Raw genomic sequence first — 339,174 nt, 5'->3', positions numbered from 1 at the left:
TTTTTTGTGTATCGATATTTCAGGACGGGACACAAAATAAAAACAAAAGCGCCGCAGGTTACCCCGCGGCGCTTTTTATTGGCAGAAAGTTATGAAAATTAGAAGTTAAACCTCATACCGAAGTTCCAGGTACGGCCGTTACCAAAAAATACGTTATTGCTCACATTGATTCCCCTGTACGTTTCGTCGCCGGCTTCTACAGCATTGGCAGAAGTCATTTCGCTAAGGTATACCTCGTCAAACACGTTGTTTACGTTTAGGCGGAAGGTAAGCGATGTTTCAGGGAAAGTAAGCTTGTAAGTTAAACCTGCATCAACAAGGTCGTATGAAGGTAGTTGGATGTTGTCTTTAGTTACAACATCAGCATACATATCGTCATAGTTCCTCCAGTCAGCATCTATGCTAAAGCCACCGCCTATGCGGTATACAGCGCCAAGGCCGTAAGAAGTTTGTGCAGCAGGGCCCACTTTACCGCCTTTTACGTCTACCACTTCTTCTTCTACAAGGTTTTGGTTTTCGTCAAAAGTCCTTTGGTAAATGTTGTCGTCATACTGCCAGTCGCCTACTGAAGCGAAACCGCGGATGTCTACCTGTGGTATTGGGTGCGCCATAAAGTCTAATTCAAGGCCTTGGTGCAGCTGGTTAACACCGCTGTTGTTGTAGTAAATTTGCTGGCCGGTAGCCTCGTCAGTATCGCTGGTTGTAGTTACACGGTCTTTCCATGAAGTCCTGTACGCGTTAAGGTTAGCGCTAAAATACTGGCTTGTAAAACGGTATCCGGCTTCAAGGCCGGTAATTTTTTCGTTTTCGGTAAGTGGGTTTACATCATTACCAAAGTTTAGGTAAATGTTATCGTGGTAAGGCTGCTTGCTGTAGTGGCCTGCATTGGCAAAAATAGTGTGCTGCTCTGCAAAAGTATAGCTTGCGCCACCTTTTACGTTAAAGCCGGTGTTGTTTACTTTAGCCGATTCTTCTTCGGCAGCAACATATCCGTAACGGTCCCAACGCACGTGAGACTGGTTAGACACCGCACCCTGTGCATAAACTGAGAAACCGTCTACAGTATACTCAACCTGACCGAAAAGGCCGCCGTAGCTAATCCTTTCGCTATAGTCGTAGTTTACTTTTTGAGTATCGTCAGTCTTGGCAAAAAGCTGGCTCCATGGGTTGGCGCTAAACTGTTCTGTTACCACATAACCGTCAGGATATTGTGCGTTACCGTTTTCAGCAAAACCGGCAAGGCCTATATAATTGGCTATGTTCCTAAAGTGGTCTCCTTTGTACGTACGAAGGTCAAGGCCCACGTTGTAGCTCAGGTTTTCGTTTATCTTGTGGTTAAAGTTAGATACCACACCATACCATGCGTGGTTGTTAACCGAGTTACGTATAGCATAAGCAGCGCTTGTACCTATACCGCCCGGTATGGCTTCGTTATTAGCGCGGATAGCATCAAAGTCAATAAGTCCTTCGGCAGTCCTTACCCTTCCGTTACCCCAGTTACCTGTACCACCGCCACGGCCCCAAGAGGCATAAGCTACGGTAGAAAGGTCCATAGTTTCAGATATTTTAAAGTCCCAGTTAAGGTTAGCTACCGGCTTGTGGTAAAAGTTACGCCTTTCGCTTAGGTAATCACCTTCTATAAAACCGTAGTTGTTGTTGTATTTACGGCCGTGCTCAAGATAAGTAGCAATAGATTTTGTATAGTTTTGGTCGTGCCATTGTGGTGCGCCAAAAATAAGGAAGTTAAACTGGTGCTTATCGTTTGGCTTAAACCCTACCGATACAAAGTAGTTTTGGCCTGCACCATACGTACCGCGGTTATAACCATCCTGGCTCCAGTTTGTTAGCATGGCGGTAACGCCCCAGCCGCTTTCCATAAGGCCTGTGCTGTATCCTACAGTGTTTTTCATGTAGTTATCGTTACCCATTATAGACTGGGCAAAACCACCCTGTTTAAGGTCGGTAGCCTTGGTAACAATGTTAATGGTACCACCTACTGATGATATGGCAAGTTTAGAAGAACCTAAACCACGCTGAATCTGTACGGCATTAGCCACATCGGTCATACCGCTCCAGTTACTCCAGTACATATTGCCGTCTTCCATACCGTTAATAGGCTGTCCGTTAAGTAGGAATGCAGTATTGGTTTGGTCAAAACCACGTGTATACATTTGAGAATCACCTGCACCACCCGCAGCACCTGCAATATAAATAGATGGTGTATTTTTCATAATTTCAGGAAACTCCTGGTTACCTGATTTTTCCTGTATTTCTTTGCGTGTAATAGTGCTTACCGCTACCGGTGTCTTGCGGTCTTCCACAAGGTCAATTACACCGCCACCAATAATTACAAGGCCTTCAAGCTGCTCTGCATCCGGGGCAAGGGTTATGGTGCCGGCATCAAATGTCTGTCCCTCGGCTACGTTAAAGCTTATGCGCGAACCTGCATAGCCTACATAGCTTATTACAATAGTGCCCGAAGTCTGGCTTGTAGAAAGTGTAAAGTCGCCATCAATACCTGTAGTGGCAGATACTGTGGTGCCCTGTACAACTACGCTTGCACCCGGCAGTGGCATACTTTCCTGGTCCATAACCTTACCGGTTATGGTTTGCTGTGCAAATGCAAAAGAGCAAAATAACAGCGCAAACACAAAAAATAAATTGTGTAGTTTTTTCATTTCGATGTTAGATTTTAATAAAGGTTACGCGCCAAAATTTGCCATTTTAAGCGGCTGTGGCGTTAACTAATTATTAAAATGGGTCAACTTTACATAAACTTATACCTGTGGTAACTCTCAGGTTAAGAAAAACGTTTTTTCTTACAGGTGTGTAAACATTGCGTTTATAAAACCATAATCATTGCTTAATAATAAAGCATAAGGGTTTTTGGGCTTTTTTTCAGATGTTATGCCTGCATATTATTAGGGATTAAAAAGCTTGATGGAGCGTTTTTAAATATCTTTATTTACCGGAGAAGGGTAATGACTTTGGGGTAAACAAAAACCCCGAAGAATAACTTCGGGGTTAACTATAGTTTTATGTAGTGTACTACTTCTTAAGATATGCGTTTACAAGGAATGTTGTAGAACTATCGTGGTTTTTAACCTCGCCACTGTTTATTTCGCCAAGGATAGAGTTGGCCAGTTGTTTGCCAAGTTCAACACCCCACTGGTCGTAGCTGAAGATATTCCATATAACACCCTGTACAAATATTTTGTGCTCATATAGTGCCACAAGAGAACCCAGCGTTTGTGGTGTAAGCTTTTTGATAAGGAATGTATTGGTAGGCTTGTTACCACGAAACACTTTAAATGGTGTAAGGTATTCTGCCGTTTCGCCGGTAACACCTGCCTTGTCAAACTCCGCTTTAACTGTGCCTTCAGGTTTGCCGTTAAGCAGTGCTTCTGTTTGTGCAAAGAAGTTGCTCATAAGCTTATCGTGGTGGTCTTTATTGCCGTGTAGTGGTTCCATAAAGCCAATAAAGTCAGTAGGTATAAGCTTGGTGCCCTGGTGTATAAGCTGAAAGAATGCGTGCTGGCTGTTAGTGCCGGGCTCACCCCAAATAATAGTGCCGGTTTGGTAGTTAACCGGGTTGCCATCGCGGCCTACGCTCTTGCCGTTGCTTTCCATAGTGCCCTGTTGCAGGTATGGGGCAAGCTTTTGCAGGTATTGTGTGTAGGGTATAAGGGCTTCGCTTTCTGCACCAAAAAAGTTATTGTACCACACGCTAAGCAGCGCCAGTATTACAGGTAGGTTTTGTTCAGGTTGCGCCGCGCGGAAATGCTCGTCCATTTCGTTGGCGCCTTTAAGCAGGGCATCAAAATTATCAAAGCCTACTGCAAGTGCAATGCTAAGGCCCACCGCACTCCAAAGAGAGAAACGGCCGCCCACCCAATCCCACATCGGGAATACGTTAGCCGGGTCAATACCAAATTCGGTTACTTTTTGTATGTTGGTAGATACCGCCACAAAGTGCTTGGCTACATCTTGTTGTGTTGCAGATTTAAGGAACCATTCGCGCACGGTTTCGGCATTGCTAAGGGTTTCCTGTGTGGTAAAAGTTTTAGAAACCACTACAAATAATGTAGTTTCAGGGTTTAGGCCTTTAAGGCTCTCCATAACGTGGTCGCCATCTACATTAGATATAAACCTTACATTAAGCTGGTTTTTGTAGAATTTAAGCGCCTGAACCACCATATCAGGACCCAGGTCGCTACCGCCTATGCCTATGTTTACCACATCAGTAAACGGCTTGCCTGTATAACCGGTTTTAGCACCGCTGATAATTTCTTCGGTAAAGCCCTTTATTTTGTTTTTAACAGCATATACTTCAGGCATTACATTCTCGCCATCTACAGTTACCACGGCGCTTTCCGGCGCACGAAGGGCAGTATGCAATACCGCACGGCCTTCTGTACGATTTATGGCTTCTCCTGCAAAATAAGCGTCTTTAGCGCCTTGCAAGTCAACTTCTTTAGCAAGGTTTTGCAATAATAAAAGAGTTTCTTCAGTAACTATATTTTTAGAATAGTCTACTAAAAAATCCTGCCATTTAATGTGTAGCTTCTCCGCGCGGTTAGCATCAGCGGCAAACAGGTCCTGCATTTGCGTATGCTGCATTTGTTCAAAATGGTTGCGCAGGGCTTTCCAGGCTTCGGTACCGGTTGGGTTAATATTTTGTAGTGCCATTTTTTTCTTCAGTTTGTTTAGGGGTTAAATGTTTTGTTTGCTATATCGTCAAGTTCCTTTTTTAGCGGTTCAGCCTGTTTTTTAAATTCAGGCAGGTGCTTTGCGGCCATAGGCTCGCTGCTGGGCAGGCTTTGCTTAAGGGCATCTACCTGTACGCCGTTTTTCCAGAAACGGTAGCACACGTGGGGGCCGGTTGCAAGGCCGGTACTGCCCACAAGGCCTATGGTTTGGCCCTGGCTAACGTGCTGGCCGTTGCGCACCAGTATTTTGCTCATGTGCAGGTATTGTGTGGTGTAGGTACCATTATGTTTTACCTTTACATAATTGCCGTTGCCCGATGTATACCCGGCCTGAATAACGGTGCCGTTAGCAGTACTCATAATAGGCGTTCCGGTAGGGGCGGCATAGTCTGTACCGTTGTGGGCTTTCCAGCGCATTTGCACCGGGTGAAAACGCCTTGGCGAAAACCTTGAGGTTATATGGCTAAATTTAAGCGGCGCTTTTAAGAACATACTTTTAAGCACCTTGCCATCTTCATCAAAATAATCAAAGCGTTTAGCATCAGGGTTTTGCTTAAAGGGGAAAGCATAAATCTTTTTGCCCTTGTATTCAAAAAAAGCAGCTTCAATTTGTTCTACACCGGCATAAACGGTGCCGTCTATATATTTTTCGCGCACGGTAACGGCAAACTTATCGCCTTTCTGAATCTTAAAGAAGTCAATACTCCAGGCATAAATATCGGCCAGTTCCTGCACCATTGCAGGGCTTGCGCCTGCCTTACCCAGTGTTTCAGCTAAAGAGCCTTCAATTTCGGCAGCAATAGTACGGCGTTTTATGGTAATGGGTTTTACGGTTTTGTTAACCTTTGCAATGCTGTCGCGCAGGTCTACCACATAATAGCTAAGGTTATCAGGCTCATATATAAACGCCTTAACCCCGTTAGGGGCTTTTTTATCTTTAAGAAAAACATAGGGTTTGCCAATGCGGATGTCGCGCAGGTCAAACGTATCTCTTATGCTTTCGGTAATCTTATGGATATCTGCTGCGCTGTAGCCCTGGTTGCTGAGTAGTTTGCCAAAAGTGTCACCACTTTTAATAGTGTCGTTAACCACCTTAAAATCATTCAGCACAAAACCGAATTTCTTTACAGGGGTTTCTTTTTTTACTACGGGCTTAGGGGTTTTTTTGGCTTCTTTTTGCTCTTTATTACAGGCGGTTAGGGTAAAAAATAAAAATAATATGAATGCAGAATATCTCAATGTGCTTGTTTTATCAGGTTATACATTTTCGCCCCAGGTGCGCAGTTCTTCTTCGCTCCACAACTCAGGGAAAAATATCCTGCGCTGGTATTTGGGGTGCATGTATTTTTTCCAGTCGCTGCCGCCGGTAGCTTCCTGCGGGCCGCTGGTGCTCTCTATGTATTTTTTGGCGGTGTTAAGGTGGCCCATAACCCAGGTAACGTTTACCGTATAATCATAATGGCGCATGGCTTTTACAAGTTCCGGGTTTGCCTGGCTTTCGGCAGGCAGCTGCTTAAACTTGCGCCAAATGTTTATGGTGTTGTACTCTTCCATATAACGCAAAAACTCGCCTTTATATTTGCGCTCAAACTCCGCCAGCAAATAGCTCTTTTCGCCGGTGCGGTAGTCTTTACCGGCAGCCTGCCAGTACAGGTGCTCCAGCGCGTGTTCATAAGGGGTGTTGCGGTCTATGGTGGCGCGGTAGCGGTAGTCTATTAGGTTTATAAGGTCGGTACTTGCAAATTCTATAAGCCTGTACTGCGCGCTCTGGAAGCCGCTGGCAGGCGTTAGCGTATTGCGGAATTTCATGTACTGTTCTACATCCATACCATCGCGCATTATATCAAAAGATGTGGTAAGCATGTCAAAATAACGGCTTATGCGCATTAGCTTTTCGGTAAAAAAAGCCGTTTCAGGCTGCTCTGTATGGCACAGCTGCTCTACTTCCCATAGCATCATTTTAAACAGCAGCTCGTTTATCTGGTGATACATAATAAACACCATTTCATCGGGCAGTGTCGTGCGCTGTATCTGCAGGTTGAGCAGCGCATCGGTATTTATGTAATCCCAGTAAGTAATGGGCTTGGCCCAAAGCAGGCCTTCCAGGTGGGTTTCGGTTTTTTGGTTTATGGCGCTGAATTTCTTTTCCAGCTCATCAAGCTTTTCAGCTATGGGTGATGTGATTTCCATCAAAAATCTTATTTTTTTACTTTAAACGGATGCGCAAGCCCCTTGTATTCCTCAAGGTCGGCTTTGAGTGATCCCACGGCCAGGCTTGCTTTTATCCTGAGCGGAATCCGGTTTTCGTCGTCGCTTATCCACACGGTAAGGCTTTCTTCTTCCTTAAACACGCGGCCTGATTGCACGAGCGGCCGGAACATAAGGGCAGACACTTTTCCAAATTCGGTTTTAAGGTCTTCCTTGCCCAGGTATTTCATTTTAAACTTTACCACCTCGTCATCAAAAAACATATCTAATGTTATTGATTCGCCCACCTTCATATTGCCCACACTGGGGTGGTTTCTCAGGTAGTAAAACGTTGACATAATGTCCTGAACGTTCTCTGTTACCGAGATGGTTTTTTGTTTCTTGTTTTTATAATCTTTTACCAGCACGGTGTTCTTAACCTGGTCAAAAAAACCTTCCTGGTTTTTGGTATAGCCCCCTTCGTCTATCTTGCGGACGTACTGGTAGGGCTTGCCCGTTTCTTTGTCAAAATAACTCTCGTAGGTATCGTCTACCTTAAAGAAAAACTTGGTCATGCCGGTTGTGTAGCCTTTGCCCACGGCATGAAACACTTTTTTATTGTTTTTGGTGGCCTCTTTAACCTCCAGCGTTGCATAACCGGCGTTAACAATGCCATAGTGAATCCTGAATTTAAAATATTCGCCCACCTTAAAAGCATCCTGAGAAAAAGCACTACTGCCAAAAGCGAGCAACATTACAATAACGAACCATTTTTTCATAGTAATTCCTTAATTTTTTGGTGTTGGGATGTTGTAGTGCAATTTCTGTTCCAAAAATACGAAAACAAAAAAACCCAGTCAAAAAGATGACCGGGTTTTTATGCTATTAACCAACCAAAAAACTATAAATTATGAAAAATTTACCTGACAATCAGTTTGGCGTTATGATACCTCCCTGATTGCGCGTGCAAAAGTACTGAGTTTGTTGAGAAATAAATTGTAGAATTTCAACTTTAACACAGTATTGTCAAAAAACATAGTCTTTAAAGGGTTGTTTTTGAATTATGTTTAAAAAAAGAGGGTTTTTACAAAGTTCCTCGCAGTGCCTGTTCACGTTCTATGCTCTCAAACAGGGCTTTAAAGTTGCCTGCGCCAAAACCGCGGGCACCCATGCGCTGTATGATTTCATAGAAAAGTGTTGGCCTGTCTTCCACCGGCTTGGTAAAGATTTGCAGCAGGTAGCCTTCCTCATCGGCATCTACCATTATACCCAGTTTCTGTATTTCCAGGATGTCCTCCTTAAAGGCACCACGGTGTGCACCAAGGCGTTCCGGAACGGCATCATAATAAGCCTGTGGTGGCTGGCTAAGGAACTCAACACCACGTGCTTTAAGATCGCTTACGGTTTTGATGATATCATCGGTAGCAATGGCAATGTGTTGTACACCAGGGCCGCCGTAAAAATCAAGATATTCTTCAATCTGTGATTTTTTCATACCCTCGGCAGGCTCATTGATTGGGAATTTAATACGGCCGTTACCGTTACTCATTACCTTGCTCATCAGTGCACTGTACTCGGTATTGATTTGCTTGTCGTCAAAACTAAGGAAGTTTACAAAGCCCATTACGTCTTCATACCACTTAACCCAGGTATTCATTTCGTTCCAACCCACGTTACCCACCATGTGGTCTACATATTTAAGGCCGGTTGGGGCAGGGTTGTAGTCGCTTTTCCACTCACGGTATCCCGGAAGGAAAGCGCCGTTGTAGTTTTTGCGTTCTACAAACATATGCACGGTTTCGCCATACGTATAAATACCGGCACGTACTACTTCGCCAAACTCATCGGTTTCAACTGTTGGCTCCATAAATACTTTAGCGCCACGTTTTGTGGTTTCTTCAAATGATTTGCGTGCATCTTCTACCCAAAGCGCTACTATTTTAACGGCATCGCCATGCTTTACAAGGTGGTCGTTTAGCGGGCTGTCGGCTGTTAGGGGTGTGGTGAATACAAAACGTATCTTATCCTGCTTTAGTACATAGCTGGCGCGGTCACGGAGGCCGGTTTCAAGTCCGGCGTAGGCCACGCTCTGGAAGCCAAAAGCGGTTTTATAATAATGGGCCGCCTGTTTGGCATTGCCTACAATAAATTCTACATAGTCGGTTCCCAATAGGGGAAGGAAATCCTGTGCGCCTTCAAAAATCTTTTCAAGGCCGTATTCTACGTTTTTAATATCGCTCATTTTGTTATGTTGTTAGTTTCCAAAGCCTGACCCCCAAAGGGGGAAGAGCTTCACTCGGGCATCCCTGCCCATGGAGAATGTTTTATTTTAAGTTTTGTTTTAACAGCAGAGTTCCCTCCCTATTGGGGAGGGTAGGGAGGGGCTTTACTCCACCCAGCTCTTGTAATATTTACCATCGTCAAGGCTCATGGCTTCTTCGGTTACCATAAGCGGACGGAAGGTGTCTACCATTACCGCAAGCTCTTCGGTTATTGTTTTGCCTATGCTGCGTTCCATAGCGCCCGGTGCAGGCCCGTGGGGTATGCCCTTAGGGTGCAGTGTTATGTGGCCCTGCTCTATATTGTTGCGGCTCATAAAGTCGCCGTCTACATAATACAGTACCTCGTCGCTATCTATGTTGCTATGGTTGTATGGTGCAGGTATTGCCTTAGGGTGGTAGTCATACAGCCTTGGGCAGAACGAGCACACTACAAACGTAGCCGTTTCAAATGTTTGGTGTACCGGTGGCGGCTGGTGCACACGGCCGGTAATGGGCTCAAAATTATGGATACTAAATGCATACGGGAAGTTATAGCCGTCATAACCCACCACGTCAAACGGGTGTGTGGCATATACCACCTCATGCATCATGCCTTCTTTTTTGATCTTAACCAGGAAATCGCCTTTTTCGTCGTGCGTTTCAATTTCTGTAGGGAGTTTAAAGTCGCGCTCGCAGAACGGCGAATGTTCCAGCAGCTGGCCGCTGGCGTTTTTGTAACGCTTAGGTGTATAGATAGGTGCTATCGACTCTACATAAAACAGGCGGTTATCAGGTGTGTCAAAGTCTATCTGGTAAATCATACCGCGCGGAATGATAAGGTAATCGCCATACTCAAACGGTATGTTGCCCATAAAGGTGCGCAGGGTGCCCGTACCTTTGTGGATGAAGATCATCTCATCGGCATCGGCATTCTTGTAAAAATAACTGCGCAGCGATTCGGTTGGGGCAGCAAGGCCAATAATACAGTCGCGGTTTACCAGCATGGCTTTGCGGCTGGTTAAAAAGTCGGCTTCCGGCTTCAGTTCAAAGCCCTTGAATAAAAGCGACTTAATATTTTTGTCTATGGCAATTTTCGGTTCAACCGAATAGGATTTCAGGATTTCCTTAACCTGCGTGGGCCTGTGCACGTGGTACAGCAGCGACGAATGGCCGTGGAATCCCTCTGTGCCAAAAAGTTGCTCATAATACAGCCCGCCTTCAGGCTTTTCAAACTGCGTATGGCGCTTTTGCGGAATAGTGCCGAGTTTATGGTAAATAGGCATGTTTAAACGGATTTTTAAAAATTTAACGAATGGTTACAGCATAAAAATGCCTGCCTCATTCCGGATTTCTCTTGATGAGGAATTTTAAATGTCCCAGTAAACCGCTCCATGGCTTGTTCATGGTAACAAATATCGGAAAAATTTAATTTTAAGGGAGAATTTTTGAGGAAAAATGAATTTTTAAAATAATATGATTGTGATATGTAGATAATACAATTAGCGTACATACAGAACACATTTGTTCTACAATTGCTATATTTACTCTGAAATACAATTGTAATGGAAGAAGTATTGCAAGCCGTAGCACTAAAGCAGCAGTTAGACAGCCTGCGCCCCATAGACAAAGAACAGGAAGGCAGGATTATGCAGAAATTCCGCCTGGACTGGAATTACCACTCTAATAACCTGGAAGGGAATTCGCTTACCTATGGCGAGACGAAGGCGCTGTTGATGTATGGACTTACTGCACACGGAAAGCCGCTTAGAGACCATTTTGAAGTTACCGGCCACAATGAGGCTGTTAACTGGGTGATGGATGTAGTTAAAGGAGATTATCCATTGACTCAGAATTTTATTCGTGAACTGCATACATTATTACTAAAGGAACGTTATCAGGTAGATGCCCAAACCCCAGATGGCCAGCCCACCAAGAAGTGGGTTGAGGTAGGGAAATATAAAACGTCACCAAACCATGTGGAGACCAAAACAGGGGAGATGTTTTATTTTGCTACGCCGGAAGAGACACCTGCCGAAATGACGGCATTGATGGAATGGTATGATGAAAAAGCAGCAGATGAAAGCTTTAATAAGATACTGCTTGCGGCAGAGTTTCATTACAAGTTTATACGTATACATCCGTTCGATGATGGTAATGGCCGTACTGCAAGGATATTGATGAATTTCATCTTGATGAAGTTTGGCTACCCGCCTGTTATTATTAAAACCCAAGACAAAAAGAATTATCTGGCAGTATTGGAATTGGCCGATACGGGTAACCTCGAAGCCTTTGTAAACTACATTGCCAAAAACCTTGTACACTCGCTTGAAATTATGATTGCTGGTGCAAATGGCGAAAGCATTGAAGAGCCAGATGATATTGATAAGGAGATAGCGTTGCTTGAGAAGAGGTTGAAGGGATTGGGAGAAAGATCTAATGCGGGTAAAAGCGGAGAGGTTTTATCGAAATTATATCAAAATACTATATCAGAATTGTACTCTCTTTTATATATTGAAAACCAAAAATTCTCAAAATTTTATCTTGATGTTATTCAAAGATTTCCAATCACATATTTTACTACTGTAGAAGGTATTTTTGGTGGGGAGGAGTTAGAAGACGACTTGACATACGAAAATTTCCAAGATGCAAGAAAAGCCTTTTTCGGAAAATTACTCACTTTTCAAATTGCAACATATTTTGAAAAGTTTAATATTGTAGGATTTAATGAATTTAATTTTCAGAGTAGAATTATTTTCAATTTTTCAGGTATAGGATATTCTATTACAGTAAATGGTGCAAAATTTATAGAGAAGCCATACGCTGTTGAATTAACAAAAAATGAAATACAATCCATAATAAAATCCGAATCTAAGCGCCACACCGCCTTCATCGAACAAAAAATAGCAGAAAAAGAAACAGGAGGGCAATAACCCTCCTGTTTTGTATCATTTGCCCCTGGCTTCAGCCAGGGGATAAAGAAAAGATTGCCACGCTCCGTGAACTCCGCTCGCAACGACAGAACCTGAAAAACGTACCCCTCCCGGCCCGTCATTGCGAGGAGGAACGACGAAGCAATCTTGTTTATTATCTGAATAGGACTACACTGCCACTTTCTTCCACCTACCCCTCCTGAACAGTATAAAACTCGCCAGGCTCATACACGTCTCTGCGGCGGGAATTGCAATAAACACCCCGGTTGGTCCCATCTTAAACACTTTTACCAGCAAATAGGCAAGGGGAATCTGCAGCAACCAAAACCCAAAAAAGTTGACCCACGTTGGGGTTTTGGTGTCGCCGCTGCCGTTAAAGGCGTTTAGCATTACCATGCCTATGCCGTAAAATATATACCCCAGGCTCAGGATGCGGATGGCTTTTACGGCAATGTTGTGTACGCGGGCATCGTTAGTAAAAAACCACATGAGCCAGTCGGCTGCCAGCAGGGTTATACAGGTAATCACGGCCATATAGGTAATTGCAAATTTAACCGTAACCCATACCGAACGCTCGGCACGGCCTTCCTGTTTTGCGCCCAGGTTCTGGCCCACAAGTGTTGCCGCAGCGCCGCTCATGCCCCATGCAGGGAGCATAAAGAACATCATGATGCGTAAGGCACTTTGGTACCCGGCTGAGCCTTCATCGCCGCCGGTAGTTGCTACCAGCTCTGCCAGGAAAATCCAGCTGCACGACCCAATAAGGAATTGCAGTACGCCGGGCAGTGCGATTTTTATTAGTGAACGTATCTGCTCCCAATCAGGAATAAAGTAAGAAGCTAATACCTTTAGTATGCCCTTGCCGTTAAACAGGTTCCATGCCTGGTACAGTACACCCATAGTACGCCCAATTGTGGTGGCAATGGCAGCGCCCGTTAACCCAAAAGCAGGTACAGGCCCCCAACCCAATACAAACAGCGGGCACAGTATAATGTTGAAAATATTGGCTATCCATAGGCTTTTCATGGCAATGGCTGCATTACCTGCCCCACGAAAAATACCGTTAAACAAAAACAGCAGCATAATAATAAAGGTGCTGCCCAGCATAATGCGCATAAACGGCGTGCCGTATTCGGCTGATTCCTGAGACGAGCCCATAGCAACAAGCAAGTCTGTAGCGAATATAAACCCGGGAATGGCCAGTAACACATTTACACCCATGGCAATCAGCACCGCCTGCATACCGGCCTTGGCGGCTGAGGCGTTGTCTTTTTCGCCCACACGGCGGGCTACCATTGCGGTGGCGGCCATACTCATACCCATTGCAATGGAGTAGAGAATGGTAAGTACTGATTCGGTAAGCCCTACAGTCTGCACGGCATAACTGCTGTTTTCAAGATGGCCCACAAAGTACAGGTCTACCAGTGCAAAGACTGATTCCATCATCATTTCGAGCATCATGGGTATGGCCAGCAGCAGCACCGCACGGCGAATGCTTCCGGTTGTAAAATCTATGTTTTCGCCGCCAAGCGACTGTTTTAGTAACGAAAAAAAACGAGATACGGCACCCGGTTTAGTAACTGGTTGTGTCATAATAAGTATGTTTTAAATTTTATGAAAAAGGGATTTGATGCGCAGGATGCACACCTTTGTTGTTTTGCGGAATTGTAAGACCCGGATTAGCGGATACGTACAGCGGTCAACACCCTCATAGGCTTAAAATTGAGAGGCAAAGATAGAAAAATTTTGAAACGCAAACGGTTTTTTAGGAATTTTCGAGCAGTGTTTTACCCACCCGCGCCGATGCTATGTAGCTGGCTATAATGCCTAAGCCAAAAATAGTGGCCAGTACAATAAGGATATTAAACAGTGTAATATCGGTAGGGTAAGGCATGGTTGCGGTAATCATTACAAGCTGCTGGGTTTGTTGTAAAATAACCACACCAAGGCCTGTTAGTAAGCCTAAAAGTGCGCCTATAGCTGTAATAAAAATGCCCTGTAAAAAGAATATCCTGCGCAGGCTCCTTACTTCGGCGCCCAGGTTGTACAGGGTTTTTATGTTTTCCTTTTTGTCAAGTATCAGCATAATAAGAGCCCCTGCCAGGCAGAAAAGTGTTAGCACCACAACCAGAGAGCAAAACAGGTAGGTAACCAGGTTTTCGGCATTGAGCATTTTATAAAGCGAGTCGTTTAGCTGTGCCCTTGTTTTAACCTCAATATTGTTTTTAAAAACATCTTTTATCCGGCTGATTACCAATGCTTCGTTAGCGCCGGGCTTTAGCTTAAATTCTATTGCGGTGTATTGGTTGGGTTTAAACTCCAGCAGGTTTTGTGCCAGGTCTATGGGTACAAAAATGTATTTATTATCAATATCTTCATTAACCGAATAAATACCGCTCACCACCAGGTCGTCTTTTTTAAAGCCGTCTTCTGCCGAATTGATAGGCCCTTTACCGGCGGTAGGTACATATACCTCAAGCGAATGCGATACATTAAAAAGCCCCAGCCCCAGGCGGTTAAAGGTGCCTGCGCCTACTACGGCCTGCCCGGTTTTCATTTGCAGCCATTGCCCGGCTAAAAGGGTGGTAGAGTCGCTAATGGCGGTTACTTTTGTATAGGCTTCGTCTACGCCTTTCATATAGGTAACCTGCTCTTTTTCGTTATAGTAAAAAAGCACGCGCTCTTCGGCTATACCACTGTAGGCAGCAATACCCTCAATTCCGTTAAGCTTTTTCTTTTGTTCTTCAGAAAGTAAAAAAGACTTGCCCTGTACCGCTGCAATCCTAAGGTCAGGATCGGTAGCATTGGCAAAAGAAAGGCTAAAATCCCTCAGCCCGCTAAAAACCGACATAATAATAAACAGCGCGGCAGTACCCGCCAGTATACCCAGCGTGGCAATGGCCGTAATAATGTTTACGGCAGTGCTTTTGCTAAAGCTAATGGTGTAGCGGCGCGCTATGTATGTCGAAAAATTCAAGCGGGGTTACAGTTTTTTGCGGCGTTCTAAAAGTTCAGGATTTGCTATAGGGTTGTTTTCGCCGCTTAGTTCGCGGTCAATTTTTTCTATGCGGTCCAGGCTGTCGTCTATATAAAATACAAGGTTTGGCACTTTGCGCAGCTGTAACTTTACACGCTGGCTAAGGTCGTGCTTTATAAGGGGTGCGTTGCTTTTAACCGCGTTTAATATCTCGCCGCCACGCTCTGTAGGGAATACACTAAGGTATACTTTTGCTATAGATAAATCAGTTGTAACAACTACTTTAGATATTGATAATACAAGGTTGCTCACGCCATTTTTGCGCACTTCGCCCTGTAGTATGTCTACAAGGTCTTTTTGCAGTAGCGCGCCTATTTTCTTTTGCCTGTTCGTTTCCATTTTGCAAAAGTACTGAATTTTTAAGTTGCAGAGTTAAGTAGCAAAGTTTTATATATTTGCAGCAAAATCTCTTACAATGAAAAAAATACTACTCCTTGTTCTTGGCTTTACAGGCTTTTTTGCCAATGCACAAACGGTTAACGCCGATTTAATTGAACTGAATTTTGCAGAGGATGGATATCCTATGGATGTTACGCTTGCTCCAAATGGTAAAATTTATTTTTCTGCGCACATTGGTTCTGGCGCAGACAGGTCTTTGTATGTTTATGATGAACAAACGGGTATCCTGCAAAACCTTCCATCTGCTGTAGAAGGTATGAATACGTACATAGAAGACGGCAATTTTAAGATGGTAGGGAATACCTTGTTTTTTACGCATTCTGGAGGTTCATATCAATATATATTGTTTAAAAGCGATGGAACTCCTGAAGGAACTCAGCCCGTAAAAATTATATCTTCAAATGGAGGCGGAAATACTTCAATGGACAATTTTACAGCATATAACGGTAGTTTGTTTTTTACCGCTAAAAACGAAGCTAATGGTGTAGAGTTATGGACTTCGGACGGAACTGAAGCAGGAACACATATTGTTAAAGATATTAATCCTGGTGTGCCGGACAGTTATCCAAGTTCTCTTTTTGTATTTAATGGTTTGTTGTATTTCAATGCTGTTACTGTAGAAAATGGATATGAGCTTTGGAAAACAGATGGTACAGAAGAAGGGACTACAATGGTAAAAGATATGCACCCTGGCCCTACAGGAGGCGCAGGCGGTGCCTCTGTTGTTTTTAACAATCACTTTTATTTTAGTGCTAATGATGGTGTAAATGGCTACCAACTATGGGAGAGCGATGGCACAAGTCAGGGAACGCAAATGTTTACGACCATAGCGCAAGAGGGAATCAATGGCGGAATTAGCAATATAACTTTGTTAGATAATTATTTTGTATTTCAATGTAATATTGGGGGTAGCTACCATCTTTGGAGGAGTGATGGTACTGTTGCTGGTACTTATTTATTAAAGGCTGTAAATCCTTTGGAAGACGGTTTTACTTCATTTGACCAATTTGCTATTCTTAATAACCAGGTTTACTTTGTAGGGGATGGCTTTTTGGATAAAACCAAGTTGTGGAAAACCGATGGTACCGTTGCAGGTACACAGCAGGTTGTTAATATGGAAGATATTTCCGGCGGAAATATTTATAAACTGACTTCAAGTGGGGGGTATCTTATTTTTTCGTCGCCCTTGCAGGGGCAAAATAATAGTAATCCCTGGGTAAGTAATGGTACATCAACCGGCACACAATTGCTTAATAACCTTAACCTTAATGTAAATACAGGAGGCGAAATGAAATTTACTCCGGTAGGAAACAATATTGTTTATTTTCAGGTAGATTCTGATTTAAATGGTGTTGAACTATGGAAAACCGATGGCACAGCCGCTAACACGCAAATACTTGTAGATGTTTCGCACAGGTACTCAGGATTAGTAGGCGATGGTGTTGAACAATCAGCTCAAATTCTTAATGATAAATTGGTTTTTATGGGTAATGATGGGGTTAATGGCCAGGAACCTTTTGTAACAGATGGAACTTATGAGGGCACCTACATGCTTAATAATATATATGACTTAGATGGGGGTGGATCGATTGGCTTTACAAATGAATCTAATACAGGTATTTTTACAAAAGCCGGTGATAAATTGTTCTTTAATGCGAGGAATAATGAGCATGGAGGTGAAATATATGTAACAGACGGAACTGCCGGGGGTACTGTGCTTGTAAAAGACATTAGGCCGGGTGCAGCAGATGCCGTTACAGGTTACACTTACTTTATGGAGTATAATGGTGTTTTTTATTTTAAGGCAAATGACGGTGTGCATGGCAATGAACTTTGGCGTTCAGATGGTACAGAAGTGGGTACATATCTTTTAAAAGACATTTATCCGGGGTTGCAATCAGGTATTACGGCGGTTAATAGTTATACATATATTAGTAAAAATTGTGCTGTATTTAATGGCTTCCTTTATTTTGTAGCTGATGATGATACCGGTACTGCTGTTTGGCGTACAGACGGAACTGAAGGAGGAACTGTAAAAGTAATTACGCTTCTTTCAGATCAAGGTGTAAATAATGGTGTAACAATTATTGGTGCTACGGATGATAAATTATATCTCTTGTCACAATACGTGTATACTTCTTATGACAGTAATACACTTTGGAGTAGTGATGGGACACAAGATGGAACGATGATAGTCGATTCTTATCTTATTACAGGGTCTACGCAATTTAAAAAGACATGTATTCTAAATAATGAATTATACTATAATGTCTGGACAAATCAGGGATGTTGCATTTATAAAACAGATGGTAGTGTAGAGGGCACAGTCTTGGTAAAATCTGATTTGATTGCAGATAATAAAACTATCAGTTTTATGAAACCATGCGGAGACAGGGTTTATTTTGGTGTTACAAGTGGCTTATTTTCAAGTGAACATTCGCGAGAGTTGTGGAGTACTGACGGTACTGAGAGTGGTACAGTACAATTAGGGGCTTTTAATGAAAATAATTATGATTCATTCACAGGGTTTTCGTGCTACAATGGTGATTTCCTGTACACAAGGTATAATTCCAAGTTTATATATGTAACTAATGGAGATACTTCTTCAACACAATCTATAGAGGTTCTTGTAAATGGGATGCCCCCATTTGGGCAATATGAAGGTATAAATTCAATCTTAGGAGTTATTGGAGGTAAGGTGTATATGGATGGTAGCTATCAGAATACAGGCCGTGAATTGTATGTAGCTAATATGGCCGGGTTTTTAGATTCGGAAGTGTTTAACCCTATAGTACCAAACACAGTAAGTAACTTCATACTTTACCCTAATCCGTCAAACGTCGAAGTTAAGGTTCAGACAGCTGACAGCTCAATATTAAGAAATGTGAGTGTTTACGATTTTACTGGCAAAAAAATATTTGAAACAGAAGCTAATAATTCAGCCACAACCATAGATATTAACTTATGGTCAAATGGTATTTACATTGTAAAAGCTAAGAGCGATAATGGAACATTTTCACAAAAGTTCATAAAGAATTAATATGAACAAAATAGAACACATAGGCATTGCCGTAAAGAGCTTTGAAACCTCAATACCCCTGTTTGAAGCGCTGCTCAACACACCCTGCTATAAAACCGAAGAAGTAGAAAGCGAAGGGGTAAAAACGGCTTTCTTTCAAAATGGGCCCAATAAGATTGAGCTTCTCGAAGCTACAAACCCCGATAGCCCTATTGCCAAATTTTTGGAAAAGAAAGGCGAGGGCATACACCACATAGCCTTTGATGTAACGGATATTGTTGCCGAAATTGCCCGCCTTAAAGCGGAAGGCTTTACGGTTTTAAACGAAACCCCTAAAAAAGGCGCTGATAATAAGCTTGTTGCCTTTTTGCATCCAAAGGGTACTAACGGCGTGCTGGTGGAGCTCACTCAAGAAGTTTAGGGTTTGTGGTTTATAGTTTGTGGTTGCCACTCAAGCTTTATAGCATTAGCAACAACCACAAACTATAAACCATAAACTACAAACATTTAAACCACCCTTTGCGATATATGAAAAATCGCATCGCCCTGGTATACAATAGCGGCATCATTACTGTTAATAATGTAGCCGCTGTATGGGGCGTGCACTTTTTTGTCAAACTTGCCAAAAGGGTCGGTTATATGAGCCAGTACTTCGCCTTTTTGTACATACTTTCCGGCTGCGGTCTTATTTTGGAACAGCCCGCTGTTGCGTGCCCTTATCCACGTAGAAGAGGTAATGCGTACGGGAGGTTTCTCGGCCTCATGGGCGGTTTTTTTAGGGTTTAGCATATCCAGGTGGGCTAATATGCGCTTAGCGCCCTGTACACCTTCGCGGGTTATATCCTCATTAATATCAAGCGATTTACCGCCTTCAAAAAGCAGTATTTTTACACCCAGTTTGCCGCACGCACTGCGGAAAGAACCGCTTATGTTTTTGCTGTACAGCGTAAACGGCGCATTAAATACATCGCTAAGGTGCTCCAGTTCTGCATTGCCGGGTGCTATGCGAATTTGCGGCGCGTTAAAGCGGCTGGCACCACCGGCATGAAAATCAACACAGTAGTCTACATGCGGTATAATTTCCTTAAGGATGTGCCATGCAAAGCGGCTGGCAAGCGACCCGTTTTTACTGCCCGGGAACACACGGTTAAGGTCGCGCCCATCCGGAAATTCACGGCTCTTGTTCACAAACCCGAAAATATTCACCACTGGTATGCATATAATGGTGCCCCGCTTGGGTTTGTTTATTTTGCGCGTAATTATCTGGCGCACAACCTCAATGCCGTTAATTTCATCGCCGTGCAGGCCTGCGCTGAATAAAACCACCGGCCCTTCAAGCCTTGAGCGTTCCACAATTATAGGGATTTTCAGCTTGGTCATGGTGTGCAGGCGGGCAATTTCCATGTTTATGGTTTTGCTTTGGCCGGGTAAAACTGTTTCGCCAATAATAGTAATGTCTTTGTGTGCCATGGGCTAAATGTCTTGTACCACCCTGCCTTTTTCAAGCATTAGGGTGTGGTTTATGCAGCCGGGCAGCTCTTCTGTGTAATGGCTTACATATATGAATGCCAGCGGACTGTGGGTGCAAATATGGTCAATTATTCCCTTAAAGAAAAGTTTTTGGATGGCATCCATGCCAAAACACGGCTCATCCAGTATCAGCAGGGGTGGGTTTTTAACCAGTGCACGCGCCAGCAGGCACAGCTGCTTTACATTGGCATCGGCACGGCTGAAAATCTTGCCCGTATGAGCCTCAATACCCAGGTACTCCATCCATAAATTTATTGTTAACATGTTGTTTGGTAGTGGTTTACGAAACAATCCCATCGTGTCGTGAAACCCACTTTCTATAATCTGGAGGCAGGTTTGGTCTGTTGGGAAGAACTTAGCAAGGTCGCCCGACACAAAACCAATCTTTTTCTTTATGTCCCAGATCGATTCACCTGAGCCTTTCTTTCGGTCAAACAGCTCAATATCATTGGCATACGCCTGCGGGTTGTCGGCATTTATAAGGCTCAGCAGGGTGCTTTTGCCTGCCCCGTTATGCCCTAAAAGCGCCCATCGTTCGCCGGGTTTAACCGTCCAGTCTATGTTGTGCAGTATCTGTTTTTCGCCATAGCTGATGTTAACGCCCCGCATCTTGATGAGGTGCTCAAATTCGGGAATTGGCTGTAATAAATGCCCTAATTTTTCACAATTGGAGTTTGAAATTGCATTTTCTTTGGCTGTCGCCGAAAATTCGTCCGGGGTAAACGTGCCCGTTATATTTTCTCCTTCCACTACTGCCACGTTTGTAATACATTTCGGTATTTCGGTTGCATTAATGGCCAGCACCACCTGTATGCCACTTGCTGTTATTTTTTCCAGCAGGGTGTTGTAGGCTTCGCGGCTTTGCACGTCAAGTCCGGCCAGCGGATTGTCCAATAGTAAAAGCGACGGGTTTTTAAGCAGTGCTTCGGCCAGGAGCAGGCGGCGGGTTTCGCCGTTAGACAGTTTTATAATGCTTTCGTTAGCCAGGTAGCCCAGGTTGAGCAGCGGCAGTACGTTTTCAGTAGTCCAATACCCGTCAGTTTGCGCCTGTTGGCTGAGGTGCTCTGTTACCGTTAGTGCATCGTCGGCATCAGCCGAGTTAAACCGCTGCTGGTAGTAAAAATCGCCACCCATGTTGCTGCGGTTCTTAAACTGCGTGGTACCGGTAACCAGTATGGGGTTTTCGGCTTTTTGGGTAGTGCCGTTCAGTAGCTGTTTTTTTCCGGCAATGGCTTCAATCAAAATGCTGCCGTTGCCCGTTATGGCCCATTGCTGGCCTTTTTGTATGCTAAAGCTGATGTTCTTTAAAACCGCCACGCCGTTATCGCGTATGGTAACATCAGTAAAACTAAAAATGGTGTTGTTCATTATGGTGTAAAAGTGCCTTTGCCATAAAAATAAGGAATTGTGTTTAGAAAAGCCACTAATTACACTAATCAACACTAATCAATTCATATAATTAGTGAAATTCGGGGCAAAAACCTTTGTGGAACTTTGTGTCTCCTTTGTGTTCCTTCGAAATAGCTGGAATAGCCAAGCTTTTACCATAAAATAGAGAATTGTTTGTTTAGAAAAGCCACTAATTAGACTAATCGACACTAATCAATTCGTATAATTAGTGAAATTCGTGGCAAAAACCTTTGCGAAACTTTGCGCCTTCTTCGTGGTTCTTTGCGAAATAGCCCAAACAGTCAAACCATAGTTAATCCCACCTCCATGTATCAAATTGTTTGCTAACTTTGTTCTATGCAAACGCCGCTGGAACTACAAATACAAACCCTGCCCGACAGCCCGGGCGTATACCAATATTTTGATAAGGAAGACAAACTGCTGTATGTAGGCAAGGCCAAAAACCTAAAAAAGAGGGTAATGTCTTATTTTAATAAGGTGCACGAGGTAGGCCGCACCCGTGTAATGGTGCGTAAAATTGTAACCATTAAACACATTGTGGTGCTTACCGAAAGCGAGGCATTGCTGCTGGAAAACAACCTGATAAAAAAGCTTCAGCCGCGCTACAACGTAATGCTGAAGGACGACAAGACCTACCCGTGGATTTGCATTAAAAACGAGCCTTTTTCGCGCGTGTTCAGTACCCGTAATGTGGTGAAGGACGGCAGCGAATATTTTGGCCCGTACACCAGTTTCCGCACGGTGCACACACTGCTCGACCTTATAAAAGAGCTATACCCGCTGCGCACCTGCAATTATGATTTGAGTCCGCATAACGTGCAGAGCGGTAAGTACAAGGTGTGCCTTGAATACCACTTGGGCAACTGTAAAGGCCCGTGCGAAGGCCATGAACCGCTTGATGTATATCAGCACCATGTTAACGCCATACGCGAAATTTTAAAGGGCAACTTTAAGGAAAGCCTGCGCGACTTTAAAACCCACATGATGGAGCTTGCCGCAGATATGCGCTTTGAAGAAGCCCAGCAAATAAAGCTAAAAATAGATACGCTTGAGGGCTACCAGGCGCGCAGCACGGTGTTTAACCCCCGCATTAATAACCTGGACTGCTTTAGCATTATAAGCGATGAAAGCATGGCCTATGTAAACTTTATACAGGTATCGCACGGGGCCATCATCCGCAGCCATACTATGGAGATTAAGAAAAAGCTGGACGAGCCCGATGAAGAGCTGCTGGAAATTGCCGTGGTAGAGTTGCGTGAGCGTTTTAACCTGCTAAGCCGAGAGGTTTTAGTGCCTTATGAAATTAACCTGGGCGAAAACGTAAAGGTTACCGTACCCAAGCTGGGCGATAAAAAAATGATACTCGACATGAGCGAGCGCAACGCGCGTTTCTTCCGTATGGACCAGCTTAAGCAGATAAAAATTGTAGACCCTGACAGGCATACCAACCGCATTATGGCCCAAATGAAGGCCGACCTGCGCCTGCCCGAAGAACCCCGCCATATAGAATGTTTTGATAACAGTAACATTCAGGGCACTAATCCCGTTAGTGCGTGCGTTGTATTTAAAGATGGTAAGCCCAGCAAAAAAGATTACCGCCATTTCAACATAAAAACCGTTGAGGGGCCTAACGACTTTGCCAGTATGGAAGAAGTGGTGTACCGCCGCTACAAACGCCTGCTTGATGAAAACGAACCGTTGCCGCAGCTTATAATTATAGATGGTGGCAAGGGGCAGCTGTCTTCGGCATTAAAAAGCCTGGACGACCTTGGGCTTCGCGGAAAAATAACTATCTTAGGCATTGCCAAGCGCCTGGAGGAAATTTTCTATCCCGGCGACTCGGTGCCCCTGTACCTTGATAAAAAAAGCGAAACGCTTAAAATAATCCAGCACCTGCGCAACGAGGCGCACCGTTTTGGTATTACCCACCATCGCGATAAGCGCAGCAAAAGCGCCCTTAAAGGCAGCGTAGAGGCCATACCGGGCATTGGCGAAAAAACCATGGTGGCGCTGATTAAGGAATTTAAGTCGGTTAAACGTTTAAAAGAAGCCCCCGAGGCTGATATTGCCAAGGTGGTAGGGCCGGCCAAAGCCAAAAAAATTACAGAATATTACCAAGCCAACAAATAAATGAAAAAATTACCCCTCCTGATATTTTGCCTTTTCCTCACGGGTATGCTTATGGCACAGGAGACAAAAAAGCCTAAAATAGGCGTAGTGCTAAGCGGTGGTGGCGCTAAGGGGTTAGCCCATATAGGCGTACTCAAGGTGCTTGAGGAAGCCGGTGTACAAATAGACTACATAGGCGGTACCAGTATGGGCGCCATAGTGGGCGGGCTGTATGCCAGTGGTTATAGCGCCAATGAGCTCGACTCTATTTTCCGGTCGCTGGATGCCGATGCCCTGCTGCGCGACTTTACCCCCCGCGACTCCAAAAACTTCTTTGAAAAACGTAACGACGAGATGTATGCGCTACAGCTCCCGTTCAAAAACTTTAAGATAAGCATACCTACAGCCTTTAGTAAAGGCCTGTACAACTATACCATGGTTAACCGGCTTACTGAGCCGGTGCGCCACATTCGCGATTTTAATAAGCTGCCCATACCGTTTGTGTGTATTGCTACCGATATTGAAACCGGGCAGGAGGTAGTGCTGCGCAGTGGTGTATTGCCCGATGCCATACTGGCCAGCGGGGCGTTTCCATCATTATATGCTCCGGTTGAAATTGAAGGCCACCTGCTTATAGATGGCGGGGTTAGCAACAATTACCCCATTGAAGAGGTGCGCAAAATGGGTGCCGATATTATTATAGGCATAGACGTGCAGGACCCGCTTAAAACCCGCGACCAGATTAAGGGCGCTACCGGCATACTGGTGCAGATTAATAACTACCAGATGATCCAGAAAATGGAGGCCAAGCGCAAAGCTACCGATATTTATATTAAGCCCGATATATCTGGGTTTACGGTGGTGTCGTTTGACGATGGCGAGGCTATTATTGCAAAAGGCGAAGAAGCAGGCCACAAAGCCATAGATAAGCTGCTGCCCCTGGGTACCGGCCACAGGATTGAACGCAAGCCCATTGTTGTGCCGGACTCGCTTCATGTAGATGAGATACGCATAAACGGTATTAAAAACTACACACGGTCTTATGTTATTGGTAAGCTTAATTTTAAGCCCGGCACCAAGGTGTCTTACCAGGATTTTAATAAAGGCATTACCAGCCTTAACGCCACCCAAAACTTTGATGCCATAAACTATTGTTTTGATAAGGGCGAAAACGGCGAAATACTAACCCTTACCCTTAAGGAAAACCCTATTAACCGTTACCTTAAGTTTGGCCTGCATTATGATGGGCTTTACAAAAGCGCGGTGCTGGTTAACTTTACGCAAAAAAAGCTGTTCCTGCGAAATGACGTGGCCTCGCTTGACGTGATGCTGGGCGATAATTTCCGTTATAACCTGGATTACTATATAGATAACGGTTTCCACATCAGTTATGGCTTTAAAAGCTATTTCTATGCGTTTAACCGTAACGTTTCAGCAGATTATACCGTGGGCGAACTGGGCGAAATACTGGGTGTGCAGTCCGTCAACGTAGATTATTCTGATTTTACCAACCAGCTGTACATACAAACCATTTTTGCACAGCGTTTCCTTTTAGGCGGCGGTGCGGAATACAAGCACCTTAAAATAGAAAGCCAGACTATTCCGGGCATAGACCCTAAGTTTGACGACAGTGATTATGTATCAGCCTACGGATACCTTAAGTTTGATTCTTACGATGATAAGTTTTTCCCATCTGAAGGGTATTACTTTTCCGGAGAGGCCAAGGCATTTTTGTTTTCAAGCGATTACACCAATGAGTTTGAAAACTTTACCCAGATAAGCGGTGCTATAGGTACGGCACAAACGCTGTACAAGGGGCTAACCGTTAAGCTGGAAAGCGAAACCGGCTTTATGCTGGGCGAAAACACTGTGCCTACTTTCGATTTTATACTGGGCGGGTACGGCTACCACCCCATAAACGGCCTGCGCCATTTTTATGGGTATGATTTTGTAAGCCTTTCGGGTAACAGCTACATAAAGGGCACCATAACCCTTGACTATGAGTTTGCACGCAAAAACCACGTTAACTTTACGGCTAACTATGCTAATGTGGGTACCGACCTGTATGAAGAGGGCAAACTGTTTTCAATACCGCAATACAGCGGCTATGCCGTGGGTTATGGCATGGAAACCATTATAGGCCCGCTGGAGCTAAAGCACAGCTGGAACCCCGAAAACGGCAAGCATTACACCTGGTTTAGTGTGGGTTTCTGGTTTTAGGCCGAAAGCACAAAATTTTGCCTTGTGGGTGCAATTTTACCGCTCCAGTCTATATTCAGTACCTGTCGTATAACATCTTTAAGCTTATCAAAGGTTGCGGGTTTGCTAACATAGTGGTTGGCGCCCAGGCCAAACAGGTGGTCTATGTCATCTTCCATACTACTGGTGGTAAATATTACTACCGGAAAGCCGTTCATGTTCTTGCAGGCCCTTATTTCGGCCATACAGTCATAACCGCTTTTGCCGGGCATGTTCAGGTCCAGAAAAATAACATCGGGCATGGGTTGCGGCGGAATGTTAAGTAAGTCCATAAGTTTCATGCCGTTGTCGGCCTGGGTTAGTATGGCTTCGCTATATACCTCTGCCAGCGCTTCTGCAAAAATATCACGGTCTTCAGCATCGTCATCTGCCAGAAAAATGTGTTTGGAAAAAAATGTGTTGAGTGCCATGATAGTAAAATTTACGGCCCGCAAAAAAATTAGATGTTGAGATCCTAAAAATTAGCAGGTACCGCATCGCGATGCGAAGGGTGTAAATTTTTAAAATGACAAAATTTATCTTTCTGAGAATCAGATTATTTGTCAAAGGTAGGTTTATTATTTTTATAAAACCTGCTTTTTGGCACAATAAAGTTATGTTTTACCACAAATAGTAGTAAAACGGCATAAAAAAGCACCGCCCCACATGGGGGCGGTTATAAAAATGCTGTTATCGCTGCATGTTTTTAGCCTCAATGCTCATGGTTGCGTGCGGCACCAGCTTTAGGCGCTCTTTGTTTATAAGCTTGCCGGTTACCTTGCAAATACCGTATGTTTTGTTCTCTATACGGATAAGCGCATTTTTAAGGTCGCGGATAAACTTTTCCTGGCGAATGGCAAGCTGCGAGTTTGCCTCTTTGCTCATGGTTTCGCTACCTTCTTCAAAAGCTTTAAATGTAGGCGATGTATCATCGGTACCGTTATTGAGGTCGTTCATGTATGCAGAACGGATTAGCTCTAAATCGGCTTTTGCTTTTTCAATTTTCTTGGTAATTAATTCCTTAAACTCGGCAAGGTCCGCATCCGAGTATCGTATTTGCTGCTCATCTACCATTGGTCCAATCTATTTTGAAATTAATATTAGGGTTGTTATTTCATCAAACTCAATTTCCGTACCATTTTCTACTACCGGCCTGAAAACCAGTGTGTCGGTAAGGGTTTCACTCTTTATATATTCTTCATTCGCGTTAACGGCATCCTGAAGTGTTTTATTGTCCTGCAGCGTTACCGTAATCCTGTCGGTCACTTCAAAACCGCTGTCTTTGCGTATGTTTTGTATCCTGTTTACCAGTTCGCGGGCTATGCCTTCGTTCTTCAGTTCCTCGGTAATGGTAATGTCAAGCGCTACGGTTAGCCCGCCTGCATTGGCCACCAGCCATCCCGGTATATCCTGGCTTGTTATTTCAACATCATCGGGCGTTAGGGTTACTGCATTGCCGTTAACTTCCAGCTCAAGGCTGCCTTTGCCTTCAATTTCGGCTATCTGCTCCTGGCCAAAACCTTTTATGGCATTTGCAACAGTGCCCATATCTTTACCAAAACGCGGCCCAAGGGCTTTAAAGTTTGGTTTTATCTGTTTTACCAGTACGCCGCTTGCATCATCCAGCAGTTCAACGGTTTTAACGTTTACTTCGGCTTTAATCAGTTCGGCTACCGCTTCAATCTCCTGTTTTTGTTTTGCATCAAGAACAGGTATCATTACGCGCTGTAAAGGTTGCCTTACTTTTATGCTTTCTTTTTTTCTTAAAGATAACACTAATGATGACACGGCCTGCGCCTTCTGCATACGGCTTTCTAACGACTTATCAACAAAATGCGGTGCATATTGAGGAAAATCGGCCAAATGTACACTCTCAAGCCCTTCTAAGTGTGAAGATTGTGTTAAATCTTTGTATAGCCTGTCCATAAAGAACGGCGCTATTGGTGCACTAAGCTTGGCTACCGTTACAAGGCAGGTGTATAATGTCTGGTAAGCGGCAATCTTATCCTGGGCATATTCACCTTTCCAGAAACGGCGGCGGCACAGGCGCACATACCAGTTGCTCAGGTTTTCCTGAACAAAGTCGCTTATAGCCCTGGCAGCGCGTGTAGGCTCATAATCGGCATAGAAGCTGTCTACGTCTTTTATAAGGGTGTTTAGCTCGCTCAATATCCAGCGGTCTATCTCCGGCCTTTCCTCCAGCGGAACCTCCGGCTCGGCAAACGTAAAGTTGTCTATATTGGCATACAGCGCAAAAAACGAATACGTATTATATAGTGTACCAAAGAATTTCCTCCTTACCTCGGCCACACCCTCAATATCAAACTTAAGGTTGTCCCACGGGTTGGCATTGCTAATCATGTACCAGCGTGTAGCATCGGGGCCGTACTCGGCAAGGGTAGTAAAAGGGTCTACCGCATTGCCTAAACGTTTAGACATCTTTTGGCCGTTCTTGTCTAATACAAGTCCATTACTTACTACGTTTTTGTATGTTATCCTGTCGAATACTAAGGTTCCGATGGCGTGTAGTGTGTAGAACCAGCCGCGCGTTTGGTCTACCCCTTCTGCAATGAAGTCAGCAACCGGTGGAATTCCCCCTTCGGGGGTTAGGGGGCTGTTTTCAAAAGGGTAGTGCCATTGTGCATACGGCATGGCGCCGCTGTCAAACCAAACGTCTATAAGGTCGCTTTCGCGCTTCATAGGCTTGCCACTTGCCGATACCAGTGTTATGGCATCTACCACGTTTTTATGCAGGTCTATCAGGTTATAATTGGCTTCGCTCATGTTGCCCGGCTCAAACCCTTTGAATGGATTCTCGCTCATAAAGCCTGCGGCAATGGCTTTTTCTATGCCGTTGTAAAGCTCTTCGGCTGAACCAATAAGTACTTCCTCTGTTTTATCCTCAGTCCTCCATATTGGCAGCGGTATGCCCCAGTAGCGCGAACGGCTCAGGTTCCAATCGTTAGCGTTTTTAAGCCAGTTGCCAAAACGGCCTTCGCCGGTAGCCTTAGGCTTCCAGTTAATGGTGTCGTTAAGTTCAAACATGCGCTCCTTAACATCGGTCATGCGAATGAACCAGCTGTCAAGCGGGTAATATAGTAACGGCTCATCTGTCCTCCACGAGTGGGGGTAGCTGTGCACGTATTTTTCAACCTTAAAGGCTTTGTTGTTCTCTTTTAAGTATATCGATATCTCAACATCGGCGCTACGCTCAGGGGCGGTGCCGGCATCATAATATTCGTTCTTAACATACTTACCAGCCAGTTCCAGCGGCTTTCCGTTAGGATTTTCAAGACTGTCTACGTGGCTTGTAAATTTACCCTGAAGGTCTACCAGCGGCACAAGGTTGCCGTTAGCATCCTGAACCAGCATAGGTGGTACTTCAGGCTTGGCCTCTTTGGCCACCTTGGCATCGTCTGCACCAAAAGTAGGGGCAGTGTGCACTATACCGGTACCGTCTTCGGTAGTAACAAAGTCGCCCGCTATAACGCGGAAGGCATCCTGCGGGTTTTGGTACGGCAGTACAAACGGCAGCAGCTGCTCATAACGTATGCCTACTAAGTCTTTGCCTTTGGCTTCTGCCAAAACGCAATAAAGAATTTTACTTCTGATTTTTCCAAGATATTCAATCCTAAGTTTGAATATTTCTTCATACTCCTTATTTGGAGGAGATTTTAAAGCATTAGTATATTCATCTATTTCAGCATTTATGCCATCTTGTACTTCTTGCTGACTACTTGAAAATTCTAATATTTTTCTTAGTGAAGTATCGCCTGTGACGTCTTCAAACTTTCCGCCAAACTGCTTGCCCACAAGGTTTTTAGCCAATACCACATTTATAGGCTCAAATGTATATTGGTTGAATGTTTTTACCAATACATAGTCAATGTTTGGCCCAACGGTTAGTGCGGTGTTGCTTGGCAATGTCCACGGGGTGGTGGTCCATGCCATAATGTCGATAGCGCCAAACCCTTTAAGGAAATCCGGCAGGGTATCAGGTATTGTTTTGAACTGCGCAACAATAGTGGTATCGGTAACATCTCTGTACGCACCCGGCTGGTTTACCTCGTGTGATGAAAGCCCCGTTCCGGCTTTTGGCGAATACGGCTGTATGGTGTAGCCTTTGTACAGCAGGCCTTTATCATAAATCTGCTTCAGCAGCCACCAAACCGATTCCATATACTTGGGCTTGTAGGTAACATATGGGTCTTCCATATCTACCCAGTAACCCATCTTTTCGGTAAGGTCGTTCCATACGTCGGTATAACGCATCACGGTGCGCTTACAGGCTTCGTTGTATTCTTCTACGGTAATTTTTGTACCTATGTCTTCTTTGGTAATGCCCAGCTCTTTTTCAGTGCCCAGCTCTACCGGCAGGCCGTGGGTGTCCCAACCCGCCTTACGCTTTACCTGAAAGCCCTTTTGGGTTTGGTAACGGCAAAAAATATCTTTAATGGCGCGCGCCATAACGTGGTGTATCCCCGGAAGGCCATTTGCGCTTGGCGGGCCTTCAAAAAATACATATTGTGGTTTTCCTTCGCGTGTGGTTACGCTCTTGTCAAAAATGTTCTCTTTTTTCCAGAAATCAAGTACCTCAGTTGCCACATTTGCAAGGTCAAGGCCCTTGTATTCAGTAAATTTCTTACTCATTATAGTCAGGTTCAAAAAATCAATTTGCGAATGTAATGAATTTTTTTAAGAGCGGGTGGAAATTAATGCTAACTTACATTTTGGCCGTCAAGCGCAAACGTTATTAGTCAGAATTTGTTATAGGATTTTACAAAATAGTTATAATTTAAATACAAAATCCACTAATTGAGTGGGTTTTTGTTTTTTTAAGATGTTAAAATGTATACATTTGTCCGCGTACATAAAAAACTACCACATTTACCCCATGGCGAAGTACCCCACTTTACTGTTGATTGATGATGATGAAGATGACCGAGACATTTTTGCCATTGCCCTAAAAACGGCAGAACCCGATGCGAAGCTTATAACATCGGCCAACGGGCCTGATGCCCTTGAAAAGCTTGCCGAAGGAGCCCAGCCCGATTTTATTTTTATCGACCTTAATATGCCCTATATGCAGGGTGGCAAATGCCTTGAGGAAATTAAGAAAATAGACCGCCTTAAAGATATACCGGCTATTATTTATACAACATCTTCAAGCAAGCAGGACGCTGAAGATACATTAAAGGCCGGAGCTTCTTATTTTTTAGTAAAACCCACCAGCCTTTCTGCCCTTAGCGATATTTTAAGCGATATAATGACCGGCAAGGCTATTGAGTATTTTATTGAGGTTACTGCATAATTTATAAAAAAGCATTAACTTAGTGAGCCCCCGTATTTAAATTTTGAATACCACTATGGATAATCCTCTGTCTAGTCCTCCTAATTATAGGACGTTATCTGAACAGTTGCAAAACCACGTTCAGGAAAGCGAACTCAACCTGCGCGAAAGCGAAGAACGCTACCACAAGATGATTGAGGAAGTGCAGGATTATGCCATACTGCTGCTTGATATAGACGGCAACATTCAAAACTGGAACCGGGGTGCCCAGAAAATTAAGGGCTATACCGAAAAAGAAATTGTAGGCCGCAACTTCCGTGTTTTTTACCTGGATAGCGACCGGGAAGACCAATTGCCCGAACGCCTTATAAACGAAGCCTACACCACAGGCCGTGCCACTCATGAGGGCTGGCGCCTGCGTAGCGACGGTACCACGTTTTGGGGGTCGGTGGTTATAACCGGCCTGCACGATGCCGATAATAATATTATTGGCTTTAGTAAAGTAACGCGCGACCTTACCGAGCGCAAGCTTGCCGAAGACCAGATTCAGGAGTATGCCCGCAGCATTGAGCTGCGCAACAAGCAGCTTGAAGAATATGCCTACATAGCCAGCCACGACCTGCAGGAACCCCTGCGCAAAATACAGGTATTTGCCGAAATGCTGCACAATAATCTCGACGATAAGGAGGCCGCCCTGCGCCACCTCGACCGGATATCGGCATCGGCAAAACGCATGTCGCAGCTTATAAAAGACGTACTTAAATACAGCCAGGTATCGGTAACCGAAGAACTTTTTGAAGACGTGTGCCTCAACCAGGTATTTGAAGGTATTAAAGAAGATTTTGACCTCCTGATACTGGAAAAAGGCGTTACCATAAAAACCAAAGGGCTGGGCACAGTAAAAGGTATACCCATACAAATACACCAGCTGTTTAACAACCTTATGGGCAATGCCATTAAGTTTTGCAGCCAAACCCCGCTTATAAAAGTTAGTGCACAGCCACTATCGGCATTTATGGCGGCGCAGTACCCGGAGCTTAGGCAGGAACACAACTACACCATTATAACCTTTAAAGACAACGGACAGGGTTTTGACCCCCAGTATGCCGATCAGGTTTTTAAAATGTTTAAACGCCTTACCAATAATGCCGGTACGGGTATAGGCCTGGCGCTGTGCAAAAAAATAGTAGAGCATCATGGCGGCCACATTAGTGTGGTAAGCCAGCCGGGCGTGGGTACTACCTTTACCATTATACTTCCTGTTGATTAGCAGTGGGATAGAATATTTTTCATACATTTCCGTTTGATATAACAAACCTTACCAGTATGAAAAATCACCTCCTTAAAAAAGTTATGGCACTTAGCCTGTTTGTTTCGGGTATAAGTGTTTTTGTGTTATACCAGTCCGGTTACTTTACGGGCAATGCCAATGGCACATACCAGGGCAGCCATAACGGCGGCGCGGTTACTGATGAATCTCCGGAAAGCTTTTTTAGAAAAAAAGCCGATTCTATTGCAGAAATAGACAGGATTATTATGTCATCTTCTAAAGTTGCTATACCCGCAAGCCCACAAATGCGCAGGCACATGGATTCATTGCTTAAGGCTAAGAATATTGAAATTGAAAACCCTTCTTTTTTCCCTTCATCAAAAGTTATGATACCATCGGCAAAGTTTTCTAAGCTTGCCGGGACCGGGCCTGTGATTGAAGTGCGGGAAATTGTTGATGGTGTACTTGCCGATAGTGTTAGGGCAACAACCAGGCCTGTGCGTAAAAGTAAAAAACAGTAGTATGGATTTTCTTAATATGCTTCCGTTTACCGGTGTTTGTTTTGTGTTCCTGTCGCTGGTGTTTATCCCTATGGAAAAGGTATTTCCTGCAAAGCCCGGGCAAAAAATATTCCGCCGCCAGTGGGGGCTCGATATGTGTTACTTCCTGGGCCAATATCTGCTGTGGAACGGCCTTGTGCTTGCCGCCATAGGCTACTTTGCAGGCCGTATAGAGGGCATTATGCCCGTAGCGGTAAGAAGCGCCATACAAAGCCAGCCGTTCTGGCTGCAGTGTGTTGAGGTAATTGTGTTTAGCGACCTGCTTATTTATTGGGGGCACAGGCTGCAGCACAGGGTAGATTTTTTGTGGCGGTTTCATAAAGTGCACCACAGCGCCCCGCACCTTGACTGGCTTGCCGCCCACCGCGAGCATCCGCTGGACTCCGTTTATACCATAACGCTTATAAACCTGCCTGCATTTATTATGGGTTTTGACCTAAATGTGCTGGGGATACTGGTGGCCTTCAGGGGCATCTGGGCCATATACATACACAGCAATGTACGGCTTAATATTGGCGTTCTTAAATACATAATCGGTTCGCCCGAAATGCACCACTGGCACCACGACCTGGAGCGCGACCGCGGCAATTATGCCAATATAAGCCCACTTATGGATGTTATTTTCGGCACGCATTACAGCCCGGGTTATGAGCCGGAAGCCACCGGTATTAAAGAAAAATTCCCTGAGCATTATATAGGGCAGCTGGTGCATCCGCTACTGCCAAAGCGATTGCTTAAAAAGCTGCCGAAGAATATTTTAAAGAAAAGCCATCAAATACCTTCGTCTTCACATGAAATAGCGTCTTAAGATGGATGCAATTTACTAAGTTTGTGCAAACAATTCTCAATAATGAAAAAACTCCTCCTGTTCACTCTCCTGCTGGCTCAGGCGGCATTTTGCCAAAAAGACGGTAACGGCAACCCTGTTTTTAATTCGGTTATAACCAACGAAGAAGTGGTAAACGGCCTTACCATAGTTTCTAATTACTACACAATGGGCAATAACCTTGAAAACAAAGGTTCATCGGTGTATATTGCCGATACGCCTACTGTGGTACAGGTGGCTAAAGCCGCTGTAGAGCTTCCGGCAGAATCATATGTAGTTGCTAAAAACCAGCAGGCACTTGGCCTTATAATGGTAAGGCTGTACCCAAAAAGGCAGTTGTTTTTAGTATATCCGGCAACGGGTAAAACCCGTGAGTTTGATTTAAAGGCAAAGGGCGATATATCTCAGCTGCGCGCCGAAGAGCTGGTGGCTAACGGTTATGACCCTAAAGCGGCCATAGCTAACGGCCAGCTTACCTTTAACGGTAAAAAGTATAGCATTATACCTAATGAAGAAATACGTAAAGAGGTTTTTGCTATAATCGAGGCAGAAAAAGTTGCGGGTGCACAGCTGTCGGGCATGATGATTATGACCCAGGCCGAAACAAAGGCGTATGTTATCAAACAAACTGCTGAAGGGGGCGATTTTGACTTTTTTATACCCATAAAAGGCAAAGAAATGGATGGATTGCAGATTAAGCCGGGAGTGTTTACTACAAACCTTGCTGTGGCGCTGTATCAATGGGGTAGTGCCTGTTATGATATAGGTGTAAACAAGATGGAAGATGCCCTTGCTATTTATGCCGAAATAAAAGGGCGCGCGCTCAACCAAAGGGAAAAAGACTACATCAAAATGGGGTTTAATAAAGAGCTTGAGAAAGAATAAGGAATAGTATTGATGGGAATTTGCTAAGTTTGTAAGAACCAAATTCTCAATAATGAAAAAAATACTCCTGTTTTTTGCAGCTCTTGCCGGTTTTGCCACAAGCGCCCAGGATTTTAAAACCCTTACCTATTTTGTAAACGACTCTACCAAACTGGAGCTCGACCTGTTTGTGCCCAAAGAAAAATCGAAAGAAAAACTACCGCTGCTTATACACGTGCACGGCGGGGGGTTTAGCGGCGGCCAGCGCAAAGACGGCCACCATATATGCGGCTATGCATCACAACACGGCTATGTGGCAGCTACCATAACCTACACGCTGTACATGAAAGATAAAAACTTTAGCTGCGGCGGCCAGGTGCCCGAAAAGGTTAAGGCATTCCAGATTGCGGCCAACCAGCTGTGGCAGGCCACCCTTTATCTTATAAAAGAAGCAGGGAAGTATAACATTGATACCAATAAAATATTTATATCAGGCAGCAGCGCCGGTGCCGAAACCGTGCTGCACGCCGCCTATTGGGACAGGAACCTTATGGCGCTGTACCCCCAAAAGCTTCCGGCTGATTTTAAGTATGCCGGTGTAATATCGGGCTCGGGAGCTGTAATGGACCTGAACCTTATTACCAAACAAAACCTGCTGCCCATGCTGTTTTTCCACGGCAGTGTAGATCCTGTTGTACCTTATGATAATGCCGCACACCATTACTGCCCCACAAATGCAAGCGGGTGGCTTATGTTTTTTGGCGGGTATTCTATCTTCAAGCACGTAGCCGAATTACAGGGCACAGCACGCATGGTTACCTACTGCGGCGGCGGGCACGAGTATAGCGATGAGATGTTTGCCAAAGACCAGGCCGGTGTGGTAAGCTTTATGGACCGTGTGCTTAAAAAAGAACATTTTTATGAGCACACTGTAGTAACCACGGGCAAAAAAGGCGACAAAGATGATAAATACGGATTTTGCGATTAAAACCTTACCATATGAAAAAGATATTAACTCCTGCGTTTATCCTGTTTTGGATTAGCGCACTTATAACCTTGTTTTTTTTTGAGAAGGCCTTTTCACCTTCTACCAGCAATTTCGAGGCTATAGCGGTATCCGTTTACCTGGGGCTGGCAAATGCAGTAGTGGTGTATTTCTTTATAAAACAGCTTATGAAAGAATTGGAGCAGGGCAAAAAAGAATAAGAATTATCTTCCAATGTTAAGTTTTTGGGGTTACCGCAATCCTTAACATTGAAATGTAAATTTTTTGTTTGCGATACGTTAAGTTTGCGTAAATTAATTGTAAAATTAAACAAGCAAGATGAATAGGGAAGATTTAAGGCTGGTTGAATTTACCGTAGTAGAAAAAACCAAGGCAAAAAAAGGCAAGAAAACCACAAAGAAAGAAGTTAAGAAATACGGTTACTTTCACCTGTGGGGCACTAACGTAAATGGCAAAGGCAACGAAAAGTTCTTTGGCCTTATAGAAGAGGCCGTTAGCGGTAGCCTTCTTGAAATAACCTATAAAGACATTCGCTTTTTAAGCGAGGCTGAGGTTGAGGAATATCATGAGGCCGCTGAGGTTGTAGCCGAAGAGAATGCCGAAACCGTTGCAATAGTGGAAGAAATTATTGCAGAAGCTGAAGAAGCAACTGAAACCCCTGCACAGGAGGCCCCCGCTGAAGAAGCGAAGCCTAAAACCACCCGCAGCAGGAAGAAATCATAATTTTTGTTTATCGAGTATTTTTATACCAAACCCACTTTATACCCGTAAAGTGGGTTTGGTGTTTAAAATCAGTACAATAAAAATGCAGTAACAGATATTAATTTGTTAAAATTATTGTAATAAATAGGAAAAGGCTATATTTGGGACTTCTAAACTATAACTAACAACTATATATGTCAATCTGGAAGAAGAAATCATTATCTCTCTTATTATCTGAAGCCGATGAGTCTGAAAAGGGCCTTAAGCGCACGCTGTCGTCAGGAGCCCTTGTAGCACTGGGCATTGGCGCTATTATAGGTGCAGGCTTGTTTTCATTAACCGGTATTGCCGCGGCCGAACACGCAGGCCCTGCCGTTACCATCTCTTTTATTATGGCGGCTGTGGGTTGTGCCTTTGCAGGCCTTTGTTATGCCGAGTTTGCCAGTATGATACCCGTTGCAGGTAGTGCTTATACCTATAGCTATGCCACAATGGGCGAATTTATGGCCTGGATAATAGGGTGGGACCTTGTGCTGGAGTATGCCCTTGGTGCCGCAACAGTAGGGGTTAGCTGGTCGAGGTATTTGCTCGAACTTTTATCTAAATACAACATACACATACCGCTTGAATTAAGCTGTTCGCCATGGGAAACACTTACGGTTAATGGTGTTACTGTTGAAGGCGGTATTATAAACCTGCCTGCCATTTTTATTGTATCGCTGCTATCGCTGCTGCTTATAAGGGGCACAAAAGAATCGGCTACCATGAACAATATTCTTGTTGTGGTAAAAGTGGCTGTGGTATTACTGTTTATTATCCTTGGCTGGAGCTTTATAGACGAAGCCAACTATACCCCATACATTCCTGAAAATACTGGCGTTAAAGGCGAATTTGGCTGGAGTGGTATTGCCACCGGCGCCGCCACGGTATTCTTTGCCTTTATTGGTTTTGATGCCGTTTCTACTGCTGCTCAGGAGGCTAAAAACCCACAAAAAGGTATGCCTATTGGTATACTGGGTTCGCTTGTGGTGTGTACTATCCTTTATGTATTGTTTGCCCACGTAATGACAGGCCTTGTGCCTTACCATATGTTTGCAGGCGATGCCAAACCGGCAGCTACGGCGTTTGCTGTTACCGGTTATGATTTTCTTCAAACGGGGCTTATTATAGCCATCCTTGCAGGGTATACATCAGTAATCCTTGTAATGCTTATGGGCCAGAGCCGTGTGTTTTACTCAATGAGTAACGACGGGCTACTGCCTAAATTCTTTAGTGATATTCACCCTAAATTCCGCACCCCGTGGAAAACCAACCTGTTCTTTATGGTATTTGTATGCCTTTTTGCGGGTTTTGTGCCGGTAAGCGATTTGGGCCACATGGTAAGTATTGGCACCCTACTGGCATTTTGCCTTGTGTGTGTGGGTGTGCTTATTATGCGTAAAAAAATGCCAGATGCACCACGTTCATTCCGCACCCCGCTTGTGCCGTTTGTGCCTGTTGCCGGTATTGTAGTATGCCTGTACCTTATGTATGCCCTTCCGGCAGAAAGCTGGTTAAGGCTTTTCATCTGGATGGCGCTGGGTGTTATTATTTATTTTGCCTACGGTAAAAAGAACAGTAACGTGCCCAATAACTAATAAAGCTTAAAACAACAAACACATATTTGCTGAAATCCCGCTGGCCACAAGCCTGCGGGATTTTTTTATATTTGTACATGACCAAGAAAGAACTGCGTACCCATTACAAAGCCCTCCGCCAGGTGCTTACCCTTAACGAAATAGAACAAAAAAGCCTGGCCATTGCCAACCGCCTGCTGGGGCTTGATATTTGGAACAAAACGTATTACCACCTTTTTTTGAGTATGGAAAACCAAAAAGAGGTACATACTGACGTGGTGCTTAATATACTGGCCGGTAAGGATAAGGAAGTAGTGGTGTCGCGCAGTGATTTTGAAACCTGCACCATGGTGCACTACCTCCTTACCGATAACACAAAACTGGCACTGAGCACCTATGGCATACCCGAACCGGTAGATGGCCTCGAGGTGCCTTCTGCCAAAATGGATGTGGTGTTTGTGCCGCTACTGGCGTTTGATATCAAAGGCCACCGCGTGGGCTACGGGAAGGGTTTTTATGACCGTTTCCTGAACGAATGCAGGCCGGATGTAATCAGGGTGGGCTTAAGTTTTTTTGAAGCCGCTGAGGGCGAAATTCCGCATAATGATACGGATATAGCCCTTGATTTTTGCGTTACGCCTGAAAGGGTATATGCGTTTTAAGATACTTTTGTCATTGCGACCGGAGCGCAGCGGAGTGGAGCAATCTCACAGTAAAGTGTGATAGAATTATGTGAGACAGATTCAATCTGTCTCTACTGAAAACTGCCACCTGCTATCTGAATACTGACCACTGATTACTCAGCCTTCGGGAATGCCTTTTTATTAAACACAATAAGTATGCCCACACCCACAGATATTGCGGCATCGGCAAGGTTAAAGATGGCATTAAAGAAAAGTGTATTGCCATCGCTGCCTTTAACTATAGGGAAATACAGCATATCTACCACCTTACCTTCAAACAATTTGCCGTAGTGGTTTGCAGTGCTGAATTCTGCAACCTGGCCCATACTGTGTTCGAATATTACACCATAAAAAACAGAGTCGATAATATTACCAAAAGCACCTGCAAGTATCAGCGCGATTGACGTGATAAGGTAAGGCGACTGCTTTTTCTTAACCGAATCCCACAGCCACCAGCCAATAAGGCCCACTGCACCAATCCTGAAAAGGGTAAGGGTTATTTTGCCGCCCAGCCATGCCGGTATCTTGGTGCCCCATGCCATACCCTCGTTTTCAATAAACTGTATCCTGAACCACGAAAAAACCTCTGTGAACCCATCGTGCATGAAGTGTGTTTTTACGTAGATTTTACTAATCTGGTCAGCCAGTAGTACAAGGATAACAATAAGGTAGGCTTTTTTTAGCGACATCTTTATTTTTTTACCGGGCAAAAATAAATCAAATTATCAAATTAACAGCGCTTTAATGGTGTTAATACAATGTTTTAATTTATCTCATTGCTTCATTTTGAAAAATTATTTTAGCTTTTTTTAAACTTTTCTGTTTTTCTACAGTCTTGTATATGTGTGGGTTGTGTTGAGGGCGTAACGCAGCTTGGTTGTAGTTAACAAAAGTTTAACGGTTCGGTTGCAACCGAACTAACCGAACTAATGTATATCTTTGCGCCAAATTTCTTTATAATGGTAAAATGGCAGATTTAAAAAAGGAGCGGGAAGAACTTATAGAGCTGTTTGGAATTCACTTTGAAAACATAGGCCACCTGCCACCCCTTGGGTCGCGCATTTTGGCAACACTTATACTGGACGCCTGCACAAAAGAATACAGTTTTGACGACCTGGTAGAGCAAATGGGGGCAAGTAAAAGCTCCATATCAACCAACCTTAATTTATTGGTTAAGCTGGGTAAAATTACCTACTATACCCTGCCGGGCGACAGGAAGAAATATTACCGGCCATCGGCCTTTAGCGAGCGTTTTGACAATTACCTGAAAATGATTGCCTTTGAAAAAGATATAATGGACAGGATGCTGGATTACCGCCAGCAAACCGTTAGCTGCCAGGCAGGAAACTTTGAGCTTGAAAAGTCAATTGTGTACCGTGAGCACGTGCTTGAAATGGAAGCCCTGCTTAACAAAACCATTGAAAAGTTTAAGAAAATAGAAAAAGAAGGAAAATAGAGTTCATCATCAATTAATCAAAAAGACAAATTAAATACACCCAATGAAAAACCGTTTGTTATTTAGCGCTCTTGCAGCGTTTACACTTTTGACTTCCTGCGGTAAAAAAGAGCAGCAGGCCCCGCCACAACAGGGCCCCGCGCCTTATCCGGTGCAAACCGTAACCCGTCAGGATGCTACTGTTTTTGAAGAATATACTGCTAACCTTGAAGGCCGCCAGAATGTGGAGATACGCCCGAAGGTTAACGGCTTTGTACAAAAAATATTTGTAGATGAAGGGCAGGAGGTTCGCAAAGGCCAGGTGCTTTTCCAGCTTGAAACCCAAACCCTAAACCAGGATGCCGCAGCTGCAAAAGCCGCAGTTAACGCCGCACAGGTAGAGGTAGATCGCCTTAAGCCGCTTGTAGACCGCAAAATTATAAGCAACGTGCAGCTTGAAACCGCCAAGGCTAACCTGGCACAGGCTAAGGCCGCTTATGGCAGTGTGGCGGCTAACATTAACTATGCTACCGTTACATCTCCGGTAGATGGTGTTATAGGCGCGCTTCCGTTTAAGGAAGGTGCACTGGTAAGCTCTACAATGGCAGACCCGCTTACTACCGTGAGCGATACCCGCGTTATACGCGCTTACTTTTCTATGAACGAAAAGCAAATGCTTGACTTTACCCGCACCTTTGAAGGCAAAACCCTTGAGGCCAAGCTAAAAAACACACCAGCGGTAAGCCTGCTGCTTGTAGATGGCAGCGAGTTTGACCAGAAAGGCAGGCTTGATGCCGTTCAGGGATTGGTAAACGCTTCTACAGGTACTACACAGTTCCGTGCAGAGTTTAATAACCCGCAGGCCGTGCTAAGAAGCGGCAGCAATGGTATAGTGCGCATTCCGGTAGTACACAAAAATGTACTTGTAGTGCCACAAAATGCCGTGTTTGATATGCAGGGCAAGCAAATGGCATATGTTGTAGGCAAAGACAACACGGTTAAGAGTAAGATTGTTACCATTGCCACAACATCGGGCACTAACTATATTATTACCGAGGGCCTTGAAGAAGGCGAAACCATAGTGGTAGAAGGCACCAGCAAGCTTAAAGACGGCGTTGCCATTGTGCCGGAACCGGTTAAGGAGGAGGCTCCTGCGGCAGATTCGGCTGCAGCTAAAGATACTGTAGCCACTACAGTTACTAAAACAACCACTACAACCACAACCACAACAAAGAAATAAGAAGTAATGCTAAAGACTTTTATAGAAAGGCCGGTACTTAGTACCGTAATTTCGATATTGATAACCATTTTGGGTATACTGGGCCTTACCACACTACCGGTAGAGCAGTATCCTGAAATTGCCCCGCCTACCGTGCAGGTTACGGCTACCTTTACCGGTGCCAATGCCGAAACGGTGCTTAACTCGGTGGTTATACCGCTGGAGGAAGAGATAAACGGTGTAGAGGGCATGACCTACATGACCAGTAGCGCCGCTAACGACGGTTCGGCTAACATAAGCGTGTTTTTTGAGCTTGGTGTTAACCCAGATATTGCTGCGGTAAACGTGCAAAACCGTGTGGCCCGTGCCACGCCTAAGCTTCCGGCGGCGGTTGTGGCTACAGGTGTAACTACCGTAAAGAGCCAAACCAGTGCGCTTATGTTCCTTTCGCTATACTCTAAAAACCCGGAGTATGACGGTACTTATGTGCAAAACTATGCCAAAATTAACCTTGTGCCAAGGCTGCAAAGGGTTAAGGGTGTGGGCCAGGTAAACGTATTTGGTGCCAAAGACTACTCTATGCGTATATGGATAGACCCTGAAAAAATGGCTACCTACCAGCTTACCCCGGCCGATATACAGGCTGCACTAAACGAGCAGAACGTAGAGGCTGCCCCGGGTAAATTTGGCGAAAACGCACAGGGTATTTATGAATATGTAATTAAATACAAAGGCCGCCTTAACAAGGTTCAGGATTATGAGAATATAGTGGTAAAAGCTATAGGCAACGGTAACTTCCTGCACCTTAAAGATGTGGCTAAAGTAGAGCTTGGTGCCTTTAACTATGGCCAGAAGAACTACGGTATGGGCAAAGATGGTGTGGCCATAGGTGTGTTCCAGACATCGGGCTCTAACGCCAACGAGATTATTGAAGAGGTTAACCGTATCCTTGAAGAAATCAAGCCTACCTTCCCTGAAGGTATTGAGTATGTGGTGCCGTTTGATACCAAGATATTCCTTGATGCATCTATAGATAAGGTAATCCATACACTTATTGAAGCCTTTATCCTGGTGTTTATTGTGGTGTTCCTGTTCCTTCAGGATGTAAGGAGTACGCTAATTCCGGCTATAGCCGTTCCGGTGGCTATTATAGGTACGTTCTTCTTCCTTAACCTGTTTGGGTTCTCTATAAACATGCTTACGCTTTTCGCGATGATCCTTGCCATTGGTATTGTGGTCGATGACGCCATTGTGGTGGTGGAGGCCGTGCACGCCAAGCTCGATGAGGGCGAACAGGACCCTAAAAAGGCCACGCTATCTGCCATGAGCGAAATTACAGGTGCTATCGTGTCGATAACCCTGGTTATGGCGGCGGTATTCATACCGGTGTCGTTCCTTAAAGGGCCATCGGGTGTGTTTTACCAGCAGTTTGCCATTACCCTTGCAGTAAGTATTGTAATCTCGGCAGTAAACGCCCTTACGCTTTCGCCTGCACTGTGTGCGCTGTTCCTTAAACCGCACAAAGAACACCACGGCGAGCACAAAAAGAAAAACCTCAAAGACCGTTTCTTTACCGCGTTTAACGCCGGTTTTGATACGATGAACAATAAATATGTAGGCTCTCTTAAAAAGCTGGCAAAACGCAGGTGGATAACCGTTGTGGCGCTGTTGGCGTTCTGTGGGCTTACGTTCTGGCTGTTTACCTCTACGCCTTCAGGGTTTATACCTAACGAAGACCGCGGTATTATAATGGCCGATATTACACTGCCGCCGGGTACAACTTTAGAGAAAACCCAGAAAGCAGTAGACGAGCTTGATGCCATACTTGTGGCCGATTCGCTTGTTGAGGCACGTATGACGGTTGTGGGCTTCTCGCTGCTTAACCGTGTAAACGGTGGCTCTTATGCGTTTGCCATTATAAAGCTTAAAGACTGGGAACACCGTACCGAAAAAGACCAGACGGTAGATGCCGTGGTGGGCAAGCTTTTTGCCAAGACCGCAGGCTTTAAAGATGCCAAGGTGCTGTTCTTTACACCGCCAAGTGTTAACGGTTTTGGTACGGCCGATGGTTTTGAATTTAAAATTCAGGATACCGGCGATGACGACTGGGCTACGGTAAGTAAAGTGAGCAACGAGTTTTTGGGTGAGCTTATGAAGCGCCCTGAAATTCAGTATGCCATTACCAACTTTAACCCGGGCTTCCCACAATACCAAATGGATATTGATATAGAAAGGGCTAAAGATGCAGGTGTATCGGCCACTACTATATTCAACACCATGCAGGGTTACTATGGTGGTTTGTATACTACCGACTTTAACCGTTTTGGTAAGCAATACCGTGTAATGATTCAGGCAGAGGCCAACCAGCGTGCCGATGAAGAGTCTATCAACAAAATATATGTGCGCAACTCAAGCGGGCAAATGGTGGCCATAAGCCAGTTTGTAAGCTTCAAGAAAATTTACGGCCCCGAGGCTGTGGCGCGTTTCAACATGCTTAAGGCCGTTAACGTTAATGGTAAGAGTAATGCAGGCTTTAGTAGCGGCGATGCCATTAAGGCCATTGAAGAGGTGGCGGCACAGCACCTGCCTAAAAGCTATACTTATGAGTTTAGCGGTATGACCCGTGAAGAAATTATTGCGGGTAACCAGGCAGCGGGTGTATTCCTGTTGAGTTTGATATTTGTGTACTTCCTGCTAAGTGCGCAGTATGAAAGTTATATTGTACCGCTATCGGTAATCCTGTCGCTGCCTGTGGGTATTGCGGGTGCCATTGGCTTTGTTAAGCTGGCCGGTATGGAAAACAACATTTATTTCCAGGTGGCGCTTATCATGCTTATAGGGCTACTCGCCAAAAACGCAATCCTTATTGTAGAGTTTGCCATGCAGCGGCGCAAGCACGGCCTGCCACTTGTACAGGCGGCTATAGAGGGTGCACAGGCACGTTTAAGGCCTATCCTTATGACCTCGTTTGCGTTTATCTTTGGCCTTATGCCACTTGCCTTTGCAGGCGGTGTGGGTGCTGTGGGTAACCGCAGTATAGGTATGGGCGCCGTGGGCGGTATGCTTGTGGGTACCGTGTTTGGGGTGTTTGTAATCCCTATCTTGTTTGTAATCTTCCAGGGGCTGCAGGAGCGTTTAAGCGGCAAGCCCACGCAGGAAGCAGAACCTCAAAATACTGAAGCATAAATGAAAAGCATAGTATATAAAATAACGGTACTGGCGGCTGTGGGCTTTATGGCTCAGGGTTGTTTTGTTGCCAAAGACTATAAAAGGCCGGCCGATGTAAAAGCCGAAAACCTGTACCGTACCGAAGTGGCGGCACAGGACAGCGCCTCGCTGGCCGATGTAAGCTGGGATAAAATGTTTACCGACCCTGTGCTGCAACAGCATATTAACAAAGGGCTGCAAAACAATTTTGACGTGCGCACCGCCATGCAAAACATTATAACTGCCGAGGCTTACCTTAAGCAAACCAAGGCGGCTTACTTCCCTACGCTTAGCGGTACGGCAAGCTGGCAGCACCAGCAGCTGGCAAAAAACAGCCAGTTTGGCTCGTTCTTCAGCGGAAGCATAGATACTTACCTGCTAACGGCAAACCTGAGTTGGGAGGCTGATATATGGGGTAAGATACGCAGCAACAAGCGTGCGTATAACGCCAGCTACCTGCAAACCATATCGGCACAGCAGGCCATTAAAACATCGGTTATTGCCAATATTGCCAATATGTATTACCAGCTGCTGGCGCTTGATGAGCAGCTTAAGCTGGCAGAATCTACACTTGAAAACCGTGTGGAAAGCGTAGAGGTTATAAAGGCGCTTAAAGATGCCGGTAACACTAATGAGGTAGGCGTTAAGCAAACCGAGGCACAGCGTTTTGCCACGCAGCTTATAATAGAAGACCTTAAAAACAGCATTATACTGCTTGAAAACAGCATGAGCCTGCTTATGGGCGAAGCGCCACACAAAATTGAGCGCAGCACCCTTGCAGTACAACAGGTTAACCCCGAAATTAAGCTGGGCTACAGTGCATCGTTGCTTAAAAACAGGCCCGATGTTATTGCTGCCGAATATGGCCTTATCAATGCGTTTGAGCTTACCAATGTGGCACGCAGCGCGTTTTACCCGTCGCTTACGGTAACGGGGCAGGGCGGCCTTCAGAGTGTTGACCTTAAAACGTGGTTTAATACCAACTCGCTTTTTGCCAGCGTGCTTACAGGCTTAACACAGCCTATTTTTAACGGCAGGCAGATAAAGAGCAAGTATGAAGCCAGCAAGGCAGCACAGGAACAGGCATACATTGCTTTTGAGCAATCGCTGGTAACGGCAAGCCGCGAGGTGAGCGATGCCCTTGCCAACTACAATAACGAAACCAAAAAGCTTGAAATCCGTACGCAGCAGGTAGACGCCCTTAAAACGGCAGCTGACTATAGCGACGAACTATTAGAGTATGGCCTGGTAAACTACCTTGAGGTGCTTACCGCAAAAGACAATGCACTAAACAGCGAGCTTGACCTTATCAATAATAAATACCTTCAGTATGCTGCCATAGTAGAGCTTTACAGGGCTTTGGGCGGTGGCTGGAAATAGCATAATCCAGAATTCTTTTCTGAATTATTTTAGATTAATTGTTTGTTTTATGTAGGGCCGCCCGGAGCAGGAAACTGAACCGGGCGGTTTTTATTATATTCTAAGTCAAACGCGGCAAATACTAAATTGTATGGGGCATTCAGCGTTTTTAAGTGTTTATTTAGCACCTATAGCTTGAAATGTTTCACTAAAACGTAATAGTATGAACGCCTTACACGTACTACCCGCCCACATAGCGCTGCCCGATGCCGGAAAAGCATTGCTTATAGAACCGCTGGACTACAATAACCCGTATGACTATCACAAGCCGCACCGCCACGATTATTTTGAAATAATCCTTATAAAAAGCGGCACAGGCTCTCAGGTAATAGACTGTAAATCATACACGCTGGGGGCAGGGCAGTTTTATGCGGTATACCCCGGGCAGGTACACCTTATGAACAGGGGCAATGCCAAAGGGCTGCTTATACAATTCCGTAAAGACATTTTCAGGCATATAGCCCCGCTGCACCACTACCACCTGTATTTTAAAGAGCAGGCCTTTAACCTTGACGGTGCTGTGTTTAACCACCTGTATGACCTTACCCTGCACATGGCCGCCCTTATGGATGGAACCGAAAATACCGCCTTTGTAAACCAGCGGCTGTACAGCTATTTGCAGGTAATACTGCTGTCGCTGCCGCAGGTGCACAGTGCGCAGCGGCAACTGGGCAGGCAGGATTTGGTGCTTAATTTTCTCTCATTATTACCACAGCACATATCGCAAAGGAAAAAGGTAACCGACTTCTGTGCCATACTGGGCTGCACGGCTGATAAGCTTAACGATGCCTGCAAGGCGGGGCTGGGCAAAACCGCCCTGAAGCTTATACACGAAGAGCTGATGCTCGAAATTTGCCGCCTTATGCTGCTGGGCACGCTTTCGCTGAAAGAAATAGCCTATGAGCTTAATTTTGACTGCCCGGCCAACTTTAACAACTTTATAAAGGCACACAGCGGCTATACCCCCGGCGGGCTTCAGGCCACTTTACTGGAAATATACAAGTAAACCCGGTTTTTTAATAAATACGCTTCATTTTAAGGGATATAGCTTTGCACTATAACCTATAAACAGAGCGCTTATGAAAAAGATTGTGTATGTTTTTATGCTGCTGCAGGTTGTGGCGGCATTTTCGCAAAAGCAGGCAAATATCTGGTACTTTGGTATTAATGCCGGGCTTGATTTTAACAGCGGTGCACCCGTGCCGCTACTGGATGGCGCACTTACTTCAGATGAAGGTTCGGCGGTAATGGCCGATGAAAACGGCAGCCTGTTGTTTTACACCAATGGCATGACGGTGTGGAATAAAAACCACGAGGTTATGGAAAACGGTACCGGCCTGCTGGGTATGATTACCAGTGCACAGTCGGCCCTTATTGTGCCCAAGCCGGGCTTTGACAACATATACTACATTTTTACAGTGCAGTACCAGGCACAGGGCGGCCTTACCTATTCTGTTGTTGATATGGATGCCAACGGCGGGCTGGGCCGTATTACAGATGACAAAAATGTTGAGCTTGTACCTTTTACATCAGAGCAGCTTACAGGCACTATGCACAGCAACGGTACCGATGTGTGGATTACTACCCACGGCTTTCCGGGGAATGTGTTTTACAGCTTTTTATTAACGGCACAGGGCATAAGCCCGGAGCCCGTAACCAGTGCCTTGGGTTTTTCATTTGAAGCTGAATCGGGCGACAGTATGGGCTGCATGAAAATTTCGCCGGACGGCACAAAACTGGCAACAGCCAATGAGGTTAGCGGCGCACAGCTTTTTGATTTTGATGCCGCCACAGGGCTGGTTAGCAACGGTATTGTGCTTAGCGGCCCGCGCCCCCTTTATTGTGTGGCTTTTTCGCCATCGGGCAATGTGCTGTATATTTCAGACTGGTGGGATGGGGGAATTTTGCAGTTTAACCTCCTGGCAAATAACATACCGGCTTCTGTACAGGTTTTATCTGATGGTGAATTCATGACGGTATGGGGCATGCAACTGGGCCCGGACGGTAAAATTTATTTTGTGGGCCCTGTAAACGACCTTTCGGTAATTAACAACCCCGACATTTTAGGGCCCGGCTGCAACTGGCAACTGGGTGGCGTTTCGCTGGGCGGCAGGTTGCCTTACCTGGGTATGCCCAACTTTATAGAAACCAGTTTTTTACCCTCAATATATGTCGAAAGCCTGTGCCTGGGCAGCGCCACACAATTTACCGCCGGCCCCGGTGCACCGCCGCAAACCGCACAATGGGATTTTGGCGACGGCAACACATCACAACAACCTTCGCCACAGCACACTTATGCGCAGGCCGGCACTTATACGGTTACTGTAACAGCCATGGTTATGGGAGAACTGCGCACTATTAACAAAGAAATTACCATAACCACCCCGCCGGAGTTTACCCTTGCAGGCCCTTTTACAGCCTGTACCACAGCAGGCATAGTGCTGGGCCCCGATACCTTTACTTTTAATGCGGCTGAAGCAAGCTATTTGTGGGAGTTTAACGGCCAGCCGGTGGGTAATACCGCCACATTGCTGCCGGAGGGCTTTGGCACTTATTCTTTAACGGTTACGCTAAACGGCTGTAGCACTACACAAAGTACAACGGTAACAGAGCAAACCATAGCGGCTACATTTTTTGAAGGGTGTGAGGCAAATGGCTATACACTAAGTGCTGCGCCGCAGGATGGCTCTTTTAACGCTGCCACGGCAACCTATAGATGGCAAATGCCCGGTGGGTTTACAGCGCAGGGGCCACAGTTGGTAACGGCTGAAACCGGCGATTACATACTTACTATTACCTCGGCAGAGGGCTGTGTATTAACGTATACGTATGTAGTGGCTGATGTATTTTGTGGGGAGCCACTTATCCCGAAAGGGGTATCGCCAAACGGAGATGGAAAAAACGATGCTTTTGACCTTAGCCTGCACAATGTGTCGCAGCTTAATATTTATAACCGTTATGGGCTGGAGGTGTATGCCCACGCCAATTATACAACCCAGTGGTATGGCCAGACTAATAACGGCAGCATACTGCCCGATGGTACTTACTACTATCGTATATTAAAGCATGACGGCAGTAACGTAACCGGATGGGTATATGTAAACCGTAATAGCAAATAGCCATAAAGGAAATATACAACTTTAACCTGTTTTTTTATAACTGCCATTATAAGATGCCAATGTAGTTTTACAACAACAAAAAAAATAGATACCATGAAAAAAATTGCACTAACCCTTGTTCTTTTGGCTTTTCGCCAAATGGCCTCAGCACAGCAGTGCCCTCCTGTGGCACTGCCGTATGAGGTTGATGCTGAAGCAGCCACCGCTCCTGTACTGCCTGATTGTGTATTCAGCTCTAATGTTACATTTGCCTCGCAGGAGGTGTTTGAAACCCTGGCCGGGCCTATACCCGGTTTTGACGGTAATGTTTTGGCGTTTAATACTATTATTAATACTGAGTTTGGCATGGATCCTTCTGCATCGGTAGGGTCAAGCTTATACTTACGCCCGCTGTTGCTTACCCAGGGGGTTTCTTATACCATTTCTTACAGGTATGGCAACAGCAACCCTGATTTTACCATAAGCAGCCTTAACGTTTACCTTGTTGCGCAGGACCAGACATCTGTAACGCTTGCCACCCAGGATTCCATAACAGGTGCTACCACTACTGATTTTACATCGCAGCCTTTTACGGTAAGTGCATCGGGGGCGTATACCATTATGTTTGACGCCTGGAGCACAGGTTCGCAGGGGCTTTTTTACCTTGACGATATTGTTGTTGCTGAAGCCGGTGCTATGGGCCTGCCCAATCAGGCTGGTGCAAACAGCCTGGGCGCCTGGCCCAACCCGGTGACCGACGTTGTAACGGTAACCGCAGGTGCTGAACCCTTTACCGGGGCGTTGGCGCTGTATAGCCTTACCGGGCAAAAGCTGCTGGAACAGCAACCGGGTAACGGAACGCTTAATATGCAGGGGCTTGCCGCGGGTGTATATGTACTGAGTGCCGAAGCGGCTGGCCGCAGGCAAACACTCAGGATTGTAAAAGAGTGATTTAGGTTTTTATAGGTAAGGTTCCGCCCGGGTTGTGTACCAGCCCGGGCGGTTTGTTTTGTGATATTTTAGTAATGTTTAACCCTTCTGTAATATGTTTAATAACAGTTTTGGCAAAATATTATAAGTTGTAACACCCTGTAAACAGTAACTTTGTAGTATCACCTAACGCTATGAATGAGAGATGGACAAAGATGGAAAAATACTGCTGGTGGAAACCGACGAACAGGTATGCGGCGAACTGAATGAACTGCTTGCCGGACTGAATATACCCAATGAAGTGGAATGTTTTACTGATGCTGCCAAGGCTTCGGGATACTTAAATATGCATTATAATGAAGTGTTTTTAGTGTTGCAAAATGCAGCATCACCGGGATTGCAGCTGCCCGATAGCCGCAACATGGTGTACATGCATGAAAAATTTAATATATCCGAAGTGGCTTATGTTTTCCTGATACACCCAAAAGCGCTTAAAGGCAAACCCGCACACACTTTTGTACACTGTTACTACCGCACAATGGATACCCAAAACCTGAAAAGGGTATTTACCGATATTATTAATTACTGGAAAGACCAGGTTTTTAGCCCGCTACAGGTGCGCACAGGGTTCAGTCCAAATTAATGTTGATAATTTTCAATTTCAATATAAGATTATTTTCTAATAATCTGTAATTTGGTTGCCTAAATTAAGGCAGCTATGAAAAAAGAAATCAAAGGCCAGGGCGCTGTACAAAACATTCACAACCATTTTTTAAAGCACCGTTACGAAAAATCCATTTATGATGATGATTTTGAAGAGGTAACGGCCAAAACCGAAATACTGGAGGTTTTTCCTAAAAGTATTGTCAACCCTGTAAAGAGCCCTGATTTGCACATGGCCTACAGTATGAATCCGTATCAAGGCTGTGAGCACGGCTGTGCCTATTGCTTTGCCCGGCCCACACACGAGTACTGGGGCTATAGTGCGGGGGTTGACTTTGAGCGGAAAATCCTCGTCAAGAAAAACGCGCCCGAGCTGCTGGAGCAATTCTTTAAAAAGCGCGGATACAAGCCCGAGCCCATACTTATGAGTGGCAATACCGACTGCTACCAGCCCATTGAGCGCAAGCTGCAAATTACCCGCCGTATGCTGCAGGTGTGCCTGGATTATCGTCACCCGGTAGACATCCTTACCAAGAACGCGCTTGTAACCCGCGACCTTGATATTTTAAAGCCCATGGCAGAGAAAAACCTGGTTTCGGTATCGCTTAGTATACCTACTATAAATGAAACGCTCAGGAGGCAGCTGGAGCCGCGTACGTCGTCGGTCAATACTAAATTACAGGCGCTGGAAACCCTGAGCCGGGCCGGGATACCTACTAACGTTATGGTGGCGCCTATTATACCCGGGCTAAACAGTATGGAGATACTCAATATCCTTAAAGTTATAAGCGAAAAAGGCGCGCACAGCTTTGGCTATACCCTGGTGCGCCTTAACGATACCGTTGAGCCGGTGTTTGTTGACTGGCTGGAGGAGCATTACCCCGATCGTAAAGAAAAGGTGCTGCACCACATAGCCAGTATGCACGGGGGCAAGCTGGGCGAAAAGAGCGTGGCAAAGCGCCGGAAAGGGGAGGGAAATATTGCTGAGATGATTCACACCACCTTTAGAGTAGGGCGGCAAAAGTATTTTGCTGATAAAGGGATGATGCCGCTTAATTGCGATTTGTTTGACGGTACAAAGGGTGAGCAGTTGCGGTTGTTTTAGAAAAAGCTGCTTAGTTACTTAGCTTTTTTAGAAGCCTTTGCAAGCGGGTTGTAGTCCAGGCACAGTTGCAGCCAGTGGTTTAAATCGCGCGTGCTGGCAAAGGCAGCGGCTTCTACATATATGTAGCCTTTCATGCTTTTGCCGGTAAAGTCCATTGGGGTAATGCCGTCCTGCTTCAGGGCTTCTTCGCTTGCTTGGGGGGAGAGGCGGCACATGAGGCGGTCTTCTTTGGTGTCTTTGTCGATTTTGCAGGCACACAGCATTTTGTCGTCTACCATAAAGCAAATACCGCCAAACATGGCTTTCTCATAAAAATCGGCTCCTTTTTGCTGTAGTATTTCGCGGATGCGCTGTATAGTGGCTTCGGTGTAGGGCATTTTTGTATTAAGTATCAGGTATTAAGTATTAAGATGTTGGGTGTTGTAGTGTTGTCTTTTTCCTGATAAAGATAATAATCTGTAAGATAACGCCAACGCTAAATATGAGAATGCTAACCGACCAGATTATGGCATAAACCGAAGCAGTGCTGAGCCATTTTTGCTGTATGCTTACATCCTGCAAATAGTAAGGTGCTTTTTTGCCAATGGGTGTAGTAGTATAAAGCCCTGCCTTTTTTATTTCAAGGTCGCCAAATGAATTGTATACGGTGCTGTTTGTAGTAATTGTTGTTGTACTATACAGTATATGTGGTTGTTGCGGGGGTGCAACGGTATAGGCCGTGTTGCCGTTTTTGTCTTTTAGCTCAAAACCTTTGGCAAGGTGGGGTGCGGCGGTAGTAAAAACGGTGTATTCGCCAGCTTTGATATAGGTTTCGTTTTGGGTTAGGGGTATAATTGAGGCTTCATATTTGGATGCTGCCCTGTAGTTTAGGAAACATATTATGGCGCCGGCCAGTAGCCCGGTAAGCAGCAGGATGGTGCTTAGTTTTTTCATGAGAGGAAGGGTTGTGGTTTGCAGGTAAATATACAGAAAAGGAGTTTGGAAGTTTTAAGGCTATAGTTGTTTTATGGCAAAAGCAATGGAGATTCTTCGACTCCGTTGCGCTGCGCTCAGAATGACACGGATTCTTGAAACCAATAAAAAAACGGGCACCTTTCGGCACCCGTTCTTATGTTTGTTTGTGGAAATCTTATTTCTCGTTGGCATAACGGCGGGCAACTTCTTCCCAGCTAACCACGTTCCAGAATGCCTCAATATAATCAGGCCTGCGGTTTTGGTAGTGCAGGTAGTACGCGTGTTCCCACACGTCAAGGCCAAGTATTGGCGTACCGCCACAGCCTATTTCAGGCATTAGGGGGTTATCCTGGTTTGCTGTAGAGCAAATTTCAAGCTTGCCGCCCGGGTGCACGCAAAGCCATGCCCAGCCAGAGCCGAAACGTGTTGCAGCTGCCTTGGCAAATTTAGCCTTAAACTCTTCAAAAGAGCCAAAAGCCTTGTCTATAGCCTCTTCAAGCTCGCCTGTAGGCTCGCCTCCGCCTTTTGGCGAAAGTATGGTCCAGAACAGGTTGTGGTTGTAAAAACCACCACCGTTGTTGCGCACCGCAGCATTGCTAAGGTCAAGGTTAAGCAGTATGTTTTCGATGGTTTTGCCGGCAAGGTCGGTACCTTCTATGGCTGCATTAAGGTTTGTAGTATAGGCATTGTGGTGCTTAGTATGGTGTATTTCCATGGTTTTAGCATCAAAATGCGGTTCAAGGGCGTCGTATGCGTAAGGAAGTTTTGGTAATTCAAATGCCATTTTTATCCTGTTTAGGTGGTTAATAATAAATTTGAAGACCAAATTTACAGATTTTACTGATTGGTGCCGATAAGATTTTGTTATAATTTGAAGTAAGAAATGCTAATTTGGTGGTTGTGAGGAGAAGCTGCTGAGTTACTGAGCTGCTGAGTTACTGAGTTTTTTAGGCAATGAATGGCAGCATGGGTAGGTTCGAAATGGCTTCATAAAATTACTATCTTGCAGCAAAAACAATTATATGCGCCTCCTCAGCTTTATCCTCCTGTGTGTTTTTGTGGTTTGCAGTTCGTGTGCACGCAAGGCCATAGGCCTGTCTTATGATGTGCCGGAGCTTACTCTCCTTACAATAGGCCCGCAGGTTGTTATGCAAACTGATGATGATGTTACGTACAGGACGTATACCTTTAAAGATTTTCCGTTAACGTTTATGTTTTCAGACAGTACAACGTCGGTTATTTCTTATGGTGCGGGTTATCAAAAACCACTTTCGGATATTTTTATAACTCCAAAAATGGCGGTAAAAAATGCCCGTATGCTTAACGGTAATTATGTGTGGAACCTTGAGCAGTTTAAGTATGAGCAGGGGCGCAGCATTATAGATACGGCTTATGCTATTACGTTTGGCAACAGGCGGTATGTTTATTGCAGTTTTGATAAGCACCAGCTGTCAACCCTGCCCCATGAGGCGCGTGTATGCTACCTTATTGATATTACAGACCCAAACGCTGTAAAGGCCGTTGCTTTTCCGGATGTTTTAGATGTTGATGACAGGGAGCATGATTTCTTTCCTGAGAACGGGCATTTGTGTATACGTTTTGATTATTACAGCAGCCTGAAACCGAAGAAAAGCGAGGTGAGCCAGGCGGTTTTAACGCAGGATGAGGGAAATGAGTGGGTAATACGGTAGGTATTTGCCGACCCTGAAGGGGTCGCGTGTATTAGCCCGGGGCAACGCCCGGTATATTGAACGGGAATGTTTTTCACGTCCCCCCGGATTTCATCCGGGGCTAATGCACGCGACCCTTTCAGGGTAGGAGGATGCATTTGTGAAGAAAGGGCTTACAAACCCATCCCGCCCTACGTCCCGATAGCTATCGGGACCTGCATGGGAGGGGAATGCCACTCATGCCCTTTATAAGCTGCTGAGCCGCTGAGTGAGATCGCTTCGTCGTTCCTCCTCGCGATGACGGAGCGTGAAGAAAGGAACCTGAAGAAAGCAATGTAAAAAATCCACGTTATCACCCTGAGCCTGCCGAAGGGTACGTTTCCTATCTTGAAAGCGTGGTCTAATTTTTTACATACAGGGTCGTTTTGCCTGTCTGCGGTGCCAGGTGGGCAATCCCGCCGCGCAAGCCTACAAATATGCTGTTTTCATTTTCTATCAGTAGCGAGTTGGGGTAGAGGGTTTCCCAAAAGCTTCTTTCGTTATATTCTGCTTTCCAGTTGTTTATTATGGTAAAATCGCCAAAGGTGGCAATGTATATTCTGTTATTTACTATTTCACACGCTTCTGGTGCGCCGGGTAATTCAAATACTTTTTCATAGCTAAATGCATTGCCGGAATATTTTAGTTCATAAATAGCACCATCATTAAGTATCCCATGAGCCAAGCCCTCTATAAAATAGACTTTGCCGTTTAGTTCAAAAATCAGAAAGATGTTGCCCTTTTTTATCAGGGTTTCTTTTCCCGATGCTTTAAAAATCAGCTTTCCGCCCCATTCACCATGGTCACTGCCTGTAAGCAGGCCGTTATTAAAAGCAAGTTGCGTATCATCTTTTAGTGGCGTTTTAAATGTTTTTATGGTGTCGTTTTCTAATCGTATAGAAAAATCATCGCCATAGTTCATCTGCCTGAGTTCCTCTGAATTTTCTTTTGGGATTTCTTTTCTTACATACCCTTTTGGTAATGTGAACGATGATTGTGCCATTGCCGATAATGACAGCAATAAAATAAAGGAGAGTATTGTTTTCATGTTGAGAGTGAGATTTTTACAAAGTTAAAAAACATTCTTACAACCAACCCGCCTTTCACTACATTTGTAGTATGCCACACACCGCTTTTTCTATTTATAATGCATCTGCCGGCAGCGGCAAGACCTACACGCTGGTTAAGGAATACCTGCGCCTGCTGCTTACCGCCAATACTGATGATGCCTACCGCCGCATACTGGCCATTACCTTTACCAACAAGGCCGTTGAGGAAATGAAGCGCCGTATTGTGGAAAACCTGAGCGACTTTGCAAAGGACGATACCAGCGACCGTGGGCTGCAACTGATGAAAGTAATTGGCGGGGAAACAGGACTGAGCATTGCCACAATTCGCGATAAGGCCAAGGCTATTATTAAGAATATTATACACAACTATGCAGCGTTTGATATTAGCACCATAGACCGCTTTACGCACAAGGTAATACGGGCTTTTGCGCACGATTTGAACCTTTCGGTAAGCTTTGACGTGTCGCTGGAAACCGACCTGCTGCTACAGGAGGCCGTTGATGCCATTATTGCCAAGGCGGGCGACGACCCGGTACTGACTTCGCTGCTTGTGGATTTTTCACTGGATAAGACCGATAATGATAAAAGCTGGGATGTAACCCACGAACTGTTTGAAACCGGAAGGCTGCTGGTAGACGAAAACAACCGTAACGAGCTGGCGCAGTTTGAGAACAAGACCATTGCCGATTTCCTCTTCATAAAGGAAAAGCTGAAGCAGACCATTGATGCCCTGGAGCACGAGAGCATCCAGTTGGCGAACGATATGTTTGCGCTGCTTGATGAGCATGGGGTAGACCACAAGTCGTTCAGCCGGGGTACGTTTACCAACCACTTGGGGTACATCCGTGACAACGAGCTGAAGCCTACCCACAAGAAATATTTTGAAACTGACGATATCCAGGTCAATAAAACCGCCAAAGACCGCGATATCATTGAAAACCTTGCGCCAAAACTGATTGGTACTTTAGGCGCGGTGTATAAAAACTACGAGAAGAAAAACTTTTATGCGGCATTCCTGAAGAACATTACGCCGCTCTCGCTGCTCAACAGTATAGGGCAGGAGCTGAAACGCATTCAGGACGAGCAGAATGTACTCTCGATATCAGAGTTTAATGCCATCATACACCGGGAGATACAAAACCAGCCCGCACCGTTTATCTACGAGCGCCTGGGCGAACGCTACCGCCACTTTTTTATAGATGAGTTTCAGGATACCAGCCACATGCAGTGGCACAACCTGGTGCCGCTGATTGATAACGCCCTTGCGGGGGAAGACCTGCACGCCGGGCCGGGCACGCTAATGCTGGTGGGCGACCCCAAGCAAAGTATTTACCGCTGGCGCGGGGGCCGGGCAGAGCAGTTTATTGAGTTGGGGAAGGATAGCTTTAACCCGTTCTCTAACCCCGATAAGAAAACCCTGGTACTGGGCACCAACTATCGCAGTTTTGCTGAGGTTATTACCTTTAATAACAGCTTTTTTACCTTTCTGGCAGGCGAGTTTGAGCATGAGGATTATGCCGCCATGTATGCCGCCAGCGCACAGGATACCAACCCCAAGTCAGGCGGGTATGTAAACATTAGCTTTATAAGCCCCCCAACCCCCGAAGGGGGAGAAAATGCTGGTGATGACGTATTGGATGAAGAGGTAAGTAAGGATGATTTGTACCTTGAGGCTACACTGGCAACTATTGAAAAGGTGCTGGCGCAGGGCTTTGAGCTGAAGGATATTGTACTGCTTACGCGGAAACGCCAGCCGGGCATACTATTAGCAACCTACCTTACCGAAAAGGGCATTAAGATATTATCGTCTGAAACACTGCTGATAGACAGCGCTACCGAAGTAAAGCTGATACTCAACCTGCTGCGCTATCTTAAAAGTAACGACAACCGCGAAGCCAAGACGCACTTTTTGTATTTTGCGGCGGGTACGCAAACGGCCCTGCCCACGCATGATTTTATTGCCGCCGGTATGGAGCAGCAAGATGAGGAGGCCTTGGAGCAATGGCTCGGCCAGCACGGCATACACATATCGTTTAAGGGGTGCCGGAAGAAGTCGCTTTACGAAGCCGTGGAGAGCATTATAGACGCTTTTATTAAGGACAGGGCCAACCAGAGCTATGTGCAGTACTTCCTTGACCTGGTGCTGGAGCGCGATATGCGCACCCAAAGCGGTATTGCCGACTTTTTGGATTACTGGGACAAGAACGGCCAGAAATTCAGCATACCCTCACCCGAGGGGGAGAACGCCGTGCGCATTATGACTATACATAAGAGTAAAGGGCTTGAGTTCCCGGTGGTTATCTTTCCGTTTGCCGAGGAAGACTACAGCCGTTCGCGCCGCGACAAGCTGTGGCTGGAGCTGGATGATACCACGTTTGAATTCCAGAAAGCGCTGATAGACAGCAGCAGTTCGGTTACACAATATGGCGATAAGGCTAAGGAACTGTATGAAACCAAGGCACAAGAGGCCCTGCTGGACAACATTAACATACTCTATGTGGCGCTTACCCGTGCCGAGGAGCAGCTGTACATTATTTCGAACCGCAATTTTACTTCGCGGGGCGAACTCACCAATAATATGTCGAGCTATTTTATAAAATTCCTGATGCATAAAAATGTGTTCAGCGAATCGGTTGCAGAATATGCTTTTGGAAATGTGATTTCAAAGTCCAAAAGTGAAAAATTAGCCCCAAAACCGAATATTATACAGGTTGTGAAGGAGCGTTTTAATCCCCGCAGGGTAAAAATTGCCCAACGCGAGAGTTTGATGTGGGGAAATGCTCAGGCTCAGGCGATTGAGTTTGGTAACGTGGTGCATGAGGTGCTGTCGTTCGTAAAAACGGAGAGCGACATCCCGCTGGCGCTCATGAAGGCCATAGAACAGGGGCTCATTACCCACCCGCAGATGGAACAGATGGAAAGTACTCTGAAACAGGTGGTTACGCATCCTGACCTTGCCGTGTTTTTTGAGGAAGGCAACGCTATCTATAACGAACAGAGCATTATAGCGCCCAATATGCCCAACATTAAGCCCGATAGGGTAGCCATACGCAACGGGCAGGCCTATCTGCTTGATTATAAGACCGGTGCGCACAAAGAAGCGTATGAAAAACAGCTTAATGGCTATGCTTTTGCACTTAGGGAGATGGGTTTAACGGTGGCTAAGAAGACCATAGTTTACATAAGTGAGGGGATTGAAATCGTCAATTTTTAGTCGCAGTCGCAGTCACAGTCTACAGAAGCTACACTCATTATGGACTTTAGAGAATTAATAGCATACCAAAAAGCCTTTGAACTATCGATGGAGATATTTCAATTGTCAAAGTCATTTCCTATAGAGGAGAAATATTCGTTGACTGACCAAATCAGGCGCTCATCCCGCAGTACCTGCGCTAACATTGCTGAAGCTTACAGGAAAAGGAGGTATATAAATCACTTTATTAGCAAGTTAACTGATAGCGATGCTGAAAATTCTGAGACAAATGTTTGGTTGGAATTTGCCCTAAAATGTGGATATTTGTCCTATGATCATTATCAGGTCTTGAATGAAAAAACAGTTGAAATAGGCAGAATTATAAATTATATGATAAATAATCCTCAAAAATTCGGATGTTTGCCTGGTTAAATTCAATAAACAACAACAAACTAATATAAACTTCGCATCGCATTTTTGCGTAGCCTTGGCACTGAAAACTGTGACTGCGACTGAAAACTTTATTAAACCATGTACGGAAAAATAAAAGAACACTTAGCCGCTGAACTTGAGGCTATTAAAAACAACGGCCTATACAAAAAGGAACGCATCATTGCCTCTCCGCAGGATGCTGAAATCACGCTTACTACCGGCGAGAAAGTACTTAACTTCTGCGCTAACAACTACTTAGGGCTGTCATCGCACCCGGAGGTGATTCAGGCTGCTAAGCAAGCCCTTGATACCCACGGATTTGGTATGTCATCAGTACGCTTTATATGTGGTACCCAGGACATTCATAAAGACCTTGAGGCCGCTGTGGCTAAGTTCTACGGTACCGAAGACACCATATTGTATGCCGCTGCTTTTGATGCTAATGGTGGTGTGTTTGAGCCACTTTTGGGTGATGAAGATGCTATTATCTCAGACAGCCTTAACCACGCCAGTATTATAGACGGCGTTCGCCTGTGCAAGGCCGCACGCTACCGCTATGAAAACAGTAACATGGAAGATCTTGAGGCTCAGCTTATAAAGGCTAACGAAGCCGGCCACAGGTTCAAAATTATTGTAACCGATGGCGTTTTCAGTATGGATGGCCTTGTAGCCCCGCTTGACAAAATATGCGACCTGGCCGATAAATATGATGCCCTTGTAATGGTAGACGAGTGCCACGCAGCAGGCTTTATAGGCGCTACCGGCAAAGGAACCCTTGAGGCTAAGGGTGTTATGGGCCGTGTAGATATTATAACCGGTACGTTTGGTAAGGCTCTTGGCGGCGCTATGGGCGGTTATACTACCGGTAAAAAAGAGATAATCGAGATATTAAGGCAGCGTTCAAGGCCGTATTTGTTTAGTAATTCGCTGGCACCAAGTATTGTAGGTGCTTCCATAAAAGTGTTTGAACTTCTTGAGAAAGATACCACCCTTCGCGATAAGCTGGAATGGAATACCAACTACTTTAAAGAAGGTATGAAAGCCGCAGGCTTTGATATTATAGATGGAGACAGCGCCATAGTGCCTGTAATGCTGTATGATGCAAAGCTGAGCCAAAACATGGCAGATGAGCTGCTTAAGCGCGGTATTTATGTTATAGGCTTCTTTTTCCCGGTTGTGCCTAAAGAAAAAGCAAGAATAAGAGTACAGCTTTCGGCGGCCCACAGTAAGGAAAATCTTGATAAAGCAATCGCCGCATTTACCGAAGTTGGCAAACTGTTAAGTGTGATTTAACTATAATTTGTGGTAAACTGTAAGTTAAATTGTATTAAAACGTTTTGTTGTGTTAGTTTAACAGGGTAATTTTGTCTCATATAACCTAATTTAAATTAAACAAAAAGTATGAGACATCTTAACAAACTATTCGTTGGGGCGCTACTGCTTGCGGGATTACACGCACAGGCGCAGGACGAAGACAACCCATGGGCCATAGGCTTTGGTGTCAATGCAGTATCAACACGTTTTGGCGCAGCATCAGAATTTGGAGACCAGTTTAGCGGTTTCTTTAAAACAGATGAGTACTGGAATGTGCTACCTTCAGTATCTTACCTAAGTGTTTCAAGGCACGTAGGCGATGGTTTTACTTTTGGCATTACAGGATCTGTAAACAAAATTGATAAATTGGTAAGCCGTGTACCGGGCACTCAGGACTATATAGTTACAGATCCGGGAGACGTTACTTACTATGGTGTAGACGGTACTATTAAGTATGGTTTCCTTCAAAAAAGCTGGTTTAACCCGTTTGTTCACGTAGGTGGTGGTTACACCTGGATAGATGAGCAGGGCAACGGTACTGTAAACGGTGGTATAGGTGTTAACTTCTGGTTTTCAGAAAACGTGGGCCTAACGCTACAGTCTACCTACAAACATACATTTGAAGACCAGGCAGAAGCTAATGTGCCACGCCACATACAGCACTTTGCGGGCCTTACTTTTAAGTTTGGCGGTAAAGATACTGATGGCGACGGTATTTATGACAAAGACGATGCCTGCCCTAACGAACCGGGCCTAAAACAGTTCCAGGGTTGTCCTGATACTGATGGCGACGGTATTCCTGATAAGGATGATGCTTGTCCGCAAGAGGCTGGCCTGCAGGAGTTCCAGGGTTGTCCTGATAAAGATGGCGATGGTATTCCTGATAAAGACGACGCTTGTCCTGATGTAGCCGGTCCTAAGAGCCTTAACGGCTGTCCTGATAAAGACGGCGACGGCATAGCTGATAAAGATGATAAATGTCCGGATGTTGCCGGCCCTAAAGAAAACGGTGGCTGCCCATGGCCAGACAGGGATAAAGACGGTGTTCTTGATAAAGATGACCTATGTCCTGATGTTCCGGGTACTAAAGCTAACCGCGGTTGTCCTGAAGTAACCGAAGAGGTTGTTAAGAAACTGAATGAGTATGCTAAAACCATCCTGTTTAACAGTGGTAAAGCTACCTTTAAAGACGAAACAATGCCGGTACTTAACTCAATGCTTGCTATCTTTAAAGAATATCCACAGGCAAGGTTTAGCATAGAAGGCCACACTGATAGCGATGGTAGCAACGCGCTTAACCAAACACTATCTGAAAACAGGGCTGCTGCTGTTAAAACATTCCTTGTTACTAACGGTATTAAAGAAGACAGGCTTGAGTCTGTAGGATTTGGTGAAACCAAGCCAATTGCATCTAACAAAAATGCAAAAGGTAAAGCCCAAAACCGCAGGGTAGAAATTAAGCTTATCAAAACTGAGTAATCAGTTATAAGATAAATAGTAAGAACGCCCCCGATTATTCGGGGGCGTTTTTTATTTTTACGCTTGTCCCGTCCTGAAATATCGATACACAAAAAAAGTATCAAAATGGAAGGACAAAACAATTATGTAAGGCGTACCCAAAAAGATTACACTTTAAGTTTAAAGATTCAAATTGTAAAAGAGATTGAATCGGGTGAGCTTTCAACTTATGCCGCGCAAAGAAAATATGGCATCCAGGCTCGTTCAACAGTTGTAAATTGGCTTAGGAAATATGGTAACTTTGATTGGGAGAATCAAACACCATCGAATATGCCAAAGACACCTGAACAACGTATTATGGAACTTGAGGCCAAAGTAAAGCTTTTAGAAAAGCAGAAAGCCCAGCTTGAAAGTCAAAACCATATATCCGATTCTAAAGCTATTATTTTTGATATGATGATAGACTTAGCGGAAAAGGAATATAATATTGACATCAGAAAAAACTTACCACCCGGACAATCCAATCCTTCAGTAAAAAAAGGCAGGAAAGCTTAAGCTTCAGCTGTGGTTTGTTCGGGATAGACAGGCAGGTTTATTATCGAAGTGTTAAACGTGTCAAGCTTCGCAGGAGCCTGGCGGAACAGGTTGTAGGACTTGTAAAGGAACAGCGCATAGCCCAACCCCGGCTTGGTACACGCAAATTGTATCATATACTTAATAATAAGCTTAAAGATTTAAAAGTAGGAAGGGATAAGTTCTTTAGTATTTTAAAAGCAAATCATTTACTGATAAAGCCTAAAAGGAGTTATCATGTCACTACATGGTCACACCATCGTTTTAGAAAGCATCCTAACCTGATTAAAGAACTTGATATTACTAAACCGGAGCAGGTGTGGGTATCCGACATTACATACATCGGGAAACGGGATAAACCTTGTTATTTAAGCTTAATAACAGATGCTTATTCTAAAAAGATAATGGGATATGATGTGTCTGATTCCCTGAGCACACAAGGCAGTATTAATGCTCTAAAAATGGCTCATAAGAACAGGATGTTTAAGGCTGAATCATTAATACATCATTCAGACAGGGGAATACAATATTGTTCGGATGAGTATCAATATTTATTAAAAAAATGTAACTTGAAATGTAGTATGACTCAAAACTCAGATCCTTATGAAAATGCAGTAGCGGAAAGGGTAAATGGAATATTAAAACAGGAGTTTATGATTGACGCTTACCATCTTGAATTATCATTAATGAAAAAGCTGGTAGCGGAGGTTATAAATAAGTATAATCAAATCAGGCCACATTGGTCAAATTATATGCTGACTCCAAACAAAATGCACCTGCAAAGCAGTATCAAAATGAAAACCTATAAAACAAAAAACAGAAGTAACCCGAAAGCTACTTCTGTCTAAAAAAATGTATTTTTACTATTATTAATCCTGTATCGTTATTTTAGGACTAGTCAGCTATGCAAACATTTCTTGATAAGCTTAGTGCCGAGATTATCCAAAGCCACGGCAACAACCTCAATGCCATAACAATAGTATTGCCCAACAAGCGGGCCCGCATCTTTTTGCTCGAAGCCCTTAAGCGGCAGCTTAACGGTACTGTGTTTGCGCCAACTATTATTTCTATTGAAGATTTTGTGCAGGATGTAGCCGGAATACGCAGTATAGATAGCATAGAGCTCTTGTTTGAGTTTTATGAGATTTACCTTGTGCTTACGCCAAAAGACAAGCAGCAGAATTTTGAAACCTTTGCCAACTGGGGCAAAACCCTTTTAGGCGACTTTAACGAGATTGACCGCTACCTGCTGGAGCCCGATAAAGTATTGAAATACCTTGAAAACATTCAGGAAATAGAACACTGGGCGGTAGATGTAGACAAGCGCACCAGCATGATTGCCAGCTACCTCGAGTTCTGGAAACAGCTGCCGTCTTACTACCACACGCTGTATAATCATTTACTTGATAAAGGCACCGGCTACCAGGGACTTATATACCGCGAGGCAGTTAAAAACATAGACCATTTTAGCGAAGCCTTTAAAGGGCACCTGATTTTCGGCGGTTTTAATGCGCTGAGTGCTGCTGAGGAGAAGATAATCCAGCACCTTATGATGAATGGTCAGGCCAATATTTACTGGGATATTGACTACACCTTCCTTAACGACCATTATCATGATGCGGGGCTGTTTATACGCCGTTTTAAGAAGGACTGGAAACAATATGCCGGTAACGAATTTAAATGGATTACAAACGATTTTAGCACACCAAAGGACATACGTATCATTGGTACACCTAAAACCGTAGGACAGGCCAAAATTGCAGGCGAAATTATAGAGCAGATACAAAACTCCGGGCAAAGCCTTGACAAGACAGCATTGGTATTGGGCGAGGAAAGCCTGCTCATACCCATGCTGTACAGCCTTCCGGCCAATGTGGGCAGCCTTAACATAACCATGGGCTATAGTAGCCGTAACAACCCCGCGCAGGTGCTGGTGCAAAAGCTGTTTAAGCTGCATACCAATGCACTTGCCCGCAGCGAAAAAAGCTACACACTCTACTACCGCGAAGTGCTTGATGTGCTTACGCATCCGCTGGTAGAACCCTACATTGGTGCTGACTACCTGATAAACAGTATAAACCGTAACAACATAACGTTCCTGTCGCTCAGTAAGTTGTTTGAAATACAGGGCAGGGCTTCAGATTTCTTTAAGCTGCTTTTTGAACGTTGGGACGAAAATGTGGGCAATGTACTGCAACGCCTCAGCGATATCATGCTGGTTTTAAAGTCGTACCTCAGTACTGATGATGAAGAAGATAAGATTGCAAAGGCATTTTTGTACTCCATCTTTAAAGTCATTAATAAGCTTATCAATTACCAAGATAAACATGAGCAGATAAACAATCTTGCCGTGCTGCACAGCATTTACAAGCAGGTTATTGACCTTGCTGAGGTGTCGTTTGAAGGCGAACCCCTTAGCGGCCTGCAGGTTATGGGCGTGCTGGAAAGCCGTGTGCTCGACTTTGAAAACGTGATTATTACCAGTATGAACGAGGGTAAATTCCCTGCCGGGAAAACCCAGAATTCGTTCATTCCGTATGATGTAAAACGTGAGCTGGGACTGCCTACTTATAAAGAGAAAGATGCCATTTACAGCTACCACTTTTACCACCTGCTGCTGCGTGCAAAGAATGTGTACCTGCTGTATAATACCGAAAGCGAGGGCCTTGATGCCGGTGAGCGCAGCCGTTTCTTAACCCAATTGGAAATTGAACGCCAGCCCAACCACAACCTGGTCAGTACTATTTATAATGCCAGCCTTCCGCCCAGGGCGTATGAGCCCATGCACGTGCCCAAAACCGAATCTGTTATGACCAGGTTGCACGAAATAGCTACGGGCAAAGGTTTTTCACCATCTGCGCTAACCGGTTATTTGCGCAATCCCATACAGTTTTACTATCAGCGGATACTGCGCATAAGCGAGGTAGATGAGGTTGAGGAGAGCATTGCCCTCAACACGCTGGGGACCATCATTCACGGTGCTTTAGAAGAGCTTTACAAGCCCACCATAGGCCGTTTCCTTACCCTGCACGATCTTGATACAATGGCTACCCTTGCCGATGATGAGGTTATGCGCCAGTTTGTAACGGTGTATAAAGAGGGCGAAATTAAAAAAGGCCGTAACCTGCTGGCTTTTGAAGTAGCCAAGCGTAACGTGCATAATTTTTTAAAGCTTGAGAGGCAGGGGCTAACCGATGGCGATGCTGTTAAAATACTGGCTTTAGAACATAAATTTGAACGCTTGCTACAACACCCTGATTTGCCTTACCCGGTGCTTATTGCCGGTAATATTGACCGTATTGAAGAGCGCAACGGCCGCATCAGGATAACCGATTACAAAACCGGAAAGGTAGAAAAGCGCAATGTATCGCTTAAAACATGGGAGGGCTTAACCCAGGGTATCAAAAACGACAAGATAATACAGCTATTGTGCTATGCCTTTATGTATGAACCCCTGGCGAATGGAATGGAGATTGAAGCCGGTATTATCTCGTTTAAGAACATGAAAGCCGGGTTTATGGGCTTTACGTTTGCCGATGCTTATGATAAGTCAATCCCGGTAACAGATACTATAACGGCCGAAACCTTGACTTCTTTTACAGCGCAGCTGGTAAGCCTGATTAATGAAATACTAAACCCTGAAATAGCCTTTGAAGAAGAAATGGCTTAGGGAAAACAGGATAAAAATAAAAGGCCTCCACACTACGGTGCGGAGGCCTTTACTATTAAAACGGATAAAAAATCTTAGTGAATTTCAGTAACCCTTAGTGTATTAACCATACCGCGCTCTGTTACAGGCATAGCAGCAAGGTTAATAAGGTAATCACCGCTTTCGGCATAGCCTTTTTCAACAGCAATAGCGTTTACTTCATCTACAGTCTCATCAGTACTAAGTGATTTGTCATAGTAAAATGAGTTAACACCCCAAAGCAGGCTCATTTGCGTTAGTATCCTCTTGTTATCGGTAAATACCAATATTTGAGAAGACGGCCTCCAGGCAGAAATCTGGAATGCAGTATAACCACTGTTTGTAAGTGTTATAATAGCTTTTGCTTTTACGTTGTTAGCCATTTGGGCAGCGTGGTAGCAAATAGATTTTGTTATAAAACGCTTGGTACGCACCTGTGGCATATTTTGCGGAACAGTAATAAGCGGAGAATCTTCAACGGCTTCAATAATAGAAGTCATTTTCTCGATAACCTGTACCGGGTAGTTGCCTACAGATGTTTCACCCGAAAGCATTACGGCATCGGCACCATCCATTACAGAGTTTGCCACGTCGTTAACTTCGGCACGTGTAGGGGTAAGGCTGGTAATCATGGTTTCCATCATCTGTGTAGCCACAATAACCGGTATACGCGCTGTTTTAGCACGGTTTATAAGCTTTTTCTGGATAAGCGGCACCTCTTGTGCAGGCATTTCAACACCAAGGTCACCACGGGCCACCATAAGACCGTCGCAGTAAGCTACAATCTTGTCAATGTTTTCAACACCTTCAGGCTTCTCGATTTTAGCTATGATCGGAATTTTGTGGTCGCCGTGCTCAGCAATAAGCTCCTGTAGGTCTTGCAGGTCGCGCGGTGTGCGAACAAAAGAAAGGGCAATCCAGTCTACCTGTGCTTTTATAGCAAATATAGCATCGCGTATGTCTTTCTCAGTAAGTGCAGGAAGCGATACTTTAGTGTTAGGAAGGTTTACACCTTTTTTAGACTTAAGCGGGCCACCTTGTATAACTTTGGTTTTAACCTCGTTAACTTTGTCAGTTTCAATAACTTCAAAAATAAGTTTACCGTCATCAAGAAGTATACGTTCTCCGGCATTTACATCGTTAGGAAATGCTTTGTAGTTCATGTATACCCTTTCGGCAGTACCAGGTACATCTTCTGCAGTCTGGAAGGTAATTACATCGCCCGGGTTTACAATAACGTCATCTTTCATAACGCCCACACGAAGCTTAGGCCCCTGCAGGTCGGCAAGTATCGAAGTATTGTAGCCAAACTCTTCATTAAGGCTCCTGATTATATCAATTCGCTCCTGAACATCGGCATAGTCAGCATGCGAAAAGTTAATCCTGAATACGTTTACACCGGCAATAATCATATCATTAATCACTTCCCTGGTGCTGCATGCAGGCCCTAATGTGGCTACAATTTTAGTTTTTTTGTTTGTCGGCATTCTCTTAAAATATTAAGTTGTTTTTTGATCTCAGTCTGTGGGTGTCTATTGTATAAGCCGCCCTTATGTGCTGTATTCCGTCAAGCAGCTGTACAGCTTTGTCTACCCCCTCTGCATTTTCCACTTTCAGCAGGTAATCGGCATTTTTATACTCCGGCAGCAGGTAAATACTCACACTAATGCCAGAACTGCCAAACAGCGTTGTATCTGCTGCGGTGCTAAGGGCTGTATCTTTATTTTCAAGCAGGTTCCATTCGGCATTATTAACCTCGTCTTCATAAATATACCTGTTAAAGGTAGCTTTTCCCTGCTCTACGGTATAGGCAACATCTTTGGGGCACTTTTCAAGTCTTATGTTTAGCTCACGGTTTATAAAGTAAGCCAGCCTGTATGCTTCAAGGCCCGAATGAATGGCTATAAGGCTGTACTCTTCAGCATCAAAATCTTCAAATGCCAGCTTGTAAACCTTTTTCATTTAACCACGCTTTAAGCCCGTAAATATAAGATTTATAACTTATATTATTAACTCTTAAATTTAAGTTAAGGTAAATTTCTTCACGAAAACGATTGAGAAAATAAGAATCTCGTTTTATTTTTTGTTAATTTTTTCCTGAAATGCAAAAAACGCTCTTTGCGATGCTTTTTCCTCTGCTTTCTTTTTAGATGTGGCCCTGGCGCGTGCAACTATGCGCCCGTCTATGGTAAGTTTTATGGCAAAATGCTTTTGGCCTTCTTTGCCGTTATCTTCATACACCTCATAGTTAAATGATTTTTTTTGCTTTTGGCACCACTCAATAACAAGGCTTTTATAGCTTATAACCTTGCCTTCAAGCTTGGCAATATCTACGTAAGGCTCAACCACTTTCTGGTGAATGAACTTCTCGCAATATTCAAACCCGCGGTCAAGGTAAATAGCGCCTATAAGGGCCTCAAAAAGGTTGCCGTGTATGTTTTCGCCAAAATGCTGTGCAGATACTTTGCTTTCAACCCATTTAATAAGGTTAAGGTCGCGGCCCAATTCATTAAGGTGTTCGCGGCTCACAATTTTACTGCGCATTTTAGTAAGGTAGCCTTCATCGCCGGCAGGTACCTCGTTAAACAGGTGTGCAGCAATTACCGAACCCAGCATGGCATCGCCCAAAAACTCAAGCCTTTCATAGTTAAGCGGGTTGCCTTTATCATCAGTCTTATTAGATGACCTGTGTGTAAACGCACGCTTGTAATGGGCTATGTTTAGTGGGGTAAACCCAAGTGTTGTCTCAAGTTCAGTAAAAAAAATCCCGCCTTGCTGTGGGGCAGGGCGGGAGGATTTTGAAAATATTTTTTTAAGGAAACCCATAAGCGGTATTAGGCTTCGAATTTTTTAACAAGTACACAGGCATTATGGCCACCAAACCCAAATGTATTGCTCATAACTACCTTCATGTCCCTTTTTTGGGCGGCGTTAAAGGTAAAGTTAAGCTTAGGGTCTATGTTGTCATCATCGGTAAAATGATTAATGGTAGGTGGTACAATACCATGAACAATAGATAGTATAGAAGCTATGGTTTCTATAGCACCGGCTGCACCTAAAAGGTGGCCCGTCATACTCTTGGTAGAGTTAATGTTTAGGGTATAAGCATGCTCGCCAAATACATCAAGTATGGCTTTGCTTTCGGCAATATCGCCCAATGGTGTGCTGGTACCGTGCATGTTTACACCGTCTACGTCTGTAGGCTTAAGGCCTGCATCTCTAAGGCAGTTAATCATAACATTGCGTGCGCCAAGGCCTTCAGGGTGTGGTGCGGTAATATGGTGTGCATCGGCACTCATGCCCCCGCCGCCTATTTCGCAGTATATTTTTGCCCCACGCGCTTTAGCATGCTCAAGTTCTTCAAGAACAAGTGCGCCTGCGCCTTCGCCCAATACAAAACCATCACGGTCTTTGTCCATAGGCCGGCTTGCGGTTGTAGGGTCGTCATTTCGTGTAGAAAGCGCGTGCATGGCATTAAAGCCGCCCATGCCCGCTATGGTTACAGCTGCCTCGCTACCGCCGGTTACAATGGCATCTGCCATGCCCAGGCGAATGTAGTTAAAAGCATCTATCATTGCATTTGTGCTCGATGCACAGGCCGATACCGTAGTAAAGTTAGGCCCTCGCAGGCCATATTTCATAGAGATGTGGCCGCCGGCAATATCAGCAATCATTTTAGGGATAAAGAATGGGTTAAACTTAGGGGTGCCGTTGCCGTTAGCCCAGTTTATAACCTCTTCCTGAAAGGTTTCAAGTCCACCAATGCCAGAACCCCATATAACACCTATGCGGTCTTTATCAAGCGTTTCAAAGTCAAAGCCTGCATCTTTAACAGCCTCATCGCTGGCTACTACTGCATATTGTGCATAGCGGTCCATTTTACGGGCTTCTTTACGGTCTATAAAGTCTTCAACCTTAAAGTTTTTTACTTCGCAGGCAAATTTGGTTTTAAAGTTTGTGGCGTCAAAATAGGTAATAGGTGCAGCGCCGCTCTTGCCGTTAATAAGGCCTTCCCAGTACTCCTGCACGGTGTTGCCAATAGGTGTAAGTGCCCCAAGGCCTGTTACCACAACTCGCTTTAATTCCATAAATGGTTATCAGTTTAGTTTATAATTTATAAAACAATACCCATGCGATTCTTTATTCAAAAATATTGGATATAAGAAACATGGGTATCATCATTATTATATGTTGTTGCGCCGTTATGCCGGAGCTTATTTTCTGTAAAATTATAAAAAAAGGCATTACAGCGCCCAATAAATAATAACATCCATGTAGTAAGGTGCAACATGGATGTTAGGTATTTATTACTTCTTTGCTTCTTCTATGTAAGAAATAGCCTGACCAACAGTAGCGATGTTTTCAGCCTGGTCGTCTGGTATCTGGATATCGAATTCTTTCTCAAACTCCATGATAAGCTCAACAGTGTCCAGTGAATCAGCTCCAAGGTCATTAGTGAAGCTAGCTTCTGATACAACTTCGTTCTCGTCAACGCCTAGTTTGTCTACGATGATCGCTTTTACTCTTGATGCAATGTCTGACATAATCTTTAATTTTAGAATTTAAATTGAACGGCAAAAATAAAAAACTTTATTTTAAAACCATGTTTTCGCTCAAAAATGTGAGTACTAAGGTAAAAAATTAATTTTACAATAATGTGAAAAGGGTGTTATATTGCGGGATATAATTCGTTTTTTTGCATCGGGAAAACGATTGACAAATGAAAAATATAGTGCTTTTTGCGTCGGGCGGCGGCAGTAATGCTGAGCAAATTATGAGTTATTTCTCACAAAAAAATACTGCAAAAGTGGTGTTGGTGCTTACTAACAATGCTAATGCAGGTGTTTTAGATAAAGCTAAAGCACATAATGTGCCCATATTTGTGTTTACAAAAGAAGAGCTGAACAACGGTTTTGTACTACGCCACCTACAGGCTTTTAACCCGCATTTAATTGTGCTTGCGGGCTTCCTTTTAAAATTTCCGGCCGATATTATAGAGGCATATCCGCACAGTGTTATAAATATTCACCCTGCCTTATTGCCTAAATATGGCGGTAAAGGTATGTATGGACTGCACGTGCACCGTGCCGTGCTGGAGAATAAAGAGAAAGAAAGCGGTATTACTATACACTATGTAGATGATAATTATGATGAGGGTAACATAATCTTTCAGCAGGCTGTAGCGGTTGAAGAATGTATTACTCCTGAAGAAGTGGCATTAAAGGTGCTGGCTTTGGAGCATGAGCATTTTCCCGCGGTTATTGAACAACTGATCTTAAATAATTAATATTCTCGAATGAAAAAGGTTTTTATTCTTCTGTTTTTTGCCGTAATCACTGCTGCGTTTGGCCAGGAGCGCTATACTATTAATGCTTTCGGGTTTTCGGTTCAGCCGCCTGCTGACTGGTTTGTTACTGAGCTGGGTGGCGCCAGGGAAAACCTCGATAAATTTGACCTGAGCGAAGAGCAAAGGGCAAGCATACTTAAAGATTATGCTACCGTTTCAGGGTTTGCTGCTTTTTATAAATATGACCCCAAAAAATATGCAGGTATAATACCTACCGTTAATGTGGTTGTTAAGCCTTTGAAAAATGCAACCTATGAAGGGTTTAAAAAGCTTCTTGAATCTGCTGAAGCGCAATATAGTAAGGTGTTAGAGAATTATAAAACGGGTTCTATAAAGCCGCTTACTTTTCCTGGGGGTAAAGCCTGGGAAATGCAAAGCACTTATGACTTTAAAAATCCTGCCGGAGAAAAAGTGTTCCTGAAAAGCAGGGCCACTTTTTTTTACTGCGATACTTACTATATTAACCTCAATTATATTGAGGAGGTAGGTAAAGAAGATAATACGGCTGTTTACGATGCTATGTTAAAAACAGTTGTAATAACTCCTAAAAAATAGTTGCTTTGTATGCATACTGTGCACATATATACCGATGGCGCTGCCAAGGGTAATCCGGGGCCGGGAGGTTATGGGGTAATCCTGGAGCAGGTGGGCACCGGTTACCGTAAAGAATTTTATGAAGGCTTCAGGCTAACTACTAATAATCGTATGGAGTTGCTTGCTGTTATTGTGGGGCTCGAAAAACTACGCACCCCTAATACATCTGTACTTGTGGTGAGTGACAGTAAATATGTAATAGACAGTATTGCTAAAGGCTGGGTTTTTGGCTGGGAGAAAAAAGGTTTTGCCGGTAAAAAGAACCCGGACCTGTGGAAACGCTTCCTTAGAATTTACCGCCAGCATAAGGTGGATGTTAAGTGGATTAAAGGGCATAACCAGCATCCGCAAAATGAACGGTGCGACCAGCTTGCCGTTATGGCGTCTACACAGCCGGTGCTAAATGTTGATGCGTTTTATGAGCAGCAACGAGGTGATAAGTTGATATAAGGCAAAAGGCCTGCAAAATTTATTTTTGCAGGCCTTTTATCTAAATCGTTTGCGTATTACAGGCTAAAAATAGCCAATGTAAGCAGGCATACCCCCATAACTACAAGCAGGCTTGTAGCCAGCATTTTTGTAAACATTCCCGGAGGAAGATCATTTTCATGCTTAATCTTTTGGTTTTCAGGTAGTAGCATAAGTTTTCGTTTTTCAGGTAATTAAAGTTACGTCGTCTTTTATTTTTATTCTCCCAACAAAATATTAAATAAAACATTATATTATGTTAACGCTAAACTAACAGTTTTTATTTTAAAACCTAATGTTTGAGTGTTAAATCTGTTGAATTATTTAATATTTAAGGTGAGTTGTATTTTAGTGTAGTTTTTTGCAACAAAAACAAGTGTAATAGCGGCTTTTTATAACAAAAAAACACAGCTAAAACCATTTCGTGATTTTCTGCGTATGTATAAGTGCAATTAACCTTACTTATATTTTAATTATGGCACCAGATGATACTCCGTTATTTGGCAATACGTGCGGAAAACTTTACAGGGATAGATTTATGGTTGTGGCGCGGGGCAAAAACTATTATAAACAGATTGAAACTGTGAGAAACATAAAATTTGTGGCGAGGCCAACACTCAAAGGCCTGTTTTTTCTTTTTTTGCCTGCAATTCTCTTTTTGTTTCCTTTTCTTATGCATGATCCGGGCCTTATAGTAATAATTTGTGTTTTAGTGCCGGCTACAATTCTGGCAGTGTTGTCTATTGTTAAAATGGACAAACACTACAGTATTGTTGTGTTTTTAAAGGATGGAACTCCTAAGTCTTATACAATATGGTCCGGTAATATTGTGGAGGCAAAAAGGCTTGTGAAAGTTATTGCTGCAGCGCTTAAAAAACGGGCTTAATTTTTACCGTCTTTTTCGTTAAGATATTTCCAGTACCGCTTTGGTACATGCTGTATGTGTAGCTTCATGTTTTTGCGTGCCGGTATATTGGTGCTGTTAAAATAGTCTTTCCACAGTAAAGATGCCAGGGCTTCTTTTTCATCCTGCAATGCTGCCGGAAGCACAGTTTTGGTTATGTCTATATTGGCTACAAACTCATAGGTTATTTCCTCAACTGTGTGCAGGTTATAAAACAGGCCATATTTGCGCTTAATATCATGAATAATCCACTGCTGGTCGGTATACCGGTCTTTAAAGAATTTTGAGATAAGTGGTAAAACATTAAAGTCTGGTTCAACAGGGCAGTAATAAATGCCATCTGCTGTTTTCTGGAAACGGATAAACGCTTTCATGCGATGTTTTTCGCGGTTTACTTTCCTGTCCATTTTACTTACTGCCATTACATATGAGTTGCCAAAGTTGCTTTCAGCGCCTTGTGGGTTGTCAAAAATGTAATGGGCAAAATTAAAGAGGTCTTTAAAAGTGTGCGGGTCTTCGCTCAGGTAAGCTTTATAAAACATAATACCCCATTTTTGGGTAAGCTTTTTACCCAGCCCGGCCCATACGCGTTCAGCTTTTTCGCTGTCTGAAATTACAGTGTAATCATCAGCAAGCATAGAAGGTTGGTAGTGTTTGTTCCAAACCAAATCTACCATTTTGTCGCGACGGTCATAACTGTCAAAAATGGCTGTGAGCAAGCCTTCAAAGCTTCCGTCAAAAACATAAGTTGTCATAGCGTGGTAGTTTAAAACAGGCTAAGCTGGTTTTGGGCTGTTTTTAAATATTTACTGTTGCTTTCGGCTAAAATCAGTCCTTTAATATGTAAAGAGTCTGGCTCGTTAAGTATAAAAGGGCTATCAGCACAGCGAATAAAATGCCTGGCGCGGTTGTATGCAATGCCAATTTTTTGAAGTTGGTCGCTGCGTAGCCTGCCAAACCTGCGGGCCTGTACAATTTTATTTGCAGAACCTACACCTATGCCGGGCACCCTGAGTATCATGCGATAATCTGCGGTATTAATATCAATGGGAAATTGTTCCAGGTTGCGGAGTGCCCAGCTCAGTTTTGGGTCGATGTCGGTATCCAGGTGCGGATTTTTTGTGTTGAGTAGTTCTTTTACGTTAAAGCCATAAAAACGCATAAGCCAGTCGCTTTGGTACAGCCTGTTTTCGCGTAAAAGCGGTGGCTGGCTGCCTATTGCCGGCATCCTGGTATCATGGCTTATTGGGATATAACCGCTGTAATAAACCCGTTTAAGCGAAAAATCTTTGTAATATTTATCGGCGCTATACATAATTTCCATATCGCTTTCGGGTGTGGCGCCAATAACCATCTGGGTACTTTGGCCTGCGGGTACAAATTTTGGCACACGCTTTATCAGGCCGGTTTTCTTCTCGTCTTTATATTGGGTAATTGTGTTTTGAATAAAGCCTAACGGTTTTTTAACTTCCTCGTGGCTTTTTTCGGGGGCAAGAAGTTTTAGTCCGGCCTCGGTGGGCATTTCAAGATTAATACTCATCCTGTCGGCATAGAGCCCGGCTTCCTGAAGCAGCTCGGGGCTGGCGCCGGGTATGGTTTTAAGGTGAATGTAGCCGTTAAAACGTTCTTCAAGGCGCAGTTTTTTTACAATACGCAACAGGCGTTCCATGGTAAAATCAGCGTTTTTAAAAATACCCGAACTCAAAAAGAGCCCTTCAATGTAATTCCTGCGGTAAAAGCCCATGGTAAGTTCAACTACTTCATCTACTGTAAAGGCGGCACGTTTTACATCGTTACTGCTGCGCGATACACAAAAGGCACAATCGTAAATGCAATGGTTGGTAAGTAATATTTTTAATAAGGAAACGCACCTGCCATCTTCGGTATACGTGTGGCAAATACCGTTGCTGCTGTTGCCTATTCCTTTATTTTCGTTTTTTCGGTCGCTTCCGCTTGATGCGCATGATACATCATATTTTGCTGCATCGGCAAGTATATTCAGTTTCTCTCGTATCCGTTCCATTTTTCTTAATTGAATATTTTCATCAAAACTAAGAAAAAAGTTTAAAAAATAAAACTTTAACGTATGGATAAAGAGGGTTTTCCAGTACTTAAATGTTTCATTATTTAAATTGTATACTTTTCATAAAAATACATATAATATTATTGTATATTTAAAAAGTTAACAATAGTGTTGATTAGTAGTGTGTTTGTTTTGTAGGTTTTTGTTAAAAATACTTGTTAAAACGTTCATAAAAATTAAACACACTATTAAATGACTGTAAAATGTTAAATACATTTGTTTGCGTAATTGTATAAAAGTCTATATTTGCGACCCCCAAAGTAGGCTGTAATTTGTTAATATACAGTAGACGACGTTAAAAAATTCCCTGAAAAGGGACGGATGAAGAAACATGAAGAAACTACTACTTGTGGCTGCATTTATTGCAAGTGCTGCCGCGTTTTCGCAGGGTATAAGCGTAAACCCCAATGCTTATACAACAAACCAGCTGGTTAACACTGTGCTGGTAAAAAATTCTTGCCTTGCGCAGGTGTCTAACGTCAGTAAATCTACCGGTACTGATTTTGGTTATACATCGGGCAACGGTATAGGGTATTTTACCAATACCAACCCTAACTTCCCTATGTCAAGCGGTGTTGTGCTTACAAGTGGTAATGCCGTTGCGGCACAGGGGCCTAATACTAACGTTTCGAGCTTTACGGCTGCTGCCTGGGGCGGTGATGCTGCACTAAACACAGTAATGGCTGCCGCTGGGCTGCCTATGAACTCTAAAAATGCAACGTCTTTAGAGTTTGATTTTGTGGCAGCAACTACACAGTTGTCTATAAATTATCTTTTTGCATCTGAAGAATATGGTACTTACCAGTGCGAATCGAGAGATGCGGTAGCAATACTTTTAACAAACGTGGCTACTGGTGTAACAACAAACATTGCGGTTACCCCTGCAACTAACCAGCCGGTTAGTGTAGCAACAATAAGAAATATACTTAACAATTCTAACTGTACCTCTCAAAACCCAACTTTATTTGGGCAGTTTAACGGGGGTGGCAATGCGGCGGCATCGGCTATAAATTATGAAGGGCAAACGGTGCTAATGAATGCATCTGCCGTGCTTACTGTGGGTGCTGCATATCATATAAAAGTTGTTGTTGCCGATGATGGTGGCACAGCAGGCACTGATGGCGATTATGATTCGGCTGTTTTTTTCCCTGAAGGCTCTTTTGACCTTGGGCAGGAAGTTGTGGGCCCAAGCCTTACACAGGCAGCCGGTACGGCTTTGTGTACAGGAGAGACCTATACTATAAATACAGAGCTTAACCCTGCGCTATATGGCCTTTCATGGACCAGGAACGGCGACCCGGTTGCAGGTGGTGCAACAATAGATATTACACAAACAGGCGATTATATACTTACAATAAGTAACCCGGCTACGGGCTGTACAACCACACAACCGGTTACGGTAGAATTTGCGCCCGATATTGTGCCTAACCAGCCCGGCAACCTTTATGCCTGCGATAATGGGGGCACAACATTTACTTATAACCTGGTGCAAAATACACCGGTTATTATACAGGGGCTTAACCCGGCCACACTTGTTACCTACCACACTACTGCCGATGCGGCAAATAACAATACGGGGGCGCTGTCGGCAACATATACCGGAACGCCGGGGCAAACTATTTATGCCAGGGTAAAAAGCCATAACAGTAGCTGTTATGAGGTTGTTTCGTTTCAGCTTTTAACCATGGCGCCACCAACGGCCACACAGCCAGGCAACCTTTCGCTATGCGAAACTACACAGGGTAGTGGTACTGCCGTATTCAATCTTTCGCAACAATCGCCTGCCATATTAGGCAGCCAGCCGGCATCTCAAAATACTATTGCTTATTTTACCTCTCAGGCTAATGCCAATAATAACGTAGACCCAATAACAACAGCCGGTGCGTATACCGGCGGCAGCCAGACTATATATGTAAGGGTTTCAAGAAACTTTGATGTTAACTGTTTTGCTACCACATCGTTCAACCTTGTGGTAACCCCAATACCGGTTATACCAGATCCGGAAGATATTACAGCGTGTGATAGCTATTTGTTGCCAGCCCTTACAACGGGTGGTTATTTTAGCAGCCCTAACGGGGTAGGCCCAATTGCACAGGGCAGCAGTATAACCAGTTCTCAAACGGTATATATTTATGCACAAACGGCTACTACGCCGGCATGTACTGCCCAAACAAGTTTTTTTGTAAACGTTGTAACGGGTACTACAATCCCTGAAGACGTTGAAGCGTGCAGCAGCTATACCCTGCCTACGCTGCCAAGTGGCCAGTTTTATTACAACGGCCCTGATGGTACTGGTGGGCAAATAGCCGGGGGTACTGCTATTACAGCTACTCAGGATATTTATTTTTACGTTCCGGCGGCGGCAACCTGTACGGGTAATGCCACTTTTACCGTAACCATTATACAGCCACCGGTTATAGATGACCCTGCCGATGTAAACGTGTGCGAACCTTATACATTGCCAGCGCTTACTAATGGTGGGTATTTTTCATCGCCAAACGGTGTAGGCCCTATAGCAGCCAATACTGTAATAAGTACTAACCAGACTATATATGTATATGCAGCCAGCCCGGCAGACCCGGCGTGTACATCCCAAAACAGTTTTACGGTAACCATAAACAATATTACCGTTACACCGTCTGACGATATAACACGCTGCGGCAGTTACCAGCTTCCGGCGCTTACCGGCGGTGCGGCCTACTATTCTTCGCCAAATGGCGTGGGCCCTATTACCAATACTAACCTTACTACTTCACAAACGGTATACATATATGCAGCCAGCCCTACAAACCCGGCTTGTTTTGCACAGGATAGCTTTGTGGTTACTATAAACCCACTGCCAGGCCTTGATGCCATACCAAACGTAACGGAATGTACAGGCTACATACTGCCCAACCTGCCGGCAGGTGTAAATTATTACAACGGTTCTAACCCTGCTACTGCAACGGTTATACCCCAGGGTACAAATATTACTGCAACACAAACCATCTATGCTATAACACCTCCCAATGAGTTTGGCTGCCGCAGGGTAAGGCAATTTGTGGTAACCATTGTGGGCAACACGCCACCTGCTAATCCCGGCAACCAAAACGTGTGTGGCAGCTACACACTTCCTGCCCTTACCTCCGGTGCTTACTGGACCGGCCCTAACGGTACCGGAACCCAAAGGTTTGCAGGCGATGTTATAACCACTACACAAACACTTTATGTATATGTTGTAAGTAACAACACTACACCGCCATGTAGTGCACAAAGCAGTTTTGTTGTTACGGTTACGGCAGGCCCTAACATTCCTAACATTCCTAACGTGGTGGCTTGTAACAGCTATACCCTTCCGGCGCTTGCGGTGGGTAACTATTATACCCAGCCAAACGGCGGCGGTACAATGCTGCCTGCTAACACTGTAATTACTACTAACCAAACTATTTATGCCTGGGCACAAACGGGTGGTACACAAAACTGTACTACACAGCGCACGTTTACGGTAACAATTATAAATGGCTCTGTGGTGCCTGCAAACGTAACCGAGTGTACCAGCTATACCCTTCCTGCGCTTACAGTAGGTGGTTATTACAGCAGCCCTAACGGCGTTGGCCCTATAGCGGCAGGTACTGCCATTACCGCTACTCAAACCATTTACGTTTATGTGCCGGTAACAAGCGGTACAAACTGTACGGCTAATAATAACTTTACAGTAACTATTACAAACCAGCCTGTAATTCCGGATCCTGAAGATGTGTCGGCATGTGCAAGTTACACGCTTCCGGCACTAAGCAGCGGCCAGTACTGGACAGGCCCGAACGGAACAGGTACGCAGCTCTTTGCCGGTAATGTTATTACATCATCTCAAATTGTTTATGTATATGCGGCTAACCCAACAGTGCCAAACTGTACATCTCAAAATACATTTAACATAACTATTAATAATATAGATGTGGCAGATGTGCCAGACCAGCTTGTGTGTGGCGAGTATATACTTCCCCCGCTTGCGGTTGGAGGGTATTTTTCTTCGGCTAACGGTGTGGGTCCTATAGCTGTAGGTACGCCTATAGATACTAACCAGACTATTTATATTTATGCACAAACTGATACTACCCCGGCGTGTAGCGACCAGGAAACCTTTACGGTTACCATAAAGCCGTCTCCTGTGGTGCCAGATCCGGGTTATGTTGCGGTGTGTGGCAGCTATATATTGCCGGAACTTACAACGGGTAACTACTATACCGGCCCCGGTGGTACAGGTACGTTATATCCTGCCGGTACCGAAATAACTGTTTCGCAGGATATATACATTTATGCCGAAACAGGTGGTGTGCCAAACTGTTCAACAGAAACAATCTTCTCGGTTGTTATTAACCCGGAGCCGCCTGCTAATGTTAGCGCCTGCGATGGTTATGAGCTGCCGGAACTGCTTTTTGGTAATTATTATTCAGCACCTGCCGGTGGCGGTACACCGTTTTTTGCCGGAGATATCATTACCGAAACACAGGATGTATATGTGTATGTAGAAAGTACTGTTGAGCCTAACTGTACAGATAACAATTTCTTTACCATAACCATTAACCCAACCCCTATTGTAGCTGCGGTGGATGATGTGGAAATTTGTGATGTTTATGTACTTCCGCAACTTGCAACAGGTAATTACTATACCGGCCCAGGTGGTACGGGTACACTATTGCTTGCAGGTGCTGAAATTACTACAACCCAAACTATTTATGTTTTTGCGCAAACGGCTACTGTGCCAAACTGTACAGACGAAGAAAGTTTCCTTGTAACCATACACGTTACACCGGTTACCGATGCACGTTCTGACGTTGAAATTTGCGATGAATATGTGCTTGACCCTCTTACAGTAGGTAACTATTTTGAGCTTCCGGGCGGCCCTGATGTGCCGGGCCAGGTATCTCACGCAGCAGGAGAGGTTATAACAGAAGATATTACTCTATACATTTATGCAGCATCGGCTACAGATGCTGATTGTTTTAGCGAAAACAGCTTCTTTATAAATATATACTCTATTGATGCCGATGATATTGCTGATGTCGAGTCGTGTGATAGTTATGTGCTTCCGGCATTAAACGTGGGCGATTACTATACGCTTCCGGGTGGTCCTGATGTTGCAGGGCAGGTAATGCTAAATACAGGAGATGTAATAACTACTAATACAACATTATATGTGTATGCAGAGCTTGGTGGGCGCCTTAACTGTAACGATGAGCATGAATTTACCATAACTATTTACCAGACTCCTGTAGTTAACGATACCCAGCAAGACCTTTCGGTATGTTTTGAATATGTACTGCCGCAACTTACGGTGGGTAACTACTTTACAGGTTCTATGGGTACCGGTACGCAGCTTAATGCAGGCGATGTAATAAATGCTACTGCAACGGTATATATCTATGCTGCAACAGGTAGTGATACGCATACTTGTTTTGACCAACATAGTTATGTGGTAACGGTTAATTCGGTTTACCTGCCTGATTTTGAAGATACGGTTTATTCATGCCAAACGTATACGCTTCCTGCACTTGCTGTAGGTAGCTACTATACTCAGCCAGGTGGGCAGGGCACGCCTATTGCTCCGGGTACAGTATTAACTACAACCCAAACGGTATATGTGTATGCCGAAACAGGAACAGTACCTAACTGTACTGCCGAAGACCAGTTTGACCTGATTATAGTACAGCCTCCTGTGCCTGCCGCACAGCCAACCCCGCTGTTTACGTGTGCTATAGACGATGCCGGTCATGGTATCTTTAACCTTCAAACGGTTATAGACCAGGTTTTTGGTAACCAGCCAAATGTAACTGTTGGTATTTATGAAACCATTCAGGATGCCCAGTTTGACGAAAACCCTATAACGGCAGCCGAAATAGCGGCTTATGAAAATATTAACCCTAATACGCAAACGCTTTATATAGCCCTTACATCTACACTTGCTGAAGGGTGCCAGACTATAGTTGAAGTGCAGCTTAATGTAAACCCAAGGCCACAGGCGGTAACCCCTGCTGAAGCTTATGCTATATGCGATAACGGTACAAATGATGCTGATGGAATAGGTGTGTTTGACCTTACCATTTATGAAGATGAAGTGCTTGGAACCATGAACCCGGCACAGTTTACCGTAACCTATTTCGAAACTGCCCAGGCGGCAGAAGCAGGTACGCCGGTAATTGCCACGCCGGTAAACTATAACAGCGATAGTACTACCGTATACATCAGGGTAACCAACAATGCTACGGGCTGCTATGATGTGGTAGAGCTTGAGCTTATTGTAAACCCGCTACCGGTAGTAACCCAGCCGCTTCCATACAGCCTGTGTGATGTAAACAATCCGGGCGATGCCAGGGAAGAATTTGACCTGACAAGCAGGATAGACGAGATAACAAGTGGTGAATTTGGCCTTACTGTAACCTTCCATGATACGTATGCGCAGGCTGTGGCCGGCACACCGTCCATTACCACCCCAGATGCCTACACCAACGTAGAGCCGGGTGTTGAAACCGTGTTTGTGCGAGTTGCCGATAATGAAACCGGCTGTTACAGGATTGTGCTGTTAGATATCCGTGTAGAACCACTGCCAATTCTTGTATTGCCAACAGAGCTTGAAACTACTGAGTGTGATACCGATGGTGATGGATATGCTACTTTCGACCTTACCTCCCTTGTGGAAGATATGGTTAATAATGGTGCTGATATTTCAGTGGCGTTTTATGAAACAGAGTGGGATGCCCAAAATGGCTTTAACGCTATTGAAAACCCGGCAAGCTATGTTAACGCCGTGCCTTTTGAACAGGAAATTTATGTAGTTGCGGTTAATGACAATACCCTTTGCCAAAGTACAGTATATGCTATAACCCTGTTTGTGAACCCTGCACCACAGGCTCCGGATCTGGAAGATATAGTGCTGTGTGATGATGAAGATAATAACGGGCAGGATGGCCGCAGGTTTGTAGACCTTACCATTTATGAAGGCTTTATTTATGAAGAAACCGCTGCAGCTGCCGGCACACTAACTATAGAGTACTTTGCAACCCAGCAGGCTGCTAATAATGGGATGCCAAGGATTGTTAACCCGGCTAACTATAATGGTACACATGAGCAAACCATCTGGGTGCGTGTAGAAATGACCGATACAGAGTGTTACAGCCTTTCAAGCTTCCAGCTTATATTTAATGCGCCTTGGCAGCTTACTACGCCTACACCACTAACGGTTTGTAACGAAGAATTGCCAAATGATAATACAACAATCTTTGATCTTACAACTAAAGATGCAGAAATTCTTGGCCCAATGGGTGTGGGTATTGGTAATGTGGTTACCTATCACCAGACACAACAGGAAGCTTTTGATGGCGAAAATCCTATAACGCCAGCTACGGCATATGAGAATGAAACCAATCCGGAAGTGCTGTTTGTGCGTGTTGTTACGCCTGAAGGATGTGAAAGTTTCACAACACTTAGTATCCGCGTACTTCCGCTTCCAACGCCGAACTTCACGCCTGAAGCCTTAGAGCTGTGTGATGAGAACGCTACAGGTGATGGATTAGAGGAATTTGACCTTACAGAAGCCGAGGACGACATAGCCGATAACGACTTTACAGTACACTTTGCGTACTACCCAACCCAGGCAGACGCTATAGCTGAGCCGCCAACAAACGAGATTACAGATCCTGAAAACTACGTAAGCGGTACGGGCAGCGTATGGGTAAGGGTAATGGCCAACACCACCAATACGAACGACCCTGTATGCTACCAGCTTGTAGAGCTTCCACTGATTGTACATCCGCTACCGGCACAGGGGGCAGTAGCGCCTTATGCCATATGCGAGCAGAACACAGACGGCTTTGCCCAGTTTGACTTCAATACCCATCTGGATGAAATCCTGGGCCCTGATGTAGACCCTGCAGATTATGGCGACTACACCGTGAGGTTCAGCTACAACGGTACCCCTGTACCGTATATCTACACCAACGTAGTGGCAGGCAACCAGACGATAGACGTATATGTAGAGTATGAGCCAACAGGCTGTAACACCACGGTACAGTTACAGCTACTGGTAGAAGAGCAGGCCATAGCAGGCGATGTAACCACCCCTGACTTTGATGTGTGCGATACCGATGGCGACAACGACGGGCAGTTCATCATCGACCTTACGCAGGCCGATGCCGATATCATCGGCAGCCAGGACCCGGCAATACATACTGTAACCTACTACACCAGCGAACAGGATGCTATAGACGGCACCAATGCGATAGCCACCCCGGCTACGTTTGATGCCACCACACAAACCATCTGGGCCAGGATAGTAAACACATCAACAGTAAGCGGCTGTCCTGACTTTACAAGCTTTGAAGTAGTTATTGAGCTGCTACCTGAGCCTGTAATTGCAACAGAAGGCGACAACCACACCATATGTGTAGACTTTGTAACCGGCGAAGTACTAAGGCCACTTACGCTACAGAGCGGTGTGGCACCAAACGGCCACATTTACGACTGGTACCTTGACGGTGTGCTTGTTGAATCGAACGGCGACGGCTACTATGTGGCAGAAGCCCCGGGTACGTACACTGTAATTGTAACCGGCCCTGCACCGAATGGATGTGTGTCAGACCCGTCAGAAGGCTTTGAAGTAATCCAGTCAGGCCCTGCCAGCCCAATAGGCGATGGCTTTGTGGTAAGCAACGCCTTTGGCGAGAACCAGACCATCACGGTATTGGTTGAAGGCTACGGGCAGTACCAGTACAGCCTGTACCCTGAAGGCCCATGGCAGAACTCGAATGTATTTACCGATGTAGCCCCTGGCGAGCACACGGTATACATTATGGATACGACTGCCGATGGCTGTAACGACCCAATCAGTGTGGTAGCGAATGTGAGTGTGATCAACTACCCGCATTACTTCACGCCAAACGGGGATGGATACAACGACACCTGGAACATCATTGGCCTGCAGGCCGAAGGCTACCAGGCTATCATTTACATCTTTGACCGCTACGGCAAGCTGCTGAAACAAATCAGCCCTGACGGCGAAGGATGGGACGGTACCTTTAACGGCAACCCTGTACCTGCGGACGACTACTGGTTTACAGTAGAGTTTACCGAAGGCCAGTACCGAAGGACGGTTAAAGCCCACTTTGCACTGAAGAGGTAAGCCCCCCGGCCCCCACACGAGCGGAGCGAACTGGCGAAGCAAAGTGGGAGGGAACAGATAGCAGGTGGCAGTAAGCAGCCTGTGGCTTATAAAACAAACATCCCGCCATTGGCGGGGTGTTTTGTTATGTCTTGTTCGGTAAGTTTATTGAAGTTGTTTGCGGTACTGCAAAGGCGTCATATTAGTCATGCTTTTGAAAAACTTGGTAAAATTGGTAGCCTCAGTATAAGCAAAGCGCAGGCCTATTTCGGCAATGCTAAGGGTTTTGTCTGCCAGGAGTTTTTTGGCTTCTGCCAGTATTTTTTCTTCCATTATTTCGCAGGGCGAAGTATTCAGTGTAAGCTGTATGGTATTGGTTAAATGGCGCGGGTGTACAAAAAGCAGTTCGCCAAAATGCTTGGCATGAAAGCGTTTCAGGGCGCGGCCATCCATCAGGTCGGCAACGTGTTTGTCAGCCAGTTTCAGGAAATCGGTTGTTATTTCGTCTTTGCGCGAAAGTATTTTTGCAGGTATTTTTTCAATAACGTCTTGCATGCTGTGCTATTTAAAAGCACTAATTTACAAAGAACTTACTATTTTTGCAGCACATTAACCCGTAATGCCAAAAAAGAACCCTAACCAGATAAGCTTATTCCCCGAGGCGGTATATGAGTATTTTGTGCTCCTGTCGCCCAGCGATGCCGTTATTGCCGATGTAGACAACATGAAGCAGCAACTGCACGAAATGATAGGGCTTGATTCGGGTAACCTTAATTCTGTGGCGCACATATCACTATATAAGCAGGAAGGGCTTGATGCTGCGGTTGTAAAATCGGCTGCAAGGAGGGCACTTTCGGGCCAAAAGAAATTCCCTGTAAAAATAGCCGGTCACGATTTTTTTAAAAGTGGCGAAAAACGCACGCTCTATCTTAAAATTGAAAATCCGGAGCCCATTGATGCTATTTACAACCTGCTGTGCCCGCCAAAGAAGCCTGCTAAGCAAATAAACCGTCAGATTAGCATTCTTGACCGTCCGGGCAAAAAACTGCCGCCTCCGCGCACTATAAACCCTCATATCACTATTGCGCGTAACATTGCTGTTGAAGATTTTGAACGTATTGAAGATTTTACCCCTTTTGACTACCAAAACGAATGGCTGTGCGAGAAAGTAACCATACTACGCAGGCCTGTGGGTACTGATAAGCACTTTTCTCCGGTAACGGAAATAAAGTTGGGCTAAACCCCGGCTGATTTCTGGACATCGCGTGGGCTTGCCTGTTTTTTCTTCTTAAAATAATTTGAGAAATGGCTCTCATCGGTAAAGCCAAACTCGTGGGCTATTTGTTTAATAGGAATATTGCCTGCCGAAACGCGCTTTTCAATAAGCTTGGTACGCAGGTTATTGATATAGTCCCTGTAAGACAGTTTAAAATTGCGCTTAAACCATGCCCCAAAGTAAGACGGGGCAATGTTAAAATGCTGCGATATGGCTTTTGACTGTATTAGTTGTGGTGTGTAAATGTTTTCATGAATATAGGCAATAACCTGGTTGTTGCTAAATTGCGGGCCATTTTGGTATTTGTGCATTTTGCCCAGCGCCTCTTTTATCAACCCGAAAATGGATAGCACCTGGTAAAACACAATGGGCGAAGCTGATATGTCTTGCCTGCAATTGTATGCTGTAATGTTGTTTACGGTGTTTTTGAGGATGGTGCTGCACGGTTCGTCAAGCTCCAGTACCTGTTCCTTCAGTAGCTTTTCGCGCATCATTTGCTGTGGGGTGTTGATGAGCAGGTCATCGTTAAACAGGCTTTTCTTTGAGCTGAAATAACTTTCAGTAAACTTTATAAAGATAAACCGTGTGCTGCTGTGTATGTCAAAATAATGATGGTCATCGGGCGAAATGGCAAAAAGGCTCCCTTCGCCGTAGGGCAACAGGTTTTGGTTAAGGTGGTGTATGCCATGGCCTTTAACTATGTATATCAGTTCATAATAGGTGTGGCCGTGCACCGGCAGGTGAAATTTTTCTTCCTCAAACTCATCAAGCAGCAGGCTTTCAAACTGGTTTAGTTTTTTCATGTCGGATATTTGCAACTATGTATCGCAAATTTACAAATTTACTCATGGATTGATATGTTAATTTTGTTGCTTCCAAAAGAAGAAATAAGATTTATGAAACGTAGTTTACTCCCCCTTGCCCTGGGCGGGCTTACCATAGGCATTACCGAATTTGTAATGATGGGGCTTTTGCCTGATATTGCTACCGACCTTGATGTGAGTATTACCAAGGCGGGCTACCTTATATCGGCCTATGCACTGGGTGTGGTTATAGGTGCGCCGCTGCTGGTTGTGGCGGGCCGTAATTTTCCCCCGAAGAAAATGCTGGTAATACTGGCTATAATGCTAATGGTTTTTAACGGGCTTTCTATAATAGCCCCCGGGTTTAACCTGCTGTTGGTGTCCAGATTGCTTTCAGGGCTGCCACACGGCGCTTTCTTTGGTGTTGGGGCAGTGGTGGCTGCACGCCTTGCTGATAAGGGCAAGGAGGCGCGCTCTGTGGCTGTAATGTTTAGCGGACTTACCGTGGCTAATGTGGTGGGTGTGCCGCTGGGTACTTATGTAGGGCACCACCTGCACTGGCGCTATACCTTTGTAATTATTGCGGCTATTGGCTTGTTAACAATACTTGCAATGTTACTGTGGATGCCCAATCTTGAAAAGGAGAAACAGGCGGGTATGCGCAGCCAGATGGGCTTTTTTGCTAAACCACAGGCCTGGCTCATTATTTTTATTGTATCGATAGGGGCAGGAGGGTTGTTTTGCTGGATAAGCTATATTGCCAAACTGCTTACGGATATTTCGGGCTTTGAAGAAACCAGTGTGCCTTATATTTTAATGATTGCCGGTGTAGGTATGGTAGTGGGTAACCTGCTGGGTGCCCAGGTGGCCGACAGGTTCTCTCCGGCTTATGCGGTATTGGTTACGCTGCTGCTTATGGGGCTAACGCTTACGGGTGTTTACTTCCTGTCTGACTCTAAAGTTATTTCGCTTATATTGGTTTTTGCTACAGGATGCATTTCGTTTGCGCTTATTGCCCCGGTGCAAACATTAATGATACAAACCGCCAAGGGATCTGAAATGATTGCCTCGGCGGCTATACAGGCCAGCTTTAATATTGGTAATGCCCTTGGTGCTTTTTTAGGCGGCCTGCCAATTGATGAAGGCTATGGTTTTGCATCGCCAAACCTGGTGGGTGTGGCTATGGTGCTGCTGGGCGCACTGGGAACAGTGGCTTTTATTAAGTTTTTTGGTAGCGAAAAACCGGCAGAAAAGGTTATGCTTATGCATTAATTGTCCTGTGGGCTTTGTTAAGAATGCTGTGTTTCAGTGTTATAAAAACCAATAAAAAATTATGTAGGTTTTTATTTGGTTACAAGTAAAAATAGTCTTAATATTGCACCCACAAAACCGGTCCTATAGCTCAGTTGGTTAGAGCACCTGACTCATAATCAGGTGGTCCCTGGTTCGAGCCCAGGTGGGACCACTGGTTTTACAAGAGCCCTTGCAGTAATGCAGGGGCTTTTTTGTTTGTAGGTGTGTGCTTTGTATTTAGAATAAGCTTAAACGAATTTAATATGGTAAGTCAGTTTGTAAAGCATTATAAAGGTTTAGGCGATACATCAGTTTATAAAGTTTTATATGAAGAACAAATTGATGTGGAGCTTAAAATAACATCGAAAACAATTCAGGTTGATGTGCTTAGTTATAACTGGAATGAAAACAAGTGGCAATACCTTGAATTGTATTTTAAAGATGTGCAGGATTTTGTCTTAAAGCAAAACGACATGGTTTTGAATGATGTTTTTATTGAAGATGGTGCTTTAATTACATTCGACTTTTTTCCTGTTGACTTTTTTCATTACACTACTGAAAATTCTGATTCGCCCTTTAAAATTAAGTGCTTGTCGTTTGAATATAAAGTAGTAAAGGACAAGTTGGACAGTTGAGTTTTTTATAAATAAACATGAGTTAAAAATAAAAAAAAGGGAAAACCGAATCAGTTTTCCCTTTTTTGCCCCCAAAAATACCGTAAAATCTAAATGTTTTACTAATGCTATTTTGAGTAAAAGTATATGTAACCGCCGTTGTGTGCAAACATATTAGTTGAAAAGCATCTTTTTTCGATGAAATGCACTTTTTGGTCGGTTTTTGTACGAATTGCCTTAGTAAGCCCTGGCGTCGTTACCTTCATAATAGTTAAGGAACGCCTTGTTTACCACCCTGTTACCGCCCGGTGTAGGGTAGTCTCCGGTAAAATACCAGTCGCCTAAGTTTTTAGGGCAGGCAGTATGCAGGTTATCTACACTCTGGAAGATAATCTTAACCTCTGCGCTAATATCTTTGGTAGTAAGCATCTGTGCAATCTTGTCGCTTATTTCCTGGTCTGTAAACCGAGCATATATTTCGGTAACAAAGTTTACCACTTCAGCATCAGGCAGGTTTTCCTGTGCTTTACTCTTATTGTATACGTCGTCTACCACATGGGCCATTCCGCGCTCTTTAAGCAGCTCTATTGCGGCCTGGAAGGCAATAAGCCCCTCAAGCTTGGCCATATCTATGCCATAACAGTCAGGATAGCGAATTTGTGGCGCGCTGCTTACAATAACAATGCGCTTAGGGTTGAGTCTGTCCATCATTTTAATGATACTCATTTTAAGCGTGGTGCCACGCACAATAGAGTCGTCTATAATAACCAGGTTATCCTGTGGCTTAATAACGCCGTAAGTAACGTCATATACGTGCGCTACAAGATCGTCACGGCTGCTGTCTTCAGTAATAAAGGTGCGCAGTTTGGCGTCTTTAATGGCAATCTTCTCAGTACGTATTTTAACCGATAGCAGTTCTTTAAGCGTTTCTTCGGTAAGCTCAGTACGCCTGCGCAGTATTTCGTTGTTTTTACGATCGTTCAGGAAGTCCTGTGCGGCCTCTACCATGCCGTAGAACGATGTTTCGGCAGTGTTAGGTATGTATGAGAAAACTGAGTTGTCGGTATCGTCTTCAATAGCTTCAAGAACCTGTGGCAGCACAAGGCGGCCCAGTTGCTTGCGCTCTTCATAAATTTCGGCATCGCTGCCACGAGAGAAGTAAATACGCTCAAAAGAACAGGCTTTCTTTTCTTTGGCAGGGATGATTTCCTTAACCGAGATATCGCCGCTTTTTTTGATTATGATGGCATGGCCCGGGTCAAGTTCCTGAACATCGTCAAACGCTACATTAAATACGGTTTGTATAACCGGCCTTTCAGATGCTACCACGGCAATTTCATCGTCATGGTAAAAATATGCCGGGCGGATTCCGTTAGGGTCGCGGAACACAAACGAGTCGCCGTGGCCTATAAGTCCGGCCATTGCATACCCGCCGTCCCACTGCTTGCTTGCGCGCTTCAGTATACGGGCTATATCAAGCCTTTCGCTTATTACGGCGCTGGCTTCGTTTTTATTGTAGCCTTCTTTTTTACATTCCTGATACAGGTCTGCCACTTCATCATCAAGAAAATGGCCTATTTTTTCCATTACGGTAACGGTATCGGCAAGTTCTTTAGGGTGCTGGCCAAGCTCTACAAGGCTGTCGAATAGCTCGCGAACGTTAGTCATGTTAAAGTTGCCGGCCACAATAAGGTTGCGGTGCATCCAGTTATTCTGGCGCAGGAACGGGTGTACGCTCTCAATGCTGTTTTTGCCAAACGTACCATAGCGCACGTGGCCCAGGTATACTTCGCCAATGTATGGTATGTGCTCCTTTTGCAACGCCACGTTATCGGCATATTCCGGGTGCGCGGCAAGCTCATCGCTAATGCGGCCGTTTATTTGTGCAAAAACGTCCTGTATGGGTTGTTGCTGGTTGCTGCGCACACGGCTTATGTAGCGCTGCCCGGGTTCAACATCCATTTTAATGCTGGCAAAACCGGCACCATCCTGTCCGCGGTTGTGCTGTTTTTCCATAAGCAGGTACATTTTCTGTATGCCATAGAAAGCAGAACCGTATTTTTCTTTATAGTATTCCAGTGGCTTTAAAAGCCTTAAAAGTGCTATGCCACATTCGTGTTTTAATGCATCGCTCATAGTGTGTGTTGTGTGTAGTTATATTAAAAAAAGCCCCGTAGTGAGGCCTTAGTTTTTGTTTAAGCGTTAGTTTCCTGTGTGTCAAGCGCAATGTCAAACTGCGTAAGCGCCCTGAACTGTTGCAGGCGGTCAAGCACTTCGGTTTTGGTAAGTTTTTCCATGCGCTGTGTGCCAAACTGCTCTACGCAGAATGACGCCAGGTTACTGCCGTAAATAATACCGTTTTTAAGGTTTTCAAAGGCAATGTTTTCGCTTTGGGCAATGTAGCCTGCAAAGCCACCTGCAAAGGTGTCGCCTGCGCCGGTTGGGTCAAACACATCCTCAAGTGGAAGTGCCGGTGCAAAAAACACGTTAGAACCGTGAAACAGCAGTGCACCGTGCTCGCCTTTTTTGATTACCACATATTTAGGACCCATCTCATGAATTTTGGCGGCAGCCTTAACCAGGCTGTATTCGCCGCTAAGCTGGCGGGCTTCTTCGTCGTTTATGGTTATTACATCTACGCGTTTCATTACCTCTTTAAGCTCAGGCAGGGCGCAGTCCATCCAGAAGTTCATGGTGTCAAGCACCACAAGCTTAGGGGTGGCGGTTAGCTGATCCAGCACGCTTATTTGTACAATAGGGTGCAGGTTGCCCAGCATTACCACATCGGCATCGGTAAAATTAGCGGGTACCTTAGGCTGAAAATCGGCCAGGGTGTTAAGCTCTGTTACCAGGGTGTCGCGACTGTTAAGGTCGTTATGGTAGCGGCCGCTCCAAAAGAAGGTTTTGCCGCCCTTAACCACTTCAATAGCGCTGATGTCGATGTTTTTAGATGTAAGGAGGTCAAGGTATTCCTGCGGGAAGTCTTCGCCCACAACAGATACTATGGCGCTTTTCACTTTAAAAAATGAAGCCGAAAGGCCAATGTAAGTGGCGGCTCCGCCGAGTATTTTATCGGTTTTGCCGAAAGGCGTTTCAATGGCGTCAAATGCCACGGTACCCACAATGAGTAACTTGTTCATTATACAGGAATAAAAATTGAGGGGCAAAGATAATGTATAAGTTGCACAAGCGCAATAGGTGTAGTATCAATTTGGTTTATGGGGTTATAGACTGTGTGTCATTAAATTATCTTCTTAATTTTTTGTTAAATCCATAAGGTAAATTATATTTACATCCTCCTTTTAAACAAACATTATGAGTAAATTTATTACAGGCAAAGAACTTATTGATACCATTGACAGCATTATTTGGGATGCTGAGAAAACACTTTTGATTGTATCCCCGTTTATCAAATTAGATGGCCCATTCAAAAAGAATTTCAAAAAACATATAAATAATCCGGCTTTGAAATTGGTTGTTGTTTTTGGTAAGAACGAAAACGCGGTACAAAAAAGTCTTAATAAAGAAGATTTTGAGTTTTTCAAGTCTTTTAAAAATGTGAGTGTTATTTATGAGCCAAAATTACATGCTAAATACTATGGCAATGAAAAGAAAGGTGTAATAACTTCAATTAACTTATATGATCATTCAGTAGAGAATAATATTGAGTTTGGGGTGTTTAGTGAACAGACACTGCTAACCCAGCTAAGTGGCAGTAATCATGATTTGGATGCATGGCAAAAGTGCATAGAGATAGCTAACAATGGTAAAGTAGTGTACATTAAAAGGCCTGTTTATGAACAAAAAAAGTTCATAATTAATTATAGCAAGGTTTACATAGATTCTGAAGTGCTTGTAGATGATACAGACTACTTTTATGAGAAGAAGAAAACCACTTTTAGTGATAGAAAGTTAGGTAGCTTTCCGGAAGAAATTGATTCTGAAAGTGTAAGACCTGTGCGTGATGAGCGACCAATTCGTGAAGAAAGGAAAGTGGCGGAACCGTCTGTACAATATAAATCCGTTAATAATTATCAGGCACAACCATCAAAAGGATATTGTATAAGAACGGGAGAGCAAATCCCTTTTAATCCGAATCAGCCATTGTCATATAGCGCGTGGAAAATATGGAATGAATTTGGAAATGTAGACTTTCCGGAGAAGTTTTGCCACCTAACAGGCAGGCCGTCTAATGGAAAAACTTCATTTAGGAAACCCATATTAGGTTAGTTGTAGCTTTTAGCCAATAATCTTTTCTAAATACTTACCCTGTACTATTTTAATTAAATTAGTATAGAATAGTATAATGTTTATATTTGTGGTCAATATAACCATAAATACTTCATATGCATATTTTTAGAAAATACGCCTTGCTGCTAATTGCTGTTTTTGCACAGGCACAAACCACCCCGCAGCTATCTGTAAGCATTAACCATTATGATAAGGTTACCCACATTTTAAACGATAAAGCTACAGTTACGGGACTTACTGCAGCCAACCTCAAACTGCAATCGTCGGTGTGGCAGGTTAGTGGCAGGGCTATCTCTGTTAAAGGTAATGCAACGGCTAAAGATGTTAGCGTTACTTTTACCTGTACATCTGGCACTGTAGAAAATGCGTCAGTATCTGTACATCTTGATTTTGAGGGATGGAGCCAGGCTAACTATGTGCTTATGCCGGCTGCGGTATACAACGGCAACCGCGCAGAGGTGCGCAACATAGGCTACTGCCCGTTTGTTAACGATGTGGCCGACCTTGGGCCTGATAAACCGCAGCTGATTACCGATGTACCCCGCCTGGGCAACACCCCTGGCACATGGCGCATACAGCAGCGTACCGGAGACATGAGCACTCCGGGAATTGGATTTTACACACCGGGAGCCAGACGTTCTTTTATAATGCTTACGCCACAGGGCACGCCGTTTGGTGATAGTGGTATTGATATAGAAGAAAATACTGCTGAAAACCGTGCTGCCATAACGTACACAGCACCTGTAGTGCGTGAACAGTACAGGTACTTTATTGCCAATGCCCATGTACCTTCTACCGATGAAGGGGCAACCTTTAAGGCTGGCGATTCGGTTACACTTACCTTCAGGATGTATGACAGTAAATGCAAGAGTATACAGGAATTGTTTGGGCAGTTTGCCACCACGCGCAATGATGTGGTGCCGCATCCTGAACCAGCACCTAACTTCAGGAGTTTTTCTACGGCGTTTGGTATTATCGAGGATAAATTCAATACTAAAAACTTTGTGCCTGAATTTGGTTATTATGCTGTGGGTTTGCGCGAAAACCCCTGCCAGGACTGGCAAATAGGCTGGGTGGGAGGTATGATTTCTACTTACCCGCTCCTGTATGACGGTAATGAAACATCTGTACAAAACGTTATCAGGAATTTTGACTGGCTGCTTCCTAACGGTATTTCGCCAAGCGGCTTTTTTTGGGATACCGGCGAGAAAGGCAATGTGTGGATGGGTATTTTTCGGGATATATCCCTGGCAAAAAACCTGCACCTGGTGCGCAAAAGCGGCGATGGCCTGTATTATTGCCTTAAGCAGTTTTACCTTATGGAACAAAAGGGCATACCTGTTAAGCAACCGTGGAAAGAGGGTTGTAAAACCGTAGCCGACCGTTTTGTGGCCAACTGGAAAAAATACGGCCAGTTTGGCCAGTTTGTAGATAATTATACGGGCGAGGTTGTAATAGGCGGTTCGGCAAGCGGGGGTATTGTGCCTGCGGCACTCATACTGGCATATCAATATTATGGTAATCCGGAGTATTTAAATGTAGCCAAAGAAGCGGCAGCTTATTACAACGATAATTTTGTAACAAAAGGGGTTATTTATGGCGGCCCCGGCGATGCTATGCAAAATTATGACAGCGAGGCTACTTATGGGCTATTGGAAAGTTACACGGTTTTGTATGAGGCTACCGGAGATAAAAAATGGCTGGCCGTAGCCGAAACTGTGGCACAGCAATTTGCCACATGGGTTACAGGTTATGATTATGCATTTCCGCCAGACAGTGATTTGGGCAGGATTAATGCACGAACTACCGGTACTGTTTGGGCCAACACCCAAAACAAGCACGCTGCACCGGGCATTTGTACACACAGCGGGGTGGCATTACTAAAACTATACCGTGCTACCGGAAACGCATTTTATCTTGATTTGTTAAATGATATAAGCCATACACTGCCTCAATACGTTTCTACAGATGAACGCCCCATAGGCAGGCTTGAAAACGGCTGGGTAAGCGAGCGTGTAAGTACCACAGACTGGCTTGAAGGTATAGGACAGCTTTGTGTGGGTACTTCGTGGGCTGAAACATCTGTTATACTTACTAATACAGAAGTGCCGGGCATTTATATTGATTTGGAAAAGAATACAATAGCGGTTAATGACCATGTAGGGGTAAGGGTGCTTAGCCAGGCTAAAAGTGTATTTGAAATAGAGCTTAAAAACCCAACAGATGCTGCCGTTATAATCAAGGTTTTAGCAGAACGCAGCAGAGATAAAAAAGTGCCTTTAGGTAACCTGCCCCTGGTTAAAGCTAAAGTTGTAAGGCTGCAACCCGGGGCCACACAGGTATTGCAGTATGAAAAATAAAACGGGGGATGGTATTACCATCCCCCGTTTTATTTAGATTTTAGTAGTGTACTGTAAATTACCTGCGGGTTATTTTGGCATCAATCATATTGGCAAATTTCTTTGCTTCTTTAAGGTTGCCTTCCCAAACGTTTATTGATACAGAATTGCCGGTAGCCAGTTTAAGGCTAAGGGTGTGTTTTTTGTTAACATTAAATAGCGATACGCCCATAAGGATAAGGCCAATTGCTATAAATATAGCGTTTACAAACCAGTCTTTTTCATTAGTTACAAAAGGAAATGCAAATAGCACGGCTGGTAGTGCTATAAAAAACAGGCTTTTTGGTAGTGGCCTTGATGTAAAACTTACTTTTTTAAGTTCGTGGAGCGGCACTTCGGTTTCTTTGTGTGCCGAAGCAAGTACAATTTTGTCAGCAAAAATCTTTCCGCAAGAATTGCTGAATTGAGGAGTTTCTAACGTCGTCATTTTAAAGCTATTTTTTTGCATAATTACGTAAATGTTAAACAACAGGTTTGTTCTTTAACAAAACTTTAAAATATTAAACTGTAGGAATTGGTTTCAATTTAATACTTAAACGCCCTATTTGTGGGCTTTTTCGCAATTTTTAGTTCAACAATGCTTAAAAAAAATAAAAAGTTAAAAAATGCATTTTAATGTTGAGATTATAATGAAAAAATGATTAAAGATTATTATGTAAGCAATGATAAAATAAAACCCCGTAATGTAATAATAACGTTACGGGGTTTAGGTATTAACTAAAAAACTAATTAAACAAGATTGTTTGCCACCAGGTATTCGGCAATCTGAACGGCATTAGTGGCGGCACCTTTACGAAGGTTATCGGCTACAATCCACATATTAAGTGTGTTGGGCTGGGTTTCATCGCGGCGTATGCGGCCTACATAAACATCATCCTTACCTTCTGCATACAGCGGCATAGGGTATTCAAACGCGCTAATGTTGTCCTGAACTACCACACCCGGGGTTTCGGCCAGTACCCGGCGCACATCGTTAATATCAAAATCATTGCTAAACTCAATGTTTACGCTTTCGCTATGTCCGCCCACGGTAGGTATGCGCACAGTTGTTGCAGTAACCCTGATGCTGTCATCGCCCATAATTTTCTTGGTTTCGCGCACCATTTTCATTTCTTCCTTAGTATAGCCGTTGTCTTCAAACACGTCTATCTGCGGGATGGCGTTGCGGTGAATAGGGTATTTGTAAGCCATTTCGCCTTCAATACCTGCATATTCGTTTTCAAGCTGCTTAACGGCTTTAACGCCGGTGCCGGTAACGCTTTGGTAGGTGCTTACCACAATACGCTCAATGTTGTATTTTTTGTGCAGCCCGCTAAGCGCCAGTACCATTTGTATGGTAGAGCAGTTAGGGTTTGCTATAATTTTGTCTTCAGGTGTAATTTCGCGGGCATTTATTTCAGGAACCACCAGTTTTTTGGTTGGGTCCATGCGCCATGCGCTTGAGTTATCTATAACGGTAACACCAGCTGCGGCAAATTTAGGAGCCCACTCTTTAGAGGTATCGCCACCGGCCGAGAAAAGCGCTATTTGCGGCTTAAGGCTTACGGCGGTTTCAAGGCTTACCACCTTAAACGTATTTCCCTTAAACTCGATTTCTTTACCAACCGACCTCTCCGAAGCCACAGGAATCAGTTCAGTCACCGGGAAATTCCTCTCTGCCAGTACCTTTAACATTACTTCGCCTACCATTCCGGTAGCGCCTACAACAGCAACTTTCATAGTGTTTAAATGTTATTAAATTTTAAGATGAGGCAAAATTAGTTATAAAACTGTTTCAAAACGCAAAAATATAACAAAGAAAAACCGCCTTTTCGGGGCGGTTTTGTTAGACAATTGAATATATAGTATAGCGGAAACGTCTTAATTAACAGATTGTAACAAAAGTAGATAAATAGTTGTGCTATAGTGATAAAAAATCAGTCCGCCAGTTTCTGTTGAACAATCTGAATAATCCAAAAATCGAAATATCGGTAATTACGGCCTGCTTTTTAGGGCATCGCGAATTTCCATAAGCAATTTTTCCTCGTTAGTAGGTGCAGGCGGTGCTGCGGGCTTGGCCTCTTCTTTTTTGCGCATAGAGTTTATAAGCTTAACAATAACAAACAGTGCAAACGCCACGATTATAAATGAAATCACATTGCTTAAAAAGTTGCCATACTTAACACCGGCACCCCACGTAAGTTGCTTTATATCTTCAAGGCCGGCCTTCTCTAAAAGCGGGGTTAGTATAAGCGGTGTAATAATATCTTCTACCAGCGATTTTACAATGGCGCTAAACGCAGCACCAATAACAATACCCACGGCAAGGTCTACCACGTTCCCTTTCAGGGCAAAGTCTTTAAATTCTTTAAAAAATCCCATAAGCAATACAAATTTTAGGTTTTTAATAATTGTGTTTGGAAAGCCTAAGTTACGAAAACAATATTATACGTTCCTGAAAAAGTATTTAAAGCGATGTGAAGAGGTGTTAAAAGTTGGTATATTTACAAAAATCAAATATTGAATCATGACACTAAAAACCCAACAATTTATTGCTTTTTTTTGCATTATATCTTTTATGAGTTGCTTTGGCCAGGCGGCTAAAAAAACACCGGCTACTAAAGATACCTATGCCAACTATGTAAAAAAACTTGAAGAGGGTAATACCGATATAGATTATACTGATTTTAGGCACAGTTTTTTAGCAAGCGGCGAGCATAATACATCTTCGGCAGAGACTATGAAGCTAAAACAGGAAATGTACAGGGCCGCAGATGAAAAACAATACCCCGAAGTGATTAAAATTGGCCGTAAAATGCTGGAAATAGATTATACTAATATGTATGCGCACAAATACCTGCAGCAAAGCTATAAGATTTTAGGTGATGAGGCTAATTTTAAAAAACACCATGATATTGAGTTTGGTTTGTTGCGGTCTGTTACCGGCAGTGGCGATGGCGCTACCTGCGAAACAGGCTGGCATGTAATAAAAGTTGAAGAAGAGTATTTTGTTTTAGAAATGATGGGTGTAACCATAGTAAAGCAAAGTATTGCCGCAGCAGGTAAGGCTTGCGATAAAATGGACGTTAAAACCGAAGCCGGTAAAAACAAAACCTATTATTTTGAAATAAGCAGGGTGCTTGAGGCCAGGGCTGATGCAAAGAAAAATTAAGCGGTTATGAAAAAAGCACTTATAATAGTATGCGCAGGATTGTTTTTGGGTTTTGGTAAGCCTGGTAAAGCAGAGTTTTATTTTGCACTTAGTACTTATAAGCATTCTGAGGGGTTAGACCAAACGGTGTATGATTATAGGCTTGATGGTAATAAGCTGACTGTGACTTCACACTGGCTTTATGCCGACTCGGCTTTCGAACGTTTGTATGCAGAAACAATAAGCCCTGCTGCCATCGCAAAATTGAAATCTGTAAACCTTGATGCGTTAGGCGATGAATATATTAATAACTGTATTTCAGCTACGGAAGGTGCGGAATATAAAATAACTACAGGTTACCATAACGATACCAAGAGCGTGTATCTATATCATTATTATAAGGAAGAAATAGAAAAGCTGGTTGCTGAACTTAACAAACTGGTTCCTGAAAAAAATAAAATTGATTATGTGGGTGCTGATACAGAGCAGGACTGCAACTAACTACTCCTTAAAAAACACCCGTTTAACCCGTTGCGAAATACTGGTGAGTATTTCATAAGGTATGGTGCCCAGTGACTGTGCCATTTCTACTACACTTGGACTGTCGCCAAAAATAATGGCGGTGTCGCCCTCACGGCAGTCAATACCCGTAATATCTACCATAAGCATATCCATACAAATGCTGCCTATAATGTTGGCCTTGTGCCCGCCTATGGTTACAAACCCTTTGCCGTTGCCCCACGCACGCGGAATACCGTCGGCATAGCCAATGGGTAGCGTGGCAATAGTGGTGGTGTGGCCGGCCATAAAACGGCGGCTGTAGCCCACGCTATCTCCGGCGGGTACTTCCTTAATTTGTAGTATTATGGTTTTGAGTGTGCCCACGGTTTGCAGGCTTTGGCGTTCGGTGGCATCATTGCCCACGCCGTAGAGGCCTATGCCCAGGCGCACCATGTTGTACTGCGCTTCGGGGTAATTGTATATGCCCGATGTGTTGAGTATATGGCGCAGCGGGTTTATGTTCAGTTCTGCCATAAGGTGTGAAGACCATGCGTCAAACTTAGCAATCTGCTCCTGTGTAAAATCCCTGAACTGTAAATCGTCACTCGCCGAAAGGTGTGAGAAAATACTTTTAACGCTCACCAGGTTGTTGTTGCGCAGCAGGGTTATGAGTTCCGCCAGCTGGTTTTCCTGGAAGCCCAGGCGGTGCATGCCGGTGTCTAATTTTATATGGATGGGGTAACTGCTCAGGTTTTTTTGCTGTGCCATGGCAATAAACGAACGCAGCTCGCGGGCCGAATAAATCTCAGGCTCTAAATTATAGGCAGCCATAGCAGCAAACGCACTGCTTTCGGGGTTCATGACAATGATGGGGGTACTTATGCCCGCATTGCGCAGGGCGATACCTTCATCGGCGAAAGCAACACCTAAATAATCAATCTTTTGGTGGCTTAGGGCCTTGGCAATTTCATAACTGCCAGCGCCATAACCAAAAGCCTTAACCATCACCATAATTTTGGTTTCGGGTTTCAGGCGGCTTTTGTAAAAGTTGAGGTTATGTACAACCGAGTTAAGGTTGATTTCAAGTACCGTTTCGTGGGTCTTTTCTTCAAGGAACACCACAATCTCATCAAAACGGAAACTGCGCGCTCCCTTAATAAGTACGGTTTCGTTACTGAATGAACTGGCACGGTAGTGCGCCAAAAACTCCTGTGTGGTTTTGTATGGGTAAAAGTTAGGGAAATCGGCCAGTTCGCGGCTTATGGTTTCGCCTATGCCTATTACCTGGCTTATGTTGTGGCTCGCCAAAAGCTTTGCCACCTTCGCGTAGAGCACGCCGGTGTCAAACCCGGATTGGAAAACATCCGACAGGATAACCGTGGTTTTTTGGTGGGTTTTGTGTTGCTCTAAAAAGTCGAGCGCTATTTTAAGGCTTTGGTAGTCAGAACTAAAACTGTCGTCAATCAGGGTGCAACCGTTAATGCCGTTTTTTACCTGTAGGCGCAATTCAACCGGGTACAGGCCTGCAAGGCGTTCGGTAATAACAGTGTGGCTGTAGCCCATATGTAGCATGAGCACCATGCAGGTTATGGCATTTTCTACAGATGTATCATCCGTAAACGGAAGGGTAACATCAAAAATGCTTCCGTTATAAACAATTGATAAGATGGTGCTGCCGGAATCCTGTGTTTTGGCAACCTGAACATCGGCGCCGGCTTCAAAGCCCCAGGTAAATGTTTTTATTTGGAAGGGGAGCAGGGCTTCAATGGCCTCGTTTTTCTGAAGGATGAGCACGTCTACATTGGTAAACAGCTTTAACTTTTCAGCTATCTTTTCCTCACGGCTCACAAAGCCCTCATCGTGCGCGGCGCCTATGTGGGTTAGTATACCGATGTTGGGCTGTATGATGGGCTCCAGTTTTTCCATTTCGCCCACGGTAGAAATACCCGCCTCAAAAATGCCCAGGTTGTGGTGCTCGTTAATGCCGATAACCGATAGCGGCACCCCCACCTGAGAGTTGTAGCTCTTAGGGCTGCGGATAATGTTATAATCAGGGCTTAGCAGGTAGTTGAGCCATTCTTTTACAATGGTTTTGCCGTTGCTGCCCGTTATGGCTATCACCGGGAAATTATACAGCCCGCGGTAGTAAATGGCAAAATCCTGTAGTGCTTTGAGGGTACTATCCACCACAAAGAAGTTAGCCTTGCCTTCGGTGCCATCAGGTATGTGGGTTACCACAAAATTACGCACTCCTTTGTCTATAAGCGCGGGTATAAACTGGTGGCCGTTGCGGTTTTGGCCGCCAAGGGCAAAGAATAAAGTGCCTGCGTTGTTTTGCAGCGACCGGCTGTCTATAGACACGTTGTCTATTTCCATATCGGGCTGCGGGCCGTTAAACCGGGCGTTAAGGGCAGGGGTTATGTGGGTGGTGTGGACGCTCACGATTATCTTTTATTGATTGATGCCAAAAACTCTGATGGAGTCATAATAGGAATCTCACTATTCTTAAAGTCTTTTTTATTCCGGGTAATAAATACATCACATTTATGTTGTATTGCGCTGAAGTACTGTACCGCATCCTCAAAATCATTAAATCCTGAATGTAGGCTTTTGTCAATAATTGTTTCATTCACATCGGTTACTTCACACAAAATTCTAAACCGGGTCAACAAATCAGTAATCCCTGGCAGGCCATAAGATTTTTCCAAAACATAATGGGTGTTTACAAACGTGAGAGATGAAGCAGCCATTTTTAAATTTTGGTTATCAGCTATTGTTGCAATTTCTGCAATGTCTTCAAAAAAAGGCTCCCTCTCACCCAGTAGGTCAATTACTACATTAGTGTCTAAAAATAATTTATGCATTATTTGTGTTTTTCTGCATAATGATCTCCTAATGCTTTTTTATAATCAAAATCAGCGGGAATGCCAGACTTTATGCTAAGACTTCTTACAAAAGGTGAAATTTTAATTTCCTCTACATTATTTGTCGATTCTTTTTCCAGTGTTATCTTATCCAAAAAAGACTGTATTATAGATGACAGGCTCCTGTTTTGTTCAGACGCATACACTTTTGCTCTTGCAATAGTGTCGTCATTTATATTTAATGTAAGCTTAGACATAATAAAAAGTATTATACGTACAAATATACAAAACGTATACGTGTAATTAAAATTGTATCACCTGTGTTTCTGTAAACTCTTCGTCTTCGCTGTAAAACTCCCATTTTACGAGTATACGGTCACCTTTAAAAATAACGGTATCCATCATGGCGTTGCCAACGGAATAATCCGTGTTTTTGAAGGTTACAGATTTTGTAATGCCTTTAGTAAGATCGGTTGCTTCTATAATAAGCTTGCCATCTCTGACAATTTCATCGTTTATAAAAAAAGTACGGGTTACTACCTGTCCAAGTTTTGTATTAAAGCCTAAAACACTTTCAAAGTCAATAGCTTTATCCTTGTTGTTTTTTGGTAAAGCCAAAATAGCCCGGCATTCGGTAGCGCAGGCGTGGTCCATAAAAATATGGGTGTCGGTCTCGTCTAAAAACTGAGGCATAAACTGCCCCCGGTATTCTAATACATGCGGGTATTTATACACCCTTTTTACATTGCCTTTTTGCCATTGTATGTAAGCATCGGTAAAACGGGTGCTGTCGTTCTTAACCATGTAGGTAATATTCCAGCCATGGGGAGTTGTTACCGGCTGTACATTATAATAATTGGTATACGTGGTATCGGTGTCGGCTATGGGTATAAACTGGTCTGTGCTGTCTGGCAATTGCGCCTTAATGTTGTCTGATAAAAGTGAGGGCTGCCCACATGCTGCAAGCAGTACTATAAACAGTAAGGAGATGTATTTCATATCGCTAAAACGCAATGGTCTTCATTTCGGTTATGTTTGTGCTTCCATCGCTATTGCCGTATATTTTAATTTCTTTGCCGTTAAATTCGGCTTTTAAGAGGCAGGAGGTTTCAGGTAAAACGCTACAGGGTTTTGTAAATTGAACTGATTTTTTTATGCCCGATTTCAGGTCGATAGCCTCTACGGTAAGTTCGTTAGTTGAATAACTGCTTTCGGGTATATATGCTATCTGTGCAAAAGCCGTGTTGTAACCTATTATGTAAGAAAATTGCTGCGGGGCTTTGGTGTTTTTAGGTAGTAGTAATACGGCATTGCCACCCCTTACCTCGCTTTCCATAAAAATATAATCGGTGGTTTCGGTCTTAAATACAGGCGTAAAGTAAGACTGGAGTTCTAATAAGTGGTTACCGGTGTAGGTTTGTTTAACCCCGCCTTTAGACCATTGTATGTACAGGTCTTTTTGCCTGGTTGAGTCGTTTTTAACCAAATACGTTATCTTCCAGCCGCCGGGAGTAATGGTGTCTTTTATATTCCTTGTGTAATGCGGTTCTGTGTCGGCAATTTCGCTGTAGGGTATTAAGTCGCCTTCTGTAATGGTTGCATCTTTTGCAGGATTATTACATGCCGCAAGCAGTAGTATAAGCAGTAAGGAGATGTATTTCATGTTGCAAAACTTACAAACTCTCGGCCTTATCGTCTGCCCTGTCGTGCGTTGTGTGTTGCTCCCCTTTGGGGTCGGGGGCTTTCATGGCGGCGTAATAGGCGGCACGGCTCAGGGGCTCATATTCCTCGGTTTCGCCTAAAAGCACCAGGTTGTTTCCGGCGGCTTTTCTAAAACTGTAGTTGGCCAGGTTGCCGGTGCGGGTACACACGGCGTGCACTTTGGTAACATATTCGGCCGTAGCCATAAGGGCAGGCATGGGGCCAAAGGGGTTGCCTTTAAAGTCCATGTCAAGGCCGGCTACAATAACGCGGATGCCACTGTTGGCAAGGTCGTTGCATACGGCTACAATTTCGGCATCAAAAAACTGGGCTTCGTCTATGCCCACCACGTCGCAGTTTTGTGCCAGCAGCCTGATGTTTGCTGCGTGGGGCACGGGAGTGGAGCGAATTTCGTTGCTGTCGTGCGATACCACCATTTCATCGTGGTAGCGGGTATCTATGGCGGGCTTGAAAATTTCAACCTTTTGTTTGGCAAACTGCGCACGCTTAAGGCGGCGAATGAGCTCCTCGGTTTTTCCCGAAAACATAGACCCGCAGATTACCTCAATCCACCCGAACTGTTCTTTATGGTTAACTGTATTTTCGAGAAACATTTTGCAATTTGTAGGGATAAAAACACAAATGTTTTGTGTTACTTTGTGTATAAAACAAATGTATTAAAAAACTATTGCGCCACTCCTTATTATCTTAAAAGTTATGAAGAAAAAGTTAGAAGCCGAACTGATGAGCATTGCCCACCGCATACTGAAACTTAAAAACAGGGCCGAACTTGACCAGTTGCAGCTGGAAGTGCTAAAGCTGTATGAAAAGCTATCGGTGCTAAAATTTGTTGAAGACCATTATGGCGGTGCAGAGCCCACAATAGGGCGTGCTTCGGCTTTGGGAACACTTGAAGATATATATGGTATAGAGGAGGTAGCGCCGGTGCATGCCAACGAGCAGGAAGCTGCCGAAGATGCTGCACGCGCCAAAAAAGCGGAAGAGGCTAAGAAAGATGAAGCGGAAAAGGCTGATGAAGCCCCTGTAGCGGAAGGCGAGGAAACCGAACCGGCAGAGGAGGCTAAAACAGATGCGCAAAAAGAGGAGGAAACCGCTGAGGAAGAATTAGCGCCTGAGGCTGAGGAAACGGTGGCTGAAGAGAAAGAGGCAGAACCTAAAGCGGAAGCAGAGGCTGAAACGGCTGTGGAAGAGGAAAAAGAAGAGGAGGCCCCTGTAGCCGATGGTGAGGAAACTGAAGTAGCTGAGGAGGAAGTGCCGAAAGAGCCAAAGCAGGAAATAGAAAAACCTGAACTACCCAAAGTGGAGCAGCCTGAGCACCAGGAACCGGAAGAAGAGCCTGAAGTAAAAGTACAGGTTGAAAAACCTGCTGAAGATATAAAAGCCGAGGAAGCATCGGCGAAAGCGGTATTTGAAAAAGAAATTGACGCTACTATTGAGGAGCAGGAAAAAGCGGCCGATGCCGAAATGCAAACCATATTGCCAAACCCTGAAACCAAGGTTGAGCCAAGCGATGCCGGGTTTGAATTTGCCTATGAGCGTAAACCTGCTCCGGAAGAGCCTGTAAAGCAAAAGGAAATTTCGTTTGAGGATTTCCAGGATTATAAAGAGCCTGAGTTTGTGCGTAAGGATAATGATGCGCCTAAAACGGCTCCGGCTGTTGATGACTGGCGCAACTGGGAGCCGAAAAAATCGGTAGAGGCTGAAAAGCCCGTTGAAACACCAAATGCTGAAGAGCCAAAACAACCTGAACCGGTGCGCGACTGGCGCGACTGGGAACCGGCAAAATCTGAACCTGAAAAACCAAAGCCGGAAGCGCCAAAAGCAGAAGCCCCTAAGCCTGTAAATACATCGCTTGGCAGGGCTATATCGCTTGGGCTTAACGATCGTATTGCGTTTGAAAAGAACCTTTTTGGCGGCAGTGCCGATGATTTAAACCGCGTGATTTCGCAGCTTAATACCCTAAATACGTTTGAGGAGGCTAAAGATTTTATAGCCGACCTGGTAAAGCCCGATTACAACAACTGGGCTAATAAAGAGGAATATGAAGAACGCTTTATGGCTATTGTAGAAAAGCGTTTCAGTTAAAATAGTGAATGAGTAAATTATACATTGTACCCACGCCCATAGGCAACCTTGAAGACATGACCTTCCGCGCTATAAAAGTGCTTAAGGAGGTTAACCTTATACTGGCCGAAGATACCCGCACCAGCGCCAAACTGTTGAAGCATTTTGAAATTGGCACACACATGGCCAGCCACCACATGCACAACGAGCACAAAACGGTTGAGGGTATTATTCAAAGGCTAAAAGGCGGTGAAACCATTGCCCTGATTAGCGATGCCGGTACGCCTGCTATTTCCGACCCCGGTTTTTTATTAACCCGTGCGTGTGTAGAGCATGGTATTGATGTGGAATGCCTGCCCGGCGCTACCGCATTTGTGCCTGCCCTTGTAAACAGTGGGCTGCCGAATGATAAGTTTGTTTTTGAAGGTTTTTTGCCCGATAAAAAAGGCCGCCAGACGCGTTTTATTGCCCTGGCTGAAGAACCGCGTACCATGATATTTTATGTATCACCTCACAAGCTGGTAAAAACCCTGGGCGAATTTGCGCAGTACTTTGGCGAAGGCCGCCCGGTATCGGTATCGAGGGAGCTGAGCAAGCTGCATGAGGAAACCGTGCGCGGTACAGCCGCTGAGGTGTTGGCGCACTTTACCAAAAAAGAACCCAAAGGCGAGATTGTAGCCATTGTGGGCGGGTTTGTTTCTGAAAAGAAGAAAAAAGGCGATAAATGGAACGCGGATGACGCGGATTCGGCTGATTAACACGGATTTTGCGTCTGAGTAAGTATTCCCCTCCCTCGCAGGGTGTTCGCCACGGCGCAACGGGGTGGTTAATGTTCTTTTGCCTTGATGCAAAAGAACCAAAAAATCAAGGCAGCAGCTTCTTATGCTACAAAATATAAGCCTCAGCTAAACGATTTGAACTCGCTTCGCTCAAACAGCAAATCGTTCTTAACGCTTCTGCTTATATTTTGCTTAACGCAACGAAGCTGAAGGCCAAAGCTTCACTCAAACCTTAAAAAAAGTCCGATAAAGCAGTGTTTTATAAATAATTTTCAAAGCCATGAAAGATACCTGGACCCAGCGCTGGGACGATCGTTATAAAGACGAAGCCTTTGCCTATGGCGAAGCACCCAACAATTACCTGAAATCACAGCTTGAAAAACTTCCGGCAGGGAAAATACTGTTTGCTGCCGAGGGCGAAGGGCGTAATGCTGTTTTCGCAGCGCAAATGGGGTGGCACGCACACGCTTTTGATATTAGCGAAGAAGGCAAAAAGAAAGCCCTGCAACTTGCGGAGGCAAATAATGTTGCTGTAGATTACCGCATTGGCGAACTATCTCAGCTGGGTTACAGCGAGGCAGAATTTGATGCCGTAGCGCTTGTTTATGCGCACTTTCCTGCAGAAATTAAGTCGGATTACCATAAAATGCTGGTGCGTTACCTCAAGCCAGGCGGCGTTGTTATTTTTGAGGCTTTCGCCAAACAGCACCTTGAATACGTTACCAAAAACCCCGCTGTGGGTGGCCCCAAGGATATCGAGAGCCTGTTTTCGTTGGACGAAATAAAAGCCGATTTCGAAGATTTTGATTTTATTACACTTGAGGAAACCGAGATTGAACTGAGCGAGGGTGTTTACCACAACGGTACGGGTTTTGTAATCAGGTTTGTAGCTAAAAAAGCATTGATATGAAAAAACTTCTCCTCTCCCTAACCCTTTTTGTCGGCATTTGTGCAAATGCCCAAAACCTTTCGGCAGACCATAAAGCCGTAATAGCTGATTTTGTAAGTTGTTTTAAAGATAACAATGAGCAGAAGCTTACGGAGCGCATCGCTTTTCCGTTAAAAAGGGAATACCCCCTGCCATCTATAAAAAATGAAAGGGAGTTTTTTAAGCGCTTTGATGAGGTGTTTGACAAGGAATTTGTTGAGCAAATCAAAAAATCAGGCAACGGAGAAGGTTGGGATGCTGTGGGTTGGCGCGGAATTATGCTGGGGGCTGGTGATATATGGCTGGATGAAGACGGTAATATAATAAGCATTAACCATCAAAGCCCTGTTGAGGCCAAAATGCGGAAGGCGCTTATTGCTGCTGAACGCGAAACAGTGCACGAGTCTGTAAAGGAATATAAAGAGCCTGTAATGGTTATGTTTACAGATAAGTTTACCATTCGTATAGACAGGATGGAAAATGGTAAATACCGTTATGCCAGCTGGAAGCGCCAGGCTAAGATGGATAGTAAACCTGAATTGATTGTCTTAAATGGCAGTTTTGAACCACAAGGGAGCGGGGGCAACCATTATTACCGTTTTGCTAATGGAAAATATGTTTATATATGTGGCATTACCGTTATTGGCGAAGATGATGCACCACCGGCCTATTTAACCGTATTGAAAAACGGTACGGAAATTTTAAACCAGGATGCTGAGGTTTTTGAACCGTAATGCTGTGGCTGTGCGCTTGCATGTCCAAAACAAATTTGCTACATTCGCAAGACAAAAGGAAATGGTGTTCTTCCTTACCCAACCGCTTTTTAAGAGCTGATGACGCCTGATTAAACAATAATGACTATTTAATCAGGAAACGTATGCCTTTTTCAGAACCCAACAATCAACGCAATCCCTACTTATTTTCAGGCTTTTTTGGCCGGTATCCTGCCGTGGTATTTATTGCCCGCTGGCTGGTTATTTGTACCATAATAGGGCTTTTGGTGGGGTCGGCATCGGCGGGGTTTTTGGTCACGCTCAATTGGGTAACCCATTTCCGTGAAAGCCATACATGGATTATTGCCCTGCTGCCGGTGTGCGGTTTGGCCATAGGGCTGCTGTACCACTATTATGGCAAAGATGTAGCGGCAGGCAACAACCTGCTTATAGCAACTATACACAACCCCGGTAAGACCATTCCGTTTAAAATGGCGCCGTTTGTGTATGTGGGCACACTGGCTACACATTTGTTTGGTGGTTCGGCGGGGCGAGAGGGTACCGCACTGCAAATGGCGGGCGCCATGGCCGACCAGCTCTCTAAACCGTTACGCCTGTCTCCCGAAGACCGTAAAATACTCATCATAGCCGCTATAGCCGCCGGATTTGGGTCGGTTTTTGGTACGCCGCTGGCCGGTGCCGTGTTTGGGCTTGAGGTGTTTTATGTGGGGCGCATTCGTTACAATGCGGTGTTCCCCGCGTTTATGGCAGCCGTTTTTGCCGATACCGTTACCCGTATGTGGCAGGTGCCGCACACACATTACTATATTGATATTGTGCCTGATGTTTCGGCATTAAATATACTGTATGCCGTGCTGGCAGGTGTGGTGTTTGGGATTTGCGCGGCGGCGTTCAGCAAGCTGACGCATAAGACTACTAAAGTTTTTCAATACATAAAATACCCGCCGTTGCGCCCGGTTGTGGGTGGTGTTATCGTGGCGGTGGCGGTTTTTGCTATTGGCACGCGCTACACAGGCCTGGGTATCCCGGTAATTGTGGAATCGTTTGGTACGCAGCTACCCGCTTACGACTTTGTCCTGAAGATGGTGTTTACTATTGTTACGCTTTCCGCCGGTTTTAAGGGGGGCGAGGTTACGCCGCTGTTTTTCATCGGTGCCGCTTTGGGCAGTGCGCTGTCACTCATTGTGCCGCTGCCGGTGGGGCTTATGGCAGGCATGGGCTTTGTGGCGGTGTTTGCGGGCGCTACCAATACCCCGCTGGCGTGTATGCTTATGGGTATGGAGCTTTTTGGCGCGCAGTGCGGCGTGTATGTGGCCATTGCCTGTGTGCTGGCCTATTTGCTATCGGGGCATAACAGCATTTATAGCGGGCAGGTTATTGGCGAAGCGAAGAATAACAGGCTTTTGGGTGATGTTGAGAAACGGGTAGGGGAGTTGTAGCCCTTTTATGGAACGCGGATGACGCGGATTGAACGGATGAACGCGGATTTTTTTCAGGTGCCGTCTTTGCGAGCGGAGTTTACGGAGCAATCTTTTAAGAAGGAGTATTTCGTATTGGTTTCTTAAGCCGATTGCATAAAAATTTCTGCAGGCAGGTTAAAAAACTCCCTTAACTTTTTTGCCATTTTTAAAGTGATTTCCCTTTTTCCAGAGAGAACTGAAGATACATGACCTTTTGTGCCGATTATAGGTTCAAGGTCTTTGGCTATTAACCCGCGCTCTTCCATTTTAAGTTTAATAACTTCAATAGGGTCAAGTTCAGGTATGGTTATATGCTTGTCTTCATAATCTTTTACCAACACTAAAAGCAGTTCAAGCTCGTCGTTTTCAGGAGTATTTTGCTCAGGATTAAAAATCTGCATAGTACGCAGCACTGCTTTTTGATAATCGGCTTCTGTTTTTAAAACTTTCCATTCCATAATTACTCTTCTTTAAAGTTTAAAATATTGATATCGAAATCTACTGTTGCAACATCTATTTTGTCGTATTCAGCATGTGTGCCAAACCAAATTATATAGGCTGCCATCTGTTTAAAGTTAACTGAAACTACAAGCCTGAAATCATTGCCTTTAATATTGAATACTATGCGGTTATTGGCTACGATGCTTGCATTTCCATAAATCTGCTTAACCTCATTAAAATTATTGAACTTCTGTTTTAAAAACTCATGATACCATGTTAATAACGCTGTTCTTGCCTTCGGATATTTGTGAATGTAGTACAGGACGGACCGTTTTACAATAATATTCATGTTGTGAGGTTTTCATTTTGCAAACCTACAAAATAAATCAATATAAATTGCGCAAAACTTTTTTTGGCAGTAATTTCGGCATCAATCACAAAACCATGCGCTGGAACCTCAAACCCACCCCAAATCTTCATACCACCCAAGAACTGGCCGATGCACTGGGAGTAGATACCGTTATTGCCGGGCTGCTGGTGCAGCGGGGTGTACAAACGTTTGACGAGGCACGGCAGTTCTTCCGCCCGAGCCTGGATGATTTGCACGACCCGTACCTTATGAAGGATATGGATAAGGCTGTGCAGCGCATTGAGCAGGCCATTGAAAATAACGAAAACATACTGGTCTTTGGCGATTATGATGTAGACGGCACTACCGCCGTGGCGCTCATGTCGTCTTACCTGAAGTCGGTTTACCTGAATGTGGATACGTATATACCCGACCGCTATGCTGAAGGGTATGGCGTTTCAACAGCAGGGATTGATTATGCCGATGACAACGGCTGCACGCTGATTATTGCGCTTGACTGTGGCATCAAGTCAATCGATAAGGTGGAATATGCCAAAGCTAAGAGCATCGACTTCATCATCTGCGACCACCACCGCCCGGGCGATACCCTGCCCGATGCTGCTGCGGTGCTCGACCCCAAGCGCGACGATTGCACCTACCCGTATGATGAGTTGTGCGGCTGCGGCGTGGGCTTTAAGCTGGTGCAGGCACTGGCGGGCAACCGTGGGCAAACCATTCTGGATTTAATGCCGTACCTCGACCTGGTGGCTACGGCTATTGCGGCCGATATTGTGCCCATTACCGGAGAGAACCGTGTGCTGGCTAAATTTGGCCTACAGGTTATCAATACCAAGCCCAGGCCGGGTATAAAGGCGCTCATCCAAAACCTTAAGCGAAAAGAACTGGTTATAAGCGATGTGGTATTTGTTATCGCACCACGTATTAATGCTGCCGGTCGAATTAAGCACGGTAAGTATGCAGTGCAGCTGCTTACTGAATTCAACTTGAACCAGGCTGAAGAATTTGCCGGGCAGATTGAGCAGCTTAATGCCGATCGTAAAGACCTGGACAAGCAAATTACCGTAGAGGCCCTGCGGCAGATAGACGAGCGCGGCGACCACAACCGCTTTACCACCGTGGTGTTTCAGGAAGACTGGCACAAGGGGGTAATAGGTATTGTGGCTTCGCGGTTAACCGAGACGTATTACAGGCCCACGCTGGTGTTTACCAAGAGTGGCGATAAGCTGGCGGCTTCTGCACGGAGTGTTAAGGATTTTGATGTGTATAACGCCCTTGAGGCCTGTGCCGAACACCTGGAGCAGTTTGGCGGGCATATGTATGCGGCCGGGCTTACACTGCTGGAGGAGCAATATGAAGCCTTCAGGGATAAGTTTGAGCAGGTGGTGGCATCAACTATTGACCCTGCGCTTTTAACGCCTGAGATAAGCGTGGATGCCGAGATTGACTTTGTAAACATTACACCTAAATTCCACCGGATATTAAAACAGTTTGAGCCTTTTGGGCCGGGTAACATGACACCCGTGTTCCTGAGCCGTAACCTGCGCGATACGGGCTATGGCAAGGCTATTGGGGCTGATGGTACGCACCTTAAATTGTTTATAAAGCAACACGGTGCAAGCGAGGGTTTTGGGGCAGTGGGCTTTGGCCTTGCCTCTAAAAAAGACCTGGCCTGCAACGGCGCTGACTTTGAAGCGGTGTATAGTATAGACGAAAACGAATGGAACGGGCAGGTTAGCCTTCAGCTGAGGCTGCGGGACATGCGCTGTGAATAGTTTTTTTGTTATTTTAAATGATGAATTTTAAATTTTAAATGATTTCGGTTGCGTTAAGTAGTTAGCTGTGTCGTGTTAAGAGGTAAGTGAAGCTCCATTTAAAATTTATAATTAGCTTCGCTCAGTTCGCCAAAATGGCTCGGGTCAAAAATTTAAAATAATTATTTAGAACGATTATAAATAATTGTTATTTTTGTGCAAATCAATTTTGCAATGAAACAAGTAGAGCAACTGTATTATAATGATTTCGGGGTGGCCTTTTTCTGGAAGAAGAACGATGTTGTGCTAAAAGATAAGGTACAGCTGGTGTTTAAGGAAACGGGTTTTTACCTTTCGGGTAAAGAAGTGCAGGATTTTGCCGCTATTATAGACGATACCTTTGCCGAGATAGGCTGTGCCGGTTGCTGCCAGCGCGGGCGTTGCCATAAGTTTTTGCTGAAAACTCCGCTTAACCAGGTAGACCTTGCCGTAACCCGCAGTGAACTTTTAAATATAAAAGACCTTGTAGAAGGGGCGCTTTTCCATGCACAGCTGTTTGACTACCTTGATGATTTGTGTATGAATTGATTTTTCGATTGTTGGATTTTTCGACTATTCGATTTTTCGACATTATGTGTATATTGATCAACTCCTAAAAAATTCCGGGGAGATAGTATGTCTTCTATGATTCTCTATTGATCCGGAACCTATTTTTCGAACCGTCGAACAATCTAAAAATCCAACAATCTATTCATATTCCTTCAGTTCAAACTTCTCGCCGTCAAAAACACCATACGTAAAATAGGTAATCCAGTCGCCCAGGTTTATGTATTCGCTGTTTTGGCCTACATTAATAACCATAGGCAGGTGGCGGTGGCCAAATATAAAGTAGTCATAATGTTTTGTTTCCAGCTTACGCTTGCTGTACAAAACCAGCCACTCGTTTTCTTCTCCTAAAAATGTTACATCTTCAGCGCCGCTTATCAGTTTGTTTTTAACCGAAAGGTATTGCGCAAGCCTTACGCCCAAATCCGGGTGCAGCCAGCGGAAAAACCATTTAGACACCGGGTTTGTAAACACCTTCTTCATGCGTTTATATCCCTTATCGCCCGGGCCCAGGCCATCGCCATGGCCTATAAAGAACTCCTTATTATTAAAGGTAAAGGTTTTGGGCTTGTGGTACACGGGTATGTTAAGCTCTTTTTCAAAGTAATCGTCCATCCACAAATCATGGTTGCCTGTAAAAAAGTAAATTTCGATACCGCTGTCGCGCAGTTCGGCAATTTTACCCAGTACGCGAATAAACCCGCGCGGCACTACAGTTTTGTATTCAAACCAAAAGTCAAACAGGTCGCCCACCAGGAAAAGGGTGTGTGCATCGTGCTTAATACTGTCAAGCCAGGATACAAAGCGCTGTTCCCTTGGGAAGCTCAGCTCAGGTGTTGGTGCGCCAAAATGCTGGTCTGAAGCAAAGTATATTTTTTTGTTCATATTTGTGTGTAAGCCCAGCAAATATAAGAATATGCTGAGATATAAGCGGTTGAATTATGTGTAGTGATATTGCTTTAAAACTGTATAGTATATTTTTATATTCATAACAATAGCTATAAATTTTGTTTTTTTTAAAGAAATGTTGTCAAATCTTTAACAATGGCCGTTAAGCGTTAACTTTTTTTCCTTATTTTCGAAATCTTATAAACTACTAAATATAAATCTATGAAAAAAATTACGTTATTGCTTTTCATGGCCTTAATTTCCTTCTGCGGGTATGCACAGTATCCGGAGGGGTTTGAGGGTACCTGGACGGCTGCGGGCACCGGTTTGGGGTCCTACGCTGCGGGTCCTGCAAACTGGGCCATTGTAAACGAGACCGGTCCAATTAACACTTGGATTCAGGGTAATGGCAGTTCGCAGCAACCCGCTTATGAGGGTACTAAGTCGGCCTACCTGAACAGTGAAAACGTTACCAACGGTACGTTTGCCACTGACTGGCTTATTACACCTGCAACACTTGTGCCAACTAACGGCCAGCTGCGTTTTTGGTCGCACCTGTTTGTAAACGGAGATTCAGGAAACACATACAAAATTCTTGTTTCTACTACTACAGGTACTTTTGCAGACCAGACTAACATAGCCAACTTTACCCAGGAGGCTGCTAACTGGACAGAGCTGCAAATTAACCCTTCTCAGCAGGAGTGGACAGAAAAAATTGTTTCGCTAAACGCATGGGCAGGCCAGACTATTTACATTGCCTTTGTTATGGGTACCGATGCCGGAGACCGCTGGGCGATTGACAATGTAAATGTGGTGTCTCAGTGTTTAGACCCTACAAACCTTACGGCGTCTGCCTTTGGCCTTACTACGGCTACACTTAGCTGGACTAACCCCAGTGGTACAAACGCTGATTCTTTTGACCTGCAGGTAATGCCTGTGGCTACACCTGCTAATGGTGTGCCTACACATACTTCTACAGGTGTTAACTTTCCTATAACCGATCTTGTAGAAAATACTGATTACAAGTATTATGTAAGGGCAAACTGTGGAGACGGAAACTACAGTAACTGGGTAGGGCCGTTTAACTTTAGTACGGTTGCGCTGGGCGATAGCTGTAGCGCGCCTATAGAGATAGAAACGCTTCCTTACTCTGATACAGATAATACATCTAACTATGCCGATACTAATTATGAAGGTAGCCCGGGTGCTACCGGTTGTGGTGTAAACTGGGGTTATCTTGACGGAAACAACGTTATTTATGCTTATGAGGCTGCTGTAACCGGTGTAATAAGCATAGAGGCAAGCAACCTTAACGGCAACTATGCCGGTATGTTTGTTTATGACAGCTGTGCTGATATAGGTGTTGAGTGTATTGCGGGCGATTACAACAACTTTGAAATGACGCCGCTTACAGTGCCTTCATTATCGGTTACTGCCGGTACTACCTATTATATAATGATATCTACTTCGGGCTGGCCTGCAACTGTGGGCTACACCCTTACGGTACAGCAGGTATTTTGTGCACCTCCTGTAGGGTTGCCTACTACAAGTATTGGCATGACTTCGGCTAACCTTAGCTGGACAAACCCAAGCGGTGCTACTTCATGGGAGGTAGTGGTTCAGGAAGCTATAGAAGGTATTCCTTCGGGCGCCGGTGAAACCGTTACTACTAACACAAACTGGACTGCAGACGGCCTTGAGCCTTCTACAGCTTATGAATATTATGTAAGGGCAGATTGTGGCGATGGTAACTTTAGTGCATGGGCGGGCCCTTATCCGTTTAACACCATGATATGTGAAGTTGCAGACCAGTGTACCTATACACTTGTACTTACAGACTCGTGGGGAGATGGCTGGAACGGCAACACCATGACGCTTTCTCAAAACGGTATTACACTTGCAACAGTAGGCTCTACCTTTACAACAGGTGTAGGCCCTATATCTATACCGGTGCAGGTGTGTAATGATACCCCTATACAACTATACTGGAACTCTGGCGGTAGCTTTGCTAACGAGGTAGGAGTAAGCATCCAGAACGGCTTTGGCCAAACGTTTTATACTAAGCCTGCGGGCACGGGTGTTCAAAACAGTGTGCTGTATACCGGTACTGTAGATTGTGATAATATACTTTGCCTTGCGCCAACAGAGCTTGAGGTAACAAACACTACAACAACATCGGCTGAAATAGGCTGGGCAGGCCCTGCTACAGGCAACTGGAACTACTATATAACAGAAGCCGGCGGTGATGCCCCGGAAGATGGAGACGGTATTAACACCACTTCTAACCCAACTCTTGTAGAAGAGCTTGACATTGCTACAAACTATGTATTCTATGTACAGCTGGTTTGTGAAGACGGCCTTAGCGAATGGGCAGGCCCGTTTGCTTTCAGCACACAAGTGTGTGAGGAGGAGGATAAGTGTGATTATACCTTTATACTGTACAGTGACTGGTGGGGTGGCTGGTATGGCTCACGCATGACAATTTCTCAAAACGGTACTAACGTGGCTGTAATTGGTGCTACGTTTACAAGTGGCCAAACGCAAACTATTACTGTTCCGCTATGTACCGAAACACCGTTTGAAGTAACCTGGACTACAGGAGGTACTGCCCCTACGCAGGTGGGTCTTACTATAATAAACGGTTTTGACCAGACATTGCTTGAAATGCTTCCCGGTGAAGAAACAGTGGGTACAGAGATCTTCTCATCTATGGCAGATTGTGATACCCCTGCGTGTCTTGCGCCGGAAGACCTTGTTGCCGGAGACTATACTACAACTACAGCAACTATAAGCTGGGCAGGCCCGGCTGAAGGTAACTGGGAATATTTTGTGGTTGAGGCAGGAAGCCCTGCTCCGGGTCCGGATGCAGAACCTACCGGTACTACCACAACAAACCCTGTAACTGTAGATGGCCTTGACGCTGCTACTAACTATGAGTTTTATGTAAGGCTTATTTGTGAAGAAGGCTCAAGTACTGTATCTGACATGCTGCCTATACACACAGCAGTGTGTGAGGCCGAAGACCAGTGTAACTATGTATTTGTACTTGACGACCTTTATGGAGGCGGCTGGTATGATGGTATAATGACGGTTTACCAGGCTGGTGTGCCAATTGCGGTACTTGGCCCGCAACTACCGGCAGATTATACTACTACTACAGTTGAGGTGGAAGTGCCTATGTGTCCTGGCGAAGAGTTTGAACTTGTGTGGAACTTTGAAGGATGGTCTACCGTTTACCAGGGAGTTACAATACTTACCCCATATGCTGAAGATATATATGTTAAACCTCCGGGAACAGGTACACCGGGTACTACACTATTTACCGCTATAGGCGATTGTACACCACCACCATGCCCTAAACCGCAGCAACTTGCTATTAGCGATATAGAGCTTGAACAGGCTACATTTAGCTTTAACGAAATGGGCGAGGCTACACAGTGGGAAGTTGTTGTGCTTCCGTTTGGTTCTCCGGCTCCGGAGCCTACTGATGCCATAGACCCTGCAAATACATTTACCGGTACAGGTACAGAAATTGAAACTATTCTTGATAACCTTACCTCTGGTACTACGTACAGCATTTATGTAAGGGCTATATGTGGCGGCGAAGACGGCAACAGCAACTGGAGCGGCCCTGTAACCTTTACAACAGCAATTATTAATGATGATTGCGATGGCGCTATTGAAGTTCCTGTTAATACAGGTGCAACTTGTTTAGACTTTGTTACAGGTACTATTAGCGGTGCTACATCATCGGGCATTGCATCTGATTGTACATGGGAGGCTCCGGACTTTGATGTTTGGTATACTTTTGAGGCTACAGGCGAAAGCCATGGTATAACACTAAGCAACCAGATAGGTTCTTACTATAGCTTTGCTATATACCAGGGTGGCTGCGAAGGCCTTGAAGAAGTGTACTGTAATTATTCTGCCAGTGCAGTTGCAGATGGCCTAACGCCTGGTGAAACCTATTATGTACAGGTATATGCCACATACATAAACAGTAACCCTACCAGCTTTAACCTGTGTATAACCACACCGGAACCACCTATTTATGTTTCTGAAACTGATTATACAGTGCCGGAGCTTGTAACAGATGTATTCCTTGGATCAGATTGTGCTTACGTAGATAACGTTACGTGGGTAACCGGTACAGCCGTTGGCAAAAACGGTATTGGCTACTGGGAGTCTAACGAATCAAGCTTCTACTTTACAGAGCCTACTGGCGAAATATATGACTATGGTATTGTGCTTGTAAGCGGCGATGCCGAGACAGATGTTCCGGGTCCTAACGACACTACATTTGGTGGCGGATGGGAAAACCCAACCGAAGAAGCGGCACTTGAAGCAATTCTTAACACATATCCTGAGTTCTCTGGCGGTAATGCTGCTAATACACACGGTTCTACATCGGTTAAGTTTAACTTCTCTCCGGTGGTAGATATCCCTGAAGGCACTACATTGTTTAAGTTCCTTTTTGCATCTGAAGAATATGGCAACTCAAGCTTTGAATGTACATTCTCAGACGTGTTTGCCTTTATACTTACTGACCTTGAAACCAATCAGCACTGGAACCTTGCGGTACTGCCTAACGGACAGCTTATACTGGTAACTAACATTCACCCTGACGGTGGCGTGTGTGGCGCGGCTAACGAGCAGTACTTTGGTACTTACAACGGCCTGCTTTCGCCAATAAACCTTAACGGCCAAACCAAAAAAATGGATGCTATAATACCGGAAGGCCTTACACTTGTTGCAGGCCACGACTACAGCATGCAAATGATTGTGGCTAACGAGGGCGACGACGCTTACTCATCGGCAGTATTCCTGCTTGGTGGTAGTTTTGACCTTGGTAACATTAACCTGGGCCCGGACATGATTGTTGATGAAAATACAGCAGCATGTTCTCAGGAAGAAGTAACCATTAATACTAACCTTGACGATGAAATGTATAACTTTGAATGGTCTCACAACGGAGAGGTTATACCTGGTGAAACAGGCCCAAGCCTTGTAGTTACAGAAACAGGTGTATATAGTGTTAATGCTACTGCCGAAGGACTTGAGTGTGTGCGCCAGGGCTCGATACTTGTAGAATTCTACCCGGATGTAGAAGATGTAACAGGAGACCCTACAAACCTGAACGAGTGTGATGGCGACGGATTTGCAGAATTTGACCTTACTGCTAATACAGATGCTATTATAGCCGGAACAACCACTACACAGTATGACTATGATATTGAGTACTACCTTACACAGGCTGATGCCGAGGCCGGTACTGCAACACCACTGCCTACTACGTTTACAAACACAGTGCAGTTCCTGCAAACACTTTATGTGCGCATTGAAAACGTACAAACAGGATGTTTTGCTGTTAAACAATTCAACCTTGTAGTTGAAGACAATACACCGGAGTTTACCATTACACCTGATTTCTCTCTGTGTGAGGGTACAAGCGGTACTATTACCGTGGTTCCGGGTAACTTTGATGTAGCTGATGTAACCATTAGCTGGACTAAAGACGGTGCTGCTTTTGCAGGCACAGGTACTACCATAACAGTAACCCAAGCCGGTACTTATGAAGTAACCATAAACAACGAAGGCTGTATAGGCACTGATACTGTAACTGTAGTAGTTACCCCTACACCTGAAGCACAGGAACTTGACGATGTAACAGTTTGTGATGCCTATGTGCTTCCTGAGCTTACGGCAGGTAACCAGTACTTTACTGAAACTAACGGTGGCGGTGTTGAACTGTTTGCCGGTGAAACTGTAGCAGACAGCAGCACAATTTACATACTTGCGAGCAGCACTACTACACCGGTATGTACAAGCGAAAGCTCGTTTGTGGTAACCATTGTGGCAAGCCCTGTTATTGTTGAGGCAGAAGTTGCAGCTATTGCAGCCTGCGACAGCTACACGCTTCCTGAACTTACTGTGGGTGAATACTATACCGAAGCCGATGGCGCAGGTAGTGTAATACCGGCAGGTACTGTAATAGATGCTACACAAACTGTTTATGTATTTGCCTCAAGCGGCGATATACCATGTACAGATTCGGCCAGCTTTACTGTAACCGTTACAACTACTCCAGTCGTGGCAGAGCCTGCAGATGTTGCTGTATGTGATATTTATACACTTCCTGCACTACCGGCCGGAAACGCTTACTACACAGGCCCTGGAGCAACAGGCCAGGCCCTTGCGGCAGGCGCCCAGCTAATAGACAGCCAAACGGTTTATGTATATGCTGTGGCAGCAGGAAATGCTGACTGTTCTTCTGAAAGCAGCTTTGAAGTGGTAATAATCCCTACTCCTGAAATTGTAATAACATCAGGCTGTAATGATGACAACTACTACGAACTTGGTGTGGCATTCCCTGATGATGTTTATAATGCTGATATGGTAACATTCAGCTGGACAAATGCAGCAGGCGCAGTAGTAGGTACAGGTGCAAACCTAATCCTTAGCAGCGTTAACGGACAGCCTGCCCTTGGAGAAGGACAGTATACCGTTACAGTTACACCGCTTGGCGAAACAGCCTGCCCAATTGAAGCTGATATAGACATAGTTTCTATTATGTGTGAGCTTCCTAAAGGTATATCACCTAACGGAGACGGTAAAAATGACTCGTTTGACCTTACAGCGCTTGATGTTGTTAAACTGAGGATATTTAACCGTTACGGTACCGAAGTATTTGGCTACAATGGCAACTATACCGATGAGTTTGCAGGTATTGCAAGCAACGGCGAAAAACTGCCTACAGGAACCTACTTCTACATGGTACAGCGCTCTAACGGCGAAAATATTACCGGTTGGGTTTATGTAAACTGGGAAGAATAATAAATAACTGATAGCTTCCCCTGCCGTTTTGCGCGGGGGAAGTTTATCTTTTTTTGCACATTAATTTAAGAAAAACACACACATGAAGAAACTATACCTGTCCGCATTCATTGCGTTGGTAGGTTTTGTTGATGCCTTTGCACAGCAGGACCCGCACTATACGCAGTATATGTATAACATGAACGTAATAAACCCGGCTTACGCGGGCTCGAAGGAGAACTTATCATTCGGGTTACTATACCGCAAGCAGTGGGTAGACATTGAAGACTCACCAAGCACAGGCACGTTTTCGGGCCACAGCCCTGTAGGCAAAAACGTAGGGCTTGGGCTATCGGCCATTGTAGATGAGATAGGCCCTGTAAAAGAAACCAACGTATATGCCGACTTTAGCTATACCCTTAAACTGGGTGGCCAGCACAGGCTTGCCCTGGGTATTAAAGCGGGTGTAACGTTCCACGATGTGGGCTTGTTCAGCGAAGTGTACAACAACGTACCGGACCCGGGAGACCCTGCATTTGCCGAGAACGTAAACAACACCTACTTTAACGTGGGTACCGGTGCATTTTACTACACCGATAACTACTACCTGGCGTTTTCAGTACCCAATATGCTAAAGAGCAAGCACCTTAACTACACGGGTGTAGACTTTGGTTCAGAGGTTTCGCACTACTTTTTAACGGGTGGTTATGTATTCCAGATTAACGACAACTTTAAGCTGAAGCCTTCATTTATGGTTAAGTCAGCCTTTGGCATCGACCCATCGATAGACGGCTCTTTGAACNTCAGCCTTTGGTATCGACCCATCGATAGACGGCTCTTTGAACGCGTTGTTCTTTGACCGCTTTGAGATAGGCGCTACCTACAGGTTAGACGACTCTTTTGGCGGTATGGTAAACTTTGCCATTACGCCTAATTTGAGGATAGGCTATGCGTATGACCACATTGTGAGCGACCTTAACGTTACCACACCGGCATCGCACGAAATCATGCTGTTGTTTGATTTGAACTTCCCGAAAAAAGTATCACGTTCACCACGTTATTTCTAACCTAAAGCGAGACAAAAAGAAGACACATGAAAAATTTATATATTACCCTTGGCTTTATGTTTGCTACCGTGGCAGTAACGGCGCAGACCGAGCAGACCAAAGATGCCGATAAGCATTTTGCCCGTATGGAATATGTAGATGCGGCGGCCGATTACCTAAAGGTAAGCAAGAAAGACGATTACGTAAAGAAGCAGCTTGCCGAATGCTACTACATCACTTTTAATGCAAAAGAAGCGGTAAAATGGTATGCCGACCTTACCAAGACGCAGCAGGATGCGGAAACGTATTTTAAATATGCCCAGATGCTAAAGGCGCTGGAGCGTTATGACGAGGCCAACGCGCAGATGAAGAAATTTGCCGGCCTTGCACCAAACGACCAGAGGGCCAAGGAATTCCTTGCCGACCCTAACTACCTTCCTGCACTACGCAACCAGGCCAAGATGTTTGACGAGAAGCTGCTTGACATAAACGATGCCAAGTACAGCTCATTCGGCGGCCTTTTAACAGCAGATAACACGTTTTACTTTACCAGCGCGCGCAACACCGCCCGCAGGACGTATGGTGCAAACGAGCAGCCTTTTCTTGATATTTATACGGCTACGTATAATGCCAACGCTACCTTTAGCGAGCCGGTTCCGCTAAGCGACCTGAACTCAAAATGGCACGAAGGCACGGTTGCCGTAACCGAAGACGGCAACACCATGTATTTTGCTGCAGAGAGCTTTAAAGAGAGCAAGCAGTTTGAGCGCGATAAGGACAACAACCTTAAAGTAGGCCAGATTTACCTGTACAAAGCCACCAAACAAAGCGGCAAGTGGGTAGAGGCCGGTGCACTACCGTTTAACGATAAGGCGTGGAGCACCAATGCCCCTGCGCTGAGCAAAGACGGCAAGTGGCTGTACTTCTCATCAGACAGGACCGGCACCACAGGGGGCATGGACATCTGGAAAGTAGAGATAAAAGGCGGCAACAACTACGGCACGCCTGTAAACCTTGGCCCTAAGGTAAACACCCCGGGCAGGGAAGACTACCCGTATATTGATGCCGATGGCAGGTTATTCTTCTCATCAGACAGCCACAAAGGCTTTGGTGGGCTTGATATCTTCTACATCGAAGAATCAAAAGGTACTGCTGCACGCAACGTAGGCCAGCCTGTAAACTCAGGCAAGGACGATTTTGCCTTTAGCTTCAACAAAGACAAGAACATAGGTTTCTTTGCCAGTAACAGGGGCGAAGGCAATATAGACAAGCTGTACAGCGCTACGCCTGTATGTGGTGTAGAAGCCATAGTACTTGTAAAAGACGCCGAGACCGGGCAGATTATAGCCGGGGCACAGGTTGCAATACTTGACGAGAAAAACAACGTAATAGAGCGCCGCACAGCAGGGGCTGACGGTAAGGTAACCTACAATGTAGACTGCGACAGGGCCTACACCATCCAGGCAAGCGCACCGGAGTACGAAAGCAACACGTTCCCGGTAGCCAAGACCAAGGGCGGTGTGGTTAACGTAGCGGCTAACCTGAAGCCAATCAAGAAGATTGTTGTAGACACCCTTGTAGTACTTAACGAAATCTACTTTGAGTATGACAAGAGCAACATCACCAAGGAGGCAGCCTTTGAACTTGACAAGCTGGTAGAGGTACTTAAGAAGTACCCGAACATGGTTATCATGGTTAAATCGCACACAGACAGCCGTGGCAGCGACAAATACAACATGAGGTTATCAGACCGCAGGGCTAAGTCTACGGTTCAGTATGTAATCTCAAAAGGTATCGACAAGAAGCGCATCAGTGGCCAGGGGTATGGCGAGAGCCAGCCTAAGGTTAAGTGTACTGAGTGTACTGATGAGCAGCACGCACAAAACCGCCGCTCAGAGTTCATCATCGTGAAGCAGTAAGCAGGGCGAAATGGACATGCCTTAACAAAAGGAAACAAACCAACATGCAATACCCGAAATCCCCACCCCTAAAAGGTGGGGATTTCTTTTTTGGTCGAAAGTCAAAAGAAAGAAAGTCGAAAGGGGAGGGCAAAAAATGCTGACTGGATTTTATGTTCCCTTTTTTTTACTTTATGACTTTCGGCCTTCGGCTTTAAGACTGAATGTTGAACTCCAAAAGTGAAATATTAAGTATTTTTCTAAATCGTTATGTAAGAAAAAGCTGTGTTTTTATTGGTTGTCGCTAAGGTACCATTCGGCATAAGAAGTCTCGGTTTCCTGTAGCCTTAGTGAGTGCAGTTTTATGTTTTCGGGCAGGCGGCTACTGATTTTAGCGGCGAAATCAATCACCATATTTTCGCTTGTAGGCTGATAATCAACCAGTATAACGTGGTGCCCGCGGTTTTTAAGTTCGGCGGCTAGTTCTACGTGCGGGGTGTTTTGGTTAAACACGGTTGCGTGGTCAAAAATATCTACAACTTCCTCTTTTACAATGTGTTTCAGGTCGCCAAAGTCTATTACCATGCCGTATTTTACGTTGTTTTTGTCGGCTATAGGCTCTCCAATTACCGTAACCGACAGCTTGTAGCTGTGGCCGTGCACGTTTTTGCACTTGCCGTCATAGCCGTAAAGGGCGTGGCCGGTTTCGAATGTAAACTGCTTGGTAATCCTTATTTTACTCATGATTCACGTGATTAGAGCTGCAAAATTACTAAATAATACCATGTGATTAACGTATTGGTTTAAAGCCTATATTTGGTGCGGTTTTTAACACTGCCACAAAATGGATGATTTTCAGCTGAATCCGCTGTATGAGAGGATTATAGATGGGCTAATGCAGCAGCACTACAGCGTTGCCGACGGCTTTTTTTCGCAACAGGAAATAGACGGCCTGCGCCAGAGCCTGCTGCAAAAGTATGAGGCAGAGGAATTTAAAAAGTCGGCAATTGGCAACCAGGCTAATGAGCAGGTTGTAGGTGCTGTTAGGGGTGATTTTATCCTTTGGCTTGATGAAAATGATTCAGAACCTACTGAAAATGTGTTTTTTACAAAAATACGCGATTTTGTACAGTACCTTAACCGCACCTGTTATATGGGCATACAAAGACAGGAGTTTCACTATGCGTTATACCCCGAGGGTACTTTTTACAAGCGCCATCTTGATACCTTCCAAAACGATAGCAGCCGTAAAATATCTATAGTGTGCTACCTTAATGACGAAGACTGGCAGCCTGAGTTTGGCGGTGAGCTGACTATTTACACTGATGAAAACGGCTCAGAAAAGGCAATAGATATCTATCCACTTGCCGGGAGGGTAGTGGTTTTTGAGAGCCAGTTGCTTGAGCATGAGGTTAAACCGGTTAAGCAGCCGCGCCTTAGTATTACGGGTTGGCTAAAAACGGGTGCTATTTAAACTGCTGCAAAGCCTCTTTTGTAAAGTCTGAAAGTACCAGCCCGCCGGATATTTTGGCGCGGTCGGCCAGCAGGGTATCCCAGTTTTCGGTGCCTTCCCACAGTACTTTTTTCATGGCGCTAAGGGCTTCAGGATTGTAGGAAGCCAGCTTGGTAGTAAACGTTTCAAGGGCAGTGTCAAGTTCTGATAATGTGCTGAAGGTGTTGGCATACAGGCCTTTGTTTTGCGCCCATTGCGCATCTTTCCATTGGTCTGCACCCAAGGTAAGTTCCGCCAAGGCGGCTTTGCCCATCTTACGTTCAACGGCTGGCGCTATAACAAATGGGCCAATGCCTATGGTAAATTCAGATAGTTTTATGGCAGCGGCATCGGTAGCAAAGCAGTAATCGCAGGCGGCGGCAAGGCCCACGCCCCCGCCAACAGCCTTGCCCTGAATGCGCCCTACAATAAGCTTGGGGCAGGTGCGCATGGCATTGATAACATTAGCAAAGCCCGAGAAAAACTCTGTTCCGGCTTCAAAGGTATTGATTTTCAGTAGTTCATCAAACGATGCGCCGGCGCAAAAAGCCTTTTCGCCCTCGCTTTGCAGGATGATTATGCTAACATCAGGGTTGTTTCCCAACAGGGTAAAAGCCTCAGTAAGTGCTTTTAACTGTGCCGATGGGAAAGAGTTTCCGGCAGGATGGCCGAAGGTTATGGTTGCAATATTTGCTGAAACAGTGGTGTTTATGGTTCCTGTAGTGCTCATTTTAAGTGGTTTGGCACTGTAAAGTTATATTATTTACTAAAGTATTTGCGTGCTTTACTAAACTTTTAAGCAAAGGGCTTGCATATTGTTTATTTTGCTATATCTTTGCAATCGCAAAATGGGGGATTAGCTCAGCTGGCTAGAGCGCTTGCATGGCATGCAAGAGGTCATCGGTTCGACTCCGATATTCTCCACAAAAAAGCCGGACTAAACAGTCCGGCTTTTTTTATTTCTTGGTTTTCAGGCTTCTAAGATAGTCTGATGGCGATATGCCAAACTCATTCTTAAAGTTGAGCGTGAAACGCTTAGGCGAATTATATCCCACCCTGTAGGCAATTTCGGCAATTTGCAGCTGGCTCTTTTCAAGCAGTTCCTTAGAACGTTTAAGCTTTATGGTGCGGATAAACTCAGACGGGCTCTTACCCGTAATAAACATAAGTTTTTTGTACAGGTGGCTGCGGCTAAGGCCCACGGCTGCACCCAGTTCTTCTACGCTAAAGTCAGGGTTACTCATCTGGTCTTCAACGGCTTTAATGGCTTTGTCGATAAGGTGCTCGTCTAACGACGTTATGGTAATTTCTGCCGGAGATACTTCTACCTTCTGGCTAAATGCACTATGGCTGCGCTGTGTCCACTCAAGGAATTTTTGTATGCGAAGCCTGAGCAGGTTAAAGTTAAACGGCTTGGTAAGATAATCATCGGCACCTATTTCAAGGCCTTCAATCTTGTATTCTTCTGCCGTACGGGCCGTTAAAAGCAATACGGGTATATGAGACCACTCTATGTTGGTTTTAATGCGCCTGCACAGCTCTATGCCGTCCATTTCGGGCATCATAACATCGCTTATAACCAGGTTTATGTCGTTTTCCTGTAGTTTTTCGAGCGCTTCAAAACCATTGTGAGCCGTAAGTACAGTGTAGTAACTGCTAAGGCTATCGGCAATGAGTTCGCAAAAATCAATGTTGTCGTCTACCATGAGCAGTACAGGAAGGGTGGCTGTTTCTTCGGTATCTGCAAAGTCTTCAATATCTTCTGCCTCATCCTCTTCATCGGGAATGTTATATATAACCTCGGCCGGGGTTTCAATTATTGGCAGCCTTACGCTAAAAATACTGCCCTGTGGCGCGTTATCGGTTATGTCTACGGTTCCGCCATGCATCAGCACATATTCGTTTACTATATGAAGTCCTATGCCGCTGCCTGTGTTTTCTTTTTTTTGTGATGCCTGGTAAAACAGCTGGAAGATGTTCTTCTTGTCTTCATCTTTAATGCCGGTGCCGGTGTCTGATACACGTACACACACGGTAGACTCCTCTTTCGTGACCGAAACTGTTATGCTGCCCTCATTTGGCGTGTACTTAAAGGCATTGGAAAGCAGGTTGTACAGCACTTTTTCCATCTTTACCGGGTCAAACTGCATGGGTAGTATGTCAACGGTGCTGTTATAGAAGTAGTTAATATTCCGGTCTGCCGCATAGCCGTTAAAGGAGGCGCATTTGTCTTTTACAAACTTTACAAAATCAGCAGGTGAGGGGTGGAGTTCTTCGGCACCCAAATCAAGTTTACGGAAATCAAGCAGCGAGTTGATAAGCGCCATGAGCTGGTCGGCATTTTTGTTGATAATGTTCAGCTTGTGGCGCAGCCCCTCGCTTATATCGCCACTCAGTATGTTTTGTAATGGTATGGTTATCAGCGTGAGCGGTGTCCGCAAGTCATGGCTTATGTTGGTAAAGAACTTCAGCTTCATGTCGTTAAGGCTCTTTTCCTTGTCCAGTTGCAGTTGCAGGGTTTGCCGTTCCAGTTTTTTAAGGTGATGGTTCCGGGTGCGTACAAAAAACACAACCGGTATGGCCAGGGCTATAAGTATATACAGGCAAATGGCCAGTATAGAAAGGTAAAAAGGCGGCTTTACAGTAATGTGCAGCACACTGGGTTGGTTGTTCCATACGCCATCGCTGTTGCTGGCTTTTACTAAAAGGGTATAGCTGCCCGGTGCGAGCGACGAAAACATAACGCTGTTGTCGTTAACCGTTACCCATTGGTTGTTAAAACCTTCCAGCTTGTAGGCATACCTAACCTTATCGGCATTAACCAGGTCGCCGGTTGTAAAGTATATGCTCAGCAGTTTATCGTTATGCTTAAGGGTTACAGATGAGGCTTCCCAAAGCGGCTTGTCAAGCAGTTTGTGCCCGTTGTAGAGCGAGTCTACCTGTACCCTGGTATTGCCCAGGCTAAGGCCGGTAAACAGCACTTTAGCAAGCGGGTTGTTTTTTTGGGCTACCTTATTGGGGTTAATAACGGTGTACCCCTCAGTGCCGCCCACCAGTATATCGCCATTTTGCAACTTGCAGATGGCGTGGTTGTTAAAATAATTATCGGGCAGGCCGTCTTTAGTGGTAAAGTTGCGGCTGCTTACCTGTATAATGCCCTTGTTGTTACGCTCGGCCGAAAGGACCGACATACCGTTGCTGGTAGTAACCCATATTTGCTTGTGGTTGTCTTCTACAATGCCCCTTATGGCGCTGTCGCTAAGGCCTGAGCCTTTGTCTATGTAGTAGAGCGTGTCATTTTTAACATCCCACAATGTCATGCCTTTAGGATGCCCCAGCCACAGGTTGCCTGAATCGTCTTTGCAAATGTTGCTAACCGTTACCTGCCTAAACTTTTGGCTGCCTTTTTTATTGGCCGTGTGGCGGGTTTGTTTACGGGTGGCTATGTCTACAATATACAGCCCGGTGGTGGTGCCTGCATACAGCTTATCGCCACCGTCATAATACATTTCAACGGTAAACTCAAGCCCTGTTCCGCTTAGGGTAATAGGGTTAAACCCGTTTTTACCGGTTGAATATTGCAAGCCACTGCCCAGTGTGCCTATCCATAGCGTGCCGTAGCGGTCTTCCTTTAGGCTCCAGATGTCGTTAGATACTAATGAACTATTACTCTTGGTGTAGTGTTTAAAAGCGCCGTTTTCATAGCAGTATAATCCATTTAAATATGTGCCTATCCATACACGGCCCAGGCGGTCTTCTTCCAGCGCTACAATGGCAATATTGGGTATGGGCATTTTTATGATGCCACCGTTCAGGATGTTTTTCATATACAACCCGTTGCCGTCAGTACCCAGCCAGGTGTTGCCCTTGCTGTCTTCCATAATAATGCTGATGTCTTTGGCATCGCCGGCATCAACATTCATCATGTTATGGAAACTGTCGTTATAGTATGATATGCCCCTTTTGTTATGCCCCATCCATATAGTACCGGTATTGTCTTTATACAGGCAGGGCACGTTGTTAGCTGCAATAGACGTATTTACATTGCGGCTGTGGGTAATGTTTGTAATAGTGCCATCGTTAGTATTATAAATAAACAGGCCTTTGTGGTCGGTACCTATCCATAGGTTGCCGTTTTCATCATCTATAACATCAAGCACTATGTTGCTTTCTGCATTCAGGGCAGCGTTAAGTGTTACCTTTTTCCAGCCGGCGGCCTCATTTTTATAGTACCATGCTGCATCAGACGAACCGGTGAATAAAAACAGCCCTTTGCGGGAGTCTACAAATACCCGGGTGTCGCGGTTAGGTATTTCACTCTTAATAAACTGTGGCAGGTTTATAATGGTCTGGTTGCCGGTGTGTTTGTTTACCTTTTTAATAAGCCACGGGTTTTGGCACAGGTACAGGTTTTCGCCGTCATCGGCCATTTCTGTAACAGTGGCGTTGCCTACGTTAAATTTCTTATGGCTTTTCTTCCTGAAATTATACACATACAGGCTGTTGCCGTCTAATACCCACAGGTCTTTTAATATATCAACATGAACTTTGTAAGTAGTATCTTTTGGCGTTATGCCCAGTTTTTTGAGCAGTTGTGCCGGGTTGTTTATAAAATTGTCTTTATCGCGGTTGTACACCATGTAGGTTTCGCGCCCCTGGATCCAGATGTTTCCCGAGCCGTCTTCCTGCAGGCCATAAACATCATCATAGGCAATCTGGTGCTTGTTTGCAGGGTTAGTGTTATACACTTTAAACTCATAGCCGTCATAACGGTTCAGGCCGGCTTCTGTACCAATCCACAAGAAGCCCTGGCGGTCTTTCAGTATGCTTTTTACGTAGCTGTTGGAAAGCCCGTTGTCGGTACGTAAATGATGAAAGGTATAGCCCTGCCCATAGCCCGAAAATGATGCGCCACACAGTACAAAAAAGCAGTAAAGAAGTGTTTTGAGTAGTTTCATTATCCAAATTTAGCATTTGTACACCACAAATGAAGGGTAAAAGTACACCCAAAAGCGGCAAAAGCAAGTGCAAAAGCTTTAATTGTTAAATGCATAAAATTAAGCCTTATATATTGCCTATTTGCTAAAATAAGTGCAATTTGTATGAAATTGCTTCACAAAGAAGCCTGTGTTGTATTGTTTTTTATGATGGGTTTTTGGGTAGAATGGTACACAAATGAGTTCTAAAAGGGGCTGTTTTGGGTTATAAATGTATTAAAATAGGTACCCTTATGTGTTTTATGACCATAAGGTATTGCAGGGGACTGCTATTTTACCTTAATTGCGCCTTGTTAAGACGTGATAAACGTTGTTGATTTATGATGTGCCATGCAACTACAATTTTCAGGATGACGGAAAGCCATCTTGCAATAGTATAACGCCGGCTTTTTTGTGCTTCAATTTCGAAAACGTTTTAGTGAAAGTAACTGTAAACAAGCGGGTGCCGTTGTAAAGGCTAATAAAGAGTAGAGCTCACTTTTTAAAAACCACTAACAGCTAATCCCATAACCCAGACCCTAAAACTGTGGCGCAGCCCTTAAATTTTAAATGCCGCCGCAGTAGTAAACAAACACAGAAACATAACCAAACTCTAATCATTATGAAAAGTAAAATTACTATTCCGCCAAAAGTGCTCGCTTTTGGACTCTTTTGCTTTTTTACACTTTTCGCGGTGCCGGCAATGGCACAAAAGGTTACTGTAACAGGTAAGGTAACCGGTACTTCAGACGGCCTTGAGCTGCCCGGGGTAAGCGTAGTTGAAAAAGGCTCTACTAATGGTGTAAGTACAGATATAGACGGTACGTACTCTATAAGCGTTAACGCAGCCGCTACGCTTGAGTTTAGCTACATGGGCTATACTTCAAAAACCGTTGTGGTAGGCGGACAGACTACAATAGACATTGCCCTTACCGAAGAAGCCGAAACCCTTACCGAACTGGTAGTGGTGGGCTACGGTACACAAAAAAGAAAGGTAAGCACTGCCGCTACAACTGTAGTGGGCGGTAAAGACCTGCAACAAACTAACAGTATAGATGCTACCAGCGCCCTACAGGGCCAAACTACCGGTGTTAACATCACACAATCATCTGGCCAGCCGGGTGCAGGTATGGTGGTAAACATTCGTGGTGCAGGTACTGTGGGTAACTCTACACCGCTTTATGTGGTAGACGGTGTTGTGGTAGACAACGGTATTGGCTACCTTGACCCATCTATCATTGAAAGGATGGACGTGCTTAAAGATGCCTCTGCGGCAGCTATTTATGGTGCACGTGCCGCTAATGGTGTAATACTTGTTACTACTAAAAAAGGTGCCGAAGGCAAAATAAACGTATCGTTTAACAGCTACACCGGTTTCCAGGAAAGCTACAAAAGGCTTGACCTGCTAAACGCACAGCAGTATGCTACAATACTTAACGAAGCCCGTGTAAACTCTGGCTTTGCACCACTTTACTCTCAGGAGCAGATAAGCAACATGCCAAATACAGACTGGCAGGATGAGCTGTTTAACGATGGCGCTGTAAAGCAAAACCACTCTTTACTTATAAGCGGTGGTAATGATAAAGCTACTTATAACGCCGGCCTTTCTTACTACGGCCAGGATGGTTTAATAGGCAGCAACACAGGCCAGTCTCAGTATGACAGGGTTACTTTTACAACAAACTCTACCTACAACATTGTAAAAGATGTTGTTAAAGTAGGCGAAAACTTCTCGTTTGCACGTGTAAAAAGCACAGGTATTGCAGACCAGGGTATTTACTCTAACTCGCTAAGGGGCTTCTTTAACTCACCGCCAAACTTCCCGGTGTATAACGAAGACGGCTCTTATGCATCATCTAACATTAGTGCAGATATTACAAACCCTGTGGGCCTTTTGTACTACACTAACTTTAAAGAAACCATTTCTAACCGTTTTGTAGGTAACATTTTTGCAGAGGTAACCCCTGTAAAAGGCCTTACGTTCCGCACATCATTTGGTGTAGATTCTTATACAGATGATTACAGGGCATTTACGCCTGAGTATCAGCTATCATCTGTTTCATACAGCGATGTATCGAGCGTAACACAAAGCGCTAACAACAACTTCTCATGGATTTGGGATAACACGGTGCAGTACCAGGCTTCTTTTGGCAAGCATAATATAGATGTACTTGCCGGTATGAGTGCCCGCGAGCGCATAACACGCTACCAGAGCGCCCTGGGCCGCGACCTTCAGTTTAACGACTTTTGGCATGCCTACCTTGATAACGTGTTAGACCCTACACAAAACCGTGTATCGGGAGACCGTTATGACTATAACATAGCATCATACTTTGGCAGGTTCCTTTATGACTATGATAACAAATACCTGTTTACGGCTACTATCCGCCGCGACGGTTCATCAGAATTCGGTTCAGAGAAATGGGCAGTGTTCCCGTCGTTCTCTGCCGGTTGGAACGTAGACCAGGAAGCTTTCTGGCCTGAAGAAGGTATAGTAGATGCACTTAAAGTGCGCGGTAGCTGGGGACAAAACGGTAACGACCAGTTTAACAGGAGGTTTGCCTATATGTCTACCATTTCTACTTACGATAAAAACTACCACTTTGGTACGGGTAATAATGAGCTTCCGCTTGACCCTGGTGCAAGCCCTGACGCGCTTAACACACCAAACCTTAAATGGGAAACATCTGAACAGCTTGACCTTGGTGTAGATGTAACGCTGCTTAACAGCCTTACCCTTAACTTTGACTACTATAAGAAAACTACTAAAGACTGGCTGGTGCAGGCAAGCGTTCCTTACATTGCAGGTGCACAGGCACCTTACATAAACGGTGGTAATGTAGAAAACACCGGTTTTGAACTTGGCGCTTCATACAACACTACTTTTGGCGATGACTGGAGGCTAACCGTTAATGCTAACATTAGCAAAAACAAAAACAAGGTTACTAAAGTTGCCAACCAAAACGGTATTATTTATGGTGACACCAACCTGCTTTTCCAGGGTATAGACGAAATTAACCGTGTTCAGGAAGGTATGCCTATCGGCTATTTCTACGGCCTGCAAACAGATGGTATTTTCCAGAACCAGGCAGAGATTGATGCTTACAGCGTAGACGGTAACCCTGTACAGCCAAATGCGGTTCCGGGCGATGTTAAGTTTGTAGACCGCAACGGCGATGGTGTTATTACATCTGACGATAAAACAGCCATTGGCGACCCTAACCCTGATTATTCTTACGGTTTAAGCTTTCAGCTAAACTACAAGGCGTTCGACCTTTCTGTATACACTTATGGTGTGGCCGGAAACCAGATTGCTTATGGCGTGCGCGATTATTCAAGGCCGTTTTACAACTATAGCACAGATGTGTTTGACCGCTGGACTACCGAAGGCAGCTCTAACACCCGCCCAAGGGTAACTTATGGTACAGATGCTAACGGTAACTGGACTAAGTTTAGCGATATGTACATTAAAGATGGCGACTTCTTCAGGATTAAAACCATTACACTGGGTTGCGACCTTGCTAAAGTAACCGATATTATAGGCAAAACATTCTCTCAGTTCAGGCTGTATGTATCTGCCAATAACCTTTATACCTTTACTAAATACCCTGGGCTTGACCCCGAAATTGGTTTTGGTAACACAAACCAAAGCTGGGCAAGGGGTATAGATGTAGGCTTCTATCCACAACCAAGGACCTATATGATGGGCCTAAGTGTTAACTTCTAAAAAAGTGCGAGAAAAATGAAAAATCTATCAAAAGCAATACTACTATCATCAATACTGGCACTAAGCTCTTGCTCAGAAGACTTTATTGGTAATTCACCTTATACCGATGTGGTAGAGGAGAACTTTTATAAAACCCCGCAGGATGCTTTTAAAGGCCTTGTAGCGGTTTATGATATATTACAGCGCGAAGGCTACGGCACATGGCTAATGAATACCGAAATGGCGTCTGATGACTGCTATGGCGGTTTTGGTTCGGCTGATAGTAACGTAGACGTAGAGCGCGACCGTTTTCAGTTTGTAACCGATAAGGAAATGAATGCCCTTATATGGCAAAACAACTACATAGGTATTTACCGCGCTAACGTGCTGCTTGAAAACCTTGATAACGTAGAGTGGGGCGACCAGGAAGAGCTGCGCGCACAGTATGAAGCTGAAGCACGTTTTTTAAGGGCATACTACCACTTTCAGCTGGCAAGGGTGTTTGGAGAAATAGTGCCGCTGGACCACACTATTACATCAGACGAGTTTGAGCTGCCACGTGCTGCTGCCGAAGTTACCTATGCACTTATTGCAGAAGACCTTAAGTTTGCAGCTGATAACCTGGGCGACCAAAACTATTCAACCCCGGGTAACCCTGATTATGGCCGTATAACAAAATGGGCTGCCGAGGCTTACATTGCCAAAGCGTTTATTTTCTATACAGACTATTACAATGCTTCAGACCTTGCCGGTGTAATAAGCAAGCCGGAGGCTGTAGAATATATTAATGATGCAGTAAACAACAGCGGTCACAACCTTGTTGACGATTTTGCAAGCCTTTGGCTGGCTTCAGCAGCATCTGAAGAGGCAGATTATGCAGGCGAAGGCAATACCGAAATTGTATTTGCAATACGCTTTAACAGCTCGGGCAATGCAAACTGGGACCTGCATGAAGGTAATCGCTTTGCTGTAAATATGTCTACCCGCGGCGGAGACCTGGGTATTTATGGCCAGGGCTGGGGTGGCGGACCTGTAACACCATCTCTTTATAATGCTTATGGTGCAGGCGATAGCCGCCGTGCAGCTACTATTATAGATTATGCTGCCGAAGGTCTTGACTTTGATGCCGAAACACGCGGCCAGCGCCAGTTTACCGGCTACGGCTGGAAAAAAGGCACCCGTGTGGTAGACGGTACTTTTACAGGCGATTTCCAGATAGACAACTATGAAGATATTCCGCTTATCCGTTTTGCCGATGTGCTGCTTCTTGCTGCAGAGCTTAACGTAGACAGTAACGCTGCCTTTGCGCAAACCTGTCTTGACAGGGTGCGTGCACGCGCTTATGGCGATGATACGCATAACGTTCCTGCTACTATAGCCAACATACTTACAGAGCGCAGGCTTGAGCTTGCCCTTGAAGGCGACAGGTGGTTTGACCTTATCAGGCAGGGCATGAGCGTTACCGCAGCAGCCATACAGGCTACAGATATGGGTGGCGAGTTTGTACAAAGCTTCAGGCCTGAAACGCTGGGCTGGTTCCCACTGCCGCAGTCTCAGGTAACCCTTTCTAACGGTGCTATACAACAAAATCCCGGATGGTAATTAATAAAATGAAAATGATTATGAAACAACTTACAAAAATGCTCGCTGCCGTTATGGCTATCGGAATGTTGTTTTCGTGCGAGCCGGTAGAAGACAGGCAAGACCTGCCTGCAATAAACCTTAGGGCAGCTGATATTAATATATCGGTTATACAAAACCCTGCTAACCCTAATGAGGTTACCATGACTAACCTTACTGATGATATTATACCTTACTGGAGCTATACTAATGCCGCAGGCGATGCCCTGGGCCACAGCAACCAGCATACCAACACGGTTACGTTTCCGTTTGCGGGTACTTATACCATACAGTTTACGGCTTACACACGTGGTGGCGCTGTAGATGCAGCTCCTGTAACGGTTACCATTAGCGAAAACAACGAAGAGTATTTTGCAGACCCTGCATGGGCAATGCTTACCAATGGTGTAGAAGGTAAAAAATGGAAGCTAAACATGGCATCTCCTGTGGGGTGGACAGGCCTTGATTTTCCTGCTGCCAGCGGAGACAACTGGAGCTGGCTGCCTGATTATGCCGGAAACGAATGGGTTATGACAAATAAAGATTGGGGCAGCATGACCTTTGATCTTGATGGTAACTATAATGTAAGTGTTACACAAACAGCGCTTACTACTAACGATCAAACTACAAAAACAGGCACTTTTAGCTATGATATAGCTAACAGCAGGATTGTTTTTAACGGTGGCCCTGAAGTACTTTTTGGAGGCGATTATTATCCTGATGTAAGCAACTGGGTATCAGTAAAAGTGGCAGAACTTACAGATGATTCAATGAGGCTGGGCGTTGTTCGCGACCAGAGCCGCACAGGCGAAGGCGTTTGCCTTATCATGTTCCATTATGTAGCTGTAGAATAAATTTGTTTTAATTCCGGTAAGTCCTTCTATGCAGGGGGGCTTACCGGTTTTTTTATTTCCAACCAAATGACACAATACACCAAGCCCTTTTTTGCACTTACTGCCCTGGCGCTACTACTGCTAACGGGGGCATGCGGCAGCAAAAACAACAACGCCATTGCTAACAGAAAGGTAAGCTTTAACAGCAACTGGCAGTTTCATTTAAACGACAGCATAAAAGATAACGATACCATAGGCACCGCTACACAGTGGCGCACCCTTAACCTTCCGCACGACTGGAGCATAGAAGGCAGCTTTGACGAGCACAGCCCTGCGGGAACCGGAGGCGGCGCACTAAACGGCGGCCTTGGCTGGTATAAAAAATCATTTACCGTTGAAGCTAAAGATTCTGCTAAGGTTACTACCATATTGTTTGACGGCGCTTACTGTAACAGCAGCGTGTGGGTAAATGGTCATTTTTTAGGCATGAGGCCAAACGGTTATATTAGTTTCCGTTACAACCTTACACCATACCTTAACTATGGTGATAAAAAAAATGAGATTATAGTAAAGGTAGACAACTCAAAACAGCCCAATTCGCGCTGGTATTCGGGTTCGGGCATCTACCGCAACGTGTGGCTTGAAACTACCGATAAGCTGCACATAGCGGCTAACGGAACGTTTGTTACCACGCCGCAGGTATCGGCCGAAAAGGCAACCATAAACCTGCAAATCATCATCAAAAACGAATATGCCGAAGAAAAAACGGCAAAAGTTATTACCACTATTTACAAAGACGACAGCGAGGTAACATCGGTTGAAACCGAAGTAAAAATACCCGCGAACAGCGATAAAACCATAACGCAGGATGCCGCTGTAAATAACCCGGTGCTTTGGAATGTAGAAACACCGGAGCTATACCGCGCCGTTACTGCTGTAAAGCTTGATGGCGACATGGCAGACAGCTATGAAACGCCGTTTGGTATCCGCGAGTTTAAGTTTGACCTTGATAAGGGCTTCATCCTTAACGGCAAACAGGTAAAGATAAAGGGCGTATGCCTGCACCACGACCTGGGTGCGCTGGGTTCTGCATTCAACACGCGTGCTATGGAGCGCCAGCTCGAAATTATGAGGGAAATGGGCGTAAACGGCATCCGTACCAGCCATAACCCCCCTGCACCGGAATTATTAGACCTGTGCGACAAAATGGGCTTTATTGTTATGGACGAAGCCTATGATATGTGGGCGCAGGGCAAAAACCCTTACGACTACAGCAAAAACTGGGATAAATGGCATAAAACAGACCTTGAAGACCTTATTATCCGAGACAGGAACCACCCAAGCGTGTTTATGTGGAGCATAGGCAACGAAATACCGGAACAATGGAGCGATAAAGGTGCCGAAATAGGCCGTGAGCTTTCGGCAATTGTAAAAGCGCTTGATAAAACCCGTCCGGTTACTGCCGCTATGAACCCGCCGGTTGCCGTTAACGCTACCGAGGCAAGTATACAATTTGTAAACACGGCCGATAAGCCCAATTCGCTTGCGGCATCGGGCGCGCTTGATATTATTGGCTATAATTATGCCCACCAGGTTTGGGCGAAGCATAAGATAAACTTCCCTAAAGTGGCGTTTATTGCTACCGAAACCACATCGGCACTGCAAACGCGTGGTTATTATGATGAAAAGTCGGATGTAGAAAAACTATGGCCGGTGCGCTGGGATATTCCGTTTTATGACGGTAATCCGGGCAACACGGTTTCGGCGTATGACCAAACCCATGCACCATGGGGCTCAACACACGAAGATACCTGGAGGATTATCAAAAAACATGATTACCTGGCCGGTATGTACATCTGGACCGGTTTTGACTACATAGGCGAACCCACGCCATACCTGTGGCCGTCTATTAGTTCTTACTTTGGTGTGGTAGACCTTGCGGGCTTCCCTAAAGATGTGTACTATATGTACCAAAGCGAGTGGACGGATAAAGATGTGCTGCACATTTTCCCGCACTGGAACTGGAAAGCAGGCCAGGAGGTAGACGTTTGGGCATATTACAACCATGCCGATGAGGTAGAGCTGTACCTTAACGGTAAGTCACTTGGCAAAAAGAGTAAGCAGGGCGATGAATTGCACATTATGTGGAGCGTTAAATATGAGCCGGGTACGCTTAAGGCCGTTTCGCGCAAGGGCGGAAAGGTTGTACTTGAAAAAGAAATTAAAACTGTGGGCGCACCGGCACAGCTTAAAGCTACAGCCGACCGCACCGAAATAAAAGCCGACGGTACTGACCTGAGTTTTATTACCGTAGACATTCAGGATGCTAACGGCATTTTTGCTGCAACGGCTAATAATGAAATTACGTTTAGTGTAAAAGGCAATGCTAAAATTGTAGGCGTGTGCAGCGGAGATCCCGTGAGCCACGAGCCTTATAAAGGCAACAAGCACACCGCCCTTAATGGTAAGTGCCTTGTAATTATCCAGAGTACAGATAAAGCCGGAAAGGTAGAGGTTACCGCAAGTGCAAACGGGCTTAAGGCCAGTACCGTTAACCTAACCACAAAATAAACAAGACCCAAACCAACCAACAACCAAACCCAATGAAAACAAGATGTTTAACGCTTTTCTCTGCAGCTCTGGCGCTTTTTATAAGCACACAGGCCACTGCACAGCTACAAAACGGCGGTACCCTCAACGAGCCGGTAGATGTGAGCAGGGATTTTGAAAACTACCTTAATACGTTTTATTTTGCCGATGAGCTAACCGGTTTTGACCCCGCCACGGGGCAGGGGCAGGTTAAATACAAGCGCTATGCCTATAAAACCAGGCAGGCGTTTAACAATATGCTCATGAAGCCCGACAGTATTGTGCCAAACGAGTTTCCGGCTACAGAGTATGAGGCGGCGCCGGTACTGCCGTTTACGCTTCAGTTTGTTTCAGATAGGACGGTACGTATAAAAATGGCTTCAGGCCCGCAGTTCCACAAACAGGAGGAGTCGCTCATGCTGGTTAACGGCACAGCGCCTAACCATCCTGAAGGCTGGAAATACAGTAAAACCGCTACGGGCCACCAATATACAAGCAGGTATGGCCGTGTAGAAATTATAGCCAAACCATGGCACGTAAAAATTTATGATGAGGCAGGTAAATTGCTCACATCAACCCTGCATAACTCTGACGTGCAGAATACCTACACCCCAATACTGCCTTTTAGCTATGTGCGCCGCAACAGCGATTATTCGCGCAGTATGGCGCCCGTATTCAGCCTTGAGCCCGATGAGAAGATATTTGGCTGTGGCGAATCGTTTACCAATTTCAACAAGCGCGGCCAGAAGGTAGTGCTGTGGACAGATGATGCTAACGGCGTGCAAAACGAAACCATGTACAAGCCCATTCCGTTTTACATGAGCAGCCGCGGCTATGGTGTTTTTATGCACACCTCAAGTCCTATCACAGTTGATTTCGGTAAGTATGATACCTCTGCCAATAAAATGATGATAGGTGATGATGAGGCTGATTTATTCTTTTTTATTGGCGAACCGAAAGACATCCTTAATGAGTACACAAACCTTACCGGAAAGGCCTCTATGCCGCCGCTGTGGTCGTTTGGGCTTTGGATGAGCCGTATTACCTATTTTTCTGAAAAAGAAGGCCGCGAGGTGGCTAAAAACCTCCGTAAGTATAAAATTCCAAGCGATGTTATCCATTTTGATACGGGCTGGTTTGATGTAGACTGGCGCAACAACTATCAGTTTGCCTCAAAGCGTTTTGACGACCCCGTTAAAATGATGGCCGATATGAAGAAAGACGGCTTTAATGTATGCCTGTGGCAGCTGCCGTACTTTACGCCCAAGAACACGCTTTTTAACGAAATTGTAGATAACAACCTTGCCGTAAAAGACCGCAAGGGCAACCTGCCGTATGAAGATGCGGTGCTGGATTTTACCAATCCTGAAACCGTTAAGTGGTACCAGGGCAAGCTAAAGCACCTGTTTGACCAGGGTGTGGCGGTGTTTAAGGTAGACTTTGGCGAAGCAGCCCCGGCAGATGGTATTTACAGCAACGGACGCACCGGTTTTTATGAGCACAACCTGTACCCGCTGCGTTACAACAAGGCTGTGGCCGAGGTTACGCAACGCGAAAAAGGCTATAGCCTTATATGGGCACGCAGCACCTGGGCGGGCAGCCAGCGTTATCCACTGCATTGGGGTGGCGATGCAGCTACCACCAATGCTGCTATGAGCGCCACGCTTCGTGGTGGTTTGTCATTGGGGCTTTCGGGCTTTAGTTTCTGGAGCCATGATTTGGGTGGTTTTGTAACCAAGTCGCCCGAAAACCTGTATAAAAGGTGGACACCGTTTGGTATGCTTACAAGCCACGTGCGCAGCCACGGCGAACCGCCAAAAGAGCCCTGGCTGTATAGCGAAGACTTTTTAAAAACATACCGCAATGCCGATAATATGCGCTATGAGCTGATGCCATACATTTATGCACAGGCTAAAGACTGCTCTGAGCGTGGCCTGCCCATGATGCGCGCATTGTTTGTAGAATTTCCTGATGACCCGGGTTCGTGGCTGGTAGACAACCAGTATATGTTTGGGGCAGATATTCTTGTAGCGCCATTGTTTGAAGAAGTTACCGAGCGTGATGTGTACCTTCCGCCGGGGCAATGGATAGACTACCAGACTAAAAAAGTATACAACGGAGGCTGGCATAAAATAAAGCAGGGTAACCTGCCTATTGTAGTGCTGGTTAAAAACGGTGCGGTTATACCTCATATAGCCTTGGCACAAAGCACACAGGATATGGACTGGGGCAAGCTTACGCTAAAGGTATATGCTGCTGAAGGCACGGCAACAGCTACCGGAAAGGTATTCCTGCCGGGCGGCGATGCAGTGCAAACCATAACCACGGCTAAAAAAGGCAGCAGCTTTGAGGTAGGCACAACACCGCTTAGCGCTAAAACAACATTTAAAACAGAATGGATAAAATAAGTTAATTATTTGGGTTAGTTAATTTTAGTACCGGGGAGCCGTTTAGACTTCCGGCTCCCCGTTTTTTGCTATCCCAATGGTTAATTCCGTATATTATGAAAAAAACCTTACTATACTCAGTAATGCTGCTTGCGTCCGCAACCGGATTTTCGCAGGACAAAACCGAGAAAATCAATTCACCGGGCAAGAAGAATACCATAACCTTTACCCTTAAAGATGGTGTGCCTACTTATGCTGTAAGCCACGGCAAACAGGAAATCATTACCCCATCGACAATGGGTTTTGTGCTTAAAGGCGAAGACCTTAGCAAGAACTTTGAAGTGACCGATGTGCATGTACTGAAGGTTAACGGCAAATGGACACAGCCCTGGGGTGAAAAGAAGGAAATCAATAACGAGTACAACCAGCTGTGGGTAGAGCTGCAAACCAAAGATGCCCGCAAGCGCAAGCTGCACATACAGTTCCGTGCGTTTGATGACGGTGTGGCATTCCGCTACATATTCCCGGAGCAGGGTATTAAAGACAGCATTTTTGTAATGGATGAGGTTACGGCTTTCAACCTTAAGGAAGACGGCAAGGCGTGGTCAATCCCGGCGTATCAGCCAGACCGTTATGAATACCTGTATGAGCCTTCTGCGGTAAGCGCACTGGGCAAGGTACACACCCCAATGACCATTGAAAACAAAAATAATGTAATCAGCTTCCACGAGGCTAACCTTACTGACTGGCCCAGTATGGTGCTTGAGCATACTACAGGCGCTAACCTTAAGAGCGACCTTGTGCCTTGGGCAGATGGTATAAAAGCGCGCTACAAGGGCACGTTTACCTCTTCGTGGAGGACTATTCAAATTGGCGAAAAGCCGGGCGACCTGATAGAGTCATACATGATACTGAACCTTAACGAGCCATCAAAACTAACTGATATAAGCTATGTAGAACCCCTTAAATACCTGGGTATATGGTGGGGTATGCACATAAGCAAGTTCAGTTTTTGGGAAGGGCCTAAGCAGGGCGCTACTACCGAACACGCAAGGGAATATATTGATTTTACAGCTAAAGAAGGTTTCCATTACCTGCTTATAGAGGGTTGGAACAAGGGCTGGACGCAGGACTGGTTTAAAAACAAGATGCACATGTTCAGCTTTACCAAAAACGCTGACAATTTTGATCTTGAAGAGGTAGTAAAATACGGCCGCAGCAAAGGTGTTGAAATCATTGGCTACCACGAAACAGGCTCTAACATAATCAACTACCTTAAAGAAATAGACGAAGGCTTTGCGCTATACAAGCGCCTGGGCATACACAATATAAAGATAGGCCAGGTGGGCTCTAAACTTAATATGAAAGAGTGGCATCACGGGCAGTTTGGCGTACGCTATTACCGCTACGTGCTTGAAAAAGCCGCCCAGTATGGCCTTGCTGTAAACTTTCACGAGCCTATAAAAGATACCGGCGAACGCCGCACCTACCCTAACATGATGGCACGCGAGGGTGCCCGCGGGCAGGAGTACAACGCATGGAGTGCAGGCAATCCGCCAAGCCATGAGGCTATACTGCCGTTTACCAGGATGCTGGCCGGCCCTATGGATTTTACCCCCGGGGTTATTGATGTACTGGAAACCAAAGGCTTTAACAACAGGCGCGTGCATACTACGGCTGCCAAGCAGCTGGCGCTGTATGTGGTGCTGTATTCGCCCATACAAATGCTGGCCGACCTGCCTGAAAACTACGAAGGCCAGCCAGAATTACAGTTCCTTAAAGATGTACCTACAGATTGGGAAGATACCAAAGTGCTTAACGGCGAAATAGGCGAGTACATAACCACCGTGCGTAAAGACCGCCACAGTGCAGACTGGTACCTGGGCAGCCTTACCAATGAGAAAGCCCGTACGCTTGAGGTAGCATTGTCATTCCTTGAAAAAGGGGCTAAGTATGAGGCACAGATATATGCCGATGCACCGGGAACAGATATGACCCACAACCCGGCCGATGTAGCTGTGAGCACTAAAACAGTAACCTCTAAAGATAAACTAACGCTTAACCTGCCTATATCGGGCGGCTATGCCATACGCTTTAAGAAACTGTAACACATGAAGCTTTACAGGACTTATATATTTTTATTACTAACCGCCACAATGTGGGGGCAGCAGGCCTATAAATACCCTTTTCAAAATCCTAAACTGGATGCAGAAAAGCGCATTGACAACCTGCTTTCGCTCATGACGCTGGATGAAAAAATCCAGGCGCTGAGTACCAATCCTTCAGTACCGCGCTTAGGCGTTGTGGGCACCGGCCATGTAGAGGGGCTACACGGGCTGGCGTTGGGCGGCCCTGCCGGATGGGGTGGCAAGGGCAAAGAGCCTGTACCCACCACAACCTTTCCGCAGGCGTATGGCCTGGGCGAAACGTGGGATGTGGAGCTGCTGCAAAAAGTAGCTAACGTTGAGGCGGTTGAAACCCGATATGCCTGGCAGCACTACAACCGTGGGGGCCTGGTGGTGCGTGCCCCAAATGCCGACCTTGCCCGTGACCCGCGCTGGGGACGTACCGAGGAAAGCTATGGCGAAGATGCCTTTTTTAACGGTACTATGACGGTGGCGTTTGTAAAAGGGCTTCAGGGTAATAACCCAAATTACTGGCAAACTGCCGCACTCATGAAGCACTTCCTGGCCAATAGTAACGAAGACGGCCGCACCTACACATCATCTGATTTTGATGAACGCCTGTGGAGGGAATATTATTCAGTGCCGTTCAGGATGGGGGTCATCGAGGGCGGTTCACGCGCATATATGGCGGCTTACAACAAAGTAAACGGCATCCCGGCTATGGTACACCCCATGCTTAAGGATATTACGGTTAAAGAGTGGGGCCAAAACGGTATTATATGTACTGATGGCGGGGCTTTCGGCTTGCTGCTGTCTGACCATAAATATTACCCCGATGCTTATAAAGGCGCTGCCGCTGCGGTTAAGGCGGGTATCAACCAGTTTCTGGATGATTATAAAGACGGCGTGTATGGCGCTGTGGCAAACGGCTATCTTAAAGAAAAAGAAATAGATGAGGTGCTACGTGGCGACTACCGTGTTATGATAAAACTTGGGCTGCTTGATGCCGCTGATAACAACCCGTATGCATCTATAGGTAAAACGGATAATATTGACCCCTGGTCTACCGAAGCCCATAAAAAGCTGGCTTTAGAGGCTACTCAGAAGTCAATTGTACTGTTAAAGAACGACAGGCAGCTGCTTCCCATAGATAAAAAGAAAATTAAGCGCATTGCTGTTATTGGCCCGCGTGCCGATGAGGTGTTGCTGGACTGGTACAGCGGTACACCACCCTACACGGTTACGGCTCTTGCCGGAATTAAGGCTAAAGTGGGTACTGATGTTGAGGTTACGTTTGCCCTGAATAATATAGACGGTAAGGCGGCCAAACTGGCTAAGGAAGCCGATATTGCCATTGTTGTAGCCGGTAACCACCCGTGGTGCAACGCAGGCTGGGCGCAATGCCCCGTGCCAAGCAACGGCAAGGAAGCGGTAGACAGGCAGTCGCTGGAACTTGAATATGAAGACCTTGTAAAAGTAGTGCACCAGGCCAATCCTAATACAGTATTGGTGCTTATGAGCAGCTTTCCATACACCATTAACTGGAGCCAGGAACACCTGCCGGCCATTGTGCACATGACGCACAACAGCCAGGAAACGGGCAGTGCTCTTGCCGATGTGCTTTTTGGTGACTACAACCCCGCCGGCAGGCTCACACAAACATGGGTTAAGGATATTACCGATTTGCCTGATTTTATGGATTATAACATCCGCCACGGCAGGACGTATATGTATTTTAAAGGGAAACCGCTGTATGCCTTTGGCTATGGCCTTAGTTATACTACCTTTGACTATAAGAAGCTGGAAGTGAGTGCCACTACGCTTTCTAAAAATGGTGTGGTTACGGTAAATGTTACCCTTGCCAATACCGGTAGCCGCGATGGCGAAGAGGTGGTGCAGCTGTATGTATCGCACCCTGACTCTAAAATAGAGCGCCCAATTAAGGAACTGAAAGCTTTTAGCCGTGTGGCGCTTAAGGCAGGCGAAACCAAAACAGTAGCCCTAACGCTGCGTGCGCAGGATGTGGAGTACTGGAACGAAACCAAACACCGTTTTGAACTGGAACCCGGAAGCCTTGAAATACAGGTAGGTGGGGCTTCAGATAATATTGCATTAAAAACAACTATAACCCAAAAATAATTCAAACCCAATTATGAAGAACAAAATACTACTTCTTTCGGCGGCGTTGATGCTTGTTGTGGCATCGTGCAAAGACGAGAAAAACAGTACAGATGTTGCCCAGAATGGCGAACCTGCTACCTACAAGGGCGCTGGCCTTAGCGATGAATATGATGCTAAGATTGACGAGATTGTAAGCAAAATGACCCTTGAGGAAAAAATAGGTATGCTGCACGGCTACAGTATGTTTACCAACCAGGGTGTAGAGCGCCTTGGTATCCCCGAAACCTACATGGCCGACGGCCCACTGGGCGTACGCGAAGAGCTTGAGCGCATGAGCTGGGCGCCTGCTAACCGTACTGATGATTTTGCTACATTTTACCCTGCCGGTGGTGGCCTTTCAGCTACCTGGAACCAGGAAATGGCGGCTACCTTTGGCCGTTCAATAGGCGAGGAAACCCGTGCACGTGGCAAGGATATCCTTCTGGCACCGGCGTTTAACATTATCCGTACACCGCTGGGCGGCCGTACTTATGAGTACATGACCGAAGACCCGTTCCTTAACAAAAGCCTTGTAGTACCTTACATTGTTAGCTTCCAAAAACAGGATGCAGCGGTGTGTATCAAGCACTATGCGGCTAACAACCAGGAAACTAACCGCGGTACGGTAGACGTACAGATGGACGAGCGTACCCTGCGCGAAATTTACCTGCCTGCTTTTGAGGCAGCTATTGTAGATGCCAAAGCCTACAGCGTTATGGGCGCTTACAACAAATTCCGTGGTGATTACCTTTGCGAAAACCCTTATATGCTGCAAACCATTCTTAGGGATGAGTGGGGTTTTAAAGGTATTGTAATATCAGACTGGAATGCGGTGCACACCACCAAAAAAGCCCTTGAGGCCGGTACCGACCTTGAAATGGGTACCGATAAGCCTTCGTTTAGCGAGTTCTATTTTGCTAACCCGCTTCTTAAGGCCGTTAAAGCCGGTGAAGTAAGCGAAGCTGAAGTAGACAAGCACGTTAAAAGGATCCTGAAACTGCTGTTTAACGTTAAGGCAATGGGCGATGATACTGCCAGCCGTGTTAAAGGTAGCATTTCAACTGAGGCCCACTTTAAAGATGTGTATGATATTGCTGCTGAGTCTGTTGTGCTTCTTAAAAACAGCGAGAATATGCTTCCGCTTAAAACAGACGGGCTTAAGAGTGTGGCTATCATAGGCCCTAACGCTACCCAAAAGCATGCCCAGGGTGGTTTTGGTGCCGGCGTTAAAACCAAGCATGAGGTTACCCCGCTTGAGGCCTTTAAAGCCAAGCTTCCTAAAGGTGTAACCATCAATTATGCACAGGGTTACAAAACTGAATTTAAGCCTAAAAAGGAAATGAAATTTGGCGAAGTTACCCAGGAAGCCAAAGAAACCGTAACCGACCTTGACCCTAAAATGGTGGCTGAGGCCGTGGCTGCTGCCAAAAAATCAGATGTGGCAATACTGCTTGTGGGCGCTAACCGCGACTATGAAACAGAAGCCAGTGACCGTACAGACCTAAGCTTGCCGTTTGGCCAGGAAGGTCTTATAAAGGCTGTAAAAGCAGCTAATCCTAAAACTATTGTAATATTTGTGGCCGGTGCGCCTTATGATATCAACAACGTGGTAAGCGCAAACTCAAGTGTGGTATGGAGCTGGTACAACGGTAGTGAAGGTGGTAACGCCCTGGCTGACGTTGTGTTAGGTAAAGTTAACCCGTCGGGCAAACTGCCGTGGACAATGCCTAAAAAGCTGTCTGATTCTCCTGCACATGCTACTAACAGCTTCCCTGGTGGTGCTGTAGAAGAGTATAAAGAAGGCATACTTGTAGGCTACCGTTGGTTTGATACCAAGAATATTGAGCCGCTGTATCCGTTTGGTTATGGCCTGTCTTACACCACGTTTGAGTTTGCCAATGCCAAGACTGATAAGAAAGACTATGCTGCCAATGAGACCATTACCGTTACTGTAGATGTGAAAAATACCGGTAAGGCAGATGGTAAAGAGGTAGTACAGCTGTATTCGTCAATTGGTAAAAGTAAAGTGCAGCGTGCCAATAAAGAGCTTAAAGGCTTCAGTAAAGTGGCTGTTAAGGCTGGTGGTTCACAGCAGGTTACTATAAAAGTACCGGTCAAAGAACTGGCTTACTATGATGTAACGTCTAAAAAATGGGTTGTAGAACCGGGTACTTATACCTTTAAACTGGGTAGCTCTTCAAGGGATATCAAAGGCGAGGTAAGCGTAACGGTTAAATAATCAATACATTATAATTAGGAGGCGCAAAGTCCCGCAAAGATTTCTTTGTGTGCCTTTGCGCCTTCTTTGTGTTACTTAGTGAAATAAATATCATGAAAAGAATCATATTATTATCATCAATATTGGCGCTAACAGCCTGTTCTTCAAAGAAAGGCGTTCCGGTTGCAAGGCATTATGAACCCACCTGGGAGTCGCTCGCGCAGTATGACCAAAGTGCCGAATGGTTTAAAGATGCTAAGTTTGGTATATATGCCCACTGGGGTGTGCTGTCGGTTCCGGCGTATGCAAACGACTGGTATCCAAGGAATATGCACGTGTTGGGTACTGATGAAAACAAGCACCAGGTAGAAACCTACGGCCCGCTTAACAAATTTGGCTATCATGATTTTGTGCCCATGTTTAAGGCTGAGCAGTTTAACGCCAACGAATGGGCGGATCTTATGGTACAGGCGGGCGCTAAATTTGGCGGGGTAGTGGCAGAGCACCACGACGGCTGGAGCAACTGGGCCAGCAAGATAAACCCCTGGAACAGTATGGATAAGGGCCCGCACCGCGACATTGTAGGTGAGCTTGCCACGGCCATTCACGGCAGGGGGCTAAAGTTGGTTACCAGCTTCCATAAAGACCGTAACCTGCAGATTAACAACGATAACCCGGAGAAATGGCTGGATGATGAGTCGTATTTCCCGTACAACCCCGATATGTTTACCTCAAGTACCGACCCTGAAATAAGGATGATGTATGGTAATATGCCCAAGGAACAGTTTTATAAAAACTGGCTGGGTGAGCTTAAGGAGCTGATAGACAACTACTCGCCCGACCTGATTTACTTTGACAGCAAGATGACCAAGATTCCGGAAAGCTACAAGCAGCAGTTTCTGGCGCACTACTTTAACCACTCGGTAGCGCAGAAAAAGCAGGTAATTGTTACCCATAAGGAGGGCGAACTGCCTAAAACTGTGAGTCTTGAAGATTTTGAGAAAGGCCGTATGGACCGCATTACCCCGGAGTTTTGGCTTACTGATGAAACCGTATCGGTGGGCAGCTGGAGCTATACTAATACCCTGGGCCTCAAGACTGCCGATGAAATTATTGACCTCCTGGCCGATATTGTGAGCAAAAACGGTACCATGATGCTTAACATATCGCCAAAGGCAGACGGCTCAATACCTCAAAACCAGAAAGATATATTGGTTGAAATAGGTAATTGGCTTAAAACCAACGGTGAAGCCATTTATGCCAGCCGTACCTGGGCTACTTATGGCGAGGGCCCGACCAAAATAAAGGGCGGTATGTTTGTAGATAAGGTTAGCTATACGGCTCAGGATGTGCGCTATACGCGAAAAGGCAACACCGTTTACGCCATTGTTTTAGGTTGGCCGGGCGAAAACAAACCGGTTGTTTTTGAGGCTTTTAGCGGTAAAATATTCGACGCTGTACCTAAAGTTAAGAGCGTAACGGTCTTAGCTACAGGCGAAAAGCGCGACTTTAAGCAGGATGACGAAGGCCTGCACGTTACTACCCCGGCGCAAAAGGTTGATGACAAGGCTTTTGTGTTTAAAATAGAGGTGGAATAGTACATTGCTATCCATAAAATAATTTGTAGGGCGCTGTTTTACAGTGCCCTACGTGTTTTAACCGTTTCTTAATCCGTTGGTAATTTTAGGCATAAGGCTAAAAGGTAAGTTTGCCCCTTAATCAATTTTTAAAGGGTTATGGTTACCAAATATGCCGGTAAGGCAGCTATTGTAGTTTCTTGTGTGTTGATATTCATTGGGTTATATTCTTTTTCGCCTGATAAAAACTATACCGCCATCAGTATCATACAGCAGTATGCCCTTGACTTTAAGAATGCTACCGAAACCCTTGACCAGACTGCCGTAGCCTTTGAAAAAGGCACCATTACAGTCGACTCCCTACAGCATGTAATGGGTGATACAAGGCTGAAATACAAGAAGATAGAGTTTTATCTGGCGTATCATTACCCCGAATATATTAAGGAAAGCATCAACGGGGCACCCCTTATGCAAATTGAAAAAGAGGGTACCCAGCCAAAGGTTATCCCCCCTGTAGGCCTCCAGGTTTTAGATGAAACCGTGTTTTCTGACAACCCTGCCGAGCAGAAAAACGAGATATCAGCCCTTGCCAAAAGGCTGAGAAATAACTATTTAGTGTTGTATACAGGCTTGAGTGCCAATGCTATAGCTACCAGCGGTAACATCTCGGCTATGAGGCTGCAGCTGGTGCGCATCTTTAGTTTGGGGGTTACCGGGTTTGATACCCCGGGGTCGTTAAACGGGCTTGAAGAGGCAAAAGCATCGCTGGAAGGCATGCGCACTTTTTTTGCTTCAGAGTACACTTCAAGTGCTCATTTTAACACTAATATTTCACTTTTGGACTTTGGAATCGATTATCTGGGCACAAAAAATAGCTTTGATGATTTTGACCGCCTTGAGTTCTTCAAAAAATGCATTGACCCCCTTTATAAAAATCTGGGCCTGGTAGAAAATGTGCCCGATGAAAATTTGGCAGGCACTTCATCATGGAACCCAAAAAGCCAGTCCATTTTTGGAACCGATTTTTTAGACCCGTATTTTTATTCGCAGCTAAAACCGGGTGAGGATAGTGCCGAACTCCGCAACTTAGGCAAGTCGTTGTTTTATGACCCTCTTTTGAGCACCGGCAGCACCATGAGCTGTGCCACCTGCCACGACCCTAAAAAGGGCTTTGCCGATGGCCTGCCCAAATCGGCCAGCAGTGTGCAGGGCAAAACCGTGCTGCGCAATGCACCCACGCTGCTTAATGCCGTGTATGCCGACCGCTATTTTTATGACCTGCGTGCCTTTACGCTCGAGCAGCAGGCGGAGCACGTTATTTTTAACCCCGAAGAATTTAATACTGCCTACAGTTCCATACTTAAAAAGCTGGAGGACAGCCCGCAATACAAGCAGCAGTTTAAAAAGGTATTCGGCAAAAAAGGCCTTACCCGAGAAAACTTCAGCAAGGCGCTGGCCAGCTATGTGCTTTCATTACAATCGTTTAACAGCCCGTTTGATAAGTACATACGCGGTGAGAGTACTGATTTGCCTAAAGAGGTAAAGGACGGCTTTAACCTGTTTGCCGGTAAGGCGGCCTGTGCCACCTGCCACTTTATGCCCACCTTTGCCGGGCTGGTGCCACCATTTTACAACGAAAACGAAAGCGAGATACTGGGCGTACTGGCCAACCCGCGCGACCCTAAATCACGCCTCGATGAAGATAAAGGCCGTATGAATAACGATGTGCGTGCCGAATGGGCCTGGATTTACGAGCGTTCGGTTAAGACTACCACCGTGCGCAATGCCGGCCTCACAGCGCCTTACTTCCATAATGGGGCATACACCACCCTTGAGGAGGTTATAGACTTTTACAATCAGGGCGGCGGCCAGGGCATGGGCCACACCGTAACTAACCAAACCCTGCCACCCGATGCGCTAAACCTTACCGATTACGAAAAGAAAGCCCTGATAGCCTTTATCAACGCGCTGACCGATACGGCTTCGGCGGGATATTAGTTTGCGGTTAAAAGGATAGTACGGTAGACTGCTTTATGTAGCTCATTACAAACGTGCTCTGCACCTTGCTTATGTTTGGAACAACAGACAGTTTTTTGGCAATAAACTCGTTAAAGGCTTCCGGGTCTTTAACCACAACCTTTAGCACATAGTCAAAAATACCGGCCGTTACATAGCCCTCTACCACTTCGCTAAGCGATGCCACGTGCTTGGTAAACTCCTCTACATAGTCATACCGCTGGCTAATGAGCGAAACGTTTACAATAACCGTAAAGTTTAGCCCCACCTTTTTAGGGTCAATAAGCGCCGCATAGTGCGTAATGTACCCCTCGTTTTCAAGCTTCTTGATCTTGTCGTAAACCGATGTGCGCGATATATTAAGGCGCTCGGTAAGTTCGCTAATATCAAACCGTGAGTTCTTTTGCAGTATACGCAGCAGCTCCAGTTCCTGTTCGGTTATATTTTCCATCGGATTTTTTCCGCTAAGGTATTTAAAAAACAAAACCAAATTGTACTTGTTTCGTAAATGTGGTGTTTCTGAAGGATTTTTTACATACTTTCTTTTGGTGTTTTGTACATAAAAATGTTGATGATAATTTTGGGTGTACAAAATACTGTTATGAAACTCAAGTATATCATATTGGTGGCATTAGGTGCGGTAAGCTATGGCATGCTGTCTTCGTTTGCTAAAATAGCCTATGGGCAGGGTTACAGTGCTGCGCAGGTAACCTTTGCACAGGCGGGCCTGGGTGCGCTTATCCTGTGGCTTGTGGTATTTTTTAAAAAAATAACAGGCAAACCCGTAAAGCTACAGGGGGGTAAGTACCTGCTGCTGGCCGGTACGTCAACGGGGCTGTCGGCATACTGCTACTACCTCTCGGTACAATACATACCGGCATCGCTGGCCATTGTGCTGCTCATGCAGGTAACGTGGATAAGCCTGCTCTTAGAGTGGCTCATCAGCAAAAAAAAACCCGTTTTAACGGAGGTTGTAGCCACGCTTTTTATACTGGCGGGCACTGTTGTGGCATCGGGGCTGTTGCAGGCTGAGAGTGCCCGTATATCGGTTTTTGGGGTGGTATTGGGGCTGGTGTCGGGGGTAATTTACAGCCTGTACATCATCTTCACGGCACGGTTGGGTAAAGATACCCCGGTGTATGAAAAAAGCGCCCTTATGATGAGCGGTTCGGCTGCCATGATTTTCGCCATTAACTGTAATACCCTTGCAAGCCCTGCCGCTTTTGATATGGGCCTGTTGCAGTGGGGCGCCTTCCTGGCTGTGTTTGGCACCGTTATACCTCCTGTATTATTCTCTATAGGTATGCCCAAAATAGGGGGTGGGCTAAGCGCTATACTTATTACCTTAGAGTTGCCTGTGGCTATTTTTTGTGCACACATTATATTAAACGAACAAATAACACTGCTGCAAATGGGCGGCATTGCCATAATGCTTGCGGCCATTGTACTGCTTAATGTAGCCAAGATGAGAAAGCCTGTTACTACTGAAAATGACATGGCACACACAGGGCATTGAGCTTTCCCGACCCTGAAGGGGTTGTTTTGCTTTTGGCTAAGCAGCTAAGTGGCTAAGTAGCTAAGCAGCTTTTCTCTTTACCCCAACGTTACGAACAAAAATCATTACAGTTGTTTCGCGCTATTATTTCGGCAATAGCCAGATTATGCATGGCTCAAAAGCCAAAATCGTACTGTTTTTGGCAGGCATTTTTGCAGGGGCTTTATAATAAGGTAGTTCCGGTTCTGGCTTCATAAACAAGCAATAATTACCCGCCAATTATCAAATAGCTGATATTTTCTAAACGTTACGGTAACGCTAAATCTGTTTTTTATTTTGTAGGATTATAACATAATTTAACGGTGTTTTAACTACACTAAATTTAAAATATGTGCGGTTTTGCTTACCGTTCTTTAAAAATTGTTTAAAACGGGCTTAAGGCGTTAAGGCAGGTATTCCGTTTAGTTTTGCCTGCATAAAACAAAAACTACTAAACGCATGAAAAAAAGCCTACTCTCTGTAGCGCTACTGTTCTCCCTATGGAGTTTCGCAGTAGTAGCCACGGGTTCATTCCCCGTTTTCAGCACAAGCCCTAAGGCTAAAAAGGCAGCAAAAAAAGAAGTTTCACTACCTTCTGCACCTGCAACACACACAACTGCACCTGCTAAAGCCGCAAACACAGCTTTAACATTAGACCCTGCTTCTTACCCCCTGGGAAAAGACAGCCAGTGGCAGTACCTTGACAACGGTACAGACCAGGGCGCTACACCATGGAACCTTGCCACTACCGATAACAGCACATGGGCAAGCGGCAACGCACCCCTTGGCTACGGCGACCAGGTAAACACAGTAGTATCTTTCGGTCCAAACAGCGGTAACAAATACATCACTACGTATTTTTTCCGCGACATTAACATCGACCTTGCAAACGTTGCCGATATGGTAGAGTTTGGTATTAAGCGCGATGACGGTGTGGTAGTATATGTAAACGGTGTAGAAGTATTCCGCGATAACATGCCTACAGGTGCTATTACGTACCTTACACACTCATCTACCATTGTAGACGGTGCCGATGAAAACCGCTACTGGGTGCACGAAGTGCCTAAAACCGTGTTTACTGAAGGCGTAAACCGTATTGCTGTAGAAGTGCACAACCGCGATGGACAGAGCTCTGACCTTAAGTTTGATATGTATGTTAAAGATGCACCGGTAGACAACATAGCATGTGATGACAACCACATAGGCTGCTTTACCAGCATTAACCCTACAGAGCAAACCCCGGTAATGCTTATACCAACCGAGCACCGTTTCCAGCAAATGTTTAAGGAAGGCGATGCATATACCGATACTTCGGTTCTTGCAACCGTGCCGGGTAACCACGATTATACGGCTTATGTGCCGGAAGAAGGCAGCTCTAAAGTAGGCCGCCTTTCGGTTAACCACGAAAACAACCCGGGTGGCGTTAGTATTGTAAACGTACACTTTAACGAAGATACCTACCTGTGGGAAGAAGACGCATCGGTTGCTGTAGATATGTATACCCCGTCTCTTGTTACTACAATCAGGAACTGTTCTGGAGGTACTACACCATGGAACACGGTTATAACTGCCGAAGAAAACACCAGCGGTGGCGATACTAACGGCGATGGCTATAACGATGTGGGCTGGCTTGTGGAAATTGACCCGGTTACTGCCGAGGTTATGGACTATAACAACGACGGCGCTAAAGACAAGCTATTTAAAATGGGCCGTATGAACCACGAAAACGTAATCATCAATGCCGAAGGTACTGTTGCTTACTATGGCGAAGACGGTGGCACACACTGCCTGTACAAATTTGTACCTACAACGGCTAATGATTTTACTGCCGGTAACCTATATGTACTTAAGCTTGACCTTGGCCTTCAAAATGATGAGCCTATGTCGTCTACCGCTACATGGGTACAGGTGCCTAACGCTACCCCGGCTGATTGTAACAACGTAACTTCGGTTGCTGCATCGCTTGGCGGTACTAACTTTAACGGTGTTGAAGATGCCGAAATAAGCCCGCTTGATGGCATGGTATATTTTACATCTAAAGGCAAAAACCGCATCTACAGGTTTAAAGATACTACTGCTGCCGGTACTACGGTTACTGAGTTTGAAACTTTCATAGGTGGTATGTCTTACCCTATTGAAACCGCTAACGGTATTGTAATGGAGCCTTGGGGCGATGGTAACGACAACATTACGTTTGACGATAAAGGTAACCTTTGGTTACTGCAGGATGGTGGTAAAATGTACATCTGGGTTGTAAGGCCAGACCACAGGCAAAGTATGCCGCACGTATTGCTGCACTCTTCTATGCCGGCCGGTTCAGAGCCTACAGGCCTTACTTTTACGCCAGACTTTAAATATGGTTTCTTCTCTGTTCAGCACCCAGACGGTTCTAATACACCACAAACAGATGCTACCGGTGCGCAGGTTAACTTTAATGCTTCTGCCGTAGTGGTATTCTCTGTAGCTTCAGAGCTTGGCCAGCAGGCCCCAACAGCCGATTTCGTTGCCAACCAGGTAACCGTTAACGAAGGTGCTACAGTAACCTTTACAGACATGAGTACCTTTAACCCAACTGCATGGGCCTGGACGTTTGAAGGCGGTACCCCTGCTACTTCAACCGAAGAAAACCCTGTAGTTACTTATGCTACTGCCGGTACGTATAACGTAACCCTTACTACCACTAACGCAGTAGGCAGCAGCGAAGCTGAAACCAAGGCTGACTACATAACTGTTGAAGAGCTTGTAGGCCTTAACAACCCTGAGCTTGCACAGCTGGTAAAAGTATATCCTAACCCTACTACAGGCATTGTAAACGTAGAGCTTAACGGCCAGTTTGCAGGCGAAGCCGCTGCTGTAGAAGTGTTTGATATCACAGGCCGCAAAGTAGCCGAAAACGCTGCTAACGGTGGCAACATTAGCGTAGACCTTTCTGCCCTTAACGGCCAGGTATTTATCCTTACCGTTACCACAGCAGATAAGAGCGCTTCTTACAAAATCATGAAGGTTAAGTAATGTAATATCTATTCTGAGGAAGGCCGGTAGCTTGTTTACCGGCTTTTCTTTTTTTGCAACCGGTACGTTTTTAGGTAGTAATATTAAAGTTGTCTTACCAGAATAAGTTTTAACACAAAGACACAAAGGGCACAAAGAAGAAACATGAGTAAAAAGTATCTAATTAAGATAAAAAGCGATTTTAGTGTCCTAAACTTAGTGGTCTTTGTGTCTTGGTGTTTAAAAAACATTCATAAGAACACGAATTATGGTTTTTGAAAGCGTTTGTCATTCCGAACGAAGCTTTAGCGGAGTTGAGGAATCTCAAATTTCAATATGGAGGAATCTCTGAAATATCCTCTTAATTATCAAAAAAATGAAAAACATACTCCCCATTATACTACTCGCCACGGCAACCGCCACCGCGCAGTATGCAAACCCCATAAAAGCCCCGGTATACACCAGCGTAGAGCAGGCATTGCCACACAAGGCCACTGCCACCCAACTCAACTACCGCGATAAGGGCATTTTTCACCTGCCGCAGGAGGTAACGCAGCTACAAAAACTAACCTACCTTAACCTTATGGGCAACCATTTTGAAGAGGTAGAACCACAGGTGTTTGCCCTGAAAAACCTGGAGGTGCTCAACCTTAAGCTCAACGCGCTTAAGTACATCCCAAAAGACCTGGAAAAGCTTAAAAGCCTTACCACACTCGATGTTAGCGATAATGCCATACAGGCGCTTCCGCAGGGCATAGGCAGCCTGCAAAACCTGAGCATGCTTATACTAAGCTACAATGCCATTACCTTTTTGCCCAATGAGCTAAGCAAGTGCAAAAACATAGAAATACTGGAAGCCGACAGCAACCAGCTAAGCTACCTGCCCGATGATTTTGCAAAGCTTAAAAAGCTAAGGCAGCTAAGCCTGGCCCGCAACCAGTTTAACGAGCTCGATGAAAGCTGGGCAGCCCTAAACGCGCTCGAAGACCTTAACCTGGAGCACAACCAGCTAAAGGCCATACCTGTTGCGTTTACAAAGCTTACCGGCCTGCGCACGCTGCTGTTAAACGATAACAGGCTTACAAAACTGCCCGAAGGCCTTGATAACCTGGGCAGCCTGCAATTGCTGTCATTGGCCAACAACAACATTAAAGCCCTGCCCAAGAATCTTGAGGGGCTAAAGGAGCTTAAAACGCTTATTATTACCGGAAACCCCATACCCGCCGCTGAAGTAGCCCGTATTAAAAAAGCACTGCCGGGCTGCGCCGTATATGCCGATAAAAAGTAGGGTAAACAGGCTTGTATTCAGGATAATATGTGTTTATTTGTTTTGCCAATCAAGACAAGTATGCATTTTTCTGAATTAGAAAACCAACTCAGACCTTTAATACATGCCAATAAGCTTGATTCTGCAATTGCAATTGCAGAATCTGAACTAATGGCGATTCCAGAAACCGGGTTCCATAAAATCATGGGGCGCAACCTGCTACATCTGGTTCCGGAATTAAAAGGATATATAGGGGCATTTTATACGGCAACCGCCACAAAAGGTTTCCTGGGCCGCCTTTTTAATAAAACAGTAAATCCAGCAGCTTATTACTGCGAGATGAATGGCTTTAGCATAAATTATGACCGCTGGTTTATAGATTTGTTTTCATACAAGGAGAATGGTGGTATGGAAGATATGGATTGGCTCTCTGACTTTATTGATTCGACTAAAACCTCAATGGTTATTACAGGTTTTGAAGAATTACAAGAGTCTTTTCGCGATTATCATGAAAATAATACTGGCGAGAATCCTGATGTTGAAAAAGCCTGCGAAGTATGTGAATTACTGGTTATCTTAAGGCTACACGAATTGTTTCGGGAAGCTTATAAAAAGAGTGACAGTAATTGGGCAACAATTCCTATGTATGTCACGGCGCACGACTATGAACTGATTTACAAGGTTAATTAGCCTTAATATCTGTTAAAGTTTTTTGTAAGATATTTGGCGTTCAGGTAAATATGCGTTTATTTGCCTTAACACCTTATTTCTCAAAACCATGAAGCTGCTGCCCCTGTGCCTCCTGTTGTTTTTTGCTGAAGATTTTGAACTGACCCGTGTGCGCCAAAACTACATAGATGCTGCGCTAACCCAAAAAAGCGCGCTCGAATTTCACAAAGCATTTGAGGCTGTTGCCGAAACCCACCCCGATGCTACCATCCTGGCCTACAAAGCCGCCAGCCAGGTGCTTATGGCCAAGTATGAAGGCGGTGTTATAACTAAAATGCGTTACTTTAACCGCGGCAAAAAACTCCTTGAAAAGGTTATAGAAAAAGCGCCCAATAACTATGAGGCGCGCCTCATCCGCCTTAATATACAGGACAACGTACCCTGGATAACCGGCTACACCGGCGATATTAAAATTGATAAGGCCTTCCTTATAAAAAACTACACCGCCCAGGATGCCGCCCTTAAGGCGTTTACCAAAAAATACATACAGCAAAGCGAAGCATTTTCTGACAAGGAAAAGGCATTGTTTAAATAAGTGGCTAAGCCTCTTAGCTACTTAGCCACTAAGCTTTTGAAATGAGGTTAATATGCTTTTGAAATTGTTTACCCAAATACTGCTATAGTTGGGGAGGTTAGTTTACAAACCAAAACCCGCAGGTGCACTAATAGTGCTTAGAAGCTAAGAAACTCAGCAGCTCAGCAGCTTATAAAAAAACAATAAAGGGCTGCCTTTTAAGACAACCCTTTACCTAAACCAATTTATAGCCGAAATTAATACTTCGCGATTTTAAGTGTGGCTGTAGCGCCGTTTAGTGCCGTTACCTTAACTATGTAGCTGCCGCCGGTAAGGGGGGCCACGTTAAGCTGCACCTCGGTGCCGTTTGCCCTTTGGCTAAGCACTTCCTGCCCCAGCATATTGATGATTGAAACTCCTTGTAACTTTGCCCTGTTTGTAATGGTAAGTACATCCCCGGCAGGGTTAGGATAGGCTTTAAGCCCTTGCAGGGCAAAGTCTTCTGCACCGGTAGTCTGGCTTACGGTAATGCCATACACAGCGCTCTCACATCCGTTAAAAGTTTGCGATACATAGTAGGTAGTGCCGTTTACAAGCGGTGTAGTAGCCGGTATTTCAACATACACATCTTCATCAAGTACATACCACTGTATTTGTGCACCAACAAGAATGGTAATGGCAAGGTCGTTTAAGGTTTCGCCGGCATCAAAATCCTGGGTGTCATCGCCACCCGGTGCGCCCGGTATGTTGTTTATGGTAACGGTTACTGCTGTCCTGGTACTGTTACAGCCGTTAACCGTTTGGCCTGCATAATAGGTAGTGCCGCTAACAAGCGCGGTTGAGCCTGCAAGTGCTGTGCCGCCTGTTGCTGCTGCATACCAGCCCAGTGTAGCCCCGCCTGTTGCTGTAGCGGTAAGGCTGCTTACGGTGGCGCTTCCGCAGAACGATTGTGCTGCCTGTGCTACCGGGGTTGCTACAATTGTAACAGTAACGGTTACAGCAGTGCGTGTACTCTCGCAGTCGCTTATGGTTTGCGATACATAGTAGGTGCCTGTTGAAAGCGCTGTGGTGCCTGCAAGTGCGCTGCCGCCTGTAGCTGCCGTGTACCAGTTAAAGGTAGCGCCACTGCCGCCTGTAGCCGTAAGGTTAGCCACGGTGCCGCTTCCGCAGAACGATTGCGCAGCTGCCGTAGGTGCATCAGGAGCTGCGCAGGTAAACGCCTGGTTTAGCTTGTAACCCCTAAAGCTGCCGTGGCCATTTAAAGAATAAGTAGCGCTGTTTGCCCTTGCATAGGCAAAGTCTATATTGGCATCGTTGTAGTTAAAGGTAAAATCGTTTGTACCGCCGGCAAACGCGCGGGTAGCCACAATGGTGCGGGTAGAGCCGCTCACGGTGTTGCTGCTCACGGTCCATCCGTTAGCATCGGTAGTAGGGGCAGAGCCTATGCCGTTCATAAAGCCGTCTACCAGCGTGGTGCCGTTATACCACACCACATCCATGCCCGATGCCATACCCTGGCCGTTGCTGAATGAACCAAACTGTAGTGCAAACCAGCGGTCGCTTGGGCCTGTAAGGGTTAGTGTGGCGGTAGTGGTGCCGTTGTTAAGGTTCAGCTCGGCGGTCATGCCCGTTTGCAGGCTGACCGACCCTGTGGTTTTACTCTGGGCAATGGCCCCCATGGCCGATAATCCCAAAAAAGTAAGTAGTAGTTTTTTCATAGTTTTTGTTTTATTTGAGCAGGTTGATAATTTCTGTATTATTGCCAAAAACGGCATGGTCATAAGGGGTTTTGCCCTCATTGTCTTTATGCTTTTTGTCGGCTTTATACGTTAGCAGCAGTGCCACAAGCGCCTTGTTTTCAAACTGTACGGCATAGGTAAGCGGGGTTACACCATTGGCATCGGCAATGTTTGGGTCGGCACCATTTTTAAGAAGCACCTCACACAATCCCGTTTCGCCCTTAACTGCCGCAGAAGCCAGCGCCGTGCCGCTTGCGCTGCTATAGTTAATATTGTTTACGCGGGTGGCAAGGTATTCGGCTACAGCCGTATTGCCGCGGTAGCAGGCCAGGATAAGAGGGGTAAAACCCATGGCGTTTTTGGCGTTTAGGGTGTCTTTATTTTTTGCCTCCAGGGCCTTCATTTCCGCAACCGTACCGCGGCGGGCAGTATCAAATACATCTTTATCCTGTGCAGTTGCAATGGCCGATGCAAACAGGAACAGTATGAGCAGTTTTTTCATAATCCGGTTATTTAGCCAGCGTAAAGCTGTAGGTTATTTTTACCTTGTCGGCTACTTTTTTGCTTACCACGGCGGGTATCTCTATGTCAAACTCGGCAGGGGTTACCTCAAACTCGCCGGTTACCACAATCTTGTCGCCGCTTTTAGATATTTTGGCACTGTCGCTCACCTTTTTGGTTTTGCCGTGCAGGGTAAGGTCGCCGCTCACGGTGTAGCTGCCGCCTGTAGCCGTTAGCTTAGCCACATCAAGCCCGGTTACCTTGCCTTTAAAAGTGGCCTTGGGGTACTTGTCGCTTTCTACATAGTTTTCATTAAAATGCTCCTCCATAAGGGCCACCTTAAAGCGGAAACCTTTCATAAGAGCCAGTACGGCCATATCTCCGGTAGCGGTGTCTAATGCCGCCGAAGCCGTTTTGTTTTCGCCGGCAATCTCTTCAAAAGACGGTACGCTGGCCTCAAATTTTACCACACCGGTTTTGGTGGTATATTTTTGTGCATAAAGGCACGATGTTGCCAAAAAAAGCAGGGTTACAAAAATTCGTTCCATTTCCATAGCAGTTGTTTTTATTCGGTTTCTAAAAGCCCATCGGTACTCCACTCCAGTATTACATCAATAGTACTTTGCGGCATGCGGCCGGTGCTGGGCATAATGCCCGGTTGGCCGTTTTGCAGCTGTATGCGGTTTAGCAGCCCGGCTTGTTCAACAGCGGCCTTAACCTCGGCATACGTTGTAAGCGGGCGGAACGATGCCTGGCCGGCACTGTTGTGGCACATAACACAATTAGCATCTATAATGGCCTTTACATTAGCGTTGTAGGTAACGGGGCCGTCTATTATTATTTCCTGTTCAATATCTTCATACGTGTTGCTGTCGCAGCTTATTAAAGCAACGGCGGCAAGAGGCAGTATCAGTTTTTTCATTGCTTTCATAATTAAAACACCCTGTATAAGTTAAACCCAAAAAAGAAATCGCCATCGCCCCAGTCTCCGGCGGCATTGGTAAGGTAGCCGCCCTCTGTCATGGCCTGCGAGTTGGTAAACAGCAGCTGGAACACGTGCCCGCCGGTTTCTATATCAAGCCCTACCGATAGTGGGTTCTTGTAAAAATCAGGCTTATCAAAATTGTGGGCATACTCCAGGTTTAACGAAAGCCTTTTGGTAAGCTTCATACGGCCACCGGCACCCAGTGCAAACTGGCTGTCGTTTTCAATAGCCGGGTTGTACAGGTTTTTGTGCACATAAGAAGGTACCAGTTCCAGCGACAGGTTATCGCTTACCTTGCGCGATATAAGCAACTGCGAAATATAGGTAAGCCTGTCGGCGAACTCTATGCGGGGGTAATCTTCCTTTTCAAGAAAGGTATTGATGTCTACCGTGTTGTAGCCCACAATATCTACCGGAAAGGCATCGCTCTGGCGGGCAAGGCGGTACTTAACGCTGCCCTCATATACCTTTAGCAGCGTATGGCGCGACGCACTAACCGAAAGCCATTTGGTTATGCCATACACACCGCCTATTTTGGTAGTGGCGGCATCAAGGCCAAAAAATTCGTCGATACCGTTTTTAACCGTGCCAAAGCGGTGCGATACCACAAAGTACCACTCGTTTTGGGCAGGCATTTTGGTAGATTGCAGCGTAACCACCTGTAGCCCTTTAAAGGCTGCCGTGGCATAGGTGTCTTCCACAGTGGTGGAATCAAGTTCAGATAGCAGGTCGTCCTGGGCGTGTGTGTATGCCGAAAATACCAGGGCGGCTGCAAGCAGTAGTTGTTTCATGTTTTATTTAAGGTTTAATAGTGCACTGGTCTAACTTTACCTCGCCAAAAAGTTCATCAAAGCCTATGCAGCGGCCCTTTATAGTTACCGTTTTGTTTAGCGATGCCCTGTCAGGCAGCTGGTCAAAACTGCAAAACACGCTGCCTGCCACGGTAAGCACACTATCCTGTGCGGCGGTAACCACACCCTGTACTTCTATGGTTTTATTAAGGTAAAGCGAGTCGGCCTGCTGCTGGTTTGTGGTGTAAGTTTCTACCAGCTTAGCCGCAGGGAGCGTGTGTGTAGCCGCCTCCTGCGCAATGTTGCGGCCCTCTTTGTAGAGCACACCATAGTAAACATAAGCAGCCGCTGCACCTAATACAAGTACAACAGCCAGGGTAATTGTTAGTTTTTTCTTCATGGCTTTTAGTAAAACACTGCATTTGCAGCAATGCTTTAACAAAAGTATTATTTACTAAAAGTGCCCGTTTATTTTTGGGATGTATGGAAAGTTTGGGTTAGGATTTGATAAATCCCGTTGAGAATTCGCACGTAGTATCTTTGGCTGTTACACAAAGTTTCGCAAAGGGCGCAAAGCTACACAAAGAAAAACTTAGCGGAACTTTGTGCCTCCTTTGTGGTTCTTTGCGGAATGACTATTTAAAAAGCTTAGTAGCCCAGCAGCTAAGGAGCTTCTCCCTAAAAATACGCCCTTAACTGCACGCTGCCGGTGTGTATGGCCCCGCTGGTTTCGCTTTTACGCCCCTGGTAGTTAATGTTGATATCCAGGAACTGGGTTAGGTTTTTGAAATTTAATATGGATTCTTATATATCAATTCTGAAAAGTAGTTTCAAATCTAAAAAAGGCAGAGTCCAATATCATTTTTTTATGTAGATCGCTATACCTTAAATCATATTCTCTAAATGCCCCCCACTGTGACTTAGCCTGATAAATTATGATTCCTAAGCTGTCATTTATATATAAATCAGCGATTTGTGCCATAGGGTCAATAGGCACATATTGAAACTTTGAAATTTCAATTATAGTACCTTTTTCATGATATGTTTTCTTCTTAAAAAAATGAAGCTTAGAGTTATTAAATATATATAATGAATCTTTATAGCGTATTAGAGAATCTATCCTTTTTTGGTTAGAATAAATATAAACCGAAACATTAGGTTTCACTATCTTTTTCATAGTTACAGTATCTGTAATTCCAATTTTATCATGATTGCCTAAATTGGGTTCGAAAGAATCTGTTGCAGAAGATAATAATCTACGGGTTATGATTGTTTCTGTAACTTTTTCAAAATCAACGGGTTTATCAGAGCATTTAATGCAGGCAGATATAATCAGGATAAAAAGCGATGTAACTATTATTTTTTTCATTTTTTTGGTATTTAGAAATAGGATTTCAAGCACCTTCCTCCTAAAAATACGCCCTTAACTGCACGCTGCCGGTGTGTATGGCCCCACTGGTTTCGCTTTTACGCCCCTGGTAGTTAATGTTGATATCCAGGAACTGTGTAAGGTTTTTTTGCAACAGCAGGCGCCAGGTGGTGTTTTGGCCGGGTTGCAGTCCCTGTAGCATCTGGTAGGCCGCTGCGGTATTCTGGTTGCCGGTAAAGTCGTTTTTGTAAAGCGAAAATTCGCCGCTGGCAGTAAATCCTTTTTCGCTGGCATAGCTAAAGGAAGTACCCACACGTTGTTGCAGCAGGGTTTCCATTTCGCCTATGCGGTTTTGCTTATCCTGGTATTCATAAAACACATCCCAGCTGGCATTGCGCGAAAAGATATATGAGATTTTTGGCCCCACCAGGTAGGCTTCCACCTCATAGTTTTTACTGGCGTAAGTATCGCTTACGGTGGTGGTTTCGGTAGTCTGGCTGTTAAGGCTAAACAGCCATGTTTTGGCCACAAGGTAGGCATATTGCAGCTGGTGGCTTAGTATTTTGCTGTCCTGGCTGCCCACGGTAAGCAGGCTCTTGGTGCGGTTGCTCAGGTAAGTATAGGTAACCGAATGGTTTTGCTTGCCCCGGTTGTAAAATATACTGTTGCGGAATGCCGCGTTTATGCCCAGCAAATCTTCATCGTCTGACGAAAAAGGGTTGAGGTCGAAATTGCTGCCGCTGCGCAAAATTTTACGGTCAATAAGGTAAGACGTGGTATTGTAAAAATGCGACAGCAGCTGCTTAAACCCGCCTGCATTTTGCCATTGCATAGGGTTTAGCGTAACCGACTGCGAGAACTTGTTTTGGTGCGTGCCTATATACACCTGGTTGGGCAAATACACCCGCACATAAATAGCCTGATCGGGGAAGGGGGCTACCTCAAACTCCTGCAACTCCTGTATACCGTTGCCGTTGTAGTCGTTCCACATATACACGCCCTGACCGGGCTCTACCTCAAGGTAGGTAAATTCCTGCTGGGCTATGGTACCGCTGGCGGTTTCATAAGCTGTGGTAACCTGCACCAGCTGGTCCCAATAACGGTCGTTATACAGCACACGCGAGTTTAATGAGGGCTCATCGGCGATAGACGGGTCGTCAAAATCAAGGCGGCGGTAATTGGCAAACACGGTAAGGTCGCTTTTATCCGTCTTCAGCAGGCGCGATTTAAGGTAGTACGAGCGCGATGTGTTTACTTTTTTAAGGTAACCCGCCACAAGGCTGTCGTTAGCGCGTTGCAGGTAGCCCACTTCTACATATACTTTTGTACTGTCCCCACGGCCTATAAACGCGCCATATTCTATAAAACGCTGGCTTTGCAGGGTAAGGGCGTTGGTTTCTTTAAGGCGCTCGCTGTTGTCTTCAAGCCTTAAAGATGTGCCCACCCAGTTTTTGCCAAAATGGTACTTGCCCAGCGCCTCATTGCGGATAAACTGCGATTTGGCATACGTACCATCGCTGTTTAGTGCGCTGCCCTGGTTTTGCAGGGTAAACTTACCGGCCTTAACCTGCGCATTCAGCACATGGCGCGTGCCGCTAAACGCTTCAGAAAAATCAAGTTTTTCAATCTGGTAATTTACAGTGCCGTTTTGTGGTAGCTTAAACACCGTGCCTGCCACAAGGTAGCTCTGGCTGTTATCGGTAGTTATGATGTTGGTAAGGTTCCAGTCGCGGTTAAATTCAATATTAAAAAGGCGCTCTATGGTACGGAAATCCTTTTGTACAAACTGGTAATTGGCAAAGGCATCCATTTGCCATTTTTCGCGAGTAACAATGCGCTGGCGGGCATCTATTTTACCGGCCACGCCGTTGTTGTTGTCATCGTCAATGGGCGAGTACAGGTTGAGGTCGTTATTGCTAACACCAACCTCAAAATCAACCACGGTCTTTTCGCTTGGGTTGTACTTACCCATAACGGTGGCAATCTGTATTTTGGTGGGAGGGGTAAGCCTTATAACCGGCTCATAATTACCCTGTGGCACGCCGTTAATGGGGGCAACATACTGGTAAATGCGGCCTATGGCTGCGGCATTGCTCAAAATATAATTGCCCAGGTTAGGCCCCACCTGTGTAAAGCGCACGTTATACAGCACATCATCAGGGTTGTTGGAATATTCATATACCGTAACCCCCTCAATTACCGTTTGCCGGTACAGGATTTTATTTTCGCTGTAGGTATCCTGGTAGGCCGATGGCGCCACCATTTGGTTAATGTCGTCTCCGGCCTGTTGCAGTGCGGCCACCTGTGCCTCGCTCAGGTTTTGTTGCAGCGGCTGGTTTTTCATGTCGGCCTCGCTGTACAGGTAGGTGCCTATGCTCCATTTTTCCTCTTCATGGGTAACGCCGCCGTAGGTAACAAAGCGGGTGTAGTTTTGCTGCGTGTACTGGTATTCTACATTAATACGCATCTCGCTGGTAATGGGGAACAGCGATGTAAAGGTAATTTCGCCCGCGTTGTAATCTATGGTATAATCGTTGCTCTCTCCACGCTCTAAAAGTATGCCGTTTACATACACACGTTCTGAACCTGATATAACCAGTACATACAGCTCGCCGTTGTTACCGGTTAGCTTGTACGGACCCTGGTTGCCTTCCTGCCCGGTAAAGGTGCTGCGTGCATACTGCCCACGAACCAATGCCGCTGCTGCAAACACGCTGGTCTTGGAGTCTTCATTGCCAAAGGTAAACGCCGTGCTGAGTCCCTGTACCTTCTTGCTGAAATTCAAAAAGCGCGACTGCCGGTTTTCAAGGAACAAATCGCCTGCGCGAACGCTCCACTTGTCGCTGAACATTTCGATAAAAATCTGGTCAAACTCATCCAGCTTTTGCGAATACCCGCCGTCCTGTAGTGGAATGTTACTGTCCTGTATTGATGCCCGCAGGCTGACCTTATCGCTCAGCTTGCCCGTTATTTGAAGGTCGAGGTTAGAGTTTACCACGGCGTTCTGGTTGTTGCCAATTGTTACGCCACGTGTAATACTGCCCGATGTATTGAGGCCGTCAAACGGTTTGTAGGTGCTCAGCGCATCGCGGGTTACTTCAAAGCGGGTACCCCCGGCATCGTTAGCCAAAACACGGTTGGGGTCGTAAATGCTGTATTTTTTGGTAAGGAAATCAGGGTAGGGCAGGTAGTTTACGGTAAGGCTGTCGGTTTGCGTAAAGCCGTTTTTAAAGGCAATGCGGCCAGTGGTGTAGTTTACGGTGTAAAGTGTGCTGTCTATGGCAATGCCCTGTTTGTCCGTTAACTTAAAATAGGCAGGGTTAATGCCCACGGTGTCTATGGTTATGGTGTCCTGAACGGGCAGCGCCTTAAGGGTTTTATAGGGCGTGCCCACCTCCTGCCCGTAAAGGGCGGAAACGCAGCATAAAAGCACCCATAAAATACCGTTTTTAAGCATTATAACACTATAAACTCTAAAAGGGCAAAAGTAGTGTATTTGATTATTAGATTGTTGGATTATTGGATGGTTCGATTGTACCGCAGTTTAAAGTTGGCTATATTTGATATGTTTAATAACCAACCCTACTGATTATGAAATACCTCCTCCTTTTACTGTGTTTTTACTGCACCGCGCAAGCACAGGAATGTAAAATTACACCACAGGATGTTGAAGGCAAATGGCAGTTGGTAGCCATTTCGCGCGGGTTTGATGACAAGGGTATTGAATATGCCAACAGTACTGAGTTTGTAACATTTACTGCTGAAAACTTTTCCCGTACTAAAGACGACAAAATTATTAAGTCAGGCCGGTATAAAATAGTAAACGATAAAAAGGCGTTGCATGAGGGGTATTGTACCTTAAGATTTGGAAGTAAAACGTACAAGGTTATCCGTTTTGATGCCGATGGTTTTTTAATGCTTTATAATGGTTTGGACGGTGAAGCTATTGCGTATTACAAAAAAGTTGAATAATTTCTTTAGAATTAACGTGTTATGGATAGCGAAACAATCGAGGCTGTTTTTGCGATATTTTTTATGCTGCTTGGTGCTGCATTGATACTGTTTATCACGCTTTTAATAGTGGAGAAAAAGAAAGTGCATTACAGATATACCGATACTACAAAAAATATAAGTTTCCATGAATATTGTAGCAGGTATAATGGTGGCTGGATTTATAAAGATATTAAACTAAGAGAGCTATTGCGTACATATCCTGATGATGAGGTATTGCAAAGGCGTGCCAAAAACATACGCCTTTATCAAACAGTTTCGCTGGCAGTATTTATTTTAATGATGGTTTCAGCAGTAATCCGTAAGGCAGTAGGGTAGTGGTTGCGTTTGCAGGTATAAACATATTATATTTACATCAAAACAAACGCCATGCTTAGCGCTATTCTATATATACTGTTTTTTGCAGCCCTTAATGCCTGTATTACATCATCATTATACAATTGGTTTGCAATACCACTTCGTGTAAAAATAGGTGTGTATGCCTTTGCGCTATTGTTTTTTGTACTGCACCTGGTGGTTCCTGATAATGATTTCCTTTTACCTGTAAAGCTGTTTTATATATTGCTTATGTTTAGTATAGCTATTGTAATACTGCATTTTATGGCTAAAAAAGTAGCAAAAAGCACCAATGCTGCTGTTGCAGGTAATAAACGACTTAACGGGTCTGTAGGTGCAGATTCGTTAAAAGCTGCGAGGAATGTGCTTACCCGTGTATTTCCGGTACTGTTGTTTTTTTACCAGGTGCTGGTTATATGTTCGCCGGGTTTGCAGTACAGGATGCTGCATCCGCGTAAAGAACAAATCTACAGGCATTAACAGACTGTAAAACTCAGTAACTTTTTAACACACAACCCACGTATTTATTCCCTAATTTTATGACACTTAATGCTTAAAGGAGAAGATTATGCTGTGGGAACCCCAAAACCTGGCTGCCGTACTGCTGAAAAACCGCAACAAAACCCTGCCGGAAGACAAACTGATGGCCCAGGTAAAAGCGCTTTTAGCTGAAAACGAAACCCGGCGCACCGCCATCAAAAGCCGTATTGAAAACGGCAATGGTACCGATGCTAATACTTTTGTTTTTGACCTGCTGGAAACCCACCGTATTTTCCATATCAGCCACATACAAAAGCTGTGCATTGATTACCGGTTGCGATTTTTAAATGCTTCTTACTTTAAGCAGGGCATACCCGAAGAAGCGGTAAGCCAAATCAGGCAGCTCGAAAATACTCACGATACGGTTTTAGATGGTTTTAAGATTATAGCGCCTTCTAAAGCCTTTAGCCTTAAAAATTATGACGACCCGTTGCTGTTTGCACCCATGGGCAACGGTTATTACTACCTCGTTCATAAATGGGGAAACGACATTAACCCGCTGCGCCGTGCCCTTGTGCGCCCCGTGCGTGATTTTGGTAGCCTGCTGGTGTTTTTAGTGGTGTTCAGTGCGCTGTTTACGTATGCCATAACCGAATTATTCTTTACCGGCGAACGTACATCGCAATTTATGCTGTTGGCGTTTTTGTTTACGTTTAAGGGGGTGTGCGGTATTGCGCTGTACTACTGCTTTTGGAAAGGTAAAAATTTCAACAACGCTATTTGGGATAGCGAGTTTAGTAACCGGTATTGAGGTTGGTTGCTGGGTTGCTGATTTTTTAAACACAATGAACACAAAGGTTTACACAAAGATCACAAGATAGACAGCCTTTAAAGAACACAAGGCTTTGTGGCCTTCAAGGAAAAACTTTGTGAATTTTGTGAATTTCTTGGTGGCCTTTGTGTCAAAAATATAGATACTAATGTTACTATAGTAAGCTCATAAAAAAATCCGTGGTAAAGTATACCACGGATTTTTAGCTTGTTGTGTTAGTTTATGTGAAAAGCTATGCGATTTCCTTCGTAACAATCTGAAGGGTTTCGCGGCTGGTTTGTTTTACTAAAACCTCCTTACCGGTGGTTACTGTGGCTTCTGACTTATCGCTAAAGTGGCGTATGGTGTACAGCGATACATCATCGTTATACGTTACCTTAAACTTCTTGCTCAGTACGGCCTTAAGCTCGGCAAAGTTACCAAATTTATCGTCTACACAAACAGAGAAGCTAATGGCCGAATTCTGGATAAGGCTTACCTTCATCCTGTACTTGTGCAGCAGCAGGAATATCTCGCTGATGTTCTCTTCCATAATAAACGAGAAATCAAGCGACGAAAGCGATATAAGCAACTGGTTTTTCTTTACGATAAAGCAGCTGGTTTGCGGCTCAAGGTCGGCGCCCTTGCTCACGCTTGTGCCTGGCAATAATGGGTTTACAAACGATTTTACATACAGCGGAATCTCCTTGCGTTGCAGCGGCTGCAGCGTTTTAGGGTGAATTACCGTTGCGCCGTAAAAGGCAAGCTCAATGGCCTCGCGGTAGCTTATCTGGTTAAGCAGTACGGCATTATCAAAATAACGCGGGTCGGCATTAAGCACGCCCGGCACGTCTTTCCATATGGTTACGCTTTCGGCGTTAAGGCAGTAGGCAAAAATCGCGGCAGTATAGTCAGACCCTTCACGACCAAGAGTGGTGGTAAAATTGTTCTCATCGCTACCCAAAAAGCCCTGTGTAATGTTCAGGTTCTTTTTCTTAATACCTTTAGAAATATTCTTTTGCGTAGCATCCCAGTCTACAATAGCATCGCGGTAGGTATTGTCAGTCTTTATAAGCTCGCGCACGTCTACCCAGGTGTTTTTAAGGCCCACGTGGTTAAAGTAATGGCTTACGATTGTGGTAGAAACCACCTCGCCAAGGCTTACCACCTGGTCATACACATAGTTGTAGTTGGGCGACTTGGTGCCTTTAAGGAACACCTCAAGGTCAGAAAATATTTTGCCCACGGCAGCAAACACCGCGTGGTTTTCGTCTTCAAAAAGCTCCAGCAAAATCTGGTTGTGGTACTTGCGCACTTCCTGTATGCTGGCCAGTAGTTCGGCCGACTTATCAAAGTAGTTTTTAATAACCACCTCAAGGGCGTTAGTGGTTTTGCCCATGGCGCTAATTACAAGCAGCACATCTTCGTGCCCTACCTGTTGCAGCACGCTGTATACGTTCTTAATTCCCTCGGCATCTTTAACCGATGCCCCTCCAAATTTGAAAACTTTCATTTATATCTGTCCAATCTTTAAGTCAACACAAAAATCTGCCATGCCCTGTTCGTCCATCTGTACCGTGCGCCAGGTTTCTAAAATGCGGGCGCCGCTGCGCTGGTAAAACTCCACAGCGGGGGTATTCCAGTCCAATACAGCCCATTCTACACGGCGCAGGCCTTCGGCTTTAGCCTGTTCAATAACGGCCCTGTACAACGCGCTGCCGGCACCGATGCCACGGGCGCTTTCAGTCACAATAAGGTCTTCCAGGTGAATGGTCTTGCCCTTCCAGGTGCTGTAGCGGTAGTAAAACAGTGCCATGCCTATTATAACGCCGTCTTTTTCGGCCACAAATGTGCTGAAAAGCGGGTTGGCGCCAAAGCCATCCCTAAGCAGGTCGTCTACGGTTACTACTACGGCTTCGGGTTCTTTTTCAAAAACGGCAAGCTCATTAATCAGGCCCAGTATTGCGGGCATATCGCTCTCATTTCCTTTGCGGATGTTCATACGGCAAAATTTGGGCAAAAATACGGCCAAATATATTGCTAAATATTTAATTGTTATCATATCACAAAAAATTCGATATTTGTGCACCAACTCAACTACAACGATTTCGAAATGGAAGAAAGAAACAAAACCCTCGGTGAATTTATCATCGACAAGCAGGAAGATTTTAAGTATTCAACCGGCGAGCTCTCGCGCCTTATCAATTCCATCCGCCTGGCGGCAAAAGTGGTTAACTACAAAGTAAACCAGGCCGGGCTGGTAGATATTACCGGCGCGGCAGGCGAGCAGAACATTCAGGGTGAAGACCAGCAAAAGCTCGATGTGTTTGCCAATGAAACCTTTATGGAAACCCTTATTAACCGCGAAATTGTGTGCGGTATTGCCAGCGAGGAAAACGATGATTTTATTATTATTAAAGGCCGCGACGAGTGCCACAACAACAAGTATGTGGTGCTTATGGACCCGCTGGATGGCTCGAGCAACATTGATGTTAACGTACCTGTGGGTACCATCTTTAGTATTTACAGGAGGGTTACGCCTGTGGGCAGCCCCGTTACTATTGAAGATTTTTTGCAGCCCGGCGATGCACAGGTAGCGGCGGGTTACGTTATTTATGGCACCAGCACCATGCTGGTTTATACTACCGGCAACGGCGTGCACGGCTTTACGCTAAACCCATCTATTGGTACATTTTACCTGAGCCACCCCAATATGATGTTCCCTAAAGACGGGAACATTTATTCGATAAACGAAGGCAACTACGTGCACTTTCCGCAAGGGGTTAAAGATTACCTGAAATACTGCCAGCGCGAAGAAGAAGACCGCCCTTATACCAGCCGTTACATAGGCAGCCTGGTGGCCGATATACACCGTAATATGATTAAAGGTGGCATATACCTATACCCCACAAGCAGCAAAGCGCCCAAGGGCAAGCTAAGGTTGTTGTACGAATGCAACCCAATGGCCTTTATTGCAGAGCAGGCAGGGGGCAAGGCCAGCGACGGTTTTGGCCGTATTATGGAGATAGTACCTACTGAGCTGCACCAGCGTGTGCCGTTCTTTTGCGGAAGCTACAACATGGTAGCAAAGGCAGAGGAGTTTATGAGTGCTGCGTTATAATGTTTTAATGTTGAAAGTTATAAAGTTAAAAGTTTTGGCCGCGGGTTGCTTGTACAATTCGCGGCTATTTTTTTGCTGGGGTGTTTTTAATGTAGTGCAGGTAAACAGTATCGTTTTTTATCTCAATGAGGCCAAAGTTGTTTGGTGTTCCCCGCGAAAAGAAGTAGCTGTTTTTTTGGAAGTTATTATATCTGTCTCCACGATGCATTAAGTACATTTTATCGCCAAAATCAACTACCCGTACAAGCTTGTTGCCGATTGCTTTGGCAAGATACGTTTGCCTGTCATCAAACACAAAAACATAAATAGTGTTATTGCATACAAATGATGCCTTTATGCCGGAAACGCTCTCCCAGGCCCATTTATAATTTTCGTATATGTTTTTTATCCCGGCGCGTTCATAATTTTTCTTTTTGCGCTGTAAAAATGCGCTAAACATATCTTTGCTTTTTGCTATATCACTATAAGTATGCCCTGTGTTTAAGAGTAGTTTGGGGTCTTGTATAACATCAATACTGGCCTGCGATATTATAGTGTATGCGTTACCTGTTTTGCGTACTTCTGGTATGGCAATTTCGGCTACATATTCAATGCCGGTTTTTTTATCCCTGAACCATGTAGAGCTACCCCATTCGCCAAAATAAAGCGAAGTAACATAGTAGTCTTCATCCTCATAAATAACATTGTCAAGGGGCTTGGTTTTTACCCATTCCTTTTTTGTTTCTTCAAAATAATAAGCAGGGTCTGAGTTGTCAGAGGATTTAGCTGTAATTTTATTATTGCGTAAATGGAGGTTGTTGTCAAAATTACCAATGTCTTTTGGTGATTCGATTTTCTCAAGAATTTCACCGTCTCTGTCAATAACATAAAATTCATTTTCAAAAGAATGGCCTATCTCTATAAGAACCGTCTCATCTTTTTCTAAAAGTTGGCTGGTATCAAACTGTATATAATATTTGTCGTTTTTTATGATTCCGTTAAACGCGGTGCCATTTATGCTCAAATGTATTGTATCGGATATTATAGTTAGCCCGTCAATCTTTCTTGTTATGCTATGCGGTATAATAGTATCTTTTGAATGCCATTCGCACGACACACAAAGCAACAGCAATAGTAATGCAGGTATTGTTTTCATGAGGAGTGAGGTTTTGGTTATAGCTATAACGCTAAATTGCCGTAATGTATTTTATAATACTAAAACAGTAAGAATGAAGCTGCTCCCTCTCCTTTGGAGAGGGTTGGGGAGAGGCTATAAAAAAGCCCCCTGTTTCCAGAGGGCTTTAGTATTATTTGTTCATGTGTTGCATTTCATATACAAACGTTTCGCTGTCTACATTCAGCACCAGTAATGATAGTGCCTTGTCTACAATATACTGCACGTTGCCCGGTGTAAAGCCAAGGGCAATGGCAAAGCGCGTAAGTATTTCTTTTTGTTTTGGCCCCAGCACGTGGTCTACATATACCATACGGCTCAGGTCATACAGCCTTTCCAGCCTTTGCGTGTACAGGTGCGGCGGGTTAACCGGATATTTATAAGGGTTTTTTAGTATTGCGGCATACTCCTCCGGGCTTATTTCAAGCCTTTTGGCAAGCACGTCTAAAAAGTTCTTTTCTTCCGGGCTAATGTGGTTGTTTTCAAGCGCCACGCGCACTATAGAGGCAAAGTGGCCCTGGTTCCTGGCCTTAAATCCGCTGTCAAATAAATCTGATATAGACATAATTGTGTGTTCTATTTATGGGACAAATATAATTTTATATTTAGGTTCTGAATAATTTTTGCAGAACATTTTAACACTCGTTAGGGGAATATAACCCCGTTTAGCTGCGTTTTACCTATTACAAAAAGCCGTATTTTTACAGTTTTAACCAAAATTATACGCCTTATGACCGATTTCTGGCTGTATTTTACCCTGGGCCTGCAACACGTGCTCGACATTCATGCTTATGACCATGTGCTGTTCCTGCTGGCCTTAACCGTACCCTACCTGTTTAAAGACTGGCGCAATGTGCTGGTGCTGGTAACGGTTTTTACCGTGGGCCATACCGCGGCGCTCATGCTGTCGGTATACGGAGTCTTAACCATAAAGGCAGAGTTTGTAGAGTTTTTAATACCCATAACCATACTTACAACGGCGTTGTATAACATTTTTGCAGCGTCTAAAAAGGCAGCTAAAAGTGGTAATATCAATTTCCTTGCCATAACAACGCTTTTTTTTGGCATAATTCACGGGCTGGGCTTTTCTAACTATTTTAAGGTACTGGTGGCGGGAGGCGATTCTAAATTTGCGCCCCTGCTGGAGTTTGCCCTGGGCATAGAGGCGGCACAAATAATAGTAGTTATGTTTACCCTTATACTGGCCTTTATTTGCCAGGAGTTTTTAAGGGTGCAAAAACGCGACTGGATACTGGTGCTCTCGGCTTTTGTGGCCGGTGTTGTAATACCTATGATTATTGAAAGCCCAATATGGTAATTTATTAACTTTGCGCCATTGCCTAAACGCTTATATGGTTGGGCTGTATGTATGAAAGAAGAAAAACTGAGCAAGTATGACCGCGCTTACCTGCGCATAGCCCGCGAATGGGGAAACCTGAGCTACTGCCAGCGCAGAAAAGTTGGCGCAATTATTGTAAAAGACAGGATGATAATATCTGACGGGTATAACGGAACCCCGTCGGGCTTTGAGAATTGCTGCGAAGATGATGAGGGGCTTACCAAGTGGTATGTGCTGCATGCTGAAGCCAATGCAATACTCAAGGTGGCACGCTCTACACAAAGTTGCGAAGGCGCCACGCTGTACATAACCATGTCGCCCTGCAAAGACTGCAGCAAGCTTATACACCAAAGCGGCATAAAACGCGTTGTATATGCCCGGACCTACAAAGACAGCAGCGGCATAGATTTTTTAACCAAGGCGGGTGTAGATGTAGTGTATGTTCCGGAAACGGAGATATAAATTTATGAAGATAAAAAAATTATACCTGCCCATACTGCTGGCCATAGCCATGGCTTTTGGTATTATAGTGGGCGGTTTTCTCAACTACCCGTCTCAGGGTGGGGGCACACTGGTGGCCAGCTCTAACAAAAACAAGCTCAACAAGCTGGTTGAACTTATAGAGCGCGAGTATGTAGACGATGTAAATACCGATAGTATTGTAGACCTTACGGTAAACAGCATCCTCGAAAAGCTCGACCCGCACTCAGTATACATCAGTAAAGAAAATATGGAGGCCGTAGAGCAAAATATGGCCGGTAAGTTTGTGGGCATAGGCATAAGCTTTTATATGTATAAAGACTCGCTTGCCATTATAAAAACCATTCCAGGCGGGCCAAGCGAAAAGGCAGGGCTCAGGGCGGGCGACCGTATTTTGTTTGCCAATAACTACAAGCTCTTTAACCGCAAGCTGCCTACCGATACGCTTTTTAGCAGGCTAAAAGGTACAGATGGCTCTAAGGTACAGCTTACCATTTTCCGCCCCGAAGGGCATAAAACCTTTAAAATTAACCTTACCCGCGGCCAGGTGCCGGTTAAAAGTGTAGATGTGGGCCTTATGGCCGATAAAAACACGGGCTATATAAAAATAAACCGCTTTGCCGAAACTACGTATGATGAGTTTCATAAAGCGCTTGCAAGCCTTAAAAAGCAGGGTGCCACACGCCTTGTAGTAGACCTGCGCGATAACGGCGGTGGTTTTATGGAGCCGGCCATACAAATTGCCGATGAGTTTCTGTCAGACGGGCAGCTTATTGTAAAAACCAAGAACAAACGCAAGCAGGTAGACGAAACGCGCGCTACCGAAGAGGGTATTTTTGAAAAAGGCCGCCTGTTTATCCTTATTAATGAAAACAGCGCCAGCGCCAGCGAAATTCTTGCCGGTGCCATTCAGGATAACGACAGGGGTACTATTGTGGGCCGCCGCTCGTTTGGTAAAGGGCTTGTGCAGCGCGAAATGAAGCTGGGCGACAACAGTGCTGTAAGGCTTACCGTGGCGCGTTACTACACGCCATCGGGCCGCAGCATACAGCGCAGCTATGCCGGTGGGGGTGAGGCTTATTTTAACGATTTCCAGAAGCGTTATGAAAATGGCGAGCTCTATGCGGCTGACAGTATTAAAATTGCCGATACGCTTAAGTATAAAACCGTAAAAGGCCGCACAGTATATGGCGGTGGCGGTATAATACCCGATAAGTTTGTAGCTCTTGAAGGCAAGCATGGCGATGAGGCTGTAGCCGAAATGATGAAGCTTGCCATAACCGGCCACTTTGTGTTTGAGCAGCTGGATAAGGAACGTGCCGGCTTTGCGGGCCTTACGCCCGATGAGGTGGTGAGTAAGGTTGATGACTCAGAGAAGTATTTTAACGCATTTATAAAATACATGAAAGGCAACGGCTTTGAACTAAGCCTTATTAAGCAAAAAGATATTGTAAAGCACTACATAGCAGCCGAGTTTGTGCGCCAGCTGTATAGCGATAAGGAATATTATGAACTGCTGCTGAAACAGGACAGTATGATGAAGGCTGCTGTTGAGAGTAAGTAGTTTCAGTAATCAGTGATCAGTATTCAGTGATCAGTTAGCTTCACTCATAACCAAATATAAAGCCCCGAGGATATTGCTTCTCGGGGCTTGGTTTATAGATTACTTCGTCGTTCCTCCTCGCAATGACGCGCCGGAGTGCTACGTTAGAGTGTAGCTAACTGCCTACTGAACACTGAATACTGCCTACTCTTTAGGTACGCTGTCGTGGTATTGTGTAGGCTTGCCTTCGTTCCAAAGGGTAAGTATGTCGGTACCCACGCTTGCGCCGCTGCCTGCGGCTATGGCAAGCTGGCTGCGCTGCCCGGCAAGGGTTCCGGCGGCATAAAGGCCTTCGGCTACCAGGTGGTCGTCGTTAGTAAGCTGTATGCGGTTTTTTTCAGGAAGTGCTTTCTTGTTGGGTATAACATACTGCATCAGGCCTTCAAAATCAAAATTACCGGCAGAGCCTATGGCTACTACCACAATTTTAGCCTGATAAGTATCTTTATTGGTAGTAACGGTAAAGTTTCCGGCGGTGCCTTCTACATTAAGTACTTTTTCGTTAGCAAACTGCTCAACCGCAGGGTAAAGTGTTTCAAGGTGCTCAAGGCTGCCTTCTAAAAGCTGCTGGCCTGTAGTGCCGGCAGGAATGCCATAAGCGTTGTTGTACAGTCCGTTTTGTAAAGAAGAGGCCTTTTGGTGTGTAAAAATACCTACTTTTTTGCCTTCGGCATACGGCCTTTTAAGGGCAGAGCCAATAATAAGTGCGCAGGAAACGCCCGAAACGCCCCCGCCAATGATTAAAACGTCAAACATGAATTTGTGTATGGTGTGTAAATTATTTGCCGGCTTTTTCTGCTATGCTCATAGAGTTGCGCAGTATTTGCAATACGCAAATGGCACATAGAGAGGCTACTATGCCTATAAGGGCTACAAGGCTGTTGCCTTCGGTAATGTGTGAAAAATCAAGCTGGGTAATGTTAAAGATAACAAGGCCAAGAGCCAGCGCCATCAATATATAGATAAAGGTTTTCATACAAAAACAGAACTTATGTGTGTATGCGGTAAATGTACTGAAGTTTAACGTTATGCAAATAAACCTTTAACATTACTGGCAAATAATTTAACAGCTATTGCCAAAAGTATTACCCCAAAAACTTTGCGGATTACCCCAAGGCCGTTGTTACCCAATATCTTTTCTATTTTGGCAGAAGACTTGAGTACAACATACACCAACGCTATGTTTATAACAATGGCCAGGATGATGTTTATCTTGTCATAAGCTGAGCGTAACGATAGTATGGTGGTCATGGTGCCCGCCCCGGCTATAAGCGGAAATGCAATGGGCACAATGCTGGCAGTGCTGGGGTTGTCGTCTTTATACAGGTGTATGCCTAAAATCATTTCAAGCGCCAGGAAAAACAGTACAAACGAACCCGCCACGGCAAACGAGTTGGCATCTATGCCTATAAGCTTCAGTATTTCTTCGCCCACAAACAAAAACGCAATCATAATAACCATGGCTACTATAGAGGCTTTTTCGCTTTGTATGTGGCCCAGGCGGTTGCGCAGGCCTACAATAATGGGTATGCTTCCCACGATATCTATAACCGCAAAAAGCACCATGGTAACGGTAAACATTTCCTTCCAGTCGAAGCCCATACTATTTTGTTTTAAAAAGTGGGTCAAAGGTAGTAAAAAGTCTAAGGTCAAAAGTCATAAAGTCGAAAGAAACAAAGTGGCTGAGTTGCAAAGTGACAGAGTTGCAAAGTGACAGAGTTACAAAGTGACAGAGTTACAAAGTGACAGAGTTACAAAGTGACAGAGTTACAAAGTGACAGAGTTACAAAGTGACAGAGTTACAAAGTGACAGAGTTACAAAGTGACAGAGTTACAAAGTGGCTGAGTTGCAAAGTGACAGAGTTGCAAAGTGACAGAGTTACAAAGTGACAGAGTTACAAAGTGACAGAGTTACAAAGTGACAGAGTTACAAAGTCGCAAAGTCGAAAATACCAGCGTACTAAAATTCTAATATTCGAATAATCGAACCATCCAATAATCTAAAAATCCAAAAAAGACTATCTTTGCAAAATGTTTCAACTGGGTAAAACAATAGTGTCTGAAGACATTTTGGAAAAAGAGTTTGTTTGCAACCTTTCGGCGTGCAAAGGGGCTTGCTGTGTAGATGGAGATGCGGGTGCACCGCTTAATGAGGAGGAAACCAAAATCCTTGAGAAGATTTACCCGCTGGTAAAGCCTTTTTTGCGCAAGGAGGGTATAGAAGCCATAGAGGCGCAGGGCACATGGGTAAACGGTACCGATGGCGACCTTGAAACCCCGCTTATAGACAATAAAGACTGCGCCTACGTTATTTTTGACGGCAAAACCGCGCTTTGCGGCATAGAGCAGGCCTATAACCAGGGTATTGTAGACTGGAAAAAACCGGTGTCATGCCACTTGTATCCTATACGTATAAAAGACTTCAGCGAATTTTCGGCGGTAAATTATGACCGTTGGGAAATTTGTGATGATGCGTGTTCTTTGGGTAAGGAGCTTGAAGTGCCGGTATACAAATTTGTTAAAGAGGCGTTGGTTCGCCGATTTGGCATTGACTGGTATACCGAGCTTGAAAAAGTGGCTGAAGATCTTAAAAACGATACTTCGCCACGCAGGAGGGGGTAACAGGATTTTCTATTGATTATAGTGTGTTTGCTAAGGTGATTTTAACTAAAAATCATCCTAAAGTACCTGTGTTTTCAGGTGGTTAGTGGTAAATTACTAATCCATTCCTTTAATTATAACCATTTGTAAATCAACAATGTGTGTTTTTAACACTGCTTTAACGTTAGCTTTAAACGTTGTTAAAAACTCAACTCGATTGTGAATAACTATGCCTTTGAATTTCTAATGTAAATGCCAAACTTTGTATTCGCCCTTTGAGACAAGGGTGCCAATTCATAACTCAATAAACGTCAAAATACTATGTCTGCAATAGAGCCTATACTTCAGGAGAACAAAAACCGCTTTGTGATTTTTCCAATCAAACACCATGATATTTGGGATTGGTATAAAAAAATGGAAGCGAGCTTTTGGACGGCTGAAGAAATAGACCTGCACCAGGACCTTAACGACTGGAACAACAAGCTTAGCGAAGACGAAAAATACTTTATTAAGCACATACTTGCGTTTTTTGCAGCATCAGACGGTATTGTGAACGAAAACCTGGCCGAAAACTTTGTTAACGAGGTGCAGTACCCGGAGGCTAAGTTTTTCTACGGTTTCCAGATTATGATGGAAAACATACACAGCGAAACCTACTCGCTGCTTATTGATACCTATGTTAAAGACGAGACAGAGAAAGACCAGCTTTTCCACGCGCTTGAGGTATTCCCTGCTATTAAAAAGAAGGCAGACTGGGCCCTTAAATGGATTGAGAGCGACTCGTTTGCAGAGCGCCTTATAGCCTTTGCAGCGGTTGAGGGTATTTTCTTTAGCGGTGCATTCTGTTCTATCTTCTGGCTTAAAAAGCGCGGCCTTATGCCGGGCCTAACCTTCTCTAACGAGCTTATTAGCCGTGACGAAGGTGTACACTGCGACTTTGCCGTGCACCTGCACAACCACCACCTGGTAAATAAAGTGCCTAAAGACCGTATTAAGGAAATTATTGTAGATGCGCTTACCATAGAGCGCGAGTTTATTACCGAGTCGCTTCCGGTGAGCCTTATAGGAATGAACTCGGTGCTTATGACGCAGTACCTTGAGTTTGTAACTGACAGGCTTCTTGTAGAGCTGGGCTGCGAAAGACAATACAACGTGGGCAACCCATTTGACTTTATGGATATGATATCGCTGCAGGGCAAGACCAACTTCTTTGAAAAAAGGGTGTCTGAGTACCAAAAGGCAGGGGTTATCAATAAAGATACCGACTCGCAAAAAATTAGTTTCGACGCCGATTTTTAATTAATAGATACCAACTGAATTATTATATACAGGGGTGTCCTAAAAAGATGCCCCCAGGATTACTAACCCCTAAATTAAAGCTTATATGTTTGTAGTAAAAAGAGACGGAAGAAGAGAGCCGGTAATGTTTGATAAGATTACCGACAGGGTAAGGATTTTATGTTACAGCCTTAACGACCTGGTAGACCCTGTAAAGGTGGCCATGCGCGTTATTGAAGGATTATATGATGGTGTAACCACATCAGAACTTGATAACCTTGCAGCCGAAACCGCTGCTTCTATGACAGTTACCCACCCTGATTATGCCCTGCTTGCCGCCCGTATTGCTGTAAGCAACCTGCATAAAAACACCAAGAAGTCGTTTAGCGAAACCATGAGCGATATGTATCATTACGTTAACCCGCGCACCGGTAAAGAATCGCCGCTGCTTAGCGACGACGTATATGAGGCTATTATGGCTAACGCCGAAGAGCTTGACTCTAAAATTATATATAACCGCGACTTTAACTACGATTACTTTGGCTTTAAAACCCTTGAGCGCTCTTACCTGCTGCGCATAAACGGCAAAATTGTAGAGCGTCCGCAGCACATGCTTATGCGTGTATCGGTAGGTATTCATGGTACTGATATTGCTTCGGCAATTGAAACCTATGAGCTTATGAGTAAAAAATACTTTACCCATGCCACACCTACGCTGTTTAATTCGGGTACGCCTAAGCCGCAAATGTCTTCTTGCTTCCTGCTTTCTATGAAAGATGATAGTATAGACGGTATTTATGATACGCTGAAAAGCACGGCTAAAATATCGCAAAGTGCCGGCGGTATTGGCCTTTCTATACATAACGTAAGGGCTACGGGTTCTTACATTCGTGGTACAAACGGTACCAGTAACGGTATTGTGCCTATGCTAAGGGTGTATAATGATACGGCCCGTTATGTAGACCAGGGCGGTGGTAAGCGCAAAGGCAGCTTTGCTGTTTACATAGAGCCTTGGCATGCCGATATTTTTGATTTCCTTGACCTGCGCAAAAACCACGGTAAGGAAGAAATGCGCACGCGCGACCTGTTCCTAGCCATGTGGATTCCGGATATGTTTATGAAACGTGTAGAGGAAGACAGCACCTGGACGCTTATGTGCCCTAACGAGTGTCCTGACCTTTATAACGTGCACAGTGAGGAGTTTGATGCTTTATACCTTAAGTATGAATCAGAAAACCGTGGCCGCAAAACGGTAAAAGCCCGCGAGCTTTGGGAAAAAATATTGGAAAGCCAGATTGAAACCGGCCTTCCGTACATGCTGTACAAAGATGCGGCTAACCGTAAGAGCAACCAGAAAAACCTGGGTACTATCCGTTCTTCTAACCTGTGTACCGAAATTATGGAGTACACCAGCGAAGACGAGATTGCTGTGTGTAACCTTGCGTCTATATCGCTGCCTATGTTTGTGGAAGACGGCAAATTTAACCACGAGTACCTGTTTAATGTTACCAAGCGCATAACACGTAATCTTAACAAGGTTATAGACCGCAACTATTACCCGGTTCAGGAGGCAGAAAACAGCAACATGCGCCACCGTCCGGTAGGCCTTGGCGTACAGGGCCTTGCAGATGCTTTTATCATGCTGCGCATGCCATTTACCAGCGATGAGGCCAAGGCACTTAACCAGGAAATTTTTGAAACCATATACTTTGCAGCCGTAACCGCTTCTATGGAGCTGGCTAAAGAAGAAGGGCCGTACTCAACCTTCCAGGGGTCGCCTATATCTCAGGGTGAGTTCCAGTACAACCTGTGGGGCCTTAATGATGGCGACCTTAGCGGCCGTTGGGACTGGGCTTCGCTTCGCACGGAGGTTATGGAGCACGGCGTGCGCAACTCGCTGCTGCTTGCCCCAATGCCTACCGCTTCTACATCGCAAATATTGGGTAACAACGAGGCGTTTGAACCTTATACTTCAAACATCTATACCCGCCGCGTGCTTTCGGGCGAGTTTATTGTGGTAAACAAGCACCTGCTGCACGACCTTGTAGAGCTTGGCCTGTGGAACGAAAACCTGAAACAGGAAATTATGCGCAACAACGGTTCTATACAAAACATACCTGTTATACCTACCCACATAAAAGAGCTTTACAAAACCGTGTGGGAAATGAGTATGAAAGACATTATAGACATGAGCCGCCACCGCGGTTACTTTATAGACCAGAGCCAGTCGCTTAACCTGTTTATGGAAGGCGCTACGTTCTCTAAGCTTACCTCTATGCACTTTTATGCATGGAAAAGCGGCCTGAAAACCGGTATGTACTACCTGCGCACCAAGAGTGCGGTTGACGCTATTAAGTTTACGCTTAATAACGACAAGCAGGCTGAGCCGGTTGCTGCCGAAGCTGCTGTTGCCGGTGGTGTTGCCACCGCTGCTGCACCTGCTGTTGAGCTTACGGAGTTCCAGGCTATGCTGGAGCGCAGCCGTAATGCCGACCCTGAAGACTGCGAAATGTGCGGATCTTAATTACAGATTATATTTAGGTAGAATGAAGAAAGGGAGCTTTTTAAAAAGGCTCCCTTTTTTTGGCCGGGGAGTTTAGATTTTTCTGGCATAGCCGGCAGGAGGTTGTAATATGGAAGCAAACTGCTGAGGCCGTGCTTTCTTTTTCATATCTTTATGACCTAAAAATTCTCCTTTATGCAATTTGAAATAGAATATGAATTAAGGGCCAATTCATGGCGCAGGTTAGCCAATTATATAATAGATGTTGCGGTGCGTTTAAGCCTTACCTGGATTTTGGGTATGATTATAGGGGCGCTTACCTATTTAGATATTTATGGGCCTTTTGATTATGTGCAGAAAATGAGTGGCTTTGAGAACCTTGTATTAACTTATATTATTGCGTATTTGTACTATTTTGTATTTGAAACCTTAACAGGTGGCCGTACATTAGGTAAGTATATAACCAATACAAAAGTGTTAACCTGGTATGGCGAGAGGCCCACGGCCGGGCAAATAGCCAAACGCAGCCTGTGCCGTATTATACCGTTTAACGCGTTTTCGTTTTTGGCAGAAAATCCATTAGGGTGGCACGACAGCCTGTCTGGCACTGTGGTGGTAGACATTAATAAATATAATGAAGAACTCAGCCTGCGCCAGGGTTTCCAGGAAATTGGGATGCCTGCCGAGTAGGCCAACATAGATTATGAATAAACAACAACCGGTAGCGGTACACATGCTGGCGCCGCACCACAAGCGCGTTTCTAACTTTATAGCCGATACGCTTATTTGCTACTTGCTAACCCTTAGCCTGGGCGAACTGGGCATAGTATTAAACGACAATTTTGCCTTTGATGTTTTTGTTATAGGCAAGCCGGAGATGGACAATTATAAATTCCAGGTTGTAAACCTGCTGGTTTCGGTAGTGTATTACGGCCTGTTTGAATCGTTGTTGCAGCGCACCCCCGGCAAGTTTATAACCCGCACAAAAGTGGTAAACCGCCTGGGCGAAAAGCCTGATGAGGGCACTATACTGCTGCGCACGCTTTGCAGGCAAATTCCGTTTGAAGCACTGTCGTTCCTGGGGCCTTATGGTATAGGCTGGCACGATATGTTTTCTAAAACCCTTGTGGTAGATAGCCGCCGCGCCGCTATGACGCCACCTGCCGATGAAACCCCACAAAGCACAGATAATGAATAATACGGAGTTTGAAATAGACCACGAAGTATTTGCCGGCAAAAGCACCCGTATAGCCAATATGGTTATAGATACTATTGTGTGCACCATATTGCTCATGCTGGTGTACCTGGCCATACTGCTGCTGTATAAGTTTGCCGGCATGGAAGACCTTATGCTGTGGTATATAGATATGGGCAGCTTTACCAAACTGGCTATAGCCGCCGGGGTTACGTTTTTTTATTACCTGGTGTTTGAAACACTAACAGGCAGCACCATAGGCAAGTATGCCACCGGCACGCGTGTGGTAGATGCTTATGGGCAAAAACCATCGGTAAAAGCGGTATTAATACGCACCCTCATACGCCTTATGCCTTTTGAGGTGTTTACTTTTGTGGGTGAAAGCGCTGTAGGCCTGCACGACAGCGCCAGTAAAACCTATGTGGTAAGCCTGCACAAGCTTAACCTGGCCCACCGCATGAAAGCCGCCTATACTGAAATGGGCATAACCCAAAACCCTTTTCTTTCAGACAAATAAAATTTGCAATTAACTTATTTTTAACATTTTGCGATTTTTTTTTTTTGTTAATTTAGATTTTATTAACATTAAATTCTTCTCGAAATGAAAAAAATTATCTTGGCATTTGCCACACTTTCAACAATCTTCTTTTTTGCATGTACAAATGAAATTTCTGAAACTTCATTAGATTCATCACCTTCATCATTAAGGATTCACCCACAGGACAAAGCGGGCGAAGTAATCAATGGTAATTTTGTTATTACCGAAAATCTATCTGCATTATATACAGATATGAATGCCAATCTTACTGCAAATGGTTTGGCTAATGTGCACAGTTTTGAAATAAAAGAGTCATCTACAAGACCAGGCTCTTATATGTTGGTTGGCGCAAGTAGCGATGATACAGTAAAGTCAGGTATTCCTTTAACTTTAGCTAATAACGTTTTTTATATTAATTTCAGGTATTCCTCATCTAACAGCTTAGTTGCTAATCAAGTTACATGCACGGGTTGCACAAGAGGGTGCAGTCCTGGAACTTACACAGATTCAAATGGGCAGACTCAAAATGAATGTACTCCTTGCGAATTTTTACATGGCCAAAGTTGTACAAAAACAGAGACAACTATTACTAAACCTACCACCTCGCAATGATTATGAAGTTTAAGAAATATCTTTATTTAATTATCTTCTTGCCTTTCTTCTGTTCGGCGCAAAGTTTAAATTGGAAAATAGCTAAAGAAGATCAGAAAAAAGTTCTTTTTGTAGAGGATACAGTTTTAATTAAGGAGTTTTTTAAAGAGCTTATTCCTAAGGAGATATCAGTTGCAGAAGATTCTATTCCAAATACATTTGATAAAATTTCGATTGAAAGCGCACTGTTGCAGGATGATAATGGTAAGATATTGAAGGATTATTATTATGTGATGTGCAGAAATTTTAAGTTGAAACTTAAAATTGCAATTTTGTTAAAGAAAGAAGGTAAAGACTTCATCATGTTTTATGATTCTCCTACCCTGTCTCACCATGAGTTAGATATGAATAAATGTTTTCTTACTTGTTATGGGACTAATGAAGATTGTTATCCTCAACTTTATATTGATAAAGGGGCGGAATACTGGACTTCATCCGCTTACAGTTATTGTAATCCGGATTCCCCTTGTAAACAAACTATTGGACTATTACAGTTATAATTTAAAGCCTGCGAAAGCAGGCTTTTGTTATTAAAAGTATTGGCGTACTTTTGAAGAATAAATCTGCTGTTAAAATCAGTTTTAACAGTCCTGATAACTACATCATTATGGCAAAAGATAAAGACGCTATTTACACCGGTATAATAGAAAAAGACGAAAACGGCAACTACTTTAGCGGCCCCTACCTGCTGGACTATCGTATGGTAGCCGAAAAATTTAAGGAAGGCGACAGGATAACCATACGCTCGGTTATTGAAAACCCAAGCGACAAAAGCTATGATACCTACAATAAAAAATCAAAGGATTTTGTAGCTGCTGATAAGAAGAAGTTTGTAGCCCCCCAACCCCCGAAGGGGGAGTAAGCTACGAGTGAAGCTAATTCTTAAATCTGAATTCTTAAATCTGAAATGGAAATGATGCAATGGGAACAGCTCCTGTCGTTAAAAAGGCAGGGCGATACAAGCAAGCGCCTGCGCCGTGAGCAGGATGATACCCGCCTGGGTTTTGAGGTAGATTATGACCGTATAATATTTTCGTCGGCGTTTCGCAGCCTGCAGGATAAAACGCAGGTAATACCCCTTAGCAAGACTGATTTTGTGCACACCCGCCTTACGCACAGCCTTGAGGTAAGCGTGGTGGGCAGGAGTTTAGGCCGGCTTGTAGGTAAAAAAATTATAGAAAAACACCCCTACCTGGCTGAGGTGCACGGCTACCACATGAACGATTTTGGCGCCATTGTAGCCGCAGCTGCACTGGCACACGATATAGGCAACCCACCCTTTGGCCACAGCGGCGAAAAAGCCATTGGCGAGTATTTTAAGATTGGGAAAGGACAGCAGTATCGCGATAAGCTTACGGATAAAGAATGGCAGGACCTGGTTGACTTTGAGGGCAATGCCAACGGCTTTAACCTGCTAACTTCCAGTCGCCCCGGTATTGAGGGTGGCCTGCGTATTAGCTATGCCACGCTGGGTGCCTTTATGAAATATCCTAAGGAGTCGCTGCCAAAAAAGCCCACAAGCAATATTGCCGATAAAAAATATGGCTTCTTTCAGTGCGATAAGGCCTTTTTTAAAGATGTCGCGGCCGATATGGGCATGATTCCGAATAAAACCGGAGATGATACCGGCTTTGAGCGCCATCCGCTGGCCTACCTGGTTGAAGCTGCCGATGATATTTGCTACACCATAATCGATTTTGAAGACGGTATTAACCTGGGGCTTATAAGCGAGGACTATGCATTGGAATACCTTATAAAGCTGGTTAAGGACAACGTTCAGGTTGAGAAATACAAGAGCCTTACCACCAAGGAAGACCGCGTGAGCTACCTGCGTGCCTTAGCAATTGGTACGCTGATTAACGATGCGGTAAACACGTTCCTTGAAAACGAGCAACTGATTTTAGCGGGTAAATACCCTTATGCGCTAACCGACCGCGGCAACTATACCGCCCAGATGAAGGACATTATTAACCTGAGCATTAAAAACATTTACCAGAGCCGCGAAGTGGTGGAAAAGGAGGTAATGGGCTACCGCATTATCAATACGCTCTTAGATGCGTTCTGTACGGCTTATAACAATAAGTTTGACGGCAACGAAAGCAATTACGACAAGCTGATACTAAAACTCCTTCCCGAAAAATTCATTACCGATAAAATGACGGTATACGACCGCCTGCTACACATTTGCCATTTTGTTTCTACCCTGACTGACGGTAACGCTGTGCTGCTGTATAACAGGATAGCGGGGAAGTAGTTAAAGAGTTGTCAGGTTGGGAGTTGGGGGTTGTTTTTAAAGTTATTCATGTAACAAATAACCCTTATTTACAATATAAAAGCGCTGCAAAACATTATATATTTTGTAGCGCTTTTCTTTTTATGAGTGTGTAATTTGGAGTCTAAACTTTAAAAACAACTCCCAACCCACGACCTGAAACAACCTTAATGCCGCGTCCAGCAGTCAGCTACGTGGTCGTTTACCATGCCGGTGGCCTGCATATGGGCATAAATTATGGTGCTGCCCACAAACTTAAAGCCTCGCTTTTTAAGATCTTTGCTTATGGCATCGCTAAGGGCCGATGTGGCCGGGATATCCTTAAGGGTTTGCGGGTGGTTGTCTACCACTTTGCCATCGCTAAATTTCCAGAAATAGTTGGCAAAGCTGCCAAATTCTTCCTGTACTTTTATAAACGCTTTGGCATTAATAACCGATGCATTGACTTTTAATTTGTTGCGTATAATGCCTTCATCCTGCATTAGGGCGTCCAGCTTTTCTTGGCTGTATTCCGCAATCTTTTTATAGTCGAAATTATCAAATGCCTTTGCAAAGCTTTCGCGGCGGCGCAGTATGGTAATCCAGCTCAGCCCCGCCTGGAAGCCTTCCAGCAGTATAAATTCAAACAGGGTGGCATCGTCATGCACGGGTTTGCCCCACTCATTATCGTGGTAGGCTTCATATAGCTCGTTGCCACGGCACCAGCCGCAGCGTATTTTGTTGTCTTCCATTATTTATTCTTCGTATTCGTCATACATAGTGCCAAAATCGCCATAGCCGTAGTTTTTGCGTTTTCCAAAGCTTGCCCTTTCGTGCTGGCTGTTTAGGGTTTGGTCTATCATGGCACTTATGTAGTCTTTAATTTCGTTGTCATCGGTAAGGCGTTTGTCGCCCACGGCGTTGTAGGCCAGTGCATTTATTTTTCCGCCCTCGTTTACAAAGGCCACGCACAGCAGCTTATCCATATTGCCGCCATAGCCACCGTATTAATCATAGTCGTTCTTGTCTTTCTTCTCAATATTTTTGGTTTTGTAGAAGTAGAAGGTAATGATGTTTTTTTCGTCATAGTTTACGCTGCGGCTTTCAATAAAAATAAGCGAGTCTTTTTTGGTGTCTACCCCTTCCAGCGATATAATGGCCGATTCTGCAATCTCTTCATCGCTAAACTCCTTAAGCAGCCCGGTTTCTTTTTTCTCGGTAAGCAGCTTTAGTATCTCAAAGCGGGTTTTGTTATCAGCCAGCAAACCTTTCAGCTTCTCTTCGTTAGCATCGCCGTTTTTAATTTCAAGGCGGGCCAGCTCTAGGTTGGTTTCGTCCATATCAAGCGTGGCAATGGCATCAAATACCTTCTTAACATCCTTATCGTTACGGAAGGCATACAGCAGCTGCATATAGCCGGTTAACGATGCAGGCTCATCATCATTATAGGCATAAGCATACTCATAGTCATCACCACTCATTTGCTGTAGTGCCTTGCGGCTTTTGGCCCTTTTTATTTCGAGGCGGGTGCTGGTAAGCAGCATTTTTTTGTAGGCTTTAAGCTTTTTGGCCTTTACCTCTTTTTCTTCAATAAGGGTAGAGGCAAAGCTTACCACCGGCCCCTGGTATTCCGGAATGCTGTAGTATTGCAGCACATCAGGAAACAGTACAGCGCTGTTTTTGGCGTCGTTCTCAAAGCTGCTGAACAGGCTTTGCACCTCATAGCTGTTATCGCTAATGGGCAGGTCAAACTCCATAAGTTCGCCTATTTTTTTGTAGGCGGCCTTGCTTTCGTAGTTTGTAAGGGCATCGAGCACGGCAAACTGTACCGTGGCGTTAACGTCTTCCTGCTTGTATTGCCTTTCAAAAAACGGAATAGAAGATTCGTCTTTCAGCCTGCCCAGTTTTGCATACAGCTCTACAAGGGCTTCGGTTTCTTCGGCTTCAAACTCAAAATTATCTATGAAGTTTTCCAGGGCTTTGCTGTCTTCTTTGGTAAGTTCCAGGCTGCTGATAGAAGCCAGGGCACTGCTGCGTATGCTGTCGTGCTCGCTTTGTGCGTCTTCCATCCAGAGCTTAAAGCGGTCGGCAGGCAGGTCTTCGGCCTTGGGGTCGTTTAGCAGGGTAAAGCTGTTAAACAACTTTTCGATGGCCGGGTCGCCGCTTTTGTAGCCTTTTTCTACAAGGGTATTAATAACATAGGTGGTGCCGTTGCGGTGCAGGGCCTTAACCTTTATGGCCTGCTGGCTGCGGTCGCTAATTAGGGTGGCGGTATACTGGTAGTATTTGCCGCTTTCTACAAACTCCTGTTTTTCGTCTATAAGCTGTAGTTTGGCTTTTTTAGGCTTGATGTACTTATCCCAGATTGAACCCAGCTTAACGGTATAATCGCCCATTGAAAAGCCCGGTATTGCCGCAATACTATCTGTAGCTACTGCCATGGCATCATTATCAATATTTGCAAGGTTGTCTTCTTCAAGCATGTATTTTTTAAGCTTGCCCCAAATACTGTCTATGCTCTTAATGCTGGTGTGCCTGTGGTATTTGTGGTAATACACATCTACTACCTGGCCATTTGGCATACTGAACTGCCTGTTGCCATACAGCTCTTTAAACACGTTTTTCTCTTCGTCATCATAACCATAACGGCTGCGGTTTGCGGGTTCAAAATCAAGCCTTTCGTTTTGTGCGCGTGCAATTTGTACACTGTACAGGCCAATGGTGTCTTTAAATACTTTGTAATCTGTAGCATCTTTAACCGGGGTTAGCGCAAACGAGTTTATAAAGCTGTCAGCCGCGGCCTCGGTGGCGCCTATGCTGCCTATAAGGAAGTACTTAGGCCCGTTTATAACCGACTTAAGCCTTAGCCCGCGTTCGGTTAAAGAGGCGCTTGATGTATACGTTGTTTTGGTAGCATCTACCTGTACATGGGTGCTGTCTATGCCCAGTTGGGTGTAGAATTCAGTATGCATGCGCCTTAGCTCAAAGGCGGTATCTTCCAGGGCTTCGTTATCGCCTATGGTGCGTTCTTCCACAAAAAAGTTGGCCCTGGTGGCTGCATCATAGCCATAAAAGCTAACGTCTTCAGTTACTTTGGCGTTGGTTTTTTCGCCGGTGGCTACATAATAGCCCGGCATGTTTATGGTAAAGCCGCCGCGCTGCGGGCCTGTTTTTACCCATGCGGTACCGTTTACCTTAATTTTAAGGTTGTTAAAAACATCGTTCTCAAACTGGCGCACATAGTTTTTTTCGCCCGCCATGCTAACCATAATAATTTCCATGGGGGTAATGTAGTACCTGTAGCGCTGGGCGTTCCCGGTTTTGGTAACACTTTTTATGTCATACAGCTTGTAGCCATCGGCGGTGCTGAATTTCTTTTCGAGTATTTTGCCGGGAATGTTTTCGTAAAACAAGCTATCCAGCGAAAGCGGGTTGAACGCCTTGTAGTCTTTCTTGAGGTAATCGTTAAGCAGGAGGCGCTTTACGTTTATGTAGCCGCCGTTAGCCAGGTCAGGGCTTTGCACGTCGGTTTCAATTTCAATCACGGGGCCGTCTATCACGGGCAGGCTTACTACGCCATCTGGGCTGGTGTAGGTCTTGAATTTAGGCTTGGTAAAGTAGTTGTCTATCTTTTCCTTGTCGGCCTTACCCTTATCAGTATACGTAGCCGGTACGGCCTTTACGGTATAGCCTTTGGTGCGCAGCATTTCTATAATGCCATGTTTGCCGGGCAGGTGCGCCGCGCCCACGGCTGCAAAAAGGCTGCCGGTGCGCATAAGCGAGTCGATGCTTTTAACCATAACCGTATTGCGGTCCCACAGCATTACCTTAAGGTATTTTTCGCCGCTTGAAAGGTTGGTAAGCGAGTCGAGCATATCCAGGTCTTTATCGCGGTAGTAGTTCATCATGGCTTCTTCATAATCAGTGTCTTTAAGAAGCTTTTGTATGGCTACCATGTTTTCTTCGCTGGGGCGGGCATCTTTAAAGGGTATGTTCATTATGTTGAGCATCGACGTTTTGGTGTCTTCAAGCCCCACGGTTTTTTTGCCATACTTGCGGCCGGTGCGGTATATAAACATATCCAGGTAGGTATCTTCCTGGTATTCTTCCTGGTAGGAATTGGTGCGGAAAAGCAGGTGGTTTATGGTGTAATCCTTACTGCGGAACAGCGGGTACAAATCAGTTTTTGCTGTAGGCTGCATGTAGAACGATGCATACAGCTTGCCACGGAAAGGCCCGCGCCCCATAAGGCCCATGAGGTCCATCCAGGTGCTGGGTTCGCTTTCGTTAGCTACCATATCGGCATTGAGCAGGTGGGTAAAAAAGGCGTCGCTAAGGTGGTAGGACACCTTGTCACTAACGTGCATGGAGCCATACAGGTAGGAGTTTTTGTTAAGCCCGTTTCCGGAAACTTCCCACAGCAGGCCCTGGTATTTTTTTTCCTGTGCAAATAGTGAGGTAGCAGATAATAACAGCAGAAGGACTAATCTTTTCAATTGAAAATAAGATTTAGGAGTTGGTAAACTAAGTAACCCAAATATAGGTGTTTCTTTTAGAAAATATTCAATTAAAGCCTGAAAATATTGAGGCTTTTACAACAATTTGAGGAGGTGGTTTAAGGGTGCATAATGTTTGCAGGCGTATACTTACAGTATAACGTTTAGAGGAGGTAAGTTGGTATGTTTGGTGTGGAGAGATTTTTAAACGCAATGATACAAGGAATACCAAGATTTTAAAACAAATTAAATGTCTTGTATATTCATATGATGTACCTCTTCTTTGTGCCCCTTTAGTTTGCAAAGTGGATTGATTAATAGTATTCCGAAGTATATTTATTGTTATTAATCATTCCACAAGAAACAGGGTGAATCAATTTGTGTCAAAGGATTCCGAGGCCTATACGAAGATTACGTACCCTGTTTCTTAGAGAGCAAGATCATAATAGAAATTTAGGTTAACGACCTATTATCAAGGACTTAGATAACACTCTCTTTGTGGAATAAAATATTCAATATGAAACAAAAGTACGTAATTGGAATTGATGTTTCCAAATCTAAACTGGACATTGCCATTTTAAACAATCAGCTGGAATTACTCCAGGAGAGGGTAATTCTAAACAACAGGAAAAGTATTAGAGCTTTTATAAAAGCAGTATTAAATACTTACAGGATAACCAGGGGAGAAGTGTTAGTATGTTGTGAAAACACAGGGATTTACAACAGGCCTTTAGAAGTTGTTTGTTCCGAATTGGATGTGCCCTTATGGGTTGAACATGCCCTTAAAATCAAATGGGCCACAACGGATATGAGAGGGAAAGACGATCGTAAAGATGCGTTGCGGATTGCCCAATATGCCATCCGATATAATGATAAGCTTATTCCTTACCGTGAGGCCACAGAAGTTATTAAACAACTTGGTGTCTTAAACAAAGTACGTGAAGCTATGCTGGGACAAAAAACAGCTTTAGAGAACCGCCTGAAAGAAGCTAAGACGCATGATGCTTTTGAATATCAAATACTCTCCAAATTCTTTAAACAGGTATTAAATGCTTTGGTTAAATCTATAAAACAAACAGAGGAAAAGATAGAACAGTTAATTGCAAATGATCCTGAAATAAGCCAGACCAAGGCACTCATAACCACCATACCGGGTATAGACCCACAATGCGCTGTGAATTTAATAATTGCAACAAATAACTTCACATCCTTCCAGAGCGCCAGGCATCTTGCCTGTTACGCGGGAGTGGTGCCTTTTAAAAATCAATCCGGTACTATAGTAAAAAAGGAACGAGTATCAAAAATGGCCAATAAGAATATTAAAAAACTACTGCACTTGGCTGCAATGGCATCAATAAGGTTCGATGAAGAAATCAAAGAATACTATCAACGTAAAGTATCAGAAGGAAAAAATAAAATGAGTGTATTAAACGCCGTTCGAAATAAACTTGTTCACAGAATAATGTCGGTAGTAAACAGAAAACAAGCCTACCTGTCAAAAAATGAATACCGCTCTCAAAAAACATTGGACTTTACTTGTTTGATAACATAGAAATCTTTGTGTCCTTTAGTTTGCAAAGTGGATTCAGTGTTTTAAAACACAAAGACACAAAGGGCACAAAGAAAAAAAACAAAGGTTTATTTTAAGCTTACGCCCTGCGGGAATTATTTATTGTGGATGTATTTTTCTATCAGGGCGTGGGCAAGGTAAATAACGGGGGTAAGCAGTATGGCAATGGCCAGCTTAACGCTATAACCCGTAATGCCGCTTAGCAGGTAGGTTTGGGTATCCATCTTGCCGGTAAGGTAAAAGGCAATGCCCAAAACAATAAAGCTGTCAAAAAACTGCGAGATTACGGTAGAGCCCGTACTGCGCAGCCATATCATGCGGTTACCGGTTTTGTTTTTTACGAAATGGAAGATGGTAACGTCTATAACCTGAGACACGAGGAATGCTGTAATACTGCCCACAATAATCCACATGCTTTGCCCGAAAACGCCGCTGAACTGGGTATCGGTAACCAGGCCTTCGCCTTGTATGGCGGGTATGCTCATGGCCAGGTACAGCAGCCCGAAGCAGTAGGCAATAAGCCCGGCGGTAATAAGCGAGAGCCTGCGCACGCCCTTTTGCCCAAAGTATTCGTTAATGAGGTCGGTTGTAATAAATACCACCGGCCACGGCAATATGCCCACACTCATAGGCACCCCGAAAACGGAGATGAGCTTGCCGCCAATAAGCTCGGCCACTACGGCATTGGTTATAAATATCCCGGCCAGGATTACATAAAGGGTGCTTTTGCGGGTTTCAAACATTTATTTTGTGTTCAGTGTTCAGTGTTCAGTGTTCAGTGTTCAGTGTTCAGTGTTCAGTGTTCAGTAAACAATGGGGAAGGGTAAAGATACAATGAAAGAAATTTCAGGGCAAGTTTGGTTTTTGAGATTCCTCCTTCGTCGGAATGACACAACGTGAAAATTCAGAGTGAAGCTCATTCTAAATTCTGAAATCTAATTTCTGAGTTTAACCTCCGTTTTTATACGCTTAAAGCCCTCATCATTTAAATCAGCTTTATAAGAATATACTTTGCCGTTTTCTTCAACAATCAGTTGCTTTAAAGCATCATAGTTTACAGGTTCGCAGGCGGTGGGTATAAGTTCCGGCCCGAAAACCTGTTTCCATTTGCCTTTTTGGAAGCTCCAGGTGGTCAGGTCATACACGCAGCCATGGTTGGGCTCCTGTATTATGGTTAGTTCGGCAGCGCCGTCTCTGTTAAGGTCGCCTTCGCCTACGGGTGTGGGCATTCCGCCGGCTAAGGGCAGGTCTGGTAAGGTTTTGTTCTCAAATTTTATGGTCCAGCTTCCGGGGGTTATTCCATCGTCAGAATGTGCATCATCCAGGTTGTTGTGCACAATAATCGCGTCATCTGCTACGCCGTCGCCGTTAAAATCCCACAGGCTTACGGTTGCCGGTTTAGGTTGTGGGGCTTCCTGTTGTATGGTGTCTTTTACAGTTTCAGATTTTTGTGCAGGCTCTTTTTTGCAGGAAAGCAATAGCAGGGGGAGTAGGTACAGGGCTTTCATTAAAATTTACAATTGGCATAAACCCAAAGATACCGTATTTTCAATTTTGGTGCATAAAATCGTGCAAATATTTAAATCGGGCGTGGTGGTTTTTAAGATAGGGGCAGGTGCTTTATATTTGCACTACAACATAACTACTACCATTATGAAAATAGGGGTGCCAAAGGAAATCAAGAACAATGAAAACCGGGTGGCCCTTACTCCCGGAGGGGTGTTTGAGCTTACAAACTACGGCCATGAGGTTTTTGTGCAGGAAACCGCAGGCGAGGGCAGCGGGTTTGCCGATGCCGATTACCGCGAGGCCGGCGCCATTATGCTGCCTACCATTGAGGCGGTATATGCCATGAGCGAAATGATTGTAAAAGTCAAAGAACCCACGCCGTATGAATATCCGCTTATAAAGAAAAACCAGGTGGTTTTTACGTATTTCCATTTTGCATCGAGCCTTGACCTTACCCGTGCCATGGTGGCCAGCAAGGCGGTGTGTATTGCTTATGAAACCGTGCGCGATGACGACGGTACGTTGCCGCTCCTTACCCCCATGAGTGAAGTTGCGGGGCGTATGGCCATACAACAGGGTGCCAAATACCTGGAAAAACCTATTAAGGGCCGTGGTGTGCTGCTTGGCGGTGTGCCCGGCGTTCCCCCCGGAAAGGTGCTTATTTTAGGCGCCGGCGTGGTGGGCGTTCAGGCGGCAAAGATGGCGGCGGGACTGGGCGCACACGTTACTATGCTGGATATTAACATGAAACGCCTGCGTTATGTAAACGACGTTATGCCGCCCCATGTGGTAACGGAGTTTAGCAGTGTGTATAACATTAAACGCCACATTAAAAACCACGACCTGATTATAGGCGCAGTGCTGATACCGGGGGCTAAGGCGCCGCGGCTTATTACCCGTGCCATGCTAAAGGATATGCGCCCCGGTACCGTACTGGTAGACGTGGCGGTAGACCAGGGCGGCTGCTTTGAAACCACACGCCCCACAACCCACGAAAACCCTACCTACATTATTAACGATATTGTGCACTACTGCGTGGCGAACATGCCCGGTGCGGTGCCCTATACCAGCACCCTGGCGCTGACTAACGTTACGCTGTTTTACATCCTGAAACTGGCTAACCTGGGCTGGCAAACGGCCTGTAAGGAGTACCCAGACCTGGGCCGTGGCCTGAGTATTGTGCAGGGTAAAATTATGCAGCCGGAGATAACTGAGGCGTTTGAGGGGATGTAAGATTGAAAAATTTAAAGATTTAAAAATTGAATGATTGGGTGTACCTGCTTACTGCTGGGTGAGTTCTACTTCCTTGATTTCGCCAGTATTGATGTCTTTTAGTACCATAATGGCGGTATCGGTAGTGGGTTTCATATTGTGCTTAAAGGTGTCGCAATAGCTTACGGATGTATAGTCGAATTCGCCAAATTTCAGGATTTCGTCACCCAGGTTAACCCTGTCGCTATAGGCATCATCCCATACAATGCCTACTACAATTTTATCTCCATTTACAACGGGCTGTACGGGGAAGTGTTTTTCGGAAACATCAACAGGGCCATTGGCATAAGCGTTAAAGTACAGCTGCCTGTGCGGATAGTCGACTATCACATCGCCATACTTAAGTATTTCATTGCCTATCCTCGACCTGTTGTCGCTGGTGGTTTTGGTGGTAACACTTTTAAGGGTTGTGCCTGCAAAAACAATTTCAGGTATTGACAGCATTAAATGCTCTGTGGGTGCCTCAACACCGTTAATGCCTACCGAAAAAGCACCCTCAGACCGGTGGAGTACGGTTAAAAGGCCTGCTTCTTTTAATGTGGATTGATGGGCGCTTAATGAGAGGTCATACAGCCCTACCATGCCGGTATCAAACAAAACGAGTTCGTTTATTGTATAGCTGTCGCTCTGAAGTATAATTTTGATTCCGGGGTTGCTCTGAAACTTGTCTTTTGCCAGGGCGACGCTATTTTTTTTGTCTACGCTCAAATTTTTAAGCTTATCGGTAAAGGTTACGGTTTTATCCTGATAAGAAAACTTTACAATGGTGTTGCGCAGCATGTTACTGCCAATAAAACCGTCTATGCCCAGGCACTCAAAGAAAAAACCGGGTTGGGCCACTGCGGCCGGCACGCCGGTAAACGTAATATCGCCTACCTGTACAGGGGGTAGTGTTACAAGCTTCATGTGTTGCTTAAGGTTGCTGGAGTCGCTAATTCTAATCGAGTCCGGGGTTTGCAGGCCTAATGCCTCATACAGTTCCCGGCTTATAACACTCATGGCCCCGGTATCTACAATAAAGTTGTAGGCTTTGCCCCCAATGGTGGCCTGGGTTATTATGAGCCCGTTAATATCGGTATAGGGTACGGTGGTGTTGTAGTTTTTTTGTACCACTTTTCCCTTGTTAAGGGTTTTAATTTTTTGGGCAACGGCCACGTTAAAGCACAGTAGTGTTGAGAGAAAATAAAGTAATTTCATGTAATATTGATTGGTGCTGTAGGCATAGCACAATCTGTGCCAAGTTTTTTTGGGGTGATTTAAGATTTAAGATTGATGATTTGGTTATCCTACTCATTTCTTAATTAAATTGCTAAAAGTTTGTTAATTAGGGGAAACCCTATATACATCAGTTAGTTGTATTAAGTAGCTTAGCGTTAATAACTAATTAATCTCCTTTTTATGAAATTCTCCTTTATTAAACGGATTGTTCCGTTTGTACTGCTTTTTGCAGTTTCTTTAATTTTTACTAATTGTGCCACTGAAGAATCATCTACGCTCGACGCTACAGAAAATTCTAAACTGTTAAAATCAAGGTTTGTAAATCTTGATGAAATTAAACAAATTCCCGGAGTTGTTGAGAAGCTAAATACTTTAGCTCCCGCTAATGCTAACATGCGTATTATTGCGAGTAGTACTTATAAATTTACTATTGATACAGAACGGGTATTAATGATTGAAAAAGACGATTATCAATCTTTTACATTTCCTATAGTAAGAGATAGTGCCAATGGCTATCTTGAGAACCTGTTTTTGCACCCGCACAACGGCCGTTTTTTAGCTTTCATCATCAGGCATGAGTTAACACCGGGTAAACTGACGGCGCTTGAAAATGGTACTTCTACAGCACAAATGTTTTCGAAATTTGATGTTATGCCGCTTGATGATCCTGGCTTTGATAGCGATATAGGTATTGATATTACTGTTGATGGGGGAGGGTATACACCATCTTATTGGTATGAAGACGGGGAATGTTGGACAAACGGTGTTTACAATGATCCTGAAACTGGAGAAATTATGTATGGAGTTTTATTATGTCCTGGATGCCCCTGTGAAAATGGTAGTAATAACTCTACTTCTACACCAGGCTTTTCAATGTCACAATATCTTGCCATTTGGGACATTGGCGGTGGCGGTGGCGGTGGTGTTAATACCGGCGGGAGCTGGGGCGGCGGCGGCGGCGGCGGTAACGGAGGGTATAACCCTTTTAATCCGCCCGCAAGTGTTGACCCAAATGGAAATATTGTAACACACCCCAGTACGCTAGGTTTTTATAATGGTAACCCAATAATAGGTGTGGTGGCGCCAACTTATAACGCGTTAACTTCTTTTAAAGACAATTTGAATGCTGAACAGGCTGCATTTTGGGGAGATAGTACTAACCAAACAACAATTAAGCAAATTACAGATTATCTGCAAGATAATTTATATTCACGTTATAGCAGATTAATAGCAAAAAATTGGATTGATTTAGCTATTTTACTTAAAGATAATCCAGGTACTTTACTCAGATTATCAAATGATGATATTCAAGAATGGCTTAATCTGATTCAATTTGCGCCTCCGCAAAGCGTTGTGAATAAAATTAACAGTCTAGATCAACAAAATTTTGGAGATTATAATATTCAATACATTCAAGGTGCACGTGGAGCGATTTGTAATATGGACTATTTTCCGGTCAAAATAAGTGTTTTTCCGACCAATCCACAAACTGGTCAACCTTTTACGCCTTTTCAATTTTTAAATTATGTAAGGACTAATCTTAATAATTTTGTAGATACCACTATATCAAGTTTTTTTCCCTCAACTATAACAGGTTATAATGAGGCTCAAATATGGAATTCGTCTAACCCCGTCAATGCTATTATCCATATTAATATTTCGGGTGCTGCAGGTGATGGCTCAGTTATTTGTTCCAAATCAACAGGTACAACATGGATGTTTACAACAATAGAAGTACCATGGAAATCTACTGATGAATTTGACGGGATACATCCGGTAAGTGGTAACAGGGAATTTGGATTAATGGCAAATAGTGATGGAACCTATACTTTTTATACACGTGGCGCCGATAGGATGACAGACTCTCTTGAATCTCTTATGGCAGAAAATAATATTGTACAAGATGTATTTGAAAAACCTGACTTGCTTTGGAATAGTTTAAGAAGTAATATATATTATTATGTTGAGAATAACAATGGATCCGCAGATCCTATTTCTACTACTCCTAGTATAATTCACAGACCTGCATGGAATGAAGTAAAGCGAGTTTTGATTGGAGAGATACCGGCATCAAGTCTTTTAAACGATTAATTATGAATTACAAGAAAGTTTGTTTACTAAGTTTTATAACTGTTTTATTTTTGTTCATAGTTACCAGTATAATTTATGATGTATCTACTCAGTTTAAAATTAGAGATATTTTTAGTAGTATAAATTTATTTGCTTTTGTACTGTTATTCCCAACATTCTACTTAACAATTTTTTCATACGACATCGCAAATAGAAATTTACTTCTTAGTAGTATACTTCACTATATACTAATTGTGCTGTCTGTAGTCTATTTTATATATTATTTCTTTTTTGATTCATGGGCTGGTGCTATAGCAATTTATTTTGTTTTGGCTGCTTTGCTCAATATTATTGTGATGTCTATTGTTAAGAAATATAAACTTGAGGATAGTGTATCACTTAAAATTCAATGGATCTCAGTAAGTAGCTGGATTCTTTTAATATTGTTGTTCTTTGTAATTTCAACAGCTATTTGAAAAGGACAATGGTTTTAATAGCTGAAAAGCAGGAACAAACATATTATAGATTATCAAACCCCAAACAGCCGCACCATTCCTGATGCGGCTGTTCTTTTCACTCCAAAAATAAAACAAATTATGGTGCTTCAAAACGCCATTGTTGCGGGTTGGCGCCGTTCCAGCTCCAGGCACGCACATCTGCGCCCGGGGTTTGGCTGCCGTTTTCTATATCCAGCACGTTGTTGCCCGCCTTGGTCATAATGCGGTAGTAGCCGCTGCCCACGGCTTCAATCTTAAACTGCTGGCAGTCGTTAGTAAACTGGTCCCACACCTGTATGTTGCCGCCGCGCTCTATGGTGCAGGCATCTAGGTCGAGCGACTTGTGGGTGGGCTGCTCGCTTATAATTTTGTAAAAGCCATTGCCCTGATAGGTAACGTTCCATACCTGCCCGGGGCAGGTGGTGCGGGTCCAGGTGCGCACATCGGCATTGCCCGTGGCACAGCCCGCAATATCAAGGTACAGCCCCTGGCCGCTTGTGGTGTTTACGCGCGAACGTATGGCGTAGTTTCCGTTAGGTATGGGGTTTGGCGTAATGCACGCCGTGCCGCCCGGCGAGAGCACCGTGCCCGATGTGGTAATGTTTACCGGCATTATGTTGCCCGAACCGTCAAAAAACATACGGTCTATGGCCACCTGGCGCTCGTGTATGTTAGTGCTGGTGCGCCTGTGGTAAATAAAGTAATACTCATCTGTACACCCCGGCTTGCGGATAACCGCATTGTGCCCCGGCCCTTTTATGCTGCCTATGGGCGATGTAATGCGGCCCTTGTTTGTCCACGGGCCCATAGGGTTAGACGAGATGGCGTATTCTACATGGTAATCATCGCTGCTAAAGTCGTTAACCGAATACATAAGGTAGTAGGTGCTGTTGCGCTTAATAACATAGGGCGCCTCAAAGTAGTTAGAGGGCTTGTTGTGCCCCAGCGCGCCGGTAAACGAAATCATATCGGCATTAAGGCGCTGTATGTTAAGGGTGGTGTTGCCCCAGTAGAGCCATGCCTGGCCGTCGGTATCCATAAACACCATGGGGTCTATAGGGTCGGGGCCTACGCCTGCTGCCAGTGCGCTGCCTTTATCAACAAACGGCCCTATGGGGCTTGAGCCTACCGCTACGCCCACTTTCTTCTCGGCGGTATAGTAGAAGTAGTAATTGCCGTTCCGGGCTATTACAGAGGGTGCCCAGCCGTCTTTGCTGGCCCAGCTTACGTTAGCCAGGTCGAGTATAATACCCTCATCTACCCAGTTGGAAAGATCGGTAGACGAATAGGCGTGAAACTGGCTGGCATTGGGCCCTGTGGCGGTGGGGTAAATGTAGTACTTGCCGTTGGCGTAGAGAATGTCGGGGTCGGCCGTAAACAGCGGGAGGATGGGGTTGCCGCTCATGAGGTCTAAAGCGGGGTACTTGAGGGGGATTTCGGCGGATAGTTCTGTTGCCGACTCCTGTTCGCCCATAACGGCGGCTTCTTCATCGCAGGCGGTTAGGCCAAAAGCCAGCACAGCCAGACAGGCAAGCCATTTTGATGCCTTTGTAAATCTGTTTTTCATGAAATTTAAGGTTTTAGTTATTAAATAGTTAGTGGTTTGTGGCGGGGTATAGTGGCCCGCCACCGGTTTGATTTAACAACTAAGTTATGGGGCAGGGGGTACTGCCCGGTTGCCGATTTATGTCAAAATGTATGCGTTTCGTTTCAGAATTACAACGTTTTCGTAAAAGCGAAATGTTTGGACTATTTTTGAGACGAAGAAGATGGGGGGATTTTTCGATTGTTCGATTTTTGGATGGTTCGACAACCGACGTCGTATTGAATTTGATTATTCGAAAATTGAATAGATAAAAGTCAAAAGTCGAAGGTCAAAAGTCATGAAGTCGCGCAACGGACTTTACAACTTTTGACTTTTGACTTTCAAACTGAATATCGAACTCCGAAAGTGAAGAATTTGCGTTAAAATTATCTTAAAACGTAAGAAATTACGCAATTTGAAACCAACAAAAAACCCGGACTTTTCAGCCCGGGTTTTGTATATAAAAATGGTTTGTGCTAATTAAGCAAGCGCAACCCTTTTAAAGCCTGTTACTACAAGGCCACCATCAACCGACTTAACATACTCGCTAACGCTAAGTTTGTTGTCTTTGATATAGTCCTGGTTTACAAGGGTATTGTCTTTAAAGAAACGGCCAAGTTTACCTTTAGCAATGTTTTCAAGCATAGCTTCAGGCTTGCCTTCCTGACGTAGTACGTCTTTAGCAATCTCGATTTCTTTTGCAATAGTCTCAGCATCAACACCTTCCTCGTTAAGGGCAAGTGGAGCCATAGCAGCAGCCTGCATAGCAACGTTGCGTGCAGCTTCCTCGCCGCCTTCTACATTAGCAGAAAGGCTTACAAGTGTAGCGATACGGTTACCTGCGTGGATGTATGAACCAACAAATGCACCTTCAAGTTTCTCGAAAGCACCGATTTCAATTTTCTCACCAATAACACCGGTTTGTTCTGTAAGTTTCTCACCTACAGTGATTTCGCCGTAAGGTTTTGCAAGAAGCTCTTCAAGAGAAGCGCTTTCAAGGGCAAGGGCAGCAAAATCATTAGCAAGCTTAACGAAAGTTTCGTTTTTAGCAACAAAGTCAGTTTCGCAGTTAAGCGATATAACCACACCGGCAGTTTTATCAGCGTTAACTACTGCAATAACAGCACCTTCGGTAGATTCGCGGTCAGCGCGGTTAGCAGCAACTTTTTGTCCTTTTTTACGTAGTATTTCGATAGCCTTGTCAAAATCGCCTTCAGCCTCAACAAGTGCCTTTTTGCAGTCCATCATACCTGCACCGGTAATCTGGCGTAGTTTATTTACGTCTGCAGCAGTAATATTTGCCATTTCAGTTATTTTTAATTTGTTGTTTTTTAAATAAATAAAGCCGTTTAGCTTTAAGATAATGCCACAAAAGTAAACATCACCCCGCAAAACGGCTTTACTGTAATGTTATCTTATTCTTCAGATGAAGTTTCAGTTGCTTCAACAGCTACAGCTTCTGTATCGGTATCAGCAGCCGGAAGGTCTGCAAGGTCTTCTTTATCAGATTTCCTGTCAGCAAGGCCCTCAACAACAGCACCAGTTACAAGAGATAAGATTTTTTCTATTGATTTAGAAGCGTCATCATTTGCAGGTATTACAAAATCAACCTCACGTGGGTCAGAGTTTGTATCTACCATTGCGAAAACCGGAATGTTTAATTTTTGCGCTTCTTTTACTGCGATGTGTTCAGCCTTAATATCTACTACGAACAGAGCGGCAGGAAGCCTTGTCATATCGGCAATAGAACCAAGGTTTTTCTCAAGCTTGGCACGTAGACGATCTACCTGTAGACGCTCTTTTTTAGAAAGGGTGTCAAATGTACCGTCTTTCTTCATTTTATCAATAGAAGCCATTTTCTTAACGGCTTTACGGATAGTAACAAAGTTTGTAAGCATACCACCAGGCCACCTTTCGGTGATGTATGGCATATTGGCTGCCGCTGCTTTTTCAGCAACGATATCCTTAGCTTGTTTTTTAGTGGCTACAAAAAGGATTTTGCGGCCTGATGCAGCGATTTTCTTAAGGGCTTCGTTAGCCTCTTCAATCTTAGCTGCAGTTTTATACAGGTTGATAATGTGTATACCATTACGCTCCATGTATATATAAGGGGCCATGTTAGGGTCCCATTTCCTGGTCATGTGTCCAAAGTGAACACCGGCTTCCAGTAATTCTTTTACATCTACTTTATTTGCCATTTTTGTAATAGTTTACGTTCTGTTGAGTAAGCAATGTTCAGGTGGCTTTTGCAAGGCCCTGCCCATTTAGATGCTAAACTAACCCCTCACCTCAGTGGGGCAACAACAACTTTTGGTTTTTTAAATTTTTAATCAAATCCCTTATAAAACAAAGGGCATGCTGAATATTAACGTTTAGAGAACTGGAATCTCTTACGGGCTTTCTTCTGGCCAAATTTCTTACGCTCAACCATACGAGGGTCCCTTGTTAATAGTCCTTCAGGCTTAAGTATTAGTCTGTTTTCAGCATCAACTTCACACATAGCGCGTGCAATTGCCATCCTTACAGCTTCAGCCTGACCTGTAATACCACCACCGTATACGTTTACTTTTACGTCAAAGTTTTCAACTGTGTTAGTCATGCTAAGTGGCTGACGTACTTTGTACTGTAGTGTAGCGGTTGGAAAGTATACCTCAAGGTCTTTTTTGTTAACCGTGATTTTACCAGAACCTTCGGTTAGGTAAATACGGGCAACAGCAGTTTTTCTCCTGCCAATTTTGTGGATTGTCGCCATCTTACTTTAGGTCGTTTAAGTTAACGGTTTTAGGAGTCTGAGCCGCGTGTTTGTGGTCAGCACCTACATATACATTCAGGTTACGGAATAGCTGAGCGCCAAGTTTGTTCTTAGGCAGCATTCCTTTTACAGCTTTCTCAACAAGGATAGCAGGGTTCTTAGCCTGTACGTTCCTTGCAGTAAGCGTCCTTTGTCCTCCAGGGTAGCCAGTGTGACGGATGTACGTCTTGTCGTCCAGCTTGTTACCTGTAAGGTTGATCTTTTCTGCGTTGATAACAATTACGTTATCGCCACAGTCAACGTGCGGGGTATAATTAGTTTTGTATTTGCCCCTTAAAAGCATCGCAACTTTTGAAGCAAAACGGCCCAGATTATGCCCTTCAGCATCAACTACGATCCACTCTTTCTGAGCAGTGGCCTTGTTAGCTGAAACTGTTTTGTAGCTTAATGTGTTCACAATAAATTATTTTAATTAAACATTCCATCCCCAATAAAGGGAGCGCAAAATTACAATTATTTATGTGAAATACAAACGTGTAGTAAAAATATTCTTTGAATAGGGTTTCTTTGGTGATTTGTTAATGCGGTGATTTGGTTTTGAATACGTAACAATGAACAATAAACCATGAACCATGAACTATTCAACACTCCCCAAAATCTCTATTTTATCGCTTTTAGAAATCCCGCCGGGGTTGCAGCCGGGCAGCCCTTCGGGTATGGTTTTGCCAATCTTTTTATAGTAATCTACCCATGCCGGGAAAAACGCATTTGTGCCGGGCTGCTTGTAGGTCATGGGTTCGAGGGTAAAGAACGGCCTGCCGCCATTGGCAAACATAAAAGCGTCATAAATCAACTCGGAACAGTAGTATTTGCCGTTATTATACACATATTCATCATCATACGGAACACCCATTTGCATCATGCTAAACGATATGGCCTGCGGAATAAGGCTGTTGTATTCTGCTTGCAACCGGGCAACCAGCATAGGTTTAGTGGTGTTCTTTTTAAATTTTTCGAAAGTGGTAAGGCGCACGGCACTACCGGCGGCTTCTATTATATATAAGGTGTCGTTACGGTGGTACACCATGCCCATATGGCTGTAATCGGTGCCATTATAGCCTTCGGTAACGGCTTCAATGGCATCGCACAGCGGGCCGCAGTCCATATCCTGAAATATGAGGTCGCCGTCTTTTAACTCAATGTTTTGGGCAAAAGCGGTGGTTAAGCCCAGTAAAAATATAATTATAACTTTCATCTTAGCGGAATACAAAAACTGACACCCCCAAATTGATGCTTGCCATTGTGGGGGCATCTTTCCACGGGTAGCCGTAGTTGTTTAGTTCGGCAAAGATACCCAATATATCCATGCAATAGCCTAAGCGGAATTTTTGGTACGTGCCGCTTAAATCGCCGTGGCCTATGGTAAATGCGTGTCCGTAGCCATATTGCAGCAGTATGCTGTTTTCGTTGTTAATATTAATATTGAGTAGTGCACTGGCATAAACGGGTACGGAAAAAAGCCCTGCATCTATATGCCAGTCAAAACCGGTATTGGCTGTAAGTGTAAAGTTTTGGTTAATGTGCCAGCCCATACCGCCGTGTGCGCTGAGGCCATCAGGCAGGTAGCGGGTAATGCTGTTGCGTGATGAGTTATTGGTGTCGCCATACTGTGGGTTTAGCCGTAGTGGAGTGGATAGTGTAAACTGGTTAAAGCCTTCAAAATCATCCCAAAAACTGCTCTTTTTAAAGTTAACGGGTTTGTTGATATTGTCGTTCTTTATAATATATGCCGTCCTGTTCTGGGCAAAAGTGCCAAAGCTTATAAATAACAATAACAGGGCGGTATGTTTCATGTTTAAAATGCCAGTATGGAAAGGCCAACAGTAAATGCGCCTGTTTGCCGGATGTCTTTTAGCTCATAGCCAAACAGGCTTGCATCGGCAAATATCAGCCAATTATCATTAAAATGTATGCCAATACGGTATTTTTGATAAGTGCCGTTAAGATTGCCGCGCCCCAATGCAAACGCGTGGCCAATACCCGCCTGGGCTAAAAAACTTGTTCCTTTATTAAAGTGCGGGTTGAGTGTAAGCAGGGCATATACCGGCACATTAACCAGCTTTGGGTTTACCCTCCAGTCAATGCCTGTGTTGGCACTAATGCCTATCCATTTTTTTAAGTGAAGTCCATAACCGGCGTGCAGGCTTAATCCATCTGGGATAAAAAAGTCTTCGTCGTCTCCGCTAACATCGGTTTCGCCCCGCCTGGAGTTCAGGTTGAATGATACGCCCAGTGCCAGCTGGTAAAATCCGGGTCCGCTTTTTTCGGCCTTTTGAGGTGATGCATCTGCCGGAAGGTACATAATGCTGTCGTTTTGGGAAGATGCTTTAAGTCCGAAAAACAATACTATGAGCAGGGTGAAGCTGCGCATGGCCTAAAACATATCGGTTAACGATACTCCTATACTTATGCTACCTGCGGGGTTCATGTCATACAGGTTAAAGCCATATCGGTTTACTTCAAGGTAAAAGCCGGTTTCGCTGTTAAAGTCAAGCCCCACACGGTATTTTTGGTAAGTGCCGCTTAAATCGCCGCGGCCCAGGGCAAAGGTATGCCCTACGCCTGCCTGTAAATAAACATTGGTGCTTTCCCATATTTTAGGGCTTAAGAAAAGCGCACCGTACACGGGTGTGCTTACCAGCTTGCCCGTTGCCAGCCAGTCTATGCCCACGTTGGCGCTTATGCCTATCCACTTATGGTAATGTACGCCCAGGCCAAAGTGCGCGCTAACGCCATCGGGCCAAACGTAGTCTAATGCCGAATAGTTGCGCTCGCCGGCATCCATAGTGCCGTTGCCGTTATCGTCGGTATATGAATAATACTCATCACGATACGGGTTGGAGCGTAGCGGTACCGAGAGGGTAAACTGCCCGAAATAGTGCTTTTCGCCTTCGGGTTCCGCGTCTTCATTGGTGGTTTTAAAAACCGTTTCGGGTTTTTTGATTTGAGCGCTGGCGCTAAAGCCATATAAAAGTATGGCGAGGAGGCTAAGGAGTAATGTTTTCTTCAAAATCGGTAGGTGATATGCCGTTTATAACGGAAAACTCCCCAATTTTAGTACGCCTCAGGGCGGATAAATGCGCACCGCTGTTAAGGGCAATGCCAAAATCATAGGCCAGTGAGCGAATGTAAGTACCCTTACTGCATACCACCCTGAAATCTACTTCAGGCAGGGCAATGCGGGTAATTTCAAATTCGTGTATGGTGGTTTTGCGTGCGGCAATTTCTACTTCTTCGCCTTTACGGGCGTGTTCATACAGGCGTTTTCCATCTTTTTTAATGGCTGAAAACACGGGCGGTTTCTGGTCAATTTCGCCCAAAAACTGTTTTGTGGTTTCCTGTATAAGTTCCTCGGTAATATGCTCTGTTGGGAAGGTAGCATTAACCTCTGTCTCAAGGTCGTAAGAAGGGGTGGTAGCTCCCAGGTGAAACGTGCCGGTGTATTCCTTCTCCATTCCCTGAAGCTCAGGTATGCGCTTGGTAAACTTACCGGTGCAAACAATCAGGAGTCCGGTTGCTAATGGGTCGAGCGTACCGGCATGGCCTACCTTTATTTTCTTGAGGCCCAGGTGTTTCTTGAGGCTCCATTTTACCTTGTTCACAGCCTGAAACGAGCTCCAGGTTAGGGGTTTATCCAGCAGGATAACCTGCCCTTCGGTAAAATCTTCTGCGGTTAATGACAAATCCCTGTACTATTTAAATTTTATAAAATATACCAGTAGTGCAGCACCGGCAATAATGCGGTAGTAGCCCCATGGCTTAAAGCCGTATTTTTTGATAACGCCTATAAAACCTTTTATGGCAATAATGGCTACTATAAAGGCAATCACGTTACCGGCAATAAACATTTTAAGGTTGTCGCCTATAGTAAGCAGTTCATAGCCTTTAACTTCGCCGCCGTTGTAGTCGTATTTTTTTAATAGTATAGAGTAAACCGTTACGGCAAGCATGGTAGGTACTGCCAGGAAGAATGAAAACTCAGCGGCGGCCTGGCGTGTAAGCTTTTGCTGCATACCGCCTATAATAGAGGCTGCTGCACGGCTGGTGCCCGGCATCATGGCAAGGCATTGCCAAAAGCCTATGGTTATGGCTTTTTTAATGGTAATGTCTTCTTCGGTGGTAACTTCAGGGTTTTTAAAGAAGCCGTCTATAAAAATAAGCACTATACCACCTACTATCAACACAATAGCAATAGGAATAGGGTCGCCCAGTGCGGCATCAATATAATCATCAAAAAGCTTTCCTAAAACAAGCGCCGGTATAACCGCAAGCGCCAGTTTAACGTAAAAGCCTATGCGGCTAAAGTCAAAAAATTTCTTCCAGTACAGGGCTACAACAGCCAGTATGGCGCCAAATTGTATGGCGGTCTGGAACAGTTTTACAAACGGGTCGTTTTCAATGCCGTAGTATGAGCTTGCAAAGATCATGTGGGCGGTAGAGGAAATGGGCAGGTATTCGGTTAGCCCTTCAATAATGGCAAGGATAATGGCCTGTATAAAATCCATTTATTTCTTTTTGGTGGGTTGAGTTTTTATAGGTTGGTCTTCCGGAAATGTCTCTCCGGCAGTTTCAGTTTTGTTTGGGTTTTTAAGTATGGCATAAATGGTAATGCCAAAGCCTGCCAGCACAAGAGCCGGTGCCAGGCGAATCCTCTGGAAGTTGAAAATGGCATCGTTCCAAACGTTAGGGTCGTCGCTGCCGCCGCCGGCCATAAGTATAAAGCCCAGTGCTATAACGCCTATGCCTATAAGTAAAAATTTGTAGTTTACCTTTTCAAAAAGGAACTCGCTTTTTAAATTATTGTTTGACATTTTTTGTTTCAGGTTTCAGGTTTAAAGTTTCAGGTTGCTCCTCAAACTCTAAACGGTGTCTATTATCTTTCGTCTGTTATCTCCTGTCGAATAATCTAAAAATCCAACAATCGAATAATCTAATATAAATCGTCTGTCCTTAAATTAAGGAAACGCTGTGTGGCGAAGAATGTGCTTATGGCGGCTATCAGTATGCCAAAACCCAGTACACCGCCCAATACAATAGCGGTTTTTTGCCAGTCTTCCCAAATATTTAATACCGGGAATTCGCCGTCTACCCAATACACCAGGTACATCAGTACACCTATGCTAAGTATAGCGCCTATAAGCCCCAGCTTAATGCCTTTCCATACATACGGGCGGCGAATGAACGATTTTGTGGCGCCCACCATCTGCATGGTTTTAATGGTAAAACGGTGTGAGTATATGCTTAGCCTTAATGCGCTGTTTATAAGCAGCATGGCTACCACGGCAAGCACACCGCTAACTATAAGTATCCAGTAGCTTATTTTAGCAATGTTTTCGTTAGCCAGTTCTACCAGCTCGCGTTCATATACCACATCGCCCACGCTAAGGTCTTCGCGCAGTTGTAGTTCAATTTCCTTAATGCTGTCTTTCTGCACATAATCGCTCTTCAGGTAAATGCTGTACGAGTCGGGCAGGGGGTTGGCATCCAGCACGCCGTCATACCCTTCCATAATGTCGGGGTTATTTTTAGCACCTTCTTCTTTGCTTACAAACTCATAGCTTTTTACAAACTTAGAATTTTTAAGCCTGGTGCCAAAGGCAGTGGTAATGCTGTCGTTAGCATCGCTTTTAAAATACACGCTCATGGGTATCTGCTCCTTTACGTACCCCGAAATTTTATCGGTATTGATAACAAAAAGGCCCAGTGCGCCCAGCAGCGTAAGTACAATAAAAATACACAGTACCACAGAGAAATATGATGATATTACCCTGCGCCTCTGGAATTTTTCAAAAGATGATGCCATAGGTTTTTGGAATTTAGGCGTAAAAATAAATAAACTATTTCTATCGGCATAGTTTATAACGCGCAAACTTTCTACATTCGTGTAATAACTGTAAATTTGTGCTTTTTAAGCTACTTAGCCACTTAGCTACTTAGCTGCTTAGCCTTCGGGCTTTCAACTTTATGACTTTCAACTTTTAGACTAAGTATGCGCTACAACCACAACGACATTGAAGCCCGCTGGCAAAAATACTGGGCAGAAGAAGGCACGTTCCGTGCAGAAGATATATCAGATAAACCCAAGTACTACGTGCTGGATATGTTTCCTTACCCAAGCGGTGCGGGGCTGCATGTGGGCCACCCGTTGGGCTATATAGCCAGCGATATTTATGCCCGTTACAAGCGCCACCAGGGCTTTAACGTACTGCACCCGCAGGGGTATGACAGCTTTGGCCTTCCGGCAGAGCAGTATGCCATACAAACCGGGCAGCACCCCGCCATTACTACCGAAGCCAATATAAACCGCTACCGCGAACAGCTGGATAAAATAGGCTTCTCGTTTGACTGGGACAGGGAAGTGCGCACCAGTAACCCCGAATATTATAAGTGGACACAGTGGATTTTTATCCAATTGTTCAACTCATGGTACAATAAAGATACCGATAAGGCCGAGGACATCAGCACGCTTGTTGCGAAGTTTGAAGCCAACGGAAACATGGGTATTAACGCCGTGAGCGATGATAACATTGCAGTGTTCTCTGCAGCCGACTGGAACAGCTACAGCCCCGAAGCCAAAGCGCTTATATTGCTAAAATACCGCCTTACTTACCTTGCGGAAACCGAGGTAAACTGGTGCCCGGCATTGGGTACGGTACTGGCTAACGACGAAATTGTAAACGGCGTTAGCGAGCGTGGCGGCCACCCGGTTATCCGTAAAAAAATGACCCAGTGGAGCATGCGCATTTCAGCCTATGCCGAGCGTTTCCTTACCGGGCTTGAAACCATAGACTGGACCGAATCACTTAAGGAAAGCCAGCGTAACTGGATAGGTAAATCAGTAGGTGCATCGGTTAAATTCCGTGTGATGAGTAGTGAGGAAGCCCAGGACGACCTTAACGAAGGTTCGGGCTTTGGTGCTTTCATTCAGGATGTTACCGGCGGCTTTGACGATGCCCCTCAAAACGAAGATTATATAGAGGTGTTTACCACCCGCCCCGATACTATTTTTGGTGTTACGTTCATGACACTTGCGCCTGAGCATGAGCTTGTGGCGAAGATTACCACACCTACGCAAAAACCACTTGTAGATGCCTATGTTGAGGCTACTGCCAAGCGTAGTGAGCGCGAGCGTATGGCCGATGTAAAGACCATTTCAGGAGTATTTACCGGTGCATATGCCGAACACCCGTTTACAAAGGAACCCATCCCGGTTTGGATAGGCGACTACGTGCTTGCCGGTTATGGTACAGGCGCCGTTATGGCCGTACCTGCGGGTGACCAGCGCGATTTTGACTTCGCAAGGCATTTTGGCATCGAAATCAAAAATATTTTTGATGATGTAGATATTACAGAGCAGGCTTACGGCAGCAAAGACGGCGTAACCCTTATCAACTCTGACTTTTTGAATGGCGACAATTATAAAGAAGCCACTAAAAATGCAATCGAGGCGCTTGAAGGCATAGGCCAGGGTAAAGGCAAAACCAACTACCGCCTGCGCGATGCGGTGTTCAGCCGCCAGAGGTACTGGGGCGAGCCGTTCCCGGTGTATTATGTAAACGGGCTTCCGCAGATGATTGCGACTGAGCATTTGCCGGTACGCCTGCCGGATGTGGAAAAATACCTGCCTACCGAAGACGGCCAGCCGCCGCTTGGTAACTCAGCCGAATGGGCTTGGGATACCAAACAAAACAAGGTGGTAGCCAACAGCCTGATTGACGAAGTTTCGGTTTTCCCGCTGGAACTGAACACCATGCCGGGTTGGGCCGGTAGCTCGTGGTACTGGCTACGCTACATGGACCCGCATAACAACGACGAATTCATAAGCAAAAAAGCCGAAGCCTACTGGCAAAACGTTGACCTGTACATTGGCGGCAGCGAGCACGCCACAGGCCACCTGCTGTACAGCCGTTTCTGGAATAAATTCCTGAAAGATTTGGGCTACATCAACCAGGAAGAACCGTTTAAGAAGCTTATCAATCAGGGGATGATATTGGGTACGAGTGCTTTTATGTATTTGCTGCAGCAACATACGATGGTTCAAGATGAAAATGAACTTGTTAAATCTTTGACTTCCAATGTAGCTAAGAAAAACTATGTTCTATCAAAGAATACTTACAATGATTTAATTAAGGGTGTATATAATCCAATAATTGAGAGCGTTAAAGAAGAAATACTAAACAAGTTTCGCAATGCAGGTATTAATAGTATAACTTGGTTTAATGCTGAACCGGTAGCGATACCTATCCATGTAGATGTTTCTTTTGTAAATTCTTCAGATGAATTGGATATTGAAGGTCTTAAGAACCATCCATTGTATTCTGATTATAAAGATGCCGTTTTCTTGACAGAGGATGGAGAAAAGTTTATTGTAGGCCGCGAGGTCGAAAAAATGTCCAAATCAAAGTACAACGTGGTAACGCCCGATGATATCTGCGAGCAGTACGGTGCCGATACCCTGCGTTTGTATGAAATGTTCCTTGGGCCATTAGAACAGGCCAAACCGTGGAACACTGCCGGTATTACGGGTGTATCGGGCTTCCTTAAAAAGCTGTGGAAACTGTATTTTGACGATAATGGCCTGATTGTAAACGCCAACCCGGCAAGCCCCGAGGCCTATAAAATACTGCACAAAACCATCAAGAAAGTGCAGGAAGATATCGAGAACTTCTCGTTCAACACCTCGGTAAGCTCGTTTATGATTGCGGTTAATGAGCTAACGGCCATCAACTGCCGAGAGCGTGTAATACTTGAACCGCTTGCCATACTGGTATCGCCTTATGCGCCGCACATAGCCGAAGAGCTGTGGAAGCAACTGGGCCACCAGGGCAGCATAAGCCGTGTGCCGTTCCCAATCTTTAAGCCGGAATATCTGGTAGAAAGCAGCAAGGAATACCCGGTGTCGTTTAACGGCAAAACCCGCTTTAAGCTGGAGTTCCCGCTGGATATGCCGGTGGCTGACATAGAGGCAGCCGTACTGGCCGACCCACGTACCACCGAATACCTTAACGGCAACGCCCCTAAGAAGATTATCGTGGTGCCGGGAAGGATTATCAACGTAGTAGCATAATGCTGTCTGCTACGGTTTTGTCATTCTGAGCGCAGCGCAGCGTAGTCGAAGAATCTCTAAAAAAGATTGCTTCCCCGTTCCTCCCGGCAATGACAACCGAAATCTTAAAAAGGTGTTAACGCACTGACATAATTTCATTTAACAAGCCAGTCTGCAAAGATTGGCTTTTCTTTTGCAGTATGTTTTACGTCTAATTAATAACTTGTAACTAAAAATTAAAACTATGTATTTAGGATATTATATACTCATGGGTATTATTGCCCTTGTAAGCTTTGCGGTAAGCGCCAGGCTGAAGAGCAAATTTGAACATTACAGTAAAATTCACCTGCGTAATGGCATGAGCGGTGCCGAAATTGCCACTAAAATGCTGCACGACAACGGCATTTATGATGTGCAGGTAATAAGCACCCCCGGCCGTTTGACCGACCATTACAACCCGCAGGATAAAACCGTTAACCTTAGCGAGGCGGTATACAACCAGCGCAATGCCGCTGCGGCTGCCGTAGCAGCGCACGAGGTGGGCCACGCCGTGCAGCACGCCACGGCCTACAGTATGCTGCAGTTTAGGAGTGCTATGGTGCCTGTGGTAAATATTGGTTCAGGCCTTGCCCCGTGGGTTATTATAATAGGTATACTAATGATGGCTGCGGCCAAAATGGGCGTGGGCTTTTATGTAGCTATTGCCGGTTTGGCGCTTATGGCTGTGGTAACGCTGTTTAGCTTTATTACCCTTCCGGTAGAATATGATGCCAGTAACCGTGCCCTGGCGTGGCTTAAAAATAAAAATATGGTAACCCAGCAGGAGTATGAAGGTGCCGAAGACTCGCTTAAATGGGCTGCGCGTACCTACGTGGTGGCTGCAATAGGTGCACTTGCCACGCTGGTTTACTGGGGTCTACTGGTATTTGGCGGTAGGTCGAGGGATTAAAATGTGTATTTTAAAAATTTGAATATAAAGAAGTTAAAGCCGAAATATTGTGTTTCGGCTTTTTTGTTTTTGGCAGAGATTATGTAGTAAAAAGCGTCTGAAATATTCAATTATTTTTTGTTAAAATAATTTTTTATCTTCAATAAAAGTGTTTATTATTGCGCTAAATCAACAATTAAACCTTTTCTATGAAGAAATTTTTAGGCTTAGGCCTCCTCGCAATTGCTTTTGTATCATGTTCTGATGATGACGCTGCTGCAACATCTACCGTTGACGCGGGCCATCTTGCTAAAAAATGGTATTTCCATTCGTATTTTGTTAACGGCAATGAGATTCCGTATACCGAACCGGAATGTGCAGACAGCTATCTTGAATTTAAATCAGACAATACTACTGTTGCCTATGAAGTATTTAGCTGTGATGGTACAACTCCTGTAGCCACAACAGATTATGGTACTTATAGTGTTAATGGTAATCAGCTTACTTCTGATTTTTATGACGATGGTGAAGGAAATAATGTAGTAACCATTACAGAGCTGACAGAAACTACCTTTAAAGTTACTTATGTAGATCATCATGATGATGAGTCGTTTACTTATATAGAAGTTCTTAAAAGTACTCCACAATAAAAAAACGGGAAGCAGCTGCTTCCCGTTTTTTTATGCCCTTTTATAGCTCGCCTGCATGGTAGTGCCTTTTCCTATTTCAGATGAAAGCACCTTAATGCGGCCCTTGTGGTATTCTTCCACTATGCGGCGTGTAAGCGAAAGGCCCAGTCCCCAGCCGCGTTTCTTGGTAGTAAATCCGGGCTCAAACACCTTTTTAAACTGTGTTTTGGGTATGCCCTTGCCGGTATCGGTAACCTTGATTTTCACAAACTTATCACGTTCTTCAATGGCCACCTGAAGGCTGCCTTTTCCACGCATGGCATCAATGGCATTCTTAACCAGGTTTTCAATGGTCCAGCTGTGTAGCTCGGGGTTAAGGTGCACATTAACAGGGTGGTCTGGCGCGGTAAATGTAAAGTTAACCTGGCTGCTAAAGCGCGATTTTAGGTATTGGAACGACTTTTCGGTCTCGGCCACAATATCGCGTTCTTCCAGTACAGGTTCGCTGCCTATCTTGCTAAAGCGCTCGGCAATGGTTTGTAGGCGCATCACGTCTTTTTCTACCTCGCTAACGGTGGTTTCGTCTACATTATCAACCCGCATAATCTCTATCCATCCTAATAACGATGACAGCGGTGTGCCTATCTGGTGGGCGGTTTCCTTAGCCATACCGGCCCACAGGCGGTTTTGCGCTCCGGCCTTAGTAGCACGGTAAAAGTTGTATACTACCGCGCCAAATAATATTATGATAAGTCCAAGTGCTAATGGGTAGTATTTCAGTATGTTAAGTAGTGTGGAGTTGCCGTAATACAAGTACTGTTTGTTGCCTGGAACATTTATTGTTATGGGTGTATTGGTGGCTTTAAAAGATTCAATTAGCCTATATGCAGCTACAGAGTCTTTTACAACATCATCAACCAATATACTTTCGTCAATATTGCGTGAATTCTTTATTTTTCCCTTGCTGTCAGTAAGAATAATGGGTATAGTGTTGTTATTCTCAGTAATGTTATTAAGGGTTTCAAGTGTCTTATCTTCTTCAGGGCTTGATATGGCTTCGGTTGCACTTGCCCACAAGTCCATCTTTGCGTGCTCTTCATCCTTAAAAATCTGGAACAAATAGTAGGTGTTCCAAACAATAAATAGTACCAGAAAGAACGATACAGCTATTATAACCCAGCGGGTTACCGTTCTTTTATCAGAAATTTGCATATACGGTTATTTGTGCCTTAAAGATAGTAAATCTGCGTGAAGTAAGGTGTACCTGTTATAACGCAGCAAACTCCGGTTTATTTTATTAACATCGCACCACGGCATTGGCAGAAAGAATATCTTTGCTGAACCAAACCCTGCAAATTAATGCTTTCAATAGACCCAAAAGAGCTTACCACGCCCAAGCTGCACGGCTACCTGCAAAGTGCCGTGGCCCCCAGGCCAATAGCCCTTGCAAGCACGCTCGATAAAGAGGGCAGGCCCAACCTGTCGCCCTTTAGTTTCTTTAATATATTCAGTACCAACCCGCCCATACTTATTTTTTCGCCGTCGCGAAGGGTTAGGGACAACACTGTAAAGCACACCCTGCTTAATGTGGAAGACAACCGCGAGGTGGTTATAAACGTGGTAAACCACGCTATGGTAGAGCAAACATCGCTTAGCAGTACAGAGTATGCTGCCGGGGTTAATGAGTTTGAAAAGGCCGGTTTTACCATGCTGCATTCAGATATTGTAAAGCCGCTGCGTGTTAAGGAGGCCCCGGTTCAGTTTGAATGCCGTGTAAACCAGGTTATTGCATTGGGTACAGAAGGCGGCGCCGGAAACCTGGTGCTGTGCGAAGTGCTTAAAATGCACATTGATGAAAGCATCCTGGATGAAAACGGCACTATAGACCAGTACAAGATAGACCTGGTATCGCGCCTTGGCGGAAACTGGTACAGCCGCAGCCGCGATGGCCTGTTTGAAGTAGAGAAACCGCTGACTACCTTGGGGATAGGTGTAGATGCCATACCGGCATTTATTAAAGAAAGCCCCGTTTTTAGCGGTAATGATTTAGGCAAGCTTGGTAACACAGAAACCTTGCCTACCGATGAAGAAATTGATATATTTGTAAAAGGCAGCTTTGAGGCTAAAGCGCTATTAAGTGCTGATGATGAGGAGAAAAAGCTGCTGCGCGCCAAGGAATACCTTGACAATAACGATGTGGCAACGGCATGGAAATTGCTGCTTGCACAACAGTAAACCACGACCAAATTTTTTTATATAATAACGATAGCTGTCCTAAGAGGCAGAAAATTAAACATTTACACTATGGAAGTTACAGGAAGGATCAAGATGATTGACGAAACCAAAGCCTTTGGTGCCAACGGTTTCAGGAAAAGGGAGGTAGTAATTACTACCGATGAGCAGTACCCGCAGCATATTATGATTGAGTTTACACAGGATAAATGCGACCTGCTGAACAACTACCAGGTGGGCGAGCCTGTCAGGGTTTCTATTAACCTTAGGGGCCGCGAGTGGGTAACGCCACAGGGCGAAACCCGTTACTTTAACAGCATACAGGGCTGGAGGATAGAAAAAGGTGGCGAAAACGCTCCACAACAGGGCTACCAGCAGGGGTATGGCGCTCCACAGGGCTACCCACAACAGGGGTATGGCCAGCCACAAGGTGGGTACGGACAACCACAGCAGGGTTACGGTCAGCCACAACAAGGCTACGGACAGCCTCAGCAGGGGTATGGCCAACCGCAGCAAGGCTACGGACAGCCTGCACCACAACAGTTTAACCAGGCACCACAGCAGCCGGTACAACCGCGTGATGCTTTTGAGCCTGCCCAAAACTTTACCCAGGAAGAGCACGACGACCTGCCGTTCTAAAATTGCAAAAATCAAATAGCAAAATACAAAAATCCCGGTTCGAAAGTGCCGGGATTTTTTTACGGATTTCAACTAAAGTAAATTCTTACGTTTTAAGATGATTTTAACGCTAATTCTTCACTTTTGGAGTTCAATATTCAGTCTTAAAGCTAATGTCAAAAGTCGAAGGTCGCGCAACGGACTTTACAACTTTCGACCTTCGACTTTCGACTTTTCAAATTCACGATATATCGTGAATTTTACTTCTGCAGGTTATTTAACGTTTAACCCGTAGTCTGTAAGTTTCCAAAATAAAGAAGTAGGGGTAGGCCTCATAATTTTCGAGCTTAAATTTTCGAGTTCATAATTTTCGACTTCAGGCTGTAATAAAACATATAGATAAGGGCAAGCACCGTTACTATTGCCGAACCATACAGTACAGGTGCAATGTTTTCTATCACATCGTGGTAGTACCATCCGGCAAAAAGCGCGCCCAGGCCTATGCCTGCTTCAAGGGCAATATACATGGTGGCCATGGCCTTGCCGCGGTGTTCGGGGTGGCTCAGGTCTACCGTCCAGGCATTTAGCGCGGGCGACAGCACCCCTTGCGATAATCCGTAAACCGTAGCACCCACCATCAGCATTATAAAATTATTTGCAAAGCCTATCAGCGTGAATGATACCGCCAGCATTACCAGCCCAATTTTTATTACCCTGATGCGCCCGTAGCGGTCGCTGGCCTTGCCTGCCACAAACCGCACGAGTAAAGATGACAGCGTAAACACCATAAAAAACAGCCCCTTATTGGCAATGCCCAGGTAATCGGTCTTGTCGGGTATCAGGGTTAGCATGGCGCCATAGCCTATGTAAGACAGGAACACTACCAGCCCGGCAGATATAACCTCCGGGGCAATAATATCGGTACGTTTAATTTTAAGCAGGCGGGGGTGGAAACGCTGCCGTAGCTCCGGTTTCAGGGTTTCCTTCATGTTCATCAGGATGATGATGCTCAGCAGCGCAAATGCCGATGATATGTAAAACAGCACGTTGATGCTAAAATGCAGGGTAATGTAACTGCCAATGGCCGGGCCTATAGCCATACCGGTGCTAAAAGCCAGCCCGTGTATGCCCAGCGCCTCGCCCCAGCGTTCCTTTGGGGCAATGTCGGCCACATAAGCGGCGGTTGCCGTGGGCTTAAACCCGGTAGAGAAACCGTGTACCAGCCGCAGGAACAAAAAGCCCGCCACCCACGCCAGCACAGGGTATAAAAACCCGCACACAAAGCACACAATGCTGCCAAAGGCCATTACGGGCACACGGCCCACAGTATCGGTCAGCCTGCCGCTAAACGGGCGCGATATGCCCGCCGTTAAGGTAAACAGGGCTATAATAAGGCCTTTGTATTCGCTGCCGCCAAGCCCTTCAAGATACGAAGGCAACTCGGGTATCAGCATATTAAAACTGGCCGAGAATAGTAATGAACTAAGGCACAACAAGCCAAATTGCAGGTTGTATATAGGGTGTTTTTCTTCTGTTTGCATGGGGCTGCAAAGCTACGGATTTTTTGTAGAGACACATTGAATGTGTCTCACACATGAGTGGCTTAGCACCTTTCTTCAGGTGTCGTCATTGCGAACGTAGCGCAGCGGAGTGTGGCAATCTTTTTTATATTAATAGTTTACGATTAAAAATTAAGCTGATTTGAAGATTGCTTCGTCGTGCCTCCTCGCACACGAGGGCTTTGCCCGAACTGACGAAGTAATGACTGCATCTGAAAAAAGGACTATAAAAGAGCCTAACCTTGGCGCACCTTTGTACCTTCTTTGCGTGTCTTCGCGAAATAAAACCTACTCCTTCCCCAAAAACCCCTCAATAACCGGGGCTATAGCCTTAAAGTCCTCCACCAGCGCCACGTGGCCCTTGCCGGGCATAATGGCCAGCTGAGACTTGGGCAACCCCTCCATATCGGCAAAAATGCCACCGCCCAGCAGGCGATACATCTCAATGGTATGGTTCAGGTCAACCCCGTCGTTATCTCCGTTAAGCAGCAGGGTAGGGGCGGTTATTTTCTTTACATTATCAGTACCCAGGTCAAAGTTTTGGGTGTCAAACTGCATCATCTTTTTTACAAAGGCGTGCCAGTGTTTTTTGTCGGGGGCTACTTTTTCGTAGGCCGCTTTCATGGGGCTATCATCAAAAACCGTTTCGGTAAACCCTTTAAGGGCTTCGCGCACAGGGGCTGTCCACCCTGTGTATTTGTAGACCGATGACACTACAATAAGCCGGTTTACCACTTCGGGGTGTTTAATGGCAAGTTCTATGGCAATGCTGCCGCCAAAGCTGTAGCCCAGTACATCGGCCTTTTCTATGTTGAGGTGTTGCAGTGTTTTGGCAATATCATCGGCCATGGCCGTATAGCTAAAAGGGCGGTTGCTGTCTGCCGTATGGCCGTGGCCCTGCATTTCGAGGGCAATAACCTTGTGGTTTTTGGCAAGTTCCGGCAACAGGCCCTCCCAGCCGTCAATAGTCATATAAGAACCGTGTATGAGTACCAGGGGCTTGCCCTCACCGTGAATTTCATAGTACAGTTCCAGGCCGTTAACCGGGGCATAGCCCGTGGCCGATTGCGATTGTGCCGGTAATGTAAACAAAGCTAAGAGCATAAGCGGTAGTATTAAGTTGGGTGTTTTCATAAGGGTATTGGTTTACTGTAAAAGTACATTACGCCTTCACGGCGTATGCTGTGCAAACCTGACAACCACAGGGGCTGTTCAGGACAAAACCGCAAACAGACGTTAACTACACTTTTTAGCGTACGAATATTTTTTACCACAAAGGGAAACAAAGGCACAATCCCGATAAACCGGGTCACAAAGCCTCTAATTCATTAAAAACCAAATTTTAGTATTCTTTCTTTGTGGCCTTTGTGTCTTGGTGTTTAAAAATTATCCGAAACCCTGGTGGGCTTTGTGCGAATCTTCGTTAACTGTAATATTTTAACGTACATAAATGGCTACCAAAAGCGTTTTTACTTACATTTGTGGCACATAACAGTCTGTAAAACATTTTATATATGAACTTTGTTACCAAACTTTCGGTTGTAGCCCTTGCTGCCCTATCTTTTGCAAGCTGCAAAAACACAAATGCCGAGCCTGCCGGCGAAGGCACTAAAGCCGATACTACAGAAACTAAAACCACTGCTGCCAACCTTGAAACGGCATCGTTTAAAATAGACGGCATGATGTGCCCGCAAGGCTGTGCCGCTACCATCGAGAAAAAACTGGCCAAAATGGACGGTGTTGAAAAAGCCAAAGTTGACTTTGACAGCAAAACCGCTACTATAGAGTTTGACGCTACCAAACAAACTGTTGAAACCTTTGCACAAACCGTTGAAAAAATGGGCGAGTACAAAGTAAGCGACCTTAAATCAAGCGGCGATAAGGCCATGGTATACCAGCAGGAGCCTAGAAAGAAAGATACTAAAAAAACAACTACTTCTACCGCATCAACGTCAAAGAATAAAAAAGAGTCTAAGCCTGCAACCTGCTCAGGCCACGAAAAAGGCGGCAGCTGCTGCTCAGACAAAAAAGATACAAAAGGCGGCAAAATGTAATTTTTACGCTATTCAATATCAGGAAGCACTCCGGTTGGGGTGCTTTTTTATTTGGGAGCTACTGAGCCACTTAGCTTCTAAGCAAAGAACAAAATCTGTAATTGCTCATGTTTTCAATACTTTCTTCACGCCCCGTCATTGCGAGGAGGCACGACGAAGCAATCTTTTTGTCAGCCTGAACTTGTAGATTGCCACGCTCCGCAAGCTCCGCTCGCAATGACAGAGCCTGAAAAAGCACCCACCCCAAGCTTAGCAGCTAAGACGCTCAGCGGCTAAGCAACTTCCTACTTAAACGCCATCAACTTATCGCTATACGTTATTACAAACGGGTTCTTGGCCGTAAGGTCTTTCGCTATGTATATAAACTTGTTTTTCTTAATATCGCTGCTCTTCAGCACCGTTTCCTTTTTGGTGCGGCTGTCGTATATTTTTATGTCGGCGCCGTTCTCAATCCTGAATTTCTCAGCCAGGCCATTGCCCAGGTTGGTAATGGGGTAGCCAAAGTAAAAGTCTTTGTTGCCGTTGCTTACCTTTATGTTTTCGCCCTTAAAGTTTTTAGTCAGCACCACAACCGAATAGGCTGCATCAGCCGCTTTCAGCTCCTTAAGCATGGCTGTTTTCTCGGTATCCGGGGCAGCTTTAAAGTCGGCACTCTTTGTTACTTTAGGTTTGGCTGCGGCTGTTGTATTTGTAGTTTTTTTAGTAGTGGTGCACATGGCCATAAACACGCTGCAAAACAGCAGTAAAGCGGTCTTTTTCATATATTTCAGTTTCATTTTTACAGATTAAAAGTAGTATTTCGCTGTGGCGGATGCCAAAAGTTTAGCATATAAATAACATTGGGAGGCGTTAGGTAATAACCGAAATGTATTCCCTACGGGAAATAAACACCGCTACCTAATTTTATGCTGCCAAAATATTTTCCCTAACGGGAAATCGCGGAGATGTCCTACTCCCTGATGCATCATAAGAGGTATCGCGCAGCGATTTAATTTTGGTAGCAAACGCGCAATTGGTGGGGTTATTTCCCGTAGGGAATCAATTTAGGTAAAACAACAGGAGGCTCCCAAACGGGTGCCTCCTGAAACATAACTTAATTAAAAACTAACTCGAAAAAACTATTCTTTTATGAGTTTTATAGTGCTTTGGGCATTGTTTTCGCCCGTAATTTTTATCATGTAAATACCGGCGTTAAGCCCGCTTATGTCATAGTTATTACCGGCGGCGTTAGCGCCATAGGTTTTAACCAGCTGGCCGGTAATGGCATATACCTCTACCCTTTGTGCTGGTATGCTAAGGCTAAACTGGCCGTTAGCCGGGTTAGGGTACAGGCTTGGTTTCAGGGCTGTAAAATCTTCATTGCCCATAGTGGCGGCCTGGTTGCCCATAATCCTGTATTCGCCCGGTTGCAGGGTAATGGTTTGGGTATCGCCGCTTATGGTGGTATTGTCCATCAGGTTGTACCACGTTCCGGTATATGGGAAGCTCGTGTTAACCGTTTTGGCCGTAACATCAAAGTTAGCCAGTACAATAACATTGCGCAGTGCATCTGCCGGAAGGCTTTCGTCCCAAATATCAATCCTTGGTGTAAGGTTACCCGAAGCTACCGTAAACGTACTGGTGCTAAACACCGCGTTATTTGTTTTAACGTTAAGTATTTGCGCCCAGGTGTTGTATACGGCCATACGTGCCGGGTCTGTGCTGTAGCCGTTTTCCATAGGTATGGGCTTAGGGTTAGTGCGGCAATCGTTGCTGTAGGTGCCATCTTCGCAGTAGTTAATACCATAGTCATAGCCCAGCTCTTCAAACTGCCACATCATTTTAGGCCCCGGTATGGTAAGGAAAACTGCACCCAGTGTTTTTGTCCTGTCCAGCGCTGTGGCAAGGTTCTTGGCGCTGTAGCTACCATTTTGGTTGCCATACAGCAGGTTTTTATACATAAGGCGCTCCTCGTCATGGCTTTCGGCAAAGTTTACCGCGCGTGGTGCAGGATAGCCCTGGTTTTCAAAATCCATGTTGTTAAAGTTGCTGTTTTCGGCATAGCCCATGGTGTTTTGGTTAAAGGCATCGGTATGTTTTTCCCAAAGCATAATGCCCTTGCCCTCGTCAAGGCGGTAGTTTGCCCATTCAATTTCTTCCTGGTGCGCGCTGTTAGGCCCGCTGCCATCGCCCATGTGCTCAAAAATAATGTAGAAGTCAGGGTCTATGGCCCACTGCATATCGGCATATTGCTTAAGCACGGCCACGCGGTCTGCCTGGTAAGAGTTGGTACAGGTATCGCCGTTTTCGGTACAGTTTTGAGTAAAGCCTTTGGTTAAATCCCAACGGAAACCATCTATATTATACTCGGTCATCCAATACTCAATAGTGCGCTCTACATAATAGCGGGTTACATCGGTACTGTGGTTAAGGTCGCTGCCCACGCTGTAAGAGTGTTTTGCCGTAACGTTGCAATACGGGTTATCGGTAGCCGGTATGCCAAAGCCATCGCCATCAGGGTCGTTGCTCCACATGCGGGCCAGCGGAGAGCGGCCATATACGTGGTTAAGCGCCACGTCAAGAATTACCGCAATGCCGTTTTCATGACACAGGTCTATAAAGGCCTTCATACTTTCCGGGGTGCCATACGCTTTGTCGGGCGCCATGTGGTAGGCTGTGTTATAACCCCAGGATATGTTGCCTTCAAACTCCATAACCGGCATAAGCTCTATGGCATTTATATGAAGGTTTTTAAAGTAGTCTATCTGAGCCGACATCGATTCCCATGTCTTGGTCGAATTAAAGTCGCGTATAAGCGCTTCATAAATAACCAGGTCTTCTTTGGCCGGGCGCACAAAATCAGTCACCTGCCAGTCATAGGCCTGTTGAGTGGTATTGATTACCGAGACCTCAAAGCTTTGCCCCTGCGGATATTCCGGTAAACCGGGATAAACGCTTTCCGGAATATACTGGTCATCAAGCTGAGAAAGCAGCATGTGGCTAAAAGGGTCGGCCGTTTTTACCAGCGCCTGAGAGTTAGCCACAGGCGTTTGGTCTACCACCCAATATTGAAAGGTTTCTATGCCTGTGTTGCTAAGGCCGGTAAGCTCCAGCCAGAATTTGCCCGTTGCAGGGTCTTTTTTCATGGCGTGGGCACTTGTGGGGGTCCAGTTGTTAAAGCTGCCCGCCACATATACAAAATCTTTGCCCGGCGCATTTAGCACAAGGGTGGCTTTTGTATTATCAGCATCATTGTAGTTTATACCGTCTACCACACCGGCCGGCATGGCCTGGCTGGCGGCGTTAGGGTTTACTATTACTGTAAAATCTTTTGTAATGGTGTTATCGCCCTGCGTTACCACAAGTTCATAGTGTGTGTTAGCGGTAACGTTTGCGTGTGTATAGCTGTAGCTGGCGGTAGCGGCATTTGTATTAATGTCTGTTCCGTTTGCCTTTAGCGTGTAGGCAGCATTGCCGCCGGTATTGGTAGCCGATACCGTAACACCTGCGCCGTTGTTTATTATGGTAGTGCTGCCTTCAAGCGGGGCAGTAAGGTTTACCTGAAAAACACCTACGGTTTCAAAAAAATCGCCGGTTTGCTGGTAAGGAGAACTCGCACTGCGCAGCACCAGGCAAATTTGGGTAATGGTGCTTGTGGTGGGCACGTTAAAGTAGCTGTACAGGCTGGTAGGCATTTCCAGCTTGTAGGTAGTGCCGCTTACAAAAGTTAGTGCCGGCTGAATGTTGTTTTCTCCCCAGTTGCCTATAACGCTTTGCCATTGCTGGCCATCTACGGTAAGGCCCATGTGGGCATAAATAGTACCGGTATAACTTTCAAGGCCGGTGCCTGCCTTATCAAAAAACAGGGTAACGGGCCCGTTAGGGTCGGCCGGGTCCGGCGAAAGGGTAACCTGCCCAAACGCACTGCCCGTAAGTATAAACAGCAGTAGTAATGTAATTTTTCTCATAACTATACGTGATAAAAAAGGGCTGACAAGCAGCCCTTTTAGTATTTATGTTTTTAGAAGATAAAAATGTATCGTCCGTCAAGGTCGTTAAACCATATATCATACGTACCGGCAGACATTGGCACGTTAGGGTCGTTAGAATTTGCGCCCTGCCCAGATGGGAAGGTATCGCTACCCCAGCTGTTAGTCCAGCCATTTCCTTCACGGAATTTAAGTTCGCCGTCTGTAGCTTCAAAACCGGCTATATGCCACAGGTGAGGGTTAACAGTAGTAGCAGTCATATCTGTATCGCTATCCCACTGGCCCGGTGTTGCAGTACCTATAACACCTATTGTAGTGTAGGTAGGCGCAGCGCTGGCATCAAATGCAGTAACAGAATATGTCATGGCATCTGTGTTAACCTCTATAGTATAGTAACCGGCTGTAGTAATAGGAATATTTTGTGCCTCGTTGCTGCCATCTGCACCGCTTACGCCAAGAACACCTTCAGATGTCATGCCGTATTGTGGGTGCCAGCTGCCTTTTACAGTAAGTATTTTAAACGCGCCTGCGTTAAAGTAGCCTGTAAAGTAGTAAAGGTCCTGGTTTTCTACATCGCGGAACATAGGTACGTTATTATTGTTGTTGTTCCAGCCAGACTCAAGCGCATCGCCCACAAGGAACAGGTCCTGTAGCGGCACAGAAGCAAGGTATGGTGTAACCATGTATGTAATGGTGTTAGAAAAAGCCTCCATAGCGCCCTGTGTGCCTACGGTAGATTTTACCCTTACATAAAGTGTGCCCTGTGTGCCCGGCTCTATACCTGCGTTTATAGCAATGTTATTAAGGGCAAGGGTTGAAACGCTCGATGCGTTTTCGGTAGTGGTTGCAGCGTTTACAGGCGCTGTAAAAGCTTCGTCTCCGGCTATTTGTACTACATAGGTAACCTCTGTAGGGGTGGTGTAGTCCATATCCTGCCAGGTAACGGTAAGCGCCGGGTTAGTGGCTGTTTCGGCAGTAAGTACTACCGGGGTGCCGCTTTCAGGCGATGTAATTTCAAACGAGCCAACCGGGTTTACAAGCATAAGGTCTTGCTCATCTTCGCATGATGCCAGGCCGGTAAAGATGGCGGCGGCAACAAAATATTTATATATTTTTTTCATCTTTAATTTTAAATTTTGGTTAGTATCCTGTGTTTTGGGTTAAGTTAGGGTTAGATGCCAGTGAGGCTGTAGGTATAGGGAAAATAGAGTAGAAGCCCGGTATTGAAACACCGTTTGCGCTGTTACCTTTCCATGCCCAGTTATAATTACCACCTGTAAACCTTCCAAAACGGATAAGGTCCTGGCGGCGGTGTGCTTCCCAGTGCAGTTCGCGCGCACGCTCATCAAGAATAAAATCAAGCGTCAGTTCACCCGGGTTTATATTGCCCTGTGTGCCACCGCCGTGGGCGCGCTGCCTTAGTGCGTTTACATAAGTAACAGCCTGAGATGTTGTAGCACCTGTTGCTCCCCTTGCGGCACACTCAGCATACATTAAGTACACGTCTGCAAGGCGAAACAGCGGGAAATCTGTATTTACAAATGTAGAGTTAGGGCCCACAACACCTGTAGAAGATATGTTAGACCATTTGCCAAGTATATAACCCTGGTCCGGGTTTGCAATGTTTGTAATTTCAGGGCTCCTCTCGGCAGTTATAATGGTATTCCTGGCATCGTTAATAAAATCGCCGCCATTAAACTTTTCGGCAAACTGCTGCCTTAGCCTTATAGCGCCACCCCATGCAGCAGCACCTACGCCAAACTGTACACCATTTTGTTCTATAGAGCCTACCTGGCCGTTTATCATGGTTGTGGTAGGGCCATAGTTTTGGGTTACGTTACCATCGCTTTGCAGCGTAAATATCACCTCCGGCGATATTTGGTTATCTGCATTAAAGTTAAACAGGTAGTTTGCGTTTAGTGTGTAGCCAGCACCTATTATTTCTTCACACTTTGCAGCACACTCGCTATACCTGGCTGTGCCTGTATATATTTGTGCATTAAGGTACAGCTTGGCCAGTATCATGTTAGCCACACCCTGGTCTACACGGCCATACTCGTTAGTACGGGCTGGCTTAAGGTTAGGCAATACCGCATTAAGCTCGCTTTCTACAAAGTCATAAAGCTGTTGTGCGCTATACTCCGGCCCCTGAAAGTTAACCGGGTCATTTTCGGTTACCATAGGCGCTTTTCCAAAAAGGTCAAGAAGGTTGTAGTATACCAGCGCCCTTAGTGTGCGCACCTCTTCGCGGTATGTGGCAATATCTGCCGCTTCGGTATCACTAATACCCCTTGAGGCTACAAGCTCAGGAGCAGATTGCTTAAGGTATTCGTTAGCCAGGGCTACCTCTACCATAAGGCGGCTAAACATGCCCAGTACAAGTGGGTTGTCTGCATTCCAGGTAATGCGTTGCATTTCGCGCACACCGGCATCGTTTTCATAGGTCCATATAGCCTCGTCTGTAGTAAGGGTTTGCATGTACCACAGGCATCGGCCGTAGTTGCTGGTACCGGCATCTACACCCTGTAGTAAAGAGTTGCCCGCACCGTTAGGGCCTGTAAGGCTCAGGTTGCCATATACACCGGCAAGTGCCTGCTTGTATGCGCCCGGCTGCCTGTAAAAATTATCTGCCGTAAAGATGTCATCATCTTCCGGTTGCACATCAAGGTCGCTTGTGCACGAGTTTAGTGCAAAGAGGCCCAAAATGTACAGTAGGCTGTATTTTATATTTTTCATAGTTGTTTTTTTAGAAGTTTACGTTTACACCAAATAGAAACTGCCTTTGCCTTGGGTAAATGGTCTGGTCGCGGCCATCGTTAGTAATTTCGGGGTCAAGGCCGCTATATTCAGTAATTATAAAGGCATTTTGAATACCTGTAAACAGCCTTACCTGTGCCTTGCCGTCTAACCAGTTCTGGAACGTGTAGCCCAGGCTTATGTTATCCATCCTTAAGAATGAACCGTTTTCAATATAAATGTCAGATAGTACAACATCGGCAGTAGTAGTAAAGCCTGTAGATGTTACATTAGACGGTATGTTGCCCAGCACGCCATTGCGAAGCAGGTTTAGCTGTGCGTTACCGGCATTTACACCGTTAAAAATCCTGTTGCCCACGCTGGCCCTCATGTTAAATGAGAAATCCCAGTTTTTGTAAGTCATGTTACTTGCAAAGCCAAATGTAGCGTCCGGGTCAGGGTTTTTGTATACATAGCGGTCATCGCCGTTTATAATACCGTCTCCGTTAAGGTCGGCATAAGCGCCTTCTATAGGAGCGCCGGCAGTATCATAAAGCTGCTTGTATACATAAAATGCGTTTGGTGTAACACCCTCGCGGTATAGCTGCACGTTGCTGCCGGTACCGGCACCTGTGCCACCCAGTTCTATATCCTGGCCAAAAGCAAGCTCGTCTATCCTTCTTTCAAACTTGGTGAAGTTAAAGTTAACATCCCAGTTAAAGTCGTTACCCCTTACAACATCGCCTTTAATAAGGAATTCTACACCCTTTGTACTAAAGTCTCCAATATTCTGGAAACCCCTGTTAGAAAAGTTAGAACCATCAGGAAAAGCAACTACCGCAAGAAGGTCTGTAGTCTTTTTATAAAACACATCTACCGCACCAGATATCCTGTTGTTAAACAAGGCATAGTCTATACCGGCGTTGTAAGTAGTGGTTTCTTCCCATTTAAGTTTAGTGTTATAAGCGTTAGGTACACCTATAGGCAGTGGGTTAGGGCCAAAGAAGTACTGGCTGTCTCCGCTACCTGTTGTATACTGCTGCAGGTAAAAGTTACGGGCATCGTTACCCAGTTCCTGCTGGCCGGTAATACCGTAGCCCAGGCGTAGTTTAAGGTCGTCAATGGTTTGCGATTCGCTAAAAAATTCTTCCCTTAGTTTCCAGGCAAAAGCCGCCGCAGGGAAATTACCCCAACGGTTTTCTTCGCTAAAGCGCGATGAGCCGTCTCTCCTGTAAGATAGCGTAACAAGGTATTTGTCGTTAAAGCTAAAGTTGGCACGGCCAAAGAAACCTATAAGTACGTTATCTGTAACCTTATCTGTCTCAGGAAAGTTAGGTGGCAGGGTAGGGTTGTTAAGGTTACCCTGGTAAAAGCTTTCTTCCTCAAATTTTTGGTAAGAATAACCCGCAGTAGCATCTATATTAACCTTACCAAATGTTTTGTTGTAGTTAAGGTAAGTGTCAAGCAGTTTGTTGCGCAGTGTCCTGGTGCTGTACTCATCTGTACCAAAAGGCACGTTGTTGTTGCTTGGCGCCGAAGCGGCAGTAGTTGGCACATAGCGTGTCCTGGTGCCGGTAGCCTCGTCAAAACCTAAGTTTACCGTAGCTTTTAGGTCTTCAAGAAAATGAAAACGGTAGTCTACCTGGAAATTACCAAAAAAGCGGTCGTTTTTACCGTTATCCTGTGTTTGCAGCAGCTGTGCAACAGGGTTGCGTGGTGCAATTTGCGCTACTTCAGGGTTGCCTGCGCCATTTATGCTGTAGTATTCAAAAAAGCCGTCAAACGGAGACTCCGGGTCCATTACAGGCTGTGTAGGGTCAAAACGTATAGCAGCACCTTCTACACCATCGGCAAAACGGTTCTTTTCATTTGCATAGTTAGCGTTTAGGGTAAGCTTAAGGTGGTCTTCAAAGAAAGACGGGTTAAGCGCAACGGCTACCGTACTTCTGTTAAACTTGTTGGTAAGCCTTAAACCTTCCTGATAGGTATTGCCCAGTGAAAGGCGTGCCGGCATAAAGCCAAAAAGGTTGCCGGTAAGCGACGCGTTGTTGTCTACAAAGTCGGTTTTCCTGTATATGGCATCCTGCCAGTCAGTATTTGCAGTGCCCAGTTGGTTCACTTCATCCGGCCTGTAAGTGCCTATAATATTACGGTATTCGTCTGCGCCAAAAACATCAATTTTGTCATAAGCCCAGCCGCGGCCGTAGGTCATTTTATAGTTTACTTTAAGGTCTTTGCCGCCTTTTTTAGTGGTAATAATAATTACACCGTTAGATGCCCTTGAACCGTAAATAGCAGTTGCAGAAGCATCTTTTAGTACGGTAAAGCTTTCAATATCGTTAGGGTTTATAGCTGCCAGGGCAGATGTAGAGCCTATACCGGTATTGTTTGTAACAGGAAGCCCGTCTATAACAATAAGCGGGTCGTTAGAAGCAGATAAAGATGAACCACCCCTAATCCTGATTTGCGAGCCAGAACCCGGAGCGCCGCTTGTGTTAATGCTAACACCGGCTACTTTACCGTTAATCATGTTTTCGGCCGTTACAATGGCGCCTTTGTTAAAGTCTTTAGTGGTAACGCTGGTTACAGAACCTGTTGCATCTTTTTTCTTGGCAGTACCATAACCAATAATTACAAGCTGCTCAAGCTCTGTGGCGTTTTCGCTAAGGCTAACGTTAACAGGCTGGCCTGTGTAGGTCTCAGTAATATCTGTGTAGCCTATAAAGCTAAAAACCAGCTTATCGCCACTCTTAACGTTAGATAGGGTATACTTACCGTCTATATCGGTTGAAGTGCCGTTAGTGGTGCCCTCTACAATTACATTAACCCCGGCCAAAGGCTCGCCGGTGGTGTTGTCGTGTACAATACCGCTCACGGTGCCCTGTGCAAAGGCGCCTAACGGCATGAGTAACAACAACAGTAATAGTTTTTGATACATAGTTTTCATACAAGTTGTTTAGGTTAAATTACGCTTAAAATACGTTTAAAAAATGCTTACACACTCACTTCAAAGGTTAAAATTATCTAAAATACCATCACAAAAAAACGTTTTCGTAAATACACTGTTACTACAACGTTGTCGTGTTGAAAACTTTTGATTTTTAGGTAATTCAACCGCAGAAAATTCCTGTTATTCGAAAATAAAAATTACCTTTATTGGCAAATCGATAATTTTTACCGTTTTGATGAAAAGAAAGGTCACTTTAAAGCAAATTGCAAAAGAACTTGACGTATCCATTTCAACTGTTTCTAAGTCGCTAAGAGACAGCCATGAAATAAGCGAAGACACCCGCCTAAAGGTGCAGGCTTTTGCAAAACTGTACAACTACAAGCCAAACAACATAGCCCTTAGCCTTAAAAACAAAAAAACCAAGACCATAGGCATTATAATACCCGAAATTGTGCACCACTTTTTTGCAACCGTAATCAGCGGTATAGAGCAGGTGGCAAACGAAATGGGCTATAACGTAATTGTGTGCCTTAGCAACGAATCGTTTGATAAAGAGGTAATAAACATGGAAATGCTGGCCACCGGCAGTACCGATGGTTTTATCATGTCGCTCAGCAAGGAAACCCAGCAAAAAAAGGACTTTCACCACATACAGGAGGTTATAAACCAGGGTATGCCCGTAGTGCTGTTTGACCGTATTACTAACGATGTGCTGTGCGATAAGGTTATCATAGACGACCAAATGGCCGCTTATGAAGCGGTAGACTACCTCGTAGGGCTTGATTTTAAGGAAATTGCCCTTGTAACCACGGTAGACTATGTTAGTGTGGGCAAACTGCGTACAGACGGCTACATTAACGCCCTAAACGACCACAATATACCCGTGCGCGACGAACTTATAGTTAAGATTGAAGATATAGACCACTGCGAAGAGCCTATTGCCGCCCTGCTGGAAAGCCAGAGGCCAAAAGCCATTTTTGCAGTTAACGAGCTTTTTGCTGTTACCTGTATCAAGCAGGCCAATAAAATAGGCATCCGCGTGCCCGAAGATCTTAGCGTTATAGGTTTTACTGATGGTATTATATCGCAATACAGCAGCCCGAGTATTACCACGGTGAGCCAAAACGGCGCCCGCATGGGGGGCAAGGCCGCAAAAATGCTGATTGACCGCCTGGAGCTTGATGATGAAAACGAGCAGTACACCACCCAGCTAATTGAAACTGAGCTGGTTTTACGGGAATCTACGCCAACGTTGTAGTTTTGTGTAATTAATTGAAGATTAAAAGATTGAAAAACTTAAAGATTAATTTACTGTAGAAAAAAAGTAACGGCGAAATAATATTCATATTAAAAAACCAATATCTTTGTTACTGATTATCAAAGCTTATACACTTCACTTCACCCAATAAGTTTTGATAAGCCATACGCGCTTATCGTTTTATAATTTAGTAAAATACGATAATGGAAAAGCGTAAATTAGGTTTCTGGGAAATCTGGAACATGAGTTTCGGGTATCTTGGAATCCAGATGGGGTTTGCACTTCAAAATGCAAACGCCAGCAGAATACTCCAAACATTTGGTGCAGATGTGCATACCCTTTCGTGGTTCTGGATCATACCTCCACTCATGGGGCTTATTGTACAGCCTATCATCGGGCATTATTCCGACAGGACGTGGACACGCTTTGGCCGCCGCAAGCCTTATTTTCTTGTGGGGTCGCTGCTTGCTGCCCTTGGCCTTGTGTTTATGCCTCAGGCCGGTGCGCTTACAGCCTTAATGCCTGCATTATGGATAGGTGCCGGTTTCCTTATGATTATGGATGCCTCGTTTAACATTGCCATGGAGCCTTTCCGTGCGCTTGTGGCAGATATACTTCCGTCAGACCAGCGCACATTGGGCTTTAGCGTACAGACTGCATTAATAGGCATAGGAGCTGTAATTGGCTCATGGCTTCCTTATGCCCTGGCAAACTGGTTTAATGTGCCGCATGAAGATGTAAAGGGCCAGATTCCCTATCATGTAATCCTCTCTTTTATTATTGGTGCTGTTAGCATTGTAGTGGCGGTATTAATTACCATTACCACAACTAAAGAATACACCCCGCAGGAAGTTGCCGCCTTCGAAGCCGCCCAGGCCGAAAGCGGTGCACCCATACTTAAAGAAGAGCAGCACAGCATCTGGAACATCTTTACAGATTTTGCACAAATGCCTAAAACCATGCGCCAGCTTAGCTGGGTACAGTTTTTTAGCTGGTTTGGCCTTTTTGGCATGTGGGTATATACTACCCCGGCCATTGCCCACCACATTTATGGCACTCCACTAAAAGAAGTGTCAGAGTTTACCGCTGCCGAAAATGCACTTTACACACAGGCAGGCGACTGGACGGGTATCATTTTTGGTGTATATAATCTTGTGTCGGCTATTATTGCGTTTTTTATCCCGGCTATTGCCCTTAAAATAGGCCGTAAAAAAACACACATGCTTGCGCTTATCATTGGTGGCCTTGGGCTTATTTCCATCTACTTTGTGCCTAACCCAACCTGGCTTATTGCCAGCATGATGGCTGTGGGCGTAGCATGGGCAAGTATACTCGCTACACCTTATGCTATACTTACCGGGGCTATCCCCGCCAGGAAGATGGGCGTATACATGGGCATCTTCAACTTTTTTGTAGTAATACCCCAAATTGTAAATGCCATTATTGGCGGCCCTATTGTTAAATACCTGTACGGCGGTAATCCTATTTTTGCCCTTGTTACAAGTGGTGTTTCGTTTCTTATTGCGGCGTTGTTTGTAACCCGCGTAAAAGATACTGACGAAGTTATTTAGGAATACATCAATCAATCAACATAATCAATGAAACAGAAAGCTTTTATTTTCGACCTCGATGGGGTTATTGTAGACACGGCCAAGTACCACTACCTGGCGTGGAAAAAAATAGCCGACAGCCTGGGTTTTGAATTTACACACGAGCATAACGAGTTACTAAAAGGTGTAAGCCGCGTGCGCTCGCTTGAAATTATCCTTGGCGTAGGCAATATTAAGGCCACCCAGGAACAGAAAGACAAGTGGCTTGTGGAAAAGAACGAAGACTACCTAAACTACATTACCAACATGGAGGCAGACGAAATTTTGCCCGGTGTTGAGGTGGTATTGCAATGGCTTAAAAACAACGGACAGCGTATTGCACTGGGCTCGGCCAGCAAAAACGCCCGCCCCATATTAGAAAAGGTAGGCATACTGCATTATTTCGAAGCCATTGTAGACGGCAACGACGTTACCAACGCCAAACCCGACCCCGAAGTGTTTTTGCGCGCAGCCGAGCTTCTTGGTGCCGTTGCAAAAGACAGCATTGTGTTTGAAGACAGCGTGGCAGGCATACAGGCCGCCAACATTGCAAACATGGTTAGTGTGGGCATAGGCAGCAGGGCCATACTGCACGAGGCACAGTACAACTTTAACGACTTTACAGAAATAGCAACTGATTTTTTACAAACTTTAGTTAACCAACAATAATGAACCAGGATTACATCGTTCCAAACAGCTGGAGCATAATAGAAGAAGGATTTGATGCCGAAAGGGTGCGCTCGTCTGAAAGCCTGTTCAGCATAGGCAACGGCGCCATGGGCCAGCGTGCCAATTTTGAAGAGTTTTACAGCGGCCACACGTTTCAGGGCAGCTATATAGCGGGGGTTTATTATCCGGACAAAACAAAAGTGGGCTGGTGGAAAAACGGCTACCCCGAATATTTTGCAAAGGTACTTAACGCACCTAACTGGATTGGCATTAACGTACTTATAAACGGCGAGGCGCTTGACCTGGCGAAGTGTGAAGTGCGCAACTTTAAGCGCGAGCTTAACATGCAGGAGGGCTGGTACAACCGTTCGTTTGAGGCCACATTGCAAAACGGCGCTGAGGTTAAGGTTAACGTTACGCGTTTCCTGAGCCTGGTGCAGGATGAGCTTGGGGTTATTAAGTATGAGGTAACGCCACTTAACCGCAGTGCACAAATTACGTTTGAACCTTATGTAGACTCAGGCGTTAAAAATATGGATGCCAACTGGGAGGAAACCTTTTGGGAAGCCCTGGGCGCAGAATACGGCAGCAACGAAGGCTTTGTAACGGCGCGTACCTTTAAAACGCATTTTACCGCTACCACCTTTATGCACAACAGCATTTTGCTTAATGGTACAGATGTACAGGTACTGCCCGGCGATGCTGAGAAAACCGATAAGAAAGTAAGCCTGTCTTACACCATAGAGGCCAATATAAACGATACGGCTGCCATAGTGAAATTTGGCGGGTATACCGTATCAACCAACCATGCCGAGGCTGAGCTTATAAATGCTGCCAAGGCCAATATAGCTTCGGCGAAAGCCAAAGGGTATGATGCCCTTCTTGAAGAGCAAAAACAGGCATGGGCAGGCATATGGGAAATGGCCGATATTACCATTGAGGGCGACGTTAAGGCGCAGCAGGGTATCCGTTTCAACATATTCCAGCTTAACCAGACCTATCTGGGTAAAGACCCAAGGCTAAATATAGGCCCTAAAGGCTTTACCGGCGAAAAATACGGCGGCTCTACTTACTGGGACACCGAGGCCTACTGCATTCCGTTCTACATGGCTACCAAAGACCAGCAGGTGGCACGCAACCTGTTAACCTATCGCCACAATCAGCTGGGCCGCGCTATAGAAAACGCAGGCAAGCTGGGCTTTACAAACGGTGCGGCGCTATACCCAATGGTTACCATGAACGGCGAGGAGTGCCACAACGAGTGGGAAATTACCTTTGAGGAAATTCACCGTAACGGGGCCATTGCATTCGCCATTTACAACTACTACCGCTTTACCGGAGATTACAGCTACATCCCTGAAAAAGGGCTTGAGGTGCTAATTGGTATTGCGCGTTTCTGGCACCAAAGGGCTACGTTCTCGTCTCACAAAAACAAGTACATGATACTTGGCGTAACGGGGCCTAACGAGTATGAGAATAACATAAACAATAACTTCTATACCAACTACATTGCAAAGTGGTGTATAGACTATGCCGTAGCGCAAATTGCACGTGTTAAAGATGAGTTTACGGCTGACCACGAGCGCATCATGGGCATAACCAGCCTGGATGCCGCCGAGGTGCGCCAGTGGCAAAAAGTGGCCGACAACATGTACCTGCCGTATAGCGATGAGTTTGGCGTATACCTGCAGCAGGATGGTTTCCTTGATAAGGAGCTGATTCCTGTAAGCCAGCTGGACCGCGCTAACCGCCCCATTAACCAAAAGTGGAGCTGGGACAGGATACTGCGTTCGCCATACATCAAGCAGGCCGACGTGCTACAGGGCTTCTACTTCTTTGAAGACCACTTTAGCAAGGCACAGCTTGAAAAGCATTTTGATTTCTATGAGCCGCTAACGGTACACGAAAGCAGCCTTTCGCCGTGCGTGCACTCTATACAGGCTGCTACCCTGGGCAGGATGGAGCAGGCCTATACGTTCTACCTGCGCACCTCGCGCCTTGACCTTGACGATTATAACAAAGAGGTGGAAGAAGGCCTGCACATAACCAGTATGGCGGGCACGTGGATGAGCATTGTAGAAGGCTTTGGCGGTATGCGCGTTAAAAACGACACGCTGCACTTTGAGCCAAGGATCCCGGAGCAGTGGCAGGGCTATAGCTTTAAAATAAACTTCCGCAACCAGGTGCTTAAGGTATCGGTTCACCCGGGCGAAACACGCTTTAGCCTTGAGGGCGGCCGCCAGCTTAAAGTAGTGGTAAACGGCAAAGAAGTTACCGTACAGCCCAATGAGCTGGTAACGGTGTAGGTTTTAAGCCACTAATTACACGAATTTCACTAACTTTTCGTGTACTTTTTAAGCCGCGAATTGCACGAATCTCACTAATTTATTGGCGCCAATTTGTGTAATTCGTGGCTATTAATAAACAAACAACAAATGAAAAAATTACTTTTATTACTATTCACAACAATCGCCTTTGCACAGGCCGATAAGGTAGAACCGCCATTTTGGTGGGCAGGCATGCACAACCCGGAGTTTCAGGTAATGTTCTACGGCAAAAACATTGCGCAGTACACGCCATCGGTAAGCAACGGTGTGGTAATTACCAATGTGGTAAAAACCGAAAACCCCAACTATGTTTTTGTTACCATAGATACCAAGAACGTACCGGCGCAGCAACTTACGTTTTCGTTTAAAAACAGCAAGGATAAAGTTGCTTTTACACAAAAATACGAGATGAAAACGCGTAAAGAGGGTTCAGCCACGCGCGAAAGCTATACCTCGGCAGATATGATGTACCTCTTGATGCCCGACCGCTTTGCAAACGGCAACCCCAATAACGATTCAACTAAAGACACTAACGAAAAGGTAAACCGCGAAAATGCCAACGGCCGCCACGGTGGCGATATTGAGGGCATTATCAAAAACCTTGATTATATAAAAGAGCTGGGCGCTACCGCCGTTTGGGCTACACCGTTGTGCGAGGATAACGACAAACGCGGCTCATACCACGGTTACGGCCAGAGCGATGTGTATAAAATAGACCCGCGCTACGGCACTAATGAAGACTACCTGCGCCTTTCGGCTGAACTGAAAAAGCGTGATATGAAGCTGGTGCTGGACTATGTTACCAACCACTGGGGTGCCGAGCACTGGATGTATAAAGACCTGCCTACGTATGAGTGGGTGCACCAGTTTCCGGGCTATTCGCAAAGCAACTACCGCATGACCACGCAGTTTGACCCTAATGCTTCGGCTGCCGACAAACGCCAATGTGTAGATGGCTGGTTTGTGCCTTCTATGCCCGACCTGAACCAAAGCAACCCTCTTGTGCTAAAGTACCTGACCCAAAACGCCATCTGGTGGATTGAGTATGCCGACCTTGACGGTTTCCGCGTAGATACTTATTCTTACAATGATAAGGAAGGCATTGCCAAATGGACCAAAGCCATTACCGATGAGTACCCGTACTTTAACATTGTAGGCGAGGTGTGGATGCAAAACCCCGTGCACATGGCCTATTGGCAAAAAGACAGCAAGGTAGGCGCTATAGAAAGCTATAACTCTAACCTGCCGAGTGTGATGGATTTCGCGCTATATGATGCGCTGCAATGGAGCTTTAACGACGACCAGTCGGGTTGGGATAACGGCATGCAAAAGGTGTACAACAACTTTACAAATGATTTCCTTTACCCGAATATCAACAGCATATTGGTGTTTGCCGAAAACCACGATACAAACCGCATTAACCAAAACTACGGCGGCGACTTTAAAAAATACCAAATGGCCATGGCTATAGTAGCCACCGTTAGGGGTATACCGCAGTTGTATTACGGTTCAGAAATTGGTATGGCAGGTGACAAAGGCAAGGGCGACGGCGACATTCGCCACGACTTCCCCGGCGGATGGGCAGGCGACAGCAACAACGCCTTTACCAAAGCAGGCCGCACTAAGGAGCAGCAGCAATATTTTGATGTAACGTCTAAGCTGTTTACCTGGAGGAAAAGCAAAGAAGTAATACACACCGGTAAAACCATGCACTACCTGCCACAGGATAATGTGTATGTGTATTTCCGTTATAACGATAAAGAAACCGTAATGGTGGTGGTAAACAATGCTGCCGACAGCAAAACTTTTGGCACTGCCCGCTTTGCCGAACGCCTTAACGGGTTTGCATCAGGTAGCGATGTGCTTACGGGCAAAAGCATAGATGTTACCAAAGACATTACCCTTGAGGGTAAAAGTGTACTGGTGCTGGAACTGAAATAAGTTGTAAATTGTCGTTACGTTGTCGCGACAGTTTCTAATAAAGCTATAACCAAACCTTGATATGAAAAAAACACTAACAACCCTTATGGCATTGGCACTACTTGCCACCGGCTGTAAGGACGATAAGAAAACAGAGGAGACTTCGGCAAAACCGGAGGCTACCATTGCACCCGTTAGCGATGCCACGATGGAAAATGCCGTGATTTATGAGGCAAACATCCGTAACTATTCGCCGGAAGGCACGTTTAACGAATTTACCAAAGACATCCCCAAGCTGAAGGAACTCGGCGTTAAGGTAGTATGGCTTATGCCGGTGTACCCCATTTCTATGAAGCGCAGGAAGGCCACGGCAGATAAGTCTATCGAAGATATTACCGACCCGGCCGAAAAGAAAAAATACCTGGGCAGCTACTACGCCATTACTGATTATACGGCCATTAACCCTGATTTGGGTACGCTGGAGGATTTTCAAAAGCTGGTTAAAACCGCACACGATAACGGCATGTATGTAATACTGGACTGGGTGGCCAACCACACCGGGTGGGACCACAAATGGATTACCGAGCACCCGGAGTATTACGAGAAAAACAAAAAAGGTGAGGTAACCGACCCGCTTAACCCCGAAACCGGCGAGCCATGGGGCTGGACTGATGTGGCCCACCTTGACTACAAAAGCAAGACGCTCTATGAGCCCATGACAAACGAAATGCTGTACTGGGTTAAGGAGCAGGGCATAGACGGTTTCCGTTGTGATGTGGCCGATAACGTGCCTACCGAATTCTGGAACTACGCCATACCAAAATTGAAAGAAGTAAAGCCCGTATTCATGCTTATGGAATCAGACAAGGAATACCTACTGAAAGGCCAGTTTGATATGGGCTACGGCTGGGTGGCACACCACCTGATGAACGATGTGGCTAAGGGTAAAAAGCAAGTGGTGGATTTGAAGAAGTTCCTTGCCGAAAGGCCGGGTAAGTATGAGGCTGATGACATTTTTATGAACTTTACCTCTAACCACGACGAAAACGCCTGGAACGGTACCGAATACGAACGCCTTGATGGAGGTGCTGAAGCTTTTGCCGCGCTTACCTATGTTATGCCGGGCATGCCGCTTATTTACACCGGACAGGAATATGACGTTAAAAAACGCCTTAAATTCTTTGAGCAGGACCCTATTGATAAAAACGCAGGCAAAATGTTTGCCGTGTATGAAAAGCTGGGCAAACTTAAAAACGAAAACCCTGCCCTAAACGGCGGTAAGAAACCGGCATCGTTTAAGTTGCTGTATACAAGCGATACAGAGTCTGTTCTTGCATTTGAGCGCGAAAAAGATGGTAAAAAGGTAATTTATGTGGCTAACTTAAGCAAGCAGCCTATAACTTTTAATATACCGGTAGATGGTACGTTTACCAATTACATGACGGGTGAAAAAGTTACCTTTAAAGACAAACAGAAAATAGAGGCAGAAGGCTGGCAGTACTGGATACTAACCCAGTAATTCTTGAAGAAACTGATATAGAAGGTTGCCCTCGGGCAACCTTTTTTTATTCGCCCTGGTTACCCAGAAAACGGCTGAAGAATTCGTTTTTATATACCTCGCCAAGGGGTACTTCGTGTTCGCCAATGTACAGTATGTGGGTGTCAAAACTGTCAACCCCCTTAATATTTACAATGTAGGATTTGCTTACGCGCATAAAATCCTGCGGGTTTAGCTTTTGCTGTATGGTCTTCAGGTTCATGGCGGTAATAAGCTTTTGCTTTTGCGTGTAGAGCACCACATAGTCCTTAAGTCCTTCAATAAACAGGATTTCGTTATAATTAACCTTGTAGTAGCGCCTGTCGGCCTTAATAAGCAAAAAGTCGTTGCCGGTATCTTCCACCACGCTTTTTTCGGTTTGGTCGCTCAGCAGGGTTTTGTACTGGGTGGCCTTGGCAACCGCCTTTTCCAGCCGGTGCTTTTCAATGGGCTTCAGCAGGTAGTCTATGGCATCAAGCTCATAGCTTTGCAGGGCATACTGAGAGTAGGCTGTGGTAAAAATTATCATAGTAGTGGCGGGTACCCGTGCGGCAAATTCAAGCCCTGTAACCTTGGGCATTTGTATATCCAGGAAAACCACATCGGGCGAAGTGGTTTCTAAAAATGCCAGTGCTGTGGGCGCGTTAGAAAAGCGGCCCAATACCTCAATATCGCTAACTTCGGCCAGGAGGGCCTCAAGGCCTTCGCGTGCCAGCGGCTCATCATCTACTATAATACAGTTCATACGGCAGGGTTAGGGTTACGGTATAGGTGGTTGTGGCATCATTACACTCCAGGCTGTAGCGGTTGCAATACAGCAGTTCCAGCCTGCGTTTAATGTTGGCAAGGCCAAGCCCGCCACTTTTGCTGTCGCGCCATGTCTCGTCTTCGCTTTGCGAATTGGTACAGCTAAAATGCAGCTGTTGGGCTTCGGCAGTAATTTGTATGGCTACATAAGCTTCTTTGCCACTAAGGTCTACACTGTGCTTAATAGCATTTTCTACAAAGGTGGTAAACAGGTTGGGCGGTATAAGCACAGTTGCCGCATTAGTGCCCGGGGTGGTGCAGTTTACGGTAAAGCTAAAGTTATCGCGGCGTATTTTTTCCAGGTTCAGGAAGTTAGACAGGAAAGCACACTCTTTATCGAGCGATGTGGTTTCGGTATCGTTTTCATACAGCTGGTAGCGCAAAAACTCCGATAGTTTTACAATAACTTCCGATGCACTTCCGGGGCGTGTACGCACCAGCGTGTTTACATTGTTGAGCATGTTAAACAAAAAGTGCGGGTTTATCTGGTTTTTTAAGGCTGTAAGCTCCATATCTACCGTAAGTTTGTCCAGCTCGTTAAGGCGCTCACGGTCCCTGATCCACTTTTGCATAAGCCGGGCGGTACTGGTGGCCAGTACAATCGGTATTACAAATATGGTGGCGGCCAGCAGCTCGGCAGCAGAGTTTATTTCTTTTGTTTTAGGCACTATGCGGTAAGGGTCAAGAAACGTAGCCGCTACATAACGCATAAGCAGCAGCCCCGCCATAACTATGGCAATAACCAGCCACAGGTATTGTATGTATTTACCTTTAAAAAACACCGGCATAAGCAGGTAAATGTTTATATACAGTATGCTGGTAAAAATAACAAAAGGTAGCAGCGCCTGGTATATGCCGCAATTGCCCTCAAACTGGTCCTGGTAATCCATCTGGAAAAGCACGCGGGCGCTTTGCTGCAGCATTACAAAGGCCGATAGCAATATAATATGCCGCCATACCCAATACCGTTTTTCGGTAATAATGCTTATCAGCTTTATGTTTTTTTCGCTTATGCTCTTCTTGCCCATGTAGTTGTAGTAGGTAACACAAAGGTACGTGTGTTTGGTGGCTTGGGGAGGTTAAATTGTACAAAACCTGTGTTTTATTATACAAAACACCCCTTTACGGGTTTTGTATAAAATAATGGGCGGTTTGTATAAATAACCAAAAGGGTTTTGTTTATGGGCTTTTCTTTGCCCAAAAAAGAAAGTATGTGTGTAAACGAAATGATACGCCTTGCCAGCCAGATACAGGCGCTGGGCCTGCCCGAAGAACAGGAGGAAGTGCTTATGGTGCAGGCTGCCGACCTGGTGCGGTTTAAAGAGTCGTATCCCGGAAACCTGGAGCTTGTAGACCCTTTTAGCAAGGTTAGCATAGTATCGAGCGAGGCCATTACCGCCGGTGTGTGCTTTTACGGCAGTGAAGACAAAGGTGCCCTGAAGCTTATGCTGGGCGAAACCCGCAGGCTAAAGCGCCTTAAGCGTGTAAAGGAGCTGTGGTTTGTATATGTATCAGGCGCAGGCACTGGCCGCGAAAGCCTTAACGGAATTATAGACAAGCACCGTATAAAGCAATTGTGTAGCCGTGTGTTTGTACTTAACTACAATGCGGCAAGCGTACAGCTGCTGTAAACCAAAATCATCAATCAATCAATGAACAGATACAAATTGTTGTTTCTGGCTGTGTTTACCTGCCTTATGGGTTATGGGCAGGTAAAAGACAGCCTACCCCAAAAGGCATTGCAAATGGCGGCCGATAAGTTTCCGTTTACGCGGCTGTTTAATGTAGAGCAGCGCTATGTTGCACCTTTTAACTACAGTTCTAAGCTGGGAGACGGTACAAAGCTGCCCGAAGGTAAAGTAAGCCAGATGCACCAAACCCGTGTGAATGCCAACATCAATTTTATAAAAAACCGCAAATGGATATTTAGCGCCGGGCTGTTTTACAATTATATGTATTCTGAAACCGAAGGCGGCGGACTGGGCGATACAAAATCAGACCTGCATTATTATGCCACAGGGCTTAGCCTTACACGGTTCTCCACGCTTTTTGGCAAAACGGCCATTTACAGCGCAAGCGTTATACCCACCGGGGGTAACGATGGTTTTGAGCGTGTAACGGGTATGGTATCGGCCACGTTGTTGCTAAAGGCTGATGCCACAACCAAGATGACGCTGGGGCTACTGGGTATTATCGACCCCAGTTCGATAGTGCCCATAGTGCCAACCTTTACCTACGAGAAAAAGCTGAAAAGCGGCTGGGTGCTTGATATTATACTGCCGCAGCGCATTTTTATGAAAAAGGATGTGTTTAAAGAAGGCAGGCTGTCGTTAGGAACAGAGCTTAGCACCACCAATTTTTACATAAGCGGCTACAACGGCAGCAGTAAAACCTATATGTTTAACCAAATGGAACTCATGACGGGCGTAACCTATGAGCATTGTTTTTCTAAACATTTTATAGGTACACTAAAAACCGGGATGCTGTACATACCGGCATCGCGCATTGCCGAGATCAATAATACATTTGATGATTATGAATTCAGTGCGCAGCCAGACCCGTCTTTTTACCTCAATGTGGGGCTGTCTTACAAGTTGTAGGTTATTTATTGTATAAGTTGAGGTCCATATCGCTGTTTACCGGTATGCCTCTGTATAGTGCGGGTTTCCATTTGGCTTTTTTTACAAAGGCAATGGCCCGGGCTTCAAAATACCGTGCAAATTCTTTGTTATTTGCTATACTGAAATCGCTCCTGACACTAATATTCCCTACAGTACCGTTTTTATAGATAATAAAGGTAACTTCTGTGTTTGCCTTTAATTTTTGTTGTTGTTCTTTAGTTAAACCTGGGTAGTTTAGCGTTTTTATAAAGTCATCTTCGGGCATTTTCAGGAAATCATCATAGCTTTTGGCGGCAGAATACCTTGATTCTGTATCGCATTCATAAAAGCTGAAAATCTGTTTGGGATGATTTTTAATGTAGCTCACATCGGCAATATGCCGTAGCGAATCAATAAAGTTTTTGCCAAATTCGTCTTCAATGGCAGCGTTCATAAGCTTTTCATAGCAGCGCCATCTAAAACCTTCCGGGGGTCTTATGCACGATACATCGCCCTGTGCCAAAGCAATAGAGTGTTTAGAAAGCAGGGCTTTCATTTCTGTGTTGCTGTAATCATAGCTTACCAGTCCGTATAAAAAAGTGTACGTCCACTTTTTGCTGGCAATATCTTCTCGTGCCCGCTTTTCTTCAGAAATACACAGCGTGTCTACCACCTTTACTTTTTTATCCTTGTTTTTAAACCAGTCTTCAAGACTATATACCACAACAGTATCATTTTTGGCTGACTCCGCATGCTTTTCTTTACACGAGGCAACAAGTGAAAGGATTATTATAAAGGCAATATGCTTCAAAAGAGTGGGGTTATAAGGTTGGCTTACCTCAAAAATATCAAAAAAGCGGTTCGGTTGTAAAACAATCTGCCAAACCGCTGCCAAAAAAGTATCTTTGCGGTATTACAATTTGTAAATAACCTAAAATAAACCAATTATGAAAATTAACGAATTTACCCAAAAAGCAATTGATAAATTTACAGCAGATATAACAGACAGTCTGTTTTTATTCATTCAGAATGATAAAGAATTGATGCAAGATTATTTGGATTTACTTGAGAATAACGAAAGGAATGTCGTTAATAGTTCAGTTGCGAAAGCAATTAAGGAACGTTTTGATTTGAAAAACATAGGAAAGTCTGACGCACCTGTGAGTACGTTAATAAAGACCTTCGAACAATTTGAAAAATAAATTTTCTTGTTTACAACACTTGCTAATACTCGTCTAAATGCTCAAAATAGGCCACAGGGGCGCCAAAGCCCACGTTACCGAAAATACCCTTGCCTCGTTTGAAAAAGCGCTGCAAATGGGCTGTAATGCCGTAGAGCTCGACGTACACGTGTGTGCTACCGGAGAGCTGGTGGTTATTCATGATTTTACGGTAGACCGCATTACAAACGGCAGCGGCGAGGTGCACAAGCTTTCGCTTAACGAGTTGAAAGCCCTTATGGTTGAAGGCGGGCACACCATACCAACTTTAGATGAGGTTTTTGATATGGTGGGTAAAAAAAGCCTGGTAAATATTGAAATGAAAGGCCGCCACACGGCACAGCCAGTCAGCGATTTTATAGAACGTTATGTGGCCGAAAAAGGCTATGCCTATACCGATTTTGTGGTAAGCAGCTTCCAAAGGGAAGAACTGCAAAACATGAGCAGGATTAACCCTAATATTCCGCTGGGCATACTCACCCAGGCCAGCGTTACCCAGGCATGGGAATGGGCCGATGAGTTCAAAGCCGTAGCGCTGCACCCGCACTATACGCTTCTGACCGAAAGCAACGTAACCAAAGCCCGTGAGGCAGGTTACAAAATTTATACATGGACGGTTAACGAACCTGCCGATATTGCCCGATGCAAAGCGCTGGGTGTAGACGGCATAATAAGCGATTACCCCGAAAGGCTATGAAAAACTATGATGTACTGATAGCCGGTGGCGGCGCGGCAGGCTTTTTTACGGCAATCAATATTGCCGAGCGCAACCCTAAGCTAAAAATTGCCATTTTAGAACGTGGTAAAGAAGTGCTGAGCAAGGTGCGTGTTTCGGGCGGGGGGCGGTGCAACGTTACCCATGCGTGCTTTATCCCCAATGATTTGGTAAAATTCTATCCCCGTGGGGAAAAGGAGCTGCGCGGGCCATTCAACCGTTTTTGCAGCGGCGATACCATTGAGTGGTTTGAACGCCACGGGGTGGAACTCAAAATTGAGGAAGACGGCAGGATGTTCCCCGTAACCGATAGCTCACAAACCATAATAGACTGTTTTCTGGCAGCAGCCCAAAAACACGGTATACAGATTCTCACCGGGCAGAGCATACAATCTATTTACAAAGCTGAAAGCCACTGGAAAGTACAAACTCAAAACGAAACCTTTACATCGCCCATACTGGTTATGGCCACCGGCAGCAACCCAAAAATGTGGGACATGGTGCAGGAACTGGGGCATAGCATTGTAGAGCCCGTGCCATCGCTCTTTACCTTTAACATAAAAGACCCGCGCATAAAAGACCTTATGGGTGTTTCGGCTTTGGCTGAAGTAAAAGTAAAGGGCAGCAAGCTTGAGGCCAGCGGCCCGTTGCTGATTACCCACTGGGGCATGAGCGGCCCGGGTATACTGCGCCTTAGTGCATGGGGAGCGCGTGAGCTGGCTGCAAAGCAATACCGCTTTACGCTGATGGTAAACTGGCTCAACACGGTTGATTATGCCGAATGCGAAGAAATACTGAAAGGGCTAAAACAGGAACACGCCAAGAAAACGGTGGGCAAGCTGTGCCCGTTTGATTTCCCCAAGCGTTTGTGGGAAAGCCTGATAACAGCAAGCGGAATTACCCCGGAAACGCGCTGGGCCGACCTCAATAAAAAACAGCTCGATGCCCTGGCTAATGAGCTTACCCGTGGCGAATATCCGGTTAACGGCAAAAGTACCTTTAAGGAGGAGTTTGTTACGGCAGGTGGCATCAGCCTTAAGGAAATCAACTTTAAAACCATGCAAAGCAAATTGTATGACACGCTTTACTTTACCGGCGAAGTGCTGGATATAGATGCCATTACAGGCGGTTTCAACTTCCAGAATGCATGGACGGGCGGGTTTATAGCGGCAGAGAGTATAGTGGAGAGTATGATGGAACGCGGATGACACGGATTTAGCGGATTTCCACGGATTTTTATTCTTGTCTGAAAACTACATCTGCTATCTGTCTAATGTCAACCCAATCCTTTTATTCAAATCCTCATTACCGGTACGGAATACATTTTCAACAGGAACCTGTAGTGTTTCAACCGGATTAGATTGCAGGTAGGTATATTGTGCTTTGGCAAACTCCGTTACATCTTCAATTTTTGTTACCTGTTTGCGGCCAAAGTTTTCAAGTACTTTGCCCTTTAAGCCCAGCTGAATGGCACGGCGCTCTATTTTGTTGCCAAAAGGGTCATGCTCCGGGTCCCACTGCAGGCGAACGGGTTTCTGTTCTAAATCGGCACGCCACTGCTCATGGCTGTCATAGTATTCTGCCTTGAATGATGAGAAGACAGCCTCCTGCAAGATGCTTTCAAAATCAGATTTTTTAAGCCATAGTGCCAGTACGCGTTCCTGGTTTTCTTTTTGTGCCCAGCCGCAGCGGTACATCATCCATAAAAAATTGGGCTTAATCCAAGACATGCGGTTGTAGCTAAAGGCATCGCCACCCAGGTATTGGTTTTGCACGGCAAAATCGGCAATACGGTGGTTGTAGGCCTGGTATACCACAATTTCATCATCGGTTTGGTGGGCAGTTATGTGCTGCCCTGTTTTGGGCAGGCGCTCAAGGCTTTGGTTGTAGGTTTCAGTGATAATAGCCATGTACAAATCTTTCGGGTTTAAAATAGTTTTCCAGACCCTCAAAACTACCTGCTTTGTAACATCCCGTAGCATATTCAAAAGCGTCAAATCCGTTTATGGGCTCTTGTTTTTCAAGATAGGTTAACGTTTCATCCACACCTGCAAATACTATAAGCTCTATGTCAACGGCACAATGTGTATCAAAGTCGGTAATTTTTGCTTTCCATATTTCAAGGGAATCTTCTACCTGACCGTGAAGGCCCAAAAGATAGGATGCAAACATAATGCTGTCTGCATTAACAGGTAATACGTTTTCTTCCCACACCTTTGCACGCAATTTGGTCATCTTATGGAGTATTGCCAATATGAAATTGCGGTTTTTGTGTAAGAGGATGTAATTATATAAATCCCAGCGTAAATTTTCGCTATCCTGAATTTCAGCTATATCGTCTTCAGTAATTGTATTTGTAGCGCTATAGCGCGAAAGGAGTTCTTCAACAGTCATTTTAAAATTAGTTCAATTTATGGTTGTTTAATGTTTGCCACCTGCTACCTGTTCATCCACCATATACTGCCGTTTAGTACCAGTGCGTAGCTTACCCACAACAGGTACGGAATCATAAGCAGGGCGGCTACTTTACTCACCTTGCGGAACTGGGCGTAGGTTTCATAAATCATAAGCCACAGTATAATGATTTCTATAAAGGCCAACAGTGGATTTTTAAGGTAAAAGAACAAAAAGCTCCACGCCAGGTTAAGGGCAAACTGTATGGCAAAAAAGCGCAGGCCTTTCTTGGTGTCGTCCTCATCCATCTCAATGCGGTTCCACACCAGGCCGGCGGCAACGCCCATCATAAAATACAACAGCCCCCACGCTACAGGAAAAAGCCAGTTGGGCGGGGTAAACACCGGTTTGTTAAGGGTAGGGTACCAGGTGTCTACACTGGTTTGGGTTATTTGCCCGGCCAGGTAGCCTAAAAACACGGTGGTAGCCACCATGAGCATAATTCGTATAATGCGTTGCATGTGGTAAGTTTTGGAGGAGTAAAGTTAGGCTATTTCACAAAGTTGCACAAAGAAGGCGTAAAGTTTCACAAAGGGTTAAGAAAGCTGCTAAGTCACTTAACAACAAGCTCAGTTGCTCAGCAGCTAAGAAGCTTAGCAGCTTCTTCAAAAAACTGTATCTTTGCCGCAAAACAAACTACACATGGTTACTGAACAGCACTTTGTTCCACAACCCTATACCGGCAGTGCGCAAAACGGCAGCTTTAGCTGGAGCGCACCCAGCAACATAGCCCTTGTAAAGTACTGGGGCAAAAAAGCCAACCAAATACCGGCAAACCCAAGCATAAGCTTTACGCTAAGCGATTGTAAAACCATTACCACACTGGGCTTTTCGCAGAAAGAAAGTAACGGTGCGTTTAGTTTCAACCTGCTTTTTGAAGGCCAGCCTAAAGAAAGCTTCCGCCCGAAGATTGAAAAGTTTTTTGAGCGTGTAGCGGTTTACCTTCCGTTTTTAAAAGACTATCATTTTACTATCGATACCCGCAATACATTTCCGCATAGCAGCGGCATAGCCTCATCGGCATCGGGCATGGCGGCAATGGCTGTTAACCTTATGAGCCTGGAGCGCCTGTTAAACCCGGATATGACCGATGACTATTTTTACCAAAAAGCTTCATTTTTGGCTCGTTTGGGTAGTGGCAGTGCCTGCCGCAGTGTAAAAGGCAGCACCGTAATTTGGGGCACTCATGAAGGTACACCGGGCAGTACTGATTTGTTTGGTATTCCGTTTACAGATGTGCACGAGGTATTTACAACCTACCAGGACACTATTCTTTTGGTAGATAAAGGCGAAAAGCAGGTAAGCAGCACCCTGGGGCACGACCTTATGCACGGCCACCCGTATGCCGAAAGGCGTTTTGCACAGGCGCATGAAAACCTTACGGCCATTAAACAGTCATTGGCTACGGGCGATTTAGATTCGTTTATCAAAATAACCGAGAGCGAGGCATTAACCCTGCACGCCATGATGATGACCAGCCAGCCCTATTTTATACTAATGAAGCCCAACACGCTGGAGATAATAAATAAGATTTGGCAATACCGTGCTGAAACAGCTGTGCCAGTGTGTTTTACGCTTGATGCAGGTGCCAATGTGCACATACTGTATCCCGAAAACGTTGCAGATAAAGTTTTGCAGTTTATTAAGAAAGAATTAGTTGGCTACTGCCAAAATAACCAGTACATTTGCGACAAAATTGGTGTAGGGGCTTCCTCAATTTAATAAACATTTGTTAAGTTAAACCTTGCAGCCGTTTTTTGCGTACCTTTATATACAAATAGATACCATCCGGACAAATGAAAGGACCGTTATTTTACTCGAAAATATTGCTTTTTGGAGAACATGGCATTAACAAGGGCTCTAAAGGGCTGGCAATTCCATATAACTTTTATAACGGCGGCCTTAGGGTAGACGACAACCAAACTGAAGTGGCCCTTAAAAGCAATGCAAGCCTTCGCGGGTTTGTAACCTACCTTGAAAAGTTACAGGCTGAAGAGCCGGAACTGGTAACATTTGACCTTGCCACACTAAAACTTAATGTTGAGGCCGGTATGTATTTTGACAGCAGTATTCCGCAGGGGTATGGCATAGGCAGCAGCGGCGCACTTGTTGCAGCTATTTATGACCAGTATGCCACCAATAAAATCACGGTGCTGGAAAACCTTACTCAGGAAAAACTGCTTACCCTTAAAAAGATATTCAGCCGTATGGAAAGCTTTTTCCACGGCACCAGTTCAGGCCTAGACCCGCTTAACAGCTACCTTAGTCTGCCTATACTTATCAATTCTGCCGATAGTATTGAAGCTACCGGCATACCCATGCAAAACCTTGAGGGCAAGGGTGCTATATTTTTGCTGGACAGTGGTATTGCTAAAGAAACTGCACCCATGGTGCAAATTTTTATGGAAAGCCTTAAAGACAAGGGTTTCCGTGCCATGCTTAAAAACCAGTTCCTTAAATATACCGATGCCTCTATCGAGAGTTTCCTTCACGGCGATGTAAAGTCGCTATTTTCTAATACAAAAGAGCTTTCTAAAGTTGTATACAACCACTTTAAACCCATGATTCCGGAAGGTTTTCATGAGCTGTGGCAAAAAGGCATAGAAAGCAATGATTACTACCTTAAACTGTGTGGCAGTGGCGGCGGTGGCTATATATTAGGCTTTGCGCCCGATATAGAAAGGGCCCAAAAATCGCTACAGGGGCACAAGGTTGAGGTGGTGTACCAGTTTTAATCATGGATTTTACCGTTAGCAGTGTTTTAAAAAACTTTATGGAGTCGCTTTTTGTGGGCTTCGGGATTCTTATACCTATTTTTGCATTAATCAGGACAAGTAACCTTAAAACCATACAGGTTAAAGACTTGTTTATACTACAGGCAGTACAGGCCGTTCGCCTCTCAGGCATATTTTATGCCGTGCTGCAAATTCCGATGCTGTATACCATACTAAAACCTGCCGAAAGCGCCACCGACAGTATGGTAAGTATAAGCTACCCGGCTTCATACCTGGTTACCATATTTTTTCCGGCATTGGCCTATCTTATTATAAGCCAGTTGTTCTGGATGAAGAAAATGTACGTGAGTAAAACACCACTTATCATCCTGGCTTTGCTGTTACTTATTATACCATCGCCTTCAGTAACTGCGCTTGTAAGCAGGCTTTTTGCCGACGGCCAGGATTATTTACCATCATCATGGACAATGTTTACCAGTATGATGCCGGGCAACCTTGCAGTGCGCACCCTATTGCATATAGTTATCTTTTTCTTTACCACTTTTACATTAATGCTGCTAAGTGGCAGGCTTAAAAAGATTATAGGAGAGAAGTAATCACGATAAAATATATAACAAAAGGCTCTTTTTAAAAGGGTCTTTTTTGTTTCACCTGCTTTTTTGTTTGCTTTACCCTGTATTTTATTGAGGGAATAGTATAAAATATTACATTTGGCAAGCATTCCCTTACTGTAAAAGTTAAAGTGTAAGTAGGCGCGCAACCTGTTTTAGTTGTTTACATCTATAGTATATAAAACATTCAAATTGCCATGAATTTCAAATTTCTTTCTAAAATGGCGCTGTGCGTGGGTGCAGCCATTTCGTTTACTTCGTGTGATATTGATGATGACGGAGGCTATTATTATCAACCGGACCCTAATGTGGCCTATGGCGTTATTGTAAATGCCAGCCCCAATAGCGGCGACCTGTTTTTTTATGCAGATGCAAACCAGGTAAATAACACTGCGCTTGCCTATACCGGTGCCGAGGGATATTATAACTTTCGCTTAGGTAACCGCCAGCTGAGCGTTAAAAACCTAAATGGCGAAACCATTGCAACAGATAGCATTACCCTTACTGCGGGGCAGTATTTCAGTACGTTTGCGGTAAATACGTTTGAAAATATTGAGCTGGTAACCTATACTGATAGCCTTGACTATCCTGCGCCTAACCGTGCTTATGTGCGCTTTATAAACCTTTCGCCCGATGCTCCTGCTATAGATGTGGTAGGTGTTAATGCAACCTTTGCCGAAGACCTTGAGTTTAAAGAGGCAACATCGTTTACCGAAGTGCCAACAGGCAGCTACGACCTGTCTTATAAAAACAGCGAAACAGGCGAGGTGTTGTTTAGCGAAACGGCAGTTAATTTTTATGCCGGGCGCATTTATACCATTTACACTAAAGGCTATGTTACACCGCCTGCCGGCAGTAACGATACTTTTAGCAGCGAACTTCTAAGGAATTATTAATTCTGGATTCTATTTTAAAGGAGAACGGACACCCATTGGGTGCCCGTTTTTTATTTGTTAGCCTTGTCTTTTACCCGTGGTACACACGTGAAAAAACAATCTTTCCATCCTTAATATCATATACCTCTGCCACAAGCATATCGGGTTCGCCATCAACGCGGCGGGTATATTCAATAAAAACCCTGTCGGCATTGGCGGTAACGGTATCCAAAACATATTGCAATGATGGTAGCCTGTCATAAGCACCGCGCCACCATTCGCGCAAAGCATTGCGGCCTTTTATAAGCCCCTGTGTTTCGGGCTGGCGGTCTTTAAGCTTTGGGCTGTAGTGTTGCGCATCATCAGCATACAGGTCTAAAAGCTGCTCCAGTTCGCGGCTGTTAAAAGCGGTAATCCAGGCGTGTGCAATATTTTCGTTAGCCGTCATTATGCATTTTTAAGGTTAATGATTTCCTGCTCGGTAAGGAAACGGTAAATACCCCTTGGCAGGTTCTTTTTGGTAAGCCCTGCAAACGATACACGGTCTACCTTAAGCACGTTGTAGCCAAAGCTTTCAAATATGGCGCGTACCACCTTAACGTTTGGAGTACGCAGCTTAAGGCCTATTTCGGTCTTGGGCTTATCATCTATGTAGCTAATTTCGTCTATAAACAGGCGGTGGCCATCAAGTGTTACGCCGCCCTGTATTTTTTCAAAATCGTCAAATTTCAGGTTCTTATCAAGCGATACCTGGTATATTTTAAACGATTTTTGGTTGGGCTGTGCAAATTTGCGCGCCAGTTCAGCATCGTTAGTAAATATAAGAAGGCCTGTTGTGGTAAGGTCCATACGGCCAATAGGCTGTAAATTAGCCTTGCTTGCCCCACGTATAAGCTCTGCCACATTGCGGCTGCCTTTTTCGCCATCGCCGCTTGTGCTGAAGGCTTTGGGCTTGTTAAGCAGCAGGTATTCTTTCTTTTCAGGTATAATGCGGGTGCCGTCAAACTCAACCGTATCGGTAAGTTTTACTTTGTAGCCCATTTCGGTAACCACCTGGCCGTTAACCTTAACGTTGCCGCTTTGTATGTAAATATCGGCATCGCGGCGGCTGCACATGCCTGAGTTAGAGATGTATTTATTTAAACGAAGCTCGTCTTTATCTTTAGCTACTACCGGCTTTGCAGGTTTAGCTTCCGGCCTTTGGCCTTTGCCTTTCACAAACTCTGCTTTGCGCACCGGCCTGCCTTCCGAATCTCCTTCCGGCTTGGCTGTTTTAGGCTTTGGCCTTTTGTTCAATGGCTTAGACGGGCCGTTGCTCTTCTTCCTGTCGTTCCCTCCGCGCGGTGCACCGCCTCTTTTACTACCGTTGTTCATTATGATGAATTTTTTGCAAAGATAGTTTTTTTTAGGAAGGTTCTGAGGTGCTTAGGTACTAAGGTTCTGAGTTTTCCTAAGTGCCTCAGTAACTCAGTACCTCAGTGCCTTTAAACTATGGAGTAATCAAAACCTCCACACGTTTATACTTCGTTAGGGCAGGGGTGCCCTTGTCGGTTACTTTTAGAACAAAATGGGCGGTAACAGCCTTTTTAATCTCCGGGGCTTTTAGCACTACACGATACAGGTTTTCGGCAGTGAGGAAGGGAATAGCGGGACTGGTGCCAATTTCGTTATACTGCAGCCACAGGTAGCTCAGGCTGTCGCCGTCAGGGTCTGTTGAGCCTGCTGCGCTTAGTGTAAACATCTCGCCTGATGTAACGGTTATCTTATCGGCATGGCCCAGTTTTGCAACAGGCGGGTGGTTGGCCTCTTCATAAGGCTTTGTGCACCAGTCCATACGTGCGGCAAAATCATTCTGGAAATCATCGCGCCAGCGCCAAAGGGTTACTTTATTGTCTTTGGTAATAACCGTATCTTTTTTAACTGGCCTGCCATAAGGGCTGTAGGTATAGGTTTGATAGGTGTCAAAAGCATTGGTCCATATCGGGCGGGTTTCGGGTTCAAAAGGCACGCCGCCGGTAAAGCCTTCGCCTTCCAGTTCGGCCGGGGTAATTTTGTACAGTTCATAACGGCCGCCCCAGCCGCCTTTATTGGGATGTTCGGCATCGTTAAGCCCGTTGGGAATCAGGCCCAGGAATGCAGGAGTGTCGCCCTCCATACCGTAGCCCACATCAGGGTACATGGCGCCAAGCGGCCCATGGCCTTGCTGTATGTTTTCTGCCAGCCAGGCATTGCTTACGGTGGTGTTATCTATGCTGTTTATGGTAAGGTTAATGCCGCCCCATGTGGCCTTGCCGTAGCCGCCCGGCGTAACAATGTAAAACACATCAGGGAATGTTTTGCGAATCCACGACCCGCTGTCATCCTGGTCAGATATGGTGTACACACGCAGCTTTGCAGTAAGCCTTTTGGCTTCCGCCGAAGATTTGGTTTCCTTAATCTTGTACAGTGCCTGTGCCAGCGTATTTACACCGCCCCAAACCGATACCCAAACCGGACGCTTGTCGTCTTTTTCGAGTGCTTTTATAATCAGGTCAGACCCTTCAGAATCATGACCTTTACCTACGTGCTTCATGCCATAACCGGGCTGGCCTTTTTTAACCAGTGCCATAAGGGCAGCGGCTTCCGGGTAGCCGGGTTCGTGCTTTAGCAGGTTAGGATGTACTTTGGCGTAAGCCTCTAACAGTTTAGTGATGGATTCCGGAGCTATAAAGCCCTGCTGGTGTATAGATGTAGTGGCAACCAGGCCTTCAATATCCATAGTGTTGGCATACAGCAGCAGGCGTACAAAGCTTTGCGAATCATCGGGGTCGGCCTCAATATCGCTAAGTATAATAACGCGGTGCTTTTCCTGTCCATAACCCCTCTGCATAAATGCAGGGGCAAATGATAGTAGGATGAATAAAAACCTCATGTTACTGCTTTGTTACATTAAGGAAAATCACATCGTTTTCACGAATGTCGGCATCAAAGCTAAAAGTGCCGTCTGCCTTTATGGTAACAGTGCCGGTGTAGTAGGCTTTGCCGTTGTTTTCGGCCTTTAGCTTTTCTACCTGCTGTTTGTTGAGTTGTGCAGGCCTGCCCATTTCTACATAGGCGGTGTGGGCATCGTTAGCCTTGTAGCCTACTTTGTACGCCTCAACTTTGTAGGTGCCCTTAGCCATGCCTTTTACCTGTACTGTGGCCTTGCCTTTGCCCTTTGCCGGTAGGTCTTTTATGTAATACACCTGGTTGTTAACCTCCTTGCCGGGGTGGGTATTGGTAAAATCCCAAAGCAATACCTGCAGGCCGCCTTTGGTATCTTTAGTAACCCACGAACGGCTGTCAGCGTTGCTGAGTTCGGTATTGCCAAGTTTATTTAAGAAAGAGTACGAATAAAACGCCGGTTTGTTGATGCCTTGTATGGTCAACAGCCCGAAACCGCCGTGGAAGGCTTCAAAACGCGGGCCTGCCTCTTCAAAAATATCGGTAAACACCCAGTATGACATGGAGTTGGCTGCCGTACCACTTTGCTTTAGCTTTTCAAGAATATAAGCCGCTTCGTGGTAGCTGTCGTGCACGGGGTCGGCCGGGGTGTAAGAAGCACTCCACTCGGTATAATGCAGTTCCAGGTTTTTAAGGCCCGAATCCTGTATTTCTTTACGTGATTTCAAAACGTCTTCGGCAACAGCCATAGGTTTTTGGCTCAGCACCGTGCCCGAATTACCAAATTCATCCAGGAAGCCCTGCTCTACGCCATAAGAATGCGTGCTTGCGAAGTCGATAGGCACGTTGTTCTTTTTACAAAACTCAAGCATTTCAGGTATCCAGGCGGCACCTGCCGTTGCGGGGCCACCCACTTTGTAAGCCTTATTAACCTCTTTTATGGCTTTTGCTGCATGTTTGTACAGCTTAAAGTATTCTTCCTGTGTACCGGCCCAAAAACCGTCGAGGTTGGGTTCGTTCCACACCTCAAAATACCATGATTTTACCTCTTCGGCGCCATAGCGTTCCGTCCAGTGCTGGATAAGGTTTTTAATCAGGGCTTCCCACTTGGCGTAGTCTTTAGGCGGGGTTACGTTGCCCCTCCACCAGAATATGGTTTTGCTGCTGCTTGCCATTTGCGATGGCATAAAGCCAAGTTCAACAAAAGGCTTAACGTCTATGCTGAGCAGGTAATCAAACAGGGCATCAATATACATGTAGTTGTACATGGGGTTGCCTTTGCTGTCTTCTTTATACACGGCCATATCGTCAGTCAGCAAGCCGTGCATGCGTATATAACGGAAACCGCATTCCTGTTTAACAAACGCCAGCTGCTGCTGCCAGTCGGCACGAAGGCCCTCGTTGGCACGCCCGGCACCTATGCATTCGTTAAAGGTTGTATTGAGCGGCCCGGCAGTTTTGCTGTAGTCAACAGAAATGGTGCGGTTTTGGGCATTGATAATTGTAATACCGGCTAATAGTGCGGTGCCCAGCAGCAGGTTCTTTACCTGTTTTTTGTGTAATGCTAATTTTTGGGTTGATAAAATTGTATACATGGGGTAAATAAAGTTTGGTTGATGCCAAATATACAATTTAGTTTTATACTTATGGTTTTAATGACCATTATTTAAAAGCTGCTGAGTTGCTTAGCTACTTAGCTAAAAGCCTTATTACTTTTTATAGCAAATAATTCCGGCCGTTGACCAGAACTTCAGGATCTATAAGTACAATGCTGAAAACACCCGACACAATAAGGAACTTGAGCAGGTTATGCAGCAGCAGGTAATCCGCACGGCTTTCGGCTTTCCATAATTTCAATAGGAAATAAATAATAACCAGCATACCGGCATAGAAGTAAATATCCATGTAGCCCACATCATACACGTCTATCAGGTAATACACGGGTATTATACTGATGAATATAAGTGTGGCTATGATGTTTTTTGCAGTGCGTTCGCCAAAAATAACCGGTATGGTACGGTAGTCAGACACCAGGTCGCCTGCCAGGTTTTCGAGGTCTTTAATCATTTCGCGCACCAGTATAAGCAGGTACAAAAATGTGGCGTGTACATAAATTTCGGGGTAGAAATTTTTAAAGTACATCAATATCCCGAAGAACGGCAATACGGCAAGGAATGCGGCGGTAAGGTTGCCAATGATAGGATATTTCTTAAGCTTGTGGCTGTAAAACCATATCAGGAAAATATAACCCGAAAAGAAAAATACAGCCCGCCATGAAACTAAAAAGGCCAGCAGTACCACAATTAAATTTAGTGCAAAATATACCTGTAGCTTGGTGCCCTGGCTCACCAGGCGGTCGAGCATTGATTTCTTAGGACGGTTTATGAGGTCTTTTTGCGCATCATAAAAATTGTTGATAATGTAGCCCGAAGCTATGGTTAGCGATGAGGCCAGTACAATAAAAAACAGGTTCAGGTCCAGGATTACATCAAGCGCGCGGCGCTCTCTGTCAAGAATAAATATGGCAGAAAGATACTGCGCCAGGGCAATAACGGGAATGTTGTATCCGCGTACTACCGAGAACAGGCTGAATATTTTCATTAATACCAGTTTTGACTTTCTGGATGCCATGAGGGGTTTTTAAAAATTAACTTTTTTAGGGCGCAATTATTGTACCAACGGCAAATATAAGGGTAAAAGTTTTGTAGTAATATTCAGATGGTAAAAAAGCAGTTTTGAGGTTAAAGTATTTAAGTATTTCGGGTTTATTAAGAATATTTATGGGTTATGCGCAACTGTTTTGGTTTTTAGTCATCTGATTATTATATAAATTACCAACTGTTATGAAAAAAATATTTTTAATTGCAGGCTTTTGCGGCCTGATGGCTTCGTGCTCAGACAATGACAGCACACCGGTAGATAATACGCTGCCACCGGTAGAAGGTAACAAGGTATTGGCGCTAAAAGTAGACCTGCTTACCAATACGTTTGAGGGAGCTAAAGAGCTTGAATTTGATGAGCTTGATGGCTTTACGCTTGATGTAGATTACAATCCGCCGGGCGATTTTGGCGATGTAACCATTAATTATGCCGAAGCACAGCAGCCGCTTTTTGCCGGTACAATTATATGGATGGGCAGCGGCGAGATATCATATCCTGATTTTCAGCCTGCAAGCGCTTTTGAGAGTAGCAATGGCGAGGCTGCCCTGCCTGCCAATGAAGATTTTGAGCTTATTGCCAATGGCGAAGGCGAGGCCGCACCATGGCAAAGCCTGGAGTATCCGCCTATATGGCATGCTGTTGATAATCTTGATATAGTTAAGGCTTACCGCCAGGCTAATCCGGAAGCAAAAGTTAAGTTATACCTGTATACACCCAGCGTAGGCATAGGCGACCCGGCTGAGTGGGACTGGATAATTTTCCTTAAAAATTAGTTGTTTGTGTATTTTTTAAAAGGAGCTGTTGGAAACAACAGCTCCTTTTTTATGTAGTTGTCTGTAGAAAAATGATTTTTATTTTGGTTGAATAAACCGTTTGGTTTATTTTAGTAGCCAATACATATCTTTATGACAAAAGCCGAACGCACCCGCCAGCTTATTATAGAAAAAACCGCACCTATTTTTAACCAGAAAGGCTATGCGGGTACATCGCTTAATGATATAAGCGAGGCTACAGGCTTAACACGCGGCGGTATTTATGGCAATTTTGAAAATAAAGATGAAGTAGCCCTTGCTGCATTCGATTATAATTACGGACAGTTTTTTGGGGTCATTCGCGGCAGGATTAAAGAGAAATCTAAAGCGCATGAAAAGCTGCAGGTGTATATTAATGCCTACCGCCACCCTGAATTGCAGGCGGTTTTGCAGTATGGTTGCCCCATATTAAACACCGCAACAGAGTCAGACGATACCCACCCTGAATTGCGCAAGAGGGTTATAGCGGCCATTAATCGCTGGCACCGTGGTATTGAAGATATTGTTAAGGAAGGGCAGGAGCGCAAAGAGTTTAGGAAATCAGTTGATGTAAAGGAATTTGCATCGGTATTCATAGCGCTTATTGAAGGTGGCGTAATGCTGGTTAAGGCTACCGGTAACGACAGCCATATAGAAGCGGCGTTGCGCCATGCAAAAAAAATGATACAGGAAATCAGGAAATAATAAATCTCAAAAAAATTTACAAATCAATATACCAAACGGTATATTTTATAATTTCAGAATATGGACACAAAAGAAGCTGCTTTTTTAAGGCAATTTATTGGTAAGGAAGTTACAGGCAGCCCATCGCCGTTTATGAACTGGCTAAGACCTGTAATGCTGGCTGTAGAAGACGGCAGCCTGGAATTTGAATACACAATTCGCCATGAAATGACAAACCCATTTGGCATACTGCACGGTGGTGTTATGGCGGCTATGATAGATGATGCAGTTGGGGCAACGTTTATTGTGCAGGGCGAGCCCGTAAATCACATAACCATAAACCTTGCGGTAGATTATTTTGCATCGTCTAAAGAAGGCGATAAGGTTATAGCGGTAACATCTGTAGTTAAAAAAGGCAGGCAGATTGCCAATGCCCAATGCGAACTGTGGAATGCAGACAGGACTAAATTACTGGCACGCGGCTATACAAATATGTTGAAGATAGTTGCCCCCTAACCCCCAAAGGGGGAAATTGCGCCTTCTTACTCCCCCTTTGGGGGCTGGGGGCTTTACCTCCACTTCAGTGTTTCCATTATAAAGCGCATATCGTCTTTAAGATAGCTGGCAGCAGGCATAATAGAATCAAAGTTTGGCTTGGTGTAAAAATACATAGAGCCGGTAACAAAGTGGTGCAGGCTATCGGTTACATAAAACTGGGCATTGGTAGCGGCATCTCCACCCACCTGGCTAAACATTCCGTATACTTTATCCTCATCATTAATAAAGGGGTACGACACAATATCAGTAGCCTTAATTACGTGTTCGTAGGTTAGCTTTTCGGCATCGCGAAGCAATGTTTCAAGGTTGCCCTGAACCGGCTTGTAGGTTATGTAGAGAGTAGCCTTCATTTTTGGGTAGTAAATTTCAAGGTTACAATCGGTATTCTTCTTTATCTTAGAAAGGGAGTTAATGCCAAACGTGTACGGGCAGTTGCCTTCAAACGGTTTGTAGGTGCCTAACGGGTAATCCAGCCTTAATAGCGCGTTGGGTTTTGGCGTAGGGTCATCTCCGCATGAATTAAACATAAGGCAGGCCAGGGCCAGTAGGCATATAATGTATGGATTATTGAAGAGCTTCATTTAGTGTAACCTTAATTTGTTTTATCCGCCTCTTATCAACAGATTCGACGGTAAAGATATTGCCCTTAAAGTTAATTTTTTGCCCTTTTTCAGGAAAATTGCCGTTTATGCCCGTTACAAACCCGCCAAGGGTATCGGCATCTCCGGCGGCATCTTCAAAATCATCCTCATCGGTACCGGTAATGCGGTAAAAATCTTTGAGTCCTATTTTGCCGTCAAATAAAAAGTTGAGTTCGTCTATCTGGGTAAAAAACAGGGCGTCGTCATCAAACTCATCGCTAATGTCGCCCACTATTTCTTCCAGTATATCCTCAAGGGTTATAATGCCAGATGTGTCTCCATACTCGTTAACCACCACGGCAAGGTGGTTTTTCATGTCCTGAAAATCCCGTAGCAGGTCGTCAAGCTTAATGGTTTCGGGTATAAAGTAGGGGTTGCGCACAATATCCTGCCATGCAAAGTTTTGGCTCCCAATGTACGGAATGAGGTCTTTAATATACAGTATGCCAGTAATACGGTCTATAGTGCCCTCATAAACCGGAATGCGAGAATACCCGTTTTCACGGATGCTTTCCAGCACTTCTTCCCAGCCGGCGGTGTGTTTAAGTGCAAAAATATCAATACGGGGTGTCATTACCTGGCGGGCATCAGTAGATCCAAAGTTTACAATGCCTTCCAGTATTTTTTGCTCGTCTTCATTGGCTTTGCCATAATCGGTCAGTTCCAATGCCTGCGAAAGCCGGTCTACCGAAAGCGTGCTTTTGCTGTCGCCAAACTTTTTTTGAAGCCATAGCGTAACATTGCGCATGGGTATGCTAAACGGCGAAAGCGCCTTGCTTAGCAGTAGTAATGGATAGGCAACACGGCTGGCAAAGCTCTGGTTGTTGCGCCCTGCATATACCTTGGGCAGTACTTCGCCAAAAAGCAGTATTAATATTGTTATTACCGCCACCTGAACGGCAAACCGCAATCCTGAAGGGGTTATGCCTGCAAAAGCATTAAGCCTGAAAAAGAACAGGATTATGGCTATATTAATAAAGGTGTTGGTTATAACTATGGTGGCCAGCAGCTTTTTGGGCTTTTGAAGCAGGCCGGCAATAAGGTTGCCTTTTTGGGTGTCTTTGCGCTTTATTTTGTCTACATCGTCTGGTGTAAGCGAAAATAAGGCAACTTCAGTACCCGATATCAGTGCAGAACAGCCCAGCAGAAGCATTATGCCTGCAAAGCCTATTAAAATGTTTGTAGGGTCGGTTATTATGCTCTGGGGGCCGGGGTCGTCCACTGTATCGGGTATTGGTTAAACATTAAAAGGGTAAATCATCGTTTGTGGGCATGGCCGGCATGGGGTAGTCCTGGCCTTTGGGCTGTTGCTGCTCAGGGTTAAAGCCCTGCTTGTTGTCAAGCTCTTTTTTGGTAGTTAAAAAAGTAAACTCAGTTACCTGTATCTCAGTGGTATACTTGGTTACGCCGTCTTCTCCCTGCCATTGCCTTGACTTAATGCGACCTTCCACATAAATTTTGTCACCCTTGCTCAGGTATTTCTCGCAAATCTCAGCAGCCTTGTTGCGCACAACCAGGTTGTGCCACTCGGTACTGGTAATCTTCTCGTTGGTCTGCTTATTAATGTATACTTCATTAGTAGCCAGCGGGAAACGACCGATGCAGTTGCCGCCCTCAAAATAATGCAGCTTTACATCATCGCCCAAATGGCCTATGAGCATGACCTTGTTTAACGTTCCGTTCATTGTTCTTAGATTAATTGTTGTTTTTAGTGTTAACCAAATGTAATCAAATTAATCATCAATCCCAATGTGCCTCTATAAAATTGTGGATGACAATAGGGAACGGATATTTTTTTATTGCCTCAATATCAAGCATTTCAGGCAGTGCCTCGTTTACAGTGGCCTCCCAAAAGTTGATGTGCAGCTTTTGGTGAGACAGTTTATGTATTACAGGTTCGGGGTTTAATAAAGTCACGTTTTGGAGACTTACATTATCGCCTAAAAAAGCGCGAATTTGTGGTTTGATTTCACTTTCGGAACCTGAAATCGACGTTTCTAACAGCGGAAACTCGTACAACCCGTGCCAAATGCCTTTTTCGCCGCGGCGGGTAACTTTTGTATGTCCGTTATTATCCTTTATAATTATATAGTTAAAAAAGCGGTCGGTTACTTTTTGCTTTTTCAGTTTTACGGGCAGGCGTGCTACGCGCCCGGTGTTAAACGCCACGCAGTCCTGGTTAAAAATGCAAATACCGCAATCAGGGCTCTTGGGTACACACTGCAAAGCGCCAAACTCCATCATGGCCTGGTTAAAGTCGGCCGCCCGGTCTACAGGCATAAGTGATGCCGCCAGCTCAGCAAATATCTTTTTGGTGGAAGGCGTGCTAATATCGGCCTCAATGCCAAATACCCGTGCCAGTACCCGGTATACATTGCCGTCTACCACCGGAACTGCCTCGCCATAGCTAATGCTGGCAATGGCGGCAGCAGTATAGTCGCCCACCCCTTTTAGTTTTAGCAGCCCGGCATAACTGTTCGGGAAGTTTCCGCCCATTTCAAAAGCCACCTGTTTAGCGGTGGCGTGCAGGTTGCGCGCACGGCTGTAGTAGCCCAGCCCCTGCCACAGTTTTAAAACCTGTTCTTCAGGCGCGTTTGCCATGTCATTTACAGTGGGGAAAGCCTCAATAAAGCGCAAAAAATAAGGCAGCCCCTGTGCAACACGCGTTTGCTGCAGCATAATTTCGCTGAGCCAAACGGGGTAGGGGTGCGTGGTTTTGCGCCACGGCAAATCGCGCTTATTTTGTAAATACCATTGTATTAAAAGGTTAGAAAAATCCATAGTTTTGGGCAAGGTTGGCAAAAGTAAAAGTTTATGTTATTAAATTTTAATAGATTAACCTTGAATTATTGTTTTTTTAATTGTTATATTTGCACACTCAAAAAAATACACACATTATTAAATTTAAATAAAAATGACGAAAGCAGACATCGTAGCGAAAATTTCGGAAAAACTTGGACTTGAAAAGAATGATGTTCAGGCAACCGTTGAGTCTTTTATGGAAGAAGTAAAAAGCTCACTTGAAACCGGAGATAACGTATACCTAAGGGGTTTTGGTAGTTTTATCATCAAAACACGTGCTGAGAAAACTGGAAGGAACATCTCTAAGAACACTACAATAAAGATACCTGCTCACAACATCCCGGCTTTTAAACCTGCTAAAATATTTGTAGAAGGCGTTAAAACTAACACCGAAGTAAAATAATTTATTAACCACCAAACACCCTTAGAACAATATGCCAAGTGGTAAGAAAAGGAAAAGACATAAGGTAGCTACTCACAAACGTAAGAAAAGAGCGAGAGCTAACCGTCACAAGAAGAAAAAGTAGTTCTAAACTACTTTTTTTCTTTTAGAGGAAAAAAAAGGCGGCAGATAGCAGGTAACAGATGGCAGATTACACAATTTATCATCCGTTACCCGCATCTAAAGCCAAAAAATGACAGACGTTCATTGAAAAAAACTCAGAATTTAGAATTCAGAAATCAGAATTGAGCTTCACTCAAGCTGAAAGCTGACCGCTAAAAGCTGAAAAAGGGTACAAACAATGCCTGTAAACTATTGTTTAATCCATCTGCTAAAAACTGTTTATAGTTCATAGTTCATGGTTCATGGTTGCTGACTCTGAACACTGAACACCGAACACTGAACACTTATAACAGATAAAAATGTACAGTGTGAACAAAGAATTGATTATTCGATCTGGTTCTGATGCCGTAGATTTTGCCTTATTAAAAGATGGAAAACTTATAGAATTACATAAGGAAAAGGAAAAAGAGGACAACAAGAACACCTTTAACGTGGGCGATATTTACCTGGCCAAAATCCGCAAGCCGGTGGCCGGCCTAAATGCTGCCTTTGTAAATGTGGGGTTTGAAAAAGATGCATTTTTGCATTATCATGACCTGGGCCCCAACCTGCAATCCTTATTGAAATTCATAAAACTTGTAAGCGCAGGTAAGATTAAAGATTATTCCCTTAAAAACTTTGCCTTTGAGCCTGAGATAGATAAAAACGGTGCCATAGCCGATGTGCTAAGCGCTAACCAGTCTATTTTGGTTCAGGTAGTAAAAGAGCCCATAAGCACAAAGGGCCCGCGCATAAGCTCAGAGCTTTCGCTGGCAGGCCGCTATGTAGTGCTGGTGCCTTTTAGCGACCGCATTTCTATTTCGCAAAAAATAGAAAGCAAGGAAGAAAAAGACCGTCTTAAAAGGCTTGTACAAAGCATAAGGCCAAAAGGTTTCGGCGTAATTGTGCGCACGGTAGCCGAAGGGAAAAAAGTAGCCGAACTGGATAAAGACCTGCAAAACCTGATTGATAAATGGTCAGGCATGTGCAAACGTCTGCCGGGGGCGCACGCACCCAGCAAAGTGCTGGGCGAGGTAAACAGGGTATCGAGCATATTGCGCGATGTGTTTAATGACACCTTTACGGGTATATATGTAGACGACGAAGACCTGTTTTACCAAACGAAGGACTATCTGCAGGAGATAGCCCCTCAAAAAGCCAATATCGTTAAAATGTACCAAAACCGTGATTTGCCACTGTTTGAAAAATACAACATAGAAAGGCAAATTAAAACCTCTTTTGGCAAAACGGTATCTATGAGCAAAGGCGCCTACCTTATTATAGAGCATACAGAAGCCCTGCACGTTATAGACGTAAACAGTGGTAACCGCTCTAACAAGGCCCAAAGCCAGGAAGATACAGCCCTTGAGGTAAACATGATAGCCGCCGCCGAAATTGCAAGGCAGCTAAGGCTACGGGATATGGGCGGTATTATTGTGGTTGACTTTATAGATATGGGCAACCCCGATAACCGTAAAAAGCTCTACGATTTCCTGAGGGAAGAAATGAGCGACGATAAGGCGAAACACAAGATCCTGCCACCGAGTAAGTTTGGGTTAATCCAGATTACACGGCAACGGGTTAGGCCGGAAGTAAACATTAAAACCAGGGAGGAAAACCCAAGTGGCGGCGGAGAAATTGAAGCCCCTATACTGGTTATAGACCGCATAACGGCCCACCTTGAAAGAATTATTAAGACCCACAAAAAAGTAGTGCTTAATGCACACCCTTTTGTGGCTGCATACCTAACTAAAGGGTTCCCATCTATCAGGACTAAATGGTACCTGGAACACAAAAAATGGGTAAAAATTATACCGCGTGACGCTTACACGTATTTAGAATACCACTTTTATGATAGCAAAGGAAACGCTATTTCAGAGTAACAAAAGCCGCCTTAACAAGATGTTGGGGCGGTTTTTTTATGCCTGGCATTCTGCTTAATATACCTAAAAATGGGTATAGGATTTTAGGTTTCTTTAACATAATTTAGTTGTGCTAAAATCCCTTACCATGAAAAAAATACTGTTTTTACTGCTAATGATGTTGCCTTTTATGGCTAAAGCCCAGGAGGTGTATCACATTAAGTTTATTCCTTCTTCCCAAACACTGCACAGCGTAGCAGCGGTTATTTTTGACGACAATACAGGCAAAATGCGGGTACTGTACAACAACGGTAGTGGCGACCGCCTTATTGAAATGGACATAAAGGTAGAAGATGATGCCGATGGTTTTTACCTGCACGGCTCTAACCCTAAAAATGTGCGTAGTGCCGGGGCAGCAAACTACAATGCCGACCACTTTTACATAGGCATTGATGCAGATGGCGAAATTTACTGCCGCAACAGCGATGATGCCCACTCCAGCAGCGACTGCTGTATTATGGAAGTAGAGGGAGGTAAAAACCAAAACCTGTTCCTTAAGGAGTTTGACTGGTCTTTAGATTAATACATACCGCCACAGGGCGGTTTTTTTGTTTTAAGCGGGTACTAAACCTAATTGCAAAAGAGTTATATTGGTAGCCAATCTCTTTACTATGAAATATTTAAGTTTAATGCTCATTTTTGCTTTTGTGTCATGTAAAAATAAAACCACTATAGCAAAATTAAATCCCGGTAACGACACTATAGTTATTGCTGAAAAATGCGCCGTGCTGTATAGCCTGCCGCCTGATAAGCTGGAAACCTTGATACTGTACAGTATCTAACCGGAATTTATATGTTTAACCCTCCTAAAAGCCCAAGGCAGATTAACATGTATGATGTTATAAGCTCTGTACAAAAATATTACAGTAGTAATCCTTAGTAACAAAAAAGCGGCTCTTTCGAACCGCTTTTCTTATTTAACTGTAATTACATAATATTTGTTTTTACCGTGCTGTACCAGTATGTATTTACCCAGCAGCAGGTCTTTATCGCTTAGTTTGTAGTCGGCATTTATCTTTTCCCTGTTTATGGCAACCGCATTAGCGGCAAGCGCCTTGCGCGATTCGCCCCTCGACGGGAAAATACCCGTAAGCTCAGCCAGCTGCTCAATAGCACCCTGTGTGTTTTCAAGGTCGGCAGCCGATACTTCTGCGGTAAAGAATTCACCAAAAATATCGGTAAAGAAAGCCTCGTCAAGTGTGGCAAGGTCTTCTTTGGTGTATTTAGAAAATACAAACTCTGATTTTTTAATGGCGTCTTCAAGGGCTTCCTCACCGTGAACAAATTTGGTTACCTCGGCGGCAAGCCTTCTTTGCAGTGCCCAAAGGTGTGGCGCCTGCTTGTGTTCTTCAATTATAGCTTCAATTTCCGGCTCTGTAAGGAAAGTAAATATCTTAATATACTTTTCGGCATCTTCGTCTTTAACCTTCAGCCAAAACTGGTAAAACTTGTACGGCGATGTTTTATCGGCGGTAAGCCACACGTTGCCACCCTCGCTTTTGCCAAATTTAGAGCCGTCTGCCTTGGTAATAAGCGGGCACGTCATGGCAAAGGCCTCTTTATTGCCTTCGTCGTTCATGCGGCGCACCAGCTCAGTACCCGTGGTTATGTTACCCCACTGGTCAGAGCCACCCATTTGCAGTTTAACGCCCAGGGTTTTGTGCAGGTGGTAAAAGTCATACCCCTGTATAAGCTGGTAGGTAAACTCAGTGAACGACATACCGTTGCCTGCCTCGCCGTTAAGCCTCTTTTTAACCGAGTCTTTAGACATCATGTAGTTTACGGTAATACGCTTGCCTACATCGCGCACAAATCCAATAAAGGAGAATTCCTTCATCCAGTCGTAGTTGTTAACCAGCACCGGCGCATTGGCTTCCGTTGAATTAAAATCCAAAAAACGCGAAAGGATACCTTTAATGCCCTCAACGTTTTTGTTTAGTGTGGCTTCGTCAAGCAGGTTGCGCTCATCGCTCTTGCCGCTTGGGTCGCCTATCATGCCTGTAGCGCCGCCCACAAGGGCAACCGGCCTGTGGCCAAAACGCTTTAGGTGTACCAGTAGTATTATGGGAACCAGGCTGCCTATGTGTAGCGAATCAGAAGTTGGGTCAAAGCCTATATAAGCCGTGGTGCTTTCTTTAAGCAGTTGATCTTCTGTTCCGGGCATAATGTCGTGCACAAGCCCCCTCCATTGCAGTTCGGTTACTAAATTTTTCATTGTTAAAGAATTATTGAGGTGCAAAAATACAAAGCCTTGGTATACCACAAATAAACATTTGTAAAATAATGCATTGTTATTTCGAGAATAAAGACATCTTTCGCAAAGTTTCACAAAGGAGGATTTAAATCTTCGCGGTTCTTTGTGCCTCCTTTGCGAAACTTTGTGATACAGACAACCCGCAATCTTCTTAACTTTGTAATTATGATATTAGTTACCGGAGGCACCGGGCTTGTAGGTGCCCACCTGTTATTGAAGCTTACCGAAGGCATGCAGCCTGTGCGTGCCCTGTATCGCACACCCGGCAATATTGCCAAAACCAAAAACCTGTTTGCCCACTATGGCAAGGCAGAATTTTTTGATGCCATACAATGGGTGCAGGGCGATGTTACCGATATTCCAACCCTTGAAGATGCTTTTGCCGGTGTTACGCACGTGTACCATTGCGCGGCAAATGTATCGTTCGACCCGCGTGAGGAAGAAGAGTTACGCAAGGTAAATATAGAGGGCACGGCCAATATGGTAAACTGTGCGCTGGCTTTTGGCGTGCAGAAGTTTTGCCACGTAAGCTCTATTGCTGCCCTGGGCGACCCACTACTGCCCGGCGGTGTGATTGATGAGGAAACCGACTGGAACCCCGAAGTACGCCATAACGATTATGCCATTAGTAAGTATGGTGCTGAGATGGAAGTGTGGCGCGCCTGGCAGGAAGGGCTAAGTGTGGTGGTTGTGAATCCCGGGCTAATTTTTGGCCACGGTTTTTGGGATCAGGGTAGTGGTGCTGTACTAAAGGCTGTAAAGCGCGGGCAGTATTTTTACACCCTTGGGCGCTGCGGCATTGTGGCGGTTGAAGATGTGGTAAATAGCATGCTGCTGCTTATGGAAGGTAGTTATACCGGCGAACGCTATATTCTGGTAGCCGATAATCCTGACTTTAAAGAATTGCTTGATGCTATTGCAAGTGGTATGCATAAAAAAGGGCCTGCCATGTATGCTACAAAACTGCTTACGGGCATTGGCTGGCGTGCCGACTGGCTGCTGAGCAAACTAACGGGCAAAAAGCGTATGCTAACCCGCAGTATGGCACACTCAAGCCATGCCACAGAAACGTATGACAATAAAAAAATGGTTGCTGCTACAGGATATACGTTTACTCCTGCTTTACCTTATGTAAAGGCGCTCGCTTCAGCTTTTTCTCAGCAGCGGCCCTAACTGAATCGCGCTTGTGTTTGGCTATAGCCTTTTGTTCGGGCGTTTGTACAGGAACATTGGGTGCTGGGCTTGTTTTTTGAGGGGGCACAGCAACTTGTGCCGGAGGTGTGGTTGCAGTAGCCGGTGCTGTAGTTTTATCTTTAGGAGATGCCTTTGTTTTATCGGCCTTAAGCCTTTCAGCCACGCTTTGCTGGATTTTTTTAAACGTTTCTAAATCCTGCGCATAATACATCTGGTTTTGCGCCAGCGTAAGGCTGTCAATCTTATACTTTTTATAAATGTAGGTGTGTGCCTCAACATTATTATCGGTAAGCTTTTGCGGTGCAAAACTGCGAATGGCCTGCAATAGCGAAATATCATACGTTATATTTTCCATTTCCTGCTGGCTAAGGAGCTTTTTGGGTTTTTCAGGCCCGCCACATGCCGCAAGCAATACCGCTGATATAATGATTGATGCTGTTTTTTTCATGCTTTTGTAAAAACAAATTGAATGCCAAAGATAGAAATTATACCCGTCAGGGCATAAAAAAACAGCCTGCTTCATCAAGTTGAGCAGGCTGTTTCTATATTCTTGCTAAGCAGCTAAGTTGCTCAGAAGCTTCTTACCTGTCAAACGTAAGCCTTTCTCCGGCTTTTATGTCTTTAACTTTCCAGTTGCTGTATACCAGCTGTCCGTTTACAAAGGTGTGAGTAATCCTTGATTTGAAGTTAACGCCTTCAAACGGAGACCAGCCGCACTTGGCCAGGATGTTTTCTTTTTTAACATTCCATGGCAGGCCCGGGTTTACAATAACCAGGTCGGCAAAATAGCCTTCGCGGATAAAGCCCCTTTTGTCTATTTTAAAGAGTTTGGCCGGGTTGTGGGCCATTTTCTCTACTATTTTTTCAATAGATATTTTCTTTTGGTGGTAGGCCTCAAACATGGCTACAACCGAATGCTGTACCAGCGGGCCGCCGCTTGGCGAAGAGGTGTAAGGGTTTTTCTTTTCCTCAAGCGTGTGCGGGGCGTGGTCTGTAGCAATAACGTCTATACGGTCGTCGTTAAGGGCTTTCCATAGCGCATCGCGGTCGGCGGCAGATTTAACGGCAGGGTTCCATTTAATCAGTGCACCTTTCTTTTCATAATCGGCATCGGTAAACCACAGGTGGTGTATACACACCTCGGCGGTAATTTTTTTCTCCTCAAGCGGAATTTTATTAGTAAACAAATCCAGCTCTTTAGCCGTGCTTACGTGGAAAACGTGCAGCCTTGCGCCGGTTTTCTTGGCCAGCTCAACCGCTTTTGAAGAAGAGATATAACAGGATTCGGCACTGCGAATTTCCGGGTGGAATTTTACAGGGATATCATCGCCATACTCTTCCTTGTATTTTTCAAGGTTGTGCTTAATGGTAGCCTCATCTTCGCAGTGCACTGCAATAAGCATAGGTGTGCTGCTGAAAATCTTTTCTATGGTTTCAGGATTATCAACCAGCATATTCCCTGTAGAAGAGCCAAGGAACAGCTTAACACCCGGCACATTTTTAGGGTCGGTCTTCAGGATTTCCTCAAGGTTGTCGTTAGTGCCACCCATCATAAAGCCATAGTTAGCATAGCTAACCTCGGCAGCGCGGGCATACTTATCGGCCAGGAGTTCCTGCGTTACGGCATTAGGCACCGTGTTGGGCTGGTCTATGAAAGATGTTACACCACCGGCCACCGCAGCACGGCTTTCGGTTTCAATAGAGCCCTTGTGGGTTAGCCCCGGCTCACGAAAGTGTACCTGGTCATCAATTGCCCCGGGAATAAGGTAAGACCCCTCGGCATCAATAATTTTAACGTCGCTGTGCTTAGCGCTAATTTTTTCGGCAATTTCCTTAATGTATTTGTCTTCAATAAAAACATCGCCTTCAAAAATTGAACCTTCGTTTACAATTTTTGCATTCTTAATCAGTATCCTGTTCATTATAATCTTATAGTCGGTTCAGCATTTTTTTAATCCGCAGCGTTAATACGCCAAAAATGGCTTCTTTAAAAATGGCGCCGCTCATTTTGCTCACACCCTTGGTGCGGTCTGTAAATATTATGGGCACTTCTACAATATTAAAACCGTTTGCCCAGGTTCGGTATTTCATTTCTATCTGAAAGGCATAGCCCACAAACTTAATCCTGTCGAGGTTTATGCTTTCCAGTACTTTGCGCTTGTAGCATACAAACCCCGCTGTGGCATCGCGAATGTCTACACGGGTTATAAACCGCACGTAGACTGATGCAAAATAGCTCATAAGCACGCGGCTCAGGGGCCAGTTAACTACATTTACCCCGGTTACATAGCGCGAGCCAATGCTCATATCGGCTCCTTTAAGGCAGGCCTCATGCAGGCGCTCCAGGTCGGCTGGGTTATGCGAGAGGTCGGCATCCATCTCAAAAATGTAATCATACCTGCGCTCAATAGCCCATTTAAAGCCATGCACATAAGCCGTGCCCAGCCCGTTTTTGCCTGCGCGCACTACAAGGTGCAGCCTGCCTGCAGGATAGGTTTCCTGAAGCTGCTTTACGCGTGCGGCGGTACCATCGGGCGAGTTGTCGTCTACTATTAGTACGTCAAAAGGGGTAGATAGTGCAAACACCGCCTGCAATACAGCATCTATATTTTCAATCTCGTTGTAGGTAGGGATTATTACAATACCTGAACTCATAGTAAGGCGGTGAAATTTGATGCAAAAGTAACGTATTTTAAAAACGTGCGAAACATAATTAAAGTATAATTAAACATGCCTTGCCAAAAAAACGTATTTTTGCAGCATGGGACAAATGGAGCTACATGAACGTATAATTGGGTCAAAAGACTGGGCTACAGTGCTTTTTGTTTTGGCTTTTACCCTTGTGGCCGTTAACCGCAACGTTTTTGCCGTGCGCTTTGCCGAATTTAGCAAACTGGGCTGGTCTAATAAATATACAAAAATTTATAAAGACAGTGCCAATATGCAGAGCTGGTTTACCATTTCGCTGTTTTTGGTTCAGGTAATATCGTTTGCCTTTTTGCTGCAGTTTGTGCTCAGCAGCTTTGGCCTTGCCGGAATAGAGGGCAACCCTATATTTAAAACCGACTGGCGCACCTACATACAGCTCTTTACCCTGCTGTTTGTTTTTATACTTGCAAAATACCTTGTTGAAAAAATTATAGCCACATCTTTTGATATAGAAGAGTTCAGCGAGCTTTTTAACCTGCAAAAGGTTAACTACAGGGCATATATAGGCCTGCTGCTGTTGCCGGTAAATGTGGTGCTGTTTTATAATGATAACATTAATCCTGTTATTTTATACATCGTTTTAGTAATAATAGTTATAGCAAGCATAGCGTCTTACATCTTTTCATTAAGGAATTATCAAAATTTGATACTGGGCAAAATCTTTTATTTTATTTTATATCTTTGCGCTCTTGAAATAGCACCCTATTATTTCATGTATTATTGGTTTACAAAAGCTTAGGATTAAGTAGCATCACATTACTATGAAAGTGAAAACTATACTCGTTTCGCAACCCGAACCTAAGGTAGAAAATTCTCCTTATTATGAAATTCAGCACAAGCTGAAGGTAAAGGTAGACTTCAGGCCTTTTATTCATGTTGAGGGTGTATCTGCCAAAGACGTGAGGGCCCAGAAAATTGACCTTAATAATTACACCGCAATTATTCTTACCAGCAAGAACTCTATAGACCACTTTTTTCGCGTAGCCGAAGAAATGCGTTTTAAAGTGCCGGAAACCATGAAGTATTTTTGCCAGAGCGAAGCTATTGCCTTTTACCTGCAAAAGTATGTAGTGTACCGCAAGCGTAAGATATATGTGGGCCAGAAGGATTTTGCCGACCTGGCGCCGCTTATCAAGAAGTATAAAGATGAGAAGTTTTTGCTTCCGGCATCTGAACAGCTTAATGATGATATGCCACAGGTACTTAACAGCCTTAAGGTAGACTGGACTCCGGGTACGTTTTACCGCACCATGATGAGCGACCTAAGCGACCTTAAAGATGTGTACTATGATGTGCTGGCATTTTTTAGCCCAACAGGTATTAAATCGCTGTTTAAAAATTTCCCTGATTTTCAGCAAAACAATACGCGTATAGCTGTTTTTGGCAGCACAACGCAAAAAGAAGCGCTTGAGCACGGCCTGCGTGTAGATATTATGGCTCCGGCACCAGGCACGCCAAGTATGACCATGGCGCTTGAAAAATACATACAGGAAGCTAATAAAGCAAAGTAATTTGCTTTTAACATGATATAAACCGCCTTGAGATAGGCGGTTTTTTTGTGTTGTGGAGAGATAAAAAAGTCCTGCACTAAGGCGGGACTCCATATTAAAACGCTGCGCTTTTGCAGGTATAGTTTTTACAGCTTTCTATTGTCGTCGTTCATTTTTGACGGATGTTGCCTTGTGTCAAAAACATCGGTTATTACAACTTCTTCGTTAATAATCCTGTAGATTACTTTATAATGCCCTTTGATTATGTAACGGTGTTCCTGACGAAGAGATAACAGCGATTCCTGAATTTGCCCTGATAGTGGCTGTTTGCTGATTTTTTTGCTTTCGGCAACAATACCATTTCTGATTTTTGAGGCTACTGCCGGGCCTGCGATTTCTAAAAAATAGATATAAATGTTTTTAAGGTTTTCTACTGCAAATCGCGTCCAAACTGTCTTCATTACCAATTTTTCATTTCTTCTTCAAGCTCCTCTGTTGTCAGGTATCTGCCTGCGTTATAATCTTCTTCGGCCTTTAGGGCACGGGCAATCATTTCCTCCTGTGTAAAGGGGTCTTCAGCTGTATAGTCAGATTTGATTAAGGCTTCTATTTTGTCAAATACTTTTTCATCAGTTATATGAAGTAAATATTCAATAAGGCCCAATTTTCGCGTTTTTAAATCCATTGCATCAATCATTTATATCAAAAGTACAAAACTTTACTGCACTTTATGCTTCGGTAGAAATAAAAAAGTCCCGCGAAAAGCGGGACTCTATATTAAAACTCTGCATTCTGTGGTGTCCTTGGGAAAGGAATCACATCGCGGATGTTAGTCATACCGGTTACAAACAGTACAAGGCGCTCAAAGCCCAGGCCAAAACCTGCGTGGGTAGCGGTGCCAAAGCGGCGGGTATCAAGATACCACCACAGCTCTTTTTCGTCTATGCCCAGTTCGGCAATTTTTTCCTGAAGCACGTCAAGGCGTTCTTCCCTTTCTGAGCCACCCACAATCTCGCCAATGCCCGGGAACAATATGTCCATAGCGCGCACGGTTTTCTTGTCATCATTAAGCCTCATATAGAAAGCTTTGATTTTGGCTGGGTAATCAAATAGTATTACCGGGCACTTAAAGTGCTTTTCTACCAGATAGCGTTCGTGCTCACTTTGCAGGTCAGCACCCCATTCGTCTATTATGTAGCTGAATTTCTTGTTCTTGTTCGGCTTGCTGTTTTTAAGGATGTCGATAGCCTCGGTATAGCTTACGCGCTTAAAGTTGTTCTCTAAAACAAAGTTCAGCTTCTCAAGAAGGCCAAGCTCGCTGCGTTCTGCCTGTGGTTTTGATTTCTCTTCGTCAAAAAGACGCTGATCCAGGAATTTAAGGTCATCAGCACAACGCTCTACCGCATATTTTATAACGTACTGAATAAAGTCTTCAGCAAGGTCCATATTGGCATCAAGGTCGTTAAATGCAACCTCGGGCTCTACCATCCAGAACTCGGCAAGGTGGCGGCTGGTGTTAGAGTTTTCTGCACGGAAGGTAGGTCCAAACGTGTAAATTTGCCCAAGCGCCATGGCAAAGGTTTCGCCCTCAAGCTGGCCCGATACGGTAAGGTTGGTTTCCTTACCAAAGAAATCCTGCTTGTAGTCTACCTTTCCATCTTCGGTAAGCGGTGGGTTTTGTGCCGGAAGCGCCGTTACACGGAACATCTCGCCTGCACCCTCGGCATCGCTGCCGGTAATAATAGGCGTGTTTACATACACAAAGCCCCTTTCCTGAAAGTACTGGTGTATGGCGAACGACAGCACGCTGCGCACACGCATAACCGCGCCAAACACGTTGGTGCGCACCCTAAGGTGGGCATTTTCGCGTAAAAATTCCAGGGAGTGCTTTTTAGGCTGCATAGGGAATTTCTCAGCATCGCTGTCGCCCAGTATTTGCAGTTCGGTTACCTTAACCTCATACTTTTGACCCGCACCCTGGCTTTCTGCAAGGTTGCCTTTTACAGCAACGGCAGCACCGGTGGTAATGCGCTTAAGGGTTTCGGCAGGCGTGTTTTCAAAATCTACCACGCACTGTATATTGTGTAGTATTGACCCGTCATTAAGCGCTATAAACTGATTATTTCTAAAGGTGCGTACCCATCCTTTTACAATTACATCATCAATAGGCTTAGTGCTGTTAAGCAGGTCTTTTACTTTGTAGGTTTTCATTTTCTAAAAAAGTTAATCTTTTTATTTTTTTATGCTGCTGCCAAAAGGCAAATGCCTGCAAATGTAGTAAAAAGCAGGATTTTTTAGTATTACTATATTGCAAAAGTGATTGAAATCTGTATCAAATACAGTAAAGAGGTGGCTACATTTCTATTTGGCGCCCTCCAATCTTAAGGTCATCCGTAAAATTGTCAAATTCATCACCTTTGATAATTGTAAAGCCTAAAGCGTTTAGCCTGCTTTCTGTTAGCTGTTCTTTATTAAATTCAGTCAGGTGCAGGTTTCCATACTTACACAAAAATAATTCAACCTGTTCCTTTTCGTCAAACAGAAAAATATACTCGGCAACGCCGGGGTCGCATCTTATAATCCAGAATAAAACAGCTATAAAATCAGGCAGGCTTTCTTTGTCAACTTCAAAAGCTTCATTGTAGGTATTGTTTCCCACTATTTCTTCAAGCCGGGCATAAGCATCAACCAAAGGTTTAAAATTGTTGTCCCTGTTTCCAAAAAAGTCTACTTTAAGATGGGAAATTACAATAAGTTTTTCAGATTCAATTGCCCGGAGTAACCCTAAAACCTTTTCAGACAATGTGTTAGTAAATGTTTCAATATCACGATGGTTGAGGCTAAGGATTTTGTTAAACGTTTCAGGAGCTGAGGACTCACTGTTCAGGTGGTCAAATTTTTCCCAATACAGGTGTTCTTCGTTATCATTTTTGTAGAGCTGTAAAGCATCTTCATCATAAAATGCCTGTTGTATTTTGGCCAGTTCAGAGCCTATAACTTTCTTTGAAACTGTAATGTCTTTTCGTGGTATAAGCTTTATCATAGCAAACGGAATCAAAACAAATTAAGTACAAACGATATTTTAAGCGCTATGTTTCGGTCAAACTGCGGCAGGCTGTAGGGGCCATAGCGGTAAAACGCCACAAAGCCCAGGCCTTTAAAAATTTCGTTAAACTCTACGCCGCTTTCATAATAGCCGTTTTCGAGGGTGTTGTAGGGCAGGCCGAGGTGGCGGTTGGTATCGTCAAGATTGCCCCACACGGCACGCGTTACCAGCATAGGGCTCAGTTTTAAAGCGCCCAGTACCGTGAATTTGGTTAACCCGTGCTTTACCTGTGCCATAATGTACCTGCTGGAGAAAAACTCATTAAAGTACATGGTTTCAAAGCTGTTTTTGCCGGCAAAGGTTACGCGCTGTATCACACTATTTTTATCGAGGTTGTTAGGCGATGTGCTGTATAAATGCGTTAGCGGAACATCGCCCAGGGCAAGGCCGGTTTGCACCAGTGCGGTGGTTTTTTGCCCGTTAAGGTATTTTTGCTCAAACTCGCCTCGCAGGTCGAGCTTGCCAAAATTGAAGTCGCCGCCGGCAACATCCCTTATTGCCTGTGTGTACTGAAACGCAAATTTAGGGTAGCGCTTTTCTACTTCTACGCGGCCATTAGGGGTTTGCATATAGTAACTAAACGGGTTCCATTGTAGGGATACCGATGCCGTAACCAGGTTAAAATCAGTGTATTCTTTTCCGTTTGCACGGAAGAGGTAGCTAAACTTAGGGTCTATACTGCTGCGGGTTAGCTGCCACATACTCTCAGTACGCGGAATAATGCGGGTTTCTACATAGCCCTGCCAGCTGTGGTAGCCATAAAAGGTAGACACGTTTATGGGGCGGGGGTCGTATATTTTAAACATGCGCTTATCTGTAGCAAAGCTGGTAAGGCCAATTTCTTTTACATCATCAGTATATGAGCCGCCTATCCAGGTGTTGCTAAAACGGCCCAGCCGTATGCCTGCACCCACGCTGTATTTAAAATGCCCATCTTTTGTGCCATAAGCGCCATAGGTATTAATGCGGAAAATTTGCGAAACCTTATCGTTAGTTATAAACCCAACGCCCAGGCGGAAACCTTCGTAGTTGTTGTATTTTGCAATCTGGCGCAGGTCAAGGTCTACCGGGCCAAGCGGAATATAACCGTTTATAATACGCCGCCCAAGTATAATGCGCTGCTCCCAGTTGTCTTTTGCTACAATACTGTCGAGGTCCATATAGGTGCTAAAGCTGCGCGTATCGAGCGAATCCGGCCTGTAGGTGTTCCAGTACTCCTCCGGGCGGTTAACGGCTTCGTCTTTAATTTCTACATCTACGGCAGTGCGGCGAATGGTAACCGGCACGTTAAACTGCTTTTCAAAGTTGGCCGACTCGCTGTATACATATATAAAATCGCTGGGGTCTTTTTCGCGGGTGCCGGGTTCGGCATCTACAGCATCAAATTTTATGGTTTCGCCCATTATTTTTACGTCTTCCTTGTTGTTGCCTTTAACCACTTTAAGCGTCTTTCGGTCTGGGAACCAAAGTTTCAGGCTGTCTTCATAACTAAAATAGTGGGTAGAAGTAACATCGGCAATATTGCGCACACGGAAAACGGCCTTTGCCACGCCATAGTTTTCGGTATCTATGTATAAAATGCCGTTAAGCTTTTTCTTGTGGCGGTATTTTGGCTTAAAATAAATCATGTAAGCCGGGCGGCCTTCAATTTTTACCGTATCCAGAATTTTATAACTGTAGTCGGCAAGGGCAGTGGCGCCCATAGGCCCGGCATACTTGGTTTCGAGCAGTATAACCTTGTCGCTGTATACCGAGTAGCTTTGCAAACGCAGCCCTACCAGTTCATACAGCGGCTGCTTAAAGCCTGCCATGCGGCTGCCCAGTACGTTTTCCTTAAGGCCCTGTTCTTTGTTGAATTTAAATTCCGATACTTTCTCTGTCTGGTAAATGTGGCGGCGGCTAACGAGTTTTTTAAAGTTATACTCAGTACTGTCAACCTTTTTAAAGATGCGAGCGGCGTTTTCATACTCAAAAATAGAGTCGAGCTGCCCGCTTATAGAATCAGGGTTGGCCGTAACCACCAGTTTTTCGTAAGTATTATACCTAAAGCTTTGCAGCTTGCGTTCCGGGTCGTTTATGGGCCTGCGCCGAATGGCCCTGCCCATAATTTCTACCGCAGGGCTGTTGCCGTTAATCAGTACTTCCTGTAACACTTCGGGAGCGGGCTGTAGTTTTATAGTGTAGTATTTTTGGCTGGCAGTAATAGTAATATTTCCTGATGCATAACCAGTATAAGATGCGGTTATAGTGCCAACGGGTATTTCGGCGGCTACCTTGCCGTCTACATCAGTTACAAAAGTGTGATTTTGCGCTGTTATGGTGGCAAATGGCAGCGCACTGCCGGTTTGCGCATCTTTAACCGTTATGGTAACGGTGCCTTGCGCAAGGGCGGTAAAGGTGGTAAATAGTAAGAGTAAAAAGGTGTAAGGTTTCATTAGGTGTAAAAACGGCCCAGGGAAACAATTGTTGTTATGATGGCTGTTTTTCATTCCTGCTTTCAAACTCTCCTCTTATTTGCACAAGTTTTCGATATGTCTCGCTGTTAGCATCTAAAGTCATTACCCACTTTAGTAATTCTAATCTTTCTTCTGCGGTAATTGGCATGTCAGTCTATTTATACTGTAAAGATAACGAGAATTATCTAACTTTATGATACAATGAAAGGGCTGTCTACAATACTATGTAGCAGCCCTTTGCCTTGGGGGTGTATAAGATTATGTTTTAATTAGGGCCTATGCTTGTGCTGAAAGCGCCGTTTGTTAAGGTTACGGTGCCCAGTGTGGTTTCGCCTTCAACCGATGCCAGTACGCCCGAGAATGTGCCCTCTGCATTAGTGTTGCTAATCTGGTTTATTTGCAGGGCAAAGGCATCTTCAGGGGCCAGTGTGCCGCGGGTTGCAGCATAGTTTTGGCTTGCGCCCGAACCCGCCGTGTATAATGCCAGTATGGTAAAAGCCGAACCATCGTCAAGTGTATAATTACCGGCCGGCACGCGGGTTGTTTCGCTCATTACGGTAAAGCTTACCCACTCGATGCCATCGTTAGTAGCATTGATTTCAAGAAAGTTGCCGCCGTCTACCCAGCGCCCCTGTACATTGCTAAAGCTTTTTTCTACGCCGTCTACAGTTACCGTAAGGAAAGTTGTGGGTACCGGGCCGCCTGCGTTGCCGTTGTCGTCATCATCGCTGCATGAGGTAAATACTAAGGTTAAAATACAGGCAGTAAGAAACATAAAGTGTCTTTTCATAAAAATTAAATTAAAGTTATTAATTGGTTATGATATAGACAGGTGATGGTGCAATATACCGGTTTACCAAGGCTTGTTTTGTGAAAAACACGTTAAAACCGGCATTACACCTGTTAAAAAACAAAAAGGGCTGCCACTGGCAGCCCTTAAATTGTACTGTTGCAGTACTTATACTTTCATGATTTCAGCTTCCTTAAGCACCAAAAGCTCGTCAACTTTTTTAATAAAGCTGTCGGTTAGCTTTTGTACATCATCTTCTGCGCTTTTGCAGGCATCTTCGCTTACGCCGTCTTTTTCAAGTTTCTTGATGTCGTTATTGGCATCTTTACGGGCGTTACGCACGCCAATTTTAGCGTCTTCGGCCTCACTTTTAGCCTGCTTAACCAGGTCGCGCCTGCGCTCTTCGGTAAGGGCAGGAACGCTTATTATTATGTTTTCGCCGTTGTTCATAGGGTTAAAACCTATGTTGGCAATCATAATAGCCTTTTCTATAGTGCCCAGCATGTTTTTTTCCCACGGGGTAACTGTAAGGGTGCGGGCATCGGGCGTGTTAATGTTAGCCACCTGGCTCAGCGGTGTGCTGGCGCCATAATAGTCTACCCTTACGCCGCCCAGCATGGCAGGGCTTGCCTTACCGGCGCGTATGTTTAAGAACTCTTTTTCAAGGTGCGCAAGGCTGCCTTCCATTTGTTCTTTGGTACTGTCTAAAATAAATTCAATTTCTTCCATAGCTTTTACCGCTTTATTTGAGTTGTAAAAATTATACGTTAACTGTGGTGCCCACCAGCTCGCCTTCGCACACTTTAACCAGGTTGCCCGGTTTATTCATGTCAAAAACAATAATAGGCAGCTCATTTTCCTGGCTTAGTGTAAAGGCTGTAGTATCCATTACATTAAGGCCTTTGGCAAGCACATCGGCAAAGGTAAGCGTGTCATACTTAACCGCCGCAGGGTCTTTCTCCGGGTCGGCAGTATAAATACCGTCTACACGTGTGCCTTTCAGTATTACATCGGCGTGCACCTCTACACCACGAAGCACGGCAGCAGTATCGGTAGTAAAATAAGGGTTACCGGTACCGGCACCAAAAATTACAATACGGCCTTTTTCAAGGTGGCGCACAGCGCGGCGTTTAATATACGGCTCTGCAATAGCCTTAATTTCAAGAGCTGTTTGCAGGCGTGTTTGCATACCGGCATCTTCAAGGGCGCCCTGTAGTGCCATGCCGTTTATAACGGTGGCAAGCATGCCCATATAATCTCCCTGAACCCTGTCCATACCATTGCTGGCCCCGGCCAAACCCCTAAAGATGTTGCCTCCGCCTATAACAATGGCTATCTGGATGCCTTTGTCGTGAATTTGCTTTATTTCGCGGGCATATTCGGCAAGCCTTGCAGGGTCTATGCCATACTGCCTTTCGCCCATAAGGGCTTCGCCGCTAAGTTTTAACAGGATACGGTTATATTTCATGGTGGTGTTTTTTTGCTGGTGCAAATATAGCAATAAAAGTTTTCGTGAGTAAAGAGATAATTACAAACACAAAACAAGTTTTTTTGTATGTCAATTCGCGCAAACACCATTAGCCTATGCGGCTCAATCTGAAATCTGAAATCAAAAACCTGAAATTACCTACGCCAGCTTTTCCAGCTCTTTAACCAGTGCCGGTATGTGTGCGTTTTGGGTATTTTCGGGCAGCAGCACTATATAGCCGCGGCACAGCCTTATAATGTAAGTAGTGCCGGTTTTAAACTCGCTTTCTGTTACGGGTATCAGGCCGGGGGCAGCTGTAACTTTGTAAATGGCTTGTGGGGTGGCGCCGTTGCATACTTTTTGTACAAAGCCGGGTTCTTTGAGGTTGTGTTTTTCTTTAACAACAATATATTTCATCGCGCTAAACTGGTGGTTTGGTTAAACAAAACAAATAATTTTAACTCACGGTATAAAATACCACAAGCCGCTGAGATGTAAGATAATAGTTGAGATGCAAAACCAGATAATTACTTATCGCTTGCAAATGAAACAATTAAAATTAGCATTTGCAACTTTAAAACTGTTAAATTTTAAGATATTTTTAACATTTGTTTTGATATGCGTTTTTCAATAATTCAATCTTTTAATTTTTAAATAAATTGAATTACATTTGCGCCGTCTCAAAGGGGTGCCCTATATAATCGGGCTGAGATCATACCCAATGAACCTGGGCGGGTAATGCCGCCAAGGGAAAATAATGGCAACAATGCGGAGTGCACGCCGCCTGCCGGGAAACTAACATAACAACATTATTAACAAAGGAATAATTACCCCTTTTATTCGTAAATACATTTTTACGGATGAAAATTTTATTCGAAAAAGCTACTGAGCTACTGAGCCGCTTAGCTACTGAGCCGCAAAGCCGCAAAATAGTGCTGGCTGCTGCAACACTAACGTCTGTTGGCGCATTTGCGCAGCAGCCTGTACAGCAGGACACCATTACGCAGCTTGATGAGGTGCTGGTACAATCAGTCCGCGCTACGGGCAACACACCGGTTACCTTTAGCAACGTGAGCAAAGAAGAGCTTGCCCCCCGCAACCTGGGGCAGGACATTCCTTCACTTTTAAACTACCTGCCCAGCGTGGTTACTACTACCGATGCCGGTAACGGTATAGGTTATAGCGGTATTCGCGTGCGTGGCGCCGATGCCAGCCGTGTAAACGTTACCATAAACGGCATACCGTATAACGATGCCGAAAGCCAGGGTACGTTTTGGGTTAACATGCCCGATTTTGCCTCATCGGCACAAAACATACAGCTACAGCGCGGTGTGGGTACGTCTACCAACGGTGCAGGGGCATTTGGCGCAAGCCTTAACGTGCTGACCGATACCTACAAGCACAAGGCAGAGGGCGAAATAAGCAACTCTTTTGGCAGCTTTAACAGCCGCAAGCACACGGTTAAATTCAGCTCAGGCTTAATGAACGACCGTTTTGAACTTGCCGGGCGTTTAAGTAATATTGAGAGCGATGGTTATATAGACAGGGCCACGAGCAGCCTTAAGTCGTTTTTTTTACAGGGAACCTATGCCGGCAACACCACGCTTATAAAGGCGCTGGTTTTTGGCGGAAGCGAGCGCACCTACCAGGCATGGAACGGTATAGATGCCGCCACCATGGCCGAAAACCGCCGCTTTAACTACAGTGGTATGTATACCGATGCCAATGGCGAAACGCGTTTTTATAATAACGAAACCGATAACTACTGGCAGGACCACTACCAGCTGCACTGGAGCGAGCGCATAAACGACAACTGGAGCACTAATGTGGCGCTGCACTACACCAAGGGTAAAGGATACTACGAAAACTACCGTGATAACGACACCTATGCCGATTATGGCCTGGCTAACGTGGTGGTAAACGGTGTTACTATTACCGAAGAAGACCTTATTACCCGCAAGTGGCTGGATAACGATTTTTATGGTACTACGTTCTCAGCTAACTATAAAAACGAGGGCCTTAACGTTATTGTGGGCGGTGCATGGAACAAGTATGAAGGTGCGCATTTTGGCGAAGTAATATGGGCGCGCTATTCGGCTAATTTGCAGCCGGATGACCATTATTATGATGACGATGCCGTTAAAACCGACTTTAACGTGTATGCCAAGGCAAACTACAACATAACCAATGCACTGGGCATTTATGCCGACCTGCAATACCGTACCGTTAACTATACTGCCGATGGCGTACTGGCCGACCCGGTAGACGATACCTTTAACTTTGTAAACCCAAAGGCGGGCTTAACCTATGCGCTTGGCACTAACAACACGCTGTATTTTAGCTATGCCCGTGGTAATAAAGAACCGCGCCGCAACGACTATGAAAACGGCAGCAGCAAGCCAGAAAGCCTTAACGATTTTGAGCTGGGCTGGCGCTACAACACCGGTAAGACTGCCATTAACGTAAACGGCTACTACATGCGCTACAAAGACCAGCTGGTGCTTACCGGCCAGCTTGATGATGTGGGCGCACCTATTTATACAAACAGCGGCGACAGTTTCCGTTTGGGGCTTGAGGCCGATGCTACTATTGCACTAACCGAAAGCTTTGTGCTTAGGCCAAATATTGCCGTTAGTGCCAATAAAAATGTTGACTTTTTTGTAGAGGGCGAAGCCGGGCCGCAAAACCTGGGCGATACCGAGATTGCCTTTTCGCCAAGTGTGATAGGGGCTAACCAGCTTATTTTCCACAAAAACGGGTGGTTTGCCATGCTGGCTACCAAGTATGTGGGCGAACAGTTTATGGATAACCTTGAAACCGCAGGTGCAAAGCTTAAAGCCTACACTACTACCGATATAAACGTTGCCTACACCTTTAAACCAAAAGCGGTGTTTACCGAAGTAACCCTGAGCGGCCTTGTAAACAACATTTTTGATGAAGAATACAGCAGCAACGGCTTTTATTATGAAGGCGCCTATTACTATCCGCAGGCGGGTGTAAACTTTTTGGCGGGGTTAACGCTTAAGTTTTAAAGAGAGCTACTTAGCGGCTTAGCTACTAAGCCGCTAAGCTTTTTTGAGTTTCGGCCTTGTTTAAAAATGCTTGGTAGCTAAGCGGCTCAGTAGCTAAGCAGCTTCTTCAAAAAACGGTTAATCTTATGTTATCTATTCTGGTGAAAGTGACCAAAAATGTGTAAATTTGAGTATCAACTTTTAAATAAACGCGATATGCAAGTAACCATTCATACCGATAATCACATAGAAAACAGTGACAGGAGGGAAACCTATTTTAACGAGGTAATTAACCAGAAGCTAAAACGTTTTGATGATTTTATAACTGCACTTGAGGTGCATGTAACCGATGAAAACAGCAAAGACAGGACCGGCAATGCCGACATCCGCTGCCAGATTGAGGCACGCATAAACGGTAAAAGCCCACTTTCTGCTACCTGCCATGCCGATACGGTAGAAAAAGCCATAGGTGGCTGCATTGAAAAAATTAAGCATGCCCTGGAGCATACTTATGATAAGATGCGATCGCACTAAGCCGTGCACAACATACTGTATTTACAGGCAGCCTCCAGCTACGGGAGGCTTTTTTATTGGTATTACGCAGGTGTATATTTAGATAAAAAATTCACGAAGTTTTTTATAAAGGGCAGGGTGTTTTTTTTAAACACCAAGATTTCTATGTTATCAAACAAGTAAAGTCCAATGTTTTTTGAGAGCGGTATTCATTTTTTGACAGGTAGGCTTGTTTTCTGTTTACTACCGACATTATTCTGTGAACAAGTTTATTTCGAACGGCGTTTAATACACTCATTTTATTTTTTCCTTCTGATACTTTACGTTGATAGTATTCTTTGATTTCTTCATCGAACCTTATTGATGCCATTGCAGCCAAGTGCAGTAGTTTTTTAATATTCTTATTGGCCATTTTTGATACTCGTTCCTTTTTTACTATAGTACCGGATTGATTTTTAAAAGGCACCACTCCCGCGTAACAGGCAAGATGCCTGGCGCTCTGGAAGGATGTGAAGTTATTTGTTGCAATTATTAAATTCACAGCACATTGTGGCCCTATACCCGGTATGGTGGTTATGAGTGCCTTGGTCTGGCTTATTTCAGGAGCATTTGCAATTAGTTGTTCTATCTTTTCCTCTGTTTGTTTTATAGATTTAACCAAAGCATTTAATACCTTTTTAAAGGATTTGGAGAGTATTTGATATTCAAAAACATCATGCGTCTTAGCTTCTTTCAGGCGGTTCTCTAAAGCTGTTTTTTGCCCCAGTATAGCCTCACGCGCTTTGGTCAGGATATTGAGCTGTTTGATAACTTCTGTGGCTTCACGGTAAGGAATAAGTTTATCATTATATCGGATGGCATATTGGGCAATCCGCAACGCATCTTTACGATCGTCTTTCCCCCTCATATCCGTTGTGGCCCATTTAATTTTAAGGGCATGTTCTACCCATAAGAGCACATCCAATTCGGAACAAACAACTTCTAAAGGCCTGTTGTAAATCCCTGTGTTTTCACAACATATTAATACTTCTCCCCTGGTTATCCTGTAAGTGTTTAATACTGCTTTTATAAAAGCTCTAATACTTTTGCTGTTGTTTAGAATTACCCTCTCCTGGAGTAATTCCAGCTGATTGTTTAAAATGGCAATGTCCAGTTTAGATTTGGAAACATCAATTCCAATTACGTACTTTTGTTTCATATTGAATATTTTATTCCACAAAGAGAGTGTTATCTAAGTCCTTGATAATAGGTCATTAACCTAAATTTCTATTATGATCTTGCTCTCTAAGAAACAGGGTACGTAATCTTCGTATAGGCCTCGGAATCCTTTGACACAAATTGATTCACCCTGTTTCTTGTGGAATGATTAATAACAATAAATATACTTCACAATACTATTAATCAATCCACATTACAAACTAAAGGACACAAATGCCACAAAGAAAGAACGCAGTAGGTTGGTTTTTCTTCTTTGTGTCCCGATTCATCGGGATTGTGTCTTTGTGTTAAAAAATACTGTGTCTACTTTTTTAGACACCAAGGTCACAAAGATTTTCACGAAGGTCACAAAGGTTTTTTGGAAGTTTTTTATTGGTATAAGCCTAAATAAATGTTAAGCCTGCGGGTTTGTTGCCCGCTTGGTTACAGGATGCGTATTTTTAAGCACCTTAATCATAATCCTTAAAACCTTATGACTATGGATAACGCATTACTGTACTATCTTATCTTTGGCCTTGGCGGGCTTATCCTGGTGTTTACCGCAGCTTTTTTCGTACTGAAAAAAATAGGCAAAAACCCTACTAACATTCTCCCCGTAAATTTTGCGCACCGCATTAAGGTGCCCATGTTCTTGTTTCTGCTGGCGCTGTTGGTGCGCATAGGCACAGGCGGCGGTTTTATAGGCGAACGCTACCGTGCGGTTATAGGCCATGCGGGCATATTGTTGCTTATTTTTAGCCTTACGTGGTTTTTGCTGCTGTTTGCACGGATTGTTAAAAAGGGATTTTTACGCAAGTATGACATCAGCTCGAGCGATAACCTTAACGCCCGGCGCGCCTATACCCAGTTTAATATTTTGGAACGGGTGGCTACCTTTATTATAGTGGTACTGGCTGTAGGGGCGGCGCTCATGAGTTTTGACAGTATACGCGCCGTTGGGGTCAGCTTTTTGGCATCAGCGGGTATAGCGGGTATTATTATTGGTTTTTCGGCGCAAAAGGCACTGGGTACGCTTATGGCAGGTATACAGATTGCTATTACGCAGCCTATTCGCATAGACGATGTGGTGATTGTAGAGGGCGAGTGGGGCCGTATTGAAGAAATTTACCTTACCTATGTGGTGGTGCGCATTTGGGACCAGCGTCGCCTGGTGGTGCCTACTACTTATTTTATTGATAACCCGTTCCAGAACTGGACGCGCAACAGTGCCGATATTATGGGCACGGTTTTTATTTATGCCGATTTTATGCTACCGGTTGAGCCGCTGCGACAGGAACTAACCCGCCTGCTGGGCACCACACCCCTGTGGGATGGCCGCGTTAATGTGCTTCAGGTTACAGATGCAAAGGCTGAGGGTATGGAAATACGTGCGCTGGTGAGCAGTAAAGACAGTTCGACAAATTGGGATTTGAGGGTGTTTATCCGCGAGAAGCTGATTTACTTTATACAGCAAAACTATCCGGAGAGTCTGCCGAAAAGCAGGGTAGAGCTGCCGGGTAAGGTTTGAGTTTATTGCCGAAATGTATTGTTTGGCAGGCTGTTTTTAGACACCAAGGCTTTCATGAAGAGCACCAAGATTTTTTTTGGGTAGATTTTTAAACACCAAGACACAAAGGCCACAAAGGAAGAGCACAAGGCTTTGGTTTTTTCTTTGTGTTAAAATATTCATAGTGTTTAAGTTTTTAGACACCAAGGGCACAAAGATTTTCACGAAGTCCACCAGGTTTGTTGGTAGATTTTTAAACACCAAGACACGAAGGCCACAAAGGAAGAATGCAGGGATTTGGTTTTTTCTTTGTGTTAAAATATTCATAGTGTTTAAGTTTTTAGACACCAAGGGCACAAAGATTTTCACGAAGTCCACCAAGTTTGTTGGTAGATTTTTAAACACCAAGACACGAAGGCCACAAAGGAAGAATGCAGGGATTTGGTTTTTTCTTTGTGTTAAAATATTCATAGTGTTTAAGTTTTTAGACACCAAGGGCACAAAGATTTTCACGAAGTTCACAAGGTTTTTTGGGTAGATTTTTTAAACACCAAGACACAAAGGCCACAAAGGAAGAACACAAAGGTTTGGTTTTTTCTTTGTGTTAAAATATTCATAGTGTTTAAGTTTTTAGACACCAAGGGCACAAAGATTTTCACGAAGTCCACTAGGTTTGTTGGTAGATTTTTAAACACCAAGACACGAAGGCCACAAAGGAAGAATGCAGGGATTTGGTTTTTCTTCTTTGTGTCCCGATTTATCGGGGTTGTGCCTTTGTTTTTCTTTGTGGTGAAAAATATTCACAACGTTTAAGCTTTTATACACCAAGGGCACAAAGATTTTCACGAAGTTCACAAGGTTTTTTTTAGATTTTTTTTAAACACCAANTAATCAATCCACTTTGCAAACTAAAGGACACAATGGCCACAAATGAAGAATGCAGGGATTTGGTTTTTCTTCTTTGTGTCCCGATTTGTCGGGGTTGTGTCTTTGTGTTTCTTTGTGGTAAAAAATATTCACAACGTTAAGTTTTTAGACACCAAGGGCACAAAGATTTTCACGAAGAGTGCCAAGTTTTTTTGTGATTTTTTAAACACCAAGACACAATGGCCACAAAGGAAGAACACAAGGCTTTGGTTTTTAGAGTGCTGAGCTTTGTGTTCTTGTTTTGTGTTTTCTTCTTCGTGTTCCGATTTATCGGGGTTGTGCCTTTGTTTTTCTTTGTGTTAAAAATATTCACAGTATTTAGTTTTTAGGTACAAAAGAAGAATACTAAGTTTTTCCCTTTTACACCATTCCCGGTACCTGCTGCCACCTGGCCGGGTCTTCGGCGAAAGCCTTAATTATGGCATTGCGCTTTGTTAAAAACCGGCGCATATACTTTTCTAAAAACAGCACATCGGCCAGCCTGCCTAAAATGCCCAGTGGGCTTTGGTAGGTGAAAATATCGGTCATAACCGTGCGTCCATTATGTTCCTCAAAAACATGGCGGTGCACCATGCTTTTAAAAGCGCCTTTGCCGGGCAGCATGGCATCGGTAAACTCCACCGCAAACTGCATGTGGGTTATTTGTACGGTTAGTTTTTGGCGTATGCCAAAGTGCCGCGCCTGCCAGGTTACCACCTCGCTGTTTTCCATAAGCCCGGAGGTGCGCCCGGCAATGGCTTCCTCGGTAGTATGCGCGGCCGATATTTTGTGCAGGTCTACACTGCGGCTCAGGTTAAACACTACATGGGCCGGTGCATTAATGGCGGTATGCAGCGTTATAACCGGCATTTAGTTGGTTATCCTTAAATACGTAGGGCTCAAAATTTCTATGCGGTAGGGCATCATGCTGTAACGCAGGTCGGCATTGGGCTGTCCGGTAAACAGGCTGTACTCCACATCGTCGCACGGGCACACGGCGTTAATGCCGTTTATGTACATTTCGCTGCACGAAGATATGTCCTGGTTGGGGCAGGTGGCTTCATAGGCGGTAAACCCGCTGCCGGTATTCATTACAATAATGCCGTTTATACCCACGTTGTTTATGCCAATTTTTACGGGGTTTCCGGTAAATTGCAGCGGGCTGTACAGGGGCAGGCTCATGTCTATATCTACACTAAAATTATAGCCGCTGGGCAGGTGAGGGTTGTTGTAGTTAAAGTCGTCGCTGGCGCAGCTTATAAAAAAGGGCAGGGCCAGTAGCAGGGTTAAATACTTCTTCATTGGGTTCAAAAAGTTCATTTATAATTATGAAACAAATTTAATTTAATTACCTTTGGGGTATGCTATTGCATGATTAAAAACTCCGATATTAAAAAAATGTTATCTTTGCATAAAAGAAATCCCTGTACAAGGGATTTTTTCTATTTATATAAACGATGAAGTTATGAGTACAGTATCTTACTACACTGCTGAGGGGCTTAAAAAACTAAAAGATGAGCTGGACCAGCTTAAAAGTATAGAGCGCCCTAAAGCCAGCCAGGCTATTGCCGAGGCAAGGGATAAAGGCGACCTTAGCGAAAACGCAGAATATGACGCAGCTAAAGAGGCCCAGGGCCTTTTAGAGCTTAAAATAAGCAAAATGGAAGAGCTTATGGCTAATGCCAGGCTTATAGATGAGTCTCAGCTTGACCTAAGCAAGGCGCTTGTGCTGAGCACTGTAAAAATAAAGAACCAGGCCAACGGCATGGAAATGAAGTATACCCTGGTTGCCGAGAGCGAGGCCGACCTTAAGACCGGTAAAATATCGGTTACATCACCCATAGGTAAAGGCCTGCTGGGCAAGAGCGTGGGCGAAACAGCTGAGATTACCGTGCCAAACGGTACCCTTAAGTTTGATGTGCTTGAAATAACCCGCGACTAAACACCCTGCTGCCATGAGTTCTATCTTTACCAAAATAGTGAACGGTGAAATACCGGCCTACAAAATAGCTGAAGACGACAACTTTTTGGCATTTCTTGATGTAAATCCTAATGCTAAGGGGCATACACTGTGTATACCCAAGCATGAGATAAACAAGATTTTTGATATGCCGGAGGAGCTGTACCTGGGCCTGATGGCTTTTAGCCGCAAGGTGGCCATAGCGCTTGAAAAAACCGTGCCCTGCAAAAGGGTGGGGGTGGCTGTGGTGGGCCTTGAGGTGCCCCATGTGCACGTGCACCTTATTCCGTTAAATAATATGGATGAGATGCGGTTTATTGACAAGGTAAAATTAGAGAAAGAAGAATTTGAAGAACTGGCAAAAGCCATTGCGTTGAATCTATAAAATAGGCTTTAAGTCAAAAGTCGAAAGTTGTAAAGCCGGAAAATTGTAGCCGGACTTTAAGACTTTCGACTTTTTGCTTTAAGACTGAATGTTGAACTCCAAAAGTGAAATATTAAACAGTTAAGTTGTTTGTTTTTAGGTGTTTGATCTATTTTCTTACAAAATGTAAAATTGAAACTGCAAACATCTGTTTGAATTGGATGTTTAAATCAATAGCCTGGTTTTGGTTTCGAAATGTAAACTTGCTTTTTTGCGTAAAATTTGCTTGCTGAAAAGGGGAATCAGCCTGCCCTTAATTTCATATATTTGTTAGGTAAAAATAACAGCAGTATCTGGCGGTTAATTGTGTTTTAGGAGATATATTCTGAATAAATACAATTGATTTATCATTTTTAAATGGCTGTTAATTAATTATTTAACTACAGGTAAATTGAAGATTGTCCCTTTTAAGGCCGTTCGCCCTGCCCGAGATAAGGTAGCCCTGGTTACCACCCGTTCTTATGACGAATATACCCCGGCAGAGCTGGCTTCGCAGCTGGATTACAACCCTTTCTCGTTTTTGCACGTGCTCAACCCTGCCTACCTTAACCAGCAAAAGCTGAGTGAGGCGGTGCGCTTTAAGGCGGTACACACCAGGTATACCGAGTTTAAAGACGATGAGGTGCTGCGCCAGGAGGCTACGCCGGTGTTCTACCTGTATGAAATTCAGAGCAAAAGCCGTGTGTTTACGGGCATTATAGCGGGTACGGCCATTGAAGATTACAAGCAAAACCGCATAAAAAAACACGAGGATACCCTGCCCTACAGGGTAGAGTACTTTAAGGACTACCTGCACCAAACGGGCTTTAATACAGAGCCGGTTTTGGTTACCTATCCGCAGCATAAAGGTTTGGAAGAATGGATAATAGCCCGGAAACAGAGGCGCCCACTGTACCTGTTTTCGTCACTCAACCGCGATAAGCATACCCTTTGGCGCATTCGTGATGAGCAGGAAATTGCCTGGATCCAGGAGCAGTTTTCCGGTATGGAAAGCCTGTATATAGCTGACGGCCACCACCGTAGCGCATCGTCTGAGTTGCTGTTTGACCAATATGGGCAGGACGGAAATGCCAGCCTGGGTTACTTTATGAGTTTTCTTATCTGCGAAAGCAACCTTAAGATATATGAGTACAACCGCGTGGTAAGTGGTCTTAACGGGTTGTCTGCCAGGCAGTTTGTAGAGGCTTTAGAGGTTGATTTTGAAGTAACCAACCGCCACCTTGAGTTGTGGAAACCCGAGCAGAAGTTTGAATTTGGCATGTACCTGGAGGACGAGTTTTACAGCCTGAAATTGAGGGATACGGCATTTAAATCGGTTTTGGAAGCCCTTGACGCACAGATACTTTATGATAAAATACTGCACCCGCTGCTGGGTATAACCGACCTGCGTAACGACGGCCGTATAGACTACATACCGGGCAGCAGGCCCATTACCACCATTAAAGAAACGGTAGACGAAGGCCACTGCACTGTGGGCTTTATGCTTTACCCGGCATCGATAGATGAAATTAAGCAACTGGCTGATAACGATTTGATTATGCCGCCAAAAAGCACCTACATAGAGCCAAAATTAAGGAGTGGGCTAGTAGTGTATGAATTATAGATTGTTAGATTATTGGAATTTTAGATTTTTCGACATTACGATGTAAGTCGTTGATTATTAGAGTGTAAAAAATGAGTATAGCAAATAACCTTGCAGAAATAAAAGCTTCATTGCCGCCGCACGTTACGCTTGTGGCCGTGAGTAAAACCAAGCCTGTGGCCGACCTGATGGAGGCCTACAATGCCGGGCAACGTATTTTTGGTGAGAACAAAGTGCAGGAAATGGTGGCCAAATGGGAGGAAATGCCCAAAGACATACAATGGCACATGATTGGCCATGTCCAGACCAATAAAGTGAAGTATATGGCGCCGTTTGTGAGCCTTATACACGGGGTAGACAGCCTTAAGCTGCTGATAGAAATCAACCGCCAGGCGGCCCGCTACCGTAAGGTTATCAATTGCCTGCTACAGGTGCATATAGCTGAGGAAGAGACAAAATTTGGCCTAAGTGAGGAAGAACTCAATGCGCTTTTAACCTCGGAAGAATTTAAGCAGATGCAAAATATACGCATCACCGGGCTTATGGGTATGGCTACGTTTACCGATGATAATGAGCAGGTTAAGAAGGAGTTTTCTCGCCTGAAAACTATTTTTGACCGGTTGAGTGAGGAACCCGCAACGCCCAACCTTCAACCCGCAACCCTAAGCATGGGTATGAGCGGCGATTACCCGCTTGCCATAGCCTGTGGTAGTACTATGGTGCGCATAGGCAGCAGTATATTTGGTAGCAGATAATTTTGTACATTTGGAAAATTAGGGATTTGGTTATTTGTTGATTTGGTTATTCGTTAAGCCTCCAGATAACTTTAAAACAAACCTGACACGAGGCTTATGCCGACTGACGAAGTAAACTTTAAACCTGAAACAAATTTTTTGTACGCAATATTAGACATAGAAACCACAGGTGGGCAGTTTAACGAAGAGGGTATAACCGAAATAGCCATATATAAATATGACGGCCATGAGGTTGTAGACCAGTTTATTAGCCTTGTTAATCCTGAAAAACCCATTCAGCCCTTTGTGGTAAAGCTAACAGGTATAAACAATGCCATGCTGCGCAGCGCCCCCAAGTTTTATGAGGTGGCAAAACGCATTATTGAAATTACCGATGGCTGTATTATTGTGGCTCACAATGCCGCTTTTGACTACCGCGTTTTACGCACAGAATTTCGTAATTTGGGCTATGATTTTGAGAAACAGACACTTTGTACTGTAGAGCTCAGCCAGAAACTGCTTCCGGAACAGCCTTCGCACAGCCTGGGTAAGCTGGTGCGTGCACTGGGTATACCCATGAGTGACCGCCACCGTGCTACAGGAGATGCCATGGCAACGGTACAGCTATTCAAGTTACTGCTTCAGAAAGATGTTGAAAAAGAGATAGTTAAAAGCCTGATAAAAACAGAGAGTGCCAAACCCGGCATGGCACCAAGGCTTAAGGATTTGCTTGATAAAATACCTTCGGTTACAGGGCTTTACTATATTTATAACGAAAACAGCGACCTGATTTACCTCGGCAAGAGCCGCAATATAAAAAAACGCCTTAACCAGCATTTTACAAGCCCCAGCAGGAAGTCTAAAAAGCTTCAGCGCGAGGCTTTTACCATACAGTATGAAGAAACCGGCAGCGAACTTATAGCCCTGCTTAAAGAATGCCAGGAAATTAAGGTAAACAAGCCACGCTACAACCGCGCCCTTAAAAAGACTGATATGCCATGGTCATTATACCAGGGTGTTGATGCTAATGGTTACCTCACGCTTTCTATTCAGAAAACCGATGGGCGTAAGAAAGAAATTATGTCTTTCACCGGGCAGGTAGAGGCAAAAAGCGCTCTTTATAAAGTTGTGGAAAACAACCGTTTGTGCCAAAAAATAAACGGAATGGATCCCGGTGCACGTACGCATTGTTTCCCTTATGAACTGGGTGGCTGCAACGGCGCCTGTATGAACCAGGAAGCCCCGGCAGACTATAATGCCCGCGTTATTGAGTTTATAAATGCCAACAGTTTTTACAACCAAAGCATGATAATTATAGACCGTGGCCGAGCCATAGATGAGCGCAGTGCGGTGCTTATCGAAAAAGGGGTGTACAAAGGTTATGCCTTCTTTAATCTTAATTATCAGGTTAATAAAATAGATATCTTAAAAAATATCCTTACCCCAATGGAAAATAATAAGGATACCAAGAAGATTATCCAGCAGTACATCCGAAAAAAGAAACAGTTAAAAATACTGCGTTTTTAGCCATACTGCCGTAAATTTGGTATGATGCAAAAACACGATATACTACATACGGGACTGCTTCCTGAAAAATACCGCGCTAAGCTGCATACCATTATTTATGAGGCAGATACCCGTGCAGGTAAGCTGTTTGATATCATACTGCTTTTGGTTATTGTTATTAGTATTATTGCGGTAATGCTGGAGAGTGTTGCCTCTATAAAAATTGTGCACGGCCATACCCTTGCTGTTATAGAGTGGGTTATAACCATACTTTTTACCCTTGAATATATAGCCCGTATTATAGCCGTTCGCGAACCGCTGCGGTATATCTTTAGCTTTTATGGCATTATCGATTTGCTTGCAACAATCCCTAAATACATTGGCCTTTTGTTTCCGGGTACAGGTATGTTGATTGCCATTCGTGCTATACGTTTGCTGCGTGTTTTCAGGATATTAAAGCTTACCCGGTTTGTAGGGGCGGGTAACCAGCTCATGACGGCGCTGCGCCACAGCAGGGTTAAAATAGCGGTATTTTTGTTTAGTGTTATGGTGCTGTGCATTATATTAGGCACACTTATGTACATGATAGAAGGCCCCGAAAGCGGTTTTACCAGCATACCCGTAAGCATTTACTGGACCATTGTTACCCTTACCACCGTAGGCTTTGGCGATATTACACCCATAACGCCGTTGGGTCAGTTTTTATCGGTGGTTATAATGGTAATGGGTTATGGTATAATTGCTGTGCCTACAGGCCTTGTAACCGCCCAGCTTATGGCGGGAGATATAACACATACAAACACACAGGTATGCCCCAATTGTGCGGCTATGCAACATCATGATAATGCCCATTATTGTTATAAGTGCGGCACCCATTTAAAAGATTAATGAGTACATCTAAATATTTAATAACCGTTGTAGGCCCCACAGCCATTGGCAAAACCGCCATGGCTATTGAACTGGCACGTCATTTTAATTGTGAGATAATTTCGGCCGATAGCAGGCAGTTTTTTAGAGAAATGGCTATTGGTACCGCTGTGCCTTCAAAAGGCGAACTGGAGGCCGCTAAACATCATTTTATACAGGATATAAGCATATTTGAAGAGTATAGTGTGGGCGATTTTGAGCGCGATGCCATTGCAAAGCTGGATGAATTGTATCAAACCAATGATTTTGCCGTAATGGTAGGTGGTTCCGGCCTGTATATAGATGCCGTGCTGAAAGGTTTTGACGATTTTCCAGATGTTGACCCGGCTATACGTAGCCAGCTGATTACTGATTATGAGGCTAAAGGCATTGAATACCTGCAACAGGAGCTGCAACGCCTTGACCCCGTGCATTATGAAAAAGTGGCGAAAGAAAACCCGCAGCGCCTTATGCGTGCCCTGGAGGTGTGTATAGGCAGTGGTAAGCCTTATTCGTCTTTCCTGAATATTAAGAAGAACAGCCGTAGCTTTACGCCGATAGTTATTGGCCTTGAGGCTGACAGGGAACTGATGTACGACCGCATTAACCGTCGCGTTGATATTATGGTTAATGAAGGGTTGATTGACGAAGCTAAAGGCTTATATCCGCACAAAAGCCTCAATGCGCTGCAAACAGTGGGCTACCGCGAATTGTTTGAGCATTTTGACGGTAACATTACGCTTGACTTTGCTATTGAAGAAATTAAAAAAAATACCCGCCGCTTTGCAAAAAGGCAAATGACGTGGTTTCGTCGTACAGAACGGACTAAGTGGTTTGATTTTACCACCCCGTCTACAGAAATTATTAATTACATAAACACACAACTGTAATGCCTATAGCGCCTGATTTTACATCGGTTTACAGCCACGACTGGGAAATAAATTTTGTGCAATGCATGCCAAACGGCCTGCTTAAACATACCGAATTGTGCAACCTGCTACAGCTTACCGCAGGCTACCATGCCGAAAAGGGCGGACTTAGTTTTAGCGATATGCAAACCAGGCACCAGGCATGGGTACTAAGCCGTATGCGTGTGGAAATTGAAGAATTGCCCCGCTGGCGCGATATTGTTACGGTAAAAACCTGGATATATGATTTGCAGGGGTCGCGCTCCATACGTGCACTCGAAATGTATGTGGGCGATAAGAAAATAGTGGGCTGTGTTACCTTTTGGGCAGTAATAAATACGCAATTGCGCAGGCCTGAAGCATTAGGGTTGCCGCATGAGCATTTTGAGAAATTTCCTGAGCGTGAGGCTACTGCCGAAGCCTTTAAAAAGATAAACCTGGACCGCGAAGCCCAAAGCGTTGGCAGCCGTAAAGTGGTGTTGAGCGACCTTGATATTGTAAACCACGCTAATAATGTAAAATACCTGGAATGGTGCCTGGATAGCATAGATCCTAAGCCCATACTAAAACAGCAGCTGCACAGCCTGGATATGAATTTTATCCGGGAGCTTACACTAAATGATGAAGTACAACTTGCATCAGCAACATTAGATAACCAAACGTATTTTGCTGTAAATAAAGCCGGTAAGCCGTGTTTTGCCTTAGAACTTAACTGGAAGGCTTAAAGCTGTATCTGGCGCTCTATTTGCTGGTCAAGGCTAATAAAGGTTTCCGTGCGCGAAACACCGTCAATGGGTTGTATCTTGGTGTTTAAGAGCTGCATAAGGTGTTCGTTATCGCGGCATATTATTTTTATAAGAATGCTCCAGTTACCCGTTGTGTAGTGGCATTCCAGCACTTCAGGGATTTTTTTAAGCTCTTTTACGGCTTCAGAATTACTTGATGCCTTGTCAAGGTAAATGCCTACAAATGCCATTGTGCTGTATCCTAAAACTTTAGTGCTTACCACAAATTTAGAGCCTGCTATTACACCAGCCTGTTCCAGCTTGCGCAATCTTTGGTGTATTGCGGCGCCGCTAATGCCTATTTTGCTGGCTATCTGCAATATAGGTTTTCGGGCATCTTCCATCAGGTAGCGTAAAATTTCCTTGTCTATTCCGTCGATTTCAATTTGTAACTGGTTTACTTTCATGAGGATTTATTTCTGAAGCTAAAAATACAAATATTGTATCAAAACTTAAGAAAAGTTGGTTTTGTTGTTTAATAATGTAATTTTAATAGTTGGGCTTTTTGCGCGACTGTTTTATTTCTCCCTGCCTGCGCTTGTTGTCAAGGCGCTTTTTAACTACTGCCTTTGGTATTCTGGTGGCTTTACGTGGCTTATCTACCTTAAGGGCATTTTCTATAAGCTGTAAAAACCGCTGTGTAACTAAATGTTTGTTTCTAAACTGAGACCTGTCTTCGTCGCACTGCAACACAAGGGTCTGACTCTCGGTTAGACGACTTGATAGCCGGGTTTGCACCAGGGCTTTTTCCTCATCGGTTAAGGCGCCAGATGCGGGCAAACTGAAACTAAGTACCACTTTACTGGATACTTTATTTACATTTTGCCCGCCGGAGCCACTGCTGCGTACAGCCTTGTATTGTAATTCAGATATGATTTTCTCTGTGTCCAAATGTATATTATACCGGTAACTGGTGTCCTGGCTTAAGCAGGTCGTTAACCGTTTTAACGGGGTTAAATGTTTTAAGCGGCACTTCTACAAACACGGTCATCCAGCCGGCCATAGCACCGTTCCAAAGGCCCGGAAGCTCGTATGATTTTACTTCTTTGCCCATGCGGTTTTTTTGTACAATAAAGCCTGTGTTAGTATCTACAAATTCAGTAAGGTTAAACTTATTGCCTTTATAGTCTTTAAGGCCGCACACCAGGTCTACCGGGTTAAAGTGGGTAGATTGAGAGAAGACGTGGGTTTGTATTTTATTTTCGGTATCTACCTGCGAGCTTTCAACAATTTGCAACGACACGCGCCCGCGCTGGCCTTTTACCCAAAAAGGGCCGCCACCCGGTTCGCCTTCGTTTTTAACCATGCCGCATACGCGTATTGGCCTGTTAAGGTTTTCTTCCAGGTAAAGGAATTTATTTTCTATTGTAAATTTCTCAAAATCAGGAGACAGGTCAAGTGATAGTTCGGTTTGCGCAAAGTTTACTATTGCCGAAAGTTCTTCTTCCGTAAGGCTCCTGGCTTCAATCTGGCGCAGGTAGTTAAATACTTTTTCCTGCAGGTGTACCAGTATGCCTGCCAGTGCTTTTTTATACAAGGTTAATGTTTCCATCTTAGTATGCCTTACGTTGTCTATATTCTTTACAAATACAACATCGGCATCAAGGCGGTTAAGGTTTTCTATAAGGGCACCGTGGCCACCGGGCCTAAACAGCAGTTTGCCATTCTCTCTGTACGGCCTGTTTTCAAGGTCTACAGCCAGGGTATCGGTTTCTTTGTGCTGGTAGGTAAAGTTAAAGTTAATTTTAACACCGCTTTCGGCTTCTACCTTTGTGCGTGCCTCATTAATAGCGTCAAGAAAACCATTAAGGTGGTCTTCAGATATGGTAAAGTGTACGTGTGTTTGCCCTTTGCTGTCGGCATAAGCCACGCTTTCACGCAGGTGCTCATACACCGGTGTAGCAGCAAAATCGCCATACTGGTGAAACGGCAGTATACCCTTTGGTTTATTGGCATAATCAAAATATGCCGTGTCCATCATGGTTTTTACAAAGCTGTAGTTGCGTGCATCTTCGCGTACGTTTTCGTTATCGGCAGACGGATATATAATGTTTTTGTTAGATACCTCGCTGATGCTTTTGTAAAACGGAAACTTTTCTAAGCCAAGGAAAAACACCTGTAACGAGTTGTCTTTCTTTTGGTTAATATAGCCGTTAATGGTTTCTTTTTCAGGGTTGTATTCTGCTAAAAAGTCATGTAAAAATTTAAACATCCTTGTAGCAGCACCAGATGCCGGGACAAACTTTTTAAGTTTAAAGTTGTCTTTTTTTCCGTCAAAATAAGCGGCATTCCTTTCGGCATCTTCCTTGCTTAAAACAGTAATGCCATCGCCTATGGCGGCTGGGCGCTCCAGGTTTATTTTAGAAATTCCTGTTTTAAAAATATTTATTTGGGCTTCTATGTTTTCAAAACTTACGCCCCTTGTATATATGCTTACAAAATCCGGTATGGTAAAGCCCATATTAAAGGCTTTTTCCATTGCCTGGGCTATGCATGATACTTTATTAAAAACATCGTCATAACCGGTAATAACGCGTAAAACGTGGTTGTCCTGTTTTTTGAGTTTTTCGGTAAGTATATTTGCTGTTTTATACTCTTCCGGTGCTATAACAATAGCAATGTCAGACGGTTTAGGTTTTTCTACAAGGTCTATGTCCTTTGCCTTGAAGAAAAAGTGAAACTTGTGTGCTTCATTTGCAAACGGTTCCTGGTTTAACAGCACAGCGGTAGGTTTGCTGTCGGCCTGTGCATAAACCGTTAGGTTTATGGTTGCCGGTTTCTGTGTGGTAAAACTTTTTTCCATTCTAGGTAGCCAAAAATGGCAATTACAGTTAGAAATACATTTAAAATACTGGTAAGCGTATACCCTTTAAGATAAAAGAGCGGAATGGCAATGATGTCACCGGCTATAAGGAAAAGCCAGTTCTCAATTTTTCGTTTGGCAAGTAACCATGTACCAATAAAGAGGAGTCCTGTAATTATTGTATCGATGGATGCCCACCAGTGCTTAAACAAATCATAATAGACGTAAATGCACGAGACAAATATAGTGGAAATGCCGAATATTAAAAGGCTTTTAGCATAATCTTTACGTGACATTTGTGTAATTTTTAACGTATCACTTCCATTGTTGTCTTTCCTGCTCCAAAGTACCCAGCCGTAAATACCCATATAAAAGTAATAGGAGTTGATAATAAGGTCGCCATACAGATTCCATTTCCACAACAGGTAAATGTATATTAACGAGCTTATTATGGCAGCCGGATATAATAAAATACTGTTTTTTTTAGAGAAAATTACGCTTACAATGCCTAAAACTGAAGCAATAAGCTCAAGATAGATGTCGGTAGGATTGTAATTTTTGTATTGAGAGAAGAGAAAATTGTAAATTTCCTGCATTTTAACGTTTGTTAAGAATGTTTTTCAAGGCTGTAGGCCATTGTAAAGCCTTCCATTTCTTCAAAAACAAAGGGATAAATGTTGTTAATGTCTTCAAATTTGACCGATGCGCTACCTTTGCCATCGGCAATTTCAAAGGGATGTACAGTGATATTTTGCTTAAAGCTGAGCCCGTTTCTTGAAATCATTTTGTATACAGCCTCTTTAACGCACCATATAATAATAAGCTTGCGCATATATTCTTCAAGGTGGGTAGGGTTAAGGTAGGCAAACTCAGGCTCCAGGAATTTTTCGGCAATGGTAATTACCTTCTCGCGCTGTATTTCCATATCTATGCCGGTTACCGCTTCTCCTATTATAATGGCCGAAAAGGCAAACGAGTGGGTTATAGATATGTTTTTTCCGTCTTTAAGGTGCGGCTTTCCGTTTACGTCATAATACAGGTCAAAATCGCTGTATCCGGCGGTTTGTAGCAGCTTCCTTACACCCATAAACCCTTTGCGGTGCTGCTCGCTTTTCATGTTCTTTACCCTTGATATGCATACATCCTTAAGCGCCACACCTTCAGAAAGTTCCTCGAGCGATTCGGTTATTTGCCAAATGAGCAGCTGGGTGCCCGGGGCTATGGTTATGGATTTATACAGAGGCATTTAATTGAAGATAAAAAACTTATGGGGTTTAAAAAGCAATTCACTAAATTTGCCGAAATTTTGCTAATACAAATATACAATTTTTAAGCATGAGTACAACAACAACGCCGTTTGTGGCTTATAAAGTAAAGGACATTTCGCTTGCGGAATGGGGACGTAAAGAGATTGAGCTTGCTGAGGCAGAAATGCCCGGACTTATGGCGCTTCGTGCCGAGTATGGTGCCAGCCAGCCCCTTAAAGGTGCGCGCATTGCAGGCTGCCTGCACATGACCATACAAACTGCTGTGCTTATAGAAACACTTGTAGCCCTGGGTGCCGAAGTTACCTGGAGCTCTTGCAATATATTCTCTACACAAGACCACGCTGCTGCTGCTATTGCTGCTGCAGGCATCTCTGTTTATGCATGGAAAGGCATGAACGAAGAAGAGTTTGACTGGTGTATAGAGCAAACCCTTTGGTTTGGCGAAAGCCGCCAGCCGCTTAACATGATATTGGATGACGGTGGAGACCTTACAAACATGGTGTTTGACCGTTTTCCTGAGCTTGCTGACGGTATTAAAGGCCTAAGCGAAGAAACCACTACAGGTGTACACCGCCTTTATGAAAGGATGAAAAACGGTACGCTTGTTATGCCGGCTATCAACGTAAACGACTCTGTTACAAAATCTAAATTTGATAACAAATACGGCTGTAAAGAAAGTGCTGTAGATGCAGTGCGCCGTGCTACCGACCTTATGCTTGCCGGTAAGCGCGTAATTGTATGCGGTTATGGCGATGTGGGTAAAGGTACTGCTGCTTCGTTCCGTGGGGCGGGCTCTATTGTTACCGTTACCGAAATTGACCCAATTTGTGCGCTACAGGCCGCTATGGACGGTTATGAGGTTAAAAAACTTGACACCGTGATTGCCAATGCCGATATTATTATTACTACTACAGGTAATAAAGATATTGTTGTGGGCCGCCACTTTGAGCAAATGAAAGATAAGACCGTTGTATGTAACATTGGTCACTTTGATAACGAGATTGACATGGCATGGCTTAACAAAAACCACGGTGCTTCTAAAATAGAAATCAAGCCGCAGGTAGATAAATATACCATTGCCGGTAAAGACATAATTATACTTGCTGAGGGCCGCCTTGTAAACCTGGGCTGTGCTACAGGCCACCCAAGCTTTGTAATGAGCAACTCGTTTACTAACCAAACCCTTGCACAGCTTGAGCTTTGGAACAACAGTGCTGCTTATGAAAACAAAGTATATATGCTGCCTAAGCACCTTGACGAAAAAGTAGCTTCGCTTCACCTTGCTAAACTGGGTGTAGAACTTGAAGTACTTAACGATGAGCAGGCTGCTTACATAGGTGTTGAAGTACAGGGGCCGTTTAAGCCGGAGTACTACCGTTACTAATCAGATTATTAGATTACTGGATTTTTAGATTATTCGATAATCCCGAAGATACTAACCCTCACATTTTGTGGGGGTTTTTGTTTTCATAGTGTAGTTGCCCCCTTTGGGGGTTGGGGGCTTACCTGTGCACCCCCACATTTACTTCTGCTTTTAGCGCGGCACATTGCCAGCGTCGTTCCCACGATGCATTGGCGGCTTTGCGGGTTAGGGTCATGTACTTGTCGTGCCCGCTGCAAAGGCAGTCAATAAAAAAGGTATCGTTGCCATCGGCGGGCGTAATGCGCTTCAGGCCTGCAAACAGCCGTTCAGGGCATTCTAAAACCTGCGCAGATAGGTCTACAATCAGTTTGCCTGAAAATGCCTTACCTACTTTAACAATCACGGGGTCGTGCTCAATAGCGCTGCCGGGGGTGTCGTCTTCCGTAACGGTATACAGTACCAGTTCAAACTCAGTATCTTTAAATTTTTCTTTTTGTTTGCTGTTGGTATACGTGTCGTTAAAATAAAAACTGACAGATTGCAGCGTGCCTGCGGGTAGTTTATCGGCAAGGGTAATAATCTCTTCGGCATTGCGCATGTTTTCGGCATAATAGCACGGGCCGTCGAGTTTTAAGGTTTTTACTTTTAGTTTTTTACTGCTTTTTACAATTTCAAGCCCCTGCATTTGTATGGTGTCTTTTTCCATATCAATCTGCTGGCTAAAAGCGGCTTGTGTAAATAATAGCAGTAAAAGTAAAACGCCTGTTGTTTTCATGGCTTATTGTTTGGGGATGTGCAAAGCTACCTTTTTTTAAAATGCAAACGGTATAAATTGAAAAAGCCCCGTCAGAAATGCGGAGCTTTTTTCCCAAAAAAAATGTCAGAGAGAGGAGAGAAAAAAATTGGTTGGAAAACTAACTCATTATCAGTAAAGGGAGTTTTTAATTGTTGGTGATATGGTTTGTTAAAAGCTTCATTATACTTTGTCTTACTGATATTGAGACAGGGCAAATCTAATTACACTTTTAATATCCTGAAATACCTAATAATGGGGATTTTTTACTTTTTTATTCAGGAAATAATTACTGTTTGCGCTGTGTAAATAAAGGATTACTTTTGTAATGCAATTTGTTGTATATGTATTTTTTATCTCGCGAACTTTATTTTCCGCCGGTGGGGCAGGCCTCGCCCGAAGGCATTGTGGCCATAGGGGGCGACCTCTCTCCGCAACGCCTTTTGCTGGCCTATAACAGCGGGATTTTTCCGTGGTTTGAAGATGATGAGCCCATATTGTGGTGGTCTCCGCCCGAGCGTATGGTGCTCTTTTTTGATGAGCTGAAAATAAGCAAGAGCATGCGCAATGTAATGAACAGGGATGTTTTTACCGTGTCATTCAACAAAGCGTTTAAGGAGGTAATAACCAACTGCCGCGATATAAAGCGCGACGGCCAGCGTGGCACCTGGATTACACAGGAAATGACCGATGCCTACTGCAAGCTGCATGCCCTTGGCTATGCAAAATCTGTAGAGGTATGGATGGGAGATGAGCTTGTAGGCGGCCTGTATGGGGTAGATTTGGGCCACATATTTTGTGGCGAAAGCATGTTTAGCAAAGTGCCCAACGCCAGTAAGGTTGCCTTTATAGCGCTTGCCAAAAAACTACAGATAGAAAACTACCGCCTGCTGGACTGCCAGGTGCACAACGACCATTTGGAAAGCCTTGGTGCCCGTGAAATCCACAGGGATGATTTTTTGAGGGTGCTTAAGGGTTAAACAAATGCGAATAGATCAATTCACAAACTTATTCCCTGACTTTGTTAGTGTCAATGTTCGCGGCCATTTCTATATTCTTTTTTATCCTGCGTTTGGTTATCATTTTGCACCAGCGTATAACCATAACATCATAGCCGCCAGACTCAATTTTTTGCTCTGCTGACAGAGGTATTAATGTAGTGGCTACCACGGCATTTTTTTGGTCCCAGGATTTTACATCATTAAAATACCGACTTTTTGTATCGAAATTTTTACCTGTGGTACCAGATAAAAACAAAACTTTTTTTTGGGTAAAATCAAAATCGCCCTTACGGTCAGCAAGGTAGTTGTTTAAAAAAGCAGCTTCATTACTGTTCAGGTCAGGGTTGTCATTTAACCCGCAACCGGAAAGGTCTTGTGCCCACAGCGTTGAGGTAAATAATATAAAAAGCAGTAAAACAGGATTTTTCATGATTTAATTGGTTTTATATCTCAAACGCCGTTGTGTTAAAAGTTATTATACTTTAATTTACAAACTTACTCCTGAATTCTACAGGTGTCAACCCCGTTTCCTTTTTAAATAGCCGCGTAAAATAGGGCGGGTTTTCAAAGCCAAGTGTGTAGGCCGTTTCGGCTACGGTTATATGGGTGCTTTGCAGCAGGTTCTTGGCTTCGGTTACTAAAAAGATGTGGATAAGCTCAAGCGCCGTTTTGCCGGTTTCCTGGCGCAGGAGGTCGCTCAAATAGCGTGATGACATTTTGAGCCCATCGGCCATGGCTTTAACACTGGGCAGGCCGCTAAGCTTTAGTTGCCCGCTTTCGTAATAAGCCTGCAACAATGCGTTGAATTTAGATACGGTAACGCCCGAAAGCTCTGCCCGGTTAATAAACTGGCGTTTGTAAAACCGCTGAGAGTATTTAAGGATGGAGTCTATATGCGTAAGGATAATATCGCGGGTGTACTCATCCTGGTTATTGTTATTCTCATCTTCAATTTTAAAATACAGTTCCCAGATTATCTCCTCTTCGCGTGGCGAAAGGTGTAACGCCTCACTGGTTTCATAATCAAAAAAGCCGTATTTTTTTATTTGCTCGTGCAGCGGGTGCCCGTGAAGGTAGTCTTCATGAATATACATCATAAAGCCTTTTTCTTCCAGCGCCACTTCAGATATTTCTATAATCTGGCGGGGCTTGGCAAACATAAGCGACCCGTTTTCATGGTCATATACCGTGCGGCCATAGCGCACAATACCCGACTTCATTTTTTTAAAGGCAATGAGGTAGAAATCGCTGGTAAACTGCCCTTCGGCAATGCTGCACGCCTGTAGCCTTTCGCACAAAATAAGCCCCAGCATGGGGTTTTCGGGTGGTGGGCAGCCGGTGTCGCGGCTTAGTTCTGTAATGCTGCTATAGTGTTTCATGGGTTTAAAATACAAAGGGGCAGTGCCGGTAAAGCGCTGCCCTAAAGTTAAAGAAATTTAATGAGTTATGCGCCGTGCGCAGCAACAGATACTTCGCTCCATTCCTGCCAGGTGTCAAGGCGTTCTTTATAAACATTGGTAACCCATGGCAGGCCGTGGCTGCCAAAGAAAAGGCGTAGCGGCGGGTTTTGGGCATCAACCAGTTTAAGTACGGCTTCAGATGTAGCTGCCGGGTCGCCCCAAAAGCCTTCCTGATTGGCCGATTCGTTAAAATCTTTACGAAGGGCATCATAAGCTGCTATAGGCTGGCTTTGTGCTGCGCTTGCCCCACTCCAGTCGGTTGCATATCCGTTAGGCTCAATAAGCGACACGTTTATGCCAAAAGGCTTCACTTCCTGTGCCAATGACTCGGTTAAGCCTTCCACTGCCCATTTAGAGGCGTTGTATATGCCCAGTAGTGGTAATGTTACCACACCCAGCACGCTCGATACCTGTATGATATGGCCGTGGCCCTGCTCCCTGAAAATGGGGAGTACGGCCTGGGTAACCCATAGCAGCCCAAACACATTGGTTTCTATCTGGTTGCGGGCTTCCGCTTCGGTGTTTTCTTCTATGGCGCCAAAAAGGCCATAACCGGCGTTGTTTATCACTACATCAAGCGTGCCGAAATACTCTTTTGCTTTGGCTACAGCCGCAAAGCTCTCTGCGCGGTTGTTTACATCAAGTTTAATAGGTAAAACGGCATCGCCATAGGTGGCAACAAGGTCGTTTAACGCTTCTGTGTTACGGGCTGTTGCGGCTACTTTATCGCCACGTTTTAAAAAGGCTTCGGCCCATAGTTTACCAAATCCCCTTGATGCTCCTGTAATTAATATTGTTTTTGACATGACTTTGTATGTTTTAAGATTACATGACAAAGGTATGCCGGGCCCCGGCGGCGGGGCTTATACAAAAATGCGTAATAATGATACAGATTTACCTGTATGCTGTTAGCGGTTAAATACCATTATAGGTGCATCCTGTAAATCAGGGTCTGCGGCTTTAATTACAAGTTCGTTGTTGTTTAATTCATACCGGTGGTTTTGGCTGCCTATAGTAATAATATTGCCTTGTGTGCTAACCTGAAAACTGCCGGAAGAGCCAACATAAGGGTGCTCTTCTTCTACATTATTAACAGTTTGTAATTGTGTGCCGGAGTTTGAGAACGTCCAGGTTACATCGCCTGGTTCAAAAACGGGCAGGGTATCCATATAAGCAAGGTAAGCGGTTAAGCGCCATGTACCATCGAGGTTGGCGTTTGAAACGGCATCGTCATCTGAGCACGAAATTAGGAATGCTGAGGCCAGCAAAAGGGTAAGAAATTTTTTCATAGCGATTTGATTTTTTAATAAAAGTACTAAAAATCAGGGCAAATAAAATGGCTTGTGCGGTGTTATTTCTTTTCAAACATCCAGTCAAATTCCTGAAGAAATAAATCCTGGTTGCTTAAGCCTGTAACTTCCATAAAAGAACAGGGTGTGAGCGTGTTTGCCGAATCGCGGTTAACGCAAATCCACCCGTCTTCGTCTTTAAAAGTAAGGATAAAGTTGTCGGGGTTATAGTTTTTGGCTTTTTTGGTAGTGCCGGCATACATAGGGTCTGAACATGAAATGGTAAAACCGGTTGTGGTATCGGCAATTGTGGCTTTCATTTCAATAAGTTCGCCGGAACAGTCTCGGTCTATGTAGCGCACGCGCACCATGGCCGTGTTGTCTTCCCAGGCCAGTACGGCAACGCTATAAATGCTTTCCTGGTCGGCAAATTTAATGTGGTACACTTCCTGAGCAGCACACATAATGGGGAACAATAAAATAAGGAGTAGCTTTTTCATAAGATTGGAATTTGTTTTATAAAGCTACAACAATTTTTGTGCCGTTACATCACCATAAGGTTGCAGCCTCTAATATCGCTGTTGTCAAAACGGCCCAGTACTTCAAAACTGTGGTTTTGGTACTTCTTGCCCAAATCCTGCGTGGCAATGAATGAGCATGAATTGATGTTGGCCAGGTCAATAACATTAATGCCCCCGGTTTTGCCATAGCCATCTATATAGCTCAGTGCATCTTCGGTATCGCGGATAAGGATGTCCATCCAGGGTGGGCACTCAAAAATGCCGTCGCCAAGGGAGTAAGCCTGGCTCAGCAGCTCGGTCATGCCATACTCTGAGTGTATTTTGCTTACGCCAAAGCCATTGCATAGTATTTCGTGTAGCTCTTCGCGAATCATTTCGCGGCGTTTGCCTTTCATGCCTCCGGTTTCCATAATAATGGTGTTCTTGAGGCCGAATTGCTGTTTTTCCACAAGGTCGAGTAGGGCATAGGTAACGCCTATAAGCAGTACATTCTGGCCCGAATTATCAAGTTCGACAAGCTTTTGTATAAGCTCATCATAGTTGTGCAGATAAAAGCCGCTGTGTGGGTTATTGCTGCCTTCTATAAGGTCTTTAACCATATAAATAAGCGATGAGCCTTCGCGCTCTAAATAAGAGGGCAGCAGGGTCAGCACTGCATAGTCTTCTATATTGCCATAAAACTGTGTAAACGCCTGGCGGAAGCTTTGTTCGTATAACGTAACATCGGTTACCAAATGGCGGCTGGTTATGGCGCCGGTTGTGCCGCTGCTGGTAAAGGTTTCCTGCACGGGTTGGGTGGTGCTTACTACCTCATGCGATTTAAAAAACTGTATGGGCAGGAAGGGTATGTCTTTAATGGTTTTTACATTTTGCTTATCGCGACCAATAAGGGTGCAAAAATCACGGTATACCGCGTTATTGTCAAACTGGTGGCGAAATACCTTGAGGGTAATTTTTTCAAACTCTTTTTTAGAGGATATGGTAAAAATATCTGTAGGGGTAACCAAAGCAAAAATGTTTTAGGCAAAGTTAGTAAATAAAAAAGCACCGCTTTTGGGCGGTGCTTAATTTTATGTGTAAGGCTTTAATTACTGCACAATTAGTTTGCGTGTAGCTGTTTTGTTGCCTTCAGTTATTTTAACAATGTAAATACCTGCTTTAAGGTCTGTAGTGTTTACAGTGCCACGGTTAGTAGTGCCTGCAAATACCTGCTTGCCAAGTACATCATAAATAGCTACTGATTTGTCAGTACCGTTGTTAGATGTAATGTTTAGTGAAGAACCTGCGGCAAGTGGGTTAGGGAAAAGTTTAAGGCCGGCGATTTCTTCAGTAACAAGGCTTGTAACGCTGTTGTCTATCATAGAAAAGTCATCATAGTATATAAAACCGCTGTTATCAACATCCCTGTAAGTCCTTACCTGGAACCTAAAGCCATCTGCTGCAGCAGGAGCAGTAAGGGTAATTGTGAACTGTTGCCATTCAGCGTTATCCGTGCTGTAAGAATCAGGAGTGTTAACCCTAAGTACATCTGCATTGTCATCAAGTTGTAGTGGTGCACCATTGTTTCCGCCGTCTGAATCAATCCATCCAGCCCACGTCCTTGATCTTGCGCCTGTTGTATTGTCTAAATACCAATAAGAGATAGTGTAGCTGTGTCCTGGAATAATACCGGTAACATCATTTTGTACCGGGAAGTTTCCGCTTGTAGGGGCTGCCTGTTTTACAGAATACTCACCACCATGCTTAATTGTAGCTTCCTGTGTTATGTTTGACGTAAATGTACTGAAGTTAGCAAGAGTGTTAGCATCTGTCCATTCTTCCATGTCGCCATTCACCACAATATTAGTTTGTGCGTTTACAGCTGCTGTGATAGCTACGGCTGATAAAAAAGTGTAAAGTTTTTTCATGTTATAAAATTTGTTGAGTTTTATCCGTAACAAAAATAATAACATTATGTGATAAAATAAAGGTGTAGAGGGTAAAATTAAGATAAAATTAATGTAGCGGGGCTATTATTCTAATTATTTCACTATCAGTTTCCTAGTAGCTGTAGCCTCGCCCTCTTTTATCTTAATAATATATACCCCTGGAGTAAGCTCGCTAATGTTAAGCTCTTTTCCGGTAAGTGTAGCGTGTAAAACCTTCTTGCCAAGCACATCAAAAATGTCAACTTCTTTAGATTCAGAAAGTTTTGTAGTGATGTATATCCTGTCTGAGCTGGCCGGGTTAGGGGAAATGTTTAATCCTTCTATAGACTCTTTACCGCCCACAGTATCGTGTTTGTTTTCCTGTGCCTGTGCGCCCAGTGTAAACAAAAACAGTAATAAGATAATATAAAAGTAGTTTTTCTTCATGATGATGATTAACGTTGTAAATGTATAAAATTTATTTCAAATACTATACCAAATTTTATTATGAAAAAATATTAAATTTTATTTATTTTTTTAACGTATTGTGTTTCGTTATTTTTTGGAGTTAACATAAATAGCGTGGTTATAAATGAAAAAAGGCTGCCAATTGGCAGCCTTTAAAAATATGCTTTAAATAACCTGGGTTATATTGGCAATTATATACCTGTAGTCCAGCCTTGTGCCCATGTAGGAGCAGCAGTACCGTTACCGGCACCTGTAGCAGTAGTGCTTTCAGTAAAGATAGCATTTACGTCTACAGTTTCACCAGCAGTGTTAGTACCTTTAGCCTTAGTAGCAACGTTGTCAAATTTAACGTTAGTAGCTTTAAGCTGACCAGCAGTTACAGCTGCAACGCTTTCGTTGTGCTGAACGTCAAAGCCGGTTTTAAAGTTGCTTAGTACTACGTTGTCAAATATAGCTTTAGTACCCACCCTTAGTTTGATAGCCTGTGGCTCAGCACCAAGATCACCAGCACCTATAAGTGTAAGGTTTTTAATGTTAGGGTTAGATATTGGAGTAGCAACGTGGTCATTAGAGTTGTTGTCGGCCTCAATACCCCTGTTACCGCCGTTAGTCCTTTTGCCGTACCAGTTTTCGTTAGTACCGTTCCAGCCTTCAGTCCAGTCAAAAAGGTCGTCACCCACTACATCACCACTGTTAAATACTACAAGGTTTTTAGTGTTTACAGTACCACCAAACCACTCAAAACCGTCGTCAGAACTTTGGTAAACTTCTATGTTTTCTACTACTGTACCGTTACCTACACCGAAGAAAGAAACACCGTTGAATTCTTTTTCACTGTTGTAAGCATAACCAGGATATTCTACCCTTAGGTATTTAATAGAACCTGAGTTGTCAGCAGCGTTAGTACCACCATAAGTAAGGTTTAGGCCAACTTCTGCAGTAGCTGAAGCACCTTTGTTGATAGGAGCTGAACCACATAGTACAAGACCACCCCATGAACCCGGAACGTGAGCTGTAGAAGTCATTACTACCGGTGAAGACGCAGTACCCTGTACGTCGATTTGGCCGCCTTGTGCTACAGCAATGTAACGGATAGCAGGGTTTGCTTCGTTTACAGTTGTAGCTTCAATTATTACGCCTGGCTTAATAACCAGTTTAGCACCAGCCCTTACAAAAAGAGGGGCAGTAAGCTTGTAAGTTCCTGATTCAAGAGTAACAACGCCATCAGTAATATCTCCCTGAAGAGCATCGCGGTTAATCACGAAGCTTGAAGAAGGAGCTGTAGCGGTGTCGTCGTCTGAACAAGACACAACTACAAGGGCAAAAGACAGAGATGCAAGAGCAAGAATTTTTACGATTGATTTTTTCATTTTGTTATGTTATTTTGATTGCAAATTTCAGTAAACAGGGCTCAATCAAGGTTAACTCAATGTGAGCAAATTGTTGTTATTAAGTTTGGATTATAGCTTGTATGTTACGCCAATGCCAACATAAGTACCTCTCTTAAAAGTAACTGCCGGAACATAGCCGCTTGCGTTTTGTTGTATCCTTTGGAACTCAGGGTTTAGCAGGTTGCGTGTTACAAGGTCTACACCAAAATGCCTGCCCAGGCGTGATTTTACTACAAAGTCAAGCGCGCCCATGCCTTTGTCTACAAGGTTTCCTTTTTGCTCAATACCCAGTGCATAAAGCCTGTCTGAATAATGAGAGTACATAACCGTTGCAGTAATACCGCTATCGGCATTCCAGTTGCGGGTGTAAGAAAGGTCGGCATTCAGTAAAAAGTCTGATGCACCGGTAAAGCTTGATTCTGTATTGGTAAAGTTTGTATTAAGCCTGCCCTGGGTTTCAGTGCGCACTTTTTCTGCATCAAGGTCCTGTTGGGTTTGCATGTATGAAGCGTTAAAGCCAAATGACAGTTTGTTTGTAAACTCTGTATCAAGGCTAAACAGGTTTTTGCGAGCCTCAATTTCAATACCGTATACAGTACCCTGGTCGCTTATGTTTACCCACGAAATGTCGTTAGTAGAAGATGCAAGGTTAACCTCGTTAATTGGGTCTTCTATTAGCTTACCAAATACTGTTGCAGAGAAAAGCTCATCGTTTTCAGGGAAGAATTCCCATTTAAGGTCAACATTATAATCTGTAGACGGGTACAGGTAAGGGTTACCAAATTTAATTTCGGTAACATCTTCATATACAAACGGAGACCTTTCTTTAAACTGTGGCAGTGTGTAGGTTTTGCTGGCTGCAAAACGAAGGTTTTGCTTGTCGTTTAGCTCATACTTAAGGATAAGGTTTGGTAAAAACTCGTTCCTGTTAAATGTGTTAGAGCTTGGTACCGGCTCCAGCTGGGTTCTCCAGTTTACGGTTTGAGTAATCCTTTCATACCTTAGGCCCACGCTTGCCGTTAGCTTATCGGTCAGTCTGTAATCAGCGTTTACAAAGCCGGCGTGTATATCCTGGTCGCCACTATAGGTTTGAGGGGTCATGCCTGCAAAAGCCTCTATGCTAAACAGGCCGCTGCTGTAATTGTTCTGGTTAAAGAAAGCATCAAGGTTGTTAGGGTCTACAGGTGTGGTCATGGCGCTACCGGTTAACCTGAAGTTAAACTGTATGGCTTCAAAATCACGTTGCTTAAAACGGCCGTTATATCCTGCACTAATATTACCCCTTGCTTCACCGTTTTCATCTACACCCAGTTTGCGGGTAATGGCTATTCTTGCAGCAAGTTCGTCTTCGGTAAGTTTTTGGTAGTAACGGTGGTTGTCTGTAGTGGTAATCTGGGCAATGTTCCAAACGCCGTCTACGTTTTTAAGGGTGTTTTGAGTCCTGTCCGGCATATCGCCTTTTACAGTGTTGTAAGATGCGCCCCAGTCTACCGTAGTAAGGCTGTCTATTTTATGAGAACCAATAAGCTGGTTAATCATAAGGCTGTTTTTTACATAAGTACCCCTTTGCATTAAACCGTTATCGTCTTCGGCAATATCCCTTATAAAACCAGAGAAGGTATCGCGAAACTGGTCTGATGAGTTAACAAATAACAGGTTGTAGGATATCTTGTTATTATCGTTTATGCGGTAAGCCGCGTTAAACATGCCTGTTGTATTTGTGTTGTACTGAAAACGTTCCTGGTTGAACGATTTTATTTCGGCGCCCTGGGCGCTTACGTTTTGGTTAATACCCTCACGGAAATCATAGCTGTTGCTGTAGCTTGCAGTAGCAAAAAGACTCAGTTTGCCCTGTTCGCCTATGTTGTAGCTTTCGCCGGCTTTAAAACCAAAGCTTCCGGCATACGGGCTTTCTTTTGTAGGGTTAAGAGAGTTTGAAAAGTTAAAGCCTGTAAGGGCGTTTGAAGGGTAAGAATTGTTTGTAAAGCCAAATTTGCCCGGGCCATCCTGAAGGAAAAATTCGCCGCTTTTGTTCAGTGCATTGGTGTTTCCTTTTGCGCCTACAGATACTTCAAGCATGCCGTCTCCGCGGTATTCTTTAGATATAATATCTACGTTACCACCGGCAAAGTCGCCAAAAAGTTTGGTGTTGTATACTTTGTCTATTGATATAACATCTACAATATCAGTGGTAAATATATCAAGGAAAATGTTTTTCTTTTCAGGGTCGTTAGAAGGTATTGGTAGCCCGTTCATAGATGTTGAATTATAGCGATCGCCAAGGCCCCTTACATAAACGTTGTTGCTGCCTTCCTGCTTAGATATGCCCGATGTTTTTGCAACGGCAGTAGCCACATCGCCTATACCTTTACGGCTAAGTTCCTGTGCACCTATGGCCTGTTTCATTTCAACGGCATTTTTTTGCTGTGCTAAAAGTGCGCTTTCTTTTTCGCGGCTTACGGTAGATTCTATAACTACCTGGTTAAGCTCTACGCTGCTGGCACCCATGGGCTGGTCTATCGTTTTGGTTTCGCCGGCTGCTACCGTTACTTCAACTTCTTTGGTTTCATAACCAAGAAAGTCAAACACAAGGGTGTAAGTGCCTGCGTCAACCTTAAATGTATAAGCGCCGTTTTCATCGGTAGTGGTGCTTACGGTTGTGTTTTTAATGTTTACACTGGCAAATGCAAGGCCTGCACCATCCATTTCGTTATCGGTAACAGTACCGTTAATGGTGGCCTTTTCCTGAGCAAAGCCCATAAGGACAGTAAAAAGAGTGAGTACTAAGAATTTAAGTTTCATTTCGTGTTGTATAATTTTGCGGCAAAGTAACTTCGGGGCAATGAACCTAATGTTAGGCAATCGTTAGGTTTAGATTTAGCATTTATTATTAAATTGTTAACAGATTAAATTACCGTTAAGCCTATTTGATGGTTTTTTATTATCTTTACCTTTACCACCGCTAAACAACTACATAGCGTCAAAAATGAAGAAAAAAGACATTAAGATCTTGTTAGTGGACGACGAACAGGATATCCTTGAAATTGTGGGATATAACCTTTCTCAGGAAGGCTATCAGGTTATTACGGCTGTTAACGGCAAAGAGGCAGTAGCCAAGGCTAAGAAAGAACTTCCGCACCTGATAATTATTGATGTGATGATGCCCGAAATGGATGGCATGGAAGCAGTAGAAAACATTAGGAAACTGCCTGAGCTTAACAATGTAATTATTACATTCCTTACCGCAAGGAGCGAAGATTACAGCCAGGTGGCCGGTTTTGATGCCGGGGCCGATGACTATATTGCCAAGCCTATTAAGCCGAAACTTTTGGTAAGCAAGGTAAAGGCTTTGTTAAGGAGGCTTAAAGAAGACGATAATAAAGAAGATGTATTAAAAGTGGGTAATATTGAAATTAACCGCGAAGAATACAAAATTGTAATTGAAGACCGCGAAATTGTACTGCCGCGCAAGGAGTTTGAACTTTTCTACCTGCTGGCCTCTAAACCGGGCAAGGTATTTAAAAGGGAAGAAATTCTTGATAAAGTGTGGGGTAACGAAGTGGTTGTGGGTGGCCGTACTATAGATGTGCACATTCGCAAGCTTCGTGAAAAAATAGGCGACGAAATATTTAAAACCATCAAGGGCGTGGGCTACAAGCTCGAAATTTAGTGTCATTAAAATTAAAGAAATCCTATAAGTTTGCCTTTAAATCGGCAATCTATATTACCTTATTTTCTGCGTTTTTTTTAGCAGGGCTGCTTAGTCTGTGCCTGCAATTTAGCTGGACGGTTGTGCTGCTTTTTGGTATGTGTGTGTTTACCTTTTCGTTTTTTGTATTGCAATACAGGGTAGAAAGGTTTATATACCGCCGTGTTAAAAAAATATATGATGACATCGCCCTTCTTGAATCGAGCACGCTGCGCAACAAGTCTATCACTACAGATATGGCTACGCTAACGCGGGAGCTGGAAAAATTTGCCCGCGACAAAAAGATTGAAATAGAAACACTAAAAATTCGTGAAGAATACCGCCGCGAATTTTTGGGTAACGTTTCGCATGAGCTTAAAACTCCGTTATTTACCGTACAGGGATACCTCCTCACCCTGCTTGACGGTGCTATGAATGATAAAACCCTCCGCAAAAAATACCTGCAACGCGCCGAAAAAGGTGTAGAGCGCCTTATTTATATTGTGCAGGACCTGGATATGATTACTAAAATGGAGGTGGGCGACCTGAATCTTAACTTTACCAAATTTAATATTGTAGAGCTTATACAAAATGTATTTGACCTGCTTGAAATGAAAGCCGACAGGAAAGGCATTATGCTTATGTTTGATATGAAGTATATCAAACCCATAATGGTATATGGCGACCAGGAAAAAATACAGCAGGTGGTAACTAACCTTGTGGTAAACTCTATTAAATACGGTAATGAGAACGGTACTACCGAAGTGGCTATAGAAGACCTGGTTAACAACAAGGTTATAGTGCGTATTAAAGATAACGGTGAAGGTATTGAGGCTAAAAACATACCGCGCTTGTTTGAACGTTTCTTTAGGGTAGATAAGAGCGGTGCACGTACAGAGGGCGGTTCGGGACTTGGCTTAAGTATTGTAAAGCACATTATTGAAGCCCACGACGAAAAAATGTATGTAGAAAGTACTTATGGCAAAGGGTCTGAGTTTTCATTTACCCTCGAAAAGACTAAATAAATCTTTCCATTTTGCAATATTGCTCACTTCTTTAAGGCCTTTGTAATTTTCAACCTTTTTTAAATCTTTGGCTTTAAACCCTTTTTGGTTTGAGAAAGGTGCAAGCCCTGATTTACGTAATTTTTTTGCCAGGTATTCCTGCTCATACTGACCCGGTGTAGGGATAAAAAAAGCTTTTTTGCCCAGCTTGGCCAAATCCATAATAGTGCTGTAGCCACTGCGGCTTACCACCATTTCGGTTTCATTAAGGGCTTCTTCCAGTGTGGCGGTATTCATAAAGTTGTAATACAGGATATTACCCTTTTGTTCTGCTTTTTCTTCAGCTTCTATTATCCCGCGAATAAAAATAATACTGCCTTTATAGTCCTGAAGCTCTTTTTCAAGTTTTTCTTCAAGCTGTGTGCGGTAGGGCTCAGGGCCACTTAACAGTACCATAAGGTCATACTTCTTTTCTGCCGGCTTTTTATGCAGGCGGCTCATAGGGCCTATGTATTTTAGCTTTAGCGTAGGGTCTTCGGTATGCCCCAGTTTGCCCGAAAGGTTAGTGCCGTTTTTTACATCGGGCACCCAGCACTCGTTGTACTGGCGTATAAACTGCTTGTGCAGTTCGCTGGTTATAAGGTTTGTGTCGCCGGGCACGTTTAGCATATGGGTAATAATAACACTGGGCACATCGGCATTGCGTGCGCCGGGCCTGCTGTCTGATATTATTCCCTCAATGTTGTACTTCTTAACCAGTTCGGCTATGTGGCGGCGTTCACGGGCTACACAACGCAATATGCGGGGCATGCCCAGCAGTTGCTTAACCTTAAAAAAGGTGCCTTTATAATTATAGTCAATGCGGCATGGAGGCAGTTCAAAAGCCTGGATGCCCGGAAATTCGTGCTTTAATAATGCCAGCGCAGCCCCGTCTGAAGCTATTACCGGCTCAAAGCCATGGTTGTCTAATGCCTCTATTATAGGTATACAGCGTGTGGCATGCCCCAGCCCCATATTTAATGGTGCTACCAGTATCTTCTTCTTCGTTTGCAACACAGGCTGTTATTTTTTTGATAAGTATTTAATAAGTGCAATCTATAATTATTTCATTTCGCATATATTTCGCTAATTTTACCAAAAATTTAAATTTAAGAGTGGGAAGTAAGAATAAACTTAAGCGCTTTAGAGAGAATGAAACGTTTGGCAATGTATTGCAGCCAACACGTGAAGAGGCTGTTGCCGGAAACTTTGCGCTGAAAGGCAAATGGAATGCTGATTTTTTTAAGAACGATAAGCCAATAATACTTGAACTGGGTTGTGGTAAGGGCGAATATACCGTAGGTATGGCTACACGCTACCCCGAGGCTAACTATATTGGTATAGATATAAAAGGCGCGCGTTTTTGGCGTGGTGCTAAAACTGCTGCCGGTGAGGGACTTAATAATGTTGCGTTTCTACGTACGCAAATTGAGCTTATAGAACACTTTTTTGCCGAAGGCGAAGTAAGTGAGATATGGATAACCTTTCCAGACCCGCAAATAAAATACAAGCGCACCAAGCACAGGCTTACCAATAGTGAATTCCTTCAGCGTTATAAAAAAATTCTTAAAGCTGATGGTGTTGTAAACCTTAAAACCGACAGCGAGTTTATGCACGGTTACACACTTGGATTGCTGCACGGCCAGGGCCATGAGGTGCTGTATGCCAACCACCATGTATACCGCAATGAGGGCGCACCTGAGATTGTTACCGCCATACAAACGTTTTATGAGCAGCAGTATCTTGAAAAAGGCAAAGCCATAACCTATATAAAGTTTAAAATAAAGTAAAGCATGGATTTTATCCTTCCGGTTATTGTGGGGTTTGCCATATCATTTGTAGCTACGCTGTTGCCGGGGCTGCTTAATATGACGGCAGCCAAGGTAAGCCTTAAGGAAGGAAGAAAAAACGCCATGTTTTTTGCTGTTGGCGCTGCGGTTGTAGTGTTTTTTCAGGCTTACATAGCCGTTTCTTTTGCCAAGTTTATAAACAGCCGGCCGGATGTTATAGAAATGCTGGAAGAAGTAGGTATATGCATTTTTGCATTGCTTACAGTGTACTTTTTACTGGTTGCCAAAAAGAAAAAAAAGAAGAAAAAGAAAGACAAGGATATGGTAAAAATGCGAAGCAACACCGGCAACTTCTTTATGGGGGTGCTGCTTTCGGGGCTTAACTTTTTCCCTATACCGTATTATGTTTTTATAAGTATATCGTTTACGGCTTACGGCTTTTTTAAGTTTACCAATCCTTTTGTGCCTTTGTTTGTAATGGGGGTAGTAGCAGGTGCATTTACGGTGTTTTACCTGTACATTGTTTTCTTTAAGAAGTTTGAGCACAAAACTGATTTCTTTATGCGAAACGTAAACTATTTTATAGGCTCTATAACCGGGCTTATAGCGTTGGTTACACTACTGCGCATTTTGCAAAACCGCTAATACAAACCCAATGGCAGCATCTAACGATAATTTCTTTGAAAAGGTGTACGAAGTTGCCCGCCTTATACCCTATGGGCGTGTTACCAGCTATGGAGCCATAGCAAAATACCTGGGTGCCGCCCGTTCGGCACGTATGGTGGGCTGGGCCATGAATGCATCGCATAACCAGGATGTACCTGCACACCGCGTGGTAAACCGCACAGGCCTGCTAACCGGAAAGCACCATTTTGAAGGTACTAACCTTATGCAGCAGCTTCTTGAAAATGAGGGCGTAAAGGTGAAAAACAACCAGATTCAGAATTTTGAAACGCTTTTTTGGGACCCAGCTAAGGAACTGCTTTAAGCTGATGGCTGAAAGCTAAAAGCTATCTTACCATTGAAAAATGCCCTCTTATAGTCCTGCCGTCTTCAAGGTTTAGCAGAAACCAATAGTCCGTACTTGGCATATCGTGGCCATTGTACCGCCCGTCCCATCCCGGGCCTGTGGCTTTTACATCGCTTAACAGCTTGCCATAGCGGTCAAATATAAAAATCTTACTGTTGTTAAAGTCCCTGCCGTTTATACCGGTAATGTGCCAGTAGTCATTAATGCCATCCCCGTTTGGCGTAAAGAATTTTGGTATTGCCAGTACTGATACCTGTTCGTTTACAATGCCACAGCCATTTACATCATATACATATAGGGTGTGTATGCCCGGTTCTACATTTTCAAAATATGGCGATTCCTGCCACGGGCCGTTTGGCCTGTCAAGGCTGTACAGGTAGCTGGTATCTACCCCTCCTGAAGGAGATGCGTAAACGGTAACGGTATTGTTTTCGGTAAGGTCTACCACCACCACATCATCTATATGGGCAATATTGCTGGGTGTAACAGTAATGGTGCGCACTTTGCTGCACAGTGTTGCATGCGTAATATCTGTAACTGTAACGGTATATACCCCCGGCTGGTTAACACGAATGGTGCGTGTAGTTTCGCCGGTGCTCCACAAGTAGGCATAATTTTGCGCATTAGCGGATACACCAGAGTCCAATTGAATGAAATCAAGAGTGTTAAGGCATACACGCGCAGTGTCCTGTACTTCTATATCAGGTAATGGCCGCACATGCAGTATAACCTCCCTAATGGCCATACAGGCATTGTTTTCTTCAATCCTTGCAAATACTGATTGTTGTGTGGCTACCTCATTTGTATAGGCCTCGGGTGTTGTAATGGCGTTTTGTTCCATCAGTGCGCTTTGAAGGTCAGGGTAATATACAACCGTTGTGCCCGGTGTTTCAAAGCCGGGAAGTGTTAGGTCAAACAGTGCCAGGCCGTCTTCGGTGCCGTCGTCATCGCAACGCTCAATTTCTACAGCATCAAAAACATTCGCAGTAACGTGCAGTTCAAGGGGCAGTATACGGTAACAGCCTGTAACGCTATTGGTAACGCGTGCGCTTATGATTTGCGGATTGACCGTGTTGGTAAATGCCCCACTAATAGCGCCTGTTTCAGCCTGGGCTGCTGTATCGTCAATATAGTAAGCTACAGATAAGTTTGCATTGCCGTTGGTATACTGGTTGTTTGCCTCTGTAAGGTTAAATGGAGTAAGGCCATCAGGGGCAAATCCTGTGTCGCACTGTATTAATACGGCATCCTGTACATTATCCGGCAACGGATTTACGGTAAGGGTTACCGGTAATATGGCAAAACAGTCAGGATAGGTATCATTTACAATCCGACCGTATATTACCTGGCTGTTTGGTGTGGTGTTATTAAAATTTTGTGGTAGTGGGTTTTGCGGTACTTCCGCATCAGTTTCAGATGCATAATAGGTAGTGGTAAAACCCGTGCTTTGCACCCACTGTGTTGTGAGTGTGCTCAGGTTAAAGGTAGCCTGGCCGTTAGCATCGTTACCATCGGTATCATCATCGCATAGTTCAAGGGTATTTTCTCCCAATGCCGGTGTGTTGCTTACCATTATCTGGAACGACCCTATGGCATAACACTGATTGTTGCTGTTGTTTTGTACCCTTACCCAAATAGCTTGTGGGTTTGCTGTATTGTTGTAAGATGTTGCGTTAAGCGGGGTAACCGTATTGGCTACAGCATCTGCCTGGCTAAGGAAGTATTTTACCGTAAACTGAGATGCGTTAAGGCTGCCCAGTATTGAGGCATTGTTGTCAGATAGCTTAAACGTAGCGATACCGTCATTATCGGGGTCACACTCTGTAATAGTGGGGGTAGCGCTTATATTAGGCGTTTCGTGAATGATGACCTCACGCGAAACATCGCTTGTTTCTCCCTCACGTGTAATGGTAGCTATAACATTATATGTACCTGCTGTGGCAAATGTGTGCTGTGGTGCTGTATCGGTTGAAGGGGCAGAACCATCGCCAAAATTCCATGATACAGCATCAAAGCTGTTGTTTACATCCAGCTCAAATTCTGTTGTGTCGCCCAGGCAGGTGTACTCAAATTTTATAGCTGCCGAAAATAATGAGGTAATAAATGGAGGCAATCCAAAAACCCCATAGGTGCCGTTTTCTAATGCAACACCATTCATAGCATAGTTACAGTTAGTGCCTAATTCATCAGGGTCGTTAATGACATCTAATAAAGCGGAACCGTTAACTGTTTTGTATATTTTGCCGTTAGGCCCAAGTTGCATGGAAGTGCCAGACCTGAAGGCAACAGTAACTGAAGAGCCGGGAATATTGCTGCTCTCAAGGTCATACTGAAGGACACTGCCTTCTACAGAAACATATAGTTTTTTTGATTGTGGCGAAAACTCAACGCCGTATGGATTAACATTATTTACAATAAGCTGTGGATTAGATACAATACCTGTTTGATTATCAAAATCATAAAGGTAAACACAGCCGTTGCTGTCGTTGCCCCCGGTAACGGTGCCCAGTTGCTGGTGTGCAATGGCAAGGTAATTGCCGTCTGGCGATACTTTAAAACAGCCAATTGCATTGCGCCTGTAGCCAGACACCGGTACTAAAGGTGTAAGAGCAGTAACTACCGGTGTGCTATTAACCCCATTGTTATCTATAAAAAAGGCATAAAACTTATCTGTAAAGTGGGCAAGCACCCAGTAGCCGGTGCCATTATGGTTTTTAACGGCTGTAATTTTTTCTGAACATTTATATTTTGCCTCGTCAATATTATTTGGGTCATAGGTTAGCAAATGAACATTGCTTGTAGTAACATCTCCGGAGCTTCCGTTAGTACCTGCAACCGAAAGATCTACCACAGAGTAGTTTAGGCCATTGTTAAATCCGTCATCGGCAGCGGGCTGAAACTGTGTTCCGTTTGGTTCAAAATAATCGCCCGTATACTGGTTAGGATAAGCATCTGCATTTTGGTGGTGGGGTTCGTCTACCGTAAAAACGTAGTAAATATTCGGGTCTCCTTTTTTAGGTACAATAATGCCTGATAGCGTACTTGATGGGTCGCCCATAAGGCCGGTGCCCGCAGTGTAGTTAGCATTTGGCATTACAATATGGTTATGATCCCAAACGGTGCGCCCGTCAGTATAAAACAGCAGGTTGCCATCTGGGTCGCTTATGGTGCTGCAACCTTCGTTTGTAGTCATCTGGCTGCCCGAAAGTATGCTTACAGAGCCATTATCGTTAAATTTTATACCGGCATGGTTGCCAAAAAACCAGTTGTTGGCTTCTTTTTGGGCAATACAAAAGCATGACAGCAAAAGCAATAGTAAGGTGAGAGTTTGCTTCATTTTAATATATATTATGTGGTAGTAAGAAGAGCCGGTTTACCGCACAAGGGAAAAATGCCCTTTAAAGCTGCGGTTATCCATTTCTACTAAAAACCAGTAGTCGCTTGCAAAAAGGTTGTGGCCGTTGTTTGTACCGTCCCAACCGGTGTCTTTACCCCAGTGGCTGTTTACCAGCTTGCCATAACGGTCAAAAATAAACACGTGGGCATTGGGGTAAAACGTTAAGAAATCAACACTCCAGTAATCATTGGCGCCATCTCCGTTAGGAGTAAAAAACCTTGGATAGTTTAACAGTGCTACCTCTGTGTTTATGGTTTTGCAACCATTTACTGAGCGTATGTAAACCGTATAAATACCGGCAGGCAGTTCTGTAAACACAGGGCTGTTTTGGTAGTCGATTCCATTTAATGAAAACTCAAAATCCTGTGGGTTATTATTTACGTTTACCGCTATAGAATTGTTGTTTGCCGTTAAATCGTGGGTAGATATGCTGTAGTGTATCTCTGGTATTTCTAAAACCTGTATTGTAAACGATGTAATGTCATAACCATAACAGCCGCTACTGTTTTCCAGCCTTGCCCAAATGGTTTGTGTTGCATAGGGTTGCAGGTTTACATAAGTGGGGCCTATTGCATTTACCGCATTTTCGGCATCCTGTTGCGATGCATAATAGGTTACCTGCGTGTTGGGGTAACCGTTTTTAATGGCTTCATCATTTACGGTAAGGTCAAAAAACTGGTGGCCGGTAGACCTGAAGTCGCATTCAGAAAGATTTTGAGGTGTGCCGGCTGTAAGTGGGTTTATTACTTCAAGGGTAAATGGCAATATGTTCTGGCAGCCGGTAACCGGGTCAAACAATCTCAGGTAAACGGTTTGTGGATTGCTGGTGTTGAGGTAGCTTTCCGGCAGGCCTATAGGGTTTGTGCCGTTTGCAGCCTCTGTATCATCGGTATGGTAGCTTACTGTTATATCGGGCTGTGTGCCCAAAAACATGGGCAGGTGTGTGGTAAGGTCAAACAGGGTTGCCTGGTCATCAGGGCCATAGTCATCGCAATCGGTAAGGTTGATATCAGTATTTTGTGGATTGATAAACTGTGGCAGGCGCTGTACCCTTATGGTAAAAGCCATAATGTTATATCCTGTACAGGCAGTAGTGCCCTGTAGCCTTGCATAAATTATCTGGGTGCTGTAAGCCCACTGGTTTTGATAGGGCAGTGGCAACGGGTTTATTGCAGCATGGGCATCGGCAAGGGTGAGGTGGTATGTAACGGCGGCATTAGGTGTGCCGTTTATTATGAGCGAATCGTTATCATCAAGGTTAAACAAGTTAAAGCCTGTTTTGTTGTCGTCGCACAGCACCATATCGAGGGGTTCACCCGGATATAGCGGGTTAAGTATTTCTATATTAAATGCAGTTACCGAAGCGCAGCCACCCTGGTTTTCCATCCTTACATAAATTACCTGCGGTGTAGATGTGTTTACATAAGCATGCGGGTTTGCTATAGGGCTTATACCTTCCTGTGCATTGGCCAGTGTAGTGTAATAGGTAAACCACATATTGGTTTGTGTGCCTGCAAACAAGATTTCGTGGGCTGTGAGGTCAAAGGCGGTGCTGTTGTTCATAACGCCATCTTCATCGCATTCCGTAAGGGTAAGGTCAGTTCCTGCGGGGATATTAAATACCGGCAACGGCATGGCAACAACGGTAATAGGTATAATATCATGCCCGTAGCAGCCTTCGGTGTTTTCGAGCCTGGCATATAGTGTGGTAACGGTATAAGCAGCCAGATAAGTGGTAATGGGGCTAACCTCGTTAACAGCGTTGGTTTCAGTAGTATAATAGGTTATAGCTGCAGTTGTGTTGCCGTTTTGGATAAAGGCATCATTAAGGGTAAGGTCTACCAGCTCTGAGCCATTACCATCTATATCGCACCCTACAAGCTGCGGAGGTGTAGCAGCTACAACGGGGTTGGTTACGGTTAGTGTAAAGGGCATAATGCTGTGGCAGCCCGTTTGCGAATTGTATGCCCGTACATAAATAGTTTGCGGGTTAGATGTATTGGCATAAGTCTGTGCGTTGCCAATAGGGGTTATGCCATTTTCAGCGGCCTGTAAAGTTGTAAAATAGCTGTAATACATATTTTGCTGAAAGCCGGTAAAAGCAGCTTCGTGAGTGGTAAGATCAAACAGGGTAGATTGGTCATCCGGGCCAAAATCATCGCAGTCGGCCAGGTTTAGGTCCAGGTTATCAGGATTTTGAAACTGTGGCAGCGGCTGTATATTTATGGTAAAATGCCTTATGTAAAAGCCCTGGCATCCGGCGGTATTGTAAAGCCTTGCCCAAATATGCTGGCTGTAAGGTGTAGTGTTTGTAAATGTAGTGGGCAGTGCATTAAACCCGTTTATGGCATCGGCCTGCGTGGCGTGGTAACTCACGGCGCCATCTATACTGTTGCCTATTATTGTGGCTGAGTTTTGTGCAAGGTTAAAGGTGTTGATGCCATTTTGGTTGTCGTCGCACAAAACAAGGTTTACAGGGTTGCCCGGCGCAAGGGGTTCTGTAATTTCTATGGTAAAGGGAACAACGGTTTCGCAGCCATATTCATTAGCAATGCGCATATAAATGGTTTTAACCGGAATAGAGCTTATGTAGTTGTATGGGTTACCAATGGGTAGCTGCCCGGTTTCGGCATTTTCCTGGGTGTGGTGGTAGGTAACGGTAAAGCCTGTCTGGCTGCCCAGCAGCATGGCTTCATGCAGTGTAAGGTTAAAGCCGGTAGCATCGTCATTAACGTTATCATCATCGCACGATTCCTGGTTCAGGCTAATATTATCCGGATTGTTTGCAACCGGTACCGGTACTGCCCATACATAAAACGAAACCACATCATAAGCAAAACAACCCTGGGTGCTTTCCAGCCTTGCCCATAGTAGTTGCATATCATAAGTGGCGGTATATGTGGTAATTGGGTTTTCGCTGTTTTGGGCATTTTCTTCAGAAAGGTAGTAGGTAACGGCAGCTGTGGTATTACCGTTTTTAATTATAGCATCATAAGTGCTGAGTACCGCTTCTTCCTGGCCATCATTACCATAATCGCAAAACGTAAGCGGTTGTGCGCCTGCTGTAATTTCGCTGGTAATGGTTAGTGTTAACGGTATGGTGTTCGTACATCCGGTTTCGGTATCTAAAACCCTTACATAAATGGTTTGCGGGTTACCGGTATTGGCATAAGCCAAAGGATTATTTATGGCGGGGCTACCATTATTAGCTGCTTCCTGGGTAATGTGGTAGCTGAAAATAAGGCTGTTATTGCCACCTGCAAACATATCTTCGTGCACGGTAAGGTTAAACGGGGTTGAGTTGTCGTCTACACCATCATCATCGCACTGGCTCAGGTTAATGTTTATGTTATTAGGGTTTTCAAACTGCGGCTGCGATGTAGTAATGGTAAACTCTTTTAGGTCATACCCATCACACCCGGTTTGCATAAGCCTTGCATATATTACCTGGCTGTAGGGGGTGGTGTTTTGGTACACCGGGCCAATGTCATTAATGCCCTCCATAGCGTTTACAATGTCATTATAATAGGTAACGGTGCAGTTAGCCTGCCCGTTTATAACACTGTTATTATTTTCGGCAAGGTTAAAAACGGCATAGCCATCATTATTATCGTCGCATTCAAATAAGTTAAACGGATCTCCGGCCGGGAGTATTTCACGCGTTATGGTAAAGGTTTCGGTGTCATAACATCCTGTAACGGTGTTGGTCATCCGCACATAAATGGTTTGCGGGTTTGTAACGTTTTGATAAGCTGAAGGGTTTTCTATGGGGTCTTCGCCGGTTGTAACATCATTAAGGCTGGTGTGGTAGGTAAAAGCAACGTAGGTTTGGGTTCCGGTCCACATTGCCTCATGTGCAGTAAGGTTAAAGGCAAACGTAGGGTCATACATATAATTGCCGTCGCAATCAGACATATCCAGCGTTATGTTGTCTGGGTTTAAAAATTCAGGGATATCATGAAACGTTGCCGTGCCGGTCCAGTCAATACTAAAATTGCCGTTGCCGTGGGGGCGGTCTACAATAAGGTAGTAGGCTTGCCCGTCTTCTACAGTTATCCAGTTTACATAAGCATCGCCATCAGGGCCGGGGCCTTCGCTCGTATCTTCACTTTCTTCATTCATACCTGTGGTAACATAATTAAGACCGGCCTGTAGCGGGTTTGTGGTACTGCACCTTAGCGCTGTGCCCAGGTTACTGCACGTTACATCCGGGCCAAAAAGCCAAAAGTCGAAATCGGTTACCAGGCTTGGGTTTGCCGGTGTAAGGTCAAAGCCCAGGGTGCCGCCGTCTTTTATAAGTATTTCAATCCAAACGGTATTGTTTTCGCCGCTAAGGCATGCGTTGCCCGATGTAATTTCCAGCAGGTCGCCAAAGCCCTCTGCCTCCAGGTCATAAAAATCGGCACGGCCACAAACCATTATTGCCTCAGGGCAATCGTTTTGTGCTGAGGTATAAGTGCTATAAACAAGTAGTAGAAGTAGTGTAAGATAAGGGTAAAGTTTCACTGCATAGCAATTTGTTAATTTTTTTATAAAAATATAAAATTAAACCAAACTTTCAAGCGAAATAATTGCATAAAAGCCTGAATTTAAATTTGTAAAGAATTGTTAATTTTGGATAAATGTAATTAAACAGTTAAAAACATAACTACCCTAATTTAGTATACGCTTTTTTAGAAAGAGTATTTGCAAGGCCGCATTAAGAATTTGTATTTTACCGTATTAAATAAGGCTTTAACCGCTAATATATATAGGTTGTATATTATTGGTGTAGTTTTGGGTATATTTTAGTCTAATGGCAAAAAAAACACAATATTACCTGCTGGCATTGCTTGGGTCTTTATTATATATAAGTGTGCCCGTTTTGGTTAGCCCCGATACCCATGGCAAAACAAGCCTGTTGCGCATAGATCCCTTTAAGCGGGAGTTTTTATCGCATATTTTATTGCTGGGCTTTTTTTACTTTAATTTTTTTTACCTGGTACCCCAATTTTATTTTACGCGCAGGTTTAAAATATTTTTCGGGCTTGTGGTGGTTTGCCTTTTGGCAACCCTGCTAATACCCAACCTGTTTTTTCATGAAGGGATGCCAGGGGGTATGCCGGGGCCAAATATGAACATGCCTATGCCAAAAGGTGCGGGTATGCCACCGCGAATGTGGAGAAGGCAAACTTTTATACCGCCAATGTATATAGGGGGTACGCTGCATTTTTTGCTGATTTTTTTCCTTTCTTTTTTATTGAGGCTAAGCCGCAGGCTTGAGGTTATACAGCAGGAAAAACTAAAGACTGAAGTGTCTTATCTTAAAGCGCAGATAAACCCGCATTTTTTGTTTAATACCCTTAATAGCCTGTATGCGCTTACACTCGAAAAAAATGATGCCGCCCCCGAAGCCGTATTAAAACTATCGAGCATGATGCGGTATGTGGTTACCGAAAGCGGCCGCGAAAGTGTATCGCTTGAAAGCGAAATTAACTACCTTAAAAACTATGTGAGCCTGCAGCAGTTAAGGATGGACGACACCACAATGTTCGCTTTTATTGTAGATGGCAACCTGGTGGGTAAGTATATCTCTCCCATGCTTTTAATACCGTTTGTAGAAAATGCGTTTAAATATGGGCTTAATCCTGAAGAAGAGGCAGATATAGCCATAAATATATTTGTAGATGAGAAAACACTGCAGCTTAGCGTGTGCAATAAAAAAGTTGCTGTAGCCCTACAACCCGATGAAGAAAGCGGGCACGGGCTTGAAAATACCAGGCAGAGGCTTGATTATCTTTATGCTAACCGCTATGAGCTTAAACTAAATGATGAAAAGGGCTATTTTAATGTAAACCTTAAAATAATATTGTCATGATAACTGCTATTGCAATAGACGACGAGCCGCTTGCGCTTAAAGTAGTGTCTCATTTTTGTGGGCAGGTAAATTTTATAAGCCTGCAAAAAACCTTTACAAAGACTGATGAGGCGCTTGAATACCTGGCTAAAAACCAGGTAGACCTGCTGTTTCTTGATATACATATGCCGGGGCGCACGGGGCTTGACTTTTACAAGCTTGCCGGGCCTGATGTAATGGTGATTTTTACCACAGCTCACAGCCAGTATGCGGTAGAGGGGTTTAATGTAAATGCCATAGACTATTTGCTCAAGCCGTTTTCGTTTGACCGTTTTTTAGCAGCTGTAGAAAAGGCTGTAAAAGAAAAAAGGCAGCGCACGGCAGCAACAGGTGCCGGCTATCTTACCGTAAGGGCAGATTATAAACAGCACCGCATAGATTATGATGATATTTTGCTTATTGAAGGCCTTGATGATTACATCCGCCTGCATATTAAAGGTAAAAACCCCATAACGGCGCGTGTTTCCATGAAAAATATACTGGCCAAGCTTCCTGAGGCGGAATTTATAAGGGTTCACAGATCTTACATTATACCTATTAAAAAAGTGAAAAGTTTGTATAATAAAACACTTCAGATTGAAGATTTCGTAATTCCTGTTGGAGATACCTATAAAGAGGCGGTTGCGAAATACTTTTAACGTTTTCGTTGCATTTTTACCGACATATTTAGTAAATACACCTCATGTTTTATAATTTTAAAAATCATGGGGTTAGTTTTGTGCGATTATTTTAACTCAAATTTTTTTTTTGTTGCTCTGAATTTGAATACCTTGCGGAACTTTTTTAACAATTTTCTATTATACTATTAACCCAAAGAATGAAAAAATTTACTAATTCTATTTTTGTAACGCTGCTCCTCACAGCTGGTGCCTGGTCTTCTAATGCCCAGGAGCTTCCAAAAATATTTGGAAAGACTGCGAGTGTAAACCCTGAAAATGGGCTTATAAGGTGTGCGAGCAGTGAATATGAGCACCACCTTCGGGAAAAATATGGCATGGAGTCTCGCGAGGAGTTTGAGGCCTGGCTTGCGCCGAAGGTTAAACAGCAAAAGCAAAAAAGGCTGCAAAAATCTGCCAACAGTACTAATGAGGTAATTACTATTCCTGTTGTGGTGCACGTTATTCATAACGGAGATGCCGAAGGTAGTAATGAAAACATTGCTTATGAGCAGGTGCTTTCTCAAATTACTGTGCTTAACCAGGATTACCGCAGGATGGTAAATACACCGGGATGGAATGAAAATATTGTAGGGGCTGATACTGAAATTGAGTTTTGCCTTGCGCAAAGAGATCCTCAGGGTAACCCTACAAACGGTGTAGACAGGGTAAACCTTGGTGAGGCATCTTGGGGTAGTTCAAATCCTGATGAGATGATTGAGAATATAGATGATAATGTTAAGCCTGTTACTATCTGGAACCCTCAAAAGTATTTAAATATCTGGGTATTAAACTTTGGTAACCAGTCGGGCCTGCTTGGTTATGCACAGTTTCCTAATAACAGTGGTGTTTCAGGCCTGCCTGCTAATAATGGTTCTTCAAATACAGACGGCGTTGTAATAGGTTACAGGTATTTTGGTTCTAAGGCAATCTATGCTCAGGGACAATATGATACACAAAATATGTATATATATGGGCGTACTGCAACGCATGAGGTGGGTCACTACCTTGGGTTGTTGCACGTAAGTGGCGATAGTGGTTCTTGCTCTGTAAATGCTGCAGATTCAAATAACGACTATTGTCCAGATACCCCTGCAACTTCTGGTTATAATTATACATGCTCTTTTGTAGATTCATGCCCGTCTGCGCCGGGTGTAGACATGATTGAAAACTACATGGAGTATACTAACGATGCTTGTATGAATGTGTTTACAGAAGATCAGAAAGACCGCATGGTTGCAGTGTTAAATAATGCTACAAGGCGTGTTTCTTTGAAAACTTCAGATGGTTGCCAGGCCCCGGTGGGTGCTATAGATGGTTTTGGCATGAAGAATATCTACCTTTATCCTAACCCGGCACAAACTGTGGTAACTGTTTCGGGTGTTGATGGCGAGCTGCCTGATAGCTTAACGATATTTAATAGCCTGGGCCAGGTTGTAAATACGGTTAAAGTGAGCACTGATTCAGATCTTACTATAAACACATCGGCTTATGCTAACGGTGTTTATATGATTAAAGTAGACAAAGGTGTACAAACCAAAACATTTAAGTTTGTAAAAAACTAATTTGACAGGTTTAAGATAAAAATAAATGCCCCGCAAAATTTGCGGGGCATTATTGTTTTATGAGCCTTGTGTAGAGTTATATCCTGAAAGTAACTACAGGCCTTACTGAATGGTTAACAAGGTCTTCGCTTATGCTGCCGTTAAAAAAGTGAGCAAGGCCGCTCCTGCCGTGTGTACAAATGCCTATAAGGTCGGCATTAATGCTGTTGGCAAAGTGCAGTACGCCTTTTTCAACATCGGTGTCGTTATATATATTAGAGGTGTAGCCGTTTGTAATGGTAAAGCCTGCTGCAAAATCAGCAATTAGCTTTTGCGCTGCGTGTGTGCTTTTAAAGTTGTTTGGTGTATTTACGTAAACAAGGTGCAGTTTTGCATTAAAGCTGTTTGCAAAATCAACGGCTTGTGCAAAAGGCTTTTTAATCTCGTCAGTAAAGTTAGAAGCAAATACAAAGTTAGCCGGGTTAAAGCCGCCTTCGTTTTTCTTGATAACCAGTACAGGTACATCTGATGTTCTTACAACTTTCTCAGTATTGCTGCCAATAAACATTTCCTGGAAGCCGCTTGCACCGTGAGAACCCATAACAATAAGGTCTACCTCGTGTTTTTTTGCAGTTTTTACAATGCCTTCAAAAGCCCTGTCAAACTGAATAACTTCTTCTACAGGTATTCCTTCAAGATAGTCGGCAGATTTTGTATCTTCAAAAAGCTCGTGTGCTTTTTTCATAAAGAACATAATTTCAGGTATGTCGGCACCGTCAGTAACGGCATCGCTTTCCTGGCCCGGCACTTCAAGCAGGTGTACCAGTACTATTTCGCCATTATTTTCCTTTGCAATTTGTGCAGCTACCTTAAGGGCATATTCTGCATAATCTGAAAAGTCGGTAGGGACTAGAATTTTTTTCATAGTTTGTGTAAGTTTTAACAAATTTGGCTGAATTTAATCGCCTAAAAGTATAAATTAATTTTCACATTATGTAATGATTTTCAAGTTATAAAAAATATTACTATATTTGCACAGTTATTTACTAAAAACTAAATAATGAGGGGGCAGGTGCCCCCTCTTTTTATACAAATATGGCATTTAAACAAAAAGTGGCTGAGCTGCTTGAGCAGGCCCTTAATGAACGCCCTGAGCTTTTTTTAATAAGCCTTGATATTAACACCTCAAACAAAATTACTGTAATTATAGATGGTGATAATGGTGTTACGCTTCAGGACTGTATTGATGTAAGCCGTGCTATAGAGCACAACCTTGACAGGGAGGAAGAAGATTTTTCGCTTGAAGTGGCTTCGGGCGGTGCGGCAAGCCCTTTGCTGCTGCCCAGGCAGTATGCAAAAAACGTGGGGCGCACCCTTAAGGTAACCACCACGGCAGGCGAAGTGATAGAGGCAGAGCTTACAGGTGCTACCCCCGGGGCGGCAATACTGGAGTGGACGGCCCGCGAACCTAAAAAAATAGGTAAAGGAAAAGAAACCGTAAACAAAAAGGCAGAAGTGCCCTTTGCGGATATTAAAGAAGCAGTTGTTGTAATAAAATTTTAAATTTATAAAAAGTTGGCATGGAAAATCTGGCATTAATAGATTCGTTTTCAGAGTTTAAGGATGATAAGCTTATAGACAGGGTTACCCTTATGTCTATACTTGAAGATGTGTTCAGGAACGCGCTGAAAAAGAAATATGGCAGTGATGATAATTTTGATATTATCATAAACCCGGATAAAGGCGACATGGAGATATGGAGAAACCGCGTGGTGGTGGCTGATGGTGAGGTGGAAGACCCTAACTCTGAAATATCGCTTAGCGAAGCCCGCAAGATAGAGCCTGACTTTGAAGTGGGAGAAGATGTTTCGGAAGAGGTAAAGCTTATCCAGCTGGGCCGCAGGGCTATACTTGCGCTACGCCAAAACCTGATTTCTAAGATACACGAACACGATAACACCAACCTTTATAAACAATTTAAAGACATTATTGGTGATATTTATACGGCAGAAGTGCACCACGTAAGGCCAAAAGCTGTAATTTTGGTGGATGATGAAGGGAATGAGATTGTTTTGCCAAAAGAAAAACAAATCCCGTCAGACTTTTTCCGTAAAGGTGATAACGTAAGGGGTATTATAGAAAATGTGGAGCTTAAGGGCAATAAGCCACAAATTATAATGAGCCGTACATCAGAAAAATTCCTTGAAAAACTGTTTGAACAGGAAATACCGGAAGTTTTTGATGGCCTTATTACCGTTAAAAAAGTAGTGCGCATTCCGGGCGAAAAAGCAAAAGTAGCCGTAGACAGCTATGATGACAGGATAGACCCTGTAGGTGCCTGTGTGGGTATGAAGGGCTCGAGGATTCATGGTATTGTGCGCGAACTGGGCAATGAAAACATAGACGTTATAAACTATACTACAAACACGCAACTTTATATATCGCGTGCGCTTAGCCCGGCTAAGGTTTCATCTATAAAAATAGACGAGAGCGCTAACAGGGCAGATGTGTTCCTTAAGCTTGAAGAAGTAAGCAAGGCCATAGGCCGCGGCGGGCACAATATTAAGCTGGCAGGGTTATTGACGGGTTATGAGCTTGATGTTATACGTGAGGGTAATGCTGCCGAAGATGAAGACGTTGAGCTAACCGAGTTCTCTGACGAAATTGAACAGTGGATTATAGACGAGTTTGCAAAAATAGGCCTTGACACCGCCAGGAGTGTGCTGAGCCAGGATGTTGCAGACCTTGTGAGGAGGACCGACCTTGAAGAAGAAACCATCCGTGAGGTAATGAGGGTTCTTAAGGAGGAGTTTGAAGACTAACCACAACTAACCAACAACCGGTACAACACAACAATAGAAGATAATTGTAATAAAAATTTATGTCTGAAGAAAGAGTAATAAGAATAAACAAAGTTCTCAGGGAATTAAACATTTCGCTGGACAGGGCGGTTGACTTTTTAAAAGACAGCGGCCATGTTATTGAGGCAAGCCCAAATGCCAAGATATCCAACGAGGAGTATAATGCCCTATTTAACCAATTTTCTGCTGACAAAGGAAAAAAAGCCGCATCGTTAAAAGTAACCGAGGAGAAAAACAAGGAGAAAGAAGCGCTAAGGCTTGAAAGGGAGAAGGAGCTGGAGGAAAAAAGGAAGCAGGAAGAAGAAAGGCAAAGGCAGGAGGTTATCAGGGCAAGGGCTAACGTAAGTGGGCCTGTAGCCGTGGGCAAGATAGACCTTAACGCGCCTAAAAAGCCGGCACAACAACCCGCTTCTTCAGACGCACCTGCACCTGCTAAACCACAGCAGGAAGCAGCACCTGCACCACAGCCAGAGAAACCGGCAGCTCCTGAAGCAGCGGCAGCTCCAAAAGCAGAGGTAAAGGAAACTCCTAAACCTGTAGCAGAACAGCCTGAGCCGCAGCAACCGGCCGCACCAAAGGCAGAGGAAGCACCAAAAGCGGCCCCTGCACCGGCACAGCCACAGCAGCCGCAGGCACCTGCACAACCACAGGCGGCAGAAACACCTGCTGCACCGGGTGATGATAAAATTGAAACACAATATCAAAAACTTACCGGTGCTACTTTTACAGGCCAGAAAATTGACTTGTCTCAGTTTGAAAAGCCTAAGAAGAAAAAAGAAGATTTCCGCGGAAATAATAATAACAGGCCGGGTGGCAACCAGCAGGGCGGCAACGCAGCCGGTGGCCAGAATAATAATGCCAACAAGCCTAAACGAAACCGTATTGCGCCTAAACCGGGTCAGCCTGGTGCGCAACAAGGTGGCAACCAGCAGGGTGGTAACCGTCCTGGTGGGCCGGGTAACAACAACCGCCCAGGCGGGCCGGGTAACAACCGTCCTGGTGGGCCGGGCAATAACCGCCCTGGTGGGTTTAACAACCGCCCAGGTGGGCCGGGCAACAACCGTAACCAGGCTGTTGTAAATAAGGTAGAGCCTACCGATGAGGAGGTTAAAAACCAAATTCGTGAAACGCTTGAAAAACTTCAGGGCAAGGGTAATAAGAGCAAAGCCTCTAAATACCGCCGTGATAAGCGTGACACACACCGCCAGCGTAGTGACGAAGAGCAGCGTATGGCAGAGGAAGGAAGCAAAGTACTTAAGGTTACAGAATTTGTAACCGTGGGCGAAATTGCTACCATGATGGATGTGCCTATTACCAAAGTTATTGGTACCTGTATGTCTCTGGGTATAATGGTAACCATGAACCAGAGGCTTGATGCCGAAACCCTTAGTATTGTAGCAGATGAATTTGGCTATGAAGTTGAATTTATTACTACCGACATTGAGGAAAACATGGAGGTGGTAGAAGACCGCGAGGAAGACCTTACACACCGTGCGCCTATTGTTACTGTAATGGGCCACGTAGACCACGGTAAAACATCGCTTCTTGACTACATCCGTAAAGAAAATGTAATTGCAGGCGAATCAGGTGGTATAACCCAGCACATAGGTGCTTATGGTGTTACCCTTGATAACGGCCAGAAAATAACTTTCCTTGATACACCAGGCCACGAGGCGTTTACCGCCATGCGTGCGCGTGGTGCCCAGGTAACGGATATTGCTATTATTGTAATTGCGGCTGACGACGATATCATGCCACAAACAAAAGAAGCAATTGCCCACGCCCAGGCTGCAGGGGTGCCAATGATTTTTGCTATCAACAAAATTGATAAGCCAACGGCAAACCCTGAAAAAATTAAGGAAAAACTTGCCGGTATGAACCTACTTGTAGAAGACTGGGGTGGTAAATACCAATCACACGATATATCTGCAAAACAGGGTATAGGTGTTAAAGAACTACTTGAAAAAGTATTGCTTGAAGCCGAAATATTAGACCTTAAGGCTAACCCTGATAAGGCGGCTGTGGGTGCTGTGGTAGAAGCGTTTCTTGATAAAGGACGCGGCTATGTATCTACAGTGCTTGTACAGGGCGGTACACTTCGCGTGGGCGATTATGTACTTGCCGGTAAAAACCATGGTAAGATTAAGGCAATGCACGATGAACGCGGGCACAACGTTAAAGTGGCCGGGCCAAGTACGCCAATATCTATATTAGGCCTTGACGGTGCACCAACAGCGGGTGATAAGTTTACTGTATATGAAGACGAGCGCGAAGCCAAGCAAATTGCGGCCAAGCGTACGCAGCTTATACGTGAGCAAAGTGCCCGTACCAAGAAGCATACTACCCTTGCCGAGCTGGGCAGGCGTATTGCCCTTGGCCAGTTTAAGGAGCTTAACGTTATTATTAAAGGTGACGTGGACGGTTCGGTTGAGGCGCTTGCCGACTCATTCTCTAAACTGTCTACCGAGGAAATCGAAATCAAGATCATCCACAAAGGTGTAGGTGCTATTACCGAATCTGATGTGCTTCTTGCTTCGGCTTCTGATGCGATTATCATAGGCTTTAACGTAAGGCCAATGCCGGCGGCTAAACAGCTTGCCGACAGGGAAGAGATAGATATCAGGCATTACTCTATTATCTATGATGCTATTGACGACCTTAAAGACGCAATGGAAGGCATGCTTAGCCCTGAACTTAAAGAAGAAATTACCGGTACAGCCGAAATTCGTGAGGTATTCAAGATTTCTAAAGTGGGCTCTATTGCCGGCTGTATGATTACAGATGGTAAGGTGTTCCGTAACAGTAAGATCAGGCTTATCCGCGAAGGTGTGGTAATTTACACCGGAGAACTTGCTACCCTTAAACGCTTTAAAGACGACGTTAAAGAAGTCTCTAAAGGTTATGACTGTGGTATGCAGATTAAAAACTATAACGACATACAGGAGTATGATGTTATTGAAGCCTACCATGAAGTTGAAGTTACCCGTAAACTGAAATAAGTTTTAAAATAAATAACAGGAAATCCCGGCATATTGCCGGGATTTTTTTATGTTTACGGTTGAGATATATTGCCAACTAACCAATGCTTAAAAAATTACTCCTGCCCTTTGTCTTTCTGCTGTTTTATAATCCGTGTTTCAGCCAGGAAAACCGGTATTATCAAAAAAAGACCGACTCAATATTAAAGAAACTGCCATCTGTAAAAACAGACTCTTTAAAGATGGATGCCTATGTTAAGCTGGCCAAGATGGGACTGCTGACTAAAAAGCAGGATGACGCAGATAAGTATACCCGGCAGGCTTTAAAAGCTTCAAAATCTATAAAGTTATACAATGGTAAAGGAGGCGATTATCTTGTATATGCCGAAATACAACGGCTTTATGATGAGCAAAAAGAACGCGAATACCTGCTATTAGCCTATAATGCGGCTAAAAAAGCAGGCAACTGGATGGTAGCGGCATTTTCAGGCCGCATGTTAGGGTTTAACTACCAGGATACCAATTATAAAAAGGCGGTTGATTACTATACACAATCGGCAGAGCTATACAAAAAGCACAAGCGGTATACTGATTACTGCATGTCTGCCCAGTTGCTCGGCATGTATTATGTGTCAAAGTATAAGCTTACCGAGGCGGCAGACCTGAGCAACACGATGCTGGAAATAGCACAAAAACATAAGCTCGAAAAATATGTGGTGATTACAAAAGGCATCCAGGTGCAGTTATATGCTATTTTAGGCAATGACCAAAAAGCATTAGAATATACCTATGATCTGCTCAAAAAAGCCAATACCGGAAAATACAACTACATTAATACCTGTAGCTTGTATAGTTACCTTGCTGATTATTATAAAACAAAAAAAGATACTATAAAATCGGCTGAGTTTACTGATAAGCTTAAAAACTGTAACAACAGCAACCTTACTAAAATTGACCTTATGCTTAATAAGGCAAGTGCTTATGCCAACGAAGGCAATATCTCCAAAGCCCTTGCAGTGTATGATAAGGCGGCTGGTCTGGCCTTTTATGAAAAGCGCTATGACGCACTAACCACGGCGGGTGCGGCATGCTATAGCCTGGGTGACTATAACAGATCGCTTAACTACCACAGGCAGGGGCTTAGTATAGCCAAAGAACGTAAAATAGCCAAGCCTGTAGCTGAATGCGAAGCTTATGTAGGTGCTGCGTGCCTTGCAGTATCGAAAATTGACAACAACAAGGCGCTTTTAAACGAAGGTATTACGTTGTTGGAAAAATCGATAGTGTTTTATAAAAAAGTGCAGGATTATATTATGGCCTGCTCAATAGGCGGGCAATTATCTATGGCTTATGAGTTGGCCGGAAACGAGAAGCAGGCGCTGAGTGCCTATAAAGAATCTGCCATATATAAAGACAGCGCTGTAGATATATCTACCCGTCAAACGCTTATAACCAAGCAGGCACAGTATGAATACGGCAAGAAAGAAGCTGTTTTAAAAACCAGCCAGAAAGCAGCCCTTGAGCACGAACAAACCAACCGCAATTATGCTTATGCCGGGGTGGGGGTTTTGGTGTTTATTAGCCTTGGTGCGGGTGTGGCTTATTCGCGAAAGCGAAAGGATAACCGTATTATTGCCGCTGAGAAAAAACGCAGTGACGACCTGTTGCTAAATATACTCCCGGCGGAAGTGGCAGAAGAGCTAAAGACAAAAGGCGAGGCAGGTGCTAAGTACTATGACCATGTGTCGATAATTTTTACTGATTTTGTGGGTTTTACAAAGCTGTCGGAAAAATTTAGCCCCGAAGAACTGCTGCGTGAGCTTAACTACTGCTTTAAGGCATTTGATGAAATTATTACCAGACACAATATAGAAAAGATAAAAACCATTGGCGACAGCTACATGGCGGTTAGCGGGCTGCCGGCGGGTAATGCAGACCATGCCACAAATGCTGTGCATGCTGCCATAGAAATGCGTAACTTTATCGAAAATTATAAAGCCGAACGCAGCGCGCAGGGCCGCGTGTATTTTGAAATGCGCACGGGTATAAACACAGGCGAAGTTGTGGCCGGTATTGTGGGCATTAAAAAATTTGCCTATGATGTGTGGGGTGATGCCGTAAACATTGCCAGCCGTATGGAGAGCAATGGCGAGGGTGGTAAAATAAACATTAGCCAGAGCACCTATGACCTGGTAAAGGATGATTTTAATACCGAATACCGCGGCGAGATTGATGCCAAGGGCAAAGGCCACATAAAAATGTATTTTGTAGAACCCAAAATAAACT

General features: G+C 44.6%; 288 protein-coding genes, 2 tRNA genes, 2 pseudogenes and 1 riboswitch (1 of these 293 cut by a window edge). Of the genes and pseudogenes, 150 read left to right on the top strand and 142 right to left on the bottom strand.

The window, feature by feature from the left end:
* Positions 1–98: 98 nt before the first annotated feature.
* The 7 genes from AM279_RS13040 to AM279_RS13010 form a co-directional block, all read right to left on the bottom strand.
* On the bottom strand, positions 99–2,678 hold the full coding sequence (locus AM279_RS13040) for a TonB-dependent receptor (RefSeq protein WP_054408469.1): 2,580 nt from the start codon (positions 2,676–2,678) through the stop codon (positions 99–101).
* 370 nt (positions 2,679–3,048) lie between these two features.
* Positions 3,049–4,689, bottom strand: a complete 1,641-nt coding sequence (gene pgi / locus AM279_RS13035) for a glucose-6-phosphate isomerase (protein WP_054408468.1) — start codon at positions 4,687–4,689, stop codon at positions 3,049–3,051.
* Positions 4,690–4,706: 17 nt separating this feature from the next.
* Complete coding sequence (locus AM279_RS13030; protein ID WP_054408467.1) at positions 4,707–5,948, bottom strand: M23 family metallopeptidase; 1,242 nt, start codon at positions 5,946–5,948, stop codon at positions 4,707–4,709.
* An 18-nt stretch (positions 5,949–5,966) separates the two neighbouring features.
* A complete protein-coding gene (locus tag AM279_RS13025) occupies positions 5,967–6,899 on the bottom strand; it encodes a tryptophan 2,3-dioxygenase family protein (protein WP_054408466.1) in 933 nt (310 codons plus the stop codon).
* A gap of 8 nt (positions 6,900–6,907) precedes the next feature.
* Entirely contained in the window at positions 6,908–7,675 is a 768-nt protein-coding gene (locus AM279_RS13020) for a DUF3108 domain-containing protein (protein ID WP_054408465.1), read from the bottom strand.
* A 305-nt stretch (positions 7,676–7,980) separates the two neighbouring features.
* Complete coding sequence (gene hppD, locus AM279_RS13015) at positions 7,981–9,138, bottom strand: 4-hydroxyphenylpyruvate dioxygenase (protein WP_054408464.1); 1,158 nt, start codon at positions 9,136–9,138, stop codon at positions 7,981–7,983.
* A 144-nt stretch (positions 9,139–9,282) separates the two neighbouring features.
* Complete coding sequence (locus AM279_RS13010) at positions 9,283–10,440, bottom strand: homogentisate 1,2-dioxygenase (protein ID WP_054408463.1); 1,158 nt, start codon at positions 10,438–10,440, stop codon at positions 9,283–9,285.
* A 279-nt stretch (positions 10,441–10,719) separates the two neighbouring features.
* On the opposite strand from AM279_RS13010, the gene AM279_RS13005 reads away from it, so the two are divergent.
* Complete coding sequence (locus AM279_RS13005; RefSeq protein ID WP_054408462.1) at positions 10,720–12,087, top strand: Fic family protein; 1,368 nt, start codon at positions 10,720–10,722, stop codon at positions 12,085–12,087.
* A 168-nt stretch (positions 12,088–12,255) separates the two neighbouring features.
* On the opposite strand, the gene AM279_RS13000 is transcribed toward AM279_RS13005, so the two are convergent.
* The 3 genes from AM279_RS13000 to rbfA all read right to left on the bottom strand — a co-directional run bounded on the left by AM279_RS13000 (position 12,256) and on the right by rbfA (position 15,463).
* On the bottom strand, positions 12,256–13,680 hold the full coding sequence (locus AM279_RS13000) for an MATE family efflux transporter (RefSeq protein ID WP_054408461.1): 1,425 nt from the start codon (positions 13,678–13,680) through the stop codon (positions 12,256–12,258).
* A 172-nt stretch (positions 13,681–13,852) separates the two neighbouring features.
* The gene (locus tag AM279_RS12995; protein WP_054408460.1) at positions 13,853–15,064 is read right to left on the bottom strand and encodes an ABC transporter permease; all 1,212 of its coding nucleotides are present in this window, start codon (positions 15,062–15,064) and stop codon (positions 13,853–13,855) included.
* Between the two features lie 6 nt (positions 15,065–15,070).
* The gene (gene rbfA / locus AM279_RS12990) at positions 15,071–15,463 is read right to left on the bottom strand and encodes a 30S ribosome-binding factor RbfA (RefSeq protein ID WP_054408459.1); all 393 of its coding nucleotides are present in this window, start codon (positions 15,461–15,463) and stop codon (positions 15,071–15,073) included.
* Between the two features lie 76 nt (positions 15,464–15,539).
* Here rbfA and AM279_RS12985 point away from each other — a divergent pair, with 76 nt between their 5' ends.
* Complete coding sequence (locus AM279_RS12985) at positions 15,540–18,563, top strand: ELWxxDGT repeat protein (protein WP_054408458.1); 3,024 nt, start codon at positions 15,540–15,542, stop codon at positions 18,561–18,563.
* A gap of 1 nt (position 18,564) precedes the next feature.
* Complete coding sequence (mce, locus tag AM279_RS12980) at positions 18,565–18,963, top strand: methylmalonyl-CoA epimerase (protein ID WP_054408457.1); 399 nt, start codon at positions 18,565–18,567, stop codon at positions 18,961–18,963.
* Positions 18,964–19,049: 86 nt separating this feature from the next.
* Here mce and AM279_RS12975 read toward each other — a convergent pair whose 3' ends face one another.
* Together AM279_RS12975 and AM279_RS12970 are read right to left on the bottom strand one after the other, a co-directional pair.
* Positions 19,050–20,012, bottom strand: coding sequence for a succinylglutamate desuccinylase/aspartoacylase family protein (locus AM279_RS12975; RefSeq protein ID WP_082344228.1), 963 nt, complete (start codon positions 20,010–20,012; stop codon positions 19,050–19,052).
* Between the two features lie 3 nt (positions 20,013–20,015).
* Positions 20,016–21,440: an ATP-binding cassette domain-containing protein gene (locus AM279_RS12970; protein ID WP_054408456.1), complete on the bottom strand. Its 1,425-nt coding sequence runs from the start codon at positions 21,438–21,440 to the stop codon at positions 20,016–20,018.
* A 378-nt stretch (positions 21,441–21,818) separates the two neighbouring features.
* Between AM279_RS12970 and uvrC the strand changes: the two genes are divergently transcribed.
* Both uvrC and AM279_RS12960 read left to right on the top strand, forming a co-directional pair.
* Positions 21,819–23,612, top strand: a complete 1,794-nt coding sequence (gene uvrC, locus AM279_RS12965; RefSeq protein ID WP_054408455.1) for an excinuclease ABC subunit UvrC — start codon at positions 21,819–21,821, stop codon at positions 23,610–23,612.
* Complete coding sequence (locus tag AM279_RS12960; protein WP_054408454.1) at positions 23,613–25,811, top strand: patatin-like phospholipase family protein; 2,199 nt, start codon at positions 23,613–23,615, stop codon at positions 25,809–25,811.
* Here the strand turns inward: AM279_RS12960 and AM279_RS12955 are convergent.
* The 3 genes from AM279_RS12955 to ileS form a co-directional block, all read right to left on the bottom strand.
* Positions 25,808–26,260 (bottom strand): response regulator, encoded by a 453-nt coding sequence (locus AM279_RS12955; RefSeq protein WP_054408453.1) that lies wholly within the window; start codon positions 26,258–26,260, stop codon positions 25,808–25,810. The genes AM279_RS12960 and AM279_RS12955 overlap by 4 nt on opposite strands.
* Before the next feature lie 259 nt (positions 26,261–26,519).
* Complete coding sequence (locus AM279_RS12950) at positions 26,520–26,903, bottom strand: TraR/DksA family transcriptional regulator (protein ID WP_054408452.1); 384 nt, start codon at positions 26,901–26,903, stop codon at positions 26,520–26,522.
* Positions 26,904–26,912: 9 nt separating this feature from the next.
* Positions 26,913–30,479: an isoleucine--tRNA ligase gene (gene ileS / locus AM279_RS12945; protein WP_054408451.1), complete on the bottom strand. Its 3,567-nt coding sequence runs from the start codon at positions 30,477–30,479 to the stop codon at positions 26,913–26,915.
* A gap of 208 nt (positions 30,480–30,687) precedes the next feature.
* On the opposite strand from ileS, the gene AM279_RS12940 reads away from it, so the two are divergent.
* The 10 genes from AM279_RS12940 to AM279_RS12895 all read left to right on the top strand — a co-directional run bounded on the left by AM279_RS12940 (position 30,688) and on the right by AM279_RS12895 (position 38,625).
* On the top strand, positions 30,688–31,140 hold the full coding sequence (locus tag AM279_RS12940; protein WP_236688519.1) for a response regulator: 453 nt from the start codon (positions 30,688–30,690) through the stop codon (positions 31,138–31,140).
* A gap of 55 nt (positions 31,141–31,195) precedes the next feature.
* Entirely contained in the window at positions 31,196–32,389 is a 1,194-nt protein-coding gene (locus AM279_RS12935) for a sensor histidine kinase (protein WP_074961704.1), read from the top strand.
* 56 nt (positions 32,390–32,445) lie between these two features.
* Entirely contained in the window at positions 32,446–32,910 is a 465-nt protein-coding gene (locus AM279_RS12930; RefSeq protein ID WP_054408448.1) for a hypothetical protein, read from the top strand.
* Position 32,911: 1 nt separating this feature from the next.
* A complete protein-coding gene (locus tag AM279_RS12925; protein WP_054408447.1) occupies positions 32,912–33,757 on the top strand; it encodes a sterol desaturase family protein in 846 nt (281 codons plus the stop codon).
* Positions 33,758–33,799: 42 nt separating this feature from the next.
* Positions 33,800–34,660, top strand: a complete 861-nt coding sequence (locus AM279_RS12920) for a hypothetical protein (RefSeq protein ID WP_054408446.1) — start codon at positions 33,800–33,802, stop codon at positions 34,658–34,660.
* Between the two features lie 52 nt (positions 34,661–34,712).
* Positions 34,713–35,627 carry an alpha/beta hydrolase gene (locus AM279_RS12915; protein ID WP_054408445.1) on the top strand — a complete coding sequence of 305 codons (915 nt, stop codon included), beginning with the start codon at positions 34,713–34,715 and terminating at the stop codon, positions 35,625–35,627.
* 11 nt (positions 35,628–35,638) lie between these two features.
* Positions 35,639–35,845, top strand: coding sequence for a hypothetical protein (locus tag AM279_RS12910; RefSeq protein WP_054408444.1), 207 nt, complete (start codon positions 35,639–35,641; stop codon positions 35,843–35,845).
* A gap of 118 nt (positions 35,846–35,963) precedes the next feature.
* Complete coding sequence (locus AM279_RS12905; protein WP_054408443.1) at positions 35,964–36,368, top strand: hypothetical protein; 405 nt, start codon at positions 35,964–35,966, stop codon at positions 36,366–36,368.
* 173 nt (positions 36,369–36,541) lie between these two features.
* On the top strand, positions 36,542–37,984 hold the full coding sequence (locus tag AM279_RS12900; protein ID WP_054408442.1) for an amino acid permease: 1,443 nt from the start codon (positions 36,542–36,544) through the stop codon (positions 37,982–37,984).
* A 77-nt stretch (positions 37,985–38,061) separates the two neighbouring features.
* Positions 38,062–38,625, top strand: a complete 564-nt coding sequence (locus tag AM279_RS12895; protein ID WP_054408441.1) for a 5-formyltetrahydrofolate cyclo-ligase — start codon at positions 38,062–38,064, stop codon at positions 38,623–38,625.
* A gap of 134 nt (positions 38,626–38,759) precedes the next feature.
* Here the strand turns inward: AM279_RS12895 and AM279_RS12890 are convergent, their stop codons facing one another.
* Complete coding sequence (locus AM279_RS12890) at positions 38,760–39,335, bottom strand: lipoprotein signal peptidase (protein ID WP_054408440.1); 576 nt, start codon at positions 39,333–39,335, stop codon at positions 38,760–38,762.
* A gap of 278 nt (positions 39,336–39,613) precedes the next feature.
* On the opposite strand from AM279_RS12890, the gene AM279_RS12885 reads away from it, so the two are divergent.
* From AM279_RS12885 to AM279_RS12845, 9 genes are all read left to right on the top strand, one after another.
* Complete coding sequence (locus AM279_RS12885) at positions 39,614–40,102, top strand: GbsR/MarR family transcriptional regulator (RefSeq protein WP_054408439.1); 489 nt, start codon at positions 39,614–39,616, stop codon at positions 40,100–40,102.
* A gap of 43 nt (positions 40,103–40,145) precedes the next feature.
* On the top strand, positions 40,146–41,321 hold the full coding sequence (locus tag AM279_RS12880; RefSeq protein WP_074961706.1) for an efflux RND transporter periplasmic adaptor subunit: 1,176 nt from the start codon (positions 40,146–40,148) through the stop codon (positions 41,319–41,321).
* Between the two features lie 6 nt (positions 41,322–41,327).
* On the top strand, positions 41,328–44,486 hold the full coding sequence (locus AM279_RS12875; protein ID WP_054408438.1) for an efflux RND transporter permease subunit: 3,159 nt from the start codon (positions 41,328–41,330) through the stop codon (positions 44,484–44,486).
* Positions 44,487–45,887 (top strand): efflux transporter outer membrane subunit, encoded by a 1,401-nt coding sequence (locus tag AM279_RS12870; protein ID WP_054408437.1) that lies wholly within the window; start codon positions 44,487–44,489, stop codon positions 45,885–45,887.
* A 202-nt stretch (positions 45,888–46,089) separates the two neighbouring features.
* A complete protein-coding gene (locus AM279_RS12865) occupies positions 46,090–46,932 on the top strand; it encodes a helix-turn-helix domain-containing protein (protein WP_054408436.1) in 843 nt (280 codons plus the stop codon).
* Between the two features lie 73 nt (positions 46,933–47,005).
* Entirely contained in the window at positions 47,006–49,045 is a 2,040-nt protein-coding gene (locus AM279_RS12860) for a T9SS type B sorting domain-containing protein (RefSeq protein WP_054408435.1), read from the top strand.
* Positions 49,046–49,138: 93 nt separating this feature from the next.
* Positions 49,139–49,975 (top strand): T9SS type A sorting domain-containing protein, encoded by an 837-nt coding sequence (locus AM279_RS12855; RefSeq protein WP_054408434.1) that lies wholly within the window; start codon positions 49,139–49,141, stop codon positions 49,973–49,975.
* 184 nt (positions 49,976–50,159) lie between these two features.
* Complete coding sequence (locus tag AM279_RS12850; RefSeq protein WP_054408433.1) at positions 50,160–50,597, top strand: hypothetical protein; 438 nt, start codon at positions 50,160–50,162, stop codon at positions 50,595–50,597.
* 75 nt (positions 50,598–50,672) lie between these two features.
* A complete protein-coding gene (locus AM279_RS12845) occupies positions 50,673–51,722 on the top strand; it encodes a PA0069 family radical SAM protein (protein WP_054408432.1) in 1,050 nt (349 codons plus the stop codon).
* A 14-nt stretch (positions 51,723–51,736) separates the two neighbouring features.
* Here the strand turns inward: AM279_RS12845 and AM279_RS12840 are convergent, their stop codons facing one another.
* The 3 genes from AM279_RS12840 to AM279_RS12830 all read right to left on the bottom strand — a co-directional run bounded on the left by AM279_RS12840 (position 51,737) and on the right by AM279_RS12830 (position 53,460).
* On the bottom strand, positions 51,737–52,099 hold the full coding sequence (locus AM279_RS12840; RefSeq protein ID WP_054408431.1) for a TfoX/Sxy family protein: 363 nt from the start codon (positions 52,097–52,099) through the stop codon (positions 51,737–51,739).
* 28 nt (positions 52,100–52,127) lie between these two features.
* Positions 52,128–52,655, bottom strand: coding sequence for a hypothetical protein (locus AM279_RS12835; protein WP_054408430.1), 528 nt, complete (start codon positions 52,653–52,655; stop codon positions 52,128–52,130).
* Positions 52,656–52,851: 196 nt separating this feature from the next.
* Complete coding sequence (locus tag AM279_RS12830) at positions 52,852–53,460, bottom strand: superoxide dismutase (RefSeq protein WP_054408429.1); 609 nt, start codon at positions 53,458–53,460, stop codon at positions 52,852–52,854.
* Between the two features lie 238 nt (positions 53,461–53,698).
* Here AM279_RS12830 and AM279_RS12825 point away from each other — a divergent pair, with 238 nt between their 5' ends.
* Positions 53,699–54,367 (top strand): hypothetical protein, encoded by a 669-nt coding sequence (locus AM279_RS12825; protein ID WP_054408428.1) that lies wholly within the window; start codon positions 53,699–53,701, stop codon positions 54,365–54,367.
* 379 nt (positions 54,368–54,746) lie between these two features.
* On the opposite strand, the gene AM279_RS12820 is transcribed toward AM279_RS12825, so the two are convergent.
* Positions 54,747–55,433, bottom strand: a complete 687-nt coding sequence (locus AM279_RS12820) for a hypothetical protein (protein ID WP_143090452.1) — start codon at positions 55,431–55,433, stop codon at positions 54,747–54,749.
* A 71-nt stretch (positions 55,434–55,504) separates the two neighbouring features.
* Here AM279_RS12820 and AM279_RS12815 point away from each other — a divergent pair, with 71 nt between their 5' ends.
* The 7 genes from AM279_RS12815 to AM279_RS12790 all read left to right on the top strand — a co-directional run bounded on the left by AM279_RS12815 (position 55,505) and on the right by AM279_RS12790 (position 66,095).
* Positions 55,505–58,669: a UvrD-helicase domain-containing protein gene (locus AM279_RS12815; RefSeq protein WP_054408426.1), complete on the top strand. Its 3,165-nt coding sequence runs from the start codon at positions 55,505–55,507 to the stop codon at positions 58,667–58,669.
* 39 nt (positions 58,670–58,708) lie between these two features.
* Positions 58,709–59,080 carry a four helix bundle protein gene (locus AM279_RS12810; RefSeq protein ID WP_054408425.1) on the top strand — a complete coding sequence of 124 codons (372 nt, stop codon included), beginning with the start codon at positions 58,709–58,711 and terminating at the stop codon, positions 59,078–59,080.
* 99 nt (positions 59,081–59,179) lie between these two features.
* Entirely contained in the window at positions 59,180–60,373 is a 1,194-nt protein-coding gene (gene kbl, locus AM279_RS12805; protein WP_054408424.1) for a glycine C-acetyltransferase, read from the top strand.
* A gap of 108 nt (positions 60,374–60,481) precedes the next feature.
* On the top strand, positions 60,482–61,873 hold the full coding sequence (locus AM279_RS12800; protein ID WP_054408423.1) for an OmpA family protein: 1,392 nt from the start codon (positions 60,482–60,484) through the stop codon (positions 61,871–61,873).
* A 105-nt stretch (positions 61,874–61,978) separates the two neighbouring features.
* Complete coding sequence (locus AM279_RS20815; protein WP_054410124.1) at positions 61,979–62,407, top strand: transposase; 429 nt, start codon at positions 61,979–61,981, stop codon at positions 62,405–62,407.
* Between the two features lie 14 nt (positions 62,408–62,421).
* Positions 62,422–63,273 carry an IS3 family transposase gene (locus tag AM279_RS12795; RefSeq protein ID WP_054406426.1) on the top strand — a complete coding sequence of 284 codons (852 nt, stop codon included), beginning with the start codon at positions 62,422–62,424 and terminating at the stop codon, positions 63,271–63,273.
* Between the two features lie 56 nt (positions 63,274–63,329).
* Complete coding sequence (locus AM279_RS12790; RefSeq protein WP_054408422.1) at positions 63,330–66,095, top strand: PD-(D/E)XK nuclease family protein; 2,766 nt, start codon at positions 63,330–63,332, stop codon at positions 66,093–66,095.
* Positions 66,096–66,169: 74 nt separating this feature from the next.
* On the opposite strand, the gene pyk is transcribed toward AM279_RS12790, so the two are convergent.
* From pyk to AM279_RS12765, 5 genes are all read right to left on the bottom strand, one after another.
* Entirely contained in the window at positions 66,170–67,600 is a 1,431-nt protein-coding gene (pyk, locus tag AM279_RS12785; RefSeq protein WP_054408421.1) for a pyruvate kinase, read from the bottom strand.
* Positions 67,601–67,604: 4 nt separating this feature from the next.
* Entirely contained in the window at positions 67,605–68,075 is a 471-nt protein-coding gene (locus AM279_RS12780; protein WP_054408420.1) for an IPExxxVDY family protein, read from the bottom strand.
* 114 nt (positions 68,076–68,189) lie between these two features.
* On the bottom strand, positions 68,190–68,939 hold the full coding sequence (gene rnc, locus AM279_RS12775) for a ribonuclease III (protein ID WP_054408419.1): 750 nt from the start codon (positions 68,937–68,939) through the stop codon (positions 68,190–68,192).
* Between the two features lie 8 nt (positions 68,940–68,947).
* Entirely contained in the window at positions 68,948–70,201 is a 1,254-nt protein-coding gene (gene fabF / locus AM279_RS12770) for a beta-ketoacyl-ACP synthase II (protein WP_054408418.1), read from the bottom strand.
* A gap of 219 nt (positions 70,202–70,420) precedes the next feature.
* The gene (locus AM279_RS12765) at positions 70,421–70,657 is read right to left on the bottom strand and encodes an acyl carrier protein (RefSeq protein ID WP_014166687.1); all 237 of its coding nucleotides are present in this window, start codon (positions 70,655–70,657) and stop codon (positions 70,421–70,423) included.
* A gap of 176 nt (positions 70,658–70,833) precedes the next feature.
* Here AM279_RS12765 and purN point away from each other — a divergent pair, with 176 nt between their 5' ends.
* From purN to rnhA, 3 genes are read left to right on the top strand one after another with little or no spacing between them, the layout of a single operon-like run.
* Positions 70,834–71,400, top strand: a complete 567-nt coding sequence (gene purN / locus AM279_RS12760; protein ID WP_054408417.1) for a phosphoribosylglycinamide formyltransferase — start codon at positions 70,834–70,836, stop codon at positions 71,398–71,400.
* Positions 71,401–71,409: 9 nt separating this feature from the next.
* Positions 71,410–72,015: a hypothetical protein gene (locus AM279_RS12755; RefSeq protein WP_054408416.1), complete on the top strand. Its 606-nt coding sequence runs from the start codon at positions 71,410–71,412 to the stop codon at positions 72,013–72,015.
* A 9-nt stretch (positions 72,016–72,024) separates the two neighbouring features.
* On the top strand, positions 72,025–72,504 hold the full coding sequence (rnhA, locus tag AM279_RS12750) for a ribonuclease HI (protein WP_054408415.1): 480 nt from the start codon (positions 72,025–72,027) through the stop codon (positions 72,502–72,504).
* Between the two features lie 56 nt (positions 72,505–72,560).
* Here the strand turns inward: rnhA and AM279_RS20955 are convergent, their stop codons facing one another.
* Entirely contained in the window at positions 72,561–72,695 is a 135-nt protein-coding gene (locus AM279_RS20955; protein ID WP_262494131.1) for a hypothetical protein, read from the bottom strand.
* A 302-nt stretch (positions 72,696–72,997) separates the two neighbouring features.
* Here AM279_RS20955 and AM279_RS12745 point away from each other — a divergent pair, with 302 nt between their 5' ends.
* The gene (locus AM279_RS12745; protein ID WP_054408414.1) at positions 72,998–73,408 is read left to right on the top strand and encodes a hypothetical protein; all 411 of its coding nucleotides are present in this window, start codon (positions 72,998–73,000) and stop codon (positions 73,406–73,408) included.
* Here the strand turns inward: AM279_RS12745 and AM279_RS12740 are convergent.
* Positions 73,405–74,181, bottom strand: coding sequence for a TIGR03915 family putative DNA repair protein (locus AM279_RS12740; protein ID WP_054408413.1), 777 nt, complete (start codon positions 74,179–74,181; stop codon positions 73,405–73,407). The genes AM279_RS12745 and AM279_RS12740 overlap by 4 nt on opposite strands.
* Before the next feature lie 11 nt (positions 74,182–74,192).
* The gene (locus AM279_RS12735; RefSeq protein WP_054408412.1) at positions 74,193–75,449 is read right to left on the bottom strand and encodes a putative DNA modification/repair radical SAM protein; all 1,257 of its coding nucleotides are present in this window, start codon (positions 75,447–75,449) and stop codon (positions 74,193–74,195) included.
* A gap of 391 nt (positions 75,450–75,840) precedes the next feature.
* On the opposite strand from AM279_RS12735, the gene AM279_RS12730 reads away from it, so the two are divergent.
* Positions 75,841–84,663: a T9SS type B sorting domain-containing protein gene (locus AM279_RS12730; RefSeq protein ID WP_054408411.1), complete on the top strand. Its 8,823-nt coding sequence runs from the start codon at positions 75,841–75,843 to the stop codon at positions 84,661–84,663.
* A gap of 144 nt (positions 84,664–84,807) precedes the next feature.
* On the opposite strand, the gene AM279_RS12725 is transcribed toward AM279_RS12730, so the two are convergent.
* Positions 84,808–85,197, bottom strand: a complete 390-nt coding sequence (locus AM279_RS12725) for a helix-turn-helix domain-containing protein (protein ID WP_054408410.1) — start codon at positions 85,195–85,197, stop codon at positions 84,808–84,810.
* 64 nt (positions 85,198–85,261) lie between these two features.
* Here AM279_RS12725 and AM279_RS12720 point away from each other — a divergent pair, with 64 nt between their 5' ends.
* Positions 85,262–85,882: a 2'-5' RNA ligase family protein gene (locus tag AM279_RS12720; RefSeq protein WP_054408409.1), complete on the top strand. Its 621-nt coding sequence runs from the start codon at positions 85,262–85,264 to the stop codon at positions 85,880–85,882.
* Here AM279_RS12720 and AM279_RS12715 read toward each other — a convergent pair.
* Complete coding sequence (locus AM279_RS12715; protein ID WP_054408408.1) at positions 85,879–86,721, bottom strand: helix-turn-helix domain-containing protein; 843 nt, start codon at positions 86,719–86,721, stop codon at positions 85,879–85,881. The two genes, AM279_RS12720 and AM279_RS12715, sit on opposite strands and share 4 nt — an antisense overlap.
* A gap of 93 nt (positions 86,722–86,814) precedes the next feature.
* On the opposite strand from AM279_RS12715, the gene AM279_RS12710 reads away from it, so the two are divergent.
* The 3 genes from AM279_RS12710 to AM279_RS12700 all read left to right on the top strand — a co-directional run bounded on the left by AM279_RS12710 (position 86,815) and on the right by AM279_RS12700 (position 88,649).
* Positions 86,815–87,993, top strand: a complete 1,179-nt coding sequence (locus tag AM279_RS12710; RefSeq protein ID WP_054408407.1) for an MFS transporter — start codon at positions 86,815–86,817, stop codon at positions 87,991–87,993.
* A 119-nt stretch (positions 87,994–88,112) separates the two neighbouring features.
* A tRNA-Ile gene (locus tag AM279_RS12705) sits at positions 88,113–88,186 on the top strand.
* Between the two features lie 91 nt (positions 88,187–88,277).
* Positions 88,278–88,649, top strand: a complete 372-nt coding sequence (locus AM279_RS12700) for a hypothetical protein (RefSeq protein ID WP_074961723.1) — start codon at positions 88,278–88,280, stop codon at positions 88,647–88,649.
* Between the two features lie 216 nt (positions 88,650–88,865).
* Here AM279_RS12700 and AM279_RS12695 read toward each other — a convergent pair whose 3' ends face one another.
* On the bottom strand, positions 88,866–90,764 hold the full coding sequence (locus tag AM279_RS12695; protein ID WP_054408406.1) for an amidophosphoribosyltransferase: 1,899 nt from the start codon (positions 90,762–90,764) through the stop codon (positions 88,866–88,868).
* A gap of 59 nt (positions 90,765–90,823) precedes the next feature.
* On the bottom strand, positions 90,824–91,768 hold the full coding sequence (locus AM279_RS12690) for a PfkB family carbohydrate kinase (RefSeq protein WP_054408405.1): 945 nt from the start codon (positions 91,766–91,768) through the stop codon (positions 90,824–90,826).
* Between the two features lie 175 nt (positions 91,769–91,943).
* On the opposite strand from AM279_RS12690, the gene AM279_RS12685 reads away from it, so the two are divergent.
* Both AM279_RS12685 and AM279_RS12680 read left to right on the top strand, forming a co-directional pair.
* Complete coding sequence (locus tag AM279_RS12685) at positions 91,944–92,858, top strand: phospholipase D family protein (RefSeq protein WP_054408404.1); 915 nt, start codon at positions 91,944–91,946, stop codon at positions 92,856–92,858.
* 116 nt (positions 92,859–92,974) lie between these two features.
* Positions 92,975–95,239 carry a beta-L-arabinofuranosidase domain-containing protein gene (locus AM279_RS12680; protein WP_054408403.1) on the top strand — a complete coding sequence of 755 codons (2,265 nt, stop codon included), beginning with the start codon at positions 92,975–92,977 and terminating at the stop codon, positions 95,237–95,239.
* A gap of 58 nt (positions 95,240–95,297) precedes the next feature.
* Here AM279_RS12680 and AM279_RS12675 read toward each other — a convergent pair whose 3' ends face one another.
* From AM279_RS12675 to mscL, 3 genes are all read right to left on the bottom strand, one after another.
* The gene (locus AM279_RS12675; RefSeq protein ID WP_143090457.1) at positions 95,298–95,705 is read right to left on the bottom strand and encodes a hypothetical protein; all 408 of its coding nucleotides are present in this window, start codon (positions 95,703–95,705) and stop codon (positions 95,298–95,300) included.
* 302 nt (positions 95,706–96,007) lie between these two features.
* The gene (locus tag AM279_RS12670) at positions 96,008–96,997 is read right to left on the bottom strand and encodes an aspartate-semialdehyde dehydrogenase (protein WP_054408401.1); all 990 of its coding nucleotides are present in this window, start codon (positions 96,995–96,997) and stop codon (positions 96,008–96,010) included.
* Positions 96,998–97,252: 255 nt separating this feature from the next.
* Positions 97,253–97,639 carry a large conductance mechanosensitive channel protein MscL gene (mscL, locus tag AM279_RS12665; protein ID WP_054408400.1) on the bottom strand — a complete coding sequence of 129 codons (387 nt, stop codon included), beginning with the start codon at positions 97,637–97,639 and terminating at the stop codon, positions 97,253–97,255.
* Between the two features lie 145 nt (positions 97,640–97,784).
* Here mscL and AM279_RS12660 point away from each other — a divergent pair, with 145 nt between their 5' ends.
* Positions 97,785–98,429 (top strand): DUF4919 domain-containing protein, encoded by a 645-nt coding sequence (locus AM279_RS12660; RefSeq protein ID WP_054408399.1) that lies wholly within the window; start codon positions 97,785–97,787, stop codon positions 98,427–98,429.
* Positions 98,430–98,435: 6 nt separating this feature from the next.
* On the top strand, positions 98,436–98,909 hold the full coding sequence (locus AM279_RS12655; RefSeq protein WP_054408398.1) for a hypothetical protein: 474 nt from the start codon (positions 98,436–98,438) through the stop codon (positions 98,907–98,909).
* Here the strand turns inward: AM279_RS12655 and AM279_RS12650 are convergent, their stop codons facing one another.
* Genes AM279_RS12650 through AM279_RS12625 form a run of 6 tightly spaced genes read right to left on the bottom strand, consistent with a single transcriptional unit; the run spans position 98,910 to position 104,088 of the window.
* The gene (locus AM279_RS12650) at positions 98,910–101,351 is read right to left on the bottom strand and encodes a bifunctional UDP-N-acetylmuramoyl-tripeptide:D-alanyl-D-alanine ligase/alanine racemase (protein WP_054408397.1); all 2,442 of its coding nucleotides are present in this window, start codon (positions 101,349–101,351) and stop codon (positions 98,910–98,912) included. It lies immediately after the preceding gene.
* A 2-nt stretch (positions 101,352–101,353) separates the two neighbouring features.
* Entirely contained in the window at positions 101,354–101,773 is a 420-nt protein-coding gene (locus AM279_RS12645; RefSeq protein ID WP_054408396.1) for a type II toxin-antitoxin system VapC family toxin, read from the bottom strand.
* Positions 101,773–102,030: a DUF6364 family protein gene (locus AM279_RS12640; protein WP_054408395.1), complete on the bottom strand. Its 258-nt coding sequence runs from the start codon at positions 102,028–102,030 to the stop codon at positions 101,773–101,775. Before AM279_RS12640 ends, AM279_RS12645 begins: the two co-directional genes overlap by 1 nt.
* A 46-nt stretch (positions 102,031–102,076) precedes the next feature.
* On the bottom strand, positions 102,077–102,772 hold the full coding sequence (locus tag AM279_RS12635) for a hypothetical protein (RefSeq protein ID WP_054408394.1): 696 nt from the start codon (positions 102,770–102,772) through the stop codon (positions 102,077–102,079).
* Positions 102,773–102,776: 4 nt separating this feature from the next.
* The gene (locus AM279_RS12630; protein ID WP_054408393.1) at positions 102,777–103,436 is read right to left on the bottom strand and encodes a hypothetical protein; all 660 of its coding nucleotides are present in this window, start codon (positions 103,434–103,436) and stop codon (positions 102,777–102,779) included.
* Positions 103,437–103,446: 10 nt separating this feature from the next.
* Positions 103,447–104,088 (bottom strand): thymidine kinase, encoded by a 642-nt coding sequence (locus AM279_RS12625; protein ID WP_054408392.1) that lies wholly within the window; start codon positions 104,086–104,088, stop codon positions 103,447–103,449.
* 103 nt (positions 104,089–104,191) lie between these two features.
* Here AM279_RS12625 and AM279_RS12620 point away from each other — a divergent pair, with 103 nt between their 5' ends.
* The 5 genes from AM279_RS12620 to AM279_RS12600 all read left to right on the top strand — a co-directional run bounded on the left by AM279_RS12620 (position 104,192) and on the right by AM279_RS12600 (position 109,439).
* Positions 104,192–105,580: a hypothetical protein gene (locus AM279_RS12620; RefSeq protein WP_054408391.1), complete on the top strand. Its 1,389-nt coding sequence runs from the start codon at positions 104,192–104,194 to the stop codon at positions 105,578–105,580.
* Between the two features lie 8 nt (positions 105,581–105,588).
* Entirely contained in the window at positions 105,589–106,317 is a 729-nt protein-coding gene (gene rsmI / locus AM279_RS12615; RefSeq protein ID WP_054408390.1) for a 16S rRNA (cytidine(1402)-2'-O)-methyltransferase, read from the top strand.
* Between the two features lie 301 nt (positions 106,318–106,618).
* Positions 106,619–107,248 (top strand): class I SAM-dependent methyltransferase, encoded by a 630-nt coding sequence (locus AM279_RS12610; RefSeq protein ID WP_054408389.1) that lies wholly within the window; start codon positions 106,619–106,621, stop codon positions 107,246–107,248.
* A complete protein-coding gene (locus AM279_RS12605) occupies positions 107,245–108,000 on the top strand; it encodes a hypothetical protein (protein ID WP_054408388.1) in 756 nt (251 codons plus the stop codon). Before AM279_RS12610 ends, AM279_RS12605 begins: the two co-directional genes overlap by 4 nt.
* Positions 108,001–108,048: 48 nt before the next feature.
* Positions 108,049–108,116, top strand: a riboswitch (Fluoride riboswitch).
* 27 nt (positions 108,117–108,143) lie between these two features.
* The gene (locus AM279_RS12600) at positions 108,144–109,439 is read left to right on the top strand and encodes a voltage-gated chloride channel family protein (RefSeq protein ID WP_173571680.1); all 1,296 of its coding nucleotides are present in this window, start codon (positions 108,144–108,146) and stop codon (positions 109,437–109,439) included.
* Positions 109,440–109,561: 122 nt separating this feature from the next.
* Here AM279_RS12600 and AM279_RS12595 read toward each other — a convergent pair whose 3' ends face one another.
* Positions 109,562–109,918, bottom strand: a complete 357-nt coding sequence (locus AM279_RS12595) for a helix-turn-helix domain-containing protein (protein ID WP_054408387.1) — start codon at positions 109,916–109,918, stop codon at positions 109,562–109,564.
* A gap of 2 nt (positions 109,919–109,920) precedes the next feature.
* On the bottom strand, positions 109,921–110,250 hold the full coding sequence (locus AM279_RS12590) for a type II toxin-antitoxin system HigB family toxin (RefSeq protein WP_054408386.1): 330 nt from the start codon (positions 110,248–110,250) through the stop codon (positions 109,921–109,923).
* Between the two features lie 95 nt (positions 110,251–110,345).
* On the opposite strand from AM279_RS12590, the gene recJ reads away from it, so the two are divergent.
* On the top strand, positions 110,346–112,043 hold the full coding sequence (gene recJ, locus AM279_RS12585; RefSeq protein ID WP_054408385.1) for a single-stranded-DNA-specific exonuclease RecJ: 1,698 nt from the start codon (positions 110,346–110,348) through the stop codon (positions 112,041–112,043).
* Positions 112,044–112,256: 213 nt separating this feature from the next.
* Entirely contained in the window at positions 112,257–112,610 is a 354-nt protein-coding gene (locus tag AM279_RS12580) for a hypothetical protein (RefSeq protein ID WP_054408384.1), read from the top strand.
* Between the two features lie 159 nt (positions 112,611–112,769).
* On the opposite strand, the gene AM279_RS12575 is transcribed toward AM279_RS12580, so the two are convergent.
* Positions 112,770–113,513, bottom strand: a complete 744-nt coding sequence (locus AM279_RS12575; RefSeq protein WP_054408383.1) for a UDP-2,3-diacylglucosamine diphosphatase — start codon at positions 113,511–113,513, stop codon at positions 112,770–112,772.
* 225 nt (positions 113,514–113,738) lie between these two features.
* Between AM279_RS12575 and AM279_RS12570 the strand changes: the two genes are divergently transcribed.
* From AM279_RS12570 to AM279_RS12560, 4 genes and pseudogenes are all read left to right on the top strand, one after another.
* Entirely contained in the window at positions 113,739–120,350 is a 6,612-nt protein-coding gene (locus tag AM279_RS12570; RefSeq protein WP_054408382.1) for a fibronectin type III domain-containing protein, read from the top strand.
* 82 nt (positions 120,351–120,432) lie between these two features.
* A pseudogene (locus AM279_RS12565) lies at positions 120,433–121,131 on the top strand (PorP/SprF family type IX secretion system membrane protein); the annotation flags it as partial.
* Between the two features lies 1 nt (position 121,132).
* Positions 121,133–121,396: pseudogene (locus AM279_RS20880) on the top strand (type IX secretion system membrane protein PorP/SprF); the annotation flags it as partial.
* Between the two features lie 26 nt (positions 121,397–121,422).
* Positions 121,423–123,294 carry an OmpA family protein gene (locus AM279_RS12560; protein ID WP_054408381.1) on the top strand — a complete coding sequence of 624 codons (1,872 nt, stop codon included), beginning with the start codon at positions 121,423–121,425 and terminating at the stop codon, positions 123,292–123,294.
* Positions 123,295–123,564: 270 nt separating this feature from the next.
* On the opposite strand, the gene AM279_RS12555 is transcribed toward AM279_RS12560, so the two are convergent.
* Entirely contained in the window at positions 123,565–124,017 is a 453-nt protein-coding gene (locus tag AM279_RS12555) for a 6-pyruvoyl trahydropterin synthase family protein (protein ID WP_054408380.1), read from the bottom strand.
* Positions 124,018–124,117: 100 nt separating this feature from the next.
* Here AM279_RS12555 and AM279_RS12550 point away from each other — a divergent pair, with 100 nt between their 5' ends.
* Complete coding sequence (locus tag AM279_RS12550; protein ID WP_054408379.1) at positions 124,118–124,747, top strand: 2OG-Fe(II) oxygenase; 630 nt, start codon at positions 124,118–124,120, stop codon at positions 124,745–124,747.
* On the opposite strand, the gene AM279_RS12545 is transcribed toward AM279_RS12550, so the two are convergent.
* Positions 124,740–125,495, bottom strand: coding sequence for an enoyl-CoA hydratase/isomerase family protein (locus tag AM279_RS12545; RefSeq protein WP_054408378.1), 756 nt, complete (start codon positions 125,493–125,495; stop codon positions 124,740–124,742). The two genes, AM279_RS12550 and AM279_RS12545, sit on opposite strands and share 8 nt — an antisense overlap.
* Before the next feature lie 120 nt (positions 125,496–125,615).
* Between AM279_RS12545 and AM279_RS12540 the strand changes: the two genes are divergently transcribed.
* Positions 125,616–125,689: transfer RNA gene (locus AM279_RS12540), tRNA-Ala, on the top strand.
* Between the two features lie 32 nt (positions 125,690–125,721).
* Here AM279_RS12540 and AM279_RS12535 read toward each other — a convergent pair.
* Positions 125,722–129,723, bottom strand: coding sequence for a hybrid sensor histidine kinase/response regulator transcription factor (locus tag AM279_RS12535; protein WP_082344226.1), 4,002 nt, complete (start codon positions 129,721–129,723; stop codon positions 125,722–125,724).
* 640 nt (positions 129,724–130,363) lie between these two features.
* On the opposite strand from AM279_RS12535, the gene AM279_RS12530 reads away from it, so the two are divergent.
* From AM279_RS12530 to AM279_RS12485, 10 genes are all read left to right on the top strand, one after another.
* Entirely contained in the window at positions 130,364–133,468 is a 3,105-nt protein-coding gene (locus tag AM279_RS12530) for a SusC/RagA family TonB-linked outer membrane protein (protein WP_054408377.1), read from the top strand.
* Positions 133,469–133,483: 15 nt separating this feature from the next.
* Positions 133,484–135,049 (top strand): RagB/SusD family nutrient uptake outer membrane protein, encoded by a 1,566-nt coding sequence (locus AM279_RS12525; protein WP_054408376.1) that lies wholly within the window; start codon positions 133,484–133,486, stop codon positions 135,047–135,049.
* Positions 135,050–135,069: 20 nt separating this feature from the next.
* A complete protein-coding gene (locus AM279_RS12520; RefSeq protein ID WP_054410324.1) occupies positions 135,070–135,921 on the top strand; it encodes a hypothetical protein in 852 nt (283 codons plus the stop codon).
* Positions 135,922–135,987: 66 nt separating this feature from the next.
* Entirely contained in the window at positions 135,988–138,471 is a 2,484-nt protein-coding gene (gene galB / locus AM279_RS12515) for a beta-galactosidase GalB (RefSeq protein WP_054408375.1), read from the top strand.
* 32 nt (positions 138,472–138,503) lie between these two features.
* Complete coding sequence (locus tag AM279_RS12510) at positions 138,504–140,897, top strand: glycoside hydrolase family 31 protein (RefSeq protein ID WP_054408374.1); 2,394 nt, start codon at positions 138,504–138,506, stop codon at positions 140,895–140,897.
* 95 nt (positions 140,898–140,992) lie between these two features.
* A complete protein-coding gene (locus AM279_RS12505) occupies positions 140,993–142,984 on the top strand; it encodes a glycoside hydrolase family 97 protein (RefSeq protein WP_054408373.1) in 1,992 nt (663 codons plus the stop codon).
* A gap of 3 nt (positions 142,985–142,987) precedes the next feature.
* A complete protein-coding gene (locus tag AM279_RS12500; RefSeq protein ID WP_054408372.1) occupies positions 142,988–145,141 on the top strand; it encodes a glycoside hydrolase family 3 C-terminal domain-containing protein in 2,154 nt (717 codons plus the stop codon).
* Between the two features lie 13 nt (positions 145,142–145,154).
* Complete coding sequence (locus AM279_RS12495; protein ID WP_054408371.1) at positions 145,155–147,401, top strand: glycoside hydrolase family 3 C-terminal domain-containing protein; 2,247 nt, start codon at positions 145,155–145,157, stop codon at positions 147,399–147,401.
* A gap of 92 nt (positions 147,402–147,493) precedes the next feature.
* On the top strand, positions 147,494–148,978 hold the full coding sequence (locus AM279_RS12490) for an alpha-L-fucosidase (protein ID WP_054408370.1): 1,485 nt from the start codon (positions 147,494–147,496) through the stop codon (positions 148,976–148,978).
* A 138-nt stretch (positions 148,979–149,116) separates the two neighbouring features.
* Positions 149,117–150,955 (top strand): cytochrome-c peroxidase, encoded by a 1,839-nt coding sequence (locus tag AM279_RS12485; RefSeq protein WP_054408369.1) that lies wholly within the window; start codon positions 149,117–149,119, stop codon positions 150,953–150,955.
* Between the two features lie 7 nt (positions 150,956–150,962).
* On the opposite strand, the gene AM279_RS12480 is transcribed toward AM279_RS12485, so the two are convergent.
* Positions 150,963–151,424, bottom strand: coding sequence for an Lrp/AsnC family transcriptional regulator (locus AM279_RS12480; RefSeq protein WP_054408368.1), 462 nt, complete (start codon positions 151,422–151,424; stop codon positions 150,963–150,965).
* Between the two features lie 150 nt (positions 151,425–151,574).
* Between AM279_RS12480 and AM279_RS12475 the strand changes: the two genes are divergently transcribed.
* From AM279_RS12475 to AM279_RS12455, 5 genes are all read left to right on the top strand, one after another.
* Positions 151,575–152,489 (top strand): EamA family transporter, encoded by a 915-nt coding sequence (locus tag AM279_RS12475; protein ID WP_074961702.1) that lies wholly within the window; start codon positions 151,575–151,577, stop codon positions 152,487–152,489.
* 477 nt (positions 152,490–152,966) lie between these two features.
* Positions 152,967–155,519, top strand: coding sequence for an alkaline phosphatase PhoX (locus tag AM279_RS12470; protein WP_054408366.1), 2,553 nt, complete (start codon positions 152,967–152,969; stop codon positions 155,517–155,519).
* 355 nt (positions 155,520–155,874) lie between these two features.
* A complete protein-coding gene (locus AM279_RS12465) occupies positions 155,875–156,786 on the top strand; it encodes a leucine-rich repeat domain-containing protein (protein WP_054408365.1) in 912 nt (303 codons plus the stop codon).
* A 60-nt stretch (positions 156,787–156,846) separates the two neighbouring features.
* On the top strand, positions 156,847–157,455 hold the full coding sequence (locus AM279_RS12460) for a hypothetical protein (protein WP_054408364.1): 609 nt from the start codon (positions 156,847–156,849) through the stop codon (positions 157,453–157,455).
* Positions 157,456–157,543: 88 nt separating this feature from the next.
* Positions 157,544–158,029 (top strand): hypothetical protein, encoded by a 486-nt coding sequence (locus AM279_RS12455; protein ID WP_054408363.1) that lies wholly within the window; start codon positions 157,544–157,546, stop codon positions 158,027–158,029.
* A gap of 236 nt (positions 158,030–158,265) precedes the next feature.
* Here the strand turns inward: AM279_RS12455 and AM279_RS12450 are convergent, their stop codons facing one another.
* The 8 genes from AM279_RS12450 to AM279_RS12415 form a co-directional block, all read right to left on the bottom strand.
* Complete coding sequence (locus AM279_RS12450) at positions 158,266–159,726, bottom strand: Ig-like domain-containing protein (protein WP_160316448.1); 1,461 nt, start codon at positions 159,724–159,726, stop codon at positions 158,266–158,268.
* Between the two features lie 10 nt (positions 159,727–159,736).
* Entirely contained in the window at positions 159,737–160,249 is a 513-nt protein-coding gene (locus tag AM279_RS12445) for an ankyrin repeat domain-containing protein (RefSeq protein WP_054408361.1), read from the bottom strand.
* A 7-nt stretch (positions 160,250–160,256) separates the two neighbouring features.
* On the bottom strand, positions 160,257–160,796 hold the full coding sequence (locus tag AM279_RS12440) for a YceI family protein (RefSeq protein WP_054410323.1): 540 nt from the start codon (positions 160,794–160,796) through the stop codon (positions 160,257–160,259).
* A gap of 17 nt (positions 160,797–160,813) precedes the next feature.
* Positions 160,814–161,170, bottom strand: a complete 357-nt coding sequence (locus AM279_RS12435; protein WP_054410321.1) for a hypothetical protein — start codon at positions 161,168–161,170, stop codon at positions 160,814–160,816.
* An 11-nt stretch (positions 161,171–161,181) separates the two neighbouring features.
* Positions 161,182–162,024 (bottom strand): DUF5777 family beta-barrel protein, encoded by an 843-nt coding sequence (locus AM279_RS12430; protein ID WP_054408360.1) that lies wholly within the window; start codon positions 162,022–162,024, stop codon positions 161,182–161,184.
* A gap of 7 nt (positions 162,025–162,031) precedes the next feature.
* Positions 162,032–162,424 carry an OB-fold protein gene (locus AM279_RS12425; RefSeq protein WP_054408359.1) on the bottom strand — a complete coding sequence of 131 codons (393 nt, stop codon included), beginning with the start codon at positions 162,422–162,424 and terminating at the stop codon, positions 162,032–162,034.
* 411 nt (positions 162,425–162,835) lie between these two features.
* Entirely contained in the window at positions 162,836–163,393 is a 558-nt protein-coding gene (locus tag AM279_RS12420) for a hypothetical protein (protein WP_143090449.1), read from the bottom strand.
* Positions 163,394–163,433: 40 nt separating this feature from the next.
* On the bottom strand, positions 163,434–166,850 hold the full coding sequence (locus AM279_RS12415; RefSeq protein ID WP_054408357.1) for a hypothetical protein: 3,417 nt from the start codon (positions 166,848–166,850) through the stop codon (positions 163,434–163,436).
* A 134-nt stretch (positions 166,851–166,984) separates the two neighbouring features.
* On the opposite strand from AM279_RS12415, the gene AM279_RS12410 reads away from it, so the two are divergent.
* The 4 genes from AM279_RS12410 to AM279_RS12395 all read left to right on the top strand — a co-directional run bounded on the left by AM279_RS12410 (position 166,985) and on the right by AM279_RS12395 (position 169,031).
* Positions 166,985–167,365, top strand: a complete 381-nt coding sequence (locus AM279_RS12410) for a hypothetical protein (protein ID WP_054408356.1) — start codon at positions 166,985–166,987, stop codon at positions 167,363–167,365.
* Positions 167,366–167,386: 21 nt separating this feature from the next.
* Entirely contained in the window at positions 167,387–167,722 is a 336-nt protein-coding gene (locus AM279_RS12405; RefSeq protein WP_054408355.1) for a hypothetical protein, read from the top strand.
* Between the two features lie 51 nt (positions 167,723–167,773).
* Positions 167,774–168,220 carry a hypothetical protein gene (locus tag AM279_RS12400; RefSeq protein WP_054408354.1) on the top strand — a complete coding sequence of 149 codons (447 nt, stop codon included), beginning with the start codon at positions 167,774–167,776 and terminating at the stop codon, positions 168,218–168,220.
* A gap of 88 nt (positions 168,221–168,308) precedes the next feature.
* Positions 168,309–169,031 (top strand): hypothetical protein, encoded by a 723-nt coding sequence (locus tag AM279_RS12395; protein WP_054408353.1) that lies wholly within the window; start codon positions 168,309–168,311, stop codon positions 169,029–169,031.
* Between the two features lie 253 nt (positions 169,032–169,284).
* Here the strand turns inward: AM279_RS12395 and AM279_RS12390 are convergent, their stop codons facing one another.
* Together AM279_RS12390 and AM279_RS12385 are read right to left on the bottom strand one after the other, a co-directional pair.
* Positions 169,285–170,544 carry an aspartate kinase gene (locus AM279_RS12390; protein ID WP_054408352.1) on the bottom strand — a complete coding sequence of 420 codons (1,260 nt, stop codon included), beginning with the start codon at positions 170,542–170,544 and terminating at the stop codon, positions 169,285–169,287.
* Positions 170,545–171,033 carry a GNAT family N-acetyltransferase gene (locus tag AM279_RS12385; protein ID WP_054410319.1) on the bottom strand — a complete coding sequence of 163 codons (489 nt, stop codon included), beginning with the start codon at positions 171,031–171,033 and terminating at the stop codon, positions 170,545–170,547. It lies immediately after the preceding gene.
* Positions 171,034–171,144: 111 nt separating this feature from the next.
* On the opposite strand from AM279_RS12385, the gene fbp reads away from it, so the two are divergent.
* Positions 171,145–172,152: a class 1 fructose-bisphosphatase gene (fbp, locus tag AM279_RS12380; protein WP_054408351.1), complete on the top strand. Its 1,008-nt coding sequence runs from the start codon at positions 171,145–171,147 to the stop codon at positions 172,150–172,152.
* A gap of 64 nt (positions 172,153–172,216) precedes the next feature.
* Here the strand turns inward: fbp and AM279_RS12375 are convergent, their stop codons facing one another.
* Positions 172,217–173,287 carry a hypothetical protein gene (locus tag AM279_RS12375; RefSeq protein ID WP_054408350.1) on the bottom strand — a complete coding sequence of 357 codons (1,071 nt, stop codon included), beginning with the start codon at positions 173,285–173,287 and terminating at the stop codon, positions 172,217–172,219.
* Positions 173,288–173,438: 151 nt separating this feature from the next.
* Complete coding sequence (locus AM279_RS12370) at positions 173,439–173,870, bottom strand: tellurite resistance TerB family protein (protein WP_054408349.1); 432 nt, start codon at positions 173,868–173,870, stop codon at positions 173,439–173,441.
* Between the two features lie 165 nt (positions 173,871–174,035).
* Between AM279_RS12370 and AM279_RS12365 the strand changes: the two genes are divergently transcribed.
* Genes AM279_RS12365 through AM279_RS12355 form a run of 3 tightly spaced genes read left to right on the top strand, consistent with a single transcriptional unit; the run spans position 174,036 to position 176,688 of the window.
* Positions 174,036–174,623 carry a HupE/UreJ family protein gene (locus AM279_RS12365; RefSeq protein ID WP_054408348.1) on the top strand — a complete coding sequence of 196 codons (588 nt, stop codon included), beginning with the start codon at positions 174,036–174,038 and terminating at the stop codon, positions 174,621–174,623.
* 51 nt (positions 174,624–174,674) lie between these two features.
* On the top strand, positions 174,675–175,106 hold the full coding sequence (locus AM279_RS12360; RefSeq protein WP_054408347.1) for a deoxycytidylate deaminase: 432 nt from the start codon (positions 174,675–174,677) through the stop codon (positions 175,104–175,106).
* A gap of 4 nt (positions 175,107–175,110) precedes the next feature.
* Positions 175,111–176,688: a S41 family peptidase gene (locus tag AM279_RS12355; RefSeq protein WP_054408346.1), complete on the top strand. Its 1,578-nt coding sequence runs from the start codon at positions 175,111–175,113 to the stop codon at positions 176,686–176,688.
* 183 nt (positions 176,689–176,871) lie between these two features.
* Here AM279_RS12355 and AM279_RS12350 read toward each other — a convergent pair whose 3' ends face one another.
* The 3 genes from AM279_RS12350 to AM279_RS12340 are packed head-to-tail and all read right to left on the bottom strand — an operon-like array spanning position 176,872 to position 178,329.
* Positions 176,872–177,483, bottom strand: a complete 612-nt coding sequence (locus AM279_RS12350) for an FAD-dependent oxidoreductase (RefSeq protein ID WP_054408345.1) — start codon at positions 177,481–177,483, stop codon at positions 176,872–176,874.
* Between the two features lie 22 nt (positions 177,484–177,505).
* Positions 177,506–177,703 (bottom strand): hypothetical protein, encoded by a 198-nt coding sequence (locus AM279_RS12345; RefSeq protein WP_054408344.1) that lies wholly within the window; start codon positions 177,701–177,703, stop codon positions 177,506–177,508.
* A 50-nt stretch (positions 177,704–177,753) separates the two neighbouring features.
* Entirely contained in the window at positions 177,754–178,329 is a 576-nt protein-coding gene (locus AM279_RS12340; RefSeq protein ID WP_054408343.1) for a MarC family protein, read from the bottom strand.
* A gap of 429 nt (positions 178,330–178,758) precedes the next feature.
* Here AM279_RS12340 and AM279_RS12335 point away from each other — a divergent pair, with 429 nt between their 5' ends.
* From AM279_RS12335 to AM279_RS12290, 10 genes are all read left to right on the top strand, one after another.
* Complete coding sequence (locus tag AM279_RS12335; protein ID WP_054408342.1) at positions 178,759–179,349, top strand: DUF3109 family protein; 591 nt, start codon at positions 178,759–178,761, stop codon at positions 179,347–179,349.
* Between the two features lie 300 nt (positions 179,350–179,649).
* Positions 179,650–180,627 carry a ribonucleotide-diphosphate reductase subunit beta gene (locus AM279_RS12330; RefSeq protein ID WP_054408341.1) on the top strand — a complete coding sequence of 326 codons (978 nt, stop codon included), beginning with the start codon at positions 179,650–179,652 and terminating at the stop codon, positions 180,625–180,627.
* Positions 180,628–180,712: 85 nt separating this feature from the next.
* Positions 180,713–183,130 (top strand): ribonucleoside-diphosphate reductase subunit alpha, encoded by a 2,418-nt coding sequence (locus AM279_RS12325; RefSeq protein WP_054408340.1) that lies wholly within the window; start codon positions 180,713–180,715, stop codon positions 183,128–183,130.
* A 174-nt stretch (positions 183,131–183,304) separates the two neighbouring features.
* Entirely contained in the window at positions 183,305–183,799 is a 495-nt protein-coding gene (locus tag AM279_RS12320) for an RDD family protein (protein ID WP_054408339.1), read from the top strand.
* A gap of 13 nt (positions 183,800–183,812) precedes the next feature.
* Entirely contained in the window at positions 183,813–184,307 is a 495-nt protein-coding gene (locus AM279_RS12315) for an RDD family protein (RefSeq protein WP_054408338.1), read from the top strand.
* The gene (locus tag AM279_RS12310; RefSeq protein WP_074961698.1) at positions 184,300–184,821 is read left to right on the top strand and encodes an RDD family protein; all 522 of its coding nucleotides are present in this window, start codon (positions 184,300–184,302) and stop codon (positions 184,819–184,821) included. Before AM279_RS12315 ends, AM279_RS12310 begins: the two co-directional genes overlap by 8 nt.
* A gap of 84 nt (positions 184,822–184,905) precedes the next feature.
* On the top strand, positions 184,906–185,454 hold the full coding sequence (locus AM279_RS20495; RefSeq protein ID WP_143090450.1) for a hypothetical protein: 549 nt from the start codon (positions 184,906–184,908) through the stop codon (positions 185,452–185,454).
* A gap of 2 nt (positions 185,455–185,456) precedes the next feature.
* Positions 185,457–185,993: a hypothetical protein gene (locus AM279_RS12300; protein ID WP_143090451.1), complete on the top strand. Its 537-nt coding sequence runs from the start codon at positions 185,457–185,459 to the stop codon at positions 185,991–185,993.
* Positions 185,994–186,043: 50 nt separating this feature from the next.
* Positions 186,044–186,355 (top strand): hypothetical protein, encoded by a 312-nt coding sequence (locus AM279_RS12295; protein WP_394331216.1) that lies wholly within the window; start codon positions 186,044–186,046, stop codon positions 186,353–186,355.
* A gap of 54 nt (positions 186,356–186,409) precedes the next feature.
* Positions 186,410–187,747 carry a deoxyguanosinetriphosphate triphosphohydrolase gene (locus AM279_RS12290; protein WP_054410316.1) on the top strand — a complete coding sequence of 446 codons (1,338 nt, stop codon included), beginning with the start codon at positions 186,410–186,412 and terminating at the stop codon, positions 187,745–187,747.
* A gap of 185 nt (positions 187,748–187,932) precedes the next feature.
* Here the strand turns inward: AM279_RS12290 and AM279_RS12285 are convergent, their stop codons facing one another.
* Genes AM279_RS12285 through AM279_RS12275 form a run of 3 tightly spaced genes read right to left on the bottom strand, consistent with a single transcriptional unit; the run spans position 187,933 to position 192,240 of the window.
* Positions 187,933–188,496, bottom strand: coding sequence for a DNA-3-methyladenine glycosylase I (locus tag AM279_RS12285; protein WP_054408334.1), 564 nt, complete (start codon positions 188,494–188,496; stop codon positions 187,933–187,935).
* 3 nt (positions 188,497–188,499) lie between these two features.
* Entirely contained in the window at positions 188,500–188,730 is a 231-nt protein-coding gene (locus AM279_RS12280) for a hypothetical protein (protein WP_054408333.1), read from the bottom strand.
* Between the two features lie 21 nt (positions 188,731–188,751).
* On the bottom strand, positions 188,752–192,240 hold the full coding sequence (locus AM279_RS12275) for a TraB/GumN family protein (protein ID WP_054408332.1): 3,489 nt from the start codon (positions 192,238–192,240) through the stop codon (positions 188,752–188,754).
* Positions 192,241–192,757: 517 nt separating this feature from the next.
* Here AM279_RS12275 and AM279_RS12270 point away from each other — a divergent pair.
* Positions 192,758–193,792 (top strand): IS110 family RNA-guided transposase, encoded by a 1,035-nt coding sequence (locus AM279_RS12270; RefSeq protein ID WP_054408331.1) that lies wholly within the window; start codon positions 192,758–192,760, stop codon positions 193,790–193,792.
* 113 nt (positions 193,793–193,905) lie between these two features.
* On the opposite strand, the gene AM279_RS12265 is transcribed toward AM279_RS12270, so the two are convergent.
* Positions 193,906–194,553, bottom strand: coding sequence for a queuosine precursor transporter (locus tag AM279_RS12265; RefSeq protein ID WP_054408330.1), 648 nt, complete (start codon positions 194,551–194,553; stop codon positions 193,906–193,908).
* Between the two features lie 192 nt (positions 194,554–194,745).
* On the bottom strand, positions 194,746–195,318 hold the full coding sequence (locus tag AM279_RS12260; RefSeq protein WP_054408329.1) for a hypothetical protein: 573 nt from the start codon (positions 195,316–195,318) through the stop codon (positions 194,746–194,748).
* 145 nt (positions 195,319–195,463) lie between these two features.
* On the opposite strand from AM279_RS12260, the gene ald reads away from it, so the two are divergent.
* A complete protein-coding gene (gene ald, locus AM279_RS12255; protein WP_054410314.1) occupies positions 195,464–196,552 on the top strand; it encodes an alanine dehydrogenase in 1,089 nt (362 codons plus the stop codon).
* 48 nt (positions 196,553–196,600) lie between these two features.
* Here ald and AM279_RS12250 read toward each other — a convergent pair whose 3' ends face one another.
* Entirely contained in the window at positions 196,601–197,788 is a 1,188-nt protein-coding gene (locus AM279_RS12250) for a retropepsin-like aspartic protease family protein (protein ID WP_054408328.1), read from the bottom strand.
* Between the two features lie 201 nt (positions 197,789–197,989).
* Between AM279_RS12250 and AM279_RS20780 the strand changes: the two genes are divergently transcribed.
* On the top strand, positions 197,990–199,900 hold the full coding sequence (locus tag AM279_RS20780; RefSeq protein WP_054408327.1) for a hypothetical protein: 1,911 nt from the start codon (positions 197,990–197,992) through the stop codon (positions 199,898–199,900).
* 573 nt (positions 199,901–200,473) lie between these two features.
* Here the strand turns inward: AM279_RS20780 and AM279_RS12235 are convergent.
* From AM279_RS12235 to AM279_RS12175, 13 genes are all read right to left on the bottom strand, one after another.
* On the bottom strand, positions 200,474–201,943 hold the full coding sequence (locus AM279_RS12235; protein ID WP_143090435.1) for a family 43 glycosylhydrolase: 1,470 nt from the start codon (positions 201,941–201,943) through the stop codon (positions 200,474–200,476).
* Positions 201,944–202,441: 498 nt separating this feature from the next.
* The gene (gene tsf, locus AM279_RS12230) at positions 202,442–203,266 is read right to left on the bottom strand and encodes a translation elongation factor Ts (protein ID WP_054410310.1); all 825 of its coding nucleotides are present in this window, start codon (positions 203,264–203,266) and stop codon (positions 202,442–202,444) included.
* 110 nt (positions 203,267–203,376) lie between these two features.
* A complete protein-coding gene (gene rpsB, locus AM279_RS12225; RefSeq protein ID WP_054408325.1) occupies positions 203,377–204,159 on the bottom strand; it encodes a 30S ribosomal protein S2 in 783 nt (260 codons plus the stop codon).
* Between the two features lie 167 nt (positions 204,160–204,326).
* Positions 204,327–204,713 carry a 30S ribosomal protein S9 gene (gene rpsI / locus AM279_RS12220; protein ID WP_054408324.1) on the bottom strand — a complete coding sequence of 129 codons (387 nt, stop codon included), beginning with the start codon at positions 204,711–204,713 and terminating at the stop codon, positions 204,327–204,329.
* A gap of 1 nt (position 204,714) precedes the next feature.
* Entirely contained in the window at positions 204,715–205,170 is a 456-nt protein-coding gene (gene rplM, locus AM279_RS12215) for a 50S ribosomal protein L13 (protein ID WP_054408323.1), read from the bottom strand.
* A 180-nt stretch (positions 205,171–205,350) separates the two neighbouring features.
* A complete protein-coding gene (locus AM279_RS12210; RefSeq protein WP_054408322.1) occupies positions 205,351–205,968 on the bottom strand; it encodes a YiiX/YebB-like N1pC/P60 family cysteine hydrolase in 618 nt (205 codons plus the stop codon).
* A gap of 1 nt (position 205,969) precedes the next feature.
* Positions 205,970–206,566 carry a hypothetical protein gene (locus AM279_RS12205; RefSeq protein ID WP_054408319.1) on the bottom strand — a complete coding sequence of 199 codons (597 nt, stop codon included), beginning with the start codon at positions 206,564–206,566 and terminating at the stop codon, positions 205,970–205,972.
* Positions 206,567–206,568: 2 nt separating this feature from the next.
* Positions 206,569–207,144 carry a hypothetical protein gene (locus AM279_RS12200; RefSeq protein ID WP_054408317.1) on the bottom strand — a complete coding sequence of 192 codons (576 nt, stop codon included), beginning with the start codon at positions 207,142–207,144 and terminating at the stop codon, positions 206,569–206,571.
* 3 nt (positions 207,145–207,147) lie between these two features.
* The gene (locus tag AM279_RS12195; RefSeq protein ID WP_054408315.1) at positions 207,148–207,783 is read right to left on the bottom strand and encodes a hypothetical protein; all 636 of its coding nucleotides are present in this window, start codon (positions 207,781–207,783) and stop codon (positions 207,148–207,150) included.
* Positions 207,761–208,456 (bottom strand): tRNA pseudouridine(55) synthase TruB, encoded by a 696-nt coding sequence (truB, locus tag AM279_RS12190; RefSeq protein WP_054408313.1) that lies wholly within the window; start codon positions 208,454–208,456, stop codon positions 207,761–207,763. Before truB ends, AM279_RS12195 begins: the two co-directional genes overlap by 23 nt.
* A gap of 9 nt (positions 208,457–208,465) precedes the next feature.
* Entirely contained in the window at positions 208,466–209,278 is an 813-nt protein-coding gene (locus tag AM279_RS12185; protein WP_054408312.1) for an undecaprenyl-diphosphate phosphatase, read from the bottom strand.
* Positions 209,279–209,584 (bottom strand): DUF3098 domain-containing protein, encoded by a 306-nt coding sequence (locus AM279_RS12180; RefSeq protein WP_082344220.1) that lies wholly within the window; start codon positions 209,582–209,584, stop codon positions 209,279–209,281. It abuts the gene before it with no gap.
* A 119-nt stretch (positions 209,585–209,703) separates the two neighbouring features.
* Positions 209,704–210,576 (bottom strand): cell division protein FtsX, encoded by an 873-nt coding sequence (locus tag AM279_RS12175; RefSeq protein WP_054410308.1) that lies wholly within the window; start codon positions 210,574–210,576, stop codon positions 209,704–209,706.
* A gap of 186 nt (positions 210,577–210,762) precedes the next feature.
* Between AM279_RS12175 and AM279_RS12170 the strand changes: the two genes are divergently transcribed.
* From AM279_RS12170 to AM279_RS12160, 3 genes are all read left to right on the top strand, one after another.
* On the top strand, positions 210,763–213,840 hold the full coding sequence (locus AM279_RS12170) for a leucine--tRNA ligase (RefSeq protein WP_054408310.1): 3,078 nt from the start codon (positions 210,763–210,765) through the stop codon (positions 213,838–213,840).
* A 223-nt stretch (positions 213,841–214,063) separates the two neighbouring features.
* Positions 214,064–214,768, top strand: a complete 705-nt coding sequence (locus tag AM279_RS12165) for a zinc metallopeptidase (RefSeq protein ID WP_054408309.1) — start codon at positions 214,064–214,066, stop codon at positions 214,766–214,768.
* A 188-nt stretch (positions 214,769–214,956) separates the two neighbouring features.
* On the top strand, positions 214,957–215,397 hold the full coding sequence (locus AM279_RS12160; RefSeq protein ID WP_054408308.1) for a lipocalin-like domain-containing protein: 441 nt from the start codon (positions 214,957–214,959) through the stop codon (positions 215,395–215,397).
* 30 nt (positions 215,398–215,427) lie between these two features.
* On the opposite strand, the gene AM279_RS12155 is transcribed toward AM279_RS12160, so the two are convergent.
* A complete protein-coding gene (locus AM279_RS12155; RefSeq protein ID WP_054408307.1) occupies positions 215,428–216,588 on the bottom strand; it encodes a sensor histidine kinase in 1,161 nt (386 codons plus the stop codon).
* A gap of 147 nt (positions 216,589–216,735) precedes the next feature.
* On the opposite strand from AM279_RS12155, the gene AM279_RS12150 reads away from it, so the two are divergent.
* Complete coding sequence (locus AM279_RS12150; protein ID WP_054408306.1) at positions 216,736–217,611, top strand: flavin reductase family protein; 876 nt, start codon at positions 216,736–216,738, stop codon at positions 217,609–217,611.
* 69 nt (positions 217,612–217,680) lie between these two features.
* Positions 217,681–218,247: a DUF3127 domain-containing protein gene (locus AM279_RS12145; RefSeq protein WP_054408305.1), complete on the top strand. Its 567-nt coding sequence runs from the start codon at positions 217,681–217,683 to the stop codon at positions 218,245–218,247.
* A gap of 326 nt (positions 218,248–218,573) precedes the next feature.
* Here the strand turns inward: AM279_RS12145 and AM279_RS12140 are convergent, their stop codons facing one another.
* Entirely contained in the window at positions 218,574–219,767 is a 1,194-nt protein-coding gene (locus AM279_RS12140) for an MFS transporter (protein WP_054408304.1), read from the bottom strand.
* Positions 219,768–220,073: 306 nt separating this feature from the next.
* Complete coding sequence (locus AM279_RS12135; RefSeq protein ID WP_143090434.1) at positions 220,074–220,919, bottom strand: alpha/beta fold hydrolase; 846 nt, start codon at positions 220,917–220,919, stop codon at positions 220,074–220,076.
* A 380-nt stretch (positions 220,920–221,299) separates the two neighbouring features.
* Here AM279_RS12135 and AM279_RS12130 point away from each other — a divergent pair, with 380 nt between their 5' ends.
* Complete coding sequence (locus AM279_RS12130; protein WP_054408303.1) at positions 221,300–221,839, top strand: heavy-metal-associated domain-containing protein; 540 nt, start codon at positions 221,300–221,302, stop codon at positions 221,837–221,839.
* Positions 221,840–222,123: 284 nt separating this feature from the next.
* Here the strand turns inward: AM279_RS12130 and AM279_RS12125 are convergent, their stop codons facing one another.
* From AM279_RS12125 to AM279_RS12105, 5 genes are all read right to left on the bottom strand, one after another.
* A complete protein-coding gene (locus AM279_RS12125) occupies positions 222,124–222,600 on the bottom strand; it encodes a hypothetical protein (protein ID WP_054408302.1) in 477 nt (158 codons plus the stop codon).
* A 357-nt stretch (positions 222,601–222,957) separates the two neighbouring features.
* Positions 222,958–225,786: an alpha-amylase family glycosyl hydrolase gene (locus AM279_RS12120; protein WP_054408301.1), complete on the bottom strand. Its 2,829-nt coding sequence runs from the start codon at positions 225,784–225,786 to the stop codon at positions 222,958–222,960.
* Positions 225,787–225,839: 53 nt separating this feature from the next.
* The gene (locus AM279_RS12115; protein ID WP_054408300.1) at positions 225,840–226,928 is read right to left on the bottom strand and encodes a SusE domain-containing protein; all 1,089 of its coding nucleotides are present in this window, start codon (positions 226,926–226,928) and stop codon (positions 225,840–225,842) included.
* Positions 226,929–226,947: 19 nt separating this feature from the next.
* Positions 226,948–228,543, bottom strand: a complete 1,596-nt coding sequence (locus tag AM279_RS12110; protein ID WP_054408299.1) for a RagB/SusD family nutrient uptake outer membrane protein — start codon at positions 228,541–228,543, stop codon at positions 226,948–226,950.
* A gap of 10 nt (positions 228,544–228,553) precedes the next feature.
* Positions 228,554–231,490, bottom strand: a complete 2,937-nt coding sequence (locus AM279_RS12105) for a SusC/RagA family TonB-linked outer membrane protein (RefSeq protein ID WP_054408298.1) — start codon at positions 231,488–231,490, stop codon at positions 228,554–228,556.
* Between the two features lie 238 nt (positions 231,491–231,728).
* Here AM279_RS12105 and AM279_RS12100 point away from each other — a divergent pair, with 238 nt between their 5' ends.
* The 6 genes from AM279_RS12100 (at position 231,729) to AM279_RS12075 (ending at position 240,775) form a co-directional block, all read left to right on the top strand.
* Positions 231,729–232,751: a LacI family DNA-binding transcriptional regulator gene (locus AM279_RS12100; protein ID WP_054408297.1), complete on the top strand. Its 1,023-nt coding sequence runs from the start codon at positions 231,729–231,731 to the stop codon at positions 232,749–232,751.
* Between the two features lie 203 nt (positions 232,752–232,954).
* The gene (locus AM279_RS12095) at positions 232,955–234,322 is read left to right on the top strand and encodes an MFS transporter (protein WP_054408296.1); all 1,368 of its coding nucleotides are present in this window, start codon (positions 232,955–232,957) and stop codon (positions 234,320–234,322) included.
* Between the two features lie 27 nt (positions 234,323–234,349).
* Positions 234,350–235,009 carry a beta-phosphoglucomutase gene (gene pgmB / locus AM279_RS12090; protein WP_054408295.1) on the top strand — a complete coding sequence of 220 codons (660 nt, stop codon included), beginning with the start codon at positions 234,350–234,352 and terminating at the stop codon, positions 235,007–235,009.
* Positions 235,009–237,315 (top strand): glycoside hydrolase family 65 protein, encoded by a 2,307-nt coding sequence (locus AM279_RS12085; protein ID WP_054408294.1) that lies wholly within the window; start codon positions 235,009–235,011, stop codon positions 237,313–237,315. Before pgmB ends, AM279_RS12085 begins: the two co-directional genes overlap by 1 nt.
* A 129-nt stretch (positions 237,316–237,444) precedes the next feature.
* Positions 237,445–239,277: a glycoside hydrolase family 13 protein gene (locus AM279_RS12080; protein ID WP_054408293.1), complete on the top strand. Its 1,833-nt coding sequence runs from the start codon at positions 237,445–237,447 to the stop codon at positions 239,275–239,277.
* 61 nt (positions 239,278–239,338) lie between these two features.
* Entirely contained in the window at positions 239,339–240,775 is a 1,437-nt protein-coding gene (locus AM279_RS12075) for an alpha-amylase family glycosyl hydrolase (RefSeq protein ID WP_054408292.1), read from the top strand.
* Between the two features lie 46 nt (positions 240,776–240,821).
* On the opposite strand, the gene AM279_RS12070 is transcribed toward AM279_RS12075, so the two are convergent.
* Both AM279_RS12070 and AM279_RS12065 read right to left on the bottom strand, forming a co-directional pair.
* The gene (locus AM279_RS12070; protein WP_054408291.1) at positions 240,822–241,538 is read right to left on the bottom strand and encodes a LytR/AlgR family response regulator transcription factor; all 717 of its coding nucleotides are present in this window, start codon (positions 241,536–241,538) and stop codon (positions 240,822–240,824) included.
* Positions 241,516–242,628 carry a sensor histidine kinase gene (locus AM279_RS12065; RefSeq protein WP_054408290.1) on the bottom strand — a complete coding sequence of 371 codons (1,113 nt, stop codon included), beginning with the start codon at positions 242,626–242,628 and terminating at the stop codon, positions 241,516–241,518. Before AM279_RS12065 ends, AM279_RS12070 begins: the two co-directional genes overlap by 23 nt.
* Positions 242,629–242,811: 183 nt before the next feature.
* Between AM279_RS12065 and AM279_RS12060 the strand changes: the two genes are divergently transcribed.
* Positions 242,812–243,231: a hypothetical protein gene (locus AM279_RS12060; protein WP_143090433.1), complete on the top strand. Its 420-nt coding sequence runs from the start codon at positions 242,812–242,814 to the stop codon at positions 243,229–243,231.
* 21 nt (positions 243,232–243,252) lie between these two features.
* A complete protein-coding gene (locus tag AM279_RS12055) occupies positions 243,253–244,200 on the top strand; it encodes a hypothetical protein (protein WP_074961657.1) in 948 nt (315 codons plus the stop codon).
* Position 244,201: 1 nt separating this feature from the next.
* On the opposite strand, the gene AM279_RS12050 is transcribed toward AM279_RS12055, so the two are convergent.
* Positions 244,202–245,011, bottom strand: a complete 810-nt coding sequence (locus tag AM279_RS12050) for an energy transducer TonB (RefSeq protein WP_143090432.1) — start codon at positions 245,009–245,011, stop codon at positions 244,202–244,204.
* A 136-nt stretch (positions 245,012–245,147) separates the two neighbouring features.
* Here AM279_RS12050 and AM279_RS12045 point away from each other — a divergent pair, with 136 nt between their 5' ends.
* Genes AM279_RS12045 through AM279_RS12035 form a run of 3 tightly spaced genes read left to right on the top strand, consistent with a single transcriptional unit; the run spans position 245,148 to position 247,343 of the window.
* Positions 245,148–245,402: a hypothetical protein gene (locus tag AM279_RS12045; RefSeq protein ID WP_054408286.1), complete on the top strand. Its 255-nt coding sequence runs from the start codon at positions 245,148–245,150 to the stop codon at positions 245,400–245,402.
* A gap of 37 nt (positions 245,403–245,439) precedes the next feature.
* A complete protein-coding gene (locus AM279_RS12040) occupies positions 245,440–246,117 on the top strand; it encodes a glycerophosphodiester phosphodiesterase (protein WP_054408285.1) in 678 nt (225 codons plus the stop codon).
* Positions 246,114–247,343, top strand: a complete 1,230-nt coding sequence (locus tag AM279_RS12035) for a BaiN/RdsA family NAD(P)/FAD-dependent oxidoreductase (protein WP_054408284.1) — start codon at positions 246,114–246,116, stop codon at positions 247,341–247,343. Before AM279_RS12040 ends, AM279_RS12035 begins: the two co-directional genes overlap by 4 nt.
* Positions 247,344–247,397: 54 nt before the next feature.
* Here AM279_RS12035 and AM279_RS12030 read toward each other — a convergent pair whose 3' ends face one another.
* The 3 genes from AM279_RS12030 to AM279_RS12020 are packed head-to-tail and all read right to left on the bottom strand — an operon-like array spanning position 247,398 to position 249,050.
* Positions 247,398–248,045, bottom strand: coding sequence for a DUF4291 domain-containing protein (locus tag AM279_RS12030; protein ID WP_054408283.1), 648 nt, complete (start codon positions 248,043–248,045; stop codon positions 247,398–247,400).
* Positions 248,029–248,529, bottom strand: coding sequence for a hypothetical protein (locus tag AM279_RS12025; protein WP_054408282.1), 501 nt, complete (start codon positions 248,527–248,529; stop codon positions 248,029–248,031). The genes AM279_RS12030 and AM279_RS12025 overlap by 17 nt, the downstream gene beginning before the upstream one ends.
* 44 nt (positions 248,530–248,573) lie before the next feature.
* A complete protein-coding gene (locus tag AM279_RS12020; RefSeq protein WP_054408281.1) occupies positions 248,574–249,050 on the bottom strand; it encodes a TspO/MBR family protein in 477 nt (158 codons plus the stop codon).
* Positions 249,051–249,231: 181 nt separating this feature from the next.
* Between AM279_RS12020 and AM279_RS12015 the strand changes: the two genes are divergently transcribed.
* The 4 genes from AM279_RS12015 (at position 249,232) to AM279_RS12000 (ending at position 252,831) form a co-directional block, all read left to right on the top strand.
* Positions 249,232–250,311, top strand: coding sequence for a diphosphomevalonate/mevalonate 3,5-bisphosphate decarboxylase family protein (locus tag AM279_RS12015; protein WP_054408280.1), 1,080 nt, complete (start codon positions 249,232–249,234; stop codon positions 250,309–250,311).
* A 74-nt stretch (positions 250,312–250,385) separates the two neighbouring features.
* On the top strand, positions 250,386–251,324 hold the full coding sequence (locus AM279_RS12010; protein ID WP_054408279.1) for a mevalonate kinase family protein: 939 nt from the start codon (positions 250,386–250,388) through the stop codon (positions 251,322–251,324).
* A 2-nt stretch (positions 251,325–251,326) separates the two neighbouring features.
* A complete protein-coding gene (locus tag AM279_RS12005) occupies positions 251,327–251,920 on the top strand; it encodes a hypothetical protein (protein WP_054408278.1) in 594 nt (197 codons plus the stop codon).
* A gap of 212 nt (positions 251,921–252,132) precedes the next feature.
* Positions 252,133–252,831: a DUF4397 domain-containing protein gene (locus tag AM279_RS12000; RefSeq protein ID WP_054408277.1), complete on the top strand. Its 699-nt coding sequence runs from the start codon at positions 252,133–252,135 to the stop codon at positions 252,829–252,831.
* Positions 252,832–252,901: 70 nt separating this feature from the next.
* Here AM279_RS12000 and AM279_RS11995 read toward each other — a convergent pair whose 3' ends face one another.
* From AM279_RS11995 to AM279_RS11975, 5 genes are all read right to left on the bottom strand, one after another.
* Positions 252,902–253,258: a nuclear transport factor 2 family protein gene (locus AM279_RS11995; RefSeq protein ID WP_054408276.1), complete on the bottom strand. Its 357-nt coding sequence runs from the start codon at positions 253,256–253,258 to the stop codon at positions 252,902–252,904.
* Positions 253,258–254,184: a pseudouridine synthase gene (locus AM279_RS11990; RefSeq protein WP_054408275.1), complete on the bottom strand. Its 927-nt coding sequence runs from the start codon at positions 254,182–254,184 to the stop codon at positions 253,258–253,260. The genes AM279_RS11995 and AM279_RS11990 overlap by 1 nt, the downstream gene beginning before the upstream one ends.
* A 115-nt stretch (positions 254,185–254,299) precedes the next feature.
* Positions 254,300–255,721, bottom strand: a complete 1,422-nt coding sequence (locus tag AM279_RS11985; protein WP_082344219.1) for a DUF1593 domain-containing protein — start codon at positions 255,719–255,721, stop codon at positions 254,300–254,302.
* Position 255,722: 1 nt separating this feature from the next.
* Entirely contained in the window at positions 255,723–257,327 is a 1,605-nt protein-coding gene (locus AM279_RS11980; RefSeq protein ID WP_054408274.1) for a GH39 family glycosyl hydrolase, read from the bottom strand.
* Between the two features lie 121 nt (positions 257,328–257,448).
* Complete coding sequence (locus AM279_RS11975) at positions 257,449–258,363, bottom strand: geranylgeranylglycerol-phosphate geranylgeranyltransferase (RefSeq protein ID WP_054408273.1); 915 nt, start codon at positions 258,361–258,363, stop codon at positions 257,449–257,451.
* Positions 258,364–258,575: 212 nt separating this feature from the next.
* Here AM279_RS11975 and AM279_RS11970 point away from each other — a divergent pair, with 212 nt between their 5' ends.
* The 3 genes from AM279_RS11970 (at position 258,576) to AM279_RS11960 (ending at position 260,384) form a co-directional block, all read left to right on the top strand.
* On the top strand, positions 258,576–259,166 hold the full coding sequence (locus tag AM279_RS11970) for a hypothetical protein (RefSeq protein ID WP_054408272.1): 591 nt from the start codon (positions 258,576–258,578) through the stop codon (positions 259,164–259,166).
* A gap of 132 nt (positions 259,167–259,298) precedes the next feature.
* Complete coding sequence (locus AM279_RS11965) at positions 259,299–259,889, top strand: TetR/AcrR family transcriptional regulator (protein WP_054408271.1); 591 nt, start codon at positions 259,299–259,301, stop codon at positions 259,887–259,889.
* 60 nt (positions 259,890–259,949) lie between these two features.
* The gene (locus tag AM279_RS11960; protein ID WP_054408270.1) at positions 259,950–260,384 is read left to right on the top strand and encodes a PaaI family thioesterase; all 435 of its coding nucleotides are present in this window, start codon (positions 259,950–259,952) and stop codon (positions 260,382–260,384) included.
* Between the two features lie 53 nt (positions 260,385–260,437).
* On the opposite strand, the gene gldD is transcribed toward AM279_RS11960, so the two are convergent.
* The 4 genes from gldD to mutY are packed head-to-tail and all read right to left on the bottom strand — an operon-like array spanning position 260,438 to position 263,848.
* Complete coding sequence (gene gldD / locus AM279_RS11955; protein ID WP_054408269.1) at positions 260,438–261,007, bottom strand: gliding motility lipoprotein GldD; 570 nt, start codon at positions 261,005–261,007, stop codon at positions 260,438–260,440.
* Entirely contained in the window at positions 260,991–262,289 is a 1,299-nt protein-coding gene (gldE, locus tag AM279_RS11950) for a gliding motility-associated protein GldE (RefSeq protein ID WP_054408268.1), read from the bottom strand. The genes gldD and gldE overlap by 17 nt, the downstream gene beginning before the upstream one ends.
* 22 nt (positions 262,290–262,311) lie before the next feature.
* Entirely contained in the window at positions 262,312–262,752 is a 441-nt protein-coding gene (locus AM279_RS11945) for a single-stranded DNA-binding protein (RefSeq protein ID WP_054408267.1), read from the bottom strand.
* A gap of 55 nt (positions 262,753–262,807) precedes the next feature.
* Positions 262,808–263,848 carry an A/G-specific adenine glycosylase gene (mutY, locus tag AM279_RS11940; RefSeq protein WP_054408266.1) on the bottom strand — a complete coding sequence of 347 codons (1,041 nt, stop codon included), beginning with the start codon at positions 263,846–263,848 and terminating at the stop codon, positions 262,808–262,810.
* Positions 263,849–263,981: 133 nt separating this feature from the next.
* Between mutY and AM279_RS11935 the strand changes: the two genes are divergently transcribed.
* The 4 genes from AM279_RS11935 (at position 263,982) to AM279_RS20645 (ending at position 267,117) form a co-directional block, all read left to right on the top strand.
* Complete coding sequence (locus AM279_RS11935; protein ID WP_054408265.1) at positions 263,982–264,272, top strand: HU family DNA-binding protein; 291 nt, start codon at positions 263,982–263,984, stop codon at positions 264,270–264,272.
* 470 nt (positions 264,273–264,742) lie between these two features.
* Positions 264,743–266,296 (top strand): Rne/Rng family ribonuclease, encoded by a 1,554-nt coding sequence (locus AM279_RS11930; RefSeq protein ID WP_054410301.1) that lies wholly within the window; start codon positions 264,743–264,745, stop codon positions 266,294–266,296.
* A gap of 127 nt (positions 266,297–266,423) precedes the next feature.
* The gene (locus AM279_RS11925) at positions 266,424–266,858 is read left to right on the top strand and encodes a hypothetical protein (RefSeq protein ID WP_054408264.1); all 435 of its coding nucleotides are present in this window, start codon (positions 266,424–266,426) and stop codon (positions 266,856–266,858) included.
* Positions 266,859–266,946: 88 nt separating this feature from the next.
* Complete coding sequence (locus AM279_RS20645; RefSeq protein ID WP_160316447.1) at positions 266,947–267,117, top strand: hypothetical protein; 171 nt, start codon at positions 266,947–266,949, stop codon at positions 267,115–267,117.
* Positions 267,118–267,248: 131 nt separating this feature from the next.
* Here AM279_RS20645 and tyrS read toward each other — a convergent pair whose 3' ends face one another.
* The gene (gene tyrS / locus AM279_RS11920) at positions 267,249–268,550 is read right to left on the bottom strand and encodes a tyrosine--tRNA ligase (protein ID WP_054408263.1); all 1,302 of its coding nucleotides are present in this window, start codon (positions 268,548–268,550) and stop codon (positions 267,249–267,251) included.
* A 204-nt stretch (positions 268,551–268,754) separates the two neighbouring features.
* Between tyrS and AM279_RS11915 the strand changes: the two genes are divergently transcribed.
* A complete protein-coding gene (locus AM279_RS11915; RefSeq protein WP_054408262.1) occupies positions 268,755–269,762 on the top strand; it encodes an NAD-dependent epimerase/dehydratase family protein in 1,008 nt (335 codons plus the stop codon).
* On the opposite strand, the gene AM279_RS11910 is transcribed toward AM279_RS11915, so the two are convergent.
* The 3 genes from AM279_RS11910 to AM279_RS11900 form a co-directional block, all read right to left on the bottom strand.
* Positions 269,701–270,231: a DUF4296 domain-containing protein gene (locus AM279_RS11910; RefSeq protein WP_054408261.1), complete on the bottom strand. Its 531-nt coding sequence runs from the start codon at positions 270,229–270,231 to the stop codon at positions 269,701–269,703. The two genes, AM279_RS11915 and AM279_RS11910, sit on opposite strands and share 62 nt — an antisense overlap.
* Positions 270,232–270,364: 133 nt before the next feature.
* Entirely contained in the window at positions 270,365–271,705 is a 1,341-nt protein-coding gene (locus tag AM279_RS11905; protein WP_054408260.1) for a dihydroorotase, read from the bottom strand.
* A 7-nt stretch (positions 271,706–271,712) separates the two neighbouring features.
* On the bottom strand, positions 271,713–272,438 hold the full coding sequence (locus AM279_RS11900; RefSeq protein ID WP_054408259.1) for a polyprenol monophosphomannose synthase: 726 nt from the start codon (positions 272,436–272,438) through the stop codon (positions 271,713–271,715).
* Between the two features lie 115 nt (positions 272,439–272,553).
* Here AM279_RS11900 and AM279_RS11895 point away from each other — a divergent pair, with 115 nt between their 5' ends.
* Positions 272,554–273,231, top strand: a complete 678-nt coding sequence (locus tag AM279_RS11895; RefSeq protein WP_316948692.1) for a DUF4271 domain-containing protein — start codon at positions 272,554–272,556, stop codon at positions 273,229–273,231.
* Between the two features lie 22 nt (positions 273,232–273,253).
* Positions 273,254–274,003 carry a uroporphyrinogen-III synthase gene (locus AM279_RS11890; protein WP_054408257.1) on the top strand — a complete coding sequence of 250 codons (750 nt, stop codon included), beginning with the start codon at positions 273,254–273,256 and terminating at the stop codon, positions 274,001–274,003.
* Positions 274,004–274,128: 125 nt separating this feature from the next.
* Here the strand turns inward: AM279_RS11890 and AM279_RS11885 are convergent, their stop codons facing one another.
* From AM279_RS11885 to AM279_RS11845, 9 genes are all read right to left on the bottom strand, one after another.
* Entirely contained in the window at positions 274,129–274,443 is a 315-nt protein-coding gene (locus AM279_RS11885) for a type II toxin-antitoxin system RelE/ParE family toxin (RefSeq protein ID WP_054408256.1), read from the bottom strand.
* A complete protein-coding gene (locus tag AM279_RS11880) occupies positions 274,443–274,667 on the bottom strand; it encodes a hypothetical protein (RefSeq protein ID WP_074961662.1) in 225 nt (74 codons plus the stop codon). Before AM279_RS11880 ends, AM279_RS11885 begins: the two co-directional genes overlap by 1 nt.
* Before the next feature lie 92 nt (positions 274,668–274,759).
* Complete coding sequence (asnS, locus tag AM279_RS11875) at positions 274,760–276,193, bottom strand: asparagine--tRNA ligase (protein ID WP_054408254.1); 1,434 nt, start codon at positions 276,191–276,193, stop codon at positions 274,760–274,762.
* A gap of 142 nt (positions 276,194–276,335) precedes the next feature.
* The gene (locus AM279_RS11870) at positions 276,336–277,025 is read right to left on the bottom strand and encodes a hypothetical protein (protein ID WP_054408253.1); all 690 of its coding nucleotides are present in this window, start codon (positions 277,023–277,025) and stop codon (positions 276,336–276,338) included.
* An 11-nt stretch (positions 277,026–277,036) separates the two neighbouring features.
* Complete coding sequence (locus tag AM279_RS11865; protein ID WP_054408252.1) at positions 277,037–279,523, bottom strand: DUF5686 family protein; 2,487 nt, start codon at positions 279,521–279,523, stop codon at positions 277,037–277,039.
* A gap of 286 nt (positions 279,524–279,809) precedes the next feature.
* Positions 279,810–280,334, bottom strand: a complete 525-nt coding sequence (locus AM279_RS11860; protein WP_143090431.1) for a hypothetical protein — start codon at positions 280,332–280,334, stop codon at positions 279,810–279,812.
* Between the two features lie 168 nt (positions 280,335–280,502).
* Entirely contained in the window at positions 280,503–281,063 is a 561-nt protein-coding gene (gene frr / locus AM279_RS11855; protein WP_054408250.1) for a ribosome recycling factor, read from the bottom strand.
* 31 nt (positions 281,064–281,094) lie between these two features.
* Positions 281,095–281,802, bottom strand: coding sequence for a UMP kinase (pyrH, locus tag AM279_RS11850; RefSeq protein ID WP_054408249.1), 708 nt, complete (start codon positions 281,800–281,802; stop codon positions 281,095–281,097).
* A 159-nt stretch (positions 281,803–281,961) separates the two neighbouring features.
* Positions 281,962–282,219, bottom strand: a complete 258-nt coding sequence (locus AM279_RS11845) for a hypothetical protein (protein ID WP_054408248.1) — start codon at positions 282,217–282,219, stop codon at positions 281,962–281,964.
* 443 nt (positions 282,220–282,662) lie between these two features.
* On the opposite strand from AM279_RS11845, the gene AM279_RS11840 reads away from it, so the two are divergent.
* Together AM279_RS11840 and AM279_RS11835 are read left to right on the top strand one after the other, a co-directional pair.
* Positions 282,663–284,834, top strand: coding sequence for a TonB-dependent receptor (locus tag AM279_RS11840; protein WP_054408247.1), 2,172 nt, complete (start codon positions 282,663–282,665; stop codon positions 284,832–284,834).
* A gap of 195 nt (positions 284,835–285,029) precedes the next feature.
* A complete protein-coding gene (locus tag AM279_RS11835) occupies positions 285,030–285,347 on the top strand; it encodes an HPF/RaiA family ribosome-associated protein (protein ID WP_054408246.1) in 318 nt (105 codons plus the stop codon).
* 142 nt (positions 285,348–285,489) lie between these two features.
* Here the strand turns inward: AM279_RS11835 and AM279_RS11830 are convergent, their stop codons facing one another.
* Positions 285,490–286,524 carry an IS110 family RNA-guided transposase gene (locus AM279_RS11830; RefSeq protein WP_054408245.1) on the bottom strand — a complete coding sequence of 345 codons (1,035 nt, stop codon included), beginning with the start codon at positions 286,522–286,524 and terminating at the stop codon, positions 285,490–285,492.
* Between the two features lie 498 nt (positions 286,525–287,022).
* Here AM279_RS11830 and AM279_RS11825 point away from each other — a divergent pair, with 498 nt between their 5' ends.
* Positions 287,023–288,051 (top strand): mechanosensitive ion channel family protein, encoded by a 1,029-nt coding sequence (locus AM279_RS11825; protein ID WP_236688517.1) that lies wholly within the window; start codon positions 287,023–287,025, stop codon positions 288,049–288,051.
* 36 nt (positions 288,052–288,087) lie between these two features.
* On the opposite strand, the gene AM279_RS11820 is transcribed toward AM279_RS11825, so the two are convergent.
* The 3 genes from AM279_RS11820 to AM279_RS11805 form a co-directional block, all read right to left on the bottom strand.
* A complete protein-coding gene (locus AM279_RS11820) occupies positions 288,088–288,501 on the bottom strand; it encodes a hypothetical protein (protein ID WP_054408243.1) in 414 nt (137 codons plus the stop codon).
* Between the two features lie 816 nt (positions 288,502–289,317).
* Positions 289,318–289,806, bottom strand: a complete 489-nt coding sequence (locus tag AM279_RS11810; RefSeq protein WP_054408241.1) for an SRPBCC family protein — start codon at positions 289,804–289,806, stop codon at positions 289,318–289,320.
* On the bottom strand, positions 289,807–290,238 hold the full coding sequence (locus AM279_RS11805; RefSeq protein WP_054408240.1) for a Rieske (2Fe-2S) protein: 432 nt from the start codon (positions 290,236–290,238) through the stop codon (positions 289,807–289,809). It lies immediately after the preceding gene.
* Between the two features lie 163 nt (positions 290,239–290,401).
* On the opposite strand from AM279_RS11805, the gene greA reads away from it, so the two are divergent.
* The 8 genes from greA to AM279_RS11765 all read left to right on the top strand — a co-directional run bounded on the left by greA (position 290,402) and on the right by AM279_RS11765 (position 297,681).
* Positions 290,402–290,878, top strand: coding sequence for a transcription elongation factor GreA (greA, locus tag AM279_RS11800; protein ID WP_054408239.1), 477 nt, complete (start codon positions 290,402–290,404; stop codon positions 290,876–290,878).
* Between the two features lie 13 nt (positions 290,879–290,891).
* The gene (locus AM279_RS11795) at positions 290,892–291,281 is read left to right on the top strand and encodes an HIT family protein (protein WP_054408238.1); all 390 of its coding nucleotides are present in this window, start codon (positions 290,892–290,894) and stop codon (positions 291,279–291,281) included.
* A gap of 430 nt (positions 291,282–291,711) precedes the next feature.
* Positions 291,712–292,923 carry a DUF1015 domain-containing protein gene (locus AM279_RS11790; RefSeq protein ID WP_054408237.1) on the top strand — a complete coding sequence of 404 codons (1,212 nt, stop codon included), beginning with the start codon at positions 291,712–291,714 and terminating at the stop codon, positions 292,921–292,923.
* Positions 292,924–292,994: 71 nt separating this feature from the next.
* A complete protein-coding gene (locus tag AM279_RS11785) occupies positions 292,995–293,657 on the top strand; it encodes a YggS family pyridoxal phosphate-dependent enzyme (RefSeq protein ID WP_054408236.1) in 663 nt (220 codons plus the stop codon).
* Between the two features lie 138 nt (positions 293,658–293,795).
* The gene (locus tag AM279_RS11780) at positions 293,796–295,163 is read left to right on the top strand and encodes an exonuclease domain-containing protein (RefSeq protein WP_054410299.1); all 1,368 of its coding nucleotides are present in this window, start codon (positions 293,796–293,798) and stop codon (positions 295,161–295,163) included.
* 24 nt (positions 295,164–295,187) lie between these two features.
* Positions 295,188–296,030 (top strand): ion transporter, encoded by an 843-nt coding sequence (locus AM279_RS11775; protein WP_054410297.1) that lies wholly within the window; start codon positions 295,188–295,190, stop codon positions 296,028–296,030.
* Entirely contained in the window at positions 296,030–296,938 is a 909-nt protein-coding gene (miaA, locus tag AM279_RS11770) for a tRNA (adenosine(37)-N6)-dimethylallyltransferase MiaA (RefSeq protein WP_054408235.1), read from the top strand. The genes AM279_RS11775 and miaA overlap by 1 nt, the downstream gene beginning before the upstream one ends.
* The gene (locus AM279_RS11765; protein WP_054408234.1) at positions 296,938–297,681 is read left to right on the top strand and encodes an acyl-[acyl-carrier-protein] thioesterase; all 744 of its coding nucleotides are present in this window, start codon (positions 296,938–296,940) and stop codon (positions 297,679–297,681) included. Before miaA ends, AM279_RS11765 begins: the two co-directional genes overlap by 1 nt.
* On the opposite strand, the gene AM279_RS11760 is transcribed toward AM279_RS11765, so the two are convergent.
* From AM279_RS11760 to AM279_RS11740, 5 genes are all read right to left on the bottom strand, one after another.
* Positions 297,678–298,148, bottom strand: coding sequence for an Lrp/AsnC family transcriptional regulator (locus tag AM279_RS11760; protein WP_054408233.1), 471 nt, complete (start codon positions 298,146–298,148; stop codon positions 297,678–297,680). The genes AM279_RS11765 and AM279_RS11760 overlap by 4 nt on opposite strands.
* An 82-nt stretch (positions 298,149–298,230) precedes the next feature.
* A complete protein-coding gene (arfB, locus tag AM279_RS11755) occupies positions 298,231–298,632 on the bottom strand; it encodes an alternative ribosome rescue aminoacyl-tRNA hydrolase ArfB (RefSeq protein WP_054408232.1) in 402 nt (133 codons plus the stop codon).
* A 7-nt stretch (positions 298,633–298,639) separates the two neighbouring features.
* Entirely contained in the window at positions 298,640–300,544 is a 1,905-nt protein-coding gene (locus tag AM279_RS11750) for a DUF4301 family protein (RefSeq protein ID WP_054408231.1), read from the bottom strand.
* Entirely contained in the window at positions 300,505–301,140 is a 636-nt protein-coding gene (gene pnuC, locus AM279_RS11745) for a nicotinamide riboside transporter PnuC (protein WP_054408230.1), read from the bottom strand. The genes AM279_RS11750 and pnuC overlap by 40 nt, the downstream gene beginning before the upstream one ends.
* 11 nt (positions 301,141–301,151) lie before the next feature.
* The gene (locus AM279_RS11740) at positions 301,152–301,790 is read right to left on the bottom strand and encodes a 4'-phosphopantetheinyl transferase family protein (RefSeq protein WP_054408229.1); all 639 of its coding nucleotides are present in this window, start codon (positions 301,788–301,790) and stop codon (positions 301,152–301,154) included.
* Positions 301,791–301,879: 89 nt separating this feature from the next.
* On the opposite strand from AM279_RS11740, the gene ahcY reads away from it, so the two are divergent.
* The gene (gene ahcY, locus AM279_RS11735) at positions 301,880–303,196 is read left to right on the top strand and encodes an adenosylhomocysteinase (protein ID WP_054408228.1); all 1,317 of its coding nucleotides are present in this window, start codon (positions 301,880–301,882) and stop codon (positions 303,194–303,196) included.
* A 118-nt stretch (positions 303,197–303,314) separates the two neighbouring features.
* Here the strand turns inward: ahcY and AM279_RS11730 are convergent, their stop codons facing one another.
* Positions 303,315–303,950: a hypothetical protein gene (locus AM279_RS11730; RefSeq protein WP_054408227.1), complete on the bottom strand. Its 636-nt coding sequence runs from the start codon at positions 303,948–303,950 to the stop codon at positions 303,315–303,317.
* A gap of 362 nt (positions 303,951–304,312) precedes the next feature.
* On the opposite strand from AM279_RS11730, the gene aat reads away from it, so the two are divergent.
* On the top strand, positions 304,313–304,948 hold the full coding sequence (gene aat / locus AM279_RS11725; protein ID WP_054408226.1) for a leucyl/phenylalanyl-tRNA--protein transferase: 636 nt from the start codon (positions 304,313–304,315) through the stop codon (positions 304,946–304,948).
* A gap of 28 nt (positions 304,949–304,976) precedes the next feature.
* On the opposite strand, the gene AM279_RS11720 is transcribed toward aat, so the two are convergent.
* The 10 genes from AM279_RS11720 to AM279_RS11675 all read right to left on the bottom strand — a co-directional run bounded on the left by AM279_RS11720 (position 304,977) and on the right by AM279_RS11675 (position 314,807).
* Positions 304,977–305,399, bottom strand: a complete 423-nt coding sequence (locus AM279_RS11720) for a hypothetical protein (RefSeq protein WP_054408225.1) — start codon at positions 305,397–305,399, stop codon at positions 304,977–304,979.
* A gap of 52 nt (positions 305,400–305,451) precedes the next feature.
* Positions 305,452–306,348: a helix-turn-helix domain-containing protein gene (locus AM279_RS11715; RefSeq protein ID WP_054408224.1), complete on the bottom strand. Its 897-nt coding sequence runs from the start codon at positions 306,346–306,348 to the stop codon at positions 305,452–305,454.
* 65 nt (positions 306,349–306,413) lie between these two features.
* On the bottom strand, positions 306,414–307,235 hold the full coding sequence (locus AM279_RS11710; protein ID WP_054408223.1) for an SDR family NAD(P)-dependent oxidoreductase: 822 nt from the start codon (positions 307,233–307,235) through the stop codon (positions 306,414–306,416).
* A gap of 102 nt (positions 307,236–307,337) precedes the next feature.
* The gene (locus AM279_RS11705) at positions 307,338–307,718 is read right to left on the bottom strand and encodes a lipocalin family protein (protein ID WP_054408222.1); all 381 of its coding nucleotides are present in this window, start codon (positions 307,716–307,718) and stop codon (positions 307,338–307,340) included.
* Between the two features lie 62 nt (positions 307,719–307,780).
* Positions 307,781–308,218: a hypothetical protein gene (locus tag AM279_RS11700; RefSeq protein ID WP_054408221.1), complete on the bottom strand. Its 438-nt coding sequence runs from the start codon at positions 308,216–308,218 to the stop codon at positions 307,781–307,783.
* A 44-nt stretch (positions 308,219–308,262) separates the two neighbouring features.
* Complete coding sequence (locus tag AM279_RS11695) at positions 308,263–309,246, bottom strand: LuxE/PaaK family acyltransferase (protein WP_054408220.1); 984 nt, start codon at positions 309,244–309,246, stop codon at positions 308,263–308,265.
* An 81-nt stretch (positions 309,247–309,327) separates the two neighbouring features.
* A complete protein-coding gene (locus AM279_RS11690) occupies positions 309,328–310,146 on the bottom strand; it encodes a T9SS type A sorting domain-containing protein (RefSeq protein WP_054408219.1) in 819 nt (272 codons plus the stop codon).
* 114 nt (positions 310,147–310,260) lie between these two features.
* Positions 310,261–310,593: a T9SS type A sorting domain-containing protein gene (locus AM279_RS11685; protein WP_054408218.1), complete on the bottom strand. Its 333-nt coding sequence runs from the start codon at positions 310,591–310,593 to the stop codon at positions 310,261–310,263.
* Between the two features lie 212 nt (positions 310,594–310,805).
* The gene (locus AM279_RS11680; protein ID WP_054408217.1) at positions 310,806–311,984 is read right to left on the bottom strand and encodes a hypothetical protein; all 1,179 of its coding nucleotides are present in this window, start codon (positions 311,982–311,984) and stop codon (positions 310,806–310,808) included.
* A gap of 90 nt (positions 311,985–312,074) precedes the next feature.
* A complete protein-coding gene (locus AM279_RS11675; protein ID WP_054408216.1) occupies positions 312,075–314,807 on the bottom strand; it encodes a TonB-dependent receptor in 2,733 nt (910 codons plus the stop codon).
* A gap of 184 nt (positions 314,808–314,991) precedes the next feature.
* Here AM279_RS11675 and AM279_RS11670 point away from each other — a divergent pair, with 184 nt between their 5' ends.
* Together AM279_RS11670 and AM279_RS11665 are read left to right on the top strand one after the other, a co-directional pair.
* Complete coding sequence (locus tag AM279_RS11670) at positions 314,992–315,675, top strand: response regulator transcription factor (RefSeq protein WP_054408215.1); 684 nt, start codon at positions 314,992–314,994, stop codon at positions 315,673–315,675.
* Positions 315,675–316,718: a sensor histidine kinase gene (locus AM279_RS11665; protein WP_054408214.1), complete on the top strand. Its 1,044-nt coding sequence runs from the start codon at positions 315,675–315,677 to the stop codon at positions 316,716–316,718. The genes AM279_RS11670 and AM279_RS11665 overlap by 1 nt, the downstream gene beginning before the upstream one ends.
* On the opposite strand, the gene AM279_RS11660 is transcribed toward AM279_RS11665, so the two are convergent.
* The gene (locus AM279_RS11660) at positions 316,692–317,753 is read right to left on the bottom strand and encodes a glycosyltransferase (protein ID WP_316948690.1); all 1,062 of its coding nucleotides are present in this window, start codon (positions 317,751–317,753) and stop codon (positions 316,692–316,694) included. The genes AM279_RS11665 and AM279_RS11660 overlap by 27 nt on opposite strands.
* A gap of 98 nt (positions 317,754–317,851) precedes the next feature.
* On the opposite strand from AM279_RS11660, the gene trmB reads away from it, so the two are divergent.
* Genes trmB through AM279_RS11645 form a run of 3 tightly spaced genes read left to right on the top strand, consistent with a single transcriptional unit; the run spans position 317,852 to position 319,514 of the window.
* On the top strand, positions 317,852–318,526 hold the full coding sequence (gene trmB / locus AM279_RS11655) for a tRNA (guanosine(46)-N7)-methyltransferase TrmB (protein WP_054408212.1): 675 nt from the start codon (positions 317,852–317,854) through the stop codon (positions 318,524–318,526).
* Between the two features lie 3 nt (positions 318,527–318,529).
* Positions 318,530–319,171, top strand: a complete 642-nt coding sequence (locus tag AM279_RS11650; RefSeq protein ID WP_054408211.1) for a LysE family transporter — start codon at positions 318,530–318,532, stop codon at positions 319,169–319,171.
* Between the two features lie 10 nt (positions 319,172–319,181).
* Positions 319,182–319,514 (top strand): MGMT family protein, encoded by a 333-nt coding sequence (locus AM279_RS11645; RefSeq protein WP_054408210.1) that lies wholly within the window; start codon positions 319,182–319,184, stop codon positions 319,512–319,514.
* A gap of 22 nt (positions 319,515–319,536) precedes the next feature.
* On the opposite strand, the gene AM279_RS11640 is transcribed toward AM279_RS11645, so the two are convergent.
* Complete coding sequence (locus tag AM279_RS11640; RefSeq protein ID WP_082344216.1) at positions 319,537–322,893, bottom strand: T9SS type B sorting domain-containing protein; 3,357 nt, start codon at positions 322,891–322,893, stop codon at positions 319,537–319,539.
* A gap of 36 nt (positions 322,894–322,929) precedes the next feature.
* Positions 322,930–327,459 (bottom strand): T9SS type B sorting domain-containing protein, encoded by a 4,530-nt coding sequence (locus AM279_RS11635; RefSeq protein ID WP_143090288.1) that lies wholly within the window; start codon positions 327,457–327,459, stop codon positions 322,930–322,932.
* Between the two features lie 289 nt (positions 327,460–327,748).
* Between AM279_RS11635 and AM279_RS11630 the strand changes: the two genes are divergently transcribed.
* The 3 genes from AM279_RS11630 to AM279_RS11620 all read left to right on the top strand — a co-directional run bounded on the left by AM279_RS11630 (position 327,749) and on the right by AM279_RS11620 (position 331,070).
* A complete protein-coding gene (locus AM279_RS11630) occupies positions 327,749–328,810 on the top strand; it encodes a sensor histidine kinase (protein WP_054408207.1) in 1,062 nt (353 codons plus the stop codon).
* Positions 328,807–329,487 (top strand): LytR/AlgR family response regulator transcription factor, encoded by a 681-nt coding sequence (locus tag AM279_RS11625; RefSeq protein ID WP_054408206.1) that lies wholly within the window; start codon positions 328,807–328,809, stop codon positions 329,485–329,487. The genes AM279_RS11630 and AM279_RS11625 overlap by 4 nt, the downstream gene beginning before the upstream one ends.
* 179 nt (positions 329,488–329,666) lie before the next feature.
* Positions 329,667–331,070 (top strand): M43 family zinc metalloprotease, encoded by a 1,404-nt coding sequence (locus AM279_RS11620; protein ID WP_054408205.1) that lies wholly within the window; start codon positions 329,667–329,669, stop codon positions 331,068–331,070.
* A 76-nt stretch (positions 331,071–331,146) separates the two neighbouring features.
* On the opposite strand, the gene AM279_RS11615 is transcribed toward AM279_RS11620, so the two are convergent.
* Positions 331,147–331,974, bottom strand: a complete 828-nt coding sequence (locus tag AM279_RS11615) for a universal stress protein (RefSeq protein WP_054408204.1) — start codon at positions 331,972–331,974, stop codon at positions 331,147–331,149.
* A 170-nt stretch (positions 331,975–332,144) separates the two neighbouring features.
* On the opposite strand from AM279_RS11615, the gene rimP reads away from it, so the two are divergent.
* From rimP to AM279_RS11595, 4 genes are all read left to right on the top strand, one after another.
* Positions 332,145–332,612: a ribosome assembly cofactor RimP gene (rimP, locus tag AM279_RS11610; protein WP_054408203.1), complete on the top strand. Its 468-nt coding sequence runs from the start codon at positions 332,145–332,147 to the stop codon at positions 332,610–332,612.
* A 17-nt stretch (positions 332,613–332,629) separates the two neighbouring features.
* The gene (gene nusA / locus AM279_RS11605; protein WP_054408202.1) at positions 332,630–333,871 is read left to right on the top strand and encodes a transcription termination factor NusA; all 1,242 of its coding nucleotides are present in this window, start codon (positions 332,630–332,632) and stop codon (positions 333,869–333,871) included.
* A gap of 59 nt (positions 333,872–333,930) precedes the next feature.
* A complete protein-coding gene (gene infB / locus AM279_RS11600) occupies positions 333,931–336,909 on the top strand; it encodes a translation initiation factor IF-2 (RefSeq protein ID WP_054408201.1) in 2,979 nt (992 codons plus the stop codon).
* 83 nt (positions 336,910–336,992) lie between these two features.
* Positions 336,993–339,174, top strand: the 5' portion of a protein-coding gene (locus AM279_RS11595) for an adenylate/guanylate cyclase domain-containing protein (protein WP_054408200.1). The gene runs 2 nt beyond the window's last position; 2,182 of the gene's 2,184 nt are visible here — the first part of the coding sequence; it begins with the start codon at positions 336,993–336,995; its stop codon straddles the right edge of the window (only 1 of its three bases is visible, at position 339,174).

The organism is Flavobacterium akiainvivens (assembly GCF_001278115.1).
In the GTDB taxonomy this organism is placed as follows: domain Bacteria; phylum Bacteroidota; class Bacteroidia; order Flavobacteriales; family Flavobacteriaceae; genus Flavobacterium; species Flavobacterium akiainvivens.
This window is presented reverse-complemented; position numbering and strand designations above follow the sequence as displayed.

Bases quoted from the DNA above. Each gene is read 5' to 3' on its own strand.
- kbl (WP_054408424.1), top strand. From the start codon at position 59,180: ATGTACGGAAAAATAAAAGAACACTTAGCCGCTGAACTTGAGGCTATT.
- AM279_RS11760 (WP_054408233.1), bottom strand. From the start codon at position 298,148: ATGAAAGTAAACCAGTTACAAATTGAAATCGACGGAATAGACAAGGAA.
- AM279_RS12135 (WP_143090434.1), bottom strand. From the start codon at position 220,919: ATGAAAACACCCAACTTAATACTACCGCTTATGCTCTTAGCTTTGTTT.
- AM279_RS12340 (WP_054408343.1), bottom strand. From the start codon at position 178,329: ATGGGCTTCGACTGGAAGGAAATGTTTACCGTTACCATGGTGCTTTTT.
- fbp (WP_054408351.1), top strand. From the start codon at position 171,145: ATGGAAGAAAGAAACAAAACCCTCGGTGAATTTATCATCGACAAGCAG.
- AM279_RS12520 (WP_054410324.1), top strand. From the start codon at position 135,070: ATGAAACAACTTACAAAAATGCTCGCTGCCGTTATGGCTATCGGAATG.
- AM279_RS11865 (WP_054408252.1), bottom strand. From the start codon at position 279,523: ATGAAACCTTACACCTTTTTACTCTTACTATTTACCACCTTTACCGCC.
- AM279_RS12820 (WP_143090452.1), bottom strand. From the start codon at position 55,433: ATGAAAACAATACTCTCCTTTATTTTATTGCTGTCATTATCGGCAATG.
- AM279_RS13000 (WP_054408461.1), bottom strand. From the start codon at position 13,680: ATGACACAACCAGTTACTAAACCGGGTGCCGTATCTCGTTTTTTTTCG.
- AM279_RS12605 (WP_054408388.1), top strand. From the start codon at position 107,245: ATGAAAAAACTTCTCCTCTCCCTAACCCTTTTTGTCGGCATTTGTGCA.
- ald (WP_054410314.1), top strand. From the start codon at position 195,464: ATGAAAATAGGGGTGCCAAAGGAAATCAAGAACAATGAAAACCGGGTG.
- AM279_RS11990 (WP_054408275.1), bottom strand. From the start codon at position 254,184: ATGAACAACGGTAGTAAAAGAGGCGGTGCACCGCGCGGAGGGAACGAC.
- AM279_RS11705 (WP_054408222.1), bottom strand. From the start codon at position 307,718: ATGAAAAAATTTCTTACCCTTTTGCTGGCCTCAGCATTCCTAATTTCG.
- AM279_RS12905 (WP_054408443.1), top strand. From the start codon at position 35,964: ATGAATAGGGAAGATTTAAGGCTGGTTGAATTTACCGTAGTAGAAAAA.
- AM279_RS11690 (WP_054408219.1), bottom strand. From the start codon at position 310,146: ATGAAAAAACTTTACACTTTTTTATCAGCCGTAGCTATCACAGCAGCT.
- AM279_RS11885 (WP_054408256.1), bottom strand. From the start codon at position 274,443: ATGAAGACAGTTTGGACGCGATTTGCAGTAGAAAACCTTAAAAACATT.
- AM279_RS12825 (WP_054408428.1), top strand. From the start codon at position 53,699: ATGCGCCTCCTCAGCTTTATCCTCCTGTGTGTTTTTGTGGTTTGCAGT.
- AM279_RS12600 (WP_173571680.1), top strand. From the start codon at position 108,144: ATGCCTTTTTCAGAACCCAACAATCAACGCAATCCCTACTTATTTTCA.
- AM279_RS11970 (WP_054408272.1), top strand. From the start codon at position 258,576: ATGAAAAAAATATTTTTAATTGCAGGCTTTTGCGGCCTGATGGCTTCG.
- AM279_RS12620 (WP_054408391.1), top strand. From the start codon at position 104,192: ATGAAGAAAAAGTTAGAAGCCGAACTGATGAGCATTGCCCACCGCATA.
- AM279_RS11730 (WP_054408227.1), bottom strand. From the start codon at position 303,950: ATGAAAACAACAGGCGTTTTACTTTTACTGCTATTATTTACACAAGCC.
- AM279_RS12935 (WP_074961704.1), top strand. From the start codon at position 31,196: ATGGATAATCCTCTGTCTAGTCCTCCTAATTATAGGACGTTATCTGAA.
- AM279_RS11740 (WP_054408229.1), bottom strand. From the start codon at position 301,790: ATGCCTCTGTATAAATCCATAACCATAGCCCCGGGCACCCAGCTGCTC.
- AM279_RS12235 (WP_143090435.1), bottom strand. From the start codon at position 201,943: ATGAAAAACAGATTTACAAAGGCATCAAAATGGCTTGCCTGTCTGGCT.
- AM279_RS11890 (WP_054408257.1), top strand. From the start codon at position 273,254: ATGAAAGTGAAAACTATACTCGTTTCGCAACCCGAACCTAAGGTAGAA.
- mutY (WP_054408266.1), bottom strand. From the start codon at position 263,848: ATGGATTTTTCTAACCTTTTAATACAATGGTATTTACAAAATAAGCGC.
- AM279_RS12155 (WP_054408307.1), bottom strand. From the start codon at position 216,588: ATGCAAATTTCTGATAAAAGAACGGTAACCCGCTGGGTTATAATAGCT.
- AM279_RS11880 (WP_074961662.1), bottom strand. From the start codon at position 274,667: ATGGATTTAAAAACGCGAAAATTGGGCCTTATTGAATATTTACTTCAT.
- AM279_RS12160 (WP_054408308.1), top strand. From the start codon at position 214,957: ATGAAGAAATTTTTAGGCTTAGGCCTCCTCGCAATTGCTTTTGTATCA.
- AM279_RS11750 (WP_054408231.1), bottom strand. From the start codon at position 300,544: ATGGAAAAAAGTTTTACCACACAGAAACCGGCAACCATAAACCTAACG.
- AM279_RS12455 (WP_054408363.1), top strand. From the start codon at position 157,544: ATGAAGCTGCTGCCCCTGTGCCTCCTGTTGTTTTTTGCTGAAGATTTT.
- AM279_RS20780 (WP_054408327.1), top strand. From the start codon at position 197,990: ATGAAATTCTCCTTTATTAAACGGATTGTTCCGTTTGTACTGCTTTTT.
- tsf (WP_054410310.1), bottom strand. From the start codon at position 203,266: ATGGCAAATATTACTGCTGCAGACGTAAATAAACTACGCCAGATTACC.
- pgmB (WP_054408295.1), top strand. From the start codon at position 234,350: ATGAAACAGAAAGCTTTTATTTTCGACCTCGATGGGGTTATTGTAGAC.
- AM279_RS11620 (WP_054408205.1), top strand. From the start codon at position 329,667: ATGAAAAAATTTACTAATTCTATTTTTGTAACGCTGCTCCTCACAGCT.
- AM279_RS11925 (WP_054408264.1), top strand. From the start codon at position 266,424: ATGAAAAAAATACTGTTTTTACTGCTAATGATGTTGCCTTTTATGGCT.
- AM279_RS12175 (WP_054410308.1), bottom strand. From the start codon at position 210,576: ATGGCATCATCTTTTGAAAAATTCCAGAGGCGCAGGGTAATATCATCA.
- AM279_RS11825 (WP_236688517.1), top strand. From the start codon at position 287,023: ATGGATAACGCATTACTGTACTATCTTATCTTTGGCCTTGGCGGGCTT.
- gldD (WP_054408269.1), bottom strand. From the start codon at position 261,007: ATGAAGCTCTTCAATAATCCATACATTATATGCCTACTGGCCCTGGCC.
- AM279_RS12545 (WP_054408378.1), bottom strand. From the start codon at position 125,495: ATGAGCACTACAGGAACCATAAACACCACTGTTTCAGCAAATATTGCA.
- AM279_RS12265 (WP_054408330.1), bottom strand. From the start codon at position 194,553: ATGTTTGAAACCCGCAAAAGCACCCTTTATGTAATCCTGGCCGGGATA.
- AM279_RS12035 (WP_054408284.1), top strand. From the start codon at position 246,114: ATGAAAAACTATGATGTACTGATAGCCGGTGGCGGCGCGGCAGGCTTT.
- AM279_RS12070 (WP_054408291.1), bottom strand. From the start codon at position 241,538: ATGAACTGTATTATAGTAGATGATGAGCCGCTGGCACGCGAAGGCCTT.
- AM279_RS12420 (WP_143090449.1), bottom strand. From the start codon at position 163,393: ATGAAAAAAATAATAGTTACATCGCTTTTTATCCTGATTATATCTGCC.
- AM279_RS12310 (WP_074961698.1), top strand. From the start codon at position 184,300: ATGAATAATACGGAGTTTGAAATAGACCACGAAGTATTTGCCGGCAAA.
- AM279_RS12800 (WP_054408423.1), top strand. From the start codon at position 60,482: ATGAGACATCTTAACAAACTATTCGTTGGGGCGCTACTGCTTGCGGGA.
- AM279_RS12040 (WP_054408285.1), top strand. From the start codon at position 245,440: ATGCTCAAAATAGGCCACAGGGGCGCCAAAGCCCACGTTACCGAAAAT.
- AM279_RS12985 (WP_054408458.1), top strand. From the start codon at position 15,540: ATGAAAAAAATACTACTCCTTGTTCTTGGCTTTACAGGCTTTTTTGCC.
- AM279_RS12335 (WP_054408342.1), top strand. From the start codon at position 178,759: ATGTTTCAACTGGGTAAAACAATAGTGTCTGAAGACATTTTGGAAAAA.
- AM279_RS12085 (WP_054408294.1), top strand. From the start codon at position 235,009: ATGAACCAGGATTACATCGTTCCAAACAGCTGGAGCATAATAGAAGAA.
- AM279_RS12960 (WP_054408454.1), top strand. From the start codon at position 23,613: ATGAAAAAATTACCCCTCCTGATATTTTGCCTTTTCCTCACGGGTATG.
- AM279_RS12475 (WP_074961702.1), top strand. From the start codon at position 151,575: ATGAAACTCAAGTATATCATATTGGTGGCATTAGGTGCGGTAAGCTAT.
- AM279_RS11630 (WP_054408207.1), top strand. From the start codon at position 327,749: ATGGCAAAAAAAACACAATATTACCTGCTGGCATTGCTTGGGTCTTTA.
- AM279_RS12205 (WP_054408319.1), bottom strand. From the start codon at position 206,566: ATGAAACATACCGCCCTGTTATTGTTATTTATAAGCTTTGGCACTTTT.
- AM279_RS11845 (WP_054408248.1), bottom strand. From the start codon at position 282,219: ATGAAATATATTGTTGTTAAAGAAAAACACAACCTCAAAGAACCCGGC.
- AM279_RS12165 (WP_054408309.1), top strand. From the start codon at position 214,064: ATGTATTTAGGATATTATATACTCATGGGTATTATTGCCCTTGTAAGC.
- AM279_RS12535 (WP_082344226.1), bottom strand. From the start codon at position 129,723: ATGAAACTACTCAAAACACTTCTTTACTGCTTTTTTGTACTGTGTGGC.
- AM279_RS11835 (WP_054408246.1), top strand. From the start codon at position 285,030: ATGCAAGTAACCATTCATACCGATAATCACATAGAAAACAGTGACAGG.
- AM279_RS12970 (WP_054408456.1), bottom strand. From the start codon at position 21,440: ATGAACAACACCATTTTTAGTTTTACTGATGTTACCATACGCGATAAC.
- ileS (WP_054408451.1), bottom strand. From the start codon at position 30,479: ATGAGTAAGAAATTTACTGAATACAAGGGCCTTGACCTTGCAAATGTG.
- AM279_RS11700 (WP_054408221.1), bottom strand. From the start codon at position 308,218: ATGAAAAAGCTACTCCTTATTTTATTGTTCCCCATTATGTGTGCTGCT.
- AM279_RS12975 (WP_082344228.1), bottom strand. From the start codon at position 20,012: ATGGCACACAAAGACATTACTATTATTGGCGAAACAGTTTTACCCGGC.
- AM279_RS12655 (WP_054408398.1), top strand. From the start codon at position 98,436: ATGAAAAAAGCACTTATAATAGTATGCGCAGGATTGTTTTTGGGTTTT.
- rbfA (WP_054408459.1), bottom strand. From the start codon at position 15,463: ATGGAAACGAACAGGCAAAAGAAAATAGGCGCGCTACTGCAAAAAGAC.
- AM279_RS11870 (WP_054408253.1), bottom strand. From the start codon at position 277,025: ATGATAAAGCTTATACCACGAAAAGACATTACAGTTTCAAAGAAAGTT.
- AM279_RS12465 (WP_054408365.1), top strand. From the start codon at position 155,875: ATGAAAAACATACTCCCCATTATACTACTCGCCACGGCAACCGCCACC.
- AM279_RS11650 (WP_054408211.1), top strand. From the start codon at position 318,530: ATGGATTTTATCCTTCCGGTTATTGTGGGGTTTGCCATATCATTTGTA.
- AM279_RS12315 (WP_054408338.1), top strand. From the start codon at position 183,813: ATGAATAAACAACAACCGGTAGCGGTACACATGCTGGCGCCGCACCAC.
- AM279_RS12900 (WP_054408442.1), top strand. From the start codon at position 36,542: ATGTCAATCTGGAAGAAGAAATCATTATCTCTCTTATTATCTGAAGCC.
- AM279_RS12510 (WP_054408374.1), top strand. From the start codon at position 138,504: ATGAAAACAAGATGTTTAACGCTTTTCTCTGCAGCTCTGGCGCTTTTT.
- AM279_RS12880 (WP_074961706.1), top strand. From the start codon at position 40,146: ATGAAAAACCGTTTGTTATTTAGCGCTCTTGCAGCGTTTACACTTTTG.
- AM279_RS12685 (WP_054408404.1), top strand. From the start codon at position 91,944: ATGAGTAAATTTATTACAGGCAAAGAACTTATTGATACCATTGACAGC.
- AM279_RS12395 (WP_054408353.1), top strand. From the start codon at position 168,309: ATGCTGTGGGAACCCCAAAACCTGGCTGCCGTACTGCTGAAAAACCGC.
- AM279_RS12110 (WP_054408299.1), bottom strand. From the start codon at position 228,543: ATGAAAAATATAAAATACAGCCTACTGTACATTTTGGGCCTCTTTGCA.
- AM279_RS12925 (WP_054408447.1), top strand. From the start codon at position 32,912: ATGGATTTTCTTAATATGCTTCCGTTTACCGGTGTTTGTTTTGTGTTC.
- AM279_RS11945 (WP_054408267.1), bottom strand. From the start codon at position 262,752: ATGAACGGAACGTTAAACAAGGTCATGCTCATAGGCCATTTGGGCGAT.
- AM279_RS11860 (WP_143090431.1), bottom strand. From the start codon at position 280,334: ATGAAAAGACACTTTATGTTTCTTACTGCCTGTATTTTAACCTTAGTA.
- AM279_RS12690 (WP_054408405.1), bottom strand. From the start codon at position 91,768: ATGAACAAGTTACTCATTGTGGGTACCGTGGCATTTGACGCCATTGAA.
- AM279_RS12630 (WP_054408393.1), bottom strand. From the start codon at position 103,436: ATGAAATACATCTCCTTACTGCTTATACTACTGCTTGCGGCATGTAAT.
- AM279_RS12680 (WP_054408403.1), top strand. From the start codon at position 92,975: ATGCATATTTTTAGAAAATACGCCTTGCTGCTAATTGCTGTTTTTGCA.
- pgi (WP_054408468.1), bottom strand. From the start codon at position 4,689: ATGGCACTACAAAATATTAACCCAACCGGTACCGAAGCCTGGAAAGCC.
- AM279_RS12170 (WP_054408310.1), top strand. From the start codon at position 210,763: ATGCGCTACAACCACAACGACATTGAAGCCCGCTGGCAAAAATACTGG.
- AM279_RS12815 (WP_054408426.1), top strand. From the start codon at position 55,505: ATGCCACACACCGCTTTTTCTATTTATAATGCATCTGCCGGCAGCGGC.
- rnhA (WP_054408415.1), top strand. From the start codon at position 72,025: ATGCATACTGTGCACATATATACCGATGGCGCTGCCAAGGGTAATCCG.
- greA (WP_054408239.1), top strand. From the start codon at position 290,402: ATGAGTACAGTATCTTACTACACTGCTGAGGGGCTTAAAAAACTAAAA.
- AM279_RS12115 (WP_054408300.1), bottom strand. From the start codon at position 226,928: ATGAAAAAAATATATAAATATTTTGTTGCCGCCGCCATCTTTACCGGC.
- AM279_RS12780 (WP_054408420.1), bottom strand. From the start codon at position 68,075: ATGAAAAAGGTTTACAAGCTGGCATTTGAAGATTTTGATGCTGAAGAG.
- miaA (WP_054408235.1), top strand. From the start codon at position 296,030: ATGAGTACATCTAAATATTTAATAACCGTTGTAGGCCCCACAGCCATT.
- ahcY (WP_054408228.1), top strand. From the start codon at position 301,880: ATGAGTACAACAACAACGCCGTTTGTGGCTTATAAAGTAAAGGACATT.
- nusA (WP_054408202.1), top strand. From the start codon at position 332,630: ATGGAAAATCTGGCATTAATAGATTCGTTTTCAGAGTTTAAGGATGAT.
- AM279_RS11985 (WP_082344219.1), bottom strand. From the start codon at position 255,721: ATGAGGTTTTTATTCATCCTACTATCATTTGCCCCTGCATTTATGCAG.
- AM279_RS12725 (WP_054408410.1), bottom strand. From the start codon at position 85,197: ATGCAAGACGTTATTGAAAAAATACCTGCAAAAATACTTTCGCGCAAA.
- AM279_RS12955 (WP_054408453.1), bottom strand. From the start codon at position 26,260: ATGGCACTCAACACATTTTTTTCCAAACACATTTTTCTGGCAGATGAC.
- AM279_RS12675 (WP_143090457.1), bottom strand. From the start codon at position 95,705: ATGACGACGTTAGAAACTCCTCAATTCAGCAATTCTTGCGGAAAGATT.
- pnuC (WP_054408230.1), bottom strand. From the start codon at position 301,140: ATGCAGGAAATTTACAATTTTCTCTTCTCTCAATACAAAAATTACAAT.
- rsmI (WP_054408390.1), top strand. From the start codon at position 105,589: ATGAGTAAATTATACATTGTACCCACGCCCATAGGCAACCTTGAAGAC.
- AM279_RS12260 (WP_054408329.1), bottom strand. From the start codon at position 195,318: ATGAAAGCCCTGTACCTACTCCCCCTGCTATTGCTTTCCTGCAAAAAA.
- frr (WP_054408250.1), bottom strand. From the start codon at position 281,063: ATGGAAGAAATTGAATTTATTTTAGACAGTACCAAAGAACAAATGGAA.
- AM279_RS11975 (WP_054408273.1), bottom strand. From the start codon at position 258,363: ATGGCATCCAGAAAGTCAAAACTGGTATTAATGAAAATATTCAGCCTG.
- AM279_RS12385 (WP_054410319.1), bottom strand. From the start codon at position 171,033: ATGAACATCCGCAAAGGAAATGAGAGCGATATGCCCGCAATACTGGGC.
- AM279_RS12580 (WP_054408384.1), top strand. From the start codon at position 112,257: ATGAAACAAGTAGAGCAACTGTATTATAATGATTTCGGGGTGGCCTTT.
- AM279_RS12390 (WP_054408352.1), bottom strand. From the start codon at position 170,544: ATGAAAGTTTTCAAATTTGGAGGGGCATCGGTTAAAGATGCCGAGGGA.
- AM279_RS12120 (WP_054408301.1), bottom strand. From the start codon at position 225,786: ATGAGAAAAATTACATTACTACTGCTGTTTATACTTACGGGCAGTGCG.
- AM279_RS12930 (WP_054408448.1), top strand. From the start codon at position 32,446: ATGAAAAATCACCTCCTTAAAAAAGTTATGGCACTTAGCCTGTTTGTT.
- AM279_RS12145 (WP_054408305.1), top strand. From the start codon at position 217,681: ATGGAAGTTACAGGAAGGATCAAGATGATTGACGAAACCAAAGCCTTT.
- AM279_RS12180 (WP_082344220.1), bottom strand. From the start codon at position 209,584: ATGTCAAACAATAATTTAAAAAGCGAGTTCCTTTTTGAAAAGGTAAAC.
- pyrH (WP_054408249.1), bottom strand. From the start codon at position 281,802: ATGAAATATAACCGTATCCTGTTAAAACTTAGCGGCGAAGCCCTTATG.
- AM279_RS12430 (WP_054408360.1), bottom strand. From the start codon at position 162,024: ATGAAACAACTACTGCTTGCAGCCGCCCTGGTATTTTCGGCATACACA.
- AM279_RS12065 (WP_054408290.1), bottom strand. From the start codon at position 242,628: ATGGGCAAGAAGAGCATAAGCGAAAAAAACATAAAGCTGATAAGCATT.
- AM279_RS12450 (WP_160316448.1), bottom strand. From the start codon at position 159,726: ATGAAAAAACTACTACTTACTTTTTTGGGATTATCGGCCATGGGGGCC.
- AM279_RS12765 (WP_014166687.1), bottom strand. From the start codon at position 70,657: ATGTCAGACATTGCATCAAGAGTAAAAGCGATCATCGTAGACAAACTA.
- AM279_RS11765 (WP_054408234.1), top strand. From the start codon at position 296,938: ATGCCTATAGCGCCTGATTTTACATCGGTTTACAGCCACGACTGGGAA.
- AM279_RS11830 (WP_054408245.1), bottom strand. From the start codon at position 286,524: ATGAAACAAAAGTACGTAATTGGAATTGATGTTTCCAAATCTAAACTG.
- recJ (WP_054408385.1), top strand. From the start codon at position 110,346: ATGCGCTGGAACCTCAAACCCACCCCAAATCTTCATACCACCCAAGAA.
- AM279_RS12835 (WP_054408430.1), bottom strand. From the start codon at position 52,655: ATGAAAAAACTAAGCACCATCCTGCTGCTTACCGGGCTACTGGCCGGC.
- AM279_RS12625 (WP_054408392.1), bottom strand. From the start codon at position 104,088: ATGTTTCTCGAAAATACAGTTAACCATAAAGAACAGTTCGGGTGGATT.
- AM279_RS12490 (WP_054408370.1), top strand. From the start codon at position 147,494: ATGAAAAGAATCATATTATTATCATCAATATTGGCGCTAACAGCCTGT.
- AM279_RS13040 (WP_054408469.1), bottom strand. From the start codon at position 2,678: ATGAAAAAACTACACAATTTATTTTTTGTGTTTGCGCTGTTATTTTGC.
- AM279_RS12735 (WP_054408412.1), bottom strand. From the start codon at position 75,449: ATGGAACGGATACGAGAGAAACTGAATATACTTGCCGATGCAGCAAAA.
- AM279_RS12330 (WP_054408341.1), top strand. From the start codon at position 179,650: ATGTCTGCAATAGAGCCTATACTTCAGGAGAACAAAAACCGCTTTGTG.
- AM279_RS12270 (WP_054408331.1), top strand. From the start codon at position 192,758: ATGAAACAAAAGTACGTAATTGGAATTGATGTTTCCAAATCTAAACTG.
- rnc (WP_054408419.1), bottom strand. From the start codon at position 68,939: ATGGGTTTCCTTAAAAAAATATTTTCAAAATCCTCCCGCCCTGCCCCA.
- AM279_RS12495 (WP_054408371.1), top strand. From the start codon at position 145,155: ATGAAGAACAAAATACTACTTCTTTCGGCGGCGTTGATGCTTGTTGTG.
- AM279_RS12640 (WP_054408395.1), bottom strand. From the start codon at position 102,030: ATGTCTAAGCTTACATTAAATATAAATGACGACACTATTGCAAGAGCA.
- AM279_RS12210 (WP_054408322.1), bottom strand. From the start codon at position 205,968: ATGAAAGTTATAATTATATTTTTACTGGGCTTAACCACCGCTTTTGCC.
- AM279_RS12645 (WP_054408396.1), bottom strand. From the start codon at position 101,773: ATGCATAAATTATTTTTAGACACTAATGTAGTAATTGACCTACTGGGT.
- AM279_RS11645 (WP_054408210.1), top strand. From the start codon at position 319,182: ATGGCAGCATCTAACGATAATTTCTTTGAAAAGGTGTACGAAGTTGCC.
- AM279_RS12755 (WP_054408416.1), top strand. From the start codon at position 71,410: ATGAAAAAGGTTTTTATTCTTCTGTTTTTTGCCGTAATCACTGCTGCG.
- AM279_RS12250 (WP_054408328.1), bottom strand. From the start codon at position 197,788: ATGAAATTACTTTATTTTCTCTCAACACTACTGTGCTTTAACGTGGCC.
- AM279_RS11915 (WP_054408262.1), top strand. From the start codon at position 268,755: ATGATATTAGTTACCGGAGGCACCGGGCTTGTAGGTGCCCACCTGTTA.
- AM279_RS12445 (WP_054408361.1), bottom strand. From the start codon at position 160,249: ATGAAAAAACTGCTCATACTGTTCCTGTTTGCATCGGCCATTGCAACT.
- AM279_RS12005 (WP_054408278.1), top strand. From the start codon at position 251,327: ATGGATTTTACCGTTAGCAGTGTTTTAAAAAACTTTATGGAGTCGCTT.
- AM279_RS12560 (WP_054408381.1), top strand. From the start codon at position 121,423: ATGAAAAATTTATATATTACCCTTGGCTTTATGTTTGCTACCGTGGCA.
- AM279_RS12150 (WP_054408306.1), top strand. From the start codon at position 216,736: ATGCTTTCAATAGACCCAAAAGAGCTTACCACGCCCAAGCTGCACGGC.
- AM279_RS11640 (WP_082344216.1), bottom strand. From the start codon at position 322,893: ATGAAGCAAACTCTCACCTTACTATTGCTTTTGCTGTCATGCTTTTGT.
- AM279_RS11615 (WP_054408204.1), bottom strand. From the start codon at position 331,974: ATGAAAAAAATTCTAGTCCCTACCGACTTTTCAGATTATGCAGAATAT.
- AM279_RS13025 (WP_054408466.1), bottom strand. From the start codon at position 6,899: ATGGAAATCACATCACCCATAGCTGAAAAGCTTGATGAGCTGGAAAAG.
- AM279_RS11980 (WP_054408274.1), bottom strand. From the start codon at position 257,327: ATGTATACAATTTTATCAACCCAAAAATTAGCATTACACAAAAAACAG.
- AM279_RS12365 (WP_054408348.1), top strand. From the start codon at position 174,036: ATGACCGATTTCTGGCTGTATTTTACCCTGGGCCTGCAACACGTGCTC.
- AM279_RS11720 (WP_054408225.1), bottom strand. From the start codon at position 305,399: ATGAAAAATCCTGTTTTACTGCTTTTTATATTATTTACCTCAACGCTG.
- fabF (WP_054408418.1), bottom strand. From the start codon at position 70,201: ATGGAATTAAAGCGAGTTGTGGTAACAGGCCTTGGGGCACTTACACCT.
- AM279_RS12875 (WP_054408438.1), top strand. From the start codon at position 41,328: ATGCTAAAGACTTTTATAGAAAGGCCGGTACTTAGTACCGTAATTTCG.
- AM279_RS12200 (WP_054408317.1), bottom strand. From the start codon at position 207,144: ATGCGCAGCTTCACCCTGCTCATAGTATTGTTTTTCGGACTTAAAGCA.
- AM279_RS12660 (WP_054408399.1), top strand. From the start codon at position 97,785: ATGACACTAAAAACCCAACAATTTATTGCTTTTTTTTGCATTATATCT.
- AM279_RS12075 (WP_054408292.1), top strand. From the start codon at position 239,339: ATGAAAAAAACACTAACAACCCTTATGGCATTGGCACTACTTGCCACC.
- AM279_RS11685 (WP_054408218.1), bottom strand. From the start codon at position 310,593: ATGAAGAAAAACTACTTTTATATTATCTTATTACTGTTTTTGTTTACA.
- AM279_RS20815 (WP_054410124.1), top strand. From the start codon at position 61,979: ATGGAAGGACAAAACAATTATGTAAGGCGTACCCAAAAAGATTACACT.
- AM279_RS12575 (WP_054408383.1), bottom strand. From the start codon at position 113,513: ATGAACAAAAAAATATACTTTGCTTCAGACCAGCATTTTGGCGCACCA.
- AM279_RS12635 (WP_054408394.1), bottom strand. From the start codon at position 102,772: ATGAAATACATCTCCTTACTGTTTATAGTACTGCTTGCAGCATGTGGG.
- tyrS (WP_054408263.1), bottom strand. From the start codon at position 268,550: ATGAAAAATTTAGTAACCGAACTGCAATGGAGGGGGCTTGTGCACGAC.
- AM279_RS12550 (WP_054408379.1), top strand. From the start codon at position 124,118: ATGGATGATTTTCAGCTGAATCCGCTGTATGAGAGGATTATAGATGGG.
- AM279_RS12015 (WP_054408280.1), top strand. From the start codon at position 249,232: ATGGTTACTGAACAGCACTTTGTTCCACAACCCTATACCGGCAGTGCG.
- AM279_RS12400 (WP_054408354.1), top strand. From the start codon at position 167,774: ATGCTTAGCGCTATTCTATATATACTGTTTTTTGCAGCCCTTAATGCC.
- AM279_RS12745 (WP_054408414.1), top strand. From the start codon at position 72,998: ATGGCACCAGATGATACTCCGTTATTTGGCAATACGTGCGGAAAACTT.
- AM279_RS12845 (WP_054408432.1), top strand. From the start codon at position 50,673: ATGAAAAAAGAAATCAAAGGCCAGGGCGCTGTACAAAACATTCACAAC.
- AM279_RS12730 (WP_054408411.1), top strand. From the start codon at position 75,841: ATGAAGAAACTACTACTTGTGGCTGCATTTATTGCAAGTGCTGCCGCG.
- AM279_RS12865 (WP_054408436.1), top strand. From the start codon at position 46,090: ATGAACGCCTTACACGTACTACCCGCCCACATAGCGCTGCCCGATGCC.
- galB (WP_054408375.1), top strand. From the start codon at position 135,988: ATGACACAATACACCAAGCCCTTTTTTGCACTTACTGCCCTGGCGCTA.
- uvrC (WP_054408455.1), top strand. From the start codon at position 21,819: ATGCAAACGCCGCTGGAACTACAAATACAAACCCTGCCCGACAGCCCG.
- AM279_RS12130 (WP_054408303.1), top strand. From the start codon at position 221,300: ATGAACTTTGTTACCAAACTTTCGGTTGTAGCCCTTGCTGCCCTATCT.
- AM279_RS12100 (WP_054408297.1), top strand. From the start codon at position 231,729: ATGAAAAGAAAGGTCACTTTAAAGCAAATTGCAAAAGAACTTGACGTA.
- AM279_RS12325 (WP_054408340.1), top strand. From the start codon at position 180,713: ATGTTTGTAGTAAAAAGAGACGGAAGAAGAGAGCCGGTAATGTTTGAT.
- AM279_RS12890 (WP_054408440.1), bottom strand. From the start codon at position 39,335: ATGTCGCTAAAAAAAGCCTACCTTATTGTTATCCTTGTACTACTGGCT.
- AM279_RS11840 (WP_054408247.1), top strand. From the start codon at position 282,663: ATGAAAATTTTATTCGAAAAAGCTACTGAGCTACTGAGCCGCTTAGCT.
- AM279_RS12505 (WP_054408373.1), top strand. From the start codon at position 140,993: ATGAAAAAAACCTTACTATACTCAGTAATGCTGCTTGCGTCCGCAACC.
- AM279_RS12850 (WP_054408433.1), top strand. From the start codon at position 50,160: ATGGACAAAGATGGAAAAATACTGCTGGTGGAAACCGACGAACAGGTA.
- AM279_RS11680 (WP_054408217.1), bottom strand. From the start codon at position 311,984: ATGAAAAAATCAATCGTAAAAATTCTTGCTCTTGCATCTCTGTCTTTT.
- AM279_RS12140 (WP_054408304.1), bottom strand. From the start codon at position 219,767: ATGCAAACAGAAGAAAAACACCCTATATACAACCTGCAATTTGGCTTG.
- AM279_RS12885 (WP_054408439.1), top strand. From the start codon at position 39,614: ATGGCAGATTTAAAAAAGGAGCGGGAAGAACTTATAGAGCTGTTTGGA.
- AM279_RS11965 (WP_054408271.1), top strand. From the start codon at position 259,299: ATGACAAAAGCCGAACGCACCCGCCAGCTTATTATAGAAAAAACCGCA.
- AM279_RS11795 (WP_054408238.1), top strand. From the start codon at position 290,892: ATGAGTTCTATCTTTACCAAAATAGTGAACGGTGAAATACCGGCCTAC.
- AM279_RS12095 (WP_054408296.1), top strand. From the start codon at position 232,955: ATGGAAAAGCGTAAATTAGGTTTCTGGGAAATCTGGAACATGAGTTTC.
- AM279_RS12910 (WP_054408444.1), top strand. From the start codon at position 35,639: ATGAAAAAGATATTAACTCCTGCGTTTATCCTGTTTTGGATTAGCGCA.
- AM279_RS12700 (WP_074961723.1), top strand. From the start codon at position 88,278: ATGGTAAGTCAGTTTGTAAAGCATTATAAAGGTTTAGGCGATACATCA.
- asnS (WP_054408254.1), bottom strand. From the start codon at position 276,193: ATGAAAACCTACAAAGTAAAAGACCTGCTTAACAGCACTAAGCCTATT.
- AM279_RS12055 (WP_074961657.1), top strand. From the start codon at position 243,253: ATGAACAGATACAAATTGTTGTTTCTGGCTGTGTTTACCTGCCTTATG.
- AM279_RS11960 (WP_054408270.1), top strand. From the start codon at position 259,950: ATGGACACAAAAGAAGCTGCTTTTTTAAGGCAATTTATTGGTAAGGAA.
- AM279_RS11670 (WP_054408215.1), top strand. From the start codon at position 314,992: ATGAAGAAAAAAGACATTAAGATCTTGTTAGTGGACGACGAACAGGAT.
- AM279_RS12695 (WP_054408406.1), bottom strand. From the start codon at position 90,764: ATGAGCGATGCATTAAAACACGAATGTGGCATAGCACTTTTAAGGCTT.
- AM279_RS12480 (WP_054408368.1), bottom strand. From the start codon at position 151,424: ATGGAAAATATAACCGAACAGGAACTGGAGCTGCTGCGTATACTGCAA.
- AM279_RS12285 (WP_054408334.1), bottom strand. From the start codon at position 188,496: ATGGAAGACAACAAAATACGCTGCGGCTGGTGCCGTGGCAACGAGCTA.
- AM279_RS12590 (WP_054408386.1), bottom strand. From the start codon at position 110,250: ATGAATATTATTGTAAAACGGTCCGTCCTGTACTACATTCACAAATAT.
- AM279_RS12410 (WP_054408356.1), top strand. From the start codon at position 166,985: ATGAAATACCTCCTCCTTTTACTGTGTTTTTACTGCACCGCGCAAGCA.
- AM279_RS12280 (WP_054408333.1), bottom strand. From the start codon at position 188,730: ATGGATAAGCTGCTGTGCGTGGCCTTTGTAAACGAGGGCGGAAAAATA.
- AM279_RS12060 (WP_143090433.1), top strand. From the start codon at position 242,812: ATGTGTGTAAACGAAATGATACGCCTTGCCAGCCAGATACAGGCGCTG.
- AM279_RS12300 (WP_143090451.1), top strand. From the start codon at position 185,457: ATGAAGTTTAAGAAATATCTTTATTTAATTATCTTCTTGCCTTTCTTC.
- AM279_RS12530 (WP_054408377.1), top strand. From the start codon at position 130,364: ATGAAAAGTAAAATTACTATTCCGCCAAAAGTGCTCGCTTTTGGACTC.
- AM279_RS11895 (WP_316948692.1), top strand. From the start codon at position 272,554: ATGGAGCTACATGAACGTATAATTGGGTCAAAAGACTGGGCTACAGTG.
- AM279_RS12080 (WP_054408293.1), top strand. From the start codon at position 237,445: ATGAAAAAATTACTTTTATTACTATTCACAACAATCGCCTTTGCACAG.
- AM279_RS12290 (WP_054410316.1), top strand. From the start codon at position 186,410: ATGCAATGGGAACAGCTCCTGTCGTTAAAAAGGCAGGGCGATACAAGC.
- AM279_RS12370 (WP_054408349.1), bottom strand. From the start codon at position 173,870: ATGTCTATATCAGATTTATTTGACAGCGGATTTAAGGCCAGGAACCAG.
- AM279_RS12915 (WP_054408445.1), top strand. From the start codon at position 34,713: ATGAAAAAAATACTCCTGTTTTTTGCAGCTCTTGCCGGTTTTGCCACA.
- mce (WP_054408457.1), top strand. From the start codon at position 18,565: ATGAACAAAATAGAACACATAGGCATTGCCGTAAAGAGCTTTGAAACC.
- AM279_RS12920 (WP_054408446.1), top strand. From the start codon at position 33,800: ATGAAAAAACTCCTCCTGTTCACTCTCCTGCTGGCTCAGGCGGCATTT.
- AM279_RS12355 (WP_054408346.1), top strand. From the start codon at position 175,111: ATGAAGATAAAAAAATTATACCTGCCCATACTGCTGGCCATAGCCATG.
- AM279_RS12830 (WP_054408429.1), bottom strand. From the start codon at position 53,460: ATGGCATTTGAATTACCAAAACTTCCTTACGCATACGACGCCCTTGAA.
- AM279_RS13005 (WP_054408462.1), top strand. From the start codon at position 10,720: ATGGAAGAAGTATTGCAAGCCGTAGCACTAAAGCAGCAGTTAGACAGC.
- AM279_RS12840 (WP_054408431.1), bottom strand. From the start codon at position 52,099: ATGCCCTACACCGAAGCCACTATACAGCGCATCCGCGAAATACTACAG.
- AM279_RS12950 (WP_054408452.1), bottom strand. From the start codon at position 26,903: ATGGTAGATGAGCAGCAAATACGATACTCGGATGCGGACCTTGCCGAG.
- AM279_RS12860 (WP_054408435.1), top strand. From the start codon at position 47,006: ATGAAAAAGATTGTGTATGTTTTTATGCTGCTGCAGGTTGTGGCGGCA.
- AM279_RS12000 (WP_054408277.1), top strand. From the start codon at position 252,133: ATGAATTTCAAATTTCTTTCTAAAATGGCGCTGTGCGTGGGTGCAGCC.
- AM279_RS12595 (WP_054408387.1), bottom strand. From the start codon at position 109,918: ATGGAATGGAAAGTTTTAAAAACAGAAGCCGATTATCAAAAAGCAGTG.
- AM279_RS12790 (WP_054408422.1), top strand. From the start codon at position 63,330: ATGCAAACATTTCTTGATAAGCTTAGTGCCGAGATTATCCAAAGCCAC.
- AM279_RS12440 (WP_054410323.1), bottom strand. From the start codon at position 160,796: ATGGAACGAATTTTTGTAACCCTGCTTTTTTTGGCAACATCGTGCCTT.
- AM279_RS11775 (WP_054410297.1), top strand. From the start codon at position 295,188: ATGCAAAAACACGATATACTACATACGGGACTGCTTCCTGAAAAATAC.
- AM279_RS12425 (WP_054408359.1), bottom strand. From the start codon at position 162,424: ATGAAGAAAAAACTAACAATTACCCTGGCTGTTGTACTTGTATTAGGT.
- AM279_RS11810 (WP_054408241.1), bottom strand. From the start codon at position 289,806: ATGCCGGTTATAACGCTGCATACCGCCATTAATGCACCGGCCCATGTA.
- AM279_RS11905 (WP_054408260.1), bottom strand. From the start codon at position 271,705: ATGAACAGGATACTGATTAAGAATGCAAAAATTGTAAACGAAGGTTCA.
- AM279_RS11900 (WP_054408259.1), bottom strand. From the start codon at position 272,438: ATGAGTTCAGGTATTGTAATAATCCCTACCTACAACGAGATTGAAAAT.
- AM279_RS12350 (WP_054408345.1), bottom strand. From the start codon at position 177,483: ATGTTTGACGTTTTAATCATTGGCGGGGGCGTTTCGGGCGTTTCCTGC.
- AM279_RS12720 (WP_054408409.1), top strand. From the start codon at position 85,262: ATGCCAAAAAAGAACCCTAACCAGATAAGCTTATTCCCCGAGGCGGTA.
- AM279_RS12740 (WP_054408413.1), bottom strand. From the start codon at position 74,181: ATGACAACTTATGTTTTTGACGGAAGCTTTGAAGGCTTGCTCACAGCC.
- AM279_RS12435 (WP_054410321.1), bottom strand. From the start codon at position 161,170: ATGAAAAAACTGATACTGCCTCTTGCCGCCGTTGCTTTAATAAGCTGC.
- AM279_RS12105 (WP_054408298.1), bottom strand. From the start codon at position 231,490: ATGAAAACTATGTATCAAAAACTATTACTGTTGTTGTTACTCATGCCG.
- AM279_RS12320 (WP_054408339.1), top strand. From the start codon at position 183,305: ATGCAATTTGAAATAGAATATGAATTAAGGGCCAATTCATGGCGCAGG.
- AM279_RS20645 (WP_160316447.1), top strand. From the start codon at position 266,947: ATGAAATATTTAAGTTTAATGCTCATTTTTGCTTTTGTGTCATGTAAA.
- AM279_RS12895 (WP_054408441.1), top strand. From the start codon at position 38,062: ATGACCAAGAAAGAACTGCGTACCCATTACAAAGCCCTCCGCCAGGTG.
- AM279_RS13010 (WP_054408463.1), bottom strand. From the start codon at position 10,440: ATGCCTATTTACCATAAACTCGGCACTATTCCGCAAAAGCGCCATACG.
- aat (WP_054408226.1), top strand. From the start codon at position 304,313: ATGTATTTTTTATCTCGCGAACTTTATTTTCCGCCGGTGGGGCAGGCC.
- pyk (WP_054408421.1), bottom strand. From the start codon at position 67,600: ATGCCGACAAACAAAAAAACTAAAATTGTAGCCACATTAGGGCCTGCA.
- AM279_RS12500 (WP_054408372.1), top strand. From the start codon at position 142,988: ATGAAGCTTTACAGGACTTATATATTTTTATTACTAACCGCCACAATG.
- AM279_RS12710 (WP_054408407.1), top strand. From the start codon at position 86,815: ATGAAACGTAGTTTACTCCCCCTTGCCCTGGGCGGGCTTACCATAGGC.
- AM279_RS13020 (WP_054408465.1), bottom strand. From the start codon at position 7,675: ATGAAAAAATGGTTCGTTATTGTAATGTTGCTCGCTTTTGGCAGTAGT.
- AM279_RS12025 (WP_054408282.1), bottom strand. From the start codon at position 248,529: ATGACTGTTGAAGAACTCCTTTCGCGCTATAGCGCTACAAATACAATT.
- rpsB (WP_054408325.1), bottom strand. From the start codon at position 204,159: ATGGCAAATAAAGTAGATGTAAAAGAATTACTGGAAGCCGGTGTTCAC.
- AM279_RS11820 (WP_054408243.1), bottom strand. From the start codon at position 288,501: ATGAATATTTTAACACAAAGAAAAAACCAAATCCCTGCATTCTTCCTT.
- rimP (WP_054408203.1), top strand. From the start codon at position 332,145: ATGGCATTTAAACAAAAAGTGGCTGAGCTGCTTGAGCAGGCCCTTAAT.
- AM279_RS20955 (WP_262494131.1), bottom strand. From the start codon at position 72,695: ATGCTACTACCTGAAAACCAAAAGATTAAGCATGAAAATGATCTTCCT.
- AM279_RS12030 (WP_054408283.1), bottom strand. From the start codon at position 248,045: ATGGCTATTATCACTGAAACCTACAACCAAAGCCTTGAGCGCCTGCCC.
- rpsI (WP_054408324.1), bottom strand. From the start codon at position 204,713: ATGGCGACAATCCACAAAATTGGCAGGAGAAAAACTGCTGTTGCCCGT.
- AM279_RS12470 (WP_054408366.1), top strand. From the start codon at position 152,967: ATGAAAAAAAGCCTACTCTCTGTAGCGCTACTGTTCTCCCTATGGAGT.
- AM279_RS12345 (WP_054408344.1), bottom strand. From the start codon at position 177,703: ATGAAAACCTTTATCTATATATTGATGGCGCTGGCTCTTGGCCTTGTT.
- AM279_RS12870 (WP_054408437.1), top strand. From the start codon at position 44,487: ATGAAAAGCATAGTATATAAAATAACGGTACTGGCGGCTGTGGGCTTT.
- AM279_RS12415 (WP_054408357.1), bottom strand. From the start codon at position 166,850: ATGCTTAAAAACGGTATTTTATGGGTGCTTTTATGCTGCGTTTCCGCC.
- AM279_RS12045 (WP_054408286.1), top strand. From the start codon at position 245,148: ATGAAAATTAACGAATTTACCCAAAAAGCAATTGATAAATTTACAGCA.
- AM279_RS12185 (WP_054408312.1), bottom strand. From the start codon at position 209,278: ATGGATTTTATACAGGCCATTATCCTTGCCATTATTGAAGGGCTAACC.
- AM279_RS12555 (WP_054408380.1), bottom strand. From the start codon at position 124,017: ATGAGTAAAATAAGGATTACCAAGCAGTTTACATTCGAAACCGGCCAC.
- AM279_RS12670 (WP_054408401.1), bottom strand. From the start codon at position 96,997: ATGAAAGTTGCTGTTGTAGGCGCTACCGGAATGGTAGGCGAAGTAATG.
- AM279_RS11675 (WP_054408216.1), bottom strand. From the start codon at position 314,807: ATGAAACTTAAATTCTTAGTACTCACTCTTTTTACTGTCCTTATGGGC.
- AM279_RS11715 (WP_054408224.1), bottom strand. From the start codon at position 306,348: ATGAAACACTATAGCAGCATTACAGAACTAAGCCGCGACACCGGCTGC.
- purN (WP_054408417.1), top strand. From the start codon at position 70,834: ATGAAAAATATAGTGCTTTTTGCGTCGGGCGGCGGCAGTAATGCTGAG.
- AM279_RS12810 (WP_054408425.1), top strand. From the start codon at position 58,709: ATGGACTTTAGAGAATTAATAGCATACCAAAAAGCCTTTGAACTATCG.
- AM279_RS12570 (WP_054408382.1), top strand. From the start codon at position 113,739: ATGAAAAAAATTACGTTATTGCTTTTCATGGCCTTAATTTCCTTCTGC.
- AM279_RS12460 (WP_054408364.1), top strand. From the start codon at position 156,847: ATGCATTTTTCTGAATTAGAAAACCAACTCAGACCTTTAATACATGCC.
- AM279_RS11805 (WP_054408240.1), bottom strand. From the start codon at position 290,238: ATGAAGAAGTATTTAACCCTGCTACTGGCCCTGCCCTTTTTTATAAGC.
- AM279_RS11910 (WP_054408261.1), bottom strand. From the start codon at position 270,231: ATGAAAAAAACAGCATCAATCATTATATCAGCGGTATTGCTTGCGGCA.
- AM279_RS12525 (WP_054408376.1), top strand. From the start codon at position 133,484: ATGAAAAATCTATCAAAAGCAATACTACTATCATCAATACTGGCACTA.
- AM279_RS12010 (WP_054408279.1), top strand. From the start codon at position 250,386: ATGAAAGGACCGTTATTTTACTCGAAAATATTGCTTTTTGGAGAACAT.
- mscL (WP_054408400.1), bottom strand. From the start codon at position 97,639: ATGGGATTTTTTAAAGAATTTAAAGACTTTGCCCTGAAAGGGAACGTG.
- AM279_RS20495 (WP_143090450.1), top strand. From the start codon at position 184,906: ATGAAAAAAATTATCTTGGCATTTGCCACACTTTCAACAATCTTCTTT.
- AM279_RS11710 (WP_054408223.1), bottom strand. From the start codon at position 307,235: ATGTCAAAAACAATATTAATTACAGGAGCATCAAGGGGATTTGGTAAA.
- AM279_RS12360 (WP_054408347.1), top strand. From the start codon at position 174,675: ATGAAAGAAGAAAAACTGAGCAAGTATGACCGCGCTTACCTGCGCATA.
- AM279_RS12405 (WP_054408355.1), top strand. From the start codon at position 167,387: ATGGATAGCGAAACAATCGAGGCTGTTTTTGCGATATTTTTTATGCTG.
- AM279_RS12375 (WP_054408350.1), bottom strand. From the start codon at position 173,287: ATGAAAACAATACCTGCATTACTATTGCTGTTGCTTTGTGTGTCGTGC.
- AM279_RS11625 (WP_054408206.1), top strand. From the start codon at position 328,807: ATGATAACTGCTATTGCAATAGACGACGAGCCGCTTGCGCTTAAAGTA.
- AM279_RS11935 (WP_054408265.1), top strand. From the start codon at position 263,982: ATGACGAAAGCAGACATCGTAGCGAAAATTTCGGAAAAACTTGGACTT.
- AM279_RS12855 (WP_054408434.1), top strand. From the start codon at position 49,139: ATGAAAAAAATTGCACTAACCCTTGTTCTTTTGGCTTTTCGCCAAATG.
- AM279_RS12485 (WP_054408369.1), top strand. From the start codon at position 149,117: ATGGTTACCAAATATGCCGGTAAGGCAGCTATTGTAGTTTCTTGTGTG.
- AM279_RS12020 (WP_054408281.1), bottom strand. From the start codon at position 249,050: ATGCAACGCATTATACGAATTATGCTCATGGTGGCTACCACCGTGTTT.
- AM279_RS11785 (WP_054408236.1), top strand. From the start codon at position 292,995: ATGAGTATAGCAAATAACCTTGCAGAAATAAAAGCTTCATTGCCGCCG.
- AM279_RS12715 (WP_054408408.1), bottom strand. From the start codon at position 86,721: ATGAAAAAACTAAACCAGTTTGAAAGCCTGCTGCTTGATGAGTTTGAG.
- AM279_RS12125 (WP_054408302.1), bottom strand. From the start codon at position 222,600: ATGAAAAAGACCGCTTTACTGCTGTTTTGCAGCGTGTTTATGGCCATG.
- AM279_RS11995 (WP_054408276.1), bottom strand. From the start codon at position 253,258: ATGACGGCTAACGAAAATATTGCACACGCCTGGATTACCGCTTTTAAC.
- AM279_RS12610 (WP_054408389.1), top strand. From the start codon at position 106,619: ATGAAAGATACCTGGACCCAGCGCTGGGACGATCGTTATAAAGACGAA.
- hppD (WP_054408464.1), bottom strand. From the start codon at position 9,138: ATGAGCGATATTAAAAACGTAGAATACGGCCTTGAAAAGATTTTTGAA.
- infB (WP_054408201.1), top strand. From the start codon at position 333,931: ATGTCTGAAGAAAGAGTAATAAGAATAAACAAAGTTCTCAGGGAATTA.